At 47.8% G+C, this 461,373-nt stretch carries 426 protein-coding genes, 2 tRNA genes, 1 other RNA gene and 1 riboswitch (2 of these 430 cut by a window edge); of the genes, 170 read left to right on the top strand and 259 right to left on the bottom strand.

Features of this window, described 5'->3' with window-relative positions; all coding sequences use genetic code 11:
- On the top strand, positions 1 to 5,840 hold the 3' portion of the coding sequence (locus ABV409_RS11185; RefSeq protein ID WP_353877676.1) for a T9SS type B sorting domain-containing protein. Its footprint begins 2,479 nt before the window's first position; the window shows 5,840 of its 8,319 coding nt (coding positions 2,480-8,319); its start codon lies off the left edge, out of view; it ends in the stop codon at positions 5,838 to 5,840.
- A 174-nt stretch (positions 5,841 to 6,014) separates the two neighbouring features.
- A complete protein-coding gene (locus ABV409_RS11180) occupies positions 6,015 to 6,314 on the top strand; it encodes a hypothetical protein (protein ID WP_353877675.1) in 300 nt (99 codons plus the stop codon).
- Between the two features lie 62 nt (positions 6,315 to 6,376).
- On the opposite strand, the gene ABV409_RS11175 is transcribed toward ABV409_RS11180, so the two are convergent.
- Both ABV409_RS11175 and ABV409_RS11170 read right to left on the bottom strand, forming a co-directional pair.
- Entirely contained in the window at positions 6,377 to 7,060 is a 684-nt protein-coding gene (locus ABV409_RS11175; RefSeq protein WP_353877674.1) for a HupE/UreJ family protein, read from the bottom strand.
- A gap of 10 nt (positions 7,061 to 7,070) precedes the next feature.
- Positions 7,071 to 8,072 (bottom strand): DUF4198 domain-containing protein, encoded by a 1,002-nt coding sequence (locus ABV409_RS11170; protein ID WP_353877673.1) that lies wholly within the window; start codon positions 8,070 to 8,072, stop codon positions 7,071 to 7,073.
- 183 nt (positions 8,073 to 8,255) lie between these two features.
- Between ABV409_RS11170 and ABV409_RS11165 the strand changes: the two genes are divergently transcribed.
- A tRNA-Pro gene (locus tag ABV409_RS11165) sits at positions 8,256 to 8,329 on the top strand.
- Positions 8,330 to 9,288: 959 nt separating this feature from the next.
- Positions 9,289 to 9,648 carry a helix-turn-helix domain-containing protein gene (locus tag ABV409_RS11160; protein WP_353877672.1) on the top strand — a complete coding sequence of 120 codons (360 nt, stop codon included), beginning with the start codon at positions 9,289 to 9,291 and terminating at the stop codon, positions 9,646 to 9,648.
- A gap of 66 nt (positions 9,649 to 9,714) precedes the next feature.
- Here ABV409_RS11160 and ABV409_RS11155 read toward each other — a convergent pair whose 3' ends face one another.
- Complete coding sequence (locus ABV409_RS11155) at positions 9,715 to 9,843, bottom strand: hypothetical protein (RefSeq protein WP_353877671.1); 129 nt, start codon at positions 9,841 to 9,843, stop codon at positions 9,715 to 9,717.
- Between the two features lie 30 nt (positions 9,844 to 9,873).
- Here ABV409_RS11155 and ABV409_RS11150 point away from each other — a divergent pair, with 30 nt between their 5' ends.
- From ABV409_RS11150 to ABV409_RS11140, 3 genes are all read left to right on the top strand, one after another.
- Positions 9,874 to 10,527, top strand: coding sequence for a CPBP family intramembrane glutamic endopeptidase (locus ABV409_RS11150; RefSeq protein WP_353877670.1), 654 nt, complete (start codon positions 9,874 to 9,876; stop codon positions 10,525 to 10,527).
- Between the two features lie 54 nt (positions 10,528 to 10,581).
- Complete coding sequence (locus ABV409_RS11145) at positions 10,582 to 11,124, top strand: GNAT family N-acetyltransferase (protein ID WP_353877669.1); 543 nt, start codon at positions 10,582 to 10,584, stop codon at positions 11,122 to 11,124.
- A gap of 186 nt (positions 11,125 to 11,310) precedes the next feature.
- Positions 11,311 to 12,774 carry a serine hydrolase domain-containing protein gene (locus ABV409_RS11140; protein ID WP_353877668.1) on the top strand — a complete coding sequence of 488 codons (1,464 nt, stop codon included), beginning with the start codon at positions 11,311 to 11,313 and terminating at the stop codon, positions 12,772 to 12,774.
- A gap of 223 nt (positions 12,775 to 12,997) precedes the next feature.
- Here ABV409_RS11140 and ABV409_RS11135 read toward each other — a convergent pair whose 3' ends face one another.
- On the bottom strand, positions 12,998 to 14,080 hold the full coding sequence (locus tag ABV409_RS11135; protein ID WP_353877667.1) for an Ig-like domain-containing domain: 1,083 nt from the start codon (positions 14,078 to 14,080) through the stop codon (positions 12,998 to 13,000).
- 165 nt (positions 14,081 to 14,245) lie between these two features.
- The gene (locus ABV409_RS11130) at positions 14,246 to 15,478 is read right to left on the bottom strand and encodes a hypothetical protein (RefSeq protein ID WP_353877666.1); all 1,233 of its coding nucleotides are present in this window, start codon (positions 15,476 to 15,478) and stop codon (positions 14,246 to 14,248) included.
- Between the two features lie 102 nt (positions 15,479 to 15,580).
- On the opposite strand from ABV409_RS11130, the gene ABV409_RS11125 reads away from it, so the two are divergent.
- Positions 15,581 to 15,961, top strand: a complete 381-nt coding sequence (locus tag ABV409_RS11125) for a winged helix-turn-helix transcriptional regulator (RefSeq protein WP_353877665.1) — start codon at positions 15,581 to 15,583, stop codon at positions 15,959 to 15,961.
- A gap of 181 nt (positions 15,962 to 16,142) precedes the next feature.
- On the opposite strand, the gene ABV409_RS11120 is transcribed toward ABV409_RS11125, so the two are convergent.
- The 17 genes from ABV409_RS11120 to ABV409_RS11040 all read right to left on the bottom strand — a co-directional run bounded on the left by ABV409_RS11120 (position 16,143) and on the right by ABV409_RS11040 (position 29,452).
- Positions 16,143 to 17,279, bottom strand: coding sequence for a hypothetical protein (locus ABV409_RS11120; protein ID WP_353877664.1), 1,137 nt, complete (start codon positions 17,277 to 17,279; stop codon positions 16,143 to 16,145).
- A gap of 199 nt (positions 17,280 to 17,478) precedes the next feature.
- Positions 17,479 to 18,030 carry a hypothetical protein gene (locus ABV409_RS11115; protein ID WP_353877663.1) on the bottom strand — a complete coding sequence of 184 codons (552 nt, stop codon included), beginning with the start codon at positions 18,028 to 18,030 and terminating at the stop codon, positions 17,479 to 17,481.
- Between the two features lie 147 nt (positions 18,031 to 18,177).
- Positions 18,178 to 18,711 carry a hypothetical protein gene (locus ABV409_RS11110; protein ID WP_353877662.1) on the bottom strand — a complete coding sequence of 178 codons (534 nt, stop codon included), beginning with the start codon at positions 18,709 to 18,711 and terminating at the stop codon, positions 18,178 to 18,180.
- A gap of 141 nt (positions 18,712 to 18,852) precedes the next feature.
- On the bottom strand, positions 18,853 to 19,368 hold the full coding sequence (locus ABV409_RS11105) for a YxeA family protein (RefSeq protein ID WP_353877661.1): 516 nt from the start codon (positions 19,366 to 19,368) through the stop codon (positions 18,853 to 18,855).
- Positions 19,369 to 19,525: 157 nt separating this feature from the next.
- Positions 19,526 to 20,002: a hypothetical protein gene (locus ABV409_RS11100; RefSeq protein WP_353877660.1), complete on the bottom strand. Its 477-nt coding sequence runs from the start codon at positions 20,000 to 20,002 to the stop codon at positions 19,526 to 19,528.
- 79 nt (positions 20,003 to 20,081) lie between these two features.
- On the bottom strand, positions 20,082 to 20,957 hold the full coding sequence (locus ABV409_RS11095; protein ID WP_353877659.1) for an RNA polymerase sigma factor: 876 nt from the start codon (positions 20,955 to 20,957) through the stop codon (positions 20,082 to 20,084).
- Between the two features lie 208 nt (positions 20,958 to 21,165).
- The gene (locus ABV409_RS11090; RefSeq protein WP_353877658.1) at positions 21,166 to 21,681 is read right to left on the bottom strand and encodes a hypothetical protein; all 516 of its coding nucleotides are present in this window, start codon (positions 21,679 to 21,681) and stop codon (positions 21,166 to 21,168) included.
- 158 nt (positions 21,682 to 21,839) lie between these two features.
- Positions 21,840 to 22,304 carry a DUF1877 family protein gene (locus tag ABV409_RS11085; RefSeq protein WP_353877657.1) on the bottom strand — a complete coding sequence of 155 codons (465 nt, stop codon included), beginning with the start codon at positions 22,302 to 22,304 and terminating at the stop codon, positions 21,840 to 21,842.
- Between the two features lie 173 nt (positions 22,305 to 22,477).
- The gene (locus ABV409_RS11080; RefSeq protein ID WP_353877656.1) at positions 22,478 to 22,831 is read right to left on the bottom strand and encodes a hypothetical protein; all 354 of its coding nucleotides are present in this window, start codon (positions 22,829 to 22,831) and stop codon (positions 22,478 to 22,480) included.
- Positions 22,832 to 22,979: 148 nt separating this feature from the next.
- Entirely contained in the window at positions 22,980 to 23,540 is a 561-nt protein-coding gene (locus ABV409_RS11075; protein ID WP_353877655.1) for a hypothetical protein, read from the bottom strand.
- A 231-nt stretch (positions 23,541 to 23,771) separates the two neighbouring features.
- Positions 23,772 to 24,149 carry a hypothetical protein gene (locus ABV409_RS11070; RefSeq protein WP_353877654.1) on the bottom strand — a complete coding sequence of 126 codons (378 nt, stop codon included), beginning with the start codon at positions 24,147 to 24,149 and terminating at the stop codon, positions 23,772 to 23,774.
- A 68-nt stretch (positions 24,150 to 24,217) separates the two neighbouring features.
- Positions 24,218 to 24,946, bottom strand: coding sequence for a DUF6090 family protein (locus ABV409_RS11065; protein WP_353877653.1), 729 nt, complete (start codon positions 24,944 to 24,946; stop codon positions 24,218 to 24,220).
- A gap of 156 nt (positions 24,947 to 25,102) precedes the next feature.
- The gene (locus ABV409_RS11060; RefSeq protein WP_353877652.1) at positions 25,103 to 25,717 is read right to left on the bottom strand and encodes a hypothetical protein; all 615 of its coding nucleotides are present in this window, start codon (positions 25,715 to 25,717) and stop codon (positions 25,103 to 25,105) included.
- 125 nt (positions 25,718 to 25,842) lie between these two features.
- Positions 25,843 to 26,460 carry a DUF998 domain-containing protein gene (locus tag ABV409_RS11055; protein WP_353877651.1) on the bottom strand — a complete coding sequence of 206 codons (618 nt, stop codon included), beginning with the start codon at positions 26,458 to 26,460 and terminating at the stop codon, positions 25,843 to 25,845.
- 62 nt (positions 26,461 to 26,522) lie between these two features.
- Positions 26,523 to 27,098, bottom strand: a complete 576-nt coding sequence (locus ABV409_RS11050) for a Crp/Fnr family transcriptional regulator (RefSeq protein ID WP_353877650.1) — start codon at positions 27,096 to 27,098, stop codon at positions 26,523 to 26,525.
- A 124-nt stretch (positions 27,099 to 27,222) separates the two neighbouring features.
- Positions 27,223 to 28,866: an amidohydrolase gene (locus ABV409_RS11045; RefSeq protein ID WP_353877649.1), complete on the bottom strand. Its 1,644-nt coding sequence runs from the start codon at positions 28,864 to 28,866 to the stop codon at positions 27,223 to 27,225.
- A gap of 199 nt (positions 28,867 to 29,065) precedes the next feature.
- Entirely contained in the window at positions 29,066 to 29,452 is a 387-nt protein-coding gene (locus ABV409_RS11040) for a Fur family transcriptional regulator (protein ID WP_353877648.1), read from the bottom strand.
- 81 nt (positions 29,453 to 29,533) lie between these two features.
- Between ABV409_RS11040 and ABV409_RS11035 the strand changes: the two genes are divergently transcribed.
- Together ABV409_RS11035 and mog are read left to right on the top strand one after the other, a co-directional pair.
- Complete coding sequence (locus ABV409_RS11035) at positions 29,534 to 29,956, top strand: MerC domain-containing protein (protein ID WP_353877647.1); 423 nt, start codon at positions 29,534 to 29,536, stop codon at positions 29,954 to 29,956.
- 112 nt (positions 29,957 to 30,068) lie between these two features.
- A complete protein-coding gene (gene mog, locus ABV409_RS11030; protein WP_353877646.1) occupies positions 30,069 to 30,602 on the top strand; it encodes a molybdopterin adenylyltransferase in 534 nt (177 codons plus the stop codon).
- 16 nt (positions 30,603 to 30,618) lie between these two features.
- Here mog and ABV409_RS11025 read toward each other — a convergent pair whose 3' ends face one another.
- Complete coding sequence (locus ABV409_RS11025; RefSeq protein WP_353877645.1) at positions 30,619 to 31,164, bottom strand: RNA polymerase sigma factor; 546 nt, start codon at positions 31,162 to 31,164, stop codon at positions 30,619 to 30,621.
- A gap of 64 nt (positions 31,165 to 31,228) precedes the next feature.
- Here ABV409_RS11025 and ABV409_RS11020 point away from each other — a divergent pair, with 64 nt between their 5' ends.
- The 4 genes from ABV409_RS11020 to ABV409_RS11005 all read left to right on the top strand — a co-directional run bounded on the left by ABV409_RS11020 (position 31,229) and on the right by ABV409_RS11005 (position 41,012).
- Entirely contained in the window at positions 31,229 to 32,413 is a 1,185-nt protein-coding gene (locus ABV409_RS11020) for a FecR family protein (RefSeq protein ID WP_353877644.1), read from the top strand.
- 146 nt (positions 32,414 to 32,559) lie between these two features.
- A complete protein-coding gene (locus ABV409_RS11015; protein ID WP_353877643.1) occupies positions 32,560 to 35,739 on the top strand; it encodes a TonB-dependent receptor domain-containing protein in 3,180 nt (1,059 codons plus the stop codon).
- 296 nt (positions 35,740 to 36,035) lie between these two features.
- Entirely contained in the window at positions 36,036 to 38,750 is a 2,715-nt protein-coding gene (locus tag ABV409_RS11010; RefSeq protein ID WP_353877642.1) for a G8 domain-containing protein, read from the top strand.
- Positions 38,751 to 38,759: 9 nt separating this feature from the next.
- On the top strand, positions 38,760 to 41,012 hold the full coding sequence (locus ABV409_RS11005) for a G8 domain-containing protein (RefSeq protein ID WP_353877641.1): 2,253 nt from the start codon (positions 38,760 to 38,762) through the stop codon (positions 41,010 to 41,012).
- 52 nt (positions 41,013 to 41,064) lie between these two features.
- Here the strand turns inward: ABV409_RS11005 and ABV409_RS11000 are convergent, their stop codons facing one another.
- Genes ABV409_RS11000 through ABV409_RS10990 form a run of 3 tightly spaced genes read right to left on the bottom strand, consistent with a single transcriptional unit; the run spans position 41,065 to position 54,828 of the window.
- Positions 41,065 to 43,002: an OmpA family protein gene (locus ABV409_RS11000; RefSeq protein WP_353877640.1), complete on the bottom strand. Its 1,938-nt coding sequence runs from the start codon at positions 43,000 to 43,002 to the stop codon at positions 41,065 to 41,067.
- A gap of 11 nt (positions 43,003 to 43,013) precedes the next feature.
- Entirely contained in the window at positions 43,014 to 43,949 is a 936-nt protein-coding gene (locus ABV409_RS10995) for a PorP/SprF family type IX secretion system membrane protein (RefSeq protein ID WP_353877639.1), read from the bottom strand.
- Between the two features lie 16 nt (positions 43,950 to 43,965).
- Entirely contained in the window at positions 43,966 to 54,828 is a 10,863-nt protein-coding gene (locus ABV409_RS10990; RefSeq protein WP_353877638.1) for a PKD domain-containing protein, read from the bottom strand.
- 339 nt (positions 54,829 to 55,167) lie between these two features.
- On the opposite strand from ABV409_RS10990, the gene trxB reads away from it, so the two are divergent.
- Positions 55,168 to 56,136: a thioredoxin-disulfide reductase gene (trxB, locus tag ABV409_RS10985; protein ID WP_353877637.1), complete on the top strand. Its 969-nt coding sequence runs from the start codon at positions 55,168 to 55,170 to the stop codon at positions 56,134 to 56,136.
- Positions 56,137 to 56,217: 81 nt separating this feature from the next.
- Here trxB and ABV409_RS10980 read toward each other — a convergent pair whose 3' ends face one another.
- The 6 genes from ABV409_RS10980 to ABV409_RS10955 all read right to left on the bottom strand — a co-directional run bounded on the left by ABV409_RS10980 (position 56,218) and on the right by ABV409_RS10955 (position 60,933).
- Positions 56,218 to 56,667, bottom strand: a complete 450-nt coding sequence (locus ABV409_RS10980; protein ID WP_353877636.1) for a hypothetical protein — start codon at positions 56,665 to 56,667, stop codon at positions 56,218 to 56,220.
- Positions 56,668 to 56,877: 210 nt separating this feature from the next.
- Entirely contained in the window at positions 56,878 to 57,600 is a 723-nt protein-coding gene (locus ABV409_RS10975; RefSeq protein WP_353877635.1) for a head GIN domain-containing protein, read from the bottom strand.
- Between the two features lie 96 nt (positions 57,601 to 57,696).
- A complete protein-coding gene (locus tag ABV409_RS10970) occupies positions 57,697 to 59,430 on the bottom strand; it encodes a PspC domain-containing protein (RefSeq protein ID WP_353877634.1) in 1,734 nt (577 codons plus the stop codon).
- Positions 59,431 to 59,437: 7 nt separating this feature from the next.
- Complete coding sequence (locus ABV409_RS10965; protein WP_353877633.1) at positions 59,438 to 59,767, bottom strand: PadR family transcriptional regulator; 330 nt, start codon at positions 59,765 to 59,767, stop codon at positions 59,438 to 59,440.
- A 177-nt stretch (positions 59,768 to 59,944) separates the two neighbouring features.
- Positions 59,945 to 60,451, bottom strand: coding sequence for a nuclear transport factor 2 family protein (locus tag ABV409_RS10960; protein ID WP_353877632.1), 507 nt, complete (start codon positions 60,449 to 60,451; stop codon positions 59,945 to 59,947).
- A complete protein-coding gene (locus ABV409_RS10955) occupies positions 60,451 to 60,933 on the bottom strand; it encodes a DUF4870 domain-containing protein (protein ID WP_353877631.1) in 483 nt (160 codons plus the stop codon). The genes ABV409_RS10960 and ABV409_RS10955 overlap by 1 nt, the downstream gene beginning before the upstream one ends.
- Before the next feature lie 170 nt (positions 60,934 to 61,103).
- Between ABV409_RS10955 and ABV409_RS10950 the strand changes: the two genes are divergently transcribed.
- The 6 genes from ABV409_RS10950 (at position 61,104) to ABV409_RS10925 (ending at position 64,723) form a co-directional block, all read left to right on the top strand.
- Entirely contained in the window at positions 61,104 to 61,559 is a 456-nt protein-coding gene (locus tag ABV409_RS10950; RefSeq protein ID WP_353877630.1) for a DUF4442 domain-containing protein, read from the top strand.
- Between the two features lie 60 nt (positions 61,560 to 61,619).
- Positions 61,620 to 62,417 carry a TIGR00266 family protein gene (locus ABV409_RS10945; RefSeq protein WP_353877629.1) on the top strand — a complete coding sequence of 266 codons (798 nt, stop codon included), beginning with the start codon at positions 61,620 to 61,622 and terminating at the stop codon, positions 62,415 to 62,417.
- 63 nt (positions 62,418 to 62,480) lie between these two features.
- A complete protein-coding gene (locus ABV409_RS10940) occupies positions 62,481 to 63,134 on the top strand; it encodes a DUF2461 domain-containing protein (protein WP_353877628.1) in 654 nt (217 codons plus the stop codon).
- An 11-nt stretch (positions 63,135 to 63,145) separates the two neighbouring features.
- Positions 63,146 to 63,718 (top strand): Crp/Fnr family transcriptional regulator, encoded by a 573-nt coding sequence (locus ABV409_RS10935; protein ID WP_353877627.1) that lies wholly within the window; start codon positions 63,146 to 63,148, stop codon positions 63,716 to 63,718.
- Between the two features lie 65 nt (positions 63,719 to 63,783).
- On the top strand, positions 63,784 to 64,143 hold the full coding sequence (locus ABV409_RS10930; protein ID WP_353877626.1) for a DUF4406 domain-containing protein: 360 nt from the start codon (positions 63,784 to 63,786) through the stop codon (positions 64,141 to 64,143).
- A complete protein-coding gene (locus ABV409_RS10925; protein WP_353877625.1) occupies positions 64,136 to 64,723 on the top strand; it encodes an NUDIX domain-containing protein in 588 nt (195 codons plus the stop codon). Before ABV409_RS10930 ends, ABV409_RS10925 begins: the two co-directional genes overlap by 8 nt.
- On the opposite strand, the gene ABV409_RS10920 is transcribed toward ABV409_RS10925, so the two are convergent.
- Positions 64,717 to 65,958: a D-alanyl-D-alanine carboxypeptidase/D-alanyl-D-alanine-endopeptidase gene (locus ABV409_RS10920; protein WP_353877624.1), complete on the bottom strand. Its 1,242-nt coding sequence runs from the start codon at positions 65,956 to 65,958 to the stop codon at positions 64,717 to 64,719. The two genes, ABV409_RS10925 and ABV409_RS10920, sit on opposite strands and share 7 nt — an antisense overlap.
- Before the next feature lie 168 nt (positions 65,959 to 66,126).
- Between ABV409_RS10920 and ABV409_RS10915 the strand changes: the two genes are divergently transcribed.
- Positions 66,127 to 66,330, top strand: coding sequence for a hypothetical protein (locus ABV409_RS10915; RefSeq protein ID WP_353877623.1), 204 nt, complete (start codon positions 66,127 to 66,129; stop codon positions 66,328 to 66,330).
- 21 nt (positions 66,331 to 66,351) lie between these two features.
- Here the strand turns inward: ABV409_RS10915 and ABV409_RS10910 are convergent, their stop codons facing one another.
- The 3 genes from ABV409_RS10910 to ABV409_RS10900 form a co-directional block, all read right to left on the bottom strand.
- Positions 66,352 to 67,293 carry a LysR substrate-binding domain-containing protein gene (locus ABV409_RS10910; RefSeq protein ID WP_353877622.1) on the bottom strand — a complete coding sequence of 314 codons (942 nt, stop codon included), beginning with the start codon at positions 67,291 to 67,293 and terminating at the stop codon, positions 66,352 to 66,354.
- 128 nt (positions 67,294 to 67,421) lie between these two features.
- Complete coding sequence (locus ABV409_RS10905; RefSeq protein ID WP_353877621.1) at positions 67,422 to 67,835, bottom strand: DUF2141 domain-containing protein; 414 nt, start codon at positions 67,833 to 67,835, stop codon at positions 67,422 to 67,424.
- 122 nt (positions 67,836 to 67,957) lie between these two features.
- A complete protein-coding gene (locus tag ABV409_RS10900) occupies positions 67,958 to 68,338 on the bottom strand; it encodes a hypothetical protein (RefSeq protein ID WP_353877620.1) in 381 nt (126 codons plus the stop codon).
- 247 nt (positions 68,339 to 68,585) lie between these two features.
- On the opposite strand from ABV409_RS10900, the gene ABV409_RS10895 reads away from it, so the two are divergent.
- Positions 68,586 to 70,295, top strand: coding sequence for a PorP/SprF family type IX secretion system membrane protein (locus ABV409_RS10895; protein WP_353877619.1), 1,710 nt, complete (start codon positions 68,586 to 68,588; stop codon positions 70,293 to 70,295).
- A gap of 12 nt (positions 70,296 to 70,307) precedes the next feature.
- Here the strand turns inward: ABV409_RS10895 and ABV409_RS10890 are convergent, their stop codons facing one another.
- The 7 genes from ABV409_RS10890 to ABV409_RS10860 all read right to left on the bottom strand — a co-directional run bounded on the left by ABV409_RS10890 (position 70,308) and on the right by ABV409_RS10860 (position 76,639).
- Entirely contained in the window at positions 70,308 to 70,913 is a 606-nt protein-coding gene (locus ABV409_RS10890) for an FMN-binding negative transcriptional regulator (RefSeq protein ID WP_353877618.1), read from the bottom strand.
- A complete protein-coding gene (locus tag ABV409_RS10885) occupies positions 70,913 to 71,611 on the bottom strand; it encodes a DUF6090 family protein (RefSeq protein WP_353877617.1) in 699 nt (232 codons plus the stop codon). The genes ABV409_RS10890 and ABV409_RS10885 overlap by 1 nt, the downstream gene beginning before the upstream one ends.
- 3 nt (positions 71,612 to 71,614) lie before the next feature.
- On the bottom strand, positions 71,615 to 72,343 hold the full coding sequence (locus tag ABV409_RS10880) for a DUF6090 family protein (protein WP_353877616.1): 729 nt from the start codon (positions 72,341 to 72,343) through the stop codon (positions 71,615 to 71,617).
- Positions 72,344 to 72,524: 181 nt separating this feature from the next.
- A complete protein-coding gene (locus ABV409_RS10875) occupies positions 72,525 to 73,904 on the bottom strand; it encodes a glycoside hydrolase family 113 (protein ID WP_353877615.1) in 1,380 nt (459 codons plus the stop codon).
- Positions 73,905 to 73,938: 34 nt separating this feature from the next.
- Positions 73,939 to 74,130 carry a hypothetical protein gene (locus ABV409_RS10870; RefSeq protein ID WP_353877614.1) on the bottom strand — a complete coding sequence of 64 codons (192 nt, stop codon included), beginning with the start codon at positions 74,128 to 74,130 and terminating at the stop codon, positions 73,939 to 73,941.
- A gap of 41 nt (positions 74,131 to 74,171) precedes the next feature.
- Positions 74,172 to 75,254, bottom strand: a complete 1,083-nt coding sequence (locus ABV409_RS10865) for an aromatic ring-hydroxylating oxygenase subunit alpha (protein ID WP_353877613.1) — start codon at positions 75,252 to 75,254, stop codon at positions 74,172 to 74,174.
- The gene (locus ABV409_RS10860) at positions 75,251 to 76,639 is read right to left on the bottom strand and encodes an APC family permease (RefSeq protein WP_353877612.1); all 1,389 of its coding nucleotides are present in this window, start codon (positions 76,637 to 76,639) and stop codon (positions 75,251 to 75,253) included. The genes ABV409_RS10865 and ABV409_RS10860 overlap by 4 nt, the downstream gene beginning before the upstream one ends.
- 178 nt (positions 76,640 to 76,817) lie before the next feature.
- On the opposite strand from ABV409_RS10860, the gene ABV409_RS10855 reads away from it, so the two are divergent.
- The 3 genes from ABV409_RS10855 (at position 76,818) to ABV409_RS10845 (ending at position 81,035) form a co-directional block, all read left to right on the top strand.
- Positions 76,818 to 78,980 (top strand): TonB-dependent receptor, encoded by a 2,163-nt coding sequence (locus ABV409_RS10855; protein WP_353877611.1) that lies wholly within the window; start codon positions 76,818 to 76,820, stop codon positions 78,978 to 78,980.
- A gap of 99 nt (positions 78,981 to 79,079) precedes the next feature.
- A complete protein-coding gene (locus tag ABV409_RS10850; RefSeq protein ID WP_353877610.1) occupies positions 79,080 to 79,709 on the top strand; it encodes a tetratricopeptide repeat protein in 630 nt (209 codons plus the stop codon).
- Positions 79,710 to 79,712: 3 nt separating this feature from the next.
- Positions 79,713 to 81,035: a 2TM domain-containing protein gene (locus ABV409_RS10845; protein ID WP_353877609.1), complete on the top strand. Its 1,323-nt coding sequence runs from the start codon at positions 79,713 to 79,715 to the stop codon at positions 81,033 to 81,035.
- A 15-nt stretch (positions 81,036 to 81,050) separates the two neighbouring features.
- Here the strand turns inward: ABV409_RS10845 and ABV409_RS10840 are convergent, their stop codons facing one another.
- Positions 81,051 to 81,566 carry a hypothetical protein gene (locus tag ABV409_RS10840; protein WP_353877608.1) on the bottom strand — a complete coding sequence of 172 codons (516 nt, stop codon included), beginning with the start codon at positions 81,564 to 81,566 and terminating at the stop codon, positions 81,051 to 81,053.
- 166 nt (positions 81,567 to 81,732) lie between these two features.
- Between ABV409_RS10840 and ABV409_RS10835 the strand changes: the two genes are divergently transcribed.
- From ABV409_RS10835 to ABV409_RS10805, 7 genes are read left to right on the top strand one after another with little or no spacing between them, the layout of a single operon-like run.
- Positions 81,733 to 82,011 carry a 2TM domain-containing protein gene (locus tag ABV409_RS10835; RefSeq protein WP_353877607.1) on the top strand — a complete coding sequence of 93 codons (279 nt, stop codon included), beginning with the start codon at positions 81,733 to 81,735 and terminating at the stop codon, positions 82,009 to 82,011.
- A gap of 22 nt (positions 82,012 to 82,033) precedes the next feature.
- Entirely contained in the window at positions 82,034 to 82,330 is a 297-nt protein-coding gene (locus ABV409_RS10830; protein WP_353877606.1) for a 2TM domain-containing protein, read from the top strand.
- A gap of 26 nt (positions 82,331 to 82,356) precedes the next feature.
- The gene (locus ABV409_RS10825) at positions 82,357 to 82,659 is read left to right on the top strand and encodes a 2TM domain-containing protein (protein WP_353877605.1); all 303 of its coding nucleotides are present in this window, start codon (positions 82,357 to 82,359) and stop codon (positions 82,657 to 82,659) included.
- A gap of 2 nt (positions 82,660 to 82,661) precedes the next feature.
- On the top strand, positions 82,662 to 82,967 hold the full coding sequence (locus ABV409_RS10820) for a 2TM domain-containing protein (RefSeq protein WP_353877604.1): 306 nt from the start codon (positions 82,662 to 82,664) through the stop codon (positions 82,965 to 82,967).
- A gap of 2 nt (positions 82,968 to 82,969) precedes the next feature.
- A complete protein-coding gene (locus tag ABV409_RS10815) occupies positions 82,970 to 83,305 on the top strand; it encodes a 2TM domain-containing protein (RefSeq protein ID WP_353877603.1) in 336 nt (111 codons plus the stop codon).
- On the top strand, positions 83,302 to 83,661 hold the full coding sequence (locus tag ABV409_RS10810) for a 2TM domain-containing protein (protein ID WP_353877602.1): 360 nt from the start codon (positions 83,302 to 83,304) through the stop codon (positions 83,659 to 83,661). Before ABV409_RS10815 ends, ABV409_RS10810 begins: the two co-directional genes overlap by 4 nt.
- 21 nt (positions 83,662 to 83,682) lie before the next feature.
- Complete coding sequence (locus ABV409_RS10805) at positions 83,683 to 84,438, top strand: LytR/AlgR family response regulator transcription factor (RefSeq protein WP_353877601.1); 756 nt, start codon at positions 83,683 to 83,685, stop codon at positions 84,436 to 84,438.
- 80 nt (positions 84,439 to 84,518) lie between these two features.
- Here the strand turns inward: ABV409_RS10805 and ABV409_RS10800 are convergent, their stop codons facing one another.
- Positions 84,519 to 85,709, bottom strand: coding sequence for an LETM1-related biofilm-associated protein (locus tag ABV409_RS10800; protein ID WP_353877600.1), 1,191 nt, complete (start codon positions 85,707 to 85,709; stop codon positions 84,519 to 84,521).
- A 164-nt stretch (positions 85,710 to 85,873) separates the two neighbouring features.
- Here ABV409_RS10800 and ABV409_RS10795 point away from each other — a divergent pair, with 164 nt between their 5' ends.
- The 3 genes from ABV409_RS10795 to ABV409_RS10785 are packed head-to-tail and all read left to right on the top strand — an operon-like array spanning position 85,874 to position 88,617.
- A complete protein-coding gene (locus tag ABV409_RS10795; protein WP_353877599.1) occupies positions 85,874 to 86,557 on the top strand; it encodes a DUF4331 family protein in 684 nt (227 codons plus the stop codon).
- Between the two features lie 45 nt (positions 86,558 to 86,602).
- Positions 86,603 to 87,286: a DUF4331 family protein gene (locus ABV409_RS10790; RefSeq protein ID WP_353877598.1), complete on the top strand. Its 684-nt coding sequence runs from the start codon at positions 86,603 to 86,605 to the stop codon at positions 87,284 to 87,286.
- Between the two features lie 56 nt (positions 87,287 to 87,342).
- Complete coding sequence (locus ABV409_RS10785; RefSeq protein WP_353877597.1) at positions 87,343 to 88,617, top strand: tetratricopeptide repeat protein; 1,275 nt, start codon at positions 87,343 to 87,345, stop codon at positions 88,615 to 88,617.
- A gap of 76 nt (positions 88,618 to 88,693) precedes the next feature.
- Here ABV409_RS10785 and ABV409_RS10780 read toward each other — a convergent pair whose 3' ends face one another.
- Positions 88,694 to 89,482, bottom strand: coding sequence for a DUF547 domain-containing protein (locus ABV409_RS10780; RefSeq protein WP_353877596.1), 789 nt, complete (start codon positions 89,480 to 89,482; stop codon positions 88,694 to 88,696).
- A gap of 130 nt (positions 89,483 to 89,612) precedes the next feature.
- Between ABV409_RS10780 and ABV409_RS10775 the strand changes: the two genes are divergently transcribed.
- A complete protein-coding gene (locus ABV409_RS10775) occupies positions 89,613 to 90,341 on the top strand; it encodes a glycosyltransferase (protein WP_353877595.1) in 729 nt (242 codons plus the stop codon).
- On the opposite strand, the gene ABV409_RS10770 is transcribed toward ABV409_RS10775, so the two are convergent.
- The 6 genes from ABV409_RS10770 to ABV409_RS10745 form a co-directional block, all read right to left on the bottom strand.
- Positions 90,305 to 90,892 (bottom strand): cysteine hydrolase family protein, encoded by a 588-nt coding sequence (locus ABV409_RS10770; RefSeq protein WP_353877594.1) that lies wholly within the window; start codon positions 90,890 to 90,892, stop codon positions 90,305 to 90,307. The two genes, ABV409_RS10775 and ABV409_RS10770, sit on opposite strands and share 37 nt — an antisense overlap.
- Before the next feature lie 42 nt (positions 90,893 to 90,934).
- A complete protein-coding gene (locus ABV409_RS10765; protein ID WP_353877593.1) occupies positions 90,935 to 91,723 on the bottom strand; it encodes an anti-sigma factor in 789 nt (262 codons plus the stop codon).
- Between the two features lies 1 nt (position 91,724).
- Entirely contained in the window at positions 91,725 to 92,255 is a 531-nt protein-coding gene (locus tag ABV409_RS10760) for an RNA polymerase sigma factor (RefSeq protein WP_353877592.1), read from the bottom strand.
- Positions 92,256 to 92,343: 88 nt separating this feature from the next.
- Positions 92,344 to 93,057, bottom strand: coding sequence for a pirin family protein (locus ABV409_RS10755; protein WP_353877591.1), 714 nt, complete (start codon positions 93,055 to 93,057; stop codon positions 92,344 to 92,346).
- A gap of 71 nt (positions 93,058 to 93,128) precedes the next feature.
- Positions 93,129 to 94,010: an AraC family transcriptional regulator gene (locus ABV409_RS10750; protein WP_353877590.1), complete on the bottom strand. Its 882-nt coding sequence runs from the start codon at positions 94,008 to 94,010 to the stop codon at positions 93,129 to 93,131.
- A 3-nt stretch (positions 94,011 to 94,013) separates the two neighbouring features.
- Positions 94,014 to 94,706, bottom strand: a complete 693-nt coding sequence (locus tag ABV409_RS10745; protein WP_353877589.1) for an arylesterase — start codon at positions 94,704 to 94,706, stop codon at positions 94,014 to 94,016.
- A 69-nt stretch (positions 94,707 to 94,775) separates the two neighbouring features.
- On the opposite strand from ABV409_RS10745, the gene ABV409_RS10740 reads away from it, so the two are divergent.
- Together ABV409_RS10740 and ABV409_RS10735 are read left to right on the top strand one after the other, a co-directional pair.
- Positions 94,776 to 95,462 carry an ABC transporter ATP-binding protein gene (locus tag ABV409_RS10740; RefSeq protein ID WP_353877588.1) on the top strand — a complete coding sequence of 229 codons (687 nt, stop codon included), beginning with the start codon at positions 94,776 to 94,778 and terminating at the stop codon, positions 95,460 to 95,462.
- Between the two features lie 30 nt (positions 95,463 to 95,492).
- A complete protein-coding gene (locus ABV409_RS10735; protein ID WP_353877587.1) occupies positions 95,493 to 98,012 on the top strand; it encodes an ABC transporter permease in 2,520 nt (839 codons plus the stop codon).
- Positions 98,013 to 98,069: 57 nt separating this feature from the next.
- On the opposite strand, the gene ABV409_RS10730 is transcribed toward ABV409_RS10735, so the two are convergent.
- A complete protein-coding gene (locus tag ABV409_RS10730; protein WP_353877586.1) occupies positions 98,070 to 98,879 on the bottom strand; it encodes a hypothetical protein in 810 nt (269 codons plus the stop codon).
- Positions 98,880 to 98,934: 55 nt separating this feature from the next.
- On the bottom strand, positions 98,935 to 99,423 hold the full coding sequence (locus tag ABV409_RS10725) for a YdeI/OmpD-associated family protein (RefSeq protein ID WP_353877585.1): 489 nt from the start codon (positions 99,421 to 99,423) through the stop codon (positions 98,935 to 98,937).
- Between the two features lie 178 nt (positions 99,424 to 99,601).
- On the opposite strand from ABV409_RS10725, the gene ABV409_RS10720 reads away from it, so the two are divergent.
- Positions 99,602 to 99,811, top strand: coding sequence for a hypothetical protein (locus ABV409_RS10720; protein ID WP_353877584.1), 210 nt, complete (start codon positions 99,602 to 99,604; stop codon positions 99,809 to 99,811).
- Positions 99,812 to 99,814: 3 nt separating this feature from the next.
- Here ABV409_RS10720 and ABV409_RS10715 read toward each other — a convergent pair whose 3' ends face one another.
- From ABV409_RS10715 to ABV409_RS10705, 3 genes are all read right to left on the bottom strand, one after another.
- Entirely contained in the window at positions 99,815 to 101,035 is a 1,221-nt protein-coding gene (locus ABV409_RS10715; protein ID WP_353877583.1) for a bifunctional alpha/beta hydrolase/OsmC family protein, read from the bottom strand.
- Between the two features lie 65 nt (positions 101,036 to 101,100).
- Positions 101,101 to 101,811 (bottom strand): DUF2490 domain-containing protein, encoded by a 711-nt coding sequence (locus tag ABV409_RS10710; RefSeq protein WP_353877582.1) that lies wholly within the window; start codon positions 101,809 to 101,811, stop codon positions 101,101 to 101,103.
- A complete protein-coding gene (locus ABV409_RS10705) occupies positions 101,811 to 105,026 on the bottom strand; it encodes a WD40/YVTN/BNR-like repeat-containing protein (RefSeq protein ID WP_353877581.1) in 3,216 nt (1,071 codons plus the stop codon). The genes ABV409_RS10710 and ABV409_RS10705 overlap by 1 nt, the downstream gene beginning before the upstream one ends.
- Positions 105,027 to 105,154: 128 nt before the next feature.
- Here ABV409_RS10705 and ABV409_RS10700 point away from each other — a divergent pair, with 128 nt between their 5' ends.
- On the top strand, positions 105,155 to 105,622 hold the full coding sequence (locus ABV409_RS10700; RefSeq protein ID WP_353877580.1) for a GNAT family N-acetyltransferase: 468 nt from the start codon (positions 105,155 to 105,157) through the stop codon (positions 105,620 to 105,622).
- A 74-nt stretch (positions 105,623 to 105,696) separates the two neighbouring features.
- A complete protein-coding gene (locus tag ABV409_RS10695; protein WP_353877579.1) occupies positions 105,697 to 106,224 on the top strand; it encodes a hypothetical protein in 528 nt (175 codons plus the stop codon).
- Between the two features lie 10 nt (positions 106,225 to 106,234).
- On the opposite strand, the gene ABV409_RS10690 is transcribed toward ABV409_RS10695, so the two are convergent.
- The gene (locus ABV409_RS10690; protein WP_353877578.1) at positions 106,235 to 107,500 is read right to left on the bottom strand and encodes a hypothetical protein; all 1,266 of its coding nucleotides are present in this window, start codon (positions 107,498 to 107,500) and stop codon (positions 106,235 to 106,237) included.
- A gap of 94 nt (positions 107,501 to 107,594) precedes the next feature.
- Between ABV409_RS10690 and ABV409_RS10685 the strand changes: the two genes are divergently transcribed.
- Positions 107,595 to 108,854: an MFS transporter gene (locus ABV409_RS10685; RefSeq protein WP_353877577.1), complete on the top strand. Its 1,260-nt coding sequence runs from the start codon at positions 107,595 to 107,597 to the stop codon at positions 108,852 to 108,854.
- Positions 108,855 to 108,948: 94 nt separating this feature from the next.
- Complete coding sequence (locus ABV409_RS10680) at positions 108,949 to 112,182, top strand: S41 family peptidase (RefSeq protein ID WP_353877576.1); 3,234 nt, start codon at positions 108,949 to 108,951, stop codon at positions 112,180 to 112,182.
- Positions 112,183 to 112,240: 58 nt separating this feature from the next.
- Here ABV409_RS10680 and ABV409_RS10675 read toward each other — a convergent pair whose 3' ends face one another.
- The 3 genes from ABV409_RS10675 to ABV409_RS10665 all read right to left on the bottom strand — a co-directional run bounded on the left by ABV409_RS10675 (position 112,241) and on the right by ABV409_RS10665 (position 113,940).
- Positions 112,241 to 112,618 carry a hypothetical protein gene (locus tag ABV409_RS10675; protein ID WP_353877575.1) on the bottom strand — a complete coding sequence of 126 codons (378 nt, stop codon included), beginning with the start codon at positions 112,616 to 112,618 and terminating at the stop codon, positions 112,241 to 112,243.
- Positions 112,619 to 112,679: 61 nt separating this feature from the next.
- Entirely contained in the window at positions 112,680 to 113,354 is a 675-nt protein-coding gene (locus tag ABV409_RS10670) for a helix-turn-helix transcriptional regulator (RefSeq protein WP_353877574.1), read from the bottom strand.
- A gap of 10 nt (positions 113,355 to 113,364) precedes the next feature.
- Positions 113,365 to 113,940 carry a YdeI/OmpD-associated family protein gene (locus tag ABV409_RS10665; RefSeq protein ID WP_353877573.1) on the bottom strand — a complete coding sequence of 192 codons (576 nt, stop codon included), beginning with the start codon at positions 113,938 to 113,940 and terminating at the stop codon, positions 113,365 to 113,367.
- A gap of 82 nt (positions 113,941 to 114,022) precedes the next feature.
- Between ABV409_RS10665 and ABV409_RS10660 the strand changes: the two genes are divergently transcribed.
- A complete protein-coding gene (locus ABV409_RS10660; RefSeq protein ID WP_353877572.1) occupies positions 114,023 to 117,427 on the top strand; it encodes a ThuA domain-containing protein in 3,405 nt (1,134 codons plus the stop codon).
- A gap of 19 nt (positions 117,428 to 117,446) precedes the next feature.
- Here the strand turns inward: ABV409_RS10660 and ABV409_RS10655 are convergent, their stop codons facing one another.
- From ABV409_RS10655 to ABV409_RS10630, 6 genes are read right to left on the bottom strand one after another with little or no spacing between them, the layout of a single operon-like run.
- Complete coding sequence (locus ABV409_RS10655; protein ID WP_353877571.1) at positions 117,447 to 117,971, bottom strand: GNAT family N-acetyltransferase; 525 nt, start codon at positions 117,969 to 117,971, stop codon at positions 117,447 to 117,449.
- A gap of 5 nt (positions 117,972 to 117,976) precedes the next feature.
- A complete protein-coding gene (locus tag ABV409_RS10650) occupies positions 117,977 to 119,608 on the bottom strand; it encodes a M1 family metallopeptidase (protein WP_353877570.1) in 1,632 nt (543 codons plus the stop codon).
- Positions 119,609 to 119,619: 11 nt separating this feature from the next.
- The gene (locus ABV409_RS10645; RefSeq protein ID WP_425590007.1) at positions 119,620 to 120,939 is read right to left on the bottom strand and encodes a M28 family peptidase; all 1,320 of its coding nucleotides are present in this window, start codon (positions 120,937 to 120,939) and stop codon (positions 119,620 to 119,622) included.
- 14 nt (positions 120,940 to 120,953) lie between these two features.
- Positions 120,954 to 121,574 carry a TMEM175 family protein gene (locus ABV409_RS10640; protein ID WP_353877568.1) on the bottom strand — a complete coding sequence of 207 codons (621 nt, stop codon included), beginning with the start codon at positions 121,572 to 121,574 and terminating at the stop codon, positions 120,954 to 120,956.
- 10 nt (positions 121,575 to 121,584) lie between these two features.
- The gene (locus tag ABV409_RS10635) at positions 121,585 to 122,769 is read right to left on the bottom strand and encodes a nuclear transport factor 2 family protein (protein ID WP_353877567.1); all 1,185 of its coding nucleotides are present in this window, start codon (positions 122,767 to 122,769) and stop codon (positions 121,585 to 121,587) included.
- Positions 122,766 to 124,976 (bottom strand): bifunctional alpha,alpha-trehalose-phosphate synthase (UDP-forming)/trehalose-phosphatase, encoded by a 2,211-nt coding sequence (locus ABV409_RS10630; RefSeq protein WP_353877566.1) that lies wholly within the window; start codon positions 124,974 to 124,976, stop codon positions 122,766 to 122,768. Before ABV409_RS10630 ends, ABV409_RS10635 begins: the two co-directional genes overlap by 4 nt.
- A 99-nt stretch (positions 124,977 to 125,075) precedes the next feature.
- Here ABV409_RS10630 and ABV409_RS10625 point away from each other — a divergent pair, with 99 nt between their 5' ends.
- Positions 125,076 to 126,875: a glycoside hydrolase family 15 protein gene (locus ABV409_RS10625; RefSeq protein WP_353877565.1), complete on the top strand. Its 1,800-nt coding sequence runs from the start codon at positions 125,076 to 125,078 to the stop codon at positions 126,873 to 126,875.
- Here the strand turns inward: ABV409_RS10625 and ABV409_RS10620 are convergent.
- The 20 genes from ABV409_RS10620 to ABV409_RS10525 form a co-directional block, all read right to left on the bottom strand.
- On the bottom strand, positions 126,868 to 128,313 hold the full coding sequence (locus tag ABV409_RS10620) for a pyridoxal phosphate-dependent decarboxylase family protein (RefSeq protein ID WP_353877564.1): 1,446 nt from the start codon (positions 128,311 to 128,313) through the stop codon (positions 126,868 to 126,870). The two genes, ABV409_RS10625 and ABV409_RS10620, sit on opposite strands and share 8 nt — an antisense overlap.
- Positions 128,314 to 128,412: 99 nt before the next feature.
- Positions 128,413 to 130,224: an acyl-CoA dehydrogenase FadE gene (locus ABV409_RS10615; protein ID WP_353877563.1), complete on the bottom strand. Its 1,812-nt coding sequence runs from the start codon at positions 130,222 to 130,224 to the stop codon at positions 128,413 to 128,415.
- 20 nt (positions 130,225 to 130,244) lie between these two features.
- Positions 130,245 to 131,435 carry an acetyl-CoA C-acyltransferase gene (locus ABV409_RS10610; protein ID WP_353877562.1) on the bottom strand — a complete coding sequence of 397 codons (1,191 nt, stop codon included), beginning with the start codon at positions 131,433 to 131,435 and terminating at the stop codon, positions 130,245 to 130,247.
- Positions 131,436 to 131,439: 4 nt separating this feature from the next.
- Positions 131,440 to 133,845, bottom strand: coding sequence for a 3-hydroxyacyl-CoA dehydrogenase/enoyl-CoA hydratase family protein (locus ABV409_RS10605; RefSeq protein ID WP_353877561.1), 2,406 nt, complete (start codon positions 133,843 to 133,845; stop codon positions 131,440 to 131,442).
- 19 nt (positions 133,846 to 133,864) lie between these two features.
- Positions 133,865 to 134,311 (bottom strand): MarR family winged helix-turn-helix transcriptional regulator, encoded by a 447-nt coding sequence (locus ABV409_RS10600; RefSeq protein WP_353877560.1) that lies wholly within the window; start codon positions 134,309 to 134,311, stop codon positions 133,865 to 133,867.
- 97 nt (positions 134,312 to 134,408) lie between these two features.
- Entirely contained in the window at positions 134,409 to 134,657 is a 249-nt protein-coding gene (locus tag ABV409_RS10595) for a hypothetical protein (protein ID WP_353877559.1), read from the bottom strand.
- A gap of 12 nt (positions 134,658 to 134,669) precedes the next feature.
- Positions 134,670 to 136,439: an AMP-dependent synthetase/ligase gene (locus tag ABV409_RS10590; protein ID WP_353877558.1), complete on the bottom strand. Its 1,770-nt coding sequence runs from the start codon at positions 136,437 to 136,439 to the stop codon at positions 134,670 to 134,672.
- Positions 136,440 to 136,637: 198 nt separating this feature from the next.
- Positions 136,638 to 137,120 (bottom strand): GNAT family N-acetyltransferase, encoded by a 483-nt coding sequence (locus ABV409_RS10585; RefSeq protein WP_353877557.1) that lies wholly within the window; start codon positions 137,118 to 137,120, stop codon positions 136,638 to 136,640.
- A complete protein-coding gene (gene purL, locus ABV409_RS10580) occupies positions 137,120 to 140,788 on the bottom strand; it encodes a phosphoribosylformylglycinamidine synthase (RefSeq protein WP_353877556.1) in 3,669 nt (1,222 codons plus the stop codon). Before purL ends, ABV409_RS10585 begins: the two co-directional genes overlap by 1 nt.
- Before the next feature lie 101 nt (positions 140,789 to 140,889).
- A complete protein-coding gene (locus ABV409_RS10575) occupies positions 140,890 to 143,091 on the bottom strand; it encodes a carbohydrate binding family 9 domain-containing protein (RefSeq protein ID WP_353877555.1) in 2,202 nt (733 codons plus the stop codon).
- Positions 143,092 to 143,187: 96 nt separating this feature from the next.
- Complete coding sequence (locus ABV409_RS10570) at positions 143,188 to 144,837, bottom strand: SulP family inorganic anion transporter (protein ID WP_353877554.1); 1,650 nt, start codon at positions 144,835 to 144,837, stop codon at positions 143,188 to 143,190.
- Between the two features lie 117 nt (positions 144,838 to 144,954).
- Entirely contained in the window at positions 144,955 to 145,716 is a 762-nt protein-coding gene (locus tag ABV409_RS10565) for an SDR family NAD(P)-dependent oxidoreductase (RefSeq protein ID WP_353877553.1), read from the bottom strand.
- 82 nt (positions 145,717 to 145,798) lie between these two features.
- Positions 145,799 to 146,707 (bottom strand): helix-turn-helix domain-containing protein, encoded by a 909-nt coding sequence (locus ABV409_RS10560; RefSeq protein WP_353877552.1) that lies wholly within the window; start codon positions 146,705 to 146,707, stop codon positions 145,799 to 145,801.
- Between the two features lie 26 nt (positions 146,708 to 146,733).
- On the bottom strand, positions 146,734 to 147,948 hold the full coding sequence (locus ABV409_RS10555; protein WP_353877551.1) for an RsmB/NOP family class I SAM-dependent RNA methyltransferase: 1,215 nt from the start codon (positions 147,946 to 147,948) through the stop codon (positions 146,734 to 146,736).
- Between the two features lie 98 nt (positions 147,949 to 148,046).
- Positions 148,047 to 148,397: a DUF6515 family protein gene (locus ABV409_RS10550; protein WP_353877550.1), complete on the bottom strand. Its 351-nt coding sequence runs from the start codon at positions 148,395 to 148,397 to the stop codon at positions 148,047 to 148,049.
- Between the two features lie 114 nt (positions 148,398 to 148,511).
- Positions 148,512 to 148,934 (bottom strand): hypothetical protein, encoded by a 423-nt coding sequence (locus ABV409_RS10545; protein ID WP_353877549.1) that lies wholly within the window; start codon positions 148,932 to 148,934, stop codon positions 148,512 to 148,514.
- 10 nt (positions 148,935 to 148,944) lie between these two features.
- Positions 148,945 to 149,472 carry a hypothetical protein gene (locus ABV409_RS10540; protein ID WP_353877548.1) on the bottom strand — a complete coding sequence of 176 codons (528 nt, stop codon included), beginning with the start codon at positions 149,470 to 149,472 and terminating at the stop codon, positions 148,945 to 148,947.
- Between the two features lie 37 nt (positions 149,473 to 149,509).
- On the bottom strand, positions 149,510 to 150,052 hold the full coding sequence (locus tag ABV409_RS10535) for an RNA polymerase sigma factor (protein WP_353877547.1): 543 nt from the start codon (positions 150,050 to 150,052) through the stop codon (positions 149,510 to 149,512).
- An 85-nt stretch (positions 150,053 to 150,137) separates the two neighbouring features.
- Complete coding sequence (locus ABV409_RS10530) at positions 150,138 to 151,967, bottom strand: ABC transporter ATP-binding protein (RefSeq protein ID WP_353877546.1); 1,830 nt, start codon at positions 151,965 to 151,967, stop codon at positions 150,138 to 150,140.
- Positions 151,968 to 151,970: 3 nt separating this feature from the next.
- Positions 151,971 to 153,677 (bottom strand): phospho-sugar mutase, encoded by a 1,707-nt coding sequence (locus ABV409_RS10525; RefSeq protein ID WP_353878168.1) that lies wholly within the window; start codon positions 153,675 to 153,677, stop codon positions 151,971 to 151,973.
- 126 nt (positions 153,678 to 153,803) lie between these two features.
- Here ABV409_RS10525 and ABV409_RS10520 point away from each other — a divergent pair, with 126 nt between their 5' ends.
- A complete protein-coding gene (locus ABV409_RS10520) occupies positions 153,804 to 156,473 on the top strand; it encodes a T9SS type B sorting domain-containing protein (RefSeq protein WP_353877545.1) in 2,670 nt (889 codons plus the stop codon).
- Here the strand turns inward: ABV409_RS10520 and ABV409_RS10515 are convergent.
- Together ABV409_RS10515 and ABV409_RS10510 are read right to left on the bottom strand one after the other, a co-directional pair.
- Positions 156,470 to 157,417 carry a glycosyltransferase family 2 protein gene (locus tag ABV409_RS10515; protein ID WP_353877544.1) on the bottom strand — a complete coding sequence of 316 codons (948 nt, stop codon included), beginning with the start codon at positions 157,415 to 157,417 and terminating at the stop codon, positions 156,470 to 156,472. The two genes, ABV409_RS10520 and ABV409_RS10515, sit on opposite strands and share 4 nt — an antisense overlap.
- A gap of 42 nt (positions 157,418 to 157,459) precedes the next feature.
- Positions 157,460 to 157,987: a DUF4199 domain-containing protein gene (locus ABV409_RS10510; protein ID WP_353877543.1), complete on the bottom strand. Its 528-nt coding sequence runs from the start codon at positions 157,985 to 157,987 to the stop codon at positions 157,460 to 157,462.
- A gap of 163 nt (positions 157,988 to 158,150) precedes the next feature.
- Here ABV409_RS10510 and ABV409_RS10505 point away from each other — a divergent pair, with 163 nt between their 5' ends.
- The 3 genes from ABV409_RS10505 to mtaB all read left to right on the top strand — a co-directional run bounded on the left by ABV409_RS10505 (position 158,151) and on the right by mtaB (position 161,074).
- Positions 158,151 to 158,420, top strand: a complete 270-nt coding sequence (locus ABV409_RS10505; protein WP_353877542.1) for a type B 50S ribosomal protein L31 — start codon at positions 158,151 to 158,153, stop codon at positions 158,418 to 158,420.
- Positions 158,421 to 158,500: 80 nt separating this feature from the next.
- Positions 158,501 to 159,676, top strand: coding sequence for a GlmU family protein (locus ABV409_RS10500; RefSeq protein WP_353877541.1), 1,176 nt, complete (start codon positions 158,501 to 158,503; stop codon positions 159,674 to 159,676).
- A 69-nt stretch (positions 159,677 to 159,745) separates the two neighbouring features.
- Entirely contained in the window at positions 159,746 to 161,074 is a 1,329-nt protein-coding gene (gene mtaB / locus ABV409_RS10495) for a tRNA (N(6)-L-threonylcarbamoyladenosine(37)-C(2))-methylthiotransferase MtaB (protein WP_353878167.1), read from the top strand.
- A 27-nt stretch (positions 161,075 to 161,101) separates the two neighbouring features.
- Here mtaB and ABV409_RS10490 read toward each other — a convergent pair whose 3' ends face one another.
- On the bottom strand, positions 161,102 to 161,395 hold the full coding sequence (locus ABV409_RS10490) for a GNAT family N-acetyltransferase (protein WP_353877540.1): 294 nt from the start codon (positions 161,393 to 161,395) through the stop codon (positions 161,102 to 161,104).
- 173 nt (positions 161,396 to 161,568) lie between these two features.
- On the opposite strand from ABV409_RS10490, the gene ABV409_RS10485 reads away from it, so the two are divergent.
- Both ABV409_RS10485 and ABV409_RS10480 read left to right on the top strand, forming a co-directional pair.
- Positions 161,569 to 162,246 (top strand): alpha/beta hydrolase, encoded by a 678-nt coding sequence (locus ABV409_RS10485; protein WP_353877539.1) that lies wholly within the window; start codon positions 161,569 to 161,571, stop codon positions 162,244 to 162,246.
- Between the two features lie 31 nt (positions 162,247 to 162,277).
- The gene (locus ABV409_RS10480; protein ID WP_353877538.1) at positions 162,278 to 163,228 is read left to right on the top strand and encodes a lytic transglycosylase domain-containing protein; all 951 of its coding nucleotides are present in this window, start codon (positions 162,278 to 162,280) and stop codon (positions 163,226 to 163,228) included.
- Positions 163,229 to 163,231: 3 nt separating this feature from the next.
- Here the strand turns inward: ABV409_RS10480 and ABV409_RS10475 are convergent, their stop codons facing one another.
- Positions 163,232 to 163,747, bottom strand: a complete 516-nt coding sequence (locus ABV409_RS10475; RefSeq protein WP_353877537.1) for a DUF2892 domain-containing protein — start codon at positions 163,745 to 163,747, stop codon at positions 163,232 to 163,234.
- Entirely contained in the window at positions 163,748 to 164,638 is an 891-nt protein-coding gene (locus ABV409_RS10470; protein ID WP_353877536.1) for a DUF6263 family protein, read from the bottom strand.
- A gap of 137 nt (positions 164,639 to 164,775) precedes the next feature.
- On the opposite strand from ABV409_RS10470, the gene rpmH reads away from it, so the two are divergent.
- Entirely contained in the window at positions 164,776 to 164,934 is a 159-nt protein-coding gene (gene rpmH / locus ABV409_RS10465; protein ID WP_084598129.1) for a 50S ribosomal protein L34, read from the top strand.
- Between the two features lie 102 nt (positions 164,935 to 165,036).
- Complete coding sequence (gene carB / locus ABV409_RS10460; RefSeq protein WP_353877535.1) at positions 165,037 to 167,889, top strand: carbamoyl-phosphate synthase large subunit; 2,853 nt, start codon at positions 165,037 to 165,039, stop codon at positions 167,887 to 167,889.
- A 9-nt stretch (positions 167,890 to 167,898) separates the two neighbouring features.
- On the opposite strand, the gene ABV409_RS10455 is transcribed toward carB, so the two are convergent.
- Both ABV409_RS10455 and gndA read right to left on the bottom strand, forming a co-directional pair.
- Positions 167,899 to 168,534: an acyloxyacyl hydrolase gene (locus tag ABV409_RS10455; RefSeq protein ID WP_353877534.1), complete on the bottom strand. Its 636-nt coding sequence runs from the start codon at positions 168,532 to 168,534 to the stop codon at positions 167,899 to 167,901.
- 77 nt (positions 168,535 to 168,611) lie between these two features.
- Positions 168,612 to 170,024 carry an NADP-dependent phosphogluconate dehydrogenase gene (gene gndA, locus ABV409_RS10450; protein WP_353877533.1) on the bottom strand — a complete coding sequence of 471 codons (1,413 nt, stop codon included), beginning with the start codon at positions 170,022 to 170,024 and terminating at the stop codon, positions 168,612 to 168,614.
- Positions 170,025 to 170,141: 117 nt separating this feature from the next.
- On the opposite strand from gndA, the gene zwf reads away from it, so the two are divergent.
- Positions 170,142 to 171,674, top strand: a complete 1,533-nt coding sequence (zwf, locus tag ABV409_RS10445; RefSeq protein ID WP_353877532.1) for a glucose-6-phosphate dehydrogenase — start codon at positions 170,142 to 170,144, stop codon at positions 171,672 to 171,674.
- 36 nt (positions 171,675 to 171,710) lie between these two features.
- The gene (pgl, locus tag ABV409_RS10440) at positions 171,711 to 172,421 is read left to right on the top strand and encodes a 6-phosphogluconolactonase (RefSeq protein WP_353877531.1); all 711 of its coding nucleotides are present in this window, start codon (positions 171,711 to 171,713) and stop codon (positions 172,419 to 172,421) included.
- Here the strand turns inward: pgl and ABV409_RS10435 are convergent.
- Together ABV409_RS10435 and ABV409_RS10430 are read right to left on the bottom strand one after the other, a co-directional pair.
- Positions 172,418 to 172,864 (bottom strand): hypothetical protein, encoded by a 447-nt coding sequence (locus ABV409_RS10435; protein ID WP_353877530.1) that lies wholly within the window; start codon positions 172,862 to 172,864, stop codon positions 172,418 to 172,420. The two genes, pgl and ABV409_RS10435, sit on opposite strands and share 4 nt — an antisense overlap.
- Complete coding sequence (locus ABV409_RS10430; protein WP_353877529.1) at positions 172,854 to 173,468, bottom strand: hypothetical protein; 615 nt, start codon at positions 173,466 to 173,468, stop codon at positions 172,854 to 172,856. Before ABV409_RS10430 ends, ABV409_RS10435 begins: the two co-directional genes overlap by 11 nt.
- A 168-nt stretch (positions 173,469 to 173,636) precedes the next feature.
- On the opposite strand from ABV409_RS10430, the gene ABV409_RS10425 reads away from it, so the two are divergent.
- On the top strand, positions 173,637 to 173,972 hold the full coding sequence (locus tag ABV409_RS10425; RefSeq protein ID WP_353877528.1) for a winged helix-turn-helix transcriptional regulator: 336 nt from the start codon (positions 173,637 to 173,639) through the stop codon (positions 173,970 to 173,972).
- On the opposite strand, the gene ABV409_RS10420 is transcribed toward ABV409_RS10425, so the two are convergent.
- From ABV409_RS10420 to ABV409_RS10400, 5 genes are all read right to left on the bottom strand, one after another.
- Positions 173,969 to 174,514, bottom strand: a complete 546-nt coding sequence (locus tag ABV409_RS10420) for an acyl-CoA thioesterase (RefSeq protein WP_353877527.1) — start codon at positions 174,512 to 174,514, stop codon at positions 173,969 to 173,971. The genes ABV409_RS10425 and ABV409_RS10420 overlap by 4 nt on opposite strands.
- A 3-nt stretch (positions 174,515 to 174,517) precedes the next feature.
- On the bottom strand, positions 174,518 to 175,861 hold the full coding sequence (locus ABV409_RS10415; RefSeq protein ID WP_353877526.1) for a DNA recombination protein RmuC: 1,344 nt from the start codon (positions 175,859 to 175,861) through the stop codon (positions 174,518 to 174,520).
- A gap of 63 nt (positions 175,862 to 175,924) precedes the next feature.
- Complete coding sequence (locus ABV409_RS10410; RefSeq protein WP_353878166.1) at positions 175,925 to 176,698, bottom strand: ABC transporter ATP-binding protein; 774 nt, start codon at positions 176,696 to 176,698, stop codon at positions 175,925 to 175,927.
- Positions 176,699 to 176,700: 2 nt separating this feature from the next.
- Positions 176,701 to 177,699 (bottom strand): FecCD family ABC transporter permease, encoded by a 999-nt coding sequence (locus ABV409_RS10405; protein WP_353877525.1) that lies wholly within the window; start codon positions 177,697 to 177,699, stop codon positions 176,701 to 176,703.
- Between the two features lie 32 nt (positions 177,700 to 177,731).
- A complete protein-coding gene (locus tag ABV409_RS10400; protein ID WP_353877524.1) occupies positions 177,732 to 178,889 on the bottom strand; it encodes an ABC transporter substrate-binding protein in 1,158 nt (385 codons plus the stop codon).
- Positions 178,890 to 178,939: 50 nt separating this feature from the next.
- Positions 178,940 to 179,153, top strand: a riboswitch (cobalamin riboswitch).
- Positions 179,154 to 179,217: 64 nt separating this feature from the next.
- Between ABV409_RS10400 and ABV409_RS10395 the strand changes: the two genes are divergently transcribed.
- Positions 179,218 to 181,083, top strand: a complete 1,866-nt coding sequence (locus ABV409_RS10395; protein WP_353877523.1) for a TonB-dependent receptor plug domain-containing protein — start codon at positions 179,218 to 179,220, stop codon at positions 181,081 to 181,083.
- Between the two features lie 29 nt (positions 181,084 to 181,112).
- Here ABV409_RS10395 and ABV409_RS10390 read toward each other — a convergent pair whose 3' ends face one another.
- Complete coding sequence (locus tag ABV409_RS10390) at positions 181,113 to 182,564, bottom strand: S41 family peptidase (protein WP_353877522.1); 1,452 nt, start codon at positions 182,562 to 182,564, stop codon at positions 181,113 to 181,115.
- 195 nt (positions 182,565 to 182,759) lie between these two features.
- Here ABV409_RS10390 and ABV409_RS10385 point away from each other — a divergent pair, with 195 nt between their 5' ends.
- From ABV409_RS10385 to ABV409_RS10360, 6 genes are all read left to right on the top strand, one after another.
- Complete coding sequence (locus ABV409_RS10385) at positions 182,760 to 183,269, top strand: RNA polymerase sigma factor (protein WP_353877521.1); 510 nt, start codon at positions 182,760 to 182,762, stop codon at positions 183,267 to 183,269.
- Positions 183,256 to 183,747, top strand: coding sequence for a hypothetical protein (locus ABV409_RS10380; RefSeq protein ID WP_353877520.1), 492 nt, complete (start codon positions 183,256 to 183,258; stop codon positions 183,745 to 183,747). The genes ABV409_RS10385 and ABV409_RS10380 overlap by 14 nt, the downstream gene beginning before the upstream one ends.
- Positions 183,748 to 183,764: 17 nt before the next feature.
- The gene (locus ABV409_RS10375) at positions 183,765 to 184,304 is read left to right on the top strand and encodes a DUF4252 domain-containing protein (protein WP_353877519.1); all 540 of its coding nucleotides are present in this window, start codon (positions 183,765 to 183,767) and stop codon (positions 184,302 to 184,304) included.
- Between the two features lie 85 nt (positions 184,305 to 184,389).
- Positions 184,390 to 184,935, top strand: a complete 546-nt coding sequence (locus tag ABV409_RS10370; protein ID WP_353877518.1) for a DUF4252 domain-containing protein — start codon at positions 184,390 to 184,392, stop codon at positions 184,933 to 184,935.
- 74 nt (positions 184,936 to 185,009) lie between these two features.
- On the top strand, positions 185,010 to 185,549 hold the full coding sequence (locus ABV409_RS10365) for a DUF4252 domain-containing protein (RefSeq protein ID WP_353877517.1): 540 nt from the start codon (positions 185,010 to 185,012) through the stop codon (positions 185,547 to 185,549).
- Positions 185,550 to 185,691: 142 nt separating this feature from the next.
- Positions 185,692 to 186,507 carry a mechanosensitive ion channel family protein gene (locus tag ABV409_RS10360; RefSeq protein ID WP_353877516.1) on the top strand — a complete coding sequence of 272 codons (816 nt, stop codon included), beginning with the start codon at positions 185,692 to 185,694 and terminating at the stop codon, positions 186,505 to 186,507.
- 20 nt (positions 186,508 to 186,527) lie between these two features.
- On the opposite strand, the gene purB is transcribed toward ABV409_RS10360, so the two are convergent.
- Both purB and ABV409_RS10350 read right to left on the bottom strand, forming a co-directional pair.
- Positions 186,528 to 187,871: an adenylosuccinate lyase gene (gene purB / locus ABV409_RS10355; protein WP_353877515.1), complete on the bottom strand. Its 1,344-nt coding sequence runs from the start codon at positions 187,869 to 187,871 to the stop codon at positions 186,528 to 186,530.
- A 45-nt stretch (positions 187,872 to 187,916) separates the two neighbouring features.
- Positions 187,917 to 188,489, bottom strand: a complete 573-nt coding sequence (locus ABV409_RS10350; protein WP_353877514.1) for an adenylosuccinate lyase — start codon at positions 188,487 to 188,489, stop codon at positions 187,917 to 187,919.
- Between the two features lie 34 nt (positions 188,490 to 188,523).
- Between ABV409_RS10350 and ABV409_RS10345 the strand changes: the two genes are divergently transcribed.
- Complete coding sequence (locus ABV409_RS10345) at positions 188,524 to 188,991, top strand: heme-binding domain-containing protein (RefSeq protein ID WP_353877513.1); 468 nt, start codon at positions 188,524 to 188,526, stop codon at positions 188,989 to 188,991.
- On the opposite strand, the gene ABV409_RS10340 is transcribed toward ABV409_RS10345, so the two are convergent.
- Positions 188,963 to 189,661, bottom strand: a complete 699-nt coding sequence (locus tag ABV409_RS10340; RefSeq protein ID WP_353877512.1) for an SIR2 family NAD-dependent protein deacylase — start codon at positions 189,659 to 189,661, stop codon at positions 188,963 to 188,965. The two genes, ABV409_RS10345 and ABV409_RS10340, sit on opposite strands and share 29 nt — an antisense overlap.
- 43 nt (positions 189,662 to 189,704) lie before the next feature.
- On the opposite strand from ABV409_RS10340, the gene ABV409_RS10335 reads away from it, so the two are divergent.
- From ABV409_RS10335 to ABV409_RS10325, 3 genes are read left to right on the top strand one after another with little or no spacing between them, the layout of a single operon-like run.
- Positions 189,705 to 190,358, top strand: coding sequence for a TrmH family RNA methyltransferase (locus ABV409_RS10335; RefSeq protein WP_353877511.1), 654 nt, complete (start codon positions 189,705 to 189,707; stop codon positions 190,356 to 190,358).
- Between the two features lie 42 nt (positions 190,359 to 190,400).
- The gene (locus ABV409_RS10330) at positions 190,401 to 190,928 is read left to right on the top strand and encodes an SRPBCC family protein (protein ID WP_353877510.1); all 528 of its coding nucleotides are present in this window, start codon (positions 190,401 to 190,403) and stop codon (positions 190,926 to 190,928) included.
- 13 nt (positions 190,929 to 190,941) lie between these two features.
- On the top strand, positions 190,942 to 191,322 hold the full coding sequence (locus tag ABV409_RS10325; RefSeq protein WP_353877509.1) for a VOC family protein: 381 nt from the start codon (positions 190,942 to 190,944) through the stop codon (positions 191,320 to 191,322).
- Between the two features lie 4 nt (positions 191,323 to 191,326).
- Here the strand turns inward: ABV409_RS10325 and ABV409_RS10320 are convergent, their stop codons facing one another.
- The 4 genes from ABV409_RS10320 to ABV409_RS10305 form a co-directional block, all read right to left on the bottom strand.
- Positions 191,327 to 193,012, bottom strand: a complete 1,686-nt coding sequence (locus ABV409_RS10320; RefSeq protein ID WP_353877508.1) for an alpha-amylase family glycosyl hydrolase — start codon at positions 193,010 to 193,012, stop codon at positions 191,327 to 191,329.
- Positions 193,013 to 193,088: 76 nt separating this feature from the next.
- Positions 193,089 to 193,859: a carboxypeptidase-like regulatory domain-containing protein gene (locus ABV409_RS10315; protein ID WP_353877507.1), complete on the bottom strand. Its 771-nt coding sequence runs from the start codon at positions 193,857 to 193,859 to the stop codon at positions 193,089 to 193,091.
- A gap of 73 nt (positions 193,860 to 193,932) precedes the next feature.
- Positions 193,933 to 195,675, bottom strand: a complete 1,743-nt coding sequence (locus tag ABV409_RS10310; protein WP_353877506.1) for a DEAD/DEAH box helicase — start codon at positions 195,673 to 195,675, stop codon at positions 193,933 to 193,935.
- Positions 195,676 to 195,823: 148 nt separating this feature from the next.
- Positions 195,824 to 196,411, bottom strand: coding sequence for a non-canonical purine NTP diphosphatase (locus ABV409_RS10305; RefSeq protein WP_353877505.1), 588 nt, complete (start codon positions 196,409 to 196,411; stop codon positions 195,824 to 195,826).
- Positions 196,412 to 196,455: 44 nt separating this feature from the next.
- Between ABV409_RS10305 and ABV409_RS10300 the strand changes: the two genes are divergently transcribed.
- The 3 genes from ABV409_RS10300 (at position 196,456) to ABV409_RS10290 (ending at position 199,997) form a co-directional block, all read left to right on the top strand.
- A complete protein-coding gene (locus ABV409_RS10300; RefSeq protein WP_353877504.1) occupies positions 196,456 to 196,908 on the top strand; it encodes a methyltransferase family protein in 453 nt (150 codons plus the stop codon).
- Positions 196,909 to 197,053: 145 nt separating this feature from the next.
- Positions 197,054 to 198,946, top strand: coding sequence for a phosphoglycerate dehydrogenase (gene serA / locus ABV409_RS10295; RefSeq protein WP_353877503.1), 1,893 nt, complete (start codon positions 197,054 to 197,056; stop codon positions 198,944 to 198,946).
- Between the two features lie 118 nt (positions 198,947 to 199,064).
- Positions 199,065 to 199,997 carry a type IV pili methyl-accepting chemotaxis transducer N-terminal domain-containing protein gene (locus ABV409_RS10290; RefSeq protein ID WP_353877502.1) on the top strand — a complete coding sequence of 311 codons (933 nt, stop codon included), beginning with the start codon at positions 199,065 to 199,067 and terminating at the stop codon, positions 199,995 to 199,997.
- On the opposite strand, the gene rlmH is transcribed toward ABV409_RS10290, so the two are convergent.
- Positions 199,960 to 200,433 (bottom strand): 23S rRNA (pseudouridine(1915)-N(3))-methyltransferase RlmH, encoded by a 474-nt coding sequence (gene rlmH / locus ABV409_RS10285; RefSeq protein ID WP_353877501.1) that lies wholly within the window; start codon positions 200,431 to 200,433, stop codon positions 199,960 to 199,962. The genes ABV409_RS10290 and rlmH overlap by 38 nt on opposite strands.
- Positions 200,434 to 200,517: 84 nt before the next feature.
- Between rlmH and nadC the strand changes: the two genes are divergently transcribed.
- Genes nadC through priA form a run of 4 tightly spaced genes read left to right on the top strand, consistent with a single transcriptional unit; the run spans position 200,518 to position 205,248 of the window.
- Complete coding sequence (nadC, locus tag ABV409_RS10280) at positions 200,518 to 201,375, top strand: carboxylating nicotinate-nucleotide diphosphorylase (protein ID WP_353877500.1); 858 nt, start codon at positions 200,518 to 200,520, stop codon at positions 201,373 to 201,375.
- Positions 201,376 to 202,362, top strand: coding sequence for a YihY/virulence factor BrkB family protein (locus tag ABV409_RS10275; protein ID WP_353877499.1), 987 nt, complete (start codon positions 201,376 to 201,378; stop codon positions 202,360 to 202,362).
- Positions 202,349 to 202,786 (top strand): DUF2147 domain-containing protein, encoded by a 438-nt coding sequence (locus ABV409_RS10270; protein ID WP_353877498.1) that lies wholly within the window; start codon positions 202,349 to 202,351, stop codon positions 202,784 to 202,786. Before ABV409_RS10275 ends, ABV409_RS10270 begins: the two co-directional genes overlap by 14 nt.
- Before the next feature lie 5 nt (positions 202,787 to 202,791).
- Positions 202,792 to 205,248, top strand: coding sequence for a replication restart helicase PriA (priA, locus tag ABV409_RS10265; RefSeq protein WP_353877497.1), 2,457 nt, complete (start codon positions 202,792 to 202,794; stop codon positions 205,246 to 205,248).
- Here priA and ABV409_RS10260 read toward each other — a convergent pair whose 3' ends face one another.
- Complete coding sequence (locus tag ABV409_RS10260) at positions 205,249 to 205,941, bottom strand: LytR/AlgR family response regulator transcription factor (protein ID WP_353877496.1); 693 nt, start codon at positions 205,939 to 205,941, stop codon at positions 205,249 to 205,251.
- Positions 205,942 to 206,177: 236 nt separating this feature from the next.
- Between ABV409_RS10260 and rpsF the strand changes: the two genes are divergently transcribed.
- From rpsF to hisS, 6 genes are all read left to right on the top strand, one after another.
- Positions 206,178 to 206,516, top strand: coding sequence for a 30S ribosomal protein S6 (gene rpsF / locus ABV409_RS10255; RefSeq protein WP_353878165.1), 339 nt, complete (start codon positions 206,178 to 206,180; stop codon positions 206,514 to 206,516).
- A 3-nt stretch (positions 206,517 to 206,519) separates the two neighbouring features.
- Positions 206,520 to 206,816, top strand: a complete 297-nt coding sequence (rpsR, locus tag ABV409_RS10250; RefSeq protein ID WP_353877495.1) for a 30S ribosomal protein S18 — start codon at positions 206,520 to 206,522, stop codon at positions 206,814 to 206,816.
- 13 nt (positions 206,817 to 206,829) lie between these two features.
- Positions 206,830 to 207,282: a 50S ribosomal protein L9 gene (gene rplI, locus ABV409_RS10245; protein ID WP_353877494.1), complete on the top strand. Its 453-nt coding sequence runs from the start codon at positions 206,830 to 206,832 to the stop codon at positions 207,280 to 207,282.
- 101 nt (positions 207,283 to 207,383) lie between these two features.
- On the top strand, positions 207,384 to 210,593 hold the full coding sequence (locus tag ABV409_RS10240) for a TonB-dependent receptor (protein WP_353877493.1): 3,210 nt from the start codon (positions 207,384 to 207,386) through the stop codon (positions 210,591 to 210,593).
- Between the two features lie 56 nt (positions 210,594 to 210,649).
- Positions 210,650 to 211,123, top strand: coding sequence for a DUF6495 family protein (locus ABV409_RS10235; RefSeq protein WP_353877492.1), 474 nt, complete (start codon positions 210,650 to 210,652; stop codon positions 211,121 to 211,123).
- A gap of 73 nt (positions 211,124 to 211,196) precedes the next feature.
- On the top strand, positions 211,197 to 212,576 hold the full coding sequence (gene hisS / locus ABV409_RS10230) for a histidine--tRNA ligase (protein WP_353877491.1): 1,380 nt from the start codon (positions 211,197 to 211,199) through the stop codon (positions 212,574 to 212,576).
- On the opposite strand, the gene ABV409_RS10225 is transcribed toward hisS, so the two are convergent.
- Positions 212,562 to 213,110, bottom strand: a complete 549-nt coding sequence (locus ABV409_RS10225; RefSeq protein ID WP_353877490.1) for an NUDIX hydrolase — start codon at positions 213,108 to 213,110, stop codon at positions 212,562 to 212,564. The genes hisS and ABV409_RS10225 overlap by 15 nt on opposite strands.
- An 11-nt stretch (positions 213,111 to 213,121) precedes the next feature.
- Entirely contained in the window at positions 213,122 to 214,210 is a 1,089-nt protein-coding gene (locus ABV409_RS10220) for a M42 family metallopeptidase (protein WP_353877489.1), read from the bottom strand.
- Between the two features lie 102 nt (positions 214,211 to 214,312).
- Here ABV409_RS10220 and ABV409_RS10215 point away from each other — a divergent pair, with 102 nt between their 5' ends.
- Positions 214,313 to 214,990 (top strand): DUF4294 domain-containing protein, encoded by a 678-nt coding sequence (locus tag ABV409_RS10215; RefSeq protein WP_353877488.1) that lies wholly within the window; start codon positions 214,313 to 214,315, stop codon positions 214,988 to 214,990.
- Here ABV409_RS10215 and ABV409_RS10210 read toward each other — a convergent pair whose 3' ends face one another.
- Positions 214,991 to 215,227 (bottom strand): DUF6095 family protein, encoded by a 237-nt coding sequence (locus ABV409_RS10210; RefSeq protein WP_353877487.1) that lies wholly within the window; start codon positions 215,225 to 215,227, stop codon positions 214,991 to 214,993. It abuts the gene before it with no gap.
- 122 nt (positions 215,228 to 215,349) lie between these two features.
- Between ABV409_RS10210 and ABV409_RS10205 the strand changes: the two genes are divergently transcribed.
- From ABV409_RS10205 to ABV409_RS10190, 4 genes are read left to right on the top strand one after another with little or no spacing between them, the layout of a single operon-like run.
- On the top strand, positions 215,350 to 216,954 hold the full coding sequence (locus tag ABV409_RS10205) for a sodium:solute symporter family protein (RefSeq protein ID WP_353877486.1): 1,605 nt from the start codon (positions 215,350 to 215,352) through the stop codon (positions 216,952 to 216,954).
- A 9-nt stretch (positions 216,955 to 216,963) separates the two neighbouring features.
- Positions 216,964 to 218,613, top strand: a complete 1,650-nt coding sequence (locus ABV409_RS10200; protein ID WP_353877485.1) for a sugar phosphorylase — start codon at positions 216,964 to 216,966, stop codon at positions 218,611 to 218,613.
- Entirely contained in the window at positions 218,592 to 219,737 is a 1,146-nt protein-coding gene (locus tag ABV409_RS10195) for a glycerate kinase (protein ID WP_353877484.1), read from the top strand. The genes ABV409_RS10200 and ABV409_RS10195 overlap by 22 nt, the downstream gene beginning before the upstream one ends.
- Entirely contained in the window at positions 219,728 to 221,050 is a 1,323-nt protein-coding gene (locus tag ABV409_RS10190) for a GntP family permease (RefSeq protein ID WP_353877483.1), read from the top strand. Before ABV409_RS10195 ends, ABV409_RS10190 begins: the two co-directional genes overlap by 10 nt.
- Here ABV409_RS10190 and ABV409_RS10185 read toward each other — a convergent pair whose 3' ends face one another.
- From ABV409_RS10185 to ABV409_RS10135, 11 genes are all read right to left on the bottom strand, one after another.
- The gene (locus ABV409_RS10185) at positions 221,051 to 221,890 is read right to left on the bottom strand and encodes a DUF4249 family protein (RefSeq protein WP_353877482.1); all 840 of its coding nucleotides are present in this window, start codon (positions 221,888 to 221,890) and stop codon (positions 221,051 to 221,053) included.
- Positions 221,891 to 221,893: 3 nt separating this feature from the next.
- Positions 221,894 to 222,757 carry a DUF4249 family protein gene (locus ABV409_RS10180; protein ID WP_353877481.1) on the bottom strand — a complete coding sequence of 288 codons (864 nt, stop codon included), beginning with the start codon at positions 222,755 to 222,757 and terminating at the stop codon, positions 221,894 to 221,896.
- A gap of 2 nt (positions 222,758 to 222,759) precedes the next feature.
- Entirely contained in the window at positions 222,760 to 225,159 is a 2,400-nt protein-coding gene (locus ABV409_RS10175; RefSeq protein ID WP_353877480.1) for a TonB-dependent receptor, read from the bottom strand.
- 141 nt (positions 225,160 to 225,300) lie between these two features.
- On the bottom strand, positions 225,301 to 227,520 hold the full coding sequence (locus ABV409_RS10170) for an NADP-dependent isocitrate dehydrogenase (protein ID WP_353877479.1): 2,220 nt from the start codon (positions 227,518 to 227,520) through the stop codon (positions 225,301 to 225,303).
- A 39-nt stretch (positions 227,521 to 227,559) separates the two neighbouring features.
- Entirely contained in the window at positions 227,560 to 227,715 is a 156-nt protein-coding gene (locus ABV409_RS10165; RefSeq protein WP_353877478.1) for a hypothetical protein, read from the bottom strand.
- A 420-nt stretch (positions 227,716 to 228,135) separates the two neighbouring features.
- The gene (gene rplS, locus ABV409_RS10160) at positions 228,136 to 228,486 is read right to left on the bottom strand and encodes a 50S ribosomal protein L19 (RefSeq protein ID WP_353877477.1); all 351 of its coding nucleotides are present in this window, start codon (positions 228,484 to 228,486) and stop codon (positions 228,136 to 228,138) included.
- Between the two features lie 109 nt (positions 228,487 to 228,595).
- Positions 228,596 to 229,291 carry a tRNA (guanosine(37)-N1)-methyltransferase TrmD gene (gene trmD / locus ABV409_RS10155; protein WP_353877476.1) on the bottom strand — a complete coding sequence of 232 codons (696 nt, stop codon included), beginning with the start codon at positions 229,289 to 229,291 and terminating at the stop codon, positions 228,596 to 228,598.
- A 34-nt stretch (positions 229,292 to 229,325) separates the two neighbouring features.
- Positions 229,326 to 229,781, bottom strand: a complete 456-nt coding sequence (locus ABV409_RS10150) for a GNAT family N-acetyltransferase (RefSeq protein ID WP_353877475.1) — start codon at positions 229,779 to 229,781, stop codon at positions 229,326 to 229,328.
- Between the two features lie 4 nt (positions 229,782 to 229,785).
- A complete protein-coding gene (locus ABV409_RS10145; protein WP_353877474.1) occupies positions 229,786 to 230,391 on the bottom strand; it encodes a tRNA (guanine-N1)-methyltransferase in 606 nt (201 codons plus the stop codon).
- 85 nt (positions 230,392 to 230,476) lie between these two features.
- The gene (locus ABV409_RS10140) at positions 230,477 to 231,925 is read right to left on the bottom strand and encodes a glyceraldehyde-3-phosphate dehydrogenase (RefSeq protein ID WP_353877473.1); all 1,449 of its coding nucleotides are present in this window, start codon (positions 231,923 to 231,925) and stop codon (positions 230,477 to 230,479) included.
- Between the two features lie 117 nt (positions 231,926 to 232,042).
- The gene (locus tag ABV409_RS10135; RefSeq protein ID WP_353877472.1) at positions 232,043 to 233,440 is read right to left on the bottom strand and encodes a S1C family serine protease; all 1,398 of its coding nucleotides are present in this window, start codon (positions 233,438 to 233,440) and stop codon (positions 232,043 to 232,045) included.
- A gap of 122 nt (positions 233,441 to 233,562) precedes the next feature.
- Here ABV409_RS10135 and dapF point away from each other — a divergent pair, with 122 nt between their 5' ends.
- From dapF to ABV409_RS10115, 4 genes are all read left to right on the top strand, one after another.
- Positions 233,563 to 234,357 carry a diaminopimelate epimerase gene (gene dapF, locus ABV409_RS10130; protein ID WP_353877471.1) on the top strand — a complete coding sequence of 265 codons (795 nt, stop codon included), beginning with the start codon at positions 233,563 to 233,565 and terminating at the stop codon, positions 234,355 to 234,357.
- Positions 234,345 to 234,872, top strand: a complete 528-nt coding sequence (locus ABV409_RS10125) for a GNAT family N-acetyltransferase (RefSeq protein ID WP_353877470.1) — start codon at positions 234,345 to 234,347, stop codon at positions 234,870 to 234,872. Before dapF ends, ABV409_RS10125 begins: the two co-directional genes overlap by 13 nt.
- Entirely contained in the window at positions 234,869 to 235,912 is a 1,044-nt protein-coding gene (gene mltG / locus ABV409_RS10120; protein WP_353877469.1) for an endolytic transglycosylase MltG, read from the top strand. The genes ABV409_RS10125 and mltG overlap by 4 nt, the downstream gene beginning before the upstream one ends.
- A gap of 156 nt (positions 235,913 to 236,068) precedes the next feature.
- Positions 236,069 to 236,710 carry a hypothetical protein gene (locus ABV409_RS10115; RefSeq protein WP_353877468.1) on the top strand — a complete coding sequence of 214 codons (642 nt, stop codon included), beginning with the start codon at positions 236,069 to 236,071 and terminating at the stop codon, positions 236,708 to 236,710.
- Between the two features lie 20 nt (positions 236,711 to 236,730).
- Here the strand turns inward: ABV409_RS10115 and ABV409_RS10110 are convergent, their stop codons facing one another.
- The 3 genes from ABV409_RS10110 to dnaA are packed head-to-tail and all read right to left on the bottom strand — an operon-like array spanning position 236,731 to position 239,344.
- Positions 236,731 to 237,456: an SAM-dependent methyltransferase gene (locus tag ABV409_RS10110; protein ID WP_353877467.1), complete on the bottom strand. Its 726-nt coding sequence runs from the start codon at positions 237,454 to 237,456 to the stop codon at positions 236,731 to 236,733.
- Positions 237,457 to 237,460: 4 nt separating this feature from the next.
- Positions 237,461 to 237,907 (bottom strand): low molecular weight protein-tyrosine-phosphatase, encoded by a 447-nt coding sequence (locus tag ABV409_RS10105; RefSeq protein WP_353877466.1) that lies wholly within the window; start codon positions 237,905 to 237,907, stop codon positions 237,461 to 237,463.
- Positions 237,908 to 237,919: 12 nt separating this feature from the next.
- Positions 237,920 to 239,344 carry a chromosomal replication initiator protein DnaA gene (gene dnaA, locus ABV409_RS10100; RefSeq protein ID WP_353877465.1) on the bottom strand — a complete coding sequence of 475 codons (1,425 nt, stop codon included), beginning with the start codon at positions 239,342 to 239,344 and terminating at the stop codon, positions 237,920 to 237,922.
- 208 nt (positions 239,345 to 239,552) lie between these two features.
- Here dnaA and ABV409_RS10095 point away from each other — a divergent pair, with 208 nt between their 5' ends.
- Positions 239,553 to 239,945, top strand: a complete 393-nt coding sequence (locus tag ABV409_RS10095) for an acyl-CoA thioesterase (protein WP_353877464.1) — start codon at positions 239,553 to 239,555, stop codon at positions 239,943 to 239,945.
- Between the two features lie 2 nt (positions 239,946 to 239,947).
- Here the strand turns inward: ABV409_RS10095 and ABV409_RS10090 are convergent, their stop codons facing one another.
- The 4 genes from ABV409_RS10090 to ribD are packed head-to-tail and all read right to left on the bottom strand — an operon-like array spanning position 239,948 to position 243,059.
- Entirely contained in the window at positions 239,948 to 240,547 is a 600-nt protein-coding gene (locus tag ABV409_RS10090) for an IMPACT family protein (RefSeq protein WP_425590002.1), read from the bottom strand.
- 5 nt (positions 240,548 to 240,552) lie between these two features.
- Positions 240,553 to 241,416, bottom strand: coding sequence for an EamA family transporter (locus tag ABV409_RS10085; protein WP_353877462.1), 864 nt, complete (start codon positions 241,414 to 241,416; stop codon positions 240,553 to 240,555).
- Positions 241,409 to 242,017: an HAD-IA family hydrolase gene (locus tag ABV409_RS10080; protein WP_353877461.1), complete on the bottom strand. Its 609-nt coding sequence runs from the start codon at positions 242,015 to 242,017 to the stop codon at positions 241,409 to 241,411. Before ABV409_RS10080 ends, ABV409_RS10085 begins: the two co-directional genes overlap by 8 nt.
- The gene (gene ribD / locus ABV409_RS10075; protein WP_353877460.1) at positions 241,995 to 243,059 is read right to left on the bottom strand and encodes a bifunctional diaminohydroxyphosphoribosylaminopyrimidine deaminase/5-amino-6-(5-phosphoribosylamino)uracil reductase RibD; all 1,065 of its coding nucleotides are present in this window, start codon (positions 243,057 to 243,059) and stop codon (positions 241,995 to 241,997) included. Before ribD ends, ABV409_RS10080 begins: the two co-directional genes overlap by 23 nt.
- A gap of 37 nt (positions 243,060 to 243,096) precedes the next feature.
- Between ribD and ABV409_RS10070 the strand changes: the two genes are divergently transcribed.
- Genes ABV409_RS10070 through ligA form a run of 4 tightly spaced genes read left to right on the top strand, consistent with a single transcriptional unit; the run spans position 243,097 to position 247,012 of the window.
- Positions 243,097 to 243,573, top strand: coding sequence for a GNAT family N-acetyltransferase (locus ABV409_RS10070; protein WP_353877459.1), 477 nt, complete (start codon positions 243,097 to 243,099; stop codon positions 243,571 to 243,573).
- Positions 243,573 to 244,436, top strand: coding sequence for a peptide chain release factor N(5)-glutamine methyltransferase (prmC, locus tag ABV409_RS10065; protein WP_353877458.1), 864 nt, complete (start codon positions 243,573 to 243,575; stop codon positions 244,434 to 244,436). Before ABV409_RS10070 ends, prmC begins: the two co-directional genes overlap by 1 nt.
- A gap of 3 nt (positions 244,437 to 244,439) precedes the next feature.
- Positions 244,440 to 245,021: an LOG family protein gene (locus ABV409_RS10060; protein ID WP_353877457.1), complete on the top strand. Its 582-nt coding sequence runs from the start codon at positions 244,440 to 244,442 to the stop codon at positions 245,019 to 245,021.
- Positions 245,018 to 247,012: an NAD-dependent DNA ligase LigA gene (ligA, locus tag ABV409_RS10055; protein WP_353877456.1), complete on the top strand. Its 1,995-nt coding sequence runs from the start codon at positions 245,018 to 245,020 to the stop codon at positions 247,010 to 247,012. The genes ABV409_RS10060 and ligA overlap by 4 nt, the downstream gene beginning before the upstream one ends.
- Here the strand turns inward: ligA and ABV409_RS10050 are convergent.
- Together ABV409_RS10050 and ABV409_RS10045 are read right to left on the bottom strand one after the other, a co-directional pair.
- Positions 246,978 to 248,027 (bottom strand): DUF3089 domain-containing protein, encoded by a 1,050-nt coding sequence (locus ABV409_RS10050; RefSeq protein ID WP_353877455.1) that lies wholly within the window; start codon positions 248,025 to 248,027, stop codon positions 246,978 to 246,980. The genes ligA and ABV409_RS10050 overlap by 35 nt on opposite strands.
- Before the next feature lie 36 nt (positions 248,028 to 248,063).
- A complete protein-coding gene (locus tag ABV409_RS10045) occupies positions 248,064 to 248,570 on the bottom strand; it encodes a DUF2306 domain-containing protein (protein ID WP_353877454.1) in 507 nt (168 codons plus the stop codon).
- A 147-nt stretch (positions 248,571 to 248,717) separates the two neighbouring features.
- On the opposite strand from ABV409_RS10045, the gene ABV409_RS10040 reads away from it, so the two are divergent.
- Positions 248,718 to 248,978: a hypothetical protein gene (locus ABV409_RS10040; RefSeq protein ID WP_353877453.1), complete on the top strand. Its 261-nt coding sequence runs from the start codon at positions 248,718 to 248,720 to the stop codon at positions 248,976 to 248,978.
- 40 nt (positions 248,979 to 249,018) lie between these two features.
- Here ABV409_RS10040 and ABV409_RS10035 read toward each other — a convergent pair whose 3' ends face one another.
- On the bottom strand, positions 249,019 to 249,933 hold the full coding sequence (locus ABV409_RS10035; protein ID WP_353877452.1) for a bifunctional metallophosphatase/5'-nucleotidase: 915 nt from the start codon (positions 249,931 to 249,933) through the stop codon (positions 249,019 to 249,021).
- Between the two features lies 1 nt (position 249,934).
- The gene (locus tag ABV409_RS10030) at positions 249,935 to 250,642 is read right to left on the bottom strand and encodes a 5'-nucleotidase C-terminal domain-containing protein (RefSeq protein WP_353877451.1); all 708 of its coding nucleotides are present in this window, start codon (positions 250,640 to 250,642) and stop codon (positions 249,935 to 249,937) included.
- A gap of 126 nt (positions 250,643 to 250,768) precedes the next feature.
- Between ABV409_RS10030 and ABV409_RS10025 the strand changes: the two genes are divergently transcribed.
- The 13 genes from ABV409_RS10025 (at position 250,769) to ABV409_RS09965 (ending at position 263,124) form a co-directional block, all read left to right on the top strand.
- A complete protein-coding gene (locus ABV409_RS10025) occupies positions 250,769 to 251,302 on the top strand; it encodes a DUF6913 domain-containing protein (protein WP_353877450.1) in 534 nt (177 codons plus the stop codon).
- Complete coding sequence (gene dapA, locus ABV409_RS10020; protein WP_353877449.1) at positions 251,299 to 252,198, top strand: 4-hydroxy-tetrahydrodipicolinate synthase; 900 nt, start codon at positions 251,299 to 251,301, stop codon at positions 252,196 to 252,198. Before ABV409_RS10025 ends, dapA begins: the two co-directional genes overlap by 4 nt.
- Before the next feature lie 102 nt (positions 252,199 to 252,300).
- The gene (locus ABV409_RS10015) at positions 252,301 to 253,134 is read left to right on the top strand and encodes an outer membrane protein assembly factor BamD (RefSeq protein ID WP_425590001.1); all 834 of its coding nucleotides are present in this window, start codon (positions 252,301 to 252,303) and stop codon (positions 253,132 to 253,134) included.
- Between the two features lie 14 nt (positions 253,135 to 253,148).
- Positions 253,149 to 253,475 (top strand): DNA-directed RNA polymerase subunit omega, encoded by a 327-nt coding sequence (locus ABV409_RS10010; RefSeq protein WP_353877447.1) that lies wholly within the window; start codon positions 253,149 to 253,151, stop codon positions 253,473 to 253,475.
- Complete coding sequence (gene coaBC / locus ABV409_RS10005) at positions 253,476 to 254,684, top strand: bifunctional phosphopantothenoylcysteine decarboxylase/phosphopantothenate--cysteine ligase CoaBC (protein WP_353877446.1); 1,209 nt, start codon at positions 253,476 to 253,478, stop codon at positions 254,682 to 254,684.
- Positions 254,677 to 255,567, top strand: coding sequence for a type IX secretion system protein PorD (gene porD / locus ABV409_RS10000; RefSeq protein ID WP_353877445.1), 891 nt, complete (start codon positions 254,677 to 254,679; stop codon positions 255,565 to 255,567). Before coaBC ends, porD begins: the two co-directional genes overlap by 8 nt.
- A gap of 46 nt (positions 255,568 to 255,613) precedes the next feature.
- The gene (gene recN, locus ABV409_RS09995) at positions 255,614 to 257,266 is read left to right on the top strand and encodes a DNA repair protein RecN (protein ID WP_353877444.1); all 1,653 of its coding nucleotides are present in this window, start codon (positions 255,614 to 255,616) and stop codon (positions 257,264 to 257,266) included.
- A gap of 51 nt (positions 257,267 to 257,317) precedes the next feature.
- Positions 257,318 to 258,130: an enoyl-ACP reductase FabI gene (locus tag ABV409_RS09990; RefSeq protein WP_353877443.1), complete on the top strand. Its 813-nt coding sequence runs from the start codon at positions 257,318 to 257,320 to the stop codon at positions 258,128 to 258,130.
- Positions 258,131 to 258,186: 56 nt separating this feature from the next.
- The gene (locus ABV409_RS09985) at positions 258,187 to 259,203 is read left to right on the top strand and encodes a glycosyltransferase family 2 protein (RefSeq protein ID WP_353877442.1); all 1,017 of its coding nucleotides are present in this window, start codon (positions 258,187 to 258,189) and stop codon (positions 259,201 to 259,203) included.
- Entirely contained in the window at positions 259,200 to 260,156 is a 957-nt protein-coding gene (locus tag ABV409_RS09980) for a CdaR family protein (protein ID WP_353877441.1), read from the top strand. Before ABV409_RS09985 ends, ABV409_RS09980 begins: the two co-directional genes overlap by 4 nt.
- Positions 260,153 to 260,743, top strand: a complete 591-nt coding sequence (gene coaE / locus ABV409_RS09975) for a dephospho-CoA kinase (RefSeq protein WP_353877440.1) — start codon at positions 260,153 to 260,155, stop codon at positions 260,741 to 260,743. Before ABV409_RS09980 ends, coaE begins: the two co-directional genes overlap by 4 nt.
- Before the next feature lie 72 nt (positions 260,744 to 260,815).
- The gene (locus ABV409_RS09970; RefSeq protein WP_353877439.1) at positions 260,816 to 262,396 is read left to right on the top strand and encodes a sensor histidine kinase; all 1,581 of its coding nucleotides are present in this window, start codon (positions 260,816 to 260,818) and stop codon (positions 262,394 to 262,396) included.
- Between the two features lie 5 nt (positions 262,397 to 262,401).
- The gene (locus ABV409_RS09965) at positions 262,402 to 263,124 is read left to right on the top strand and encodes a response regulator transcription factor (RefSeq protein ID WP_353877438.1); all 723 of its coding nucleotides are present in this window, start codon (positions 262,402 to 262,404) and stop codon (positions 263,122 to 263,124) included.
- A gap of 53 nt (positions 263,125 to 263,177) precedes the next feature.
- On the opposite strand, the gene ABV409_RS09960 is transcribed toward ABV409_RS09965, so the two are convergent.
- From ABV409_RS09960 to ABV409_RS09920, 9 genes are all read right to left on the bottom strand, one after another.
- A complete protein-coding gene (locus ABV409_RS09960; RefSeq protein ID WP_353877437.1) occupies positions 263,178 to 264,509 on the bottom strand; it encodes a GntP family permease in 1,332 nt (443 codons plus the stop codon).
- A gap of 92 nt (positions 264,510 to 264,601) precedes the next feature.
- The gene (locus tag ABV409_RS09955) at positions 264,602 to 266,650 is read right to left on the bottom strand and encodes a M13 family metallopeptidase (protein WP_353877436.1); all 2,049 of its coding nucleotides are present in this window, start codon (positions 266,648 to 266,650) and stop codon (positions 264,602 to 264,604) included.
- A 120-nt stretch (positions 266,651 to 266,770) separates the two neighbouring features.
- Positions 266,771 to 268,162 (bottom strand): tRNA (adenosine(37)-N6)-dimethylallyltransferase MiaA, encoded by a 1,392-nt coding sequence (gene miaA, locus ABV409_RS09950; RefSeq protein WP_353877435.1) that lies wholly within the window; start codon positions 268,160 to 268,162, stop codon positions 266,771 to 266,773.
- Positions 268,159 to 269,007 (bottom strand): ion transporter, encoded by an 849-nt coding sequence (locus ABV409_RS09945; RefSeq protein WP_353877434.1) that lies wholly within the window; start codon positions 269,005 to 269,007, stop codon positions 268,159 to 268,161. Before ABV409_RS09945 ends, miaA begins: the two co-directional genes overlap by 4 nt.
- A gap of 1 nt (position 269,008) precedes the next feature.
- On the bottom strand, positions 269,009 to 270,298 hold the full coding sequence (locus ABV409_RS09940; protein ID WP_353877433.1) for an exonuclease domain-containing protein: 1,290 nt from the start codon (positions 270,296 to 270,298) through the stop codon (positions 269,009 to 269,011).
- 9 nt (positions 270,299 to 270,307) lie between these two features.
- Entirely contained in the window at positions 270,308 to 270,976 is a 669-nt protein-coding gene (locus ABV409_RS09935) for a YggS family pyridoxal phosphate-dependent enzyme (RefSeq protein WP_353877432.1), read from the bottom strand.
- Positions 270,977 to 270,995: 19 nt separating this feature from the next.
- Positions 270,996 to 272,231, bottom strand: coding sequence for a DUF1015 domain-containing protein (locus tag ABV409_RS09930; RefSeq protein WP_353877431.1), 1,236 nt, complete (start codon positions 272,229 to 272,231; stop codon positions 270,996 to 270,998).
- A gap of 1 nt (position 272,232) precedes the next feature.
- Positions 272,233 to 273,120, bottom strand: a complete 888-nt coding sequence (locus tag ABV409_RS09925; protein WP_353877430.1) for a 3-hydroxyacyl-CoA dehydrogenase family protein — start codon at positions 273,118 to 273,120, stop codon at positions 272,233 to 272,235.
- 2 nt (positions 273,121 to 273,122) lie between these two features.
- A complete protein-coding gene (locus ABV409_RS09920; RefSeq protein ID WP_353877429.1) occupies positions 273,123 to 274,088 on the bottom strand; it encodes a Gfo/Idh/MocA family protein in 966 nt (321 codons plus the stop codon).
- Between the two features lie 99 nt (positions 274,089 to 274,187).
- Here ABV409_RS09920 and ABV409_RS09915 point away from each other — a divergent pair, with 99 nt between their 5' ends.
- The gene (locus ABV409_RS09915) at positions 274,188 to 274,829 is read left to right on the top strand and encodes a protein-L-isoaspartate(D-aspartate) O-methyltransferase (RefSeq protein ID WP_353877428.1); all 642 of its coding nucleotides are present in this window, start codon (positions 274,188 to 274,190) and stop codon (positions 274,827 to 274,829) included.
- Here the strand turns inward: ABV409_RS09915 and smpB are convergent, their stop codons facing one another.
- Entirely contained in the window at positions 274,830 to 275,291 is a 462-nt protein-coding gene (gene smpB / locus ABV409_RS09910; RefSeq protein WP_353877427.1) for an SsrA-binding protein SmpB, read from the bottom strand. It abuts the gene before it with no gap.
- A gap of 71 nt (positions 275,292 to 275,362) precedes the next feature.
- Here smpB and ABV409_RS09905 point away from each other — a divergent pair, with 71 nt between their 5' ends.
- Positions 275,363 to 276,115, top strand: a complete 753-nt coding sequence (locus ABV409_RS09905) for a DUF6503 family protein (RefSeq protein ID WP_353877426.1) — start codon at positions 275,363 to 275,365, stop codon at positions 276,113 to 276,115.
- On the opposite strand, the gene ABV409_RS09900 is transcribed toward ABV409_RS09905, so the two are convergent.
- Complete coding sequence (locus ABV409_RS09900; RefSeq protein WP_353877425.1) at positions 276,112 to 276,624, bottom strand: SixA phosphatase family protein; 513 nt, start codon at positions 276,622 to 276,624, stop codon at positions 276,112 to 276,114. The genes ABV409_RS09905 and ABV409_RS09900 overlap by 4 nt on opposite strands.
- An 88-nt stretch (positions 276,625 to 276,712) precedes the next feature.
- Between ABV409_RS09900 and ABV409_RS09895 the strand changes: the two genes are divergently transcribed.
- Entirely contained in the window at positions 276,713 to 278,134 is a 1,422-nt protein-coding gene (locus tag ABV409_RS09895) for a PorP/SprF family type IX secretion system membrane protein (RefSeq protein WP_353877424.1), read from the top strand.
- Positions 278,135 to 278,136: 2 nt separating this feature from the next.
- Here the strand turns inward: ABV409_RS09895 and ABV409_RS09890 are convergent, their stop codons facing one another.
- Positions 278,137 to 278,733: a TetR/AcrR family transcriptional regulator gene (locus ABV409_RS09890; protein ID WP_353877423.1), complete on the bottom strand. Its 597-nt coding sequence runs from the start codon at positions 278,731 to 278,733 to the stop codon at positions 278,137 to 278,139.
- Positions 278,734 to 278,818: 85 nt separating this feature from the next.
- Complete coding sequence (gene clpB / locus ABV409_RS09885) at positions 278,819 to 281,404, bottom strand: ATP-dependent chaperone ClpB (RefSeq protein WP_353877422.1); 2,586 nt, start codon at positions 281,402 to 281,404, stop codon at positions 278,819 to 278,821.
- Between the two features lie 144 nt (positions 281,405 to 281,548).
- On the opposite strand from clpB, the gene ytxJ reads away from it, so the two are divergent.
- On the top strand, positions 281,549 to 281,941 hold the full coding sequence (ytxJ, locus tag ABV409_RS09880; protein ID WP_353877421.1) for a bacillithiol system redox-active protein YtxJ: 393 nt from the start codon (positions 281,549 to 281,551) through the stop codon (positions 281,939 to 281,941).
- 34 nt (positions 281,942 to 281,975) lie between these two features.
- Here ytxJ and ABV409_RS09875 read toward each other — a convergent pair whose 3' ends face one another.
- Positions 281,976 to 283,160 carry a hypothetical protein gene (locus tag ABV409_RS09875; protein WP_353877420.1) on the bottom strand — a complete coding sequence of 395 codons (1,185 nt, stop codon included), beginning with the start codon at positions 283,158 to 283,160 and terminating at the stop codon, positions 281,976 to 281,978.
- A 236-nt stretch (positions 283,161 to 283,396) separates the two neighbouring features.
- On the opposite strand from ABV409_RS09875, the gene glyA reads away from it, so the two are divergent.
- Positions 283,397 to 284,692, top strand: coding sequence for a serine hydroxymethyltransferase (gene glyA / locus ABV409_RS09870; RefSeq protein WP_353877419.1), 1,296 nt, complete (start codon positions 283,397 to 283,399; stop codon positions 284,690 to 284,692).
- Here glyA and ABV409_RS09865 read toward each other — a convergent pair.
- From ABV409_RS09865 to ABV409_RS09830, 8 genes are all read right to left on the bottom strand, one after another.
- Entirely contained in the window at positions 284,686 to 285,348 is a 663-nt protein-coding gene (locus ABV409_RS09865; protein ID WP_353877418.1) for a hypothetical protein, read from the bottom strand. The two genes, glyA and ABV409_RS09865, sit on opposite strands and share 7 nt — an antisense overlap.
- A gap of 184 nt (positions 285,349 to 285,532) precedes the next feature.
- Complete coding sequence (locus tag ABV409_RS09860; RefSeq protein ID WP_353877417.1) at positions 285,533 to 286,201, bottom strand: response regulator; 669 nt, start codon at positions 286,199 to 286,201, stop codon at positions 285,533 to 285,535.
- A gap of 11 nt (positions 286,202 to 286,212) precedes the next feature.
- Positions 286,213 to 287,328 carry a sensor histidine kinase gene (locus ABV409_RS09855; RefSeq protein WP_353877416.1) on the bottom strand — a complete coding sequence of 372 codons (1,116 nt, stop codon included), beginning with the start codon at positions 287,326 to 287,328 and terminating at the stop codon, positions 286,213 to 286,215.
- Between the two features lie 1,079 nt (positions 287,329 to 288,407).
- Positions 288,408 to 288,551, bottom strand: coding sequence for a hypothetical protein (locus ABV409_RS09850; RefSeq protein ID WP_353877415.1), 144 nt, complete (start codon positions 288,549 to 288,551; stop codon positions 288,408 to 288,410).
- Positions 288,552 to 288,693: 142 nt separating this feature from the next.
- Positions 288,694 to 289,425: a LytR/AlgR family response regulator transcription factor gene (locus tag ABV409_RS09845; RefSeq protein WP_353877414.1), complete on the bottom strand. Its 732-nt coding sequence runs from the start codon at positions 289,423 to 289,425 to the stop codon at positions 288,694 to 288,696.
- Between the two features lie 128 nt (positions 289,426 to 289,553).
- Positions 289,554 to 291,068 (bottom strand): choice-of-anchor Q domain-containing protein, encoded by a 1,515-nt coding sequence (locus ABV409_RS09840; RefSeq protein WP_353877413.1) that lies wholly within the window; start codon positions 291,066 to 291,068, stop codon positions 289,554 to 289,556.
- A 38-nt stretch (positions 291,069 to 291,106) separates the two neighbouring features.
- Entirely contained in the window at positions 291,107 to 291,502 is a 396-nt protein-coding gene (locus ABV409_RS09835; RefSeq protein ID WP_353877412.1) for an acyl-CoA thioesterase, read from the bottom strand.
- A complete protein-coding gene (locus ABV409_RS09830) occupies positions 291,502 to 292,548 on the bottom strand; it encodes a glutaminyl-peptide cyclotransferase (RefSeq protein ID WP_353877411.1) in 1,047 nt (348 codons plus the stop codon). The genes ABV409_RS09835 and ABV409_RS09830 overlap by 1 nt, the downstream gene beginning before the upstream one ends.
- Before the next feature lie 88 nt (positions 292,549 to 292,636).
- Between ABV409_RS09830 and ffs the strand changes: the two genes are divergently transcribed.
- The 3 genes from ffs to fsa all read left to right on the top strand — a co-directional run bounded on the left by ffs (position 292,637) and on the right by fsa (position 294,296).
- An RNA gene (gene ffs, locus ABV409_RS09825) (signal recognition particle sRNA small type) lies at positions 292,637 to 292,735 on the top strand.
- A gap of 64 nt (positions 292,736 to 292,799) precedes the next feature.
- The gene (locus ABV409_RS09820; protein WP_353877410.1) at positions 292,800 to 293,606 is read left to right on the top strand and encodes an SDR family oxidoreductase; all 807 of its coding nucleotides are present in this window, start codon (positions 292,800 to 292,802) and stop codon (positions 293,604 to 293,606) included.
- 33 nt (positions 293,607 to 293,639) lie between these two features.
- Positions 293,640 to 294,296: a fructose-6-phosphate aldolase gene (fsa, locus tag ABV409_RS09815; RefSeq protein WP_353877409.1), complete on the top strand. Its 657-nt coding sequence runs from the start codon at positions 293,640 to 293,642 to the stop codon at positions 294,294 to 294,296.
- A 65-nt stretch (positions 294,297 to 294,361) separates the two neighbouring features.
- Here fsa and ABV409_RS09810 read toward each other — a convergent pair whose 3' ends face one another.
- Complete coding sequence (locus ABV409_RS09810; RefSeq protein ID WP_353877408.1) at positions 294,362 to 295,777, bottom strand: TlpA family protein disulfide reductase; 1,416 nt, start codon at positions 295,775 to 295,777, stop codon at positions 294,362 to 294,364.
- 162 nt (positions 295,778 to 295,939) lie between these two features.
- On the opposite strand from ABV409_RS09810, the gene ABV409_RS09805 reads away from it, so the two are divergent.
- The gene (locus tag ABV409_RS09805; RefSeq protein ID WP_353877407.1) at positions 295,940 to 297,568 is read left to right on the top strand and encodes an ABC-F family ATP-binding cassette domain-containing protein; all 1,629 of its coding nucleotides are present in this window, start codon (positions 295,940 to 295,942) and stop codon (positions 297,566 to 297,568) included.
- On the opposite strand, the gene ABV409_RS09800 is transcribed toward ABV409_RS09805, so the two are convergent.
- A complete protein-coding gene (locus ABV409_RS09800; protein WP_353877406.1) occupies positions 297,569 to 298,285 on the bottom strand; it encodes a hypothetical protein in 717 nt (238 codons plus the stop codon).
- A gap of 228 nt (positions 298,286 to 298,513) precedes the next feature.
- Between ABV409_RS09800 and ABV409_RS09795 the strand changes: the two genes are divergently transcribed.
- Positions 298,514 to 299,083: a fasciclin domain-containing protein gene (locus tag ABV409_RS09795; RefSeq protein ID WP_353877405.1), complete on the top strand. Its 570-nt coding sequence runs from the start codon at positions 298,514 to 298,516 to the stop codon at positions 299,081 to 299,083.
- Between the two features lie 20 nt (positions 299,084 to 299,103).
- On the opposite strand, the gene pheT is transcribed toward ABV409_RS09795, so the two are convergent.
- Complete coding sequence (gene pheT / locus ABV409_RS09790; protein ID WP_353877404.1) at positions 299,104 to 301,512, bottom strand: phenylalanine--tRNA ligase subunit beta; 2,409 nt, start codon at positions 301,510 to 301,512, stop codon at positions 299,104 to 299,106.
- Positions 301,513 to 301,642: 130 nt separating this feature from the next.
- Between pheT and ABV409_RS09785 the strand changes: the two genes are divergently transcribed.
- Entirely contained in the window at positions 301,643 to 302,866 is a 1,224-nt protein-coding gene (locus ABV409_RS09785; protein WP_353877403.1) for a peroxiredoxin family protein, read from the top strand.
- On the opposite strand, the gene leuB is transcribed toward ABV409_RS09785, so the two are convergent.
- From leuB to ABV409_RS09765, 4 genes are read right to left on the bottom strand one after another with little or no spacing between them, the layout of a single operon-like run.
- The gene (gene leuB, locus ABV409_RS09780; RefSeq protein WP_353877402.1) at positions 302,867 to 303,985 is read right to left on the bottom strand and encodes a 3-isopropylmalate dehydrogenase; all 1,119 of its coding nucleotides are present in this window, start codon (positions 303,983 to 303,985) and stop codon (positions 302,867 to 302,869) included.
- 7 nt (positions 303,986 to 303,992) lie between these two features.
- Positions 303,993 to 304,580, bottom strand: coding sequence for a 3-isopropylmalate dehydratase small subunit (gene leuD, locus ABV409_RS09775; protein WP_353877401.1), 588 nt, complete (start codon positions 304,578 to 304,580; stop codon positions 303,993 to 303,995).
- The gene (gene leuC, locus ABV409_RS09770) at positions 304,580 to 305,965 is read right to left on the bottom strand and encodes a 3-isopropylmalate dehydratase large subunit (protein WP_353877400.1); all 1,386 of its coding nucleotides are present in this window, start codon (positions 305,963 to 305,965) and stop codon (positions 304,580 to 304,582) included. Before leuC ends, leuD begins: the two co-directional genes overlap by 1 nt.
- Positions 305,965 to 307,137 carry a 2-isopropylmalate synthase gene (locus tag ABV409_RS09765; RefSeq protein WP_353877399.1) on the bottom strand — a complete coding sequence of 391 codons (1,173 nt, stop codon included), beginning with the start codon at positions 307,135 to 307,137 and terminating at the stop codon, positions 305,965 to 305,967. The genes leuC and ABV409_RS09765 overlap by 1 nt, the downstream gene beginning before the upstream one ends.
- A gap of 146 nt (positions 307,138 to 307,283) precedes the next feature.
- Here ABV409_RS09765 and ABV409_RS09760 point away from each other — a divergent pair, with 146 nt between their 5' ends.
- Both ABV409_RS09760 and ABV409_RS09755 read left to right on the top strand, forming a co-directional pair.
- Positions 307,284 to 308,828, top strand: coding sequence for a hypothetical protein (locus ABV409_RS09760; RefSeq protein ID WP_353877398.1), 1,545 nt, complete (start codon positions 307,284 to 307,286; stop codon positions 308,826 to 308,828).
- 6 nt (positions 308,829 to 308,834) lie between these two features.
- Positions 308,835 to 309,695 (top strand): DMT family transporter, encoded by an 861-nt coding sequence (locus tag ABV409_RS09755; protein ID WP_353877397.1) that lies wholly within the window; start codon positions 308,835 to 308,837, stop codon positions 309,693 to 309,695.
- 30 nt (positions 309,696 to 309,725) lie between these two features.
- On the opposite strand, the gene ABV409_RS09750 is transcribed toward ABV409_RS09755, so the two are convergent.
- Genes ABV409_RS09750 through panB form a run of 3 tightly spaced genes read right to left on the bottom strand, consistent with a single transcriptional unit; the run spans position 309,726 to position 311,764 of the window.
- Positions 309,726 to 310,427 (bottom strand): RluA family pseudouridine synthase, encoded by a 702-nt coding sequence (locus ABV409_RS09750; protein ID WP_353877396.1) that lies wholly within the window; start codon positions 310,425 to 310,427, stop codon positions 309,726 to 309,728.
- A gap of 4 nt (positions 310,428 to 310,431) precedes the next feature.
- Complete coding sequence (gene lspA, locus ABV409_RS09745) at positions 310,432 to 310,935, bottom strand: signal peptidase II (RefSeq protein WP_353877395.1); 504 nt, start codon at positions 310,933 to 310,935, stop codon at positions 310,432 to 310,434.
- A 10-nt stretch (positions 310,936 to 310,945) separates the two neighbouring features.
- Positions 310,946 to 311,764: a 3-methyl-2-oxobutanoate hydroxymethyltransferase gene (gene panB / locus ABV409_RS09740; protein WP_353877394.1), complete on the bottom strand. Its 819-nt coding sequence runs from the start codon at positions 311,762 to 311,764 to the stop codon at positions 310,946 to 310,948.
- 69 nt (positions 311,765 to 311,833) lie between these two features.
- Here panB and ABV409_RS09735 point away from each other — a divergent pair, with 69 nt between their 5' ends.
- Positions 311,834 to 312,298, top strand: a complete 465-nt coding sequence (locus ABV409_RS09735) for a nuclear transport factor 2 family protein (RefSeq protein ID WP_353877393.1) — start codon at positions 311,834 to 311,836, stop codon at positions 312,296 to 312,298.
- Positions 312,299 to 312,329: 31 nt separating this feature from the next.
- Here ABV409_RS09735 and ABV409_RS09730 read toward each other — a convergent pair whose 3' ends face one another.
- From ABV409_RS09730 to ABV409_RS09705, 6 genes are all read right to left on the bottom strand, one after another.
- Positions 312,330 to 312,875 (bottom strand): GNAT family N-acetyltransferase, encoded by a 546-nt coding sequence (locus tag ABV409_RS09730; RefSeq protein WP_353877392.1) that lies wholly within the window; start codon positions 312,873 to 312,875, stop codon positions 312,330 to 312,332.
- Positions 312,876 to 312,908: 33 nt separating this feature from the next.
- Complete coding sequence (locus ABV409_RS09725; protein ID WP_353877391.1) at positions 312,909 to 313,463, bottom strand: hypothetical protein; 555 nt, start codon at positions 313,461 to 313,463, stop codon at positions 312,909 to 312,911.
- 62 nt (positions 313,464 to 313,525) lie between these two features.
- Entirely contained in the window at positions 313,526 to 313,903 is a 378-nt protein-coding gene (locus ABV409_RS09720) for a hypothetical protein (protein ID WP_353877390.1), read from the bottom strand.
- A 95-nt stretch (positions 313,904 to 313,998) separates the two neighbouring features.
- Positions 313,999 to 314,625, bottom strand: a complete 627-nt coding sequence (locus tag ABV409_RS09715; protein WP_353877389.1) for a hypothetical protein — start codon at positions 314,623 to 314,625, stop codon at positions 313,999 to 314,001.
- On the bottom strand, positions 314,622 to 315,092 hold the full coding sequence (locus tag ABV409_RS09710; RefSeq protein ID WP_353877388.1) for a hypothetical protein: 471 nt from the start codon (positions 315,090 to 315,092) through the stop codon (positions 314,622 to 314,624). The genes ABV409_RS09715 and ABV409_RS09710 overlap by 4 nt, the downstream gene beginning before the upstream one ends.
- A gap of 54 nt (positions 315,093 to 315,146) precedes the next feature.
- Complete coding sequence (locus ABV409_RS09705) at positions 315,147 to 316,571, bottom strand: L-serine ammonia-lyase (RefSeq protein ID WP_353877387.1); 1,425 nt, start codon at positions 316,569 to 316,571, stop codon at positions 315,147 to 315,149.
- Between the two features lie 171 nt (positions 316,572 to 316,742).
- Here ABV409_RS09705 and dnaK point away from each other — a divergent pair, with 171 nt between their 5' ends.
- Positions 316,743 to 318,659 (top strand): molecular chaperone DnaK, encoded by a 1,917-nt coding sequence (gene dnaK, locus ABV409_RS09700; protein ID WP_353877386.1) that lies wholly within the window; start codon positions 316,743 to 316,745, stop codon positions 318,657 to 318,659.
- Positions 318,660 to 318,746: 87 nt separating this feature from the next.
- On the top strand, positions 318,747 to 319,985 hold the full coding sequence (locus ABV409_RS09695; RefSeq protein ID WP_353877385.1) for a cation:proton antiporter: 1,239 nt from the start codon (positions 318,747 to 318,749) through the stop codon (positions 319,983 to 319,985).
- Positions 319,986 to 319,990: 5 nt separating this feature from the next.
- On the opposite strand, the gene ABV409_RS09690 is transcribed toward ABV409_RS09695, so the two are convergent.
- Positions 319,991 to 320,635 carry a response regulator gene (locus ABV409_RS09690; RefSeq protein WP_353877384.1) on the bottom strand — a complete coding sequence of 215 codons (645 nt, stop codon included), beginning with the start codon at positions 320,633 to 320,635 and terminating at the stop codon, positions 319,991 to 319,993.
- Between the two features lie 575 nt (positions 320,636 to 321,210).
- Positions 321,211 to 322,362 (bottom strand): TolB-like translocation protein, encoded by a 1,152-nt coding sequence (locus tag ABV409_RS09685; protein ID WP_353877383.1) that lies wholly within the window; start codon positions 322,360 to 322,362, stop codon positions 321,211 to 321,213.
- 239 nt (positions 322,363 to 322,601) lie between these two features.
- Here ABV409_RS09685 and ABV409_RS09680 point away from each other — a divergent pair, with 239 nt between their 5' ends.
- On the top strand, positions 322,602 to 323,585 hold the full coding sequence (locus ABV409_RS09680; RefSeq protein ID WP_353877382.1) for a carbohydrate kinase family protein: 984 nt from the start codon (positions 322,602 to 322,604) through the stop codon (positions 323,583 to 323,585).
- 192 nt (positions 323,586 to 323,777) lie between these two features.
- On the opposite strand, the gene ABV409_RS09675 is transcribed toward ABV409_RS09680, so the two are convergent.
- The 38 genes from ABV409_RS09675 to ABV409_RS09490 all read right to left on the bottom strand — a co-directional run bounded on the left by ABV409_RS09675 (position 323,778) and on the right by ABV409_RS09490 (position 354,460).
- Positions 323,778 to 325,499, bottom strand: a complete 1,722-nt coding sequence (locus ABV409_RS09675; protein ID WP_353877381.1) for a serine hydrolase domain-containing protein — start codon at positions 325,497 to 325,499, stop codon at positions 323,778 to 323,780.
- Positions 325,500 to 325,556: 57 nt separating this feature from the next.
- Positions 325,557 to 326,375, bottom strand: coding sequence for a helix-turn-helix transcriptional regulator (locus ABV409_RS09670; protein WP_353877380.1), 819 nt, complete (start codon positions 326,373 to 326,375; stop codon positions 325,557 to 325,559).
- A 121-nt stretch (positions 326,376 to 326,496) separates the two neighbouring features.
- Positions 326,497 to 327,567, bottom strand: coding sequence for an adenylate/guanylate cyclase domain-containing protein (locus ABV409_RS09665; protein ID WP_353878164.1), 1,071 nt, complete (start codon positions 327,565 to 327,567; stop codon positions 326,497 to 326,499).
- 65 nt (positions 327,568 to 327,632) lie between these two features.
- A complete protein-coding gene (locus ABV409_RS09660) occupies positions 327,633 to 328,106 on the bottom strand; it encodes a hypothetical protein (protein WP_353877379.1) in 474 nt (157 codons plus the stop codon).
- A gap of 74 nt (positions 328,107 to 328,180) precedes the next feature.
- Complete coding sequence (locus ABV409_RS09655) at positions 328,181 to 330,325, bottom strand: TonB-dependent receptor (protein WP_353877378.1); 2,145 nt, start codon at positions 330,323 to 330,325, stop codon at positions 328,181 to 328,183.
- A gap of 5 nt (positions 330,326 to 330,330) precedes the next feature.
- Complete coding sequence (locus ABV409_RS09650) at positions 330,331 to 331,116, bottom strand: tetratricopeptide repeat protein (protein WP_353877377.1); 786 nt, start codon at positions 331,114 to 331,116, stop codon at positions 330,331 to 330,333.
- Positions 331,117 to 331,161: 45 nt separating this feature from the next.
- Positions 331,162 to 331,455, bottom strand: a complete 294-nt coding sequence (locus ABV409_RS09645) for a winged helix-turn-helix domain-containing protein (protein WP_353877376.1) — start codon at positions 331,453 to 331,455, stop codon at positions 331,162 to 331,164.
- An 8-nt stretch (positions 331,456 to 331,463) separates the two neighbouring features.
- Positions 331,464 to 332,069: a hypothetical protein gene (locus tag ABV409_RS09640; RefSeq protein WP_353877375.1), complete on the bottom strand. Its 606-nt coding sequence runs from the start codon at positions 332,067 to 332,069 to the stop codon at positions 331,464 to 331,466.
- A gap of 188 nt (positions 332,070 to 332,257) precedes the next feature.
- Positions 332,258 to 332,842, bottom strand: coding sequence for a nuclear transport factor 2 family protein (locus ABV409_RS09635; RefSeq protein ID WP_353877374.1), 585 nt, complete (start codon positions 332,840 to 332,842; stop codon positions 332,258 to 332,260).
- A gap of 278 nt (positions 332,843 to 333,120) precedes the next feature.
- On the bottom strand, positions 333,121 to 333,489 hold the full coding sequence (locus tag ABV409_RS09630; RefSeq protein WP_353877373.1) for a DUF4174 domain-containing protein: 369 nt from the start codon (positions 333,487 to 333,489) through the stop codon (positions 333,121 to 333,123).
- Positions 333,490 to 333,592: 103 nt separating this feature from the next.
- Positions 333,593 to 334,435, bottom strand: a complete 843-nt coding sequence (locus ABV409_RS09625; RefSeq protein WP_353877372.1) for a nuclear transport factor 2 family protein — start codon at positions 334,433 to 334,435, stop codon at positions 333,593 to 333,595.
- A 193-nt stretch (positions 334,436 to 334,628) separates the two neighbouring features.
- Positions 334,629 to 336,044 (bottom strand): serine hydrolase domain-containing protein, encoded by a 1,416-nt coding sequence (locus ABV409_RS09620; protein ID WP_353877371.1) that lies wholly within the window; start codon positions 336,042 to 336,044, stop codon positions 334,629 to 334,631.
- 171 nt (positions 336,045 to 336,215) lie between these two features.
- On the bottom strand, positions 336,216 to 336,743 hold the full coding sequence (locus ABV409_RS09615) for a DinB family protein (protein ID WP_353877370.1): 528 nt from the start codon (positions 336,741 to 336,743) through the stop codon (positions 336,216 to 336,218).
- Positions 336,744 to 336,765: 22 nt separating this feature from the next.
- Positions 336,766 to 337,581 carry a DUF6090 family protein gene (locus ABV409_RS09610; protein WP_353877369.1) on the bottom strand — a complete coding sequence of 272 codons (816 nt, stop codon included), beginning with the start codon at positions 337,579 to 337,581 and terminating at the stop codon, positions 336,766 to 336,768.
- A gap of 33 nt (positions 337,582 to 337,614) precedes the next feature.
- Positions 337,615 to 337,803 carry a hypothetical protein gene (locus tag ABV409_RS09605; RefSeq protein ID WP_353877368.1) on the bottom strand — a complete coding sequence of 63 codons (189 nt, stop codon included), beginning with the start codon at positions 337,801 to 337,803 and terminating at the stop codon, positions 337,615 to 337,617.
- 88 nt (positions 337,804 to 337,891) lie between these two features.
- Positions 337,892 to 338,422 (bottom strand): GNAT family N-acetyltransferase, encoded by a 531-nt coding sequence (locus ABV409_RS09600; RefSeq protein ID WP_353878163.1) that lies wholly within the window; start codon positions 338,420 to 338,422, stop codon positions 337,892 to 337,894.
- A gap of 54 nt (positions 338,423 to 338,476) precedes the next feature.
- Positions 338,477 to 339,220: an SDR family oxidoreductase gene (locus ABV409_RS09595; RefSeq protein ID WP_353877367.1), complete on the bottom strand. Its 744-nt coding sequence runs from the start codon at positions 339,218 to 339,220 to the stop codon at positions 338,477 to 338,479.
- A 46-nt stretch (positions 339,221 to 339,266) separates the two neighbouring features.
- Positions 339,267 to 339,704 carry a DUF1801 domain-containing protein gene (locus ABV409_RS09590; protein ID WP_353877366.1) on the bottom strand — a complete coding sequence of 146 codons (438 nt, stop codon included), beginning with the start codon at positions 339,702 to 339,704 and terminating at the stop codon, positions 339,267 to 339,269.
- Between the two features lie 150 nt (positions 339,705 to 339,854).
- Complete coding sequence (locus tag ABV409_RS09585) at positions 339,855 to 340,817, bottom strand: acyl-CoA thioester hydrolase/BAAT C-terminal domain-containing protein (protein WP_353877365.1); 963 nt, start codon at positions 340,815 to 340,817, stop codon at positions 339,855 to 339,857.
- A 132-nt stretch (positions 340,818 to 340,949) separates the two neighbouring features.
- Positions 340,950 to 341,801 (bottom strand): alpha/beta hydrolase family protein, encoded by an 852-nt coding sequence (locus ABV409_RS09580; RefSeq protein WP_353877364.1) that lies wholly within the window; start codon positions 341,799 to 341,801, stop codon positions 340,950 to 340,952.
- A 13-nt stretch (positions 341,802 to 341,814) separates the two neighbouring features.
- Entirely contained in the window at positions 341,815 to 343,482 is a 1,668-nt protein-coding gene (locus ABV409_RS09575) for a serine hydrolase domain-containing protein (protein WP_353877363.1), read from the bottom strand.
- Between the two features lie 26 nt (positions 343,483 to 343,508).
- On the bottom strand, positions 343,509 to 343,961 hold the full coding sequence (locus tag ABV409_RS09570; protein ID WP_353877362.1) for a hypothetical protein: 453 nt from the start codon (positions 343,959 to 343,961) through the stop codon (positions 343,509 to 343,511).
- A 50-nt stretch (positions 343,962 to 344,011) separates the two neighbouring features.
- On the bottom strand, positions 344,012 to 344,668 hold the full coding sequence (locus tag ABV409_RS09565) for a tetratricopeptide repeat protein (RefSeq protein ID WP_353877361.1): 657 nt from the start codon (positions 344,666 to 344,668) through the stop codon (positions 344,012 to 344,014).
- A gap of 68 nt (positions 344,669 to 344,736) precedes the next feature.
- Positions 344,737 to 345,024, bottom strand: coding sequence for a YciI family protein (locus ABV409_RS09560; RefSeq protein WP_353877360.1), 288 nt, complete (start codon positions 345,022 to 345,024; stop codon positions 344,737 to 344,739).
- A gap of 8 nt (positions 345,025 to 345,032) precedes the next feature.
- On the bottom strand, positions 345,033 to 345,368 hold the full coding sequence (locus ABV409_RS09555; protein ID WP_353877359.1) for a TfoX/Sxy family protein: 336 nt from the start codon (positions 345,366 to 345,368) through the stop codon (positions 345,033 to 345,035).
- On the bottom strand, positions 345,368 to 345,742 hold the full coding sequence (locus ABV409_RS09550; RefSeq protein ID WP_353877358.1) for a VOC family protein: 375 nt from the start codon (positions 345,740 to 345,742) through the stop codon (positions 345,368 to 345,370). The genes ABV409_RS09555 and ABV409_RS09550 overlap by 1 nt, the downstream gene beginning before the upstream one ends.
- 80 nt (positions 345,743 to 345,822) lie before the next feature.
- On the bottom strand, positions 345,823 to 347,079 hold the full coding sequence (locus ABV409_RS09545) for a serine hydrolase domain-containing protein (protein WP_353877357.1): 1,257 nt from the start codon (positions 347,077 to 347,079) through the stop codon (positions 345,823 to 345,825).
- 17 nt (positions 347,080 to 347,096) lie between these two features.
- Entirely contained in the window at positions 347,097 to 347,744 is a 648-nt protein-coding gene (locus ABV409_RS09540) for a GntR family transcriptional regulator (RefSeq protein WP_353877356.1), read from the bottom strand.
- Between the two features lie 88 nt (positions 347,745 to 347,832).
- Positions 347,833 to 348,318, bottom strand: coding sequence for a GNAT family N-acetyltransferase (locus ABV409_RS09535; protein WP_353877355.1), 486 nt, complete (start codon positions 348,316 to 348,318; stop codon positions 347,833 to 347,835).
- A 66-nt stretch (positions 348,319 to 348,384) separates the two neighbouring features.
- Positions 348,385 to 348,858 carry a VOC family protein gene (locus ABV409_RS09530; protein ID WP_353877354.1) on the bottom strand — a complete coding sequence of 158 codons (474 nt, stop codon included), beginning with the start codon at positions 348,856 to 348,858 and terminating at the stop codon, positions 348,385 to 348,387.
- A 47-nt stretch (positions 348,859 to 348,905) separates the two neighbouring features.
- Complete coding sequence (locus ABV409_RS09525; RefSeq protein WP_353877353.1) at positions 348,906 to 349,916, bottom strand: polysaccharide deacetylase family protein; 1,011 nt, start codon at positions 349,914 to 349,916, stop codon at positions 348,906 to 348,908.
- A 34-nt stretch (positions 349,917 to 349,950) separates the two neighbouring features.
- Positions 349,951 to 351,003: an alpha/beta hydrolase gene (locus ABV409_RS09520; RefSeq protein ID WP_353877352.1), complete on the bottom strand. Its 1,053-nt coding sequence runs from the start codon at positions 351,001 to 351,003 to the stop codon at positions 349,951 to 349,953.
- Positions 351,004 to 351,069: 66 nt separating this feature from the next.
- On the bottom strand, positions 351,070 to 351,441 hold the full coding sequence (locus tag ABV409_RS09515) for a DUF1428 domain-containing protein (protein WP_353877351.1): 372 nt from the start codon (positions 351,439 to 351,441) through the stop codon (positions 351,070 to 351,072).
- A gap of 58 nt (positions 351,442 to 351,499) precedes the next feature.
- Positions 351,500 to 351,865, bottom strand: a complete 366-nt coding sequence (locus tag ABV409_RS09510; RefSeq protein WP_353877350.1) for a hypothetical protein — start codon at positions 351,863 to 351,865, stop codon at positions 351,500 to 351,502.
- 9 nt (positions 351,866 to 351,874) lie between these two features.
- On the bottom strand, positions 351,875 to 352,702 hold the full coding sequence (locus tag ABV409_RS09505; protein ID WP_353877349.1) for a sulfurtransferase: 828 nt from the start codon (positions 352,700 to 352,702) through the stop codon (positions 351,875 to 351,877).
- Between the two features lie 10 nt (positions 352,703 to 352,712).
- Complete coding sequence (locus tag ABV409_RS09500; RefSeq protein ID WP_353877348.1) at positions 352,713 to 353,621, bottom strand: alpha/beta fold hydrolase; 909 nt, start codon at positions 353,619 to 353,621, stop codon at positions 352,713 to 352,715.
- A gap of 106 nt (positions 353,622 to 353,727) precedes the next feature.
- The gene (locus ABV409_RS09495) at positions 353,728 to 353,901 is read right to left on the bottom strand and encodes a hypothetical protein (protein WP_353877347.1); all 174 of its coding nucleotides are present in this window, start codon (positions 353,899 to 353,901) and stop codon (positions 353,728 to 353,730) included.
- 474 nt (positions 353,902 to 354,375) lie between these two features.
- Positions 354,376 to 354,460 (bottom strand) — tRNA-Ser (locus tag ABV409_RS09490).
- A gap of 101 nt (positions 354,461 to 354,561) precedes the next feature.
- Between ABV409_RS09490 and ABV409_RS09485 the strand changes: the two genes are divergently transcribed.
- Together ABV409_RS09485 and ABV409_RS09480 are read left to right on the top strand one after the other, a co-directional pair.
- Positions 354,562 to 355,317 (top strand): sulfite exporter TauE/SafE family protein, encoded by a 756-nt coding sequence (locus tag ABV409_RS09485; protein WP_353877346.1) that lies wholly within the window; start codon positions 354,562 to 354,564, stop codon positions 355,315 to 355,317.
- A 9-nt stretch (positions 355,318 to 355,326) separates the two neighbouring features.
- Positions 355,327 to 356,526, top strand: a complete 1,200-nt coding sequence (locus tag ABV409_RS09480) for a DegT/DnrJ/EryC1/StrS family aminotransferase (RefSeq protein WP_353877345.1) — start codon at positions 355,327 to 355,329, stop codon at positions 356,524 to 356,526.
- On the opposite strand, the gene ribB is transcribed toward ABV409_RS09480, so the two are convergent.
- The 8 genes from ribB to ABV409_RS09440 all read right to left on the bottom strand — a co-directional run bounded on the left by ribB (position 356,516) and on the right by ABV409_RS09440 (position 365,948).
- The gene (ribB, locus tag ABV409_RS09475; protein WP_353877344.1) at positions 356,516 to 357,631 is read right to left on the bottom strand and encodes a 3,4-dihydroxy-2-butanone-4-phosphate synthase; all 1,116 of its coding nucleotides are present in this window, start codon (positions 357,629 to 357,631) and stop codon (positions 356,516 to 356,518) included. The genes ABV409_RS09480 and ribB overlap by 11 nt on opposite strands.
- A gap of 8 nt (positions 357,632 to 357,639) precedes the next feature.
- Positions 357,640 to 359,136 carry an LptF/LptG family permease gene (locus tag ABV409_RS09470; RefSeq protein WP_353878162.1) on the bottom strand — a complete coding sequence of 499 codons (1,497 nt, stop codon included), beginning with the start codon at positions 359,134 to 359,136 and terminating at the stop codon, positions 357,640 to 357,642.
- Between the two features lie 13 nt (positions 359,137 to 359,149).
- Positions 359,150 to 359,794 (bottom strand): outer membrane lipoprotein periplasmic chaperone LolA1, encoded by a 645-nt coding sequence (gene lolA1 / locus ABV409_RS09465; RefSeq protein ID WP_353877343.1) that lies wholly within the window; start codon positions 359,792 to 359,794, stop codon positions 359,150 to 359,152.
- Between the two features lie 31 nt (positions 359,795 to 359,825).
- Positions 359,826 to 362,186 (bottom strand): DNA translocase FtsK, encoded by a 2,361-nt coding sequence (locus ABV409_RS09460; protein ID WP_353877342.1) that lies wholly within the window; start codon positions 362,184 to 362,186, stop codon positions 359,826 to 359,828.
- 49 nt (positions 362,187 to 362,235) lie between these two features.
- Positions 362,236 to 362,610, bottom strand: a complete 375-nt coding sequence (locus ABV409_RS09455) for a diacylglycerol kinase family protein (protein ID WP_353877341.1) — start codon at positions 362,608 to 362,610, stop codon at positions 362,236 to 362,238.
- Positions 362,603 to 363,109 carry a thiol peroxidase gene (tpx, locus tag ABV409_RS09450; RefSeq protein WP_353877340.1) on the bottom strand — a complete coding sequence of 169 codons (507 nt, stop codon included), beginning with the start codon at positions 363,107 to 363,109 and terminating at the stop codon, positions 362,603 to 362,605. The genes ABV409_RS09455 and tpx overlap by 8 nt, the downstream gene beginning before the upstream one ends.
- Positions 363,110 to 363,171: 62 nt before the next feature.
- Complete coding sequence (nhaC, locus tag ABV409_RS09445) at positions 363,172 to 364,665, bottom strand: Na+/H+ antiporter NhaC (protein WP_353877339.1); 1,494 nt, start codon at positions 364,663 to 364,665, stop codon at positions 363,172 to 363,174.
- Between the two features lie 62 nt (positions 364,666 to 364,727).
- Positions 364,728 to 365,948: an aminotransferase class I/II-fold pyridoxal phosphate-dependent enzyme gene (locus ABV409_RS09440; protein WP_353877338.1), complete on the bottom strand. Its 1,221-nt coding sequence runs from the start codon at positions 365,946 to 365,948 to the stop codon at positions 364,728 to 364,730.
- A gap of 155 nt (positions 365,949 to 366,103) precedes the next feature.
- On the opposite strand from ABV409_RS09440, the gene ABV409_RS09435 reads away from it, so the two are divergent.
- The 4 genes from ABV409_RS09435 to ABV409_RS09420 all read left to right on the top strand — a co-directional run bounded on the left by ABV409_RS09435 (position 366,104) and on the right by ABV409_RS09420 (position 368,912).
- Complete coding sequence (locus tag ABV409_RS09435) at positions 366,104 to 366,568, top strand: Lrp/AsnC family transcriptional regulator (RefSeq protein ID WP_353877337.1); 465 nt, start codon at positions 366,104 to 366,106, stop codon at positions 366,566 to 366,568.
- 77 nt (positions 366,569 to 366,645) lie between these two features.
- On the top strand, positions 366,646 to 367,035 hold the full coding sequence (locus ABV409_RS09430) for a hypothetical protein (RefSeq protein ID WP_353877336.1): 390 nt from the start codon (positions 366,646 to 366,648) through the stop codon (positions 367,033 to 367,035).
- Positions 367,036 to 367,116: 81 nt separating this feature from the next.
- On the top strand, positions 367,117 to 368,523 hold the full coding sequence (lpdA, locus tag ABV409_RS09425) for a dihydrolipoyl dehydrogenase (RefSeq protein ID WP_353877335.1): 1,407 nt from the start codon (positions 367,117 to 367,119) through the stop codon (positions 368,521 to 368,523).
- Between the two features lie 62 nt (positions 368,524 to 368,585).
- A complete protein-coding gene (locus tag ABV409_RS09420; protein ID WP_353877334.1) occupies positions 368,586 to 368,912 on the top strand; it encodes a YegP family protein in 327 nt (108 codons plus the stop codon).
- A gap of 68 nt (positions 368,913 to 368,980) precedes the next feature.
- Here the strand turns inward: ABV409_RS09420 and ABV409_RS09415 are convergent, their stop codons facing one another.
- Both ABV409_RS09415 and ABV409_RS09410 read right to left on the bottom strand, forming a co-directional pair.
- Positions 368,981 to 370,366 (bottom strand): DUF3179 domain-containing (seleno)protein, encoded by a 1,386-nt coding sequence (locus ABV409_RS09415; protein WP_353877333.1) that lies wholly within the window; start codon positions 370,364 to 370,366, stop codon positions 368,981 to 368,983.
- Positions 370,367 to 370,631: 265 nt separating this feature from the next.
- Positions 370,632 to 371,813, bottom strand: coding sequence for an acyltransferase family protein (locus ABV409_RS09410; RefSeq protein WP_353877332.1), 1,182 nt, complete (start codon positions 371,811 to 371,813; stop codon positions 370,632 to 370,634).
- A gap of 130 nt (positions 371,814 to 371,943) precedes the next feature.
- Between ABV409_RS09410 and ABV409_RS09405 the strand changes: the two genes are divergently transcribed.
- The 11 genes from ABV409_RS09405 (at position 371,944) to ABV409_RS09355 (ending at position 389,739) form a co-directional block, all read left to right on the top strand.
- On the top strand, positions 371,944 to 372,477 hold the full coding sequence (locus ABV409_RS09405) for an NADPH-dependent FMN reductase (RefSeq protein WP_353877331.1): 534 nt from the start codon (positions 371,944 to 371,946) through the stop codon (positions 372,475 to 372,477).
- A gap of 10 nt (positions 372,478 to 372,487) precedes the next feature.
- Positions 372,488 to 373,795 (top strand): anthranilate synthase component I family protein, encoded by a 1,308-nt coding sequence (locus ABV409_RS09400; RefSeq protein WP_353877330.1) that lies wholly within the window; start codon positions 372,488 to 372,490, stop codon positions 373,793 to 373,795.
- A gap of 9 nt (positions 373,796 to 373,804) precedes the next feature.
- On the top strand, positions 373,805 to 375,112 hold the full coding sequence (gene tilS / locus ABV409_RS09395) for a tRNA lysidine(34) synthetase TilS (RefSeq protein WP_353877329.1): 1,308 nt from the start codon (positions 373,805 to 373,807) through the stop codon (positions 375,110 to 375,112).
- Positions 375,109 to 377,091 (top strand): protein-disulfide reductase DsbD family protein, encoded by a 1,983-nt coding sequence (locus tag ABV409_RS09390; RefSeq protein ID WP_353877328.1) that lies wholly within the window; start codon positions 375,109 to 375,111, stop codon positions 377,089 to 377,091. The genes tilS and ABV409_RS09390 overlap by 4 nt, the downstream gene beginning before the upstream one ends.
- Before the next feature lie 71 nt (positions 377,092 to 377,162).
- Positions 377,163 to 379,559 carry a penicillin acylase family protein gene (locus ABV409_RS09385; RefSeq protein WP_353877327.1) on the top strand — a complete coding sequence of 799 codons (2,397 nt, stop codon included), beginning with the start codon at positions 377,163 to 377,165 and terminating at the stop codon, positions 379,557 to 379,559.
- Between the two features lie 112 nt (positions 379,560 to 379,671).
- The gene (locus ABV409_RS09380) at positions 379,672 to 382,476 is read left to right on the top strand and encodes a TonB-dependent receptor (protein WP_353877326.1); all 2,805 of its coding nucleotides are present in this window, start codon (positions 379,672 to 379,674) and stop codon (positions 382,474 to 382,476) included.
- 10 nt (positions 382,477 to 382,486) lie between these two features.
- Positions 382,487 to 383,785 (top strand): DUF4249 domain-containing protein, encoded by a 1,299-nt coding sequence (locus ABV409_RS09375; RefSeq protein WP_353877325.1) that lies wholly within the window; start codon positions 382,487 to 382,489, stop codon positions 383,783 to 383,785.
- Positions 383,786 to 383,808: 23 nt separating this feature from the next.
- Positions 383,809 to 385,086, top strand: coding sequence for a DUF4249 domain-containing protein (locus ABV409_RS09370; RefSeq protein ID WP_353877324.1), 1,278 nt, complete (start codon positions 383,809 to 383,811; stop codon positions 385,084 to 385,086).
- 38 nt (positions 385,087 to 385,124) lie between these two features.
- On the top strand, positions 385,125 to 386,411 hold the full coding sequence (locus tag ABV409_RS09365; protein ID WP_353877323.1) for a DUF4249 domain-containing protein: 1,287 nt from the start codon (positions 385,125 to 385,127) through the stop codon (positions 386,409 to 386,411).
- Between the two features lie 10 nt (positions 386,412 to 386,421).
- On the top strand, positions 386,422 to 388,167 hold the full coding sequence (locus ABV409_RS09360; protein WP_353877322.1) for a hypothetical protein: 1,746 nt from the start codon (positions 386,422 to 386,424) through the stop codon (positions 388,165 to 388,167).
- Positions 388,168 to 388,203: 36 nt separating this feature from the next.
- The gene (locus ABV409_RS09355; protein WP_353877321.1) at positions 388,204 to 389,739 is read left to right on the top strand and encodes a YifB family Mg chelatase-like AAA ATPase; all 1,536 of its coding nucleotides are present in this window, start codon (positions 388,204 to 388,206) and stop codon (positions 389,737 to 389,739) included.
- 36 nt (positions 389,740 to 389,775) lie between these two features.
- On the opposite strand, the gene ABV409_RS09350 is transcribed toward ABV409_RS09355, so the two are convergent.
- The gene (locus tag ABV409_RS09350; RefSeq protein ID WP_353877320.1) at positions 389,776 to 391,947 is read right to left on the bottom strand and encodes a tetratricopeptide repeat protein; all 2,172 of its coding nucleotides are present in this window, start codon (positions 391,945 to 391,947) and stop codon (positions 389,776 to 389,778) included.
- A 63-nt stretch (positions 391,948 to 392,010) separates the two neighbouring features.
- Entirely contained in the window at positions 392,011 to 392,454 is a 444-nt protein-coding gene (locus ABV409_RS09345) for a hypothetical protein (protein WP_353877319.1), read from the bottom strand.
- Between the two features lie 175 nt (positions 392,455 to 392,629).
- Here ABV409_RS09345 and ABV409_RS09340 point away from each other — a divergent pair, with 175 nt between their 5' ends.
- Genes ABV409_RS09340 through ABV409_RS09325 form a run of 4 tightly spaced genes read left to right on the top strand, consistent with a single transcriptional unit; the run spans position 392,630 to position 396,129 of the window.
- Positions 392,630 to 393,823 carry an Nramp family divalent metal transporter gene (locus ABV409_RS09340; RefSeq protein WP_353877318.1) on the top strand — a complete coding sequence of 398 codons (1,194 nt, stop codon included), beginning with the start codon at positions 392,630 to 392,632 and terminating at the stop codon, positions 393,821 to 393,823.
- A gap of 5 nt (positions 393,824 to 393,828) precedes the next feature.
- The gene (gene pxpA / locus ABV409_RS09335) at positions 393,829 to 394,569 is read left to right on the top strand and encodes a 5-oxoprolinase subunit PxpA (protein ID WP_353877317.1); all 741 of its coding nucleotides are present in this window, start codon (positions 393,829 to 393,831) and stop codon (positions 394,567 to 394,569) included.
- Complete coding sequence (gene pxpB / locus ABV409_RS09330) at positions 394,566 to 395,297, top strand: 5-oxoprolinase subunit PxpB (RefSeq protein WP_353877316.1); 732 nt, start codon at positions 394,566 to 394,568, stop codon at positions 395,295 to 395,297. The genes pxpA and pxpB overlap by 4 nt, the downstream gene beginning before the upstream one ends.
- A complete protein-coding gene (locus ABV409_RS09325; RefSeq protein ID WP_353877315.1) occupies positions 395,290 to 396,129 on the top strand; it encodes a 5-oxoprolinase subunit C family protein in 840 nt (279 codons plus the stop codon). Before pxpB ends, ABV409_RS09325 begins: the two co-directional genes overlap by 8 nt.
- On the opposite strand, the gene ABV409_RS09320 is transcribed toward ABV409_RS09325, so the two are convergent.
- Positions 396,126 to 396,851 (bottom strand): nitroreductase family protein, encoded by a 726-nt coding sequence (locus ABV409_RS09320; protein ID WP_353877314.1) that lies wholly within the window; start codon positions 396,849 to 396,851, stop codon positions 396,126 to 396,128. The two genes, ABV409_RS09325 and ABV409_RS09320, sit on opposite strands and share 4 nt — an antisense overlap.
- Positions 396,852 to 397,217: 366 nt before the next feature.
- On the opposite strand from ABV409_RS09320, the gene ilvD reads away from it, so the two are divergent.
- From ilvD to ABV409_RS09280, 8 genes are all read left to right on the top strand, one after another.
- Positions 397,218 to 398,894 (top strand): dihydroxy-acid dehydratase, encoded by a 1,677-nt coding sequence (gene ilvD, locus ABV409_RS09315; protein WP_353877313.1) that lies wholly within the window; start codon positions 397,218 to 397,220, stop codon positions 398,892 to 398,894.
- Positions 398,895 to 398,948: 54 nt separating this feature from the next.
- Positions 398,949 to 400,682, top strand: coding sequence for a biosynthetic-type acetolactate synthase large subunit (gene ilvB / locus ABV409_RS09310; protein ID WP_353877312.1), 1,734 nt, complete (start codon positions 398,949 to 398,951; stop codon positions 400,680 to 400,682).
- A 6-nt stretch (positions 400,683 to 400,688) separates the two neighbouring features.
- Positions 400,689 to 401,267, top strand: coding sequence for an O-methyltransferase (locus ABV409_RS09305; protein ID WP_353877311.1), 579 nt, complete (start codon positions 400,689 to 400,691; stop codon positions 401,265 to 401,267).
- A gap of 4 nt (positions 401,268 to 401,271) precedes the next feature.
- A complete protein-coding gene (gene ilvN / locus ABV409_RS09300; protein ID WP_353877310.1) occupies positions 401,272 to 401,802 on the top strand; it encodes an acetolactate synthase small subunit in 531 nt (176 codons plus the stop codon).
- A gap of 20 nt (positions 401,803 to 401,822) precedes the next feature.
- Entirely contained in the window at positions 401,823 to 403,298 is a 1,476-nt protein-coding gene (gene ilvC, locus ABV409_RS09295; RefSeq protein ID WP_353877309.1) for a ketol-acid reductoisomerase, read from the top strand.
- A gap of 17 nt (positions 403,299 to 403,315) precedes the next feature.
- Complete coding sequence (gene ilvA / locus ABV409_RS09290) at positions 403,316 to 404,581, top strand: threonine ammonia-lyase IlvA (protein ID WP_353878161.1); 1,266 nt, start codon at positions 403,316 to 403,318, stop codon at positions 404,579 to 404,581.
- Between the two features lie 35 nt (positions 404,582 to 404,616).
- Positions 404,617 to 406,212 (top strand): NADP-dependent glyceraldehyde-3-phosphate dehydrogenase, encoded by a 1,596-nt coding sequence (locus tag ABV409_RS09285; protein ID WP_353877308.1) that lies wholly within the window; start codon positions 404,617 to 404,619, stop codon positions 406,210 to 406,212.
- 140 nt (positions 406,213 to 406,352) lie between these two features.
- The gene (locus tag ABV409_RS09280; protein ID WP_353877307.1) at positions 406,353 to 407,462 is read left to right on the top strand and encodes a DUF2911 domain-containing protein; all 1,110 of its coding nucleotides are present in this window, start codon (positions 406,353 to 406,355) and stop codon (positions 407,460 to 407,462) included.
- 51 nt (positions 407,463 to 407,513) lie between these two features.
- Here the strand turns inward: ABV409_RS09280 and recG are convergent, their stop codons facing one another.
- Positions 407,514 to 409,619: an ATP-dependent DNA helicase RecG gene (recG, locus tag ABV409_RS09275; RefSeq protein WP_353877306.1), complete on the bottom strand. Its 2,106-nt coding sequence runs from the start codon at positions 409,617 to 409,619 to the stop codon at positions 407,514 to 407,516.
- Between the two features lie 148 nt (positions 409,620 to 409,767).
- On the opposite strand from recG, the gene ABV409_RS09270 reads away from it, so the two are divergent.
- Complete coding sequence (locus ABV409_RS09270) at positions 409,768 to 411,750, top strand: M1 family metallopeptidase (protein WP_353877305.1); 1,983 nt, start codon at positions 409,768 to 409,770, stop codon at positions 411,748 to 411,750.
- Positions 411,747 to 412,661 carry a patatin-like phospholipase family protein gene (locus tag ABV409_RS09265; RefSeq protein WP_353877304.1) on the top strand — a complete coding sequence of 305 codons (915 nt, stop codon included), beginning with the start codon at positions 411,747 to 411,749 and terminating at the stop codon, positions 412,659 to 412,661. The genes ABV409_RS09270 and ABV409_RS09265 overlap by 4 nt, the downstream gene beginning before the upstream one ends.
- Positions 412,662 to 412,681: 20 nt before the next feature.
- On the opposite strand, the gene ABV409_RS09260 is transcribed toward ABV409_RS09265, so the two are convergent.
- The 5 genes from ABV409_RS09260 to ABV409_RS09240 are packed head-to-tail and all read right to left on the bottom strand — an operon-like array spanning position 412,682 to position 417,434.
- Positions 412,682 to 413,200, bottom strand: a complete 519-nt coding sequence (locus ABV409_RS09260) for a DUF7935 family protein (RefSeq protein ID WP_353877303.1) — start codon at positions 413,198 to 413,200, stop codon at positions 412,682 to 412,684.
- A 57-nt stretch (positions 413,201 to 413,257) separates the two neighbouring features.
- Positions 413,258 to 414,031: a hypothetical protein gene (locus tag ABV409_RS09255; protein ID WP_353877302.1), complete on the bottom strand. Its 774-nt coding sequence runs from the start codon at positions 414,029 to 414,031 to the stop codon at positions 413,258 to 413,260.
- Positions 414,028 to 415,593, bottom strand: coding sequence for an FMN-binding glutamate synthase family protein (locus ABV409_RS09250; RefSeq protein ID WP_353877301.1), 1,566 nt, complete (start codon positions 415,591 to 415,593; stop codon positions 414,028 to 414,030). The genes ABV409_RS09255 and ABV409_RS09250 overlap by 4 nt, the downstream gene beginning before the upstream one ends.
- Positions 415,594 to 415,609: 16 nt before the next feature.
- Positions 415,610 to 416,890 carry an amidohydrolase gene (locus tag ABV409_RS09245; RefSeq protein WP_353877300.1) on the bottom strand — a complete coding sequence of 427 codons (1,281 nt, stop codon included), beginning with the start codon at positions 416,888 to 416,890 and terminating at the stop codon, positions 415,610 to 415,612.
- A 10-nt stretch (positions 416,891 to 416,900) separates the two neighbouring features.
- Positions 416,901 to 417,434, bottom strand: a complete 534-nt coding sequence (locus ABV409_RS09240) for a DsrE family protein (RefSeq protein WP_353877299.1) — start codon at positions 417,432 to 417,434, stop codon at positions 416,901 to 416,903.
- A gap of 117 nt (positions 417,435 to 417,551) precedes the next feature.
- Here ABV409_RS09240 and ABV409_RS09235 point away from each other — a divergent pair, with 117 nt between their 5' ends.
- Positions 417,552 to 419,879 (top strand): ATP-dependent helicase, encoded by a 2,328-nt coding sequence (locus ABV409_RS09235; RefSeq protein WP_353877298.1) that lies wholly within the window; start codon positions 417,552 to 417,554, stop codon positions 419,877 to 419,879.
- Here the strand turns inward: ABV409_RS09235 and ABV409_RS09230 are convergent.
- Complete coding sequence (locus ABV409_RS09230) at positions 419,876 to 421,711, bottom strand: sensor histidine kinase (protein ID WP_353877297.1); 1,836 nt, start codon at positions 421,709 to 421,711, stop codon at positions 419,876 to 419,878. The genes ABV409_RS09235 and ABV409_RS09230 overlap by 4 nt on opposite strands.
- Before the next feature lie 80 nt (positions 421,712 to 421,791).
- Here ABV409_RS09230 and ABV409_RS09225 point away from each other — a divergent pair, with 80 nt between their 5' ends.
- Positions 421,792 to 422,415 carry an L-threonylcarbamoyladenylate synthase gene (locus ABV409_RS09225; protein ID WP_353877296.1) on the top strand — a complete coding sequence of 208 codons (624 nt, stop codon included), beginning with the start codon at positions 421,792 to 421,794 and terminating at the stop codon, positions 422,413 to 422,415.
- A 54-nt stretch (positions 422,416 to 422,469) separates the two neighbouring features.
- Here the strand turns inward: ABV409_RS09225 and ABV409_RS09220 are convergent, their stop codons facing one another.
- The 3 genes from ABV409_RS09220 to ABV409_RS09210 form a co-directional block, all read right to left on the bottom strand.
- Complete coding sequence (locus tag ABV409_RS09220; RefSeq protein WP_353877295.1) at positions 422,470 to 423,342, bottom strand: OmpA/MotB family protein; 873 nt, start codon at positions 423,340 to 423,342, stop codon at positions 422,470 to 422,472.
- Between the two features lie 75 nt (positions 423,343 to 423,417).
- Positions 423,418 to 424,419, bottom strand: a complete 1,002-nt coding sequence (locus tag ABV409_RS09215; RefSeq protein ID WP_353877294.1) for a glycosyltransferase family 2 protein — start codon at positions 424,417 to 424,419, stop codon at positions 423,418 to 423,420.
- 12 nt (positions 424,420 to 424,431) lie between these two features.
- Positions 424,432 to 424,878 (bottom strand): type I restriction enzyme HsdR N-terminal domain-containing protein, encoded by a 447-nt coding sequence (locus tag ABV409_RS09210; protein ID WP_353877293.1) that lies wholly within the window; start codon positions 424,876 to 424,878, stop codon positions 424,432 to 424,434.
- Positions 424,879 to 424,904: 26 nt separating this feature from the next.
- Between ABV409_RS09210 and holA the strand changes: the two genes are divergently transcribed.
- Positions 424,905 to 425,906, top strand: coding sequence for a DNA polymerase III subunit delta (gene holA / locus ABV409_RS09205; RefSeq protein ID WP_353877292.1), 1,002 nt, complete (start codon positions 424,905 to 424,907; stop codon positions 425,904 to 425,906).
- 6 nt (positions 425,907 to 425,912) lie between these two features.
- On the opposite strand, the gene ABV409_RS09200 is transcribed toward holA, so the two are convergent.
- The 5 genes from ABV409_RS09200 to ABV409_RS09180 form a co-directional block, all read right to left on the bottom strand.
- A complete protein-coding gene (locus ABV409_RS09200; RefSeq protein WP_353877291.1) occupies positions 425,913 to 426,290 on the bottom strand; it encodes a DoxX family protein in 378 nt (125 codons plus the stop codon).
- A 152-nt stretch (positions 426,291 to 426,442) separates the two neighbouring features.
- Positions 426,443 to 427,324 carry a GIN domain-containing protein gene (locus tag ABV409_RS09195; RefSeq protein WP_353877290.1) on the bottom strand — a complete coding sequence of 294 codons (882 nt, stop codon included), beginning with the start codon at positions 427,322 to 427,324 and terminating at the stop codon, positions 426,443 to 426,445.
- Between the two features lie 8 nt (positions 427,325 to 427,332).
- The gene (locus tag ABV409_RS09190; protein WP_353877289.1) at positions 427,333 to 427,728 is read right to left on the bottom strand and encodes a hypothetical protein; all 396 of its coding nucleotides are present in this window, start codon (positions 427,726 to 427,728) and stop codon (positions 427,333 to 427,335) included.
- 3 nt (positions 427,729 to 427,731) lie between these two features.
- Positions 427,732 to 428,223, bottom strand: a complete 492-nt coding sequence (locus ABV409_RS09185; protein WP_353877288.1) for a DoxX family protein — start codon at positions 428,221 to 428,223, stop codon at positions 427,732 to 427,734.
- Positions 428,224 to 428,345: 122 nt separating this feature from the next.
- Complete coding sequence (locus tag ABV409_RS09180; protein ID WP_353877287.1) at positions 428,346 to 429,524, bottom strand: helix-turn-helix domain-containing protein; 1,179 nt, start codon at positions 429,522 to 429,524, stop codon at positions 428,346 to 428,348.
- 123 nt (positions 429,525 to 429,647) lie between these two features.
- Between ABV409_RS09180 and ABV409_RS09175 the strand changes: the two genes are divergently transcribed.
- The gene (locus tag ABV409_RS09175; protein WP_353877286.1) at positions 429,648 to 432,425 is read left to right on the top strand and encodes a M16 family metallopeptidase; all 2,778 of its coding nucleotides are present in this window, start codon (positions 429,648 to 429,650) and stop codon (positions 432,423 to 432,425) included.
- Between the two features lie 41 nt (positions 432,426 to 432,466).
- Here ABV409_RS09175 and ABV409_RS09170 read toward each other — a convergent pair whose 3' ends face one another.
- From ABV409_RS09170 to uvrA, 4 genes are all read right to left on the bottom strand, one after another.
- Positions 432,467 to 434,881, bottom strand: a complete 2,415-nt coding sequence (locus ABV409_RS09170; protein ID WP_353877285.1) for an alpha-ketoacid dehydrogenase subunit alpha/beta — start codon at positions 434,879 to 434,881, stop codon at positions 432,467 to 432,469.
- Between the two features lie 158 nt (positions 434,882 to 435,039).
- The gene (locus ABV409_RS09165; RefSeq protein WP_353877284.1) at positions 435,040 to 437,877 is read right to left on the bottom strand and encodes a gluzincin family metallopeptidase; all 2,838 of its coding nucleotides are present in this window, start codon (positions 437,875 to 437,877) and stop codon (positions 435,040 to 435,042) included.
- Between the two features lie 30 nt (positions 437,878 to 437,907).
- Positions 437,908 to 438,594 (bottom strand): LOG family protein, encoded by a 687-nt coding sequence (locus ABV409_RS09160; RefSeq protein WP_353877283.1) that lies wholly within the window; start codon positions 438,592 to 438,594, stop codon positions 437,908 to 437,910.
- Between the two features lie 10 nt (positions 438,595 to 438,604).
- A complete protein-coding gene (uvrA, locus tag ABV409_RS09155; protein WP_353877282.1) occupies positions 438,605 to 441,466 on the bottom strand; it encodes an excinuclease ABC subunit UvrA in 2,862 nt (953 codons plus the stop codon).
- Positions 441,467 to 441,573: 107 nt separating this feature from the next.
- Between uvrA and ABV409_RS09150 the strand changes: the two genes are divergently transcribed.
- Genes ABV409_RS09150 through ABV409_RS09140 form a run of 3 tightly spaced genes read left to right on the top strand, consistent with a single transcriptional unit; the run spans position 441,574 to position 443,745 of the window.
- Positions 441,574 to 442,473 (top strand): nucleoside hydrolase, encoded by a 900-nt coding sequence (locus ABV409_RS09150; protein ID WP_353877281.1) that lies wholly within the window; start codon positions 441,574 to 441,576, stop codon positions 442,471 to 442,473.
- Between the two features lie 29 nt (positions 442,474 to 442,502).
- Positions 442,503 to 443,027, top strand: a complete 525-nt coding sequence (locus ABV409_RS09145) for a DUF8685 domain-containing protein (protein WP_353877280.1) — start codon at positions 442,503 to 442,505, stop codon at positions 443,025 to 443,027.
- 19 nt (positions 443,028 to 443,046) lie between these two features.
- Positions 443,047 to 443,745, top strand: coding sequence for a class I SAM-dependent methyltransferase (locus ABV409_RS09140; RefSeq protein WP_353877279.1), 699 nt, complete (start codon positions 443,047 to 443,049; stop codon positions 443,743 to 443,745).
- On the opposite strand, the gene ABV409_RS09135 is transcribed toward ABV409_RS09140, so the two are convergent.
- The 3 genes from ABV409_RS09135 to ABV409_RS09125 are packed head-to-tail and all read right to left on the bottom strand — an operon-like array spanning position 443,742 to position 445,958.
- Complete coding sequence (locus ABV409_RS09135) at positions 443,742 to 444,521, bottom strand: TIGR03915 family putative DNA repair protein (RefSeq protein WP_353877278.1); 780 nt, start codon at positions 444,519 to 444,521, stop codon at positions 443,742 to 443,744. The two genes, ABV409_RS09140 and ABV409_RS09135, sit on opposite strands and share 4 nt — an antisense overlap.
- A 4-nt stretch (positions 444,522 to 444,525) precedes the next feature.
- On the bottom strand, positions 444,526 to 444,687 hold the full coding sequence (locus tag ABV409_RS09130) for a hypothetical protein (protein ID WP_353877277.1): 162 nt from the start codon (positions 444,685 to 444,687) through the stop codon (positions 444,526 to 444,528).
- Positions 444,688 to 444,698: 11 nt separating this feature from the next.
- Positions 444,699 to 445,958: a putative DNA modification/repair radical SAM protein gene (locus ABV409_RS09125; RefSeq protein WP_353877276.1), complete on the bottom strand. Its 1,260-nt coding sequence runs from the start codon at positions 445,956 to 445,958 to the stop codon at positions 444,699 to 444,701.
- Between the two features lie 98 nt (positions 445,959 to 446,056).
- Between ABV409_RS09125 and ABV409_RS09120 the strand changes: the two genes are divergently transcribed.
- Together ABV409_RS09120 and ABV409_RS09115 are read left to right on the top strand one after the other, a co-directional pair.
- The gene (locus tag ABV409_RS09120) at positions 446,057 to 446,818 is read left to right on the top strand and encodes an XRE family transcriptional regulator (RefSeq protein WP_353877275.1); all 762 of its coding nucleotides are present in this window, start codon (positions 446,057 to 446,059) and stop codon (positions 446,816 to 446,818) included.
- 43 nt (positions 446,819 to 446,861) lie between these two features.
- Complete coding sequence (locus ABV409_RS09115) at positions 446,862 to 447,932, top strand: transporter substrate-binding domain-containing protein (RefSeq protein WP_353877274.1); 1,071 nt, start codon at positions 446,862 to 446,864, stop codon at positions 447,930 to 447,932.
- Here ABV409_RS09115 and ABV409_RS09110 read toward each other — a convergent pair.
- The 6 genes from ABV409_RS09110 to ABV409_RS09085 are packed head-to-tail and all read right to left on the bottom strand — an operon-like array spanning position 447,929 to position 454,525.
- Positions 447,929 to 449,479, bottom strand: coding sequence for an SLC5 family protein (locus ABV409_RS09110; RefSeq protein WP_353877273.1), 1,551 nt, complete (start codon positions 449,477 to 449,479; stop codon positions 447,929 to 447,931). The two genes, ABV409_RS09115 and ABV409_RS09110, sit on opposite strands and share 4 nt — an antisense overlap.
- 2 nt (positions 449,480 to 449,481) lie before the next feature.
- Positions 449,482 to 450,639: an LLM class flavin-dependent oxidoreductase gene (locus ABV409_RS09105; RefSeq protein WP_353877272.1), complete on the bottom strand. Its 1,158-nt coding sequence runs from the start codon at positions 450,637 to 450,639 to the stop codon at positions 449,482 to 449,484.
- Positions 450,632 to 451,336 (bottom strand): hypothetical protein, encoded by a 705-nt coding sequence (locus tag ABV409_RS09100; RefSeq protein ID WP_353877271.1) that lies wholly within the window; start codon positions 451,334 to 451,336, stop codon positions 450,632 to 450,634. The genes ABV409_RS09105 and ABV409_RS09100 overlap by 8 nt, the downstream gene beginning before the upstream one ends.
- Entirely contained in the window at positions 451,333 to 452,250 is a 918-nt protein-coding gene (locus ABV409_RS09095) for an ATP-grasp domain-containing protein (RefSeq protein ID WP_353877270.1), read from the bottom strand. Before ABV409_RS09095 ends, ABV409_RS09100 begins: the two co-directional genes overlap by 4 nt.
- An 11-nt stretch (positions 452,251 to 452,261) precedes the next feature.
- Positions 452,262 to 453,944: a gamma-glutamyltransferase gene (gene ggt, locus ABV409_RS09090; protein WP_353877269.1), complete on the bottom strand. Its 1,683-nt coding sequence runs from the start codon at positions 453,942 to 453,944 to the stop codon at positions 452,262 to 452,264.
- Positions 453,932 to 454,525: an acyl carrier protein phosphodiesterase gene (locus ABV409_RS09085; RefSeq protein ID WP_353877268.1), complete on the bottom strand. Its 594-nt coding sequence runs from the start codon at positions 454,523 to 454,525 to the stop codon at positions 453,932 to 453,934. The genes ggt and ABV409_RS09085 overlap by 13 nt, the downstream gene beginning before the upstream one ends.
- Positions 454,526 to 454,596: 71 nt before the next feature.
- On the opposite strand from ABV409_RS09085, the gene glmM reads away from it, so the two are divergent.
- Positions 454,597 to 455,985, top strand: a complete 1,389-nt coding sequence (glmM, locus tag ABV409_RS09080) for a phosphoglucosamine mutase (protein WP_353877267.1) — start codon at positions 454,597 to 454,599, stop codon at positions 455,983 to 455,985.
- Here glmM and ABV409_RS09075 read toward each other — a convergent pair.
- The gene (locus ABV409_RS09075; RefSeq protein WP_353877266.1) at positions 455,982 to 456,515 is read right to left on the bottom strand and encodes a Cif family virulence factor; all 534 of its coding nucleotides are present in this window, start codon (positions 456,513 to 456,515) and stop codon (positions 455,982 to 455,984) included. The two genes, glmM and ABV409_RS09075, sit on opposite strands and share 4 nt — an antisense overlap.
- A gap of 245 nt (positions 456,516 to 456,760) precedes the next feature.
- Here ABV409_RS09075 and ABV409_RS09070 point away from each other — a divergent pair, with 245 nt between their 5' ends.
- A complete protein-coding gene (locus ABV409_RS09070) occupies positions 456,761 to 458,566 on the top strand; it encodes a sensor histidine kinase (RefSeq protein WP_353877265.1) in 1,806 nt (601 codons plus the stop codon).
- Positions 458,567 to 458,568: 2 nt separating this feature from the next.
- A complete protein-coding gene (locus ABV409_RS09065; RefSeq protein ID WP_353877264.1) occupies positions 458,569 to 458,979 on the top strand; it encodes a response regulator in 411 nt (136 codons plus the stop codon).
- A gap of 10 nt (positions 458,980 to 458,989) precedes the next feature.
- Here the strand turns inward: ABV409_RS09065 and ABV409_RS09060 are convergent, their stop codons facing one another.
- The 3 genes from ABV409_RS09060 to ABV409_RS09050 are packed head-to-tail and all read right to left on the bottom strand — an operon-like array spanning position 458,990 to position 461,265.
- Positions 458,990 to 459,529 (bottom strand): hypothetical protein, encoded by a 540-nt coding sequence (locus ABV409_RS09060; RefSeq protein WP_353877263.1) that lies wholly within the window; start codon positions 459,527 to 459,529, stop codon positions 458,990 to 458,992.
- Positions 459,501 to 460,358 (bottom strand): alpha/beta fold hydrolase, encoded by an 858-nt coding sequence (locus ABV409_RS09055; RefSeq protein ID WP_353877262.1) that lies wholly within the window; start codon positions 460,356 to 460,358, stop codon positions 459,501 to 459,503. The genes ABV409_RS09060 and ABV409_RS09055 overlap by 29 nt, the downstream gene beginning before the upstream one ends.
- A 10-nt stretch (positions 460,359 to 460,368) precedes the next feature.
- A complete protein-coding gene (locus ABV409_RS09050) occupies positions 460,369 to 461,265 on the bottom strand; it encodes a lysophospholipid acyltransferase family protein (RefSeq protein WP_353877261.1) in 897 nt (298 codons plus the stop codon).
- Positions 461,266 to 461,319: 54 nt separating this feature from the next.
- Here ABV409_RS09050 and ABV409_RS09045 point away from each other — a divergent pair, with 54 nt between their 5' ends.
- Positions 461,320 to 461,373: the beginning of a rhomboid family intramembrane serine protease gene (locus ABV409_RS09045; RefSeq protein ID WP_353877260.1), read on the top strand. Its footprint extends 600 nt past the window's final position; the window shows 54 of its 654 coding nt (coding positions 1-54); it begins with the start codon at positions 461,320 to 461,322; its stop codon lies off the right edge, out of view.

Here is a 461,373-nt window from a genome sequence, read left to right as displayed (position 1 = left end):
GATGTACGGTCACCGATACCTTCAGCCTTAGTGCTTTGAGCACACCGGTTTTGACTGTGGACAATGCGGCGTCGGACTTCTGTTATGATGCTTTCGACGCTGCTTCCCTAGTCGTAAATGCTACCTCCGGGTCGGCCCCATACGAATACCGTATCAATGGTGGCCCACTCGGTGCTAGCAATAGTTTTACCGGTCTTACTCCCGGCACCTATACGATCGAAGTGGTCGATGCCAACGATTGTCGTGATACCGTCACGGCGACCATCGCGCCCCAGATCATCGCCAATGCAAGCATCATCAGGGAACTGGAATGTTCCGGTCCTGATGGGGAAATCCAGGTCAATATTTCGAACGGGTATCCTGCAGGAAGCAGTTATGTCGATTACGACGTCTACATTAATGGAACTTTGACTACGAGCAACGCACCGATCACCGGAAACAGTTTCGTCTTCTTCGTGCCCAATGACGGATCCATTACCGCTGATACGACTTATCGTTTTGTGGTGCGTGATTCGCAAGGCTGTGAGAACACCTCGAACGACGTGACCATTACCCCCCAAGAAACCATTGCCGGTACCGCCGTTGCCACCGACACCCAGTGTGGGGATTTGAATAGCGGTATCGTTGAATTGATCCCGGATACGACCCAAGGGGTGCCTCCTTACCAGTTCAGTAATGATGGTGGTGCGACCTTTGGCAATCAAAATGTATTTGCCGGTTATGCCCCAGGTACCTATTCGAACTTTTTCATTCGGGATAGCCGTGGCTGTATCAGTAGCCCGATTTCGGCTACCATTTTGACCAGCGATCCGCTGGATACGGATGTTACGGCCAATCCTGCTACCTGTTCGGCCCCGCCACAGACTTTGGGTTCGATTACCGCGGATATCTTGAACGGAACGGCCCCGTTCGACTATGAGGTTTACGATCTTTCAGGAACCTTGGTCGCCTCTTCTTTGGGTACGGCAAGTACATCTGAGAATTTCGCTGGTTTGGCGGAGGGAAGCTATACCGTGGTCACCCGTGACGCCTCTGGCTGTGAAGACCGTGATGTGGCCGTTATCGAACAAAACCAATTGGACCTGATTCCATTGGATGCCCCTCCTGCGAATTGTTCCGATCCCTTTATTTCGTATCGGGTACAAGCAGTTGGCGGAACGGCTCCATACGAATTCCGATTGGTCGGTGACCCTACCTTTGTTTTGGCCAATGTCAATGGTATCGATATTCACGACTTTTCAGCTGTGGTCACTTTCGGGGTGACCTACTTCGTTGAGGTTCGTGACGCGCTGGGTTGTATCTATATCGAACAGATTGATCCGATTACCCCACCGAGCCCGATCGATGTAACCGCAACTTCCACCTTCGCTTCCTGTGATATTGCAGGCACAGGTGAGATCAACTACCAAGTGACCGGTATTGCCCCGAGTCCGGCCGATATCACGATCACCTTGGAGAATACCGATACCGGCGCAACGGTTTCGGGACCGACTTCCTTGACCAATGAACCGATCCCATACAACGGAACCTTCACCAATTTGCCGCCGGCGAACTACCAGATCATCGTAACCGATGACAATACCGGCTGTAGTGCCAGCGAATTGGTGTTGATCACCCAAGATATTCCGGGCATTGCGATCGATGCCAATATTGCGGCTACCTGTAATTCGAATGCCTTGATTACCGTTCGTGGATTTGGAGGTACCGCACCCTACAGTTTTGCCTATGTCCCTACCGGGGATCCCGCACCGACGACCTTTGCTGCGGATACGAGTTTTGAGATTGCCGGTCCGTACCCCACGACCTATGACTTCTATATCGAAGATGCCAGTGGATGTACCAATATGGTCACCGCAACGGTAACCGAAAGCGCCGGGGTGCCTAGCCCGACGATCGACGTGATCAATCAGTGTACCGCGACCAGTGGTTATCAAATCAATGTGACCGCTCCCTTGACCAGTGGTCCGGCACCCGAAACCACCTTCCAATATGACATCGGAAGCGGTTTCCAAGACAGTCCGAATTTCGTAGTGCCGAATCCGGGAAGTTACTTGATCACCATTCGCGATGGCAATGGTTGTACCGCTACCATCACTGCCGAGGTCTTTGACTTTTTCTCGATTACCGCTGATGCCACTTCCGTACCGACCTGTAATGCGGGCGACGGAGTGATCACGGTAAACACGACCGGAGGTAGTGGTAATTTCGAGTTCCAATTGCGCGACGCAGGTACCTTGTTGCCTATCGGTGCGCCCCAAAGCTCCAACGTATTCAATAGCATCCCTCCAGGGGATTATGACATCTTGGTGACCGACTTGAGTTCGAACACCATTCCACTCTGTTCCGACAATGCCATCGTCAATGTATCGACGGTCGATACCCCGGTCATCGTGGCCACACCAAGTACCTCGATTACTTGTAACGGCGCCAATGACGGCAGCATCTCGGTAGACCTGCAACCCGGAACGGATACCGATACCCCATTGAGTTATATCCTTTACGATGGGGCTACCACGACCATCGTGGCCGGACCACAAGGGTCTTCCGTTTTTGATAATCTGGGTCAAGGAACCTATCAAGTGGAAGTCGTTTCGAACCGTGGTTGTTCGGATCGCTCGACCGATATCGTGATTTCGGAACCTACCGCACTACAGCTGAACACCGCCAATACCGAGTTTTCTTGTAACCCGGCGAGCAACCAATTCAGTACGGCCACCATTACCGCTTTCGTGGATGATAATGGGGATGGATCCGGAACCGCAACGGGAACCGGACCCTACACCTACAGCATGAACGACGGTACGCCGGCCTTCGATGGAACCAACTTCCAAACCAGTAATGTTTTCGAGATCATCGATAATGGTACCAACCAATCGATTTTGATCACCGTCAGGGACCAAAACGGATGTGAAGCCTACAGTACAGTGAATATCAACGCCCCGACCGATCTGACCTTCAGTTATGCGGTCAATCCGATCAACTGTGATGCTACGGGGGTAGGGGTCAGCCCGGGTTCGATCGATATCATCATCGATCAAGGCCCTGGAAATTATGAAGTCGAGATCTTGCCTTTGGGCTCGGAGCCTGCCCAAAATTCAGGAGGGACCGATACGGTGACCTGGGATATCGCGGTTCCAGGGGATTATATTTTCGCGGTTACCGATCTAGGAAGTGGGGGATGTACCTACCTGACCGCTGTAGTGAACATGCCCGAGTACAATACCATAGAGGCCGTAATTGCCGAGGTCCGTCCGGTAACCTGTTTCAATGGGATGGACGGCGAGATCAGCCTTGCGATCAACAACTACAGTGGCATGTACCAATATGAGGTGTTCTCGCGAGACAATGCCGGAGTGGAAACCTCGACCGGGGTGACCGGAAGTTTTGATACCAACGCACCGATCAATTCCCCTGAGATCATCACGGGCTTGCCGGCAGGCAACCTGGTCGTACACGTCGAGGCCCTTGACGCCCCATTTTGTGATGTGGTCAGTAATGTGACTACGGTACGATCGCCCGATAGGGCCCTGACCGTTGCTTTGCTGCAAACCGCCGATGTGACCTGTAATGTACCCGGACTTGGGGAGATTACGGCGACCGGTGATGGGGGCTGGGGTACTTTCGAATACCAATTGATCGATATCGATGGGGTGACCGTCTTGACCGATTTCCCGAATACCGACCCTATATTTTCAGGCTTATCGACCGGCACCTATACGGTCAACGTCAGGGATGCCAACGGTTGTGTCGCCACCAATACCTTGAACTTGGCACTGCCGACCCCGATTACGGCCGACATCCAAGTCATCAACCCATTGCAGTGTAACAACGATAACAACGGGGCCATAGAAGCTTTCAACATTGTTGGGGGACAAGGAGTGGGCAACTACCTATTCCAATTGAACCGCTTGTCGGATGGTACCGATAGTGGGTTACAAACCACCCCCCAATTCCAGAACTTGGCCGCGGGTGATTATACGATCACCGTTTTCGACGGATGGAACTGTAGCTTTACCACGGTTCCGATAACCGTTCAAGACCCTGAAATCGTAATCGCCGAGTTGGTGGAATTACAGCCCCCGGGTTGTGGGGACTTGGGTCGCATGTTGCTCACGGTGACCAACCCTGAACTAGGGGTAAGCTATTTCTATCGCCGTTCGGGTACCGCGGATCCCTTCGTGCCTTTTAGTACGACCGATCCGTTGGCTACCTCCGTAGAGATTGCCGAAGACATCACCCTCGACCCCGGACCGTTCCAATACGATGTACAGAATTCCAACGGATGCCCCTTTGAGCGTTCGAACCAAATCTCTTTGGATCCTGCCGCGCCACTAGTGATCAATCTGGATTTGGCCAATGCGATCATCAATTGTGCCGATGAACCAACGGGTATCATCCGTTCGGAAGCCTTTGGGGGTATTGGCAACTACAGCTATGCCCTATTGAGTTCGGATACCCCTCCGAACCCGACTCCGGCGAATACCGTCCGTGATTTCCAAGATTCCGGGATTTTCAGGAACCTTGACGCCGGTACCTATTATGTGTTTGCAAGAAGTGGCGGGTGTGAGACCATTTCCCCACCTATTGTGATCGAGCCGAAGCCGCCATTGGTCTTGGATTATTTTGAAGTTCAGGATGCCACCTGTTTCGGCGCTGCCGATGGTCGCATCATCTTGGAAGCCAGTGGGGGAACCGGAGTGATCCGTTATTCTATCTCAGATACTTTGAGTGAGTTCTTTGAAGGCGACGATCCTAGCAATCCGAATAGGAAGACTTTTGATGACCTGGCACCGCGACAATACGATATCATCATCCAAGATGAACTCGGGTGTACGATCACACAGACTGTGGTGATCGACCAACCTATGGAACTGGTTGCGGGTATTGCCGATGCCACCCCGGAAACCTGTTTGGGAGATGGTGATGGTACGGTGACCCTCCAGGTTATGGGAGGAACGGCACCCTACTACACCAGTGTCAATTCTGCCGAAGATGCTGATTTCGTGCAAAACGATGCCTTGTTCTTTGATAACCTATTGGGTGGGGAGACTTATGTGATTTTCGTTCGCGATGCCGCAGGCTGTGAAACCAATGTGGTCGTTGAGGTCGGAATCGGGATCGATTTGATGGCCGAACCCGTAGTCACTTATGGCTGTGATGGCATTTTCCCGAACAGTACGACGACCATCGAGATCACCCAGACCAACCTGATCCCGGAACTGCTGTTCTCTTTGGATGTCGATGATATTACCATGGCCAACGATACCCGGGTATTCGGCGATTTGGCACCAGGTCCGCATATCGTGTATGTATACCACCAAAATGGATGTATCACCATGGCCGAGTTTGAGATTGACGCCTATGAACCCCTGGTATTAGAGGCCGAAAAAACCGGCCCTAATGAAATCACCGCCATCGCTACCGGAGGTTTCGGTGGCTATGAATACTTCTTTCAAGGGGAGTCGTTCGGCGATGTGAACATTTTTAATATCAATTTCGATTCGACCATTGAGATCATGGTTCGCGACCAAAACGGTTGTGTGGCCAATCTGGTCATGCCGTTCAACTTTGAAGGGATGCCCGAGTTCCCCGACTTCTTTACTCCCGACGGGGATAATCTGAACGATCTTTGGTTTCCGGAGAACAGCGAATTCTTCCCCAACATCGAAGTCAAGATCTATGACCGTTACGGTCGGGTAGTGGCCATTTTGGACGAAGTCAAGGGCTGGGACGGAACCTACGAAGGACAACCGCTACCGACTGGGGACTATTGGTACGTGGTCAACGCCAATGATCAAGAGCAGCAACAGTTCGTAGGTCACTTTACCTTGTACCGTTAATACCGTTTTAAGTTGGTACATGGCGTGAGCTTACACCTTTTAAATCTAGAATTAAACCATTCAACATAAAAAAATGACGGTTCATTGGCGCAACTGAACATGGCATGCTTTTATTGGTTTATTTTGTTATGCAAGCGCTTCGGCGCTTCCATCCTTTATACCTTAATACCTTAGATGAACAAAAAGACCCCACCTCACATTCCTTCTTTTTTGTTTGATGCCGAATCGGCGCTTGATGAAACCTCCTTATTGAAGTTAAGTTTGATACTCAGCGGACTTTCGTCGGAAAACAAACCGTACAAAATCGATTACACGACCTTATTGATGAGCTACGGTGCATGGAAGGGCCAGAACTTAGATGAATTCTGCCACGAGCAGACCATCAGTTATTTTATGTTCAATCCGTCGAATGATTCAGCGGAAGCCCGAGAAGCGCTGTTTCACGAAATCCATGAATTCCTATCCGGGAAATAAGGCGGTGCCCAATTTCCGAACCAAACGAATTCCATAGTATGTACCCTAAGATGGGGTAGGAATCAATGCGCACCATGGGCATACTGCCAGATCTGATAGGCCGTTAAGGCGACCCCGGCGATGACCAAGTAGAGGTTGACTGCTTTGTAAAAAGCTTCATAACTATCTCGTTTCCGCCATTGTTGGATGAAGAAAATAACCGGTATCAGTACCGCGACCTGCCCGAGTTCGACACCTAGGTTAAAACTTAAGATACGGCCTAGAAAATCGGCTTCCCCGATATCGAAGGATTGCAGTCGTGTCGATAGGCCCATCCCATGGATCAGTCCAAAAAGGAACACCATGAGAAGAAGGTTCGGTGAATCGACACCGAAGCATTTTTTGAACCCCCCTAGATTCTCAAAACCCTTATACAACACACTCAGCCCGATGACCGCGTCGACGAGATGTTCATTGACTTGGATCCCCAAATAGGTCGCCCCGGTCAAGGTGATGCTGTGCCCAATGGTGAACACCGTGATGAACTTGACGATGTCTTTGAAGCCCGAGAGGTAGAAGATGACCCCGACCAAGAACAGCAGGTGGTCGTAGCCGGTGACCATATGTTTGGCCCCGACCCATAGATAGGCCCAAAGGCCCCCATCCAACAAGGTCTGGCGGTCGGCCCCGCTTACATCATGGGCCAACAGCCCTAAAGGCAGTAGCAACAACAACAGGGTGGGTAGGTTCCGGTTGATTTTGAACATGGGTTTCGGCTTATTTCTTCTTACGGTTGAACCCAACAAAGAATAGGATGATCAGCATGACACTGCCGATCCAATACCAATACGAGGCCAAGCCCTCTTCATGGTGGTGGTGGGTCTCGGTGTCATGTTCATGGGCATGACCTTCGCCCACGGCAAAAGTCAAGGTCGCCCAATTCGATTCATGGGTAAGTCCCGCTTCTTCAACGGTCACCAAATGGATGGTGCGCAAGTACCATACCCCGCCCGCATCGATGTCTAGCTCAACCTGCCCATTATCGTCAGTACGAAGTTGTCGAACCCCCTCGTGTGAATGACCATGATCCGTGTTTTCATTATGGGAATGGGTCGTGCCATCGTCATGGGTATGCTGGCCGTTATGGGTATGTCCGTGGGTCGGTTGATGGCCCACATACACCAGTTGATCGGCCAGGGGCTGGCCCTCCAACAACAAGGTCACCTTTAGGGAATGGCCCGGATGCAGGTCATACGGGTTGCCTTGCGGGACGAACTCGATGGGATATCCGAGTACGGTCTTCCAATCGTCAGACAATTGGTCGCCGACTTGGAATAGCGTTTTGACGTGTTTGGAATACCGCTCTATGGCATCTTGGTCCAGCGTATTGTTGTTTTTGCGTTGCTCGAGCATGTCGATGATCCCATCGTGTTCGAGATACCCGTTGAAATCGGGGGCCGCCAATTCGATCAATCGGGGTTTGGTCGACACCCCGGCCACCCAGGTTCCTGCATCGCCCGTGGTGAAACGTAAAAAGGTAGTGCTGTCTTTTTCGAACCATTGGGCGCTGTCAACCGCGATGCGTTGGCCGTTACCGACCAGACTCATATCGATCATACGATCGCGATCGATGACGTTCTCACTCTTTTCAAAAGTGCCGTTGAACAATTGCACCTCGGCTTGGGCCTGGGGTTGCAAGAAGAAGCCTTCCAGTTTTAAAAACATGTCGTGGCTGCAAAACAGCATGATGATCAATAGGGCAGGGAGGAGTCGTTTCATGAAAATCGGTTGGGTTGACAAAAAGTTCGCTCGGCAACGAAAGTAGCGAATCGAGGGGTTCTCGGCAATCATCTTAACAGGATGTTAGCGCTTTGAAGGGGCATTCGAGGGAAAGGGGAAATATGTCGGAATTCCTATGATCGAATTTGATAACAATTACTATTTTTGCAGTCGCGAATTGCGCGGGATGTGGCGCAGTCTGGTAGCGTACGCGCATGGGGTGCGCGTGGTCGCTGGTTCGAATCCAGTCATCCCGACAGGCTAAAGCGATAAAGACTTCCTTAGAACGATACCGTTTTTGGAGGTCTTTTTTTCTTCATAATGGCTTTAGATATGCTATAAAACGGATGGTAATTGCATGATGGATGAAGCGAACCGCAAAGTTCATTGAAAGGGTGGTTTTTGAATACGTCAATTTTTTTAACTTCAACCAATGGGTACGGAAGTCCATTTCTTTCTTGTCGCGGGAATTGTCATTAACTCAATTCTTCTTTTTCAATTAATAAAAAAAGATCGGTCATCGAATCACAACCGAGTCTTGATCTGTATCTTTTTTCTGATCTTCTTTTTGATTCTCAATACCTATGCGACCCTTAATGGATTAACAACGATAGCTTTACTGACTTTCGTTTTTCAGGATGGCATAGAGTGGTTCATTGGTCCTCTGATCCTGCTTTATATCCGGTATGTTTTTGTCAGTAAGGAAGGTTTGCATAGCAACTTTACCATCCATTTCATCATTCCGGTTGTATACCTCCTTCTTGTTTCTTTGCCTATACTTCTTCATGCAATAGATGACTCCGTATTCATTCGATATGTGGCATTTTTACAAGATTCGTTAGCGTTGCAATTGTTGGTGGCACAATTGTATTTGATGGCTTATTTGGCCTATTCATTTTATCTGTTTCGTAACTATCGAACTATTTATAAGTCAAATTTCTCGACGTTCGATCAACAGGACTTTTTGTGGATTCGAAATTTGATTTTAGGGATTTTCGCTACCAGCCTTATCTACTTCTGCACCATGATCATTGAGTTGATCTTTGATTTTGAACTCAATTATTACAGTTACATTTTTAGTTTGTTACTCGTGACACTTTTGCTCACTTATCTAGGGTATTACGGGTTTAATCAATCGAAAATCTTCATTGAGGATGACCAATTGGACATAGGGCCGACCAAGGGAAACGTTAAAAAACCGTACCAAAGGTCTAGATTGACATCAAATGAAATTGAAGGGCTAAAAGAACGGCTTTATGCTATTTTCAAGAATGACAAGCCCTATTTGGATGAGCAGCTGACCTTGAAAAAGACCGCTGATTTATTGCAGACTTCAGATAAGAAACTCTCTGAATTGCTGAATAACAATCTTGAGACCAACTTTTACGACTTTATCAACACCTATAGGGTGAATGAGGTCAAAGAACGCTTGCATTCAAAAGACGCTTTACGGTACACCTTGATCGCGATTGCCTATGATTGTGGGTTTACCTCAAAAACCAGTTTTTACCGGGCTTTTAAAAAATCTACAGGGTACTCCCCTTCGACATATCGCAAAAAACTAAGCGGTAATTAGTTCCTTTGGATACTATGTACCCTTTCAGTATGGGAATTCCGGTTCTTTTGTGGGGAAATGGAATTTCTATTCGCGATGCGCAAACACCTGAATCAACTTCTTGTTTTCCTGGTCATCCTGATCGGTCTCGTCCTCATAAGGGAATACTTCGTCAATTTCCTTTTGGAGCGGACTATTGATGATTATAATGTACATCTGTTATTAGGGTTTGGAATCAATCTGATAATGATTGTCGTTTCCTGCTATTTCATAAAGGCCAACGGACTTCTTGGCTTGGCAGGACTGACCCAAGACCCCATGACTAAAAAAGGAGTCCTGCTGTTTCCGCTCCTTTATCTCGTCTTATTGAATGCCTTGTTTATGGATGACCTCTATGAAAAGGTGCAATGGAGCAATATGGCGATCCTTCTTTTGTATTGCCTTTCGGTCGGTATTTCTGAAGAATTGGGTTTTAGGGGGGTAGTTCAATCCATGTTGATAAAGACGTCATCCGGAACCAAGAAGGGCGTTGTCGTTTCCGTAGTGATCTCCTCGATCCTTTTTGGCTTGATCCATTTGATCAGGTTCGATAAAGGGATCTACGGTGAAATTTCCCAGGTGTTTTTTGCCGGTTTTATCGGAATGCTTTTCGGCCTGGTGCTACTCCTTACCAAGAGGATATACCCCTTGATCATTATCCACACGCTCATAGACTTTGCAGCCAAATTAGATAAGGCGGGAATTCCGATCCAAAAAAAGATCAGTGATCCCACCTCATTGGAAAATAGCATCTTAACCGTTCTCCTCGTCCTGCCCTGCTTGATCTATTCTTTATTTCTGATTAAAAGAAACAGGCTGGATATCCAATCTGAGCATGTAGATCGAACCACTACCAGTTAGAACAGTAGCGGATTACACTAGTTTAAAAAGCGAACCTATCAAAAACGGATTTTCATGACACTTGAATCAAAACGATTGAAATTAGAAGAAGTTTCATGGGCAGACGTAACGGAAATCCATCTCTTGCATTCTTTCGATGCGGTAGCCGAATACAATACCCTTCCGATTCCAAAAAGCATTGAAGAAACGAAAGGAGCGATTAAGCACTTGGTTGAAGCGAAGGTGACCAAACCAAGAAAGTTCTATTTGTGGAAAATCGTCCTAAAGAGTACCGGTGCCTTTGTGGGTATTGCGGGAATGACCCTGTCCCTTGATCAATTTTCGATCGGTGAAATCTATTATAAGCTGATGCCTTCTTTTTGGGGAAAAGGGTTTGCCACTGAAGTATCAAAGCGCTTGATAAAATCCGGTTTCGAAGACTTCAAGCTTCATAGGATCGAAGCCGGGGTTGACACTGAAAATATAGCTTCCATCCGGGTTCTCGAAAAATCCGGAATGACAAGGGAAGGAAGACGGAGAAAAATACTCCCCATTCGGGGGAAATGGAGGGATAACTTTCATTATGCGATTCTGGAAGATGATCCCCCAATACGCTAGTTGCCCTTGCCCATGTATTGGATCGTCCGATTTTCCAAAATGAAGAATAGTCCATACCTCATACGAATCATGTATTAAACCTCAATCCAGTTCCATATATCCAGATCGGTATGTTGTGGTTCCACCATCCAATCTGCAACAAGCGATTTTTTTAATAGTCCTCTTGTAAACTAAAAGCAACAAAAAATGAAACAACTAAAACGATTATCGATCCTTATCCTTCTAGCCAACAGCTTTTTGTGTGTATTCAATGCGAATCAACTCCATGCCCAGGAATTGAAGCAGGAAATTGATTTTTACCTCAAAAAAACCATCGCACATCATCAAATCCCTGGTTTGGCCCTGGCGGTTGTTCAAGATGATGGGATCCTTTTTGAAGCCTACTATGGCAAGGCGTCGTTGGAAGAAAACGTTCCTGTTGATAAAAACACCTTATTCCGGATTTTCTCTGCTACGAAACTGATCACTACGACAGGGGTCTTTCAGTTGATCGAAAACGGAGCATTACGATTGGATGATACCTTGGCCACTTACCTCGATGATTTGCCCGAAGCTTGGCAGAAAATCAAAATTAAGAACCTGTTGAGCCATTCATCAGGGCTTCCGGATATCCTCAAATATGAAAGCACTTTATCGGATGAAGACCTGATGGCGAAATTATTCGATGATAACATGGAGTTCGAGACCGGATATCAGTTTCGCTATAACCAAACCAACTATTGGTTACTTGCCCAGATCATTGAAAAAATAACAGGTGCTACATTTGAGGGGTTTATCCTCAAAAATCAATTTGCAGGTGGTAATGAAGGGGTGCTGTTTTCTTCCAATTCACAAGAGGTATTGCCAAATCGTGCGACGCGATATTTTTACGAGGGTAAAAGCAAAGGGTTTGTCAAGGCGACCGATAACAACGGTGCTAGAGGGCATTCGGGCAATGGGTTGAACCTTACCCTTGATGAATTTATCAAATGGGACGGGAAGCTGAAAAAAACGCTTCTTTTGGATGAGCAAACCAAATCCAAAATGTGGTCCCCTTTTGAATACACGAACGATTTTAAGTATCAAAAAGAAGATTTTTTGCACGGTTGGGGGAGTTATCCGATCAATGCCCAAAAGTCATTTGGTTTTTCAGGGGGAAACCTGGCTGCGTATCGATTCTTCCCTGAAAGCAATACCTCGATCATACTTTTATCGAACGGGTACGTGACTCCAGCCTATGATATTATCGTGAATGATATTGCCAGGCTAACACTGCCGAAATTACGGGCCCAGGGCGCAACATTGGAGTATAATGTGTTGGGCCTGATTGAAAAAGAAGAGTTCGATGAGGCCTTACAGACGTTCAAGAAACTCAAAAGGGAAAACCCGAAGTTTCGATTTGAAAATTTAAAATGGAATATCAACGCAATCGGAAATTCCTTTGTCTGGAACGATGACTTCGAAAAAGCCATGAAAATATTCGAGTTGAATGCAGCAGCCAATCCGGACTGGTGGGTGGCCTTTGCCGCATTGGGAGAAGTATACGAAGCCCGAAAAGATTCACTGAATGCCATCAAATGCTATAAAAAGGCGATCACATTCAATGAGAAAAATGAAGGATACTATAATGAAGAATTGACCAATCTAATTCGTGGGTTACAAACTAAGTAGTTCGAGATCTTTTGGCGTGAAGAGTAGCGTAGCATATCAATCCAGGTGGGTCAAGTCATCTCATCTGTGTATGATTTCGGTCAAGCCCCGTAATCCATGCACATTATACGGCTGAAAATCAGACCGAGAAAGCGATGGTAGGGGTAAAATCCAAAAAAAACACCATCCAAATGATGACTGCCAGAAGCATCAAGGACATCCGATAAAGATGCGTGCGTGGTATTTAATGTTCCAAACCCAATTGGAATTCGATGGTTTGATGCGTTGGGGAATCGCTCCCTCTCTCCCTTTTGATCTGATCAAGGGGGTTTTGCAGGTTATTGCCAGCCACATCTTCAAGGCGGCTATCCACGATGATCCGATACGATCCTTGCTGCCACTCTTCTGATGGAACAAATTGAATCCGGTGTTCTAGCCCATGGACTTCCCATTGGCCGGCGATGGATTTCTTGACCTCCCCTTCAATTGTGATCATGGATTGCAATAGGGCATGATCCATGGCTCTGTCGAATATGATGGTCAAGGGTTCGAGACTTCTGACTTTTGGCCGATGTATTTGCCAGTTCCTAAGGTCGATAGCAGTTCGATTTGCAACACCGACCAAGAATTCTTTTGTGGTCTTTTTTGACAACGTTGCTCCAAAAACATTTTGCCATGCTTCAGATACCGTCAAGTAAAACCGATCGCCTTCAAGCAAGGCAGGGCCTAGCTGCATATGGGTTGAGACCCCTCTTTTTATCCTTCCCGGATCGAAAAGGAGGGTAAGCCTTTTTCCATCAGGGCTCCATAGTTCTTGTTTGAATTCCATAAAGGAGTTCGGAACACTAGTTCCGGCGGCATCGGAAAGCGTGATGTAATCCATAGCCATTCCCTTTTTCATCGGTGTATTGAAATGGATGTAAAATCGAAGCAGGTTCTCAGGAAGCACATTGCCGGAAGGATAAATGCCCAAGACCTTTACTTCATGGGATGGCTGTTGCCCTTCGAAGAAAAACGATCGATACGAATGGCCGATTTCAGTGTCGAACTGTTTAAACCGCACCACATAGGCCAACCCTCTTTCGAAGGGGAAAAATGGGGTAAAGACCAAATAATCGCCCTCAACGGTATGTCTTCCTTGCACCGGGATCGCACCATATTTTTCGTTCTCATCCGACACAAAAACCGCTAGGTGATTATAGCTGGGTTTTTCCGTACCGGTATTTACGAAAGCGGAAATATCCAATTGAACCGTTCCATGGATGTCATCTGGAACCAACAGCGTTGGTTCGGATTGCGAATAGGCTTCCGTTTGGGAAACTATCATGGAAAAGAGTATTAGGAAAAAGTACACCCTCATATACGCGATTTTATGACTTGCATGATCGGAGAATCGGACGAACTGGTAGAAGCCCATGTTCGGCGTTGAATAACACACAGCCTTGGTATATGCGCTATGATCGGCCCTACCAGTCATCCGTCAGGATCGTTGTTAGTTTCCTTTTTCCATAGCTGACCAGTAGCTTGGAAAATCAAACTCCGCAGCTTCGATATTGTGCATTTTATAGGGAAGCATGGTCGAAACGGTTTCCAAATCCAAACTACCGGTAGGGGCATCCCTGTTTAAGGATACGAATTGTTCTTCATTCAAAACATCAATTTGAAGGGAAGCACCCATGAACATCACCCCTTCTCCTACGGGACCGTAAGGAAGAATAGGGCCCAAATCCAATTTGAATCCCCTTTCAAAGTCTTTATCGGTGACCACCTTGGCATTGTTCAAACCTTTCAGTGGAATAACTTGGGGCGTTCTTCCGCTATTGGTCACGAATAACATTTCTTGTCCCATCAGATTGAAAGCAACCATATCAAGTGGTTGTCCGTTGCCCATATCACCAAGTGTTCTGGCTTTGACCTTTGCTCCGTCTTTTAACTCAGACAATGGAATCAACACCAGTGGACTACAGGTGTAAGCGGCAATGATTTGATCTACACCATCAATGGTTTTGATTTGCATCGCACGAATAGGGGCACGGCTTTCATATTGATCATGTGCAATGTGGTACATTTCAATATTGCTGATACTTTCCTTTCCGGTAAACGGATAGGGCATTCTTCGCAATACCGAACTGAATTCCTCATTGCTTACGCCGGCTACGAATAGTTCTCCCTTATGATATTCCATGTCCATTATGGAAAACATGCGCTGTGGGCGTTTGGCCTTGGCAATGTCTTTGATTGAAGGAGGAGCCGTCATGATGCCCCTGGCTTTGAATTGCTTGCCGATTTCCGGTATTTTGTCCAAGGGTTGGGTAGTGATTTTTACGCTAGCTAGGTCTATGATTTTCAGCTCCTTTTCCCCATTTATTTTGATCAGGGCAGGGAGCGCTTCCAATCCATGTCCTCTAGTCACGGAGAGATAAACTTCCCCACTCTTTGGGTGTACCGCCAAATCATTAATTTGGATGTTACCAAGAGCAGTGCCTAAAGCTGCAGCTACTCGAGCATCAACGTGGGATACATTGATTTCAAATCCTTCTTTTTTTCGACTTTCTGCACTTAAATCAATGGCATGGATCGCTCCTTCAAGATTGTCTCCTGCAAACAATATACCTGCATCACTAAATTCCAATGTTCCTAGCGATTTAACCGATTGTTGGGCATTCACCGTGAAAACAGCAAAACTTAAAATGATCGTTGATATGAATTTTTCCAATTTTTTCATGTTTCTGAAATTTAGGGTAGTACGTATTTAAATTATTTTATCGCCAAATTATTCAATAGTTTAGCACCTAACAAAAAGTTAGGTACATACAAATTAGTTCGTATGAGAAAAAGGAACTCCGTTAATTTTGAAAATCGGAAAATATTGGAGCAATGTGGCTTGACCTATGCGATGACTTTATTGGAGGGGAGATGGAAGCTGAATATACTTTGGGCGATTCATAACGGATACAATCGCTATGGCAAAATGAAACAAAAAATTCAGGTCATTTCTGAGAAAATGCTCACGCAACGATTAAAGGAATTGGTTGATGCGGGGATCATTACAAGAAATGATTTAGGTACCGTCCCCCCGCATGTCGAATATGACTTGTCTGAGAAAGGAAAAGAACTGATCACCATATTGGAATTGATGAGGGATTGGGGCAATAGCGTGAGGGAAAGTGCTACAAGCCCATTTGCCGAACAGAACGATCTCGCATAAACGGCATTTTCAATACCTAAAACCATTGTTCATGGCAAGGAGGTCGGGGGTAGTGCAAAGCTTAGTAGAAAACACCGCCAATAATCGGGTTTGCTTTTTTCGGATAGCATTTTAATCCTTGTTGCCAACTGGTTTCTCCCCGCTTTTAATAATCCTCCTGCCTAAGCAGCTTAACTTCGTTTCAGTTTTTGCCATCGGTATTGGCTGCTGAAGGAATCGGCCCGTGTAGGCGATATACATCGATTTCGGGGGTGTTGGGGTCGATTTCAGATACCCAACCATGTGTCGCACTCGATAGACTGATCCTGCCCGGCACATGGAGTTGTTCAAGAACGGACCAAGTCGCTCCATTGTCGGTGGAGTAGTACAATTTGTTGGAGGTTGTGGCGGTATCTGAATAAGAAGAACATAAAAATCCTCCCGGCGTGATCGGGATGCTGTTGAGGTCGAAAATCTTATCGGCAAGTCCTTGGGGGCTGAGTTTCGACCAGCTTTTGCCTCCATCCGAAGTGACGATCATATTTTTTGAGAAGTAATCCCCGCGATCGTGATAGCGGGCGATGCCGTGTAGCGGATCCGAGAAGCTTACTTCAAAGATCATGTCCCGATCCGTTAGTGGGGTACTGTAGGCCGTCCAGGTGGTGCCCCGATCGGTGGATTTGAGTATGCGGCCCATGGTGCCCACCCAAATGGTATCTTCAATGGCATAATAACTATCATCGCTCTCGATTTCCCAAGTGGATTGCAATTCAGGTAAATTCGATGCAGGAAGTCTTTTCCAATCCTTGCCCGCATTATACGTCTTGAATACTTGAAAATAACCGTCGGCATTGGAGGCGAAAACGATGCCCTCTTGATGGTTGAAAAAATGGATCTGGCCCCCATAGCCATCGGAGAAGGGTACCTCTTGTACCGTCCAATGGGCGCCTCCGTCGAAGGTGGCGTAGATCTTGGGTTTCCAAGCATCCGGCTTATAAAAATCCATACGGTCCACGGTGCTGATCCATGCACTGTCTTTACTCACTGCCGTAAGGCAGGAGACGTAAAAGGTGTCGGGTGTATCTGCGGGTAACACCTCATTTTTCCAGCTGATGCCCCCATCGTTCGTATGGGTGATGACATTGGGGGTATGTTCTTTGACCATCGCCCTGGTGTTGGAGGCACTGGCCCAAACGGTATGCTGATCCACGGCGACCATATGGAACGGAGAGGTGCTTCCGGTACCTTCAAGACCGGTATGTTGTGGGGTGACTTGCTGGGCATATACCAAATGGGATAGCGTAATCGTAAAAAGTGTAATGAGCTTATTGGGTTTCATCGTATCAATGGATTTAATAGCGATACAAACCTAGCTCGTGTTTGATGCAATCCATGGTTTTTCGAGCCCCGTCACGTCCAGAAAAAAGAATCTGGACGAGATTATGGGTAGTGAGGTTTTTTGAAAAACAAGTTGATAACGGGAAAGATGGAAAAATGGCTAAGTGGTAGCTATGGGTTGTGGCCATTGTTGTACCACGTTATTTCTTATTTATATATACGTCCTCAATTTCGTCTAAAAGGTAAAGCTTGCTTAATTCAATATTTATTTTGTTAAAGTCCCTTTCGAAGAATTGGGCAATAAGCTTTTTTGGGATTTCCTCATTTTGGGATTCGGTCAAGTATATTTTGACTTTTCGAGATGGTTCTTTCAAATTGTTGGTTTCTGAATGAGTCCCTAGCCCAATTATAAATTGAAATAACATAGGATTATGGTTGTCAGGTGCAACACTAATTGATAAATATTTTGAATCAATTTTGCTTAGAACTTCGATATCTGGCATATTGTAAGTTCCAGACCTGAATTCCTTTGAATAGTCCGTTTTCCAATTCACATTTTCAAAATCCGATACGTGTTTCACGTATGAAGTTTTTCCTAATATTTGGTACAAATCGGTTTCCAAGTCAGTTGTGTGAATTCTTGACACGAACTCATTTTTTACGTCTAGTCTGTTGGAATTTTCGGTTTTCTTTTGTTTGCATGAGAGGTTTAAAAACAAAAGGATCAATGTCCAGAATAAGTGTTTTTTCATAATGTAATATAACTGTTTAGTGTATGGTCTAGTTGCGGAAAACGTCCAACAGACTTTTACTTCGTATCCCTTATTTTGCGAATCAAGCTGGGGTTCCTTTTGGGATTTCCAATAGCAATGAGCGATACACAACGTAGCCAGTATTTTTTAATAAACAACGATTGTTTCGTGTTGTGATTTGCACCAATCCACTACTTTTCCAGTCTTGTTAATTTCCAAATGATAAATAATGACAAGTCGGTCATAAGACTCAGAAACATTTACAAAAAACCTGTTTGGTTCTTTTTTTGATGCCAAGGGATAGCTCATAAATAACTTTGGGTAACTGCCTCGACCATTCCTCCGTATTTTAAATTGTTTTTTGTCCAGCTGGCTAAAGTCCAGTTCAAATTTTCCAGAGTCGATATTGTCCTGTTCGTATGTTGTTTTGTCAACTTCGATTGTTTGATTTTCAAATATTGGTTTTTCGAAGCATTTTCCGTTCGGAATGTAAGTCCCACCTTTTTGAAAATCAGAGTAAAATCGATAAACACTTATTCTCTTTTTTACTGGATGATTCTTGAGAATCTCCTGTCCGTAAAAGTCAAACGCTATTTGCTCAAAAAATGGCAATTCGGTTTGAGCAAGTCCGAATATGGTGCCCAAAATCCAAACAACTAGTATTAGAATTCCTTTTTTCAAGAATTACCGCTAACGGTCTCGGTTTTACCTACCTTTTGGAAAGGTGGATTCATGACCAAGGCCAGTTTTTTAGTTCCTTGAAGTTAGGGAAAAATGATCAAGCGATAGGCATGGGGTATACGCCTTGTTATGCTCTGAAATTTATGTTCTAAAAGGAATCCTTAATTCCTCTGCCCTGAACCTTGAATTCGATTCCATTCGTTTTAGAAATTCCACGAATCCAGTGGAGTGTTGTAAAACAACTATTTTTCCAACCTTGGCGTACAGCTTCAAATACCCTGATGTTGCATTGAATTTAATGTTTTCAATAGCGGTCCATTTTATAGTTCGTTTTTTCCCTATCCAGTTCGTTACAATTATTCTTTTGTCATCAAAGACTACTGAATATTTATAGTACCCTATCAAAATAGCAACTCCCAAACCGAAGAATATGGATATGGCAATCGGGGCCATTACCGCTATTTCCTTATTCCAATGAATGATTGCAGCATTCATTAGAAATGAACCTGTAAAGCAGCAAACGATCCCAACCCATTTATAACTTCGATTGAGTTTAAGCGCGAACTGGCCGTGCACATTTTTAGGGATCCTTTTTCCAGATTGGAAATCAGCATAAAACAGCAGTAAAGCTGTTAGTATCGGTAAAATCATTCCCATTTTGGTCAGTTGGTTTTAGGGGGCGAAACGGTCTCGGCCCTACCTGCCTACAGGTGCTATTCGTGGTCAGCGCCGGAGGTATTTTTAGTTGATTGAAGTTAGGGAAAAATGGCTAAGTGATGGGCATGGGGCATCGTTTTGTTGGTCTCTGTTTTCACTAATTTTCTGAAGGCAGTCTATACTCCATGGATTTTTGGAAACCTTGAATAACGAATACCGAAGCTATTACTGCCAGAACGATCCTAACCCAATGAAGTACGATCCACAGTTCCAATCTGCCGGCCGCTTCAGATACACTATAACTCCCATCGATGAAGGCCAAGTTCGTGGGAAGATGGTAGACGGAAGTAATCAAAATTGATAGTAAGGTGGCGTATAGCGCCATTCGCCATCTTTTATTCGCTTCCCTATGTTCTTTGTTCAAAGAAATGGAAGCAACAATCCCTATAAGTCCTGGTAATAGGGTTACTACTACGGTTGGTAGCAAAAGGAGAAAGGTTGCCTCAAAACGCTGCATAAAAACCATGGGATCCTGTCTTTGCCAGGCAATGGCGTACGTCAAACCAATGTTAATGATGTTGCCTAAATAGGCTATTGTTCCAATAACCGCGATAATGCCCACTGTTCTTTTCATAATTAAAGTTTTTACCATTGAAGATGTTGTTTTGAGTGTTAGACCATCTTTTTTTCAATGTGTAAAAACTTTAAGGGAATCAGTTGAGGTTTAACCGATTTTTCCAATCAGCATCTTCAAGCAACTGGGTCAAGAAGTTCTTTTTCGCAAAATTGGTTTTGAAGCTATGATCAAGGTGCAATTCGAGATACTTTAATTCGGAATCGTCGGAAAGGTAGTTTGCGTCTTCTTCCAGTTCGTTTCGAAAAGTGGAGAACTCTTTGCGATTTTGAAGGAGGTTTTTGGAGTCTATGATGCCTCCTTCAATGGAAACGGTAACTTTTTTGTGACATCGACAAGGATTCGTTTTATCAATTAGGCCACATTTGCTTTGCATGAAATTGATCAAGTCCCTTCTTGCTTTACTCAATTTCATTCTAAAATTGGCCTTGCTCATTTCCATGATTTCCGAACCGATCGTATGGTTGGCCCTAAACATTTCGCCAATGATGTAGATCATGCGTTGTTCCTTGGTTAAGCAAAGCAGCATCCCTGAAAGGCATGTCAGGCGTATTTCTTTTGTTTCATCCGATTTATCCAGTTTTTCTTCCTCTGTTAGTTCAATATCAGGAATCGAATCCAATGCGGCACCCAATTCCTTAAAATTCGAAGCAAATTTCCTAGCTGAATTTTTTTGATCGTTGAGAAAATGATTTCGGACAATACGGTAGGCCCAAGTACGAAATGAACTCTGAAAATTGAATTTCCCCAAGTTCGAGATCATTTTTATCAATGCTTCTTGCGATAGATCCGCTGCATTTGTGGGGTCTCCGACCATTTTCCAAGCGATGTTGTACACAAAGGGTTGATGCCGCTCTATAAGTTCATTTAATGCACTCTTTTCTCCATCCAAAGTTCTTTTGATAAGTTTTTTGTCAATAGCATCGTTATGGTCTTTGGAGTTCAACGGATTCATTTTGAGATACATTTATCAGTTAGACAACTGCTGTAAAGAAGTGTAAATACTTTGATGGTTTGCGACAATTTCAACTAAAAAATTCGGCCCTGTCTGCCGGAAGGTATCACTCCGTGGCCAAGTCTAATCGTATTTTACTTCATTGAAGTTAGGGAAAAAAGGCCAAGTGATGGTCAGGGATTAAAGCCATTGTTTGGCGGGTCGTTTTTTATTCATCAAGATATGATGTCAATGGTCTCAAATATTTAGTAAATCCAAGCCCTTTTATGTATTCGTTAATTTCCGTTCGTGTTTTTTTGCTAAATCCTTTAGCAGGATAAGAGAAGTCATCGGAAATCTTTATCATTTTCAATTCAGTCGCTGGAATTTTTTCAGATGCGATTAGGTAATTACAATCCAAACAGACATTAATAGTGCCGACTACTTTTTCATTTAAATAATAAATAACAGCAAAATGAGGGTCAAAACAAGACATTGTTGTGTTTCCATACGCTTTTTCAGACGTCAAAATTATTTCCAACTGTTTAGTCTGCTTTTCAGTAAGATTTAGTGTTTTATCTATTTTATCATTCTCTTCAGCAAGACATCTTTCAATTAACAAGCCTCCTTCTCCCTGAAACTCATAAGCAACAACCTTGTCATACTTCAACGTTTCAAATGGATTTGATTGTCCAATAGTCAAAACAGGAATTAAAAATATAAGAAAGCTGATTGCTTTTTTCATTCGGTTTAAATAATCGCCAACGTTCTCGACCCTGCCTTCCGGCAAGCAGGTATGATTCGTGGCCAAGGCCAGACCTTTTTAGTTGATTGAAGTTAGGAAAAAATGGCTAAGTGATGGGCATGGGTTATAGCCATTGTTGTACGCAGGATTTTGTTCATTCAAATATAGTTTATCGCAATTCCGCTATTCAATTCCGATGCTTTTTTGAATCCAGATTTGAATAATTTCAGATGCCAATTATTAATGTAGTCCCAATGGACCTCATATTTGGCTTGGTAAACGTGATGCTCTATTAGCTTTTCTTGGTTATAAACATTTTTCAAATCTTCAATTCCAATTAATTCCAATTCATTGTTCATCCGTTTAACGTCGTCAGATTTTATAAATCGCTCATTTAATTTCGCTAATATCTTATTCGACGAGTTATCACATTGCTGAATCAAAAACCGTGCAATACCCCAACCCTTGTCCATAGAAAATACAGTATCGTTTTGCTTGTGATATTCTGAATCAACCCAAGCAAATTTTTCATCAAGATATTCTTCCGCATCGTCAATTTTGAGTTTTTGTATTTCTTCAATTTCAAAGTCAGGTAATCTGTATAATTCGCAAATAATTCCCAATTCAGTTAACTTTAGATTAGTAGCTCAAATTGTGCCCAACGACCTCGGCCCTGCCTTCCGGCAAGCAGGTATGCCCCTGTGGCCAGCGCCAGACAGTTTTTAATACATTCAAGTTAGGAAAAAATGGCCAAGCGTTAGCTATGGGCTATAGCCACTGTTGTGGTGTCGTTCTTTTATTTAAGTCCGTTCAAAATTTGATTCACACGTGCATTGCTTATTCCAATTTTTTTCAACTCTAAACAGAAATTTTTAAGTCTTTTGTCAAATTCGTTTTGCAAATTATCATCTCCACAGTATAATTCCCAAAGCGCTCCGGCTCCACCAAACAATTCATTTGTCAGTATACTTTTTTTAAAAGATTTCGAGTCCTTTTTCATTGCTGAAGCGAGCACATTATTCAATTCGTGAGAGCCAATATTTGTTCCGATTTTACTCAGTATATTTTTTAAATCCACTACGCTCTCCGAAAGAGATTCAATGTTTTCATCTGAAAAATCAAGGTTCTTATGTTTCTTAAATATGCTCATCTTAAATGCACCCAACGTTCTCGGCCCTGCCTGCGGGCAGACAAGTATGATTCGTGTCCAAGGCCAGTCGCTTTATAGTTGATTGAAATTAGGGAAAAAAGGCCAAGTGATGGGCATGGGTTATAGCCATTGTTAGCAAACGTTTTTATTATTTTCGTTCGGTTTGTCTTTTTTTTCGTTTTTCTTTTCTTGCTTTTTTTCTTTCTCTTCTCTCAATTTCCTTTTCAGTCAATCGGACAAAAAGTGGTTTGTAACTCTTGTGTTTCTCGCTATTTAACCAATCAACATATCTTTTTTGAAAATTATGAATGCCATCAGTTTTTATAGCCCATAAATAGTACTCAATCAAATTTGGATTGTCCTCGCAAAAGCTTAAAAGACAGTTTTGGACATCTGTTAATTTTGCATAAGGCATAAATTCAATTTGGTCGGCCAGAATTATAGCAACTTCTCCCTTGGCTAAGTATCTTTCTTGACACTCAGATTTTACTTTGGTTTGGGTCGAATCGGTAAAAAATCCAGCTATTATCTGAAGAGCGTTTTTTCCAAAAGCAATAATCTTTCTCGCGGGTTCAGTTTTGGTAATTTCTTTTGAATTTTTCGTTTCCGCAATCCTCGATAGCAATGAATCAATTTCGGATTCTGTTTGCGCTGGACATAGGTTGTAACAAAGTAGAATTGTTAAAAATATCAACCCACCACTTTTCATACAATTTGGTTTTTTTAAATCTACTCCATGTAAAAGTCTTAATAAATAGGGAATGAGTGAATTGGCTTTTTCAATTAGTCAGCCACAACCTTAATGTTTGCCAACGACCTCGGCCCTGATTGCCGTCAGGTATCACTCCTTGGCCAAGTCCAATCGTATTTTACTTCATTGAAGTTAGGGAAAAAAGGCCATAGGTTAGGTATGGGTTATAGTCATGTTCAGCTGCAGTTTTTAGTCGGGCTTTTCGTATTGCATAATGGAGGATATTCGAGAAGGCATTTTTTTTGGGGTTGCTAATTCAATTTCTCCAAACTGGGTAAGCAACGGCTTGTCAAAATCAACAAAATGCAGAAAAAAAGTCATTCGTGTAAAGTCCGATTCGTTATTGGGGGAGTTTATCCAATCTCCTGTAATTTCCGTTCCGTGCTCATTTAGATAGCTTTCATCCCATGGAGATTGCCAACTCATTTTGTCAACTCCATCTTGCGCTTGAGTGAATTCCCCAACATCGATATTCTTGTGATTTGTTTTTATTCCCAACTCAATCAGATGCACGTCTTTTTGTCCAGCAACGCTATATACTCCGATTAAATCAATTTTGTTTGTCATATTAATTGTAAGCAGCGCTCTCAGGCAACCATCAATTTTAATTGCCGGTATACATCGTTGTGCATTCGTTATTTTTTTTCAAATTTTTGTAGCTCTTTATCAACTTCATTAAGTAGATTCTTACCCATATTCTTAAATGTTCTAACTTTTTCCGTTGTCTCAAAATTGTTTTGCCTAAATGAAATTAATTCATTGAGAACCCATTCATTCAATTCCGGGTTAGGATATTTTGTAAAGGCAACTTTAACTCCGTATTCAGAATTGGCTAAATAATTTTCATAAGCAACCTGAAATTCATTTAGAAATACGTTTTCAATATCTTTTATACTACTTTGCACCTTGAATTGCTCGTACTCATAGTAATTCGCAATTTGTGTTCTCAATTCAGGGTTGGATATTGGAAGCCCTCTTGATTTCGATACTTCATAGGCCGTTCTTATAGGAAAGTACCTCTCAAATGTAAACAACTGCCCCAAATCGTAGGAAAAAGAGTCTTTGCTGACCTCTTCTGATTTCAAGTAGTTTCGCATGCTTTTAATAGACTTCTGGGTCTTTTGTCTCTGGGTTAGGATTTCTTGGATTTGGACTTCGTCGGCTGACAAATTATTTCTTATTTCCGTTAGGATGTAATGTTCGTATTTGCGTTCCTTTTTTGTTTCATTCCAATTGTTTATTCCCAACGCTATTAGTATCCCAATAACTACGAGTATTATTTCCCCAATAGCATACTTCAAATACTTTCCAGTTTTACCTTCTGTGAGCAGGCGTTGTCTTATTTGTCTAAAGAATTTAATCATGGGTTAGCGGTTGGTCATAATGAAGCACAACGGTCTCGGCCCTGTCTACCGGCAGGTAGGATTCGTGACTAAGACCAGTCCTTTTTTAGTTCTTTGAAGTTAGGAAAAAATGGACTAGAGTAAGGCATGGCATATAGCCATAGTTAGCTGTAGTTATTATCTCAAATTTTTATACTTAATAACGAAAGCCAAAAATCCAGCAATTATCAATGCAAATCCCATAATTAAATCTCCCGGTCCTTGCTCTTTAAGAATTACATGTTTTGAATTCAGATATTCTTTCTTAGCGTCGTGTATTGAAATTGCAAGTACCCTCTCATTTGAAGAATTTAGCAGGTCCTTTTGGTCTTTTATTATTTTAACTGATAATTCAGGAGTAAAAGTCGCATTAGTCTTGAATCCACTTTTATCAAAAAAGGTCAAGTGATTAGCACTGATCTGGAATTCATTTGAATAGTTTTCTAATCGGAAAACATATCTTCTCCCATTTTTTTTCCATCCTGTATTCTCCTTAAATGAATAGCTTTCTAATTTTCCAGAAACATCCATTAAGTCCTCATAACCTCTTAATTTCGGTTTGTTGATATGTATGTAAAAAAACAATAGAGCTAAAATCAGGCAGAAAATTGCTCCAAAATACTTATTGAAAAGATTTAAAATTGCACTTATTCTCAATTCAGGGTAAGTTTTAGAATTACTGCTGACGGCCCCGCCCTGCCTACCAGCAGGCAGGTGTGGTTCGTGGCCAAGTCCAATCATTCTATAGTTCATTGAAGTTAGGGAAAAATGGCTAAGTGATGGACGTTGGGTACTGCCATTTTTATAGCCGGTTGTTTTATTCCACCTTGGTTCTTGTTTTTCATTTTGGACTTTACCTTTTCATCTATTCATATAATTCAATCCCCATCATTTTTGAGCAGCGGGCTGTGATATAATCTATAAGCGGTGTATAGCATCCATAAAAAGTAAAAAGCAAAAACAATTCGCTGCCCAACGGCGGGAAAGTCTCGAAATACAAAGGGCCAACTTCCAAAAATAATGCTGAGCCAAGTGATAGTCAATGTCGGCCTTACCGCATTTTTCCAATACGGGCTTTTTTTCATTGGCGTGGGAAATGTAAATGCCCCCATCAAGAAGAAAAGATAACTCCCAAAGCTACCGATGGTATGTAACAACATGGTCGTTGCCTGTTTTTCTTCAAAATCGCCAGGAAATAGCCCGGATAGGACCATGAAAATCCCGCTTAAAAAAATGCCCAATCCAGGTAATTTACTCGAGTTTTCCGTTTTTATGTCGTTGTGTAACCCAATAGAAAAAATAGCGATCAAGACACCGGTAAGAATGTATCCGACCCCGTTCCAAATCCATTTGTTCGGTGCATCCACCGAACCGAGTTCACTGACCGCTTTGGTCAAAAAGTCGTATTCAGGTCTTTGGCCGGCCATGATAAAATAGGTCCCCCAGAAGAGTACCGGGGCAAGAAACCCGAGTATCGCATATGTTTTCTTGGTCATCATAACAAGCTTAGTGCGAGCACTAAATTAGTTGGGATAGGGATCGGCCAATTTGATCTAAATCAAAAAACGTCTTTTTGGGCGCGGACCCTACTTAAGGTTTCTTGGGTCATGCCCAAATGGGAAGCCAACATACCCAGTGGCACACGGGACAATTTGTTTTTTGAGGTGTTCCGGAAAAATTGATACCGCTCTTTTGCGGAATGGAACTGAAGTGATATGATCCGTTCGGATTGTTCGACAAAATAATTGGAAATCAGGATTCTCCCAAAGCGTTCCATTTCCGGAAAATCCTGAAAGCATTTTTCGAGGTCTTTTATCCCTATACCGATCAATTCCGATGTTTCCAAAGTTTCGATATAGCAGTTGTCGGGCACGTTTTTCATAAAACTGTAAATGGAAGTGATCCATTCGTTTTCGGCAGCGAAGTTGTCCGTGATTTCCTTTTCGCCCTTTCTGTAAAAGATGCGTAACAGTCCAGACGCTATGAAATAGGTGTTTTCACAAACCCTTTTAGGTCGATGCAGAAATTTTCCTTTTTCAATGGTTTTTGGTATTGAAATTTCTTTCAACCGCGTTTGTAATGCATCTGAAACAGGAATGAATTTTTCGATATGTCGAATTAGAGGTGCTGACATGGGTTGGCATTACAATGAAGCGCAACAGACTCGGCTTTGCCTGCCTGTTACCAGAAAGTTGCGGCCAAGCGTTAGCCTTGGGTTATAGCCCTTGTTGTCGGTAGTTTTCTTTCTTACAATCATCTTAATTTGAAGCATACACAATCTTACCATTAACGACTGATAAAACAGAGTGAAGATTTTTAATTTCCTCATTTGGTATAGTCATATAATCTTTGTTAAGTACAATAAAATCAGCTCTTTTACCTGTCTCTAGACTTCCTAAATCTTTTTCTCTAAACAACAAGTAAGCATTGGTTGCTGTGTGCGCCCTCAAAGCATCTTCTCTTGATATTAATTGAGTCATGTATTTATTGCCCGCAATATTTCGACCGCTGATAACCCAATCAATTGTATGAAAAGGATTTGGACTGGCGACTGTGGTACCATCAGACCCTAATCCCCAAATACCTCCCATTTCATTAATTTTTTTGATTGGTGGTGATTTAGCTCCGCTTTCATATCTTCTTTTTGACATAAGTCGACTTGAACTATGTACAGCAAATACCATGTTTAAATTAATTGCCCTCTGGATAGATTCCTCAGACATACCATTAGTATGGGCAATTGTAAATCGCAAATCTTTCATTTTAGGATAGGATTCCGCTACTTTTTCCAGATTGTCAAGCATGGTTTTAACTTTTTCTTCTTGCAAAGAATGTTCATGGATTTGCCAATCATTTTTTATAGCAGTAGTGACTATATTTCTAAAATGCTCTTGGTCTTCATCTGTAACTTTAAATGGATGAGCTCTCATAGGTCGGTATACTGTTTCGCCATAACCAAACTGAGCATTTTGTAAATCCTTGAAATTTGGGCGGTTGTTTTGTAACTCGTTTATTATTTCTTCCGCAGAACCACTTGCACTATTTTGTTCATTTAGGGAATAAAAGAAACGAATTTTCAAAGCATCATTTGCTGCAAAACGCTTTATAGATTCATAAAATGAAAGATTGACGGTATTGCCTCCAACATCATAAACCGTAGTAAGACCCATTCTCAATAAACTATCCATTGCAATGGTCAAACTCTCATCCCAAACCTTAATAGATGGTTCTGGAATTGCGTTGGATAATATTTTCATGGCTTGTGTTCTTCCTAATATCATTCCGTTATTCTTTTTAAGATTTTCGAGATGTTTAGGTTTTTTGTTATTTAGCAGTCCTGCTGCTTTTAAGGCAGCAGTATTTACAAAAGCTCTGCTATATCCTTCTTGAATGAAAAGAGGTTGATTAGGTAGAATGGAATCTAATTCATTAATGGTGAAAAGAGTAGAATTATCTTTGAATTGGTCAAAAATAAAGCCCCCCATCACAATTACCCATTCATCTTTAGGTAATTTTTCAGCACGATTTTTCACCATTTCAAGCGCCTCTTTTCGTGAAGTTATATTATCCCATCGAACCATTCTATACCAATGTTTCGCAGCACGCACAAAATGCATATGATTATCTATTAAACCTGGTATTACTGTTTGACCTTTTAAATCAGTTACTTCAGTTGAAGAACTTGTAAGTGAAAGCATTTCTTTAGTTGTCCCAGTACCAACTATACAACTATCTTTTATTGCTATAGCTTCAACTATTGTGAAATCTTTATCAACCGTCAATATTTTGCCATTTATCAGAATCCAATCAACAGAGTTTTGATTCTCTTCACATGAAAATAGCCCAGATGCTAATAGGAATAAAATAAAAATATACCTGTAATTAAATCGATTGATATTCATTTGTATGTTTTGTGTTAATTGGTAGTCTTTAATTCTTGCGAACGTTTTGGATTCCTCTAATTACCGACAATAATCGTATATGATCATCGATCATATCTCCATGCCATACCTAAGATAACAGATATTAATATCTTCCTATATAACCTCAAAAAAAGAAAGGACTTCCCTACGGCTCCATTCCTTTGGAGGTCTAATGCGTTCAAGCCGAACAATCCGGACATTTGCCGACCAAAAGCAAGGATACCGAATCGATTTGATGGGCACTCACCTTGGGGATGGCGATATCGATGGGCAAGCATTCGGTCTTTCCACAATCGCGGCATTGAAAGTGGGGGTGGGCCTCCAAAGAAGTGCGTGCTTCAGAGCTGGTCGTGGTGTTTACGGCATACCATGAAATTCCGTCACGCCCGGTAAAGGAATGCAAGACCCCTTCGCCTTCCAAACGTTCAAGGATGCGATACACGGTCGACTTGTTCATATCGTCTTGAAAGCGTTCGACCAATTCCAAAGTCGATAAGGCCCCGTCTTTGTTTTCAAAAGCCTCCAAAAGCGCCTTGACGGATTTCGTCTTTCTGATCACTGCCATGCTGTAAATTTATCGCAACTATGTCGCAAGAGCAAATTCTTTCCTATTTTTGCAACTGAGTCGCATTAAAAAAGTAACCCTATGATGTCGCAAACAGGTCGAACGGAAAAACTACGGTATGCCGATTGGTTCGGAGCCGCTGCCAGTGGACTTTGTGCCGTGCATTGTGCCGTGACCCCCTTGTTCTTCGCCGCAAGACCGGTTCTGGAGTCAACCGTGGACTTCCACCATCACGGTTCCGGCTTTTGGTCACTATTGGATTATGTGTTTTTGGCCCTTAGCCTGATCGCGGTCTGGTACTCCGCACGACATACCACCCATAAGGGCGTACGAAGACTACTATGGGGTGCTTGGGTACTCTTTGCGGTCGGATTGTTGTCGGAGGTGTTCCATTTTCACCATGGCATTTGGTTGATGTACCTAGGCTCGTTAAGCTTGGTCATCACCCACCTGTACAATCATCGCTATTGCAAGCCTGCATCCCAAACCAAAGCCAATTTGTAACGGGACAACACCTAAACGAGTGAATGCGACCATTGCGTCATGCAAAATCCTACTGTTTTTTTAGGAATAGCGAGAATAATCGTAGTCTTGTCCAAATTAAAGTCACCAACACGTGGAAAAAGCAAGAATAGGGATCATCAACGTATCGGATCGCGCCAGTCGGGGGGAGTATGAAGACCTGCCGGGGAAAGAGGTAAAACGCTTGTTGGCTCTTTGGTTGACCAGCGCTTGGGAGGCCGTTTATGCGGTCATTCCCGATGAGCAAGATCAGTTGGAAGCGGCCATGATCGATATGGCCGATACCCAGGGTTGTGCCTTGGTGGTGACTACCGGAGGGACCGGTCCGGCCCTGCGCGATGTCACCCCTGAAGCCACCATGGCGGTCTGCACCAAACTATTGCCCGGTTTTGGGGAACAGATGCGTCAAGTGAGCTTGCAATACGTGCCCACAGCCATACTGTCACGCCAAACGGCGGGCATTCGTGGCAATACCTTGATCGTAAACCTGCCGGGGAAACCCAAGGCCATACAAGAATGCCTTGAAGCTGTTTTTCCGGCCATCCCCTATGCGATCGACTTGATCGATGGCCCTTATCTCGAAACCGACGTGGAACAGATGAAGGTGTTTCGACCCAAAGGATCTTGATAGACGTGGTCGCGGTTTAAAGGAGCATCATCGATGCATTTTCCCGAATGATCCGCAATGCCCGTGACATTTGACTCTCCACTGTTTTTACCGAAAGACCCAAGTCCTTGGCGATTTCTTTGTATTTGCGCTTTTCCAGTTTGTTCGAGATAAAGATCTCACGGCACTTGGGCGGGAGCTTTTCCAAAAGCTCGTCTAGTTTTTTAAGGTTGCCTTCATACACATCCTCTTCGATGCGGACTTCAAAATAACTTTCATAAATCGCCGCCCATTCAATACGGTCCAGTAGATCGGGTTTTCTTTTCATGCTGCGGACATGATTCAAGAATTGATTGTGGCACATCGAGAACAAATACGACTTCAAGTTGGTCTTCACCTTGATCTTATGCCTGTTTTCAAAAAACTTGATCATGACCTCCTGTACCAGTTCTTTGGCCAAACCGCGGTTTCCCGAAAGTTTGAAGATGTAATTGCACAACCAATCGTAGTATTCATCGAACAAGAAGCGATAGGCCTGTTTGTGGCCTAACTTTAAATTCCGTATCAATTGTGCTTCGGTCATGGTGGTATGAATGTCTAAAAATAAAAATTCAATTTAAATAGGGGTTTTTTATTTAGTTGGTGTCATGAAGGTAGAAATCATGATGAAAATGCAAGAATTAGCTGTTTTAACAGAGAAATATATAAATCAGACCCTGACCAAAAGCGAACGGGATCGCTTGAAAAAAATGGTGCTGAAGAACAAAAAGAACTTTGGCTATTTCAAGCAACAATTGGCTGCCAAATCGCAACATCAGCTATATCACGACTTCGATGTCGCTTCGGCTTTTGAAGCCTTCGAACCCTTGCTAAGCGATACCGTTCCTTCAAAACAGCTGCCTTTAAAAAGTTGGATGCCCTATGCCGCCGCCCTAATCGGGGTACTGCTTGCCGTTGCGGTGGTATTTCGCAACGGGAATCCAATGAAGGCGAACTCCCTTGCCGAAACCGACCAAATTCAAACCCAGGATGAAGAAAACGTCGTCTTGACCCTTGCCGATGGTACGGAAAAGATACTCGGCACGGCAACCCAGGACGTTGCTGGGAATCGTGGAGGGAAGCCTCAAACCGAAGGGAATGACGAACTGGATTATTCCGCGGGTGGCGCAGCTTTTGATCGCGGGTACCACAAGCTCTATATCCCCAACGGGCAGCAATTTCATGTCACCCTTTCAGACGGCACCAAAGTTTGGTTGAACTCGGGCTCTACCTTGACCTTTCCGCCGAGGTTCGAAACCAGTGCCGAAAATCGCATTGTGTATTTGGAGGGAGAAGCGTATTTCGACGTGGCCGAAGACAAGGATTTTCCATTTATCGTAACGATCAACGATTTGAACGTCAAAGTTTTGGGTACTGAATTCAATGTGTCGGCCTATGGGCAGCAGGCTGCCGTGGCCACGACCTTGGTCGAGGGATCCGTACGGCTATACGACGGCAATTCCGCAACGAACAGCATCCAACTTCAACCGAACCAGCAGGGTACCTTCGATAAATACGATAAAACCTTGAGAACACAAGAGGTTGATGTGCAGCTGTTTACCGCATGGATGGAAAACAGGGTCGTTTTCAATGATATGCCGCTGTCCCAAATCCTTCAGATTTTGGAGCGTACGTACAATGTGGATATCGTAAACGAAAATACGACAATCGGCGAAGAAAAATTTACGGGTGAGTTCGACGTAGAAGACATCCAAACCATATTTAAGGCATTATCTACCTCCATAAATTTTGACTATGAACTAGAACCGCATCGCATCACGATAAAAAAATAAGGGAAATGCGGCAACATTTCCCTTGGCATTAGTCGTGTCAGACTTGTAGAATCCAATATTAACTAACATCTAAACTTATGAAAAATGTTACAGATTATGCCACAATCACGGCAAATCGCTTATTTGAAAAGACCAACCGGATTTTGATGAGACTCCTTGTACTCAGTATTGTTTTAAGTCTCGGGTTTGCAACGGCAAATCCCGGTATGGCGCAAAAGAAGCTGACCTTCAGTTATGAAGCGACCAGCCTCTCGCAAATCGTCGACCTGCTAAAAAAGGAAACGGGATATAAATTCCTGTATCGGAGCACCGAAGTCGATTTAAGTCAGAAAACGACCATTTCGGTCCAGAACCAATCCCTGGGCAGCGTTTTGGATTTGTTGTTCTTACCCAAGGGTATCGATTATGAGATCGTCGAACGACAGATCGTTTTGACCAAACTAAAAGCGCAAGAAGCGAGCCTAAAGGAGACCCAATCAAGGGAAGTCAAGGGTACCATCAAGGATAATGAGGGCAACCCCTTACCCGGGGCGAACATTTTGGTCAAGGGGACCACCATTGGTACCCAAACCGATTTCGATGGAAATTTTCGCCTTGAGGTCCCTACGGGAAGCGATACCTTGGTCATCTCCTATATCGGATTTGAAACGGTGGAAGTCGATGTCAGCAATACCAGCGAGATCGATCTAAGCTTGACCATTGCTGCCGCCCAACTGAGTGACGTCGTACTCGTCGGTTCGCGTAACCCGAACCGTACGGCGACGGAAACGAGCGTTCCGGTCGATGTTATCGATGTACAAGCCATAGCGTCGCAAGGACCCCAGGTCTCGGTCAGCCAAATCCTGAATTATGTCGCGCCCTCCTTCACTTCACAATCTCAGACTGTATCGGATGGTACGGATCATATCGACCCGGCATCCCTTCGCGGTTTGGGCCCGGATCAGGTATTGGTATTGATCAATGGAAAACGGCGACACACCACCGCTTTGATCAATGTGAACGGTACCGTCGGAGCAGGGAGTGTAGGTACGGACATGAATGCCATTCCTGCCGCGGCCATTCAGCGAATCGAGGTCTTACGTGACGGAGCGGCCGCACAATATGGGTCAGACGCCATTGCCGGGGTCATCAATATCGTTTTGAAAAAGAATACGGGTTCGCTTAACCTTATGGTCACCACTGGGGCCAATTTCAGCAGCAACAGCAATCAATTCGAAGGAGGAAGCGATGGTGAGAAATTCCAAGTAGACGCCAATTACGGCTTGGGCATCGGTGATGGGGGCTATATCAATTTCACCGGGTCCTTGTCTACACGTGAACCGGCCTTACGTAACCGGGATTACCAAGGGGATATTTTTCGGGGTTTTCACGGTGCCGAACGGGTGTTTGCCGCTGGTGGTGGTGACGTGGCCGCTATGACCTTACAAGACTATGCCAATGCTGCCCAAGGTATCGGATACCTAGATCAATCGATCAAGGATCAGATCTCGGGACTCGACTTGAATACGGATGCCGGGGTCACTAGCTTAAGGGAGCTGCTTGATTTCGATGCGGATGAGGATGAACTGTCGGCCCGTGGTTTGACCCGGGAAGATTTCAGGTTCAGGGTAGGTACTTCGAGATTGCGTGAAGGAAAGTTCTTTGCCAATATGAGCATTCCCTTATCGGAACAAACGGAATTCTACGGTTTCGGTGGGGTCAGCTACCGCCAAGGTTTGGCTTCCGGCTTCTACAGAAGGCCGGCCCAAGGAGATGGTAGGGCCAATACCCCGGCCTTTCCGAATGGATTTCTACCCGATATCGGAACCGATATCCTCGACCGCTCGTTCGCATTGGGAATCCGGGGCGAAGTCGAAGGTTGGAACGTGGATTTCTCAAATACGTTTGGCCGCAATTCCTTTTTTATTACCGTGAGCAATTCGAGTAACGGAACGCTTGGTGTCGCGACCCCAAGGGTTTTCGATGCAGGTGGGTTGAGCTTTACACAGAACACCACGAATCTGGATGTCAACCGCTACTACGATGCTATTTTCGAAGGCTTGAATGTCGCATTTGGGGCCGAATACAAGGTGGAGCGATTTCAAATTTTTTCAGGGGAAGAGAATTCATACACCAGCTTTGATGTGAACGGAAACCCGGTCAATAGTGTGACCCCTGATGAACTACTGGTCAGGAATAATTTCACTGGAACTCCTTTGGGGGGTGGTGCCCAAGTCTTTCGAGGGTACGATCCAAACAACGAAACCGATAATTTCCGGAACAATATTTCACTGTATGCGGACTTTGAGGCCGACTTTACCGAAAACTGGTTGGTGAGCTTGGCAGGGCGCTATGAGAACTACTCTGATTTTGGAAGCACGTTTAATTACAAGTTGGCGACCCGATTGGAGTTGAGCGATAATGTTGCCTTGAGGGCAGCGAGCAGTTCCGGGTTTAGGGCGCCATCGTTGCACCAGCAGTTTTTTAGCCGTACCAGTACCGTTTTCGTAGACAATGTCCCTTTCGAACAAGGTACCTTTACCAATGATAGTCGTGCGGCGGCATTGATCGGTATCGATAAGTTAAGGGAAGAAACGTCGAACAGTTTCAGTGCCGGGCTTACCGCCAAATTCGGCAATTTCAGCCTGACCCTCGATGGGTATTTGATCAACATCGACGATCGTATCGTCTATAGCGGAAGTTTTGGAAATGGTGGCGATCCCGAGTTGACACGTATTTTCGATGCGGCAGGGGCGACCAGTGCCCGATTCTTCGTAAATGCCATCGATACCAAATCGCAAGGGCTTGACATCGTGGTTTCCCATAAGGCCAATATCGGCAAGGCGCTATTGAAGAACGATTTCGCGGCCAATTTCAACAAAACGGAAGTGGAGGATATTTTCGTTCCGGAACTTATTGCCAATGCAGGGTTAAGCGGTTCGTTTTTCGACGGGCAAGAAGAGGCGTTCTTGACGCTGGCCCAACCAAGGACCAAATTGAACCTGACCAATTTGTTGACCTTGGGGTCGTGGGATTTTTTACTGCGTAACGTGTACTTCGGGGAAGTGACCGATCCTGATGATTTTAATGGGGATGCCCGTGTTGACGGGACTACGGTTAGTGAGGACGCCATTTATGGCGGGAAGCTGATTACGGATCTCACCATCACAAAACGCTTTTCGGATAATTTAGGGATTACCGTGGGGGCGAATAACCTTTTTGATATCTATCCTGATGAAAACAGGGAAGGAGGAACGGCCGGTGATCAGTTCGTTTACTCTAGAAGAACTTCGCAATTCGGGTATACCGGGCGTTACCTTTTCGCCAGGTTGAACCTGAACTTATAATACAGTTTTGTTAATTTGAGTTAGATCAAGTGTTTTATTGAAAGCCCTGCATATGGTATGCAGGGCTTTTCGGTTTAAGAAGGCTAGGGTACAGCACGTGGTTTTCCTTGTAGGCCAAGGATTGGAGCCAAAACCTCCATTTTTAAAATGTTGAAAAACAAAGTGTTATAATTTTTCTTTTCGTTTTCGTGCAGTTCATCGAATAAATGGTAGGGTTCATCGATTGTCGGTTGTTATACAAGAGGAAGATTGGCCTTGTTGCGTCAAGCCGACCTTCCCCCCCAAAACACTAAACCATGAACAAAAATGCTACCCCACCTTTTTTGCGCATCCTGCTATGCCTATTCCTAATGCCTATCGGCATAATCGCCCAATCGAACTGGTCAAACCCCGATTCCTGGCCCTCTGGCCAAGTACCCCGACAAAATGAATCTGTAGTTATTCCAGAAGGGCAAACCATCTTACTGGATATGGACACGCCCAGTTTGGGGAGTCTTGAGATTCATGGTGAGTTACGATTCGTCGACCGCGATGTTCGATTGACCGCCCGGTGGATCATGGTCCACGGCTTGCTTCAAATCGGAACGGCGGAAACCCCATTCCAAAACCGGGCGACCATCACCTTGACGGGACCCGAAGAAGACATCAACACCATGGGAGGCCGTTTTCTGATCGCCATGCACGGTGGCCAACTGGAATTTCACGGAGCCAGTGCCCAAAAGTTGAGTTGGGCGCAGCTTTCGAAAAGCACCGCTGCTGGGGATACCCAATTGGAACTGGATCAAGTACCCATTGGATGGACTGCGGGTGACAAAATCGCCATCGCCCCAAGTGGGTACGACGCTTTCGAAACCGAAGAGCGCACCATTAGCCGGGTCGAAGGACGTACGGTTACGATCACCCCTGCCTTGCAATTCGCACATTTCGGGGAATTGCAGGAGTACGAAGGGAAAATCTTGGACGAACGCGCCGAAGTTGGCTTGTTGAACCGCAATATTAAAATTCAGGGGGCTTCCGACGCTTTCGAAAAGAACTATGGCGGCCATATAATGATCATGCATTCGGCAGGTCCGGTACATGTAGAAGGCGTTGAATTTACTGCCATGGGGCAGCCCGGGTTGGAAGCGCGTTACAATTTCCACTGGCATTTGGCAGGGGAAAGGGAAGGGGATTATTTACGGAATTCCAGTGTCCATCACAGCCTACAACGTGCCGTTGTGGTACACCAGACCGATTTCGTATTGATCGAAAACGTCGTGGCCTATAACATTCGTAACCATGCGTTTATACCGGCCGAAGATGGCAATGAAGTTGACAACACCTTTAAGAACAACCTCGCCCTGTTGATCCAAAACCCCGAAAAAGGCTTTTTCGCCTTCCCGAAAGATGACGGAAAGACCAGTACCCAGGGTGAACAACGCTCGTCGGGTTTCTGGATGCGGAACCCACATAACAACATCATCGGCAACCATGTGGGCGGTGTGGAACGGGGCAATGGTTTTTTTATCGATACCCGAGGGCGATCTCGCGATTTTAAGGATTTCGACCTGCTACCCAGGGATGTGGTATTCGATGGAAACGTAGCCCACTCGTGTGCGGTTCCGGGCAATCTTGGCAACGAAGGGGTTTCTAATGTGGCCATGTACGGAAAAGTAGGTTTCGGCCACGGCATATTTATGAATACCTTTCAAAATGGGGAGTTGATGTGGACGTTGAACAACTACACCGGGTATAAGAATATGATGAGTGGGGTTTGGACCGAAATTACCAATGTCACACTCGACAATTTTATCCTGGCCGACAATTCCATCGGACTGCTTTCTTCCGAGTCGCATGTATCGAACACTTTGGTCATCGGCAAGACCCGGAATACCATCGGAGGGCCCAATCGCAACCTGCGCCATGGCGATCGGCGTGCCGGGTATTACACCATTGCACAAGGGGGAAGCAAAGAACCGAAATTGAGCAATGTCACCTTTATCGACATCAATAAGGATATCGAACCTGATAAAGTAGCCGCGGCCGTGATCGGCAACGGCGGCCATAAGGAGGCCAATTTTTTCCGTGAAATCAAGATTGTAGGTGACACCCAACCCATTTGGATGTCGACTCGGGGCAACAAGGGAAGGAACGAGAACTCCTCCATGCTTTTGGATGAAGACGGTAGCCTTTCTGGCTATGACCGTCCGGTATTGATCGCGCATCCGTATTCCGCTTTGAAAAAAGACGCCATTGCCTACCATAAAGAATGGCAGGCGTACATTCTAGAAGCCGAAGGGGCCCTGCAATTGCGGATCGGGAATATCGGGTTCGACCTCCCACAAGAGGTTTCCTTGATCCGGGATTTCGATCAATTGCGGATTCCGAAAATGCAGTTTTCCAAACAGCGCTACTTCAATTTCTTTGGATCGCAGCGGTATACCGTTCGCGGGCAGTGGGAGATGGAAGATAAGGGCAATAGCATGCAATTGCGAAGTGTATTGGGTAAGGAAGGGGAGTGGAGCATCTTCAAGTTCCCGATGCCCTATACGGAAACCCAGGTATTGGATCGGAATGAACAACCGATTACGGCACTGCAGCATCTCGCTGAACTGGATGGACAAGAGGCTAATGCCTATTACTTCAACCCCGATGAAGGAGCCATCTATTTGAAAATGGTTACGGGTTCGGATGGATTGGCCAAGGTAACGATCATTCCCCAAGGCCGTAACACAGGAACCAATTTCGGCCTCGAAGTGGGTAGTGAGGCCCAATTCTTCAACGACGTAAAGGTGTATCCCAACCCTTTGGATGACAATTCCAAATTGGAGTATACCTTGTTGCAGACCGAGACCCTATCGATCGATCTGTACGATGTGTTGGGAAGGAATATCGGAAACCTCTATTCGGGCAAACAAGATTCCGGTCCGCATAGCATACCGCTAGACAACCTAAGACTGGGTTCAGGGGTCTATGTGCTGGGCATCCGCGTTGGGGACGCCTCGGTTTCGAGAAAAGTCATCAAACCATAAACCATGCGTATGGGGATCAACCTACCGAATGGCCGGTATGCCGCATTGCTCTTATGTTGTGCGCTTCTTTTGCCCATGTTTCAGCTTGCGGCTCAGGCTCAAAAAACGATGCTCATTGATAAGGGTGAGGTCTTGGTATGGCAAGACAGCCTTCTTGAGGTCGAACACTTGATCATCAAGGGCGTGTTCCAATTCGACGATACGCAGCACACCGAACTCCGATTCAGAAAGTTGACCATTGATGGGGGGAGCTTGATCGCCGGCAGGGAACAGCACCCACTAAAACACGAGCTGGCTTTCGTTTTTATGGGGGAACAGGGGCGCCTAGAGGTCATCAATAATGGCAGTTTGGAATTGTTCGGTAGCGTATCACCACATGCGGAACAGCAGCTAAGCTTTTCCGTTGGTTCAGGGGCGTCGGGCCATATTGCCATTGAGAAAGCCGGTCATATCCATTTGGGCGGTGTGGCTTTTTCCGGTTTGGGAACTTCAGAAGCGTATGCGCTGACCTTTGGGGATGTGATCAATCCGAATTCGTTTCTCCAAGGCTGTTATTTTGAACACTCCAAAAATGGCGACTTGAAGTTGTTTGGCGGAAACCTATCCGTGCGAAGAAATCAATTTGCATCGACCCAGGGCCCTTCCATATGGAGCCATGGGGCCCCTAAGGCCATTCCCGTATTTGAAGAAAACCTGATACACAACAGCAGCGGGCCCGATTCATATGCGGTAGTATTACAAGACCATCCGCAATGGTTCAGCTCGAACCGCATCGTGGTCGAAAACCAAACGCATGGGGTTAAGATGTATGCGGGTAGATCACCCCTTGAGCATGGGGTCGCCTGCTCCAATTGGAGGTTTGCAAATAATGAGATTCGAAATGGATCCAAAGGCGAACAAAGTGGGAACGTCGGGTTGACCATCACCGACCTCCCTTGCCAAGGCATTTTTCGCAGCTCGGGCAACCAGATCGATAATTTTGGTATTGGAGCCGTCTTCTTAAGTGCTTCGATCCTTGCCGAGGATTATAGGTTCACCGACAATCGAATCGGATGTATTCCCGGTGCGTCCTATCTGAACCAAAGTGCGTTCCATTGGTCCAAAACGCGACCCAATGCTGCGACCAAAGCCCTTTGGGTCACCGATAGTCTTGGGGTACCCGCACCGAAGCTAACAAAAATCCAAATCCACAACTATGGGGTCGGGGTACAGTTTGAAGGCAAGATATCGGAACGGAACTATGTGGAGCAATTGCAGTTCCATAACACCCGACCCCTGGTGATTACCAACATGAATGCGGGTTCGTTGATCCACGATCGTGACGGTTCCTTTCTTGACGGAACGGTCATCCCCAAAACCAAGCACGAAGGGCACTACACAATGCCCGCAGCGCACCATCATCATGGCCATGCTAAACGCAAGGGGAGAGAAGGCTATCTCTGGTATCCTGTGGGTTCTTTTTATGAAAACGAACAGAGCCGGCAAGTGGAAGCCGTGAGCGGGATACTCCTAAGTCCTGAAAGAACGTTGGGCACCCTGACCATAGCCACGGGTTTGGGTTTGACCGATCCCGTACACGAGCATCCAGGGCGGTTCGAATCGGTAACGATGACCAATACCTTAGGGGCTTCGATGTCCTTTCAAGGCAGGGCGAACCGCTACCAACTCGAACTTTTGGGAGAAACCGATTATGGATTGACCTTTGGCACCGAAGTACCTGGTTTTTATGATTACGGCTTTGAATGGGAAGCACCGACCGGGCAAAGCATTTATCTCAAGTTGCCATATCCGCATCCCGACCCTGTGGCGATGCGATCATTCGGAAACGCCATCGCGGCGGTCGATGGTCGACAAGCCCTGAAAGAAAGTACGGAGTCCAGCTTTTATTGGGATAAAAAGAACAAAATGGTGCACCTTAAAATGGTCGCCCAAGACCATTTCGAGGAAATGGTGATCTATTCGAATCGGGTACGGACCGAAATTGATATAGAGGGCCAAAAAGTACCCCTGACCATTGCGATGGATCCAACGGGTGAACAGTTGATTTTTGAATTCCGTTCTCCCAAGGAAGGTAGTTTTTCGAAGCTTGAAGTATTGGACTATTACGGGAATGTGGTCGAACGCCCTTTTCAAGGGATCATGCGGCAAAAATCACAACAAGTGGCCATTGATATAGCCGATTACGATTTCGAATCCAGTGTGTATCGTTTTGCCTTGACGGTAGACGGTCAGGTGCATCGCGGACCCTTGTATCCGTATTGAAATTCAAAAGTGGATTTGTCCGCACCCTCCTTGATGCTGTTCGTTCAAAACGCTACTCCATGGAAACGATGATAAATTCGGACCTGCGGTTGCGATCGTGTTGTTCGTTCGTACACCGAATGCCATTGCGACATTCATTGAGAAGCTGTTGTTCCCCATATCCTATGGCACTTTCAATGCGCTGGGCTTCGATACCTTGCGATATGATGTAATCCCCCGTCGATTTTGCCCGTCGGTCAGAGAGCTTTTCATTGTAGCGATCGCTCCCCCTCGAATCGGTATGCGATTCGATCTTGATGACCATTTTCGGATATTCTTTCATCACTTCAACGATCTTGTTCAATTCCTGTGCTGCATCAGCCCTGATTTCAGCCTTGTTCAAATCAAAGTAGATGTTGTCGATCTTGATTTTCAACACCCCATTTTCTTTTACGATCAATTCATTGAGCGCTTTGGTCATGATCAACGGCACTTGGTTGATTTCATCCGTTTCCGAACCGGTCTCGAATGTTTTGGAAATGGATTCATATCCGGTTTTTGAAACTTCGATGCGATACCTTGATCCGCAGTCTAAGGGTAGTCCGATTTCAAAGGCGCCGTAGGCATTGGAAGTGGTAGTGGCTAAAACGGTTCCTTCCATGGAAACCAATTGGACCGTTGCATCGGTAATCGCTTGGTCATTCGCCTTCCGCCTGATCGAACCGACCACTGATTGCTGGCATTCACGGGCGATGCGTTCAAAGGAATAGATATCGTCATCCCCCGCACCACCTAGCCGGTTGGAGGAGAAGTACCCACGTTGTGTCGCTTCGTTTACGATATACCCGAAATCATCACGGGCACTGTTCAAAACAGGACCAAGATTTTCCGGGTTTCCGAAAGAAGCATTGACGGTACTTTCGAAGATGTCCAAACCGCCAAGGCCTAGATGGCCATCGCTGGCGAAATACAGCGTACTTTCCGTGAGGTATGGGAACATCTCACGCCCCCCTGTGTTGATATTCGGACCCAAGTTCACCGGTTCCGAATAGGAACCGTCGCTTCGAAGGGTCACATAGTAGATATCGGTCTGCCCAGCGCCCCCGGGCATATCGGATACGAAATACAGCCGGTTTCCGTCAGGGGATAACGCTGGCTGCCCCACGGAATATGCAGTATCGTTGAAAGGGAGTTCCTCGGGTTCGGTCCAGATCCCTCCCTTTAATTCCGATCGATAAAGTTTGAGATGGTTGGTCCCTTCGTCGTCGCGTCCAAGTTGGGCATCCGAATAATTATTACGGGTGAGGTACATGACGGTGCCTTCGCTATTGAATGCGACGGCGGCTTCATGGTATTTGGTGCGTACTTCATTTCCGAAAGCCCGAGTGATCGCCAAATCACTACCTAGACCAAGCGTATCGGCTTCGTACAAGTTGAGATACGGTTGCTTGTTCCATTCGTATACCCGACTGTGCAAGTTCATGGAGTCCCTGCTCGATGCGAATACGATTTTATCTTGAAAGAACATCGGTCCGAAATCGGCAAAAATGGAATTGATGCTTAACGAAGTGACCACAAATTGTGGAGCTTGTTGTAAGAGGGCGTCCATGGCGGCATCGTTGTCGGCGAAATGGGAAACATCCAGGGTCGAAACCCCATCCCTATCCTTATGGATTTTCATCAAGGCTTTCGCCAATTCATAGTTTTGGATGCCTTGTAGGGCGTGGATGTATTTGAAGAGGTATGGCATGGAAAGTGATCGCTCGTATTTGGCGTACAATTGTCCGTACCAATTGACGGCTTGCCGCATATCCCCATTGTAAAAGTGTAAATCACCTAAACGTTCGAGGGTATGCTGTGAGTCATCGCCTTTTCGGTAAAGACGTTCATACGATTTTACAGCATCGACATAATGGTAATCCCGATATTTCTTTTCCGCATTGGCATTGTTTTGGGCATTTCCGATTTGGAATGCAAAAAGAAAGGCGATAAGGTAACTTGGAATTCTCATAGGAATTGATCTTAATAGAATCGTGGTGATTTCAAACGTTTGTCTTGGGTCTTCATTTCGAACCTTAAAAACACTTCATGGGTGCCATTGTTGAAGTTCCTTAGGTCGGTCGTGGTTCGATCATAGGCATATCCGACTTGAAGTGCCGGACTTAGCTGAACACCCAATAGTCCTGAAAAGGCATCGTCCCAGCGGTAGGCGATCCCTGCGGTAACGGTTTCCCGGATCAGAAAATTCGCCGATAGATCGGCGATTACGGGTGCACCGGGCACCCACTTGACGAAAAAGGCCGGTTTGAATTTCATGTCAGGGGTCATATCCATTACGGTACCCCCGATCAAAAAGTAGTGCAGGCGTTCCGTGGCCACTTCCTGGGTTTCCCCATCATAATGGTCTTCCGAAAAGAAGTTCGGGATGGCGAATCCCAAATACCCTTTTTCCGCATGATAATAAAGCCCGGCACCTATGGTAGGGAAAAACCGGTTTTCGATATTGTTCTGGAATGAGATATCCGGATTCTGTATCCTTCCTTCCGAAAAGTCCACATTGAAAATGCGTCCGCCGGCTTTCAGACCGAAGGAAAGCCGCTGTTGTCGCCTACCCACGGTAATGCTGTACGACAAATTCCCATCCAAAAATAGTTCGTTCGAAGGGCCGAGTTCATCATAGGTCGCCACGACACCCAAGCCCACGCGTTCACCGAGCGGTCCGTCTATGGCCAAAACTTGTGAGGTCGGTGCCCCATTGATGCCCACCCATTGGGAGCGGTGCATGGCCAAGATCGATAGGTGGCCTCTTGAGCCCGCGTACCCCGGATTTACGGTCAAGGTATTGTACATATACTGGGTAAACTGTGGATCTTGCTGCGATTGCATTCGCACTGAAACCAGCACAAGCATCACAAACAGTCCTTTTTTAAATTCGATAGGTAGCGAAAAACGCTTCATAATTGCCATTTTCAAATTATCTATTGATGTATAACCAATCCGTCATCGGTTGGGATCCGTCACCCAGGTCGAGGATGTAATAGTAGGTGCCGACGGGTAAAAATTCTTCCTTGGAGATTACCGCGCGTCCATTCGAGCGCCCGTCGAATTCATTGTTGTATCCATTGGCTTCAAAAACAAGATTGCCCCAGCGGTTATATATTTTCAAGGTATTGTTGGGGTATCTCGATATGCAATCGATGACAAAGGTTTCGTTGACCCCGTCACCATTGGGTGAGAACTCATTGTAAAATACCAGACAGGAGGGTTCGATACCGACCGAGGCTTCGTCGTTGGCATTATCGGTGTCGAATTGATCCACAAAGACCAATCGAGCGGTGTTGGTGTAATCTTCAATATCCAAAACGGACACCGAAACGACCAAGTCCACCGTTTGCCCACTTTCAAGATTCGGGATGTCCCAAAACCCTTCGACCGGGTCATAGGTGCCTACACTTGCAGTTGCGGTAATCAGGCGATAGCCTGGTGGGAGTATTTCAGTGATGCCGATGTTGGTGGCGGCACCAGGCCCGTTGTTGGTCGCTGAAATCGTAAAGTTGATTTCATCACCGATATTCGGGCGGGCATTGTCAACCGTCTTGGTCAAGCCAATATCCACAGCCTGTGGTTCGACGGCGACCTCGGCCTCATCATCATCGGCCAGACCATCGGCATAATCGTCCACATCAAAACCATCACCCACTTGACTATCGGGATCTGCTTGATCACTCGCGCTGATGTATGCCCGGTTGAGGTATTCGTCAGCTGCGCCGGTCGGTGCATTCACTTGGGCTAAAATGATGAGGGTTTCCGTCGTTCCGTTGGGGATGACCCCATTGGTGTTCCATACGCCCGTTAGTTCATCATACGTACCTGCCGTTGCCGTGTGTGCTTGATAGGTATAGCCTGATGGAAGTTCTTCGGTAACGATTACCCCAGTGGCATTGCTGTCACCATTATTGGTGAGGTTGATCGTAAACTCAACGATATCGCCGACATTAGGCCGGTCATCATCCACTAGTTTCGTCAAGGAAAGATCGGCCAGGCCGGTCGGTACCGGATTGACCGTGTCTTGATCATCTTCCGAGTTCAAGTTATTGTCGGGCGAAGAATCAGGATCAAAAGTATCAAGGGCGATCAGTTCGGCAGTGTTCGAATAGTCGCCGTTTGACAATACCATCGCCCTTATTTCAAGCGTTTCGGTCGTTCCATTGACCAAGGTGGAGATATCCCAAGATCCAATGATGGCATCGTAGGTGCCCAAAGAAGTCGTTGCCGACACCAATTCATAACCGCTTGCTAGGATATCTTCGATCACTAGCCCTGTGGCATCACTGGGGCCGTCATTGGTCACACTGATGGTAAAGGTGATTTCGGTTCCTACCGAGGGCGCCAGGTTATCGGCCGTTTTTACCACTGAGATATCGGTAATCACCCTAGGCAGGGTAAGTTGTTCGTCTTGATCATCTTCGCTAGGATCGTCGTTCGCGGCCATGGAGTCCGGATCATCTTCATTGACGGCAATCACCGCTGCTTGGTTCAAATAGGAACCACTGGTATTGATGCCCACGGTGATGTTCAATTCGATTTCGGAATCCGCGGCAAGGGAGGCCACATTCCACAATCCAGTAGCCGGGTCATAGCTTCCGCCACCGTCGTCCGAGATATAGGCATATCCGGATGGAAGCAGATCTTCAACCAGGATGCCGGTAGCTTCACTCGGGCCCGCATTCTGAAGTTCTAAGGTGAATACAATGGTATCCGAAACATCCGGAAACTCATCGTTCACCGATTTGTTCAACGAAAGGTCGGCGAGCGGAACGGGTACGGTAGCCACTTCGTCATAATCATCTTCGGTCGTTACACCGTTATTAGGGCTCGCATCGGCATCCATAGTGTCGGAGGCGACGATTTCAGCGGAGTTCACGTAATCGCCGGATGGATTTACGATAGCCTGGATCTTCAAGGTTTCGGTAGTGCCCACCGCTAGGGTTCCATTTAAACGCCACAGGCCACTATTACTGTCGTAGTTCCCTGCTGTCGCGGTATTGGAAACATAGGTATACCCTGACGGTAAGAAGTCGCTCACCTCGATACCTGAAGCGGTACTGGGACCATCGTTGGTCAATTCAATGGTAAATTCCACCGTTTCCCCAACGAAGGGCGTACTCCGGTCTACGGTTTTCGTCAAGGCCACATCGGCGATTAAGTTCGGAATGGGATCTATGGTTTGTTGATCATCTTCCGTATCATCATTATTGGCCGGTACGGAGTCGATATCGTCCTCATTTAGGTCGGTCAATTCGGCGGTATTGGTATAGCTACCCTCTGGAAGCACCACCGCTTCAATGGTCAAGGTCTCGGTACTGCCGTTCGGAAGGTTGCCTACGGTCCAAGATCCGTTCAAGGCTTCGTAGGTGCCGGTCGAGGCATTGGCCGAATCGAAGGCATAGCCTGAAGCCAATAAATCGGTCACGACTACGGCTGTGGCATCACTTGGCCCGTCGTTGGTCACTGTAATGGTAAAGGTTATGGTACTGCCTACATCCGGACTATTGGTGTCGGCGACCTTGGTTACGGAAAGGTCTACCAATGCCCGTGGGGTCAGGGTTACGGCGTCTTGGTCATCTTCCGCAAGCACATCGTTATTCGGACTTGAATCGACATCCAGTTGGTCATGGGCGGTTATTTCGGCCACATTGGTATAGTTGCCCGAAGTATTCACGTTGGCCGTAATCTGAATTTCCGAAAACGAACCACTGGTCAAATTACCGATATTCCAAATCCCGGTATTGTCATCATAGGTGCCAGCCCCGGTATCGGATACGAAATCAAGGCCAGAGGGCAGTACATCGGTCACTTGGGCCCCGCTCGCATCATTCGGGCCAAGATTCGCAACCCGTAGCGTGAAGATCACATTTTCCGTGACATCCGGGCTTTCGGTACTCGCTGTTTTTGTCAATTCAAGATCGATCACCTCGATCGGGGTGACGACCACTTCATCCTGATCGTCTTCGGCCAATACATCGTTATTGGGGGTCGAATCACTGTCGAAGATACTGGCAGCGGTGATTTCGGCCCCATTGGTGTATGAACCCGTGGCATTGACCAAAACATCGATGACCAAGGTTTGACTGCCTCCAGCTGATACATCGCCTACCTGCCATAGGCCGGTATTCTCATTGTAAATGCCCGAAGTCGCGCTGTATAAGACGAAGTCATACCCATTGGGTAAAAGATCGACAACGGTCACCCCTTGGGCCGTGGTGCCCCCACGATTGAATACCGTGATTTCGAAACTGATTTCGGTTCCTACCAAGGGTGTGGTGTCTCCATCCACAACGGTTTTGGTCAGTTCCAAATCACTGATATTGGGCTGCACTTGCAAACGGGTCTCATCGTCATCGTCACCGTTTCCGTCGCCATCTTCGTCAACACGATCGTCGGTATCTGGATCACTGTCCGGGTCGAATTGATCACTGGCTGTAATAGCTGCGGTGTTCACATACTCGTCTATGGCAGCTGTCGGACTGTTGATCACCGCTTCATAGGTTACCGAAAGCGTTCCGCCATTGGCGAGGACACTAAGCCCAGACCAGCGCGCGAGCGTAGTACTGACTTGGGTTCCCCCATCATTGACCGCGGTCAAGGTGAATCCTGATCCTAGGGTGTCTTCAATGGCTACCCCTGTAGCCACATTCGGCCCTTGATTGGTTATCGTTAGGGTAAATACCACGGTATCGCCTACATCAGGCGTGGTGTCGTTTGCTGTTTTTACGATGCTTAGATCGGCCTGTTGCGGTGTAATGGCAATAGCGGCTTCATCGTCTTCGCTTTGATCGCCGTCATCGTTATTCGGATTGCTGTCCGCATCGTATTGATCAGCGGCGGTAATTTGTGCTTGGTGCGTATATTCTTGGCCAGACCCTGTTGGGGCCAGAACCTCGGCGTCAAAAGTCAAAACAAGGGTGCCGCTCCCTACCGGTACGGATAGGCCGGTCCAAGAAACCGCGCCTCCGCCAAATGAACCCCCGTTGTCAATCGAGGTGATGTTGCCGAATCCTGCAGGGATAAGGTCTTGAATGGCGACATTCGTTGCCGTAACATCCCCCAGGTTGTCAATGGTAATGGTAAAGGTGACGGTATCACCAACGTTGGGTTCCGAATCGCTGATCGCGATATCGAGTTCCAAATCGATTTGTTGGGGGGTGAGCAGGTAGAAATCCTCATCGTCCTCACTTTGGTCGCCATCGTCATTGAAAGGGTCACTATCGGGATCGGTTTGATCACTGGCCGCAATTTCAGCAATGTTGAGGTATTCGTCAGGAATGCCCAGTGGCGCGTTGACCGACACTTCGTAAGTTACTGTCGTACTGCCTACGGGCAAGGATGCGATTTCCCAACTCAAAAAGGTGTTGGCGATCGCAGTGCCGCCATTGTTTATCGACACCAAGGTCAATCCTGCCGGAATTTCGTCTTCCACGCGTACGTTGGTCGCCGTATCGGGCCCTGAATTGGTGACCGTCAGCTCAAAGGTTACGGTATCACCAATGTTCGGGCTGCCACTTGAAGCCGCTGATATATCTTTGGTCAGACTCAGGTCGGAAGCTTGCAATGCAAAAGAGGCATTGTCTTCATCGTCCTCACTTTGGTCCCCATCGTCATTGTTTGGGGTGCTGTCGGTATCCGGGAGATCGGAGCCCGTTATCTGCCCCGTAGTGGTAAAATCCCCACTTTCCTGAACGGTTACTTGATACTCCAAATCGAGCGTACTGCCGTTGGCGATGACCAAATCGGACCATCGGATCGAACCGTCCCCTGGATTGTAAACGCCCCCATTACTTATGGAACCGGTAACAATGGTCAGTCCTGAGGGTACGATGACCGTTACGGCAACACCGCTCGCATTTCCGTTTTCTATGGCGTCATTGTTGAACACCGAAACCGTGTACGTTAGCGTATCGCCGCTGTTACCGCTGGTAGCCGAAGCTGAAAGGTCCAATTCCAAGTCGATTTGTTCCAAGCTAACTTGAGCCGAGTCCTCGTCATCCTCGCTTTGATCGCCATCATCGTTACCGGGGTCACTATCGGGATCGATTTGATCACTTGCCGTGACTTGAGCGGTGTTGCGATATTCATTGGGTGTACCCGATGGGGCATTGACGGTTGCCGTAAAACTAACGGAGGTCGTACTTCCGTTGGTCACCGTTACCCCTGACCAGTTGATGGCGTTGCCCGACTGGATCCCACCGTTGTTTATGGTATTGATCGTGTATCCTTGGGGAACCATGTCTTGCAAGCTTACCCCCGTGGCATCATCGGTACCTGAATTGGTGAGTGCTAAGGTAAAAGTTACCGTGTCCCCAATATTAGCCGTAGATGGACTAACCGATTTATCCAAACTTAAATCGGCGGTTTGCAGGCTAAAGGATACGCTATCTTCGTCATCTTCACTTTGATCTCCATCATCATTGTTCGGGCTACTATCCGTATCGGTGAGGTCCGAGGCCGTTATTTGTCCGATGGTCGTATAACTTCCCGTTCCTAGGACGGTGACTTGATAATCAAGGTCCAAGGTGTCCCCATTGGCTATACTGAGTCCGTTCCAACTGATGGTGCCATCCCCAGGATTGTAGACGCCTCCATTGGAAATACTTCCTGTGACGATTTCAAATCCTGATGGCAATTCGATGACGACGGCCACTCCTGAGGCATCGCCATTTTCAGTGGCATCGTTGTTGGTAACCGAGACGGTGTAGTCCACTAAGGCTCCCACGGTTCCGGATGGACTTGAATTGGTAATGGATAGTTCCAAATCCAGGGTTTCCAACTGCACTAAAACACCATCTTCGTCGTCTTCGTTTTGATCACCATCATCATTGGCCGGTTCACTGTCTGGGTCGAATTGATCACTCGCCGTGATTTCAGCCGAATTGAAATAGGCATTGGGATTGGACGTCGGAGCGTTCACGGTAGCTTCAAAACTGACGGAAGTAGAACCGCCATCGGCCACGGAAAGCCCTGTCCAATTGATAGTGTTCCCGGATTGGACCCCACCGTTGTTGATGGTTCCTACGGTAAATCCTTCAGGAACATTGTCTGCAAGGGCGACCCCAGTGGCGGAAGTGTTTCCTGAGTTGCTGACTTCCAGCGTAAATACCACGGTTTGGCCTACACTTGCGATGCTCGGTACCACCGTTTTATCAAGACTGAGGTCGGCGCTTAAAACCGTCACCTCCGCAGTGTCTTGATCGTCTTCACCAATAAGGTCGTTGTTCGGGGTCGAATCGATATCAAAAGTGTCGTTGGCGATGATCTCTGCCGAATTTTCGTAACTGCCCGAGGCATTGACGGTGGCATCGAAACTCAAGGCTATCGATGCGCCATTGGTAATGCTTAGTCCGCTCCAAGTCAACGAAAGGTCGCCCAAGTTGTAGGTTCCCCCATTGCTGACGGTACCAGGTACCAAGCTGAAGCCGTTCGGGATGATGTCTTTGACGCTTACCCCCGTGGCATCGGAAGCCGTTGAGGTATCGTCGTTAAATACCGTTATGGTGAATGTTACCGTATCGCCTACATTGGCCGAGCTTGGTGAAACGGATTTCGTGAGTTCAAGGTCAACACCAAGGAAAGTAATTTCGACGGTATCCGAACTGTTGGCGCACAAGGGTCCGTTAGACACTGTCCATTGGAACTCGTAAGTCCCGTCAACGGCACCAAGTACCTCGGTATTGGGGTCGGTTGGATCAACGAAAGTCACTGCCGTAGGACCCGAAACAAAACTCCATTCCCCTGTTCCAATAGTCGGGGTATCGGCAGCTAAGAATACGGGGTCGAACCGATCTAGGGTTTGATCGACACCTGCATTCGCCATGCTGGGTTCGGCATAATTCACGATTTCCATGGTATCCGCTAGCGTACAGCCCCCATTGACGACCGTCCAGGTGAATTCGTAAGTTCCTGATTCCAGGTCTTGAATGGAGGAAAGGGGATCATTCGGGGCATCGATGGTCGCAGGACTGCCAGGATCGGTAACCCCCGGACCGGCCGTTTGGGTCCAAGTTCCCGTTCCGCTAACGAGCGAAACCGCTGCCATGGTCGTATTCGTGGCATTGCAAAATTCCTGATCGGCACCGGCATCGGCGTCTGATGGCGCAATGTCGGTAAAGGTAATATTGACGGTATCCGATGTTGGGGCACAACTTGATGGAGCGGTAAATGTAGTTCCGTTCACGACGGTCCAAGTCAATTCATAGGTGCCCAAGGTCGTAATATTCGATAGGGTAGTGGTCGGGGAGTTCGGACTATCGATAACCGCCGCGCCGCCCGAAGGGTCAATGCTGAACGTCCAGGTACCGATACCCACGGAGGGAACGGCCGCATTCAATTGGGCATCCAACTGACAGGCATTGCTTTGATCGGTTCCTGCATCCGCAACTGAAGGAGCTTCGAATAGTTCGATTCGGACCACATCGGAGGTGGTAGCGCAGTTGCCTGCTTCAAAATTCCATTCCAAGATGTATACCCCGGGGACAGATAAGCCTGAAAGGGTTGAATTCGGATCGTTCGGGCTATCGATGACCGCTACACTTCCGCTAGGCTGTTCCGAAAAGCGCCATTCGGCTGTGGTGACGTCAACCGGAGCGGAATTTCCGGCCAGGCTGGTTTGATTCGGAATCGCCAAGTCATCGATACACAGGATCTGATCGGGTCCGGCATCCGGATCGATCGATGGGGCGGCACTTGACACCACGGTCACTTGGTCGGTGGTACTTGGGCAACTTCCCCCATAGTCGGTTTCAAACTGGAACACATAGGTGTTACCAGGTGTTATCGTTACCTCCGCCACATTGCTGTTCGCGGGGTTCTGGCTGATCGACGCATTCGGCCCCGTCGTGCTTATTTGGGTCCACGTACCGGTTGATCCGAATGTAGCCTCCAATAAAAAACTGTTGACTTCGCAGAGGTTCAGGTCATCGCCCGCATCGGCGGGTACGAAAACATCGATATTCAAATCGGCGAAGGTAGTGGGGCAATTGGGGTCACCGATAATGGTCCACCGAAAGGTATAAGAACCTGCAACAAGGTCCGTGACGGTAGAATTCGGGTCATTGACGTCGGTTATGGTCGGGGTGTTGGGAGCTCCTGAAAGCAGGCTCCAAAACCCGTTTTCGATGTTCGGATCGAAAGCGTTACCCGAGAGAACGGCATTCGTGGCATTACAGATCGTTTGATCTGGACCCACACTAGCGGTGGTGGGCGGAATCCCTACCGAAAGGGTGATTTGATCACTATCCGTGGAGCAACTGCCGCTGTCGACAGTCCACTCGAACACATACTGCCCTGAAAAGGCAAACGTAAATTGTGCCGTTGGGCTATTCACATCATCAATGACGACCCCTCCAGGACCGGATGATTGGGTCCAAAGACCCGAACCCGTCGAACTGGTCGCGGCCATGGTGAAGGTGTCGGAACAAGCGGCCTGGTCAGGTCCGGCATCGGCGGATGCCGGTACGCCAACGGTCAATTCCACAGTATCAAAAGTCGATTGGCAACCCGCTTTGGAAATGGTCCAAGTCAAGACATAGCTCTGTTCAATGGAGATGGTGGCATCGGTATCGAATTGTGTGGCATCCGTAAAGGATATTCCAGTGTTTGGGCTAGCCGTCCAAAGTCCGGTTTCGCCGGATTGGGGTGCGTTTCCATCCAAAGTGACCAAGGTCGTCCCGGTGGTCAGACACTGATCCATTCCGGCATTGGCCAAGGTTGGACCAGGAGTATTGTTCGTGGTGATGGTCATGGTATCGCTACCGGGAGCGGGGCAGGTATTGTCATTGGGGTTTTCAATGGTCCAACGCAGCACATAGGTCTCGTTGGGGTCGTCTAAACCGGAAACCAGGCTATTCGGATCATTGGGGTCCGAGAAAGTGATCGAAGCCCCTAGGGGTGCGGTTTCTACCGTCCATGTCCCGACTAGGTTGTTGGGAGGAACATCACCGGCCAAGGGTACTGGAGCCCCAAAACAGACCAGGGGTTGGTCGGGTCCGGCATCCACTACGATCGGGGCATCGGAAGAAACTTCTACCGTGACCGTTGCCTCTGCAGAAGGGGCGCATACGTTTCCTCCCGAAATGGCATATTGGAATTGATATAATCCGGGAACCAATCCCGTGATATTCGTGGTTCTTTCATAGGGGTCGACTATGGTCGCTGCATTCGGACCACTAAGCTGTGACCAAAGGGAAGCCCCGACGGCAACCACGTTTCCGGTCAGTGAAGTGCTGGTTACATTGCACGAAAGCACCTGGCCGGTTCCTGCATTCGCTGAGGTTGGAGTGAGGGCTATGGTGACATTGATGGCATCCGTTCCTACCTCGCAACCGGTTTGGACGGATCCCCCGACGGCCCTCCGTAGCAAAACGGTATAGGTGCCTTCGACGTCAAAATCAATGGTCAAGGGTGTTCCTCCGGTATTTTGATAGGTATTCGGGTCGATCAATGCCGATCCGGAAGGGCCACTGACAATAGCGAACGTATTGGTACCGTTGCCTGTGGTCGTGAACGGGATGTCGACTTCCGTCTGGCCACAGGCCGCGAAAATGTCGCTGCCTCCGTTCGCCACGATGGTAATGGGGTCGGTAGAATAGCGTATGGTCACGTCTTCACTATCGGTACAAAGTGTGGTGCTGTTGGTGATGGTATATCTAAAAACATAGGTATTCGGTGAACTAAGACCGCTTACTTGGGTCGTACTGTTGGTATCGTTCAAAATCGTGGCAGCCGGGCCTGAAATTTGGGTCCATTCGACCGTTTCGCCTGAGAACTGTGGTTGTGAACCGATGAGGGTCGCTGTAGTTATGGAAGGGTCACAGAATCGGATGCTGGTATCTTCGACCGATGCGGTCGAAATGTCCTGGGTCGCTTCCGCAACGGTGATCGTAACCGTGTCTTGGCCGGAAGCGCAGGGCCCCTGAACCGTCCAACGAAACACATAGGTGCCTTCGATCAGGTTCGAAACGTTCGATTGATTATTATCGCTGTCTGCGATGATCGGGGTATTCGGGCCGCTGACAAAAGACCAGGTACCCACTTGACCGTTAATGTTGTTGCCTGCAAAACTTCCATTCAAATTGGTTGATTGGAACACGGTATAGCAATTGTCGAGGTTTTGATCGGCCCCTGCATCGACTGGTAGTTGTCCTCCAAAATTGGTCACCGTAATCGTATCTGACGATTCACAATTTTGTCCAGGAGCATAATCGGGTCCGGAAATCGTCCAACGCAAGGTCGTTACCCCTGCACTACCTGCACTTAGGGTGATGGCGGAGGTCGGTGAACTCGGTGTGGTGATAGTAACCCCGGCGGTATTACCCCCATCGACTACCCATTGCCCGCTTTCACCTGGGTTGGCGGGCGCATTGGCATTCAGGTTCAAGCTGCCCGAACTATCGGGGCATGAACTGATATCTTGACCAGCATCAGCGATGGTAATGGGTGCGACCGTAATGTTGACGTCTTGAAATTGTGTACTTCCATCCGTACATTGTGCGGATAGACGGAAGGTGTATACGTTTCCTCCGATGATACCATTGATCTGTGTGTTCAAATCATTCGGGTCTACGATACTGGCTGAAGGGCCGGCAATCTGCGCCCATGTCGGACCACTTTGAACGAGACCGGTGGCCGAACCGGATAGATTGAATGAACTTACGTTTTGACAAATGGTCTCATCGACCCCGGCATTGACCGTACAGTTTTGCGCATGTACGTTTTCCAAAACGGCCAGACTACAAAGTAGTGCCAAAAAAAGGAGTCGGGGAGCTTGTTGTAAAGAATACATTGAATAGTGTTTAGATTACATCTATTGTAGGAATATTCAAACATATTCTAATAATGCAGCATGGGGAACTTTATGTTGTCATTCGTCGATTAGCTGTTGTAAACAAGGGTTTTATCGATAAAATGCAGCGTGTATTTTCGTAAAAATGAACCAAAGTCACCGCTACTGCACCAGTGGCTTTGAAGGCTTTTTTTGTGTAGTAAATAGGGAAAACCACCCACTCATTTCCCGAGGGGGACAAGGCAAATTATTTGTTCATAACTCCTGATAAAACGCCACTGTAAGTTTTTGGTCAAAACACCTACTTTTGTAGTACGTAATCTTAGAGGAGGATAACCTATGTCTGAACAAATAGAACGCATCAAAACATTGATCATCGGGTCTGGACCAGCCGGGTATACGGCAGCGATATATGCCGCTAGGGCCGATTTGAAACCCGTTATGTATACTGGAATGGAGCCCGGAGGCCAGTTGACCACGACCACGGAGGTCGACAACTTTCCGGGATACCCCGAAGGGATCGATGGCCCGACCATGATGGTCCAATTACAGCAGCAGGCCGAGCGCTTCGGAACCGAGGTCCGCATCGGCATGGTCACTTCAGTCGCTTTCAGTGAGCAAGATGGGGGCATCCATAAGGTTACCGTTGATGATAGTACCCAGATCGAGGCGGAGTCGGTCATTATTTCGACCGGGGCTTCAGCACGTTATTTGGGCCTGCCCAGTGAGCAACGCTTGCGTGGTGGGGGTGTTTCGGCATGTGCCGTTTGTGATGGCTTTTTCTATAAGGGCCAAGAAGTCGCGATCGTCGGTGGTGGGGATACCGCTGCTGAGGAAGCCTCCTATTTGGCCAACATCTGTAAGAAAGTGACCATGTTGGTCCGAAAAGACCATATGCGCGCCTCCAAAGCGATGCAACACCGCGTAAATAGTTTGGAGAACATCGATGTCCGATACAATACCGAAGTGGATGAGGTCTTGGGGGAACAGGTGGTCGAAGGACTGCGTATGGTCAACAACGCCACCGGTGAAAAAGAGGACATCGCCATCACCGGATTGTTCATTGCCATCGGACATACCCCGAATACGGAGATTTTCAAAGGGCAATTGGATATGGACGATACCGGCTATATCATTACGCAAGGAAAGTCGACCAAAACGAATAAGCCCGGGGTATTTGCCAGTGGTGACGTTCAGGATAAGGAATACCGCCAAGCCGTTACGGCAGCAGGAACCGGCTGTATGGCCGCATTGGATGCCGAACGCTATTTGGCCAGTGTCGAGACCCAAGAAGCCGTCGGGGCATAAAGAAAACCAACCATTTTGTTGTTAGAATAGCAAACGCTGCCCTAGGGCAGCGTTTTTTCATTTTCGTTTTCCTTTACGGAATCAATCGATCCTTTTGTAGTTTTCAGAAAAGGTGCGGTTGCCGTCCTCGTCGAAATTGATCTGACTGTAGTTGTCATCGTGAAGATCCAACTCGAAGGTGAACACCCGCATGGTATCCAAGGCTTTCATCATTTGGGCATCACCATATTCTATGGTTTCTACCAATTGGTCTCCGGTGATCTTGTACGAACCATAGCCAAAGCGGCCATTGGGTTCGTCGGGCACATAGCGTGACCACATGATCTTGCCGTTATAGTACATTTTGACTTGACGATAGCCTTCATCCTTGGGTACCGTATCCGATACCTCAACGCCATCATCATAATTATAGAAGCCTACAAGCTCCCAAGTGCCTTCAATGGAATGAAGGGCTTCGGGTTCACTTGGTGTAAAATCGGTCGCTGCGACCAATAACAACATCAAAAGAACCAATCCGAATAATTTTTTCATGGCCAAGTGTATTTTTAGTGAGGAATTGTTTCCCTAAAAAGATACGACTTTTTTTGTCGAATATTCAATGATAATGCCAAATAATTGCGCATCTATCAGTCATATTTCCGATGAATTGCAAAATCTGAAACTGCCCACAAAAAAATCCTTGAACGGCATTCAAGGATTTTCAAAGGTCAGGTTGTTGGTCGTTGTATGTAACGGTATCGATCAGTATTTGTGTACACTGCCCGACACGGACTTTTTCTTTTGGACACTCGCTTCGCCGGTATAGGAGATATCCGCGCCACTGCTGGCATCTGCTACCAAGGATTCGGAGACATTGACCGAAATGTCGGCACCGCTACTTGCATCGGCATTGCAGCGTTTGGCTACCAGGTTCCTTGCCCTGATATCCGATCCGCTGCTGGCATCGGCATAGAGCAGGTCGGTTTTACCGCTTACCTTGATATCGGCCCCACTACTGGTCTGGGCGATCACCTCATTAGCGACCACTTCGGCCTGTAGATCGGAACCACTACTGGCTTCCAACTCCAATTTGTCGGCCTCGATCACGTTCTGGGCGATCAAGTCGGCCCCACTAGAAGTCTCCAAGGAGGTTACTTCAGGCAAGGAGACATATACTTTTTTGGTCGCCCTTCCGATGTTCTCAATGGCGTGGATTTTCAATCGGCCATCGCGAATGTCGGTACCGATCAAGTCGATGATGTTCTCGTCGGCCTCGACCAAAATCTTGAATTCATCATCTTGGATGACGAATACATCCAAGCCTTCCGAGGCGTAAATGGCGGTGAAATCGCCACTGATTTCACGGGTTTCCTCCACGATTTGTCCGTTGCCCCTTTTTCCGTTTCCGAAATTCACGTCAAAGGCACATGAGGAGGTAAAGAGTGCCAATAACAAGGCGATTGCTATTCGAGCCAGTGTTGTCATGATGTTGTTTTTAATGATTGATTAAAATTCGTGTTTTGTGTGTTGTTTGTCTACTAAAGGTTTCCCAATTGTCGAAAACGCCGACCGAACCGTAATTCAGTCGTTTTCCTCGGCTTTGATCTCGACGCCTTCGTCGTCGATCTTTACCTTCAAGGATTCGTCGCCGTCTTGTAGGTTGATGTCCACGCCGTCCCCATCAATGATGATGCTGGAGTCTTCCCCATCGGAAGGCCAGTCATCGTCGAGATCGGATGGGCAGTTCTGGCATTTTAGCTCGCCGTCACTGCCCATGATCCATAGGTAATCAACTATACTATTGCGGTAAAAGTCCTTATCGTTTCGCGTACTGCGTCCCATATGGCCTTTGACATTGTCGTCAAAGCGGAGTGCGGTACCTTCAGGGATGTAGACCGTGTTCCGGATTTCTTGATCCCGCACCTTGTTTTCAGGGTCGGTGGTCAAGTATTCGTCGAACACGATTTCGCTACCTCCGAAGGTGTAGCCGTAATCGATTTTGGAAGAGCGTTCGCGGGCTTCCTCGAACGAACTGCCATCGGCATCCTTCCTGATTTTCAAATGGACCAGGCTATCGTTCGATTTTTTGATATCGACCCTGACGTCTTCCGAATACAATAAGGCGTTTCCGGCGTCATCATAGACCATCTCCAGGTTTTCGAATACGAAACGGTTGTCATAATCTATCGACTCCGTGCTGCGCATGCTGATGCTCAAGGTGTCGGTCGGGTTGTCCATGACGAATTCCTCGTTGACCGTCGTCGTACCGGTATAGGCACGCGAGGCGGCTTGTTTGACCCCAAGGGCGATCAAGACCCCCATCGATAGCAACCAAAGACCCAGCAGGGAGAATTTGGCGATATTGCCGATCGACTTCAAATTGGTCACCAAGATCTTCAACCCTAAATAGAGCACGAAGAAGAACGGAATGCCCACGGCCAAGAAACACAACAGGCTGACGACCCAAACGGGCGCCCCTGTGGTATTGATGATCTCATAGAAATCAACTCCGGGAAAATGCACCACATCGATAACGCCGACCGTGAATAGGCCTACGAAAAGACCGATCAAGGAGGCCGCGCCGATAATGATCAACAAGATACCGATGAACTTGCCAAAGATCTTGAACAAGAACACGATGATATCCCCAATGGTGTCGAAAAAGGTCTTGGAGCTGCTTTTTACCTTATTTCCGACTTTTTCGTAATCAACGTTCTTTACTTTTTCGGCAACATCATCAAACCCCTCTTTAACCTTGCGTTCTATATTGCTGATGTTGACGGGCTCTCCCCGCATATTCAATTTTTGGGAGGTGGTGGTCGCTTCAGGTACCAAAATCCATAGAAGGATGTAGGCGATGAGTCCGAAACCGGTGAATACGGCCAACACGATGAAGATCAATCGGATCCAAAGGGCATCGATACCCACATAGTGCTCAAGTCCTGAACAGACCCCGCCGATGTATTTTTGATCGATATCGCGATAGAGTTTTTTAACCCTTGAAGCCGTTGTTCCGCTTTTGGCCCGAGGCTCGTCTTCGAAGATGTCCTCATCGACCATATAGTCTTCGGGTTGCCCCATGATATTGATGACGGCATCGACTTCTTTTTGGGTGATGACCTGACGGTCGTGTTCCATTTTTTCATGGAAGAGTTCCGCGATACGTGACTCGATATCGGCGATGATCTCATCGCTGCCCGATGTTCCTGCGAAGGAACGTTTGATCGACTCCAGGTATCGCCTAAGTTTGTTATACGCTTCTTCGTCGATATGGAAGAAGGTATTGGCGAGATTTATATTGACTGTTTTGTTCATGTTCTACTTATTTTGCGTTGGTTACCAAATTGACTGCATTTCTTAATTCATCCCAGGTGCCGTTCAATTCCTTTAAGAACAACTGGCCTGTTTCAGTAAGTGCGTAATACTTGCGGGGCGGCCCTGAAGTGGACTCCTCCCAGCGATAATTGAGCAACCCTGCGTTTTTAAGCCGGGTAAGCAGTGGGTAGATCGTACCCTCCACCACGAGCATCTTTGCGTCTTTCAAGGCTCCTAGAATTTCGGATGCATATTTGTCCTTGTCCCTAAGGATGGAAAGTATGCAATATTCCAGAACCCCTTTGCGCATTTGTGCTTTTGTGTTTTCTATGTTCATAACTTCATGGTTCTAATGTTGCGCCGATCGGTGTCGACGGCATGTTACTGTTCGTTTTCACAAAACCCGAGGGCTTCTTTCGGTTTCCGTGCCGTCCCGCTTTGATGAGAAGCGGGCACGGAACCTTTTTGGTTGATTGATTGATGCGTTTTTCGTTTTTTGATCGATGAATAAACCCTATGGTTGTAAATGATGGTCATAACTGAGCTCGCGACGTACTTTCCATCGTCCGTCTTGACGTACCCACACATGGGTGAACTTCGCTATATCCCCTCTTTGGTATTCGTTGTTTTGGTTCAAGAACTCAAAACGGTGTACCCCGTGTTGTATCGCGGCATACAATTCCCCGTTTTTGTACAAGGGGTACACCTCCAAACTGTCCTCGATTAAAATGCGTTTTGCCGGTTGCGGACTGTCAGCCGTGCGCTGGGCACAGCCTTCGGCGATCCGTGAAACGAAGGCTTCCTTGCCTTCGGTCAAACCCCCTTTATCGTGATAAAACTCAAAATCGTCGGTGAATATCCCATTCAATACGGGAATCCCACAGGTATTGAAGGCCGCATTGAATAGCAAGCTGTCCTGTTCCTTCAACGTTTGATAGAGGGCATCGGTCTTCGGCAGTTGCCCCATGGCCAAGGTCGAAGTGAATAGCGCGATGACGATAGTTAGGTATCCGTTTTTCATTATTTGATGAATTTAATGGTGAACGGATAGGCAAAGGTTTGCCCTTCATTGGTGCGGATGGTCGCCAGAATGGTGTACACCACATTGATGACCATCAAACCCGCCTGCAACAAGCCTGCGATACCGGCAGGCCAAAAGAACCGGCCGAATCGGAAATCATCACTGCTGATGTGGATGTTCAGGTTGTTGAAATCACTCAAACGGTGGAATCCGAAGAAGTCGCCGTCGAAAAGATCCGGCAAGAACCCGATAAAGAACGGTACACTGATCAGCCCGACAATGATCGAATACAGCAACATGCTGATTTGAAAATTCAAGGCCTGCTTGCCATTGTAGTCGACGAATTGATGTTCTTTCTTGTTGGCCGTCCATAGGATCAAGGGGAAAATGAAATTCCCGAACGGTACAAAGTACTTCGAAAAGGTCGACGCATGGATGATGGCCGATAGATTGCGTTCGTGTTTGCTTAAGGTTGTTGCCATTTTTTGATTGATGATTTTGGTGTTTGATAATAGTTTACCTATTAGCTTACGATGCAAATATATATCCAAAAGATGGTACTATGCAAAACAAAGTACTATAAATTAACATTTATTTAACAATTGTAAGCCGATTTTTATTGCCTATTTTTAGGGGCGATAAATACAATGAAATGGCTACAAGCACCAGTAAATTCAACACTTTCACTTTTTTTAAATTGCCTTCGGCCTGGTGGTGCGGGGTACGACTACGTTATTTGGATGATAAAAAGGCGGTCACCACCGTCACCCATCGTTGGGCCAACCAAAATCCGTTCAAAAGTATGTTCTGGGCGGTACAGGGTATGGCTGCCGAGCTTTCTACCGGCGCGATGGTCATCGATCAAATCCGCGAAAGTGGCCGCAAGATTTCCATGCTGGTGCAGAACAACAATGCGAATTTTTCAAAGAAGGCCACTGGCAAGATCACTTTTACCTGTGAGGATGGCCATCTGATCGCCGACGCCATCAAAGCCACCATCGCGACCGGAGAGGGGCAGAAGTTTTGGATGAAGGCCGTAGGGGTCAACCAAGATGGGGTCGTGGTCTCTACCTTTAATTTCGAGTGGACGGTCCGGTTGAAAGCCTAAGGGTGTAACAAAATTCGGGTTTCGGGCACCAATCAATGGAATCAATAAAAAACGACATACATGAACGCACACGAAATTGACTATGAAATTTATGGGGAAGAAATGCAATACGTCGAGATCGAACTCGACCCCCAAGAAGCCGTAGTTGCCGAGGCCGGCAGCTTTATGATGATGGATACCGATATCAAGATGGATACCATCTTCGGTGACGGTTCCAATCAAGATTCCGGCGTACTGGGCAAATTGTTCTCGGCCGGTAAGCGGCTGTTGACCGGTGAGAGTCTCTTTATGACCGCTTTTTTGAACGTGGGCCAGGGCAAGAAACAAGTGAGCTTCGCTTCGCCCTATCCAGGGAAGATCGTACCCATCGATCTTTCTGAACAAGGCGGGAAATTCATTTGCCAAAAAGACGCCTTTCTATGTGCCGCCAAAGGGGTATCCGTAGGCATCGAATTCTCGAAACGTTTGGGGCGCGGCCTGTTCGGTGGTGAAGGTTTTATCATGCAGAAACTCGAGGGAGACGGCATGGCCTTTGTACACGCTGGAGGTACCATGGCCAAGAAAACCTTGGCCCCTGGTGAAGTGCTCAAGGTCGATACAGGCTGTATCGTAGGTTTCTCACAGGAAGTGGACTATAATATCGAATTCGTAGGCGGCATCAAGAACACCGTCTTCGGGGGTGAAGGCTTGTTCTTTGCGACCTTACGCGGGCCGGGTACCGTCTACGTCCAATCGCTGCCCTTCAGCAGGTTGGCAGGCCGGGTCTTGGCCGCCATTCCCAGAGGGGGTAAAGACAAGGGGGAAGGCAGTCTTTTGGGAGGCCTAGGCGATATCGTCATGGGCGACAATGGATTTTAATCAGTCCCTTTAATTGGAAGACAATGGATTCCCGCCATGGCGGGAATTTTTTTATCATTGCGTATGGATTTTCAAGAGCTGTTCCGATTTCTAGAGGCCCTGCAAAAGAACAACCACAAGGCGTGGATGGACGACAACCGTGCGTGGTATCAAGGCATCCGGCGTGATTTTGTCACTTGGTTGGACATGCTGGATCTTCGTATGGCCGAGCGAGATCCCGACTATTACAGCACGCCGGGTAAAAAAGGCATCAACCGGATCAACAACAACCTGATGTTCCATCCGAACAAACCCGTATACAAGGATCACTTCGGGGCAGGGCTGGACAAGGCCCCGCGAAGTGCCGATTTTTACATTGAGATCGGCCTGAAACACTGCATGTTGGCCGGTGGTTTTTGGCGTCCTGACCCAAAGACCCTTCGAAACATCCGTGATGGCATCGATTATAATGGTGAGGTGTTGCAAGACATCCTTTCCAAACCCCCTTTTCGGAAGACCTTTGGTGAGCTGTATGAGGATGAACGCTTACGGAAGGCTCCAAAAGGGTTTGCCAATGACCATCCGCATGTGGAATTGCTCAAGAACAAAACCTTCGCCGTGGTGTATGAATTCGATCGGGAAACGGTCTTAAGACCCGGCTTTCCCGATTTGATCGAAAAGGTATATTTCGAAATGCTGCCCTTTCGCAGGTATCTCAATGAAGCGGCAATGGTCTGATCACCGACGGTATGGAGCTAGGAAAATCGCTTTGCAAGAATATCGAACGCTTTGTCGCTCTTGATGCAGATGAGAAAAAAGCGGTGCTCCAAGTTTTTCGAAACGAACGTTACCCTAAAAAAACGACCCTCTTACAACAAGGTGCCGGTTGTCGTGACTTTTATTATGTGGAAACAGGGAGCTTGCGCGGATACCACTGCGATGCAAGGGGAAAGGAATCGACCGTAATGTTCGCCATTAGCGATTGGTGGATTACCGATATGGGTGCCTTTACCGAGGGCACACCCGCCCTGATGACGTTGGAGACCCTCGAACCGGCCTCCGTCTGGATGGTAGGGCGCTCTGAGCTCGAAGACTTAATGAAGGAGCATCCCAAATTAGAGCGCTATTTCAGGATGCTGTATCAACGGGCCTACATTCGGGAGCAACTGCGCGTCTTGGATGTCATTTCCTTAACGGTGGAAGAGCGCTATAGTCGTTTTGTTGCCAAATACCCTGACATTTCGAAAAAGGTGACCCAACGCCAAATCGCCTCCTATCTGGGGGTCACCCCTGAGTTTTTGAGCAGCGTGAAGAAAAAATAAAGGGCTTAAGGTATCTTAAGTGTTTTCAAGCCTCCTTTTCGTTTCTTTGAAGAAACAATGCACCCATGTTGATCCTCATTGCCGGACCCTATCGCAGCGGCACCCAAAACGACCCCGAACGCATCCAAAGGAATATGGATAATCTGGAAGCCATGGCCCTTCCGATCTATCGAAAAGGACACATACCGATGATCGGGGAGTGGGTGGCCAACCCCTTGATCAAGCTCGCGGGTTCACAAGCCATAGGCGATGCGATCTTTACCGAAATGCAATACCCGGTCGCCCATCGACTCTTGGCGAAATGCGATGCCATATTACGGATTCCGGGGGCTTCGAACGGAGCCGATCAAGATGTGGCCCTAGGTAAAAAACTGGGTTTGAAGATTTATTTCGACCTTTCGGAAATTCCAGAAGCCCATGGGTAAAGTCAGAAACATTAAAAAGGAACTGCTCTCCGATAATTGGTATTCCTTGACCAAGGTCTCCTTCGAATACCAACGGGCCGACGGTGAATGGGAACCCCAAGAGCGGGAAGCCTATGACCGTGGGAACGGAGCCGCTATTTTGCTGTACAACGAGCGAAAACGTACCGTGGTATTGACCCGGCAATTCCGAATGCCCACCTATTTAAATGGCAATACGGATGGGATGATGATCGAAGTCTGCGCCGGAATTTTGGAAAAAGGGGATGCCGAAGCCACCATAAAAATGGAGGTAGAGGAAGAAACCGGTTTCCGGATTACGCAGGTGCGCAAAGTCTTTGAATCGTATATGTCTCCCGGTTCGGTGACCGAGGTCCTCCATTTTTTCATTGCCCCGTATGAAGATGGCATGAAGGTGAGTGAGGGCGGCGGAGTGGCTGCCGAGACCGAAAACATCGAAGTATTGGAGCTTCCCATGACCGAGGCACTCGCAATGATGGTATCCGGTGAAATCAAAGACGCCAAGACCATCATGTTATTGCAATGGGCCCAATTGCATCTAGAAGCCTTTAAAGCTCAATAACTTTGGTGTAACAGCCGCAGGCAGCGGTACATCCTCTCACGGATGGACGCTGTCGGATCGAGATAATGGTTGTTCATAAAACTGAAGAGCAGCACCTTCCCTGATTTCGTTTTGATATAGCCGCTTAGATTGTAGTTGTTGCCTACATAGCCCGATTTGGCCCAGATGAAGTCGTCTTGATCGGTTTTGGATTTTGTTCCGTCTTGGTCCCAAGCGGGCATCAAAGTCAAGACACGTCGTCTGTCGAATTCAATCCACAGTTTTTCCAAGACCTGTACCATGGAGGTCGGGGTGAAGAGGTTGTAGCGAGAAAGTCCCGAACCGTCGACCCATCGCGGTTTATGCTTCAAATCGCTGAGGGGTCCATTGAGCATATGGGTGCGAAGTCTGGTAAAATCCAGGGTATCGCCCAATTGCGATGAGGTGGTCAAGGCCAATTGCTCGGCCAGAAAGTTATCGCTCTTTAAAAGCATGTGGTGTACCACCGAATCGGTCGGGTTGCCCCACAGCGTATCTAAAGGTGAAGAAGGTGGAATGTCGTTAGTTACCACCGGAACCGACACCTTTTCCTGCAACAGTTTTAGGGTCAATTCCGCACTGGTCATAAAGGGGATGCGTAAGGTATCGCGCAATTCAGGGGACACCAAGAAACGGTTATGGCGTCTTGCCCTTCGAAATTTCGAAGTTCCTCTGGCAACAAGAGGTCTAAAATAATCCGGTACTATGGTCAACGGCTCCGTTGGGCGGATTTCAACCGTGTTTCCATATAAAGGAAGTGGACCGACTTCCGGCGAAAAATAGGCATCGTAGTCTTCCCAAGCCCATCCGGGCATAAAAGGATTCCCCTTGTAGTTTTCAAGGTACACTTGGACCGTATCAGCAGATTGCAAAAGGGCGATCACGCCCTTGGTTTCGAATTCAGGATGGAACAGGGTGGGATCACCCGTGCCCATGATCTGAAGCACTCCCCCCGAGTTGTGATACCGCAAGGCAGGTAGCCGTTCGGGCAATAAATGCAAAGCGGTATACAAGGTAAAAATCTTGACATTGCTGGCCGGCGTAAAGTAGCGATGGTGGTCTTTCGCGAAAAGGGTGTCCTTGGTTTCCGGGTCATACACCAGGATACCCATAAAATGAGTGGCGTCTTTGGGTTGGCCCAACTCCTTTTGGAAGGATTTGGCAGTCTTACCGATTCTTGTCGACCCACAACTGCCCAACAATCCCGCTACTAGCAAACCTATAAGAATTCTTAATCTAACTATTTGAAAAACAGTGATTTGGTATTTTGTTTGTGTGGATTTTAACAAGATATTATTCAAATTTTAACTCGAAATAACAGTCAAGATAGCGCATTTATAAGTAAATTAGTACACAACCGTTTAACCTAATTCAATATCATTTTTATGGCTAGAGCTATGTTGGAGTACACCAAAACGGTCTTGCAAAAAGTCAGTTTTGATGCCAAATTGTTCACCAAAGAACTCAAAAAAGCAGTTTCTCGATTACTGCCCAATGAAATCGAAGAGCTTAAGATCTGGTTGCGGCAATTCGTTGTCGATAAACCCGAATTACATCAAAGTTTACTGTATTTAAGAGTAAAAGCATAACCTCAGCCACCTTCGGGTGGCTTAATTTTTTCCTAGAGGGCTGATGATCTCGACATCTTGGAAGGCGATCGCCCCACGAACGATGCCCGAAATAACTTCTTTCAGGGCCTCGGTAATTTGGATTTTCAATTCGCTTTTGTGATAGATCAGACTGATTTCCCTTGCAGGTGGGGGTTTTTTAAAGTGCCTGAGGTTCTTCCGTTTCGCTTCATCAAGATCCATGGTGTTCAAATAGGGCAGCAGCGTCATGCCCATGCCCTCATTCGAGAGATTGACCAAGGTTTCGAAACTGCCACTTTCTATTTGGAACTGCTCCCCCGACAAGTTTTTCGGTGACTTACACAAATTCACCACCCCATCACGAAAACAGTGCCCGTCTTGTAAGAGCAGGATATCGGTGATATCGAGATCAGAAGTGGTGATTTCTTGTTGGGCGGCCAAGCGATGGCCGTTGGGTACATAGCCTACAAAGGGTTCGTAATACAGTGGTCGTTCTTTGATAAATTCCACTTCGAGCGGGGTGGCGGCAATGGCCGCATCGAGATGCCCGTCGTTCAGGTTTTGGATCAAGGTATTCGTGGCTTGTTCTTTGATGATCAAATTCACTTTCGGGAACTTCTTCACGAAAGTGGGTAAGAACATGGGCAATAAGGTCGGCATAATGGTCGGGATGATGCCCAGGGTGAAGTCCCCTCCGATAAACCCCTTATCTTGATCCACGATATCTTTGATACGTTCGGCCTCTGCCACGATATTTTTGGCTTGGGCCACGATTTTTCGGCCTACTTCAGTAATCGAAATCGGTTTTTTGCTGCGGTCGAATATGAGCACATCGAGTTCGTCTTCCAACTTCTGCACCTGCATGCTTAAGGTAGGTTGGGTCACGAAGCTCTTTTCGGCGGCCAAGGTGAAATTTTGGTACTCGGCTACGGCCAGTACGTATTGCAATTGTGTTATTGTCATTCCGGATTAATCTACCGGAAAAGTACAAAAACAATCAACAAAAGCTATTAAAATTAGCTAAACTTATTGAAAACCTCTATTAAAAAAGCCCCTCTTCTAGAGGGGCTTGGTTCGTTTTGGAGTCGGTCTCAGAATCGGATCGAGAAACTCACGTCTTCATTGCCGACTACGAATTTGGCAGCCTCGAAATTCGGTGGTCCCATACTCATATCGTTTCCGCTCATTCCGTAACTCTCTTTGGGCATTCCCCCTGAATCGAAATCCATGCGGTTGTTCTCGTTGGCATCGTGAAGGGCGATAATGGCGTAGGTGCCAGGGGCTACGTTTTCAAAGGTAAAGGCTACTTTACCGTCGACGATCTTGCTTTCGAGGTTCATGATTCCGGGTCCTTTCATAAAGGTATCGGTGGTGTGTAGGGCGATCACCACCTTACCCTGATCGTTAACGACGTTATCGATCGTCACTTCGATGTTTTGGCCCTCTTGGGCGATAGCCGTTAAAGATAAGGTCAGCATCGCGATAAGCATTGTCAGTGTTTTCATGTTTTTTGATTTAAAGTTGAACATGCCCCAAAGATGGAACCCTTGGTGAAGAACTTCAATAGAATTCTTCCCAACTGTTAAAAACAGTGGCCGATCTGTAACATGGGGCGCTATTTTGCAGATTAAGGGGTGGGAAGCTTGCTTTCCCGTTTGTTGACGATCTCGACTACCCAGTAGATCAATTGCCCGATACCGTTGACAAATACGAACAATAAGATCCAAACCAATAAGAGGTTGTTTTCTTTCAAATTCGGATTTTGAACGGCATGAACGATATAGAACACCAAACTGCCAAAGCTGATCAGCACGGCCAAAAAGACCATGAGAAGGAAGAAACCCAGGCTTCCGAAAAATTCAGAAGGAGGCAAACCTTCCCTGGTTTCCAATTCAGGTAAGCTGCTGAACAAGGTAAACAGGAATACGAAATAGCCTATAAAGAAGAGGACTAGCATCAAGATCGGGGCCAGGGCAAAGAACGCCTGCCAGAATTTATTGTGAAGCATGGTCATGTTGTTTTCTTAAAGCTACGAATTCAAGGGTAACCTCGTGACTTTAGGGGGTCGTTTACCGAAAATCAGGGGTCAACGATGCATTTCGTCGAAAAAAACTAGCAGTTCATCCCAATTCTTCGTAAAATTATAATCCAAATCTGAATCTCCATATTGACCTACAGGCCTAATTTCGAGTCTAACTCCTTGAATTTAGTGTCGCAATCCGAGTTTCTTTTTGGACTAACTCAAATCTTGTGCTATGAACGTCAGATCCCCCAAATTCAGCGGCGGCACCTTTACTTCCATCATCTTCATAGGTGCCCTATTGGCCAGTTCACAACCGGCGGTTTCGCAAGAAGCTCCTGCAGTGGCCGTTTACGAGGTCCCATTTCAAAATTTATTGAAATTCAATCGGTTTTTGATCAATCCTACTTTTTCACAGGTACGGGAAGACAAAAGCTATATCAATTTCTTTCACCGCAACCAATCGGCCGTTTTCAACGATAATGCGCACAATTACTTTTTGAGCTATAGCAATCGGTTGAACGAGCGAACAGGATTCGGTATCAGCGCGTATAGCCAACAGCAAGGGGTGATCTCGAACCTTGGGTTTATGGCGAACTATGCGTATGGCGTTCGATTAGGAAGCAAGAGTGACCTGAGTTTCGGGTTCAATCTTCCGTATTATATGAGTCGATTCGACCAGAGTAGGGCGGTGATTACCGAAGAAGATCCTTTTTTGAACGAATTGACCCAAAGTTCGATATTAAGTTTTCAACCCGGGTTGAACCTTTCGGTCGGTAAATTCGATTTTGGGGTCTTCGCCCAGAATTTGGTCGATTACAACTTTGAGACCGGCAAATCGATCACTGCTTTGGAAGACAAGATTTTTTCAGGGCATGTGCAATTCGTGCACGAGTTCAAGAAGGGTAGGGGAATCTTCGAAGATGGTCGCCTGATGCCATTGGCCCGCGCTCGTATCGAAGGTACCCAAAAACCCGTTTTCGGAGGTGGACTGATCATGGACCTTCCCAAATTGGGATGGATCCAAGGCGGCTACGATGAATTCTACGGGGCATCCGCCGGTACCGGCTTCAATTTGAACCAAAACCTTTCCTTGGGCTATAATTTCGAAAAAGCACTCAATAACGAATTGAATAATCTTGGGGTGACCCATGAGGTTTCCATCGCGTATTCCTTCACCCCACGTTTGACCCGCAATGTGATGAAAGATCCCGATCAACCCTTGCATGTGGTCGAAAATACCAACACACCGCCAGAGAAGAAGGTCGGTAAAGGACGCATGGCCGCTATGGAACAGCAGATCGATGCGTTGATCGAACTGCAAAAGGAGAATTATGCGGTCATCAATGAATTGATCTTCAAAGTGGATTCACTGGAACAACACCAAGAGCGCGATTTGGAAAGACGCTTCGAAAGCGTGGTCCGGGTAGTGCGTCGTGAAAACCAGATGAAAGATCCGATCAATATCAAGGTTTCAAAGACCCTGTTGGCCGAAAACGACAGCGAAAAACAACAAAAAACAACGGATAAGGACGAACGTTTCGATGCTAAGGCGTTGAACAACAGTCTCGGGATCGCTTCCAACACGAAAAAACCCAAGAAAGGCATCTTCGTTGGAGGGGCTTCTACGATCATCAAAAAGAAAATTACGCTTGTCGGTATCGAAAAAGGGCACTATTTGATTGCCAATGTTTTCCAGAATGAGGCTTACCTAAAACGATTTCTGGGCAAATTGGAAGAAATGGGGCTGAAAGGGGGCTATTTCAAGAACCCAGAAAACGGTTTGAATTATGTGTATCTCGCCAAATATGAAGATAGCGTCGAGGCCGAGTTGGCCTATCATGACCAAATGGGAGGTACCTATAAAGAGGATATGTGGGTGATGCACGTGAACAACCCACACTATACCAAAATGGCCGAAACCCAATTTGAGGATAACGATTGATTGTGTCTCTCCTTACTCTTTGGAGATGATCTTAGAGATGGCCCTTGCCCCAGGGTCATCTCTTTTTTTTAGTTCGCTGACGATGGCAGCGTGATCTTCGGGCCGGGTCTGCGATAGCTTGTAAGCCGCCTTGATTTCCGAAATACGTATTTCAAAACCCACGACCCCTTTGACTTGCCTTAAGGTTTTTGGTGAGAGTTCCCTTAATTGGATGGGCTTATCCATATCCTTTTCGTAGCGGGAGACCAATCGTTCCAAAGCGCGCATGGTGTCGGATTCGTCCAAAATCTTGATGGTACCATAGACGTGCACGGCGATGTAGTCCCAAGTGGGTACCTCTTCCTCTTGGTACCAAGAAGAAGAAACATAGGTGTGTGGCCCATTAAAGATGCACAAGACCTCACTTTGGTCTTGAAACGCCTTCCATTGCGGGTTGGCTTTGGCGATATGTCCAGTTAAAACCTCTTGTCCCTCTTGGTTCCGTTCCAGTTCCAACGGAATGTGGGTGGCCCATGGTCGGCCGTCGTATTGGTTGATCAAAATGCCAAAAGCGTTGTCTTTGATAAAGGCCTTGACTTCGGCGGTATTTTCGTTTTTATAATGGTGGGGAATGTACATTATTCTAGGGTCAAGCTAATCAGTGAATCAATTCGTTTTTGTTGGTCGTAGGTGTTTTCGAAACTGGTAAAAACCGATTCTTCAAGAGACTCCAGAAGGACGATGTTGTTCCGGAATTCAAGGCTTTGCAGTTTTTCAAAAGTCTGGATTTCGAGCGAATACAAATCGACATCCGATGACAAATATTGGTAAAAGCGGTCCAACTTAAACTCCAAAACCCGATTACAGACGTCTTGCAATGCTTGTTGGTAGGAATTCAAAACGACCAATTCGGTCACCAAACTGCTATTGTCATTCAAATTGGAGGTCAAATACTTGTTGAGATTTTCATTGGCTGGGGTATACAGCGAGGTACGAAGTGTTGCTTCCAAATAGCCCCGCAATTTCGCTTCTTGGAGTTCCAAGTTCCCTTTTTTTAAAAAACGATGAAAATCGAACAGCATGACATCGAGGGTATCGCGATAGGCGACATCATCTTCGAGATCGGCCATGTTCAAACGGTTCTCATCCTGTAATTGCCGGAGCAACGTCGTGTTCGTTCGACGCATTTTTTCAGATTCGCTCCAATTGTTGATATATAGGGCGATTAAAATACCCAATACCACCAGAAGCAACTCACCAACAGCGTAAAGGAGGTATTTCCCAAGAGCGTCGTCTTGGGCCATTCGTTTACTGATTTTTCGTAGGAATCCGATCATGGGTCAAGGTGTTTCGACCAATCGTTCTTGGATCATTCGTAAGAGTTCCTTGGCGTTCAATTGATAGGATTTGATGGTATTCAGGTGGTTGTCAATCGCTAGGATCTTATGGGCCGCCACTCGGGTCTTGTAATCCTTACTCGTCGTGAAATAAGCCACCATATCTTCGGTCAATCGACCCTGCGACCAATCGACGAACCAACTGCGTTCCCTAAAACTTTCCAAATTCTTGAAAACGTCTTCCTTGACGAATTCGTTGCTCGTGCGGAGCACATCGGCGTAGGAGGTATAGAATTGGGCGATCTCGGTAACCAACGTATCTTTTTTTACCACCGATGCCGACTTGAATTCCTTCAAGAGTTCAAAACCTTTTTGTTGGATCGTAAAGGGTTGGTATGCGGCAACAAGACTACGGGTCAAAGGGTATTCGGCCATATTGTCGGCATTGATTTCCCCATCGATGATCTTTTGGCTGTTCTCTTGACTGATTTTATAGAAGGCGATGATCTGACCGGCAACCAAGGTATCCCGTTCAAGATCGAGCTTAACGTCTTGTAAAATGTTATCGAGTTCGCGGCTCCGCTTTCTTTTTTCATTCCAGTTGTTGACCTGTAGCGCCAGTAAGATCCCGATCATGACCAGGGCGATTTCACCCAAGGCATAAATCAGATAGGTCGAGAACCCATTACCACGAATCGATGAACGGCGTATTTTTTTGAATATGTTGGTCATGTCTTGGTTTTTTGGTCGGTGTGGACAAGGCCATAGCCCTAAATTACGGTTTCTTGTCGGTTTTGCCGCTTAGGGTCACCTTGCTGGGTCATCATCTTTCCTGTTTTTCATCTTCCGATACTTGAAAAAGAGCCGTGCCCCGAGTCGGGCAAAGAGAATGATAGCGATTAAGGTGACGATGTCAACGGGGTCCATGATCGGTTGTTCTTTGTGGGCCGGCGAACCACTTGGTCATGGTGTTTTCGGCTGGTTTGAAGCGGGGTGAGAAGTCAAGGTTTTTCTTCGCATCCAAGGCGGTACTTCGATTGTCCCATTGCCAAATGTACAGGCCGGCGAACCATGGCCGGTGCCAGACTTCTTCGAATATGGCTTCGTAGGCCAGCTGTTGGGTCCGATCCGATTTCTTTTTGGTGAGGATACTTAAAAACGACCCCCACTCCCAAGGACGTATCGTGGCAGAGGCCTCGCTTTTGTATCCTACTTCAGTAAAAAGGATGGGTTTTTGAAATGTTGCATACAGGGTTTCCATGGCTTCGATATGACGTTGCCATCCTTTTTTGATCGTTGCCAGATCTGGGTTTTTTTCTTTGGTCAACGGAAAATACGCTTGGATCCCGATATAGTCCAACTCCTTCCAAAAATCAATATGCTCGTATTCGTCGTGCCAGTTGGCGGCATAGGTCAATTTACCAGAGTAGATCTCCCGGATTTCGGCGATGAGTTTTTGCCAGGCTTCCGGTTGCTTTTTGATGGAGGTTTTCAGTTCGGTTCCCACGCACAAGAGTTCGGTACCGGTCATTTCGGCCATATTGGCGTAACGCAACATATATTCGCGGTATGAGGCGAACCAGGCATCCCAGTGGCTCCCGTTACCCGGATTTAGACCGGAACGCCATCCACTGCCCGTCCACAGGTGGGGTTTGAGATGCACATGGAATCCGGAGGCATGCAATTGGTCTATGGTCCGGATAAAGAGCGAATCGCGTCGGGTCCATTCTTCGGATTCCGGAAGTTCAATGCTTTTGGTGGCTTGATCTTTTTGATAAATGAAAGGGATGACCGCAATCCATTCGACATGGTCTTTTCGTAACATCCGAATGCCTTGGTCCGTATGATCCCGACCCCAGCCGAATACGCTCATGCCCCGCTGAAGACTATCGACCGCATAATGATCGGTAACCTTGCCCGAATTGTTTTCTATGCTAGCGTCCCATTCGAATTCGAATCGTTCATGGGCATTGTTGTAGACCACAAGCCGATACAGCACCATGGCCAACGCGACCGGCAATGCGAGCCGCAGTGCCAGCCTTTTGAACAACGTCCTTCTCCCTTTTTTGCGGTATACCCTTATGAAATAGCGAACGATCAAGAAACCCAGGTACAGCAGGATGAATACGAAATGCAACCCGATCTGAAAATCTCCTTGTTCGATCAGTTCCAAAAACAAGGACCACGCCCTGCTGATCGAACGCCCATTTGCCAAGGCGACGATCAGTACAAAGCAAAGTGCGAAAACCCAGGCTCCCAGATAGACCAAGACCAGATTTCGCAGTTCCCTCAATGTTTTCTTCGCAAGCAAGTAGTATCGTTAAAGATCAACCGGTAATGCCATCGCCATCGATATCTTGGCCGAGGTGTTTTTCAAGGGCTTCCAAGGTTTTGCGCAAGAGCGCGTTGGTGCGATCGAGTTCAGCTTCCAATTCGGCAACCCGTTCTTCGATGGTATTGGTTTGCCGTTGCTGATTTTCTAGTTGGTTCTGTTGTAACAAATCCCAAAATATACCCATGTTCCGGTGTTTTTCTAAAGATAACGATTGTGGGGCAATCGCTATCCTAAAAAACGGGCCAAAAGGGAATGGAAGTGGTGGACCCCCTGTTCACGGGTGGGGGAAAACCGCCCGGCTTGATAATATTTCGATTTGAGACCGCGGTGCACGCCTTCGACCACGAATTCGTCTTCGCGTTCCACCTTGTCCAATAAGGCGCCGGCACCACTATGCAATTTCCGTTCATCGTAGAGGTAGGTCAGAAAAGAGACCCGGGTCTTTTCCCCGTCAATAGGTTTGACGATATTGATGGAAAGTCCCCACGGATAGAAGTTGAACATCATGTTCGGAAACACCCAAAAATAGTAGGCCCCTATCGATTTGCCATAATCCGGATGGCCTTCAGGGAGTGCAAAGGTTTCTTCACCGCTTTGGGCATACCCTACTTGCAGGTTCATATGCCCATGGATTTCGGTGCTATAGGACCCATAGTCCAACACCTCGTTCAAATCGCTGTGTACAAAAGGAATATGGAACCCTTCCAAATAGTTGTCACAATACAGGGCCCAATGGCAGTTGACCAAATAATCCTTGCTGAGGTCTTTCCGAAAACGGAACTCCGATAAGGGCAGAAAACCGATCCGTTCGTTCATTCGGTCGATGACCGCTTTCAAATCGAAACCGGGTTCAAGCCCGACAAATAGGAACGGATCCCAATGTTGGACGGGGAAGGAGGGAAGTGCGTCACAAGGTCGGGGGAAATCGAGGGCGTCTTCGAACTCGGGCATGGAAACAAAACTTCCATCCGTGGCAAACCGGCGACCATGGTACATGCATCGCAGTTGCTTTTGCACCCCGCTTTGTAAAACCACCAAGTTACCCCGGTGGGTACAGACATTGCTCAAACAACGAATGTCATCGGCTGCGTCACGTAGCAGTACCATAGGCTCTTCCAAGTAATTGTCGAGCAGATGGAATGGATGCATGCTATGGGTCAGGGGAAGGAGGTCGCGGTCGCCAACCCATTGCCAACTTTTGCGAAAGACTTTTTCCTTGAGCAATTCGAAAACCTCAGGGTCACTATAAAAAGAGGCGGGTAGGGTGGTGGCCTTACGAATATCCGGATCAATTGAAAATCGGCTCATCGGTACTTGTTTTTAAAGGTATAGAGAGCGAAACCCAGGCCGATCAGAACGAGGGTAACGCTTGTGATTTTTATATAGAACCCCAATTTGTCGCCGACGACATTCGAAGGCATAACCGCCAAAACCAGGCTCAACAAGATAACCGAAAGGGCGCTGAAAGCGAAAAACCAGGGCAGCATTTTCCGCTTGTTGAAAAGCGGTAGCCCACTGCGACCTCCGGTGTTGCGGTAATTGTGCCAGAAAAAGGCGGCGAACATATAAAGGAACGGAATGAAATAGAGGAGCACCGACATGTCGTATAAGAGGGAATAGGCTTCTTGGATCTTGGTGCCTGAAACGGCAATGACCAATAAAACGGAAACCAAGGCACCCTGTACCCAAAGCGCCACATAGGGCGTGCCGTATTTCGGATGTACTTTCCCCAAAACAGGGGGCAAATAACTATCGATACCAATCGCGAAAGGAAGACGTGCATTGCCGTTCATCCATGCCGCGAACAACCCAAGGGTTCCAAAGGCCACCAAAAGTGCCCCTAAAGGCCCCAAAAAAGGCCAATCGAGGGTTTCGGTCAGCACGAAGAAGTTTTGGGCGATACCATCGATAATGCCCACTTCCCCTTCTGGGATGGCGATCAATAAGGAAAAGGTGCCGATAAGGTACAAGACCAGTACAGCAACGGCCGATAACAACACCGCCTTCGGTAATTTGGTTTCGGGGTCTTTGATTTCACTGCCCATCATGGACGACAGTTCCAATCCGCCCAATGAAAAGGTAATGGCGGCAAAAAAAGGAAGCACGCCAAAATCACCGAAATCAGGGACGAAACTGTTTAAGGAAGGGTCTTGCGTACTACCATTCTTGATGAATTGGAAGAGCGAGGCGACCGCAAGGAGCAGAAAGAGCAACCAAATGGAAATCGCCCCAATGTTCTGTATCCATTTGCCAAAGCGGAGTCCCCGTATATTAAGCCCCACCGTTACCCATAGCAACGCCAATGAAAAGAGGCTGGTGAACCAAAAATCATCTTTTAAATACAGCCATTCTTCACCGAATACATACAAGGTCGATAAGGAAATGGTGAATAAGACGGTCGGAAACCAAACCAGTGCACTGACCCAATAGCACCAAGCGGCCAAAAAACCATGCCATTCACCAAAGGCGGTCTTGACCCAAAGATAGAATCCTCCAACGCCCTTGACGCGCGCACTGAGGTCGATGACCATAAACCCGCTCGGAATCAAGAAAAAAACCGCTGCTAACACCCATAGTCCTAAGCTTGACCATCCGAATTGGGCCGCTTGGGTCAAGGAAGAAAGCCCAATGATGGTGGCGATGTTCAATAAAACAAGGTCGCGGAGACCGAGTACTTTTTTCAGTTGGGCCATAAATCGATGCTGGCAAACCGTTCGCTTTCGGTTTGCGTTTCCCCTTAAATATAACGGAATAATCGAAATACCGGCGGTTCGACAACTCATCCCACAAAAGCAACAGTTCGGTAGTTCTTATTCGAATAAACGCCCCAGTCGGTGCAGTTTTGAACTCACAATCAGTAATCGAACAGTCATGAAAAACAACCTAACACTTTTTATTTTCCTTATCGGGACCCTGGTGTTCCACGCCCAGACCACGGTCAGTGGCACGGTGACCGACAAGGCCGGAAACTTCATCACCGGTGCCAATGTCTATTTGGAAGGCACCTACGACGGGGCATCGACCACCGAAACCGGGGCTTTTACTTTTGAAACCACGGAAACCGGAACCCAGACATTGGTCATTTCAGCCTTGGCTTACGAGACCCATTATGAGATCGGTGAGGTAGGCTATTTGAATGGGCTTACCATCATTCTGGTCGAAGCGATCAACCAATTGAACGGGGTGACCCTTTCGGCGGGTACTTTTGAAGCGGGCGACAATTCCAAAGTCTCCGTGCTGAAACCTTTGGATATCGTCACCACCGCTGGGGCCGCTGGCGATTTCGTGGGGGCGTTGCAGACCTTGCCGGGTACCACAACGGTCAATGAAGACGGTCGCCTATTCGTTCGAGGCGGGGCCGCCGGCGAGACCCAGGTATTCATCGATGGCATGCGGGTGTTCCAACCCTTTAATGCCACGGCCAACAACATCCCGACCAGGGGGCGTTTCTCCCCATTTTTGTTCAAGGGCATCACCTTCAGTACCGGGGGATATTCGGCCGAGTACGGCCAAGCCCTATCGAGTGTGCTCTTGCTGAACACCACCGATGTACCCGACCAGGAAAAAACCGATTTCTCAATGATGACCGTCGGGGGTGGTGTCGGCCATACCGAAATCTGGGGCGACCAATCGCTAAGTTTGAATACCCAATACATCAATTTGGCCCCCTATGAGGCTTTGATCCCTTCGAACCAAGGCATGCGATGGAACAGTCCTTACGAGTCGGTTTCGGGTGAGGCCGTCTTTCGTAGCAAGGGCGAACGCAGCATGTTCAAACTGTATACCGGATTCAACCATGCCGACTTCGACATTTCGCAAGAAGATATCAACTTTGATGACTTCGTCCGCTTCCGGTTGAAGAACAACAACCTGTATTTTAACTCCACCTACAAGTACTTTTTGGAAAACGATTGGACGGTAACCGCGGGGGCGAGCATCTCATGGGATACCAATGACATCGGTCTGATGGAGAACGCCATCGATGTCAAGGAAACGGCGTCGCATTCAAAGGTCAAGGTCAAAAAGGGCTTCAACAGCCGTTTCAACCTCTTCTTCGGAGCCGAATTCTTTAACATCGATTACGAGGAGACCTTCGAAACCCCTGAGGGGCAAGTGTTTCCTAGCGATTACAATGATCAATTGGTGGCCGGGTTTGTTGAAGGCGATGTTTTCTTTAGCACGAAGTTCGCGATGAAGCTCGGACTTAGGGCCGAACAGAGCAGCTTATTGGACGACTTTCTGGTGTCGCCTCGGGTATCCTTGGCTTATCAAAGTGGTGAAAAAGGACAGTTTTCCTTGGCCTATGGTGATTTCTATCAAAACCCCTTGAGCAACGTACTGCGCTATGACCAAACCTTGGGCCCCGAGAAAACCAGTCATTATATCTTTAACTATCAGTTCTTGGACAACGGCAAGACCTTTAGGGCCGAAGCCTATTATAAAGACTATGACGACCTGATCAAATACGATACGGAATTGCCCCTTTTCGGCTCGGAATTCTCGAATTTGGGCGGCGGATACGCCACCGGATTGGATTTGTTCTGGAGGGATAACAAGTCGATTTCCAATCTCGATTATTGGTTGTCCTATAGCTATTTGGATACCGAACGTGATTTCCAAAACTTCGAAGAGCGGGCCACCCCCAATTTTGCGGCTACCCACAGCCTTTCGATTGTGACCAAATACTGGGTCAATAGCATGCGTTCGCAGGTGGGCCTTACCTACAATTACGGTTCAGGGCGGCCTTATAACAATCCGAATACGGCCGAGTTCATGGCCGAAAAGACCCGCTCGTTCAATAACCTCAGTTTCAATTGGGCGTATTTGATCGATCAACAGAAAATCCTGTACTTCTCGGTCAACAACGTGTTGGGCTTCAATAACATCAATAATTACCAATACACGAATGCCCCCGACGCCAATGGCTTTTTCGATCGGCAAGCCTTACGCCCGGCGGCCGATAGCTTTTTCTTCGTCGGTTTCTTTTGGACGATAAGCGATGATAACAAAAGCAACCAGCTCGATAATCTCTAAACCGACGATTCATCCGCTTGATCTGACAGTTGGGTCGATCGGAATTCGAATTGGCGCGATAACAACGGAATTTTAAACCATAAATAAAAACGAACAGTCATGAAAACAAAAATCCTATCCCTAACCACCGCGCTATTGACCACGGTCTTTGCCTTGGCGCAAGACCAATACACCAAAGGCATGACCAAGGCCCTCGAACTCTGGCAAGCCGGCAAGACCGTTGAAGCATCGAACTTGTTCGAGCGGATCGCCATGGCCGAAGATGACAACTGGATCCCCTATTACTATGTGGCCCAAGTCAATACGGTTGCCGCTTTTGGTGAAAAAGACGAAACGGTCTTAAAACAGCAATTGGAACGCGCCAAGGAATTCGTCGATATCGCTAAACGCATCTCCCCGAACAACCCGGAACTCTTGGTGCAGGAGGCCATGATCAACACCGCTTGGATGGCCTATGACGGCGCCACCTACGGACCGACGCTTTCGGGTAAGAACATCCAATTGTACAACCAAGCCTTTCAATTGGCGCCACAAAACCCCCGGGTGGTCTATTCGAAGGCCAGTTGGGATATGGGTACGGCCCGTTATTTCGGAAAGGATACCGCCCCGTATTGTAAGGACATTGAAAGGGCTTTGGAACTATTCGCTACCTTTGATAACGAGACACCCTTTTATCCGAGCTGGGGGGCCGATCAGGCCCAACAGGAATTGGAACGGTGTAAATCTTAATCCATGGGGAATTTCATCAAGGTACTCAAGGTATCGCTTTTGATCACCATATTCGTCTCCATCCTCAGTATTTTCATATACGGGGATGGTGACTATTCCTTGGAAGCCATTACCCGCAACGTGGTCATAGCATTCATTTTTTCCTTTGGACTGACCGCAGTGAACTCCTATTACTACGATGGGATCAACATTCGGTATTCTTGGGAAAAGACCCCAACGAAAAGACTCTGGATCGGGGCCATAGGATCATTCGTGCTTACCTTGATCACCTTTGCCGTCCTTCGCTTCGCGATAACGTTTTACTACACGGGTAATTCGATTTCCGAATTCTTGGCCAACGAAACCTCCGATGCCTATGTCATCGCCTTGGTCATTACCTTGATTTCCTCCTTGTTCATTCATGCCTTCTATTTTTACCGGGCTTTGCAAAAAAAGGAGGTCAAGCAACAAAAAATCATTGCTAGAACGGCTTCTGCCAGTTTCGATGCCCTTAAGAACCAATTGGACCCCCACTTCCTGTTCAATAGCCTCAATGTCTTGACCAGTTTGATCGATGAGGATCCCCATCAGGCCCAAAAGTTTACGACTTCCCTCTCGAAAGTATATCGGTACGTTTTGGAGCAAAAGAACAAAGACCTGGTCACTGTTGATGAGGAGCTTGATTTCGCGCGCACCTATGTGCGCTTGCTCAAAATGCGTTTTGAAGACAGCATCGTTTTTGAAATACCCGATAAGGCCAGTCATCCTGATTTGAAGATCGTACCCCTTTCGTTGCAATTGTTGTTGGAGAACGCGGTCAAACACAATGTGGTCACCGCTTCACGGCCCTTGCATATCAAGGTGTTCGAAGATGCCGGTATGTTGACGGTCAACAACAACCTCCAGGAAAAGGAAGTGGTCAAAAAAAGCAGCGGGGTCGGGTTGCAGAATATCAAGCAACGCTATTCGATATTGACAGACCGGGCCATGCAGATCGTAAAGACCAATTCGGACTTCAGTGTGCATTTACCCATGCTCTCCCAACAGATTACCGTGGTAGAGACCCAAGAGACCCATATCGAAGAGAAGCGCTATCTCAAGGCGAAAGAACGGGTCGAACAGATCAAAGGTTTTTACGGTAATCTGATTTCCTATTGTTTGGTCATCCCCTTTCTGTGGTGGCTCAATTTTCGCACGACGGATTTCCTTTGGGCCATATTTCCAACAGGTGGCTGGGGCATCGGCCTCTTCTTCCATGGTATGGAAGCTTTTGGATTCAATCCGATATTGGGACGTAACTGGGAGGATCGAAAGATCAGGGAACTAATGGAGAAGGATGACTTTTGACCCATCCGGAACCCTTTAGTGCGCTAGCTTCCGAGCCAACCATTTGGTGTTGAACACGACCAAGGTACCGAACAGGAGCCCCAATCCCGAACGCATCCACCATCCCCAATCCACATATTGCTCGAGTACCACGGCGGCCGCTTGATCCAGACCATTTCCCGATACCTCGGCCTTAAAGGCCAAATAGCAGAAATTCACAAAAGGGGCGATATTATCGGCGATAAGCAATAATCCCACCACGAACAATCCGAATCGAAATAGGGTTTCCGCATCCAAACCGGCCATGTCCACTGATTTGGAGTCGAATCCTCTATCGAGACGCAACCATCGGATCAGCTTGTCGGTTTTGAACAATAGGAGGAATGAGAGCGCCATCCAAAGCAGGAAGTAGATCAAAAAGAACGCCAAACCAAGGGCATCAAAACCCCAATTCACGGTCATCTGTGGGAGTAGGAAATGCGAAACCACTTCGATGAGACTGTACAGTCCGAGTGATTTTATGAGGAGTCGGAACAGGTCGGTAACGGTCATGGGCAGCGGATTTTGAAGGTTCGACAACTAAGGATCGGAATTAAAAATACGTGAAATCCACAATCCATACCCCAAAACCTACAATTCGGTCACTCCCTTTTTAAAAAGCGCCCCTTTGGACGGATATTCGTACTGTACTTTAAAACAAACGATAAAACAAGATATTATGGAAACCACACAAGACTACAGATACCAAAAAGCAAAAGAGAAAGTCGAAGCGATCAAAGGCTTCTACGGAAACTTGACGGCTTACGCCATCGTGATCCCACTATTGGCCTTATTGAACTACTACACCACCAGTTTCCCATGGGTGATCTTTCCGGCCATAGGGTGGGGAATAGGGGTCATCGCCCACGGATTCGGCGCCTTCGGTTACATGCCCTTCTTAGGAAAGGACTGGGAAGAGCGCAAGATCAAAGAGTATATGGAGAGTGATACTTTTTAATAACTTTATAAACAAGACCATCATGGACTATACCAATACACCCAACGAAGAAACCAAATATTTAAGGGCCCGTGACCGGGTTAGCGAACTCAAGGACTTTTATGGTCGCTGCTTTCGAGGCCTCGTCGCCATAATCATCGTTGCCGCCATCAACTACTACTTGAACGAATGGTACCATCCGTGGTTCTTATGGGTGGTCTTCGGGGTAGGCTTGAGCCTGGTACTCAAAGCGTTCAGGATCTTTGGTATGAACGGGATTATGGGCCGTGATTGGGAAGAGCGCAAAATCAAACAATATATGGAAGAGGATCGGTACTGATCCCTGACCTTTAAAAAACGAACAGCATGGATACCAAAAACAGGGAAACCAAATACATTAGGGCCAAAGAACGGGTGGCCGAACTTAAAAAGTTCTACAGCAACCTTACGGCCTATATAGTGGTCATCAGCGGGTTGGCCATCTTGAATTACTATGTCGATGGATGGCGCTATATGTGGTTTCTTTGGGCCGCGTTCGGATGGGGCATCGGAATCCTATTCCATGCCATCGGAACCTTTAACCTCAATCCGTTCTTCGGCCGCGATTGGGAAGAACGCAAGATCAAACAATACATGGACGAGGATAACAATCCTACAAAATGGAAATAATCATGAAAGAAATGAATGAGGAAAAAATGAAACGCGCCAAGAAGCGCGTTGATGAGATCAAAGGCTTTTACATACACGCCAGTATCTATACGGCCATCAATATCTTCCTGTTGATCAATATCTTTTTGAATACGGAACGCTTTTGGCAATGGGGCCATTTCATCACCCCGTTTTTCTGGGGAATCGGCCTCTTTTTCCATGCTTCCAAAGTCTTTGGGTTCAATCTGCTGTTCTCAAAGAACTGGGAAGAACGACAGATCCAAAAATACATTGATAAAGACCGGGAAGATGCCGGTAAATACCTGTAATCATGACACGAAGTATCGAAGAACGAAGGGCACTCGCCAAAAAGAAAGTCGAAGAATACAAGGGCTTTTTCAGGCACCTCAAGATTTTTTTGATCGTTAATGGGATCTTGTTCGTCATGCGTAAAGGTTGGCTGTTGCCACTGATGCCCGAATGGTTCCCGGAAGAAGCCTATTATTTCGCGTGGGTCGATCTCAACATCATCATTTGGGGAGCGATATTAGCGGTGCACGCATTGATCCTGTATCGTCATAAATTCACCTTCTTAAGAAAGTGGGAAGAACGCCAAATCCAAAAGTATTTGGACGAAGAACAAGAAGAAACCAAAAAATACAAATGACCATGGACCAAAACAATATCAATGAATTTAGACGTCAGCGGGCCGAAGAACGGGTCAAATCGATCAAGGGGTTCTATCAACACCTCACCGCCTATATCATCGTAAACACGGTATTACTGATTTTTTCGGGTCAGTTCAGGTTCATCTTGATCAGTGAGGAATTGTTGGGCAATCAAGAATTTATGGATTGGATCAATTGGAATGTTTGGGGTACCCCCATTGTTTGGGGGATCTTTTTGCTGATCCATGGTGTTTCGGTCTTTGCCAAAAGCCCTTTCAAAAAATGGGAAGAACGCCAAATCCGTAAGATCATTCGTGAAGAAAGCGCTGAGATCGATAAATTTGAACGCAAATAAGCAATTTAACCTAGGGCATATATGAACGTAATCATCATTGAAGACGAAAAACCGGCCGCAAGACGCCTCAATCGATTGTTGGCCGATTTGGATGTGGTCGTCTCGACCATGTTGCATTCGGTCGAAGAGGCGATTGATTGGTTTCAAAACAACGAACATCCTGATTTGATATTTTTGGACATCCAACTTTCAGACGGATTGTCGTTCGAGATTTTTGAAGTCGTCCATGTGAAAAGCGCGATCATCTTCACTACTGCTTATGACGAATATGCCCTCCAGGCCTTCAAGCTGAATAGTATCGATTATCTTCTCAAGCCCATTGACGATGAAGAGCTCGAAAAGGCGGTGGGTCAGTACCGTGAAATCAAGCCTGAACGGGAGAAGATATCCGTCGATTTCGAAGACATCAAAAAGCTCTTGGTGAACCCGGTCGAACGCGAATACAAAAAACGGTTCACCGCAAGGGTAGGGCAGCACCTTAAGATCATCAATGCCGATGAAGTCGAATGTTTTTATAGTGAAAACAAAGGGACCTATGCAGCGACCGTCGATGGCAGAAACTACCTGTTGGATACCACCCTCGAAAACCTGGAAGGGGAACTCGCACCAAAAAAATTCTTTCGGGTCAGCCGTAAGTTCTACGTGAATATCAACCACATCAAAGACATCATTTCATATACCAATTCACGACTTCAAATTAAAATGAGTACCTTTAAGGAGGCTGAGATCATCGTCAGTAGGGAACGGGTGAAAGACTTCAAGCTTTGGTTAGAGTAAATTAACTTAAATATCTGGAAAAGAGAATTTAAAAATACAATATAGATTTTTCTTATAGTAGCTTTTCCAGCGAATTCGACCTAATTTTTCGTAATTCTATTGTCATCAAAAGCCGAAGGGAGCAGTTTCGGTATCAGTTTGATGAAAATAGGTAAGAGCACTGCACCACCGGGTAAGATAAAGATTGCCAAAGAGGGAATGGTCTTGAAGATATCGAGCAGTTGCTGTTGAATTTTTTTCCGCTCTTCAGGGGTCAGGTCTTTGGTGGCTGATTTCGCTAAGAGCTGCATCAATTCTTTACTTTCCGATAGTTCCTTTTTAAGTCGTTTGCTATTTCGCAGAATTAATTTACTGACATTTTTGGTCATGCCATCATAGTATTTGGCCGCCAAATTGGTGTCTTTTAGATAAGGGATTTTATCAAAGTTCTTTTCAAAAAAACCGGTTACGTTTTCAAGTGCTTTTTGAACTTCATATTCGCTTTTCCCCAGGTCTTTTCCTATGCCGAAAATAAACTCTGATTCGGTATAATCCAGGGAGCCGTCTTCCCAAACCGTCAAGCAGGCCATGTCGAGCAGATAGTCTTTTTCACAGGAACTGAAGCTCCGTTTCAGAAGGTCAAGATAAGAACCGTCGAACTGTGTGTTTTTAAGATCTACATAGGTCAAAGAGGAGGCAAGAAGTTGGATCAGTTTGTCGTCGTTCTTATGTTGATCTTTCGAATTCAGTGCTTGATAGGCAATATTGATGGTGACGTATTCAAGCAATTGCGCATGGGGTATCAGGTCCGTATTTCCTTTTAGATAATACTGAAAGATCAAAATATCGACATATAGCAAGGAATTGGTCAAACTGTTGCCGATGACCTTATTGAAGGCATTGCCGTTAAGGTAAATCCGTGAATCCAACAGCTTTTCCAATTGGGCTTCGGTTTTTTTACCGCTTAAGATCTTGCTGAGAAAGGAAATGTTGCCGACTTCCAGTGCTTGGTAATAATTGAAAACGGTTTCCACGAAATCGGTGAATCCCGTTTTACCGGTTTCGAAACCATAAGAAAAATAAAGGGCCGTCAGTAGGTTGATTTTCGCAATTTCATCTTCGGTCAGTTCGTGTTCAAGTGCTATGAATCCTGGAGAGAAAAGATGGATGCCATAGATGAACCCAAAATCCAGAAGGTCTTGGTATAAGGCCGGAAAGGCTTCATACGGAGCGGCATGTTCTTCCAACAAATACCCGAATTTATTGATCCATCCAGAAGCTGAGGGGTTCATTGTGATTGGGATTAGGTATCAAAGAAAAACAATTAATCTGATTTATTGGGTCAGTTGCCAGGCAGGCAGCACGGCATTTTTCAATTTTTTAACACCGAAATGCAAACCCTTGTCCAAATGTGCCGTAGGTAGGATAGATACAAATAACAATTAACAAATGAACAATGAGAAAAGTTAACAGCTTACCTAAGATTTTGGGCCTTGCGACCTTGATCATGCTGGCTTTGATTGCCGCTGATCATATCGACGCCCCGGCTAGTATGGGCACCACCGCCGATATTGCCGATTACTTTGCCTTTGAACCCACTGAGGGTTCTTCTAACACGGCCTTTGTGGTCGACTTACAATCGGACGTCTTACCCGACTTGGCGTATGGTTCGTTCGATGAAGACGTTTTAACGGAAATCAACATCGATCTTGATGGCGATTTGATCGAAGACCTGGTCATCCAAGCTATTCCGAGGGATGGGCGCATGTATTTCTTTGGCCCCATTGCCCCCGATAACACCGGTTTGAGCAGTACGGTCGCCATTGGGGCCCCTCTGGGTGATGTGGCTATATCAGCCAACGAAGCCGTCGTCGCCACCACTGCTGAAGGCGTTTCCCTGTTCGCTGGCCCGCGTGCAGACCCCTTTTATTTCGATTTCTTCCGATTCAACGAAGTGTTGGCCCCGAGTATGGCCGACAATTCAGGGTTCAACAACCCGGGTGAAGATACCTTTGACGGGGCGAATACCCTGACCATTGCGGTGGAGCTGCCGAATTCGCTTTTAGGAAGCCCTACGGCAACCAATGTGTTGGGTGTACCGGTGTATAAGACATGGGTCACCACCAATAGAAGACAATAACAAACGATTAAACTCCTAGAAATGACAACGAAAAAAATATTTGGAATGGCCTTAATAGCCCTCATCACCTTTGGTATGGGAGCTTGTTCGAATGATGACGACATCACACAAGATGATACGGTCATGATGGATGATGATATGATGCCGGTAAGCCCTGATTTTTCAGGAACCTATACGCAGGTCGATTTTATGGGAAGGCCTGGGATCAATACCGTCTTAAGTGCCGATGGTCCAATTAAGGATATGCATAACCAGGCCATTCCTTCTGAAATGGGGCCGATGTTCCAACCTGGTTTCGAAGCGCGATTGGAGGCCCTACACGATGCTTACGCCATTGCGTTGGGCTTGCCCGCCGATGCGGTCGATTACCAACCCAACATTTTGGGTGATATCCTGAACGGTCCGGCGAATGATGGTTTTACCGATAACCCGGTCACCGCGGCAGTGTTGACGACTGTTTTGGCCACCGATGTCCTCGAGGTGGCCCCTGATGCCCCGACCACCTATTTCAATCCTGGTATGGGCGCGCCGAACTATGAAGGGGGGATCGGTTTGACCGGAAGGACCCCTTCGGACGATGTCATCGACATTTCATTGATATTACTATTCGGAGGGGGCGATGGTGCCCGTTTCAATGGAGAAGGAGGTCTCCCCTTATTGGTCACGGATGGGGTCGGATTGACTTCCGATCTAATCGATGGATTTCCCTATCTCGGATCTCCTGAATAATGAATGTTAACTGTTTTCGGGAGGGGTATACCCCCTCCTTTCCAATACATGAATCAATGAGAATGAAAGCAATCATCCTATGTGGTTTGGCCATCGTACTGGTGGCCTGTAACCAAGCACCGACCTTTACGACACAGGTCGCTGACTATGAAGGGTATTTACAACCGAAATCAGCTACTCAGCCTTCCCCCTATTACGAACTTTGGAATTCCAAGATCAAACCGGATAGCCTGCAGGCATTGGCGTTGGGCAATGTCGCCGGAAGCTATACTGGAAGGTTCGCTGCGAAAGGGGATATCGCAGACTTAAAGAAGGCCGAATCCGCGCTGACCAAAAGTCTGGAGGTAACCCATATGAACAAAGCGGCTTACGCTAGGGCACTTTCGCGTAATTATATTTCACAGCATCGCTTTAAAGAAGCCCTAGCCTTGGCGGAGAAGGCAGCTACTTGGGGAGGGGGTAAAACCGAAACCCAGGCGTTGCTTTTCGATGTACACATGGAATTGGGCCAGTATGCCGAAGCACAAGCGTTTTTGGATAGCATCGACAACCCCTCCAATTTCGGCTACTTGATCCGGGCGGCGAAATGGAACGATCACAAGGGCGATCTGGCTACGACGATACAATTCATGGAAAAAGCCATGGCCATTGCCGATCGGTCGAAGAACCGAAGCCTTCGTTTGTGGTCATACACCAACATCGCCGATTATTACGGTCATGATGGGCGCATAGAAGCCTCTTACCGCCATTATCTTAAGGCTTTGGAATTGGACCCTCATAATGCATATGCCTTGAAAGGGCTGGCCTGGATCGTTTTCTCGCATGACAAGAATGCCAAAGAAGCGCTTCGAATCCTAGACGCGGTCACCCAAACCAATGCGTCTCCGGATTACGGGCTTCTAAAAGCGGACATCCTTGAGGTATTGGGGGATACCAAGGCCGTTGCGTTGCGAAATCGATTTTTAACCGTAGTCCAAAACGAGGCTTATGGGGTCATGTACCATGGGCCACAAATCGACCTTTTGTTGGATGCCGGTGAATTGAATGCGGCCCTTACCATGGCCTTACAAGAAGTTGAGGCCAGGGCAACGCCGGAAACTTTTGTACTATTGGCCAAAACTTACCTGGAATTGGGCTACAAGGCAAAAGCCTTGAAAATCATTCAAACGGAAGTCGAGGGCAAGACGTTCGAGCCTGTTGCCATGCTCACCATGGCTAGGGTGTATAAAGAGAACGGGGGATTTGACAGGGTCAAGGCCTTGAAGCAAGAACTTTTAGGGGCACTTTACGAGTTGGGGCCGGCAGCTGCCGAAACCATCTATGCGCTTTAAGATAGATCGCAGTGCCTCGTGTTGTTTGATTGTTTGGATAACGTTCCGGTTGCGTGCTGCCCGGAACGTTATTTTTTTAGAGGTCGATGAAGTTGTCCAGATCCAACGTCCAATCGTAATTTTTAAAGGCGATATCGATTCCTTTGGTAGTCGGTATGAGATCGAAGGATTCCAAGATTTTTTTTGTACCTCCTTTTCCACCAAAATCACCACGGAACCAACTGAACAGCGCGGTTACCTTCACTTCTTTGGTGCTGTTGTCATAATCGGTGGTGGCCTTCAAATAGCGTTCGGAACCCTGTTGCAATTGCCTATCGATTTCAGACGGGGTGTAGATTGCTACCGGAGGACAATCTTTGGCGCCACAGTTCAAGGCGAAATGAATGCGATAGTCCCTTTTGTCGACCCGTAGCTTGCGTTCGAATTTTCCCGGTAGCCATTTGCGTACATAGCCCAGCCCAAGGCTCCATTGTGATTTGCGCAGGATGCCGTGTTCCAAGATCTCGAACGACACTTGTTCACCCGCGATGGTCAGTTGGGGGGTCGAGAAAAAACTCCTTCGATCTTGGTACAATTCAGGATTTTCTTTTAAAACGGCCAAGATATATGCATTGTAGACATTGATCCAGAACGCATAGCGTTGGGCATCGGTTTGCAAAACGGCATCCAATTCATCTAAGGTGGTTTGGGCCAGTTGTTGTTGGATGTCTTGGGTAGTTTCACCTGCCTTGATCCGCTCCAGGAAACGTTCTGAAAGGGTATTGAAATCGGTCACCGGGGAAGGCGATTTGTCCAGTGGGGCCTCTTTGACTTTACAACAGCTCAATAAGAGCACCGCCAAAACGGCAAAAACATGTATTTTCATCACGATTGTTTTAAGTTTCAAGAGTACCTACGGATTTTTTTTCAGGAGGTTTGGTCGTGATTCGCAAGATCACCTTTCATAACAAGAAACGAACCTGTGCTGAATTTATGCGTATGTAAAACAAAAAGCCATGTTGGTCAGCGTCATCGTTCCCGCCCATAACGAAGGTGAAAACCTCAACCGCCTACTCCCTAGGTTACGGCAATTGGGAGCGGGTTTCGATTATGAGGTCATCGTCAGTATCGGGGTTTCGACCGATGTCGCCAATCCACCACCCACCTGTGATAAGGTGGTATGGGTAACGGATCGGCGAAAAGGAAGGGCTTGCCAAATGAACCTGGCCGCCCATAGGGCAAAGGGTTCCGTCTTGGTATTTCTGCATGCGGATGTGTGGCCCCCGTCCGGTTTTTTTGAAGATCTTCAACACACTGTGACCCAAGGGTATGATGCCGGGTTCTTTTCGTATCGATTCGATAAATCGACACGGCTTTTAAACATAAACGCCTCGTTCACCAAATCGGATGGTTTCTTTACCGGTGGGGGCGATCAATGCTTGTTCATCACCGCTTCGGCCTTTCGCTCGCTTAATGGCTTTGACGAGAACTTTGTCATCATGGAAGATTTCGAATTCTTCAAAAGGATGAAAAAGCGGGGCTTACGCTATACCATTGTCGATAATGCCCTTACGGTATCCGCAAGGAAGTATGAAAAGAACAGCTACTTGCGCATCAATGCGACCAACCTGATTTTAGTGGTCTTATTTAAATTGGGTTGTCGGCCGGCCCGCTTGAAGCGGATACACGATACCTTGCTTGATGTGGATTATTCCGAAACGGCATCGGCAAGCAACAACAGCTGATCTGTGGTGACGACCGTTGCGAATTCGTTATGTAGGCTGGCCAATGCGGTCTGATGTACGGTTTCGGCATCGTATGACACCCCCAAATGGTTCTTACGATCGAAAGTGGCCGTCGCGTCGGCGACCAAAAGCACCTCAAAACCAAGATTGGCCCCCATTCGCACTGAAGTGGATATACAATGGTTGGTGGTCAGCCCGACAATGACCAACTGATGTTGCCCTGCTGCCCGTAAACGGGCTTCCAAATCGGTTCCGATAAAGGCGCTGTTCACATTTTTGTCGATAACGGGTTCATTCGCTAGTGGGGCGACCTCGGCTTTAATGGCATGCCCTGGATTACTCGGGTGCAAGGGCGAATCCAAGTGGGTCGAACTGTGTTTCACATGAATGATGGGCCAAGATTTTTTCCGCCAAAAGCCCAAAAGATGCGCGGCCTTTGGCTCAGCATCCAAATTGTTCCGATTTCCCCCATAATAGGCCCAATCATCGAGCCCTTTTTGGATATCGATCAGTAGTAAAACCGTGTTGGAAGTAAGTGTCGTAGCTGTCATGTCAGCGAAGTCGTTACAAATTGGTCAAAGTGCCGTTCGTTTTCAAGGTTGTACTTGTCCGAGGGTATACAATTGCGTCAAGGTTGGTACCGCGCTTCCACCTTCGGGTTCCAAGGTGATGCCAAATGCTTCCGAAGCATTGGGATTCGGCAACTCGAACAAGCGTTCCCCATTGCTGTCAAAATCTTCCAAAAGGCCGATACTCGTTGGCGTTAGGGGGTTCAAAGTCAACGACCAGACTTGGTAGGTGTATCCCGTAGGAGGTTCGGGCAAGCCGTTGGCATCCACCAATAATTTTTCTGATTTCGCATTCCAATAGACCTTTGAGTACGCCTCGGGTGCAACGGTCTGACCTCCCATCGCGATGACGGTAACGTCTTGATCACGCAGCTTTGCCAAAAAGGCCTCGGTATCGGTGATTTGGCTTTTCGCATCCAATAGCTCCTGGCGCAACTGCTCGATTTCGATGCCGGAACTTTCCAATTCTGAACTTAAGGTGTTGTTTTGATCATACAGCCATGCCATGCCTATCGCAAATACAACGGCAGCCGCCCAGCCGATATAATTCCTCCACAGTGGTAGGGTTTTAAGGGTCTTGGTCGGCTCGGGTCGGTCCAATTGATCGACTACTTGCTCAAAACCCTTGTCGCTTGTACTTGGTGCTGCTGCTGCCGACAGTGCGACCATGGCTTTTTCAATTGCTTCGATTTCTTCTTGGATGGCAGGATATTCCTTGGCGAGCTGGGCAACTTCCAAGTTTTCTTGGGCACTCAAGGTCCCGGAGACGTAAAGCTCCAAGATTCCGGATTGTATGTAGGCTTGAACATCCATGTTATCGGTCCCTATTTTTACGGATTTGCGAAATACACGCACGCAAGCGTGTTTTTATCGTTCCGACCGGGATATCGTATTCCGCTGCAGCTTCTTTCTGGGTGTACCCCCTGAAGAACAACAGATCGATGAGGTCGACGCATTTCTGCTTGAGTCCGGCCATAAGTTGTTTGATCTGACCGGGATCTTTCAATTGATCATCGGCATCGGCTCCCGTAACGATATCTACGAAGGAATGTATCGGGAGGTTCTTTTTTGCATCGCGATGGGCCTTTGATCGGATTTCGTCTATGGCGGTGTTTCGAGCGATATTCAAAAGCCAGGTAAAAAAACGCCCCTTCGAGGCATCATAGCTACTGGCATTGTTCCACGCTTTCACAAAGACATCCTGACAAAGTTCTTGTGCGCGTTCACGGTCTTTGAGCATCGTATGGATGACACCGTGGATACTTTCGGAATATTGGCCGTACAACAGCTCAAAGGCCTTGATATCGCCCTTCTTGAATCGTTGCACCAATGTTTCCGAATCCATACCCAAAAATAGGAAAAAGGGCGCTTTCACACCCTTTTCACCACCCGCATTCTTTTACGAAGCGACCAAGCCCTATTCATAATTAGGCCTACAAGTGCATAGGGACCTCCATAAGCAAGATCCGACTGTTCGGACTGCTGGTCAAGTGTAGGGTTTCCGTATCCCATATACCCATGCCATCCCGTTTTTCAATGGTTTTCCCATTGATTTCGAATTGGCCCTCCAGTACGAAGGCGTATACCCCATTGCCCTGTTTTTTCAGGGCGTATTCGACTTGGGTGCGTTCTTGAAAATCGCCCATGTGGAACCAAGCATCTTGATGGATCCAGACCCCTGCATCCCCTTCGTTCGGCGAAAGCACTTGATAGAGTTCATTTTGTTTCGATAGGGCGCTCAACGATTGTTGGTCGTATCGCGGTGTCACGTTCTTCGTTTTCGGAAAGATCCAAATCTGAAGGAATTTGACCGTGCTATCGGCGTTCTTGTTGTACTCGCTATGGAAAATGCCGGTACCGGCGCTCATGGCCTGGATGTGCCCTTCTTTGATGACCTCGGTATTGCCCATGCTGTCTTTGTGCTCCAAATCACCTTCCAGTGGAATCGAAATGATTTCCATATTGTCGTGGGGATGGGTGCCAAATCCCTGACCACCCGCAACGGTATCATCGTTGAGTACACGTAACACCCCGAAATTCATGCGTTTCGGATTGTGGTATCCGGCAAAACTGAAACTGTGCTTTGATTGCAACCAACCATGATCGGCATGGCCCCTGCTAGCTGCTGTATGGATGACGTTTTTCATGATATTGGATTTTTATACCACAAAGTTCAGGCATTGTCCCTTGTCTGGGAATATGAAAATCAGGGGGGTCCTTATGAATTTCCGTTCCTGAAGCTGCTTTTGAAGTGTGATGGGGCTGTTCCGGTGCATTTTTTGAAGAATGCGCTGAAGTTGGCCGGTTCGTTGAAACCCAGGGCATAGCCGATTTCTTTTAAGCTTTGATCGGTATGGAACAACCTTCGTTTGGCCTCCACGATAATTCGACTTTGAATATGCGATTTCGCGGTTTTTCCGGTCAAGGTCTTCACCACTTTGTTCAAGTGGTCAGCGGTGACGTGTAAAGCCTCCGCATAGGTCGAGGTAGCATGCCACTTCGTATGTTTTTGATTGACCAATTCCTTGAAATCGAGTAGCAGGGTCTGCCCGTTTTCCTGAAGCTGGGATGGCATAGGGGGTACGCTACATAAGGAGCGGCAATGGATGAGAAATAGTTTTAATAAAGCACCAAGTGCATCCAGTTTCCATGGTGATTCCGTTTGGTGCCATTGTTGCATGTTCTCGGCCAGACCGAGCAAATGATCCAAATCATCCGCTAATAGGGGTAGGGGAGGTGAATCACCGAATTCGCGGAATAGGTTGAGTTCCTCGATAAATTGTTTTGAAATGGCATTCCGTACCAAAAAATCTTCAGAGAAAACGATGGAGTACCCTTTTGAAGCCTGTTCTTCGATTACCTGATGTACTTGACCAGGACCGATGAAATAAATGTTGTTGCCTTGTAGGGGGTGGCTGCTGAAATCGATAAGGTGGGTACCCCTTGCTTCCTTGACCAAAAGCAGGGTGAAGAAATCATGCCGGTGTGGGTCGTCGGTCTTGCCGTTTCGCTTTTCATAAATCGATGCCATACTCGAAATCCCAAAAAAGGCCCCTTTGTTATGGCGATCGACTTGATGATAGGTTTTGACCCCGTCCATGGGTTACCGGGTCAAATTGGGTTGCAAGACCTTCCAAACCGTTTCTTTGACGATTTGATGTCCTTCCGGTGTTGGATGGATACCATCTTGCAAATTCAATTCGGGAATGCCCGCCACCCCATCCAACAAAAATGGGATCAAATCGATTTGGTTTCCTTCCGCCAACTCCGGAAACAGTTTGCGGAACTCCCCGGTATATTCCGGTCCCATATTCGGGGGGATCTGCATTCCCGCCAGTATGATCTTGGTTTCGGGGTTCTTGGTACGCACCAAATCGATCATGGCTTGTAGATTGCTTTTGGTTTCGGTGAGTGGAATTCCACGAAGGCCGTCATTGGCCCCCAATTCAAGGACAAAGATGTCGACTTTTTGGTTCAAAACCCAGTTCAGGCGATTCAGTCCGCCCGAAGTGGTTTCCCCACTCAATCCCGAATTCAAAACGGTGTAACCGAGTCTTAGCGAATCTATCCTGTTTTGTATCAAAGCAGGAAAAGCCTCTTCCAATTCAATGCCATAGCCGGCCGTGAGACTGTCTCCGAAAAAAAGGATGACCTTATCCCCGTTTTGCTCGGGTTCGACCGCAACTTCGGCATGGGTTTCCGGGGTTTCGGACACATTTTCCTTTTTACCGGGATTCCCGCAAGCGGAAAGGAACAGAAGGATGAAAAAATAACGAAACTTTAAGAGGTCACGCATGGGCTTAGGCTAAGAAATTCGAAATCATTTGCCTATTTTTCCAGCTTTCGAATTTAGGAACAACAGACTATGTCAAAGATATTAAATGTCAGCCATCTTGGAAAGACCTACACCAGTGGGTCACGGCGCTTGACCGTGCTCGATGACGTTTCTTTCACCATTTCGGCCGGGGAGACTTTTTCGATCGTAGGCCCTTCAGGAAGTGGGAAGACCACCCTATTGGGTCTGTGTGCCGGTTTGGATCGTGCCGATAGTGGTACGGTCGAATTGTGCGGTGTCGATTTGGCTTCATTGAATGAAGATGGCCGGGCGATTCTACGCAACCAGCATGTCGGCTTTATTTTTCAAAATTTTCAATTGCTGCCGACCTTAACGGCTCTTGAAAACGTTTCAGTGCCTTTGGAATTGCAAGGGAAGGCCGATCCAGCCAAAACCGCAAGGGAATTATTGGGTAAGGTGGGCCTTGGTGACCGTATGCAACATTACCCTTCACAATTGTCGGGGGGTGAGCAACAACGAGTGGCATTGGCACGGGCATTTTCAAACCGCCCATCGATTCTTTTTGCCGATGAACCTACCGGTAATTTAGACGAGGAAACCGGCGAGAAAGTGGTTCAGTTGCTGTTTGATTTGAATCAGGAAGCCGGCACCACTTTGGTCATCGTGACCCATGACCTTGAATTGGCCAGTAAGACACAACGCATCTTGCGACTCAAAGGTGGTCGTGTGCTGACCCCGGAAGCGATAACTCGATAATACCCCATGGAACCTATGCAAAAAGCCGGTATGAAATGGCTGTTTCAAATGGCGTGGCGTGACGGTAGGGCAAGCCTCAAGCGGTTGCTGCTGTTCATGGCATCGATCATTCTAGGGATTGCCGCCGTGGTCAGTATCCAATCCTTTAGCACCAATCTTAAAGAAAATATCGCCTTACAGTCGAAAGCCTTGATGGGGGCCGATTATCTGATCGATAGTAATCAGCCACCCAACGAAAAAGTATTGGCCATCATCGACTCCTTAGGTGGGGCCGATGCCAAGGCAGTTGGTTTTCCTTCGATGGGACTCTTCCCCAAGACCGGGGATGCCCGATTGATCGGGGTCAAAGGTATCGAAGGGGGCTTTCCATTTTATGGCGAATTGGAGACGGAACCCAAAACCGCCGCTGAAGTATATCAACAAGAAGGCGGGGCCTTGGTCGATGCCACGTTGATGTTGCAATTCGAGGTAACACTAGGCGATTCGATCAAAATCGGAAACAAGATGTTCCCCATTGTGGGTAAATTGCTATCGGCACCGGATACCGGAGGTGTCGGCGCTTCGATCGCCCCACCGGTGTTCATACCTTATGCTTCCGTTGCGGCTACTGGATTGATCCAAACCGGAAGTCGGGTGGGCTATGATTTTTACTTCGTTGCCGAACCCGGGCAAGACCTGGAAGAACTGGATGCCGTTGTCGATCCCCTGCTCGATGTGGAAAATGCCGACCTCGACACGCATTTATCGACCGGTCAGCGTCTCGGTAGAAGCTATGATAATTTCGGGAAATTCCTCAACCTGGTCGCGTTTATCGCATTGTTGCTGGGATGTGTGGGTATTGCCAGTTCGGTTCATATCTATATCCGTGAGAAACTTCGTTCGGTGGCCGTTTTGAAGTGTATTGGTGCCACCCGCCGTCAAACCTTTTTGATCTATCTGATCCAAATTGCAGGAATGGGACTGATCGGCGGCGTATTAGGGGTTTTGGCGGGATTGCTATTACAGCAGTCCTTTCCATATTTGTTGCAGAACTTTTTGCCCTTTGAAGTCGTCATTACGTTGGCTCCGAACGCCATTCTGATCGGTTTGGTCTTGGGAATCGTCATGTCAATTCTTTTCGCCTTGACCCCACTTTTGGGTACCTGGTATGTTTCACCCTTACAGGTATTACGTCTCGACGAGGGGCGCATGGTCAAGTCACGCAAGGCCAGGATCTTGGTATTTTTAGGTATTGTCGCTTTTGTGTTCGCGTTTTCGTATTGGTTGTTGGGCAACGCCCGAAATGCCTTCTTTTTCGTACTGGCCATTTTAGTGGTCTTTGCGATTTTAGGAGCTATGGCCATAGGGTTCATGCGAATGGTAAAACGTTTTTTTCCGTCTTCATGGGGATTCACCGCCCGGCAGAGTCTATTGAATCTATTTCGACCCAACAATCAGACCACCGTCCTTATTTTAGCTATCGGGGTCGGGGCCTTCCTCATCAGTACGCTGTATTTTACCCGTGATGTGTTGCTGGCCAGAACTTCCTTGGGCAGTACCGATGATGCCCCGAATTTGGTATTGATGGATGTGCAGACCGAAGAACGGGAAGCCGCGGCCGCTAGTATCAGTGATGCAGGCTTGCCCGTACTAAGCAACATCCCGATCGTAACCATGCGGATGCAACAAATCAAAGACCGGCCTGTTCGGGAGTTGATTTTGGACAGTACCGCCACAGTGAACAACTGGATCTTACATCACGAATTCCGTGTTACCTATCGCGACTCCATGGTGGTTTCGGAAACGACCTTGGAAGGCAATTGGCCCGAAAAAAGCAAGGTAGGGGCACCGATTCCTATCTCTTTGGCCGATAATGTGGCCAGGGATGCCGAGGTCGGCCTCGGCGATCGTATAATTTTCAATGTGCAGGGGGTATTGATGGAAACGGTGGTGGCCCATATTAGATCAGTGGACTGGGCCAGGATGCAGATCAATTTTTCGATCGTATTCCCCAAAGACATCTTGGAAGACGCCCCACAATTCCATGTGTTGACGACCAAGGTCGATGACGTTGCAAGTTCGGCCCGATTACAGCGGAATTTGGTGCGTCGGTTTCCTACGGTTTCCATTATCGATTTGCGTCAGGTATTGACCGTTATCGAAGACATTCTCAATAAAATTGCCTGGGTCATCAATTTCATGGCCTTTTTCAGTATCCTCACCGGTATCATCGTACTGATAGGATCGGTGCGCAATAGCAAATACCAACGGATCAAAGAAAGCGTGTTGCTACGAACCCTAGGGGCGAAATCAAAGCAGATTTTGCGCATTACCGCTTTGGAATACCTCTACCTCGGCTTTTTGGGTGCGGGTATCGGCATCACCTTATCACTCTTAGGGAGTTTCTTGTTGGCCCGATTCGTTTTTGAAAGTGAGTTCGTACCGTCGTGGATTCCCTTTGGGGTGGTGCTACCGGGCATCATGATCATGGTTTTGGGCATTGGGTTGCTGAATAGCGGGACGGTCCTTCGAAGTACGCCCTTGGAGGTTCTCCGCAAGGAAGCACAATAAAAAAAGCCACCCGTAGGGTGGCTTTTCACTATATGTTCAATCTAAGATCGTGCCTAACTATTCCGTTAAGGTTACCGCGCGTTCCACCTGGTTAAAAGGACCTGGAATCAGGTTCCCATCCCCATCGATCAATTCGAGTTTAACCGTCACTTCGCCCTTTGGCAAGCCATTGATGACATGGGGTGCCCATTCAGCGATGATGAATTCCTCTCCATTGATGGTCGCCCGTACCTTGTTGCCGTTTTCGGACAAGGTGGTGTTCAGCACGAAAAAGTCCAATAACAAATTCTCGGTATCTTTTCCAGCATACGTACCTTTTGGCCGGCTGTAAATCAGGGTAGGCGCTTCCATATCCAATCCAATGGAATCTTGGGCATTCGCCCCGACTTCGAGTTTCGTAACGACCACCGAATTGTCGTTCTTGACCGATTCGTGGTAAGACCGACTCAAAAACGCCACCAAATGGTGTACCCCATCGGGCACTTCTTTGGTAAAAGACGCTTCGTAATGGGCCGAATACGGTTGGTTGTTCAAAATAAAGTGGATGTGTTGTCCTTTACCCGAATTGGCAAGGTCGCTTGCGTTTGGGCTATCGGTCTGTGCACCTAACTCATAATTGGTGACCGAAAAATCGAAGTTGACTTCGCCTCCACTGGGTAGGGCCGCATCGGCCGGGGCGTTCAACACTAAGGCCGCATCGGCATAGGCCGGTGAGTTCGCTAACTTTGATAAGGTCAGGCCTGTCGCAGCCTCCGTTTCCGGGGTCGCTGCTTCCGCATTTTTCGCATCACTTTCCTTGGTGCCCATTTTACAGGCGCCAAAAAGAAGTACCGACAATCCCAAGACCAAGGTCGTGTATTTTTTCATCGTAAGGGTTTAAAGGTTTGCACCTAAGGTACAGCTTTCTTAGGGCGTTGGCAAGCTAGAGCGGACGCAATAGCTCTTTGTTGTCACGTAGCCCACGTTTTAGGTTTTCGCAAAGGAGCAAGGTCTTATCGATCCGTTTTTGTGAGGCTTTGAATTTCGCGATCATGTAGATAATGCCCCGTTTTTTGCCCGGGGTGAAACCCTCGAAAATTCGATGTGCTTCGGGATCGCCGAAAAGGACCGCTTCGAATTCTTCAGGCAGTTCGACCCCATATTTTGAGGTGTCTTCAAAGAACTGCATTTGAAAGTAGTCGTTCGGAAAGATGCCCAGCTTTTTTTGGTTGTTTTTACTGAACATGATGGAATAGGTACCGTTCTTCCACCGGTTCAAGGCGGCATGGATCCGCAGGCTACGTTCTCCATATCGTGCCTCGACCAATACCCGTTTCATCCCTTTTTCATAAAAGGGGCGGGCAATAGCTTCCGGAATGGCAAGGCTATGCGTTCCGCTGACAACGACTTCAAAAACAGGACTTTGTTCCATAAAAGGTTCTTTTCGTTTCAAGGGTATTTAAGGAAAAGAACATCCGTATCCTACCCCATGAATTGAATAAATCATCGATAAAGTGTAAAAAATCATCGATGAAATACTAAAAATAAGGTTTTTCCGTTTAAAGTTACGAAATGGCATATTCCCCCAATTGCCAGAAAAAGGACCATCAATGACGTTGCACCATCCGGCAAAATATATCGATTTCATTGCATACTGCAACAAAAGGAAATCGTTCAGTAAGGCATACACCGACGCCAAACGCCGCTTGTTCGAAGGGGAATTGCATGTGGAAGATTACTTCAGCCAGCTGCGAAAGATCCAACAAGCCGCCATCGAATTGGAACTCCAATATTTCGATATCCTCCACATGAGGTATTAAGCTTTAGGGCAACAATTCGGTTAAGACCTGTGTTTCACTATGCAGTGTTTTGTGTACCGGACATTTGTCAGCGATTTCGACCAGTCTTTTCCGTTGTTTTTCATCCAGTTCCCCAACCAATCTCAATTCCCTGTGAAAGGTGTCGATTTTGGCGTTGTTATTTTCACAATCCTCGCAATCTTGGGCATGGGTCTTGCTATAGGACGTATGTACTTCGGCCCGTTCTAACGGCCATCCTTTGCGCTTGGCATATAGCTGCAGGGTCATGACCGTACAGGCCGATAGACCGGCAGAGACCAACTCATAGGGTGATGGCCCAAAATCATTGCCACCGAAACTCAGGGGTTCGTCGGCCAATTGGTAATGGTTACCGACCTTCATTTGGGTAGTGAACCCATCTTCTGAAGCTAGGGAAGCGACCACTTGGTGATTCGATTTTAATTTTTCATCGACCTTACCATCGACCTTCAAATAACGTTTGGCCCATCCGGAAATCACTTCGCCTACATAAAGTGAATCCGCTTTGTTGAACAAGAGGTGATCGGCGCCGTCGAGCGAGACAAAGCTCTTTGGGTGATGGGCGGCCACATAGATCGCTTCGGCATTCGCAATACCTACGGTATCATCTTGGGGTGAGTGGAGGATCAACAGGGGTTTGCGGAGTTTTTTGACCGTTTCCGGAAGGGAATTGGCCTCCAAATCATCGAGAAACTGTTTTTTGATGGTGAAATCACGTCCACTCAGGTTCACAACGGCCTGTCCCGTCGTCTTGATTTCCTCGATACCGCTTCGCAACAACTGTTTTACATGCACCGGATTCGACGGTGCCCCAATCGTCGCAACTGCCTTGACGGCATCGATCTGCCCGGCCGCGAAAAGTACGGCCGCCCCACCTAAGGAGTGCCCGATCAGCAAGCTAGGGGCTTGGTAGTTCGTTTCTAAATAGGCCGCGGCCGCTACCAGGTCCTCGACGTTGCCGGAGAAATTCGTGTCGGCAAAATCGCCTTCACTTTCCCCCAAACCGGTAAAATCGAAACGCAGTACCCCAAATCCATTGGCTGTCAGTGATTTGCTGATGTTGCGAACCGCAGAAAGGTTCTTGGTACAGGTAAAGCAATGGGCGAATAAGGCAAAATTATGGGGATGTCGGTCAACGGGAAGTTCCAGTCGTCCGACCAACTTTTGGCCTTGGCGGTTTTCAAATTCAATCTTTGTCGTGTTCATCGGTCTTGTGGTTTAGGGCCAACGAGCACGAGCAAAGTCGAATACAAACGGCTTTTCGCGCTTCCTTACTTCCCTTTTTTAAAGATACCCCTTAAGTCGGGATTGTAAAAGAAACCTATCTGCCAACGGTCAAAAACGGCATTGACGAACTGGTTGCGCAAATAGCCTAGTTGTACACTGCTGTTCGAGGTGATATGTGCCCCGACAGCTCCATACAGCCGGTTCTGACCGAAGAGCTCATCTTGAAGATTGATGAATAGTTCATCGTAAAAGTTCAAGAAAAAGGTGTTCGTCAACGGAACGGTCATTTGAATGCGATACCGCGCCCGATGTTCGGTTCGCGATAGGTCTTCTTGGGGGTCACTGGTGATATCGGTCGCATTGATGAAACGCTGTTCGAGCCGGTAACGGTGTTCGAAAAGCAACTCCCATACCTTATTCTTCAATATGAACTGTTCAAAAATCCGATGTTCAACGGAATTGGCCGCGCTCGGACTTTCCAAAAAAGTGCCGTCGGTCTCAATGTACCCGTATCCAAAAGTGGCAATGGCATTGGGGTCGATATGGTAGTTCAACCCGGTGCGTAGCAACAATTGGTTGAAATTATCACTGGTTTCATAGTACCGGAACTGGGCTTCCGTATGCACACTGAACCGCTCCGAAACACGATTCGTTCCAAAGTACATATACCAAATGCCCATATCATCTTCACCGGGCTGTTGGGCGGTAAGGCCGATAGATAGGAGCGCAATGCCCCAAATAAGCAGTCTTTTCATTAATCGAGGCTAAAAGTTTCGGTTTCCTTGAACGGGGATAGGTCTAAGGCTTCGATCGAAGCGCGATACGGTTTCCATTTCGTGTCGAAGAATCCATTGGTCTTTTCCAAAGCGGCACGAAGTTCCGCTTCTGCGAAACCGAGCATACGCCTTTCGGTGGCCGTAACCCCTTGTTTTCGGGTCGCGATATAGAAATTCGCCGTATTCAAGCGTTGCATGACCGTTACTTCAGGATTACGGGTGATGCCCTGTCGTTTGTCTTCCTTTCCGATATAAAGGGCCACCACCGAGTCGATGGCCTTGGTGATTTCTTTGGATGCTTTGATTTCGGCTTCGAATTTGTCTTTGTCCAATGCCTTTAATTCCTTGGCCATTTTATTGGCGAGGTCTTTACTTTGTACCAGCTGCTTCACCGCTTCGGCCGCGGTTTGGATATGCCCTTCCACTTCCTTCCGCAAGGTGTACACTTCGTTGATGCCAGAAATCGAGGGATTCAATCGAGGATCGGTTTTTACCGTAACCTGCGTAGAATCACTGGTATCACCGAACGAGACCTTAACCGTGTAAGTACCGGGTTTCACGGTAACCCCACCGCGTTCCGAGGTACTTTTCCTAATTTTTCTTGCCGGCCGGTCCGGTCCTTTTTCGTTCAAGCCCCAATACAAGCGATGGAAACCTTTCTTCTCTGGGGTTTTGATTTTTAGGGTACGGATCAAACGGCTGCCCTCAAAAATATCGAACTGAAGGGAATCTTTCTTTTGCACCCCCGTCAAGGTTTTCTTGTCTTTCGTATCAGCTTTGCTTTCTTCCGATTTCTTTTTGGGTTTTTTGGCGAGGTCTTTTTTGCCCGCCTTCAGGTAATAGGTGATCATGGCCCCGCGCTTCCGGTTTTCGCCATTATAGAGGGCATCACCACCGAAACGGCTACCTGATCCTTGCTGGTATGCCGCCAAATAAGCGTCCGGACTATCGAACAAGGCCACATCCTTACCTAAAGCGCCCATATTGGAAGCCAGCTCGCGTAACGGTCGGATGTCATCCAACACCCAGGCGGCCCTTCCGAAGGTACCGATGACCAAATCGTGTTCACGAGGGTGGATGACCAAATCTTTGGTCGACACCGTCGGAAACCCTTCGGTCCATTTCTGCCAAGTGTCACCCGCATTGAACGATAGGTATAGGCCGTCATCCGTACCTAGGAATACCAAATTCGGGTTTTCGGGATCTTCGATGATGGAGAGGGCGTAGCTTTGTACATCATTCTCGTCAACGATGCGTTTCCAAGTCCTGCCATAGTCGGTGGTACGATAGGCGTAGGGCGTATAGTTGAAGCGCCTGTAATCGTTGGCGATCAATAAGGCTTCGCCCTTATTTTTTTGGGAAGCCTTGATTTGGGGGATCCAACTTCCTTTAGGCAAGCCTTTGATGTTGGCGGTCACCTCAGTCCAGCTGCTGCCGCCATTTTGTGTGATATGGACGCGACCATCATCGGTTCCGATCCACAACATATCCTTTTCTACCGGCGAGGGTTCGATGACCAAAATGGTACAATGGTTTTCAGCGCCGGTGGCATCCATGGTCAAGCCCCCGCTCTCACTTTGTTTTTGCTTTTCGGGATCATTGGTGGTCATATCCGGAGAAATGACGGTCCAGGTTTGCCCTTTGTTGGTCGATTTGTGCACGAACTGGCTTCCGAAATAGACCGTAGCGTTATCAAAAGGGTCTTGGCCAATGGCCGCGTTCCAATTGAAACGGAGCTGGGTATCGGCGTCCGGAGGGGTTGGACGTACCGTATAGTTGTTCCCGGTTTTCCAATCATACCGACTGACGAATCCTTGCTGGCTCATCGAATACCCAAAACGGGAATCATCGACATCGGGGATGACATCGAATCCATCCCCAAATGAAATTTCTTGCCAATAACTATTGCGGATGCCCTGTGCGCGCCACACATAGGCAGGGCCTCGCCAGGATCCATTGTCTTGCATACCCCCATATACATTGTAGGGGTATTCATTGTCGGTATTGATATGGTAGAATTGGGCGATCGGCAGGTTTCCGATAAAGCGCCACGTTTTCCCGCCATCTTTGGTGATGTTCATTCCCCCATCATTGCCATCGATCATGAACTGACCGTTTTCAGGATGGATCCACCAGGCATGGTGGTCCGGATGTACCCCATTGCTGACCCCATAGGCCGGCATCAATTGGGTAAAGTTCTTGCCGCCATCTTCTGATACGTTGACATACGTAAAGATGGAAAAGATGCGGTTCTCGTTTTCGGGATCCACATAGATTTCGGAGTAGTAGAACGGGCGGTTGCCAATATCGTTCTTATCATTCACTTTCTTCCATTTGAACCCTCCATCGGTCGATTTGTACAAGGCGTTCTTTTTGGCCTCCACCAAGGCGTATACCACGTTGGGCTTGTTTCGGGCAATGGCGATTCCGATCCGTCCCAGATCCCCTTTGGGGAAACCGTCTTCCTCGGAGACTTGCTTCCAATTCGCTCCACCGTCATGGGTCATATAAAGCCCACTGCCCTTGCCGCCTGATTTAAAGAACCAGGGGTCCCTTTTGTGTTCCCAAAGGGCAACCAGTAATTTGTTCGGGTTCTCGGGGTCCATAACCATATCGGCTACCCCGGTTTTGTTATTGATAAAAAGGATCTTGTTCCAGGTTTTTCCGCCATCGGTGGTCTTGAATACCCCGCGTTCCGGATGTTCGCCCCAAGGGGATCCAATCGCTCCGACATAGACGGTGTTCGGATCGGTGGGGTCTATGATGATGCGGTGGATGTGTCGCGTTTTTTCCAAGCCCATGGCGGTCCAGTTTTTTCCGCCATCCAAAGATTTGTACACCCCATACCCGCCGTTCAGGCTGTTTCTAGGGTTGCCTTCCCCGGTACCGACCCAAAGTACGGACGGATTCGATTGCTGGATGGCCAAAGCACCAATGGAAGCGGTGACCTCCTTATCGAATATCGGTTCCCATTTGATGCCTCCTGAAGTTGATTTCCACAGGCCTCCCGATGCCGTTCCGACGTACATGACATCAGGATTTGACAATTGCACGTCGATCGCGGTGACCCGGCCACTCATTCCGGCCGGACCGATGTTTCTCGGTTTCATATCGCCGACGAGGTCCATGCTGAATTCTTGGGCGATAACTAGGGGTGATGCCAAGAGCATCAAAAGGAAAATTGCGTTTTTCATTTTAGGCAGTTAATTAGTCGGCTAAAGATAAAGAATCGCCCGATGGGTTTTCTTAAAGTGGTGTTAAGGAAGGATATTCACGCCCCCTGCGAAAACTAACGTACCTTCGCGGAAAACAAACAGGCACCATGGATAAGGGATCATTGAAAACCACACTTCGGGAAGCGACCAAAAACGACTTGGCCGCTTGTATGATCGTTCGCGGAAAGACGCGAGACAATGCCATTTCCGTTGCCTATTTGAACTCCATTGGGGTAACAGAGGAAAGTTGGGCCGCTATGATGGATTCAGGCCAGATCTTTGGTTCGGTAGTTACCCATGACCATGCCGTTGTGGGGTTTTGCTATGCGGATGTCACCACTCGCGAAATTTTGGTTTTGGCCGTCTTGGCCGATTACGACGGCCAACGCATCGGTAAGGCGCTATTGCAAGAGGTCAGTACACGACTTTTCGACTTGGGTCCTAAGCCGATTTGGTTGGCCACCGCGGCTGAACCCATATTTAGGGCGTATGGGTTTTACCGGCATCTCGGTTGGCGACCTACCGGGCAGTTCGATGCCAACGGGGATGAGATTCTGGAGTTTCGAAAAGCTTAGGTCGCGGGTTGATGTAACAAATCGGAGCAACCCAAGACCAATGCACAAAACGAACAACCAAAGTCATCAATCAAATGAAACTTACTTTAGAACGCCGTATCGCGATTACGGCGACCGTTGCCGTGTTGGTCTGGGGTCATGTCCTTTGGGACCATCTACACGAGGGAATCCCGACACACTATTTGTTCCACGATAAGGACATGCCCGGCATCCCGAATTGGATCGGGGCCATTTGCTTACCTTTTTTTACCTGGTTTTTGCTTTTTCGAATCAAATTCAGGGTCAACCGCAGCAAATCGCGAGATACCCTATCCTTGGTGTTCAAACGTTTTGCCTTAGCAGCTATGGTAGCCATTGCTATCGCCATCTGTTTTATGAATGGCATCGAAATCCCCATGGCCGTTTTATTGGGCATTTTAGGCCTCGGCCTTTTCTTTCCGCTGTATTACTCCGAATTCCTGCTGGGGTGGGTCTTGGGATCCGCACTCACCTTCGGGGCGGTCATACCCATGGGGTTTGGAAGTATCTTCGCCCTGGTTTGCTGGTTGCTGTTCCAATTGGGGCGATTGGTTGTGAAATTGATCGGTCGCAAACGCCCCTGAAAATGGCCCCTTACCTATTGTAAGGCCTTTCGTTGATCCAATGGAAGCCCCGGTTCACCAATAAAAAGTCTTCCCGGGTCCTTTTTTCGGCGGTAATGGACAAGGTATCTTGCTTATGGAAACCTGAAAAATGGAAAATGGAATCGTTTTGGGTATAGGTAAAGGTATACACATCGGTCGAATCCCTGAAATTCTTGAATTCAAGTTGCTTTTTCAGCGTATCGATTTCCGCTCGAAAACCGATACGACGCATGTTGTTACGATGCATTTGTACCGAACCGGGAAACTCGAAGGTGATGTAGCGCCAACCGATGGTGTCGGTATGGGTGGCGGGTATCGTATCTTTATTGATCACAAATCGTGAAACCTCATATAACCCATGCATCGGGAGGGTTTCACTGGAACCACGCTGCGCTGCACGCTCCATTTTCTTGTAGGTAATATGTGCTTGAAGGATCACGATACTGAACAAAAGGAACCCGCGTATCACCAAGCGCCACTCGCGTGCTTTTCCTGAAGTGAAAAACTTGGGAAAGGTCTGTGGCGGGGTTTCCTTATTTTGGATAAGCATGCGGTACAACCGCCCGAAATCCGGTTTGGCGATGAGGATCGCGAAAATCAACAATTGAGTCGAAAATAATTTTACTGGAACATCATAGAAAAAATTCAAAGCCACCACATTCACCAAGACCGGAATCAAGATCAGAGCGCCTACCAGCTTGGTTTTCCGATGGAACAGCAAAAGGCCGCCGATCGTTTCCATAAGACCGGAGAAAAACGTGTAACCCTGAGAGGCTCCCATAAAGGTCCATAGGATCCCCATGGGACTTGAATCGCCATAGGGTTGTAAAAGGCGAAAGAAGTAAGGCTCTGAAAATTGCCTTGGCGGAAATATCTTCGCCAGCCCATAACTCAGCATCATCGCGCCCAAGAAATACCTCAATATGACTTCGAAGATGTAATTGAATTGATCGTATTCTTTGGACTTCTTTTCCAAAAACGACCAAATGGCGGTTCCGATCAAGGCCATGATCACGAAGAACAAAAGCAAGACGTAGTCGTAGGTGGTATCGCCACTTCCCAAGGAGAATTCCGTGATATCCTTTTCTAGATGGAGGATGTGTTTGCCGAACCATGGAATCACTTTATGCAATACCGCATCGACCTGGTCTTGTGGCCAAGAGAAATAATACGATAGGTTTAGGGGAAACGGAAAAATGAGCAGACAGCTCAAAATAAAGGTAAATCGAAAAAGGACTTTGTTGTGGATGATCATGGTTTACCGTTTTAAAGGATTGGTTTCGAATACGAATCAAAGGGCCAAATATAGTAGTTTGTGATAGCAAACTTTCTTGTTACCTTTCGGACATATGCAGCAAAGGGCACCGTGGTACTATTTATTGCTCCTGATTTTAGCGGGGGAAGCGGTATTTATCTTGCCATTCGTACTGCCTAGGATTTTCAGACCGACCGTATTGGACGTTTTTGAATTGAACAATGTCGATTTTGGACTTTGTTTTTCGGTCTATGGTCTAGTGGCTTTGCCTGCCTATCTTTTCGGCGGCCCTTTGGCCGACAAATACCCTCCGAGAAAACTGATGGCGATCGCGCTCTGGATGACGGCATTAGGAGGCTTGGTCTTCGTGGAGTACCCTAGTTTGTCCACACTTCAAATGCTCTATGGCTATTGGGGGTTTACCACCATCTTTCTTTTCTGGGCGCCCATGATCAAGGCGACCCGGGTTTGGGGTGGAAATGCGTCGCAGGGCAAGGCGTTCGGACTGTTGGATGGAGGTCGCGGCTTAACCGGCGCCCTGTTCGGGCTGCTGGGAGTGATCATTTTTTCGGCCTTCCTATGGGAACCTGCTGAAATCGCCAGTCTTGAAGATCGGAAACAGGCGTTCACCTTCGTGTTGTATACCGCCTCGTTTTTGGTGTTCGTCATCGGCATTTTGGTGTGGTTCTTTATGAAATCGGGAGTCGACGAAAGGCGTATCCAATTGGAACGCATTTCGCCGGAACAAATCAAGGAAGTCCTGAAATTACCAGCGGTTTGGTTGTTGATGGTCATCATTTTATGTGCGTATGTGGGGTATAAGATTACCGATATCATCTCGCAATATGGCGAAGAGGTTATGTTGTACAATCAGGTGGACTCAGCTCAGGTCGGTACGTTTTTGCAGTTTTTACGTCCAGCGACAGGTATTTTGTTGGGATTGATCGCCGATCGCTTCAGAATCACCAAATTGTTGCTTTGGAGCTTCGTCATCACCTTGGTGGGAGGGGTGCTCTATGCCTCTGGGGTCATCGCCCCCGATACGACCGTATTGTTCTTTATTTCGGTATTCATCATCGGAGTTGGGGTATACGCAAGCCGGGCCCTTTATTTCGCGGTGATGCAAGAAGGCCGTATTCCCCTCGTGTTGACCGGTACCGCGGTCGGTTTGATTTCGTTGATCGGGTATACCCCCGATATTTTCGCCGGCCCAGCCTATGGGTATTTCCTCGATGCCTATCCGAAACAGGAAATCGGTTTTCAATACGTCTTTTTAATGCTTGCTTGTTTTTCCCTGATCGGGTTGATCGCGACCTATTTTTATCTTCGGATGCATCGTAGTTCCGATGCCTGAAACTGGGTGAAAACCCTATCTAAATTATGGTTAAATCGCATGCGCAACTTTGGCTATTTTGTTATCTTCCGCGTCGAAATCAACCAAAAAACATATGAAGACCATCTACAGCTTATTGATCGCATCGATCGCTACTTTGACCATGAATGCCCAAGTAAAACCCGGTTGGGCACGATACCCAGCCATTTCACCCGATGGCCAATCCTTGGTGTTCACCTACAAAGGGGATATCTATCGTGTGGCTTCGAGTGGCGGGGAGGCCAAACAGTTGACGTTTCATGCCGCACACGATTATAAGGCGGTTTGGAGTAAAGATGGAAAACACATTGCCTTTGCCTCGGATCGTTATGGCAATTTCGATATCTATAGGATGGATGCCATGGGTGGCCCGGCGACCCGTTTGACCTACCATAGCAATGATGAAGTACCCTATACGTTCAGTGCCGATGATACCCAGGTGCTTTTTGGGGCAGTCCGCCAAGATCTCGCTGAACATCGACAATACCCTACCGCCGCCCAACCTGAACTCTACAGTGTTCCGGTCAAAGGGGGGAGGGTCGACTTAGTATTGACGGTACCCGCCCAGGACGTGCAGTTGAGTGCGGATGGAAAGCTGATGGCGTATCATGATAAGAAGGGGTATGAAGATGAGTTCCGCAAACACCACGTATCGGCCATTACCCGGGATGTTTGGACCTATGATGTTGAAACAGGCACGCATCGCATGATCACGCGATTTGCCGGAGAAGACCGTAATCCCGTCTTTGGGCAAGGTGACATGATGTATTTTCTCAGTGAGCGCAGTGGCACCTTCAACGTGCACCGCCTCGACTTGACGGCCCCGACCAATGCGACCCAATTGACGAGCTTCGATACACACCCGGTTCGATTTTTGAGCTATGGTAGCGGAACCATGGCCTTCAGCTATGATGGCGAGCTATATACACTTGAAGATGGTGCCGAACCGGTAAAAGTCCCGATAACCCTTCGTACACAAACCGCAGTTAATCCCGATCAATACGTATCGATCCGAAATGGGATCCGCGAAATGGACGTGTCACCCAACGGTAAGGAAATCGCCTTTATCGCCCGTGGTGAGGTTTTCGTTACCTCGGTTGATGGTGAATTGACCAAACGCATTACCAACACCCCTGAACAAGAGCGCTTCGTTAAGTTTTCATCCGATGGTAAATTCATCGCCTATGCTTCTGAACGCGACGGCAAATGGTCGATTTTCAAGGCCGAAAAGACCCGAAAGGAAGAGCCCTACTTCTTCGCTTCGACCCTGATCCGGGAAACGCCCTTATTGACTTCTGAGGGAGACAACTACCTGCCTGAATTTTCACCTGACGGAAAATCGATGGCCTATATCGAAAACCGCCGCACCCTAAAGGTCATGGATCTGACCACCAAAGAAGCGATTACCTTATTGACTCCTGAAGAATTGTTCCACATGTCCGATGGTGACAAATATTTCAAATGGAGCCCCGATAGCAAGTGGTTGCTGGTCAGCTGGGGGGTATCGTTGAACAATGGGGAGATCTTATTGCTTTCGGCCGATGGCAAACAACGTATGAATTTGACCGAAAGTGGCTATTACGACTATTTGCCAAAATGGGTCAACGGGGGCGAACAGATGATTTGGTTCGCCAACCGCGACGGTCTAAAAAGCTATGCGACCAGTGGCCGCACCCAATCGGATGTATATAGCATGTTCTTTACCAAAGATGGATGGGACAAATATCAACTGACCAAGGATGAATACGATCTGCAAAAATTGATCGAAGAAAATAAAAAGGAGGATGACAAAACCGCTGAAAACAAAAAGAAAGGAAAGAAGGCGGATGACAAAAAAGAGGCGCCAAAGACCAAACCGTTGAAGATCGATTGGGAAGATCTCAAAAGTAGAAAAGCACGTTTTACGATCCATTCATCGCGATTGGGCGACGCAGTGCTTTCGAAGGATGGTGAAAAACTGTATTATTTGGCCCGTTTTGAAAAGAACATGAACCTTTGGGAAACGGAACTCCGGACCAAGAAAACACAAATGCTGATTTCGCTTGGTTCCCAATTCGGGCGTCTCCAATGGGACAAAGACCAAGAGAACTTGTATTTATTGAGCAATGGGCGTATTTCAAAAGTCAATCTATCCGGCAAATCGACCAAACCCATCAAGTTGAAATCCGAACTTGCACTCGATACCGATGCGGAACGAAAGCACATGTTCGACCACATTTGGTTGCGTACCAATGCGATTTTCTACCATTCCGACTTCCATGGACAAGATTGGGATCTCTTGCGTTCCGAATATGAAAAATACCTTCCGCATTTGGGCAATAGTTATGAATTCGCCGAAATGGTGTCCGAATTGTTGGGCGAACTGAACGTTTCGCATGCCGGCGGCCGTTTCAACGACAACATTACCAACGGCGATGCGACCGCCTCGCTTGGGATATTTATGGACTATGCCCATCAAGGCAACGGCATCAAGATCGCCGAGGTCATCAAAGGCGGACCACTCGATAAGGCGGCACTCGATGTCAAGGCCGGGGCGATTATCGAAAAGATCGATGGCGAAACCATTACGCCCGATCGCGACGTAGCCAGCTTTTTGAACCGCAAAACAGGCAATTTCACTTTACTCGAAATCCGTGACCCCAACGCGAATACGGTGCGGCAGCTTACCGTGAAACCCATCTCGTTGCGTGATGAAGGGCGGTTGCTTTACAAACGATGGGTCAAGAAGAACGAAAGGGAAGTCTTGGAAAAAAGTGGGGGCACCCTTGGGTATGTCCATATACCGGGGATGAGCGACGGACCCTATCGCGATATTTACGAACGCATGCTCGGAAAATTCTTCGATAAGAAAGCCGTAATCGTAGATACCCGCTTCAACGGCGGCGGTGACCTCGTGGCCGATTTGGCCATGTTCTTCACCGGTGAACCCTTTATTTCATACGAAACCGAGGCCCGTAAGGTAGGCGGGGAGCCGACTTCACGTTGGACCAAACCCACCTTGGCCATTTTCAATGAATCGATGTACAGCGACGGGCATTGTTTTGCCAGTGGCTATACGGATCTTAAAATTGGGAAAACCGTTGGGATGCCGGTTCCGGGTACCTGTAGTTTCGCTGGCTGGGAACGTTTGCCCAATGGCGGTGTCTGGGGTGTGGTTCCGGTCAGTGCCAAGAACAAGGCAGGTGAGTGGATGGAAAACAACCAGACCGAACCGATGATCAAGGTCAAGAACATGCCCGGCATTATTGACCAAGGACGCGACGAACAACTGGAACGCTCTATCGAGGAGCTGTTGAAGGACGTGAACTAGTCACCGGTCTTGTCCAAACAATCAGATCCTCGAATGTACTCAACTTTGTAAGGACCGGTCATTCTTGTATCGCGAAAACCTCGAAGTGTTTCATGGAAATGCTTTTCGGGTCGATCAAGGAAAAGTGCTGCATGACTTCGGGCATGTGTTGTACTTTTTCGGCAGCTTCGAGGGCCTTGGCTTTTGATTCCCAATAGACAACGTCCAAGAATTCACCAGCTTCGTTCATGGAAGTCGTTCGTGAGAGAAACCCATCGAATTCCTTTACAATGGCATTGGTGGCTTGCATCGCTTTTTGCAAAGAATCGTTGCTGACCCCTTGATTCGGTCTGAAAACGACCATTTCTACACAGTTCATAGTGCGCATAGGTTCTTGTTTTTGGGCGGTGGCTGCTAGACTATACAGTGCCATCATCCCGGTTACTATTCGTTTCATTGTCTTGTTTTCAACAAAGATCAAGAGGCAGGGTGACAACCCTATGTCGCGCTAATCGTGTTTATCGGTATTTTTTGAAATAATGGTCTAGGGTGAACTGGTTGGGGGGGAAGGATTCGGAAAGGAAATCCAATTTTGCGATGCGATCCAATCGAAATTCACGTTGGTCGTTCCGCAATTGACAAAAGGCCACCATGATCCAATGGTCTTGGGTGAAATATAAGGCTAGCGGATTTACGGTGCGTTCCGTTTCCGAACCGTTGGAAGCCTTGTACCGGATGCGTATCGATCGGAACTCAATGATGCAGCGCTGGATATCGATTAGGGAATCACTGCTTTTTGGCGTTGGCGATAGGCTAGGGGCGATTCGGTCATGAAGTTCGAACACCGTCCGCTTTTCAGTAGTGCGCATTACGGCGGTCACCTTTTCAACCACCTTATTGAAATACCCGACCAAAGAAGCATCCTTATTTTGCCCGACCAAGGCACGCGCCGTTACGATTGCTTGTGATTCTTCAGTTGTGAAATGAACGGGGGGCAACTGATAACCCTCCATGAGGAAATACGCCTCGCCTGGTTCATAGCCGATGGGTACGCCGGTCTCTTCCAAGGCTTTGATATCGCGATAAATGGTGCGAACGCTGACGTCGAACGTAGCGCTGAGGTCTTTGGCCTTGACGCTTTTGGTGGATTGGAATTTGATCAATATCGCGGTCAATCGGTGTAAGCGTTTCATAGGAAGTCGATTAGCGGGTGGTTCTTGATTTGATGTTGGCTGCGCAAAGGGCGATGATTTCTTCGATGCGTTTTTTACGGGTCTCTGGGCGTTTGGCTTGATGCAGCCAATACAGGTAGCTCTTTCGATACCCTGGGGCAAACATCTGAAAGTTCGCAAAGGCTTTCGGGTGGGTATCGAATGCTTGCTGTAGTTCGTCAGGTATCAGTCCGTTCTCGACATCATCAAGATCCGACCAGGAGCCATTTTCCTTGGCAACAGCGATTGAATGGTAGCCACTTTTATGGATAAGTCCTTCTTTTTCTAGTTCGATAAGATGGGTCTTGTTGACTTTGCTCCAAACACTTTTAGGTTTTCGACGACAGAAATACTGCCGCCGCTTACCGTTGCCCAAACTTTTTACCGTACTGTCGATCCACCCATAACATAGCGCTACCCGTACCGCTTCTTCCCATCGCATACTGGGTTGGGCATGGTCGATTTTGTAAAAAATCAGGTAAATTCCTTCTGACCGGTCATGGTTGTCGTGCAGCCATTTCCGCCATTGGGTGTCATTTTCGAAATAATGTTCTTCCAGTTGTGACATTAACGTTTTTTGATCGGGGGAGAAGTACCCCTATCCCCCAAATATTGACTACTTTAGTTCACCACCTAACAAATGTATGAATATGAAAAGAGTTCTTTCCCTTGCGGCCGTATGCCTCGTGCTGGCCGTTTGTTTGACAAGTTGTGACAAGAAAAGATCGGGGCCTCCCAAGGTTTTGGTGTTTTCAAAGACCATGGGGTTCGAACATGCCTCGATTCCTGACGGGATCCGGGCCATACAAAAGTTGGGCGATGAAAATGGTTTTGAGGTCGATACCACCACCAATGCGGCCAAATTCACTGATGAGGAACTCCAAAAGTACTCCACCGTAATATTTTTGAGTACCACGGGCAACGTGTTGGATCATTATCAAGAAGCAGCTTTCGAACGCTATATACAGGCCGGTGGCGGTTACGTAGGCGTTCATGCCGCAACGGATACCGAGTACGACTGGGGTTGGTACGGCAAGTTGGCCGGCGCTTTTTTCCTGAGCCATCCAGCAGGTACCCCTAAAGCCGACTTTATCATCAAGACGAAGGCTTTTATGGCCACGCAATTCTTCAAGGATTCGGTTTGGACCCGAACTGATGAACTATACAACTTCAAGAAGTTGAATCCTGACGTCAACGTCTTGATCACTGTTGACGAATCGACCTATGAAGGCGGTGAAAACGGCGATTTCCATCCGATGAGCTGGTATCATGAATTCGATGGGGGGCGCGCGTTTTACACAGCGGCCGGCCATACCTCCGAAAGCTTTGAAGAGCCTTTGTTTCTACAGCACTTGCTAGGTGGCATAACCTATGCCATTGGTGAAAACCTCGAATTGGACTACGCGAAGGCGACCACCCAGATCCCGCCCGATACGGATCGTTTTAGCAAGAAAACCTTGGTGGTCGGCGAGTTTTTCGAACCTACCGAAATGGCCGTTTTACCGAATAATGACGTATTGATCGCCCAGCGACGAGGTGAGATCATGCACTATTCCGCTGAAGAAGGAACCTTAAACCAAGTTGCCTTTTTGGATGTATATCACAAAACACTGGAGACCCCGGGAGTCAACGCGGAAGAAGGTTTGATGGGCCTTCAAAAAGACCCTGATTTTAAGAACAACCACTGGGTTTACACTTATTATGCTCCTAGCGGAGATCAATGGGTGAATCGCCTGTCCCGGTTTAAATTTGAATCTGGAAACTTTGATTTGGAAAGTGAACAAGTTATTCTCGAGGTTGAAAGCCAACGGGAGATTTGCTGCCATACCGGTGGGTCGATCACTTTCGGCCCGGGAGGGTTGTTGTATTTGTCGACCGGCGATAATTCGACCCCATTCGATGAACCGGGTGCTGCTTATGTGAACAACGGTTACGCCCCATTGAACGATTTGCCGGGCAAGGAACAATACGATGCCCGACGTTCTTCGGGTAACACCAATGACCTGCGGGGTAAAATCCTTAGGATCAAAGTGAATGAAGATGGTAGTTACAGCATTCCGGAAGGCAACCTCTTTCCGGAAGGCACGGAAAGGACCAGGCCTGAAATCTACACCATGGGCCACCGTAACCCTTATCGCATCTCGGTCGACCCTAAGAACGGCTACCTGTATTGGGGTGATGTCGGTCCAGACGCCCGTCAAGACGATTATGCAGCCCGCGGTCCAAGGGGGTATGACGAAATGGGACTGGCACGTGAGGCCGGAAACTATGGCTGGCCTTTGTTCATAGCCGATAACAAACCCTATGTCGATTACGATTATGCTACCGGTGAAAGTGGGGCCGCATTCGATCCCGAACACCCTATAAACGACTCTCAAAACAATACGGGCCTTCGCGAATTACCCCCAGCACAGCCAGCGTATATTTTTTATCCCTATGCCGATACCCCAGACTTTCCGCAGGTAGGTACCGGCGGGCGAAATGCGATGGCCGGACCGGTGTATTATGCCGACCTATATCCTGGCAACGAAAACCTTCCTGACTATTATAACGGAAAAGCCATTATTTACGAATGGATGCGTGGGTGGATGATGGCCGTCAATCTTTTTGCGGATGGAAGCTTTAACAAAATGGAACCCTTCGCGACCGAAATCGAGGTCAATAGCTTGATCGACATGGAATTGGGTGATGATGGGCGTATTTATCTATTGGAATACGGTAGTGGATGGTTTACCAAAAACGACAATTCCGCCTTGAGTTTTATTGAATACAATGGCGGCAATCGTGCGCCGTTGATCGATGAATTGACCGTAGATCGAACCTCTGGGAGCTTGCCATTGACCATCACGGCCAGCGCTAAGGCACATGATCGCGAAAAGGATGCGATCGTTTATCAATGGGATTTCGGAAATGGCGAAACCCTAGAGACGGAAGAGGGTATGATCAACCATACTTTCGAAGAAGCGGGAGAGTATACGGTTACGCTAACTGCCAAAGACGCCCTTGGGGAAACCTCTACTAGCAAGACGCTCTCCGTCACGGCAGGAAATTCAAGGCCTGAGGTTACCATAGATTTGAAAGGGGGCAATTCGTCCTTTTTCATTGCAGGTGTTCCTGTCGCCTACGAAGTCACGGTTACCGACCCTGACGCTGGGGAGATCGACCCCAAGAACATCTTCGTTTCGGTCGATTACCGTCAGGGTATGGATCAGGTGAACCAATCACTTGGACATCAACAGGTTTCAGCTGCCGTAATGGGTAAGGCTTTGACCCAATCGATGGATTGTAAAACCTGTCATAAGGAAAAAGAGGCTTCGATCGGACCGAATTATCTGGAAATCGCGGAACGCTACAAAGATGAAGACAATGCTTTGGGATATTTGATGACCAAAATCGTCGAAGGAGGCGGTGGCGCCTGGGGTGAAGTGGTCATGCCAGCGCATCCGAACATCACCGCTGAAGAATCGAACCAAATCGCTTTATACATCCAATCTTTGGTCGCTGACGCGAGCCAAGAACCCTCATTACCCGCAAAAGGGACCATTGTACCCAGTCCTTCAGGAAACGCCAATGTCATGGTTTTGACGGCCAGTTATACCGATGAAGGAAACGGCATCGGCAAACCTTTGACCGGTATCCGTTCGGCGGCATTACAGAGCAGTACGGTTACTTTTGCCGGAGAACTGGCATCAGAAGGTTTTACCCAAGTGAAATTCGGAGGTATGGATTTGTTGGTGGTTCCGGATGATAGCGGATGGTTCGCCATGAACGGAATCGACTTGACCGGGGTCAGTGCCGTGAATTTAACGGTTGGATGGCAAGCGCCACCAACTTCGAAGTTGACCTTTGAACTACGGAACGGTGCTGCCGATGGCCCGTTGTTGGGCAAAGGGAGCATGCCGAAGCCCGTTGAAGGGCAACCGGCCGGGTTACTAAGTATGGTGTTGAATGAAAAGGTCAACGAGGTGTTGGATCTCTACTTCGTTTACGTTCCGGAAACGGACGAGGAACGCGGTCCGGCCCCTGTGGCGTTGATCAATGCCAGTTTCAATTAACTAATGAGCCTACGAAGGGCTATTTACGTATCGCAAAAGTGAGTCCGTCTTCCTTTTCGGTATGTAAGTGGCCCAAGGGGCCTGTTTTATCGATCAATTCACCACCCAACTTGCCTACGGCTTTTTGAGATCGTAGGTTGTATTTGTTTACGTTGAAGAGCACGACATCAAAATACTGATGCGCATGTTCGATCATCAAGCCTTTGAAGGAACGGTTATAAGTTCCCCCCCAAAAGGCCTTTGATAAAAAGGTCCATCCGATTTCAATGGCCTTACTTTCAGCATTGGCGATTCGAAAGCGGGAGCTTCCGATAATCCGTCCCGATTTTTTATCGATGATGGCAAAAGCCCCTTTTGAAGCCATCGCTCCATCGAAGAAGGTTTTGAACACGGACTTTTCCCAGCGATCGGGATTCTGGTGTTGCTCCCAGATTTCCGGATCTGAGGCCGCTTGGTATACGGCATCGAAATCACCCACTTCGAGGGGTCTTATCAATACGAGGTCATTTTCCAAAGTGGGCTGTAGGTAGTTTTCTTCGTTCAAGAGGCTTAACGTTTGGTAGCGTTGATATAAAAGTTCCGATCGACCTCGAATTCAGCGTTACGTCCGACGGCTTCAGGATGGGATGTCCAATCGGCCTTTGGAAAAACCCATTGTTCCTTTCCACCGATCTTCACCTTGACGGGCATATCGAAATCTTTGACGATGTTCTGGTAGCGGTATTCCAGCGCTTTTCCGTCTTGACGGTATTCCAATACCGGTACCATGGCGGTTCGGAGGTATTGGTTGAAAAAAGCCGAAAGATCTTTCCCGGTCATCGTAGACAGGTATTGCTCGATTTGTTGGGTAGTGACCGTTTGATGGTAAAAGGTTTTGTTCAGACCACGCAAGATGCTCCGCCATTGTTCATCATCCTCGATCAATTGACGCAAGGTATGCAACACATTGGCCCCTTTGTAATACATATCCCCAGAACCCCTTTTGTTCAGGTTATACCGTCCGATAATAGGCTTGTCGTTCATAATGCGCTTGCGGGTACCGATCACATAATCGGCCGATGCCTCGGAACCATAATGGTAATCGAGAAAAAGGTTTTCCGAATAGGCGGTGAAACTTTCATGGATCCACATATCGGCAATGTCTTTGTAGGTGATGCTATTGGCAAACCACTCATGACCGGCCTCGTGAATGATGATGAAATCGAATTTCAGGCCCCAGCCCGAATCTGAAAGATCGATACCCCGATACCCGTTCTGATAGCCATTTCCATAGGTGACCGAACTTTGGTGCTCCATGCCTAAATAGGGTACTTCGACCAGCTTGAAACCGTCTTCATAAAATGGATAAGGTCCGAACCAATGCTCGAAAGCTTCCATCATGGGTTTGGTCTGTTTGAACTGTTCCTTTGCTTTTTCGAGGTTGTCGCGAAGTACGAAGTAATCGAAGTCGAGTTCCCCGTTTTCTCCTTGGTAGGTTTCACTGAAATGGGCATAGTCACCGATATTGATGTTTACACCGTAGTTGTTGATCGGATTGCGTACGAACCAATGGGTGGTCTTTGTGTCCCCGTTTTCTTCGATTCCCTCCAGACGTCCATTTGAAATGTTCATGAGGTCTTTTGGAAAAGTCACGCTGATCCGCATGCTATCCACTTCGTCGTACATGTGGTCTTTATTGGGCCACCAGATACTGGCCCCAAGTCCCTGACAAGAAGTGGCCACGAAGTGTTTGCCATTTGCATCTTTTTTCCATGATAATCCGCCATCCCAAGGCGCCCTAACGGCTTCTTTAGGGTATCCGGAATAATAGACATCCAATTCATGAAATGATCCCACCGCTTGATTGTCGTTCACTAAGACGAAATAGGCGTTTTCCCCTTCTTTCTTATACGAAAGTTCTTTTCCGTCTTGAACGATCTTTTCGATTTTCAAGGGGGGTTGTAAATCGATTTGTAACACTTCATTGGCGTGAAGCACTTTATATCGGATCGTGTTCTTGCCTTTGATGAATTTCTCATCGGGCCGCACCTCGATATCCAAATGGTAGTAGTTCAGATCCCACCAAGAACGCTCTGGTGTGATGCTACCACGTAAAAATTCATCTTTGGTGTAGCTCAGGTCTTCCTGAGCCATGGTCTGCAGGGTATAAAACCCTATGAGCAACAGACAAAGTTTTTTCATGTATTCCATATTTATCGAAACACGGCATTTGGAAAAACCACCGGACTTTCATGTCCGTTTTCCGCAACAGCGGCAACCCCAAAAAAGAAATTGTCGATGACGATACCGGTTAGAGTTTTTTGTAGAACGTTTCCTACATACATATAATTGTCCCAAGTGGGTGAAGTTGTTTCCCTCCAATAGATCTTATACCCGATCGCGCCTTTGACGGCACTCCATTTTAGCTTTGCCGAAGGTTCGACGACCCCCCCGATTTCAACGGTTTCAGGAGCTGGAGGTGCCCAGGCCAAAGCCGCAAGGGTAATGGCATTGACCGCAGTTAATTTTTTGGTGTATTCGAAATCCACATGTTCGAGCACATCGCCATAAGCGATACCATCCTCTACACGGATGTCTTGATGTTGCTGGGTGTAGTTTTCATGGGATTCCATAATCCGAATACCTGCATAGCCTTCATCATTGAACGGGCGATGGTGGCCTCCACGGCCAAAGCGATCCAAACGGTACACCATCATCGGATTCATTTCGGGCATATAGGTCTTAGTGGTCTTATGGACATATCGTGCCAATTGCCGTGAAATACCATCAACTTCTCCCCCATAAAACCGTCTAGCCCTCCGTTGTCTTTCGGTTTCGTTCGGGGGCACTGGTTCGGAAAAAATCCTGAAATCGCGATTGCTGATCACCCCATCGACCCCTTTGATGTTTCCGATCATATCGTTGTTGATTACTCCGACGATTTCCCAATTGTTTTTCTTGGCATAAGCGGCAAGCCCTTTACCTCCAAAAAGCCCTTGTTCTTCCCCTGAAAGCCCTACATAGATGATACTGCTCTCAAAGCGGTATTTAGTAAGTACCCTAGCCGCTTCCAATGCACCGGCCATGCCCGTGGCATTGTCATTGGCCCCTGGTGCGTCAGAGGTGAAATCGTTGGGGTCACTCACCCTTGAATCGATATCACCACTCATGATGATATAGCGGTTTGGGAACTTAGTACCACGTTGGATGGCCACCACATTGACCACCCAAACATCATCAACGATGCGTTGGTTCGCTCCTTTCTCCACCAGGTCTTTTTGATAAAAGACCTCCAAACAGTCATTACAGGCTGCCGATATCGTTTCAAATTCCGATTTGATCCATCGTCTGGCCGCTCCGATGCCGCGCGTATCAGAGATGGTATCACTTAAGGTGTGTCGGGTGCCAAAGTTCGCCAAGGTCGTGATATCGGCCTGCAGCCGCTCGGCCGAAACGGCATTGATGATATCATACAGGCGGGGATCGCTCTGGCCATTTATTGAATGGGCCAGCAAGAACCCTAAAGAGAGCATCCAGAATTTTGTTTTCATGATAAACGATTTTTTTCAAATTGCACTCCGTGCACATAACATAAAGGTCCAAGTAGGGCATAGATCAAACCGGGTAGGGCGAATAGCAACCCGATTTTGAATTTTGCCAAAAGGATCGATAATAAGGAAACGAAAACATAAATACCAAAATGGCGGGCATAGAACAACAGCTGAATGGCGTTTTCAATGGATTTCGTCTTTTTGTAAGCCCTGAGGTACATCAAGGAAAAGCATAGGAATATCAAGAAAAAACCAAGACTGTAGAGCTGGAATAGTGATGAAAATTCCTCAACGTTCAATCCGTTGCCACTGGCCCAGGTATCGATCAACGATTTCAAAGGGAAGATGTAGTATAACACCACGAACAGCAAAATCGAATTCAGGGCGATGATCCAATTGTCCATATGTTTGGTCCGTCTGAAAAAATTGTAGTGCACCGACCACAAGCTGACCAATACGAAAAAGCTGACCCCGAAACTCAAGAATACCCGCCAATCGACCTTCAAGATCGAACCGCTGTCGGTATCGCCTACCGAAACCACCAGTAAGGTGGCAGCGAAAGCGAAAACAGCATCACTGAAGGCTTCGATACGGCTGATGTTATGTGGGAATTTCACAAAAGGGAAATTATCTTAAAAATGTGACTTTGGCAATTTTACCGTTTTCCACTTCATAAATGGCCACGGCCGAAAAGTTTTGGCCGTTGATGGTCAAGAATTCCTCATCGATGACCTTGTTACCTATCACGATCCTGTTCTTGATCTCACAATGCAGGTCGGGCGTCGATTCAAAGAAACCTTGGTATTGTTTCCTCATGGCGTCCAATCCTTGTGCCGTCTGTTCACCGGGGAAATTAAACAAGGTAATCGAATCGGCATAGGTCGCCAAAAAGGCATCGATATCGCGATTGTTGTAGGCGTCTAGCTGTTTTTGGACAATGGCTTCGGGGGAAGTGGAGGAAACCAAGACCAATTTTCGACCGTCGGGACTAAATACCAAACGGGTGATTCCACCCAAATCGGCATCGTTGAAGGTATGAAAGGGTTCCCAATCTGCTCCTTTGCTAGGGTCCAATTTCAGCAAGATGTTCTTATAGGCGATTACGATAAAGCCCGAAGGATGCCATGCATAATCCTGCACCTCCCGAATCGGAATGACCAATGGACCTGTTGCTTTGGAATTGGGGTCGAACGTCAATATATCATTATTTCCGTTATTGGATTTGACATACGAGACCATACCTTTTCCGGGCACACGGCCAAGCCCTCTACCGACCTTGGTTTCAATGGTGTCTGAGACTTCCTTTTTTAAATCGTTCAGTACTAAGTCCATCCTATTATCCACCAAAACCGTGGTGACGAGCGTATTGGGGTCGTACCAATAATGATAACCGACCTTGGCGTCTTTTAGAATGCTTTTGTCGGTCCCTTTTTTGATGTTGTAGCGATACAGACGCTGTAATCCGGTGGTGTCAAGTCGAATGGCGGAAATCGCATTACTTTCTGGAATTCGGGTAGGGGAGTATTCGCTGCCTTGCGGGGTGTCGGTCAACCAGGTCGTTGTTCCTGAATCCATAGCATAAGACCGAATATCCGTTTGACCGTTCCTTGTCGAGGAAAACAAGATCGTATTGGCATCGAAAAACGAGGGCTGGTTGTCATAGCCCTCATTTTGGGAAATGTTCGTCTTTCCGGAAATGGAAATACTATCGCCAGCAAGGGTGAAGTCGAAAAGATAAATTTCGGTATCGCTCTGGCCAAAGGCCAAAGTTGACATCAAAACGCATAAAATAAGGTTGGTAGATCGTCTCATAATCCCATTAATTCAGTTAAAAACAGCCGCACTTTCTTGGTGCCTTCCACATGGTACTTGGCTTGGGTCTTTTTAAGGCCCACTTTGATGGTCACCGCACTTTCAGGCAAGTCTTGGAACATGAATTCGTCGGTCCAATCGTCACCGATGGCCATGATGAAATCATAGTTGCTTTCCGCAAGCATGCGAACCGAAGCGCGGCCTTTGTTCACGTTACTACTTTTGACTTCAATGACCTTATTGCCGTTCAAGACACTGATATCGTCATTACCGATAAGTCCGGTCAAAACGGTATTGAGTTCCGTTGCCCGCTTCTCCCCAAAATCGGGATCGGTGTTGCGGTAATGCCACGCTAAGGAGTAGTTCTTTTTCTCGATAAAGGAACCCGGCGTCCGATCCACGAAGGATTCCAAAACCGGCTGTACCTTGTCGATCCAATCGTCTTTGACCTGTTCGAGTAGTTTGAAGGACGCTCCGCCTTGCGAAATCCACACCCCATGCTCGACGATCATGTTATACTTCCTATCGATGAACCATTTGGTAAAGGTCTCCTTATCGCGGCCACTGATCAAAAAGAGGGTGGTGTTCGGCTGTTGGTGCAACCGATCTAAAATGTCATATAACTCGGCATCGGGTACGGCTTTTTGGGGATCCTTATGGAATCCGGTCAGGGTGCCGTCGTAATCCAAGAAGAGAATGCGGTTGCCCGCTTGGCGGTACTCCTTTGTGATGGATTCCACCAAATCCTTGTTCAGCTTGCGGGAGACATAGGTTTCCAAATTGGCTTTTTGATGGTCCAAGACACTCATAAATTCTTTGGCCCACACCTCGACATTATAGCGTTGTAAGCGATTCTGCAAAAACATGTTTCGAGCCATTTGTTCTTTCAAAGGCATGGTGATCGCCTGTTTCAAGGTGTCTGCCTGTTGTTCGAAATTGTTCGGATTGATCAGCAGCGCTTCGTTCATTTCATAGGCGGATCCAGCCATTTCACTGAGGATCAAAACCCCCGATTTATCGGTGCGGGTCGCTACATATTCCTTCGCGACGAGATTCATGCCATCGCGTAACGGAGTCAACCAGGCAATATCGCTCGACGTATAAAGATCGATGAGGTTTTCGAAAGGGAGCGAACGATAGAAGTACCAGATGGGCGTCCAGTTCACCGTTGAAAGTTCCCCATTGATACGACCGACCAACTCATCGATTTCACGTTTCAAGACCTGGTATTGCGGGACATTGGATCTCGATGGTACGGCCAAAATGATCAAGCGGACCTTTTCTTTATACTCCGGGTATTTGTTCAAAAAGTATTCGAAGGCGTTGATGCGCTGGGCAATCCCTTTACTGTAATCGAGGCGGTCGATGGATAGGATCAACTTCCCATCGGGGACGGACTCTTTATGGGCGTCCAACTTTTTTTGCAAATCGGATCGTTCAGAAGCTGCGTTTTCATGATGGACCTTAGCGGCCGCACTGAATTTATCGTAGTCGATGCCCATGGGAAACGAATCGACCTTGATGACCCGATTTTCCAGAAAGATATCGTTAAAACTTACTTCCAAGCCCAATAAACGGCGAACGGAACTTAAAAAATGCCTTTCGTAATCATAGGTATGGAAACCGATGAGATCAGAACCCAACAAACCTTCCAAGATTTCTTCACGCCAGGGTAGGGTCCTAAAAATCTCATAAGAGGGGAAGGGGATGTGCAGGAAAAAGCCGATGGTAGCATTGGGTCGTTGCGCCTTCACCATTTGGGGTACCAGCATCAATTGGTAATCGTGCACCCATATGGTATCGTTTTCACCCGATTGCTCCAAAATGGCATCGGCGAACTTTTGGTTTACCGCTTTGTAACTGTTCCAGAAATCCAATTCGAATTCGGAGTATTCCAAAAAATAATGGAACAAAGGCCAGATGGTCCTGTTGCTGAAACCGAAGTAAAACCCATCGACATCCCTTTTGGTCAGATTGACCTTGGCACAGCCGTGCTTTTTCAAGGCCTTGTCGATCTCTGGTGCCAAAGGGGCCGGAATATCCTCATCGGTCAGTCCAGACCAGCCGATCCACAAACTTTCACCTCCGCTGTGCACCGATTTCATTCCCGTGGCCAAACCGCCGACGCTGGGTATGGCCGAAAGACCGCCATCACTTATTTGCAGTTGGACTGGCAGCCTATTGGAAATAATTATAGTTTTACTCATCTAAGATATTTTATCGCAAAAATGTAATAAAAAAGGGGTTTTTCGGTTTTATAAGAAAGAAAAAACCTACAATACACAGTCGAAACATAGTTACGTTGCATGGATAACCTAAATTACGGAATAATCGGTAACTGCCGAAGTGCCGCTTTGATTTCCGATACCGGATCGCTGGATTGGTGCTGTTTACCGCAGTTCGATTCCTCTTCGATTTTCGCCAAACTTCTCGATGAGAAGAAGGGGGGCAGTTTTGAGATCTTGACCCGATACAATTACGAAATCACCCAGAAGTACTTTCGCAATACCGCCATTTTGATCACACGGTATTCGGATGGGGAGAATACTTTTGAAGTACACGATTTTATGCCGCGCTACCATAAGTTGAGCGGCAAATACAATGCGCCACCCGAGGTCGTTCGATACATCAAACACATTTCGGGTGCACCGAAGTTCAGCGTGCTTTATGACCCCAAATTGGTGTATGCCCAGGGCGAGACCACGAATTACGTCAAGACGAATTTTATCGTTAGCCTGACCAGTAAACGAAAGTTCGATACACTCTTCCTTTACACGTCTTTCGATAAGGAAACGGTGGTCAATGGCGGTGAGATCACCCTAAAAGAAGACGGTTTTTTCTCGATTTGTTATAACGAAAAGATCTTTAAACCGACTACCGAAAAGGTTTCATTGGAGTTGGAACGTACCAAGATCTATTGGTTGGATTGGGTGGATCGCACCCCTTCCTATAAGAAATTCAACGACCAGATCATGCGCAGCGCGTTAACATTAAAGATGTTGACCTATGATAAGACCGGGGCCGTACTGGCCGCTGCCACCACCTCTTTGCCTGAAACCATAGGAGAGGTCCGGAATTGGGATTACCGCTTTTGTTGGATACGGGATGCCTCGATGGTCATCAAAGTGGTCTCGGAATTGGGCCATAAAAACTCCGCCAAGCGCTACTTGCAGTTTATTATCGATTTGATGCCCGACAAGGACGAAAAACTCCAGATCATGTACGGGATCAACAAGGAGAAAAGACTGACCGAGAATACCCTCGAACATCTTGATGGGTATAAGGGATCCAAGCCGGTACGTACCGGAAATGCCGCTTATAAGCAAAAACAGAACGATATCTATGGTATTTTGATGGACGTCATTTACGAGCAGTTGATGAAGTTCAGCAACGATATTGAAAACGGTGAGGAACTTTGGAGCATTACCAAAGGAATCGTTTGGATCGTCAATAAGCACTGGAAGGAACCCGATAAGGGTATCTGGGAGTTTCGTGGCGAAGACCGTCATTTCACCTTTTCGAAGGTACTCTGTTGGGTGGCTTTGGATCGTGCCATCAAGGTCGCACGCATATTCGGAAAACACGGGAAGATCAAGAAATGGCAACCCATCGAAGAAGAAATTCGGGCCGATATTTACGAAAATGCATGGAACGATGACGTTCAGGCCTTTGTACAATCCTACGGATCCTACCATCTGGATGCCTCCGTTTTATTGATGGAGTCGTACGGGTTCATCGATGCCAAAGACCCGAAGTTCGTCAGTACCGTGAAGGCCATCGAACGTGATTTGAGCAATGACGGACTATTGTACCGCTATAAAAACGAAGATGATTTCGGCTTGCCCTCTTCTTCGTTCACCATTTGTACGTTCTGGTTCATCAATGCCTTGTTCAAAATCGGGGAGGAAGAAAAAGCACTTGCCCATTTCGAACAGTTGTTGGGATATAGCAATCACTTGGGCTTGTTCAGTGAGGACATCGATTTCAAAACGAAACGCTTGCTCGGGAATTTCCCACAAGCATATTCCCATTTGGCATTGATCGAGTGTGCGATCAACTTTTCACGCAAGCACAGCGAGGAGAAAATTTTGGAATCGATCAGTTAACGAGCCCGACTGCAAGCTTTTGGGCCTTGCTTTCAAGCTCTTGTAGCAATGCACGCAAGTGTTCCATCGTGGTGAACGGATTCATCAACGATATCCGTAAATAAAGAATGCCACGTAGCTTGGTCTGTACCAAGTAAAACCGGCCTTCTTCCAAGAGAATTTGTCTGATTTCAGCATTGATACCGTCCAATTCCGATTGGTTTAAGTCACGATGTGTCCACCTGAAGCAAACAATGTTCGATTGCGGTGGTGTGGCGATTTCAAAACCAGGATGATTCTTCAGTTCCGTGGCAAAGGCTTTTCCTAAATCGAATTGGCGGGTAACAAAACTGTCAAAGACGGCTTCACCATACACCTTCAAAAGAAGGTACCAATGGAGGCTCATCATCGTCTTGGTACATTCGAAGGTCTTTTTTCCGCTATTGAACCACTGTTCTTCAAGCGAATCATCCAATAGGTAATCCGCGGTTTGGCTGAAGGTGTGTTGTGCGTCCCTTTTGTTTTTGAACAGCAATGCCGTGGTGATTGTTGGCAATAACAACATTTTGTGGCCATCAATGACGACCGAATCGGCCTTTTCGATGCCGGAGACCAATGGGGCGTATTTTTTTGAATAGATAGCGGCCCCACCATGGGCCCCGTCGACATGGAACCAAAGGTTGTGTGTTTTAGCGAATTCCGCTATGGCTTCAAGATCATCATAAGCTCCGGTAGCCGTTGAAGGGGCAGATCCAACAATGGCGAATATCTCGATACCCTTTGCGGTCGCTTCCTGAAAGTAAGTCTCCAGGGTAGCCACGTCCATCGAGTGGTCTTTTTTACCGGGAATCTTGATGATCCCTTGCTCCCCTAATCCCATAATTTTGGCAGCACGGTCGATACAGTAATGGGCCTCCTCGCAAACCATAATACCCAAAGCACCCTGATGCCCCTGATTCCAGACATCACCACTCGCTTTGGCCCTCCGTGCCGAGAGCATGGCCGTCAGATTGGCCAAAGTACCTCCCGAGGTAAGAAACCCACCGGAGTCTTCAGAATACCCGATACGCGCGCAAATGCTATCAATGACCACACGTTCAATGGCCGATGGGGCCATACCCATTTCATATACGGCCATTCCATTGTTCAACAACCCACTGACCATACTGGTCAAAGCAGTAAGTGGTGCAGTGGCCGCCACTTGATGCCCGACATAGCGTGGATGATGGGTGTGGATGGTTCGGGCCAGGATTTCATCTAAAAAGTCATTGGAATCCCCCTCTTTCAAAAAGGATTGCCAAAACTCCAGTTCCTTTTCGGGCGTATTCCAGGCAATAACCCTTTCGGTATGCCCTTTGGTAGTCCTTTCAAGATGGGCCGTCAAGACTTCGATAAAACGTTTTCCATGGGCCTCAAAGGCTTGTGGGTCATACAGCTGGTCAAGCAATTCTTGGTTCATGCCATAAAGGTAAACCCAACGGTCATGCTGGCAAAATGCACATAAAAAAAACCGCCCGATAAGGGCGGTTCTCAAATTAGCTTGGTGAAGCTATTTGAATTAGTCGAAGGTATACCCATTATCAGCAGCCACCTTATCGGCTATTGCCGTACGTAAAGCCACTACATTGGGTTGGTTCGTATATTTCGTAAAGCGCTTCAAGCCCATCAACATCATGCGTTGTTCGTCTCCGTCAGCGAAAGAAACGATGGCTTCCTTCCCTTTTTGGACTACAATGTCAACGGCGCGATAGAGGTACAGGCGTGACATGGCTATTTGGGTCGCTTGAGCTTCCTCACCATATCGTTTGGCGTTTTTCTCGGTTCGGAGAATAGCCGACTCGGCCAAGTAAACTTGGATCAAGATATCAGAGGCCGCCATTAAAAGTTGTTGGTGCTTCTCCAATTCGGTTCCGTACTTTTGCACCGCACTTCCGGCAACCATCAAAAATACTTTTTTCAGTCTTGCGACCAAGTCTTTCTCTTCGGCGAAAAGTTCTGAAAAGTCAGGAGTGTCAAAAGATGGAATTCCCATCAGCTCTTCGCCGACTGCCGTGGCAGGTCCCAAAAGATCGACATGGCCTTTCATGGCTTTTTTCACCAACATGCCCACAGCGAGCATGCGGTTGATTTCGTTGGTGCCTTCATAGATGCGGGATATCCGCGCATCCCTCCAGGCCGACTCCATCGGGGTATCAGCACTGAATCCCATGCCCCCAAAAATCTGTATGCCCTCATCGGTAGTGTCCTGAACGTGTTCGGAAACCGCCACTTTCAATATGGAGCATTCGATGGCATATTCCTCGACACCTTTGAGTTCGGCTTCTTGATGGGTGTTTCCATTCGCTTCGCGGATGGCGATGCGGTCTTCGATATTCTTGGCGGCACGATAACAGGCTGCCTCATCAACGTAGGCATTGGTCGCCATGTCGGCGATCTTGGCCTTGATGGCCCCGAAATTCATGATCGGCGTCTTGAATTGTATGCGTTCGTTGGCGTAATTCACCGCTTCGTTGATCACACGGCGTTGTGCCTCCAAACAGGCGGCTGCCAATTTGATTCGACCGACGTTCAAGGCGTTCATGGCGATTTTGAATCCATTGCCACGCTCCGACAACATATTTTCAACCGGAACAACGGTCTCGTTGAAGAACACTTGGCGTGTCGACGAGGAATGGATACCCAATTTCTTCTCTTCGTCGCCTAGGGTGATGCCATTGCTTGGGTCGTTCTCGACGATAAACCCGGTAATGTTCTTGTCGTCTTCGATGCGTGCGAAAACAATGAAGAGACTGCAGAAGCCCGCGTTCGAAATCCACATTTTCTGCCCGGTGATCTTGTACGATTTGCCGTCTTCGGAAAGCACCGCCTTGGTCTTACCGGAGTTGGCGTCCGATCCGGCTCCGGGCTCGGTTAGGCAATAAGCCCCGAACCATTCACCAGAGGCCAATTTGGGCACATACTTTTGTTTCTGCTCTTCGGTTCCGTATAGGGTAATGGGCATGGTACCGATACCGGTATGTGCCCCGAAAGCCGTACTGAATGAACCGGTCGCACCTGAGATGTAATCACAGACCAACATGGTCGAAACAAAGCCCATTCCCATTCCGCCATAGGCTTCTGGGACCGCTATGCTCAACAAGCCCAACTCACCGGCTTCACGCATGGCTTCTTCGGTATAGGCGTAATCTTTCTTCTCAAACTTCTCCCAATGCGCCCAAAGTTTTCGATCGACGAATTCCTTGGTGCTTTCCCGCATCATTTGCTGTTCTTCGGTCAGGTCTTCTAGGGTGAAAACATCCTCACATTGCGTTTCTTTGACCAGAAACTGGCCTCCGCGAAGGATTTCCTTTTCCATTGTTTCAGTACTCATAGCTTATCTTATTCTATTAATCAATTCAAAAATTCAAATATTCCAGCGGCACCCTGTCCGGTACCTACACACATGGTCACCATGCCGTGTTTGCCCTGCATGTTCCTTTTTCGCATCTCGTCGAAGAGTTGTACCGAAAGTTTGGCCCCGGTACAGCCGAGGGGGTGTCCAAGGGCAATGGCACCACCATTGACGTTGATGATGTCAGGATTCAATCCCAATTCACGGATTACCGCCAAGGATTGGGAGGCGAAGGCTTCGTTCAACTCGATCAATTCGATATCGTTCTGTGAAAGTCCCGCCTGCTTCAAAGCTTTCGGTACGGCTGCCACCGGGCCGATACCCATAATTCGGGGTGGAACCCCGGCAGCGGCGTAATTGACCAAACGGGCAACGGGTTCAAGATTCAATTCCTTGACCATTTCTTCACTCATGACCATAACGAAAGCGGCACCATCGCTGGTCTGTGAAGAGTTTCCTGCCGTTACGCTTCCGTTGGCGGCAAATACCGGCCGCAACTTCGCGAGTGCTTCTTTAGAAGTACCTCGTCGCGGACCTTCATCTTTGGTTACGGTGAACTTTTTGGATGCTCGCTTACCGTTTCCGTCGACATAGGTCTGTTCGACCTCTATCGGTACGATTTGATCTTGAAAACGATCTTCATCAAGTGCTTTCAAGGCTTTCATATGCGAATGGTAGGCGAATTCGTCTTGGTCTTCGCGCGAAACTTTGTATTCCTGGGCGACCGCTTCGGCCGTATTTCCCATTCCCCAATAGTAATCTTCGTGTCCGGAATGGACTAAATCGTAGTTCAATTCGGTCTTGAATCCCGTCATGGGTACGGAGCTCATACTTTCAACTCCCCCGGCGATAATACAATCGGCCATTCCGGCCTGTATTTTAGCGGAAGCGATTCCGATGGTTTCCAATCCTGAAGAACAGAATCGGTTAACGGTTACACCGGGTACGTCGACGATGTCCAATCCCATCAAGGAAATCAATCGGGCCATGTTCAAGCCTTGCGAGCCTTCGGGCATGGCATTACCGACGATAACATCATCAATCCTGGTTTTATCGAATTCAGGCAATTGCCCGACCAAATGTTCGATGGTCTCCGCTGCCAATTCATCGGCCCTTTTGAATCGAAACCCTCCTTTTTTGGATTTGCCGACCGCGGTGCGGTATCCTTTGACTATATATGCTGTTTTCATGTTTTTAGTTTCTAAGGGGTTTTCCTGTTTTCAACATATGCTGTATGCGTTCAAGGGTCTTTCTTTCGGTACAAAGGGAAAGGAAGGCTTCACGTTCGATATCCAGAAGGTATTGCTCCGAAACCATCGTGGGTTCCGAAAGGTCACCTCCTGCCATGACGTAGGCCAACTTGTTCGCAATTTTCTTATCGTGTTCACTGATGTAACGGCTGGCTTCCATGGCATCGGTACCGACCAAGAACATACCCAACGCCTGTTTTCCCAATACCTTGACGTCTTTGCGACTTGGCGGTTTGGTGTAGCCAGCTTCGGCCATTAGTTTCGCGTGGGCCTTGGCCGTAGCGATCTGGCGGTCTTTGTTGACCACGACCACATCCTTACCCTTTTGTAAGATGCCCAAATCGAAGGCCTCATAGGCCGATGTGGATACTTTGGCCATTCCGATCGTCAAAAAGTATTCTTGTAGGATGTTCAATTCGACGTCCCCTTTACGGAACGAGTCTGAGGCCCGCATGGCGAATTCCTTGGATCCACCACCACCCGGGATAACCCCGACACCGAACTCGACAAGCCCGATATAGGTCTCTGCCGCTGCAACGACCTTATCGGCATGCAATGACAGTTCGCAACCCCCGCCCAAACACATGCCATGGGGGGCAGAAATGGTCGGAATCGACGAATACCGCATGCGCATCATCGTATCTTGAAACATCTTGATGGCCATGTTCAGTTCGTCGTATTCTTGTTCGACGGCCATCATGAATATCATGCCGATATTGGCACCCACTGAAAAGTTGGCGGCCTGATTTCCGACGACCAAGCCTTGGAAGTCTTTCTCCGCAAGGTCAATGGCCTTATTCAAACCGGCTAAAACATCACCGCCAATGGTGTTCATTTTGGACTGGAACTCACAGTTTAGGATGCCATCTCCCAAATCTTCGATGACAACACCTGAATTTTTGAAGACCTCATTACTCTTACGGATATTGTCAAGAATGATAAACGCGTCTTGTCCAGGTACTTTCACCATTGCTTTTTTCGGAATATCGTAATAGTGGGTGGCCCCATCCTTTACCGAATAAAAGGAGCTGATACCGGCCGCTTGCATTTCAGTGACCCAAGCCGCTGGCTCCTGTCCTTCGGCTTTGATGAACTCCAATCCTTTATCGAGCCCTACGGCGTCCCAAATCTGGAAAGGGCCGTGTTCCCAGCCGAAACCGGCCTTCATGGCGTCATCGATTTTATAGAGTTCGTCGGTAATTTCAGGAATGCGATGTGATACGTAAGCGAACAATTGCCCGAAGCTTTTTCTATAGAATTCCCCGGCCTTGTCTTTTCCGCCACATAAGACTGCAAAGCGATCGACCACTTTGTCAATGGTCTTTGTTAGTTCCAAAGTCGCGAATTTCGCCGATTTCTTGGAGCGGTACTCCATACTGTCGAGGTCCAGGGTAAGGATCTCACTCTTTCCGGCATCGTTCTTTACTTTTTTGTAAAAACCTTGTCCCGACTTACTACCCAACCATTTATTGGCCATGAGGGTGTCGATGAAATCGGGAAGTTTGAACAGGCCATGTCTTTCGTCATCGGGGCAGTTTTCATAGAGCCCGTTGGCGACATGCACCAAGGTGTCGAGACCGACGACATCGACGGTACGGAAGGTGGCTGATTTAGGTCTTCCGATAACGGGACCGGTTAGTTTGTCGACTTCTTCAACGGTCATTCCAAGGTCTTTCACCGCATGAAAGAGACTCATGATGCTGAAAATACCGATCCTGTTCCCGATAAAAGCCGGCGTGTCTTTGGCCACCACCGAAGTCTTTCCCAAAAACTGTTCACCATAACCGTTCAAGAAATCAAGGACCTCGGTATCGGTCTTCGGACCTGGGATGATTTCAAAGAGCTTGAGGTATCTGGCAGGATTGAAGAAGTGGGTTCCGCAAAAATGTTTTTGGAAATCCTCACTTCTTCCCTCACTCATGAAATGTATCGGGATGCCCGAGGTATTCGAAGTAATCAAGGTGCCAGGTTTCCGGTGCTTTTCGATGTTTTCGAACACTTGTTTTTTGATGTCGAGCCGTTCAACAACGACTTCGATGATCCAATCGACATCTTTGATCTTGGCGATATCGTCTTCCAAGTTCCCCGTGCTGATGCGATTGGCGAATTTTTGATGATAGATGGGGGAGGGTTTGCCCTTAAGGGCGGCTTTAAGTGAATCGTTGACTATCCGGTTGCGGACGGCCTTGTCCTCAAGGGTGAGTCCTTTGGCCTTTTCGGCATCGCTCAGTTCCCTGGGTACGATATCCAAAAGCAAAACTTCGACCCCGATATTCGCGAAGTGACAGGCAATGCCACTTCCCATTATTCCGGAACCGATTACCGCAACATTATTGATGTGCCTTTTCATGTAACTTATGATGGATTAATTAGTTCGTTGATTTGATATAGATTTCCTTGTCGGCGATCAATTTGTTGATCGCCTCCATGGTTTTGTAGAAGCCTTTCAATTCGTTTTCACCGACCGTTCCTTGAACGACATCATTGAACCGCATGACCACTTCTTTCGAGTCTTTGCGCTTCTCGATACCTAGAGCGGTCAAATGGATCAAGACCCCGCGACCGTCTTTGGGGTTGGGCCTGCGTTCGATGTATCCCTTTTCTTCAATACTTTTCAAAATGCGGGAAAGGCTGGTGGCCTCCATGCCCATTCTAGGGCCAAGGGCGGTACTCGGTGTCCCTTTTTTGGCGTCGATGCTCAACAACGTAAAGCCAATGGCCATGGTCAGCCCATAGTTCTTCGCTTCTTCGTTGTACATTTTTGTGACCGCTTGCCAAGTTGCACGGAGTGCCCAGTCGATTGTGACTTCTTTCATTTGGGAAATTTCGATTCCAAATATACTAAAATTTATTATGCATGCATAATAAATATTTAAGCGATCACTATTCGGCTGTGACGTTTAAATCGAAAATTCAGGATGGGTTTTGCCCTCTTTTTTTGAGTTCACTCCCGACACTGGAAGCGAAAAGGGCCGGAAATATGGAAAGTGGTCCGAACACCGTAGGAACCAAGAACAAAATTGAGGAATTACCGCCATCGCTACTTTCCATGATACCGTAAACCAGCATCACGACCGTAAACAGCAAGGCTACGATACTCAGACCGAGTAAGATCTTTTGCGCCTTCTTCAATTGTTCGGTGGTGTATTTTTCGTAAGCCATGGCAATCAGGGATCAATACCCGTAGATGTCATTGTAAAGCTTCAGGTATTTCTCCTTGACGATTTTCCGACGCAATTTCATGGTCGGGGTCAGATGGCCGTCATCGACACTCCATACGTCTGGAGTCAAACGGAATTGCTTCACTTTTTCCCATTTGGCGAAATCCTCATTGGCCAGGTCGACTTCTTCTTGGAGTCGGGCCAAGACCTTGTCGTTGACGATAATATCCGATTTTTGACTGATGGTGATATCGTTGCTTTCGGCCCAACTAAAGAGCATGTCGAAATTCGGTTGTATCAAGGCTGCCGGCATCTTTTCACCTTCTCCGACGACCATGATCTGTTCGATGAAGACCGATTCTTTAAAACGGTTTTCCAACAGTTGCGGCGCTACGTACTTTCCGCCCGAGGTTTTGAACATTTCTTTTTTGCGATCGGTGATCCTCAGAAAGCCATCGCTATCGATTTCCCCGATATCCCCAGTGTGGAAGTAGCCATCTTTAAGCACTTCCGCGGTCTTTTCGGGGTCTTTGTAATAGCCTTGCATGACATTAGGGCCTTTGCAAAGGATCTCGCCATCCTCGGCGATCTTGACTTCTACGCCTTTGATGATGCGTCCGACCGCTCCGATTTTCCATCCGCCACCTTCTTCTTGATTGACTGAGATGACCGGAGAGGTTTCCGTGAGGCCATAGCCTTCCATAACGGGCATTCCGGCAGCACCGAAGACACGTCCTAAACGTTGTTGTAGGGCCGCACTACCCGAAACCATGGTCTCGAGATTACCGCCAAGGCCTTCTTGCCATTTACTAAAGATCAGCTTACGGGCCAAGCCCAACTTGGTTTCATACCACCAACCGTTTTGCCCATAAGGTTCGAATTTCAACCCTAGGTTGACGGCCCAGAAGAAGAGTTTCTTTTTGAGACCGGTCAGGGCAGTCCCCTTGGCGATGATCGAATCGTATACTTTTTCCAAAAGTCGCGGCACCACCGTCATAACGTTCGGTTTGATTTCCTTGACGTTATCACTGATCTTGTCAAGGCCTTCGGCGAAGTAGACCTCGATGCCACAATATTGATAGAGGTAGAGGATCATCCGCTCGAAGATGTGACAGATCGGTAAAAAGCTCAAAGCGACGCCCCCGGCCTTAAAAGGCACCCGTTCTTTACTCGATATGACGTTCGAGACGATGTTGTTGTGGGAGAGCATGACCCCTTTGGGGCGACCCGTGGTGCCCGAGGTGTAGATCAAGGTGGCGAGATCTTCCGGTTTGACGGCAGCCTTCCTTTTTTCAACTTCATCCTGATTCGAAGTGTCGGCGCCTTGTTCCAAGACTTGGGTCCAATGATCGCAATTGTCCAACTGGTCAAAAGAGAACACCGCTTTTAATTTTTTCAACTTTCCACTAATGGCCAACACTTTGTTCAATACATCTTGGCATGAAACAAAGCAATAAACGGCTTCCGAGTGGTTCAGTACGTATTCGTAGTCTTCTTCGGAGATGGTGGGATAAATGGGTACGTTTTGTGCTCCGGTCTGAAGGATACCGATATCCATGATATTCCATTCCGTGCGGTTGGTCATAGAGATGACCGCGATCTTGTCATTGGCATTTACGCCCATTCGAAGCAACCCTCGGCTAATGGCATTGGCCTTGTCGATATACTCTTGGGTAGACGTCGACACCCATTTACCGGAGTATTTGGTAACCAAGGCATTATCAAGGGGGTTGTTCGCTAATTGGTGGTATGGAAAATCAAAAAGTCTAGTTACTGTAGCCATAGTAAGTTTCTCTAAAGAAATTGCAAAATAGGGAAAGGAAGGCGGATTTTAAAATGGATATGGCAATTGGGTCTCCTAAAAATTGTAAAAATGCCAGTTTCAGGCGTCTTGGTATGGAACGCTGATACAGGATGTTTCAAGCACCTGGGAAGGCTGCAAAAAGCACCATTCGCTTTGGCCAAACCGATTCCATATCCTTTAGGAAAGATTGAGTTTCATTCCTTCATGGGAGGCTCTAAATCCGAGTTGCTCATAAAACTTCAAGGCTTCGGGCCGCTTTTTGTCGGTGGTCAGTTGCAGCAGATGGGCCCCACGTTCCTTTGCTCGTTCAATGGCCCAGGTGAAAAACCGATGGCCAAGGCCCAACCCGCGGAATTCGGAATGGATGCGCACCTGTTCGATTTGTGCCCTAATGCCACCTTGATAGGTCAAGTAAGGCAAAAAGGAGAGTTGCAAGGTACCGACAACGGTATGTCCATCTTCGACCATAACCATCAATTCATGATTGGGGTCGGTATCGATTTCGGCAAAGGCATCATAGTAGGGTTGGGGTAGGGGGAGGCGGTATTGCTCCCGTTCACGACCCAAGACATCATCGGCCAATAGCGCCACGATACGGGGTACCTCATCGATGGTTGCCGGTCGGATGGTAAAATTTTCGGAGGTGTCCTTTTTCGCCATTAGCCTGCATTCCTTTCGATCCAATTGCGTGCATTCACGAAGGCTTGGATCCACGGAGAGATCACATCATCCCTGTCCTTTGGGTAGTGGGCCCAGTTCCATGGGAAGATGGAGCGTTCGATATGCGGCATGGTCACCAAATGCCTACCGCTCTTGTCACAGAGCATGGCCACGTTATAATCACTCCCATTCGGATTGGACGGATAGGCCTCATAGCCATATTTGGCCACGATACCGTATTCATCTTCTTTCATCGGCAACACGAACTTGCCCTCGCCATGACTGATCCATACACCAAGGGTCGTTCCTTCAAGGTTGCCCAGCATTACCGAATCGTTCTTTTGCACTTCGACCGAGGTAAAGTTGCTTTCGTGTTTGGCGGAATCGTTGTACGTCATTTTTCCGTGCTTGTCACCATGCTCCGGATTGATCAAATCCAATTCCATGAACAACTGGCATCCATTGCAGATTCCGACCGATAGGGTGTCCTTTCGGGCGAAGAAATCGTCAATGGCTTTTTTGGCCTTGTCGTTGTATTTGATGGCCCCGGCCCAACCTTTGGCCGAACCCAATACATCGGAATTCGAGAAACCGCCGACAGCGCCCAAAAATTGGATTTCTTTAAGGTCTTCCCGCCCGGTGATCAAATCGGTCATGTGAACGTCTTTCACATCGAAACCGGCCAGGAACATGGCATGCGCCATTTCCCGTTCGGAGTTGCTTCCTTTTTCACGCAAGATGGCCGCTTTGGGTCGCTCTTTTTTAGGGATTTTAGGAAGGCTATCCAGTGCCAATCGTTTCGGGAAGCGATACGTCAACGCTTGTTCTTTGTAATTCGAGAACCGTTCCTTGGCCAACCCTTTCGCGGTCTGTTGGTCGTCTAACAAATAGGACGTTTTAAACCAGGTATCACGAAGCGACGGGATGTTCAATCCCATTTCCACGCCATGGTTTTTGATGGTCATTTCGGAACCGTTTCTCGGATCGCCGATTTTGATGATGTCCAAACCTTGCGAACGCAAACGTTCTTCGACCCAACCATCACCTTGGAAGACGATGCCGATGTTTTCAGCGAATAATACCTTCATACTATCGGGTTCACCAATCGGGGTAAGATCGATGGAGGCACCGATGCCATTATCGGCAAAACAGAGTTCCAAAAGGGTCGTGATCAATCCGCCAGAGCCCACGTCGTGACCTGAATGGATATTCCCGGCTTTGATTTCTTGTTGTATGATGTTGAAGGCCTTTTTGAAATAGGCCGCGTCGCCGATAGAAGGTGCGGTACTGCCCACTGCGTTCAACACCTGGTAAAAACTCGACCCTCCTAATTCATGGGCTTCTCGGCTTAAGTTGAGGTAGTAGATATACCCCCCGTCTTTTTGCAATACCGGTTCGACCACTTTCGTCAAATCCGAACAGTGCCCGGCCGCCGAAATGATCACCGTACCCGGGGCGATGACCTCTTGGTCGGGATATTTCTGTTTCATACTGAGCGAATCTTTCCCGGTTGGGATGTTGATACCCAGTTCAATAGCGAATTCGGAACAGGCCTGCACCGCTTCATACAGCCGCGCATCCTCACCTGGATTTTTGCAGGGCCACATCCAATTGGCCGATAGCGAAACCGATTTCAATCCTTCTTCCAAGGGGGCCCAAATGATGTTGGTCAAGGCTTCGGCGATGCTGTTTCGACTTCCTGCGCTTGGGTCGATAAGCCCAGAGACCGGCGAATGGCCAATACTGGTTGCCAGTCCTTCCTTGCCTTTGAAATCAAGGGCCATCACGCCACAGTTGTTCAACGGAAGTTGCAAGGGGCCTGCGCACTGTTGTTTGGCTACGCGACCTCCGACACAGCGATCAACTTTGTTGGTCAGCCAGTCTTTGCAAGCAACGGCTTCCAATTGCAACAGCTGTTCCAAGTAGTCGTGGAAATGGGCCAACTCATAGGGGGCATCCTGGAAGGTCGTGTTCGACTTCCGATCTTCCATGATCGTTTTGGGAGAGCTTCCGAACATATCGTCCATACCAAGATCCATCGGCGTATCCCCTTTAGAACTGCTGCTGAAGGTAAAGCGGTGGTCTCCTGTCACTTCGCCGACAGTGAACATGGGAGAACGCTCCCTAGCGGCGATACGTTCCAATTGCGCCATATCGTTTTCGGCAATGACCAAGCCCATACGTTCTTGGCTCTCGTTTCCGATGATTTCTTTGGCTGAAAGGGTAGGGTCACCCACGGGGAGCTTGTCCAAATCGATTTTACCCCCGGTTTCCTCGACCAATTCCGATAGGCAATTCAAATGCCCGCCGGCACCATGATCGTGAATGGAAACAATGGGGTTCATATCGGCTTCGACCAAGCCGCGAATGGCATTAGCCGCTCGTTTCTGCATTTCCGGATTGCTGCGTTGCACGGCATTCAATTCAATCGCAGACTCAAATTCACCGGTGTCCGCACTCGAAACGGCCGCACCGCCCATTCCGATGCGGTAATTGTCACCACCAAGGATAACCACCTTGTTCCCGGTCTTCGGACTGTTCTTCAATGCCTGTTCGGTTTTGGCGTACCCGATACCACCGGCCATCATGATCACTTTGTCGAAACCTAGGCGGGCAGCCTCTTCGCGATGTTCAAAGGTCAATACGGAACCGGTGATCAAAGGTTGCCCGAACTTATTTCCGAAATCGGATGCTCCATTACTCGCTTTGATCAAGATATCCAACGGGGTCTGATAGAGCCACTTCCGGGCTTCAAAGGTTTTTTCCCAGGGCCGGGTATCCTCCAAACGCGAATAGGAGGTCATATATACGGCAGTACCGGCCAATGGCAGACTACCTTGCCCTCCGGCCAGGCGATCCCGAATCTCACCACCCGATCCGGTAGCCGCTCCATTGAAGGGTTCGACAGTTGTCGGAAAGTTGTGGGTTTCCGCTTTTAACGACAACACCGAATCAAAGGGGCGTTCTTCGTAAAAATCAGGAATATCGGCTCGTTTCGGGGCAAATTGGACCACCTTGGGTCCCTTGATAAAGGCTACGTTGTCCTTGTAAGCCGAAACGATACCGTTCGGATGCGCTTCCGAGGTTTTTTTGATCATTTTGAACAAAGAACCCGGCATTTCCTTTCCGTCGATGACAAAGGTGCCGTTAAAGATCTTATGACGGCAGTGCTCTGAGTTGACCTGGCTGAATCCGAATACTTCGGAATCGGTCAATTTTCGTCCCAAACGTTCGGATAGCTGATCCAGGTAATCCACCTCTTCCGCACTAAGGGCCAACCCTTCTTGCTGGTTGTAAGCGGCGATATCATCAATATCCAAAATCGGTTCGGGTTCGATATCGATCGTAAAAATAGTTTGGTCCAACCCGGGGTATTTTTGGAACAACATCGGGTCGAATTGGGTGGTGTCCCGATCGACAGCGGTAAAGGATTCGATGCGTTCGATACCAACAATACCCATGTTCTGGGTGATTTCGGTGGCGTTGGTGCTCCATGGGGTTACCATGGTAGCCCTCGGACCAACAAAAAAGGCGTCAAGGGACGCCGATTCAATTTTATCTTGGTTGCCGAACAACCAGCTCAGTTTTTGTTGGTCTTCACTACTTAGGGGTTGCGAAGTCTGCAATGCGAAAACCTTTGCCGAGGGGTCTCCGAAAAAGTGGATCATTGTGCTGATTTTGGAAAGTGCAAATTTAGCAAAAAGCAAGGAAAAAAGCCGATATGGAAAGCGGAGTTGTTAACGGTCGTTGTTGAAAGAATCCGGTGATGTTACAGTCTGAAATTGTACCGGATTTTCAAAAGGACCTGACGGTTTTGGAGTTCCCAAGGTTGACTCATCCCGTTGAAGGTATTGTTATTGAAAACTAGGAATACATCCCCCAATGGGGAGAAAATCCAATGGATACGTGCGTTCAAGCCGAGTATCCGGCTATCCGTATCATATTGGAGGTAGCTGTTCAACTGCAAATTGGAATTGACATTGAAGCGCACCCTTAGTCCGGCAAGCGTCTGGTTGAAGTCCCCGAACGGGAGCCGGGCGCGATTGTGCAAACCATTGAACTCGAAGGCCAACAAGGCACTCGGATTCCAGTTCAAGCTCAATTCGAATTCATCGAGTGTACCTTCATAAAAGCTGCCGAACCACCAGGTCGCCTGCCCACTCAATCGTCGTTTTCGAGCGAATTCGGCTTCTAAGCGATACCGCATGAAGTTGTATTCACCCACCGGAATGGTAACCCCATCTGAAATCTCGAAAGGCTCGAGGATATTCTCACCGACCGGCCGTATGTTGGCCTCGATGCGATCCCCGCTCTCCAGACGCCAATTGATGGGTGCGGTGAAGACGCTGTACGATTGCCAAGGTCCTGCAATGGTATTGACGTAGGTCACGAAAAACTGGTGGAACATTTGGCGCAACCATGGCGCCTTGGGTCGCGGGGCGAACACCCCACCAAAACGATAAAAATTGACCCCACGGCGTGGCACGAAGCCCAAAGAAGGGTCGAAATCCTCCCCGATCCGGGCGTAGGTAATGGCGGCATCCCAGCGGTCATTGGGGTAATCGATCTTAAACCCGACCGCGGAGCGATCTCCAGATAGGTCGGCCCGATCCGTAAACAAGGCCCAACCCCCGACCAAAAAGTTCTTATCCCCATTAAAACGGGTGGTTTGGAAGGTGAAGTCCGTTCCGGTCATCCAACTTCCGTCACGGCCCAATGGATCGCCGGATGAAGCGATGAGACCCACCGAACTTTCCTTCAGTACATTTCGTCGCACCCGTACCACTCCCATATTGGTGGCGTCGAAACCGGTATCCCCCAAATCGAAATCGTTGGTGCGTATGCCCAAAGCCCCGAAAGCGGTCTTGCCGATACGACCGTTCAATTTGGTACCCGCGACCACGGGTATCTGTACATTATCACGAAGGCCGATACGTCGGCTGAAAAAAGGAAGTACGGTACTTCGACCGGTACCGAAACCAAACTCGAAAATATCGGAACCTTCGAGAAAAAACGTCCGTTTTTCAGGAAAGAACAAGGGAAAACGCGTGAGGTTGGTCTGTCGGGTATCGACTTCGGTCTCTCCAAAGTCGGTATTTACGGTAAAGGTGGCCAAGACGTTGGGGCCGATGCGTTGGTTGGCATCAAGGCTCACGTCCGGGTCGAGCACCATGGCACCGTTCGCACCGGTTTGATTGGCATTCGCGATCAATGACGGACGAATATTGGTGCCTACCCCATAGTTGAATTTGGGTAAACCGGTCAGCAGTCCGGCGCGACTGGTTTGGGCGATCCATTGGTCGCGTTTCACATTGGCCCAACGAATGGTTTCCAGGTTTCTTTGGATCCGTCGCTCTACATTGAACCCCCAAGTTGACAATCCTTTTTTAAATGCGATACTTTGGATGGGAATCACGATTTCGGCGGTCCAGCCAGTTTCGGTAATCTGGGTTTTTGCATCCCATACGGCGTCCCAATCGTCATTTTCATCTTCCCCACGATCCGAGACCAAGGCGTCATATCGGGCAGCCAAGGGGTTGACAGCGAAAATATAACCCGATTGACCGTCGAGAAAGGGGTCGATAACGATTTTTACATGGTCTTCCTCCGAAATATCGGCATCCCTAAGTTTTGAAAAACGAATGATCCCATTGGGGTCCGAGTCATCGCATCGGACCCCGATAACGACATTTCGGGCATTCGCGATGACCTGTATTCGGGTCGGTTGCGATGGTGTCCCCCCTTCAACGGGAACGGTTGTTTTCAAATCGGTCAAAACCGGGGCCAAAGACCAGGCTTCCTCGTTTAAGGCGCCATCGAAATCCAAGGTGCCTTGTAAACTTGCGGAAGCGAATGAGGGGCGCTCCTGGTCTTGTGCCAGTATTGATGGTGCGTAAAAAAAGCAAAGCACAAGGGCAACGCGCAAAAAGTGCATGAAGGAGTTGGCGATGAATGCTGTTTTGGTCTGCAATGGTGGATTGGCTTATCCCAAAAATACGCAATATCGACCGATGGCTTTGCTTGTCCACATTGACCGAATCCCTAAGGTCAATCCCTGAGGGGGCGATCAATCCAATTTGCTCCGCAAATAGGTAAAGGCTTCATCGACCGTATCGAAAATATCTTCATGGGGAATGAGGTCATCGATCAAATCAATCGCCTGTAGCTGGTCACGGGGCTGTTCTTTCAATCCGGTGACGATGACTTCAATATCCTGGGCTCGAAGATCGAACACCGCTTCTTCAAGTGCATAAAGACCCGATTGATCGATGTAGGGAACACGGTCCATTCGAATGATCAAGGCTTTGATGTCGTTCTGTAGGCTTTTGATCTCGTCTTTGAAATGGGAGGTAAAACCAAAAAAGAACGGACCATATAAGTGCTTGATGATCACCTTGTCTTTGTATTTCTCATAAAACTCCAGTTCGTCTTGCCAGGGTTTCGACCCATCGAAATCCGCTACCGGCCCAACGTCAAGCCCGTTTTTGGCCAAGTCACTTGATTGTTTCATAAACAGCAATGAGGCAAGGGCCACCCCGATCCCGACGGCATTGATCAAGCTCCCGAAGGTCGTGATCAATAAAACGATGATCAAAACGATGGCATCGGCCCGTGGTACGACCTTCAAGTGTTTCAATCCTTTGAAATCAATGATTTTAAAGCCGATCGGTATCAGCAGTCCGGCCAAAACGGATAATGGAATATGCGCGGCCAATTTTCCAAGGCCTAATAATACGGTCAGCAAGAAGAGTCCATGCATGGCGCCTGACAAACGGGTCCTGCCCCCTGCATTGATATTGACAACGGTACCTTTGGTGGCACCGGCCCCCGGAATTCCCCCGATGACCGCGGCCAACATGTTTCCGATTCCTTGACCGATCAATTCCCGGTTACTATTGTGCTTTGTTTTGGTCATGTTATCGGCGATGACCGAAGTCAATAACGAATCGATACTTCCTAAAACGGCAAGAACGATGGCATATTCAATGATCAATCCATAAGCACTGGAATCAATGGGCCAAAACGTTCCGATCTGCAAGGAGGGAAGGCCTGCGGGAATTTCGCCGATGACCGGCACATCCAATTTCATGAAATACGCCACCAATGAAGCGACCACCAAGGCCACCAACGGGCTGGGTACCGCTTTGGTGATTTTAGGGAAAACATAATATACGATGATGGTCAATACCCCCAGTCCCAAAGCATACCAATTCCCATCGGTGAACATCAAGCCGATGTCCTTCAACACGGCTACGGTCGACTTCGGCGACGAAAGCCCGACCAAGGGAAAAAGTTGTAAGATGATAATGATGAGTCCGACCCCGCTCATAAAGCCTGAAACCACGGGGTAGGGAAAATATTTTACATATCCGGCGATATTCAACAACCCGAATACCACTTGAAACAAACCCCCCAACAAGAAAGTGACCAAAATAATCCCCATGGCGTTGTCCAGTCCGCTATTCATTTGAATCGCAGCGGCCACCAAGGCGGCCGAGACCACGGTCATCGGTCCGGTAGGTCCACTAGCCTGGGTCTGGGTACCTCCGAAGAGGGCGGCGAAAATACCGACGGCGATGGCCCCATAGAGCCCTGCTGCCGCTCCCATTCCGGATTGAACCCCGAACGCCAAGGCAAGGGGTAAGGCGACGATTCCGGCAACCAACCCGCCGGTCAGGTCCCCTTTGAGGTTTTTAAGGTCATAGATGTTCTTCATGTTGAAGTGGGCTAAATGTTCGTTGCTAAAAATACGACAGGCAAGACATAAAATAAAGGAAGTACCCCAACATTACGACAATTCAAAAAAAAAAGCCCCGATTCGGGGCTTTGCTTATCATACGAACATGCCGCCCGATGCTTCGATGCGCTGACCGTTGACCCAAGCGGCATCATCGGTACATAAAAAAGCCACAATCGCGCCGATGTCGGTAGCTTCGCCAACCCGCCCCAGCGCGGTCAATGAGGCGATCATATCAACGACCTGCGGGGTTTCTTGGAACCGCTCTTTGTTGAAATCGGTATTGATGGCCCCAGGTGCAACGGTATTGGCTTTGATACGCCGATCTCCCAACTCTTTAGCCAGGTACCGGGTATATACCTCGATGGCCCCTTTCATGGCCGCATAGGCTGAATACCCCGGGAATGAGAATCGCGCCAGCCCGCTGGAAATGTTGACAATACCCCCTCCATCGTTCATATGTGGGAGTAGGGATTGGGTCAAGAAATAGACCCCTTTGAAATGGACGTTTATCAAGTCGTCGAAAGCTGCTTCGGTGGTGTCTTGCACCGAACCGTGGTAGCCAAAACCCGCATTGTTGATCAAGTAGTCGAACTTCGGTAGGTCGAAGGTTTCGCCTAAGGTATGTCGCAGGCGTTCACTGAATTGACTGAACGATTTCACATCCCTGGCATCCAGTGGAAGTGCGATTGCAGATCCGCCCAAAGCTGAAATTTCGGCAACCGTAGCGTCGGCCGCGCTTTTATTCGACTGATAGGTAAGTACGACACCCAGTCCTTTTTGTGCCAAATTTAGGGCCATGTCTTTTCCGAGGCCCCGACTACCTCCGGTAACCAATGCTATTTTTTTCGTTTCCATACTGTTTTGATTTTTGTTTCCACAAAGATCGAATCGCGTACGGGCTTTTCAGTTGTACGCAACAAGCGATGACTTGCAAAAATCAAACAATAGGACTATTCCTGAATTTTGTAGGTGAGGAACGGGTATGTTTTTTAAAGAAGTTCGAAAAATGGGCGGTCTCTTCAAACCCTAGCGAATATGCGATTTCCGAAATATCCCAATTCGTATGACGGATCAAGATTTTGGCCTCTTGGACCACCCGTTCGGCGATTTGGGTCGAAGTGCTTTTCTGATTGGTCTCTTTGAGCGCCCGATTCAAATGGTTCACATGTACGCTGAGTTGGGTGGCAAAATCAGAGGGAGACCGAAGTCGCATGCGTTGCAGCGGGCTTTCGATGGGAAACTGGCGCTCGAGCAATTCCATAAACAATCCGGAAATACGTTCGGAAGCATTCGAATGGGTAGGGAGGGTGTTTTCAGCGGGCTGCATTTTCAAACCGATGTGGATCAGTTCATGGGCCAGGTTGCGCAGCAAATCGTACTTGTACGGATAATCCGAGCCGATTTCGGTGAACATACGTTCGTATAAGGGCACTACTGTGGCCATTTGCGCATCGGATAGCGGAAATACCGGGTTGCCGTTGGGTTGGAATATGGGATATTCCAAGAGGTTGCCGTATTGATGGAAGAAGGATTCCGTAAAGACACAGAAGTAGCCGGTCAACTGATCATCAATGCGTTCCCAATTATACGGGATCTGGGGATTTGAAAAAACCAGCACCTGCCGATCGACAGTGACCGTCTTATCGGCATAGTGTACCTTGCTTTTGCCCTTGACCAGACTGATTTTGAAATAATCCCTACGATTGAAGGGCATGGGTTTCGGTTTCTTGCAAGCGAACTCGTCCAATTTGAAAACGTTGAAGTGGCCGATGCCGGTTCGTACACTTTCAGGAACGTAGTGTAGCGACGACTCGTAAAATTCTTCAATGGACACCCTCTTTTGCATAGGGTAAAGTTACATAAATCAAATAACTATGACTTTCGTTGCAGTAAGGCCATATAAAAGCCATCGTAGCCTGAAGTGGAAGCGAAAACCTTTTGGTCGTGTGTAAAAACGAAGTCTTTGCCCGATTCGGAGGCCAAGAATCGTTCGATCTGCATATCGTTTTCCTCGGGTAGGATGGAACAGGTCGCATAGACCATCTTACCTCCGGGTTTGACCATTTTCGAATAGTCTTGCAGGATTTGTTGCTGCACCCCCTTGATACGCTCCAGGAATTCGGGCTGTAATTTCCACTTGCTATCCGGATTCCTTCGAATGACCCCAAGACCCGAACAAGGGGCGTCCAAGAGCAAACGATCGGCTTTACCATGCAGCTTTTTGATTACTTTGGAGTTGGCGATCAAGCGGGTCTCCATATTATGTACCCCGTTGCGACGGGCCCTAACCTTCATTTTTTTGAGCTTGCTCTCATAAATATCCATGGCGATGAGCTGCCCTTTGTTTTCCATCAAAGCGGCCAGGTGCAAGGTTTTTCCGCCAGCGCCCGCACAGGCATCCACGACCCGTTGACCCGGTTTTACGTCCAAATAGGCAGCGACAAGTTGCGAAGAGGCGTCTTGCACTTCGAACCAGCCTTCTTTGAAGGCCTGGGTAGGAAAAACGTTTTTGCGCTGCACCAGTTTAAGGGCATCTGGATGCGTTGCCAAGGCTTCCGTGGCGATTTCTTCCTGTTCCAAAGCCTGCTGCAAGCGTTTTCGATCTGTTTTTAGGGTGTTCGTCCGCAGAATGACCTCGGCCTGTCGGTTCAGGGCTTTGCTTTCTTCGGTCCAAAGCGTTTCGCCCAGGGCTTCGACGGCACGATCATCGATCCAATCGGGATAGGACTCCCGTATTTTCCTGATTTTCGATAGGGCGTCGAACTTGCCTTTGATCCTGCGTTCAGGGGTATTTTCGAATTGCTTCCAATCAGGAATGCCGATACCCTTCAAAACGGCCCAAACGGCGAACAGCCGAAAGAGGTCCGGTCGTGAATAAGGGGTGTTGACTTCGGCGATTTCACTGTAGAGCCGTTTCCATCGGATGATGTCATAGGTGGTTTCGGCGATAAAACCCCGATCACGGGCGCCCCAGCGTTTATCGTATTTCAATACTTTTTCAATGACCTTGTCGGCATATTCATTCTCATTGCAGATCAGGTGCAGGGCATCGATAACGGCGAATACCAAATTTCGGTGTAGGCGCATAAGGTGATAAATGCGCAAAGATAGAACTTCATGATGCAAATAAAAAAGGACGCTTACGGGCGTCCTTTTTTGGAATAACAACTATCAATCAACCAAATCTAAACAGTGACGACCACATAGTGCCGTCCGGATCTTTTATACCAGATCCCTTTGTATTTATACAACTTTCTTCCGTTGACGACAACGACTTTGTTTCCTCGAGGTAAGGTTCTTAGCTTGACTCCTACAGGAGCGGCACAAACAACGTACTTTTTGCCCCGTGCCTTGTACCAGATGCCATCGGCTACGTAGAAGTTGGTTTTTTTATGGACAACGACACGTGGTTTTTTAATGGTCGTAACTACCGTGCCGTGTTTCGGATATACCCGAACAACGGTTCGTTGTGCGGTCGAGGTCAACATTCCACCCATAAGGGTCATAGTCAAAAGGATAAGTTTCAAATTTTTCATTGCATTCGTTTTATTGGGTTTCTGATAGTAAGACCATGGTTTTCGATAAGGGTTTAAACAAAAAAGAAGCCATTGGGCTTCTTTTTGGTGTTGTTTATCGATTTTGGATCGTATTTACTGACCGGCACGACGTTTACGGAATTGCTGTAAAAGCCGTTTTTTGAAATCTTCCTCCGATTTGATCAGTAAGATGATTTTCTTGGGTGAAATGACGCCATCCAAATTCGCAACGAAGCGCTGTTGGGCCTCTTGTTTCTCTTTCATCAATTGCATGTATTTCGCCAGCATTTTGGAGGCTTCCCCATCCGACATATCCATCAAACTGGCCATACGCCCGGCCAGTTCCTGTTTTTCACGAACCCGTAGGGCTTCAACGGTCTTTTCATGTTCGTTGTATATGGGCCAGAATGCCTGGGCCTCTTCAGAAGTCAAGGCCAAACGTTCTGTCAAAAAGGCGATTTTCAACGAACGGATGCGTTCTTGCCCTGGCCGCTGCTGCGCCATGGTGGCTATGGAAAATAGCACCAGGGATAGCATGGATACCATTTTAATCATAGTCGATTTCATCATAGTCTAGGTTTAAGTCTTCATAATCATCGATATGTTCATCGAGGTATTCGATAATGGTCGCATCTTCTAGTGGGACATCGGTCATCGTTTGGAGCTGCTCCGTGTCGATATCGATCAGTTCGGCCAATTCATAGGAACTTAAATCGATGCTGTTCGAATCGAAATAGGCATCCAACTCGGTATGGGCCAAATCTTCGAAGGTCACGTCAGATCCCGTGTTGGTCCTTAGGGAAAATACCAAGATGAAAATGGCCGCGATCGAGGCCGCGACAACCCATAGGTTTCGGTTGGGATGCAATCGTACCACTTTCGGCTCTTGCTTGCCCACGGTTTCCTTTACCTTAGGGAGCACCGTTTCGAAATACCCTTCCGGCACCCCGAAGCCATCATTCTTCGGAATGATACTCGGTGTATCTTCCTCCTCCAACCGCGCCTGTAAACGGGCATTGAAGCTTTCGAAATAACCTTCAGGTGCTTTGAATGATTTATCGTGGTTCTTTTTCATTTCAATACTTAGACCGCCATCGGGCGATAAGGTTTAATTATTCTTCCCTAAGATACGATTCAATTTTTTTCACGGCCAAATGGTACGAAGCTTTCAAACCGCCGACCGAAGTCTGCAAGACTTCAGAGATTTCGTCGTATTTCATTTCTTGAAAGTACTTCATATTGAATACCAATTTCTGTTTTTCAGGTAATGTGGCCAAGGCCTTTTGAAGCTTCAGTTGGATTTCCTCGCCTTCAAAGTATACATCGGCCTCTAGGTTGGCTACGAGCTGTTCTTGTAACTCCGATTTACCGACGCCCATCTTCCGGCTTTTCTGTTTCAGGAAAGTCAGGGCCTCATTGGTCGCTATCCGGTACATCCAAGAATATAGTTTGCTGTCGCCCTTGAAACCCTCGATATTGCGAAATACCTTGATAAAGGTGTTTTGGAGCACATCATCGGCATCGTCATGATCAAGGACGATCCTTCGAATATGCCAATACAGCCTTTCTTTGTAGGTGTTGACGAGCGTTTCGAAGGCTTTCGCCTGGGTCGCTTTGTCTTTCAACGCTTGTACCAAGGTTTCTTCAGTACCCAAAAGTAGTGTTTTGCTATTCTGACTAAAGTAACGCGAAAAGGTTTAATTTGTTGGCCGCTGACCGGGTATTGTTTCCGACCAGTGTTTAGGCAAGGGTCTGTAATTCCACCAATTTTTTATAGCCTTTTTTCGACTGCATCAATTCTTGATGGGTGCCTTCTTCCACGATTTTCCCTTTTTGCAACACCACGATCTTATCGGCATTTTGAATGGTCGACAGGCGATGGGCGATCACGATCGAGGTACGGTTGGCCATCATTTTCTCCAAGGCTTCCTGCACCAACTGTTCGCTTTCGGTATCCAAGGCCGAGGTGGCTTCATCCAGGATCATGATGGGAGGGTTCTTCAGCACCGCCCTGGCGATGGAAAGCCGTTGTTTTTGACCACCGCTCAATTTGTTGCCCCCATCACCGATATTGGTATCGTAGCCGTCAGCTAACTCGGTGATAAAGGTATGGGCATTTGCGATTTTGGCCGCTTCGATGAGTTCGGCTTCGGTCGCCCCTGGTTTGGCCAACAGCAAGTTGTTTTTCACCGTATCGTTGAAAAGGATCGAATCTTGTGTGACCAAGCCCATTAAGGAACGAAGGCCTTCTTTTGAAAGCTGGGTGATGTTGGTTCCGTCTATGGTGATTTCCCCTTCGTTTACATCGTAAAAACGGGTGACGAGATTCGCCACCGTACTCTTTCCGCTACCGGATTGGCCGACCAAGGCTACGGTCTGCCCTTTTTTAACAGTGAGGTTGAAATCTCGAAGTACGTATTCCTCCCCATATTTGAAGGAGACGTTTTTCAACTCCAAGGCTTCAGCCAGGGTATCGACCCGTTTCGGATGCTCAGGTTCGACAAGCGGGTTGACCGTTTCAAGGAGCTCAAAAACCCTTTCTGAGGAGGCATTTCCTTTTTTGATATTGTAATTGACCGTAGTGATCGATTTCACCGGGTTGATGATCGTATAGAACAGGCCGATATACCCCATGAATTCTTGTGGGGTCAAAGTGCTTTCATTGCCCAACACCAAACTGCCCCCATACCACAATACCGTAATGACGACGGTGACCCCTAAAAATTCACTGAACGGGGAAGCCAGACCTTTGCGCTGTAAGACGGAGGTCATGATTTTTTTGAACTTCGAGGTCGATCCCGTAAACCGTTCAGCGAACCGCCCTTCGGCATTGAAGCCCTTGATGATCTTTAAGGAACCCAAGGTCTCTTCGAGAAAGGAAAGGAAAATACCGGTCTCTTTCTGCGCCTCCAACGACTGTGCTTTCAACCGTTTGCCCACCGCTGAAATCAAAAATCCCGCGATGGGTAAAAAGATGAAAACGAAGAGGGTCAGCTGGGCGCTGATGGCCAACATCGAAATCAGAACGATGATGATGGTAATGGGTTCGCGGGCCAGGGCCTCAAGCGAATTGATGATCGAATTCTCGATTTCCTTCACATCAGAAGTCATCCGCGCTAACAGATCCCCTTTGCGAGCCTCGGTAAAATATCCTATCGATAAACCTAAGGTCTTATGGTATAAGCTGTCTTGGATGTCCTTCACCATACCCGTTCGCAGAAACGCCAAAACGTACATGGCCGCATAGCGGAACAGGTTTTTGAAAAAGAAGATGAAGATACTCGCGATACAGATAAAGACCAGGGCGGCCATGGGGCCTTCATCGCTGACTTTCTCGGTAAGAAAGAAATTCAAAGAGCCCTCAAGATACCCCTTGAGGTTGCCCATACCCTGATATACCGGTTTTTCCAATACCTGCTCTTGGGTCCCGAACAAAATGCCCAAAGTGGGTATGAAAATGATGATCGATAATACATTGAAAATCGAATACAGGATGTTGAAAAAGATATTTAAAAAAGCGTACGACCGATACGGTTTTGCAAACCGCAGGATCTTTTTGAAATAATTCATTCGCTATAAATTCAGTTCAGCGAGGATACCTTCCAATTTAGTATCCAACTGCGAATTTACGGATTTAAAATCCGAAGGGTCGTCCAATCGGGTGTTCGTACTGATGTAAAATTTCACTTTGGGTTCGGTACCGCTCGGCCTTGCCGCTATTCGCGTACCATCTTCGGTTTCGTAGATGAGCACATTCGACTTCGGTAAATCGATCGCCCGTTCTTCGCCGCTCTGCACGTTGGTCGCAATAGAGGTGTTGTAGTCTTCGATCCAAACTACCTTCGAGCCTTGTACCGAAGCAACGGGGTTCTCCTTGAAATCCTTCAACATTTGTTTGATTTCCTCGGCACCGCTGATACCCTTTTTCGTCAAGGAGATCAGTTTTTCCTTATAAAAACCGAACTGCACGTAGCAATCGATCAGGTCTTGATAAAAGGAGCTGCCGTTGGCTTTTGCCTGGGCAGCGATCTCACAGGCCAAGAGGGTAGAGGTGACCGCATCTTTATCGCGAACGAAATCACCGACCATATATCCGAAACTTTCTTCACCGCCCCCGATAAAATGGGAATCCGGAAAATCCTTGATCATTTTTCCGATCCATTTGAAGCCGGTCAAGGCGGTTTTGAATTCGACACCATAGGCTTTGGCCATCCGTTCCATCATGGGAGTCGAGACAATGGTGGTGGCTATGAATTCGTTGCCTTTGAACCCTTGTTCCTTGTAGCGGTCCATTAAGAATTTGGTCATCAAGACCATGGTTTGGTTTCCATTGAGCAATTCCAATTTCCCGTCCAAGTTTCGAACGGCAATGCCCAAACGATCACTATCGGGATCGGTTCCGACGACCATGTCGGCGCCGATTTCCTCCGCTTTTTCGAGGGCCATTGCAAGTGCTTCAGGTTCTTCGGGGTTCGGCGATTTTACCGTCGGAAAACTACCGTCAGGTGTTGCCTGCTCCTCAATGACCGTAACGTTTTGATAGCCTGCCCTTCGTAGCACTTCCGGGATGGCCGTTATCGAAGTTCCATGGATGGAAGTGAATACGATACTGAAATCATCTTTGCCCGCTGCATCGAAGTTCCCCGACTTTACCGAAGCTTCGAAAAAGGCCTCGTCCACTTCGGTGTCGATTGCCTCGATCAATTCCGGTCGGGCTTCAAAATTAATATCCCCGAAATCCAAGGCATTGATCTTGGCAATGATCTCCCCGTCCTGGGGCGGAACGATTTGCCCCCCATCGGTCCAATACACTTTGTATCCGTTGTATTCTGGCGGATTGTGTGATGCCGTCAATACGATACCCGCATGACAATTCAGATGGCGCACGGCAAACGATAGTTCGGGTGTGGTCCGCAGTGCGGAGAACCGATACACGTGGATGCCATTGGCCGATAGTACTTCGGCGACCACTTGTGACAAGGTATCGCTATTGTGTCTGCAATCATAGGCAATGACCACTTTCAAGGATTCATTGGGGTAGGTTTCCTTGAGATAATTGCTCAGTCCTTGGGTGCTTTTGCCCAAGGTGTACTTGTTGATCCGATTGGTGCCGACGCCCATGACGCCACGCATCCCACCGGTTCCGAATTCGAGGTCTTTGTAAAAACGTTCTTTCAATTCTTCGGGCTCACTTTCCAACAAAGTGCGCACTTCTTCTTGTGTTGCGGTGTCAAAGACTTCGGTAAGCCACGATTTGGCGTTTTCGGTAATGGAATCCATAGAGGTTGTTAATTGCATGCTGCTGAGACAAAATTACATCAGTTTCTTCTTACAATAATCGAAAATGGATAGAATATATTGCTTCAACCCGGTTTTTCTTAAACTATCGGTAAAATTGGGTTTTGAATGAAAAAAATATTATGTTACAGCGCTATGGGAAAAAGAATCCTCACCGTTTTGCTTCTTTTTGCGACCGGCCTGTACGGGCAAAGGGAAGCCTCGAATTGGTATTTCGGGAAAAACGCGGGATTGGACTTCAATTCCGGGGCACCGGTTCCCCTGCTTGATGGCCAGATCAATACCGTTGAAGGTTGCGAGTCGTTTTCCGATGCCAATGGCAACCTGCTCTTTTATACCGAAGGGAAGACCGTATGGAACAAGAACCATCAAGTCATGCCCAATGGTACCGGGTTAAGGGGTAGCTTTTCGACCTCCCAATCCGCTTTGGTGGTGCCGAATCCGGTCGATAAGAACATCTATTACATTTTCACTCCTGATGACGCCTTGGCACAACAACTCAGCGGATCTTCGAACGGTTTTAACTATTCGGTAGTCGATATGGGCCGGAATTCGGGCCTTGGTGATGTTACTACCAAGAACGTCGAACTCTTGCCGCAATGTTCCGAAAAGGTTTCGGCCGTTCGCAATGCGGCCGGTGACTTTTATTGGGTAGTGACCCATTTCACCAATCGATTTTACGCCTATCGGGTCGACGAAAATGGAGTCGACACTACACCGGTGGTTTCCCAGGTCGGTCCTTGGATCGAAGATTTTGAGAATATCAGGGGTTCGTTGAAACTTTCACCTGATGGCACCAAGTTGGCCATTACCCATACCATTGTTGAGCCGGAATTCGAAGCGGGTTTTTATCTTTTTGATTTCGATGTAGACACTGGACTGGTCAGCAATCCGGTTAATGTTAGTGATACACGGCTGTATTATGGTGTGGAGTTTTCATCGAATTCGACCAAGCTATATGCCAGTGGCCTTCGTCTCGAACAAAGGGGTGATACCTTGGCTTTGGGCGGATTGCAAATTACCCAATACGATTTACAGGCCCCGAACCTGACGGCTAGTGAATATTTGGTACACGACTTTGGATCGCCTTTACGCACCTTTGTAGCAGGGGCCTTGCAGATAGGTATCGATAAGAAAATCTATCATGCGATACCGAACGAGCGATTGTCGGTGATACGGACACCCAACCTTGACGGCTTGGATTCCGACTTCAGACCCTATGGCGTAAATTTGGGTGATCGGGCCGCAACCTATGGCCTTCCGCCATTCGTACAATCGTTTTTCGAGACCATCGTTACCATCGAAAACTTTTGCGAAGGGGACAAGACCACCTTTACCACGGAATCCACCGGAAATATCGTTGCCATTCAGTGGGATTTTGGTGATCCCGCTTCCGGAACCGCGAATTTTTCGACCGAACTCAATCCTACCCATATCTATTCGACCAATGGTACGTTTACGGTCACGATTGATGTGGAATACGCGAATGGCTCGTCAAGACAGTTTTTGGAATTCGTCGAAATTGCCGAAACGCCCAACGTCAACAGTCAGGTCGAACTCGTACAATGTGATGTCGATGGGGTGAACGATGGCATCACCACCTTCAATCTAAGACAGGCGATTCCGTTATTCAACAATGGGAATGAAGATATCACCGGTTTGTTCTTTTTGGAAGAAGCCGATGCGATCGCCAATCAAAACGTACTGGACCCCATTGGCTTTGTGAATACGGTTCCCGGCCAAACGATATATGCCAGGGCCTTTGAGAATTCGGAATGCTTTAGCATCGTTGAAATCCAATTGACGGCCGAGCCCATGACCGACTTGGGGGAATACGACACCTTGTTTATTTGTGAGGGAAGGGTAGCGGTTATCGCGACCATCGTGAATATCACGGAAGTCCACGAACAATTGACCGCTGATTTCTCGGCCTACGACTCGTTGCAGATTTTTTTACGTAGGGACGAGGCGGTACTGGAACAGAACCCTATGCCCTTGGAAGAGCATACTTTCGGGCCTTTGGATGCCCTTGAGGTGTATTTCAGGGTAGAGGATAACGACGCCTGTGCGTTTATAGGTAAAGTGAAGCTCAACGTGTCGCAACCTCCCGAATTCGAACCCTTGGTTCAAGTAAGTCTTTGTCGTGGAAGGGCCGAATTGACCGCCCTTGAGGGTTTTGATAGCTATCTATGGCCTGATGGCAGTCAAGCTGCCTCTTATTTGGCCACGCAAACCGGGACGGTGGATGTCGTTTTTTCGAATGGTCCTTGTATGTACACCCAGTCCTTTGAGGTGCTCGAAGAGCCTGAAATCGTACTTGACGAAGTCATCGTGAATGACTTTCAACGGAACATTTCGCTTGAAGTACTGGCCGATAGTGCCTCTGCACTCGATAGCTTGCGATTTTCATTGGATGGGGGCGGCAACTACCAAGATTCCAATATCTTCAGAGGGGTATTCCCCGGACTTTACAGATTGACCATTGACAACGGATGTTCCGTATTGGAACAGGAAGTGCTGGTCGGTGGTACCCCCGCTTTTTTCACTCCCAATAATGACGGCTTTAATGATAGCTGGACGATGATGAACCAGGAGTTTTTCCCCGATTATACCATTTCGATATTTGATCGTTATGGCAAGTTACTGCGTAGTTTCGGTGAAGGCCAAAGTTGGGACGGTACCTTCAACAACCGATTGATGCCCGCTGATGACTATTGGTATCACCTTACCCTGGCCGATGGCCGCACCATAAAGGGCTATTTTGCCTTGAAACGTTAAACGTTCAGTGTTTCGCTTACCGAATAGCCTTCGACATTCTTTTTGGCCCTGATGATGATTTCACCCAAAAAGCCCGCTAGAAAGAGCTGGGTACCTAAAACCATACAGACCAAAGCGATATAGAATTGTGGGCGATCGGTGATCAACCGTCCGGTGGGGTCCAAAAAAAGCTTATCGATTCCCAGATATACCGAAAAAGCGAAGCCGATAAAGAAAACGAAGACCCCCCAAGCCCCGAAGAGGTGCATGGGGCGTTTTCCGAATTTGGAAACGAACCAAATGGTCAAAAGATCTAGAAAGCCGTTGATGAAGCGTTCGGCCCCGAATTTGGTTTCACCGTATTTACGGGCTTGGTGTTTGACTACTTTTTCACCTATGGTCGAAAAGCCGGCGCTTTTGGCCAAAACCGGGATATAGCGGTGCATTTCACCCGAAACCTCGATATTCTTGATGACCTCTTTTCGAAAAGCCTTTAAACCACAATTGAAGTCATGTAGCGCGACCCCGGAGGTTTTCCGTGCGGCCCAATTGAAAAGTTTGGAAGGAAGGTTTTTGGCGAAAAAAGAATCGAACCGTTTTTTCTTCCATCCCGAGACCAAGTCGAAACCTTGCTCTGTGATGAGATGGTACAATTCGGGGATTTCATCAGGATTGTCTTGCAAATCGGCATCCATGGTGATCACGACATCACCTTGTGCCTCACGAAAACCCGCATGTAAAGCCTGTGACTTCCCGAAGTTTTTCGGAAACCTGATTCCTTTGACTTCCCGATGTTCGGCACCCAATTGTTCGATAACCTGCCAAGAACCATCGGTACTGCCATCATCGATGAAGATGACCTCATATAAAAAACGATTGGACCGCATAACCGCAGCGATCCAATCGTGTAGTTCATGAAGTGATTCTTTTTCGTTGAGTAAGGGAATTACAATAGATAACTGCATGTGCCTATTCGCGAAGTTCCCTCAAAAGTACCACTTTTTGGTTTAGTAGGTCGGCTGTGCTTTCTTTAAGATAAGGCCACCGATCAATGAGAAAATGGCACCGAAAAAAATACTGGCCAAGGCACCGAAAGCGATCATCATGCCCGGACCTGAGAATTTCTTCATCATTTCCGTAGCGTTGTCGACCTGTTCTTGCGTCATGTTCGGGTTTTGAGCGATCATCTCGGCCTTTCTGATTTCCATCATATTGTCCATGAACTCAGGTTCGATGACATTGATGAAGATCATTTGGTAGATGATACCGATAACAAAGCCCACCAAGGCGATACCGAGGCCCACTTTCATGGCTTGGCCCAAGGTCAAATACCCGGCATTGGCTTTTCTGAACTGTGCGATACCGAAAATGATGATACCCGCCATAATGACCAGGTTGATCGCGTTGATTTCCCAGCCTTGCTCATAATGCATATCGGCAGAATACAGCATAAAGCCGAAAACAATACCGACAAGACCCAATAGGGCCCCATAATTCAATGAAAACTTTCCAGTTTTCGGAGGAGTTCCTTCCATTGTATTAAAATTTAAGTTGATTACCATTGGTTAGTGCGGAATCCCACACTTTTGTTACAACTAAATGTACAATTATTTCTTTTTTAATATTTTGGGGTTGGCATTGTTCAAAAAATAACTAAATTTGCAGCTCGAAAATTCCTAGAATTAAGAAGATACAGCGATGAAAACAGGTTTACACCCAGAAAACTATAGATTGGTTGCTTTCAAAGACATGTCGAACGACGACGTGTTCATCACCAAGTCAACTGCAGAATCAAAAGAAACGATTACGGTTGAAGGCGTAGAATACCCTTTGATCAAGTTGGAAATTTCGAGAACATCACACCCATATTATACCGGGAAGACGAAATTGGTCGATACGGCCGGTCGAATCGACAAGTTCAAGAACAAGTACAAGAAATTCAGCAAAGAGGAAAAGAAAGCCGAATAAGCACCTTTTCTTAAAATATACCGACAACGCCTTCGTTTTTAATGAAGGCGTTTTTATTTTTAGACCATATGGCTACGCATATGAACTACATTCTCTCCGATGGCACCTCAAGGGAAGCTTTATTTCCATTGACGTTTACGCGACCGGTAGCTGAACTTCGGGTAGGGATCTTGACCTTACGTGAAAAATGGGAGAAGCTATTGGGAGCCCCATGCAGCGTGCTGACCGAAGCCTATCTTGCAGAGAAGTTCCCGCTTACCACCACAGCTCGCAACGTGGTGATCAGCGCGGATTACCTGCCTACCGAAACCTTGCTCGAATTGGTGGGTCAATTGCAACTGGGTGAAGCCATTATCGCCAATGGGGAGGTCGTTGCCTATGCTACGGAAGACGCGACGGCCGACTTCAGTCTATCGTCCTATCGTTCGATCAGTTATGATGCCGGTGAAGCGACCATCAAACATACCTGGGATATTTTCTCAAAAAATGCCGATGCCTTAAAGGCGGATTTCGCGCTTTTGACCAAAGGGCGACGTTCGCAACCTTTATCATCGACCAATACCGTGATCAATCCGGATGCGGTGTTCTTGGAAGCGGGTGCGAAAGTCGAATGTTCCATTTTAAATGCGACCAACGGACCCATTTATATCGGCGCTGGAGCCGAAGTTATGGAGGGATGTATCATCAGGGGTGGACTCGCCCTTGGCGAAGGGGCCATTTTAAAGATGGGGGCCAAGATTTATGGTGCCTGTACCTTCGGGCCGTATTGCAAGGTCGGTGGTGAGGTCAATAATTCAGTGCTATTCGCCTATTCCAATAAAGGGCATGATGGCTTTTTAGGGAATTCCGTACTAGGGGAATGGTGCAATCTCGGTGCCGATACCAATACTTCCAACCTCAAGAACAATTATGCCGAAGTCAGGCTGTGGGACTACCAAAAGGAAGGGTTTGCCAAGACCGGACTTCAATTTTGCGGGCTCATCATGGGGGATCACAGTAAATGTGGCATCAATGTAATGTTCAATACCGGAACGGTGGTCGGCGTCAGTGCCAATATCTTCGGATCCGGTTTTCCGCGAAACTTCGTTCCGAGTTACAGTTGGGGAAGTGCTTCCGGTTTTACGACCTACCTGACCAAAAAAGCTTTTGAGACCGCTAAGGCCATGATGGGGCGTCGGGATGTTGATTTCGACGATACCGAAGCTCGGATATTGGAAACCGTCTATAGCATGACCCAAAAATGGCGTCGCAATTAAGGGGCTATCCCTTTTAGAACCAACAGCTTAAATTTGATATCTTTGCAGGCCTGAATGGGAGGTAGACCGATGAACAAGAAAGTCGCATTTTATACGTTGGGCTGTAAGCTCAACTTTTCAGAAACTTCAACGATAGCTAGAGACTTCGAGGCACGGCAATTCGACCGTGTCGACTTCGAAGAGGTAGCCGATATCTATGTCATCAATACCTGTTCGGTGACCGAGAACGCGGATAAGCGTTTTAAAACCGTTGTTCGGCAGGCCCTTAAAAAAAACCCAGAGGCCTTTGTCGCCGCTGTGGGTTGTTATGCCCAATTGAAGCCTGAAGCCTTGGCCGCGGTCGATGGGGTCGACCTGGTCCTTGGTGCGACGGAGAAATTCAAGATTACCGATTACATCAACGACCTGTCGAAGAATGATTTCGGCCAAGTACACTCCTGTGAAATCGAAGAGGCTGATTTCTATGTGGGCAGCTATGCCATTGGTGATCGAACCCGAGCCTTTTTAAAGGTGCAAGACGGCTGCGATTACAAATGTACCTATTGCACCATTCCTCTGGCCAGGGGTATTTCACGGAGCGATTCCTTGTCGAATGTATTGACCAACGCTGCTGAAATCGCCGCCAAGGGGATCAAGGAAATCGTGTTGACCGGAGTCAATATCGGGGACTATGGCAAAGGTGAATTCGGAAACAAGAAGCATGAACATACCTTTTTCGATTTGGTAACCGCCTTAGATACCGTTCAGGGCATACACCGCTTACGGATTTCATCCATCGAACCGAACCTGTTGAAAAACCAAACCATCGATTTCGTAGCCCAAAGCGAATCCTTCGTTCCGCATTTCCATATTCCGTTACAAAGTGGCAGTGATGCCATTTTGAAGAAAATGAGACGCCGCTATCTTACGCAGCTCTATGTCGATCGGGTCGAAAGGATCAAAAAGGTCATGCCCCACGCCTGTATCGGGGTCGATGTGATCGTTGGGTTCCCAGGGGAGACCGATGCACACTTCATGGAAACCTATCATTTCTTGAACGAATTGGATATCTCTTACTTGCACGTGTTCACTTATTCCGAACGCGACAATACCTTGGCCGCCGATATGGAAGGCGCGGTTCCTAAGCAAATCAGGCACAAACGGAGCAAGATGTTGCGCGGCCTTTCGGTAAAAAAACGACGTGCGTTCTATGAAAGTCAATTGGGTTCAAAACGATCCGTACTCTTCGAAGGGGAGAACAAATCGGGGTACATTCATGGGTTTACCGAAAACTACGTGAAGGTCAAGGCCCCTTGGGACCCGGCCTTAGTGAATACCCTGCATGAAGTGGAATTGAAGGAAATCGATGCTGACGGACTGGTGCGGTTCGCCTTTACGGAAGAAAATATCTTGGTATAAAAAAACCCCCTTGCGGAGGTTTTATCGTTAGATGCGGATGCCTACGGGCAGCATCTCTTTGTATTGTCTGTTTTTTCTCAAAAAGCCCGCGATATGTGGACTTGTAGGAACGACCCTTAAATTCTGTTCTTGGATCTGGTGCAACACCCCTTTGATGAAGTCTTCTTTAAAGCCTTCTTGGGAAATTTCTTCGGGAATGACCAGTTTGGTCAAAAATACCTTTCGCTCTTGGGATGAATACTCGATCTTGGCAAGATGTCCATCGACTTTGGTTTCGAATTGGCGCAAGAAACTATTGTCCTTAATTTCCATTTCAGTCATATAGTTTAGTTAATATTGAGACTAGACAAAAAGATTACGAAGTCAAGACCCGTAATCCGCTAGTAGTTAATCCCCTAAAATCCGTGTGCAAAAAATGTAGGATGTGATGCAAACGGAAGGCAAAATTAGTTAAAAAATCCCTAATTTCCTAGGGAAATCGACCATATACACTAATGTCCGACAGGAAGACCGTTATATACCTCATGCCCGGAATGGCCGCCAATCCATCCATATTCGATGGCTTGAAATTGCCCGAAGATCGGTTCGAACTGATCCGTTTGCAATGGTTTGTTCCCGACCCCGGAATGTCGTTGGCGCAGTATGCGCAAAAAATGGCAACACATATCAAACACCGCAAACCGATTCTCCTTGGGGTCTCTTTCGGGGGGATGTTGGTGCAGGAAATGGCCAAACATATGGCCGTAGAGCGCATCATCGCCGTTTCTTGTGTGAAGCGTACTTCCGAACTGCCGAAACGTATGCTTTTCGCGAAGTACACCAAAGTCCATAAACTTTTGCCCACCGGGCTGGTAAACAACGTGGAGCTTTTGGCCAAATACGCTTTTGGTGAGACCGTGACCAAACGCTTGGCCCTGTATGAACAATACCTCTCGGTACGTGACCGTCGCTACATCGACTGGGCCATCGATCAGATCGTGAATTGGAAGCAAGATGATCCGCCCATAAACCTGGTGCACATCCATGGAGATAAGGATGCGGTGTTTCCCATAGTAAACATCAAGGATTGCATATCCGTTAAGAACGGCACCCATACGATGATCATCCATAGGGCTCGTTGGTTCAATGAGCACTTGCCGGCGATTATTTTGGAAGGAGCTCACGGGAAGTAGTATCTTGCAAAGGAATTAAGGAATCAATACTATGAAGTACCTCAAGAACGTATTGGCCACCATCGGCTTTTTGTTTGTCATCGCCACCTTCGTTTATGCCATACAAGCCTCTGGTGATGCTCAGCCCGACGATGCCATTGAAAATAAGGAAGACGATAAAAGTGTATCGGAAGCATACCGGATCAGTGCCATTGCCATACCTGAGGACTTGAATTTCGCCGGAGAACCGGTTCCCGTAGACGACCCTGAAATCATGGAACGGGTCGATCGTGAATTCTTGGTGAACACCTATTGGCAATCGAACGCGCTTTTATTGATGAAGCGCGCCAATAAGTACTTCCCGATCATTGAGCCGATTTTGGCCAAAAACGGAATCCCAGACGATTTTAAGTACTTGGCCGTTGCCGAAAGTGGTTTGATAGACGTGCCATCACCCGCCGGGGCATCCGGACTATGGCATTTTATGAAGGGTACGGGCCGAGAATACGGTTTGGAAGTGAATGCCAATGTCGATGAACGGTATCACGTTCGCAAGTCGACTCAAGCAGCTTGTGAGTACCTAAAAAAATGGAAGGGTAAATTCAAAAGCTGGACGCTGACCGCCGCTGCGTACAATGCGGGGCCTGCCGGCATCCAGAAGTACATGCGCATCCAAAAGGTCGACGATTACTACGATTTGCTTTTAGGGCAAGAGACCGGCCGCTATGTGTTCCGGATCCTAGCGATTAAGGAGATTCTTTCCCATCCCGAAAATTATGGCTTTGAACTCGATGAGGCCGACCTGTACGAAATGGTACCCACCTTTACGGTCGAAGTCGATACGGTTGTCAACAGCTGGGCTGACTTTGCCGGTCTTTATGAGATCAATTACAAAATATTGAAAAGACATAATCCTTGGCTGCGTGAACCGCATTTGAACAATGCCTCGCGCAAAAAGTACGTCATCGAAATCCCGAACAAAGGGTATTACAAGGTCGATTAAGGCCTAGATGCGCTTCATTTGCTGTTGCATCATCTTGATTTGTTCAGTCAGCATGTTGTTCTTATCCAATTTCTTGGCTTCGTTCAAAAGCGTGGTCGCCTCGCGCTTGCGTCGTTTTTGCATGGCGATACCGGCAAGGCTCAATTTGGCCATGGCCACGTCATAATCCATGTTCAACCCTAATTTTAGGGCCTTTTTGAAGTACTTTTCAGCCTGTGTCAGGTTCTTTTGGGAATAAATGATGCCGTGCAGGTAGTTGTAATAGCCTTGTTGTTTGGTGATCAGGGCCGCTTCGGGGTTCTTGATTTTCGACAGCCATTTTTGGGTGCCTTCCATGTCCTGCTTCCGCATGCGCAAGAAAGCCAATAAGATGATCTCGTTCCTGAAGTACAGGAAAATGAAGATCCCTGAAAGAAGGATTAGGAAAATACCGTTGCCGATGTATCCTTCGATGAATTGATATACTGCGTAAGCGATGATCAGACCCGCTAAGATCAGTTTGAAGTTTTTATTGAACATTTATTCCGTGATTAATTCGTAAGTGATTGTTTGGTTTAGGGTGGTCGGAATCTCGACACTGCCCAATTGATTCATAACAGAGGTTCCGGAGAATTCCCCTTTGACCATCATTTTAGTCATGAAACCGTTTGATGCCTTAGCTTGGATCATGGTTTCCAAATTGCCGTCAAGCGTCAGTGATAAGCTATCGTCTTGGTTTTGCATTGTCGCCTTGGCCGTACCCGAGATAGCGGTAGTCCCATTAGCGACTTGCTCTAACGTCCATTCATTCTCGGCATCTATTTTCCCTTCATAACGGGTTTGCCAGGTTTCCCCGATGGCAACCGCCTTTGGTGGGTGGAAGAAGGTCATTTGTTCAAAACTCTGGGCAAGCCCCGACCCAAACTCCTTTTCCAATGATTTTCGCATCATGGCCATGGTGAACTCATCGGTAATATTGGCCGCGGCGATCATTTTGGTAATCAGTCCATCACTGCCCGAAGTTTCCAATATCGCCCCTTGACGATCCATCTTTAAGATAAGTTCATGGCCGATCAAGGCATTGAATATGGTCGACATGATATCGCCTTCGATTTTCTCACTGGCCCGAACGTTCAAGACCTCACCCTGCATACTCGAAGTCGATTTAATCGCAAAATCATCGAAGGTCATCACGATCGTGTGTACCCCATCTTCTACCGCCTGTACCTTAAAGGTGAAACGCCCTTCAAGGTCGTTGTTCAAAACATGGCTGCTGCCTTCAAGGGTCTGCGTCATTTCTTGTGCGGCCCACTGGGTGATCTTGAACTCGTCACCGACTTGCAACCGATATCCCATACTGTGCTGTGCCGTTAGGGTGCCCAACCCGAATAGGGTGAGTAAAACGAACAGACGGATGGAGTGAAATGACATCAGGTGGGTTTATGATTTCCGCAACAAAACTAATACAAACTTTTTTTAGAAAGCATTTGTCAAACTTAATAGTCTTCGTATATTTGCGCCCAGAATTTCAAAAGGCCTGAGGGCTTTTACCCTATAAATCCTTCAAAATGAAAAGAACATATCAGCCGTCGAAGCGGAAGAGAAGAAACAAACACGGTTTTAGAGAACGTATGGCTACAGCCAACGGAAGAAAGGTTCTTGCCAGAAGAAGGGCAAAAGGAAGAAAGAAACTTTCTGTTTCATCAGAACCAAGACACAAAAAATAATGAGTGTCAATAACTTTTAATTTAAAGGTGCTAGTTTTTAAGATTAGCACCTTTTTTTTGACCTATTTTTAGCGATTGAATACAAAGTAACACGATTAGAAAATGCCCAAAAGAGACGATCTCAAATCGATTTTGATTATTGGTTCAGGCCCCATCATCATTGGTCAGGCCTGCGAGTTTGATTATTCTGGATCCCAAGCCCTGCGTTCCCTTAGGGAAGACGGTATCGAGACCATCTTGATCAATAGCAATCCGGCAACGATCATGACCGATCCTTCCATGGCCGACCATGTGTATCTCAAACCCCTGAACACCAAATCGATCATTGATATCTTGAAGGAGCATCCGCAAATCGATGCGGTCTTACCGACCATGGGAGGGCAAACGGCCTTGAACCTTTGTATCGAAGCGGATGAAAAAGGTATTTGGGAAGATTTCAACGTAGAGATCATCGGGGTCGATATCGACGCCATCAATATTACCGAAGACCGCGAAAAGTTCCGCGAGTTGATGTTGAAGATCGGCATTGGGATGCCGCCACAAGCTGCTGCAACTTCTTTTTTGAAAGGAAAGGAAATCGCCCAGGAGTTCGGTTTTCCCTTAGTGATCCGGGCCTCGTTTACCCTCGGGGGAGCTGGGGCTTCCATTGTCTACGAACCTGAAAAATTCGACGACCAATTGAGCCATGCCCTTGAAGTCTCGCCCATACACGAGGTGATGATCGACAAGGCCTTGATGGGATGGAAAGAATACGAATTGGAGCTTTTGCGCGACAAGAACGACAATGTGGTCATCATCTGTACCATTGAGAATATGGACCCCATGGGCATCCATACCGGTGATTCAATCACCGTAGCCCCTGCCATGACACTTTCTGACCGCACCTTCCAAAGGATGCGTGATATGGCGATCCATATGATGCGTAGTATCGGTGATTTTGCGGGTGGATGTAACGTGCAGTTCGCAGTGAGTCCTGATGAAAAAGAAGACATCATCGCGATTGAGATCAATCCGCGGGTATCACGTTCTTCGGCCTTGGCCTCCAAGGCAACCGGATATCCGATTGCCAAAGTAGCCGCGAAATTGGCCATTGGCTATACCTTGGATGAACTACAAAACCAAATCACCCAGTCGACCTCGGCCCTTTTCGAGCCCACGATCGACTATGTGATCGTGAAGATCCCAAGATGGAATTTCGATAAATTCGAAGGTTCGGATCGCACCTTGGGTCTACAGATGAAGGCCGTAGGGGAGGTGATGGGTATCGGGCGTTCGTTCCAAGAGGCCTTACATAAGGCCACACAATCCTTAGAGATAAAGCGAAACGGTCTTGGAGCCGACGGAAAAGGCTATACCGATTACGAGACCATCATCCAAAAGTTGACGGTACCGAGCTGGGATCGAGTCTTTGTCATCTATGACGCCATTCAATTGGGTATTCCGCTCAAACGGATCTACGAGATCACCAAGATCGATATGTGGTTCTTGAAACAATACGAAGAACTGCACCATCTCGAACTTGAGATCGCCAAATACACGGTAGAGAGCCTTCCTAAGGCCTTGTTATTGGAAGCCAAGCAAAAAGGGTTTGCCGACCGCCAGATTGCCCATATGCTCGATTGCTATGAAAGTGAGGTGCATAAGAAACGTATGGAAATGAACATCAATCGGGTGTACAAACTGGTCGATACCTGTGCTGCTGAATTCGAGGCCATTACCCCCTATTATTATTCAACCTTCGAAGAAGAAATCGAAACCGCCGATGGCAAACGCTATGTGGCCAACGATAGTGCGGTTACCGATAAAAAGAAAATCGTGGTCTTGGGATCTGGGCCGAACCGGATCGGTCAAGGGATCGAATTCGATTACTGCTGTGTTCACGGGGTGCTCGCCGCCGCCGAATGCGGGTACGAGACCATCATGATCAACTGCAACCCAGAGACCGTATCGACTGACTTCGATACCGCTGATAAACTGTATTTCGAACCGGTGTTCTGGGAACATATCTACGACATTATCCTGCATGAGAAGCCCGAGGGCGTCATCGTGCAATTGGGTGGCCAAACGGCTTTGAAGTTGGCCGAGAAATTGGATCGCTACGGGATCAACATCATCGGAACCAGCTTTAAATCCTTGGATTTGGCCGAAGATCGCGGTAGTTTCTCCACCTTATTGAAAGACAATAACATCCCATACCCCCGATTCGGTACTGCTGAAAGTGCCGATGAAGCATTGGACCTTGCCGATGAGCTCGGTTTCCCATTGTTGGTCAGACCATCCTACGTTTTGGGTGGACAGGGAATGAAAATCGTAATCAACAAAGAAGATCTAGAGGCCCATGTGGTCGACCTGCTTCGGAAAATACCGAACAACAAACTGTTATTGGACCACTATCTCGATGGGGCCATCGAGGCCGAGGCCGATGCCATTTGCGATGGCGAAGACATCTATATCATCGGGATCATGGAGCATATCGAACCTTGCGGTATCCACTCCGGCGATTCGAACGCCACCTTGCCCGCCTTTAATTTGGGGGAGTTCGTCTTGCAACAGATCAAAGACCATACGAAGAAGATCGCACTGGCGTTGAACACCGTCGGTTTGATCAACATCCAATTCGCGGTCAAAGACGATACCGTATACATTATTGAGGCCAACCCACGTGCTTCACGAACGGTGCCGTTTATCGCCAAAGCCTATGGGGAGCCTTATGTGAATTATGCGACCAAGGTGATGTTGGGTGAGAAAAAGATCAAGGACTTTACGTTCAAGCCCGAATTGGAGGGCTATGCCATCAAGCAGCCGGTCTTCTCCTTCAACAAGTTCCCGAACGTCAATAAGAACCTTGGGCCTGAAATGAAGAGTACCGGAGAGAGCATCCTCTTTATCGATAGTTTAAAAGACGATGACTTCTACAACCTTTACTCAAGGCGCAAGATGTATTTGAGTAAGTAATCCGAAGGGCTAAAAAGCAAGCGAGAACCCGGTTTCCAGACCAATACTGTTATGCCCGTTGTTCGGAAAGTACAATTGGGCGTTCGAACAGTGCCGTATCGCCAAGCGTAGGTCTACGGCAATACCCTCGCCTTGCCAAAGGATACCCAAACCAAGAATATCGGAAAAGGCCAATCCTTTTCGAAGCCGTTCGGTATGTTCGGTGCCGAACATGGGCCCGACGCTTCCCAAAAGGTAGGGGTGCAGCTGCCCGATTTTCATGAACTGCCATCGCAACCCGATGTTGAGCGCATATTCCAAAAAACGTTTGTTTGCCGTATAGGCCGCCCGTTGATCAAGAAAGTCGGGTCCACGGTTGGGCTGTATGAAAAAAGGATTCAGTAAACGATGTTCCGACCAATACAGACTGGGTTCGACCAGGATCGCCAACAATTGTGCCTTTCGTTGGTAAATCGTTTTTTCAAGTTGCACTTTGACGAAGCGGTTTTCGTATTGGTAATCCGGATTGTCAAAAGGCGAGTACCCCTGTGAGGCGGCGCCGATATTCACACCGATACGATGGTCTCGGGTCGTTGACTCGCCATGTTGCCCTACGACCGAAAAGGTCAAGGTGCATAGCCATATGGAAATCCAACAATTGCGCATGAACAACGAATTGATGGTCAGTGTGTCGTAAAACTAAGGAATTCAGGCTTTACTGCGACGATCGATACAAGGAGGTGCTATCCCTTTTGCCACTCCGTATGGAAAATACCATCGCGATCGACACGCTCATAGGTATGCGAACCGAAGTAATCACGTTGCCCTTGGATCAGGTTCAAAGGCAGTCGCTCCGAGGTGTAGGCATCGAAATACGTCAACGCATTCGACAGCCCGGGCAAGGGGATGCCATTGGTGGCCCCATAGGCGACCAATTCACGGGTAGCATCCACGGTGCCTTGCACCTTCGTAACGAACGATGGAGAAAGTAAAAGGTTGGGTAATTTCGGGTCTTCACGGAAGGCTTCCGTAATATCGGCCAATAGTGCGGCACGAATGATGCAACCGGCCCGCCAGATCTTGGCGATTTCACCCAAATCCAGCTCATAGCCATATTCCTTACTAGCATCCGAAAGTTGGTGCATGCCTTGGGCATACGCCATGATGAAGGCGAAATACAAGGCGTTTTCCGCCTTTTGGACCAAGGTATCCTTGACCACGCTTTCTGGATCGGGGCGATCGTAGAGTGCGTCCGCTTTGATCCGTTCTTCCTTGAGGGCCGAGATTTCGCGCATGCTGACCGCAATATCGATGGTGGGTACGGGTATCCCTAGATCCATCGCATTCTGCGAGGTCCATTTACCAGTCCCTTTTTGTTTTGCCTTATCGAGGATCATATCGACCAAGCTCGCATCGGTCAAGGCGTCTTTTTGGGCGAATATAGCGGCGGTGATCTCGACTAAAAACGATTGCAACCGGCCTTGGTTCCATGTGGTATAGGTTTGGTGGAGCTCACTATTGCTGAGTCCCCCAGCTTTTTTGAGTAGGTCATAAATTTCGGAAGTGAGCTGCATTAGCCCGTATTCAATGCCATTGTGTACCATTTTCACGTAATTTCCGGCCGATTTAGGGCCCAAATAGGTGACACAGGGCTCGTCTTGGTATTTGGCCGCTACCGCTTCGAAAATCGGTTTCACATATTGGTACGCATCGCGGGATCCACCGGGCATGATGCTGGGTCCCAAACGCGCCCCTTTGGCACCACCGGAAACCCCGGCCCCGAAAAAGTTAATGCCCTTTTCTTTCAGATAGGCCTCACGGCGATCGGTATCGGTGAAAAAGGAGTTGCCCCCATCGATGATGATATCACCGGCATCAAGCAGCGGCAATAGACTTTCGATAACGGCATCGACGATCTTGCCGGCCGGCACGAGCAGCATGATTCTCCGTGGACTGCTCAAGGCGTTGACAAAGGTGGCCGCATCGGTACTGGCGTTGACCTTATCGGGGTTTCCACCCTCTTCGATCAAGGCCGCGACCTTTTCCGCATCCAGATCATTGCCAAATGCCGAAAAGCCATTATCGGCGACATTCAAAATAAAATTCCGACCCATTACGCCAAGGCCGACCAATCCAAAGTCATAGGTGTTTGCCATTCTTTTGTTTTTAGAGCACTGTTAAGACATCGCTAAGGGTGTGCGGCATCCTAAACCAAACCTAAAATAAACGTTATATTCGTTACACTCAAATAAACTGCATTCCAAATTTTTTAAATGAAGAAGACCGAGAATCAAATGTTGGTCATTTTCGGGGCCTCAGGGGATCTGACCGCTCGAAAATTGGTGCCGGCCCTTTTCAACCTGTATGTGGCACGACAGTTGCCCGAAAACTTCGTGGTCTTGGGCGCAAGTCGTAGCGACCTCACCGATAAGGCCTTTAGAAACAAGGTAGTGTTGGAAAGCCCGTACCTAAAGACCCGCTTGGAAGATCTGAAGGAGAACTACATCAAAGGCTTTTCGGATAAATTCTTTTATGAAGATCTCGGTGGCGACTACGATACCCACTATGGCCGTTTGCGCAAGCGCATCGAAGACCTTAATTCGAAATATGGTACGGCCGGCAATATCATCTATTACTTGTCGACGCCGCCCACCTTATACGAGACCATTGCCAAGAACCTGGCCGAAGTGGCCTTGAACACCCAAAACAATGGTTGGAAACGCTTGATCGTTGAAAAACCGTTTGGGTACAGCCTCGAAACGGCCAAGAACTTAAATCAAGGGCTACAGCAATATTTTACCGAACCACAGATTTATCGCATTGATCATTACCTGGGCAAGGAAACGGTTCAAAACCTCCTGGTGACCCGCTTTGCGAATAGCATTTTCGAGCCGCTTTGGAACCGCAATTACATCCACCATGTCGAAATCACCAATGCCGAAAGCGTCGGGGTCGAAAAACGTGGAGGCTATTATGACAAATCAGGGGCCTTGCGCGATATGTTCCAAAACCACCTTTTGCAGATTGTCAGTCTGATCGTGATGGAACCCCCGATCAGCAATCAACCCGAGGAAATCCGGAACGAAAAGGTCAAGGCCTTGAAATCATTGCGTATCATGAGTGATGATCAGACCATATACGACCATACCATAAGGGCACAATACGTCGCCTCTGAAATCAATGGTGAAAAGGTGAAGGGGTATCGTGAAGAAGATGGGGTCGATCCCAATTCGACCACCGAAACCTATGCCGCCCTGAAGTTCTTTGTCGACAACTGGCGTTGGAAAGACGTGCCGTTTTACGTGCGCACCGCCAAGCGGATGCCGACCAAGGTCACGGAAGTAGTCATCCATTTCAAAACGCCCCACCATCAGATCTTCCAGGATTCGGGTATGGATAGCAAAGACAACAAATTGGTCATCCGGATCCAACCGAACGAAGGGGTATTGATCAAATTCGGGGTCAAAGTACCCGGCCAAGGCTTCAAGGTCGAGCGGGCGAACCTCGATTTCTACTATTCGAGTTTGGCCGAGACCCATGTCATGGAAGCCTATGAGCGTCTATTGCTCGATGCCATGCAAGGCGATGCCACCCTGTATGCCCGTGCCGATGAGGTCGAGGCCGCTTGGGAATTCGTCGATCCGATTTTGGAATATTGGGCGAGCGGAAAGGACATTCGTATGTACGGCTATGCGGCGGGGGTCTGGGGCCCAGAGAATGCAGATGAGTTGATCGACGGGATCGGATATTGGCGTAATCCGGGTGAGAACCTGACTGATGATCCCGGTTATTGCGTGATCTGCTAGCAAACGTTTCATAATCCAATCAAAAAACAGTTGCACATGGAATTAAAGATCCAAAAAGATAAAACAGCGGTAGCTGAAGCGTTTTCCGCCTATTTCGCTGAATTCGTCAAAGGAAAGGAAAGCGTACATATCGCCCTATCGGGCGGGAGCACCCCGAAATTGATTTTCGATATCTTGGCCGATACCTTCGGGGAAACCATCGATTGGTCGACCCTTCATTTTTATTGGGGGGATGAGCGATGCGTACCGCCGACCGACACAGAGAGCAATTACAAGATGACGGTCGATCACCTTTTTTCAAAGATCGATGTTCCAAAGGAAAACATCCATCGCGTATTGGGGGAAAACGACCCCAAGGGTGAAGCCATGCGTTATGCCAATTTGTTGGAAATCAACTTAGACCGGGTCAAGGGTGTACCACAGTTCGACCTGGTGCTCTTGGGCATGGGCGACGATGGGCATACCGCCTCCATCTTCCCGCATGAGATCGATTTGTGGCATGCCGAAGATCACTGCGTGGTGGCTACCCATCCTGAATCCGGACAACAACGGGTATCGATCAATGGCAAGGTCATCAATACCGCAAAAACGGTGGTCTTTTTGGTCACCGGGGAGGCAAAGACCGAAAAGTTCCGTTGCATCAAAGACCGCCAAGAAGGCTATGAAGCCCTCCCGGCGAGTTTGGTGGCCCCTGACTCCGGCGAGCTGATCTGGTTTTTAGACAAGGCTGCAGCAGGCGGGGCTTAAGCGGTAGTAACCCGCATTCTTTTTCGATAATAATACCAGAGGAAATAGAGCGATACCAGGTTGGGTAGCAGAAACAGTGCCATGGATTGTACCACGCCCGACACATCGCTGAGCACGCCACTCTGATAGCCTGCCCATACATCCATCAAATCCATGGCGAAACGGGCGAGCAAGGCGGTCAACGTACTGTGATAGGTACGAAAGACCCATACCCCCAAGACCAAAGCAACGGCAAGGGCGATATAGCGCCCAGCTGAGTTCAACAAGATAAAATCGCTGGCACCACCGGTATCGATGCCGAAAACTTCCATCATCCCATTTCCATCCACATAGCCATAGACGCTGAAGACGACCGTCCAGAGGGTCAGATAAGCCGGTAGCAGATACCACCATCGGGGCAAAACCAACTTTTTATCGACCACCGATTGCGATTTAGTAGACACGTTCCAACGGAATTTGAAGTTGATGGGGTCTGTTTTCTACCTTGTCAAAGGGGGTGCCATCGACATGCTTGGCCCCCATAAAGAGCAGGCCGTTTTTGAAGTAGATGAGGTCATAATCGGAAACGATCTGGCCCTCGACGATATGGAACATCGGGAAGGCCTTGCCCAGAATATCCTTCTTTTCATGGGCGATGAAGGGCGTCATGCCTTCGGGCAAACCGCTGTTCAAAAGGGCGGCGGACTGTTCGCTCAAAGGGGTGACCGCAAAACCGCCGTTCAGCACATAATCGATTTTATAGGCCCCCTCGGCAATTGGATGGGCTGCTCCCCAGACCAGATCCCCTTTGAATTCGAATTCCATCAAGGGCAAGCTACCGTAGTTGTCGGCGAAGAGGGTGATGGTGCCCGTAAAGCGATCGTCGGAATGGTAGGTAAAATGCCGTTTCAAAAAAGTGGGTTGTACGACGCCGCTGCCGCTGCGGTCCTCGGTAGGTCGCAGTTCTACGGACAGGCTTTGCCATTCCCCTAGGGCATAGGCTTTTACTTCCTTCAGACTCTTGGGGGTTTCGACCATTCGTTTTGCTTTTGCTCTTGTGTTTTCCATGTGCTGAGATTTTACCGGAACCGCCAACAGACCGAGAATGATCAGAAGGGAGGCCGGAATTGATTTTTTCATGAGATATGATTTAAAGCCCAAAAAAACGTATCATTGTCTAAATAAGAATACAAGTCTTGTTTTTTGTATATAGTATAAAAAAATAGACCATTGAGTATGGTAAGAAAAACGAAAGATTTCAACCCGAATGGCTGTCCGGTGACCCATTGCTTGAACAAGATCGGCGGCAAGTGGAAGCCGGTCATCTTGTTTTTGATCCGAAAAGACTGCAACCGTTTTTCGATGCTACGTCGGGCCATCCCCGATATCAGCAAACAGATGTTGGTGAACCAGTTGCGTGAGCTTGAGGCCGATGGCATTGTGGATCGTACGGTCTTCGCCGAGGTACCGCCTCGGGTCGAATACGCTATTTCAAAGTATGGCAAGGGGTTGCTGCCTATCATTGACAGTATGCAGGACTGGGGCCTGGCCGATATGGGGAAAAGCTGCTAGTCGAGATCCAGTTTGACGTTTTCATCGTCTAGAAGGTCGAGGTATTCCTTGATCTTTACTTTTTCATTGTGGTATTTCGAATCGCGTTGGTAAACGGTTTTCTTGCGCTCTACGCTGCGAGCGAACCGACGCAGCCCTTCCTTATCGGTGAGCAGCAGACCTGGTACCTTGACGTTTTTCCCCTCTTTATTTTTGGCGACCATGGTGAAGTAGGACGAATTGCAATGTTTGGTCTTTCCGCTACGAACGTGCTCCGATTCTACGCGTACCCCGACCACCATAGAGGTTTTGCCGGTATAGTTGATACTCGCTTTGAGGGTGACCAACTCACCCACCTCGATCGGGTTCAGGAAATCGACCCGGTTCACCGAAGCGGTGACACAGTATTGTTGTGAATGTTTGCTAGCGCAGGCAAATGCGATTTGGTCCATTAAATTCAAGATGTAGCCCCCATGCACCTTGCCCCCGAAATTGGAGTGGGCAGGAAGCATCAGCTCCGTAATGGATACCCGTGATTCATCGACCGATTTAAACTTCTTCATGGCTTATAGTTCCAAGGTCGATTGTTGGAGGTCGTCTTCCTCGGCCCGTTTTAAAATGGGTTCCGGGATCGATTTCTTGGCTTTGGCCCCCATTTTCTTGAGCCTTTCGATACTGGTCACGATATTGCCCCGTCCTTCGACCAGCTTGTTCATGGCCCCGCGGTATTCGTTCTTGGCCTCGTCCATCTTTTTGCCCACTTTGGTGAGGTCGGTCACGAAACCTTCGAATTTATCATAAAGGGCACCCGCTTGCCGGGCGATCTCGATAGCATTGCGTTGTTGTTTCTCGTTGCTCCACATGGTATCGATCGTGCGGAGGGTCGCCAATAGGGTGGCCGGGGTCACGATGACGATGTTTTGTTCAAAGGCCTTGTTGTACAAGGAATTGTCTTCATTGATGGCAATGGCAAAGGCCGGTTCTATCGGTACGAAGAGCAAGACGAAATCCGGGCTCTCCATTTCATAGAGGTCTTCGTATTTCTTGGCCGAAAGCTGTTCGACATGCCGTCTCAAGGAGTTGATGTGCTCTTTTAAATATTTGGGTCGCTCTTCTTCGTCGGCATTGGTGTAGCGTTCGTAATCGGTCAGCGAGACTTTGGAGTCGACTACCATTTTCTTCCCGTTGGGAAGGTGGATGATCACATCGGGCATGACCCGTGAACCGTCTTCGCGGGTAAAACTTTGCTGTACGCTATATTCGCGATCTTTTTCCAAACCGGATTTTTCCAACACCCGTTCCAAGACCAATTCCCCCCAATTTCCCTGCATTTTGCTATCCCCTTTAAGGGCCTTAGTCAGATTCTCGGCCTCCTGGGTGATCTTAAGGTTTTGGTTTTGCAAATGCAGCAACTGTTCTTTTAGGGCGGAGTGGATACTGATATTCTCCTTTTGTGACTCCTCTACCTTCTTTTCGAAACGCTGGATTTTTTCCTGAAGCGGATTCAGGATGAGCTTGATGTTCTTTTGGTTCTGCTCCGTGAATTTATTGCTCTTCTCGTCCAAGATCTTGTTCGCCAGGTTTTCGAATTCCTTGGTGAATTTTTGTTGCAGTTTTTCGACTTCCTCGCGCTGTTCGGTATTGATGCGCTGCAGGTTTTCCATGCCAGCTTGGCGTTTGACCAGCTCAAGGCCCTGCTGTTCTTTTTCGAACTGCAGTTGCCGATTGGTCTCATGGGCGGCCTCCAACTTGCCTTTCAGATCCGACGCGGTCTGTTTCCATTGTTGCTCCCGCTCGTCCCAAATAGCGTCTTTCGAACCGCTCTTCAAACGTTGCAGGTACATACCGGCCACGATGCCGATGGCGATGGCCACCAAGGCCACTAGTAAGATGATCAAACTTTCACTCATGGGTTCCCTTCTAAAGCTAAAGATACTGCTTTTCACTTTCAGAAAAGCAAGTAGCCAAGCCGTCTATCGGTTCAAAATAAACCGTTTTGTTTTTGGGTCGAATCGGAGGCTATCATCTGGGAAAAGGGTGGCCAAACTTTCACTCGCCAAAAGCTCCGGCACGGCACCGAACGGATTGCCATTTCCATCCAAGATCAGGAGTTTGTCGCAAAGTTCCAGGGCCAAGTTGACCTCATGACTCGTAAATAGTATGGTTTTACGGTGTACATGGGCCAGCTCTCGCAATCGTTTTAAAATGGAGACCTTGTGATAGAGATCCAAATGACTGGTGGGTTCATCCAACAAGATCAAGGGCGTGTCTTGGGCCATGGCCCGTGCGATAAGCACCCGCTGTAACTGCCCATCGCTGAGCTCGGCACATCGGCGATCTTGCAAGGCTTGCAGGTCTAAGAGGGCCATGCAGTCTTGGGCGATTTCGCGATCTTTTTCCGTCAACCTTCCGAGCCAATCGGAATAGGGCTGTCGCCCCAAGGCCACAAGATCTTGCACCCGAAGGTTTTTAGAGGCCAAAGGGTCGGTCAAGACCACTGCAAGACGTTGGGCCAATTGGTGCAGCGAATACGTTTCAAGAGCCTTACCTTGCAATGAGATGCTACCCCAACATTTGGGTTGTAAGCCGGCGAGGGTACGCAATAGCGTCGATTTTCCGATGCCATTGCCACCAATGATGCCACAGAGTTCCCCTTGATCCAAAGAAAGGGATATCGGTTCGATCAGGGGGTTGCCCCCGTAGCCGATACCCAATTGGGAAACTGTGATGATATTGGCTATTTCCATACTCAAAACAAAAACCGTCTTTTTTTGACCAACAACCAGATGACCACCGGCGCACCGACAATCGAGGTGATCGCATTGATGGGCAATACCGCCGCCGAATTCGGCCATTGCGCGATGCTATCGCAGACCAAGAGCAGTAGGGCCCCATATAGAAATACCGCTGGTAACAAGACCTGGTGCCGGGTGGTATCGAACAACTGTCGCGCCAAATGGGGTACGGCGAGGCCGACAAAAGCGATCGGTCCGGCAAATGCGGTGATGCTTCCGGCCAATATGCCGGTCGCTGCGATGATGGTGTATTTCGAACGTTTCAAGGCGACCCCCAGACTTTGCGCATAACGTTCGCCCAAGAGTAGGGCATTCAAGGTCTTGGTCGACACCAAGGTCAGCAGCAAGCCTATAAGCACCAAAGCTGCCAGCAAGCCGATTTGCGACCAACTCAGGTCGCCCACACTACCGAAGGACCAAAAGACGTAGCGTTGTAGGGCCTCGGCACTCGAAAAATAGGCCAAAACACTGACCACGGCCGAAGTGATGCTGCCGAACATCAGCCCGATGATCAACAAGGCCATGGTATCACGAACGCGGTTCGCGACCACCAATACGACGAAAAGCACCAAGACACTGCCCATACTGGCCGCCAATACCAAGGGTACGTCACCGACCCAACCCACGGTCGAGGCACCAAAGAGGGCACCTGCACCCAAAATCAAGATCGCGGCCCCCAGACTGGCCCCAGAACTGATGCCTAGCACGAAAGGTCCGGCCAAGGGGTTTCGAAAAAAGGTTTGCATCAGCAAGCCGCTGACGGCCAAGCCGCCCCCTACCAAAATCGAGGCCAAGGCTTTGGGCAGACGGTATTCCCAAATGATGAGTTCCCAAGACGGGTTGCTGACCGGTCGCCCGATCAAGGCCTTTAGCGTTTCTGTAAAGGGGATGGTGACGGATCCCAAGCTGATGTTCACCAAAACCATCACCAGCAAGGCGACCGATAGGGCCATAAAGGAAAGGCGATATGACGGACGAAAGGCCATTATTCCAAAGGGGTGAAAAAATAGGGTTGATGGTCGGGCAACAGCTCGGGGTGAAATATCTTGACCAGATCACGAAGTACGAGATCCGGGCGTTGCGGGGCCAATTCGTAATACAGCATGCCCCCGGTGTCCCCCTTGGTATTGGCAAAGGTATGTACCTGCCGGTTTTTGAAGGCTTCAAAATTGGCATACAGCGTATTATCCGCTTCCATATCGGCATAGCGGGTGAACTGTGAGGGAGCAATCCAGAAATCGGCATCACGCCCACGTTCAAACACCTTTTCGAGACTGAGCGAGAGGCTGCCACTGCCTTTGGTCTCCTTCCAGAGGTATTCGGCATGGGCATCGGCCACAAAGCGGGCACCCCAGCTCTCACCGGCGGGTAGGTACCACACATCCTTGAATAGGGCACCGCTCAATACGGTTGGCCGTTCGGTGGCGGTCGCCGCCAGTTCACGCACCTTTTGGTAATCGGCAACGATCTGTTCGAACAGCGCGTTGGCTTCGGTCTGTTTTTCGGCAAGCACCCCGAAGAATTTGATCCATTCGGCCCGGCCCAAGGGGGTCATTTCCATCCAATCGCCGTTGAAGACCACCGGAATACCGGCGGCTTGCAGGGTTTGGTACTGTTTGTTTTGATTGTCAATTCCGAAACCGATGATCAAATCGGGGGTGTTGTTCAACACTAATTCGGTATTCAGCTGGCCGTTCATGCCCACTTCGGTGATGTTGCCGTTTTCGACCCGTTGGCGTGCCGCTTTGGAGGAAATGTAACGGGTATCGGGAAAACCGATCAGATTCGGTAAGAGCCCAAGGGCCTCCAAGGCCGGTATGTGGGTCGAGCTGGTAGCGATCAAGCGGTCGACCGGCGTGCCGATGATGGCATCGTAGTGATCGGCGGCAAAGGTCATGGTCGCTAGCTTCGTTTTGGGTACGAAGGCATAGGTGTAAGTCTTATCACTGTTGGGCCAAGGGGTCGAAACGCGTACTTCGGTAAACCCCTCACGCTCGATAAGTCGCAACCCTGTGGCATGTTGTAGTGTTTGGTCGGTCGATGCTGTGACCGGCGGTTCCGGTTTGTTTTTGGGCTTGCATTGCAAGCCCAGTACCGCCATAAGGGCGAGTAAGAAGAGGCGTAGGTGGGGTCGTCGCATCATGACCTCAAAAGTAAGCTTATTTTCCAACCGAAAATAAAATTGGAATTGCTTACATTCGTCGCGAATTTGGTTCGGGTCGCTTGTTGCGATCCGATTAAAAGGGAATTCGGTGCAAGACCGAAGCTGTTCCCGCAACTGTAAACCCTGCCGCTGACGCGGCACCCAGTTTGGGGCGTCTGTTTCCGCAATGCCACTGTTTCGTTGAAATGGGAAGGCCAATAGACGTTGGTAAGCCAGGAGACCTGCCTTATTCGAACTGAATGTGAAACTTTCGGGATAGAAGTTTGCATATGGCACACATATGGCTTTTCCGAGCAAACAAAAACAAATGAAGAACAACCTTTGGGGGTTATGTACCCTAGCGCTATTCAGCGCAACCGTAACGGCACAACAAGACAGCGTGGCCGTGAATCAATTGGACGAAGTGGTGGTCACCGACAGCCGCTTTGCCATAAAACGTGAGAATTCAGGAAGGACGGTCATCAAGATCGACAGCCTTGAGATCCAACGCAACCAGGGCAAGACCCTGGCCGAACTCTTGAACACCCAGGCTGGGTTCGAACTCTCCGGAAGCCGCAGCAATGCCGGCCAGGATATTAATTTGTTCAGTAGGGGAGGAAATAATCGACAAGTACTGATGCTGATCGATGGTATTCAGGTGTTGGACCCCTCAAGCCTCACAGCCAATTTCGATTTACGCCTTTTAAACCTGTCGCAAATCCAGTCAATCGAGATCATCAAGGGGGCAGCGTCTACCTTGTACGGAAATGCCGCGGCCACCGCGGTAATCAACATCACGACCAAAAAAGCTTCGGAACCGGGGTGGTCGGTGAACCTGACGTCGAGTGCGGGAACCAACCAATCGGCCGATGACCAGAATTTCGAGATCAACGATTTTTCGAATGCGGTCAATCTCGGGTATCGTGAAGGTAAATTTCGAGTAGACGGTTCCTTCAGCAACCAGAACACCAATGGCCTTTCGGCAGCGGTGGGTACCGAATCGGACCCTTTTAATCGAAACAACGCCAGTCTGGGCTTGGGCTATGCATTCAGTTCGGCCTTTTCGGCCTCGTTGAAGTTTTACTATGATGAAATGAACTTCGCCTTTGACAACGGATTCCCCGTAGAAGATGCCGATAATCGCTCCAAAAGTGAACAGTTACGCTATCAATTGGGTTCGGTTTACGATTACGGCAGTGGGAGCCTGCATTTCAATGCGGCCTTTAACAAGATCGATCGGCAATTCATTTCGGCCTTTCCATCCCAATTCGATTCGGAATCCTTCACCTTCGATCTGTTCCACAAATACATCATTGCTTCAAAATGGCATACCATTGTGGGGTTGAACCTGATCGACCAGCAAACCGAATTCGAAAACGAGGAAGCGACCACAACGGTAGATCCTTATGCCAATGTGGTCTATGTATCCGATTTCGGTTTGAACCTGAATGTGGGGGCGCGATTGAATAACCACAGCGAATACGGCAGCAATCTCGTCTATAACTTCAACCCTTCGTATCGCTTCAAGGTACAAGAGGGCTATTTGAAGTTCTTTGGCTCGTATGCCACCTCCTTTATAGCCCCCAACCTGTCTCAATTGTTCGGGGCTTTTGGACCCAATCCTGATTTGGACCCCGAAGAGAATGCCACCTTTGAAATCGGTTTCGAATATCGGCCGAGTACTAAATTGCGATTATCGGCCTTGTATTTTGATCGTAAGGAAGAAAATTTCATCGCATTCGAAGTCGTCGATCCAGACACCTTTGAATTTCAATATCGAAATGTTGAGAATGTCATTAATGTCAATGGATTCGAGGTCGAGTTAGCCGCACAACTCGCACCTGAACTTCAATGGGTGGCGAATTACACTTTTACCGAATCGAGTGACCTGGAGTTGCTTCGAGTCCCAAAAAACAAGGTCAATAGTAGATTGGATTTCACGCTAAGCAAGAAGTGGATGGCTTCTTTGAACTTCCAACATAATGCTGGTCGACAAGATATCGATTTCGGAATTAGCGAAAACGTCAATTTCGACGCCTTCAATCTGTTCGGGCTCTACACTTCCTATCAATTCAATGCGCAGGTCCGCGCTTTTTTGAACGTGGAGAACCTGTTCAATGAAGAATATTTTGAAATCGCTGGTTTCACCACCCGGGGCCGCAACCTACGGCTTGGGGTGCAGATCAACCTATAAAGAAAAGAGCGGCCTCGGCCGCTCTTTTTTTATTCGAATCGAATGTCTTTGTCCAACAGCATCAAATCCCTACCCGGGGTGACCAATTGGGGTCCTGCCGATAAGCGGGGTATCTCTCGTTGTTGCCCAATCTTGGACGAAACGCCGGTGATTTCTTCAATGGCCCGTGCCAACAAAGGTTCGTTTACATCACCCAACACACCGAGGTTTCCGAAATCCTCTTCCAAGTTAATGTCAGGTGCCAGCCCATCGGTATAATCAAAAAAACCGTTGGCGTTCTCGTTACGACCGACCAAAGGCTGCAAGGCCCAGCTGTTGGTCGGGTTGATCTCATTTTCACGCGATTGGCTGTATACGTAATTGTTGGCCGCGTCATCGACCAAGGTAATCGAGAATTCATTCTTACCCCGGGTAGTTTCGCCGATTTGGATGATCTGCACATAAGGATCCAAACCGTTCATGACCAACTCACTGGCCGAGGCCGTACGACCACTGGTCAATACGTACACCCGGTTCAAGTTCAAGGTGTTCAAGGTCGACCCGTTCACCGAACTGGCGAAATAATCTTCCAATTGGTTATCGCTTAGTTGGGCCTGTATCTTGGCATTCCAGCGTTGTCTGATGTAGAGGTCGTTGGTATTGGCCCCATAGATCATACTGGCCAACAATCGCGAAGAATTCACCGACCCGCCTGGGTTGTAGCGCACGTCCAATATCAAATCCGTCGCCCCATCGGCCACGAATTGCCCAAAGGCGTTGTTGAGTTCGTCATCGAAATCGCGGGTAAACCCGTTGTACATCAAATAGGCGATTTTTTGCCCGTTGACATCCAAGGTTTGGGCCACGAAGACCGGGTTTTCGACCAAACCTTCCAATTTGGTCAGGCTCACTTCTTCGGCCGTATCGGTAATGGTACCGTTGTCGATGGTTGCAAGCCCCAAGGTATAAGTGTCGTTATCTCCGAACAACAATGAAATGTAATTGTCGGCATTCAACTGCTGCCCATCGACCCGGGTGAAGATGTCACCCCGTTCTATGTCTTTGGTAGCGGCATCGGATCCGGGCACGATATAGCGCACATAACCGAAGATGTCGACATTGTTGTCAAAGAATACCAGGCCGAACTCCAGGCCGTTGCTTTTAGAAACCCCGTTCAAATTGTTGACCAGGGTAGTATAATCCTGGTTCGAAAAGCTGAACCGATCCTCGTTGAATTGGATGTTGTCGTAAAAGGTTTGCGGATCTGGAGTGGCCGCCAAGAAATCGGTGTATTCTTGATCCGAGCCAAAACGATCATCGGCGAGGTCGGGAACTTCGGCTTGCCAGAAATACCAAAAGTTCATGGCTTGCCACATAAAATTCTGTACCGTGACTTGATTATTGGTCGGGTCAGGGGTATCGCCGTTGGTCAAATCATCATCATTGTTGCAAGCCGAGAAGATCAAAGCCAAGGCCGCGAGGAGGGAAAAGTACTTTTTCATAGCGTGTTTTTAGTCGTTGCTGCAATTAGCGTTCCAAAACGGGAAAGGGTTTTCTATTCCTATAACAATTTGCACAACGAAAACCCTAAAATAGCGACATCTGAAAAGAATCCATAATTTTTGTAACAAATTTAAATCAGTGTCGTCATCATGTTGTAGGTCGCAAATTCGAACTACAAATAACAATACCAACCCATGCAACAAAGCGAGTTTTTAAAAGTTGTAATGCCTTTTAAGGATAAGTTGTACCGATTGGCCAAAAGGTTGCTCGTCTCGCGTGAAGAAGCCGAAGACGCTACACAGGAGATCCTGATGAAGCTGTGGTCGAAGAACGAATCGATCGAGCAGTATAAAAGTGTCGAAGCCTTTGCCATGACGATGACCAAGAACTTTTGTCTGGATCGATTGAAGTCGAAACAGGCCGGTAATCTAAAATTGGTACACAGCAACTATCGTGACGAAAACACCTCCTTGCAAAAACAACTGGAGGCTGAAGATAGTGTGGACTGGGTAGCGCGGATTATGGATGAACTGCCCGAACAACAAAAAATGGTACTGCAATTGCGCGATATCGAAGATTATGATTTTGAGGAGATATCGGAAATGTTGGGTATGAAGCCCACTGCGGTGCGGGTTACCTTGTCAAGGGCCCGAAAGGCGGTACGTGAAAAATTAATGGAAAAACACAGCTATGGAATCGGTTAAAAACATAGAAAAATTATTGGAAAAATATTTTGAGGCCACGACGAGCGTTGCTGAAGAAACTACCCTAAGGGCCTATTTCGAGGGCGAGGAGGTAGCACCACAGTTCGAGCAATACCGTCCGATGTTCAATTATTTTTCCAATGCCAAAGAGGAACGCTACACCAAGCTACCAACCCTAACGGAGCCTGTAAAACCCAGAAAAAAGTTCAGCTATAGATGGGCTTCCGTAGCAGCCGCTGTCGTGTTGTCCTTTGGCGTCTATTTCGGTAACGAATACCGAATCAAGCAGGTCGAAAGGGAAAAAGCGAGAATCGCTTACCAAGAGACCAAAAAGGCTTTGAACCTCCTTGCCGAAAATTTCGGAAAAGGCACTCAAAGTATCGCCTATCTGCAAGAATACGAAGCCACTAAAACCAAGATGGCCGGGTATCTGCAAGAGTTCGAAGCCGCGAAATCCAAAATTTATAACGAAAATTAAAATTAAAACGTAAAGAGATGAGAAAGAATATCTTAATTCTATTGGTTGCTTTAGTACCACTATTCGGCTTTTCACAGTCGTTGTTCGACAAATACGAAGAACTTGACGATGTGACCTCCGTAGTGGTCAACCAAAGCATGTTCAACCTGTTGGCCAAAATCGATGTGGAGGTCGATGATCCCGAAGCACAAGATTTTATGGACATCGCCAAAAGCGTCAAGAGCTTGAAGGTGTTTACCACCGACAACGCCAGTATCGGTGCCGACATGAAGTCTTCGGTGAACAAATACCTCAAGGCTTCTTCCTTGACCGAATTGATGCGGGTAAAAGACAAAGATGCCAATGTCAAGTTCTACATCAAAGAAGGAAAAGACAGCGATCACGTCAGCGAGCTGTTGATGTTCGTCACCGGTTTGAAAGAAGTCGAAGCCGATGGTCGAAAGTTCGAGACGGTCTTGCTATCCTTGACGGGCAACATCGATTTGAACAAAATCAACTCATTGACCAAGAAAATGAACCTGCCCGAAGAGTTGAACAAGGCAGGAAAACAAGAGTAGTTTAAGTTGATACCTAACAGTGTGCGGCCGGTAGGGGCCGCCACTGTTTTTCAAAACACCAAAATCACATCAATCACAACGAACAATGCGACATTATACCATCAAATCACTTATTGCAGTCTTGATCCTGCTCCCATCCATGCTCATGGCCCAATCGGTTTTCGATCGTTTCGAAAACGCGGATAACATCGGTTCGGTAACCGTAAACAAAGGAATGTTGGGCATCGTTGCCAGCATGTCTGCCGATGATGCGGACCAAGACACCCGCGATTTCATCGATTTGGCCAAAAGCATCGATAATATCAAAGTCTTCGTTTCGGAAGACAAAAAAGCATCGGCCGATATGGCCGCTGCCATGAAGAAATACGTCAAATCTTCGACTTTAGAAGAGTTGATGAAGGTCAGGGACGGCGATACCAACGTGCGTTTCTACGTCAAGACCGGAAAGGATGCCGATCATGTCTCTGAACTCTTGATGTTCGTCACCGGGGTCGATGGCAAAAAAGACAGGCCCCATTTCGAAACCGTCTTGATGACCATGACAGGCGATATTGACCTAAACAAGGTCGGGGCTTTGGTCAATAAGATGAACATGCCCAAACAATTGAAAAAAGTGGAAAAAAAGCGGTAAAATCCACCCTAAGAAACGTAACAAAACCCAGGTAATCACTACAAATCAATTAGAAATCAATCAATAACGCAGCAATGAAATATTTAGTAAAAAGCCTTTTAGTGATCGTAGCCATGGCCTTGGGGTCTTGTGCCTCCCAACAGAGTCTACAGGAATATTACGTCGATAACCAAGAGAATCCGAATTTCATCTCCTTGGACATTCCGGCAAGCATCTTGAAAATGGATGAGGTCGACCTGACCGATACCCAAAAAGAAGCGGTCGAATCGCTCCGTAAATTCAATTTGTTGGCCTTTCGAAAGACCGAGACCAATGAAGCGGATTACAAGATGGAGAAATCGAAGATCAAGGAAATCTTGAAGAACGAGGACTTCGTTGAACTGATGAAGATCAATTCACAGTACGGCAAAGGGGTCATCAAGTATCTTGGTGATGAGAACGCCATCGATGAGGTCATCATCTATGGGGATAGTAAAGAACAAGGATTCGCCGTGGTGCGGGTCTTGGGGAAGGATATGAACCCAGCCCACATCGTGCAATTGATGCAGGCTATTCAAAAGTCGGATTATGATGGGGCGGATTTGGGTGAAATCGGAAAGTTCTTAAAAGGATAACCAAAACCAACTGACCCAAAGATCCCGATCGGTTTTTCCGATCGGGATTTTTTTGTTTTAACCATTTGCTAAACCGAAAATGTGACCTTCTTAGTACCTTAGTGTCTACCTAAAGGAAACACTAACTTCTAAACCACATTTTATGGAAAACGCAGAACTATGGATCAACAAAGGGATTGACTTCATTTCAGAATACGGACTCAAGGTCGTTGGGGCCATTGTCATCTTTATCATCGGATCGTGGATCATTAAAAGGATCGTCGGTACCGCGCGTAAGGTGATGTCGAAGAGCAACTACGACGAATCGTTGCAAAAATTCTTGTTGAACTTGGCTTCTTGGGCACTGAAAGTGCTTTTGATCATTATCGTTATTTCGACTTTAGGAGTCGACGTGACCACCTTCGCAGCCGTTCTTGCCGCTGCTGGCCTTGCCGTTGGTATGGCCCTTCAAGGTTCGCTATCGAATTTCGCGGGCGGGGTGTTGCTGATGATCTTCAAACCGTATAAGATCGGTGACCTGATCGAGGCCCAGGGCGAACTGGGCGTGGTGAAGGAAATTGAGATCTTTACCACCAAATTGACCACTCCTGAAAACAAATTGGCCATCATTCCGAATGGGGCCATGGCCAACGGAAATATCATCAATTATACCGCCGAAGGAAAGATCCGTGTCGACACCGTCATCGGGGTCGGTTATGGGGAGGATATCAAAAAGACGAAAGCGGTACTGCTCGAAGTGTTGACCTCCAACGAATTGGTCTTGAAAGATCCGGCACCCTCGGTAAACGTTTTGGAATTGGCTGACAGTTCCGTGAATTTTGCGGTACGTCCTTTCTGTAAACCGGAACATTATTGGGATGTATACTTTGCTACTTATGAAGGTGCCAAATTGGCGCTTGACAAAGCGGGTATCGAAATTCCATACCCACACCAAGTCGAAATCCACAAAGAAGGCTAAGCCTCTGTGTTTGTTTTGTTCTAGACCCCGGTATACGTTGCCGGGGTTATTTGTTTCAGTTCGGCTTTGATGGTTTCGGAGACATCAAGACCGTCGATGAATTCAGCAATGGTCGCTTGGGTGATCTTGGTGTTCTTTCGGGTCAGTCCTTTTAGGGCTTCATACGGATTCGGATAGCCTTCGCGTCGCAAGATGGTCTGAATGGCTTCTGCGACTACGGCCCAATTCGCTTCGAGATCGGCTTCGAATTTGGCGGCGTTCAAGACCAACTTGCCCAATCCTTTCAAACTCGCCTGAAAAGCGACCATCGTATGGGCGAACGGTACGCCTACATTACGCAAAACGGTGCTGTCGGTCAAATCGCGTTGCAGCCGTGAAATCGGAAGCTTGGCCGAAAGATGTTCGAAAAGGGCATTGGCAATACCCAGGTTGCCTTCCGAATTTTCAAAATCGATCGGGTTCACTTTATGGGGCATGGCCGAAGAGCCGACTTCCCCTTTTTTGATCTTTTGTTTGAAATAATCCATCGAAATATAGGTCCAGATATCCCGGTCCAAATCGATGATGATCGTATTGATCCTTTTCAGACAGTCGAACAAGGCCGCCATATGGTCGTAGTGTTCGATCTGTGTGGTCGGAAACGAATGGTGCAACCCCAACTTTTCTTGTACGAAGGTTTTTCCGAAGACCTTCCAATCCACATCGGGGTAGGCCACCTTGTGGGCGTTGTAATTTCCCGTGGCGCCACCGAATTTCGCAGCACTAGGTATATCGTTCAACAAATCGAATTGCTGCTTCAACCGTTCAACATAGACTTCGATTTCCTTGCCCAGTCGGGTGGGAGAGGCCGGTTGACCATGGGTTCGCGCCAACATCGGAATATCGGCCCATTCGGTAGCCAAGGCCTGCAATTGTTCGAACAATTCGAAATATAGGGGTACATAACAATCGTTCATGGCCGCTTTGATCGAAAGCGGGATGGCCGTATTGTTGATATCTTGCGAAGTCAAGCCGAAGTGGATGAATTCCTTGTATTCTTCCAAACCAAGGGCGTCAAACGCATTTTTGATGAAGTATTCGACCGCTTTTACATCGTGGTTGGTCGTTCGCTCGATGGTCTTGATGGCTTCAGCATCCGAAGCATCGAAGTCCTGGTAAATCGTCCTCAAGGCTTCGAACTTGGTGGAATCAAAACCCTGCAATTGCGGTAAAGGCAGTTCACAAAGGGCGATGAAGTATTCGATCTCGACCAGTACACGGTATTTGATCAGCGCCTCTTCTGAAAAATAGGCACCCAGTTTTTCGGTTTTATTGCGGTATCGCCCGTCAATGGGAGAGATGGCATTCAGTTGGTTCAACGACATATCGCGGGTGTTGGAAAGCTGCAAAGATACTCAAACCACGCAAGTTTAACGCCCCCAGGCATGCAGTTGGTCCAATGTTTTTTTGGCCCGATGCCTGTACCCCGCGGTACCTTGGGCAATGGTCGCTTCCAGAACCGGGCGAAGTTCTGCATGGATCCAATCGAAGGCTTGACCCAAATACAACAAGCTCGTCATGGCAAACACCTTGGCGGCGACCTTATGTGTGCCGATCAACCAATCGAAACACGTAGCCGCAATGACCTCAAGATGGGTCTCGTTCATGTATTTTCGAACGCTGTCATCCTTCTTTTTAAAATAGGCCAAGACCAAGAGTTCACAGCAATGGGCCATTGGGCGTATGCAGGATTCGGAAACCAGTGAAGGGACGATCTCGGTAAAGCGATCCAGGTGCGGTAATAGCGGATGCAGCCCTTTGCGAACCGCATTATCGAACACCCAGCTGGCGTTGAAGGTGCCTTCTTGGTCTTCTTGGGCGATGAACTCCAACAATGGGCCGATGAGCTCAGGATGCGCCAAAACCACCTTGACCAAACGATCGCGACGCTCCATGGTCAGGCGGCCTGAATTTAATTCCCGTTGTAAAGTGGCTTTGGTCATAAATGCCGTATTTTAGACGAAACGATCCGCATCAATGAAAATAGCAAAAAAAATAGGCCTGGCCCTTTTAGTGGTCTTGGTCATCTTACAATTCTTCAAACCTGAAAAAAACCAGACCGAAGCCACCGACTACGTTGCTGCCTTCGAGACCGATACCCAACCGAATGCCGAAGTAAAGCAATTGTTGAAAACCGCTTGTTACGATTGCCATAGTGCCCATACGGAGTATCCTTGGTACAACCAATTCGCCCCCGTGGCCTTTTGGCTCGACCACCATGTTGAGGAAGGTAAAGAGCATTTGGACTTTTCATCTTGGGCCAGCTATTCGATCAAGAAGAAAGATCATAAGCTGGATGAGCTTATCGAAGAAGTCGAAGAAGGGGAAATGCCCTTGGACGAATATACCTGGACGCATGCTGATGCCCGTCTGAGCGAAGCACAGATCCAAAGCCTGATCGCTTGGGCAAAGCAAGCTAGGGCGCGCTATGACATAGCTGAGTAACCAGTTCCGGTACCCCTTTGGTCGCCGGTTCGGCGATGACGCGCAACTGGTCGAAAGCATGGGCGTCAACACTCGGTTTAGGATCGATAAAGTACATTGGGATTCCGGCAGGGGCATAGTTTGCCAAACTGGCGGCAGGGTAAACCTGCATCGAGGTACCGATAATGATCAAGATGTCGGCCGTTTGGGTAATGGCAATGGCGCGTTCCAATAAAGGCACCATTTCACCGAACCAAACAATATGTGGCCGTAACTGATGCCCGTTGGGGTCAACATCGCCTAAATGAAGGTCCTTTTCCCAATCAAGAACATAGGATTCATCGGCAGTACTCCGCACTTTCAATAATTCCCCATGGAGATGGAGCACGTTGCTGCTTCCGGCCTGCTCGTGTAGATTATCGACATTCTGGGTGATGATCTCAACCTCGAAATGGGTTTCCAGATCCTTTAAGGCCAGATGACCGGCATTCGGGGCGACTTGCAGCAATTGCCGACGCCTTTGGTTGTAGAACTCCAATACCAGTTCGGGGTCGTTCGCGAAACCTTGGGGTGATGCGACCTCCATGACGTCATGCCCTTCCCAAAGCCCGTTGGCATCCCTAAAGGTCTTGAGCCCGCTTTCAGCGCTCATGCCGGCCCCGGTCAATACGACGATGCGTTGTTTTGCCATAGTTCCAAAAATAAGCTTTTCGATTTTTGTTATCTTGTTTTTTATGGACACCGATCTTTTGGCGTATTTGGAGGCTGATTTTCTCACCGAAGCGCGCCGGCAGCGCTTTATCGAGGTGCTGTCGCGACGCACGAAGCTTTTGACCGTGGCCATTGAGGATGTCTTTCAATTGCACAACACCAGTGCGATCATCCGGAGCTGTGACGCCTTTGGTATCCAAGAAGTACATGTAGTCGAGGATCGTTTCGAAGATCGCTTGGACAAGAACATTGCGATGGGGTCTGAGCAATGGGTCGATGTGACCCGATATGCCGATGCCGTCAGCTGTTTGGATGCCTTGAAACGGAAAGGGTATCGCATAGTGGCCACCGTACCCTACAATGGTTCGGTCTCCTTGGATTCCTTTCAGATCGATGCCCCGACCGCCTTGTTCTTCGGAACGGAAAAGGAAGGCCTGAGCGCGGCTGTTTTAGAAAGGGCCGATGCGTTTTTGACCATACCTATGGTGGGTTTTCCCGAAAGCCTGAACGTTTCCGTTTCAGCAGCGATCCTCATTCAGAGGCTCAGCGCCCAACTGCGTGACTCCAACCTGCCCTGGCAGCTGCATCCCGAAGAAATCCTCGAAAAACGACTGGAATGGACTAAAAAGTCGATCAAGAATGTGGAAGGGATTATCGAACGTTACCATTCAAAATAGGCTTTTTTGTACATTTAAGGGGAACCACTAAATCAAACGAACATGATTACCGCACTCTATATTGTCGGCGCGATCGTACTTTTGGTCCTTTTTTTGGCCCTGATCGCCCCCAAGACCTATGATGTTTCACGATCCATCACCATCAATCGACCCAAACAACAGGTTTTTGATGTTTTGAAATCCTTAAAGCGACAAGATGAGTGGTCGCCTTGGGCCAAAAAAGACCCCAACATGCATAAAGAATTTCGGGGAACCGATGGGGAAGTGGGTTCGGTCAGCTATTGGAACGGAAACAAGGAAGTTGGCGAAGGGGAACAAGAAATCACCAAGATCATCGATGGGGAACGGATCGAAGGGGAGCTCCGTTTCTTGAAACCCTGGAAATCGGAATCGGACTGCTACTTCATAACCGAAGCCCTTGAAGAGGGACAGACCAAGGTGACTTGGGGTTTTTCGGGTAAGAACAAGTTTCCGTTTAGTATCATGATGCTTTTTATGAGTATGGATAAGATGGTGGGAAAGGACTTTGAAGAGGGATTGGATTCCTTGAAGGCCCTAATGGAGAACTAAACCAAGTTGAGATATGGAAATGAATAGCGTAAGCTGGTTTGAAATTCCGGTAACGGACATGCAACGGGCCAAAAAGTTCTATGAAACGGTTTTGGATATTGAGATTGCAGTGCACGATTTCAACGGTACCCTGATGGGATGGTTTCCGTTTGCCCAAGGCAAACCAGGAGCTTCAGGATCTTTGATCCAACATCCTGAATGGTATAAACCCAGCAGTTCAGAGGGCGTGTTGATTTACCTTTCGAGTTCGGATGTACAGCAAGAATTGAGTCGTGTCGAAGCGGCCGGCGGCCAAGTACTCAAACCCAAGACCATGATCAGTGAATCGGTCGGTTATATGGGGGTTTTCTTGGATTCCGAAGGCAATCGAATGGCTTTACATTCGCATCAATGAACTACTACTCCAAAAGCTCCAAAAGGGCAATATCGTAATCGTTCTCTAGGGCCACTTTTCCGTTTTTGACCACCACTTGGGTATCCGAATAGGTATCGTACAGGGTCGTGCCGTCACCGAAGAAGCCTTTGACCCAAAGGGATTTTTTACCTTTTGGTAGGTCGAGTCCCACAACGACTTTGTCTTTGTAATCGCCGTTGACATACGTGCGTGAAAACACATAGGGCTTGCTGGCCAGGCGTTTGTGTTTGCCCGCACCCACCGCAGGGTGGTTGGCCCTGAAACGGCCCAGTTTCTGCCAGTGCGCGTGAATGTCCTGCACGGCGGGCACCGAGTCAAGGTCTTCCCAATTCATAAACGAACGGAGTGTGGCATCACCTTCGGTACCCCCGATGATTAAGGGTCTTGAGGTTTCATCGCCATAGTATACCTGCGAGGCCCCAGGAGTCAGCAACAACACGTTCGCGGCTCGATAGGGTTTGGCGCGTTCCTTGTCATACGGGCTCCCATCATCATGTGAAGTGAGGTAGTTCAAGACACTTTTACCTTTCAGTTTGGTGTTCAGCAACCCGTTGTATTTTTTGAAAATCTCCTCATAGGGTTTGTCCCCATCGGTCTTCAATTCGAAATTGATCAAGCTGGTGAAGCCGTTATCGTAATAGTCGACCTCTTTGTCACCGAAATCATAAAGACGACCGGTCGAGATCCCGTAATTGTATACCTCGCCCACCATGTAGAAGGGCAGCTCGTCCAACACCCGATCCGGATTCTTTTTCTTCCAGGTTTGAAAGGCGTATTCGGCTTCTTTCTGCAATTCGCCCCAGGCATTTTCATTGACGTGTTTCACAGTATCGACCCGAAAGCCGTCAACCCCGAAATCGTTGATGTAGTCGGTCAACCATTTGATGATATAAAAACGGGGCGCCCTAGGGTAACCAGTGCGCTCGAAAAACAATTGCAGTTCGTCAAGTTCTTGGCTCAATCGGCCTTCGTCTTTCCATTTGGCCAAAAGGGCATCAGGCAATTCGACAGGCTCATCCGATTCGGTCAGGATATCGGGAAGGTTTTTCACCAAAGTACATGCCGTGGTGTTCTCATAAGTCGTAAACTCACAGGCCGGTTCCGTACGCACCCAATCGGAAGGCCAGACCGGATCCATATCGGTAACAGGTCCTGTGTGGTTGAGCACCACATCAAGTAAGACCCGAATCCCTTTGGCGTGGGCGGCTTTGACCAGGTTTTCCAATTCCTTTTTAGTGCCGAAGTTCGGATCGATGGCTGTCCAATCCTTGGCCCAATACCCATGGTAGCCATACGTATTGCCCGTACCTTCATTGGTGGCACCGTGGATCTGTTCCACAATAGGGGTAAACCAAATGGCATTGATCCCCAGGTTGGTAAAGTAATCTTCCTCAATTTTTTTGGTGATACCCAAGATGTCGCCGCCTTCGAATCCGCGTAAGACCGCGGTCGAGTCGGTGCGTCCGAAATTGACGTCGTTTTCCGTTTTTCCGTTATTGAACCTATCGGTCAATAAAAAGTACACGTTGGCACCTTCCCAAACGAAAGGTGCTGTGGGTATGGGCGATACGTCTTCTTGTACTACGGTTTCTTTGGGGGTTTCCTTCTTGACTTTGTTACATCCGAACAGGAATGACACTATCGACATAGCGATAAGTAGTTTTTTCATTATTGAGGAATTTGCCTAAAACTATAAAATGCTGCCCGAAATCTAAAATTTATTTGGACCGGAAGAAGGTAAAAGACTAGCCTCGGTTCAAGACCTTGTACTCCTCGTAGCAGCTGCTAATGGCATCAAGGATCTGCAGGTCGTTGGCATTTTGGATGAAGGACTTGGAATAGCTGCAGTTGTTCAGGATATCCTCGATATCGACTTTCTCGATCTGAAGCAATTGGGTTAGGGTTTCGCGATCGAACTTGGAAGCCAACAGGTTGCGGATTTCATCATCCTCCTTCATTTGACGGAGCTTGCGCATTTGCTTGGGTTTTTTACCGAACAGATTGCGCAACAAATCGGCCGGATTAAGGATCGCCCCGAGCACTTTGGTTACGGCACTTGGATTTTTGTTTCCTGCTTCATAACTTTTGTTCAGACCAGAGATGCTGTATTGATAGGCGTTATTGACCGGAAGGTTCTTGACATCGATTTCAAGATAGCCCGTCAGTTGATAGGGGCGAACGATAACCTCTTCCAAGGCATAGGCCAATTCGGTCATGGCGATTTTAGTATCCTCGAATTTGAACATGTCGTTCGTCACCCGTACTTTTTGTGATTTAAAACCTAAAAAAGTCAGGTACAAGGTGTCATTGACCGAAGCGTTGATGGTGAACTTACCATTGGGATTGGTAATTGCACCGATGACCTTGTTCAAGTTGATGATGTGTACGCTTTCCAACGGAAATTCGGTCTGCGCGTTTACCACGGTCGCCGTAAGTTCTTGTGAAGGTAGTTCGGCCTCTTGCGCTTTGGCAAGAACGAAAACCAAGAAAAAGGCAAGGGGTAAAAGTTTCTTCATGCAGCAATTTGAACACTAAGGTACAAAACAAACAAAATCTGCCGGTTTGCGCAGCTTTTTAAGACGCAATTAACTAAACGAAGCCTTTGTTGCGCTTGCCACGATGCCCTCCACCGCCTTTTTTAGGTCCGCCGAAAGATCCTTTTGGTTTACGGCCTCCACGAAAACGGTCGCGTTTCCGTTTTCCGCCACTGCGTCCCGGATTTTTCGATACTTCGACATTGATGAACCGACCGTCGACTTTGAAATCCGTAAAGGTTTCCATGACCAGTGGGGTCAGTTTCCCATCCGTATTGAAAAAGGAGAACGAGTCTTTGGTGTCTACTTTGTAGATATCGTCTTTGTCCAAACCAAGGGCATCCCTTAAAAAGTCTTTCAACGACATCCAATCAAAACCATCGCGTTCGCCGACATTGATGAAATACCGGACCGATCCGTCACTGGCTTCATGAGAACCGCTGTCACCCTTTTCACGCCTTTCTTTGCGCTCTTCGTTTTGGTTGAGGTCGCGGGTCTTGCTGTAGTAAGAGAAAAAGCGGGTAAATTCGACCGAGACGATTTTCTTAATAAGCTCTTCGCGATCCACGCCGTTCAATACATCGTGAATGGCCGGTAGATACCCTTCAATCTCGTCGTTGACTTCGGTGTCTTTGATTTTATTGGCCAAATGGTACAGCTGTATTTCACAGATTTCGATGCCGGTGGGGATTTTCTTTTCGATAAACGACTGCTTGATGATCTTTTCGACGGCTTTGATCTTACGCAATTCACTACGCGTAACGATGACCATCGAAATCCCCGATTTTCCTGCACGGCCGGTTCGTCCGCTTCGGTGGGTATAGGTTTCGATCTCATCGGGCAACTGGTAGTTGATTACGTGGGTGATATCGTCGACATCGATACCCCGGGCCGCCACATCGGTGGCAACCAACATCTGCACTTGTTTTTTTCGGAAGGCGTTCATCACTAAATCACGCTGGTTCTGGCTTAAATCGCCATGCAATGCCCCGGCGTTGTACCCGTCTTCGATGAGTTTTTCAGCGACACGTTGCGTATCCCGTTTGGTACGGCAGAACACCACGGAGAAAATTCCCGGATTGGCATCGGCCAATCGCTTCAAGGCGGCATACCGATCCCGGCCTCCGACCAAATAATATTCATGCTGCACGGTTGTCGCCCCCGCATTTTTCGCACCGACTGTAATTTCTTGGGGTTGGTGCATGAATTTCTTGGCGATGGTGGCTACTTCCTTCGGCATGGTGGCCGAGAACAACCAGGTTGATTTCTCTTCAGGGGTATTCGAAAGAATATCCTTGATGTCTTCATAGAAGCCCATGTTAAGCATCTCATCCGCCTCGTCGAGAATGCAGTAGTCGATTTTCGAGATATCGACGATACCCCGTTTGATCATGTCTTTCATACGGCCTGGGGTGGCCACGACGATCTGCGCCCCTTTCTTGATCTGTTTCGCCTGTTCGGTAATGCTTGCCCCACCATAAATGGCCACGACATTCAGTCCTTTCTCGTATTTCGAATACGATTGTAACTCATTAGTGATCTGCAAACAAAGTTCGCGGGTAGGGGAAAGGATCAACCCTTGTGTGGTACGGCTTTCGACCTGTATTTTTTGGATCAACGGAAAGCCGAAGGCGGCTGTTTTTCCCGTTCCGGTCTGTGCCAAGGCGACCAAATCAGTTTCACTTTCCAAAAGAATGGGAATGGCTTTTTCCTGTACTTCGGAAGGGGTTTCAAAACCCATATCGGCAATAGCCGACAAAAGGGACTCTTGGAGCCCTAATTTTTCAAATGCTGTCATTACGGTTGTTTTTTCGCAAATAGGTGTGTTACATAGTGCGAGGATTTCAACCTAACGACTGCACAGCGCAACACCTGCCATACCGGCGGCTTAATTCGGCGGCAAAGGTACTGCTATTTTACTGACTGGCACAGTTTTGCCCGATAATTCATTGGCCTAGGTCCAATTCGCTTAAAAATGCGATCAGTTTCCCAATGGCTTTTCCGCGGTGGCTGATGCGGTTCTTTTCATCCATACTGAGTTCGGCGAAAGTGCGGTCGAACCCGTCGGGCATGAATATGGGGTCGTATCCAAAACCCTGGTCTCCGTGTTTGTCTATGGTGATTCGGCCCTGTACCTGTCCGACGAACAAATACGACCTGTTGTGGATATTCAAAGCAATGGCCGTTTCGAAGCGGGCACTCCGATCAGCTTTACCTTCTAGTTCATCAAGTAATTTGGCCATGTTCGCCCCAGCGTCTTTTTCCTGTCCTGCATATCGGGCCGAGTACACCCCGGGTGCCCCATCGAGGGTGTCGACCAATAAACCGGTGTCATCTGAAAAGCAGGCCATACCGTAATGTTGGGTGACATGATCGGCCTTGATTCGGGCGTTTTCGGCCAGGGTGCTCCCGGTTTCGGCGATTTCTTCGTGACAACCGATGTGGTCGAGCGATTGCAGTTCGATGCCCGGCGGGAGTAACCGCTTGACTTCTTCGAATTTGTTCTGGTTGTGCGTGGCGAAAACCAATTTCATGGAACACGGATTTTGTTGATCGCTAAAGTAGTATTTTAGCACTGATGAAATTGCGTATTATCCCTCCTTTGGTCATGGTGTTGTTCGGGCTGTTGATGTACCTCTTAGACCGGGTATTGCCTGTGGGGGAATTCGATTTCTTCGGTCGGCGCCCCTTGACCCTCTTCTTGATGGGGGTGGCGCTATTGATCATGGCTTCGGCTTTGTTCCAGTTTTCGCGGCACAAGACCACCACGGATCCCTTAGACCCCGAAAAAGCCAGTACCTTGGTGACCACCGGTATTTATCGCTTTACGCGTAACCCCATGTATTTGGCAATGTTGGTGCTGTTGATCGTTTGGGGACTGCGATTGGGCAATGCCTTTAACACCTTGATAGCGGCAGGTTTTGTATACTACATGAACCATTTTCAGATCAAGAAGGAAGAGGAAGTTCTATTGCGACTTTTCGGTAAACCCTATCGCACCTATTGCAAGGCCGTTCGGCGTTGGTTCTAAAATTATCGGATTCTTAATTTTCACTAGGATGTTCCGTTGATTTTTCAACGAATATGCCCAACTACTACATGCAAGTTCTTTTTTTCAAACATCTAGTGCGCTAGTAGGATAAATTTTTACTTTTATGGCTTAAATTTTTTGAGCAATGGTAGCAACTACCCGCAAATACGTTTTCGATTTTGACAGCACCTTGACCCGTGTCGAGGCTTTGGACGTATTGGCCGAAATGACCCTGCAAGACAATCCTAAAAAAAAGGAGGTGCTCGACGAAATCCAAAGGATCACCAATTTAGGTATCGATGGTGATATTTCGTTTACCGAATCGTTGGAACGTCGGATCCGTTTGCTCAAAGCACACAAAGACCACCTACAACCCCTTGTGGAGGAACTGCGGCAGAAAATTTCAAAGTCGATCGAAGAGAACAAGGAGTTTTTCGGAAAATACGGGGAGGATATCTACGTCATCTCTTGTGGTTTCAAAGAATTCATCGACCCCATTGTGGCTGACTACAACATACCGGCCGATCGGGTTTATGCCAATACCTTCACTTTTGATGGCGACGGGAATATCGTCGGTTTTGATGAAGACAATGTCTTATCTTCCCACAACGGGAAAATCGAATGCCTGAAGAACCTGAATTTGGAAGGTGAAGTCCAGGTCATCGGCGACGGCTATAGTGATTATGTCATGCGCGAAGCCGGTATTGCCGATAAGTTCTTCGCCTACACCGAGAACGTACACCGTGAAAAAGCCACGAACAATGCAGATCACGTGGCACCTAACCTGAATGAATTTTTATTCGTGAACGATTTACCAAGAAAAATATCCTATCCCAAGAACCGGATCAAGATCCTATTGCTCGAGAACGTACATGTAAACGCTTTTGAGAACCTTTCGGCCGATGGATTTTCGGTCGAACTGATCAAGCATAGCCTGCCCGAAGAGGAACTGATCGAACGCATCAAAGGGGTGCATGTGTTGGGCATCCGCTCGAAAACCCAAGTGACCCAAAAGGTGTTGGAGGCTGCTGACAGGTTATTGGTCGTCGGTGCGTTTTGTATCGGAACCACCCAAATTAATTTGGAAGCCGCTAAAAAGAAAGGGGTCGTCGTCTTCAATGCGCCTTATAGCAATACCCGTTCAGTGGTCGAATTGGCCATTGGGCAAATCATCATGTTGATGCGTAACGTGGTCACTCGCAGCGCTGAGATGCATGCCGGAAAATGGTTCAAAACCGCGTTGAATTCCAATGAAGTCAGAGGAAAGAATTTGGGCATCGTCGGCTATGGCAATATCGGTAAGCAACTTTCGGTTTTGGCCGAAGCGATCGGAATGCGGGTGTATTATTATGACGTTGCCGATCAATTGGCCTTGGGAAATGCCATCAAATGCAATACGCTCGAAGACCTGCTATCGGTCAGTGATGTGGTAACCCTGCATATCGATGACAATAAGGCCAATCAAAACTTTATGGGCGAGCGCGAGTTGGCCCAGATGCGCGATGGGGCCATGTTGATCAACCTTTCGCGGGGGTTCGTTGTCGATATCGAAGCCTTGGTTGCAGCCTTGAAAAGCAAGAAATTAGGGGGCGCTGCCATTGACGTTTATCCGACGGAGCCCAGAAGTAATGGAGACTTCGTGACCGAACTACAAGGGCTCGAAAACGTCATCCTGACCCCGCACGTCGGGGGCAGCACCCAAGAGGCCCAACAAGATATCGCTGATTTCGTACCCAATAAGATCATGGATTACATCAATTCGGGCAATACCGTCGACGCGGTGAACTTTCCGAATATCCGCCTACCGAAACAAAACAATGCCCACCGCTTTTTACATATCCATAAAAACGTACCAGGGGTTATGGCGAAGATCAATGAAGTGCTGGCCAAGTACGAGATGAACATCACGGGTCAATACCTTTCGACTGATCCAGAGGTAGGATATGTGATATCCGATTTGGATAAGGAGTATAATAAAGAAGTGGTCAAAGCCTTGAGAGAGGTAGAACATACCATTAAGTTCAGGGTACTTTATTAGCGTTCTTTTCGCAGCAATCCGGCTTTCACCCGCATATTGCGGCCGTTCACAACATTTTTGGTTTTTTAAGGCATTTTCAATTTAAATTGTGCGTAAATTCTTATAAAAAACGCAACCATTGAAAATTGGAAAATTCGAAATCGGTAGGAAGGGGTTCCGGGCATATTATCTTTTGGTCGTTTCGATCATCGTCTTGACCATTGCCATCCAATCGATTATACAATACTCGCTGAGCAAACAGCGGGCGACGGCCATGGTAGTCAACTTGGCGGGGCGGCAACGCATGCTCAGCCAACGTTTGTTGAACGAGGTGTATTCATGTCGCTATCACAATTGTGACTTCGCGGAGTTGAAACTTAGTTTGAACAAACTGTACCAAATGAACGGCATACTGCAAAATGGGAGTGAATCCTTGGGGATTCCCGCATTGGCGAATGAAGAAATCATGACCAATTTCCGACGGTTGCAGCCCCATGTCGATTGGTTCAATTCAAACTTGGGCGATGTGCAGCAGATCGACGGTATTTCGTTCAACGATATCCGCTATCGGGCGGATCGGTTCTTGGCCATCATGGACACGATCGTTTTGCAGTTCCAGAAGAAATCGGAAGAGGACATCAAGGCGATGCGCATCATCGAAATGGAATTGGCGATATTCTCGGTATTGATCGTACTATTTGAAATCTTCTTCATCGTCAACCCGATCATCAGCCGTATCATGAACCAAAAAAAGAAACTTGCCGAAATCGCCTGGCACCAATCCCATGTCTTTGGTTCGCACATGAAGAACATCCGTGACTTGCAGTATGTGCTCAAAGCAGAGAAAAAACCAGAGCGTCAAGCGGAAATCTATAAATTCATTGCAGAAGAACTGGATCAGCTCGGCGAGGTTTCGGATAAGATGGTCAAGGCCATCAAGAACAACGATCAAAACGTTGCCATGGCCCATCACATGGTCATCAAAAAAGTGGAAGACTTCTTAGAGAAGTACCAATTGATGCCCTCTGAGGAAATTACCGATGATGATAGGGTTCGTTCTTTAGGATCGTAAAAGCCCGATACAGCTGTTCAACGAAGAACAGCCGCACCATTTGATGCGAGAAGGTCATGGCCGAAAGGCTCAGTTTCTGCTGTGCACGGGTTACGATCTGCTCAGAAAACCCGTAGGGACCCCCGATGATGAATACCAGACGTTTTTTGCCACTGTTCATATGTTTTTGCAAAAAGGTCGAGAAACCGACTGAACTATGTGAAGTGCCGTGTTCATCCAACAACACAATGTGGTCGGTCGGATCGATGGCCTTAAGGAGCAATTCGGCTTCTTTCTCTTTTTGTTGGTTTTCACTCAGGTTTTTGGTGTTTTTGATATCGGGCAGCTCCATGAGGTCGTATTTGACGTAATGCCCCAATCGTTTTCCATAAAAAGCGATGAGGGATTTCAATTCGGCCTTGTCCGTAGCCCCGATGCACAAAAGGGTAATTCGCATAATCGTTAGAAAGGACCAAATTTAACGAATCGCCGGTAGCGCTAACCCACGATTTCTTAATTTAGCCCAAACTGCGATGGGTTTATGATAAGCGAACAGCAATTCCAGCATGAAATCGAATTGATCATTGCCAATGCCATTCGGGAAGATGTAGGCGATGGAGATCATAGTTCTTTGGCCTGTATTCCTTCAACGGCAAAAGGAAAGGCCAAGCTTCTGGTAAAAGACAGCGGTATACTAGCAGGAGTGGGTTTCGCCGAAAAGGTATTCGCCTATGTAGATCCCGGGCTTGAGATCGAGGTGTTGCTGGAAGATGGTGCACGCGTCGACCATGGCGATATTGCCTTTTACGTTAGTGGCAGTTCTCAAAGTATCCTAAAAGCCGAACGTTTGGTGTTGAATGCCATGCAGCGTATGAGCGCGATCGCCACCAAAGCCCGATACTACGCCGACTTGCTTGAAGGTACGAACACCAAGATTTTAGATACCCGAAAGACAACCCCTGGTATCAGGGCGTTGGAAAAATGGGCCGTTCGGATCGGAGGTGGTGAAAACCATCGATTCGCGCTTTATGACATGATCATGCTCAAAGACAACCATATCGATTTCGCTGGGGGTATCGCCAAGGCGATCGAGAAGACCAAGCACTACCTCCAAAGCAACGGCCGTGATCTTAAGATCATCGTCGAGGCGCGCGATTTGGATGAAGTGGCCGAAATCTTGAATTCAGGCGGGGTATACCGCATCCTTTTGGATAATTTCAATTATGAGGATACGCGAAAGGCAGTGGCTTTGATCGGTGATCAATGCCTGACCGAATCTTCCGGGGGTATCAACGAACAGACCTTACGGGCGTATGCCGAATGTGGGGTCGATTACATCTCATCAGGTGCTTTGACCCATTCGGTGCATAACCTGGATCTAAGTCTAAAAGCCGTCTGAATGTCAAAAGAGATTGAAGAGCGGTTGGAGCGGATTCCATTGGTTCGATGGGTAGTCGGGCTGTTGAAAAAATTGAAATTACCGGGTTTTGAAGGCCTATCCGTTTACGATCTCATTGAAATCTATGTAGTTGGGATCGTTCAGGGGGCCTTGTCAAGTAGGGCAGGGGCCATTGCCTTTAGTCTCTTTATGGCCTTGTTTCCGCTACTCATCTTTTTGGTGACCCTGATCCCGTTCCTTATTCCCTATGTGCGGGTGGGTAATGAAGATTTCGATATCCAGTTTCTGCTGTTCCTCGAATCGTTTTTGCCTTCGGCCACTGGGGATTATTTCGGTGACATCTACCAACAGATCAAAGATCAAAAGCGGGGCGGCCTGTTATCATCCGCATTTTTGATCTCTATTTTCTTGGTCGCCAATGGGGTGAATGCCATTTTCAGTGCCTTTGAGAATTCGTACCATATCGAGCTTACGCGAAATTTCTTTCGACAGTATGCCTATGCGCTGATGGTAGGTCTGATTTTGTCGATTTTGTTGATCGTCGGTGCCGTGCTGTTCGTTTATTTTGAATTTTATATTGTCGAATATACCAGTGAATATTTGGGCAAGACGCTGGGCTATAGCATTGAACGTGGAGATACCATCGGGTATCAACTGACCAAGGTGTTGTTCTTCATGTTACTTTCTTATTTGACTACCGCCATATTGTATTATTTTGGAACGGTGGAAGGGCGCAAAGTCCGGTTTTTTTCCGTTGGGGCCTTGATGACCACCCTTTTGTTCGTGGTGACCTCCTATCTGTTCGGGATTTATGTGGAAAAATTCGCCCGATACAACGAATTGTATGGGGCCTTGGGGGGCTTGTTGATATTAATGGTTTTCATTTGGCTGAATTCGAACATCCTATTGTTGGGTTTTGAATTGAACGCCACCTTGAATTCCTTGAAAAAAAGTGTATTGAGAAATAAGAACAATGAAGAAAAGTAGTTTCGCACTCTTGCTACTGTGTTTCCTTCCCCTCTGTTGCTTCGCGCAATCGATAGAAGGCATGTGGCGCACCATAGACGATCGGAATGGGAAACCCAAGGCCGAAGTCCAATTGTATATGGAAAATGGCCTCCTCTTTGCCAAGATCATCAAAATCTTGGAGAAAGGGAAGGAAGATGCCCGTTGCATCAAATGCAAGGGCGACCTCAAAGACAAACCGGTTTTGGGCATGAAGATCATCGACGGCTTTAAGGGCGATGGCAAAGGGGTCTTTAAAGGCAAACGCTTGTTCGACCCCGAACAAGGCATGACCTTTCGTGGTAAGGTCTGGTTGGATCCCGACGATTCCGATAAATTGAAGGTCAGGGGCTATTTGGCCTTCTTGTATCGCACCCAAACGTGGTTGCGGGTCGAAGAACAGTAAAGCGGATGCAGTTTTTTTTGGATGTGGTCTTACCGATTCCTTTAGAGCGGCTGTTTACATACAAGCTCTCTGAAGAACAGGCGGCGCAATTGCGTCCTGGCATGCGCGTGGCCGTACCCTTCGGAAAAAGAAAGCTCTATACGGCACTAGCACTTAACATCCATCAAAACGCCCCATCGGCCTATGAGGCCAAAGAAATCGATCAAATTTTAGATACCGACCCCTTGGTCCACCAAGTTCAATTCGAGCATTGGCAATGGATGGCGCAATACTACATGTGTACCTTGGGCGAGGTGCTGCGAACAGCCCTTCCCGGTTCGTTGCTATTGGAAAGTTCCACAACGATATTAGCTGGGGAATGGGACGGGATTGACGAAACCGTATTAAGTGATGAGGAGTTTTTGATCTTGGAGGCTTTGCGGCATCAAAAAACCCTTAGTGTCGACGATGCCATGGCCATTACCGGAAGAAAGCGGGTATTGCCCCTTCTCAATGGTTTGGTCGCACAAGGTGCGGTTGTGTTGCGCGAGTCGGTGCAACACCAATACAAACCGAAACTAGTGAAATTCGTGAGTTTGGCCGATACCTATGTTGAGGAGGCCCGGCTCGAAGCATTACTCGAAGCCCTTCGCCGGGCACCCAAGCAGATTGAAGCCCTACTGCAACTTTTTCAATTGAAGGCAGGCCAGGCCAAACCCATCAAGCTTCTCGATTTTGAAAAAAGACCAGGTATTTCGAAAAGTGCCGTCAAGGCCCTGATCGATAAGGAAATCTTGCAGGTCGAGGTGCGCCAGATCGATCGCATTGCATTTGGAAACAACTCTAGGAAACCGGAAGATATCGTACTCAATTCGGATCAAGAAGCAGCTTACGCTGCTATTACCAGTAGTTTTGCTGCAGGCAAAGTATGTTTATTGCATGGGGTGACCGCATCGGGAAAGACCGAAATCTATATCAAAAAAATCGCGGAAACCTTGGCCAAAGGACAACAAGCCTTGTATTTGTTGCCCGAGATCGCCCTGACCGCCCAGTTGATCCATCGTTTGCAATCCTATTTTGGCAACCAAGTGGCGGTCTACCATTCGAAATACAGTCTTAACGAACGGGTCGAGGTCTGGAACAATGTGTTGGCCCAGACCGATAAGGCCCAAATCGTTTTGGGGGCCCGATCTGCCCTTTTTCTTCCATTTGCCAATTTGGGTCTGGTCATTGTCGATGAGGAACACGAAAGCTCCTTCAAGCAATTCGATCCAGCGCCGCGCTACCACGGTAGGGATGCGGCCATTGTTTTGGCTACCATGCACAAGGCCGATTGCTTGTTGGGTTCGGCTACCCCTAGCATCGAGACCTATAAAAATGCCCTCAGTGGAAAATACGGTTTAGCAACTATTGATAAGCGCTATGGAGCGGTGCTGTTGCCCGATATCCAATTAGTCGATATCAAAGAAGCCAGTCGCAAAAAACGAATGAAAGGGCACTTTTCGGATACCTTGTTCGAAGCCATACAAGATAGTTTGGAAGATGGTGAACAGATCATCCTGTTTCAAAACCGTAGGGGATTTTCACCCGTAATCGAGTGCACCACCTGTGGCCATGTTGCCCAATGTCCGAATTGTGATGTCAGTTTGACCTATCACAAATACCGCAACCAATTGCGCTGCCATTACTGTGGCTATCACATGGCCGTGCAACAGAGCTGTCAAGCATGCGGCAACAGTACCTTAGATCAAAAAGGCTTCGGCACCGAACAGGTGGAGGAGGAGTTGCGACAATTGTTGCCCGATCATACCGTGGCACGAATGGATCTGGATACCACACGGGGTAAATATGCTTATGAACGGATCATTGAGCGTTTCGAGCAGCATGAGATCGATATTTTGGTGGGTACCCAAATGATAACCAAGGGACTTGATTTCCGGAATGTCGGTTTGGTCGGGATCATGAACGCCGACACCTTGTTGAATTTCCCTGACTATAGGGCCCACGAACGAAGTTTTCAATTGCTGACCCAAGTAGCCGGCCGCGCCGGTAGGACCAAGAAACGGGGAAAGGTCCTCATCCAGACCTACAATCCGTTTCACCAGATATTACAACAGGTGACGACCAATTCGTATGCGAAAATGTATGCAGAGCAAGTATATGAACGGGAACAGTATCGGTATCCACCGAATTGTAAGATCATCAAGATAACGTTGAAGTCAAGGGACTTCAACGGTTTGAATGAGGCTTCCGATTGGTTTTCCGCTTCCTTGTGCAATATCAGGGGCATTACGGTTTTGGGACCGGAGCAGCCGGTCATTGGAAAGATCCGAAACGAGTACTTGAAAAACATCCTGATCAAGTTCGATCAGCGGTTGTCACAGAAACAACTAAAAAATGGCATCAAAAGAATTCAAGCTTCTTTTCATGCCATTTCGAAATATCGGAGTATCAAGTTGGTCTACAACGTAGACCATATCTGATCAGACGTTGGCCAATGCTTCGGCCAGTTCCGTCTTCTTGTTTCTACTTAAAGGAATTTGTCTACCGGCCACTTCAACGTTTTTACTGTTGAACTTTTCAATCTTCTCGAGATTCACGATGTAGGATTTGTGGATTCGCAAGAACTTTTCGGCAGGCAATTGTTTTTCGAATGATTTCATGGTTGATAAGATGACGATGTTGGCTTCGTCGGTCACCAATTTGATGTAGTCACCCAAGGCTTCTACCCATTTGATATCATTAAGGATAACCTTACGTTTTTTAAGGTTACTCTTCACAAAGATGTGCTCTTCATCCTCATCGACACGATGCATTTGCTCGTATTTGGCGACCGCCCTTTTGACCGATGCCTCGAAACGGGCCAAGGTAATCGGTTTGTGAAGGTAATCGGTAACATCGTAATCGAAGGCCTTTAGGGCATAATCAGGTTTCCCGGTAATCAAGATGACCTGTGGTGGGTTTTCAAGCGCCTCCAAAAGGTCAAAGCCGCTAATAATAGGCATTTCAACGTCAAGGAAGATCAAATCGACTTCGTGGTTCTTCAAGCCGTTCTTCGCTTCAATCGCGTTGCTGTACTCAGCGACCAGGGCAAGATGTGGGTGATTGTTGACCAACTTGGCCACCGCCATTCGCTGCATGGACGAGTCGTCAACAATTATACTTTTAAGTTTCATAGATAGGGGTGATTTGTGGGGTTAAATCATCGGCAAATTACATAAAATACTCGGTAAAGCGCAACAAAAGATGTAAACATGGCCTATTGTGTTGTGTATTCGGTAATATGTACGATGTAGCGTTTGTTTTGGTTTTTCTTGTTAATAACTTATTAAAGGAATAACGAACATTTCACAAAATTCTTGTGGGTGGTCTGTTTATTGTTTACTTTTGCGCTCCTTTAAAAATTAGTTATATGAACCATTACGAAACTGTTTTCATTTTGAATCCCGTTCTATCTGATACCCAGATAGAGGAAACAGTTAAGAAATTTGAAAATTTCTTAATTAAGAATGGTGCCAAAATGGTATCCAAAGAAGATTGGGGGCTTAAAAAATTGGCCTACCCGATCCAAAACAAGAAAAGTGGCTTTTACCACTTGTTCGAATTCACCGCTCCAGGAGAGGCTATCGGCCCTTACGAGCTTGAATTCAGAAGAGATGAACGCATTATGCGGTTTTTGACCGTAAAGCTTGACAAGCATGCCATTGCTTGGGCGGAGAAGAGGAGAACCAAACTAAAAACAAAAGCGTAAGACATGTCATCTATAGAACAACAGGCGAAAGCTAAGAAAGATGGGGAAATCAGGTACTTGACCCCCTTGAACATCGAAACCAATAAGCAAAAGAAATATTGCAGGTTCAAGAAATCAGGTATCAAGTATATCGATTATAAGGATCCAGACTTTTTGATGAAGTTGGTCAACGAGCAAGGCAAGTTGTTGCCACGTCGATTGACGGGTACTTCATTAAAGTATCAAAGAAAAGTGGCCCAAGCCGTAAAGCGGGCACGTCATTTGGCTTTGATGCCATACGTTGGTGATATGTTGAAATAAAAAAAGAAGGAGCATGGAACTTATATTAAAATCAGACGTACAGGATTTAGGCTTCAAAGACGATATCGTTACCGTTAAGAACGGTTACGGAAGAAACTACCTTATTCCACAAGGGTTGGCCGCGTTGGCTACCCCAGCTGCGAAAAAGGTCTTGGCCGAGAATTTGAGACAACGCGCCCACAAAGAGAAGCAGATCATCGAGGATGCCCAAAAGGTAGCCGAGAGCTTGAAGGAGATGCAGATCAAGATCGCCGCTAAGGCCGGTGTAGGAGATAAATTGTTCGGTTCGGTATCGAACATCGATTTGGCCGAAGCTATTGCCAAAGCCGGTCAGGATATCGATCGAAAATTCATCAACATCCAAGGGGGAACCGTCAAAAGGGTCGGTCCTTACAATGCGAAAGTGCGATTGCACCGCGAGGTGATCGTCGATCTTCCATTTGAAGTGATCGCCGAAGCGAAATAAATACTACCTTTTCGTTAATAACTTATAAAGAGCTATGCGTGCATAGCTCTTTTTTTGTGCTACTTTAGTTCGTACTTCAAACGAACTTAATTGAACACAACATGATCAAAAAATTACTCTTTTCGGTAATCGGACTATTGGTGGTTTCTACCACGGCAATGGCCCAGGTTACCACATCGAACATCAAGGGCTCGGTCGTTGATGATCAAGGGGCGCCCTTGTTCGGTGCCAATATAGTCGCCGTGCATACCCCGACGGGGACACGTTTCGGCGCCATCACGAACGAAACAGGGCGATTCAACCTGTTGAACCTTAGGGTCGGTGGCCCTTACGAGGTAACCATTTCTTACGTAGGTTTCAAAAGCGATGTTCGAAACGACATCTTCCTATCCTTGGGTAAGACCTTTACCTATTCCGTCAGCATGGTACCCGACAGCCAGCAATTGGATGAAGTGGTGCTCGTATCGGACCAGTCCGGTACTTTCGGTAGCGACCGTACGGGAGCCGAGACCAGTGTGAGCCGTCGTGATTTGCAGCGTTTGCCGACGATTTCAAGATCAGCCAGTGATTTTATCCGATTGGAGCCTGCCGCTTCTTCAGGGGCATCGGGACTTTCCTTCGGTGGTCGAAACGATCAATACAACAACTTTTCTTTGGACGGCGCCATTTTCAACAACCCTTTTGGATTGGATGCGGCTACCCCCGGTGGCCAGGCCAACGCCCAGCCGATTTCCTTGGATGCCATCGATCAGATCGCGGTGACCACGGCACCCTATGACGTTACCCAATCCGGTTTTACCGGGGCCTCGGTCAATGCGGTCACTAAAAGTGGTACCAATGATTTCTATGCCACCGTGTATGGGTTCTTTAGAAACGATGACCTGACCGGAGGAAAGATCAACGGTGATGACGTCATCAAGACCGGATTGGAGCAAACCCAATACGGTGTGAGTGTGGGCGGACCTATCGTCAAAAACAAACTTTTCTTCTTCGCCAATTTCGAGCGCGATGAGTTGACCTCTTTGGGTACCGATGGTTTCGTTCCAGGGGGAACCGGTTCCAACGGGATCAGTACCTCAAGGGTCACCCAATCCGACATGTTGTTGGTCGACAATATCCTGCGTCAGGTGGTGATCGGTCAAGATGGCCAAGGGAACGATATTTTCTATGATCCCGGGGCGATTACCGGCTTCAATTTCGATCAAGAATCGACCAAGGGGATTTTGAAATTGGATTGGAATATCAATGAGAACAACCGTTTGGCGGTCATTTACAATTTCTTGAACGCGTCACGCGGTTTGCCTGCCAACAGAAATGCCATCACCTTTAGGGGGCCGAGTACACAGACCCTGCAATTCGAGAATGCCGGATACGAAATCAACAACAACATCCAATCGGTACAACTCGAATTGAACAGTACCTTGGGTAATGATGCAACCAACAAACTGCAAGTCGGATACACCCATTTTGACGATTTTAGGAATCCGTTTTCCACGCCGGCTCCGAGTATCACCCTGTTGGATGATACCGGAAGCTCGAATTATATCATCGCGGGCCACGAACCATTTTCGATAAACAACCGCTTGGACCAAAAAGTCTTTCAAGTGACCGATAACCTGAATTTCTTTGTTGGGGATCATACGGTAACCGTGGGCTTCTCCTATGAGAAGTTTGAATTCGACAATTCGTTCAACCTTGGATTTTACGGAGCTAGAGGGGTCTTCTTCCCAACGGGATCCATTGCTGATTTTAGGAACCTCGATGCTGCGGGTGAAGCTGCCTTGGTGGCCGATTATCAAGCCCAATTCGATGCCGCTATCGCTACGGCCAACAACAACAACCAATTTCCTGATGGTACGCCGGGTGGATGGTCTTTGGCTGAAACCAACGTAGGGCAGCTTTCGTTTTATTTGCAGGATCAGTGGGATGCGACCGACAATTTCAAATTGACCTATGGGGTCCGATTCGATCGTCCGTTGTATTTCAATACGGCTGATTTGGTCGGTGAGAACATCGATAGAAAAGGAGGTACTTTGGCAGAAGGGGGGACCTATGCCCCCGACATCGCCTATTTCGATCCGGACACCAACGAACAGATCACCATCGATTCGGAGCAGCTACCCACCAACGATTGGTTGATTTCACCGAGGGTAGGTTTCAACTGGGATGTGAAAGGCGATCAAACCTTGCAGATCCGCGGGGGATCCGGGGTATTCACCGGAAGGTTCCCGTTCGTTTGGTTGGGTAACCAGGTACAAGGCACCGACTTCTTCTTCTATCAAGTCGTCGATCCCGATTTCCAATGGCCGCAGGTATGGCGAACCAATGTGGGACTTGATAAGCGTTTTGATAACGGGATCATCCTAACCGCTGATTTGGCCTATACCAAAGACATCAATGCCGCCCACGTACAGAACTGGGGCTTGGGTGCACCATCGTTGACCTTGAACGGACCGGATAACCGGGCCATCTATGCTAATGAAGACAAATCACAGTTGTTCGGAGGGCCGACCAACGCCTACGTGTTTACGAATTCCGATCAAGGCCGAATTTGGAACGCCACCTTGAAGTTGCAAAAGACGTTCGAAGATGGCCTGTATACCCAGTTGGCCTATAACTATCTCGATGCCCGTGAGGTGAACTCCATCGACGCGGAGATTACAGGTGATGCCTTTGCCGGCAATGCCATTGTAGGCAATGCGAATACCGATGTTTTGGCCTTTTCGCGATACGGTGACAAACACAGGATCATCGGTATCGTGTCCAAAGCGTTTAAGACCGGAACGACGGTTTCAACCTTTTTCGAATATGCGCAAAGCGGTCGTTTCAATTACATCTATGGTGGCGACATCAACAATGATGGTTCTGCCATCAACGATTTGATCTACATTCCGACCTCAAGCGAGCTTCAACAAATGAATTTCAGCGGTACCGGACAAGCCGAAGCTTTTGAAGCCTTCATCCAGCAAGACGACTACTTGAGTGGTCGTAGAGGCCAGTATGCGGAGCGCTATGGTGCCTTGGCGCCTTGGCGTGGTCGTTGGGACATTAAGGTCTTGCAAGACATTAAGATCAATGAGGGCAACCGTTTTCAGTTGAGCTTGGATATCTTGAACTTCGGCAATTTGATCAACTCCAATTGGGGGGTCGTCGAACAGCAAGATTTCGATCAACTGCTCGGGGTAACGGTCGATGATACGAATACACCGACCTTTACCTTCAATCCTGATCGAACCAACACCTTCTCTGCCGATACGCGATTGCGTTCGAGATGGCAAGCGCAGGTAGGGGTGCGTTACATTTTTGATTAAAAGAACCTGAACCAAATTCCAAACCCTGGCCTTTGGCCGGGGTTTTCTATTATCCTATGAAGTACACACGACTGAGCAAAGAACAGCTTGAGGAGCTACACCAAGAGTTCATCAACTTTTTGGCGACCCAATCCATTACGGCCGAAGAATGGCAGAAAATCAAGTCGGATACCCCCGAAGTGGCCGAACAAGAGTTGGATGTATTCAGCGATTTGATCTGGGAAGGAGTGCTTTCGAAGGTCAAATACCTTGAAAACGTTTCCGAACGGCACATGCATCTCTTCGAGCTGAACGAAAAGGAAATGAAACTGATTTCGGTAAAGGTGCTCAATCCGCATATCGATTTGCGCACCACTGAAGGATTTGGGTGGTTCAAACGCAATTTCCAATCCGAATTTGTCGAATACCTGACTGCTGCCAAAAGTTACAGTGCGGATAAGAACAAAGACAAGTTCGATCTGATCCAACAGGGTGGTGTGATTACCAAAGGTGAATTGTACCAATGGTTTGACCAGATCATTGAAAACTGAGGTGAAAGTGTGATATTTGTGCAAATTCCAGGGTAAGGGGCTACCGAGGCCTGCCTACCCTAAATACGATTCCATGCCGCAAAAACCAAGCATACCCAAAGGGACCAGGGATTTTGACCCTGCTACCGTTGCCAAACGCAACCACATCATCAACACCATAAAAAGACAGTTCGAATTGTTCGGGTTTCAGCCGATTGAAACCCCGAGTTTCGAAAATTCAGAGACTTTATTGGGCAAGTATGGGGAGGAAGGGGATCGATTGATTTTCAAGATCTTGAATTCAGGGGATTTCATTTCGAAAGTAGACGACATTACCTACAGCTCAAAAAACTCGGCTTCTTTGGCGCCCAAGATTTCTGAAAAAGCGCTTCGATACGATTTGACCGTTCCTTTTGCACGCTATGTGGTCATGCACCAGAATGAAATTGATTTTCCGTTCAAACGCTATCAAATACAACCGGTTTGGCGGGCCGACCGACCCCAAAAAGGCCGTTTCCGTGAATTTTACCAATGCGATGCCGACGTGGTCGGGGCGAATTCCATTTTGCAAGAGGTAGAGTTCATACAACTATACGATGCGGTGTTTGGCCAATTGGGCCTGCAAGGGGTGACCATCAAGTTGAACAATAGGAAGATCCTTTCGGGTATTGCCGAAGTGATCGGCGCCAAGCATCTGTTGGTCGATTTCACCGTAGCCCTTGATAAGCTTGACAAGATCGGTGAAGAAAAAGTCAAGGCCGAAATGCGTGCCAAGGGCCTTAGCGACCATGCGATCGCAAAGGCGGAGCCCTTATTTTCGATGACGGGCAGTTCTACCGAGCAACTGCAACGCCTCAAGACCCTTTTGGCCGATTCGGACATCGGAATGCAAGGGGTTGGCGAATTGGAGGAAATCGTGGATTTCATAGGGCACACGGAGCTGTTGGCGAGTCGGCTGCAGATCGATGTTACCCTTGCGCGTGGGTTGAATTATTACACCGGTGCTATCGTTGAGGTCGCGGCCCCCGAGTCTGTGGCCATCGGATCGATCGGTGGGGGAGGTCGTTACGATGACCTGACCGGAATTTTTGGTTTAAAGGATGTCAGTGGGGTCGGCATTTCTTTTGGATTGGACCGTATTTATATGGTCTTGGAAGAATTAAAGTTGTTTCCGGAATCCTTAGCGCAACAAGTCGATGTGTTGATCTTGAATTTTGGTGGTGAAGAGGGTAAAGAAGCCTTTAAACTACTCGGCAGGATCAGAAAGGAAGGTATCCTTCGGGCCGATATGTATCCAACTGCCACCAAGATGCAAAAGCAATTGAAGTATGCCCATAAAAGAGGGATTCCGGCGGTAGTGTTCTTAGGAAAAGAAGAATTGGCCAAGGGCGAGTTCATTGTGAAGAATATGGCCGACGGGCAACAAGTGACCCATCCAATAACTATGGAACGCTTCGGGTCATGGGAGTTCTAAGCGCCTTTTAATGGCCCTGAGGATCATTTGATAACGGCCTTCCGAATCCGGTACCAGGTCAAGGCTGTTGTTTTTGATATGCGATTCGAACGCAGGAATAGCCATCCATTGCAATGCTTCCACTTCGGTCTGCTGTGGGATGAGTTCCACCTGGGTATCGATTTCACACAAGAACATATGGTTGAATTCCCGATCAATGAAATCGGCGGCGTGACGGTGTTCCGTTTTTAGGGTTTCCAGAGGGATCAACTGCGGGCTTTCGATCCGAATCCCGATTTCTTCGGCAACTTCACGAAGGGCGGCTTTTTCGATCGATTCCCCAGCCGAGACATGACCGGCAACCGATACATCCCATAATAGGGGGAAGGTCTTTTTGTCCTTTCCGCGTTGTTGTAAAAGAATCTTTCCAGACTTGGAATAACACCAAACATGTACCGTGGCGTGGAAAAATCCCAAGCGATGGGCTTCCGTTTTCAGTAAGGTCGTATGGGTTGGTCGACCGTTTTCATCCAAGATATCAACGTATTCTTCCATACGTCGTCCGGTCAATCAAAATAGCTGAAGGTCTCTCCGGCCTTAATGGTCAACAAGGTCTCATAGATCAAACGGATTACGTTCTCAACATCCTCTCGGTGTACGGTCTCGACCGTGGTGTGCATATACCGCAATGGCAAAGAGATCAAAGCGGATGCCACCCCGCCATTACTATAGGCAAAGGCGTCGGTATCAGTGCCTGTAAATCGGGATGAGGCCGCTCTTTGAAAAGGTATCTTTTTGGCTTCGGCGGTTTCGATGATCCGTTCGCGCAGTTTTTGCTGAACGGCAGGCGCATAGGAAATTACCGGACCTTTACCGATGGCCGCTTCCCCTTGCACTTTTTTGTCGATCATCGGGGTCGTGGTATCGTGGGTCACATCGGTCACGATAGCGACGTTGGGTTTGATGGTCTGGGTGATCATTTCGGCACCACGTAGACCGATTTCCTCTTGTACCGAATTGGTGATGTACAGTCCGAATGGGAGTGTTTTGCCGTTTTCATGTAGCAGTCGCGCTACTTCGGCAATCATAAAACCACCCGCCCGATTGTCAAGCGCCCTGCATACGAATTTATCCTTGTTCAAGACTTGGAACTCGTCCGGATAGGTAATCACACATCCTACATGAACACCCATTTTTTCGACTTCCTCTTTGTCTTTGGCACCGATATCGATAAAGATATTGTCGAGCTTCGGAGGTTCTTCTTTTCCGGATTTACGGGTATGGATCGCAGGCCATCCGAAAACGCCCTTCACGATGCCCTTTTTGGTATGGATGTTCACCCATTTCGACGGGGCGATCTGATGGTCGCTACCCCCGTTCCGGATGACGTAGAGCAGTCCGTTGTCGGTGATGTAGTTGACATACCAAGAGATTTCATCGGAATGCCCTTCGATGACCACACGGTATTCCGCTTCCGGATTGATTACTGCTACGGCGGTACCGTAGGTGTCGGTGATAAAGTCATCAACATAGGGCTTGAGATAGTCCATCCAAATTTTTTGCCCTTCCCATTCATACCCCGTGGGGGAGGCATTGTTCAAATATTTTTCAAAAAATTCCAGTGATTTTTCGTTGATGATGGCCATAGACGTCATTAAGTGTTTTATAAATCAAACTTAGTAATATTCACGTTTATTTAATAATATGCGCGAGGCAATATCGTTACTTTTGGTGTGATTCTTGGTCGTATGTCCACTATGGGGAAGTATCTTTTTTTCATTCCGTTCTTTTTCGTTTGCTCGCTGTTCGCCCAAACCAAGGAAATCCCGATCGATACCTCGGCCTATTTGGTTCGGATGGAAGGGGATTCCTCTTGGATCAAAGCCATTGCCTTGGAAGACGTCTACATCTTCGGCAAACTGGAATTCGACGACCGAAAGGAGAAACTCCGTTATTATATTCTGCGCCGAAAGACCCTTAAGGTTTACCCTTATGCCAAGCTGGCCGCCGAACGGCTGGTCGAATTGAACGACAGCTTGCAGCACATCACCAAAAAACGCCACAAGAAACGCTACACCAAGAAAGTACAGAAATATATCGAGGGTGAATTCGCCGAAGAACTGAAAAAACTCACGCGCACCGAAGGGCAGATCTTGGTAAAACTCATCCACCGACAGACTGGGTCGACAGCTTTCGATTTGGTAAAAAACTTACGTAGCGGTTGGCGCGCCTTCTGGTATCAGACTACGGCCAAAGCGTTCAAGATCAATTTGAAACGCGAGTTCATCCCAACCGAGGTGCATGAAGACTACCTCATGGAAGATATTTTACAACGGGCCTTCGCCTCAGGGCGTTTGGCGCGACAACGATCTGTTTTGGATTACGATTATGCTTCACTGAGTAACAAATGGAAGAAGCCCCCTAATCCCAAATGATCAGCGTTTTTCCTTCTTTCCGAACACGGCTTCCATAACAATACGAAGCGATCGAAACCCCAAATAAATGGCCAGACCGGCCAATAGCAAACCGACGATCAATACGGGCCAGAACAAGAGGTTCTCTTGATTTTTGAAGGCTTGATAGATCAAAATCGGTGCGAGGAACATCGTTAGGGCCGTCATCATGAAGGAGCGGATGCCCTTGACCAATAAATCCTTGTCGGTTCTGCGCATGCTGCAAGTTTGTTCAAAAGTACACAATACGGTAGATTGCTGTGGTATCCCCATTTGAAATTGCGCCATTCGAGAATTATCCCTAATTTTCTTCTTCACTGCAACCAACTGAACCGCTCTCCATGAATTGGCTTGATTATACCATTATCGTCGTTTACTTATTGGGATTTCTCGGACTGGGTTATCTCTTCAAAGAAAACAAGAATTCAGGCGATTATTTCTTGGGTGGACGAAGCATGGGATGGATTCCGCTCAGCCTTTCGACCATGGCGACCCAGTTGTCGGCCATCAGCTTTATTTCGGCCCCGGCCTTCGTCGGTATCAAAGAAGGAGGTGGTCTGCAATGGCTGACCTACGAGTTCGGGGTACCATTGGCCATGGCATTTTTATTGATCGCCCTGATTCCGTCCCTGTACAAAGCGGGCATCGTCAGTGTTTATGAATACCTCGAACGGCGATTCGATGCTTCTTCGCGGCTGTTGATCAGTTTTGTTTTTCAGATCAGCCGTTCCGTGGCGACCGGGGTCATGGTCTATACCATGGCGTTGATCTTGCAAGCCACCACGGGTATCGAATTTTGGGTATCGGTCTTGCTCATCGGGGCCATTACCCTGGTCTATTCCTTTCAAGGGGGAATGAAAGCCGTGATTTGGGGTGATGTGATCCAAATGTTGATTTTGTTTTTGGGGATTGTCATTTGTTTGGCATTTGGCATTAGCGAATTGGGTGGATTCGATAATTTTCTGACCCAGGTCGATACGGATCGTTTGACAGCCGTCGATTTCTCGAAATGGGGCTTCGACAATGCCGATAAGAACGATGAATTCGGATTTTGGCCCATGGTCATCGGTGGTTTTTTCCTCTATGCGTCGTACTACGGCACGGATCAGACCCAAACCCAACGGATGCTTTCGGCCAAAGGGCTGCCCACCATCAAAAACTTGCTCTTGGCAAACGGCTTGTTCCGGTTTCCGGTCACCTTGACCTATTGTATCATGGGCTTGGTGTTGGGGACTTTGTTGATGACGGATCTCGGTTTCCAAGACCAAATCGCAGAAGTGTATGCAGCCAATATCGATAGTTTGGAAGGAAAAAAAGCCGACCTGATGGTGCCGGTCTTTATCATAAAATATTTACCCAACGGGGTCATCGGGATTCTTTTGGTCGCTATCATGTCAGCGGCCATGTCCTCTTTGAGCTCAACGGTAAACTCCTTGTCAGCGGTTACCATTGAAGATTTCGTGAAGCGGTTCAAAGGGGATCTTTCAGACGATCAATATGTTAGGTATTCGCGTTTGCTCTCGGTATTCTGGGGCTTGGTTTGCCTGTTTTTCGCCTTTTTCGCCGGTAACATTGAAGGTACCGTCATCGAGGTGATCAATAAGGTGAGTTCCATTTTTTACGGTCCGATATTAGCCGCCTTTATTTTAGCCTTGTTGACCAAACGCACCCATGCCCTGGGCGCCAACATCGGAATCGTGGTCGGCGTACTCCTAAACATGTACCTATGGTTATATGTGCCCGAGGTATTCTGGTTCTGGTGGAATGCTATCGGTTGCGTGGTCACTATGCTCGTGGCGTATTCGATAAGCCGTCTGATTCCTAGAACGGCCAAAAAGGGAATTGTCGTCGAGTACTATGTGGCGAAAAAAGAATTGATCCTTCTCTTGGCCTATTTCGCGATCATCGTGTTGATCGCATTATCCTTAAAAAACATTTTAGCATAAGTACAGTACATGCGGCATTTAATTGAACGACTTTATCCCGATGCGGCCGATGAAGTGATGGCCGGAATTTCGGCCTTGAAGAATAGCTATGATGGCCATCAAAACGAACGGCCCTTAGATCATACCGATAGCATCCTGATTACCTATGGTGATAGTTTCATTCGCGCAGGTCAAGCGCCTTTGGTCACCTTGAAGGAAGTAGCTGACACTTATTTGGAACCTTTAAGTGCCATCCATCTACTGCCATGTTTTCCGTACTCATCGGATGATGGTTTCAGTGTCATCGATTATTACCAGATCAACCCGGAATTGGGTGATTGGGGTCATATCGAAGACTTGGCGAAAGACCGTGACCTCATGTTCGATGCGGTCGTGAACCATATGTCTAAAGAATCAAAGTGGTTTCAAGGTTTTTTAAATGGGGATCCGCGTTTCAGTGACTATTTTATCGAAGCCGACCCTAGTTTGGATTATTCGGCCGTGGTCCGGCCACGTGCCTTACCGCTCTTGCATGTTTTCGAAAAAGAAGGCAACCCTGTTTCGGTTTGGACCACATTCAGCGAAGATCAAGTCGACTTGAACTACCGCAGTCCGAAAGTGTTTCTGCAGGTACTCGATATTCTCTTGTATTACGCCAGCAAGGGCGCGCGATACGTACGATTGGATGCGATTGCCTTTCTTTGGAAGGAATTGGGGACCTCTTGTATCCATCTCGACCAGACCCATGAAGTGATCCAAGTGTATCGAAAGGTCATCGAGGATATGGGCAAGCAAATCGTATTGATCACCGAGACCAATGTACCCCATGAGGAAAACATCAGCTATTTCGGAAATGGAACGAACGAGGCCCATATGGTCTACAATTTCACCTTACCTCCCTTGTTGGCCCATTCGCTTCGCACCCAAGATGTTACCGAATTGACCGATTGGGCCGGAACCCTGGAACTTCAAGGGGGGACTTGTTTTTTCAATTTTACCGCAAGCCATGATGGGGTAGGGGTCAGGCCCTTACAGGGTATCATTGCCACGGATCAAATCGAGGCCCTGGCCGATACCGCTATTGCCCATGGTGGATTCGTTTCATACAAAGACAATGGCGACGGTACCAAATCGCCTTACGAGTTGAATTGCAATTATATGGATTTGCTTACCCCTCCCGACCGACCGGATGCGGAACGGATCGACCGCTTTTTACTGACCCAATCGGTATTGTTAAGCATGCCGGGGGTCCCTGGAATTTATTTCCACTCCATATTCGGCTCGCAAAATGATCGTGAGGCGGCGCTCTCTTCCGGAATCAATCGAAGGATCAACCGTTCCAAGTTGGATGCCGGGGAACTTAGTGCGGTACTATCGAATCCGGATTCGTTCCGGGCCAAGGTGTATCGGGCCTATATGGCCTTGCTCGAAGTACGTACCACCGAACCCGTGTTCAATCCTTATGGTCAGGCAGGCTATGAGCGCATTGGGTCGGTGTTCGTCATCACCCGAAAACAGCATAGCGAATCCTTTTTCGGCCTGCACAATTTTTCGGATGCTGCAGTGGATATCAAGACCTTCGCGCCTGACGCGGTCGACCTATTGACCGGAAAAAAAATGAATGAAGCTACATGGCAATTGCCGCCATTCGGATTTTTATGGATAAAAACCAAAGGATGAATATCGTTGTCGTACCGGATAAGTTCAAGGGGTCCTTGACGGCCGAACAGCTAATCGGGATCTGTTCGGAGACCTTACGGGAGTTGTTCCCTGGGGTAGGCATCAAGTCTGCCCTCCTTTCTGATGGTGGCGATGGCTTTTTATCCTCTGTCGCACAGTATTCGAAGACGGAAGAAGTGATGGTCGATACCGTTGATGGCTTGATGCGACCGATCCATGCTCCTTTCCTATATGATTCGGCACAACGGACCGCCTATGTTGAATTGGCCACGACAGCCGGTTTGGTGCTATTGGATCCCAGCGAGCGAAACCCGATGCATACGTCGACCTACGGTGTGGGCCTTCAAATACGGCATGCGATGGCTATGGGTGCCAAATCCATTTATTTGGGAATTGGAGGCAGTGCGACCAACGATGGGGCAATCGGGATCGCCCAAGCGCTTGGCTATCGATTTATGGATGAATCCGGTGAAACTTTAGCACCGACCGGAGCGAATTTGGAGGCCATTGCTACGATTGCAGGGCAACCGGATTTGGATGGGGTTTCCTTTTTTGCCATTAACGATGTCAATAATCCGTTATATGGTCCTGATGGTGCCGCTTTTGTCTACGCCCCACAAAAAGGAGCGGATTCGGAACAGGTCAAACTTCTTGATCAAGGTTTGCGGCATTTAGCGAAAACCGTAAAAGGGGACTTACAGCGCGATGAAGCGCAAACACCGGGTTCGGGTTCGGCCGGAGGAACGGGCTATGGCCTGAAGGTATTTTGCGGGGCGACCTATGTCAGCGGCATCGACTTTCTTTTACAGCTATCAGGAATCGCGTCCTATTTGGAATCCCATCCTGTGGATTTGATCTTGACCGGGGAAGGGAAAATCGATGGCCAGACCTTACATGGAAAGTTGATCAGCGGCGTCATAGGATTGGCCAAAAAACATGGGATACCGACCTTGGGAATTTGCGGCATGTCCGATTTGACCGAGGCCGAGCGACAAAACTTAGGGCTGGATGAAGTCGTGGTCATCGCCGACCCCAATGAATCCGTAGCCTATAATATGGAACGGGCCGAACCCCTATTGCGAACCGCTTTGAAAACCCATTTTAAATCGAAAACATGGAATTGATCGTTTTGTTCGGGGCCATCGCCTTTATCATTTTCACCACCATACGGTTCAAGATGCATCCCGTTTTTTCATTGACCCTGACGGCCTTATTGACCGGCTTTTTTTTGGGAATGTCGCCCGAGGCCATCATCAAGGCCATGACCGAAGGTTTTGGAAAAACCTTATCCGGAATCGGATTGGTCATCGCCTTTGGAACGGTAATCGGCACCTATCTTGAAAAAAGTGGGGCGACCACGGTATTGGCCAATGTTTTTCTAAAGGCTATCGGTCTCAAACGCTCCCCATTGGCTTTGAATTTAGCTGGGTATGTGATATCGATACCGGTCTTCTGTGATTCAGGATTCATTATACTGTCTTCGTTGAACAAAGCCCTCAGCAAGAAAACCGGATTACCCATGCTGGTTTTTGCGGTTTCTTTGGCGACGGGTCTCTATGCCGCCCATGTGTTCGTTCCGCCCACACCGGGTCCCTTGGCCGCTGCCGCCATGCTCGATGCCGATTTGGGGACGGTCTTGCTCTTGGGTTTGGCCGTTTCCTTACCTGTTTCATTGACGGGTTATATTTGGGCACGACTTATTGGGAAATCACTGAAATCCGACTCTGAAGTCCCAGAACAGGATGTTCTTGAACAGCCCCAAAGCCCAAAACCAAGTGCTTTTCAAGCTTTTTTACCGCTATTAAGCCCTGTGGTGTTGATTGCCTTGAAGTCCATCGCGAACTACCCGACCCATCCCTTCGGACAAGAAGCTTTTTTTAAGGCGATCGACTTTCTCGGCAACCCGATCATTGCCTTGTTGGTTGGGGTGTTATTTGCTTTTCTTTTGGGCAGGAAAATAGTCGATGATTCCAAAAAAACATGGGTTCCCTTAGCTTTGAAGCAAGCCGGATTGATCATTTTAATAACCGGGGCTGGTGGGGCTTTCGGAGCCATCTTGCGAACGATCGATTTGGCTGGATTGTTAGCGTTGGAATCGGGCACCGGGTTCAGCGGACTCTTGATTGCCTTTGCGATCGCCGCCTTATTGAAAACGGCACAGGGGTCGTCAACGGTCGCCATAATTACCACAGCTGCGATTTTCGCACCCTTGTTGACCGCCTTCTCGTTGACGGATACCGTTGAGGTTGCCCTGACCGTTTTGGCCATAGGAGCAGGGGCGATGACCGTATCACATATCAATGATAGCTACTTTTGGGTCGTTTCACAGTTTTCAGGAATGGACGTGAAAACCGCCCTGAAAGGGCATAGTTTGGCAACTTTATTTCAAGGATTGGTCGGCATTGGCATGATCTTGTTCCTTTACCTGCTGTTGTGATCATTCAACCGTGATGGTTTGGGTGTATTCTTGCACCACGGCAAAATACCCAAGGGCGAATTCATCAGGGATCAATACATTGTCGAAAAAGTCGATATTATCCAATTCGGTGACATCAAAGATGTTGCCCCGAACAGTGCTGGCAGGCGTTTCGAACACCCCAAAAGTGTCTTCCGATTGTTCGATCAGCTGGTTCATGTAGTTGTAAAAGTTCAAGTCGGCCCCTAAAATGCTGACCGTCAATTCTTGCCCTGGTTCGAATTGTTGGTCATAGAAATACGAAAATGAAAATTGTTGCCCCTGAATGAATTGATCTTCAACGGTGGTGAAATTACCGAACCCCAGATCAAAGACATAAAAGTCGTTACGATTTCCGGGATCGGTGAAGGTGATGATGATTTCAGTGTCGTCTTCGTCGAACAAGGTTTCGGTGCCCAATTCGATACGGTCCAAAGGTACGGTCTCGACATAGGGGGTTCGGGCGAAATACAAGCGATCTTCCCAATCGATCTGCAAAATCATCTCTTGGCCCGGCTCCAAACTCGATAATGTTCCGCGTTGTCGGTACACCCCAGATCCAGGGTCATCGTAATCTACCAAAATCAATCCTCCAATTGCGATTTGCTGCAAATTGGTCACTGGGAGCTCACCGAAGAACGAATCGGTCAAACTGACTTTGACCTCGTAATCGACGATTTGCGAATCAGGGTCGATCCGAATCAAGGCATTGACGATCAGACGGGGTTCTTCGTCGGGTACGTTGACCTCGATAACATCTTCGCAGCCAAACAATAGTATGAGTATGCTACTATACAGCCCGAAGATGCGCAGACGTACCATGGCTTATTGAATCGTAATGGTACGCTTGTATTCTTGAACGACGGCGAAATAACCCAAAGGAAAGACATCCGGTTGACCGACATTGTCGAACAAATCGATGTTATCAAGATCGGTGACATCGAAAATGTTGCCCCTGACAGTCGCAACGGGGGTTTGGAAAACCCCGGCATCGTCCTCGGTCTGTTCGATCAACAGGTCGATATAGTTGAAGAAGGTCTCATCGGCCCCCATCAAGGTAACCGTGAGTTCGTCACCAGGCTGCAAATCGCGCTCTACGAAATACGAGAATTCGAACTCCTCCCCATCGAAGAATTGATCTTCCAAAGCGAAAAACTCCCCATCCCCGAAATCAAGGATGTAAAAATCATTGGTGCCCGGGTTATCGGTGATGGTCAACTTGATCTCGGTATCATCATCATCGAACAAGGTTTCATCGCCCTGTTCCAAATTGTCGATAGGAACGCTACGCTGGTAGAAGGTGCGGGCGAAATACAACCGCCCTTCGTGGGTGAGTTGCAATAAAAGTTCGCCATCTTCAAAAAAACGAAGTCCGATCGGGTCGTCATCTTGGTACATGCCCGAACCTGGTGCGGTTTCCAACAAGGTGACTGCATTGCCTCCGCCATCGGTGGGCAGGCTTAAATTCGTAATGGTGATATCACGCAATCCCGTAAGGGGGATCGTTCCGAAAAACGAACTGGTCAGCGATACTTTGATGATGGGTCTGAAGAATTCCTCGCTTTCGTCAATGCGGATCAAGGCCTCGACGATCAAACGGGGATCTTCGGAAGGGACATCCACTTCAATGACATCCTCACACGAGAACAACAATAGGATTCCTGAAAGTGCGATAAAGAACTTTTTCATAGCTAAAACTTGAAGTTGTAGGTGACTGCTGGGACAATACCGAAGATCGAAGTTCGGATGGCCTCGTTTCTTCCGGTGTCTTGGTTCTGTCTGAAATTTATCGAAGCCGCGTTCATGCGGTTGTACAGGTTATAAACACTAAAGACCCATTCAGACTGTAGTTTTCTTGTTTTGTTTTTCCTTGATTTCAAGGTCGCCGAGATATCCAAACGATGGTAATCGGGCAAGCGCTCCTGGTTTCGCAAACCGAAATACGGTACGACCAAGCCCTCGAATTCGAACTGGCCGATCGGATAGTTCGTTGGTTGACCGGTTTGGTAAATGAAATTGGCGTTGATACTCCATTTGTCATTCAGCTCATAATTCCCATATAGGGCGATATCATGGGTTTTATCGAACGGGGTATTATACCATTCACCGAAATTGATCCCGGTTTCCATATTCGAGCGCCCGTTGTCAAAGGCCGGTTCACGGCCTGGGGTGCGTTGTTCCGATTTGGAAAGCGTATACGCCAACCACCCTTGCAATCTCCCGGTATTCTTTCGCAATAAGAACTCCAGTCCGTAAGCGCGGGCCTCCCCATTTAGGATTACTTGCTCGATTGCATTGTTGGCGATCAAGTCGGCCCCATCGATATAATCGATCCGGTTTTCAATATCCTTGTAAAACGCCTCCGTTTCAAGCGAATAGGCGCCGTTGTCAATATCCTTGAAAAAACCGATCGCGTATTGGTCCAGCAATTGGGGTTCGACAAACGGACCACTTGGAGTCCAAACATCCAAAGGGGTAGGGGAACTGGTATTCGACAAGAGGTGCAGGTACTGGGCCAGGCGGGTGTAGCTTACTTTAATCGAACTGTTGTTCGAAAAACTGTAGGCCAAGGAAGCACGGGGTTCGAAATTGAAGAATTTCTTCAAGGTACCGCTACGCCCGGGATTGATCGTATCGATCGGTTCGGCCTCTTGATAGACCAAGGTGAACGGATCGAAAATCACGGGACTGTCGTTTTCGTACACGAAAAACTCATCTTGACCGAAGCGGTTGAATTGGCTTACCCGCAAGCCATAGCCGACACTGAGCCGATCGGAAATCTCATGCTCCACATCAACATAGAGTGCATTTTCGTTGGCGTATTTTTTGGTCAGTTGTTCTTCAACGATTCCCGAATCCTCACTGTTGGGGCGGATTTTCCCGGGGTTGAAGACATAATAGGTGTTGTTTAAGCCGTAATTGATCTGCAGTTTATCGCTAACGTAATGCTTCAAATCATACTTGACATTGAAGTTTTGAATGCCCGAATCCCATTCAAACCCCACGAAATCAAGTTCCAACCCATAGAAATAGTCGGAGTAGATCAGGGAGAGGTTCGAAAACAACTTATCTGAAAAAAGATGGTTCCACCTAAAATTTCCGACGGCGTTGCCATAGGTATTTACAAAACTATCATTGATACTGAACAGGTCACGCCCAAAATAACCCGAGAGGTAGATGCTGTTCCGCTCGTTGATCTTATGGCTGATCTTGGCGTTGACATCATAAAAATAGGCGCGGTTATCGACATCGAACAAGGGTAAAAACAAGTGCGCATAGGAGGCCCTGCCACCGGCCAAGAACGCCGTGCGGTCTTTGGTGATAGGCCCTTCGATCAATAGCCTGCTTGCCACGGCACCGATACCGCCATTGACCTTGGTTTCCTTACTATTTCCTTCACGCTGGAAAATTTCAAGGACCGAGGATACCCGTCCTCCATAGCGGGCAGGGATTCCCCCTTTATATAACTTGATATCCTTGATCGCATCGGGATTGAATACGGAAAAGAACCCGAAAAGGTGGGAGGAATTGAAAATGGTGGCCTCATCCAACAAGATTAGGTTTTGATCAGCGGCGCCCCCACGCACGTTGAAGCCCGAAGAGGCTTCACCCGCATTGGTTACCCCAGGAAGTAGTAATAGTGATTTGATGACATCGGCCTCACCCAAGACCACGGGTATTTTCTTAATGGTCTGTACTGCCAAGGTGTTCACACTCATTTGCGGTGCCCTAATGTTCAACTGTTCCGCTTTTTCCGTTACGACGACCTCATCCAATTGTTCGGCTTCGGCCTCCATACGGAAGTTGATTTTGGTGTCACCGTTCAAGTCGATGTTCCGAACGATATCCTGAAATCCCAAATAACTGATAATGAGGCTGTACTCGCCTTCGGGTAAGGTAATCGAATAAAATCCGTATTCATTGGTGGTGGTGCCCGTTCGTAGTTCGGTTATCCCGATGGTCACCCCGATCATGGTCTCGTTGCTAGCGGCTTCTGAAATCGTGCCGCTAATGGTATATCGTTGTTGGGAAAAGCTCAGTTGGGATAAAAACAAGAGTGCCGGTAAAAGCACTTTGAATTTGTTCAGCATTTTTTTTTGGTTTCCTTAAATATAGGGGCCGTGCCGATTTTTTTAAAAAACTTTAACGTTCTCTTGGCGAAATTTTAGAGGTATAACGATGTAGTTCCCGTTAGGGGAAGAAAACACGCCATCTACGTAAAGGGAATTGAATTACGAAATACCGTCCAAAATGCGATTGAAGCTCGCACTAGGGCGCATGGCCTTGCTGGCCATTGCCGGGTCCGGTAGATAATACCCTCCGATATCGATCGTATGCCCCTGCGCATCCAACAGTTCTTTCAAAATGGTGGGCGTTTCGGCATCCAGTTGTTTGGCCACTTCGCCGAAAACAGCCTTCAAGGCCGGATTCGCCTGTTGTTCAGCCAATTCTTGTGCCCAATACATGGCGAGGTAAAAGTGGCTGCCGCGGGTATCCAATTCGTTGACCTTTCGTGATGGTGAACGGTCATTGTCCAAGAAGCGTTCGGTGGCCTTGTCCAGGGCCTCACCCAATACCTTGGCTTTGTCATTGGCATTGGTTTCCCCGAAATGCTCCAAAGAAACGCCCAGCGCCAAGAATTCCCCCAGGGAATCCCAACGCAAATGGCCTTCTTCCAAAAACTGCTCGACGTGTTTTGGTGCGGATCCACCGGCACCGGTTTCGAAAAGACCACCTCCGTTCATCAAGGGAACGATAGACAACATTTTCGCACTGGTTCCAACTTCCAAAATAGGGAAGAGGTCGGTCAAGTAATCGCGAAGGACGTTGCCTGAAACCGAAATGGTGTCTTGCCCACCCTTCATTCTTTCTAAGGTGAAGGCCGTGGCCTCCATTGGGGATAGGATACGGATATCGAGCCCTGTGGTGTCATGCTCGGGAAGGTAAGCCGTCACTTTTTCGATAAGTTCCGCATCGTGGGCACGGGCCTTATCCAACCAAAAGACAGCTGGGGTCTGTGTCGCCCTAGCACGTGATACGGCCAATTTGACCCAATCGCGGATCGGGGCATCCTTGACCTGGCACATGCGCCAAATATCCCCTGTAGCAACAGGGTGTTGCAATAAGACATCACCCGTCTTGGCATCTACAACCTCGACGGTTCCGCTTTCGGCGATTTCAAAGGTTTTATCGTGTGAGCCGTATTCTTCCGCTTTTTGGGCCATTAAGCCAATATTGGGAACGGTCCCCATTGTCGTTGGGTCAAAAGCCCCATGTGTTTTACAAAAGTCGATTGTGGCTTGATAGATTCCGGCATAGCTGCTATCCGGAATCAAGGCTTTGGTGTCGCGTTGCTTGCCTTGGGCATCCCACATTTTCCCTGAATTCCGGATCATGGCGGGCATGGAGGCATCGATGATCACATCACTGGGTACATGAAGGTTGGTAATGCCTTTGTCCGAATTCACCATGGCCAAGTCGGGTCCATCGGCGATAGCCTGATGTATCGCCGAACGGATCTCTTGCGCTTCCGCATCATCGGTTTCTGCTAAGGTGTCTAGAAGGCTCTCCAATCCGTTGTTCGGACTGATACCCAATTTGGCGAAAGTCGCCGCATATTGCTCGAAAACCGCTTCGAAATACACGGTCATTACGTGTCCGAAAATGATGGGGTCCGATACCTTCATCATAGTGGCCTTCAAATGCAATGATAGCAACAAGCCTTCGGATTTCGCAGCCGCGATTTCCTTTTTCAAAAATGCGATCAGGGCGTTTTTGTCCATCACCGTGGCATCGATGATTTCCTGATCTTGCAAAACCACTTTGTCCTTTAGCGTCGTCTGACCTGAATCGGTATTCAAGACGATCTTTACTTCCCTGGCCCCCTGAACCGTGGTCGATTTCTCATTGGAACGGAAATCACCCGATCCCATGGTAGCCACATGGGTTTTGGAATCGGAATGCCAAGCGCCCATGCTATGTGGGTTCTTTTTGGCATAGTTTTTTACTGCTTTTGGGGCCCTACGATCGGAATTACCCTCTCTTAGAACGGGATTAACCGCACTTCCTTTGATTTTGTCATAGCGCGATTTGATATTGCGCTCTTCGTCGTTTTGTGGGGATGCCGGGTAGTCGGGTAGGGCGTATCCCTTCTGTTGCAATTCCTCGATGGCCTCGGTCAACTGTGGAATGGAGGCACTGATATTCGGCAATTTGATGATGTTGGCTTCTGGGGTTTTCGCTAGGGCCCCCAATTCGGCCAAATCGTCGCTGATGCGTTGTCCTTCTTCGAGGTAATCGGGAAAAGCCGCAATGATCCTGCCTGCGAGCGAAATATCTTTTGTGGTAATGGTGATGTCGGCGGTCTTCGTAAACGCTTGGACTATCGGAAGGAATGATTGTGTGGCCAATGCTGGGGCTTCATCGGTTTTGGTATACAGGATCTTTGCCATTGAAAATGGGATTGTTTTTTGCCGTGCAAATATAATACATTACAATGGGGAAGTCTCTCTGGGAGCTTGCTTTTTGGAAAGAATCAAAAAGATAAAAGCCATATCATCGTACGAGTACAGTGATATGGCTTTTGAGAAACCTTGCATGGACTTCAAATGGGTGTTGCCACTCATCTCGGCCGAAACCTTATCCATCGCAGGTTACAACGTTTGGGATTCTGTTCCTTTTTAATTTTTCAACTAAACAATTCGCAGGCCCTATTTGTCGTTCTTTCGTTTCGTCAGAATCGAAAATCGCTCTTCGATCCGCACACGAAGCGGTTATGGTCCCTTCGGATTACCGAGGTATTCCTCCGTTCCCATTTTTTATTTTTGATTAGTAGTGTTACCAACTAAAAATAAGTGAACTACATTTTAAAGAACGTCAACTTTAAAAGAACGCTGATTCCGTTTGCACTTCCTCATTTGTTCTTTGATAAAAGTAGCATAATTTGCTTACGAACGGCAATTTCTAACCCTTTTAAAATCAACAACTTATAAACTGGGGTTATTAACAATTGTTGATAACGAAAAAAGCCTGCACAAGGCAGGCTTTTCATTGGTATGTGTTCCGGCTTAGGAGCGTACCTCTTTGATACGAGCTTTCTTACCGGTCAATTTTCTAAAGTAGAAGATACGGGCCCTGCGGACCTTTCCTTTCTTATTGACCTCGATTTTCTGCAAGGCCGGCATGTTGATCGGGAAAATACGCTCAACGCCTACGGTACCCGACATTTTCCTGATGGTAAAGGTTTCGGTGGCTCCGCTTCCCCTACGTTGGATCACAACGCCTTTAAAGAACTGGGTACGGGTTTTTTCACCTTCCTTGATTTCGTAATACACCGTCACGGTGTCACCGGAAGAAAAATCCGGAAATTCTTTTTTTGGTACAAATTCGTTTTCTACAAAACTGATCAACGATTCCATGGTCTCATTTTATGGATGATGTCGGAACAAACATTCGTGACCATCACCAGAGGTTTATCCTAACGGATTGCAAAATTAGTGCTTATTTTCGGATGCGCAACAGTGTAGCTCATTTTTTTGGTGGATTCGGGCCATCCAAAAGATCAGGTCGGCGTTCCTCAGTGCGTTTCAGGGCCTGTTCTTCGCGCCAAGCTTCGATCTTGGCGAAATTTCCACTGGTCAACACCTCGGGTACCGACATGCCTTTGTATTCCGCTGGCCGTGTATAGACCGGTGGGGCCAATAAGCCGTCTTGGAAGGTGTCGGTCAGCGCCGAGGTTTCATCGTTCAGCACTCCCGGAAGCAAACGGATTAAGGCATCCGAAACCACAGCCGCGGCTAGTTCGCCGCCTGATAATACGTAATCGCCGATAGAAAGCTCCCGAGTCACCCAACGGTCCCTAACGCGTTGGTCGACCCCTTTGTAATGTCCGCAGAGCACGATCAGGTTTTCCTTTAACGACAAGGCATTCGCGATCCCTTGGTCGAAGCGCTCCCCATCGGGGGTCATGTAAATGATTTCATCATAATCACGCGCGTCTTGCAGTTGGGTGATGCACCTATCGATGGGTTCGGCCATGAGCACCATACCCGCACCCCCGCCGAATTGGTAATCGTCGACCTGTTTGTAGTTGCCGATCCCAAAGGTTCTGAGGTCGTGTAAGTGCACCGAGACCAACCCCTTGTCGATGGCCCGTTTTAAAATGGACGCTTCAAACGGACTTCGTAACAATTCGGGCAAGACGGTGATGATGTCAATGCGCATACGCTCTCAATTTGAGGCCAAAAGTACGGGTTTCTCAGGTTTTGGTCGCGGTCCAGAAGTAGTGAAGGAATTCGGTATCCTTTTTCCACCCCAACCGTTCGTACAATTTTTGGGCGGGATTGTCATTCGCGGTTTCCAAGGCCAATCCTTTCATGCCGTTTTGGGAGGTGAAAGCCTGTGCCGCTTCCAACAAGAGGGCACCGATTCCTTTTTTTCGATGGTCAGGATGCACGAAAAGATCGTTCAAGATGTAAAAGGCTTGCATCGAAACCGAAGAAAAAGTGGGGTACAATTGGGTAAATCCCACCGCCGTTTTGCCTGACCATGCCATGAAGATGACCGCGTCTTCTTTTGACAATCGGTCGTTTATGAAGGCCTTGGCCGCGACGAAGTCTTTGGGTTGCCCATAGAATACCCGGTAGGCATCGAAAAGGGTCGCCAATGCATCCAAATCGGAAAGGCCGGCCCGGGCGACACGGATCGAAGCCATGGGGTCAAGCGCCTTTTTTGTTCTTGTTCAATTCGTCTTGCAACTGTCGGCTGACTTTTTGCTCGCGCTCCAAAGCCCTTCTTCGATGTTGTTCGAATTCCTCCTCCAGATCATTCAAGGCCAACTTGGCTTGTTTGGTCAGGTAATTGCTGTTCCTGAATTTGTAAATGAACAACACCAACGAAATCAGAAGTGCGAAGATGATGCCCCATACGATGAGTTTATAGGTCCCTTTCGACACCATGGCCCCGAAAAAAGACATGCTGTCCTTTTCTTGGGTCAACTGATTGAGATTCGTGGTCGTTTCACTGAGTTTGGCGTTCAACGAACTTAGGGCGGTCTCATTTTCGGCAATGGTGGCTTTCAGTTCACCAATGGTTTTATTGGCCGTGCCCACCGAATCCGAAATACTTTGTTGCAGGGCGTTCAATTCTATCAAACGAACGACTTCATAGCGTCGTCCGTCTTGCCGGTAATTGCCCGATTTTCGGATCAGTTCCTCAAACTGGCCTTTAATGGTGGTGTCTTTCTGATCGGTGGTGTTCTCTTGTGCGTTGGTCGATACCAAAACACCAAGACAAACTGTAAAAAACAGCAGTGCTTTCTTCATAGGTATAATTCTTAACTACTTGACTTAGGGTAGGACGAAATTAAACCAATATTGGAAACCACCAAAGTCAATACCGAAATTCGGTCTAATAGTAAGTGAATCGTCTGACTTTGGCGATATACTTGGCCAAACGGATTACTTGGTGTGAATATCCATATTCGTTGTCGTACCATACATAAAGTACGATGTTTTTGCCATCAGCGGATACAATGGTGGCCTTACTATCGTAAATAGAGGGTGCCGAAGCCCCTACGATATCCGAAGAAACCAGTTCGTTACTCAAGGAATACTTGATCTGTTCGACCAAATCGCCCTCTAAGGCATACTTTTTCAAAATGGTATTCACCGCTTCGATCGAGGTTTTGTTCTCGACTTCCAAGTTCAAGATCGCCAAGGAGCCGTTGGGCACGGGCACTCGAATGGCGTTCGAGGTCAACTTTCCGTCTAAGGCCGGAAGGGCCTTTGCAACGGCTTTGCCCGCACCGGTTTCAGTGATGACCATGTTCAAACCGGCCGCTCGGCCACGGCGGTATTTCTTATGCATGTTATCGACCAAATTCTGATCGTTGGTGTAGGCATGGATGGTCTCCAAATGGCCTTTGTTGATGCCCAACGAATCGTCGATAACCTTCAATACCGGAGTTATGGCATTGGTCGTGCAGGAAGCGGCCGAAAATATTTTCGTTTTATCCGGATTGTATTCCGAGTGGTTGACCCCATGTACGATATTCGGTACTTCCTTACCCGGTGCGGTCAATAATACCCGGCTTGCCCCTTTGGCCACCAAGTGGCGTGATAAGGCGTTCTTATCACGAAATGCCCCGGTATTATCGATGATCAAGGCGTTCAAGATGCCATATTGGGTATAATCGATGTCTTCAGGTTGATCGGCACTGATGAAATAAACCGTGGTCCCGTTGATCTGCAAGGCATTGTTCGCGGTATCGATTTCGACCGTTCCGCTGAATTGCCCATGAACGGAATCGGTGCGCAACAAGGCGGCCCTTTTTTCAAGGATTTCAGCGGTTATCGCCCCACGGGTAACGACCGCTCGCAGTCGCAACTGGTTGCCCTTTCCGGTTTTGGCCATGAGTTCACGGGCCAGGAGGCGACCGATACGACCGAAGCCATAGAGTACTACGTCCTTGGGTTTGATCGATTTGGTGGTCTGGGCGTCTTTCAGCTTGTCTAGAACGAAGGCCTTGACATTCAGATGACCACTATCCTGCGAATGGTATTCGTAGGTCAGTTTTCCGATATCAAGTTTCGCGGGGGGCAGGTTGATATCGTTCACCGCCCTTAGGATTTCAACGGAATCGAAAATGGAAATCGGTTTTTGGACGAACTCGCCGGCGTATTCGTGCAAATTGATGATGTCACTGACGTTGCGGTCGATGACTTGGTTTTTGAACAAGACCACTTCGATGGCTTTGTCGTACCACAAGTCGCTGATGATCTTGATGAATTCGGTCGTGGCTTTTCTTCGGTCAGCTTGAAAAGCAAGTTCTTTTTCGTAGGCGTTGGTATCGCTCATAACTGGGTTGCAGGTTGTTTAAAATTTTGCGCAAAATTAGATATTTCAAACGTTTTCGTAAAAGGTTTGCTATAAAAAAACGCCCCGTTGTGGGGCGTTGTTTCCTTTTGGTATTCCTTACTGGAAAATGAGGCGTTCCTTCTCGCCGTTTTTGTCGATCGTTGTAATACTGGTCGTGTCGTATCTCGAAATTTTCGAAAACACCTCATTGGCATCGTCGATGTTCTCGATTTCCTTTCCGTCAACGGCAACGATGACCTTACCGACCATCCCATAAGAACGGTAAATCTCCGGTACCGCTATGATCTTGACCCCTTCATCGATCCCAAAATCCTTTTGATCTTCTTTGGTCAGGTTCTTGACCCAAAGGTTCATGTTCGGGACTTCCAAACTTTGTGTCTTTCTCAACACGACTGGAAAAACAAGGCGTTTCCCATCTCTTTCTACACTTACGTCCACTTGGTTGCCGGGTCGTTTCGAAGAGAGGTAACCGGTCAGTTCCGAGAATTTCCTGACACTGATATTATCGATCTGTTTGATGATATCCCCTTCCAATAATCCGGCGTCATCGGCACCTGAGCCCTCTTCAACGGCAGCCACATAGACCCCTTCGATTTCATCAAGGCCCAATTCTTTGGCTTCCCGAGAGCTGGTATTGGCCGCTGAGATACCCAAAATCCCTTTTTGAACGTTCCCGAATTCAAGCAGGTCATCGACTACTTTCTTGGCAATATTACTTGGTACCGCGAAGGAGTATCCGACATAGGAGCCGGTCTGTGAGGTGATGGCCGTATTGATTCCGATCAGATCCCCATTGGTATTGACCAAGGCACCGCCACTGTTTCCAGGATTGACAGCTGCATCGGTCTGGATGAACGATTGGTTGCGACCCGGAGATATCGAACGCGCCTTGGCACTGACGATTCCGGCGGTCACCGTTGAGGTGAGATTGAACGGGTTGCCGACGGCCAAGACCCATTCCCCGATGCGGGCATTGTCCGAATCCCCAAAGGCCAAATAGGGGAGGGCGCCGTCCACATCGATTTTCAATAGGGCGATGTCGGAGGTCGGATCGGCCCCGACCACTTCGGCGTCATAACTCTTATTGTTGTTCAAGGTCACTTCAAGACTGTTCGCCTTGGCAATGACGTGGTTGTTGGTCACGATGAAGCCATCAGGGGAAATGATTACCCCAGACCCCGTTCCGATTTGGGGCCGCTGACTACCTTCGGATCCATAGAAAAATTCGGCGATACTATTTCTGCTGCGACTGTTGGTCACATTTTTCACGTGTACCACGGCGTTGACGGTCTTTTCCGCTGCCAAGGTAAAATCGATCTCATTGATTCCCGCTCCTGCGGCCGAGGCACTACGATTGCTGGCGGTTAGGAAAGGGGTTTGGTCTTGCTGGGGAACATAGGTGATGTTCTCTTTCTCGAAGAAGATCTTATAAGCACCGAGGGTGAATGCACCCGCTAAAAGTGCTACGGCGAATACGCCTGCTGTTCGTTTCATATTCAGTTCAATTATATTATCATTCAGCTACCTAAAAGTAGTCTTAAAAAAATTCTGATTTTAACAGTTTAACGCGTTTTTAACTGCAAAAGAATCCTTAAAGAATATGCTATCTTTGACGGATGTCAAGGCCGCAAAACTTCCAATTTTACAAATACCAAGGTACGGGGAACGATTTTATATTGATCGATAACCGGGATGGGCGCTTTCCCCATGACGACACCGCAACGGTCAAGGCCTTATGCGATCGTCGCTTTGGAATCGGTGCTGATGGGTTGATCCTTTTGGAATCGGATGAAGAGGCCGATTTCCATATGGTGTATTTCAATTCCGACGGCCATCAGAGTACGATGTGTGGTAATGGCGGGCGCTGTATCGTGGCCTTCGCGAACGACCTTGGGGTCATTTCCGGTGAAACCCGATTCAGGGCCATTGATGGCATGCATCACGCTTCGATTTCAGACCGGACCGTCACCCTGCAGATGATCGACGTTCCTGAAGTCAAGCAAAAGGGGAAATGCTTCTTTTTGGATACCGGTTCACCGCATCATGTGCAGTTCGTCAAGGACCTCGAAACCATGGATGTGAAAAAAGAGGGAGCCCGATTGCGGTACGGCATGTACGGAAAGGCAGGCAGTAATATCAATTTCGTCAAAAGCCGATCGGACGATGCGTTCGCCATGCGTACCTATGAACGGGGTGTCGAAGACGAGACCTTGTCTTGCGGAACGGGGGTAACCGCAGTAGCTTTGGCAATGCACCACGCCAACCATACCGATGCGAATCGGGTGGCGATTGCGACCCAGGGCGGGGATTTGGAAGTTACTTTTCTCAAAAAGAACGGGGTCTACACCGACGTGCATTTGATCGGAAAAGCGGAATTCGTATTTAAAGGAGAGGTCACATGCCCTTGTTGAACGGAACATATTGCTTTCTTCGCGCTTTGGAACCCGCTGACCTCGATTTCCTGTACCAACTGGAAAACGATACCGCGATTTGGGAATTGAGCGGTACCGTGACCCCATATTCCAAAGGGGTGCTGCGAGAGTATCTAAAGCATGCCCATCGTGACATCTATGAAGTCAAACAATTGCGTTTGGGTATTTGTACCAAAGAAAGCGGACTTATCGGATTGATCGACCTCTTTGATTTCGACCCGAGAAACAAACGCGTCGGCTTGGGAATTGTCGTTTTGGAAGAAGCCCAACGGAACCAGGGAGTCGGAGGTGAAGCCATCGGTTTGGTAACGGACTATGCCTTTGCAGTTCTCGATATGAACCAGGTCTATGCGAATATCTTGGAAGACAATCAGCGCAGCTTGCATCTCTTCGCAAAAATGGGTTTTACCCATGGTGGAACCAAGAAAGAATGGGTCCGGTCCGGTTCCGGTTTCAAGGATGAATTATTGTATCAAAAATTTCGAAACGGATGAATTTAAAACGCGTGGTTTGGGCGACGGCCCTATTGGGTTTGCTGGTATGTGCTTTTATCGCCTTTAAGATCTATTCGGCCATTTTTACGCCGAATACCTCGTTTTCAAATGAGGAAGCCTTCTTGTTTATTCCTTCGGATGCCGATTTCAATGAAGTCAAATCACAATTGGAGCCACTGATTACCGATTGGGATACCTTCGAAGCGGTTGCCCAGCGTAAAGGATATATCGATAATATCAAAGGAGGGAGATTCCGTATCACGAAGGATATGAACAACAACGAACTGGTGAACGCACTTCGAAGCGGCAACGTACCGGTAAAGGTTTCGTTCAACAATCAAACCAATATCTATGATCTTGCCGGTCGTATTGCCTCTCAAATCGAGGCGGACAGCTCTAGCTTGGTCAGTGCCTTTTCCGATGAAGGATTTCTCGAAGCGAACGGATTTAATACCGATTCGCAACTGGCCATGTACCTTCCGAACACCTATGAGCTTTTCTGGAATACCGATGCCGATGGTTTTCGCGATAGAATGCTCAAAGAGTACCAACGGTATTGGAACCCTGAAAGGAAGGAAAAAGCCGAAAGCGCTGGACTTTCACCGGTTGAAGTATCGGCACTGGCGGCCATCGTACAAAAAGAAACGGCCAAAGTGGATGAGCGCCCACGGGTAGCGGGCGTCTATTTGAACCGCATCCGAAAAGGGATGTTGTTGCAAGCAGACCCTACCGTCATCTTTGCGATCAAAAGGGAAACGGGTAATTATGATACCATTATCAAAAGGGTATTGTACCGGGATTTGGAAATCGATTCCCCTTTCAATACCTATAAGTATAAAGGCGTTCCCCCTGGGCCGATTACTATGCCGGATATTTCTTCATTGAATGCGGTACTCAATGCGGAAAAACACGATTATTTGTACTTCGTTGTGGATGTAACCAACTTTGGTTACCACAAGTTCGCGGCCACCAATGAGCAGCACAACCGAAATAAAGTACCATACATCCGATGGCTTAATCAGCAGAAAATCAAGCGATAAGGTGCATTCATCCTCTTTTTCACCCCGTTTGACGTATTTTTACATACAATTATGAAAATCTTAGGATTTTTATAGTCACCAATAACAAATCCCCCACTATATTTGCGCGCTGAAATTTGGGTCGGCCTTAAAACCGGTCCCTAAAATTTTCAACTTATGAAAAGGTGGATTAGTTTTTTAAGTCATCTGGTCATATTAACCGTTTTGACAAGTTTTAGTACGGTGGGATTCCGCTCTAAGCCGATTCCCGTTCCAGAAGGATTCAAGGTAGACTATACCGTTGGTGCCATTACCACGGTTCCTGAACAGCGGAACGACGCCCGTACGGATTTCCATTCGATTTTTCTAACCAACGATTATATTGGATTCAAAGAGGCCTTGGCCTTTAAGGAGTCCCAGGGACGTTATCAGGTCGTCAATACGTTGGGCTACTTGGGCAAATATCAATTTGGAGCGGGTACGCTGCGATTGATGGGTGTTCGTGATACGGACCATTTTTTAGCTGATGCTCAGTTACAAGAGCGCGTCTTTGAACTGAACGTTTCACGAAACAAGTGGATTTTGCGTCGCGATATCAAACGATTCGTAGGTAAGAAGATCAACGGCGTGAAGGTTTCCGAAGCGGGCATCGTAGCGGCCGCGCATTTGGCCGGCGCTGGTAACGTGAAAAAATACCTGCGTTCTTATGGCAAGACCAATGTGGCCGATGCTTATGGTAGTACGATCCAGTATTACATGAAAAAATTCTCCAATTACGATATTTCGACGATCGAAGCGATCCACAATCCTAAGGTCTAAGCTTTTCTTGGGTCAGCGTGTTAGGCTTGGATGATGAACACCGTTGGTCGCTTATGTAGTTCCAATTCGATCTGCTTCCATTCGGCAATGGGTTTACTGGCAATGGTTTCGCTCACTTGGGTGATATCGGTCGCTACACAAAGGCGGGTATAGGGTTGCAGACTACTTTTCAGTTCATTGAACAATTTGTCGTTGCGATACGGGGTTTCCATAAAAATCTGGGATTGCCCTGTTTCTTTCGAAAGTTTTTCCAAGCGCTTGATGGCTTTTTTACGATCGACCGTATCAATGGGCAAATACCCATTAAAAGCAAAATTTTGACCGTTCATGCCGCTGGCCATCATAGCCATTAGGATGGAAGAAGGCCCGACCAAGGGTACTACCTGTATCCTTTTTTCGTGGGCAATACGGATGACATCGGCCCCTGGATCGGCAATTCCCGGGCAACCCGCCTCCGACATGAGTCCAATAGGATGGCCATGGATGCATGGATCGAGATAGGAAGGAAGCTCGGCCGGATCGGTGAATTTGTTCAATAACTTGATATCCAGCTCGGGTTGGGGTTTCGAGGCGCTGACTTTCTTGATGAACCTGCGGGCCGTTTTCTCGTTTTCGACAATATAGTGGTCGATGCCTTCAATGGCACGTTTGATGGATATGGGAAGGACTTCCAAAGGGGCGTTGTCCCCAAGTGCGGTTGGGATGAGGTAGAGTTTGCCGACGACTAATCCTGGTTTTTCTTCCATGGGTTCAAATTTTACGGGCAATCGATTCACAGGCCTCGTCGATCATGTGGTACACCTTTTCAAAACCCGATACCCCACCGTAATAGGGGTCGGGTACTTCCTTGCTTCCATTTTGGTTGGAATTAAGGAGTAAGCTGATCTTGTTCCGCTGTTCACTGGTATGGGCTAAGGCTTGGGTATCGGCCAGATTGCTTCGATCCATGACGAAGATATGATCGAATTCCTCTAAATCCTTTGCGAGTAGCTTGCGACTGCGCTGGGCCGAAATGTCGATTCCGTGCTGCAGCGCCGTGGCGATCGACCGGGGGTCGGGCGGGTTTCCGGCATGGTAACCGGCGGTGCCCGCTGAATCGACCTGTACCTTCGTGGTATCGACTTTCGATTTCAAAATACCCTCCGCCAATGGGGACCTACATATGTTTCCGAGGCACACCATTAAAACTTTGGTCATAAATCCGGGTGATTAGGTGAACTTTTTGTTGAGGTCCTCAATGTATTTTCGGAACTGCTTATCGGTTTCCGCTAAATTATCGACCGTCTTGCAAGCATGGAGTACCGTGGCGTGATCGCGCTTTCCGATTTGGGAGCCGATGCTGGCCAAAGAGGCTTTCGTGAATTTTTTGGCGAAGAACATGGCCAATTGCCGGGCTTGTACGATATGACGCTTCCGTGTTTTCGATTGTAAGGTGGCCACATCCATTTCAAAGTAATCGGAAACCACTTTTTGGATGTAGTCGATCGATACTTCGCGTTTGGTGTTCTTGACGAATTTTTCAACGACTTGCTGCGCCAGTTCCAAAGTAACCTCACGTTTATTGAAAGACGATTGGGCGATCAAGGAGATAATGGCCCCTTCCAATTCACGGATGTTGGTCTTGATATGTTTGGCGACATGATCTACGATCTCATCGGGCATTTCAACCCCATCGCGATAAAGTTTGTTCTTTAATATGGAGACCCGGGTCTCGTAATCAGGACTTTGCAATTCTGCCGAAAGGCCCCACTTGAATCGTGAAAGCAAACGCTGCTCGATATCCTGCATGTCGACTGGTGCTTTATCGGAAGTCAAAATGACCTGTTTGCCGTTTTGGTGCAAATGGTTGAAAATGTGGAAGAACACATCCTGGGTTCCCGATTTTCCGGATAGGAACTGGACATCATCGATGATGAGTACGTCGATCAGTTGATAGAAATGGATGAAGTCGTTTCGGGTATTCTTTTTTACCGATTCGATATACTGCTGGGTAAACTTCTCCGCTGAGATATACAAAACGGTGCGTTCTGGGTATTTATCCTTGATTTCAACACCGATGGCATGGGCCAAATGCGTTTTTCCCAAACCGACGCCCCCAAAGATCAATAAGGGGTTGAAAGAGGTACCTCCGGGTTTATTCGCGACCGCCATACCTGCCGATCGTGCGAGCCGGTTGGAATCCCCTTCCAGGAAATTCTCGAAATTGTAATTCGGATTGAGTTGCGACTCGATTTTGATGTTCCGGATGCCGGGAATCACGAACGGATTCTTGAGCTCCGGATTCTTGGAGGTGACAGGCACGTCCAATTCTTGCGGGGCCATGGCCGAACGGTTCGAACTCGGTATTTTCTCAGTGTACGGTTCGCTGTTCCCGTACTTGTTCTCCATTTTGATGATATAGACCAATTTGGCATTGTTTCCCAATTCCTTCCGCAAGGCGACCTTGAGCAATTTTACATAATGCTCTTCCAACCATTCGTAGAAAAATTTACTAGGGACTTCGATGCTCAATGCATTGTCTGCCAATCTGATAGGCTTAATAGGGACAAACCAAGTCTTGAATGCTTGCGGCTGGATGTTGTCTTCTATGAAAGACAAACAGTTGTTCCAAACGGATGCAGCAGTAACACTCATAAGAAGGTAATCTCGTTTTGTTGGTTAGTTTGAATTAAGCGTTCTCGGTTATCTTTATAAGGGGAAATCCCTATGCTCTGGATGCGACAAATATGTGAACAAAAAACCTAAAAAAAAAATCATTTAGCCGTTGAAATTTTACTTTTTTTTTCGCATGTTTTGCTCCGAAAAACCAAGCCTATAAATATATACTTTTTCATGAAATTATATGAATTTTAACAAATTTTCTTTCCGGGTCAGATATGGCGAAACAGACCAGATGGGCGTAGTGTATCACGGCAATTATGCGCAGTATTTGGAACTGGGTAGGGTCGAGTGGTTAAGGGAGATGGGAATCACCTATAGGAGCATGGAAGAAAATGGAATAATGCTACCAGTAATTTCCTTACAAATTGAATACAAAAAATCTGCATTGTACGATGACTTGATTACGGTCGAGACCCGCTTGGTGAAAAAACCCATGGTGAAGATCGCTTTTGAGTATCGATTGACTAATGAAAAAAACGAAGTACTGGCCACCGCCCATACCGTTTTGGCTTTTATGGACAAACGAACGGGCAAACCGGTCCAATGTCCACAATACATATTGGATAAACTATAAGCTTACTCCAAACGGAGCCATTCCAATTCCCGGATCTGCGCGAAAGCCTCCTCGACCCTTTCGATTTTGGATTGTGGGCAACCTACGATCAGGGTACAGTCAAGTGCGAGGTCCTGTTCTTGGATTTCAAGGTTTTGTTGCTTGATTACCCGCATGATCCGATCCATAAACACATAGGTGAATTTCAAACGGAACCGATATGAGGGATCGACGATTACCAGTTCGCAGGATGCCAGTGCCATTTGGGCCGCAGCCTTGTAGGCTTGGATGAGTCCTCCAACACCCAATTTGACCCCACCGAAAATCCGCACAACGGCCACCAGAACATTGGTCACCTCGAAAGCTTGTATTTGTCCATAAATGGGTTTTCCTGCAGAGTTATTGGGTTCACCATCGTCACTTGCGCGATACATCGGTTGGGTCAGGCCGATTTTCCAAGCATGACAGACATGATTGGCCAAAGGATGTTCTTTACGCAATTGGGCCACCAGATGTTTGGCGTCTTCTTCATTTTGAATTGGGAAGGCATACCCATAGAACTTGCTTTTGCGCTCTTTGAGCAAAACGGGTTCACAAGCTTCCGTAAGGGTCTTCAATTTCAATTCCATTAGAATAGGGCCACCAAGATGATACTGATTACGGCCAACACGATCCCGATCCAATTGCTTTTGATCATACGTTCTTTGAACAGTACGATACCCAACAAGGTGGAACACATGACAATGGCCACATTGTTCAAAGTGAAAATCGCTGCACTGGGCCAGCGGTCGTTTTGCAGTGCCCGCAACAAGAAGAATATGGAAAAGTAATTCGGCACCCCCAATGCGATACCACCCAAGATGTTTTTACCATTGAACTTGAGCGGTTGTCGAACTGCCCTAAACATAATGAACACCAACCCAGTGCAAGCAGCGGCAGCGAAAACCGTGGCTGAAAACAAAGGAAACTCCGCTTCCGATAAATGCCCTTGCTGAAAATACTTGATGGCCGTATCGATCGCCCCAGATCCCAAAAAGACCAAAACGGGCAAGACGAGGGTCGCTTTTGAAAAGGTGGGACTACCTTCTTTTACCGAAGCGAAATAGACGGCTGCCAACGCCATAAGAATACCGAAGACCTTAAAGAACGATAGCTGTTCGCCATAAATGAAAACCCCGAACAGAACCGGGAGCACCAGCGACATTTTGGTGGCAACGGAGGCAACGGAAACACCCGCTTGTTGTGACGTTTTCGCCATGATATTGAATACCAAGATGAACAATACCCCAAGCCCCAAAGTGCCTAGAAACCATGACGAATCCGTGATGCCATCGAAGGGGATGGGTGCTGCATAGAACAAGACTCCCGTCAAACAGGCCACCAAATAATTGACGATTATGGCATATAGGGTTTGGATGCGATATACCTCGAACAATTTAAAAATGACGAAGATCAGGCTGGAACAAAGGACGCTGAGCGCTAAATCAAACATCGAATCGCCCTTTAAGTTCGGTGACCTCTTCCTGTCCTACTTGAAGGTTCCACACTTGCAGTCCCAATTGCGAAGCCGTGTCCGTATTGTCTTTAGAATCATCGATGAACAGGGTTTCCCGTACCTCGAGCTGTTGCTCTTGCACAACGAATTCGAATATCTCGGCGTCGGGTTTGCGCATGCCCATTTCATAGGAGAGGTAGAAAAATTCGAAACAATTCTTAAAGCGCTCGAATTTCGCCCTACCCATCCGTTCCTTGACGCATTCGATATGGATGTCATTGGTATTGCTCAACAAAAACAGCCGATGTTGCCCGGTTTTGGCCAAGTCCACTATAAAATCGAGGCGATGATCTGGAAAGTCCTTTAAAATGGAGTTCCAGCCCGTAATCAGTTCCTCTTTGGTGGCAGTAGGGAAAAATCCATGCATACGCTCTAAGAACACCGATGTTGACACCAAGCCTTTTTCATAGGTATTGAACAAGTCCTGTTGGGCTGACGTTGGGCTATCGTACCCAAAATGCTTTAGCATGCGCAATGTTGCCGGTTTGTCTAAATCGATGAATATATCACCGAAATCAAAGATGATGTTCCTGATCATTGGTCAATACGGTTAGTCGGTCTTGTTTTAAATCCGTTTCTGAATGTACGGATCCTTTTATTTTTGGGGAAGGTTTCCCGGAGTGGAAAAGCACCGACCCCCTGAAAATCCGTGCTTCATCCCATAAACCAAGCGCTAGGAAACTTTGAAGCGTACTTGCCCCGCCTTCTACGATGAGGCTATGCAGTTGTAGTTTCCAAAGTTCGGTACAAAGGTTGGGTATGAATTCCGAATCGAAAGCCATTTTTTTGAATTGGGTACGGTCGGTCGAACGATCGGTTTGTTTTTCGGTGAAGATCAAGGTGTGTACTGAATCATCGAAAATATGCGATGCCATCGGGACCCGTAACTGGCGGTCCAATCCGATTCGTACGGGTGGTTGCCCCGCTACATGACGTACATCCAGCTTTGGGTCGTCATCGATTAAGGTCTGGGTACCCACTAAGATGGCTTGTTCTTCATGCCGCCATTGGTGCACCCATTGTCGAGACAAACTGTTGGTGATCCAAATCGGGCGACGTTCCGCGTCCTTAAGCTTGCGATCGGGTACCAGAAAACCATCTTGGCTTTCGGCCCATTTTAGGATGATATAAGGACGTCTTTTTTCAAAAGCCGTTAGAAACCTCCTGTGGTGCCAGCGGCATGCGTTCTCCATTACCCCGACGATGACCTCGACGCCGGCTTTCCGGAGTTTTTCGATACCGCGCCCCGCGACCTTTGGGTTGGGGTCTTGTAACCCGATGACCACTTTACGGATCCCTTTATCGATGATCATATCGCTACATGGCGGGGTTTTTCCGAAATGGGAACAGGGTTCCAAGGTGACATATAAGGTGGCTTCCTCCAAAATCGAAGTATCGGTCACACTGCGAATAGCATTGACTTCGGCGTGCGGCCCACCATGGGCACTGGTATAGCCTTCCCCGATGATACGATCTCGGTGAACGATACAGCAGCCGACCATCGGATTCGGTGCTGCCGAACCTAGGGCATTTTTACCCAATTCGATGGCCCGGAGCATGTATTTATCGCGTATCTTCACTCTGTAAAAGTAGCACTTAAAAACCCAATACGACAAGGTGGAGATCCGAACCATACAACCCGCCGACAATGAACAAGTTGCCACCTTGATCCGCTCCATTTTGGAAACCATGGGGGTGCCCAAGATCGGTACGGCTTATGCCGATGCCGCTTTGGATGATATGGCATTGACTTATTCGGTACCCAGTAGCATTTTCTATGTCGTTGAAGATCAAGAAGAGATCGTTGCTTGCGCCGGAATCGCTCCGTTGGCGGGTCATGACGGTTCGCTTTGTGAATTACAGAAAATGTATGTTGCCCCGAAAGCCCGCAGACAAGGTTTGGCTTCAGCACTATTAAGGAAGTGCATGAAGCAGGCCGTGGTTTTGGGTTTTAAGGGGTGTTATCTAGAGACCCTTCCCGATATGGAACCAGCGCAAAGGATGTATCGAAAGATGGGGTTCACTTACCTCGATACCCCTTTGGGAAAAACAGGGCACGACGCTTGTTCGGTGCGTATGCTCAAAACCTTTTGATGATGTTGTTGCGCGAGGTCAAGACCGTTTTCCTTTCCGAGTTACAAGCGATACTTCCAGAAGAAGAAATCCAATCCTGCTTCCATTTGTCGGTAGAACACCTGTTCGGCTATGCACGTTTTATTTTGGTACTTCGCCCTGATTTGGCCGTTACCGATGCCGAACTCCGACAACTTTTTGGGATTTTGGATCGACTGAAACGTAACGAACCCATACAATATATTTTAGGAGTCACCGAATTTATGGGGTACGACATCAAGGTCGATGCCCGTGTCCTTATTCCACGACCTGAAACCGAAGAATTGGTGCATTGGATCCTTGAAACCTGCGCAGAACGAAAAGCCGAGCCCTTACGCATCTTGGATATCGGAACAGGCAGTGGTTGTATCGCGATTGCCTTGGCCCATGCGTTGCCCAGTGCCAGGGTGTTCGCCCTGGATCGTTCCGAAGATGCTTTGGAAGTCGCGCGTGCCAACGCCAAGAGCCACCAGCTTGATATCACCTTCCTATCCCAAGATATCCTAGCCCCATTCGAAAGTCCCGAGGCCTTTGATCTTATCGTTTCAAACCCACCGTATGTTCGGGAGTCCGAAAAAAAGGAAATGGCCGACAATGTGTTGGAATTCGAGCCGAAACAGGCTTTGTACGTCCCGGATGCCGAACCGTTGTTGTTCTATGACGCCATCACCCGATTCGCAAAGCAACAACTGGCCCCTGAGGGTCATTTGTTTTTCGAGATCAATCAATATCTCGGGCAAGAAACCGAATCGATATTGTTGGAAAACGGCTTCGAAAACGTGGTATTGAAAACCGATATTTTTGGTAATTTTCGCATGTTGAAAGGGAGTATGACCAAATCGTAATCGATGCAGCACCTCGTGGTATTTTGTGGAAGCAATCCGGGCAATGATCCAGAATATGGAGCACAGGCTTTTGCCCTGGGTAAACAACTCGCCTTGACCGGTATCGGTTTGGTGTATGGCGGAGGCAAGGTCGGTCTCATGGGCAAGGTGGCCGAAGGAAGCCTGCAACATAGAGGAAAGGTGTTGGGGATCATCCCCGACTTTCTAAAACGGAAAGAAGTCCACCATGAAGGATTACAAGAATTGATCGTGGTCAAATCGATGCACGAGCGCAAATTATTGATGCACGAAAGATCGGACGGCATCGTGATGTTGCCTGGGGGATTCGGGACTTTTGAGGAGTTTTTCGAAATGTTGACCTGGGCCCAATTGGGATTGCACCAAAAGCCCATCGGAATTTTGAATACCTCTGGTTTTTTCAATGAACTGTTGGTTTTGTTTGATCAGATGGTTGCTAAGGGATTCGTAAAAAAGGTTCATAAAAACATGATCATCGTATCTGATGAACCAGAAGAGCTTTTAGCCAAAATGCAAGACTACCGCCCACGACACACCGATAAATGGATGAATAAAACACAACTATGACCACCGAATCCAAAATAAAGGCATTACGCGACGAACTGCGGGAACACAACCATCGTTATTATGTATTGGACGAGCCCTCTATTTCCGATTTCGAGTTCGATTCCAAGCTCAAAGCCCTGCAAGAGCTTGAACATGCCCATCCGGAATTTTTCGACCCGAATTCGCCTACCCAGCGGGTCGGGGGTGCCGTAACCAAAAACTTCGAGACCGTGGCCCATGGGCAACGCATGTATTCCTTGGACAATTCGTACAACAAGGAGGACCTACAGGATTGGGAAAAGCGTATCCAGCGTATTTTAGGGGATGTGCCCGTAGAATATACCTGTGAATTAAAGTATGATGGCGCCTCGATCAGTTTGAGCTACGAAAACGGGACATTGGTCAGGGCGGTTACCCGGGGCGATGGTTTCCAAGGAGATGACGTCACTGCGAATATCAAGACGATCAAGTCAGTACCCTTGCAATTGCAAGGGGATTATCCGGACGCATTCGACATCCGCGGTGAGATCATTTTGACCCTTGAAGGCTTCGCGAAAATGAACGAGGCCCGTGTGGCCAATGGGGAAGAACCTTACATGAACCCCCGAAATACCGCTTCGGGCAGTTTGAAACTGCAAGACAGTCAATTGGTCGCGCAACGTCCGCTCGAATGTTTGTTGTACAGTATCGTGGGCCGTGACCTGCCTATGGAATCACAGTTTGAGATGCTTGAAAAGGCCCGATCATGGGGGTTTAAGGTGCCGACTGTGGCGAAACATTGCCGGTCTATCGACGAGGTTTTGGAATTCGTCAACCATTGGGATGTCAAACGGCATGACCTCCCTTATGAAACCGATGGGGTCGTGATCAAAGTGAATCGGTTGCGGTATCAAGACGAACTCGGTCATACCGCCAAGGCCCCTCGATGGGCAATGGCCTATAAATTCAAGGCAGAGCAAGCTACCACCCGATTGAACGAGATCAGCTATCAGGTCGGTCGTACCGGGGCCATTACACCCGTAGCAAACCTCGAACCGGTCTTGTTGGCAGGTACTACGGTCAAGCGCGCCTCTTTACATAATGCGGATCAGATCGCGAAATTGGATATTCGCAAAGGGGATATCGTCTATGTGGAAAAAGGCGGTGAGATCATTCCAAAAATTACCGCGGTGGATCTTTCCAAACGACCCGAAACTTCCGAGCCAACGGTGTACATTACCCATTGTCCGGAGTGTGGTACCGAATTGATACGAAAGGAAGGGGAGGCCCAACATTTTTGCCCCAATGATACCGGGTGTCCGCCACAGATTACAGGTAGGATCCAACATTTCATTTCGCGAAAGGCCATGGATATCGAAGGCTTGGGCAGTGAGACGGTCGAGTTATTGTTCAATGAAGGCTTGATCCGGAACTATGCCGACCTCTATGAGTTGACGAAGGAATCCGTTATGCCTTTGGAACGTATGGCTGAAAAATCAGCCGAGAATTTGGTGCAAGGGGTCGCCGCCTCGAAAGCCATTCCTTTTGAACGGGTATTGTTCGCCTTGGGGATCCGCTACGTCGGGGAAACCGTTGCCAAAAAATTGGCACGGGCCTACAAAGGCATCGATGCCTTACGTAATGCAGACGTCGAAGCCCTTGTCGCCGTTGATGAAATCGGGGAGCGCATTGCTGAAAGTGTGGTGCAGTTCTTTTCGGATGACGCGAACAACGTTTTGGTCGATCGATTGAAAGGGTACGGACTACAGTTCGAATTATCACAAGAGGCCACTGCCGGCCAAACGGAATTGTTGAAAGGAAAGACCTTCGTGGTTTCAGGGGTTTTCGAAACCTTGGATCGCAATGCCCTTAAAAAGCGTATCGAAGATAATGGCGGTAAGGTCGGTTCTTCGATTTCTTCCAAAACATCCTATTTGGTAGCAGGTGACAAAATGGGGCCTAGTAAACGTGCCAAAGCCGAAAACCTTGGGGTGCCGATTATTTCTGAGCAGGATTTTCTCGCGATGCTTTGACTTCACGCTCCAAGTAGCGCATTACACGAAATGCCGCATTCTCTTTGATGTTCTGGTAATAGAAATTGATGTCGGCGATGTGGTAATTTTTTCGGGTCAATAAAAAACTCCACGGAAACCGGGGCTTATTCGCCCAAAGGATGCCTTGATGGGCCTGGGCGTCTACCCGCTGTTCCAACACCTGGTCGAAATTTCGGAGCACTGCCCCCGTATTGGCGGATTTGGGCACGTACTCCGAGTCGATTTTCCAGCTTAGCGGATTGGTCACCAAAATGCTATCTCCCAACGCCCGGTCTTTGGGCAGGTAACCCCTTTTGAACGTGCGCCATGAAATCGAACAACCAAGGTCGTCTTTGTCAGAACACGGCTTGATGTGTTCAAAATAAGTTTTCGGAAGGGGTAGGCCGATGAGATAAGCGGCGACCAATTGACCTTGTAAAGGGGTGCCGTCGAAAAACTCCTTGACCAACGGTGCGCCATGAGTGGTTCCTTGACTGTGGCCGGCAATGATGATCGGCCGCCCTTCGTTATAGTGCTTTAAGTAGTATTCGAAAGCCTGTTTCACATCCGAATAGGCCAGGGCGAAAGCTTTCTTGGCCGATGCGGTATCCGCAGTACGATAACTGACCAAATGGGCTTGACGGTATCTGGGGGCGAAAACCCTTCCGCTACGATTGAAGGCCGTCGCTTGGAATTTGATGGTCGAATTGTCGATCCGTTCGTTCAATTCGATGTTATCCAATCGCGGGTTCCATGGCAGGTCTTTGCCCCGATCGTTATATATGGTCGGATGGATAAAGAATACGTCGGCTTCTAAAACTCCGGAAGATGTCCCGTCCTTACCAGGAACGAGGTCCGCATTGTCCGATGTTTCGGGATGGGCGGCCCAATTTGACAAATTTGAGTAATCAACAGTGGTCGGTTCGGGTTGCGTGAAACCGGAAACGGGACCATAAGTGCCACAGCTACCCATGAAAAGGACCACAAAGCCCAGCACGGAAAAGGTTTTGTTCATATGGCCTAATTTAGAAAATCTTGCGATGTTCTCGGCTTAGTGCTCGAATTTTGACCAATCCGATCGCTTACGTTTCATAAGATATACCCCGAAACCCATCATGATGAAAATCGACACCCCGACCAAACCAAAGAAAATTGGCAAAATCGTTCGGTCTTTGATGACAAGGGGAGGGATTCGGGTCAGGATCTCGGCAAGGAAGGCCCCGTAAAGCCCCACGACCGACCAATACATAAAGTTATAGTGCAAGGCGATATACCCTTTAGGCCGTTTTCGTAGCACGGGCACCATGCCAGCCAATAGCGTCACCGAGCTTAGTATGGAAAAGGCATGGAAGATCCCAAAGCCACCGAACAGGTTGTACATGAAGAAAGAAGTGGCCAACATAACGACCATGGAGAAACTGTAGGCATAGCCAAGTTGTTTATGTCGCCTATCACCTTTTCGGGTAGCGAGTACCCAAGTGCCGAGCACCAAGGCCAAACTAGCAGCGATGGTATGTACCAAACCGGTGGTATCACTGATCAAATGTTCAAAAGCCATAAGTTGCGGTTTTGTTGGGATGAAAGTAGCGGACTTCAAGGTCCGACACCAAAAACAAAGACCGACTTGTTGGAATCAATGACTGAATCGTAATTTTGGCATATGGATATTCCACGCAGTTTTTCCGCTTTTGAAACGAGTTTAAGTATGGAACGACCACCCCATGATTGGCCTTTGGAACTAAAGTCGCTTTGGTTTGATGCCAAAGCGGATTGGCCAAGCGCCCATCGTTTGGTCGATCAAGAGGTCGGCCCAATGGCGATGGCCATCCATGCCTACTTGCACCGCAAGGAAGGGGATGCCATGAACGCTGCTTACTGGTATCGACGGGCAGGGCGATCGACGCCGAAACTTTCTTTAGCTGAAGAACACCGATTATTGGTCCATGAAATGATCGCACTTCAATAAAGACAATACGGTGCCCGGAGCGCTACAATGTATTGGATGGTCAAACCGTGATCTTCACCGCATCCGTACCGGTTTTGGCGCCATTTTCAAAGAAGAAATCGATGCGGCCCAGATTGATTCCATAACAACCAACTTGATTGACCAGCACCGAATCGCCATTACGGTTGCTATGAACCGACGGGCGCTCTAAAAAGGTATGGGTATGGCCACCGATAATCACATCGGTATGTGCGGTTTTGGTGGCCAAGGTGACGTCATCCGGTTTATTGGGGTTCCCTCGGTAATCATAACCTAAATGGGAAAGACAAATGACCAGATCACATGATTCGGATTCTTTCAAATGCTTTTCGGTATCGATAGCGATTTCATAAGGGTCCAAATAGCGGGTTTCTTTGCTCAATCGTTGTGGGACGAGCCCTGAAAGTTGAATGCCCAGACCATAGACCCCGATCTTGATGCCCTGGCGCATGAAGATCTTATAGGGGTGTACGATACCGTCCAAGACCGTGTTTGAAAAATCGTAATTCGCCGAGAGCAAATCGAAGGTCGCATGGGGTACTTGGGCCAACAGGCCGTCGATCCCATTGTCGAAATCGTGGTTTCCGATGGTGGCCGCATCGTACTTTAATTTACTCATCAACTTGAATTCCAATTCACCCCCGTAGAAATTGAAATAAGGGGTTCCTTGAAAGATGTCGCCGGCATCGAGCAATAAGGTGTTCGGATTTTCTTGTCGGATCTTGGCGACCAATGTGGCCCTTCTTGCCAAACCGCCCAAATTCGCAAACCTTGAATGGTCGCTCGGAAAAGGATCGATATGGCTGTGCACATCATTGGTGTGCAAAATGGTTATCCGTTGCTGCGAAGGTCCGGCACACGCTTGCATGGCAACACCGTTGACCCCTAAAAATGCGGTTCCGGCCGCGGCCTTCTTTAAAAAATGTCTTCGTTCCATATTAACGCAGTTGGATGAACCGATCATCAACTTCGGCGATGAGGGTGTCCACTTTCTTGAAATAGTCGATCATGGCATTGCGCAACAGATAATCCGTAGCATGCACGGAATCCTTTTGTTTGAAAAAACCGATGCGTTCGCCACCTTGAATGAGATAATCCGTACTGGCCACGTAATAGGTGCGATTGGGATCCAAGGGCTCCCCTTTGATCTTTAGGGATCCCACCGTGCCATCTGCTTGGAGTTGCAATTGCATACCGGAAATAGGGTGCGCCCGTTTTGAACGGGATAAAAATCCTACCAATTCCAATACGGCGTCCCCAGACATTTCCGCCACCTCAATGAAATTTTCAAAGGGCATCAATTGATAGGCGGTACGCGCATTCACTTTACCTTTCGAAACAATGGACCGAATGCCACCGTGGTTCAAGACCACAAAATCGATGGCATGACCCGTTCTAGCTTCAAATATCGGACTTGCCTGGATGTCTACGATATCCGCCATGAGGTTTCCGATACTGCTGTTCAAATCCCCATCATCTTTGGTCAAGGGTTTTGGGGCATAGGCCAACGTACTGTCGAGAATGGTATTGATGCGGTTTCGAAACGGAGCGACCATGGCATCAATACTTTCCGTTGCCGAAATGGTGGAATCAATGCTGATTTGGTTACCCGTAACCTCGGACAACTGTTTTTTATCGGCACCCACACAGGAGGATAAAACGAGTATTGTTATAAATAAAACAATTTGTTTGTTTTTTAAAAAGACCATGACGCCTAACTTCGTATTCGAATGGAGTGATATTAATTACATTTGTAAAAATGCACAATTAATATGGTATTCAAAGCCATTCAGGATAAATTTAAAGTAAAATCGGGTCTTAAGTTTTTAGAGGACGAACTCGCGAAGCCGAGAGACACCAGAACCGGAAAAAAAGGAATCCATTCCTTGGGCTGTATCGTCGATTTGGATCAGTTCGAGACGCCGGATGCCTTTTATGAATTGCGTCAAGAGCTATCGCTACGGCCCAATGCCATCCAATTGATCGGTTATCACAAGAACCACGACAAGAATTCCCCATTTGCCGTGCAATTTTATACCGATCGTGACTTGGGTTGGAACGGGTCGATAGAGAATGGCTATGTCGCTGAATTCACCGGCCGTGAATATGACGTATTGATCAGTTACTACGCCCAAGATCGATTGCTGTTGCATTTGTTGACAGCCAAGACCAAAGCGAGGATCAAGGTCGGTTTCGGTGCCGTTGACGCCAAGTTCAACGATTTGATCATGAACATGCCGATCAGTGATTTTACTTCGTTTAAACAAGAATTGAAAAAGTATTTAAAAATTTTGAACGAGATATGAGTACGACCCAGAAGTTAGTAGGAACAGGAGTGGCCTTGGTCACCCCATTCGATGCAAATGGCGCGATCGATGTGTCGGCACTTCAGGCCTTGGTCGAACATGTGCTGGATGGTGGCGTTGATTATTTGGTAGCCTTGGGAACAACGGCCGAATCCGTAACCCTGACCGCAGAAGAGAAACGCTTGGTCATGCAGACGATTTCACTGGTCAACGCCGGGCGATTGCCCTTGGTCGTAGGGGTAGGGGGTAACAATACCCACGCTGTGGTCAAAGAACTGCAATCCATGGATATCATGGATTACGAGTTCATTTTATCGGTATCCCCATGCTATAACAAACCGACACAGGAGGGGATTTACCGTCATTTCCGGGAATTGTCGTTGCATTCACCTTTACCGATCATTCTTTATAACGTTCCTTCGCGCACTGGTAGCAACATGCTACCCGAAACGACATTAAGGTTGGCCCGCGATTTCGAAAATATCGTTGCTATCAAGGAAGCCTGCGCCGATTCGCTACAGATCGATGGGATATTACAACATAAGCCCGATGGGTTCTTGGTGATTTCAGGAGATGATTTCACAGCCTTACCCACTGTTTTGGCAGGTGGTTCAGGGGTCATCTCGGTTTTGGGCCAGGCGTTGCCCGATGCCTTTTCGAACATGATCGATCTCGCCTTGCGGGGTGAATCCGAACCGGCCTATGCCATCCATCAATCACTATTGAACGGAATGCACTTGGCTTTTGAAGAGGGCAACCCTGCCGGGGTGAAGGCTTTTTTGGCACAGCTCGGTATAGGCGGTCTTCAAGTGCGCTTGCCCTTGGTTGCGGCCAGTAAGGAACTGACCCAACGGATCGGCAGTTTTCTTGGCACCTTACAGCAAGTTGGGGCGTAGACGTTAAAACTTAGCTAAAACTCGCTGCAAGCCCTAGATTGGGGCGGTTTTATCATTTAATTTACATTTTTAAAATCCGGTGATAATCACTAATTTTGCAAAATGTTTTTGAAAATGAGGTCGTTCGGCGCAATTGTTTTTTCCCTGCTCTTTTTAGTTTCTTGTAACGAGTACCAAAAGGTCCTCAAAAACGAGGATGTGAAGGCGAAATACGATTTGGCCGAGAAATACTACAACGAGGGCGATTACAAACGAGCTAAACGCCTGTTCGAACAAATCGCACCACGTTACGTGGGCAAGCCCCAAGGAGAACGGGTGATGTTCTTCTTTGCCGATTCGTATTTCAAATCGGGGGACTACTACTTGTCAGGATACCAATTCGAACGTTTTATCAAGTCTTACCCCAAGAGCGACAAATTGCAAGACGCCCTTTTCTTAGAGGCCAAAAGCTACTACCTGCTCTCACCGAGGTACTCCCTTGATCAGACCGACACCAATAAAGCTTTGGGTAAACTACAGAATTTCATCAATACCTATCCGGAGTCCGAATTGTTTGCCGAAGCCAATGACATGGCGCAGGAGTTGACCACGAAGAAGCAAAAGAAGGAGATAGAGATTGCCAAGCAATTCGATAAGATCGGGGAATTCAACTTTCCGATTTTGGTTTCGGCCATTGCCGCATTGAATAATTTCATTGCCGACAATCCGGGTTCGAGTTTTCGCGAAGATGCTTTTTACTACCGTGCTAAGGCCGCCGCTAGCTTGGCCCAAAACAGTACGGAACAACGAAAAAAGGAACGCTACGAAGAAGCCAACGAATATTACCAAGCCTTGATGAAGTCGTATCCAGAGACCAAGTTTTCAAGACAAGCCGCGAACCTGTACAAACGCATTAAACGCGAATTGGACATCAAGGAAGAAGAAGTTTCAAAATAATAACACCTGTTTTTATGAATGATCTAAAAAACACCAACGCTCCGGTATCGACCGTGACCCACAACCGCAACGAGTTCGATAGCAAGACCGACAACATTTACGAAGCGATTTCCATTGCTTCCAAAAGGGCGATCCAAATCAATTCCGAAATCAAAAAGGAGTTGTTGGAGAAACTGGAGGAATTCGCCACCTACAGTGACAGCCTTGAGGAGGTTTTCGAGAACAAAGAACAGATTGAAGTTTCCAAGTTCTACGAAAAGCTTCCGAAGCCTCATGCTTTGGCCGTTCAAGAATGGCTTGAGGACAAAATCTACCATAGAAATACCGAGAAAGACGCCTAGATGCTTAGCGGAAAAAATATCCTTTTGGGTGTCACCGGGGGGATTGCCGCTTACAAGACGAGCTTTCTTGTCAGGTTATTGATCAAAGCCGGTGCCAACGTCAAGGTCATCATGACGCAAAGTGCCGGCTCTTTCGTTTCCCCACTCACCCTTTCGACACTTTCCAAACAGCCTGTTTTGATGGATTTCATCAATCAGGAAGATGGAAGCCTATCCTGGAACAACCATGTGGAACTCGGACTTTGGGCCGACCTGTTCTTAGTCGCGCCGGCTACGGCGAACACCTTGTCGAAAATGGCGAATGGGACCTGTGACAACCTTTTGATGGCCACCTATCTTTCGGCAAAATGCCCGGTGTATTTCGCTCCGGCCATGGATCTGGACATGTACAAGCATCCATCGACCCGGACCAGTATGCAAACTTTGGAGTCGTTCGGCAATGTGATGATACCGGCAGAATCAGGGGAGTTGGCCAGCGGACTCTCAGGGGAGGGGCGAATGGCCGAACCTGAGAATATCATGGCCTTTTTGAACGACCATTTGGCTACGGGCCTACCCTTGTCGAACAAGCAGGTTTTGATAACCGCGGGCCCCACCTATGAGGCCTTGGACCCCGTGAGGTTTTTGGGCAATCGTTCTTCAGGAACCATGGGTTTTGAATTGGCCAAGCGTGCCGCCGAAATAGGAGCGCGTGTGCACTTGGTGTCAGGCCCGACGGCGCTATCGGTACATCATCCGAACATCGAATTGACCCGTGTTGAATCAGCTGCTGAAATGTACGAAGCCGTACACGCGGTCTATACAGAGATGGACATCGTCATCAGTGCGGCTGCCGTAGCCGATTACCGACCCAAGACCGTTGCCAAGGAAAAAATCAAAAAGAAACCCGACGGTGCCATGCAAATCGAAATGGAGCGCACCCAAGATATCTTAAAGTCGCTGGGCGAATTGAAAAAGGACCAATTTTTGGTCGGCTTCGCGCTCGAGACCGAAAACGAACTCGAAAATGCCAAAGGCAAGCTCACACGAAAGAACCTTGATGCCATCGTGTTGAACTCATTACGTGATGCAGGGGCCGGCTTCGGTGGGTCGACCAATAAAATCACCTTTATAGACAAGAAATCGACCGAGAAAACGTTTGAACTAAAAACCAAAGCTGAGGTTGCGGCCGATATTTGGGAAGAAATCATACAACGTTTGGATGCTTAAGGTACGTTTCGCCATATTGGCCCTATTGATCGCTTCGTTTTCACGGGCCCAGGAATTGAATAGCGAGGTAACTGTCAATTCCGATCAAATCGGGCAGACCAACCAGCAAATTTTCCAGACCCTCGAACGATCGCTCAACGATTTCATCAACAAGAACAAATGGACCAATCGGGTATTTGCCGAAAACGAACGGATCAACGCCCGTTTTTTCATTACGGTGACCAGCTATGAATCGGACCGTTTTGAGGCCACCCTCCAAGTGCAGTCTTCACGCCCCGTATTCAATACGAGTTATGAGTCACCGGTGTTCAATTACAAAGACAACGCATTTAATTTCCAATATCAAGAATTCGAACCTTTGGTCTACAATCCGAATTCCTTCGATTCGAACCTGGTCGCGGTCATTTCGTACTACGTGTATATCCTTATCGGGCTTGATGCCGATACCTTTTCGCTTCAAGGAGGTGACGAGTATTTCAGATTGGCGCAAAATATCGTAACCCAAGCCCAAGGAAGCAATTTCGGGGGATGGGCCCAGGAGACTGGCGAACGCACCCGTTTCGAACTCGTCGACAACTTATTATCGAATACCTTTCGCGAATACCGATTGGCCATGTACAATTACCATAGAAAAGGATTGGATATCCTCGGTGATAACAATAGTACGGGCAAACAGGTGATCGCCGGCAGCTTGCGACTTTTTGAAACCTTGATCAAACGCAGGCCGAATGCCTTTTTGATCCAGACGTTTTTTGATGCCAAATCGGAAGAAATCCAGAACATCTTTTCAGACGGTCCCAAGATCGATATCGTAAAGCTGAAAGAAAGCCTGAACAAAGTGGCACCTTTCTATTCGAGTACTTGGAATGCGATTACCTATTGAATGTTTTGAATATCGTATATCTTTGGGCTTCTAATAAGAAGTCACTTTGCTTACCCAACTTGTTATAAAGAATTACGCCCTGATTGATGACATCGATGTCAGCTTCGATTCAGGTTTTACGACCATTACCGGTGAAACTGGAGCGGGAAAGTCGATTTTATTAGGGGCCTTGTCCTTGGTTTTGGGCAAACGCGCCGATCTTTCAGCCTTGAAGGACAACACCAATAAATGTGTGGTCGAAGCTAGTTTTTCAATCGACGATTATGGCATCACTTCATTTTTTGAAGACTACGACCTCGACTTCGAATCATTGACCTTGCTGCGGCGCGAGATCCTTCCTTCCGGTAAATCAAGGGCATTTATCAATGACACTCCGGTAACCCTTGATGTGCTTTCGCGTTTGGGCGGATTTTTGGTCGATGTACATTCCCAACACCAAACCTTGCAGCTCACTGAAAATGACTTCCAGTTTAAGGTGATCGATGCCATGGCCGGCAATACCGATTCCCTAGAAGCATATGCCAAGGTCAGAACGGCTTACGAGACTGCCCGCAAGGAGTTGGAACGCTTGGTGTCGCAACAAGCCGAGGCCACCAAAGAACACGACTATAATAGCTTTTTGTTGAATGAATTGACCAATACCCAATTGGCAATCGGGATGCAGGAGACTTTAGAAGAAGAATACGAACGGTTGAACAATGTGGGTAACCTTCAGGAACAACATGCCCAAGCCGATCAATTGCTGAACGATGGGCAAATCGGGATTTTAAACCTATTGGGTGCTTTGCAACAACTTTCAAGACGTTTGGCGAATTTCGGCAAACGGTATCAAGAACTTGATGAACGCATGCAATCGGTTGTCATCGAGTTCGGTGATTGGGCGAACGAGCTGCAGCAATTGGAAGATGGTATTGAGGCGAATCCCCAACGTTTGGAGGAGGTTAACGGCAAATTGCAGCTGCTCCACGATTTGATGAAAAAACATCAAGTAGCCACTGTCGAAGAACTCATGGCCATTGAGAACCAGTTGGCTGAAAAAGTTGATCTTAGCGAGAACATCGAAGCGAAGATCCAAGCCCAGCATCAAGAAGTCGAACGTTTGGAAGGCCAATTGGATTCAGCCGCTACGGGCCTGCATAAAGCGCGGAAAAAGGTACTACCTTCCTTAATGGGGTATCTTGGTGGACAACTCGGGCAGTTGGGCATGCCATCGGCGAGTTTCCAGATCGAATTGTATCCTTCGCAAACGTTCAAGTCCAATGGAAAGGATGAACTTTCATTTTTGTTCTCGGCCAATAAAGGCATGCCGTTCGGACCACTTCGAAAAGTAGCTTCGGGAGGCGAACTATCGCGGATCATGTTGGCCATCAAGGCTTTGTTGGCCAAGCATGAACAGCTACCTACCTTGATGTTCGATGAAATCGATACCGGGGTTTCCGGAGAAATATCGAACCGTATGGGTGAGATCATGCGTGACATGGGGGATCAGATGCAGGTCTTTTCCATTACCCACTTACCCCAAGTGGCTTCAAAGGGCAAACAACAATTCAAGGTGTACAAGATCGAGTCTGGCGATACCACGACCACCCATATGAAAAAATTGGACGGCGAGGCCCGGGTTGAGGAGTTGGCCGAGATGTTGGGAGGCAAGAATCTATCCGGTTCGGCCTTGGCCCATGCGAAGCAACTTTTGCAATGAGCACATGTCAAAATTGAATATCTTTGCCACTTAATCCAACTAAGAAGTACTATGGGCAGTAATCTGTTGAAAGGGAAAAGAGGAATAATATTCGGCGCTTTGGATGAAAATTCGATCGCCTGGAAAACCGCTGAACGGGTCCATGAAGAGGGTGGGTCCTTTGTTTTGACCAATGCTCCGATCGCCATGCGTATGGGCCAGATCAAGAACTTGGCCGAGAAAACAGGTTCCGAGATCATTCCGGCCGACGCCACTAACGAAGAGGATTTGGCCAATTTGGTTTCCAGATCCGTTGAGATCTTGGGCGGAAAGCTCGATTTTGTGTTGCACTCGATCGGCATGTCCGTCAATGTGCGTAAAGGAAGGGCCTATACCGATGAGAAGTACGACTTTACCACCAAGGGTTGGGACGTTTCGGCCCTCTCTTTCCATAAGGTCATGCAATCGCTGTACAAAGCCGATGCCATGAACGAATGGGGAAGTATCGTTGCCCTCACCTATATGGCGGCACAGCGGACCTTTCCGGATTATAATGACATGGCCGACAACAAGGCGTATTTGGAATCCGTAGCCCGTAGTTTCGGGTATTTCTTCGGAAAAGAGAAGAACGTAAGGGTCAATACGATTTCCCAATCACCAACCCCTACAACGGCAGGGCAAGGGGTGAAAGGATTCGACGGGTTCATCGCCTATGCCGAGAAGATGTCCCCACTGGGCAATGCAACGGCCGATGACTGTGCGAACTATACCGTGGCTATGTTCTCAGACCTCACCAAAAAGGTGACGATGCAAAACTTGTTTCACGATGGCGGATTCTCCAACACCGGGGTCAGTCAAGAAGTCATTGACGAGTTCAGCAACTAATGATAACCCGATAACAGCATAAGCCATCCAAACTTTGGGTGGCTTTTTCATTCCTAATGGCAACGGTCCAATTTTCCATAATCGTACCCGTTTACAATCGACCCAAAGAGGTCGCCGAATTGTTTGAAAGCCTAAGCCAACAGTCGTACAAGCAGTCCTTCGAGGTCGTCCTGATCGAAGACGGATCGAACCAAACTTCGGATCACATTGTCGAACAATATGCCGAACGTCTCGATATCACCTACCTTCGGAAACCCAATACAGGTCCAGGCGATTCCAGAAATTACGGTATGGAACGCGCCAAAGGAAACTATTTTATCATATTCGATTCCGATTGTATCATCCCATCGCAATACCTGGAGACTGTTGATCGGGCGTTGTCCGATAGGTTCGTTGCTTGTTTCGGTGGTCCGGATCGTGCCCACCCCTCCTTTAGTACGCTTCAAAAAGCGATCGATTACAGCATGACCTCTTGGTTGACTACAGGGGGTATCCGCGGAGGCAAAAAAGCAGTGGACCGATTTCAACCCCGTAGTTTCAATATGGGTTTGTCAAAAGAGGCTTTTGAAGCGACCGGAGGGTTTGGTAATATCCATCCCGGCGAAGATCCCGATCTGGTTTTTCGCCTTTGGCAAAAAGGATTTCAGACAAGCTTGGTGCCGGAGGCCTACGTGTATCACAAACGGCGCATTGATTTTCGTCGTTTTTACCGGCAAGTATATCGTTTCGGGTCGGTACGTCCGATCTTGAACCAATGGCATCCACATACAGCCAAACCGACTTATTGGTTTCCTACTGTTTTCGTTTTCGGTCTCGCCTTGGCGTTGGTTCTCGGGTGGTTCGGTTTCTGGTGGCTTTGTTGGGGCTATGCCCTGTATGGGCTGCTGCTTCTCATAGACGCCTTACTACGGACCCAAAGCCTATTGACGGCCGGTCTGGTCTTGCTTGCGGTACCCATTCAATTCTTCGGATACGGCCTGGGCTTTCTAAAGTCGACGATCTTGGTTAATTTTAGCAAAAGGCCCGCAGAGGAGTTGTTGCCCCATCTGTTCTTTAAAAAACGGAAATCGTGATTCGGAAGTTATTGATCGGACTGAACAAGCGCAAGGTGAAAGTGTTTTCATTGTTCTTGTTGTGTTCCTTTTTCGCCTGGACGATCAGTAAACTGTCGGAGACCTATGAGTCGCGCGCCACTTTTCGGATCGATTACACGAATTATCCGGATACCTTACTGTTGAAATCGAATGCCGACCTCTACCTCACCGCGAAAGTGCGCACCAGTGGCTTCCGGTTTTTGGCGCTCGGTTTGAATCAAAAGACGATTGCCCTGGAAGTTGATGGGGTGGCTTTGGATGGGGGGCGTTATTTTTTAGGAGCCGAAGAGGTCAAAGCGCAATTGGATCAACAGCTGGCCAACACCATCACCCTTTTAGAGCTCGATCGACAGCGATTGTACGTGGATCTTTACCAGGTCATCAGTGAACAGATCGAAATCGAGCCGCAATTGACCTTGAATCTCGCACCCAACCATATTTTGGAAGGGTCTCTGCGTTTGACTCCTGAAACGGTAACGGTCAAAGGACCCGCTTCGGAAGTACGGATGATTAAAAAGTTGAAAACCGAGACCTTCGTTTTCGAGGAACTCACCGAGGGTTTTTCGAAGACGTTGTCCGTATTGCGACCCGATTCCTTGGCCAATACCATCATCCAACCCAAGTTCGTCAAGGTTTCCGGAACCGTAGTGCGTTTTTCAGAACGTGAATTCGAAATTTCGATTACGCCCAAACACCTTCCAGAGGGCTACCAAATGCGGACTTTCCCCAAAAAGGTGCGATTGGTCTGTAAGGCTGCTTTGGATGACCTAAAGACTTTGCAGGCCGCTGATTTTACAGTTTTCGCCGATTATGCGGTGGTCAAGGATACCGATTCGGAAACCATTGATCTGGAACTCGGCGCCTTTCCTGATGGCGTGTATACGGTACGGTTGTTGGAAGATGAGGTTGAATTCGTGCTTGAAAAATTATGATCGTCGGACTTACAGGAGGAATAGGAAGTGGTAAAAGTACCGTGGCCCGCATGTTCGAGGCCCATGGGGTGCCCGTGTATTATTCCGATAAGGAGGGAAAGCGCTTGATGGTGGAATCGGAGTCGCTCCGCCAGGCCATCATCGGTCTGTTCGGGGATAAGGCGTATGATACGGATGGATTGAACACGCGGTTTATCGCGAATTTGGTATTCAACGACACCTCACTTTTGCAGCAATTAAATGGTTTGGTACATCCGGCGGTTCGCGAGGACTTTAAGAAATGGACAGACCGACAGCAAGCCCCGTACGTGATCCAAGAATCGGCTTTGATCTTTGAACACGATATGCAAGAAGCGTACGATCATGTCATCGTAGTGCATGCCCCATCCGAAGAAAGGATCAATAGGGTGGTGGCCCGTGATGGGGTCGATGCACAAGGGGTCAAAGATCGTATGGCCCATCAAATTGATGTGGATGCAGCCCTAAAGGAAGCCCAATCCAGCATCGCAAACATCGACCTTGAAACCACCCGTGAGCGGGTACGTGAAATCCATACCCAATTGCTTGCTAAAGCCCATAAAACCTGAAATTTTAACATTTTTGTTAAGGTTAGGTTAAACGGTCAAGTCCCTGAATGTTAAATTTCTAATTTTACCCAAATGAACAAGAGGCGGTTTGTGCTTTTAGTCATTTTAATGAGTCTCTCGCTTATCGGGATTATTTCGGTCCAGGTCTATTGGATACAGAAATCGGTTGAAGATAAGACAGAGCAATTTTCAAATGCGGTTGAAGACGTTCTTGATAAGGTAGCTGACCGAATTGAAAGTAGGGAGCGAAAAGATTATGCCGATCGATTGGCCGCTTTGGTCGATAGTGTCGGAGCCCCGAAATCAGCACAGCTACGAAACATTTTTGTTGTCGACCGGGATTTGAATTCTGATGAGATTAAGTTTTACCAGCATGGTATCCTTGAAGAGGACTACGGAATTTCATCCATGTTCTTTGACAACCAAAGTGGTGATGACACCACTGCCATAACGAACATCACAAGCAAACGTACCACAACGATCTTCAAAGAAGACTACGGGCTTGACGGTAGAAGGTATGCCCTGACCCCACTGCAAAAAATCGAGAAAATCGGCGGAATGTCACAAGTTGACAAAGCCGTGTACGATGATCTTTTCAGTGAAATGGCCAAGAGCGTACCGATCCATGATCGGGTTTCCAAACAGGAAATCGAACTGCTTTTGGGTCGTGAACTTGAAAACCGTGGTATTGATATCGATTTTGAATACGGGGTCTACAGTCGGGGGTTTCCAACCAAGGTGAAATCGAAGAAATTCAAATTATCGCATGCTACCTTATACGAAACACCCATCTTCAGGGATAGTGAGGGCCGCACCAACTTTTCGTTGTTGTTGTCCTTCCCACAGAAAAAGAAATTCCTGTTGAGCAGCATCATGTCGATGGCGATCCTTTCTTTGCTCTTTACCTTGGTCATCGTCGTAGCCTATTCAAGCGCGATATACCAGTTGATCCAGCAAAAGCAGATCTCAGAGATCAAATCGGATTTCATCAATAACATGACCCATGAGTTCAAGACGCCCATCGCGACCATCAATCTTGCGGTCGAGGCCATCCGAAATCCGAAATCCATTGAAGATAAGGAAAAGGTATTGCGCTATTTAGGGATGATCCGCGACGAGAACAAACGGATGCATGCCCAGGTCGAGAATGTACTGCGCATTTCCAAATTGGAGAAGAACCAGTTGGATATCAGTAAAGATCGGGTCGATGCCCACGATATCATCACGGATGCGATCACCCATATTGAATTGATCGTACAGGATCGCGGAGGGTATGTCAAATCACATCTCGATGCGGAACGATCTGAGGTTTTGGCGAACGACATGCATTTCACCAATGTCATAGTCAATGTGCTCGACAATGCGGTCAAGTACTCGCCCGAATCGCCTAAAATCGATGTTTTTACGGAGGTTGCCAAGAATTATATTATTATAAAAATACAAGACCAAGGGGCCGGAATGAGCAAGGCGGTACTGAAAAAGGTCTTTGAAAAGTTCTACCGGGAGCATACCGGAAACATACACAATGTGAAAGGCCATGGATTGGGATTGGCCTATGTGAAAAAAATTATAGATGATCATCAAGGCGAGGTTTATGCAGAAAGTGAAAAAGGGAAAGGAAGTACTTTCTACATCAAACTGCCTTTAATATAAAAGATATGGAAACAGAGAACAAGAAAATATTGTTGGTGGAAGATGATCCCAATTTCGGGATCGTGCTGAAGGATTATTTGCAGATGAATGACTTTGACGTGGTTCTCGCAAAGAATGGGATGGAAGGTTTCGAAAAGTTCAAAAAGGACAACTATGACGTATGCATCCTAGATGTCATGATGCCGTACAAGGATGGATTCACTTTAGCCAAGGAAATCAGGGAAAAGAACGAAAACGTACCGATCATTTTCCTAACGGCCAAAACCATGAAGGAAGATGTGTTGAAAGGCTATAAGGCCGGTGCCGATGACTATCTGAACAAACCCTTCGATTCTGAGGTGCTGCTGATGAAATTAAAGGCCATCTTGCAGCGTAAAGCATCGAATACCTTGGCCGATAGCAAGCAATTCGAATTCGTGATCGGAAATTTCCATTTGAATTCCAAACTGCGATTTCTGAAGTACAAAGAAGAAGAGCCCACCAAGCTCTCACCAAAAGAGAACGAATTGTTGCGACTTTTGGCCCTTCACGAAAACGATTTGATGCCGAGGGAATTGGCTTTGACTAAAATCTGGAGGGACGATAATTACTTTACTTCAAGGAGTATGGACGTTTACATCGCCAAGTTGCGTAAATACCTCAAACGCGATGATGTAGTCGAAATATTGAATATCCATGGCGAGGGGTTCCGATTGGTTGTCAAGACCGAAGGGGAAACTTCAGCCTAAGCACAATACACGTATAACATTATGAAAGACCGCTTCGATTCGAAGCGGTTTTTTTATACCAATATGAAAATGATCGAAACGCTGATGATACCCGTCAGCGCCAAAAGGGTGGTCATGACGGTCCACGATTTGAACGTTTGTTTCTCCGTAATGCCCAAATATTGGCTGACCAGCCAAAATCCGCTATCGTTGACGTGTGAAAAAATACTGGCTCCCGACGCGATGGCGATGACCAAACAGGCCAGCTCGACAGCACTCCATTCAGCGGCAACGAGTAAGGGCGAGACCAAGCCTGCGGCGGTAATCATGGCCACGGTCGACGAACCTTGAACGATTCGCACGATGGCTGCGCTGATAAAGGCGAAGGCCAGAATAGGGAAGCCGACCTCGCTGAGCGAGGTGGCCAGTAAGGCTCCGGCTCCTGTATCGGTCAACATCTGTTTGAATACACCACCGGCACCTGTCAACAAAATGATGGTACCGGCCGGTGCCAAGCTCTTACCGGTGATTTGGAACAACTGTTCTTTGCTGAATCCGCGGCGGAGTCCGAAGAAATACCAAGCCAGCATATTGGCAATGATGAGGGCCGAAAATGGATGGCCGACCAAGGCAATGGCATTGAGTAAGCCTTTTCCGACTTCGAATGCCCCACTTGACAATACCGTATTCAATAAGATCAACAAAATGGGCACGGCAATGATGGTAAGGGTCGGACCTATGGGCGGAATGCTTCCTTCCCGTTCTTCTTCCAACAATTCAGGGGCCGAAACTTGGATTTTATTGGCAATGAATTTTCCGAAAAACAGTCCACTTACCAAAGCTGTCGGAATGCCCACTAAGAAACCGACCAAAATCACCCAACCCAGTTCCGCACCGATGATGTCGGCAACGGCTATAGGTCCGGGTGTTGGGGGTATAAAGGCATGGGTGATCGCCAGACCCGCCAATAAAGGGATCGCATAGAGTAGTAAGGATTTCTTGGTCTTACGCTGCAAGGCGTAGACCATGGGCACCAGAATGATAAAGGCTACATCGAAAAAAACCGGTATTGCGATCAAGAAACCCGAAATGACCATTGCGGTCGGGGCCTTTTTCAGTCCGAATTTACCGATCATAAAGTTGGCGATGGTCTTCGCGCCTCCTGAGGCTTCCAGAATAGCGCCGAACATGGCCCCAAGACCCACTACGGTCGCAACGAAACCAAGGGTACTTGCCATACCCTGCTGCATCGTAGTGATGATCGTCTTCGCATCGAGACCGGCAATCAAGCCCACGGTGATGCTGCCCAACAACAAGGCGATGAAGGCATGTACTTTGAGTCGAAGGATGAGGAACAGTAGTACGGCGATTCCGGCTAAAACGGCCAAGAGTAGGGTAGAGGTCATCGGTTGGATTGCTTGTTATCTTTCAAATATAACTGGAATTTGCATAAAAAAAGGCCGGTAAAACCGGCCTTGTAAATTATTATGATTCGCGCTTACCAAATGTATACCCGTTCTTCAGGTGGCAAATACATGGCATCACCTTCTTGAATGTCAAAGGCATCATAAAACGCCTGAACATTCAATAAAGGTTGGATCGCCCGGATTTCGCCAGGTGAGTGTGGATCGGTCTTCACTTGCGTACGTAAGGCTTCGTCACGGATTTTCGTACGCCATACGGTGGCCCAAGACATGAAGAAACGTTGTTCAGGGGTGAATCCGTCGATGTTCTCCGGTCTTCCGTTTTCAGCAAAGTGTTTTTGCAAACCGTCAAAGGCCCCCAAAACGCCACCAAGATCACCAATGTTTTCGCCAAGGGTGAATTTTCCGTTCACGAACACTTCGGGCAGCACTTCCAGCTTGTCGTACTGCGCTGCCAGGGCATTGCCCCTTTCGGTGAAGGCTTCCAGATCTTCGGCCGTCCACCAATTGTTCACGTTACCATCGGAGTCGAATCGGGCCCCGCTATCATCAAAGGCATGCGAGATCTCATGCCCGATTACCGCCCCGATGCCACCATAATTCACGGCATCGTCCGCCGTGTAATTGTAGAACGGAGGTTGAAGAATGGCAGCCGGGAAAACGATTTCATTGTTCAACGGGTTGAAATAGGCGTTAACGGTCTGTGGAGACATGCCCCATTCCGACTTATCGACCGGTTCACCGATTTGGGATAGATTATCATCTTGAAGCCATTTGTCAACGGCGGCCATATTATCAAAATAGGATTTATCCGCGGCAACGGCCATGGCTGAATAGTCTTCCCACTCGTCAGGATAGGCGATCTTTACAGTGAACTTGTCCAATTTCTCTATAGCCTTTAATTTGGTGGTATCACCCATCCAATCCAGGCTGCGGATACGGTCTTTAAAGGCATCGATGACATTGGCGATCATTTTTTCGGCCTTGGCTTTCGCTTCCGGCGGAAACTTTGCGTCGACATACAATTGACCCAAAGCTTCACCAACGGTGTTGTTGACGGTCGATAGGGCACGTTCATCGGCGGGTCGCTGCTTTTCGGCACCACGGAGGTACTTGCTATAAAATTCCCAATTCGCGGTCTCGATATCCGTACTCAATCGGCCTGCCGCACTGTTGAAGGTATCCCAACGTACCAAGGTCTTAAGGTCTTGGATCGGGGTGGTCTTTAAAAAGTCGTCCAAAGCCTTGGTATATGCGATTTGGGTAACCAAGATCGTATCGAAGGCTTTGGTAGCCCCGATATCCTTCAACATTTTTCGAAGATCCACGCTGCTAAGCATCGCATCGGCTTCATCGATGCTCATGGGATTGTTCAGGTTTCTGACATCCCTTCGTTGGACTTTGTCCAAACGGGGTGCTGCCAATTGGGTTTCCATAGCTAGGATTTTTTCCGCCGCTGCAGTCGCATCGGCTTCGGCATCCCCTAAAAAGGCCAGCATCCGAACGATGTGTTTTTTGTATTCTTCCCTGATTTCCACGGATTTCTCGTCTTCATCCAAGTAATAGTCACGGTCTGGAAGACCCAGTCCATTCGCACCAAGATAAACGGCGTTCATGGCACTGTTGTTCAAATCCCCAAATACCGATACCCCGATGAAAGGGGAGGATACGGAAGGATTCGTGGCCAATACGGTTTGGAGGTCGTTCAGGTTTTCGATACCGGCAATGGCTTCCATAGCGGGTTGGATCGGTGCCATACCGATTTCGTTTCGCGAGGTGGTGTCCATTTTGGTGTCGAAGATGGCCAAAGCTTTGGCTTGATCGGTCTCAGCGGTATAGGCGCTGTTGTCCTTTGCATCCGCGATGATCTGCAATACGTCGGCATCCGTCGATTTGCGCAATACCGAAAATCCGCCCCATCGCGTTCGATCCTCTGGGATTTCGGTGGTTTTCATCCAATTACCGTTCACGTAATTGTAAAAGTCGTCTTTCGGACTTACGGTGGTATCCATGTTTTGAAGCACGATACCAGGAATTTTCTCTACTTCGGCGGTTTCCTTGGATTCCTGTTTGCATGCAGCAACAGCAATCAAGGCAACTACCAAATAATAGCCTTTTCTCATTTCTAGGTAGAATTTTAATTAGTACAAAGGTTAGACCCCTAACCTTGGAAATTGTTACAATTTCATCCGACAAGATACAGGATAAGAGTCGTATCGACCGTTAATAGCTGTTAAAATAGGTTAAGAATCCCCCTTCAAAATCGCATTGACGATTTGGTTCGGACTATCCAAAATAGCCACTTCAATGGCATTTTCAGGGGGTTCAAGAGTGTCGAATTGGGATTGTAACAAAGAAGCCGGCATAAAATGACCTAGTCGGGCAGCCATCCGCTTTCGTATGGTTTCAAAAGACCCGGTTAAATGGATAAAGCATGATTTTGGTAATCCTTCAGTTAAGATATCGCGGTACTTTTGCTTCAAGGCCGAACATGCGATGATCGCCCCACGGCCATGATGTTCGAGGGCAAGGGCGTTCAAACGTTCCAACCAACCTTGCCTATCGGCGTCTTCAAGCGCTATCCCCGACGCCATTTTATCGATGTTCGCTTGGGGGTGGTAATCATCACCATCGAAATAAGGCAGGTCCAGTACTTGTCCAAGCAGTTTTCCAATAGTCGATTTACCGGTTCCGGAAACCCCCATAACGTAAAAAATACCTTTGTCGGTCGCCATGGCCTTGTCGATCATCCGGATAACGGGTTCTTGGACCTGGTCATGATCGATCCAAAGGACCTGCTGGTTTTTACGGTTCCATGTCAGCTGCCTTTTGGCATAGCGGCGGCTGTTTTTTTGGATTTCGGCCACTGCGGTGTCGCGATCGACCTCACCTTCGAAATGACGGAAAAGTTCTTTGTATCCGACTGTTTGAAGGGCGTTCTTTTCTTTGTATTGATGCAGGCCACGGGCCTCTTCCAATAGCCCATCACCCACCATGTGCAGCACGCGCTGGTCGATGCGTTCGTAAAGCAATGGTCTCGGGGCGTCGATGCCGACAAACAGCGTGCGGAACGATCGTTGTGGCTTATCATCGGTCAAAAAGGAGGAGTAGGGCCTGCCCGATGCCATGCAGACTTCAAGTGCCCGGATCAAACGATGGGGGTTGTTCATATCGACCGTTTCGGCATATTGTGGGTCAAGGGCTTTCAATTGTTGTTGTAGATAGGCCAGCCCTTTGGTTTCATAATCAAGGTTCAAAGCTTGCCGAAGGTGTTCAGGTACTTCAGGAAATCGGTCCAATCCTTTGGTCACGGCATCGATATACAGTCCACTACCACCTACCAGAATGACCACATCCCGTTGTATGAAGAGTTTTTCGAGAAGCTGAAGTGCATCCGATTCGAAATCCCCCACCGAATACCTGTCGAAAATGCTTTTGTGTTGGATGAAATGATGTGGTGCTGCCTGTAGTTCCTCAGCTTTTGGTACCGCCGTCCCAATGGTCATTTCCTTGTAAAACTGTCTGGAATCGGCCGACAGGATGTCGGTCTTGAAATGTCGTGCCAAGGCGATCGCCCATTTGGTTTTTCCGATGGCCGTGGGCCCAATGACCGCGATCAAGGTTTTTCGGTTCATAAGAGTGCGCCGCAGTTATAGCAGTTTTTGGCATCGTCACGATGGCCTTCGGCCGAACAGCTCGGACAGGCTTGGGTGTTGGTATGTACCAAATTGGTCACTTTTTTACCCTTCTTGCCACGCCCGTGTTTTGAAAACTCAACGGTAACAATACCCGTCGGTACGGCGATAATCCCATAACCGAGCACCATGATGATGGTTGCCAAAAACTGCCCCAGATTGGTCTGCGGGGCGATATCACCATAGCCCACCGTGGTCAAGGTGACGATGGTCCAATAGATACTACGGGGTATGCTAGTGAACCCGGCCGTATCATCCTCGATCAGGTACATCAAAGTCCCCATTATTACCGATAAGATCATGACGACATAGATGAAAACCGCGATTTTGGCCCGACTGGCCTTGAGCGCCTCTTTCAGTTGGGAGGCTTCCCCGATGAATTTCACCAATTTCAAAATCCTAAATATCCGAAGTAAACGAAGGGCCCTTACGGCCAAAAGGACTTGCGAACCAGCTACCAAATAGGAGATATATAAAGGAACGGTCGAAATGAAATCGATTATGCCATAAAAACTGAAAATGTATTTAAAGGGTTTTTTGACACTGATGATCCTTCCGATATACTCCAAGGTGAAAAACACGGTGACGATCCATTCTAGGGTAAGTAAGGTGCTGTGGTAGTTTTGGTCGATGGTCTTTACGCTCTCGAGCATGACCAAGATCACACTGATGATGATCAAAACGAACAATGCGATATCAAAATACTTGCCGGCGGGGGTGTCAGCCTCATAAATGATTTCATGGAGCCGGTGTCTCCAACCCGAGTGCACTTCCTTTCTTTTCACCTTACGGATTTAATTCAACGATCCGAATCCCTGTTTCATTTCTTAGGTAGGCTTCGATGATCGGATTGGCATCGAAACTGCCATCGAACAAGGTAATTCGTTTTTTCAATATAGGGATATTATTCATTTGGTGGTTCAATTCAGTGTATCCCCAACCGCTCAAACGACCGTTTTCGACCAAGAAAACACTTTGTTCCCCGACATCACGGCCTTTGTCTAAAAGCAAGATATTGCGGTCGGTCAAACTAAATTGTGCGAAGGCTTTTTCTATTTTAAGATTGTGCTCCTTGACCGCTTCAGAGGGGTCGATGTCCAAATTTTCGGTCAGCCGTTCCAAGAATTTTTTTGATTGGGCCAGATCTTCAAAACTTCCCAGACGACCGTTTGTACCGTTGAGTTTGTCCACGGAAAGATAAAATCTCCCCTGATCATCCGTTCTTTTGTAGATGGCATGATGTTTCTGTCGGTGGTGGTGGTTCCCATTGTATTGCGGGCTGTTCTTTTCGATCTCAAGGGCTTCTTTGATCAAGGCCACCAATTCGCTACCCGTTTTCTCGAAACTTACCTTCTTGGTCTCCTTTTGAAGGTTACGGGCCAATTTACCGACATTGGTGAAGTGTTGATTGACCCTCTTTTTGATGTTCTTGGTCTTACCGATGAAAATGACCTCCCCGTCTTTGTTATGCATGTAATACACGCCTGTTTCGGTAGGAAGACTTGAGACGATGTCAAGTTGGCGCTGTGATAGTTCACCTAGGGTCTCATCGCGCACTACGGTAGCGATGATCGCTTTATCGGTGTCTTTGGCCAATAAAAGGCGGAAAAGCTCAAGTGTGGCGATCGCATCCCCATTGGCGCGATGTCGGTCACTGACCGGTATGCCTAAAGAACGTACCAGTTTCCCCAGGCTGTGCGATTCGGCATCGGGAATCATTTTTTTCGATAGATCGACCGTACACAGTGTCTTTCGTTGAAAGTCATACCCCAATCTTCGGAATTCGGTGCGTAGGATGCGGTAATCGAATTGGGCGTTATGGGCTACTAGAACCGCGTTTTCGGTAATTTCGATGATCCGTTTGGCTACTTCATGGAATTTGGGAGCCGTACGAAGCATCGCATTGTTGATGCCGGTCAACTTTACGACAAAGGGTTGGATTTCCCGTTCCGGGTTGACCAAGCTACTGAACACATCCGTTACCTCGTGCCCATCAAAACGATGGATGGCGATTTCGGTTATGCCTTCTTCATTGTATTTGCCACCAGTGCTTTCAATGTCTAGTATCGCGTACATTGCTCTATTTTAATCGGGCTGAGGGTACTGTCTTGCGCCAAAGATACTACTTCCGATGCGTACCATATTGCTTCCTTCGGCAATGGCCAGAGTGTAATCACCACTCATACCCATGGAAAGGATACCGATCCCGGGAAGTTTCGTTTTCAAATTGTCGAAAACCTGTTTGAGGTGTCGGAATTCCCTTCTGACCTGCTCTTGGTCGTCGGTAAAGGTCGCCATACCCATAACCCCTTTGATGCTTACGTGATCCAGGGTCTTAAAGGTATCGGATGCGATCATTTCAGAAAGTTCCGCTTCATTGAAACCGAACTTCGAGCTTTCTTCGGCAATATGCAATTGCAGCAGGCAATCGATGGTACGATCGTGCTTTTTGGCTTGTTTATCAATCTCTTGCAAGAGTCTAAGGCTGTCCACACCATGGATCAGGGCAACGAATGGGGCCATGTATTTGACCTTGTTGCGTTGCACATGACCGATCATATGCCAAACGATATCCTTGGGCATTTGCTCCCATTTTGCGGTCATTTCCTGGATTTTGTTCTCCCCGAAAATGCGCTGTCCTGCCTCATAGGCTTCCATGATGTCGGCTACCGGTTTGGTCTTGGAGACCGCGACCAGGGTGACCCCTTGCCCAAGTTCGGAATTCAGTCGTTCTATTGCGGATGCGATATCCATACGTCTCTTTTTGTTTGGCTTACAATTCGTAGATGGTGAGTCCACTACGCAGTTTGGGTTCGATAAAAGTGCTTTTGGGCGGCATCACCAAACCGGCATCGGCAATGGCTTTGATCTCATCTATGGTGATCGGAACCAAACTGAACCCAACGGCAAAATGACCCTTGTCTATGGTGTCTTTCATGTGCATGACGTTGTATTTGCCATACCCATACGAAATGCGTTTGTCATTGCGCAGGTTTTTGATACCTAAAATCGGCCCCAAGATCGTTTCGTAGAGGATATGGGTGTCCAATTTGCTCAGGGCATCGGTAAATCGATAGACTTTTTTTCGCAAGTACAGCGAATAGAATTCCCCATCGAGATACATGCTGAAATGATGTTTTTTTGAGGGTTTGTATATGCCATCACTTTTTTTCTCGATACGGAAGTACTCATCGAGTTGGATCAGGAATTCTTCCTTGTCCAAGCCGTTGAGGTCTTTGACCATTCTGTTGAATTCGTAGATTTTTATCTCGGATTCCGGGATGAGGTACCCCATAAAGTAATGGTGCTTTTGGGTCCCGTCAATGGCTTGACCTGGTGGGTCAAGCGCCTCCGCAAGGCGATTTGATGAAGCACTACGGTGGTGGCCGTCGGCGATATATAGGCTGTCAATGGTCGAAAAGGCCTGCTGTAGTCGATTGATGGTATCCGGCTCCGAAATCCGCCACATGCGATGGCGTACCTTATCCAAAGTAGTGAAGTCATAGCATGCCGGTTTTTGGGCTTCTTGCTTAATAATGGTGGCAATGGTGTCATTATCAGGATAGGTCATCAAAACAGGCTCCGCATTGAATCCGACGACGTTCAGATATTCCGCGAACAGGCGTTCGCGTTTCAGCAACGTACTTTCGTGCTTCTTGATGGTGTCATCGCGGTAATCAGCGATACTGGCCGCAGCGAAGATCCCCTGACTGCGAAGGCTTCCCTTTTCAATGTCATAGAGATAGAAGCACGGACTGTCATCTTGAATAAGCACCCCTTCTTCCAAAAACTCCAAATAGCGGTTTTTGACCAATTTAAATCGATCCTTTCCCGAAATCGTTTTGTGGAATTTGAAACCGGGATTGATGATGTGCAAAAAGGAGAATGGATTGTATTTCAAAATAGCCTTCAACTCTTCTTTGGCATATTCTTCATACGACCTCGAAGCTACGAAAGCAACCTTGTCGGCTGCCGGTCGAATCGCCTTATAGGGTTTGATGACCGCCATCTCAAACGAATTGCGAAGCTACTTTTTCAGCTTTACGACTTTCGCTGTAGTCGTAGAATCCTTCTCCTGATTTGACCCCGAGTTTTCCGGCCATGACCATATTGACCAAAAGCGGGCATGGGGCATATTTCGGATTTTTGAAACCGTCATACATGACGTTCAAGATCGAAAGACAAACATCCAAACCGATGAAATCGGCTAATTGCAAAGGCCCCATTGGGTGCGCCATCCCCAACTTCATCACCGTGTCGATTTCGGCGACCCCTGCCACGCCGTTGTACAAGGTTTCAATAGCTTCGTTGATCATGGGCATCAAGATGCGATTGGCAACGAAACCTGGGTAGTCGTTGACTTCGGTCGGGGTTTTTCCCAATTGCTTTGAAAGTTCCATGATGGTTTCGGTAGTGGCATCGGAGGTAGAGTATCCCCTGATGATCTCGACCAACTTCATAATGGGAACCGGATTCATAAAGTGCATTCCGATTACCTTTTCGGGGCGTGATGTAGCTGCGGCGATTTGGGTAATCGAAATCGAGGAAGTATTGGTGGCCAAAATGGTGCCTTCATCGCAAAGCGCATCCAATTCCTTGAATATCGAAAGTTTAAGATCGATGTTTTCAGTGGCGGCCTCGACCACGAGATCAACGGTTTTGGCACCTTCCGAAATCGCGGTGAAGGTTTTGATATTCGCTAGGGTATCCGCCTTCTTTTCAGCATCGATATGGCCCTTTGCGACCATGCGATCCAAGTTTTTACCAATGGTGGCGACCCCTCGATCCAGCGAGCTGGAAGAGACGTCGATAAGATTGACTTGAAATCCATTTTGGGCAAAGACATGGGCGATACCGTTACCCATGGTCCCCGCACCGATTACGGCAATGTGCTGCATAGTTAATTTTTAAATGATTCAATGACCTGTAAGGCCACGCGTAATGCCTGTGTTCCGTGTTCAAGCGTTACTACCGGCGCTGTATCGTTAGTGATGGCTTGGGCGAAGGTTTCCAATTCATCAAGGATCGCGTTGTTTTGGTGCACTTTAGGGTTTTCGAAATAAATCTGTTTTTTGATCCCTTCGGCGTTCTGCAATACCATATCGAAATCACCCTGTTGGTCGGGGGCATCTTTCATTTTGACCACTTCGACGTTCTTCTCCAGAAAATCAACTGCGATATACGCGTCCTTTTGAAAGAACCTTGATTTGCGCATATTCTTCAAGGAAATCCTACTTGCGGTGAGATTGGCCACACATCCATTTTCGAATTCGATCCTGGCGTTGGCGATATCGGGTGACTGGCTGATGACCGATACCCCACTGGCATTGATATGCGCGACCTTTGATGGAACCACACTCAAAATGGCATCGATGTCATGGATCATCAAATCCAAGACCACTGGCACATCCGTTCCTCGGGGGTTGAATTCCGCCAATCTGTGGGTCTCGATGAACATGGGGTTGGCGATCGCATCCTTCACGGCCAGAAAAGCCGGATTGAACCGTTCGACATGACCGACCTGTCCTTTGACACCGAATTCTTCCTGCATTGCCAATAAGGTCTCGGCCTCTTGCAGGGTATTGGTGATCGGTTTTTCGATAAAGACGTGCTTTCCGGATTGCATCGCTTTTTTGGCACAATCGAAATGGGAAAGGGTAGGGGTGACGATGTCAACGACGTCTACGGCATCGATCAACTCATTGATGTTTTGAAAATTGCGATAGCCGAATTCCTCGCTCACGTTCTTGGCGTGGATTTCATCGGGATCATGGAAACCGACCAGCTCGTAGTGTTCGGATTGCTGCAGAAGACGAAGGTGGATTTTACCTAAATGTCCGGCTCCAAGGACACCTGCTTTTAACATAAAAAGGATTTTTTCCAAAAATACGGATATAGCCAGAATTTGCCCCAAATAGTTGTCAAAGTTCAGATTTAACTTTTTAATTTCGCTACGCAAACGACTATGCGGGATACACTGAAACATCAGGGGATGCGGAACAAGCTGGCGGCGACCATCGCGGCCAAAGGAATCACGGACCCCAAGGTTTTGGATGCCATCCGGGAGATACCACGACATCTGTTCTTGGATAGTGGTTTCGAGGCCCATGCCTATCAAGACAAGGCTTTTCCCATCGGTGCCGACCAGACGATCTCGCAACCGTATACCGTAGCCTTCCAAACCCAGCTGCTCCAATTAGGCCCCCAAAGCAAAGTACTCGAAATCGGTACAGGAAGTGGCTATCAGACCGCTGTACTTTTGCGAATGGGTGCCAAGGTATACACCATTGAACGCCAGCAAGAATTGTTCAAAAAGGCACGGCACTTTTTTAAGAAAATGAACTACAGACCGAAACAATTGGTGTTTGGGGATGGGTATCGCGGACTGCCGGAACATGCCCCCTTCGATGGGATCATCGTAACAGCGGGAGCTCCCGAAACCCCCAAGGCCTTGCTGTCGCAATTGAAAGTAGGTGGGCGTTTGGTCATTCCGGTCGGGATCGAAGAACAAGTGATGACCTGCTATGTACGCAAATCGGACAAAGCCTTCGAAAAACAGGAATTAGGCAGTTTTAAATTCGTTCCGTTGTTGGAAAACAAGAATTGATCAGCGATTGAATTCTTTTTTGATCCGTGACAAGTCCCTTTTATTGTCGCGGTCTTTTATCGTCTCCCTTTTATCGTATTGTTTTTTACCCCGAGCAAGGGCAATGTTCATTTTGGCCAAGCCTTTGGCGTTGATGAATACGTTCAAGGGCACGATGGTAAGGCCACTCGTGGTCACTTCTTTTTGCAGTTTTTTCAATTCCCGCTTGTTGAGTAGCAATTTCCGTATGGCCTTGGGTTTGTGGTTGTAGTGCCCACCGTGGCTGTATTCATCGATCTGCATATTGACCACGAACAACTCCCCGGCATCATTGAATTCGCAAAAACTTTGTGAAATCGACGCCTTACCCAAACGTAAAGACTTAATTTCGGTGCCGCCAAGTACGATACCGGCCATAAATTTGTCCAAGAGCTCGTAATCGAACCTGGCCCGTTTGTTTTTTATGTTGATTTCCTTTTGCATCGGGTGCAAAAATAGGATTTAAAGTAGAATTTTTAGTCCGCACTATGGTTGCGGAAGCCAAAACAGATACTATGAAGAAAAACATGCTATTGCCATTGCTAACCTTGTTGATGGTCTCTTGCGTCGAAAAGGCCCAGACCAAAGGCATGGATGCCCAGCAAATCGTTGACGAGGCCATTACGGTTAGTGGGGGAGAACGGTATCGAGATCACAATACTACCTTTTATTTCCGCAATCGCGAATACCGTTCGATGAATAAGAATGGCAAGAAGGTTTTGCAACGGATCACCTTTACCGACAGCATGAATATCAAAGACGTCAGGACCCACCAAGGGTTGAAGCGCTATTTCAACGACAGTTTGATCAGCTTGGCCGATTCAGTGGCCGAACGCTATGCCAATTCGGTCAACTCGGTGCATTATTTTGCCCGTTTGCCGTTTGGGTTGAACGACCCTGCCGTTAAAAAAGAACGAATGGCCGATGTGTTGGTCAAGGGAAAGTCCTATTATAAAATCAAAGTGACCTTCGCACAGGAAGATGGGGGCAAAGACTTTGACGACACCTACATTTATTGGTTTGATCAAGAGACGTTCAAGCCTGACTATCTTGCTTACGAGTTCCACGTCGATGGCGGGGGCATCCGTTTTCGAGAGGCGTTCAACGAGCGTTATTTCGAAGGGATCCGTTTCGTGGATTACAACAACCTAAAACCGAAAACCAAGGGTATTGTGTTGGACTCCATCGACCGACTTTTTGAGACCGGTCAACTGGAACTGCTATCCAAAATCGAGCTGGATTCCATACAGGTCGACCGCAGTAATTAGTGTACGTTGATCCGCATGGCGGTCGCCTTACCATCGATGACGCGAACGATGAACAGACTGCTGTTGTCACTGTCGTCCATATCGGTGTATTCTTGGGTGCCCAGTAACCTATTGGTCATTTCAGGCGTGGTATTGCTATGACCGACGATCAACACGTTCTTTCCGGCATTGGTTTGGAGAAATTCTTCGATATTCAGCGTATTCGGGTCGTAGAATTTCACATCAATATCTTTTTTGACCGAAACCGGGGCGGCGGTCATTGTCGTGCGTTCATAGTTGGTCGAATAAATGGCGTCAAGCGCGACCGGTTCGAAAACCTCGCCCCATTTCAACGCACGGCCCAAGCCTTCCTGGTTCAGTTCAGGATCCCTGTTCTCAGGATTCGAACGGTCCTTTTCCGCATGGCGTATCAAATAAAAAGTCGATACTACCGGGTCTTTGGGTTCAACCACCTCATCTTGGCATGACCCTATATTGAACAGGATGACGAGCCACAGTCCTATCGGCAAAAAATAACCATTCCTTTTTTTTGAAAGCCCCATAATAATATCTACATTGAGTTAGGTTAAAATTAGTATTAAAAATTGAAACGACCGGATGCAACGGATTTATGCCACCGTATTGCTGTTCATAGGACTGCTGCCGATCTGCGCACAGGATGCAGCTTTGCCCAATGACATTAGACAGCATAATCTGACGCAATTCAATTCAAGTCTCTTCAACCCTTCTTTTTCCTTGGATCGCAACATGCCACGTTCACTTTCTTTATGGTCACGTTGGCAATGGCAGACCATCGATACGGACCCAACCAGCATCTTTTTGAATTATTCGCAAATGTTCACCGCCGAATCCTCAGGGGGTCTTGGCTTTTATCAGAACAATACCGGGGTCTTCTTGAATACCGGAGCGGTTTTGAACTATGCCCACAGGATACCTTTGGGTGAAAACGCTGGGCTCATCTTTGGGGCCAATGTTTTTGTTTTCCAGCAAGAGTTGGCCGATGACCGCTTTACACCAGATGATCAGATCGACTTGATCGAGCTGTCTGATGAGAACAGCTTTATCGCCCAGTTCGCTCCTGGCTTACGGATCAATGTGAACGATTTCAATATGGCCATGACCATAGAAAATGCATTGGATTATAACTTCACCGATAATGAGCGGGAAGCTGTAGAACGGATATTCTCCGCTTCCATCAGCAATGCCTTTCCGGTGTTTTTGTTGGATGAGGTAAGTTATGTAAGGCCTATGGCCTATGTCAGGGCCATTCCGAATTCCGATACCCAATATGGCTTGACCGCCCTATTCACCAACCCTAAATTCTGGGTGCAAGGCGGCTATAACAGCTTTTATGGCGTATCAGGAGGGGCAGGGGTGACCTTGAAAGGGAAATTCTCCTTGGGAGCGTTGGTGGAATTCGGAATCGACGATATGGTGGCCGATGAAGATCCTACCTTCGAAGTGGTGGCCTCTTACTTTTTTGGGAAGCAAAACTTCGAACCCAAAGAGAAGAAAGAGAAAAAAACAGCGGAAGAGCGCATGGAGGAGATCGCCGAACGTCGAAGGTTGGCCGAAGAGGAACGGGAGCGCTTGCGTTTGGAAGAAGCCGCCCGACTGGCCCAGGCAAGAAAGGATTCCATCGAACAGGCCAGGGCACTGCAATTGCAGGCTGAACGGGAACAAGCACGCCTTGATAGCATCGCCAGGGTCGAGCGCGAACGTGAAGTGGAGGTTTTACCCAACGAGCGATATGAAGAGGTGGTAACCGCCGATGGCGTGGCACCCGGTTTTTATCTGATCGCCAATGTCTTTGGCACCAAACGGTATTTTGAAAACTTTATGGAGACCTTGAGGAAACAAGGCCTGGAACCCAAATCGTTTTACCGAAGCGTCAACAAATACAATTATGTTTATCTAGAACGCTATGATTCCATTGATGCGGCGCGTCAGGCCCGTGATAGTGGGTTCAATGGCAGTTATGACGGTAGTATGTGGATATTCAGGGTGAGGGGTCAGTAAGTTCAATGCCCGATTTCCTGACTGACCAAATGCTCCAGGTAGGTAATCGTATTCATCAGGTATTTGCGGTCTCGCGTCATGGTGCCCATAGCAACGGCCCCTTGTAAAATAGTATAGAGTTGTTTGGCAAATTGGAGTGGGGGTACCGGTATTTTCATTTCACCATTATTGACCCCATTCTCCAGCACCAAAGCGATTTTGCCTTCAATTTCCTTAACGGTTTCCTTAACGGCAGCCGCCAAGAGCGGATTGTTGTTCTGGGCATCGACACCGATATTCAAAATCGGACAGCCCCCCATGGGCATGGTGTATACATCGTATTGCCGGTAAAAGTGGATGAGCGAGCGTAACTTGGTCATGGCATCGCCATCGACCCCGAGCAGGTCGTCGATTTTGGCCAATAATTGGTTGCGATTGTATTCAAAGGCCGAAAGGGCCAATGCTTCCTTGTTTTCGAAATTGCCATAAATCGCCCCCTTGGTCAGCCCGGTGGCTTCGGTCAAATGGCTCATGCTGGTTCCTACGTAGCCGTATTTGTTGAAAATCGGGGCAACGGTCTCGATGATGTACTTGGTCGTTCGTTCGGCTTTTGAGGACATTGGGCGGAATGATTTCCGCTAAGATAGAAAAATATATACTGGCTGGTATATAAAAGCCCTCGCTATGGAGGGCTTTGATCCATTCTTATGCCAATTCGTGCTGGTTTCGAAACACCAGTTCGTCGTCGAATGAGTCCAGCAAGATGATGCTTTCGGTTTTGATGTCCCCTTTGAGCAAGGCCTTCGATAGTTGATTCAACACTTCTTTTTGCAACAGTCGTTTTATCGGACGCGCACCGTATTGGGGGTCGTACCCTTTGTGCGCGAGATATGCGATGGCTTCTTGCGTGGCATCGAGGGTTATCTGCTGTTTGATCAAGATTTTCTTCAAATGATCCAGTTGCAGCGACACGATTTCTTTGATATGCTCCCTACCCAAGGGGGTGAACATGGTGATATCGTCAATGCGGTTCAGGAATTCGGGTCGGATTGTTTTTCGAAGCAATCCGAGTACTTCGATTTTGGCCGCTTCGACCGAATCACCCGATTCGAATTTTTCTTGGATCAACGAACTCCCCAAATTACTGGTCATGATGATGATCGCATTCTTGAAATCGGCCACCCGACCTTTGTTGTCGGTCAATCGCCCTTCGTCCAGAACCTGCAATAGTACATTGAAGGTGTCAGGATGCGCCTTCTCGATCTCATCCAACAAGACCACGGAATAGGGGCGACGTCGTACCGCTTCGGTCAATTGTCCGCCTTCATCGTATCCGACATAACCAGGAGGTGCTCCGACCAATCTGCTTACCGCATGTCGTTCTTGATATTCACTCATGTCGATACGGGTCATGGCTTGTTCGTCATCGAATAGGTAAGCGGCCAAGGCCTTGGCCAATTCGGTTTTTCCGACACCGGTCGTTCCGAGAAACAGGAAGGAACCGATGGGTCGATTCGCATCTTGCAGACCGGTTCGGCTTCGGCGTATCGCATCTGAAACCGCTTCTATGGCCTCGTCTTGCCCGACCACCCGTCGATGTAACTCGGCTTCAAGCTGCAACAGCTTAACCCGTTCGCTTTGCAACATTTTCGTCACTGGGATCCCGGTCCATTTAGCGACCACCTCGGCGATGTCCTCATTGGTCACTTCTTCCTTGATCAAGGTTTCCTCGGTTTGTTGGTGCTGCAATTCGATGTTCATTTTATCGAGTTGCTCCTGGGCTTCTTTGATCTTACCATAACGCAGTTCGGCTACTTTTCCGTAATCGCCATTGCGTTCGGCACGTTCGGCCTCGATCTTGAAGTTCTCGATGTCCTGTTTCGTTTTCTGAATCGTGTCGACCACTGCCTTTTCTTGCTCCCATTTGGCGAACAGTTCGTTTCGCTCCTCTTTGATATTGGCCAATTCCAGATTCAAGACCTTGAGCTTTTCGCTATCGTTTTCACGCTTGATCGCTTCGATTTCGATCTCGAGTTGCATGATCCTGCGATCCAATACGTCAAGTTCTTCCGGTTTTGAATTGATTTCCATGCGCAACTTCGAAGCGGCCTCGTCGATCAGGTCAATGGCCTTGTCCGGTAAAAAGCGATCGGTGATATAGCGTTGTGATAGCTCAACGGCCGCGATCACCGCCTCATCTTTGATGCGTACCTTGTGATGGGCTTCATATTTGTCTTTGATGCCACGTAAGATGGAGACGGCACTTTCCGTATCGGGTTCATTGACCACTACTTTTTGGAAACGACGCTCCAAGGCCTTGTCCTTTTCGAAGTATTTCTGGTACTCATCCAAGGTAGTGGCACCAATGGCACGGAGTTCACCACGGGCCAAGGCGGGTTTGAGGATGTTCGCCGCATCCATGGCACCTTGCCCACCTCCGGCACCGACCAAGGTATGGATCTCATCAATGAACAATACGATATCACCGTCAGAACCGGTGACTTCCTTGATAACCGATTTTAGGCGTTCTTCGAATTCGCCCTTGTACTTCGCTCCGGCGATAAGGGCACCCATGTCGAGGGAGAATATGGTTTTCTCCTTTAAGTTTTCAGGCACGTCGCCTTGAACGATACGATGGGCCAAGCCTTCGGCAATGGCCGTTTTACCCACGCCGGGTTCCCCAACCAACATAGGGTTGTTCTTGGTGCGCCGTGAAAGGATTTGCAAAATGCGTCGGATCTCCTCATCCCTACCTATGACCGGGTCCAATCTGCCCGAATCAGCGAGGTTATTGAGGTTCTTCGCGTACTTTTCGAGCGAATTGTAGGTGTCTTCGGCAGTCTGCGAGGTTACTTGCCCCCCTTTGCGCAGTTCCTTGATGGCAGCCAACAACGATTTTTCAGTGACGCCATGGTCTTTTAAAAAACGTGCGATGGGGTTTTTGGATTTAAAAACGGCCAATATCAGGTGTTCGATCGAAACGTATTCGTCTTGCATCTTTTTAGCCTGTAACATGGCCTCATTCAGGGTTTTGGCCCCTTCTTGTGATAATAGGATGTCAGCCCCGCTCACCTTCGGTTTGCGTTGCAGTTCGGCATCGACCACTTGCAAGAGCAATTCGGTTTGAACCCCGAGCTTCTTTAGAAGAAAGGGCAAAACGCTTTCATCGACCTGTGAGATACCCTTGACCACATGTTCGATTTCGACCTGTTGGTGACCAAGGCCCATAGCGATCTGCTGGGCTTGTTGAAGGGCTTCCTGTGATTTTATAGTGAGATTGTTCGTGTTCATTTTCAGTCTTTTCCATTCATCCGTCAACAACCTTACCAATCACCACCTGCTGTCAAAATGTCTCTAAGTTGCTGAAAATTAAGGACATTTCGGCAGTCCTGTAAGGCTTTGGAATTAAAGCGACAGAACCCTTAAATTTGTGATATGGGTTTATTTGGAAGTTTGTTCGGTGGGGGTAACGAAAGCGAAAAGACGAAAAGCGCACTCCCTTGGGTGCCTTTGGATCATATAGATCAGCTGGCGAATATCATTACAAAATCGCATGGACTTCCGCAAGTGATTTTCAAACACTCGACCACTTGTGGCATCAGTAGAATGGTATTGAATATGTTCAGGGATACTTATGGCCTCGAGGCTTCCGATGCCGATTTATATTACCTTGACCTTCATGCCCATCGCGATGTTTCCAATGAAGTAGCCGCAACCTTCCAGGTCATGCACCAATCCCCGCAATTGTTGGTGATCAAGAATGGTGTGGTCACTTTCCATACCTCACATGGGGCGATTACCGAGGTGGATCTTAAAAGCTTGGTATAAAAAAAACCCTGCATTGCTGCAGGGTCATTTCCACTTAATTGAAGTTGTATTTCCTAACGATTCGTTTGAGCCGTGCTTTCAAGTCTTCACCCGCATCGTAAACCATCTGTTCGTTCGACGGAAAATCGACCGCCGCCAGATCCAAAAGGGCGACCAAGTCATTGTCCAAGGCCCTGCGATCCCCATCGTAATTCGCATAAATGTGTTCGAATATGAACTCACTCGATAGGGGGTAGGAGTTGATCTCCTGGTTGCTTCGCAAATCGGTAAACCGGACGTTGGCCCCGATCTGGGCTGTTTTCAATTGGGTGAATTGATAGAAATTACAAGTCACCGTTTTGAATTTATCGACCTTGATGTCGTTGCCAAGGCTGTCTTTCGCGACGTTACCGTTTTTATCGAGCACATATTCAAAACCGTCTTGGATCACTTTCTCCTTGATGACCTGGGTCTCGTTTACCCGTTCAGGCGATATATTGATTTCCCTGAAATCGACCGACATGGCATAATCGTATTTCAAATCCTTGATCGGATTGGCATGGTATTGCGTCCAAAGGTTGTCAAGGCCATAGGTGTTGAAATCCAACAACTCCTCTTCCAAACGCTGTGGAATGATCTGCTGGGTCTCGTTCACTACCTCCACCTTGACGTAATCCAATCCCTTAGCATAAGCCTCTTCCATTTTCTGGGCGGTATCGGCGTACCCTGGGTTGATTTCACTCAAGTATTGTAATTCCTCATAGGCCCTTCTGTAATCGAATTTGTTGCGGGCGTTCTTGATCAAGTCGGTCGCATTGTCGTACAAATAGGTCGACAGCTTGTCTTGGGTGTTCAAGATCACCGCATCATAGTTATTGAATGCGAAGGAAGCATCCCGATTTTCATCGTAGATCGGCAATGGAAGCAAAGGACGGATCTGGTCTTGCATGCTGCGAAGACCCAGATAGCTCTTGTAAATCTGTTCCAGCTTCGCCGGATTCCCATCATTCTCCATGAAATCGATACGTTCCAGTTCACGGGCTTGGTGCTTGGCATAGGCCTCTTCCAAAAGCAACACATACGATTGGTTCCTTTTCTTCGTCTTGTTCTCACGAAGGTTCTTCAAGGCTTTGTTGATCGCCGTGGTATAATTACCACTGTTGACCGCTTCTTGCGTTTTTTTGACCCCTCCACAGGCAGCCAATAGTCCAATTGCGATAATGAGTACTGTTTTCTTCATGGCTTTTCGATTTATGGTTTAATGGTTGATTTTCAATTGCCGTGCCAAAAGTTTCTGAATATGTAACGAAAACGGATGAACGGTATTGTAAATTCGATGAAATACCACATTTTTAAGGATTTTCGAGTGCTGCCCCATTGTTAATTCCTATTTGATAAATTCTTTCGCTTGCCTGATCCAGAGCGTCGGATTAACGGTTTTCTCTTTGTATTTTTACGTTTTAATCGTAACGGAATATGGAAAGGGATACCACGGTTTTCGATTTGATCGAAAGCGAAAGAAAACGCCAAACCAGAGGCATCGAATTGATCGCCTCTGAAAATTTTACGAGTCCGCAGGTCATGGAGGCCGCTGGTTCCGTATTGACCAACAAATATGCCGAGGGCTACCCAGGGAAGCGTTATTATGGCGGATGTGAGATCGTCGATCAGGTCGAACAGCTGGCCATCGATCGCGCAAAATCCCTTTTTGGTGCCGTTTACGCCAACGTACAGCCGCATTCAGGTTCTCAAGCGAACGCCTCGGTCTACCACGCCTGTTTGCAACCGGGCGATACCATTTTAGGCTTTGATCTTGCCCATGGCGGGCATTTGACCCACGGTTCGCCGGTCAATTTCTCCGGGCGTTTGTACAAACCCGTGTTCTATGGGGTCGAGCGTGAAACCGGGATGTTGGATTATGACAACATCCAGGCCATAGCCGAAAAGGAACGTCCTAAAATGATCATTGCTGGGGCCTCTGCCTACTCCAGGGATATGGATTTCAAACGCTTTCGCGAAATCGCCGATAGTGTCGATGCCTTGTTGCTGGCCGATATCTCGCATCCGGCCGGTCTAATCGCCAAAGGCATTTTGAACGATCCCATACCCCATTGCCATATCGTGACCACGACCACCCATAAAACCCTAAGGGGGCCTAGGGGCGGACTGATCCTTATGGGCGAAAACTTCGAGAACCCCTTCGGTATCCGATTGAAGAACGGGAATTTGCGGAAAATGTCGGGACTTTTGGATCTTGCGGTCTTTCCGGGCAACCAAGGAGGACCTTTAGAGCACATCATCGCGGCCAAGGCCGTTGCCTTTGGGGAAGCTTTGACCGATGAGTTCCTGCACTATATGATCCAAGTCAAGAAGAATGCCGCGGCCATGGCCAAAGCTTTTATGGACAAAGATTATCAAGTGATCTCAGGAGGCACCGACAACCACATGATGTTGATCGATTTGCGCAACAAGAACATTACCGGGAAGTTGGCGGAAAACGTCTTGGAAAAGGCCGATATTACGGCCAACAAGAATATGGTGCCTTTCGACGATCAATCACCTTTTATCACCTCAGGCGTACGATTCGGTACTCCGGCGATTACGACCAGGGGATTGAAGGAAGCGGATATGGAGACCATTGTCGGCTACATCGATGAGATCATTACGAATCCGGAAGATGAGCAGGTCATCGCAGGGGTTCGGACCAAGGTCAACGCCCTAATGGACGGCAAACCGCTTTTCGCCCAAGAAGGGATGGCGGCCTCTTATTGATTGAGGAGGAAGAAATCGGTCTCGTCGACCATATTCTTGCTTTTCAAATCGTAGATGACCGATTCATCGCTCGATTCGAAATACAAGCCCCAATATTCATAATAATTCGATTTTGATTTCTGGGCATGGAAGTCGGCCATGGTGAAATCACCTTGGGTCTCTTCGAATACCGGGACGAAAATCTCATAGGGCATCTCGTGCAATCCTTTGGTGAAATGAACGAAATTACCACCTACCTCGGCCAGTATTGCGCACAGCTGGTCGGCGACGCTCTGCTGATAGATCTTGGTGATGATGATCGAAGTATCGCGTAAGTGGATCGATAGCTCTTCGATATCGACCTGTATATTGTTCTCCTGTTGCAGGTAGTATAAACTGTCTTGTAAAGGTGAAGCGCCCCTTGATTTGGAACTATCGGCATCGATGCTGCCCCAGTTTCCATTATTAAGGTAAAAGAGACTTTCGGTCAAACCGAAATTGCATTTCAGTTCGATAACCAAATCCAATTGACCTTCGGACACCACATGGTGTTTGATGGTCGCTTCTGCAAAAAAGTCACGTTCAAGATGCTTGCGAAAGGTGTCGAGACCGACGATTTCCTTAACTACGTTTTTTTCGTTTTTGGGGCGGTCTTGGGCATTGTTTCGGTATGGCATTGATGGTTTTTTGATGATTGCTACTCCGAAATTAGAATGAATTTTTGGGAAATATTGTGGAAAAACCACAAAATTTTTAGGGTTTGTGCGGTTTTTGACCCAAAAAGTGTTAAAATTTTGTTAAGAAAGTTAAAATGTAATTTTTATGAGGTGAATTGTATAAAAATTACATTGGAGTGCATAGTTATATGAACCCCCTATTTTTCGCTTCCAAAATCAAGGCCAAATCGTTCTCCTTTTCGGTGCCGAAAAGGGTCTTCAAATGCCGCTTTCTATTCTCTATCGAGGAGGACGATAATTCGATGTGTTGTTCGAGGTCTTTCGTTCGGGTTCCAATCGATAAATGATACAGGATTTTCTTGTCGTTGTCGTCAAGCATGATGTCGTTCGACATTTTTTTCCGGATCGCGGCCAACGCTTTCGATGAATAGTAAGGAGGTTGGTGTACGACGGTCTTGACCGCCTGCTCCAGAGATTTGGGATCGATATCGGTCTTGACCATATACCCATCGGGGTCAACCGACTTTAAAATACTATTAATGCGGTAGTTGTCGCTGAACGATGACATGAAGATGATCTTGGTCTCCGGAACCAAGCGTCGGGCCAATATGCCCAGGTCTTCCCCATTGTTGGGTTGTTCTTCGTTCGGCGGAAAGAGTTGTACGTCCAAAAAGATGATATCGTATTTAAAGGAGGTAGCCGACTCTTCGATTTTCTGTTTGCCCGCTTCGAAGGTGGTGGCGGTATCGACGATGATGTTGTGGTCGTCGAATACGATGCGTTCCAAGATGAACTTATAGCCCAACATGGTCATTTCATGGTCATCGATGGCCAAAATGCGCAATGTTTTCATACGGAGGTTTTTTATGCTTCTACCACGGAAGTACGTACAGTATCGGATTTCGGATTGCCGGGTAAGACGAAATCGGTCGGCAGTTGGATGGTCATGATCGTGCCTTTTCCGAGTTCACTGTTAATATCGAGGGTACCTTTCATTTTTTTAACACGTGAAATGATATTCTTCAAACCGATACCCTTTTTCCCCTTATTTATGTCAAATCCGTCACCATCGTCCTCAATGGTTAGTTGAATCTGTTTGGCGTCTCCCTCGAATTTAACAAAAATATGATTACCATTGGCATGCTTCACGCAATTTTGCAGGCACTCCTGCACCACGCGATAGCTGTTGATTTTCAAATCGCCGGTCAGGGCGTCCCAATGAAAGGATTGGTCGTGCTCGAAGGAGGTCTTGATTTTTGCCGAAGCACCGGCGGTCTGTACCAACTCTTTGATGGCGATGATGAAGTTGTCGAGCTTCTCATAAGCCGAGGCGTTGAGTTCGTGTGAAATGGTGCGTACCTCTTCTTCGACCTCCTGCAGTTTCTTGATCAAATCGGCCCGTTGGTTGACTGCCTCATCGTCGTGGCGATCGTTCAAACCGCTCATAATCAACCGTATGCCCAGCATTTGCCCCAAGATGCCATCATGCAGTTCTTCAGACACCCGCTTCTGTTCGGCCTTTTTACCCTCTTCGAGCTTGCCTTGCTGGGCCAGCATCAGGTTGTAGATCTCTTCGTTGGCCTCTTGTTGTTTTTGTTTGAATTTCAGGCGTTGGTTCTTGATGCGTAACATGATGATACTGAATATGGCGAGCCCCAAGACCAAGATACCGATGGCCACACTGAGATACAGCTGCCGTTCTTTGGCCAGTACTTGGTTTTCTTCAATGATCTCGTCGGTTTCCAATTGGATCCGGGCGAATTTATCTTGGATGTTGCGTTCTTCAAGTTGTAGTTGAGCGTTTAAATTTATGTACTCCGAAGCATGTACCGTACTGTTTTCAGCATCTATTTCGATCAGCAGTTCTAAAATCTGTAAGAGCCGATCATTATTTAAAGTAGCCTGTGCTAGGGCTTTACCTTCATTCGCAAAAACTACGGCATTTATCGAATCACCATCTTGGGCATAAATCTCAGCCAAGAACTGTTTGTTCCTGGCTTTGTGGTATCGATTTCCTAAACTATCAAGAATTTTGTTGGATTCTGTTAAGAGATTTACTTGTGAATTCTTATCAAGATTATTGATTTTAAATCCGGAATAAGCTGTGCTCGCTAATGCGATGGCGTACAAGTCTGGCCTAACTTTTTTAAATGCTTTGTCATTTTGTAGAGCTTCGAAATGCTCGAATGCTTTTTGATAATCTTTTTTCCTTAGATATGTTCCTGCAACACTATTGGCGTTCTGTATTCGATAATAATCTTTAAATCTTTCGGGTACTTCCGGGATATATGTTTTCGCCTTAGCCCTATATTCAAGAGCCTTGTCAAATTTCATCAATCCCGATTGTATTTCTCCTAATTGACTGTAGGCGAGATATTTCATTCTCGGGTCATTATGCTCGCTAAAATATTTTAAGGCTTGGATGTTGACAGACTCTGCGCCAACATAGTCCTTATGATCTTCTCTTAAGCCTGCAATTGCAATTAAAATTTGGCCTGGATATTTTATATTGGATGAATCCAACTCAGCATCAATGAATAAATTATAGGCCTCATTGAAATGATAAAAAGAACTATCAGGCTTTTGACGTTTTAAGTGAAACGCTAAATCCCAATGTGCTTCGCCATGCGCTACCTTGTTACCGATACTGCTTGATAAAAATATTAACTCTTTATTGGTTCTTCGAAAATTCAGGGTATCGTTCAGTTCCAAGTAAGCTAAGGAAATACGGGATAAGTTTTTTGCTCGTTGCAAGTTCAAGGGTAGCGATTCATTTTGTTGTGCGGCTTTTTCTATAAGCATTCGCCTCCTATCAAGTGCAAGTTCTGGTTGGTTTTTGGCTTGATTGGCCCAGATGGCAATGCTGTCCTTAGGGGTGTTACTTGGATTAGAAGAAGAGTTCGTTTTGGAACAGGAAGCCAAAAGTAGAAAAGACAAAATAAGTGAGGGCCCCCATTTCATAGCTGTAGTATAAGTCGCTAAGCCAGCGCTTTACCTCCTTACAAGATACAAAAAAACCCCAAACGAATCCGTTTGGGGCTTGATGAGTTTGTCAAGGTTTAATCCCTTTTATCATCGGGGCCGTTAGTATTATCAGGTGAGTCAATGAACAGCTCCTCTTGGCTGGCCGTACTTTCGGCCTCACAGGCCACCATACCGAATGCAAATACCATTACCGCTATAATTCCGAATACTCTTTTCATCGTTGTCATTTTTTGTGTTAGAAGATTTTGTTGAATTTCAAGTCCAAATTAGACCGATGCATGAAGTGTGGGACGTAATTCAAAAAGTACTAGTGAACTACGCCCATTACAGGGTAAATCGCCCGATTTTGTGAGAATTAGATTATTTGGGCGCCCAAATGCTATTTTTGGAGAGGGAGAACTTCAATTGGTCGACCCGGTCCCGGTAATTCTTCGAAAAGGGAAGATGGGTCTCTTGGTACTTCAAGGTGCAGGTCGACTTGCCGTAATTGATACGGGAAACATGGTCAGTGTTCAGTATATAGCTCTGGTGGATGCGGATAAAATTTTTGGGTAATACGGACTCAAACGATTTCAGCGTCTTAAAAGCGCTGATCGTGTCGCCATGACGCATGACGAAATCGGTCGCATTATTATCGGCCTTCAGATACAGGATATCACGGGTATCGATGTAATGGAAATCGCGATAGGTTTTCAAACACAAGGTCGTAGGGGCCATCTGGGCCCCGCTCTGTTTGCGCAGTTTGAGTACGGTCTTGCGGATGTCGAATTCATTGGAAGGCAACAACCAATAATCATAAAACCCATGCTTGATTGCCTCATAGGCATAGTTTTTGGTGCGCGATACCGCGATCAACAACGGAATTTTTTGAAGGTACTGGTGCAGCTCGACGACCATGCGAAGGTAGTTGCCGGCCTGTTCCCCTAGATTGACGATGACAAGATCCGGAAGCGCCTTTAAAATAAAGTTGAGCCCCTCATCGGGCGATCCCACGATACCGGCGCAGGAGAACTCACCAAATTCTTGCAACTGCACTTGGAAGTGCAGGCCGTTGGCAGCGTTCTCATCGATAATGGCGTATGTATAGTCCATGGCCAATCCGTTGAAAGCAAGGTACTAAGGCTCTCTAAATTGCGGCTGTATTTTTTCCATAAAAAAACTGGGGTTTTCCTACAAAAAATACGCTTTTTTAATGAATTTGGAGGATCGGTGGCGGACAGTCAGTTTCCGTTTTGCCGTTCGAGGGCCCCGATATCGGGTGCCGAGGTACGGTCGATGCCCAAAAGGTCGGTCGGTACTTCAAGGGCCGTCGCGGGATCTCCTTGATCGATGGCTTCCGAATTCGCACCTAGTGCAAATACGTTATTGTTAGGCAAGGTAAAATCCAATTCCGGGTTGAGTAGCGGATTGATGAAACGATTTAGATCCGTGAAGTCATATAAGGGATCTTCCGTAAAACTGCCGTTGGTGTCGTTGAAGCGAAAGCTGCAGTTCAAAAAGGTGTATTCGAACAAGTTGGTCGTATTGTTGAGCAAACCCAGTTCCACATTGCGGTTGCCTGCAATGATGCAATTCGAAAAGTCGGCGGCGAACAAGTCTTCTTGAAAAGTCGGGCCACCGGGCAGGCTTACGGTATTGTCGATGGCCAGGGCCGGAGCGTTTCGAAAACCACTGGTCCAATAATTGGCGATGGTGCAATGTTTGAACCCATAGCGCCCCCCAAGGTTGCAATAGAGTGAAATATCCCCCGAACTACCGAAGATCGAATTCGTGCTTTCCACATGGGCGGTTCGCCCCCAAAGATTGGTCGTGGCACTGTTGAGGATTTGGCTGTTGTCTAGTTGCAATACCTGATCCGATTGGGTGGGATCGCCATCCACCAAAAGTCCGATAGTCGCATTTTTAATGGTCAGGTGATTGATGGTATTGCCCACGCTGCCCGGTGTGATCCATACCGTACCCCATTGTCCGGCAACGTTCTCCAACACGGTCTCCAAACGGTCGCCTTCGAAGATCACCTCGTTTTCAAGCGCTACGCTATCGGTACTGAGCATGCCATTGATCTGCAGTGAAGCACCCGCTTCGACCAAAATACCGGAGGCGTTGTGGAAATGGACCCGGGTACCAGGCGCCATACGGAGCGTTCGCCCCTCCGGAACGCCGGCATAGCCATAGATTACATAGGGCTTCTCGGCGGTAAACTCCAATTCATCATCGGTCAATAAAAATCCTTCAAGCCTGATTTCGTCCCCGTTTTCATCCAAACCCAGTAATAGCGATTCGGTGCTGCCATCACTAAAGACTTGGGGGTATAGGAAATGGGCATCCTTGACCAAGGTGACCAAGGGTACTTCCTGTGTTTGCTCGGATCCTTCAAAAACGATGGCATCGGTATAGAGGAATTCGGAACCTCCGACCTGGGTGATATCGATGGTGGTTTCTACAAAGATGAAAAGGCTGTCACGCGCTAAGAGGGGGACCTCATCGAAGGTTTTACCCGGTACCCCATCGACGTTCAACCGATAGCGACTGTCAGTGCCGTTAGCCAATCGGATCGACGGAATGAACACGTCCTCATTCTGTAGGTTGTACACCTTTAACGTATAGGTGCTGCTTCCAATGTTGGTGAAAACGGTATCTAAGAATACGGTGTCTTTCGAAAAGCGCAGCTGCCCGCTCGCTGTAGCGAAATCAAAATCCTTGCGGCAGGCCCAACTGAGTACAAGTAGTAGCATGCACAACAGTGGGATGGGCAATAAGCGTAGAAATTTGATCACCGTGTTTCGAATAATTGACTGATGGCATCGGGCATTTTGACCGGCTTCATCGTTGTGGGACTCAGTAAACACCAATCCGTTTCTGATGAAACCAAAAGACGGCCGGTTTTATTGTCTTCCATGACCACTTTTCGTGTTGAAATAGGCCCTTTGGAACCGATGATATGGGTGGTGATTCGAATGGTATCCCCTTCGATGGCGGCACCGTGATAGGTAATGCGATGTTCGCGTACCACCCAAATATACTCTTGGAGCATTTTTGGGGTGGCCCTGGCCATCCAATGCTCCTTAGAAACATCCTGTACCCAGGCCAAGTACTGCACATTATTGACATGGTTCAATTCGTCGAGATGGTCTGGCCCGACCTGTTGTAGCTTTTGGTAGGTAGCCATCAACGTTCGCTGATCTTAACCTCGAACATCTTGTCCCAGTTCTTTCCGGTGACGAAAAAGCTTTGGCGACTTTTGTGATAGGCCACCCCGTTGAGTACGGAGTTGGCTTCGTCCCAATCGGCTACTTTTTTATCGACCAGTTTTTTCAATCCCCCGAAATTCACCACCCCTTCGATCGCACCGGATTTGGCATTGATGATCATCATACTTTCTTTGCCGTACACATTGGCGTAGATTTTGCCGTCGACATATTCCAGCTCATTGGCTTTGTTGAATACCGATTTGTTGGTCACGGTTTCGATATAGCCGGTTTCGGCGAGGTTCTCGGGATCTAGAAACCAGATTTTCTCCGTACCGTCACTCTTGAAGATCTTGGTGCCGTCATTGCAAAGGCCCCATCCTTCGCGACTCTGGCCGTAACTGAAATTTTCGATTTTCTTGAGGCCATCCAGTTCGTAGACATAACCGAACCCACTTTGCCAAGTCAGTTGATAGAGGCGATCGCCCAGAATGGTAATACCCTCTCCAAAGACCTTGGGGTCTAGCGGGATGCTCTGTAAGACCGTGCCGCTTTCAAAATCGATTTTGCGCAAGGTCGACTTTTCTAGTTTACCCGTGCTTTCATAGAGGGTGTCCCCAATAAACTCCAAGCCTTGGGTATAGGCTTTGGGATCGTGCGGATAGGTATTCAGGATTTCGTAGGTAAAGATCTTGGGAGGCGTTTTGGCAAGGATACGGATATTCTTTTCGACCGTAGTGGTCTTGCCATCGTATTCGAAACGGGCCACCAACTTCCGGTTGCCCAGATGATCACCGTCGAAGTGTATTTTGCCACCTTCAACCGAAAGGGCTTCTCCTTGGATCATATAGGTGATCGTGCCGATCTGTTTCCCTTCCTTATTCGAAAGGGCGATGCCACTGAGGTCCCCTTGTTTGAATTCCTTTTTGTTGCCTTCCAGTTGTATGGCGAACAATTTCGAGGCATCCGTTTCCCCTTCACATGACGCGGCAAGGGTAATCAACATGCCGACCAAAAATAGCTTCATGACCTTCATTTCAACATTTCGCTTTCGAACTACCAAATTAAGCATGTCATGGGATTGTGACAAATTTAAAAGGTCGTATATTTGCCCTTGGCAAGTCCTACACGACCAGCTCCTGCAAAATCCCCCAGGGCGGGAACGCAGCAAGGGTATGTGGTTGTAGCGGTGCGATGTAGGTAGCTTGCCATTTTTTGTACCCGAAACCCAACGAGTTCCGAATAGGGTTTTCCCCCATTTATGTGTTTATTTGTGCTATGGAGAAAAAGGTCGTTCTTATCACGGGCGGGTCGTCCGGTATTGGCAAATCCATTGGGTTGTTCTTGAAAAGTAAGGGGTATACCGTATATGGTTCAACGCGCAATGCTTCAAAGTATCCCGATTTCATGGATTTCGAATTACTCGAACTCGAAGTTCGTGATGCGGCGTCTATCGCTGCGGCAGTGAAACGGCTTATCGACAAAGAAGGACGGATCGACCTTTTGATCAATAATGCCGGGGTGGGTATCACGGGTGCAATCGAGGAGACACCGATCAAAGAGATCGATAATGCGTTCGATGTCAATTTTAACGGCCCCGTTCGCATGATGCAGGCCGTATTGCCCCAAATGCGTGAACAAGGATCGGGCTTGATCATCAACATCACTTCGATTGCCGGGTATATGGGCTTGCCGTTTCGCGGTATTTATTCGGCGAGCAAGGGCGCCCTTGAGATCATGACCGAAGCCTTGCGAATGGAAGTTAGGGCCTTTGGGGTCGAAGTGGTCAATTTGGCCCCAGGTGATTTCGCCACCAATATTGCCGCTGGCCGCTATCACGTGCCGGTCAAGGAGGATCCCATCTATCCGAAATACGCCGAAAGCCTCGATTTGATCAACGCCCATGTCAGTTCGGCAGGTGATCCCGAACAAGTCGCCCGTAAAGTGTTTTCCATCCTAAGTGAGCGACGTCCGAAAGTACATTATACCGTGGGTACCTTCACGCAAAGGTTTTCGATTATTTTAAAGAAAATTTTACCGGACAAATGGTACGAAAGCTTACTTTTGAAACATTATAAACTGTAATTCAGCAGTTTCAAATCATTTAACACATACGACATGAAGTTTTTTATCGATACGGCCAATTTGGATCAAATCGCGGAGGCCCAACAGTTGGGTGTTCTCGATGGGGTCACAACGAATCCTTCCTTAATGGCCAAAGAAGGTATTACAGGGCAGGAGAACATCTTGAAACACTACGTTGATATCTGTGATATCGTAACCGGTGATGTCTCTGCGGAAGTGGTATCCACTGATTTTGAAGGTATGGTCAAAGAAGGGGAAGCCCTAGCGGCCTTGCACGAACAAATCGTCGTGAAGGTACCGATGATCAAAGAAGGGGTAAAAGCCCTTAAATATTTTTCGGACAAAGGCATCAAGACCAATTGTACCTTGGTTTTCTCTCCAGGGCAAGCCCTTTTAGCGGCCAAGGCCGGTGCGACCTATGTGTCACCTTTCTTAGGGCGATTGGATGATATTTCGACCGACGGATTGAATTTGATTTCCGAGATCCGGTTGATTTATGACAATTACGGATTCGACACCCAGATTTTGGCTGCTTCGATCCGACATACCATGCATGTAATCGATTGCGCAAAGATCGGTGCTGATGTCATGACCGGTCCGTTGTCCTCAATTACCGGTTTGTTGAAGCATCCATTGACCGATATCGGATTGGAAAAGTTCTTGGCCGATTACCGAAAAGGTAACGCCTGATTTTGAACGTATACTAAAAAGGGTAGGGGTATCCTATCTAAATGGAAAACAATAAGCTCTGGAGGTTATTTTACCGCTGGGGCTTTTTTATTGGGATCGAAAGAGGCGTATAAATTGGCAAAGGCATCGACAATCAAAGTGTCTTCGGTAATTACGCATTTATTGAGTCCATCGATGATCAAGGCATTTTGTACTTGTTCAAAATCCTTCCCCCAATATTGGTTTAGGGTGTCGACCTTGTTCTCGGCCATCATGTGCATCCATTGGTCACGGGTGGTCCTAAGATTGATACCGACGAATTTATGGTCAGGATGCAACTTTTCGAGCTTCTTGACATGTTTGGTGACATTTTTGAAATGCCTGCGCTGTGTACCCGTCCAAAAGTAAAACACCACATTGTTGTTTTTCGAAATCTCTTTTAACGAACTGGTATTCCCTGCGATATCCTGTACCGGGATATCCGGTATCTCATTTTTCGGCTGCAGGCTTTTGATACCTTCATACAAGTGCTTGATCTCGGTTACATGGGCATCATTCGAGCAGAGCTTTTCGAATTTCGAAATGAACTTATCACAGTCCGAATTCGATTCATGTACCTTTAGTAGGTAGTCCATGGCTACGTTTCGAAACAGGTTGTCGCGCAACTCGGTCTCGGTGACCAAGCTATCGATCAAGACCAATTTATGCCCATTGAAATGCAAATGCGTGTTTTTCATTGCATGTGCGTCCATACCGCAGTCTTTCATACAGGCCATGTACGATAAGTTGCCGAAATGGTACTTCATGTAGTCGTAGTAGGGCCTGAAATAGGTGAGGTCCTTTTCATTCAAGCTTAACGTCTTCCGGTAATCATAGAAAGAGGAATCCAAGACATGTATCGTTTCTTCACCGGTCTTTTTCTTGTGATAGAAGGGATACTTCTCTTTGTAAAGGAAACTGTTGTAATCTACCGAAGCCTTAGCCATCGCAAAAGCCTCTTCGGAAAGCGTCTCCCCGATGACCAAATTATCGAGCTCTTCCAATTTCTGGTCGCGAAGGGAATCGATCTTTTGGCTAAATTCCTCCGGATGTAGTTTGTAATAGGAATAGACCAAACGTTCCTCGTCTTCGTAGTTGAGGTACATTTCGATCAAGAAATTGTTCACCTCCTCATTTGAACCTGAAAATACCAAAGACTCATCAAAGGCCATGGTATTCAAACGAACCAGCATGCTATCCCCTTTTTCAAGGTAGACGTATTGCAATTCCGGACTGTGGTCGAAATGGTGCAAGCCTTCATCAATGTCGGCGATGGAAAAGGCAAAACGATTGTTGTCGTCAAGTTTGGCCGAATCGACCACGACATCGTTCTTAAAGAGGACCACATACTCGCTGGTCGGATTCACGATTTCACCTGCGAAATAGACGGTATCTTGATTCGTATTTTTCTCACCACACGATATTAAGGAACAAGCTGTGAGGAAGAGTAAAAATCTTTTCATAAACGCAATTGGACGAACAAATCTAAGGAACCCCGGAAAAGCCTCTTGTTAATGGCAGGTTAAATGTTGTTAAACCGCAACTTTCAAGGGTCTAAATACCTTTTCCAGAGGTTGCCCAGGGCGACAAAATAGCTATTTTTGCAAAAATTTTAAAACACAGTAATGCTTTCTGTATCCAATTTATCGGTCCAGTTCGGAAAAAGGGTTTTGTTCGATGAGGTCAATGTGACCTTTACCCAAGGCAACTGCTATGGCATCATCGGGGCCAATGGCGCGGGGAAGTCCACCTTTTTGAAGATGCTCTCCAAAAAACAGGACCCCACTTCAGGACAGGTTCATCTCGAACCGGGCAAACGGATGTCGATCCTAGAGCAGAACCATAACGCCTACGATGGCTACCCGGTATTGGAGTCGGTGGTGATGGGAAACCAGCCCTTGTTCACCATCAAGAAGGAAATCGATGCCTTGTATGCTGACTATACTGATGCCAACGCCGAAAAAATCGGGGAATTGCAGGTGCAATTCGAGGAGATGAACGGTTGGAACGCGGAGAGCGACGCGGCGGCCCTTTTGTCTAACCTCGGTATTTCGGAAGCCTTGCACTACACGACTATGGCCGATCTTGATTCGAAATTGAAAGTACGTGTGCTTTTGGCGCAGGCCTTGTTCGGTAATCCGGATGTGCTTATCATGGATGAGCCCACCAACGACTTGGATTACGATACCATCAACTGGTTGGAACACTTTTTGGCGAACTATGACAATACCGTCATTGTCGTATCGCATGACCGACACTTTTTGGATGCCGTCTGTACCCATATCGCCGATATTGACTTCGGTAAGATCAATCTGTATTCAGGCAACTATACGTTTTGGTACGAAAGCAGCCAATTGGCCGCACGACAACGCGCCCAACAAAACAAGAAAGCCGAAGAGAAGGCGAAGGAACTACAAGAGTTCATCCAGCGATTCAGCGCCAACGTGGCCAAGAGCAAACAGGCGACTTCCAGAAAGAAAATGTTGGACAAGCTCAAAGTCGACGACATCCGCCCTTCGAGCAGAAGGTACCCGGCCATTATTTTCGATCGGGAGCGGGAAGCCGGAGATCAGATCCTCAACATCGATAAATTGTCCGCTCGTTCGGATGACGGCGATTTGCTTTTCGAAAACGTGGATATCAATTTGGCCAAAGGGGATAAAGTAGCCATTATTTCTAAGGACTCAAGAGCGACCACCGCCTTTTACGAAATTGTCAACGGCGTTAAAAAAGCGCAAAGTGGAACCTACCAATGGGGGGTAACGACCACCCAATCGTACCTGCCTGTTGATAATGAAAACTACTTCGACGAGAACATGAACTTGGTCGATTGGCTGCGTCAGTGGACGAAGACCGAAGAAGAGCGTGAAGAAGTGTACGTCAGGGGATTTTTGGGCAAGATGTTGTTCAGTGGTGAAGAAGCCCTCAAAAAATCGACCGTTTTGTCAGGAGGTGAAAAGGTACGTTGCATGCTAAGTCGAATGATGTTGTTGCGTGCCAACGTACTGTTGTTGGATGAACCGACCAATCACCTGGATCTCGAAAGTATTACGGCCTTCAACAATTCACTCAAGAATTTCAAGGGAACGGTATTGTTGACCACCCACGACCATGAGTTCGTACAGACTGTTGCAAATCGTATCATCGAAATTACCCCTAAAGGAGCAATCGATCGCTATTTGACCTTCGACGAGTATATGTCGGATACCAACATCAAGGCGCAACGCGAAAAGATGTACGCGGTCACTGCTTGATCAGACGTTGAAATATTTACTGTTCCAAATCGCGGGATTGAAGTTTTTACCGAGGGAAAATCCAAAGAAAATAACGACGGCGGCGATGCTCTTGAACATGAAAAAGAAAATGATCCAGAACTCCGTCGACCCTCCAGCCTTGGTAAACAGGCCGTTGGGCACCAATAGGGTCGCCAGATAGCTGATCAACACCGTAGTGAGCATCAAGTTCACGATATTCTTGAAGGGCCAAACCAACAGTTTGCGCAATGGATGTAAATCGTTACCCCATTTATGGATGAGGTAATAATACCCGTTGCCGATCGGGGCGAATAACAAAGGATCGTCCTTATCTTCCAGTTTAAAGAGTTTCGAGGGGGCCATGATCTTGAATCCTTGCAGGGTCAATTCGTGTTCCCGTTCCAGATGTTTGATTTTGGAAATGGCCGTGGCCGGTATCTCCCCTTTAAAATATTTGACGTTCAAAAAGCGTAGGCGGTAATCGATACAGATGTCACGGATGGCATCGATGTGGTAGATGCGGTCCGATTCCAACAAGTCGACATTGAAAGCATTCCCGGATGCATTCGATGGTCGGGTCAAGCGTTCGGCAATGGCCGATTCAAGGGCCGTATCGGCGGCTAAAATCCGTCGCACTTCCTCAAGAACGTTGCGTTCGGTTTGCTGGTCGTTCCGTTGCCTGGCCAGCTTCTCTTCGATGTTGGTTTTTTTCAGCATTTTCTTTTCTTGTTATAGCAATTCCTTCAAAGTTAAGGAATCGGTTCTTTTTCATCGAAACCTGCCCCCGAAGATGAACTGTTAATATTTTGTTAAATTGGATGAGATGCATTCCGCCACATTTTCTTTTCTGCTCCAAAAAGTTATCTTAACGGACTTTTTGGTCGTTCATCGATGTTTTTCGAAGATTTTGAGCCAAAAGGAACCAACGAGACTAACGAAACACTTATGAATGTCCCCCGATCTTTGGCCTACCTTGCCCTATTTTTGGCTTGTTGTGGCACGGCTACCGCACAACAGAATTCGATCAGTACCTTACCTTCTACACTATATCTCCAGAATGGCATGGACCCATCCTTGGAAGCGGTCAAAACGGAGAATCTTAGTTGGTTGACGAATGCCCTTAAGGCCGTCGAATTGGAAGCCGTTCTAAATGAGAGTGGTCCCTTTACTTTATTCGCCCCTTCAGATTCCGCATTTTCGCAATTGAGTGAAGCGGCCTTAAACGATTTGTTGCATGAAGACAACAGGGCCAAATTGAAACGGTTGTTGACCTACCATATGGTCGCGGGTGAACTGACCGCTTCGAAGATATTGTTGGCCATGTGTCGAGGTGAGGGCAAGGCTTCCTTCACTACGGTACAAGGAAAAAAGATTATCGCTACCATGCAAGGAACCGACATTATCTTAACCGATAGTCTAGGTAATTCGGCCCGGATAACGGCAGCCGATGGATCAAACTTCGGTAATGGAGTGGTGCATGAAATCGATAGTGTGATCATGCCCACCCGTATTTAATCGCGCTGTTTCCTTTCTTATTATCGTAGTTCCGCCCCTAAACGCTGTTGATACGCCTGTTGTAGTTTTGACATGATCTTGTCGATTTGCTTATCGACCAAGGTTTTGTTCGGATCTTGAAGTGTGAAACTGACTGCGTAGGACTTTTTGCCAGCCGGTAGTTTATCACCGAGATAGACATCGAACAAGTTGACTTGTTTCAACAATTTTCGTTCGGTTTGCCATGCGGTATCATGTACTTCCTTAAACGTCACGGCTTCATCCAACAATAGGGCAAGGTCACGTTTCACTTCAGGGAATTTTGGTATTTCCGTAAAACCGATATTTTTTCGTGAAATCGCCTTGAGGATGGCATCCCAATCAATGTCGGCGTACAATACCTCCGATTTTAGACCCGCTTTTTGGGCCAGTTTTTGCGTTACCACCCCGAATACGGCCAAAGCCCGCTTGTTGTAAGAAAGGGTGAGGCCTTCCGTAAATAGCGCACCTTCATAGGGTGACTCCTTCAGGTTTTGGAGTCCAAGTCGTTCAAACAAGGTTCCCAAAACCCCCTTTAGATAAAAGAAGTCGGATGGTCTGGCTGAATTTACCCAATGGTCATCGGATCGATTTCCAGTTACATATAAGGCCAAATGGGTGCGTTCTTGATGTCCTTCGTCCAGTTTGGTATAGGTCTTCCCGAACTCGAAGAATCTCAAGTTGTGTTGTTTGCGGTTTTGGTTGTACCGTAGTGCTTCCAATCCCGTTTCGAGCATACCTGTTCGAAGTACTGATAAATCGGCACTCAACGGGTTCAACATGGAGACGGCATCTTGATCGGATCCGTCTTTCGCTCCCACCAGACTATTGGTCAGGATTTCATAGAACCCTTGGTTCGCCAATACGTTGCCGATCAGGTCTTGTACCCTGTGGTTTTCATAGGGGGTGGTCGGCGCGACTGAAGCCGTGATCTTTTCCTTGAAATCAATGTTGTTATATCCGTAAACCCTTAAGATTTCCTCGATGACATCCACTTCGCGCTGTACATCGGTACGGTAGGAGGGTATGGTCAGTCCCAAACCGGATTCCGTCACGTTGTTGACTTTAATCTCAAGGGCCGTCAAAATGGATTTGATGGTGTCACGTGGAATCTCCTGTCCGATCAAGCGGTTGATCTTATCAAAGGTGAGGAATACTTGAAAGTCTTCTTTTTTATTCGGATAGAGATCGACGATATCGGAGCTGATCTCTCCCCCTGCGATTTCTTTGATCAGCAAGGCGCCGCGTCGTAAGGCGTACTCCGTCATATTGATATCGATGCCGCGTTCGAAGCGGAAGGAGGCATCGGTATTCAAGCCATGTCGTTTGGCCGTCTTTCTTATCGAAATAGGGTCGAAATAGGCACTCTCAAGGAAAATCGAGGTCGTATCTTCGGTCACACCCGAATGGATGCCCCCGAAAACCCCGCCGATACACATCGGTTTTTCGCTGTCGCAAATCATGAGATCATCTTCATGCAACGTCCGTTCCACCCCATCAAGGGTGACGAAGGTACTGCCCTTGGGTAAGGTTCGCACCACTACTTTGTTTCCCTTGATCTTGTTGGCGTCGAAAGCATGTAAGGGCTGCCCCAATTCATGGAGTACATAATTCGTAATATCGACCACGTTGTTGATCGGTGAAAGGCCAATGGAACGCAAGCGGTTTTTCAGCCAAGTAGGTGATTCCTGCACGAGAACATTGCTGATGGTCACGCCACAATAGCGCGGCGCCAATTTGTTGTCAGCAACTTCAACATCGATTTTTAAAGAGCGGTTGTCGATCAAGAAATTGGATGTTGACGGGGTCAACAACTTTAAGGACACTTCTTTTTGTTCCAAACCGGCACGAAGGTCGCGTGCGACCCCGAAATGGCTCATTGCATCGGAACGGTTGGGTGTCAATCCGATTTCGAACACCTCATCATGTTCGACTTCAAATAGGGTATGGACCGGCGTACCTGGCTTTAGCGCCGCATCCAAGACCATAATGCCGTCATGATCATCTCCCAATCCGAGTTCGTCTTCGGCGCAGATCATACCGTGACTCTCTTCGCCCCGAATCTTTCCTTTTTTGATTTGCCAGGCTTCCCCTTCCTTCGTGTACAAGGTCGTACCTATGGTCGCCACGGGTACTTTTTGCCCGGCCGCGACGTTAGGGGCCCCACAAACGATCTGTACCGGGGCATCGGCACCGATATCGACTGAAGTCAGTTTCAAGCGATCGGCATTCGGATGTTGCCCACAGCTCAATACATGGCCGACCACAACTCCTTTTAACCCTCCCTGAATCGATTCGAATGCTTCGATACCTTCGATCTCCAAACCAAGATCGGTGAGTAACTCGCCCGTTTTGCGCGCGTCCCAATCGATATCCAAAAATTGCTTCAACCAGTTGTACGAAATCTTCATCGCCTGAAATTAAGTCAGCAAAGATATAACAATGATCCTTTGGATTCAATCCGCTTTGCAGCAAAGAAATTGATCCAGAACGTAAGGCAATCCCTATTTTTGCGATAAACTTGACAAAATTTTCAGTTCCATGAAGCGACTACTGTTCCTTGTTCTTGGTGTTGGGTTGTTTTTTTCATGCCAAGAAGAGCGCCCCGCCCAACTAAAAACAGGTGATTGGTGGGCCACAATGGCCGTGACCGACTCCATTGATTTACCATTTAATTTCACCTTGGCCCGAGATGAAGCGGGTTCGCTGACCATGGTCATCCAAAATGCCGATGAGCGGGTCGTGGTCGATGAATTCGAGATGCAAGGAGACTCGATCCGCATCCAAATGCCGGTATTCGAGGGCTACATCGCAGGCACCTTTACCCCAGAGCACATTACGGGAAGTTTCATCAAGGAAAGTTTGGATCGTATCGTGCCGTTCAATGCTTCGTTCGGTACGCGCGAACGCTTCGCGAATACGGCACCTGCCGCAGTGAATGTCTCTGGGATTTGGGAAACCCAATTCGATTTCGATACGGATGACCCGTATTCGGCCAAGGGCATTTTCTATCAAACCGGTAACAAGGTCACCGGCACGTTTCGAACGACCACTGGTGATTACCGTTATCTGGAAGGGGTCGTGGATGGTGACGAGTTACAACTCTCCACTTTCGATGGGGCCCATGTCTTTTTATTCACGGCTGCCGTTTCGGATAGTACATTGCAAGGAACGTTTTATTCCGGAAACCATTCGGTCGAGCATTTCAAGGCCAAACGGAATGACGGTTTCGAATTGCCCGATGCCAGTTCATTGACCTTTATCAAAGAAGGGTATGACGGTTTCGATTTCGAATTCCCCAATGCCGAGGGTGAAATGGTCAGTATGGACCATCCTGATTTCAAGGATAAGGTGGTTTTGGTACAGATCATGGGAACCTGGTGCCCCAATTGTTTGGATGAGACCCGGTTCTATGTCGATTATGCGGAGCAACACCCGAGTGAAGACCTAGAATTCGTCGCCTTGGCCTTTGAATACGCCAAAACGGAAGCAAAAGCCTGGAAAGGCATAGAGCGCCTGAAAGAACGTATCGGAGTCGAGTATCCGGTGTTATTGGCCCAGGTCGGTACTTCGAACAAAACCAAAGCGAATGAAAAGCTGCCGATGTTGAACCATGTACTATCGTATCCTACCACCATCTATATCGACAAAAGCGGTGCGGTGCGTAAAATACATACAGGCTTCAACGGTCCGGCTACCGGGGCCAAACACGAAGCGTTTAAAAAGGAATTTGCAGAAACCGTAACTGGGTTACTTGCCGAATGATCAGATAATCGTCGATTTGCCCAAACCGATGTTTTCGTCGTTCATGTTGAGATCATCGTCATTGTCAACGATGTTGTTCGCAATGAAATCGCCGACATGGTCGGTACCGTATTTGCTATCGCTATCCAAATCGGGGGTAACGATACCTTTCTTCAACGCTTTATCAACCGCCTCACGCACGGCCATGGCCTCATCGAAGAGTTGAAAATGCTCCAACAGCATGGCTGCCGATAGGATGGAGGCCACGGGGTTCGCAATGTCTTTTCCTTTGGCCTGGGGATACGAACCGTGTATCGGTTCAAACAGGGCATTTTCGTCACCAACGGATGCGGATGCCAGTAAGCCGATCGATCCCCCGATGACACTGCCTTCATCTGAGATAATGTCTCCGAACATGTTCTCGGTCAATATGACATCGAATTGGCTTGGGTTCAAAATGATCTGCATCGCCGCATTATCGACAAAAAGGAAGTCAAGCTGGACCTCCGGATAGCTTTCACCGATTTTCGTCACTACCCTTCGCCACAAGCGCGAAGATTCAAGCACATTGGCTTTGTCGACCAAGGTCAATTTGTTGCGTCTGTTCTTTGCGGCCTTAAAGGCCATGTGGGCAATCCGGCTTATTTCGGCTTCGGAGTATTCACAGAGATCCGAGGCAACGGTGCCGGCTTCATTCAATTCTTTTTTACCGAAATAGATGCCCCCGGTCAATTCACGGTAAATGGTGAAATCGGTTCCGGAGATGATATGTTCTTTGAGCGGTGATTTTTCGATCAGTGTCGGGAACACTTTGACCGGTCGGATGTTGGTATACAATCCGAGTGCTTTTCGAAGTTTCAACAAACCCTGCTCGGGGCGCACTTTGGCCTTAGGGTCGTTGTCGTATTTGGGATCGCCAATGGCACCGAAAAGTACGGCATCGGCATCTAGGCATAGTTGTAAAGTCTTTTCGGGTAGGGGCTCACCGGTCTTATCGATGGCTATGGCACCGACCGCCGCTTCTTTGTAGACGAACGTATGGTTGAAGGTTTCTTCAACGGCTTGTAAACATTTTACGGCTTGATCCAATACTTCTGGGCCAATACCGTCTCCGGGTAACAAAGCGATGTTCAAATTCATGGGGTACTTACTGGTTTTGCGCTTCGAAAGCGGCAATGGTTTCTTTTTTGCTGATCAAAAAGTCAATATCGTCATACCCATTGATCAGGCACATTTTCTTGTAGGCGTCGATGTCGAACGAGGCGCTCAGGCCTATGGCATCGACTGATAGTTGTTGTGCTTCCAAATCGACCTTTACTTCCGTATCGGGGTCCTGTTCCAACTGGGTCAATAGGGCTGATAGTTCACTGTCTTCCAATTTAATGGGCAAGAGTCCGTTATTCAAGGCGTTGCCCCTAAAGATATCAGCGAAATAGCTTGAAACGATGACTTTGAATCCGTAATCGGCCAAAGCCCAAGCTGCATGCTCGCGGCTCGAACCGCATCCGAAGTTCTCACCCGCGACCAAGATGCTTCCGCTGTAGGTGCCGTCGTTCAAGACGAAATCGGTATTGACGCTTCCATCTTTGTGGTACCTCCAATCCCGGAATAGGTTTTCCCCGAATCCGATTTTATTGGTGGCCTTTAAAAAGCGGGCCGGTATGATTTGATCGGTATCCACGTTTTCAATGGGTAGGGGTACGGCCTTTGAGACCAAGGTGTCGAATTTCTCCATTAGGCGGGTTGCATTTCGGTAACATCAACTATTTTTCCTTCCACGGCGGTCATCGCCGCGACAAGGGGGCTTGCCAAAAAGGTCCTGGCTCCTGGTCCTTGTCTGCCTTCAAAATTGCGGTTCGAGGTTGAAACACAATACTCTCCGGCCGGAATTTTGTCTTCATTCATTCCTAGGCAAGCGGAGCATCCTGATTGTCGAATTTCGAAGCCTGCCGCTTCGAATACGTCTTGAAGCCCTTCCTCCTTGATTTGTTTCGCCACTTGTTGTGACCCGGGTACGATTAGGGCCGTTACGTTGTCGGCCTTTCGCTTTCCGTTGATATGGGAGGCTGCCATTCTAAAGTCTTCGATACGGGAGTTGGTACAACTACCGATAAAGACCCAATTAATGGGTTTGTCGATTAAGGATTCCCCTTTTTCCAAGCCCATGTAGTGCAAGGCTTTTTCAAAAGAAGCGTCATCGAACGACGGAATGTTTTCGTTGATTCGGATACCCATACCCGGATTCGTACCGTAGGTAATCATCGGGCCGATATCCGCTGCATCGAAATCATATTCGGTATCAAAATCGGCCCCCTCATCGGTGGGCAGCGTTTTCCAATAGGCCAATTGATTTTCCCATGCTTGACCTTCAGGTGCGAATTGCTTTCCTTTGACATAGGCATAGGTGGTTTCATCGGGTGCGATCATGCCTCCACGTGCCCCCATTTCAATGCTCATATTGCAGACGGTCATCCGGCCTTCCATACTCATATTTTCAAAAACCTCCCCGGCATACTCTACGAAATGTCCCGTTCCTGAATTCGTTCCAAGCTGGGCGATGATATAGAGGATCACGTCTTTGGGCAGCACGTTTTTCGCTAAGGTGCCGTTGACGGTAACCCGCATTTTCTTGGGTTTGTTCAACAGCAGGCACTGGCTGGCAAAAACCTGGGCGACCTGACTGGTACCGATTCCGAACGCGATGGTACCGAAAGCACCATGGGTCGATGTATGGCTATCGCCACAAACCATCGTCATACCTGGCTGGGTGATGCCCAATTCAGGGGCCATGACGTGCACGATGCCCTGGTATTCATGCCCGAGACCGTAGAGGGTAACCCCGTGATTCTCGCAATTTTGGGTCAACATTTCGACCTGTTTTCGCGAAAGGGCGTCTTTGATGGTCAAGTGCTGGTCTTTCGTGGGTACGTTGTGATCCGCAGTGGCAACGGTCTTATCGGGCCGCGCCAAGGGTATACCACGTTGTTCCAATTCGGCAAACGCCTGCGGACTGGTGACCTCATGGATCAAATGCTTATCAATATATAGGATTTGTGGTCCGTTCGGTACGGTGTCGACCACGTGGGCATCCCAGACCTTATCGAATAAGGTTTTTTTCATTAGGCTAAGCTTTCACGATTAATGTTACTGGACTCAACGATTTGATGGATGTCATCATCCATGATCTCTTTTTTACGGTCTGCGAACTTCAAGAAATTTTCATACACCGTATCCAATTGGACCTTGGTCAACTCATAGCCCACGTTCTTGGCACGATAGGCCAAGGCGGCCCTACCGCTTCTAGCCGTAAGTACGATGGAGGATTCACTGACCCCGACATCGGCCGGATCGATAATTTCATAGGTTTCCCGGTTTTTGATGACCCCATCTTGGTGGATTCCGGAACTGTGTGCAAACGCGTTCGTACCGACAATGGCCTTGTTCGGCTGTACGGGCATGCCCATTTTTTGCGATACCATTTGACTGGTATCGAACAACAATTTGCTGTTGATGTTGGTGTCCAAGTTCAAATCAGGGTGCTGGCGCATGATCATGACCACTTCTTCGAGGGAGGTGTTGCCCGCCCGTTCACCGATTCCGTTGATCGTACATTCGATCTGTCGGGCCCCATGGATCACCCCGGAAATCGAATTGGCGGTGGCCAATCCGAGATCGTTGTGGCAATGGCAAGAAAGGATCGCCTTGTCAATACCCGCGACGTTCTCTTTCAAATATTTCATTTTGGCCCCATATTCTTCCGGCAGGCAATATCCGGTGGTGTCGGGGATATTCAAGACGGTAGCCCCAGCCTTGATCACCGCTTCGCAGACTTGTGCCAAATAGGCGTTGTCGGTTCGTCCGGCATCTTCCGCATAGAATTCAACATCCTCAACGAAGGTCTTCGCATAACGTACCGCGGCGACGGCCCGTTCGAGGATATCGTCACGATTGGATTTGAATTTATGCAGGATGTGCGAATCGGATGTGCCGATCCCCGTATGGATCCGGGGTCGCTTGGCGAATTTTATGGCTTCGGCGGCCACTTCGATATCTTTTTTGACCGAACGGGTCAACCCACAGACGGTCGCATTGCGGACCAACTTGGCGATTTCACTAACCGATTGGAAGTCACCTGGACTCGAGATCGGGAAACCGGCTTCGATGATATCGACCCCTAATTGGTCAAGCCGTTCGGCGATGACCAGTTTTTGTTCGGTATCCAATTTACAACCCGGAACTTGTTCGCCATCCCTTAGGGTGGTGTCAAAAATATGTACCTTATCTTTACTCATCTTTGGAGGATAGTTTAGCTAAACCTTACGAAGATAAACCAAGGAGTTCCACAATACGGAAACGGGTGAATTCCATTACAACGTTAAATTGTTTTTAGCTGCTATCAAATAGCTGAAAAACAGTTGTTTAAATTGATTTTTTTACGATGACGAATACCCATAGGGATGCCTTGTTTGTTCTGGTGAAATCGCTTTCGAAATCTGAGAAGCGACAATTCAAGCTGTATGTGGGTCGATTGGGGGTCAATACCGACGCCAAGTTTTTGGCGCTTTTCAACCTGCTCGACAAAATGAAAAGGTACAGCGAACAGCAGGTTTTGGACAGCGGAATCGTCAAAAAGGCCCAACTCTCGAACCTCAAGGCCCACTTGTACAAACAGATTCTGGTCAGCTTGAGATTGAACCCTGTAAACCAAAACATCAGGGTACAGATTCGGGAACAACTCGATTTCGCCACGATCCTATATCAAAAAGGGCTCTACAAGCAGGCCTTGAAGATTTTGGACAAAGCCAAGAATACCGCTATTGAGAACGAAGAAAAGAACGTAGCCTACGAAATCGTCGAACTCGAAAAGATCATTGAGACCCAATACATTACCCGCAGTATTCCGGACCGTGCCGATGAATTGAGCGTACAGGCAAAACGGCTTTCGGCCCAAAACGTGATGACCAGCAAGTTATCGAACCTTTCGTTGCAGCTGTACGGCATGATGTTGAAAGTGGGCTATGTCAGAAATGACGAGGATTTGAAATCGGTCACCGATTATTTTGAAGCACATTTACCCGCCTATGATATCGAACAACTTGGGTTTCGCGAAAAGCTGTGGCTTTACAAGGCGTACCTTTGGTATAGTTTTTTGACCCAAGATTTTTTGTCGTCGTATAAGTATGCCAGCAAATGGGTCGATCTCTTTTACGAGCAAGAAGACATGATCCGGTTGAACCCGGTCTTTTTCCTTAAGGGCAACCACTATCTATTGGAATCGCAGTTCTTCGTCAAATATGCCTCCCAGTTCAAATCGACCTTGATGCGTTTGGAGGAAATGGTGAACAGTCCGCGCTTTCCTGAAAATGATAATCTCAGCTCTTTGGCCTTTTTATATTTGAATTCGAATAAGTTGAACCTTCATTTCTTGGAAGGGACCTTCGATAAAGGCCTGTACTTGGTCAATATCATCGAATACGGCATCAAGAAACACAGTGGTCGAATCGACGAGCACCACATCATGCTGTTGTACTATAAGATCGCCTGTCTTTATTTTGGGAACGGCGACCATAAGAACTGCATCCAATACCTCAAAAAGATCATCTCGAACCGCAATTTGAAAATGCGTGAGGATCTAATGTGTTTCGCCCGGGTCTTAAGCTTGGTCGCGCATTATGAAGCGGGAATGGACTATCATCTGGAAGTCCAATTGAAAAGCACCTACAAATTCCTATTGAAAATGAACGACCTACAGGCCGTGCAAAAAGAGATGATCAAGTTCTTGCGGAATTTGGGCGACATCTATCCCAGCGAGCTGCGCAATGAGTTCCAAAAACTATATAACGAACTCAAGAAATACGAAGATCATCCTTACGAGAAAAGGGCATTCCTTTATTTGGATATCCTCTCATGGCTCGAAAGCCATCTTCAGAACCGACCGGTATCCGAAGTTATTCGTGAAAAGGCCTTGACCTTAATTCGGTAATCGGTTTTGGAAGCAAAAAGGATCAGGGCCGCGAACTTTATCGAGATCAATCTGGCGATGCTCTTTGTCAGTACCTCGGGGGCCTTGGGTCGCTATATTGAGCTGTCGGTACCCTTGACCATTGCGGTACGCTGTATCTTGGCAGCACTTATTTTGGGGCTGTATTGTAAATTCAAAGGCATTTCGCTTCGATTGCGACCGCAGCACCGATGGGCGGTGGTATTCAGTGGGCTTTTACTGGGCGGACATTGGGTCACTTATTTTTACGCCCTGCAACTATCAAGTGTGGCCATCGGTATGCTGTCACTGTTTACCTATCCTGTAATCACCTCTTTTCTTGAACCGATCGTGTTGAAGACCAAATTCCAGAAGGCCCATATCGGATTGGGGATTTTGGTGTTGGCAGGAATTTATTTTTTGAACGGGGAAGTCCGATTGGGAAGCCAGACTTCCTTGGCCATCGGCATCGGCATTTTTTCAGCCCTGCTGTATTCGCTGCGCAACCTCTTGATGAAACAGCGGGTCGATCAATACCACGGTTCGAGTTTGATGTGGTATCAATTGGTGGTCATCGCCTTCGCACTGGCTCCGGCTTTTATGTCTGAAGACTTGTACCGATTGCCTTCACAATTGCCTTGGATCGCGGTGTTGGCGCTATTGACTACCGCAATCGGGCACACGATGTTCTTGGGATGTTTCCGGTATTTCTCGGTGACTACCATCAGTATCTTGAGCAGTATCCAACCGATTTACGGCATTTTGATTGGGATGCTTTTTTTAAAAGAGATTCCCGATACCATGACCATACTAGGTGGTTTGCTCATTCTTAGTGCGGTAGTCATCGAAAGTTTGCGAACGAGGTCTTGAGTCGCAAGACCTAGCCCACAGCCCAGACCATTACAAAGCATTTTTATCCTCACAGTGTTTCCACAATGGATCTTTGGGCAGGGGTGCGGTAAAGGCCACGGGTTCTTTTTTTACAGGATGTTCAAAAGATAAATACCGGGCATGTAAATGGATGCCCCCATCAAGATTGCTTCGCGGGGCACCGTATTTAAGATCCCCTTTGATAAAGTTCCCGGTTGCGGCCAGTTGGGCACGGATTTGGTGGTGCCTTCCGGTTTTCAAATTGATTTCCAACAGATGGTAGGCATCCAAACTGTGGACAAGCCGATAGTCCAATTCGGCCCGTTTGGCATTGGGCACCGCCTTCGGATGGGCGTATGATTTGTTTTGTTTGGGGTTACGAACCAACCAATGAACGAGGGTTTCCGAAGGGGGGTCGGGGCGTTTTTTGACCAAGCACCAATAGGTCTTTTTGGTGTGCCCTTCAGCGAACAGTTTGTTCATGCGGCTAAGGGCCTTTGAAGTTTTCGCGAATACCACGATACCGCTGGTCGGTCGGTCAAGACGGTGTACCACACCGAGGTACACATTACCGGGTTTGCTGTAGGTGATCTTGAGGTATTCCTTGACCAGTTCCGAAAGGGGGCGGTCTCCGGTCTTATCACCCTGAATGATATCGCCTGACTTTTTATTGATGACGATGAGGTGGTTGTCTTCATACAATACCTCGAGGTTTTTTAAGGTAGAGGCCATGGGTTTAAGGACGTTTTTCAGCTTGAAGGTCGGCCCGGTTTCTTCCGAAGAATACCAAATACAAGAGCAATAGGGCCCCGATGGAGACGGAGACATCGGCCATATTGAAAATCCCGGTTTTCAAAAACCCCGATTTCAGATAAAAAAAATCGGTCACCCTTCCAAAACGGAACCGGTCGATCAGGTTACCGATTCCTCCCCCGATGATAAAGGCGAAGGAAATGCCCATCCAGACTTCGATTTGTTGTTTAACGAAAAGGCGGTAGCATAGGAATAATAAGACCAGCAAAGGAAGTATGTTCAACAACAAAACCTTTGCTAAAGGGGGGAGATGCTGGCCCAAGCCCATCGCGGCCCCGGTGTTTTCAACATTGGTCAGTATGAAAGTGTCTTCGATCAGCTGCACATACGCACCTGGTTCCACCTTGGCACGTACCATGTTTTTCGAAATTTGATCGCAACCGATATTGACGAGGATCAGTAGAAAGATGAGCGCCTTTTTGATCATCCGAACAAGATCAATAGCTTTCTTCCTCGTTCGGAAAATCACTTTGTTTCACATCGTTGACATATTGTGAGATGGCGCCCCCCATTTCGTCGTAGAGGTTCATGTAGCGGCGCAAGAACCTCGGATTGAATTCGTGGGTCATTCCCAAAAGATCGTGAACGACCAATACCTGGCCGTCAACACCGCCTCCGGCACCGATACCGATGACCGGTATGGTGAGTTTTTGCGCGACTTTTTCGGCCAACTTCGCGGGTATTTTTTCCAATACCAAGCCGAAACAGCCCAATGATTCCAGTAGTTGGGCATCTTCAATGAGTTTTTCGGCCTCGGCCTCCTCTTTGGCGCGCACGGTGTAGGTGCCGAATTTATAGATGGATTGCGGGGTCAGGCCCAAGTGACCCATGACCGGGATCCCGGCTTGGATGATCCTTTTTACCGAATCCTTGATTTCGATCCCACCTTCGACTTTGACCGCATGGCCACCGCTCTCCTTCATAATTCGTATGGCGGATCGCAACGCCTCTTTGCTATCGCTTTGGTAACTCCCGAAAGGGATATCCACCACGACCAAGGCACGACTGGCGGCCCGTACGACCGAACTGGCGTGGTAGATCATTTGATCTAAGGTAATCGGTAAGGTGGTTTCATGACCGGCCATGACGTTGCTGGCCGAATCACCGACCAAGATCACATCGACATTGGCCGAATCGACGATTTTGGCCATGGAGTAATCGTATGCCGTCAACATGGAAATTTTTTCGCCATGCTGTTTCATTTCGACCAAGGATTTGACCGTGACCCGCTTGTATTGTTTTTTTGCCGTTGACATTCCCTTTTGGTTTGGAGGTTAAATGTAAGCCAATTTGTTTAAATTGTAGTCCATCAAAAAACCACAAGAATGAAACCGTTGCTACCCTTTGTGCTTTGTTTATGTTCCATTTTCGTACTCAGCGCCCAAGAAGATGAATCCGACCGGGTTCGGCAAACGGTCGAAGGTTTTTTCGAAGCCTTTCACGCCCAAGATTCAATGGCGATGAAAACCTATATGGCCGAAGGGGTGGTATTGCAGACCACAGGGCGTAACAAAGAGGGCAAGACCCTTTTTCGTACCACACCGATCGAACGTCTTTATGCATCGATCGTCGGAATCCCTGATAGCATCTCCTTTGAGGAAAAATTGACCTCTTGGTCGATCCAAGTAGACCGCACCATGGCCAACGCTTGGGTTGGGTATGAATTTTGGTTGAACGGCAACTTCAGTCATTGTGGTATCAATTCCTTCCAACTGGTGGATTTCGATGGCGAATGGAAAATCATTTACTTGATCGATACCCGTGGTAAGGCGGGATGCCTTGAAGAATAGATCACTACCTGAAATGCGAAGTAAATCCTATTTAGGGCCTCGGATCGCTATCCAAAATAGCAAAGCTGAAATTGTCTGCCCAACCGGTTTTTAAGGGAAGGATTTGACGACACCGACCTTCGCGGGTCATCCCCACTTTTTCCAAGACTTTGATGGAACCGATGTTTTCGACCGCACAACCAGCTTCGATGCGATGCAGATCAAGGGTGTCGAAACCATATGCGATCATGCTGCGCAAGGCTTCGGTCGCATAGCCTTTGCCCCAGAATTCAGGAAGTAATTTGTACCAGACCTCTGCGCGGCCAAACTTTCGACTGCCCAACTTCATGCCAAAGAGACCGATGAAGGTATCCGTTCCGTTTAAGGTTATGGCCAACGTATGGTTTTGGATCGGTGCGACCTCTAAGTCTTGCAACCAAGATTCCACAATCCGTTTGGTGGCTTCCAAATCTTCCGGAATACCCAAGGTATTGTAGGCATCGACTTCAGGGATCGAATGCAGGCGATGGACATTTTCCAAATCGTTTTTATGAAGCGCTGTTAAGCGCAATCGTTCACTGTGTAGCGTTAGCGGCATGTCTAAAAATACTTAAATAAAGTGGACGACCGTTCAGGCCGTTAAATACCCTTTGGCCTTGGTCAAACTATCCAAGAAATCATGTGAGGTGTCGAAATACGCAATATGGTGTGCCAAACAACCGGCTTTGATCATGGCGCTATGGGTAATCATGTTTTTCACATGATCCAAAATGTAGGCATCCTCCTTTTCGGTCAACCAATCCCCTTGGGTAGGGCTGTGGGTCTTGATTTCGAACACTTTTTGTTTAGGGTCAATGGGGATAAATCCCAAGAAACATGCACGTACTGCATCGGTCCGTTCTTTCAGGAAAGGAGCCAAAAGCTCGGGCAGCAAGGCTTCGCCCTCGATGATGGCATCGGTTTGTGCCTCCATCATGCTTTGCATCATCGCTTTTAAAAACGGCCAGAGTTTTTTGGCGATTTCATCAGGAAACATCAGGTGGTTGACCCCAAATTCAGGGATACCGTCATTGAACCCCATCATAATCCAATCCGTCGACAGATAGGGAAGGCCCAGGTCGCTGGCCAGCATTTTGGCAAGCTTCGTTTTTCCGGCCCTAGAGGCTCCGCTGATGATGTAAAGCATGGAACGACCATTTACAGTTTGATTAAGGAAGATACTATTTCCATCGGTATCCCTTGATGTTTCTATTCCGGAATTGCACCCCTTTGGGATGCCAACAGAAATAACAAGGAAACGATTAGAAGTATGACACCAGGTATCCAAGCACTGAGATACGCCGCCAAGACAACGTCAACGAGCACCATGGCCCCGATAAAACGTCGAACGATTGGGAAATCGTTCTTCATCCGTAAACTAAGAAGGCCTAAAGCCGCCAGGCCAAGCAGTTGGAGCGATGGATGGGCAAACAGCACCGGAAAAATCGACTTGACGAAGTCGGTTAAGTCTGAAGTGTCAACCAGGCCTTTGACATAGCCCAATCCGCTGCCATGTAAACCGGCGATGGCGATGAGCAATACACAGCCAAGAATGGTGTACGTGCGATGGAGGTTACGGTTAGGCATATCAACGGCTTTGTTAGAAAGACGTCTTCACACCGCGGTTTGGTTGCCTGGTCTTGAATCAAGGGAATTTCGTAACCTGAATTTAAAACAGGACTTTAACTGCTTTTGAAGAAGGGTTTTATGGCCAACCGATTGGCCTTTGGTTGGATGATCCAAATCCCGATGGCACAAAACCACAAGAGCAAGAATTCCCCAATACGTTCTTGAAAGGAAGCCCTCCTTTGCAATTCAGCTGATTTAAGGGTTTTGGCGGCGAAGAACAGGCAGTAGCACAAACAGGCCATGACCAAGACATTCAAAGGAATGAATACGGTCCAAAAAGGGCCGATCAAGGAAAAACTGGAATTGCCACTGGCCGTTCCAAAGGCAACTACCAAATACCCCATAAGGCCAAGAATAAACAGTAAGGGTACTATAATGGCCAAACGAAATCGAAACAGATCCCGGCGTTCGGTAGATGGGATGTAAGGACGCAAGCCGGAACCCAAGGCCCATAACCATCCGAAATACACCAATGTCACGTAAGCCATGACGTATGGAAACAGGCCAAAGGTCAAAAAAGGTTCGTTCAAGACCGTTGTGAAACCAGTGTCACCCGGTGCGGGCTGCGGACCAAAAAGAGCGACCATCATCTGTACAAAGTACAGCATAGGGATGCCCAAAAGCAAAAGGAACACTTGCCAATGTTTCGCCCGTAAAAAGAGGGAAGTCAGCACCTTCATTCCAAAATAGGAATGATTTCAAAGGACCAATCGCCCGCTGTTTTATAATTTTTCAGAAAGTTGGGTGATTTGATCCCGGTGTAGATCATGGCACTTCCTGGAATCGCCAAAAGCCAGGCGCTGGAGTCACTCAAAGCAGCGATAATAGCTCCAATACCAATAGTTATAGCACCCGCATAAACGAAGAAACTGCTGGTAAAGATGTTGAGCAATAACGGGTTGCGTTTGATACTGATGATTTCCGAAAGCGGTATGTTTTGCCCTTTGATCGAAATCGTCTTTGCATCGACAACCGTAAAACGTCCGGTTATTTTTTCACGGTCTTGGGTGCGGACCCTGATGCGCTTGTTTTCTTTGATAATGATCTCTTTGGCTACACTTTCATTAGTGATCTTGATGCCCTGTTCTTGCGCAAAGCTTAATGAAGCCACCAAAAGGCAGCCTAGGAAAAGGAGGGATTTTTGCATGGTCGTGTTTGCTTTATGATGCAACATAAGCAAAATGGTTGTCTTTTCAAGACATCAACAGTCGCTTAAGAAGACGCCAACGGCCAAGCCACCTTCAGAGGTTTCCTTGTATTTGCTGTTCATGTCCTTAGCGGTCTCCCACATGGTATTTACCACTTTGTCCAAAGGCACCTTTGCAGCCTCCGGGTCGGTATCCAATGCCAATTCGGAGGCATTGATCGCTTTGATCGCCCCCATGCTATTGCGTTCGATACAAGGCACCTGAACCAACCCCCCGATGGGATCACAAGTAAGCCCCAAGTGATGTTCCATTGCGATTTCGGCCGCCATCAAGACTTGTTCGGGCGTACCGCCCATAAGTTCGGTCAGTGCACCGGCCGCCATGGCAGACGACACCCCGATTTCGGCTTGACAACCACCCATGGCCGCCGATATGGTAGCCCCCTTTTTGAAAATACTTCCGATTTCACCGGCTACCAACAAAAAGCGTCTGATATCGTCAAAATCACCATCGTGGTTTTCGATGACCAGGTAATACATCAAAACTGCCGGAATGACCCCTGCGCTGCCATTGGTCGGTGCGGTGACCACGCGACCCAAAGCCGCATTGACCTCATTGACCGACAAAGCGAAACAGCTTACCCATTTTAATATTTGACGGAACTTGACTTCGGTTTCACGGATGCTTTCGATCCATTCGGTATGCGTAGTATAGGGATGTGCACCAATGAGTTTTCGATGCATGTCGAATGCCCTCCGTTTTACACGCAATCCACCGGGCAGTTCGCCTTCGGTATGACATCCTAGGTACATGCACTCGAGCATGGTGTCCCAAATGCCCTTTAGCCCGGCATCGATCTCTGCTGCGCTGCGCAAGGAAAGCTCGTTGCGGAAGACCAATTCCGAGATGGCCACTTGTTCCTGTGCACAATGTTTTAGCAGTTCTTCCCCTGTGGTAACAGGATGTGGGAAACCATTGAAAACCACCGCTTTTTCTTTGGCTTTTTCAAGCGCTTCTTTGACGACGAACCCACCTCCGATCGAGTAATAGGTCTCGGTCACCGTTTCGCCGGAATCCAATTCGGCCGCAAAGCGCAGGCCATTGGCATGGAAGGGGAGGAAGGTTTTTAAGAAACGGATGTTGTTGCCGAAATCAAAGGCGATTTGGCGTGTTCCTCCAAACCGAAGTTTTTTTGAGGCCTTGACATCGGCCATAATGGTTTCGATGGAATCCACTGGGATCGTTTCCGGATTCTCACCTGCCAGTCCCAAGACCACAGCGATATCCGTGGCATGCCCTTTTCCGGTCAATGAAAGGCTTCCATATAAGGACACATCGATTGAAACGACCTGCCCGAACCGCCCTTGTTGGTGCAACTCACCGATCCAACGTTCGGCGGCCCGCCACGGCCCCAAGGTATGTGAGCTTGAAGGACCCACCCCGATTTTGAGCATGTCGAAGACACTAATACATTCCATCCAAATAAATTTCGTTCCAAAGATATGGTCTTGCCGGATGTAATACAGGCTTTCTTTTTGAATTTTCAGTGCCAAGGTGACTGTCAGCTTGTCATATTTTAGGGCGTGGCATGATCATTGACTTAAGGAGGATGTAGCAAAAAGAAATTACAACAACTTTAAATAGAAAACATGAGCAAGATTATTGGAATTGATTTGGGTACGACCAACTCCTGCGTTTCCGTTATGGAAGGGAACGAGCCGGTGGTCATTCCCAATGCGGAGGGCAAACGCACCACGCCTTCGGTAATCGCTTTTGTCGAAGGAGGTGAGATCAAAGTAGGTGATCCTGCCAAGCGACAAGCGGTCACCAATCCGCATAAAACCATTTACTCCATCAAGCGGTTTATGGGGAATAAATACAGCGAATCGAGCAAAGAAGCAGATCGCGTGCCTTACCAGGTCGTCAAAGGGGACAATGATACCCCACGTGTCGATATCGACGGAAGGTTGTATACCCCGCAAGAGCTGTCTGCCATGATCCTTCAGAAAATGAAAAAGACCGCTGAGGATTATTTGGGACAAGATGTCAGCCGTGCCGTCATTACGGTTCCGGCCTACTTCAATGATTCACAACGACAAGCCACCAAAGAAGCCGGAGAAATCGCTGGCTTGACCGTTGAGCGGATCATTAACGAGCCTACCGCGGCTTCATTGGCCTATGGATTGGACAAGAAGGATGCCGATCAAAAAATTGTCGTTTTCGATTTCGGAGGGGGTACCCATGATGTTTCCATTTTGGAATTGGGAGATGGGGTCTTCGAAGTATTGGCCACTGATGGCGATACCCACTTAGGGGGTGACGATGTCGATCAAAAGATCATTGATTGGTTGGCCGAAGAATTCAAAAGTGACGAAGGGTTGGATCTCCGTGACGATGCCATGGCATTGCAACGCTTGCGCGAGGCTGCTGAAAAAGCGAAAATCGAGTTGTCATCATCGGCGCAGACCGAAATCAACTTGCCCTATGTCACTGCTACCGCTTCAGGGCCCAAGCACTTGGTGCGTACCTTGTCACGTGCGAAATTCGAGCAGTTGATCGACGATTTGGTCAAGCGTACCATCGAACCTTGTCAGACCGCATTGAAATCGGCAGGGCTTTCGAAAAGCGATATCGATGAAATCATCTTGGTCGGTGGGTCTACCCGTATTCCTGCGGTTCAAGAAGCCGTTGAACAATTCTTCGGTAAGAAACCCTCGAAAGGGGTGAATCCCGATGAGGTCGTTGCCGTTGGTGCCGCGATCCAAGGTGGGGTATTGACCGGTGATGTGAAAGACGTCTTGCTTCTCGATGTGACCCCGTTATCATTGGGTATCGAAACTATGGGAAGTGTCAACACCAAGTTGATCGAGGCGAATACGACCATCCCGACGAAAAAATCACAAGTATTCTCTACGGCGGCCGATAACCAGCCTTCCGTTGAGATCCATGTCTTGCAAGGCGAACGTCCGATGGCCGCTGATAACAAAACGATCGGTAGGTTCCATTTGGATGGCATTCCGCCAGCACCGAGGGGCACTCCTCAAATCGAGGTTACCTTCGATATCGATGCGAATGGAATCATCAAGGTTTCGGCTACCGATAAGGCGACCGGGAAGTCCCAGGATATCCGGATCGAAGCATCTTCGGGCTTGACCGATGAGGAAATCCAGAAAATGAAAGCGGAAGCCGAAGCAAATGCCGAGGCCGATAAAGCTGCCAAGGAAAAAGCTGATAAGTTGAACGAGGCCGACGCCATGATCTTCCAAACGGAGAAGCAGTTGAAGGAGTTCGGTGACAAACTTTCCGATGACAAGAAGAAGCCTATCGAAGAAGCCCTTGAAGGATTGAAAAAGGCCTATGAAACCAAAGACGTGGTCGTCATAGAACCTGCTTTGGAAAAAATCAACGAAGCCTGGAAAGTCGCTTCCGAAGAAATGTACAAAGCACAGGCGGAAGCCCAGGCCAACGGTGGTGACCCCACAGCTGGCGCAGCAGGTGCCGACGCCGGAGGTGTGGCCAACGAAGGCGACAACGTTGAGGATGTCGACTTCGAAGAAGTGAAATAAACAGCGTTGTAACGCGAATCAAAAAAAGCCCCGATGTTTTATCGGGGCTTTTCTTTTTGTGCCTTTCTTTTGAATATCTTCGCTACTATGGACTATTTCGTTATTGCAACCATCCTCATTCTGATATCGGCATTTTTCGGCTACCTGAACGTACGCTTGTTCAAACTACCCAATACCATAGGTTTAACCCTGATCACCATCGTGTTCACCATGGGTACTTTTGCGTTAAGTGCTTATGACGACACCTTGCTGAATGCGGAGCGCTACATCATTTCGCAAATCGATTTCAAAACGATACTCCTCGATATCATGTTGAGTTTCCTCCTGTTTGCCGGGGCACTGCATACCGATTTAGACAAATTGAAAGAACAACGCTGGCCGGTATTGGCCTTTGCGACCTTAGGCACCCTGGTATCGACCTTTCTGGTCGGTGCGGCCACCTTTATGGTCTTGCCCTTATTGGGTATCGAAGTGCCTTTTATTTACTGCTTGTTATTCGGTGCCTTGATCTCACCTACCGATCCCATCGCTGTTTTGGGTATCTTGAAAAAAGCCGGGGCACCTAAAAAATTGGAAATAAAGATCGTAGGCGAATCTTTGTTCAATGATGGGGTAGGGGTCGTCGTATTCCTAACGATTTTCGGTCTGGCCACGAACCCGGCCGAAGGATTCTCTTTTCTAGCCATTCTCGAGCTTTTCGTTCATGAGGTTCTGGGTGGGGTGTTGTTGGGCCTGTTCTTGGGATGGGTTACCTATCGCATGATGAAATCGATCGACGACTATGCCATCGAGGTCATCATTACCTTGGCTACCGTCATGGCAGGAACCGTCATCGCCCAATACCTGCATGTATCGGCACCCTTGGCCATGGTCGTCGCCGGATTGTTCGTCGGGGGCACCAAATTCAGGGCCGAGGCCATGTCTGAGTTGACCGAAAGCTATGTCGATAAGTTTTGGGAATTGATCGACATTTTATTGAATACCATTCTCTTCGTTTTGATCGGAATGGAATTGCTCGTACTCGAATTGCACACTGGTTTCGTCATTGCTGGATTGCTGTTGATCCCGATTACCTTATTGTGCCGCTATTTGTCTTTGATCGTACCGGTGAATTTTTTCAAACGTCGTTTGGAATTCGTCCCCAATACCAATCTGATCATGACTTGGGGTGGGTTACGGGGTGCCATATCCATTGCTTTGGCCCTCGGACTTTCGGATGGAATGCACCGTGATCTGTTCTTGGTCATGACCTATGTGGTGGTCATCTTTTCCATACTGGTGCAGGGCCTAACGGTTGGGCCGTTCGTCAAAAAACTGCAGCATTAGGGTATTCAATCGAATTCCACTTCCTTCATTTCGAGTAAGCGCAGTTTGTCAAGTGCTTCCGATTTTGAATTCACGTTCAGCTTCAAGTAGATGTTCTGTATGTGGAAGTTGACCGTGCTTGTGGTCACGAACAGCTTTTTCGCGATGACCTTATAGGTACTCCCTTGTTTTAAGAACTCGATGATCTGGTTCTCCCGTTTGGAGAACTGGGCATAGGTTTTACGTTGGAACGAACTGATGATCTGTCGGGCCACGTCGTGTTCGATGATCGTGCCGTGTTGTGCGATCGACTCCAGCGCATTGAAGAATCGATGTGCGCTTATGGGTTTGGTAAGGTAACCGTCAGCCCCTTTGCGAAAGGCCTTTCTAATGACCTCGAAATGGCTTTGATGGCTCATGATGAGGATCTTGACGTGTTCCTGCCTCTTTTTGATCAATTCGATACCGTCTAATCCTGAAATGCCTTTAAAATAGGCTTCGGAGACGATGATCTCGGGCATCAGCCTGGGGAGGTTCAATAAGGTTTCATGTACGTTTTTGAAAATGCCGCACAATTCGTAGGCGTCGGTATTGGCGAAATAATCGCGGTAGATTTTCTGTTGTTCGGGATCACTTTCAATGATCAGTACTTTTATGATAGTAGGTTTCATCTTCTTCGGGTTTTGGGTTACGGAATGGGGGAACCGTTCGACCTTGGCCTATCACAATACAGGGTCATGACCATGATGGATCGGCGTACGACGGAGTCACCTTTAAAAAAAGGCCGAACGAAATTGCATGGAAGCAAAAGGCAAAGGGCAGGGCCGCTATGCTATCGATCGCTTACGAAAGAAGATGGAACTTGTATCGAAAAAGATTGGGGTCAGTACTCGGAATCTGGGTGTAGCATACTGTTTTCATAGGTCAATAATTTGGGATTTTTTGAGTTTGGGTTGCATTATATCATTCTCAAGATAGATTTTTTAGAATGAGAATTCCAAATTTATGTAGTCATTTTCGTTCAAATGCATACTGCGATTTGCTGCCCTTTACCCCTACAGACGAAAAAAAGGATGCCGTAACGACATCCTTCTTTTTATGAAAATCGGCCAGATTGATATAATACAACCCGTATTCTCGATAGTCTTGCCAATAAATTAGAATTGACCTTTTGATATTGATTTTTGGCAATCGAATACACCAGATTTAATCCCCTGCACCTGACCGATTTTCTGAGTCAGCATTGTTATGGGTTATCGTCTTCGTAGACGGTGTTCGAGTAATTGGTGCTGGTCGGATTGTTCAGAATGTTGGCCAGTTTTTCTTCGCGTTCCTCAGCAAGTTTTCGCTTACCACCGAATTGTACCGCAAATTGGTCGACAATACGGTCGGTACCCCGGTTCGAGACCACATAACCCCGTCCTTGTTGGGTGTCGAGCTGAATGGCATAGTCGTCTTTCGCACTATTGATGTGGTCACCCAAGTTGACGGCAAGGGTCAAGCTTTCCTGTTGTACCTGGGTGGCGTAAAGGTCCAGTCCGCCATATCCTTTTCGTCCTTCTGAAGCAAAGAACAACAGGGTATGGTTGTGAAGGCTAGGGTAGAGCTCGTCTTTTTTCGTATTCACTTTCGACCCTAGGTTTTTGGCCAATCCGAACGTTCCTTTGGCATCGAGGTCGGCAACGTAGATGTCGAACTTCCCGTAGCTTCCCGGCATGTTCGAAGCAAAGAACAGACGCTTACCATCACCGGATATCGTAGGATGTTTGGCAGAAAAGTGCTCCGGGCAAACAATGACTTTTTGAATGTTCTTCCAACGCCCTTCCACTTTTTCGGCACGGTAGATTTCGTGTACCAATTCCCGTTTTGAGAATATCCCAGTGGTCGGTTTTTTATAGACCGCTTTACTGAAATAAGCGACCTTACCATCTTCGGTCAACGACATGGACGGAATGTACCCCGGTAAGCCGGCATTGGATCCCAATTGTTCGTTGTTCCCTTGATCGGGACGCTGTGCCACCGAATTGGAATTCTTGGCCACGTACTCATTGGTAATCGTGCTTTTCCAATCTTTGGTCGGGATCGCCTTGTTTTGTGATTTTGCCAATGAATAGCGGTAGCGTTCTTCATAAAGGGCGGTGAGTTGATCATCTCCTAGGCCGATCAACTTTTCATACCAAAAGGAGGCTGCCTCGAATTTGTCGGATAGGAGACTCGCATTGCCCAGGTCTTGAAAGATTTCAGCATCGGAATAACCCAATTTCAATAGTTCGAGATAGTCATCGATACGTTCCGCTCCTATTTTTTTGGGATCCATTTGGTCTTGCGCCATGGCTCCGATAAAAGTCAGCATTAGTACCTGAAATAGCATTTTTTTGAAGTTAGTTGTCCGTTTCATAGCATTGGATTTGGGGGATTACTACCATACAAATATCCGCAACTTAGCTACAGACCATCCTATGAATAATTCACAGGTTTTTCATTTTAATCGATATTTTTTACACTTTATCGATGATTTTGAGGTGATTAGGGCAAAAACCGAGGATGGGGCCTGGCCCTGAAGTACAAAACTTCGGTTGGGGATACCATAACGCGCAAAGTTTTTTTGTATTTTTTCATGACCTAACATTTTTTCATATGCCACATTATCATGTCGCTGTACTCGGACCGATTCCAAGAGACCATATCACCACCCATCATGGCGAAGTGATCGAGAAATATGGCTGTGCCACGCATACCGCGATCGGCTTGTCTAAATTGTTGGGTGATTCGGGCACGGTGCATTTGGTTTCGCATACGCGGAAAAAAGATGAACAAGCCATTAAGGAACTTTTGGCCGAGTATCCCAATTTGAACACCGACCATATCACTTCCGATGCGGACCAAGGTGACGTGATCAGTCTTAAATTCGTGGACCAGAACAACCGCTTGGAGAAACAAACGGGCTTTATGAACCCCATCGTTCCTGAAGACCTTACCGAACTTTTACACTGTGACGTCTTTGTCTGTGTGCCTATTACCGACTATGAAGTGCCACTCGAAACCTTGAAATACATCAAGGGCAACAGTAAGGGTACCGTCATCTTCGACGCTCATGGGCCCACCAACACCATTACCATATCGGGGGATCGTAAGATCCGGTATTGGATCGATCGCGATCAGTGGTTGCCCTATATCGATGTGCTTAAAATGAACTTGGAAGAATCGAAATGTTCGTGGTTCGAGAAAGAATACCGAGTCGAAGACTTGGGCCATTTCGATGAATCGGACACTTCCCATTTAACCCCATTCGGCACCCATTGTGTCAACAAAGGGGTGAAGTCGTTGATCGTTACCCTAGATGCCAATGGTGGGGCGGTGTTCTATAAAAAGGACGGGGCCGTTCAGCAAGAGATGGTCAAATCGGTCAAAGTCGACCACGTTATCGACACGACGGGTTGTGGTGATTCGTTCGCGGGTGGACTCGGCTTCGGGCTTTTAGGTAACGAAAACAATTACATCAGGGCAGCCAAGTATGCCAATGCCTTAGGAGCCTTGCGTACCCAGGGCAGGACGTTCGACGTCTTCAAGTCGAAAGCCGAAACCGATGAAATTATCCTTAAGAATTACGGGAGTATCTGAAGTTGAAAAGACGCCTGCCAACATTAACTAACAACCAACCAAACCATATGAACTTAACACAGCAACTTCTAAGAGGTCGGCAGGCATCTTATACTAACCAACATCTATTGGATGTGTTTTTTCATAAAAGGCTGCTTACGCCGACCCATTTTGTGAAAACTTTATGAGCCTTTGATCCAAAGGGGGCATTCTTTAATGGGCAAGCATGGCCGGAAGGATGTATTCTTTCAAAATCGTTCGGGGTTGATTGCCTTTTCGATTCCTGAAATTACCGGAGGTGATTACGACCACGCTCTCCAATTCCGGAATTATGAAGATGAATTGTCCACCGGCGCCTCGGGCTTCCACCGTTTTGATTTCGCGATTACCAACGGTATATCGATCGTGCCACCAAAGGTAGCCGTATTCGTTTTTGTCTCTAGTATCCTGCAAGCGACCATAAATCGAAAAGGATTCCGCGACCCAGGCTTCTGAAAGGACCTGTTGGTCATTCCATCTTCCCTTGTTGAGGAACAACTGTCCGAATTTCAATAGATCACGAGAGGTCAAAAGCATGCCACCGCCGAAGTAGGGATCTTGGTAGGTATCATCGGTTTGGTTAATGTAATTGACAATCCCCAAGGGGGCGAACAGTTTTTCATGCATATAGTCCTGAAGGGGCAGGTCCAATTGTTCGGCCAGGGCAACACCTAATAAAAACGGGTTGGCCGAACCGTAATCAAGGTAGTCGCCAGGCTCCTGTACCATGGGGGCTTCGAGTACCGTTTGCAGCCAACCGTTTGGCGTTCTGGGATCTTGATAGCGGTCTTCATTGGCTTCGCCGTTAACCTCGAGCCCTGAACTCATGGTCAATAGGTGCTGTAGGGTAATCCGGGCTTTTCGACCCGCTTTGGTATATTGATAACTTTGGGGCAAAAGATCATATACCGGAGTTTCGACACTGGGTAAAATGCCTTCTTCCAAGGCAATGCCGATGACGGCCGATGAAATGCTTTTGGAGGCCGAACGCAGGTCGTGGGGAATGTGGCCGTTCCAGCCCCCATAGTAGTTCTCAAAGACCAGGGTGTTCTTTTTAGAGATCAGCACGCTATGGGTGTTCACCAAGGCCCCTTCTGAAATGCTGTCGATCATTCGATTCAAGGGTATCGGGTCAACCCCAAAATCAACACAGTGACCTGTGGCCCAGCCATCTTCCAAGGCCTTCGGGGTACGGGTATCTTGTGGGATTGGATCGGCATCCGACCGATATTCCCAACCATCATTCGTATGGGTAAGGTCAACCTCGGTCAGTAAGCGATCCGTAAGGTAAATACCCAGTTTGATTTGGTCGCCTTGAAGATCGGCCACGAAATTCAATCCACCGTTCCCATCCGTGAACCGAAGCAGGTTACCGTCCCTTTCAAAGTCCCATGTCCACATTCCGCGAAAACGTTGGTCACCAAAAAAGGGAAAAGCCACCAGTCCGAAATCGTCCATGAGCTCGACATAGAGCATGATATCGTCCGACTGTAAGCCGTCGTCGACCATAAAGGCGTTCCACTTCCCCGAATAGGAATGCTCGTTATTTTTGGGGAAATGGACCCGGTATAGAAATTTCCCGGATTGGATAAACCCGCCCAACGCATTTTTGTCAGGGGTGTAGTCGAGCTTGAAAAAGAGCTGCTCGTCAATGTCGAAATGGAGTTGCCCCGGTTTTGTCGAGCGAACTACCGTATCGATAAGATCGGTATCGTTCTTAATGCGCAATCGGTACCGATCACCTTCCGCTTGGGTCAAGCTCACATGGAAATTGAAGCTTTGTCGGTTCGACAGATGACCGACCCATTCGCCATTGTAATTTTCTTCGGCTTGTTGGGCACATGCGCTCATTAGGGCCAACAGCCCAAGTAGGAAGATTAAATTTGTTCGTTTCATGATGGATTGAATTTATGGCAAAGGTATTCGGCATGGTCTGGCCAAACTTGTATGAAATTAACATTGAGGCCCGATTCCGATACGCTGGCGATATTGCCTTGGGGTTACTTTGAAATAGGCTTTAAAGACCCGGTTGAAATGACTTTGGTCGGAAAATCCGGCGATATAGGCGATTTCGGTCAAACGGAGTTTTGGATCGAAGAGTAGGGGAAGGCTTTTTCTCAATTTTTGTTCCCTGATATACCGGCCGAGACCCATGGTTAGGTATTTTGGAGCGGCCCGCGACAGGTGCACCGGATGGATGTCAAGGGCGTGTGAGAGTTGTTTCAAATCTAAGGCATCTTGTTCAAAGTGGAGCAGTTCCCTAAGGTTGGCCACCCATTGGGGGTCAATCCGTCGTTCGGCTTGTTTGACCTGGCTCAAGGCGTCGCAGACCTGGACCAATAGCAATTCAACGGCGACCGGACTGAAATCATCGGAAAGAAGGAACTCCTGGTATATTTGGCCGAATAGCAAATGCAATTGCGGATTATCGATACGTTGACTTCCTTCCCAGAGTTGCAAGGAAATCCCATTCTCGGCCAACCAAGACTTTTCAAACTCGAGGTGAAAACCCCCTCCTAGATCGGTGTGTTTCGAACCGTAGTGCGGTTCCTGCCAATTATTGAACATCAAGCTGCCTGCCGGACATAGGGTCTCGACCCTTTTGTTGCAATCTTTCATATTGCCCTGCAACACGTACATGAAATACGGATTTTCATGGTAGTGCCAGTCGGTACGTTCGGTCGAATAGCCGTATTGCGATAGGTGTACCCCGCGAAAGGCCCGTTCCGCGTTTTGGTCACCGTAATATTGTCCTTTGGTTAGAATCTTCATGGCAGAACATCAAATAGGAATCTAAACGATTCCATAGACTTGTTTTATTTCCAACTTAAAGATAGTGCTTTCAATAGCGTTTAGTTGCATCGTTTTTAGCTCGTTCAAACCTTGCTTCCCTTTACCCATTGGAATTATGATTCTTTTTAGCGATAACATCAAAGATCTTGATTTTGTCCTCCTTACCACGCAAGCTCGCCGTACCCAAGTCGATTACTTCAAACGATTTTCGCAGCTCCAACTGGGTAACGGCTTCTTCAGAACAAAGCAATCGCGCATTGTGTTCGTTGCACAAACCCTGGATTCGGGCCGTTGTATTCAACACGTCCCCGCTAAAGACAAAATCTTTTTTGATTTTTCCAATTTCACCTGTGGTGACCTTACCCAAATGGATCGCCGCTTTGAATGAAGGGACGAGGCCATAGCGTTTCAAAAAGCTTGTTGATTTTTCAGCAAGGGTTTCCTGCATGGAGAAGAAACAGTAGACAACGGATGCTTTGTCCATCTTGGTGTTCAATCTCCAAGTCAAGACGATTTCATCGCCCACATACTGATAAATCTCACCTCCAAAATCCATAATGGGGTTTGATAGATAGCGGTAATAATCATTCAAGAGGTCAAAATATTTTTCATGACCTAATCGTTCTGCGATAGTCGTCGAAGATTTCATGTCGAGGAACATGAAGATTCGATATTCTTCAATAGGTCTATGGTATTTTCCAGTAAAAAAATTGGCAATCGCATATTGCCCTAGATTGTCGCTTATTTCAGCATAGAAGAGGCAAATAACTAGGCCAAGGGTGAAATAGACGACGACACTCCAAAAAGCAAAACTCCTAAAAAAAGTCTCGACACTTTCTAAAACCTCAGATGAGAAAGGAGGCAAACGGTATTCATGGGCCGTACTCAATAAGGAAATCAAAACAATCGATACCACGATGATCAAGAAATAGATCATCGTCTTCAGGATCAATTTTTTCAGGAAGCTGGACTTTACGAAAAGTCGGCTAATGACAAAGACTTCCAAAAGGCCGATCAAGAAGCCTAAGAATAAAGAAATCAAGGCAGGTACGATCAAAATGAACTGATAGGGGTTGCCCGTGGAAGGGTAGGTGGGATGGGTGCCCAGAATCCCCTTTTCCAAAAGGGAATACACCAAACTGAATACCATGGGTACAAGGCCGAACGGCACGATTTTCAATATGTAGCGTTTTGTCCTCGGTGATAGTATTGACATCCTATTACATACTGACGGATTCATAGATGTCGCATAGGGCCGTCTTGATCGATATAATAGACCTCGACCAAGACCCATTTTTTGTTCTTAAAGCGGTAATGGTATTCATAATCCGCTTCGCGAAAGGGGTTTTGTTCGTCGAAGTATTTGGTGACGATTACCGTGATGTCCTCATCGAACCGGAGGTTCACCACTTTTTCATAGCGGGCGTCATGGTTCGAAATCGTTCCCCAGGTGACCCCTTGATAATCGTTTTTCGCCCCGCAATACTTGCGTATCAATTTGCGGTACCGTTTTTCGATCAGGTGGTCTTTCTTGCCCTGGTGTTTCGCATCACTTGCTAGGGCGAACTCATTATACGCTTTGTAATCGGCAATGAACTCCATGGTGATATCGGCCGGCGTGCGGTCGATAAAGTCCTGCCCATTGATTTCTTGGGCTTGGAACAAACCGAATAACAGGACGGAATAAAGGAGCAGAAGGGGTCGACACATAACGGATTCGATTTAGTCCAACTAAAGATAGTGAAACTGAACGTCTAGTGCCTGTAGGGCTATTGACGTAATTCTCAGTGATTCAGTGTAAGGACCAATCCGAAATACAACAACCGCAACTGATAGGGATTGAACGTTCTTTCGGTATAATCCACATTATACTGATCAACCCGCTGGTTGGCCCTGTTAAAGATGTTGTTGATCGAGGCGAATAGCACCCACTCCAATTTTTCCGTATTGATGTATTTGCTGACACCCAAATCTACCCTTGAGTACGGGTTGTATCGCTCATTCAGAAATTCGGCAGCGAAATTGGGTTCATAAAAACCGGTCGGCACATCGAAGGAACCGCCGGTAATCGGAGTATAGCGCCGGCCCGGTCTGGCCAACCAGTTCAGTGAGAAAGTTGCCCATTTCGGGGGGGTGAACTGTATGGATGATTTGATGAAATACCCATAATCACGTAGACCAGGAAAGGAAGTTTCACCAATATTCGAGTTTTGATCCAATAGGGTATAGGCCATCGATACATCGAGCCAGTTATTGATCCGTTTTTGGGCCGATAGCTCAAAGCCGAAGGTACTTAAGTTGTCTGAAAATAGAAATTGGTTGACCGTTTGAAGTCCTTTTTCACTTTTGAAAAATAAGGCTGCCGTGATATTCATCCCCTTTGTTGAAAGGGAATAGTCAAGGGCCAATTGTTCACTGGTCAACAAATTGAATTGCGGAACGAAAAAGGATGGGGTAGTATAACTATGGTATTTACCCCCACTAAGAAGCAAATCGCTATCGGCATTCAATTTATAGCGTAGCCCCATTTGATAGCTCAGGTAGCTGGATTGATCCGCCATAGGAAGGTTGGCCCTCAAACCAGCTGAGACCAACAACCGGTCAGAAGCGGTCCAACTGGTAAACGAGCTAAGTTCCAAAAGCTGATTGGAACCATCGAAACTTGTATCGAATGTGGGGGAATCGGGGGCATTCGCATAAAAGAACTCGGGAACCTGATCATCGAAGCTGCTTGAGAACGTATCCCATGAAATGGTGGCTTGGTGTACCACGTTACTTCCGATCTTGGTTTTGTGGTTCAACGATAGGAAGCGCTGGTCGGTTTCTTGTTGGGATATGGTATTGCCGAAGAAGAATTCTTGGGATTCGGTGTTTATCCCAAAATTCAAATTAAAATAACCCGAGGCAGTAGCATAATTCAGGTTGTTGATCGTGAAGACCCTGGTCTTTGCCGATTCAAATTCCCCTTGATAAGTGAACTGGGTGCGATTGCCCGAAAAATCCTCATCAATGCCATAGCTAAAACTATTGAATGACCATTGCTTGTTGATTTGGAACCGTGCGTTGACGCCCAGATCCAGGGTCTGGAAATCGTTGAGGTCCGGGAGTTTTCCTTCCTGGATTCCCAAAAAAGCCCCACTGAATTGATAATTGCCATAAACCTGGACGAACGTCTTGTTCTCTTTGAGACGCTGCGCGATAAAAAAACCCGTACTGGCCAAAGAGGCCGATAATTTGACCTGATCTTGGCCGAGTTCCCTGACGGTCTGGATTTCGACCAGGCCTGCGCTCGTATTGCCAAAGGTCAAAGGCGGATTACTGGCATATACGTATTGTTTATCGATCAACTCCGTGTTGAAAAGACTGAAAAACCCTTGGTTGTTCAACTGGCTCGCCCGCACTGGATTGTATACCGGCACATTATTGAAAACCACCCGTGAACGATCTGGATCACTACCCCTAAGGGAAGGATTTACGGTTTCATCATCGATGGTCGAAGCGGGTAAAATCGTAATTGCCTTTAGCGGGTCACCTTGGGCTACCGGATTGAGATAGATGTCTAATTTTTCCAGTTTTTTCACCGAGAATTTATCGGAAATGGGGTCCGGTCCATATAAAACCACTTCATCAAGGGACTGCGAACTGGGTTTCAGCGTAATCACATTGGTGCGATCAAGGGACAGTGCTTCGACAGGGATTGTTTTGGTGCGGAATCCCAAATAAGAGATGACCAAGGTGTCTGTGTTCTTGGCTAGGTTTAAGACAAAGAAGCCTTCGAAATCAGTGACCGTGCCTTGTTCGGGAGTCGATTTAACGTAGACATTCGCTGCAAAAATTGGCAGTTTGCCATCGGTTACTTGCCCAGACACCTTGACTTGTGCGTTGAGCAGACCGTGAACGAGACATAAGGAAAGAAGCAGCCTGCGCATGGATCTCAATCCAACAGTTTAATGGCCAATTTGCCCAATCCATAGTTGTCAGGGTATAATGCGATCCCTTCCTTACAGTATGTACGGGCCCTATCACGCTGGTCTGTTTTCATATAGTGCTTGACCAACAGTTCATAGGCTTCTTGTTTCCCCCAAGAGGGCGTGTAAGGGTTTTTGTTCAACTGATCAGGTAGCGAAATGGCTTTCAACAAGTAGCCTTCGGCCTGTTCACCGCCACCATATTTTTCGGGAGTGTAAAAGTCATTACTTGCCAAGACGAAATATGCCCTGATGTTTTTAGGTTCCAACGAAAGGGATCGCTTGCCGTTTTTTTTGATGGCACTTGAGATGAACATGGCCCGAAACCCTTTGAACTGAATACTGAAACTCTGGGTTAGCGCTAAAAGGGCGTAGTCTTCGGTATTTTTGTTTTTGATTCCGTCCATAAGGTCAACGGCTTCATCGATTTCCTTTTCGGCTGTTTCCTCTTGGTTTTGGGTCATGTGAAAAATGGAAAGGTAATAGCGCAAATAGGACTGCCAATAGGTGATCAACTGGTTGGGGGTGCGCGAAGCCATGTCATCCAACTCTTTTTTAAGCTCCTGAAGGGCAGTTGGCTTTTTATTGATGTTCGCTTGTACAAAGGCTTCGAAAATTTTTGTTTCGATGCCGTCGAGAAGCACGTTGCCTTGTATTTCCTCTAGTTGGATCGCGGTTTCTTTGACCGTGCTGTTCGCACAATTCAAAGATAGTATGGATACACAGGTACAAAGTAAAAACGCCTTTTTCATGATGATATAAATTAGTTTATATTATAAACAAGATGGATAAAAAATTTATTCGATATAGCCTTTCAAGATTTTAACATAGGCCTCAAAAGCCTTAAGTCCAATCGAAGTGATGGTTACCTTGGTATGTTGGTAATTGTTCAAAAACCCCTTTTCGATTTTGACGTAACCGCTTGCTTCCAATTTTTTCAGTTGCACACTGATATTGCCACTGGTCGCTTTGGTCATGTCCTTGATTTCATTAAAGCTGGCACTGCTGTTGCCGACCAAATAGGAGATGATGGCAAGACGCAGTGGAGCGTGAAGGATCGGGTTGAGCAATTTGAACTTATTGTGATTCATACTGTTTGTTAGGCGCTTCCTAACGGACTTTTCATACGTTCGCGATGTTTGGCTTTATTATACATAAACAGTCCTGGCACCATCACCGCCAACAAAGAGGCGCCAGACATCACCAAGGGCTGGTAGAGCCAAGATACTTGAAAACAACACAACGCCGCTATATTGATGAGGATGCTTGAGATAATGAGTACGGTAGTTTTCAGTGCAATACCGGAAATTAAAATACCCGTCGCCAACAAAATCAATATGATGGGACTGAGATTTTCGCCCAATACTGGAGCAAAAAAGAAACCCAAAACCATTTTGTTGATTGCCAGAAAGAGCCAAGTCTTTGAGATGATCGAACTGATCTGGTTGCGGTTTCGGTACCTGTTTTTATTCCAATAATAGCCGAAAGTAAACAACAGGCCCAACGGTATGGCCAAGTAAGGATACCAGCTTATGGCGTACTCTTCCCAATAGAGTAAAAGGAATTGGGTAAAGGCGATCAAGGAGACGAACAATCCCCAAAACATATAAATAACCCCGTTCTCCTCAAACCGTGTTTTCGCTTCTTCAATGACCGCGCCGATCAATTGGATACTTTGTTCCGGACTCATTTTAAGGTCGCTCATGCGTTCCTGTTTTGTGCTAAAGATAAACTAGTTTAAATTATAAACCAAATTAAATTCGAAATACACCTGATGATTCGATCTCCGGTTATGGAGTAGGGTAGTAGCTTAACAGCCTTACGTACATTATAGGTTGGATGATTCCCTCAAAGGCACAAAACTCCATCATTCAACACGCTCTGATGCCCATTTTATGACCGCATTGCTTTTAACTTACGCTTTAATCGGAAGGCGATAAGTGTCGGAATCAAAGCGATCAATAAGCCGATCAACAAGCCTTGTATGGTGAATCGTAACGTCTGGTTGGTATCGATGTCGTGTCTATGGTTCCAGATTTCGACGATCTTTCCTTCTTCGTTGAATCGAAATACATTGATGATCGGTACCGTACCCCCTCCAAACACCAATTTGCCAAAAAGGGTGGATGGGATATAGGTAGCCTCCCATCGGGTCGCCACCAGATCCCCTTCCGCGATTTGATAGTTGATTTTTGAATCCCAAGTGCCGTTCTCCCAAAAACGATCGGCAACAATTTTTTGTTCGATGGCAGGTTCGGTCATGTTTTTACGATCCCCGATATCGTGCACCACATAGCTTTCGGCCACATAATCGGCATAGGCTTCGGTATTGTTGGTGAACCAAAGGTCTTGGTAAAACTTACGGGCGATTTCCTTATTGGTTTCGGTCTTGTCGACGGGCGCAATGCTGTCTTGTTGTGCTTGGGCCTCAATGGTGCACAGTACGGCAGCGATTGGCAATAGGATGGTGTTTTTCATCATTTAGGTTTTAGGTTGTCGTTTTGGTTTCAACTTTTGGAGGCAGGTACACGCAAGTCATGAACTTGTCGTTCGTGTTCCATGGTACCTCCATTCTGTTTTCGATTTGCATGATGCCGGGGGCATCCGGGGGAAGGCAATAGGTCCGCTCCCAATGAGAGCGGCGGTCAGCTAAAGATACGCGATTTTCGAAGGAAATGGGTTTCTTCCAGTATTAGGTATCCACCATCGGAGTACCACCTTGGATTTCGGTGGCCCCTATAATTACTAGTTTCCAATCAGTGCTTAAGCTCATATCGTCGCATGGGCATGGCATCGATTTTTCCAAAGAGCGCTTCTCGGGTCAACATTTCCGTTGTTCGCATTTTGATTTGGCCGTCCAATCCGATAAGTAGCACTTCGAAAGGGTTCTTTTCATCAAAAAAGGCGCTTACTTTTTTGGAGACGGAACCACCATAAGATGTTTTGGATTTACCGTTGCCTTTGACAGTAAATCGATCCCCCACGATTTGGTAGACCACCAATTTCCGTTCTTCAAAACCGGATTGGTCATTTTGGAATACCTCCAGCTGTTTTTGGAAGGTAGTCGATTCGATATGGGTTGTTTTGATCAAAAGGATCCGGTCGTTCCAACGATGGGAAGCCAAGTCTTGGGCATTTGCGGCTATTGTGCATAATCCAATATAAAAAAGCATTATACAGCGAAACCGTATCTTTGGTTGGGCACTCCTCTTGGTCGATATCACTGTATCATTGTTTTCGTTGGGCCGCTTCAATCAATCCGCCATTCTCATAGATGTTCAAGGTCTCCACCCTTCCATCCGTTCCAACGAATTCGTAGACCACGTTCTCATAGTTGAAATAGAAGCGGTTTTCCGATTCAGGGAACAAGAGGGTATTCCAACCAGGTTCCCCGTCGTGCACATCGGTCGCCCGAAGGAACTTGGCTTCTTTTTCGATGGTCACCAGGCGGTCTGGTAGTTCGTAAGTACCTACATAGCGGTCTAAGGTAGCATCGGGCAATTCGATTTCGGCCAAATGTTGGTGGTCGTAGCTGACGACCCTGGCAAGTTTCCAAGCGCCTTCCACCTCCTTCCAAATAGCGGTCATACGACCCGAACCTACCACTTTCTCCGTACCATCATTGATTTGCAAGTAGAAAATATGGTCACAGAATTCCAACGCCCCGTAATTGTCCATAGGAAAAACACGCAGGGTTCCAGGGGTCAGTTCACGTCGCAAAGGCTGTCGTGAACGCTGTTCTTCCCCACAAAAGATGGCCATATCCTTCATTTCAGCTTCTTTCGACGGGGTAAACCCCGCTTTATCATGAAAGAATTCGAAGTCCTCATCCAAAAAGTCGGCGTAGGCTTCCAAATCGCAGTCTTTTTGGGCTGTGGAGAACATCAGACTGTCTACTTTAGCAATGGCCATGAACAAAGGATCGTCAGGTGCTACTCCGAGTTGGGTTGTCCCGCCTTTTGGAGGCGTCTCAAAAAAAGTTTCGTTTTCTTTGGATCGGTGTTCGCAGGAAATCCCGAACAAAAGGATGGAGCTTAGGAATAGGAATCGGTTTTTCATGATGTATTTCATGGATCGCGTCTGTTTTTATTCGTCGGAGGGCTGCTTTTTGCAATAAGGTTTTGTCACTTTCCATTTCAATGTAATCATTTTTTAGCGAGCGTTGTTTAGGGTATCCGTATGGGCTTACCGGAACCTATGCTGATTTTCCCATGCCTGGATTCCTTTTACGATCGTGATATCAGGCCTTCATATGCCCTAAAGGTCATCCTTGTTTTTCGAACCAGACGTTCCGGGCGCGACCATTCGAAATACGAAGTCCTGAAATCGATCCTTCGGAATCGCGTATTACTTTCATGGTCATGTAGGAGAGCATTTCAAGCACGTCTTCATCGATCAAAAAGACCGGAAAATCACCATGACGTGCATGATGACATAGCAATTTACCATCCTGGAATAGGATGTCAAAGGTGCTTTCCAATTCCGGACTATGGAAACGGCCCGCAAATTGCTTTAAATCGACTCCGGATAAATCGACGGATACCTCTGGTTCCTCATAAATCCTTGATGAGGCAGGGGTTTGGGGCGAGCTGGTTTCAGCGCCGGGATTTGGATCTAAAAGTAGCTGGGCGATGTCACGGCTTAGCTTACCACTCCCTGAAGAAGAAAAATTGGTGAGGATCACGATACTGAGTGCGGCATCCGGAAAGGTGACCGCCATAGCACGGAACCCGCCTATCGAACCGCCATGTCGGATTCGAGGATGCCCCAAATAGTCATCAACGAAAATCCCAAAGGCATAAGTGTTGTTACTTCCATCATTCAAAGGATCGACGGTTTTCAAGCGTTCAAAGGCCGATTCCCATCCTGCTTTGGGGGCACTGAAGTTCCGCATCCATTTCAACAAATCGGCTGTTGTCGAATGCATATTGCCCGAACCCACATAACCCCAATATTCGACGGCCCTGAAAAAACCATCACGGGTATCGTAATAGGAGGTGGCATTGTTCGGCACAACCCGATCATAGCGATCTTCGACATAGCTATGGTCCATCCCCAAGGGTGCGAAAATTTCGTTTGCCATCCATTCCGGGAATTTCTTTTTGGTAATCCGTTCGACGATCTCGGCCATCAGCATATACCCGGTATTGCAATAGAGGTATTCATCACCCGGTACGAAATTCAATTCTCGTTGTCGGAGCATAAAGCGATATAAATCGGCATTGGTCCGTGAGTCATCGTCACGCCAACCGGCCAAACTGAGTAGGGCATGTAAACTACGTAAGCCGCTGGTATGGTGAAGCATCTGTCGGATGGTGATAGGGTAACCGAAATCGGGGAGATCGGTAAGGTAGGTCCGGATGTCTTCATCGATGGATAAAAGCCCACGTTCTTCAAGGACCACCATAGCCATGGCCGTAAACTGTTTGGAGACCGAGGCGATATTGAATTGGGTCTCCGGGTGATTGGGTACTTGGTATTCCAAACTGGCCAATCCAAAGGCTTTGGAATAGGTCGTTTCATCACCTTGCATAATTGCAATGGATCCACCTGGATGGTCGGCTACGGTCCAATCCACAAAAAGGCTGTCGATTTTCTGCGTTAGTGATGCTTCGAGCTGCCCCCAGGCGACTACGGTTCCGAAAAAAAGGCCTATGAAAAGCGGTGTGGTATATCTCATGATGCTATGTTGTGACTGATCTTAAAGGTAGCCAACTTTCAATAACCTCGGATGAGGTCTGAGGTTTCTTAATTGGACATACTTCATGAAAGGGTTGAATGTCAAGACTTAATTCCCCAAGGAATCCAAGACCGTATTTCCTTTCTTGTTAGAACATTTAGACCATTCGACTCATTCTGGTTTTGCAACCCCGAAATCATGAGATCGATGTACCATTCGTTTCCATGTGGCGATCTGCCCGCAATGCCAAAGCGTGTGTTTGACGTTCCAATCGATGGCCTCGAACTTCGTTTTGGCCACAGGATGTGGCACTTTGGTGGGCCGTACAGCTTCCCACAGCGTTGCATCGGAAAGGGATTGGATGAGTTCCAATGATTTGCCCTGCATCAACTCCAGATCGGCCGTAAGTGCTTTGGGGTCGGTTTTTCCGACCATGGCCTTGGGCGATGTGCCATACCCGGTCAAGCTGGTGTACCATTTCAAGTCCATTGTCTCCAGCAATTCCGGAACATGCCCGACGGTAGTCATCATGGTGTGGTAGTAGATACTGATAACCTGGTGCCCAACTTGCCAACTTAAATTGGAAGCGATACCATCAGCAAGGATATCCCACTTTTCGTAAGGAACGTTTTCCATTAATCGATTGGTCCAAATAAAAGCATCCTTGGTTTGCTTACTCAAGATTTCAATAGCGGTCATAGGGTCTGGTTTTAAAGCCCGTTCATTCCGGGGTATCGTAATACGATTGTATGGCGTCAAGAAGTTGTTTGGTCTGGGTCTTGAATTCCAACAAGAAAAAGACATGGGCCATGGCATAAGACTTGCGGGCATTCAAATGGTTGACAAGAACGAGTTCCTGAACGTCATCGTTCAATATCTTTTCACTGGTCGCTAGTAATTTGGCGCGATTGGCATCGGTCATAACGAAATTGGGTTTGTATTGACGTTCATAAGTTTTGAACATCATTTCCCAGCTGCCCCGCTGGTCGTGCAGGGCGGTTTCCAATACCTTTTTGGTATAGATCTGATCGGTATACAACATGTTGTTGTTGCCGATGATGCGCTCGATACGTTCCAGTTCGAGGTAATAATTGATCAGTTGATCTTTGAAATCCTCGTTTTTCAAAAGCGCGATATTGCCTGTTGATACCAGTTCCTTATAGGCTGGATTCGGATTCAAGAAAGTTCTGCGGCTGGTGGTGTTGCCCAAGGCCTTGGCCAAGGTCGAATCCGCTTTCAATCGATTGCCCGAGACGAAGGAAGCCAAGGCAAGATTACAGTTTTTGACCACCTCCGATTCGAAATCCATCTGTACGGTAATGGCGTTGAGTTGGCGGGTCAGGTCACGTTCGATATTGCGTAAATACTGGGCTTCCCGATTGGCGTCTATGCGCTGGTTGTTCCAAGTATTGATCTGCAGTGCGACGAGGATTCCGATGACGACAAGAACGATTTCACCAATGGCATACAGCAAATATTTATGGAGTTGATTCCCGGAAACTAAGCTGGCGCGGATTTTTCGAAAGAATGCGATCATCTTCGGCGTTTGGGTTCGTCCCTTGCTGGGAATTTATTTTGGGGAGCTGGGTTTGAAATAGCCATAAATCAATACAAAAGCCAAAAGGCCCCAAATCGCCCTAACGACCCAGATATTGAGTTCAAAGAATAAAATGCGATCGGTTGGGGAGTCGTCGGTGAAGAGGCTCCAAACCACTTGTATGGCAAAAAACACCCCCAAACCTAAATTGAATTTTCTCATCGTTCTTGGTTATAGGGATTAAAATAAGGGTTTAGTCCTAATCCATCAACTTTTTCAACCTCAAAGCTTTGAAAACACCCGGGCCCAACTATCCTTCGAACTCCTTCGGATATACCACCCTTCCTTGAACCAAGGCTAACCCCTGGTCGACCAATTCGATCGCCATACAGTTTTCCTTGGGTACTTCAAAAGGCAATTCGATCCCGAATTCGTGGGCGGGTCGGTAACCGAATTTTGGATAATAGGCGGCATGCCCCAAAAGCACAACAGACCGATGCCCCATGGCCTTGGCCCGTTGGTGGGCTTCCATAATCAAGCACCCTCCGATACCTTGCCCTTGATATCGGGGCAATACCGAGACCGGAGCCAACGCCAAAGAGTCGAAGCGTTGGTGGTTATGCTCAATGTGTATCCGGGTCAATAGAATATGCCCCACCAGGGCATCATCCTTTTCGGCCACAAGTGACAATTCGGGAATAAATGCTTGGGAATTCCGCAAACGCTCGACCAGGAACTGTTCGCGATGATCACTGAATTCCGCTTCGGCAAAAGCCGTCTGGATCAGTTTGAATACGGTTTCATGATCATTTTGGTGTTCTTGTCGAATGATGATTTTCATCATGGTTTTATCGGATTACACCTTGAAAGTACTCATATCGCAGATGAAATTGAATCAATTGTTCTTCAAAATCGAATCGGCCAATCGGGGTGAAATCCTGCCGATCAATCGGAGCAATTTGGTTTTCCCGATATTAATTTCATAATGGTCTTTACGGAAAGCCCTGATAAACTCCTCAACAAGTTGAGCAGGGGTCAATTTTCCCTTGCCACGCCCTTTGGTCATGTCGGTATCCACCAATGGGGGAATGATTTCGAAAACCTTTAAATCCGTATCCTCGAATTGATATCTTAGGGATTTTGAGAAAATATGGATACCCGCTTTGGTTCCACAATAAACAGGAGCCGATTTTTTGGGTGAAAACGCCAGGCCTGAACTTACATTGACCACAGCTGGGTTCTTATGTTGCAATAAAAGCGGAATCAATTTGAACACCAACTCGATGGGTGCGGTGAAATTGACTTGTATTTCATTTTTGATACCGGTGATCACTTCAGGCTTTTCGCCGAATTTGGAACCATAGAAATTCACCTGGATGCCCGCGTTATTGATGAGTATGTTCGTTTCGGCATGTTGTTCGGTTATGGTGTTGACCAAGGCATCGACCGAACCTGGGTCACTTAAATCACAGGCGATCGTAGCAATTCCCTCATATTTTGCAGCAAGTGTATCCAAAGCCGACCGGTTTCGGGCTACGGCAATGATTTTGTTATCCAATTGATGGAACCGTTCTAGAAGGCTAAGTCCTATACCCCGGGTTGCCCCAGTGATTACTATGGTATTGCCTTTAACATTCATGTGGTAACGTTTTTGAAATCTTCATTGATAAAATGTGCCGATACCCTTAGGATTTACAGGCAGCGCATTCATGATGTTCATTAAGATAGGCGATCGATTCCTCGCAGAGTTTCTTTAGAACCGGTATCGAAATATCGTCTAACTTTTTGATGTAGATACAGGCCTTTCCCATTTTGAACTTGCCCAACTCCTTTAGTAAGGCATCACTTTTATCTGTCTTTGAATAGACGTACAGGGAAAACTGGGCTTTTCTCGGTGAAAACCCCAACAGCGGTGCATCGCCCTCATGGCCACTGGCATAGCGGTAGTGGTAACTGCCAAAGCCGATGATGGTCGGTCCCCACATTTTGGGTTCGAAACCCGACCATTCGCTGATCAAATCGATCAATCGGTGGGCATCTTTCTTTTTTTGTTCTTGATCGACGAAGCCGTCAATAAAGGCGTAGACGTCTGCTTCGGTCTCGGTGGTCTTGTTTTTGGCCATGGGTGTTGTATTTAAAGGCGATCACTGTGAAAATGCATGGGGTCGGTGCGGTCAAACTTCCCAAATCCATTGGATACCATTTATGTTATCCAAATCCAGTGCCATCTAAAAGTACAAAAATAGGGGTAAAGGTCCGGTAGCAGGGTGGTCCTACAATTGCTTTAAAAACAACATCAGCTTTTCACGGGCCTGCTGTTTGGCCTTGAAATCCCCTTCCGCGGTACCTCCGACTTTATAGGAAAAGGTTTCCCCCTCAAGTTCCATGCTGCGATCGGCAAAATGGGAGGGGTCGTCCGGATTTCCGGATATCATATGGCCAGCATTCCCATATTGATGGTTTTGAAAGTCATGGGCAAAACCTTGGGTCTCTAATCGTTGCCCAATCATGTTGGCCATTTTGGTCGATGGCCATACCTGGTCGTCCTTTCCTGAGAAAAGTAAAATAGGGCCTTGAATGCGTTCCACCGGAATTGCGGCTTGTGCTACGGCCGCTGAATCCGCAAGTCCCTTGTTCCAATAGGCCAACAAATCGATATTCGAAGTAGCGTTTCCTATCGGTTTGTCCATTGCGATAAAGGGGATGGCCTTGCCTTGATACGTCCAACTGGCTTTGATCTCGTCTGAATTGTAAGGAAGTACCGTATTCGACCAAGAAACCGCACTGGGGGCGTAGCCGACTACCCCATGGATTTGGCCAGGAAAAGTTGCGCCTAAAACCAAGGCCAATTCGGCATTCCTTGAGGCACCCATGACAACGATTTTATCTGGATCCACTTCAGGTCTGGCAGAAAGCCAACGTAGTGCTTCTTCAAAATACTCCAATTCGATTTCTTCAGGTAATCGGGGTAGCTTTCCTCCACCGGCATACGGAAGCGAAAGGGCGGCCATATCGTTTTTAGCAAAATAATGGGACCAATAATCGCCCCATTGTCCGCCGCCGATCAGTATCACGGCGGTATTGTGGGTACTGTTCTTTTTGACGAAAAACTGGGCTTGTAGGCCCTTTTCGTCGACTGAAATCGGTTTGATACCGTCGAATAACAGGGCATCGGCGATGACGTATGCGACGACCAAAACCGCAAGTATGGCGATGGTAAGCCCAAATTTTTTCATATGGGTAGTGGATTTGGTTCAAAAGCCTGGCACACTTTATGGATCACCCGGGCATTCCTATTTTAAAGATACGTGAAGTTAAGGCACAACCTATGTTTTCAGTTGGGTTTCATCCTAAAACGTTCGAATTGGTCAATTCAAGTCCGTAACCAACTTGTTCCAGAGACTGGCTTTGAACTTTCTCGAAAAGTAACCGGTATGCCCGATCTTATCGACCCCCAAGGTCTCGGGCCGCACTTCTTGCACCTCGATTTCCGCTTTGGTATAATAGCCCAACAATTTGTTACTCGTTACCGTATTGGCCAAGGGGTCGTCTTCTACTTGAATGGCGGTGATCGGGGTATCGATTTCATCAAAGTACAAGGGGTGAAGTTCTTTTCCGAAATCCACTTCGAAATAATTCGGGTCCGTGCACCATTTACGCCATTGCAGGGCTACATTTTTCGGCAAGTTTTCGCCCTGCCTGATCTTCATGGCGTTGACATAGCCGAATACCCGGGTGTGCAAGGGTATCAAGAAATACCAAAAAAAGGCGGGCAACCATTTGTAGGGGCTGCTCATATCCTTCCAATAGCCCGTAGAGGAAGCGATCAACACCAGTTGGTCGATGTCGCGGTGGTTGTCCATCAAGCCGATCATTTGACCGCCCATACTATGGGCGATGATGATCTTTTTCTGTTCAGGATACCGGGCTTTGGCCCAATCCAACACCCCGGCCATATCGAGTTTGCCCCAATCGCTGATCTTGGCCTGAAACCCCTTGAGGTTTTTCGGCCCCGATGCTGCAATGCCCCGGTAATCGAAGGTCAATGCGGTATATCCTTGTTCGGCCAGATGCTGGGCGAAATTCCCGTAGAGTTTTTGCGGAATGCCCGTACCGGAATGGATCTGTACGAAGCCCCGGCTTTTTTTGTCAGGTGTGAACAACCGCCCCGAAAGCGCATAGCCATCGCGGGCGGGAATCGTTACGTCTTGGATCTTCATGGCAACGAACGGTTTATGATCCTTGTTTGTTGAATTTCAGATTCTTGACACGGCCTGAATCGAGTTCGAATCCGCTGATCTGCCCATCCTTTCGCTGAAACCGCAACAAGCCATAGCGAAAGGTGTATTGGTCGATTGCATTGGGGGTGCATTCCGAAGGGGTACCCATGCCCCCAATGCGGGCCTGTAACAACCCATTCTCAAGGGTAAAGGAATAGGTGGCATCGAGTTCCGGACTGTAATAGCTCCCCACAAAGTCATTGACATCTACACCGGAGAGATCCAAAGCCGCTTTTCTGTTGGCCATGGTCTGCCGTCCTTCTTGATCGACCGTCAAGGTTTGGGTCTGCCCATCTTCGAGTGCACTAAAAGTGAACGACATCGTGTCCCGCCCTGGAATTTGAAACGAATTGCCTTGGGTTCGGAGCAGGGGGTAGGTGGCTTTGTTCCAATTTTGTATGACCTGGAGGGTGTCGTTGGCCACGCTGAGGTCAACCGTTACGCCGACTTCGATTTCATAGGTACCGATGATTTGTTCCAAATCGAAGATCACTTCGGGTAGGGGCAGGGTTTGCGGTGCGAGGGACACTTCCTGGGTATCATCGAGCTGCAATTGATCCTTTAAGAGGATATCGGCCACCAATTCGGCTTTTCGGCTTGGGTTGGCATCGGCCCGATTGGCGAATAGGGCGATGGTCAGCCGTTCTTCAGGAAACCGCATGAGCTCAGCCCGAAACCCGACAAAGGCCCCCCCATGGTTGATGGTTTTCAATCCTTTGTAGGTTTCAACGAACAGCCCGGAAGCATAGTCGATGGTCTCGCCATCATTCAATACCCCCTGCTGGGTCATCTCGGCCCAAAAGGCATCGCTGAGTACCTTGCGATCGTAATAGGCGTCATCCCATTTTTTGATATCGGCAATAGAGGTAAAGATGCCCCCATCACCGATCATGTCCAAGGTAGTTCGACTGATTTCATAACCGCCATCTTCCGTTGGCGTATAGCCGGTAGCCCGGTTCCTCACGATGCGATTGTGATCGTTGTGAAAATGGGTATGGTCCATGTCTAGGGGGGCGAACAACTTCTCTTGGGCATAGTCGGCCATGTTCATGCCCGATTTGATGTTGACGATCTGCCCGAGCAACCAATACCCCGAATTGCTGTACAGAAATTCATCACCGGGATTGAAATTCAGGTCGGTCTGGCGCACCAACCAAGCCATGATATCGGAATCGGTATAAAAATCATCCCCAGATAGGCCCTTTAAATAGGCTACACTGAGGTAATCACGGATGCCGCTGGTATGGTTCAACAAATGCCGCACGGTGATTTGTTCGGCATAGGCCGGAAAATCGGGAAAAATGCTTCTCAAACTATCGTCTAGTGATAGTTTTCCTTCCTCGGCCAAAAGCACGATGCACGCGGCCGTGAATTGTTTCGATGTCGAAGCGATTCGGAACACCGATTGGGCGGTGTTGGGGATGTCGTATTCCATGTTGGCCATTCCATAGCCTTTCGCATAAAGGGTTTCGCCATCTTTGAAGATGCCTAGGGCGGCCCCTGGGGTATCCGTGTTGTCCCATTCCATAAAGAGGCTGTCAATGGCTTCTTTTTGGTTGAATTGGGCTTGTGCCGCAAGCGCAAACAAACAGCAAAGGAATAGGTAGCGGTAGTGTTTCATGAAAATAGCCTTGTTTTTGAACGTATTTACTTCTTTAGTTGAAGATAAAGCATTATGCCCACCCCGGCAATTAGGGCGAGCGTTATCCAGTTGCCGCGAACCCAACCGATTTTTCCATAGATAACTTTTCCATCCATCTTGATTTCCATCGGGTTTTGCCGAGATCCCTTTAGATTTAGCTTAAGGTTCAGAAAGCTGCCAATGGCCTCGGGATTTTGAAATTCCTTCCAATACTGTTTAAAATCCCCCGTCAACGTATACTTCCTCTTAGACTGCCCTGAGGTCACCAACACCAAACGTTGCTTGTTGACCTTCCTGCCATATTTTACTCGTATTTGATAGGTTTCCGTGTAGACTTCACGAAGCGTTCCGGTTTCATAACGATGCCGGTTGTCATCAGACAGTACATTGGGGAGGAAATAAAAAAACAAAAAACCGACCCCAGCTAAGGCAAGGATGATGAGTCTGAAATTCTTCATGTAGTGGCTTTATTTTATGGTTCGCGCTTTCGTAAGTGACCCCAAGTTCATTATTCTTGCCCTTCGATATTTTCGATTTTTAGCTGCAAGGTTTTGATCAGCGAATTCGAAGGGTTGTCGTTCAACCCCTGCTCCTTGAAGAGGCGGATGCTCTCTTTGTAATCGCTGACCGCTTTTTCGTCTTGGCCGATATAGTCCAACAACAAGCCACGTTGTGCAAAGCCCATGGCGTATCGAGGCACTCGGATCACCAAGGTGTCCAATACCTGCAATGCTTTCTTGAATTCTTTTTGCTGTTGAAAAATAACGGCTTTGGTCAAATAAGGTTCTGGTATGCTATCATTGAGTGCAAGGGCTTTATCCGCATAGGCCAAACCCTTATCGTAAGCCCCAAGGCGGGTATGCACATAAGCCAATTCGCTGTGGGCCATGCCGTTTCGGCCCGTACCGCAGTTACCGGTGGAGTCGATTTTGATGGCGGTCATGAAGGGACTTATGGCCGCTTGGTACTTGTTTTGGTTCACATAGGCATAGCCCGAACGGTAAGCCGCCTGGGCTTTTTGCTGTTGAGGGGTGACCAACACCTTGGTCTTCGACCCTTTGAGGTAATTGTATTCGATTTTAGTGACTTTGGAAGAGTCTATGGCTTGGGCCTGCATCCCTAAGGGAAGTAAAAACATAGCTATGGCCCAGTGTAGGGTACGCATGGAATGGAGTGCTTAGGTGTTGTTTTAAAGGTAGCCAATTCCCCGTCAAACCCGATATGAAAACAGGCTTATTCTTTTAAAAAGGCCAAGGTATCGCTGGTTTTGCTGGGTATGAATTCCGTAATTCCATATTCGGCCAGACCTTCTTTATGGAACGGGTCTTCAGCAAGGATTCCTTCCAGCACTTCCCGCGAAGCGGCTAGGGCCAGGATGATCCCACCGGTTCTGGGGACTTTACGCCCGGAAGCCAAAAAATGCCCCTGTTCATACTGCTTGTCCAGAAAAGCGATATGCGCTTCCAGCAGGCGGTCGACTTGTTCTAGGGGTGCTGTATACGTAAGGTCGATGATGTACATAGGTAAAATCAATTGGATTTTTTCTTTTTCTTTTTGGGTTTGGGGTCCGGCAGTTCTTGGACCGAAATCCGAACCAATTCGCTTAACCAATCGCCATCCTCGATTTGGTCTTCGATCAAGAAACTGGGTTTGGCACCCGGATAGGCCGGTGCTTCGACCACCTTTCCGATGAATTTGCGACCGGATGCCGTCGGTTTAAAGAACAACTTATTATCGCAGATCAAGGCGAAGAGTTTGCCATCGGCATAGAGGCCGTATTCCCCGAACATCTTTTTTGCAATTATAAGACCGGCGTTTTGGATCTGATCCACCACGAAATCCACAAAACCTTGATCCGAACCCATTACTTCCCTGTTAGCTTGAAGTAGGGGTTATAGATCAAGCCGATCAAATTGCCATAAGGGTCTTTGACCGAAGCGGTCATCAGTTCGCCGCCTACGTTGGTCGGTTTTTCAAAGGCCGTTGCCCCATGGGCGATTAGGCGGTCGTAACTCTGGTGGATGTCTTCCACACCCCAATAGGCGATCACACTTTCGACTTTCGCTGTGGTCGGTTCGGCTTCGGGCATCAGCCCCAATTCGTAGCCCCCGATATTGAAGCCTACATAATAGGGTTCCTTGAAATAGGGGTCGGTATCAAAGGCTTGGGCGTACCAGGCGGTCGCTGCTTCGATATCGCCGACCTTGTAAATCGCAGTTCGTAATCCGAGGTGGTCCATTGGGTTTGCAATTGGGCGTTGTTATGGCCATGAAGGTACGGAATTGCCCTTGGAATGTTAACCAAACGGACATCCGATTTTCATTGGGTCGTCTCCAGTTCGAAACCGTCTTTATGGTCCAGAACCGCCTTCCAAATCGACTTGATCACGGGTACGACCGTATCGTCTTTATAATCGATATCGGTGTTTGCCATGACGATCGTTCCGATCTGCGATTCCGGATTGAAATACAGCAAGGCGAAGGAGCCGAAATCGGAGCCGTTATGCCCGATAAGCAATTCGGTAGATCCAATGAAATCGGTATTGTATTCATTGAAGATGCCGACATTCACGCGGCCTGATTCGTTCAAGGGGCGAGCGTACTGTTTCTTATAGAATTCGGCGTAGCTTGACTTGGAGAGCAACTGCCCTCCTTGACTATATCCTTTCATCAATTCCGCTAAAAATTTACCCAAGTCGCTGCTGCTGGTGAAAAGGCCGCCGTTAGGATAGGTAATCGCGGTATAATCGGCGATTTTCTGTCCTTTGAACAAATAAAAACTCGATCGTTTTGAAGGGTCAAGGTCCGCGATGGCCCAACCGGAATCATGCATGCCCAATGGCGCGAAGATGTGGCTCACGGTGAATTCGTTATACGGTATGCCCGTTGCCTGTTCGATGATCAAGGCGCAAAGATCGGCCCCGAAATTCGAATATTCGAAGGTGCTGCCCGGGGCTTGTTCTGAAAACATTTCGGGGGCGTACCATGCACCTTCTTTGGACAAACAAGCTTCCAAAAAATCGAATAAGGAAATGCGTTGATCCGGTTTTTGGAAATGACTGAAGGCCACTTCTTCTTTTTTATTGATGCTATCCTGTTCCAGGATAAAGGCTTTCAAGTAATTTTCAGTGTAATCGACGATCGAAGAGGAGTGGGTCGCCAGATGGCGAATGGTAATGGGTTGGTCGGGATGGTGGGGATTGATGACGTCGAAAGGCAAATAGTCGGCAATGGGGTCATCCAATTGGAGTTTGCCCATTTCTTGGGCTTTCAGCAAGGCGATGCCCAAAACGGTTTTGGCTACCGAACCGATATTTTGGACGGTGTTGGCTTGATAGGCACTGCTGTCTTTGGCATTGCGGAAACCGAACCCTTTTTGATAAAGTACTTCGTCTGGATTTATGATGGCCACGGAAAAGCCGACCACCTCGCCCTCGGCATTCGCTTCTTGAAGTTTTTGGGTCAGCGAATCGCTTTGTTGGTTGCGATGTTGTTCTTGTTGTTCGGAATGCCCGGAACGGGTTTGGCAAGCGGTAAAGGCACAGGCCACGACTAGGGCCATAATGGATCTGTTCATAGGTATTGGTGTAAAGGTTATGCGTATTGGTGTGTTGTTTGAAGCCACGAAATCAAAGATTCGATACCGACCCTGTTGTTTTCGGCAAAAGTGCGGCAGGCGTCTGCCAATCGATCGGTTTTCAGATAATGGATGATCTCTTTGTGTTGGGCGATGGATTTTGCAGCGGTGTTCTCAAGGTCCATATAGGCGTATTCATAGCGCTGCGACTGCCGGTGCAAGACCTTGACCATGGCCAGCAATTTGTCATTGTTGCAATTGACGATCAAAAGCTTATGCCATTGCTCGTCCAACGCAACCAGTTTTCGAGCGGAACGACATTGTTCCATTTTGGTGTTGATCGCTTCCAGTTGGGCAATGGTTTTATCGGAAGGGATGCCGGACAATTCCAGGCCGAAGGATTCCAATTGTGCTCGTAGCGGATAGATCTCCCGCACCTCCTTTACGGTAAGGGGGGCGAGTCGAAAACCTTTTCCGGGATCGGATACCACGATGCCTTCCCATTCCAATTTTTGAAGGGCCGCACGTAATGGCGTTCGGCTTACTTGCAAGTGTTCGGCCAAATTGATCTCACGCAAGGGGGCGTTGGGTTCGATTTTGGCATCGATGATCATTTGCCATAGGGCGTCGATGATTTGGCTCCGAAGGGACTTCCGTTCGATCATGATTGATTGTATAATGTATATTGTATACAATTATAGGAAAATATTCGGAATCCACAAAAAATTAAAGCGTAGGGTGGCGTGGTAGCCGTTATTGCCCTGCTTCTGTTTGTAATGCAATTTCAAAAAACCGTGCTGTCGGAAAAGGATTGTATCGATAGGCCTCGATCTCGTAGAAACCGGCATGGGTATATAGCCCGATAGCCGCTTTCATGCTTGATAGCGTGTCCAAGCGCATATGGGTATAACCCAATTCAAGGGCAGTCGACAAGGCTTTTTGTAGCATCATCCGGCCTGCACCGCTACCCCGAAGTCCGGGGCGCAGGTACATGCGTTTCAATTCACATACACTTCCTTCCAATGGGCGAATGGCCACACAACCGGAAGCCCCGGCTTTTGACCGTCGCACTAAAAACAATGCGCCCCGCGGACGTTGGTAATGTTGTCTGATTTCGGCTACCTCTTTACTGAAGTCCTGGAATTCCAAATCGATACCGATGGCTGTCGCGTATTCTTGAAACAGCCCGGCCGCTTCTTGGTATTCGGTGTCGGTAGTGGCTTCGTAAACGGTCACCATTGGGTCTACAGGGATTTTGAACGTCGAAATTTAAGAAAACTGCGGGAGGGTCAACATGGAGAGGCTTTAAAAGGAAAGATCCGATTCCGGTTTCGTCCAGCTTTGCAATTCGATCAGGTTGCCTTCCGGGTCCCTGGCATAGATAAAACGGATGGTTCCAACGCCCGCAACCTCCTTTTCGGTGATCTGTCCGTTGGCGGCCCCACCTTCTTCCAATAGCAGCTTCAAAATGCCGTCGAGATCGTCAACCTCAAAAGCGATGTGTCCGAATCCACGTGAATTGGGTGCCGCTAGGGCCCTAGGGTCGATTTCGGCATATTGGTAAATCTCCAATGTAGGTCCTTCGGTACCGTATCCCGGCAGCGCCAAATGGGCCCCTTCGAGGGCGGCCCTGCCCAAACCGGTCCCTTTTTCCAACCATTCCCCCGATTGTTTTCGAATCGGCGGTACCACATGGCAATTGAAAACCTTAGTATAAAAGGCCACCAGGCGTTTCCAGTCGGTACTTACAATATTGGTATGGGCGTAACGTATGGTCATAAAATGAAGGTAGTCAAAATACGATGAAGTGCTGCATTAAAAAGGGGTCAAAGGCCCCATTCGTCCATAGTTTCCTTCTCATAGCGGCTGTCTTCGGCAGGGTAGCGCAACTGCCCCTCATAGCGGCCCGAGGCTTTCGCCTGGGAATAGATCAAACTTTCCCCCGCAAAGGGGGCATCCGGAAACTGTTCGTAAATCGGGTCTTCAAAGGCGGTGTCAGCATTCATGACCTCCCAACCTTGGTTTTCAAAGGCCGTGATCAGGTCGCCTAGAAATAGGGCCGATGTGAGGTTGTGGTGCAACAGCAGTGTATGCGATACGGTTCGCCTGTGCAGCGCTTGTGATAATTGTTCGTAATAGGTGGCCCGGTCCAAAAGGTGTTGTACATAGTAGTCCCGATAGCGGGCTACTTCGGTATGGGCAAGACCTTTAGCGGTGATGGCCTTGACAAGCCGTTGGTTGATATACCAGTCAGAGGCGTCAACCGTCACATAACCGTTGCGGTAACCGTGTTTCGTTAGCAGCCGGCGGATGCTATCGACCTTGGCCGCTTCGCCCCCTTCTTTGAGATAAGGAAAACGGAACAAGCGGGTGTAGTGCGAATATCCTGAAATGATGGCATCCGTTTTCAGGAGCTCGTCCTCGAAAAGGGCGGCGGTATGTCGGGTGGCATTGAAATTCGGATGGGAAAAGGTATGGTTTGCAATACGATGGCCTTCGTCGTTCCAGCGCTGTAGCAAAAACCGGCCTTTGGCAGTGGTTTTGTTCTTTCCGGTCACGAAGAAAACGGCCTTTAGATCTGCTGCTTCGAGATGGTCTAAAAGCATCCCGTCCCATTCCTCATAGGGGATGCCCGCGATTGCCGTGGTAACGCCATCGTCAAAGGTGAAACTGATCCGGGGTTTGGCGGTGGCGGATTGCTCGGCCACCATACCGGGTTCGGATGGGGGTTGCGCCTTGGGTTGTTTGCATCCCATACCTAAGGCTAGGCTAACGATCAATACCCCATAGTTCATGAGGTGGGCCGAAGCCACTTTGATACCATGTCCATATCCCATCCTGAAGTTTTTGGTTTCCCCTCCAAGGTAGGGGCTATTCCTGGGATTTCCGAATTAAAAAAGACACATAATCTTCGTTTCCATCGCTGTACAGAATCGGGTTGCCGTAAGTGGTCACATTGGGGACCCCCACTGCATCGGCGAATTCTTTGATTTCCCTGGCGTGGAAAGGGTGGTGGTTAAAGCTGTTTTGTGTCAGGGGTTCGTTGTTGTGTCCGCCGGTATTAGTCACCCAGATTTCCGGATCATCGGATGACAGCTGGGCCAGCATATCGATGCTAGCACGATAGGCTTCGATTTCAGGGGTATCGTAAGCTTCAGGGCCATCGACCCCATAAAATTCGTAAAAGGTGTCAGCCCCGAATTCATCGATCAAAGTGTCCAAAGACGATCCGAATTCGCCAAAGACATCACCCATCCATCGGGTCTCGATATCCAGACTCGATTGGGTGGCGTTCAAGGCAACGCCCTTGACCCGAGTGCTCTCTCGAAGGACCGGATCGCTACTGTTGGGAGCACTTAGGTCATCATTGGTGGCCAGCCAAAGTGCCGTAGCCGCCCCGGCCGAGGTGCCGAAAAGGAGGATGTTCTCTTTGTCGATATGCAATTCATTATGGATGTAGCGCAGGTATTGCAATCCCCGTCGGGAATCGTTCAGGCTTTTCAAAACCCCATCTTGGTCGCCAGCTACGATCAGTCGGTAATTGATCGTGGCTACGGCGATGCCCTGGTTCAACAGGGTGATGATAGCATCGTCGTATTCGCCATTGTAGAGAAACGTCTTGTCGCTATTGGTAAATCCGCCACCATGGATAAAGACCACCAAGGGGGTCGGGGCAGGGGCAGGGGGCAAAAAGATATCGAATTTGGTCAGGTCGTGTATGTCATAGGAAACGTCGGCTGCAAATTGGACCTCTGTGCCTTGTAGGTCGATGGGTGGATCGGAGAACTGCAGTTCGACTAAAGGGTCATCCACTTCGGGGGGGAAGGTTTCTTCTTGATCTTCGGAAAATACTTCTACCTCTTCTGTGCTGCAGGAGGTCGCTAGGGTGAGGATCAGGAGACTGATCCAAATCGTATTACGCATCGTTTGGGGTTTTTCGTTTTGGACTACACGAAACGCAATTGGTTTAATCAAAAGCTACCTAGGCTGCTATTCGCCCAACTTACGAAACCCGCCATAGACCATTTGGGCCGGGTCGAAAATCGGGGCGTCGGACTGTAGCAAAGGGGCGATCAGTCCTGCCATGCGAGGATCTTGGGGCACAGCCCGATTGGCGGCATCACGGATTTCCTTGGAAGGGAAAACGACCCAGCCGAAGACGACCGATTCATCGTCGTTCACCTTGAGGGTTTCAGGAAATGACCGAGTGCCTTCCAAATAGAGGTCGTCATCTACGAATTCATGATAGGCCAAGGCGCCATGGGCCTTCCAGATTTCGGCAACCTGTGTGGCGATGTCGCGATAGGTCTCCAGGTGCTTTCGCGCCAAGGGAAAAATGAATCCGTCGATATATTCTGCCATTGTACTAAGAATCAACGCTTTTCAAGATACGGATTTTAGAATCGTGCTATTTTACCCACTATTTCGAATCCAAGATTTCGCGCATCTTGTTTTTATCCGATGGGGTCCAAATCTCGGTTTTGGTAAAAAGACTCGAATCCTTCCAAATAATACTGGATCGTACCGCCTCCGCTTTTAGGGCTTCCAGATCTTCGACCCTTGCATAGGCCCAGACTTTCCATTTAGGCACTTGGATCGCCCAGACCAACCAGCCCAAAAGCATTCCCATAAACAGTGCAGGAACCATTAAACCTTTCGGGATAAGCCCACGCGTACCCAGAAGGTAACTGGCCACCATGGTACCCAACATCAAGCTCATGGTTGGGAAGGTGATCCGACGTTGGGCGTTCTTTATTGCGGTTTCAATGCTTATGCGTTCTTTCATACTGATGGTTTAATCCCGAGTATATAATTGCTTCCTTTCGGCCCACTCCGACCATGAGCCATCGAATACTTTAAGGCTGCTGCCGTCGGCCACGGTATTCGCCAAGGCCAAGATGCAGGCGGTCATGCCCGAACCACAACTGAATACCACTTCTTTTCCTTCTGCTCGGGAAGGGGCGAACAAGGCGAGCAATTCGGCTTTGGTTTTGAACCGCCCATCCTGCAAGACCTCTTTAAAAGGAAGGTTGATGGAATGGGGAATGTGCCCACTTTGCAAGCTTTTTCGCGGCTCCGCTTCGGTACCCGAAAATCGGCCTTTCGAACGGGCATCGACGATAAGGAATTTTTGTGAGTTGGTATTCGTATCCACTTGTTTAAAGGAGACGACCTGGTCGGCTTGGAAACGTGCCTTAAAGTCTCCCATGGCAAAATCGGTCATCGGTGTTTTTTCGGTAGGTCGGTCTTGGGCGATCCATTGGGGCAGCCCACCATCAAGGACGGCGATATTCGCATGACCCATGATTTGGAACAACCACCATACCCGTGCACTGGTGTAAATGCCATTGTGGTCGAAAACGACGATTTCCGAATTTTGGCCGATACCCAGTTTGCGGCATTCCCGTTCGAAATCCTCCGGTCGGGGAACCGTATTGGGGTAGGGGGCTTCCAAATCACGGAATACTCCTTTCAAATCGAACTTGCGCGCTTTGGGAATGGTTCGATCAAAGGTCTCGAAAGCTTGGCCATGGGCATTGGTGGCCACACTGGCATCCAAGATAATCAAATTGGGGTCGTGTAGCCGTTGTTGCAACCAATCAGCGGTAACAAGGGTCTTCATGGGTAATGGATCAAGGTTGGTTCTTTAAAAATTCGAGCAAAATGGTGGTGAAGGCATCGGGTTGGTCGAGCATCATCCAATGTCCGGCCCCTTCGAGGCGTTTGTAGGTGAAATCGGCGGCATGTTCCGATGATCGTTGCATCTGTGATTCGGTGAGAAACAAATCCCCATCGCTCCAAACCCCCATTACGGGGAGTTCCAATTCAGTAATGGCGGGAGGTGTTGGATTGTTCTCGGGACTGTAATCGACATCGGGTCGTGCAATCAGGTCCTGCATATTGGCGCGGTACCAATTCAGACCGGTCGTCAAGCGCCCTTCTTTTTGAAAACCTTCGATCAACGTTTCCGCCATGGGATGGCTCGCCATAAATTCCCTGGCGAATTGCCAATCGTTATCGGCCAGGGTTTTTTCGGCCAAGCCTTCTTGCAGGAAGAGGTAGAAATACCATGATTTTTGCCGTTGTTCGAGCGAATCCCAACCGGAATTTCCAAGGGAACCTACCGATAGGGCGGTTAGTGATAAAAAGCGGTGTCCGAAATACCGGGCCAAGGTCCACGACAGCGCGGCACCCCAGTCGTGACCGACCAGGTGTACCTGTTCCAGTTCCAAGGCATCGAGGACGCCGATCACATCCCCCATCAATAGCGGCATGGCGTACTGTTCTTTTTCCTTTGGTCTTGGCGAATCGCCATACCCACGTAAATCGGGGGCAATGACCCGATAGCCCGCCTCGACAAGAGCGGGAATCTGGTGCTGCCACAAGCGCTTTGAATCAGGAAAACCGTGCAACAACAACACCGGTGTGCCCCTGCCTTCATCGATGAGGGCGAATTCTCCATTTGGGGTGCTAACCGATTTGCTGGTTTGGGCCATTAGAAAACTACTCGTAAAAAACAGGGTAACAAAGAGGCGCTTCATGGGTGCGGGTGGTTTAGGTGGAAATGGCCCTTGGTTAGCGAGCCACTGTCTGCCTTAAAACTACGACAAGCCCAGGCCAATTGCAAGCGCATCGTCCCCACTTCGTCTATTCGTCAGCATGGTGTTGCAGGTAGAAACAAAGCAACATTAAGGTCAGGGTGGTTCCGAAAACGACCCCTAAGGTTTCCAAGGAGAGCGCCCGATGGTAAAACAAAATACTCGCACAGAGCATGATCGTGAACAAAACGAGGTAGATGATGTTCGCAAGATTCCGGTTCATTGGCGAATACGTTGGATTGACCCCCTGCGCTTTCGCTTTGTTCAAGTCCGCTTTTGGATGGCTGCATGGACATGCTAAAGGAGGCAGTTATGTCAAAGTAACACACCGCTTCTCTCATTTTTTGGGAGTTGTTTTTCATGTGCTCGGAAAACATAAAACCCACCACAAGCTGCGCTTGTTCGGTTTTGTATGAGCAAATGGTGATTGAAGGGGATTCACTTCGTGCATCCCAAGTAGGGAATCCTGGGCAAGCATAAAACCCACCACAAGCTGCGCTTGTTCGGTTTTGTATGAGCAAATGGTGATTGAAGGGGATTCACTTCGTGCATCCCAAATGGGTAATCCTGGGCAAGCATAAAACCCACCACAAGCTGCGCTTGTTCGGTTTTGTATTTTCCTTCAGTGTCCACAACCTGCGGTTGGCCCACTTCCTGAAAACACAAAACCCGCAACTTTCGTTGCGGGTTTCTTTTGCGGAGGAAGAGGGATTCGAACCCCCGGAGGTGTGACCCTCAACAGTTTTCAAGACTGCCGCATTCGACCACTCTGCCATTCCTCCTTTTGCGGCTGCAAATATAACAAGCTTTTTTCAATTGCCTGCGGCTTTGTCCTTAAATTTTATGGTTAGGCAAATGCGAATAAGGTGGTACTTTTGCCCCCATGGAAGAATGGTACCACTATCCGCTTTTAGTCGTCGTCGGTTTTGTCGTCGGTTTCATCAATACCCTGGCCGGTGGTGCGTCCTTATTGTCCTTGCCTACCCTCATATTTTTGGGCCTGCCCCCGGCCGTGGCCAATGGTACGAACCGCGTGGCAATTGTTGTTCAGACCGCCATGGGCGTGGCCGGTTTTAAAAGCAAGGGAGTGTCTACCTTTCCGTTCAACCTTTACCTCGGTATTTCTGCCCTCATGGGTGCTATCATCGGCGCCCAATTGGCCGTCGATATCAAAGGGGAGACCTTTAACCGCATCTTGGCCTGTATCATGATCGCCGTGGTGCTCTTGATCGTTTTCAAGCCCAAGATCAATGTGGCCGAATTGCAAGAGCGCCTTACGGGCAAATACCTCTGGTTGGGCATCGTCGCGTTCTTTTTTATCGGTATCTACGGGGGCTTTATCAACGCCGGTATTGGTTTTGTCATCATCTTGTTCCTGCATTTCGTAAATCGAATGGACTTGGTACGGGTCAATGCCACCAAAGTGGCCGTGGTCTTTATTTATACCCTCGCCGCCCTTTTGGTCTTTATCCTGAACGATAAGGTGAATTGGCAGGTGGGCTTGGTGCTTGCCCTCGGCAATGGCACCGGTGCCTGGGTCTCAAGTCGGGTTTCGGTCAACAAAGGCGACGGGTTCATCAAAATATTTTTAATCGTAATGGTCATCGCCATGGCCATCAAACTTTGGTTTTTTACCTAAAGCAAGCGTATGCCTGGATTTGAATTTTTCGGAGAATTGGAACGTAAACAAGTACACGATGTGTTGGACAATGGCGTGCTCATGCGCTACGGTTTCGATGGCATGAGAAAAGGCCATTGGAAGGCAAAGGCCCTTGAAATGGCTTTGGCCGAACGTATGCAGACAGCACACGCCCATGCGGTGAGCAGCGGTACGGCCGCCCTTACCGTGGCCCTGGCCAGTGCTGGGATCGGGGCGGGCGATGAGGTCATTATGCCCACCTTTACCTTCGTGGCCAGTTTTGAATCGATACTGGCACTCGGGGCGGTACCGGTCTTGGTCGATGTCGATGACACCCTGACCTTGGCACCAGACGCGGTCAAAAAAGCGATCACACCAAAGACCAAGGTGGTCATGCCCGTACATATGTGCGGTTCTATGGCCGATTTGGGTGCCTTGCAGGAGCTTTGTAAGGCACACGGATTGTTGTTGTTGGAAGATGCGTGTCAAGCAATAGGCGGGTCGTATCAGGGCAAACCCTTGGGGTCAATCGGTGATTTGGGATGTTTTTCTTTCGACTATGTAAAGACCATCACCTGTGGGGAAGGCGGGGCCGTTATCACCAACAACGGTACCTACTACGAAAATGCCCATAAATACTCCGATCACGGCCATGACCATGTCGGAAACGACCGTGGTGCCGAAAGCCACCCGTTCTTAGGATACAACTACCGCATTTCCGAATTGAATGCGGCCGTCGGTTGTGCCCAAATCCAGCGCTTGGATGGGTTCGTGGCCCTGCAGAAAAAACACTACACCATCCTTCGCCGGGCATTGGAAAAAGTAGCAGGGGTCAGCTTTCGAAGGGTGCCTGAAGGTGGGGAAGAAAACTATTCGTTTTTGAACTTCTTCTTACCGACCGAAGCAGAGGCACGCGAAGCCCAAAAGGCCTTGTCCGCTGCAGGGGTCGATGCCTGTTTCTATTGGTATGATAACAACTGGCATTACTATCGCAAATGGGAACACCTCATGGATCCCAAATCTTTGGGGAGCCTGCCTGAGGTGACTTTGGCCGGCATGCAACGCAATGTAGGCAATAGTTTTGCGGCGTCCGATCAATGGATCGGCCGAACCTTGTCGTGTCTGATCAAATTGGGATGGACTGAAACGGAAGTCCAAAATCGGGCAGAGACTATGGCCGATACCCTACGTCAAGTACTTAGTAAGTAACGTAGTCGACGATTTCCAAGCCATAACCCACAATACCGACCCGTTTCGCTTGTTCCGAATTCGTCAACAAGCGGATTTTTGAAATATTGAGGTCGTGTAGAATCTGGGCTCCAATCCCGAAATCCTTGCTGTCCATTTCGATCTTCGGCGCACGGGTCACCCCTTCGGCTTGAAGTTTTTTGAACTCGGCCAAACGGCCCAAAAGATTCAACGAACGGGAATCTTGGTTGATGAAAATGAACGCTCCTTGCCCTTCCTTGTTCAAGGCCTCGAACATTTGGCGCAAGGCCTGGTCGGGGTTGTTGGTCAAGGTTCCCAAGATATCGTTGTTGACCAAGGTCGAATTGATCCGCGTCAAAATGGGGGTGCCTTTTTTCCAGCTTCCCTTGGTCAGGGCGATATGGACCTGATCATTGGTCGTCTGTACGTAAGCACGTAGTCGGAATTCCCCGAAACGGGTTTGGATGTCGAAATCCTCCTTTTTCTCGATCAAGCTATCGTGCTCCATGCGATAGGCCACGAGGTCTTCGATCGATACGATCTTCAAATCGAATTTTTTCGCGACTTCAAGCAGCTGGGGCAACCGGGCCATGCTGCCGTCTTCGTTTAAGATCTCGACCAAGAGTCCCGCAGGTTTCAGTCCGGCCAGTCGGGCGAAATCGATCGCGGCTTCGGTATGGCCGGTACGGCGAAGCACCCCACCTTCTTTGGCCTTTAGAGGGAATATATGTCCGGGTCGCCCCAATTCATGGGCTTTGGTCTGCGCATTGGCCAGGGCCTGAACGGTTTTAGATCGATCATGGGCCGAAATACCCGTGGTGCATCCGTATCCGATCAAATCGACGGAAACCGTGAATTGGGTATGGTGTAATACGGTATTGTTCTCGACCATCATGTTCAGATCGAGTTCGCGACAGCGCTCTTCGGTCAAAGGGGCACAGATCAGTCCGCGGCCATGGGTGGCCATGAAATTGATCATATCCGGGGTGACCATTTCGGCGGCTGCGATAAAATCCCCTTCGTTCTCACGGTTTTCATCGTCGACCACGATGATCACTTTTCCTTGTCGGATATCGGCAATAGCCTCTTCAATGGAATTCAGCATTGGAAGGTTTAATTTTCGGTTGTTGCTGTTTCTTTTTTCTTTTTCTTGAACAGGGATCCCACACGATCGAAGAAATTCCCCAAACTCATCAGTCCCCGGTCGGCAGTAGCCCTTTTGGTCAGAAAGATACCCATCGGTAGGGTGACCATGGTCGGTAGCCAAGCACCCAAAATAGGATTCCATGCCCCTTTTTTGGCATAATTATCCGCAAAGACCCCCAAAAAGTGATAGGTCAAGAACAAAAGTATCGCGATGACCATCGGGAGACCGAGTCCGCCCTTTCTAATGATCGCGCCCAATGGCGCCCCAACGAAAAAGAGGATGATACACGAGAGGGCAAAGGCGAACTTCTTGTGCATCGAAAGGATGTGTCGGTAATAGATCTCATACCGGCGGTTCAACTCAATCTTGCGGCTTCGAACCGTGTTGAGAATATTGGTGATGTTGTTTCGCGCATTGATGAGCAACTGTCCTTTTTGCCATTCCGGGACCAGGGAAGCGATGTCTTGTTCGAAGAGGGCCTCGTCTATGGGCGCGGCCTCATCCGGGATTTCGGTAATGCCAGTAGGGGTAATGGTCTTCGTCTTGCCCGAGTCTACCACCTTTAGCGGAAACGCGCCAACACGTATGCTGATGCTGTTCGAAAATGCCCTGACCCTCACGAGGTTGTTCTCTTTCAAAGAATCGATGTCTTTGTATAAGCGCCCGACGTTTTTCATTTTATCGGTCACGATGTCCGACTCCTTTTCAATGTCTTGATTGTTCAAGGCCGAGATGTCTATATTCTTGATGTAGGTCTCGAATTCAGCCCGGGTAAAGGGTTGCTTCTTTTGGTCTTTGCTTGATTTCGATTGGACTTCTTCGTAATAGTGCCCGTCGTTCAAGACCAATTGGATAATATCGGAATCCTCGCTACTGATCAATTCACCCGTTTTGGCTTTGATCACGGTCGTATTCAACTTGGTCTGCGATTTTTGGTGGATGATGACATCCTCTAAAAAACGGTCGTTCTCCCCACTTTTCTTGGCGACCTTCATATTCATCTCCGTGCCTTCGATATCACTGAACACCCCTTCGACGATGACCGCTGCGGGTTTGACCTTGGCGATGTTCTTGCGGAGGTTGAAGATTTTCTGTTCGGCGATGGGAATGACATTATTGGCCAGAAAAAAAGTACCTATCCCTAAAAGCAGTACGAAAACGATGATGCTGCGCATGGCGCGTTGCAATGAAATGCCCGAAGCCTTCATGGCCGCGAACTCGTAATTCTCGGCAAAATTCCCGAAGGTGAGTATGGAAGACAGCAAGACCGTTAAGGGCAACACCTTATCGATTAAGGTCGGCATGTAGTAATAGAGGAATTTGCCGATAATGGCCAAATCAAGGTCCTTGCCTGCAAGATCATCAATGAACAACCAGACCGTCTGGAAGATAAAGATGACCATCAAGATGGCAAAGGAGCTTAAAAAATTATAAAGAAAACGCGATAAAATATATCGGTCCAGTAATTTCAAAACACTAATTTCTTATGATGTAATACCCCTCATCGGTGTATTTGGCCTCGTCAAAAGTAAATAAGCTTTTTGACAAAGGCTGATCGGTTTTGAAAGAATTAACGGTAATCGTGGTTTTGGTGCCGTTTTTACCCGTTTCGATCAGTTTGTAAATGTGCTTGGTGTTGGCATCGATACCCAATAATATCGTCTTGATCTCGGAGTTCGAATCAATGGGCGTCAATTTGACGAATTGGATGCTGCGTCCCTGTATGTTTTGAAGGATGTCCCACTGGTAGGTATGGCCTTCGCGGTAGAAGGTCAACATCTTCGAAGGGGTCACCGTATCTTCATCATCACCCCGATCTTCGATGGTCACTTCCTCATTGTCGGGCACGATGGTGTATACTTTTTTACCGTCGAACAGCTGTTGGGAACCAAAGAGATCGACCAGGTATTTATCGCCTTGTAAGGTGGCGTTCCCTTGGGTTTCACTTTTGGTATTCGCCTCGGTATTCTCCAAGGCATATTTGAAGTCGACCTGGATGTTGTCGTAGGAGGTGACCTTTTGATAGACCTCGTCCAATAAGGCTTTGGCCTTAGGGGAATTTTGGGCATTGACCATACCGGTCAAAGCGAGGAACAAAGCGGGGATAAGTGTTTTTTTCATGCTGTTTTGCTAAGAACCACCCGGGTTCATGTTATTCATTTTGTAGGAGCTGATCCAAGCTGTGCATATCGGGGACCAATACTTGGCGGGCTTTACTGCCTTCGAAGGGACCTACGATCCCCGCGGCTTCCAATTGGTCGATGATACGCCCTGCCCGGTTGTACCCTAATTTCAGTTTACGTTGGATCAACGATGCCGAACCCTGTTGCGCGATCACGATCACTTCGGCCGCCTGTCGGAACATGGCATCACGATCCGAGATGTCATAATCAATTGCCGTGCCAGAATCCTCACCGACATATTCTGGCAGTAAATGGGCGTCAGGGTAGGCGCGCTGCGATCCGATATATTCGGTAATCTTTTCGACTTCCGGGGTGTCGACGAAGGCACATTGCAATCGGGTCACATCATTGCCTTGGGTAAAGAGCATATCGCCCCGCCCGATAAGCTGGTCGGCCCCTTGGGCATCCAAAATGGTTCGGGAGTCGATTTTAGAAGTCACGCGGAAGGCGATCCGTGCCGGGAAATTCGCTTTGATGATCCCGGTAATGACATTTACCGATGGCCGTTGGGTCGCAATGATCAAATGGATACCGATGGCACGCGCCAATTGGGCCAGACGGGCGATCGGGGCTTCGACCTCCTTGCCGGCCGTCATGATAAGGTCGGCGAACTCGTCAATGACCAATACGATATAGGGCAAGAACTGATGCCCGTCGTTCGGATTGAGTTTGCGGGCCTTGAATTTGGCATTGTATTCTTTGATGTTCCGTACCATGGCCATTTTCAATAGCTCATAACGGTTGTCCATCTCGATACAAAGCGAGTTCAAGGTATGGATGACCTTGGTGTTGTCGGTAATGATCGCTTCTTCCGAATCGGGCAACTTGGCCAAAAAATGCCGCTCGATTTTATTGTAAAGGGTCAGCTCTACCTTTTTGGGATCGACCAAGACGAATTTGATCTCGGCTGGATGCTTTTTATAGAGCAAGGAGGTGATCACGGCGTTGAGCCCGACTGATTTCCCTTGTCCGGTAGCACCGGCCATCAGCATATGGGGCATTTTCGCCAGGTCGACCACGAAGGTCTCATTACTGATCGTCTTTCCGAAGGCGATGGGCAACTGCATTTCGGCCTTCTGGAACTTAGTTGAGGCGATGACCGATCGCATCGAAACCACCGAAGCGTTCTTATTGGGCACTTCGATACCGATGGTGCCCTTTCCGGGAATCGGGGCGATGATCCGGATGCCCAATGCAGCTAAGGATAGCGCAATATCGTCTTCCAGGTTTTTGATCTTTGAAATCCGGATGCCTGCTTCAGGAACGATTTCATACAAGGTGACCGTCGGACCGATGGTCGCTTTGATCTGGGCGATGCCGATCTTATAGTTCTTCAGCGTACTGACGATCTTGTTCTTGTTCTCTTCGAGTTCTTCCTGATTGATGGTGATCCCGCCAGAAGCGCCGTGGGGATCAAGCAGGTTCAACGGTGGGAACTTGTAATTGCCCAATTCCAATTTTGGATCGAACTCCCCGTAATCCTTGACCAATTGTTCGGCCTTGTTGTTTTTTTCCTCTTTCTCATCGGCCACTTTGGCCACCTCCAAATCGATTTTCGGTTCTTCCACTTCAGGTTCGGGCAAGTTAACGTCCAACCCGGTCTCAGGTCGCAAGGGCGGAATGTCCTCTTTATGGGTGTAGGTGTCGAGAGGCTCGTCAGAAGGATTGTCTACCGAGAGGTCGATAGTCGCTTCAGCCGCTACAACTTCCGGATCGGGCGTGCTCCCAACTTTGGGTTTGGAAGGCCGTAAGCCCCGTAAATAGGCACCGATGGCCTCGGGTGAAAAATTGAACAGCCGCACCATGATGACGATTAGGGTGAAAATCAAGAGCAGGAACACCCCGATCTTACCCGTATAATCTTGCAAAAAGTCGTTCATTTCGTAACCGATCAATCCACCCAAAAGGGGTTGTTCAAAGGCGAAGAACCCAAGGGCGATGGAAAGCCAGATGATCCCGATCAGACCCCAAATCCATTTGCTCCACAAACGTTTACCATCCAATCCCAAAAACAGATACAGTCCCGTAATCGCCAAGAGTATCGGAAAGGTGAAGGAAGCCAGGCCGAATCCTCTGTACATAAAGAAATGGCTGACTCCCGCTCCGAATTTGTTCAAAAGGTTTTCTGCCGCGGTATCGCGTTGGGCGAATTGGGAGAGGGTACTTTGGTCTTCCTGCCAGGTGAAATAAAAGGACAAAAACGAAAAGAAGAGCGCGATCGATAATACGATGAGCAAACTGCCCAAAATGACCTTGTTCTGTTTTGACAAGCCCGTTTTGGTCTTCGTTTTACGAGGGGTCGCTTTTGATTTTCTCCGTTTTTTGGCCATGTAGGTTCGAAAGGTGACTAAGTTACAAATTTACGTTGCGAAAGTGTGTTTAGGATGTTCCTATCAATTTCGGGAGGTAGATGATGAGACCGATCACCCCGGCGATCAACGACACGGCCATCACGGCCCCTGCGGCGATATCTTTGATAAAGCCTATTTTTTTATGGTATTCGGGGTGCACGAAATCCGAGATCTTCTCGACGGCGGTATTCAAACCTTCAATGCCCATCACCAGGCCAATGGCCAACAATTGTACCATCCACTCTTCACGCGAGATTTCGAAATAAAAGCCGGCGGCAGTGGCCAAAAGGGCAATGAAAAATTGGATTTTGATGCTCGCTTCCGTGCGTAGCAACAAGAACAGCCCCTTGAACGCGAATCCCACACTCCGGATCCGGTTCTTGAGAAACGATTCCTTAGGCATCCATCAAGGCTTCAAGGGCCGCTTTGTAGTTCGGTTCATCGGCTGTTTCAGCGACTTGCTCCGTATAGACGACTTCACCGGCCGTATTCAAAACGACCACGCATCGCGAACTCAATCCTTTCAAGGCCCCATCGGCGAAGGTCAATCCGTATGCATCGCTGAAACCCCCATCGCGGAAATCGGAAAGCATGTGCACGTTTTCGATGCCTTCGGCCCCACAAAAGCGTTTCTGGGCGAAAGGGAGGTCGCGTGAAATGCAGAGGACTTGGGTATTTTCCAATTCGGCGGCTTCTTGGTTGAATTGGCGCACTGACTGGGCACAGGTACCGGTATCAACGCTAGGAAAGATATTCATCACCACTTTAGATCCCGAGTAATCAGCCAATGAAGCTTCTGAAAGATCTTCTTTGACCAAGGTGAAATCGGGTGCTTTTGTATTCGCTGCGGGTAGCACACCAACGGTTTGGACCGGGTTGCCACCTAGGGTTATTGTTGCCATGTTTGAAATTTTAGGTGAAGGTACTAAACCAAGACACTAAAATCAATCAAATGGGAATTTCTTTATGCGGTTTCGGCAGGAGTGACCAATTGCTTGATCTTGATCTGCAAGGCGGCGAAGGTCAACGTCATAAACGGACTCAGCCAATTGAAGATGGCATAGAGGAAATAATCGCCAACGGCAACCCCCAAAACGCCACTATGGTAGGCCCCGCAGGTGTTCCACGGCACCAATACCGAGGTCACCGTTCCGGAATCCTCGAGGGTCCGACTCAAATTTTCAGGCGCCAGTCCGCGCTCCTTATACGCTTTCGAGAACATCTTGCCGGGTACGACCAAGGCAAGGTACTGGTCGGAGGCCGTAACGTTCAGTGCCAAACAACTACCCACCGTACTGGCGAAGAGGCCAAAGGTCGTTTTGGCGAGATTGAGTAAGGATTTGGTGATGCGTTCAAGGGCGCCGATACCGTCCATAACCCCACCGAACACCATGGCGCAGACGATGAGCCAAATGGTGCCCAACATGCCGGCCATCCCACCCGATGAAAACAGGTCGTTCAAAGCCGGGTCTGGGGTCTCAATGGCCGTGTCGACCGTGATCGCATTCAAAATGCCTTTATAGGCCGAGGTGAAATCCAGTGAGCTGCTTCCTGCAATACGTGCCACGATGTCGGGTTGGAAGATCAAGGCGAACACGCCACCCAAAAGGGTGCCGATCAGCAACGCCAATAATGGCGGAGCCTTCTTTACGATCATGAAGATCACTGCAAGGGGAACCAAGAACAACCACCCATTGATCGAAAAGGTCGATCCAATAGTGGTCAATATGGCATCGGTGTCGGCCACACCCGAAGTGTCAATGGTAAATCCTAAAATAATGAATACCAACAAGGTGACCGAAATCGTCGGTATGGTAGTCCAGGCCATATAACGGATATGGGCAAACAACTCACCTCCGGCCATGGCAGGGGCCAAATTGGTCGTATCGCTCAACGGTGACATCTTATCGCCAAAATAGGCGCCTGACAAGACCGCACCTGCCGTCATACCCAATGAAATACCCAAGGCTTCACCGATACCGATCAAGGCGATACCTACCGTGGCCGCCGTCGTCCAACTGCTTCCCGTGGCGATGCTTATGATGGCACAGATGATAACGCAGGCGGCCAAAAAGATGGTCGGGTTCAAAATCTGAAGCCCGTAATAGATCATAGCGGGAATGATACCCGAAACCAGCCAAGTGCCCGATAAGGCACCGACCATTAACAGTATCAACAGGGCGCCGGTGGTCGACCGTACGTTCTCGGCCACTTCGGCCAACATCTGTTTGTAGGATACTTTATTGAAAAATCCGATGATGGCGGCTACCGCTCCCCCTAAAAGCAGGATAAACTGGTTGGAGCCGCTCAGGGCGTCGTCGCCGAAGACATAGACGTTATAGGCCAACATGGCTACAAGGGCGAATACGGGGATCAGGGCTTCCCAAATATTCAGCTCCTTGTTTTCTACTACATTTTCGTCTTCGCGGTATTTCGGTTTTTTCTGGCTCGTTGGCATAAGGTATCAGTTAGTCACATCGTAATATTACGACTTTGACCTTGCTTACGCAAAAAGCGGACTTATACCAAGGTGGTTTCCGCATCCAAAATACCCAAGCGAACCATACAGTCTTTCATGGCCCTGTAGCTGCGGTGGATGTCATCGTCAAGGCCGATGGAAAAGCGGATCAACCCATCACCCAATCCCATGGCTTGTTGTTCTTCGATCGGAATTTCGGAAGAGGTGGAGGTGCCCGGGGCGCTGAACAAAGTCTTGTAGAAACCAAGGCTGACTGCCAGATATCCCAAATTCTCCGCTTGCATTAATTCCATGAGGGCATTCGCCCGATCCAAAGTACCGACATCCAAGGTCAATAGGCCACCGAAACCATAATCGCTGTTCATTTGTTTGGCCATGGACGCATGTCCCGGATGGCTTTTCAATCCAGGATATACGACCCGTAACCCATCATTTTCGAATTGTTGCGCCAAGTAGAGGGCGTTTTCACTATGTTTTTTGATGCGGATGTGCAGGGTACGGATGTTTTTTAGGATGGATGCCGCCCGTAAGCTATCCAATGTGCTGCCGAACAACATGCCCGCTCCGTCGTTCACATCTTTGAGTTGCAAGCAGAAGGCACTGGAGGCACATACCGCCCCGGCCACACAATCACTGCTGCCGTTGATGAACTTGGTCAAACTGTGCACCACGATATCGGCGCCCAAGCGGGCCGCACTGATCGACAAAGGTGAAAACGTATTGTCGACGACAAGGGGTATCCCGTATTTTTTGGCCAATGCTGAAAGTGCTTTGATGTCGGCAACCTCCAACAGCGGATTGCTGACCGCTTCGCAATAGATCATTTTGGTATTCGGACCGATTTCTCCTTCCACGGCCCCTAAATCGGTAATGTCGACGAAAGAGGTGCCGATTTCGAACTTTTTCAAGAAATTCTTCATCAGGGCATAGGTGCCTCCATATATGGTGCGGCTGCTTACAATGTGGTCCTTGGCGTTGCACAACTGGAAGATCACCGCACTGATCGCACCCATACCGCTGCCGTAGACATTGGCGGCCTCGGTGCCTTCCAATTGGGCCATTGCTTCCCCTAAATACAAGTTTGACGGGGAGGAGTGTCGGCTATAGAGGTAGCAGCCCTCCGTGTTGCCCTCGAAAGTGTCGAACATGGTCTTTGCCGAAAGGAAGGTATACGTCGATGCATCGGAAATGGAAGGGTTGACCCCCCCGAATTCCCCAAAGTATTGCAAGTCTTGAATGTGATCAGCGGGTTGATAGCTCATGATGTTGATTTTAATACAAAATTCGAAGAAGCAAGAATTAAAATCAATTATAAACTATAATTTTAGAATAAAAAACATAAATTATTGACTAATTTAGAAAATATATCTAATTTTATTGGATAAATTGAAGTTTCTTAGAATATACATCGTTTCCTATGGATGCCCTTGACCGACAATTGCTACATGAACTCCAATCCGATTGTAAACGGACCACCAAAGCTTATGCGGCGCGGTTGGGACTTTCGACTACGGCGGTCTACGAACGCATTCGGCGTTTGGAGCGCGAAGGGACGATCCGGGCTTATGTGGCCTTGGTCGATAAAAAGAAGGTCGAGCGCGATTTTACGGTTTTATGCCACATTCGACTGGTGCAACATACCAAAGACAACGTATTGCGTTTTGAGCGGCAAGTACAGCAATTGCACGAGGTCAGTAGTTGTTTGCATGTTAGCGGGGACTATGACTACATCCTGACCATCCATGTAAAGGATATGGAAGCCTATCGCGAGTTTATGATCCACAAACTCACAGCCATCGATCAAATCGGAAGCACACAGAGTTCTTTTGCCATCAACGAGGTGAAACACAGTACGGCCGTTTTTATGGAAACTTTAACCTAAGAGGGTGTTAAAGGGTTTCCGGGTGCTGCATATCGGTCGTACATTGGGAGTACCATCAAAAAACGAACCTTACCGATATGTCTTCCAAAACCCGAACGCTCTTGGCGTTCATGGCCACTGTAGTTGGCGGATTCTCATTTATTCTATTCACCACCATTACCCGTGATATCCTATTCGACGGCCTTAATTTTTGTTCGGCTTCCACGATGAAATTAATGCTCGGGGGGACCACCATGTTCACTGCTGCGGTCACTGCAGGGTTCATGACGTCCTTGATCGTCGTGCGCCAAAATTACCTTCCCCATATGGTGATATCGGCCTATGTCTTGCTCAATATTTCCTATGTGGCGAGCTGTGGGGCGTGGAACTTGCCCATGGCCTTTGAAATCGCTTTGAACCTCATGCTGATCCTCGGTATCTGGTTCGGGGATTATATCGCCAAGAAGTTTCCTTTGGCCCCGGTCTAAGACCGAAGCATTATCCTAAAAACATTCGTATTTTTGAGCTCGATTTTTATTGGGATACCATAATTTTTCTAAACTAAAGATATGAGTCAATACGATGTGGTCGTCATAGGATCCGGACCTGGAGGATACGTTGCGGCGATACGCTGTGCGCAATTGGGAATGAAAACCGCGATCATTGAAAAATACACTACCCTTGGGGGTACCTGCCTGAATGTAGGCTGTATACCCTCTAAGGCCCTTTTGGATTCGTCGCACCACTACGAAGACGCTGTCAAGCATTTCAAGGACCATGGTATCGACATTCCCGGGGAAGTGAAAGTCAATTTGGAACAAATGATCGCCCGTAAGCAAGGGGTGGTCGATCAGACCACGAAAGGGGTGCAGTTTTTGATGGACAAGAACAAAATCGATGTTTTCGAAGGCGTTGGGAGTTTTGTCGACAAAAACACCATCAAGGTCACCAAGTCCGATGGAAGCGAAGAAACCCTCAATGCCAAAAATACGATCATTGCCACAGGTTCGAAACCATCGACCCTGCCGTTCATCACTTTAGACAAAGAACGCGTCATCACTTCGACCGAAGCCTTAAAGCTCAAAGAGGTGCCAAAACACATGATTATCATTGGAGGAGGGGTCATCGGCCTTGAACTGGGGCAGGTCTACAAGCGCTTGGGCGCTGATGTGAGCGTGATCGAATTCATGGATCGGATCATACCTGGAATGGATGCGGCCCTATCCAAAGAGCTGACCAAAGTGCTCAAGAAACAGAAGGTGAAGTTTTACCTTTCGCATAAGGTGAAATCGGTTGAACGCAAGGGTGATGAAGTCATCGTTAAAGCCGACGATAAAAAAGGGGCGGAAGTCAGTTTTACCGGTGATTATTGCCTGGTATCAGTGGGCAGACGCCCGTATACCGACGGCCTCAATGCCGAGGCGGCAGGCGTACAACTCGATGAGCGCGGCCGAATTTCAGTGAACGACCATTTGCAGACCGCGACTCCGAATATCTATGCTATCGGCGACGTGGTGCGCGGGGCCATGTTGGCCCATAAGGCCGAAGAGGAAGGAACCCTGGTCGCTGAGTATCTCGCAGGACAAAAACCCCATATCGATTACAACCTGATTCCAGGCGTGGTCTATACCTGGCCAGAAGTCGCTGCCGTGGGTAAGACCGAAGAAGAATTGAAGGAAGCCGGAGTGGCCTATAAGGTCGGACAGTTTCCGATGCGCGCCCTAGGCCGTGCCCGTGCGAGTATGGATATCGACGGCTTCGTCAAGATTTTGGCCGATGCCAAGACCGATGAGGTGTTGGGGGTGCATATGATCGGGGCACGTTGCGCCGATTTGATTACCGAAGCGGTAACCGCTATGGAATTTAGGGCTTCTGCAGAAGATATGGCCCGAATGAGCCATGCGCATCCGACCTATGCCGAAGCGGTGAAAGAAGCGGCATTGGCCGCTACCGATGATCGGGCGCTACACGTTTAAGCCCGGTAAAGCCGCGATTTCCCATTTTTTTAAATAACTTTAGGCATCATAAAATTTAAACAATGGGAAAATTTGAAGTAAAAACCGATAACGCCGGTGAGTACAGGTTCAACTTGAAAGCTGGAAACGGACAAGTGATTTTGAGCAGCGAAGGGTATACCACCAAATCCGCTTGCGAAAATGGAATCGAGTCCGTTAGAAAAAATTCACAAGACGACAATCGTTTCGAGCGTAAAACGGCCAAAAACGGAAAAGTCTATTTCAACTTGAAAGCGGCCAACGGCCAAGTCATCGGTGCCAGTCAAATGTACGCTGACAATTCAGGTATGGAAAACGGCATTGATTCCGTCCGAAAGAACGCCCCGGACGCAAGCGTTGAAGAAGTTTAAAACCATTGTTGCCAACCAAAATTGAAAAAGCGGCCTCGGCCGCTTTTTTTATGTCCAGTTCGAATCGATCAACGCACCAAGCGAACCTCAGGAAAGGCGGCCTTATATCCGAACCAAAAAGCATTGAAGGTATGGATACGTTCTAGTATCTCGCCCGATTCGTTCCGCATTCCGTTTTCCTCGAGGGTCCACCAAAATCCATCTAGATCCTTAACCTTTTCGCCCCCGTCATATGTATCAAATTCCGTAGCATCGGTACGATACACCCGGTGCGCCCCCGTACTATCGGTGAAGATGGTAAAAACACCCATTTCAAGACGGTCGCGATGGATGGGGTTTTGACGCAGGAAACGGTTTGAAAACACCAATTGATCGCTCAGGTCATCGGGGTTGCGAACCACCAACACCTCATCTTTGTTGTTCAACCGGGAATCGATTTCAGGTACGGTGAACATCAGGTCGTCATCGGCAAAATAATCCTTGTAGGCAACGCCTTCCCGATAATCCCGCTGGTGTCCGGTGCGTAACGAAAGGACCGTGGTGTTCGGATGCCGCTTTTTCCATTCTCCCCAAGTCGTCGTCACCACACTCCGGAATTCCAATTCGATCCCCGTTCCGGTTAACGGCCCGATAACCGGTTTCCCTTCTAAGGTGCTCCAAAGCGATTGGGTCGCTTGATCGTACATGAGCTTATTGGAACGGTACAGAAATCCACTGGTTCCCAGTTCATGTTCGATTCCGTCATGTTCGGTTTCATAGAGGATTACGGTGCCACAGAGCGTGCAGTAGACACCGGCGACTTTGATCCCGCCTACGGTATCGGTAAAGAGCTCGTGCCAAGCCAAGATCTGTTTGGGATAGGCCCTCGCTTCACCGTTGATCTCAATACCGAAGACCAAGGCCCCATCACGAAGATAGGTAGCCTCATCAGGTCTGATCATGGTCGGATTGCGGAGTGGCGGGATGCCATCTTGCAATACCCCACCCCAGCGTACCTCATCGAGTCGTATTGAACTTTGTGCCGATCGTTTTGAAAAATACCTTTGGAAACGCGGGTCGATGCGGCGATGCAGTTCCGCTTTAAACTCGAAATAGGAGGGGTCGTAATTCGAAGGCTTGTTCCATAACCACTGCCACCATTTGTCGAAATCGAAACCAAATCGCTGGCCGGTATGTTTTTCCAAAAGGGCCAGTAAGGGTCTTCCGCGGCGATGGGTCTGCATGTAGTATAAGGTCTCGATGGCCATGATCTCGAAAGCGGGCTGCCAATCCTCATCGATAGCTTTGAGGTGCTTTCGAAATACGGAAGGTTCATAATCACTTAGGATTCCCAAAAAGTAGTGGTGTGCCTCAGGGGCAGTGTTCGGGGTGTCTTGGTGAACCGGTTCGGATGCTAGTCCCTTCCAACCAAGAACCATTAAAAACAAGAACAAGACCAAAGGTTTCGATGCCATAGCTTTTTTCGTCTTGGTCGTCGGAATTAGGCGGGAGTCGCAAGTTTAACAGGACTTTGGGAACAAAAAAAAAGACAATGGTGGTAGGAACATTGTCTTTTTATAACACATCAAAAAATCAAAACCTCAGCTACATTCAGTCAAGTGATTCGGGGGAATCATGCTGCTAATTTAAGCCGGTTTGCTTCAGGAATACCCTCGTATTCCGCGATAGGGAGCTTATGGATGCCGGGTAACCGAAAAGTGTCGATGAACGGAATCGGTACTATTTAGCTAGCCCGAAAAGTCGTGTCAAAGCAGCTTTTCCTTTTACCCAAACCCGCTTCAATTGCGGAGCGGCATGCTGTAGAAAAAAGCCGCGAATCGTCACTGTCACCCAGTGCAGCCGTTCCTTGACCCATACTTCGTGACGGTCGTAGACCAGTGCAAGTACCGTACACGCGACCATAAAGGCAATGGCGCCTCCTATGGCCCAATCGGGGGAAAGGGAATATTTAAAGAATCGGTACAAACCTATTCCGGTAAAACTACCATAGAGGATGATGAAATGGATGACGTATATCGACAGGGTGTTCTGCCCGATTTTGATGATCCAAGGAGCGGTCAAGATACTCCGTACGATCATGAAGACAGCGAAAACAACGAGTACATTCCCTAAACGGATGTACAGATAGTTGTTCATTTGGATCATTTCGAACAGCTGGATGCCGGTAGCCCGATAACTATCCATAAAAAAACCGGAGGAACCGTAGATAAGGGCAGCCCCTATCGCCAAACTTGCGAATATCGAAATGGGGTATAGCCATTTCGCATTGTGGTACCGATGGAAATAAACCGAGAGGAACCCACCAATGGTCGAGTAGCCCAACCAGGGAATGATGGTAAAGACCGAGCCGTTCGCTTTGGTCACGTAGTTGGCCAATGCTTCGGGTAGATAGGGGAACGCCCATTGTTTGTAAAGCGGTTCAAACGTGAACAGCACTAAGGTCGTTGCTAGTAGGAGTAGGGGAAAAAGCAGCTTATGACGATGTACACTAAGCAAATAGAGTCCGATAATCGCCAATAAGGCCAGCCCGATACAGTGTAAGACGTCAACGAGATAGAAGCCGCCATAGATGCGACCTTGGAAAAGTCCGAAAACATTCAACCGCAACAGATAGCCAATGAGTACGAGTTGTAACCCGCGACGAACGCCTTTCTTTATTCGAGGATTAGACAAACCGGTCTGTTTAGATCGAATCAGCAAATACGTGAAAATGAACCCGGAAACCGTAAAGAAGACCGGAGCGGTAATACCCCTAAAATACAACCAGGTCTTATAGATCGGATTGGCAGCATCCCGAAAGCCGGGATCCAATAAGCCATCAATGAAATGGCCCTGCAGCATCATCAAGATGGCCCAGGCGCGCATGGCATCGATAAAGAACAACCGGCTCGATTTGGTCATGGCTACGAGGTTTTCCCCTATATACTTGTGAAACAATCCGTTCGGATGTCCAACCTTGCAAAATTAGCCAAAATTCAGCCGGTGAGCCGATTTTGGGCTATTTTCGCAGAAACATCGATCATTTTTCGCTATGGCTAAGATTTTAGCATTCGCAGGAAGCAATTCTTCCACTTCCATCAACTATCGCTTGGTCAAACATACCTTGACTAAAATCGAAGGGCATGAGACCCGATTGCTTAATATGGTTAATTATCCGTTTCCGATGTACAGTGAGGATGAAGAACGCCAGAAAGGGTTTTCCAACTCCCTGATCGAATTCAAAGACGATATCCAAAAAGTGGATGGATTGATCATTTCGGTTAGCGAGCATAACAGCAATCCATCGGCCTATTTCAAGAACGTACTGGACTGGCTTTCTCGATTGGAGCGGAATTTCCTTGAAGACAAGCACGTACTATTGATGGCGACCTCACCCGGTAAAAGGGGAGGGGTCGGTGCCTTGGACGTCGTTGCCCAGTTATTGCCCCGATTTGGAGCCACACTTGCAGCTACCTTTACATTGCCCTCTTTTTCACAGCATTTCGACGACTCGGAAGGAATCGTCGATGCCGAATTGAACGCGGCCCATCAAGAGGCCCTGGATGCTTTTTTAAAAGCGCTTTAATTTTTACGAGTTGCGCGTAACGCAAAGCATCCCCATTACAGATCCCCAGGCTTTCAAGGCAAAGCTCCGTGAATGGGCCAATCGTTCCGAAACAGCGGTTTTTTTGGATTCCAATGGGCGTCAGGATGCCTATTCCTCAGCTTCCGTCATATTCGCGGAAGGCGTCGTCGATGCTATCGGTTGGGACCCGCAAGATGGTTTTGAGGCCTTGCAACGGTTCAAAAATGAGAAAAAGGATTGGTTGTTCGGCTATTTGGGTTACGACCTGAAAAACGAGCTTGAGGACTTGGAATCCTTGGGTCAGGATGGTTTGGGCTTTCCGGAATTGTACTTTTTCCAACCCCAAAAAATTGTTCGACTCCTCGGCGAAACCGCCGAGTTCCACTATAGGACCGAAGTCCACGGATCCCTTGCCCAAGATATTCGCGACCTTTTGCAGTCAAGGACTCGAATGCTACCTAAGGTGGCGACTTCCCCCATAAAGATCAAACTCCGCATCAAAAAAGAAGCCTATCATCAAAAGGTGGAAGCCCTACAAGAACATATCCACAGGGGCGATATTTATGAAGCCAATTTTTGCCAGGAATTCTATGCTGAAAATGTCAAAATTGACCCCATGGCAGCTTATGAGAACTTGAACACCTTATCCGAAGCGCCTTTTTCGGCCTTTGCAAAATTCAAATCGCGCTTCCTGCTCTCGGCGTCCCCCGAACGATACCTGAAACGTACGGGCAAGCGGCTGATTACCCAACCTATAAAGGGTACCGCGGCACGATCGGAGGACCCTTCGACCGATCGAAAGATCGGTCTTCACTTGGAGCAAGACCCAAAAGAACGTGCCGAAAACATCATGATTACCGACTTGGTACGGAACGACCTGTCAAAACACGCCCTAAAAGGGAGTGTAACCGTTGAAGAGTTGTGCAAAGTATACAGCTTCAAACAAGTACATCAATTGATTTCGACCATAAGTTGTTCCGTTGTTACTGAAATCGATAGTGTACAACTGATTAAATCGAGTTTTCCGATGGGAAGCATGACCGGCGCCCCCAAGCTTTCAGCCATGCGTTTGATCGAAAAATACGAACGTACCAAAAGAGGGGTGTACAGTGGGGCATTAGGGTATTTCACCCCCGAAGATGACTTTGATTTCAGTGTGGTCATCCGAAGCATCCTCTACGATGCCGAATCGGGTTTCCTTTCTTTCTCGGTGGGTAGTGCGATCACCGCCAAATCCAAGGCCGCTAACGAATACGAAGAATGTCTTTTGAAGGCGAAGGCCATGCGCAAGGTTCTCGAAGGTGATGGATATCCGTAACTTTGTATGGTGCTCGATCAATTTGCAGGACATATCGATTCCGAATTCCCCGAACTCCGGACACAAGCTTTACTTATCGCTTGTAGCGGTGGGTTGGATAGCGTGGTGTTAGCGCGCTTGTGCTCAGCGCTCGGCCTGCGCTTTGCTTTAGCCCATTGTAATTTTCAATTGAGAGGGTCTGAAAGTGATGGGGATGCCCGCTTTGTAGCTGAATTGGCGGCAAAGCTTGATGTTCCTTACTTTACGAAAGTCTTCGATCTAAAGGGGCAATTGTCGTCAAGCGAAGCGTCCCCCCAATTACGTGCTCGGGAGTTGCGGTATGCCTGGTTCAACGACTTGGTCGAGGAAACGGCCTTTGATTTGGTTTTGACCGCCCATCATGCCGATGATCGTTTGGAAACTTTTTTGATCAACCTGTCACGAGGAACGGGCATTGAGGGCTTATCGGGAATCCCGGCCTCCAATGGCACGATCAAACGGCCCTTATTGCCTTTTTCCCGTAAAGAACTTCTTGAATTTGCCCTTGCTCAAGGATACATATGGCGAGAAGACCGAAGTAACCAAGATACCAAGTACCTTAGAAATCAGGTACGGCATGAGGTGGTGCCTGCATTAAAAGGATTGCATTCCGAATTTCTAGCACATTTCTTGAAAAGCCTTCACTTTCTTGAAGCTACCGAAAAACTCGTCAAAATGCATATCGATGGGGTGCGCGATCGCCTTTTCCAGAATCGAGGTGATGGGAGTTACCAGATCGATCTGGCATCGGTCATGGCCCTTGACCCCTTACCAACCCATTTGTTTTGGCTGTTCAAAGATTTTGGGTTCACTGCGCCGGAAGAGGTCGCGAAATTATTTAAGGCCGACAGTGGTAAGGAAATCCGCTCGAAAACCCACCGTTTGCTTAAGGACCGCGGAAGGCTATTGCTCAAACCAGCGAATGCAACCCAGGACGCCGAATTTTGGATTTCCGAGACCCAAGGGTATATCGACCACCCCTTGGCCATGGATATCACTATGGTGAAGACCGTGTCCGACCCAGCTGCCAATGTGGCTTTTATTGACAAGGAAAAGTTAAACTATCCGTTATTGTTAAGGAAATGGCAAAAAGGCGACTATTTTTATCCCTTAGGGATGAGGGGGCGTAAAAAGCTCTCGAAATTCTTTAAAGACGAAAAATACGATGGGTTCGCCAAGGAAGCACAATGGTTGCTGTGCTCCGGTGATGCGATCGTCTGGGTAATCGGAAAGCGACTCGACGAACGGTTCAAAGTGGGCCCCTCGACCGACAACATACTCAAATTCACCGTACAGTGATTCGAAACATACTATTGATCGCACTCTGTTTTCTGCCAGGGTGGCTATTGCAAGCGCAAACGGAAGATGAACCCGCGGTTTGGACCCATGAAGTGGAGCAAATCAACGCCTTGGAGTACGAATTACGATTCAAGGGAAAAATCCTCGAAGACTGGTTCGTGTATTCGCTGTATACGGCTGAAGGCGGGTCCATGCCCAGCGAATTCGAATTCGATAGGGCAGGGATCGACTACGAATTGGTGGGGAAGACCGAAGAAGGCAAGACCTACACCAAGTACACGGAGGTCTTCGATGTTGACGAAACCTTTTTCAAAGAAACGGCCTTGTTTACGCAACGTATCAAACTGCTTCAGCCCGATACACGGCAATTGAAAGTGGTGCTGTATTACCAGATTTGTAAGGAAGTCTGCATCCTTAAAGAAGAAGTGTTCGAAATCGCGTTGGACGGCGGTTCCGTTACCCCATTGGCGGCAACGGCTGTTGATGCCAATAGTGTTGCCAAGTCGGCGAAATTGGAGGTAGAATTGAAAGCAAAAGACCGGCTTGTGGCAGAAGGGGCGGCCGACCCCAATGACGGTTCGGCGGTTTGGATGATTTTTGGCCTGGGATTTTTGGGTGGTTTGATCGCATTACTGACACCCTGCGTATTCCCGCTCATCCCGTTGACCGTCTCCTTTTTTACCAAACAATCGACGAATAGGGCGAAAGGGATCACCAATGCGGCTTTGTATGGATTCTTCATCGTATTGATTTACTTTTTATTGAGCCTGCCCTTTCATCTGTTCGATTCGGTCGATTCGCAAATCTTGAATACCATCGCTACGAATATCTGGTTGAACCTCTTCTTCTTTGCCATTTTCGTCTTTTTCGCTTTTTCGTTTTTCGGATATTATGAGTTGACCTTACCAAGTTCATGGGCCAATAAGATGGATGCGGCTTCGGCTAAAATAGGCGGAGCCATTGGGATCTTTTTTATGGCTTTGACCTTGGCAATCGTTTCCTTCTCCTGTACCGGACCGATATTAGGAGGATTGTTGGGAAGCACGGCTTTGGCTGAAGGTAGCGTGGCTACCAACCTGTCCTTCGGTATGACGGGTTTTGGATTGGCCCTGGCCCTTCCGTTCACCCTGTTCGCCCTATTTCCGGCCTGGTTGAACTCCCTACCGAAGTCCGGCGGGTGGATGACAACGGTCAAGGTGGTCTTAGGCTTCCTTGAATTGGGCTTGGCATTCAAGTTCTTGTCCAATGCCGATTTGGTCGCTAATTGGGGCTTGCTTAAGCGAGAGCTCTTTTTGGGAATTTGGATCCTGTTGTTCGTTTTGCTGGCATTGTATTTATTTGGACTATTCCGATTTCCGCATGATGGCCCGAAACAGAAACCGTCTGCTCTTAGAAAGATCGTGGGCTTGCTCAGTATTGCTTCGGCGGTCTATTTGGTACTCGGTTTGATGAACCTGACCAGTCTGAAAGTCTTGAGTGGTTTTCCGCCACCTGATTTTTACACCATACAGGCTTCGGAAAGTGATTGTCCTTTAGGCTTGGAGTGCTACAAGGATTTCGATGAAGGCTTGGCCGTGGCCAAAACGAAACGCAAACCCATTTTGCTCGATTTTACGGGCTGGGCTTGCGTGAACTGTCGAAAAATGGAAGAAAACGTATGGAGCGACCAACAGGTCTACTCCATGTTGCGTGACGACTATGTTATCATTTCGTTATATGTTGATGATCGAAAGGCACTTCCCATCGATGAGCAATTCGACTTTCAATTTGACAACGGGCGCATTAAAAAAATCAAGACCGTCGGCCAGAAATGGGGTACCTTTCAAACCCTGAATTTCAGTGCCGCTTCACAACCTTATTATGTCTTGTTATCCCCCGAACTTGAAGTGCTGAACCATGCCGTGCAGTATGTCGATGTACCGACTTACAAAGCTTGGCTGCAGTCTGGGTTGGAACGTTACCAGCTCTCCATGAATTGATCTGATTTGGATTTGGACGGATAGAATTGTTCCAAATAAGCTACCTTTAAGCAAAACTAACTTTGCTTACTATGAAGCGGCTTAAAAAAATCCTGCTCGCGCTGCTGGGCCTTTTTGCAATTCTTGCCCTTTTCATTTTCATCTTTTTGAATAGCCTGACCCCTACCTATGAGGGGAAACAGGAATTGAAAGGCCTCGACCAAGGGGTCGAAGTATACTTCGATGCCTATGGGGTACCCCATATTTATGCCGATAATGAAACCGATGCCATACGCACTTTGGGCTATGTGCATGCCCAAGATCGATTATGGCAAATGGAACTGCTCCGTAGAGCCGGGTCGGGAGGATTATCCGAGATATTCGGGGATTTGACCTTGGAAACCGATAAGTTCTTTTTGTCTTTAGGAATTGACGACTATAACCAAAAAGCCCTGGCGAAACTTGATCGATCGGCAGCTTCGGTACAATTGGCAGAAGCCTATCTCGACGGCATCAACCAATTCATTGATAACGGGCCGACCCCGGTGGAATTTTATTTGACCGGGCTCGAAAAACAAAAATTCGATCTTAAGGATGTGTACAACGCGGTGTCCTATATGGGCTTTACCTTCAACAAGGGCGCACGCGATATTGTCAATACCAATTTGTTACACCGGCTTGATTCCGTGTACACCCACCCATTGTTTCAAAGCGAAGTGCCCGGTTCACTTAAGATCCCAGTGTATCCCGATAGTACGGCGAACGGTTTGATGGCCTTGCATGAACAGATGGACAATGCCCTGTCAAGACTTCCGATTCCTGAGATCTACGGAAGCAACAGTTGGGTACTGGCCCCTGAAAAGACCGCAACGGGCAAGGTGTTGTTCGAAAACGACCCCCATATTGCCCAAGCCCAACCATCGGTATGGTATGAAGCGCATTTGGTGACGCCTGATTATGAAAAATACGGCTATTACTTGGCCGGGGTTCCTTTTCCTTTGCTCTCACATGATCGTTTTATGGCCCATGGGTTCACCATGTTAGCTAATGATGATACCAATTTTTACTATGAGGAAGCCCATCCTGAAGATTCGACGCGTTACCGCTTTAAAGGTGAATGGCGCAACTTCGATTTCGTAACAAAGACCATCAAGGTGAAAGACGCCCCTGATGTGGAATTCGTATATCGCAAGACCCATAGAGGGCCGATCGTCAATGACAATTTCGCCAACCGAACCCGGGTCGAAGGGGATCGCTTGGTAAGTATGCATTGGTTGTTTACCCAGTTTGAGAACCGACTCGTTGAAGGTTTGTATGGTATCAATCATGCCGAGTCCATCGAAGAATTCGCAACGGCCTTGCCGAACATCCATGCTCCCGGGCTCAATGTCATGTATGGTGATGCCGATGGTAATATCGCATGGTGGGGAACTGCCAAGCTATATCGCATGCCCGACAGCACCAGTACGAAGTTCATTTTGGACGGAACGACCGGAGACGATGACCCAACCGCATACCTTGGTTTCGAACACAACCCCCATGCCATCAATCCGCCATGGCACTATGTATATTCGGCGAACAACCAACCTGACTCCATATCCGGGATGTACGTGCCGGGTTATTTCGCCAATTCGGTATTTCGGGCCGGACGCATCATTGATCGGATGGAAGAAAAACCCACCGGATGGACCAAGAACGACATGATGGACATGGCCAATGATATTACCCTTAGAACGGGCGCCGAATTTTTAAAGCGTAGTTTTTCGCAGCTGGATGTAAGCGGATTGAGCGACAGACAAGTTGGATTTTTGGACTTGGCCGATAAATGGGACGGTCGCTTTGACGGCAAAAGCGTACCCGCCGTGTTTTACGAAAAATTCAGACAAAACTTGCATCGCGATATTTTCGCCGATGAGTTCGATTCGATTGCCGAATACGCCTCCTATGGGGTGCAGTTAAAGATGCGTATGATCTTTGATGACGAGGCATCGAAATGGTGGGACGATCTAGCGACCGACGACATTGTCGAAACCAAAGCGATGATCATCACCAAGGCCTTTCACGATGCCTGGGCACAGTTGACCGATGAATTAGGGACGGACTATACGACCTGGACATGGGATCGGGTACACTTTTTGGAACACGACCATCCTATCGGACGCGTGGCCTCGCTACGTAAATATTTCAATGTAGGACCAATGCCAACATCGGGTACGGGTGGAACACTGAATAACCAAGGCTTTAGAAGACAAGCTGACGGTACGTTCAAAGTGACGAGTATTCCCTCCACGCGGAGGATCATCGATTTTTCGGATATCGAAGGAAGCATGAGCATCTTACCTACGGGGCAATCAGGGAATCCGTTGAGTCGCCATTATCGGGATCAGGCTGAAATGTATGCAAATGGGGAATACCGTGGCATGCTGATGAACGAAGAAGAAATCAAGGCGAGAGCGATCGGCCAGTTGGACTTTGAACCAACGAATTGATACTATTTTGTTGATTTCAATCATTTTAAGGTATAAATGTACCCGATTGCACACGCAACCCTTTAAAGGATTGAAATCTTTTTATAACTTACAACTAGCTAATTCAGGTGCTATGCAAGAAGAAAAGGTCCGACGGATGCCGTCGTTGTCATCCTATGTCCTATTAATCCCATTCTTTTTATTCGTTATTGCTTTGAATGGGCAAGAAAAAACGGTTACCGCATCCTTCTCCGAAACCAATCTGGAAGAGGCGGTAAAAGCGGTACAACAACAGACCGGACTCCAGTTCTTCTTTGTTTCTGAATGGCTCACCGACAAAACGATTTCTGCAACATTTGAGGCTGCGGGACTTTCCGAGGTCTTAGAGACGCTTTTGGCCGACACCGAATTGAACTATTACGTTTTAGAGGCCGAAAACAGGGTCATCTTATTACAGAATACCATCATTTACGACGCCTTACCGCGTGATTTTTTCGGTAAGAAAGCCGATTCAACGAATGCCACGGTCACTGGGGTCAGTAGTGCCTTGCCCCCTCCGGTCTTTTATAATGACGGGGTGCGGAAGCGCAAGACCCGCTACCCGGTGGTTCGTATCGGAAAAGCTTTGGAAGGGCGTTTGAAATCGACCTACGTTTTGACCGGAAGGGCCATTAACCAACGTACGGGCGAGGCCATACCCGATCTGGCCATTCGTATCAAAGGAAGCAACGAAATTGCCGTGACCGATGCGAACGGGGGCTATTCCATCGAGTTGCCTTCGGGCTATAACGTCATCGCAACCAGCGCTATGGGAATCGCTGATTCGGAACGCGAAGTGGTCATGTACAATGACGGTCAATTGGATTTGGTTTTGGAAGAAGGACTGGAACAATTGGATGAAGTCATCTTGGAGGCCGACGCCATCAGTAATGTCGAGGATGCCGAAACCGGCACCGAACAGATCGACCTCGAAGAATCAAAGAACATCCCCTTGGTTTTGGGCGAACGTGATATTTTGCAGATTGCCAAAAACCTCCCGGGTATTTCTTCAGCCGGTGAAGGGGCAACAGGTTTGAATGTCAGGGGAGGCAAAACCGACCAGAACCTCGTATTGCTTGACGATGCGGTCATCTACAATCCGACACATTTCTTCGGCATTTTCCAGGCACTGAATCCCTTTACGACCAAAGGGGTCGATATCTATAAGGGCAGCGTGCCCGTTGAATTCGGCGGGCGCCTATCGTCCGTTTTCGATATCCGCACTAAAAACGGAAATGTAGAAAAGTTCTCGGGTGAAGGTTCCATTGGCCCGGTGACGGGGAACTTGGCTTTGGAGATCCCGGTCAAAAAAGACACCTCTTCGGTAATTATCGGTGCTCGTGGCGCCTACGCAGATTGGATTTTGCGTTCGCTCGATGAAGAATCCTTGAACAACAGCGAAGCCTCTTTTTTCGATGGTATTGTCAAGTACCATCATCGTTTGAGCGACAAAAGCGAGATCAAAGGAACAGCTTACATCAGCCGCGATGCCTTCAGCATTACTTCCGATTCGTTATACAATTATTCGAACCGTCTGTTCTCCTTCCGTTGGGACCAACAGTTCAATGAACGCACCAGTGGTGCCCTGACCGTTGCCAATAGCGACTATCGTTTCGGAATTGATTTCGATGGGGAATCGAATACCGATTTCGAATTGGATTACAGCATCAACGAAACGGAATTGAAATACCGTATGAAGACCCTAGTCAATGACAAGCATGCCTTGGATTATGGACTGGCGGCCAAGTTTTATTCGGTCAATCCGGGAAGTATTGAACCTACGGGGAGTGAATCCGATATCACCGATTTTGCCGTCGACCGTGAACGGGCCATTGAAGGGGCTTTGTTCATTGGTGATGAAATCAATATCGGCGAGAAATTCTTGGTGAATATCGGGCTGCGCTATGCCTTTTTCGCGGCTTTGGGCGAAGGCACGCAACGAACCTATGTCGACGGACAACCGCGGAATGAGTCCACGGTGGTGGAGACCATCGAATATGGTAGTGGTGAGGTCATCGAAACCTATGGAGGGCCGGAGGTCAGGTTTTCTGCCCGTTATTTGTTGGCGCCTGATTTTTCGATCAAAGCCAGTTTCAACAATGCCTATCAGTTCATCCATACCTTATCGAACAATACGACGGTATCGCCGATCGATACCTGGAAGTTGTCAGACTTGAACATCGAGCCACAAACGGGCTACCAAGGGGCCTTGGGCCTCTACAAAAACTTTAAGGACAACGAGTTTGAGGTCAGTCTGGAAGGCTACTACAAACGATTGGACAATGTCCTTGATTTCAAAACCGGTGCGGACCTCTTTTTGAACCAAAATGTAGAGACCGAGGTATTGCAAGGTGATGGAAAGGCCTATGGGGTCGAATTCCTCTTAAAGAAAAACCGAGGCGATCTCAACGGCTGGTTAAGTTATACCTATTCGCGTTCGTTTTACCGCTTCGACAGCCCGTTCAGTGAAGAACGCATCAACAATGGGGAATTTTTCCCTTCGAATTTCGACAAGCCCCATGACGTCAGCTTGATCGCGAACTACAAATTCACAAGACGCTACAGCATTTCGGCCAATTTCGTGTATCAGACCGGAAGACCGGTGACCTTCCCGATTGGAACGTTCCGTTTCAACAATGCCGATTTCGTGGCCTTCAGCAACAGAAACGAATTCAGGATCCCTGATTTTTATCGCTTAGACCTGGGGGTCAATATCGAGGGGAATCATAAAAAGAACAAATTGGCCCATAGTTTCTGGACCATATCAGTTTACAACGTGCTGGGTCGCAACAACCCGTATTCGGTGTTTTTCGTGACCGATAATGGAGAGGTGAAGGCATTGCAAAGCTCGATTTTCGCAATCCCGATCCCGTCCATAACCTACAATTTCAAATTCTAATTGCTAAGAAATGAAAAGAGAATTATTACGAAGAAAAATCAAGTGGTTGACCGCACTGGGGGTAGTGGTCTTGATGGGGTGCATCGAGGAGTTCGATGCGGAAATCGTGAATTTTGAAGGCGCATTGGTAGTCGATGCCCGTTTAAACGACCAGGTGGCCCAACAGACCATTTGGCTTTCACGTACCTTCAGTTTCGAAGAGACCGATCCCAGTCCTGTGCGCAATGCCCAGGTAACCGTTTTTGATGATGCAGGGGCCTCCTTTGGTTTTAGTGAAGCCGCACCGGGGCAGTACCGCTCGAACGCCGTGATGCAAATGCTGCCTGATCGCGAATACCGATTGGAAATCGTGACCAGTGAAGGCGCCCGTTTTGAATCGAGATCCGAACGCATGCCGGCACCGGTAACGATCGGCGATATGCACGCTGAGCGCAGAACCAGTGGTACGGGTACTGAAGGGGTTTCCATTTTGTTGGATAACGACTCGAGTTCGGGTACGCCGACATACTTTCGCTATGAATACGATGAAACATTTAAGATCATCGCACCTGATTTCAATCCCTTCGATTGGGATGAAGTCGATTACGACTATTTCTGCGAAGATGATGATGGATGGGAAGCTACCGTCGCCCCGCGTGGCGAGGAGGCAAGGACCTGCTTTGGCAACAACCGTTCCATCGATCTGATCTTGGCTTCTACCGAAGACCTCAGCAGCAATGGCCTGCAAGATTTTGAAGTCCGGTTTTTGGGAAGGGAGAATTATTTCATATCGCATCGCTACAGCATCTTGGTCAAACAATACCACCATTCGGCCGACGCTGCATCGTTTTTCAACACCATGCTGAGCTTTTCGAGTTCAGAAAGCATTTTCAGTAACGTGCAGACCGGTTTATTGGAAGGCAATATTTCAGCCTCGAATTCCGAAGGCTTGGTCATCGGCTATTTCGAATTGAGTGCGTACAGTGAAAAGCGGATGTTCTTCGATTATGAAGACCTCTTTCCTGGAGAACCCTTACCACCATACGCGATCAATTGTGAGTTCATCGGGAAGCCACCTTTATATCCCGAAGGGTTCCATGTTACCGAAATCGATGGCAAATTGGTGATAGACGGTACCTCGAACAGTCCGTTGTTGGATGGGATCATCGCCGGACTTATCGGATTTGTAGGCGTAAATGAGAATTATTTAAACGTTGACGAAGACGGAGAGCTCGATAGGGCACCGTATTTGGTCAAGGCATTGGGATGCGTTGACTGCCGTGAGTTCGGTAGCAATGTGGTCCCTGAATTTTGGATTGAAGAGCCGTGATAAAAAAAGCATTCGTAATTTTTTTGGGCACCATTGCCCTGGCAAGTTGTATCGATGAAGTGGATTTGGATATCGGGATGGGCAACGACCCTTTGGATATCCTGATCGTGGAATCGACCTTGTCCGATGAGGTGAAAAGACATCGGGTCGTGTTGAGCAAGATCGACACCCTGATCGACCTGCAATTGGACTCGGTGTTCAACCCTTTTATTCCGGTGCGTGATATGCAGCGTGATTTTGTGAATTACGAAGAAAATGCGAATGTTTCGGTGACCGATGGCAACGGCAATGTATTCGATTACGTTGAGACCGAACCCGGTATCTATGAATCCAATGTCGCCTATGGTGCTACCATGGGTAATACGTATCAATTGAACGTGGTGCGGAGTAACGGTACCCGCTACGCTTCGGAAGCTATGGCGATAGAGGGTATGGCTTCCTTGGATGACGTTTACGCTGAACGCATGACCAACGATGAGGGTGTAGATGGCATCGGGATATTCATTGACGGCTCCGTTATGGAAGGGGAATCCAATAATTTTCGATATACCTACGATGAGACCTACAAGATCATCGCCCCTGAATGGACCCCTTTTGAGTTTCGATTGACCAATTACGATCCTTGTGCCTTGCCAGAACCTACGTATGACCTCGAAATCGTAGAACGTGAAGAGGAACAGCAGGTCTGCTACCGTACGGATCCCTCGAATACCATCATCCAAACGGAGACGATCACGTCACAGTCAGGGCCTAGAAAGTTCATGGTACGGTTCATCCCCAACGACGATTTTATCATCTCGCACCGCTATAGCATTGAAGTGCAGCAGCGGGTGGCCGGGGTAGCCTCTTACGCCTTTTACGAACAGCTCAATAATTTCAGTCAGACAGGGAGTGTTTTTTCACAAGTCCAACCCGGATTCTTAGAGGGCAACCTATTTGCTGAAAATGGACGGCAAGGGGCCGTTATCGGCTTTTTCGATGTAGTGTCCGTCGCCAAGCGGCGCATGTTTTTCAATTACACCGACTTTTATCCGACGGAGGAAATTCCACCATTTCCGTTCAATTGTGGACTGCACTCCTCGCCGGAATCGCATATTTCTTTTTGTTTTAGCGGTCCTACAGGAGGAAATCCTTGTCCGCAATCCATCATCGAACGGGTCAACCTTGACCTGATCGCCTATGTGGGAGTGAATTCGGATAATATCGGGACCTGCCCAGGGCCGTATACCTATGTGGCAACGGTCTGTGGTGATTGTACCCAATTGGGGAGTAATGTTGTTCCTGAATTTTGGGTCGAATGAAAAAAACGATGCTTCATAGTATTTGCTATTGCTTATGTATGTCGGCCTGTGTTGAGCCGGCGAACTTGAGCTCCGGCGATGAAGTGGGCGATTCGTCCGTTGGGACCTTGGTCGTCGAAGCATCGATTACCGACAATGTCGAGACCCAATGGGTATTCATCAGTAGGATGTTGCAAATTGAAAGTGATAGTACCGTAAACGTTGCTGAAGATGCCTTGTTCAGTGCCAATACCCCTTTTATTGTTGAAAATGGTTTAGGAACCGATGTGGAATCGAATGCCATAGTTGAAATAACGGATGCCACGGGTCGGATGTACCGGTTCCAAGAAGTCGAACCGGGCAGTTACGCCTCTTTACAGCCTTTTGCGGCTTTGGCAGGCAGTTCGTATGAATTGCAGGTGACCACCGATGATGGGGAACGATACAATGCGGCTACCGAAGCCCAGACCCAAACGGCCCGGATCGACCGGGTATATGCCGAAAGGGTGGTCAACGGCAGCGGTCAAGAAGGTATCGGCATCTTTATCGATGCGACCACCGACGCCAACGAGAATACCCAAATCCGATATTCCTACGAGGAAACCTACAAGATCATTGCCCCGAATTGGACGCCCTTGGAGTTCGAGATCATCAGTGAGGGCAATCCGGCGATTGGCATACCCCCAGTGGTGACCACCGTACCGAGGGCACAGGAAGAGCGGGTGTGTTTTCGCACCGATCTGTCGACCACTTTGTTGCTGAACGAGACCGAACTGTTGGAGGGCAATACGATCGAAAGGAACCGCGTGCGGTTTTTGGCGAACGACAATCCCATTATCGCACATCGGTACAGCATTTTGGTGAAGCAGTCGGTCTTGTCGCAAGAAGCCTTTGGCTTTTACGAGCGCTTGGCCAACTTTTCAAGTAGTGAAAGTCTGTTCAGTCAGGTGCAACCCGGAAAAATAGAGGGCAATGTCACCAATACCACCGGTACTGACGATGTCATCGGTCTGTTCGAAGTGGTTTCCGAAAGTTCACAACGTTTGTTTTTCAACTATACCGATTTTTATCCCAACGAACCGTTACCCCCTTTTTTCGATACCGAATTCAATTGCGACCGGCTGTTGAGCCCAGTATTACTCGACCCTGAATTGGACGGTGAAATTCCGCCGAACGGGGGCTGCGCCCAACCGCTGGTCGAACGTATCAAATTGGGGTTGATCGAATATGTCAGCGAAAACGACAATCCGGCCATATGCCAAGGCCCGTATTTCGTTACACCGCGTATTTGCGGGGATTGTACGGTTATAGGAAGTAATGTAGTACCTGATTTTTGGGTGGAATAATTTAAGTCATATGAAGAAAGTACTTTTTGTCGCAATGCTATGTACCCTGTGGGCCCACGCCCAATACACGGTCAAAGATGGAAGCGAATTATTGAACTTGCGCAAGGTCGCCCAAGAAAAGGTATATGTGCATCATTCCGCTCCGGTGATCTTTTCGGGCGAATACCTCTATTACAAAATCTATTGCCAAAACACCCAGACCAATCGTTTGAGCCGCATCAGTTCCATGGCCTATGTCAACTTGATCGATAGCCAAGGGCAAGTGGTGTTCGAGCACAAGATCAAATTGGAAAAGGGGATGGGTACCGGTGATTTTTTCGTGAATACCACAGTGCCTTCCGGTAATTACAAATTAGTGGCCTATACCCAATGGATGAAGAACGGAGGGGTGGATCAGCTGTTCCAAGACGATGTGACCATTATCAATCCATATATGGTCGATCAATCGGCCTTATTGCCCGAACAAGCCGAGGCAGCCAGTCAGGCTGTACCCGCTTTCGAGCCTTCGGGTCAAGACCTCCTTGAGGTACAGTTGGGGCAATCGACGTTGTCGAACCGTACCAAAGCCACCTTGCAATTAAGAAATTACAAAGGCAATCTCGGTCATGGCAATTATTCCATTTTGGTCCGGAAAAAAGATGGATTGGGGGAGCGGCCGAACATGTCGGCGGCTACCTATGCCAACGCCTATCTCAATGCGGATAAAACGATCAAGCAAGGCGTGGGCGATGCGATTTTCTTACCGGAACAACGGGGGGAACTGTTTTTTGGACAATTGACCGATGCAGCCGGTAATGCAGCGGTTGATAAGACCGTAATCGTCTCGATCCCCGGTAAAGAGCATTTGTTGAAAAGTGCGATCACCGACGAGACCGGACATTTTTACACCTATATCCGAAAAGACTATAAAAACCCCAGTAGCATCGTTCAGGTACTCGAAGAGGGGGACTATACGGTCGATCTCAAAAAACAAAAAGGCCTTGATTTTTCCCAACTGGAGTTCGGATCCTTTCTATTGGACGAAAACCAAGGTGACGCCATTCGACAACGCAGCGTGTACAATCAAATCGAAAACGGCTTCTTTAGTGTCAAGCCCGATTCCATCTTGCCCAAAGAAGAGATCGATGTCTTTGACGGCGGTATTCCCGAAGTCTTCGTACTCGATGAGTATACCCGTTTTCCGACCTTGGAAGAAACCTTGATCGAAATCTTGAACACCGTCGGTTATCGCAATGGGGGCAAGGGCAACGACTATATTCGGGTAGCCCAGGAATTCGAAAAATTCAACGAACCCTATAACGATTACCAGGCCATCGTATTGATCGACGGGGTCTTTATCCCGAACCACGAATCGATCAAGGAATTCGATGCCCGCAATATCAAGACCATTAAGGTGTTGCGCGATGAATTGGCCTTAGGTTCGACGCCCTACCAAGGTTTGGTGGCCATCGAGACGTTTGACGGTGATTTTTACGAGACTTATACCAACAAGAACTCCGTTTCGAGCGCATTGGAATTGCCTATGCCGCGCAAGAACTATTTCAGGCAGCAATTCAATACGGTTGACGGTAGCGAATCAAATATACCGGATTACCGCAATGTGTTGCTCTGGGAGCCTTTCGTGAATTTGGATGGCACCGAATTGCAATTCGAGTTCTTCACGTCTGACGTTTCGGGTGAGTTCGAAATCATTTTGGAAGGCTTTACCTCGTATGGCAAGCCGGTGTCGTTGCGCAAAACCATCGCAGTTAATTAGAGTACCCACACCTACATTTGGGCATAAAAAGAAGGTATGCTCACCAAAGTGCATGGCAGCGCTGTTTTCGGCGTGGAGGCCACTACCATTGTGGTTGAGGTCAATGTCGACAAAGGAATCGGCTACCATTTGGTCGGTTTGCCCGATAATGCCATCAAGGAAAGTAACTTCCGCATTGCCGCGGCGCTGGCCAATAACGGATACCGCATTCCCGGCAAGAAAATCACTATCAACATGGCGCCGGCAGACTTGCGCAAGGAAGGTTCTGCCTACGACCTTACTTTGGCTTTGGGAATCTTATCGGCCTCCGAACAAATTCGCGCTCCAGATATCGCCGATTATGTAATCATGGGTGAATTATCCTTAGACGGCACCTTGCAGCCCGTCAAAGGCGCGTTGCCTATTGCTGTCCAAGCCAAATCAGAAGGGTTTAAAGGCTTTATCCTTCCAGCATCCAATGCAAAGGAGGCTGCTGTGGTGCAGGGGTTGAACGTATATGGCGCCGATAACATCGCATCGGTCATTGAATTTTTTGAAAGTGGTCAAGGGTTGCGCCAAGAACAGCCATGGGAAGGGATTCAAACAGGGGGGAGTAACCCGCAAACCGATTTGGATTTCGCAGATGTCAAAGGGCAGGAGGGAATCAAACGTTGTATGGAGATCGCTGCAGCCGGCGGACATAACATACTACTGATCGGACCACCAGGGGCTGGTAAGACCATGTTGGCAAAGCGCATGCCTTCCATCTTACCACCCATGAGCTTGCAAGAAGCTTTGGAAACGACGAAAATCCATAGTGTGGTCGGCAAGGTCAAGAATTCCGGCTTGCTAGGGGAGCGGCCTTTCCGAAATCCCCACCACACCAGTAGTGCGGTCGCCTTGGTAGGAGGGGGTAGTTATCCACAGCCCGGTGAGATTTCCCTGGCCCATAATGGGGTGCTGTTCCTCGATGAGCTTCCGGAATTCGAACGCAAGGTCTTGGAAGTCATGCGACAACCCCTAGAAGATCGGGAAGTTACCATTTCAAGAGCCAAATTCACCGTAACCTACCCCAGTAGTTTTATGTTGGTTGCCAGCATGAACCCGAGTCCCAGTGGGTACTTTCATGAGCCGGATAAGGCCAATGCGGCGTCTTCATTAGCGATGCACCGCTATCTTTCGCGCATTTCGGGTCCGCTGCTTGACAGGATCGATCTGCATATCGAGGTCACCCCTGTGCCTTTTGAAAAGCTGTCCGAATCGCGAAAAGGGGAGACCAGCCATGAAATTCGAAAACGGGTTATGGCAGCACGCAACATACAGCATGATCGGTTCGGATCATTGGAGCATATCCACTACAATGCCCAAATGAACAGCAAACAATTACGGACCTATTGTGGGTTGGAAGCTGCGGGCAAACAACTCCTTAAACAAGCAATGGATCGTCTGGGACTGTCTGCCAGGGCCTATGACCGGATCCTAAAGGTGGCACGCACCATTGCTGATCTGGAGGCCGAGCACCACATAAAAAACCGACATATCGCGGAAGCCATCCAATACCGCAGTCTCGATCGGGAAGGCTGGATGGGGTGATTTCATAAAACCAAACAAAAAACAGGTACTGACCGACTAACGCTCTTTGTAGAGGTAGTTCAATTCGGCCCCATAGTTTTCCCATTCCCCTTTTTCAGGATCGTACACCCACGAAAAACTCGCCACGGCCTCATCCCCTTCAAACTCGAATTCGAAATGCAAACGGTACGATGATAAGGTCAAATACCGATTTTCAGAAATAGGGAAAAGCTGCTTACTGGGAATTCCCGAACGCTTGTACATCAGCTTGCCGTCCTTGACGAAGAGCTTTCGGGTGTTTTCGACCCCTTCTTTCGAATAGGTGCCGACTACCTTGTTGTATTGCTCGATCAGCTGGGTCGAATCCTTGTCCTTTACATATTGGATATGCTGTAGGGCATATTTCAAATAATAGTGGTTCGGGTTTGCGTTAATCGCGGCATCATAGGCAAGCTCGGCTTTTTCATAATCGCCTTGCTGTAACAATTCCTCGGCTTCGATAATGGTGTCGTCTAATTTCCAAATCCAATAGGGAATGGTGGTATTATCGTAGTTCTCGTCGACCTTCGCACAATAAAATTCGCCGGAATCGTCTTTTTTAAAGCTGTAAAAGGCGCTGTATTGGTTGGGTTCCCCAATGACCATTTCGGCATCGCCCGAAGGCATCATGATCCGGATCTTTTGATTCGAATAATAATTCAACAAACGATCATCGTCTACCCAAAGGTCTACGGTGGCCTCACTTTGATGGGAACGGTACACCCCGACAAATGAATTCAAATAATCTTGGTCGACCTTTCCCTTGGCCATAAAATCAATGGCGGGTTCAAACGCTTTGTTGATATTGTCTTGGTTCGGATGCACCAAGCGTACCTTATCGTACGTGTTGCGCGCGGCCTTTTCATCCCCCTTTAAAATCAACGGGGGTAAGGAAAACGGGAAAATGAAATTGTTACCTGGATTCAACTTGATGTACAAATTGACCATCCTGAGGTAATCGTCATAGTCCCCGATGACTAGGGTGGCGTCGGCGATGTTTTCGATATTGTAGAAGCTTTTTGAAGCGCTAAATCGTTTCAGTGCGGTGTCATAAAAACTTTGGGCATCCTTGGTCTCTCCATAAATACCGTAAAGGATGTTGTTCAACGATTGGTTTTGGGGGGAGATTTCCAATTGCATCTCGACCAATTCTTTCGCCTTATCAAATTGATTGTATGCCAAATACTTATTGGCCATGGCTTCCATGCGAAGGTCGTACGGCAGACGCTCGCGGTATTGATAGGCCTTATCGGCCAAGGCCTGCTCATCGATTTTTCCACGACTGTAACGAATGTCCCTCCGTGAATTTTTAAGGTAGGCTAGGGCGAAGGTACTATCTTGGGCAATGGCTTCCTCAAAATTGGAATACACGAAATTTTTGATGGCCGGTAAGGAAGTGCTCACGAATTCTTTGATACTAAGATCCAAGTACTGCATCCGGTCCCCTTCAGGAAGGGCGATCGCCCCCCTGACATAAACGCTGACCTCATCGATCAGATCTAAGAAATCTTCGCCGGTAAAGGTTTGGCTTTCTTTGATATTGCCGTTTTTGCTATTTCTTATTTTGGTTTCAATGGTATAGGTATCCCCGTTTTTTTCATAGGTGCCATCAACATAGATCGAGGCGGCAACACTGGCCTCCAACACCTTATCGGCCGTGCTGCGTGCCCAATTCAAGCTAGGGGTGATGTTCTTGTCTTGTAGTAAATCGTAGTAGAGCAATTCCGAGATGCCTTCGCCCATCCATTTGAGCTCGTCGTTCTCGTTCAGCTGTTGGAAATTGTAGATAGGGACCTCGGTCCTGAACTCTTCTTTGGTAATGGTAGTCTGGTTCATTTCACCTAGGGCATCGACATAGGCGATTTCTTTGGTTGTGGCCCCTAGGTCGGTGGTGCCGAAACCGAAGTATAGGCCGATGAATACCAAAATGACATTGATGGGGAAAATGATTTTCTCCCGCAATTTCAAAATCCGCTGGTTGATCCGATCTTGGTGAAAAAGGTAAATGATCAAGGAAGGGATAATGCCTACGAAGAACCACAAAAAGATATCGACCCAATGGGGTGAGATTTGATAGCGGTTCAAAATCCACTCCAAAAATTGTAAGAAGGTCCACGCGGCGACTAGATACCCAGCCAAGTATTGCGCCACCTTCCACCATTTTTTGGAGAGGGCCTTATTCTTATCCATAGACCAGAGGCATTTTTTGTTCTGGTCGAAAGATACTAATAAATGGAATTCGTGATAAGGATGTTAGATCACTTTTAAGTTGGCTTTAAGGCCTTGAATGATTCCGAGGATGTTTTTTACGGTATCGTTCAGGTAATACTTCACCACGATATGCGGAATTCGGATCGTCGTAAAACCGTTCTTGAATGAATGCATCGCCTCTTCAAGATCAAGGATCGCCTGTTCGTGGGTGATCATTTGGTATTCGGTGTCGATTTCGATGTTCAATTTCACCCTTGATATGGCGATATCGATCGATTTGGTGCCATCCCACCATTCGAGCATGGGGTTGGCCCCGGCTTCTTTGAGGGCGTAGTATAGTTGAATGGTCTCGAGAGAGGTACCGTTCTCCAAAATGACTTTCTTGATGAGTTTGGTGTGCCGTTCACACAACGGAACGCCTAAGGTCGATTTGGAGTGTTCGTTTTCCTCTTTGCCAATATGCTTTTCGCAGTCTTTACACGTCATTAATCAGTTAAGTTTGGTCTATTCTAAGATTTGGGACTATTATAACTGGCGTAAAATTCAAATCGTATGCGCATTCGATGAACGGCACCCCACTTTTAGATGAAATGCACTTTTTTAGACGAAATGCAAATCGCATTGTTGGGAAAGTGTTATTTTTTGTGGTGAAAAAAATAAGATGTTCAAGAAACTAGGACCTGGAATTTTGGTAGCGGCCGCTTTTATCGGCCCAGGAACGGTCACTGCATGTACCTTGGCCGGGGTAGGGTTCGGCTACTCCTTATTATGGGCCATGATCCTATCCATCTTGGCGACCATGGTGCTCCAAGAAATGGCGTCGCGGGTCGGGATCGTGGCGAAGCAGGGCTTGGCCGAGGTGATGCGCGGGCAATTCAATAATAAGGCGGTACGCATGCTCATACTCGCTGTTGTTTTGCTGGCCATAGTAGGTGGCAATATTGCCTATGAAGGCGGCAATATCGGAGGGGGCACGCTGGGTTTACAAGCCCTATTGGGCGAACGACATACCGCGTATTTCCCATGGGTGATCACGGCCATTGCTTTTGCGTTGTTGTTTATAGGTTCCTATAAACTCCTAGAACGGGTTTTCGTTGCTTTGGTAGGCTTGATGAGTTTGGCGTTTCTGATTACCGCGGTCTTAACGGGGCCAGAGCTCATGGCCATGATCGAAGGGATGTTCCTACCGAAGATCACCGATGCCAACCTACTGACCGTAATCGCCCTGGTCGGCACCACGGTAGTACCGTACAACTTGTTTTTACATGCGGCTTTGGTCAATGAAAAATGGGAGAAGACCTCTGATTTGAAATACGCCCTTTGGGACACCTTGATTTCCATCGCTTTGGGGGGCGTGGTTTCCATGGCGATCATCATCGCCGCTGCGGCGATTCCCGCTACCGAAGTGAATTCGGCCCTTGACCTCGCCAAAGCCTTGGAACCCCTTTTCGGAAGTTCTTCAAGGTATTTTATGGGGATTGGACTATTCGCGGCCGGTATCACCTCGGCCATAACGGCACCACTTGCGGCCGCCTATGTGGCCAACAGTTGTTTTGGATGGAAAGCCAGCATCAAGGATTGGCGATTTCGCGCGGTATGGATGCTGGTCTTGTTCGCCGGATTATTTTCGCTATCATTCGATTTCAAACCGATTGAGATCATCAAAATGGCACAAATCGCGAACGGGACCCTCTTGCCGGTCGTAGCCATCTTATTACTCGTTGTGGTGAACAAAGCGGGGGTCATGAAAGGTTATGGAAATACGAAGCTTCAAAACCTGATCGGTGGATTGATTGTACTATTCGTCCTCTTTCTAGGGGCGCGGACCATCATGAAGGTGCTCGGGGCATTCTAATACATATGGAATATATGGATATCAATTGTGATGTAGGGGAAGGTGTCGGCAATGAGGCCGATCTGTTCCCATTGATCAGTTCCTGCAATATCGCTTGTGGCGGGCATGCCGGTGACGAACAGAGCATGCGTGATATTGCCCGCTTGGCAAAAGTACATCAAGTTAAGGTCGGGGCACATCCGGGGTATCCTGATAAGGAAAACTTTGGAAGAAAGCAGATGGAGCTCACCGAAAAGGAGCTGACCGAAAGCCTGCAACAGCAGATGAATTCCTTTACACGAATACTTTCCGAAGAAAACATTCCATTGCACCATATCAAAGCACATGGGGCCTTATACAATACGATGGCCATCGATCGCGAACTATCAGAGATCTATTTACGGGCGCTTCGTCCCTTTTTTAAAAATGGGGTCAAACTTTATGCACCTTATGGTTCGGTGCTAGCTGAAATAGGCGGATCACACGGTGTCACGGTGGCGTATGAGGTGTTTGCCGATCGAAACTATACCGCCCAAGGACAACTGGTTTCGCGCCAAAAAGCCAACGCCTTGATTCAAGATCCAAGAAATGCCTTGGATCATATGGTACGCATGGCTAAAAATGGAAGGGTAATGACCATTGCGGGCACTGAATTGGCAATTCGGGCCGATACCTTTTGTATTCATGGCGATACCCCTACGGCATTGGAAATATTGGTGTATCTTTCGAACACCTTACCCACTCATGGGCTAAGCATCGAAAAGTGAAAAAGTACCCCATTACAATCAAGCCTTTCGGCAACCACACCCTGTTATTGGAATGGCCCAATGAGGTCGATGTCAACATCCTTGATGATATTCTATCCTTCAAGGAAGTGCTGCAAAACACCTATGGCCCACGTTTTGAATACGTGGCCTCGTACAACTCGCTGGCATTGATCGGAAGGAAGGTCGATTTCGATTTCAAACAATGGGAAACCGAATTGTCGGTGATGTACCAAGAAATGGAGCAGGCATTGACGACCTCCCGTAGCCTCTGGAAGCTGCCGGTATGCTATGATTCGGAATTCGGCCTTGATATCGAAGAAGTGGCCAAGCAGTTGCAATGCAGTGTCGGCGAATTGATCGAACGGCATTGCAGTTACGAATACACCGTATTCGGCATCGGATTTTTGCCGGGCTTTATGTATTTGGGTGGTCTGCCGAAATCATTGGAGACCCAACGAAAGCAGACACCACGCTTGCATGTGCCCAAAGGGGCCGTTGGTTTGGCAGGCAAACAAACGGGCATATACCCTCAAGATTCCCCTGGTGGTTGGAACATCATTGGAAGCTGCCCGATTCCGATTTTCAATCAAGAGGCAGAAGATCCCTGTTTCGTCGATGTTGGTGACAAGATAAAATTCGTTGCCATACCACGGGCCGAATACGAATTACACAAAATCGAAGCCGAAGTCGGGGTCTATAAATTCAAAAAAACGGAACTGGATGCTTAAAGTGTTGAAATCTGGTTTTTATACGACCGTTCAAGACGAAGGGCGCTTTGGTCTGCGCGACAAAGGGGTGCCTGTATCGGGCGCCATGGATACCCAGTCGTTGATTAGGGCGAATTCGTTGTTGGAGAATCCGGCAGACGCGGCAGGTCTCGAAATCACCATGACCGGCCCGACCTTGGTTTTTGAAGAACCCACTCATATTTGCCTTGGTGGAGCTGCCTTATCGGCAACCTTGAACAACGAACCTATTGAAAACTATAAAGTATACCGCATTACGGCTGGAGATATCTTGTCTTACGGGAGGTTGGAAAAAGGATTCCGGGGATATTTGGCAGTAAAGGGAGGATTGCTCGGGGAAAAGATATTGGGCAGCCGATCTCAATATGCACCCTTGACCAAATCGAAGTGTATTGCGGATCAGACGGAAATCGATTATGGTCCAAGCACCGATTTTGAACCGAAGATCACGGAGTTGAAAGCCAAATCGAATTTCAGTGCGGACGGACTTCAGGTGCAACCAGGGCCTGAATATGGCTTGTTGGATGCTGCGCAATTGGAGAAGCTTTACAACGATGTCTTTACGATATCGAAAGAGAACAACCGCATGGCCTATCAATTGAATGAAACCATAGGCCCCCATACCATGAGCATGCTGACTTCGGCAACCCTGCCGGGAACGGTACAGCTGACCCCGTCAGGAAAGATCATCATCTTGATGAAAGATGGCCAGACCACCGGGGGTTATCCGCGTATTTTGCAATTGTCGGAGGAGGCTATTTGCCTATTGGCCCAAAAGAAATTCGGCGATGCAATCCGTTTTGTTCACTCTTAGACCGGGTGATAGACCTCTTCGAAGGGTACCCTGAACCGAGGACCGTAAACCCCATTTTCATCACGGACACCACAACCAATAACCATATTGATTTCCGCTCCATGGCCGAGCCCCAAGGCTCGCTTGACCAATAAGGTGTCACTTCCTTCCATCGGACAGGTATCGTAGCCGATGGCGGCCATGCTCACCATGAAATTTTGAGCGGCAAGGCCGGCACTCTTATGGGCGACGATTCGCATGTCCGAATTCCTGACCTGTCGATAGATGGGTTTAAAAAGACCGATGACTTGAAAGACCAAGAACCGGATCCATCCCAAAATCCCTAAAAAATCCGTGTATACCGTAGGGATCAATTTCTCATAATAGGACAAGGCGAACTTTTCGCGTCGGGTATAGGCACTTCGCGGCTTGTCACCTAAATTCGATTTGAAGAAGGAAATATTGGCTTTGGCCCGTTTTCTCCATAGGTCTTTTCGGGCAACGACCACCACCATTTGATTGGCGTATTTCGCGGCATTTTGTCCCAAGCAGGCCTTGGTGAGTTGTTTCAACTTGACAGGATCGGTCACATGATAAAATTCCCAAAGTTGCAAATTGCTGCTGGTCGGTGCCAAGGCAGCGTTTTCTAAACAAGCTTTGACTTTTTGGGTGTCGAGCGCCATGTCTTTGAATATCCGGACCGAACGTCGGTATCGAATGGCTTCGGTAACTGTTTTTTCCATAAGCGCCAAAGATACGCATTGCCCTATTGGCCATTTGGTTTTTCTTTAGTACTATTGTGTATGCGAAACGGCAAACTGATTATCGACGTGGTGATTATTGTTCCCTTCCGGGAATGATACGGACCGTGACGTGAATCGAAAAAGGCCTGTATCATCACTGATACAGGCCTTTTTCTTTGGTTGGATTAAGAATTGAATATGGTAATATTTTTAATTTAAAACCCTGTGAAACAAGGAGTTGCAAACCTAATGTATCAAATGAGCCTAAAGTGCGATTTTATGTTAAAATTCTAAGGTATTGGAAACATATATCTTTGAATGTTAAAGGAATTTCAAGCTTTTTTGGCAATCGGAAAGTGATTTTTAATGGAATTGAACAAATACAGTAAAAATGTTACCCAAGACCCCACCCAGCCCGCTGCGCAGGCCATGTTGCATGCGATCGGTTTAAGTGAGGAGGATTTGAGCAAACCGCTCATCGGTGTCGGGAGTACCGGCTATGAGGGCAACCCATGCAACATGCATTTGAATACCTTGTCGACCCATGTCAAACAGGGGATCCAAGAAACCGATTTGGTGGGATTGATCTTTAATACGATCGGGGTTAGCGACGGAATTTCAATGGGGACTTACGGAATGCGCTATTCGTTGCCTTCCCGTGATATCATTGCCGACTCCATGGAGACGGTCGTTCAGGCGATGAACTATGATGGGTTGATAACCGTGGTAGGCTGTGATAAGAACATGCCAGGGGCTTTGATGGCGATGATCCGATTGAACCGTCCTTCCATTTTGGTCTACGGGGGTACTATCGCTTCCGGTTGCCTTAACGATCGTAAGCTCGATGTCGTTTCTGCCTTTGAAGCCTGGGGAGAGAAAGTGGCGGGTACCATGAATGAAAAGGAATACAAGCAGGTCATCCAGAATGCTTGTCCAGGAGCTGGAGCCTGTGGGGGTATGTATACGGCGAATACCATGGCCTCGGCCATTGAGGCACTCGGTATGGCCATGCCTTACAACTCCTCAAATCCCGCTACAGGAAGTGAAAAGAAAGAAGATTGTATAGCATCAGGGCGTGCGTTAAGACAATTGTTGGAAAAGGACATCAAGCCTTCCGATATCATTACCAAGAAGTCTTTGGAAAACGCAGTGCGCTTGATCACGGTCTTAGGCGGTTCGACCAATGCGGTCTTACATTTTCTGGCCATTGCCAAAGCAGCCGATATCGAATTCGGTTTAGATGATTTTCAACGTATTAGTGATACTACGCCATTTTTGGCCGATTTAAAACCCAGTGGGAAGTTTTTGATGGAGGATGTGCATCGGGTGGGAGGTATTCCCGCGGTGATGAAGTTCATGTTGGAAAAGGGCATGTTGCATGGCGACTGTATGACGGTCACTGGCAAGACGGTGGCGGAAAACCTAGCTGAAGTACCTTCCTTGACCGAAGGACAGGCGGTCGTTCATGATTTGGATGATCCCATCAAAGCGACGGGCCACATTCGGATTCTGTACGGAAACCTTGCGGCAGAAGGAGCCGTAGCCAAGATTACAGGAAAGGAAGGCGTGTATTTTTCAGGTCCTGCAAAGGTGTTCAACGGTGAATTCGAAGCCAATGATGGCATTAAGAACGGGGAAGTCAACAAAGGGGATGTCGTGGTGATACGCTATGAGGGTCCGAAAGGAGGTCCTGGCATGCCTGAAATGTTAAAGCCCACTGCAGCGATTATGGGAGCAGGACTCGGCAAAGAAGTCGCATTGATCACCGATGGTCGCTTTTCCGGTGGGACGCATGGATTCGTGGTGGGGCATATCGCGCCCGAGGCCCAAGATGGTGGTGCCATTGCATTGCTGCAAGACGGGGACCTGGTAACCATCGATGCCGAAAAAAACACCATATCCGTTGCCCTTTCGGATGCGGAATTGGAAGAACGAAAAAAGAACTGGACCGCCCCAGCATTGAAAGTGAAACGGGGAAGCCTGTATAAATATGCCAAAATGGTTTCGTCTGCATCAAAGGGATGTGTGACCGATGAACTGTAAAGACCGTTTGGTAAGCCAAAAAATAGAAGTGCGATTGGTTAAAAATTGAAACCTATGGAAACGCTAAAAGCAGCGAAGAAAACGCAAGAATCCGTAAAGAGCATTCGCATAAGCGGTGCGGAGGCCATCATCCATTGCTTATTGGAAGAAGGGGTCGACCTGATTTACGGGTACCCCGGTGGAGCGATCATGCCGGTCTATGACGAACTTTATAAATTCCAAGACAAACTGACCCATATCCTGACAAGGCACGAGCAGGGGGCGACCCATGCCGCTCAGGGCTATGCCCGTGTAAGCGGGAAGGTCGGAGTGGCCATGGCGACCTCAGGGCCCGGGGCAACGAATTTGGTCACCGGCCTGGCCGATGCACAAATCGATTCGACACCCATGGTCTGTATCACCGGTCAGGTGCCGAGACACCTGTTGGGCTCCGATGCGTTTCAAGAAACCGATATTGTCGGAATATCGACACCGGTTACGAAATGGAATTACCAAATCACCAAAGCCTCCGAAATACCTGAGATCATGGCGAAGGCCTTTTACATCGCCAAATCGGGTAGGCCGGGTCCCGTACTGATCGACATCACCAAAAATGCCCAGTTCGATGAGTTGGATTTTTCATATGAAAAATGTGTCGGGGTGCGCAGTTATCAAGCGGTACCAGCACCGGATACCGATGCCATCGCAGCTGCGGCCGAGTTGATCAACAAGGCAAAGAAACCGTATATCGTTTTCGGGCAAGGTGTCATTTTGGGCGAGGCCGAAGCGGAATTGAAAGCCTTGGTCGAAAAGACCGGCATACCCGCAGCCTGGACGATCCTCGGACTTTCAGCCATGGATACGGACCACCCATTGAATGTGGGCATGGTCGGCATGCATGGTAACTACGGCCCGAATGTACTGACCAACGAATGTGATTTGTTACTTGCCATCGGCATGCGTTTCGATGACCGGGTCACCGGAAGCTTGGACACCTATGCGAAACAAGCCAAAATCGTGCATTTTGAAATCGATCCTGCGGAAATCAATAAGAACGTCACAGTCGATGTCGCGGTTCTTGGGGATGCAAAGAAAACCCTCGGACTTTTGTTGCCCATGGTCAATGAGAATTCCCATGAGGCATGGCGGGCCGAATTCGATAAGAAATATGAAGAAGAGTTCGATACTGTGATCAAAAACGACCTGCACCCGACAAAACCCGGGTTAACTATGGGTGAAGTGGTTGAGGAGATCAACAAGGCTTCGGCCCATAAAGCGGTGATCGTTACCGATGTCGGTCAACATCAAATGATCGCCTGCCGATATGCGAAATTCAAACAAAGTAAAAGCAATATCACTTCAGGAGGACTGGGTACTATGGGCTTCGCCCTTCCAGCCGCCATTGGTGCCAAGATGGGTGCCCCGGAACGGGAGGTCGTCGCCATCATCGGTGATGGGGGCTATCAAATGACCATTCAAGAACTAGGGGTGATTTTCCAACATAATGTAGCGGTCAAAATCGTGGTCCTTAACAACGACCACCTAGGAATGGTGCGTCAATGGCAAGAATTGTTCTTCGAAAGTCGCTACGCCTCAACGGTCATGACGAATCCTGATTTCGTAAAAATCGCCGAAGGCTATCATATCGAGGCCAAACGGGTTTCGGAGCGTGGGGATCTTGAAGCAGCGGTCAAGGAAATGATGGCCTCTCCGAATCCGTACTTTTTGGAAGTCAAATGTGAGAAGGAAGATAACGTGTTCCCGATGATCCCTTCAGGGGCTTCGGTTTCCGAAATCCGGTTAAAATAAATGGCCATGCAAGTTTCCCAACTTTCGAACATGCCTGAAATGTATCCCCAATTGGTCGTTAAGTCGAATGAAATCGGCTTTGACATGCCTTCTGATATTGGGGTGGGCAGATTGCTTCGGACTTTGGTCCGGTCGAAGCCCAACGGACGGTTTTTGGAGCTTGGCACGGGTATGGGATTGTCGCTTTCATGGATGGTGGCCGGTATGGGAACGTCTGGCACCATGGTTTCCATCGATAATGATCCGGAGCTTATCGAAATCGTCAAAGCATATTTCGAAGCTTACACGAACGTGCAATGTATCTGTGAAGATGGTGCTGCTTGGATCGAAAGGTATCAAGGACCGGCTTTTGATTTGGTTTTCGCCGATGCCTGGCCAGGCAAGTACAGTCATTTAGACCAGACCTTGGCCCTTATCAAGCAAGGCGGGTATTACGTTATCGATGATATGCTTGAACAGCCGAACTGGCCTTTAGGGCATGACAAAAAGGCGGCGGCCCTATTACAACATCTAAATCAACGCGAAGACATTGACTTGGCCGAAATGAATTGGTCGACCGGGGTGGTCATCGCCGTAAAAAAATAAGGTAATGGAAAAACAATGGTTTACCATTTCAGTGTACTCTGAAAACAATGTCGGGCTTCTCAACCGCATATCGGGAATCTTTTTGAAGCGCCATATCAATATCGAGAGTCTCAACGTATCGAAATCTGAAATCGAAAACGTTTCAAAATTCACCATCGTGGTCAACACTACGGAGGATTGGACGCGTAAAATCGTCAACCAGATAGAAAAACAGATAGAAGTGATCAAGGCCTTTTACCACAAGGACGAGGAAACCATTTATCAGGAATCGGCCTTGTTCAAGATCGCTTCGAACCTGCTTTTTGATGAGCGGCAGATCCAAAATATCATTAAGGAAAGCAATGCGCAGATCGTTACGGTATCGAGGGACTTCTTTGTTTTGGCGAAAACAGGGAGGCGCTTTGAAATCGATGAGATGCACGATGCATTGGAGCCTTTTGGGATCATGCAATTCGTACGTTCAGGACGGATTGCGGTCACCAAAGCTAAAATGCCCATTACGGAACTTTTGGAAGAATTTCAACTAAACGGATAATAGCGAAATACGAACAGAAAATGACAAACTACTTTAACACACTATCATTACGAGATCGATTGACCCAGCTGGGAAAATGTAGGTTCATGCAAGCCGAGGAGTTTGCTGATGGTGTTTCTGCATTGAAAGGAAAGAAAATCGTAATCGTCGGCTGTGGCGCCCAAGGATTGAACCAAGGGTTGAACATGCGTGATTCAGGACTTGACATCTCCTACACACTGCGAAAAGCCGCCATTGAGGAAAAGCGACAATCCTATAAAAACGCGACGGAGAATAATTTCACAGTGGGTACCTATGAAGAACTCGTACCCCATGCCGATTTGGTGATCAACCTCACTCCAGACAAGCAACACACCAATGTCGTAGGTGCGGTAATGCCTTTGATGAAGCAAGGAGCGACCTTATCCTATTCACACGGTTTCAATATCGTTGAAGAAGGGATGGAGGTTCGAAAAGACCTAACGGTAATCATGGTGGCCCCAAAAAGCCCGGGTTCCGAAGTTCGCGAAGAATACAAAAGGGGGTTTGGGGTCCCGACCTTGATCGCCGTTCACCCTGAAAATGACCCTGAAGGCAAAGGATTGGCCCAAGCCAAGGCCTATGCAGCTGCAACCGGTGGACACAAAGCCGGGGTATTGGAATCTTCCTTCGTCGCTGAAGTGAAGTCCGATTTAATGGGTGAGCAAACGATTTTATGTGGCTTGCTACAGACCGGATCGATTTTGAGTTTTAACAAAATGGTCGAGAAAGGGATCGATGCAGGCTATGCCTCCAAACTGATCCAATACGGTTGGGAAACCATTACCGAGGGATTGAAACATGGCGGAATCACCAACATGATGGATCGGCTATCGAACCCTGCCAAGATCAAGGCCTTTGATTTGGCCGAGGAGATGAAAGTCATTATGCGTCCCTTGTTCCAAAAACATATGGACGATATCATGAGCGGTCGTTTTTCAAAGACGATGATGGAAGATTGGGCGAACGACGATAAGAACTTGTTGGATTGGCGTGCTGCCACCGGAGAGACCGCTTTTGAAAAAACACCGGCCGGTGCTGATGAAATTTCGGAACAGGCGTATTACGATAATGGGGTTTTGATGGTCGCTTTTGTGAAAGCCGGGGTCGAATTGGCCTATGAGACCATGACCGAATCCGGAATTATCGGCGAGTCGGCCTATTATGAATCGCTTCATGAAACACCGTTGATCGCCAATACCATCGCGAGAAAGAAATTGTTCGAAATGAATCGGGTGATTTCCGATACGGCGGAATATGGATGCTACCTTTTCGATCATGCCTGCAAACCCTTATTGGAGGCCTTTATGAAAGACATCGACACCGATGTGATCGGAACCGCGTTTGCAAGTTCGGACGGAAATGGTGTTGACAATGTAAAATTGATTGCCGTCAACAAGGCGATCCGCGAACATGATGTCGAGATCGTCGGAGCGCGTCTTCGTGAGGCTATGACGGCAATGAAACCCATCGTGTAACCTATGGGATTTAGATGATGCGGCAAACTACGACCACATATTTTCCACAAATCGAGGCGATTCGAGATGCCGCCCAGACCATAGGGCAGGTCGCGAAAGAAACCCCGCTGACTGAAAGTATTCGGTATTCAAAGCGGTATGGGGCCAATGTCTTGTTGAAAAGGGAAGATTTGCATCGTGTTCGTAGTTATAAGATAAGAGGGGCCTACAACAAGATCAGTTCTTTGTCGAAAGCGCAACTCGAAAAAGGCATCGTTTGTGCCAGTGCCGGAAACCACGCCCAAGGGGTAGCATTCGCATGTAATCATCTTGGAGTGCACGGAACGGTGTACATGCCGGTGGTTACCCCCAAGCAGAAAGTTGACCAGACCAAGATGTTCGGCGGCCAATGGGTCGAAGTGGTTTTGGCAGGAGATACCTTCGATGCCAGTTATACAGCCGCAAAAAGAGCCTGTGATGATGAAGGAAAGACCTTTGTGCATCCCTTCGACGACCCCAAAACCATTGAAGGACAGGGTACCGTAGGATTGGAGCTGTTGGAACAAACCGAAAAGCCGATCGATTATGTTTTCGTCGCCGTGGGTGGCGGCGGATTGGCATCCGGTCTTTGCGCGGCCTTCCATCATCTATCACCCCATACCAAAATCGTAGGGGTCGAACCTGCCGGTGCGCCTTCGATGAAGTCCGCAATGGAAAAAGGTGCCTTGGTCGAACTCCCTGAAATCGACAAATTCATTGATGGGGCAGCGGTCCAAAAAGTGGGTGCTTATACCTTCCCGATCTGTAATGCCCATTTACACCAAATGGTCACGGTCGAAGAAGGTAAGGTCTGTCAAACGATTTTGGATCTTTACAATCGTGATGCCATTGTAGTCGAACCAGCCGGAGCGCTGACGATCAGCGCATTGGATGCGTTTAGTGAAGAAATCAAAGGCAAGAACGTGGTGTGCATTGTGAGCGGAAGCAACAACGACATCACCCGTACCGCCGAAATCAAGGAGCGGGCATTGCTCTATGGAAAATTAAAACACTATTTCATCATCAGATTTCCGCAACGTCCAGGGGCTTTGAAGGAGTTCGTGGCCGAAATATTGGGTCCTGATGATGACATTACCCATTTTGAATACTCAAAAAAATCAAGTCGGGAGAATGCCCCGGCCGTCGTTGGGATCGAATTGAAATCCCCAACCGACCTCGAACCTTTGATACAAAGGATGAAAGCCAGGCACTTTTACGGCGATTACTTGAATGATAAACCCGATTTGTTCCAATACCTGATTTAAAGGAGTAGCAGCGAAACGGTGCTTAGGAGCGAACCATGAAAAAGAACACCATGAAAACCATTCCACAAGAATTCGCGATAACCGAACCTTACCATCAAAAAAGTTATTTGATCGACGGGGAGCTCCTCCAATGGGACGGCCCGACCTCTGAGGTGATTTCGACCATTTCCTCGACCGAAGATTACCAACAAACCGTATTGGGCAGCATCCCTACCATGGGAGAGAAAGAAGCCCTGTTGGCCCTTGATGCCGCTTGTGGCGCCTTTGATAAAGGACAAGGTACCTGGCCGACCATGAAGGTCAAGGATCGTATCGAGTGTATGGAGGCCTTCGTTGGTAAAATGAAGACCAAGCGCGATGAAGTGGTCAAATTGTTGATGTGGGAAATCGGAAAATCCTTACCCGACTCACGCAAAGAATTCGATCGTACCGTCGATTATATCAACGATACCATTGAAGAGTATAAGAAATTGGATCGTGATTCGGCCAAATTCCATAAACATGATGGGGTGTATGCCCACATCCGAAGGGGACCTTTAGGGGTTGTGCTTTGTCTGGGCCCTTACAATTATCCCTTGAACGAAACGTTCACGCTCCTGATCCCGGCCTTGATTATGGGCAATACTGCTATTTTCAAGCCTGCCAAACATGGGGTGTTGTTGATCGCCCCGCTATTGGAAGCGTTCCAAAGCAGCTTTCCCAAAGGCGTGGTCAATATTTTATTCGGTAGGGGAAGGGCCATTGCGGGACCTATTATGAAAACCGGGAAAATCGATGTGTTGGCCTTGATCGGCCACAGTTCGTCGGCCAATGCCTTAGTTGAGCAACACCCTAAGAGCAACCGATTGCGCCAGGTTTTGGGCTTGGAAGCTAAAAACCCGGCCATCATCCTGCCCGATGCCGATTTGGATCTGACCGTAAAGGAATGTATTTCAGGGACCCTGTCGTATGATGGTCAACGATGTACCGCATTAAAGATCCTCTATGTGCATGAAGCGATAAAAGACGAGTTCCTGTCTCGTTTTTCTAAGGCGGTCGATGCGATGAAATTCGGGAATCCTTGGGACGAAGGCGTGCAATTGACACCGCTGCCCGAACCCGGTAAACCTGCATATATCCAAGGGTTGATCGATGATGCCCTGGCCAAAGGAGGTGTTATCCAAAACGAAAAAGGAGGGGAGCATTCGGATAACTTTATTTGGCCTGCCGTGATCTATCCGGTTTCCAAAGACATGGATGTTTATGAAGAGGAACAGTTCGGACCGGTCATCCCGGTGGTTTCCTTCTCTGACATATCAAGCCCTCTGGATGATATGGCCGAAAGCAATTATGGTCAGCAGGTGAGTCTTTTCGGAAAGGATGTCTACACTTTGTCGCCGTTGATCGATACCTTGGCCAATCTGGTCTGTAGGGTGAATTTGAACAGCAGCTGTCAACGTGGACCGGATGTCTATCCGTTTACCGGACGTAAAGATTCGGCCCAATCGACCCTTAGTGTCCATGACGCATTGCGCTCCTTTAGTATTCGGACTTTCGTCGCGTTCAAAGACAACGATTTGAACAATGAAACGGTCGAACAGTTGCTGGATGCCAAGGTGAGCAATTTCCTGAGTACGGATTATATTTTGTAAGCGGGATAAGCCGCCGAGCGAAGCGCACTATCTTTAACATATCATAATCTACTTTAACAGTACGCTAACTTCATGTGTAATAAGTTGTTAATACTTTGGTTCGACAACCAGTTTATTCATTAACAATAAAAAACGAACTCATGAAAAAAAGCTACTTGAGCGTAGTGCTTTGTGCACTATGCCTATCCGTGCTGGGTACTAGTTCCGCATTCGGACAACTCGATTTACCCAGAGGGAGCCAGATGGCCAAAGTTTCACAACGCATCGGGATCACCGACCTGACCATAGTCTATTCCAGACCTAGTGTCAACGGCCGTGAAATATGGGGTGCCTTGGTACCTTACGGGATGAACAATTTTGGATTCGGCACCGCTGAACTTTCCCCATGGCGCGCAGGGGCCAATGAAAACACCATTTTCAAGACCACCCATGATGTCATGGTAGAAGGCAAAAAACTGCCTGCGGGCAAATACGGGCTGCATATGATCATTAATGAGGACGGTAGTGCCAAAGTGATTTTTTCAAAGAACTACGGGGCTTGGGGCAGTTATTTTTACGAGCCTTCGGAAGATGTCATCCAAGTGGATGTCACTACGACCGAAACCCCCCATGTCGAACAACTACGCTATGAATTCAATGCCATTGATGCCACTTCAGGGGTCGCTTCCTTAAAATGGGAGAAGAAGGAGATCCCGTTTAAGATAGAAGTGCCGGTCAGTGAAATCGTTTTGGCCGATATCCGTTCCAAAATGCAAAACCAACCCGGGTTCAATCGACAAACCTGGGAGCAAGCCGCGAACTTTGCCTTGAACAACGGCGGCGATCTTGATGAAGCCTTGGGGTGGATCAATGCGGCCATTGAAGGTCAATTTTTTAGTGAGAAGAATTTCAACAATATGGCCATCAAGGCCCAGATTTTGGCCAAACAAGGAAAAGGGGGCGATGCCGAACAAGTCATGGAAGAGGCCATGCCGCTCGGAACGGTCTTTCAAGTGCATGGCTATGGCAGGCAGCTTATCGCGCAAGGTCAAACTGATAAGGCTTTGGAGGTTTTTGAATGGAACGCCAAAAAGAACAAAGGACAATGGCCGGTACATTATGGGCTGGCACGGGCGTATTCAGCAAAAGGAGATCACAAATCGACCGTAAAACACTTAAAATTGGCGCTGAAGAACGCACCGGCCCAAGCCAATAGGGATCGGGTTCAAGCGAATCTCGATAAGGCCGAAAAAGGGGAAGCGATCAATTGATCCATCCTGCCTGTGGATTGAAAACGCCTGGCACGTAGTCGGGCGTTTTTTTTAACTGATATATCCCCATAGCATGTTGTCTTTGGTCAATAGGGCATAGGTTTGTCGGATGGTTTGGTTTGATGCCTTTTCGAGCTTTGGATCTTCTCTTAATAGGGCTATGGCATGGTGTCGGGCGGTTTTCAGGATTTGATTGTCCTTAACGATATCAGCGATACGTAAATTCAAAAGACCACTTTGTTGGGTTCCCATCAAATCTCCCGGACCGCGTAATTTCAGATCGACCTCGGCAATTTCGAACCCATCGTTCGTACGACACATGGTTTCCAAACGGGTTTTGGCATCCTCCGATAATTTGTGTCCGGTCATCAAGACGCAAAAACTCTGTTCCGCACCACGACCCACACGGCCACGAAGTTGGTGCAATTGCGAAAGTCCGAAGCGTTCGGCACTTTCGATGATCATCACCGAGGCATTAGGAATGTTCACCCCCACCTCGATGACCGTTGTTGCGACCATGATTTGCGTATCGCCGTTCACAAAGCGCTCCATCTCATAGTCTTTGTCTTGGGGCTTCATTTGCCCATGAACAATGGAAATCTGGAATTCGGGCATCGGGAATTCGCGCGCGATGCTTTCGTATCCGTCCATCAAATCCTTATAATCCAAGGCCTCGCTTTCCTTGATCAAGGGGTAGACGACATAGACTTGCCGGCCTTTTTTGATTTCGTCCTTGATAAATCGAAATACCTTCAATCGGTTGTTGTCAAAACGATGCACCGTTTTGACCGGCTTACGCCCGGGAGGCAGCTCGTCAATGACCGAAACGTCAAGATCGCCATAGAGGCTCATCGCTAGCGTCCTTGGGATCGGCGTGGCGGTCATCACGAGGATATGGGGCGGAATCCGGTTCTTCTTCCAAAGTTTCGACCGTTGTGCCACCCCGAAACGATGTTGCTCATCGATGATGGCCAGGCCTAAGTTCTTGAATTGCACCTTTTCTTCGAGAACGGCGTGGGTGGCTACCAAGATATCCAGGTTGCCGTTTTCCAATTGGTTGTGTAGAAACGTCCGTTCCGATTTCTTGGTCGAGCCCGTCAACAGGGCCATTTTCAGGTTCATGTCGATCAAAAGTTCCTTGAGGCCATGGTAATGCTGTTGGGCCAGAATTTCCGTCGGGGCCATGATACAGGCTTGAAATCCGTTATCGATGGCCAGAAGCATGCACATGAGGGCGACGATGGTCTTGCCCGAGCCAACATCACCCTGTAGCAAACGGTTCATTTGTGCGGCACTGCCTAAATCACCCCGTATTTCTTTGATGACCCTTTTCTGGGCCTGCGTCAACGAAAAAGGAAGGTGGTCTTTGAAGAATCCGTTGAAATGTTCACCCACGATTTGAAAGGGCAAACCTTTGATTTTTTGCTTACGGGCCGCTTTTTTCGATAGGAGCTGCAATTGTACGAAAAACAACTCCTCGAATTTGAGACGGAATTTCGCTTTGGCCAGTAATTCTTGGTTTTTTGGGAAATGGATGTTCAACAAGGCGTCGGCACGGTGCATCAATTTCAGGTCGTCCTGCAACTGGGTATTGAGGGTCTCCGGAAAGTCGGCCTTGGTCTCCAAGAACAACTGTTGGATCATTTTACTGAATACTTTGTTGGTGATGCCCGAGTTGCCCAATTTTTCCGTGGAAGGATAGATCGGTTGCATGGCGATTTTTAGCCCGGCTTGGTGCTGTTTTAACAACTCCATATCGGGATGCGGCATCGAAAACGACTTTCCATATCGGTTAATGCGGCCGAAAACCACATAGGGCTCGTTGATCTTTAGGTTTTCACGGATCCATTTTTGCCCTCGAAACCAAACCAGTTCCATTTCCCCCGTTTCATCGGCAAAGGTAGCGACCAAGCGTGATCCCCTTTTCTGCTCGACGGTTTTTAGATGGATGATCTTCCCTAAGATCTGTACTTCGGCACCACTGTTTTGTAAGCTGTTGATCTTGTAGTACTGGGTCTTGTCCAAATAACGGTTCGGGTAGCACTGTAACAAATCCCCAAAAGTTTGGAGTCCCAGTTCTGATTGGAGGAGGGCGGCCCTATTGGGCCCCACACCTTTCAGATAGACTAAGGGAGTTTGGAGAATTCCAGCTTGCATCTAACGAAAATAGCTAAATTGGTGTGACTTTTGTTGTGGTATGACTATGAGGCGAGTGCTTCCCTTTTTTATTTTTTGCTTCCAGTGGGTTTTTCCGCAATTCCAGAATTCCGTCGATGCGACGAGGTTGCATGCCCAAATACGGGTCTTGGGCGCTCAGAAAACCATTCAAGGCCAGGTTACTTATGATTTTGACGTTACTGCGCCGGTAGATTCCATTGTATTCGATGCGATAGCTATGGATATCGAAGGGGTCAGCAATGGAACCCAACCCTTGGAATTCAAGAACACGGGCAAGCAGTTGATCCTTGCCAACCCGTTCGCAAGCGGCGGGTACTCGATAACCATTTCGTACCGGGCCGTTCCAAAAAAAACGGTCTATTTCATCGGTTTTGACGATGCTATCGAAGGAAACGAGCAAATATGGACCCAAGGCCAAGGAAAATATACCAGCAATTGGCTGCCCTCCTTCGATAATATGAACGAGAAGGTCGAACACGATTTGACCATTATCACAGCATCGAACAACACCGTAGTGGCCAATGGAAAATTGGTGGAGACCCAACGACTGGGGGATTCTGGGGAAGTATCTTGGAAGTTTGATATGAAGGCCCCGATGAGCAACTATTTGGCAGCCTTCGTTATTGGTGGGTTAAGCAAGAAAACAGTGCATTCGGCTTCAGGCATCCCGATTGAGCTGTACTACCATCCGGATGACAGTGCGAAATTCGAGCCTACCTACCGGTATACCCAACGCATTTTCGATTTTCTCGAAGCGGAAATCGGAGTAGCCTACCCTTGGCAGAATTACAAACAGGTGCCCGTTAGGGATTTTCTTTATGCGGGCATGGAAAATACGGGATGTACCATTTTTTCGAACCAATACGTAATCGATAGCACGGCCTTTGTCGATAAGAACTATGTCAATGTGAACGCCCATGAACTGGCCCATCAATGGTTCGGTAATTTGGTCACCGAGCAAAGCGGGAAACACCATTGGCTGCATGAAGGGTTCGCCACCTATTACGCTTATCTCGCAGAGCGCATGCTTTTCGGGGATGATCATTTCTATTGGCGTCTGTACGAAACCGCCAATACCCTCCACAATGTTTCTGAAAATGGGGGAGGGGAAGCCCTGACCGACCCCAATGCCAATAGCTTGACGTTTTATGAGAAGGGTGCCTGGGCCTTGGTCATGTTGCGGGACCGTCTGGGGGATGCCGATTTTAAAAAGGGAATTCGAAGGTTCTTGACCTCAAAAGCCTATGGCAATGCGACCATCGCTGATTTTTTGGAGGTCATGGAGTCGGTTTCGGGTAGTTCGTTGCAGTCGTTCGAAGGGCAATGGTTGCGCGACGATACGTTTCCTTGGCAGCCGGTCAAGGAATTGTTGATACGGAATAGCCCATCCCTAGCGGTGTACCTTAAGAATAAAGGGCAAGAGACCGATAAAAAAGATGCCACCCAAATGGGGCTGGATGCCTACTTCTTCGAGGAAAGTACGCCTGATCCCTATCGAAAACAAGTGGTTTTGGACCATGTAGATCGTTTCGATGAAGCGACGTTGAAACGGGTATTGTTGGAAAGCTCGCTCATCGTGAGACAGGCTGTGGTCATGGGTACACTGAAGCGATTGTCCCAAGGGCCCCAAAAGCTGTACGAGGGGCTTTTGGACGATGCCAGTTACCTCACTCAAGAAACCGCTTTGTACAAGCTTTGGGAGGCCTATCCTGATAGGCGCACGATCTATTTGGATCGTCTTGATAAGGTCAATGGGCTTCCGAACAACAATGTTCGCTTGTTGTGGTTGACCTTGGCTTTGGTCACACCCGACTACCGTCCTGAAAGCAAATCCCGATTTTATAAAGAGTTGAACGGCTATACCGCCGAACAATACAATTTTGAAACCCGGTTGACGGCTTTTAAATACTTATATCAATTGCAAGCAATAGATGACGGTTCTTTGGTCAATCTGGTCAAGGCCAGCGGCCACCATGTTTGGCAATTCAAAAAAATGGCCCGTATGCTATTAAGGGAATTCCGGGATTCCGACCAAGGAAGGGAACGCTTAGGGAATTTGGTAATGGATCCGCCCGAAGCGAAACTATTGCAACAAATATTGGACAAATGAAAGCATTGGTCATTTCAGGCGGTGGTAGTAAAGGCGCTTTTGCCGGCGGGGTCGCCCAGTACCTCATCGAAGGTTTGGGGCGCGACTACGACATCTTTGTCGGAACATCGACCGGAAGCCTGCTGATATCCCATTTGGCCTTAGGGAAGTTGGACAAGATCAAAAAGATCTATTCTTCGGTCAACCAAGAGAGTATCTTCAACAATTGCCCGTTTACGATAAAAAAGAAACACGGTTCCGATATTATCGGGATGAACCATTGGAACATTTTCAAAAACCTGATCAAAGGCAAAAAGACTTTCGGGGAAAGTGAAAACCTCCGCGATCTGATACGCCGCAGCATTACCGAAGCGGAATTCGAGCAATTGAAAAACAGCGCCAAAGATATCGTGGTGACCGTTTCCAACCTATCGTTGAACCAAGTCGAGTATAAATCGATCAACGAATGTAGCTATGCCGAATTCTGTGATTGGATTTGGATATCCTCGAATTACACCCCATTTATGAGCCTTGTGCGAAAGAACGGTTGCGAATATGCCGATGGTGGGTTGGGGAGTCTAGTGCCTATCGAAGAAGCCATACAACGGGGAGCGACCGAAGTCGATGTGGTAGTCTTGCATACCGAAGTGAGCTATTACAACCGCATGCCCTCTCGAAACCCGTTCGAATTGATCACGACTATGATCGGGTTCATCCTTGATCGGATCGAACATCAGAACATCAGGGTCGGTAAGTTGGTGGCCAACCAAAAGGACGCCATCATCAACCTGTACTATACCCCGACCATCTTGACCACGAACTCCTTGATATTCGATAAGGAAAAAATGACCCGCTGGTGGAAACGGGGCTATCTGTATGCCAAGAACAAAAATGCGGAAAGCATGCCGATACAGCCCGAAATACAAGAATAGGGGACGCTACCGGTAGCGGATTACCACAGTTCGGATATCTCTTTTTTGACAAAGGCCAAAGCCGTTGCCGATGGCGATTGTTTTTCCATCGTTTCGTTGAGGATATCTTCCCGTAATTTATCGGCGGAATCGGATTCGCTCATCCCAGCCGAACGAATTAGCTGTATGGTCGCACTTTTGGCGGCCTTGATGATATTCCAACACTCATCACTCATATAGATTTGTTGTGATAGGTTGTGTTCGAATTCGGTTTCGATCTGCTTGATCAACAGGTTTTCGTAATCGTTCTTGTTTTTTGATTTGGGCGCAACGCGAACCACGAGACTCGCTACGGAAATACGCTCCAAGAACAAGGCCATTCGTTCATAGGCCTGAAGGCGGATGGGTAAGGTTTCCTTTTGGGAATCTTTGTGCAGTAAGAACCTGCGTCTCCCTTCTTCGTTTCGGGTATGTAATCTGAAAAAATAAAATGCCACTGCCCCCGTGACGACCGCGGGCAATAAAAAGGCGAATAGTTGAAGGATGTCATCTCCGCTCATGCTGGGTCAGTTTGTTTTTGATGAAACTACAACGGAAGATTTCACCAAAAAGTATGGTCATTGACTCTTAAGGGTCTTTTTCGCCTCGCTGTAGAAGGCTTTGTAGTCCGGACCAAGACGAATGGCGATGCCTTCTTTGAAATTCCCATCCTTCGCGACCAGTTTCAAACGGGCCACCGGTACGGCATGGTTTTTCCAAAGCGCGTTGCCGATCGCTTGCGCCTGATTGAACGAAACTTCGAACTCTCCGGTGATGTTCAACCCTTCAATGGTGACACTGCGGTCGGGATTCATCAAAATGATCTGCGCAACGTTCGCCAACCAGTCGTTGGCGCTTTCCATAACCACCGTTCCCGTATCTGAACCAAAGAGAAAATCCAGTTTCTGGGTGATGACGATGGCGCCTCCGGCAATGGCTACCTGGGTGTCGGCCCCCAGTGTCTGTTTGGTCTGACCGACCAAAACCACGGCCAAAGAGTCATTTTTTGTAAAGCTATCGGTAAACTGACGCAGTTGTCGCTCTTTGGCATTCAAGCTTTCGAGGGCTTTGTTGACCGTTTCATTGTTTTGTTTCGAAATCTTCGAAAAACTGGTCAGGTTTTGCAGCAAGGTGGCATTTGCGTCACGGAGTTCCGTATTTTCCTTTTCGAACAGTTCCGCTTTTGATTCACTGGCATTGATTTGGCGGTTGGCTTTTGAAATGGAATCGTTCAAACTACCAATGGTCGCTTCGAGGGCATCGATCTTGGCGAAGAGTTCACTTTTCTTTTGTGCCTTTGCCACAGTCAATCCAGCCAATAGCACCAATACCACTAGAGTAATTTTTTTCATACGCTTTGCTCTTTGTTTCCCAAATACATACAATCGGCGATGGCCTTCATCCCTTCAAAAGGTACCCGACTTTTTTCATAACCATAGACCGCCTTGAGATCACTGCTCAAATAATCGTCGTCCACATTCACTTGAACGTCGTTCATGGTAAATTGGCAAGGATGTTCATATCCCGCGGCATGGGTCAATTCAACGAATTCCTTTCGAAAGGTCTTGAAATATTGTGCCAATCGTTCTGATTTCAAAGGTACGTCGATTCCTGCTTGTAACCACTTGCTTTGGGTCGCAATTCCGGCCGGGCATCGATTGGTATGGCATATTTGTGCTTGGATACAGCCGATTCCCATCATGGCCTCCCTTGCCACATTGATGCAATCGACCCCCATGGCAAAAGCCATGGCCGCTTTGGCCGGAAACCCCAGCTTTCCACTGCCTACGAAAACGATACGTTCGGTCAACCCGCGGTCTTGGAATATTTTGTACAGACTGCTAAAAGCATAGACCCACGGCAGCGAAACGTGATCGGCGAAGCTGGGAGGTGCGGCACCTGTACCGCCCTCACCGCCGTCAACGGTAATAAAGTCCGGGCCTTTGCCCGATTCCTTCATTTGATCGGCCAAGGATTCCCATTGATCCAGTTTTCCGATAGCCGCTTTGATACCCACGGGCAGCCCCGTGATCTCAGCGATGTCCTCAATAAACGCCAACAAGCCGGCAACATTTGAAAAGGCTGAATGTGTCGCTGGTGACAAGACGTCCTTACCTATTTCAACACCGCGGATCTGGGCGATTTCCTTGGTGATTTTGGCCCCGGGCAGCACACCTCCCTTGCCGGGTTTGGCCCCTTGTGACAATTTGATTTCAATAGCTTTGATACAGGGATTTGCCTCGACCAAGGCTTTCATTTTTTCCATGGAGAACCCACCTTCTTCCGACCGAACCCCAAAATAGCCGGTTCCGAAATGAAAGATGACATCACCGCCTTGTTTATGATAGGGGGAGAGTCCCCCTTCACCGGTATTGTGATAGGCATTTGATTTTTTGACACCAAGATTCAACGCTTCGACGGCATTGGCCGACAATGACCCAAAGCTCATGGCCGAGACATTGATGACCGAAGCGGGTCGGTAGGGCTTTCTTCGTTTGTTATGCCCACCCATGACCTTTGCACAGGGTAAAAAATAGGGGTCCTGACGATTCGGATGTCCTTCCGGGGTTTGAAAGGCCATCATGGCATTTTTCACGAAGATATGTTGATGCGCATAAATGTCACGATCTGTGCCGAAACCCTCATAATTGTTTTCCCTTTTGGCCGAGGCGTAGATCCAACTGCGTTCAATACGGTTGAACGGAAGCTCTTCACGGTTGTTGGCCACGAAATATTGCCGCATCTCGGGGCCGATGCTTTCCAATAAGTAACGCAGGTGCCCGATGATCGGAAAATTGTGGGTAATCGTATGGGCCCGTTGTAAAAAAATGTCGCGAATGGCGATGACGGCCAATCCCGAAATGACCCAAAGCCACCAAGGCAGGTTAGCCAGCGTTGCTATTAGTGTTTCCAAATTGTGAGCGATTTCGTTATTGTCCCATATTCAAATAGTCCAACGTCAAACCTGTCATGGCCTTGACCCCTAAGATCATTCCAGCATCATCGATTAGAAAATCCGGGGTATGATGTGGGAATGATTCGGTGTTGCCAGGGGTCATCCCTCCTAAAAAGAAGAAAAACCCAGGGACTTCACGCTGGAAATACGAGAAATCCTCAGCACCCGTTATGGCTTTTTGGGCGACGACATTCGGGGCACCCGCCACCCGTTTCAGGGTTGGCAACATTTGGGTGACCAATTCAGGGTCATTGTACGTAATATCGGTGGCGTCGATAATCTCGCAAGTCGCCTCACCACCATAGGCTTTCGCAATGGTCGCGACCATTTCCTTCATTCGTTTGTTGATATGATCTTTCATGCCGTAATCCAAGGTTCGGATGGTGCCGATCATTTCAGCACTTTCAGGAATGATATTGAACCGCACCCCGCTGGTGATCTTGCCCACGGTGATGACCGCTGCTTCATTGGTAAGGTTGGCTTCCCGACTGATGATGGTCTGCAGGCCATCGATGATCTTGGCACTGATCAAAATGGGATCGACCCCAGACCAAGGTTGGGATCCATGGCTTTGTTTGCCTTTGACTTTGATGGTAAAGCTCTGGGCGGCCGCCATGGTTCCCCCCATTTTGAAACGGATCATCCCTACTGGGGTCTGGGAGTTGATATGCAATCCGAAAATCGCATCGACATCGGGATTTTTCAATACGCCTTCCTTGACCATGAGTAGTGCCCCGCCTTCTTCACCAGGTGGAGGACCTTCCTCTGCCGGTTGGAAGATGAACTTGACCGTACCCTTGATGTGCGCTTTGTTCTTTGAAAGGACTTCGGCGACTCCCATCAGTATGGCCGTATGTGTATCATGGCCGCAGGCATGCATGACACCGACTTTTTGCCCTAAAAACTCAGAGGTCACGGTTGACTTGAAGGGCAGGTCGTTTCGTTCGGTGACCGGTAGGGCGTCGATATCGGCCCGTAAGGCCACGACTTTTCCGGGAAGGTCCCCTTTCAATACCCCGACGACCCCGGTATGGGCCACCCCGGTCTGCACTTCGATACCCAACGAACGCAAATGGTTCGCGATTTTTTCAGCGGTCTTGAATTCCCGATTGCTCAATTCGGGATGTTGGTGGATGTCGTGGCGCCATTCGATTACTTTGGGTTCGATGGCGTTGAAATCCGACTCCAGATTTACGGTTTGGCCGACTGCGCTGATCGCGATTAGGCCAAGAAGTAAGCTGTAACTGTTTTTCATGGGTCCTATTTTAAAATTTTATGAATCGATATCCTTCGTTTTGTAGGCTGATCAAAGCAGTCATTGCGGAAAGGGCCAATTGTACCCCCGGGATCAATTCGTCTTTCGGGTACCCTCGAGATAAAGAGGATTGCCCACAGAAAATGATATCCACATCGGCGGCCAACAATTGAGCGACCATTTCAGCATTCGGATTGCCGTGACCGAAACGCTTTTCGTAGGCCGCATCGGTAATGATATCCTTTGAGGCTTTGTTATGGACCACCAGGGCCACTTTCAATTGGGATTTCGGGATGCCGCTTTGTACATGCATGTTCAAAAAACGTGCGGCAGTCTCGATACTGCTGTTACGCACATTCGTGTTTTCAGGACTGGCCATGATATCAAAAACCACACGCAGCTCCGTGTCGGGAGCTATTCGGTAATCGATATCCTTCACCTCCCAAACCTTGCCATAATCGGCAATGACCGGACCGGAGCGTTTGGTTTGCCCTTGCAGGACAAGGGTTAAAAGAAGAAAGACAAGGGGTATATGATTTTTCATATGTCCTAAGGTATTTAAAATGGGGCAGATGACAAGATGCTGTTCAAAAGTATTGGTCAATGCATTTCAACAAGCCAGTAAGTTTAGCTAATTTCAACCCTTGTTTCCAATACACTTATGTCATACCTCGAAGAACTGAACGATGCCCAACGCCAACCGGTCTTGCACAAAGACGGCCCCTTAATGGTCATCGCCGGTGCCGGTTCCGGAAAAACAAGGGTGTTGACCTATCGCATTGCCCATTTAATGGATCAGGGTGTCGATTCGTTCAACATCTTGGCGTTGACCTTTACGAATAAGGCGGCACGGGAAATGAAGAAGCGTATCGCCACAATTGTGGGGAATTCCGAAGCGAAAAACCTTTGGATGGGGACCTTTCATTCGGTTTTTGCCAAACTGCTGCGTTACGATGGGGATAAATTGGGTTTTCCGAGCAATTTCACCATTTACGACACCCAGGATTCACAACGACTTATCGCTTCGATCATCAAGGAAATGGGGCTTGATAAGGATATTTATAAGTACAAACAGATCCAAAACCGCATATCCTCCTATAAAAACAGTTTGATCACGGTCAAGGCTTATTTTCAAAATCCTGAACTGGTCGAGGCCGATGCCATGGCCAAAAGACCGCGAATGGGAGAAATTTACCAGAATTATGTCGACCGATGTTTCAAGGCGGGGGCCATGGATTTTGACGATTTGCTGTTGCGTACCAATGAATTACTGAACCGTTTTCCTGATGTTCTTATGAAATACCAAGAGCGGTTCAAGTACATTTTGGTCGATGAGTACCAAGATACCAACCACTCGCAATACCTTATCGTAAGGGCCCTGGCAGATCGATATCAGAACATTTGTGTGGTCGGTGATGATGCGCAAAGTATCTATTCGTTTCGCGGTGCCAATATCAGCAACATCTTGAATTTCCAACGTGATTATGACGATGTGGCGGTCTATCGACTGGAACAAAACTACCGCTCGACCAAAAATATCGTCAATGCTGCCAATTCGATCATTGCCAAGAACAAGAACCAATTGGAAAAAGTGGTCTGGACTTCGAATGACGACGGCAACAAAATTAAAATACACCGAAGTCCGACCGATGCGGAAGAAGGGCGATATGTGGCCGGTTCGATCTTCGAGTTGAAGATGAACCAGCAGCTCCCGAACGGGGAATTCGCTGTCTTATACCGTACCAATTCGCAATCAAGGGCCATTGAAGACGCTTTGCGGAAACGAGACATCCCATATCGCATTTATGGGGGTCTTTCATTTTATCAGCGCAAGGAAATCAAGGATGTCTTGGCGTACCTACGTCTGACGATCAATACCAAGGATGAGGAGGCCCTGAAACGGATCATCAATTTCCCGGCACGGGGTATCGGCCAGACGACGGTCGATAAATTGCTTGTGGCCGCGAACCACTACGGTCGTTCCATCTTTGAGGTCATTGAACATTTGGACAAACTGGATCTGAAGATCAATTCGGGAACCAAATCGAAGTTGCACAATTTCGCGACCATGATCAAAAGCTTCCAGATTATGGAGCAAAGTGCCGATGCCTTTGCTTTGGCAGAGCACGTTGCCAAGAAGACCGGTCTGTTGTTGGAGTTCAAAAAGGACGGTACGCCTGAAGGTGTTGCGCGTATGGAAAATATCGAAGAACTATTGAACGGGATCAAAGACTTCGTCGAAGGGCAAAAAGAAGTGGCGGATGCTACTGGTAGCCTGACCGAGTTTTTGGAGGATGTGGCCCTTGCGACGGACATGGACAAAGAAGTGGGGGACGATGACCGCGTCGCCCTGATGACCATCCATTTGGCCAAGGGACTGGAATTTCCCTTCGTGTTCATTGTCGGGATGGAAGAAGATCTTTTTCCTTCGGCTATGAGTATGAATACCCGAAGTGAGTTGGAAGAAGAGCGACGTTTGTTCTATGTGGCCTTGACAAGGGCCGAAAAACAAGCGTACCTCACCTATACCCAAAACCGTTATCGTTGGGGCAAGCTTATCGATGCCGAACCGAGCCGGTTCTTAGAGGAAATCGATGAGGCTTTTGTAGAGAACCTAACCCCGGTCAATGATGGATATCGTTACAAATCGATGATCAATGATGCCATTTGGGGAGAGGTAGATAAGAGCAAACTGCGACAGGTAAAACCGCGTAGCGGAACACCGCCGGCTACGAACCGCCCCTCCGAAAACCAGTTGCGAAAACTACGGAAACTCAAACCCGAATTGGCGAACCCGTCTAGTACGAATACGGCAGTGGATGCGGGCCTGGTCGAAGGGAGCCTCGTTAACCACTCGCGTTTCGGTCGGGGCAAAGTATTGAAGATTGAGGGTAGGGGCCAAGACAAAAAAGCTGAAATCCAATTCGATTCAGGAGCCGTCAAAAAACTATTGTTACGATTTGCCAAACTTGAGGTGGTCGACTCCTAAGAAGCGAAAATCGCTTCTTTAGTCAGACTGGTTGGAACGGTAAAACTAAAATTACTGCCTTGTCCCTTAACCGACCTCACTTGGATCGCGCCCCCGTTCTTCGCGATGAAATCTTTACAGATGGAAAACCCGAGACCGGTTCCCTTTTCATTGTCCGTGCCCGTGGTCGTAAATCCTTCCCCTTTCGAAGCCAATAAACGTTTGATTTGATCCTTGGTCATGCCCACTCCTGTATCGCGAACGTTGATTTCCAGAAATTCCTGCTTTTCAAAGACGTCTACGCGGATCATATCACCGCTGGCCGTAAACTTCAAGGCATTCGAGAGTAAATTCCGGATAACGAAATCGATCATGTCCTTATCGGCATAGGCCCGGTGAACCGAGTTGTAGTTGAAAACCAATTCGATACCCTTCTTGGCAGCGTTTTCATTGAAAAGCTCGAAGTTCGCTTGGATCAGCTTGTTGATATCGAAGGCTTTTTTGACGATTTCTTGGTTCTTCATTTGTGATTTGGCCCAATTCAGAAGATTGTCCAAAAGCAATTCGAGGTTTTTTGAAGCGTCCGATAGGTACTTGATAAAGGTTTCCTTTTGGGCTTCGGGCAAATCTGCTTTTTTATTGCCTAAAACCTGGGCCAAAGAAACGATATTGGCGGTATGCCCACGCAGGTCATGCGAAATGATGGAAAAGAACTTGTCTTTCATGACCGATGCCTCTTTGATCTCGTCTTCCGATTCCTTAAGCTTGAGGTTCAAGGTGTTGAGTTCCCCGTTCTTCTTGTTCAAACTTTCGATTTGGGAACGGATTTTTTGGACCAGGCTGTTGTAGGTTTTGGTCAGTTGCTGCAGTTCACGAATTTGCAAAGGTGACTTCAGGCCGAAATCCCCACTGAAATCCTTTTCCGAAATAAAAGCCATATCATCGATCAACCGTTGGATGGGTTTAGCGATATGACCGGAAAAAACAAAGGCGAAAATCACGGCAAAAGCCGTCGTGATCATAAAGAATAAGATGAGGTACGATTTGACGCTTTCGGTCAACAAACGCAGGTCGCTATCAACGATTTCAAATAATTTTGATATCTCATTATCAATCTGACCGTTAATCAGATAGATGTCATTGATCAACCCAAAACTTTTATTCCCTAGCTCGTTTTCCAGAACCACGATACGATCGAAATTCCGTCGGTATGCGGTGAGGATGGCTATGGATGCCTCATTGGTTTCACGATCCAGGGCCATACGGTCCAAAATGCTATCGCATAACTGAACGACCTCTTGGGCATAGTCCATATCATCGCGAAGGAAAAAGTCTTTTTCACTTCGTCGGATGGAAAGGTTTTCTGCTAATGAAATGCCTTGGGCTTCAAATTCCAAACGTTGGATGTTATCACGCATCGCCCCTTCGACACCGAAATCTCGAAAACCCCGTTCACGACGGATGCCTAAAGCCCGAACGATGGCCGAATCCAATTGGTGGATGTGACCCTGCATATCCGACAAGCGCCTGGCCAATACCGCCTCCGACTCATGGTCGGTCGGATCGATCCTTGAGACGTTTGCCGCCGCCTTGGCAATGAACTCATGGTATTTTTTAATATTTTGTGTGGTACCAAACTGGTAAAAAGAGTCTATTTTGGTATCATTATCGAGAACCAGTGAAAAGGTGATGATCGAATTCAGTCGATTGGTGTTGAATTCAGCGAGCTGTTCCTTCAAGGTTTTGACCGAGTTGATTTTTCGTAACGAACGATACGAAAACAACAAAAGTGGGGTAATAAGCAAGCATAATGCTAAAAAGGCAAGTAAAATTCGACCTTTAATGCTTTTCATGGATAGAGTTTGGGCACAACAAGAACGATAGAAGAAAGATTTAATTGTAAAAAATGTAATAAAATTCTTATACATTTTTCATGGCACGATTGATCAAGATTTATGAAGAAAACCCGGACCCGAAGCGGATCATGGAGTGTGTAAACGTACTGCGTTCCGGGGGTTTGGTGATCTATCCTACCGATACGGTTTATGGTTTGGGCTGCGATATCACAAAATCGAGGGCGTTGGAGGCTATTGCGCGCATCAAGGGCATCAAGCTTGCCAAGGCCAATTGGTCGTTTATCTGTGCGGATCTCAGTAACCTATCCGACTATGTGCGACAGATCGATTCGACGACCTTCAAGGTATTGAAGAGGGCCTTACCCGGGCCATATACTTTTATCCTGCCCGGAAACTCGAAGCTTCCGAAGGACTTCAAAAAGAAAAAAACCGTAGGAATACGGGTACCCGACAATAGCATTGCGCAGGAATTGGTCTCCGCCCTGGGAAATCCGATCGTTTCGACCTCGATCCATGACGAGGATGATATCATCGAATACACTACGGATCCTGAATTGATACTCGAAAAGTGGGATCATTTGGTCGATGTAGTCATCGATGGTGGATATGGTGGTAATGTAGCCTCGACCGTAATCGACTTGTCCGGCGATAGCCCCACGGTCATTCGTGAAGGTAAGGGAGACCCCGATGTCATCTATTAAAAAAAGCGGCCCCTTTGGGAGACCGCTTTCCTTTGTATTCGTCTACGTTATTTTTTAATTTCCCGTACCGCCGATAGCTGGATCTTTCATCCCTTCTTCGATCATGTTGTAGAATTGATCGATTTTCGGTAGCACCACGATGCGTGTTCTTCTGTTCTTGGCGCGTTCTGAAGCCGTATCATTACTGGCCAATGGCACATAGAAGCTCCTTCCGGCGGCGGTCATACGCTTGGGATCCACCCCAAAATCGGACTGAAGGATCCTCACGATGGATGTGGCACGCTTGGCACTGAGGTCCCAGTTATCCAAAAGGACACCACTTGCGTAAGGGACGTTGTCAGTATGACCTTCGACCATGAAATCGAAGTCCGGTTTGTTGTTCACTACTTTGGCAACCTTGCCCAAGACTTCCTTGGCAGCCGAAGTAACGTTATAGCTACCACTTCGGAACAATAGTTTATCGGAAATAGAAACGAAGACCACACCTTTTTCTACACTGACTTCGATATCCTCATCATCCAAGTTGCCCAATACCCCTTTCAAACTTTGTACTAGGGCAAGGTTGACGGAATCACGTCTGGTAACGGCATCTTGAAGCCTGCGGATGGTCAGGTCTTTTTCTCGTAAGCTTTCCAATGATTTTTCAAGGTTTTCAGCACCTTTTGCGGTCAAGGTGGTCAAGTCACCCATGTTGTTGATCAACTCTTGGTTGTTCGCCTTCAAGAAGGCGTTCTGTTCTTCCAACGCGGTCATTTTGGAAGTAGCGGTCGCTTTTTCTTCCAGACAGGTGTTCAATTTCACCGTGGCCGAGTTCAACAAATCTTGGGTTTCTTGCTGCTTTGCTTCCAATTCGGCATACTTCTTCTGAGAGACGCATGAAGTAAGCAAAACTGCCATTCCGAGGGTTCCGAGTATAACTTTTTTCATAATGGTTTATTTAGATTATCTGCCGTTGCGAGTTCAAAATTATCGAAATTGCTAGGGATCGGCACTATGCCGCAGTTAATCTTTTACTAAATTGTTAAAATTCTTCACTTGATGTACGAAATGAGACCACACAATGGATTTCGTTCGGTAATATTTTAATAGAAAATTAGCTTTTTCCCTGCTTTTGTATAGCTTTCTAAAGTTAATGTAAAAAACCAAATGCGCCCGTAGAATGGCCAAACTGTGCATGGGTTTAAGTTGGAAAAGGAACCAAACGGCCGCGACCCCATCCAAGATCAATCGGTAAAAAATCAATTTGAAGGCGCTTCTTCTTGGCAGGTTTTTGGTAATCGAGTACAGCGAATTGCGAAAATTAAGATAGGTCTTATTCGGGTTTGAATTGCTTAAGGTAGATCCCCCCAAATGGTATACTTTGCTAAACCCGTTGTAAAAGACACTATACCCCTTGTTCTGGGCCCGCCAGCACAAATCGATTTCTTCTTGATGCGCAAAATACCGGGTGTCGAATCCACCCAAGTCCCAAAAGACCTTTGTTCTAATGAACATACAAGCGCCGGTCGCCCAAAAGACTTCAGTGATATCGTCATACTGCCCGAGGTCTTCTTCAAGGACCTGAAAGATCCTACCCCTGCAAAACGGATAGCCCAATTTATCGAGAAAACCACCTCCGGCCCCGGCATACTCAAAGTGACCGGTTTTCTTTAAATCCAGGATTTTGGGTTGGACAATGGCCGTTTTCGAATCCGTTTCGAACTGCGATACGATCGGTGTCAACCACCCTTCACTCACTTTTACATCCGAATTCAGCAGACAGAACACATCGGCTTTTATCTTTCGGAGCCCGGCATTATAACCGCCGGCGAACCCAAGATTGCCGGTATTCTCGATACAGCTTACCTGTGGAAAACGGGTGCGTACCAGTTCAACCGAGCCGTCGGTCGAGGCATTATCAATGACATAGAGGGATGCGTTGGGGCTGTGGGCGATGACCTCAGGAAGATAGGCCTTCAACAGCTCGACACCGTTCCAATTCAATATGACGATCGCAACTTCCAAAACGGGAGCAAATTAACGGCTAAATTCAGGAACTTCCTCTAGAAAATCATATTTTTCCCGAACCCGGTCCATTTTGCACTGCACGTGTTGCAGGCCATTGGTAACCATCAAGAGTTCGGCTTCCAGTTCCAGGTTGTAGATGGCGATTTGATCGAAAACCTCTTGGGTAATGCTGACCTTTGGCGCTTTGCATTCCACCAATAAGAAAATAGTGCCATCAGAACGGTAGACGATGATGTCATACCGCTTTCGGAGCCCATTGACCAACAATTGTTTTTCGACATTGATCAAGCTTAATGGGTACCCTTTGGTTTCGGAAAGGTAACGCACCGCATGCTGCCGCACCCATTCTTCGGGTTGCAGTGCCACGAACTTTTTCCGGATCACATCGAAAATCAAGGGACCTTTTTCGGTATTTTTGATCCGAAACCGATACGAAGGAAAATTCAAGGGTCGCATACGCAAAAATGCGTATTCTTTTTGAAATGGATCAACTCAAGAAAATAACCGATGATATTCGAAACAAGGCATTCGCCCCAGTCTATTTCCTTATGGGGGACGAGCCTTATTTTATCGATAAGATCACCGATTTCATCGCCGCCCATGTCCTGACCGAAGCCGAACGGGGGTTCAATCAACTAACCCTTTATGGGAAGGATACCAGTATCGATGAGATCGTTTCGAATGCCAAACGATATCCGATGATGGCAGCACATCAAGTGGTCATCGTCAAGGAAGCGCAACACCTGTCGAGGACCATCGAGCAACTGACCGCCTATTGCGAACAACCCCAACCGACTACCTTGCTGGTCGTCTGCTACAAATACAAGAAACTCGATAAACGTAAAAAGCTATACAAAGCGGTTTCAAAAAACGGGCTGTTGTTCGAGAGCAAAAAATTGTACGAGAACCAGGTTGCCGATTGGATTCGCAGGAACCTGTCAGGTAAAGGCTATGGTTTGGAACCCAAGGCCGGGATGCTGCTGGTCGAGTTTTTGGGCACGGATCTCGGCAGGATCAATAACGAACTTGAAAAGTTGTTTTTGATCATTGACAAAGGGGCCACCATAACGGCCGACTTGATCGAAAAGCATATCGGATTCAGTAAGGACTTCAACAATTTTGAACTGAAGAAGGCCATTGGTGAGCGCGATATGACCAAGGCGTCACGCATCATTGATTACTTCGCCCAAAACCCCAAAGACAACCCCTTCGTGGTCACCGTAAGTACCTTGAACAATTTTTTCATCCAACTCTTGCAGTATCACGGTCTAAACGATAAATCATCCAAAACGGTGGCCAAAACGCTGGGTGTGAACCCGTTCTTTGTGAAGGAATACCAAGTGGCATCCCAAAATTACCCGATGAAGCGGGTCAGTGGCATAATCCACGCCCTCCGGGTCTTGGATTTAAAAGGGAAGGGGGTCGGCGCACAAAATATGTCACAAGCCGACCTGCTTAAAGAACTCCTCGTAGCCGTTTCTTAAGGAAAACTACTTTTTATCCAGACTGTATTTGCCCGGACCCAATAAGAAAATACAAAGGAAGAAAGCGGCGTACAACAAGGCTTTTTCGCGAACGCCGAAAGGATCGGCAGCATGAACGATAAAAGCCGCACCCAACATGGTCACTAAGGCCAGAAGGGAAGCGATCCTGGTCTTATACCCGATGATCAATAGGATAGGGGCGATGAATTCGCCGACTACCGCTAAAAACAGGGTAGGGGCCGCTCCGATACCGAAGGGGTTGGGAAACTCGAAATCACCGGCAATCAGTTTTTGGAATTTCGGGACTCCATGGGCCAACATCATGGCCGCAGGAGCAATTCTAAGAAGGGCAAGACCAATACTTGCCATGGAACCGTTTTTCATTCTAGGGGGATTTAGTCTGCGCAAAAATATAATTTTTCAACTTTAGTCATTGAAATTTTCTTAGAAAATCCCTCGTTTTAGTGCGAATTTCATTAAAAAAGCCTTGATTTATCCGACAAATCAAGGCTTTTTTTAAAGGTTTTACAAGAAGTTCAAAAGAGCTTTACCACAGTATCCTCATCCTGTATTTCAATTTTACGGATCAGTTTTTTGATACCAAGAGCACTGATTTTATACACCTTTGTACCGGTGGTCCAATGTTCTTTTCTGATACTCCCGGGCATCATCGGGAACCCATAGCTGAATTTTCCACCTTCCGGTTTTGGACCGACGACATAAAATTGGTGGCGGTTGGCCGAATTGTTCTTGATCTTGAACCGGATATATTGCACGGCACCTTGATCTTTGACCGCATTGCGATCGATCGCCTTGGCTATGGCCGCATCTATGGATGTAGGATTGGATCGCAATTCGATTTCGGCCTCCTGGGCCATACGGCCACCGATGGAGCGACTAGGAGCTACAATGGCTTTGCCCCATCCCCAGATATTCAATTCGACTTGATCTACGGTAAGTTCCGCAGCATCTACGGTTCCGTTTTCGTTACTGATATTCAAAGTGCCTACACGTCCTGATAGTTCCAGCTTTCCGTTCAAAGCCGAAGCAGTGAAGAACTCCCTGTTCAAATTGATGATTTTGGCGTTATCATTGGTGCCTTGTTCTACCCGCTTTAGATTAGGCGCTCCGATGGTGATTTGGATTCGTTTGGTGGGTTGGATCCATTTCAATTGATCGAGTTGGAGTTTTCCGTCCACCACCTCGGTATCGATCAAGGGGAGCAAGTTCGATTCGCCGGTTAGAGTGATACCTGCTTTGCGGTCAGCGTCTATAGTGATATCGGCATAGATCGAAATCGTGATGTCGGTAAGGTTTTCATACGCTATGGTCTTACTAATGATATTCCCGTTCCCTTTTACTTGGCCCTGCATGACCATTGCAAAGGTCAAAGCTATGATGTAAAGTGCTTTTTTCATGATGGTTATTAATTATGGGTTTGTATTCCGGATTCGGCACTATCAAAGACCGCACTATATTCGATGGTTTCAGGGCGATAATCGAAGGTGATTCGGCGGTTTTCTTGACAAGCCAGTTCGACTTGATCCGATTGGTTGACGAATTTGAAGGATACGCTGTTTTGTGCTGTCTTTTCCTCGAGCGTTACCTCATAAATACCATCCCCGTCCGTATCGGTCATCGGAATGGTCACCTGCCAAGAGGGCGAAGTGAATTGACCGCGGAGCCCCACATTCGCGACATTCGTAATGCCGTTCATATCAACTTTGAAGGTTACGGTTTTTGCATGCTCTTGTTGCACACAGGCTTGTAGGAAGGTTAGGAGCATCAACCCAAGGAATATTTGTTGCAAATGATTTTTCATGTGTTAGGATTTTAATAGTTTTTTGGAAATAAGATAATCGATGCCGAAGCGGCCCGAACCTAAATAGAGGTGGTAGAGCGCGACCCAGAGAAAGCCCATGGCCGGCAACATGCCCCAGACACCTTGTCCCCATTTTTGCAGAAAAATGGCCACCAACATCGTACAGGCAATCAAGAACGAGGCAATACGGGTTTTGAACCCGAAAGCAAGGAACAGACCACCTACGGCTTCACTGAAAGCGCCCATCCATGCGAAAAACACCGGCATGGCCGCGAAGATGCCCCCATATTCGGCCACATCCTGTGGAAACCAAGCCGACACTTCGAAGAGATTGAGGTTTTGGCCTTCCGGGGTCCATGGCATCCCGAATTTATCGGCGCCGAAACTAAGGGCCAATAACATCCCACAGACAAAACGCATGATGAAGAAGGTAAAATCGGCGATCCAATGTTTCTGTAGAATGGGATCGATTACTACGTGCAAGACTTTTTTCATGATGTCGGGTATTGTGATTGAACACTCCAAAAGTGAAAAAAGCGTTTGGGTACCGCGCCCCAAATCTTATCGAAGCGGCTCAAATACGATTTGAGACGTCTCAAAAAAACGTAAATATTTTATTATGAGGTTTTTAAATATTCCGACGGCGAAGTGTTGGTCAACTTTTTAAAGACACGGTTGAAGGTCGCTTTGCTATTGAATCCGCATTCATAAGCCATTCCCAAAAGCGAAAGTCGATCTTGCTGGTCTTCCGAAAGCATTTTTTTGAAGGCATCGACCCGATGCATGTTGATGAAATCGTTGAAGTTTTTACCGAAACCGATATTGATCGTCTCTGAAAGTTGTGCCCGTGTCATATTCGCCATAGCGGCCAAGTCGGCAAGGTTGAGCTCGGGGTCTAAATAAGGGCGTTGGTTTTCCATTACATCCTGCAAACGGTCTTTCGCTTCCTGGGGAATCGATTTTGGGTTTACCGTTGAAGGCTCAGGAATACTATCGCGGTTTGGGGCGAAACTGAAATCCAATTTTTTGAGTTTCGTGGTATCGGTAAAATACCCTTTGATGCCCACGTAAATTATGACCAAGCCGGCGAATAGGGTCATCCACCATTGTTGCACATAACTGAGTTCGACCACGAATTCATTGATGATGGTCTGTACCAAATCGTAAAGGTAAAGGGCCGAATACAGCGAAAGAAAGGTCAAGATCCAATTCAGTTCCAGTTTGTAGGTATTCGAAAAATACTGCTTGATCTTTTTGCGATAGAAATAGAACAATTGAAAGGTAAACGCTAGGTACAGCAAGTTTTGAAAGAAACCGAAAGCGGCGTAAATGGGTAAAACGAAGGCTTCGTCAAGGTGGATTTTCAAATAGCCGTTCTGGGTATCGTCAAAACCAGGTTGCGATGCGTCGTAAACGTAGATGACAATGCGATAGGTGATGATCAAAAAAGCGGGGAGGAAATGCCACCAATCCATTCTTCTAAACCTGAACGACGACATGGTGATCGACTTCACATATAAGTAAATCAAGGGCACGACGGCGACCGATAGTCCGATAAGGGCATAATTGATCTTGGTGTTTCGAAAGGTGTCGTACCAGCCCATAAACCCAACGGTATAGCACGTCTGGCTGTAGCAGGTAATCAACAGAATGAAAAATAGGAACAAATCGGCACTATTGCCTTTTTTCAAGTACCGCTGCAGAAGCAACAAGGCGAATAGCAATCCTTGTATGGTAAGAAGTAGCAAGGGCGTACTCCAAATATTAAAATCCGGAAAGGCTAAAAAATAGTTCATACGACTAGTTTAAAGGTAAGCAATCGTTGAAAATAATCGGTGTTTCTTTGCGGCTATCGCCAACTAGGGTTATCTTGTAACACTACAATGAATCAATCAAAAAGTAACCTTAAATCAAATTCGATGAAAAAACTGATGATTATGTGCCTGTCACTGATGACAGGAACCCTATTGTGGGCGCAGGACTTTTCGTTCAAAGCCGACGATATTAACATTGCCTACAAGAAATACACCTTGAAAAACGGCCTGACCCTCTTGGTCCATGAAGACCACAAGGCACCCATAGCCGCAGTCAACGTATGGTATCACGTAGGCTCGAAAAACGAAAAACCCGGAAAAAGCGGTTTTGCGCATTTATTCGAACACCTCATGTTCAATGGTAGCGAAAATTACAACACGGATTATTTTCAAGCTTTGGAGAGCATTGGAGGGACCGATTTGAACGGAACGACCAACAATGACCGAACGAATTACTTCCAAAATGTTCCACTGTCGGCATTGGATCAGGTGCTCTTTTTGGAATCCGACCGTATGGGCCACCTATTGGGTGCTATCGACCAAGCGAAATTAGACGAGCAACGCGGGGTGGTGCAGAACGAAAAGCGCCAGGGTGAAAACCAGCCCTATGGGATGCAATGGGATTACCTAACCAAAGCGATGTACCCGAAAGGGCATCCGTATTCTTGGACGGTCATCGGTGAAATGGCAGACCTCAATGCGGCTTCGTTGGAAGATGTACAAGAGTGGTTCAAGGCTTATTATGGGGCGGCTAATGCCGTATTGGCCGTTGCCGGTGACGTGAATCCCGATGAAGTCTATCAGAAAGTGGTCAAGTATTTCGGCGATATCCCATCAGGACCCACTATCGAGCGTCAAGAAGTGAATATTCCCGAAAAGAATTTCGACTCCTATCAAGTCTATCAAGATCGAGTTCCGGAAACTCGGGTGCTTTTCGCTTGGAATTCGCCGGAGTTCGGAGCCCGCGAGGATTTGCATTTCGATTTGATCTCGTCCATCCTCACCAGCGGGAAAAATTCGCGGTTGTACAAAAAGTTCATCTATGAAGACCAATCGGCCAGTGCCGCGGTCTCCTTTCAAGCATCTAGCGAAATCGCAAGTAACTTCATTACGTGGCTGAACGTCAAACCGGGCCAAGATGCCAAAAAATTAGAGCAGGAGTTGTGGGCCGAAATCCAGAAGTTCATGAACGAAGGGCCGACCGATGAGGAATTAAAACGCGTCAAGGCCTCTTATTTCTCCGGTTTCATCAAGGGGCTGGAGCGCATCGGTGGCTTTGGTGGGGTATCCGATATCTTGGCATCGAACGAGACCTATCATGGCGATGCTTCTTACTACAAGACCCAATTGAAATTCGTAGAAGAGGCAACTGCCGAAGACCTTAAGAAAACGGCCCAAAAATGGCTTTCGCGAGGCAAGCATATTTTGGTATGTCACCCTTTTCCTGAATATGGTATCGATGAATCGACGGTTGATCGTAGCGAGCTTCCTGCCTTAGGGGCCCAAAAAAGCTCCCAGTTCCCTGACCTACAGCGAACTGAATTAAAGAATGGATTGAAGGTGGTTTTGGCTCGTAGGACAGGGGTTCCAACCATGGTGGTCAACCTAGTACTCGATGCCGGATACAAGACCGACTACCTGTCAAGCGCCGGTACCGCTGAATTGTCAATGAACCTCATGGACGAGGGAACCAAGGATATGAGTTCGTTGCAAATCAATGAACAGTTACAACTATTGGGTGCTAGTTTGAGTACGTTTTCGAACCAAGACCTTTCGAATGTCTATATGAGTACCCTAAAACCGAGTTTGGGGGCCAGTTTGGATCTTTTTGCCAATGTAGTATTGAATCCGGTTTTTCCGCAAGCCGAATTCGACCGTTTAAAGGACCAACAGTTGAACGATATCCGTCAAGAAAAAACCCAACCGTTTTCGATGGCGCTACGGGTCATGAACAAATACATGTATGGGGATGACCATCCTTACAGCAGCCCTTACACGGGTACCGGATACGAAGAAACCGTTTCCAAATTGACGCGTGACGATGTTGTGGCCTTTTACGATACTTGGATGAAACCGAACAACGCCACCCTTATCGTAACCGGTGATATCGAAATGGATGAATTGAAAGGGATGCTTGAAAAACGATTCTCGAAGTGGAAGAAAGGCAATGTGCCCACGGTAACCTTCAAGGCACCCCAAACCAATACCAAGAATACGCTGTATTTGATGAACCGCCCAGAATCGCAACAGTCGGTCATCATTGCGGGTCACTTGACGGAAAAGTACGGTGATTTGTCAGAAGTTGCCCTAGAGCAAATGGTCAACATCTTGGGAGGTGATTTCACTTCAAGGATCAATATGAACCTACGTGAAGATAAGCATTGGTCTTACGGGGCCGGGGGCTTGGTCTTGGGGTCGAAAGAAGATCGCCCGTTCATTGTGTATTCTTCGGTACAGACCGATAAGACCGCTGAATCCGTTACGGAGTTCAAAAAGGAAATCACTGATTTCGTCACTACGCGCTTGGCAACCCAAGAAGAGCTTGATAAAGTCAAGACGAACCAAGTCTTGAAGCTGCCAGGCCAGTGGGAAACCAATGGTTCGGTAAACGGTAGTATCCGGAATTTGGTGCGGTATGGACTAGCCGATGACTACTACCAGAAGTACGATCAAAATGTTAGGAACCTATCTTTGGCTGACCTGCACAAGGTGAGCAAAGAGGTCGTCAAACCGGAAGCCGTAAACTGGTTTATGGTCGGTGACCGTGCGAAGATCATTGACAAATTAGATCAACTCGGTTTCGATAACATCATTGAAATCGATGCCGATGGTAACCCATTGGTACCGGCCATGCAAAATCCGGACACCGAAATCAAAAATTAATATGGAAATAAAAAGCCTCCCATTCGGGAGGCTTTTTTTTATTATCGCAATTTGGGATAGGCTTCGGGATCAGCTTCATGCATGATTCCATAAACCTTCTCAAAAATATCTTCTTCATTGGGTTTCGAAAAGTAATCCCCATCAGTGGCGTAGGCTGGGCGATGCGCCTTGGCGGTCAAAGTCTGAGGAGCACTGTCTAGGTAGGCATACCCTCCTTGTTTCTCGAGGATCTCTTGCATTAAATAGGCGGAGCAGCCCCCCGGTACATCCTCGTCGATGATCAACAAGCGATTCGTTTTTTGGATGCTTTTCAACACATCGTGTGCGGTATCGAAAGGGAGTAAAGATCGTGCATCGATCACTTCGGCATCAATGCCGACCTCCTGCAATTCCTGGGCTACTTTTGCTACGATCCGAAGGGTCGATCCATAAGAGAGCAAGGTGATGTCGGTACCTTCCCTTAAGGTTTCCACAACGCCGATCGGCGTACAAAAATCGCCTAAGTTTGCAGGTTTTAATTCTTTTAGGCGGTAGCCGTTCAAACTTTCGATGACCAGGGCGGGCTCATTGCCCTTCATTAAGGTATTGTAGAAGCCTGCCGCTTGGGTCATATTCCTCGGCGTTAGGATGTAGATACCGCGCAACAAATGGATGAGGCCTCCCATTTGGGAACCCGAATGCCATATCCCTTCAAGGCGATGTCCACGGGTCCTAATGATGAGTGGTGCGATTTGTTTTCCGACCGTACGGTAACGCAGGGTAGCCAAATCATCACTCAATGTTTGTAGGGCGTATAAGATATAGTCAAGGTATTGGATTTCGGCAATAGGTCGCAACCCCCGCATAGCCAATCCGATTCCTTGCCCGATGATCGTGGTTTCCCGTATCCCCGTATCGGCGATCCGAGTGGCCCCATACTTTTTTTGCAGTCCTTCAAGGCCTTGGTTCACATCACCGATGTTCCCGGTATCCTCACCAAAGATCATCGCCTCAGGATATTTGTTGAATAAGGCGTCGAAGTTGTCCCGCAAAATCACCCGTCCATCCACTTCTTCAGGGGCATCAGGATACATCGGGGCAATCGCTTCCACCGATGCCGTATCGAAGGGTTGCTCATGGAACAGTTCCGAACTGTATTTGGGTTGGGTGATCGCCATGAACCGATCGATCCATTCTTGAAGACGTTGCTTGGCTTCCGAAGATTCGCCGATCAAGTACCGAAGTGCTTTTCTGGCGTGTGACGCAATATCTTTCTTTATCGGTTCGTCAATGGCAATGAAATCATTCATCACCTTGGTGATGAACGTCCTATTCGCACTACCTTCGGCAGCTTGGGCCAATAAATCGACCAATTCTTTCTTTTGGGCGAGGTGCGGAGCCAAAAACTCCGACCAGGCTTCCTTCTTCGCGTTGCGGACTTGTTGCTTGATTCGCTTTTCAATCGCTTTCAGCGCTTCTTCAGTGGCGATATTGTTATCAATGATCCACTCGCGAAACCGCTTGTTGCAATCATTTTCGCGCTCCCATTCCAAACGTTCCGGTGATTTGTAGCGTTCGTGGGATCCCGAGGTGGAATGTCCTTGGGGTTGGGTCAGCTCCGTAACATGGATCAACACGGGCACGTGTTCGTCACGCGCGATATCCGACGCATTTTCATAGGCGTGGATCAAGGCGGTATAGTCCCACCCGGCGACTTTGAAGATTTCATAGCCTTTATTTTCGGTATCCCGTTGCAATCCTTTAAGGATTTCGGAGATATCGCCTTTTGTGGTATGGAATTCGGCCGGAACGGAAATGCCATACGCATCGTCCCAAATGCTCATGACCATCGGCACTTGCATCACTCCCGCGGCATTGATGGTCTCAAAGAAATGCCCTTCACTCGTACTTGCGTTGCCGATGGTACCCCAGGCGACTTCGTTACCATTGTTCGAAAACTTGGTTTGATCGATGTCCTTCACCTTGCGGTAGACCTGCGATGCTTGGGCCAATCCTAATAATCTTGGCATTTGACCAGCGGTACAAGAGATATCGGCACTACTGTTTTTTTGCTTGGTCAAGTCGACCCATTGCCCATCTTGGGTCATGCTATGGGTTACGAAATGCCCACCCATTTGGCGGCCGGCACTCATAGGTTCCTTTTCTATATCGGTCGTCGCATACAAACCATGGAAGAACGATTTGGGATCCAAATGTCCCAGCGCCATCATAAAGGTCTGATCGCGATAATACCCGCTTCTGAAATCCCCATCTTGAAAGGAACGGGCCATGGCCAATTGCGGCAGTTCTTTTCCATCACCGAAGATGCCGAATTTGGCTTTTCCGGTCAATACCTCACGCCTCCCTAAAAGGCTGCACTCACGACTGGTAACGGCGATTTCAAAGTCCCGAAGGATTTGTTCTTGAAAATCGTCGTACGAAATCGAGTTGTTTGCAGTAGCGTCGTCTGTCTTCATTAAGGGTGATGGATTTTTTGCAAAAGTAGTAAAAACCAAGCGTTTTTTACGCACCTGGGTTTTGAAAATCATTTATGAATTCACAATTTTTTGTTACAAAAATCACGAATACAAAAATGAAACGTTTAAAAAAGCCGAATATTTTACGAATACCTCAATTAAAACCACCTTCGGGTGAACAGACCGATAAGTGTTCTCGGGCTTACTGTGACTACAAAACGTATCGTCTCACTGTAATTCGGTTGGGCGATTTCCCAACCGTTATTCGAATAGATCGGAAAGTACAGCTCAAAGTAATCCGTAACCAGGTTCAATCGGATGCCCGAATCATAAACAAAGCGGGCGGATTCTCCCTTGTCACCAATAAACCCGACATCGCCATAGAGCTCGATCCAACGCCAAACGTTGAAACTCGCATTGGTAGTCGCGATCCAATCGCTTCCGAATTGATCATCGAATTGTGATTTGAACCCTCCTTCGGCAATGATGATCTGTTGGCTGGTCAAGCCCGAGTCTTCAGAGCGCCCGAGGTAATTCAAATCAAAAAGGTAGTCGGTGGGTCGATCGAGCGCAAAGCTGAAAAAATCGGAGGTGCTCTTGTTTCGCAGGAACTTACCCGCAAAGAAGCGCAGGTTCAATTGCCTGTTGCTTTCGAACAATCTCCGATACTCCAGTTCTAAGGACAGTTTCGTGAATTCACTCGAATGTTGGAAGTCCAACGAAGAGGACTTGAAATTGATGATGTCATTATGCACCTTGTCATACCGCACATTGAACACACTGTAATCGGGGTTGTTTTCCAGATCAAGATCAATGCTGTTGTCATTCAAAACCGTCTCATCGATATTTCGGAAAACATTTCGATGCCGGATCAATAACGATTGCCTTTTGTTCGAACGTAGGTCCTTGGGCCGCCAGCCGAAACTTATAGCCGGGGTAATCGTCGTGAAGCGCGAATTGGTCTGGAAATGTGAGGTACTGCCCCCTATGAAATAGTTCGAAACGAACAACTTGCCCTTATCGTGGTACTTGCGATATCGAAAACTAGCACGCCCGACGACCGTCTTTTCCAAGAAGGAATAGGCCGGTGAAAAGTCGTAATTGAAATTTCGTTCCAAAAAGGTCTTGTTGTAAATACGCAAGCCCGGTGTCACCCCGTCGTAAATATTGAAGTTCGCGATCGGCACATAAAAAACTTGGTTGTAATACGGGTCTTCGGTATCCTTGAAAAACCGGAATTGCAACTTCTTATTGCTGGAGAAAAATCCGTTCAAAGTCTTCCAATTATCACGCTGATTGAATTCAGGTATTTTTTGATCGTAGTTCAAGACCAATCGGTCTTCCCCTTGACGCGGAATCGTAAAGGTGGCCGATGAATCGATATCGGCATACCAGTATTTCGAAATGACCGAATCCTTGCGCAATCCGAACAAGGAAATGGGTACGTTGGTACCTCTTTTGTTCTTTAAGGTGAAGGTTATGGAGTCTTCTGATTTTTCGACGTTCTTGATCTTGAAATCGATTTTTTTGTTGGTTGCCACATATTCGTCGAAAAACCAATCGACCTGATCATCGGCACACTGTTCCAAAATGGTGCGAAAATCCTTGACCTTGGTCCTAGCATTCAGTCGGTGTACATCATAAAAATCAATGATCGTACTGTCGATGCGTTCGACACCTACATAATCGGCCAGATAGGATAGTCCCAATCCCGCTTTATATCGGTTGGCGATCCGTTCATTGAAAAGTACCAAAGAATCGGTTGGGGTGGTCAAGGCCTGATCGATGTTCTTTCGGGCCGAAAGCATTTGCAGTAAATTGTATTGTTCATTAAAGGCCATTTTGGCCAAATGAGACCGCCGTATTCCCCAGAGTCCCGCAAGCTTCCCGATCAGCTTTTGGTTCGGATAGTTGATCTCCACATACTTGATCATCAAATAATTGGCGATCGCGTCGTTCACCCAGCGTTCCTTACGAGGGTCGAAGAACAAGGTTTCCTTGAGCACGCTGTTCAAGGTGGTTTTTAAAAACATCATCTCGAACTGGAACTGTTCGCGATAGGGCCTAATGAAGGAGGGGAGTTGGTTGAGGCCGTACAAAGGGTTTTTGTTGTATTCCAAGGTGCTGACCAACACATTGTCATGGGGGTAACTCCCCAAGTTGTTGTGGATAAAACGAGCTACTTTATTAATGGAAATCCCTTGTGATATCTCATCATACCTGGAGTTCACAAGATCGCTACTGACCGTCATAAAAGGGGTCACATGTCGTGTGAACTGTTTTTCAGGAGTCAATATGATTTGGCAGTTCTTTCGATCGGACCCTCTGAGTTGAACTTGTTGACCACCCGGAAAATCCGACACGTTCGATTCAAGGAAATTGGAAGCCAAAAAAAGATCTTGGGGAAAAATGAAGTTGATATCGGTCGTTGTGACATCCGTATATAAGTCATCAAATCCCTTGTTGGAATACACATGCCATTCCCCATCGAAAACCGCAGGGCTGAGATACCAATCCTTTAGGTTGATGGTGCCGTCGGAGTTGTATCCGTATTTGGTGAACTTACCATCGGGGAGTTGAAGGGTGTAGGTGAAAAACAAACTGACTTCTTGGCCAGGTTGCAGCGGGCTATCCAAACCGACCCTGATGATATCGGCGGCCGGTTCCCGTTCCCACTGCAAGCCGGCATATCCTTTGTCGACCACGCTCGTCAGTATGGTAAATCCACGTTCCCGGTTTTTGGCCAAGTGTAGGCTGCGATTGAAGTCTTCACCAAAATGTCTCGCCAAGGGGGTGGTATTGCTCGAATAGGCGTTGTTCCAATCATTGAAATATAAATGGGAAAGTGCGATATCGCTCGCATTGTGGTAGGTGAACGATTGGGTGACCCGCACTTGGTTGTTCTGGGCATCGAGGGTAGCCGTAATGGTATTTTTATGTTGCCCCCATAGCATACAAGTGCAGCATACCAAGAGCGGCATTATGATTTTCTTCAAAAAAGAAAGCTTTACCAAATCGTTCAGCGCTTAAAAGTTAGGGCTCAATTCGCGACCTTTATAGAACGCATCGATAATCGAGACCACTTCTTCTTCCGTATCGACCAATTGGATCAAATCAAGGTCTTTCGGACTGATGTTTCCAGCTTCGAGCATGGTATTCTTGATCCAATCGATCAACCCGCCCCAAAATTCAGATCCAACCAAGATGATGGGGAAGGTGTGGATTTTATTCGTTTGGATAAGGGTCATCGCTTCAAAGAGCTCATCAAGTGTGCCAAATCCTCCTGGCATGACCACAAATCCTTGTGAATATTTGACGAACATCACTTTGCGAACGAAAAAGTAGTCGAAATCCAAACTTTTATCCGGGTCGATGAACGGATTGTCATGCTGCTCGAAGGGGAGGTCGATATTCAGCCCCACCGAAGTACCTCCGGCAAGATTGGCCCCTTTGTTTCCGGCCTCCATGATTCCTGGTCCGCCACCCGTTATGACCCCATAACCGGCGTTGGCGATGCTTTTGGCAACGTTTACGGCAAGGTCATAGTATTTTTCACCAGGTTGGGTTCGGGCCGAGCCGAAAACAGAGACGCAAGGGCCGATGGCACTCATTTTTTCAAATCCATTGACGAATTCTCCCATGATCTTGAATATGGCCCAAGAATCGTTGGTCTTGATCTCGTTCCAGCCCTTGTGGTGTTGTTCTTTCCTCATAATTCCTGTATTAAACCGCTTTGGCTATAGTGGTGTTGGTTTGATCCAACTCCTTTTTTAAAAACTTGGCGGTGTGGCTTTTATTGTCTTTGGCAACCTGTTCAGGGGTTCCTTTGGCGACCACCATGCCTCCGCCGCGCCCCCCTTCATAGCCGATATCGATGATGTGGTCCATCATTTTGATCACGTCCATATTGTGTTCGATCACCAAAACCGTATTTCCTTTGTCTACCAATTGTTCCAAAACCAACATCAGCACGCGAATATCTTCAAAATGAAGGCCGGTCGTAGGCTCGTCCAAGATGTAAAAGGTATTGCCGGTATCGCGTTTGGAAAGTTCTGTGGCCAGCTTTACCCGCTGGGCTTCGCCTCCTGAAAGGGTTGTCGATTGTTGGCCAAGACTAATGTATCCCAATCCCACATCTTGGATGGTTTTCAATTTGCGGTAGATTTTCGGAATATGCTCGAAAAAAGCGACGGCATCGTTGATGGTCATTTCGAGGACGTCGGCGATCGACTTGCCTTTATATCGGATTTCTAGCGTTTCACGATTGAAGCGTTTGCCATTGCAGGTCTCGCATTCCACATGCACATCGGGTAAAAAGTTCATTTCGATGACCCTGAGTCCACCTCCCATACAGGTTTCGCAGCGACCTCCTTGCACATTAAAGCTAAAACGTCCGGGTTTATAGCCGCGGATCGTCGCTTCGGTGGTCTTGGCGAATAAAGAACGAATCTCACTGAACACCCCGGTATAGGTTGCCGGGTTCGAACGTGGGGTGCGGCCTATGGGCGATTGGTTGATATCGATGACTTTGTCGATATGTTGCAAACCGGTAATTTTCTTATAGGGCATGGGTTTGCGCACGCCATTAAAATAATGGGCGTTCATGATCGGATACAAGGTCTCGTTGATCAAGGTGGATTTTCCGCTTCCAGACACCCCGGTTACCCCGATCAACTTCCCCAAGGGAAATTCAACGGTGATGTCCTTAAGGTTGTTGCCGGTGCATCCGGACAAGACGATTTTCTTGCCATTGCCCTTCCTTCGTTTTTCAGGAACCGGTATGGTTTTGCTCCCGGTGATGTATGCCGCTGTAAGGGTTTGCTGTTCCTGGAGTTCGGAGGGTGGTCCTTCCGAAATGATCTCTCCACCATGTTTTCCGGCCTTTGGACCAATGTCGATGACGTGATCGGCATGTTCGATCATATCGCGATCGTGTTCTACCACGATCACCGAATTTCCAATGTCTCGTAACGACACCAAAGACTGTATGAGTCGTTCGTTATCCCTTTGGTGTAAGCCGATACTGGGTTCGTCCAAGATGTAGAGCACACCGACCAATTGGGAGCCGATCTGGGTGGCCAAACGAATGCGCTGGGCCTCTCCACCCGAAAGGGATTTCGAGCTTCGGTTCAATGAAAGGTAATCGAGTCCGACATCAAGGAGAAAACGGATCCGCGTACGGATTTCCTTTACGATTTCCTCCGCGATCTTCTTTTGGTCACCTTGCATTTCCGCTTGGAAGGACTCAAAGAACCGTGCGAGTTCCATAATATCAAGACCGGCCAGTTCAGCGATATTGCGACCGCCCACCTTGAAGTAAAGTGATTCTTTTCGCAACCTCGCCCCATGGCAGCTCGGGCAGTCCATTTTATCCATGTAATCCTTTGCCCATCGCTTGATGGACGCGGAATTCGATTCTTCGAATTGGTTCTTGATGAAGTTGCAGATCCCCTCATAATCGATCGCATAGTTTCTTTTGACCCCTAGGGTTTTTGAATCGACCGAAAAGCGTTCTTTTCCACCATGCATGATGATTTGCATGGCTTCTTCCGGAATCTTCTCCAATGGGGTCTCCAAATCGAAACCGTAACGTTGCCCTATGGTTTCGAGTTGCTTGAAGGCCCAAGACTTTTTGTATTCCCCTAATGGGGCAATACCACCGGCTTTGATACTTAGCTTGCGGTTGGGGAATATCTTCTTTTCGTTTACCTCGTAAACGTGACCCAATCCACTACAGCTGGGGCACATCCCTTTTGGTGAATTGAAGGAAAAAGTGTTCGGTTCGGGAGTAGGATAGGAGATGCCCGAACTGGGGCACATGAGATCCCGGCTGAAGTAACGGGGATCGGATGCATCGGCCTCCAAGACCATCAATACATTGTTGCCACTATACATGGCCGTGTTGATCGTTTCGCCCAGTCTTTTGTCAAGCTCATCGGAAGGATTGACTTGTAACCGATCGATTACGATTTCGATATCATGGGTCTTATAGCGATCGACCTTCATCCCTTTGACGATATCGACGATTTCACCATCGACCCTGACCTTTACGAAACCTTGTTTCGCGATTTGTTCGAAAAGCTCGCGGTAATGCCCTTTTCTTGATTTGATTACCGGCGCCAGTATGTTGATCCGTTTGCCTTCATAGGCCTCTATGATCAATTGTTTGATCTGTTCATCACTATAACTGACCATCTTTTCGCCGGTCTCATAGCTATAGGCATCGGCGGCCCTGGCATAAAGCAATCGAAGGAAATCGTACACCTCGGTAATCGTGCCTACCGTAGAGCGGGGCGATCTGGAAGTGGTTTTCTGTTCTATCGCGATTACAGGTGAAAGCCCGTCGATCTTATCGACGTCAGGACGTTCGAGCCCACCGAGGAATTGCCGGGCATAAGCTGAAAACGTTTCGATGTAACGGCGCTGGCCTTCGGCGTAAATAGTGTCAAAAGCCAGTGATGATTTTCCACTACCCGATAGTCCGGTAATGACCACCAGCTTTTCACGCGGTATGGTGACATCAATGTTTTTGAGGTTGTGGACCCTTGCTCCACGGACTTCGATATTTTCTTCGAAATTGATCATAGCACAAGCTGCTAAAATAATCAATTGGGGTGTAAAACGGAAGCCGGTCAAAGCTTACATTTTGTAAATCATCAACCAAAGCGTACCTTAAGAAAAAATAGGCCATCATGCGTTCATTACCGCTCGTTTCCCTTTGTTTCCTGTTCATGGTTTTAAGTGCCCCCCTCAGTCTGACCGGCCAAGAAATCCGGAGCGTCATTGTCGATGCCGACACCGGCAATGAGGTCGATGACCCCTATGCCTTGACCCGAATTTTGCTGGAACCATCGGTAAAGGTCACCGCTTTGAACGCAGCCCATTGGCAAACCAGTCATTGGTCGATCGACAAAAGCATGGAGAACAGCCATCGGTTGAACCAACAGCTGCTAGGTGAATTGGGCCTAGAGGTAAAAACCTTGCGTGGTGGTGCTGCCAGGACCTATGACTGGGGTGATCGGGCCCAACATTCCGCAGCGGCATATGAGATCATACGCCAGGCGCAGCATTCCGATTCGGTGACGATCCTTGTTCTTGGGGCTTTGACCAATGTGGCTTCCGCGATGCTGATAGCACCTGAAATCGCTTCCAAACTGACGATTTTTTGGTTGGGAACCACCCTTGATTTCGAAACGCAGGTATTGAAGCGCAATGATTTCAACCCACTGATGGATCCTTTTGCCTTGGATCTTGTGCTCGATTCGGAAGCTGATTTGCATATCATGCCAATCAACGTGGCGGTTGAAATGGAAATCGCATACCTTGATTTGGAACGGTCCATAGGACAACACAAAATCGGCAAGTATCTATTGAAGCGTTGGGACGATCATATCGACGGGTCGCGACAACGCAGGATCCTGTGGGATTTGGGATTGGTGGCCGCATTTATCCATCCGGAGTTCGCTACCAGCCAGACGATTACAACTTCACGCGACAGCGGCAACCGCCCGGTGACCTTTTATGATTCTATTGATGTCCAAGCGATTTATCGTGATTTTTACAATACCCTTTTGGCTTTTGAACCGGAGTAGGGTATTTTTAAGGTTCTAAAATCGCAAGTATGAAGTTATTGGGTATTGGATCCCGAATCGACCATCCGGAATATGGAAAAGGGGTGGTCACCAATGTCTCTTCACAACATTATTGGGTCACATTCATTGCAAACGGGCTGGAAACCATTGGTTTGGATTCGGAGTTTGAAGTCATTGAACGTGCAGATGATGATGTAGACACCGTCAGTCTTTTTGATGTGGAAAGCAGTTTGGTCTCTATTTTGAAAAAATGGGGTGATACCCACGAAAGGGTGGCCTTGGCCGATAAGTGGAAAGGGGGGAAGTTGATTTTGGAACCTGGGGAGGACCTCGCTGCCAAAGAAATGCCAATTGCCACTTTTTTCCACAAAATCGTCATGGTTCGCGATCGTCTGCGGGTGATGGAGCAAAAGATCAACAGCAGCAAGACCCTTGATGATCAAGACAAGGTCGAATTGCAACAGTACATCACTAGGATTTATGGGTCTTTGACCAGTTTCAATGTGTTGTTCAAAAACGATAGCGATCGCTTTGTGGGGGAAAAAAGCAAATAAAAAGCCGTTACAAGATGCAGTGCGGGCGGCTTATGAGGTTTTAGCGGAACGTTATGACGCTAAAATCGACACCAAGCCACACAACGCCCTGTATGATCGTCCGAATACCTTGGGCCTAATTGGAGAGGTGGCAGGCAAGCATGTGCTTGATGCGGCATGTGGTCCAGGAAAATATGCTGAAATCCTTTTGGGGCAAGGCGCGAAAGTCACCGGTTTCGACTTCAGCCCGAAAATGGTCGAGCTGGCGAAAAAAAGGAATCCGAATGCCGGGGAGTTCTTTGTACACGATTTGTCTACGCCCTTAGATCGCTTTGATGACGGCAGTTTCGATACCGTGCTCTGTGCGTTGGCTATGCATTATATCGAAGATTGGGATAGGGTCTTCAAGGAGTTCAATCGGGTCTTGCGCCCGGATGGCCAAGTCGTCCTGTCCATTGAACATCCTTTTTTTTGCTACGGGTATTTTAAATCCACTAACTATTTTGAAATCGAGGCCGTGAAAGCGACTTGGTCCGGTTTCGGAAAGAAAGTCATAGTCGATAGTTATCGTCGATCCCTCCATGATTGTATGCAGCCTATATTGGAAAACGGTTTCGTCATCGACGCTTTCATAGAACCCAAACCGCTTCCGGAATTCAAGGAATCGGACCCCAAACACTACAAGGAACTCATGGCGTTTCCGGCTTTTTTATGTCTAAGGGCCAGAAAATCAGTCTAAACGGCTTCTTTTTTCTCACTTAAATATTTCCAGTAACGCTTGGGAACATGTTGGGTGTGGAGCTTGCGATTGATCCTTGATTGGATGTTGGTGCTTTTGAAATAGTTATTCCACAACGATTGGTATTCGTATTCTTCCGTTTCAAAGGCCTTGTTATGGGCGATTCGGTTATAATGGACTTCATTGAGATCCAAGGAAACGATCTCGACCCCTTCCATATCATAGAATATCCCATAGCGCCGTTTCACGTCATAAATCAACCACTTCTGGTCTGCATAGCGGTTTCTAAAATGTTTTGATATCAAAGGCAAGACATCGAAATCAGGCGCGATATTCGCAAAGTAGATGTTGTCTTTGGTCAATTGAAATCGGACAAAGGCTTCCATGCGATGTTTTTCGCGTCCAACTTTTTTGGCTTGCGCATTGACATAAAGAATCACATCATCACTGAAATCGGTATGTTTCCCCTGTTGTTCCATCACTTTGCGGATGTAATGATAACAGTGCATCTCGATGCCGGTGGCCTCACTCAAAAAGGCGAAGTAAATGTTGGATATGGCGTTGTAGTTCTTTTTTCGAACCCCGTTCCAAACCCGCTTGGCCTTTTCGACATGGGTAAAGATGGTTTCGTTGTCTGAAAACAAACCGCTTTGGTCCCTGCCGTTCTTTTGGATGTCGGCCAATTGTAATTTTTGTTCAAAAGCGATATACACCGCGGTTAAGAAGCCGTTGAAACTTCCGTCGTAGATCAAGGTTTTCATTTCGTTCATCATCATAGTATTAAGAGGTTAAGTACCCAATCTGTTTTTTCAAGGTCTTCAAGGATTTTTTAGTGCGGCTACGAAAGGCGATAAAGCCGTAGCCCATATCCAAAATGACCCTTCTTTTCCGTTCCAAATAAGTGGTCTTCGTTGTGGTTGTGTGTATGATATTCGTTTTCATCGGCTCATAATTTAGGCGAACAGGGTCAATTGTTGTTGTTGGTGGCTATTGAATTTGCTCGTGGATCGCTGTAAGATCCGACCTTTGATGGTGTCGGCATCGAGGTCCTTACGTTGCCAATCCCGACTATCGCAAACTAGAAAATAGTGCGCCCGGTTCAGGCTAACCCCGATTTTTTTAAGATGCTCCCAATTCAACTTTCTGAATCGGCGTGCTTTGATGATCTTTCCGACGGATCGCATCCCGAGTCCGGGTACCCGGGCCAAAAGCGACTTATCGGCGCGATTGACGTCAACCGGAAAATGATGTAGGTTGCGTAAGGCCCAAGAAAGTTTGGGGTCGATTTCCATATCAAGATCGGGATATTGATCATTCAAAAGTTCGTTGACCTGAAACCCGTAAAAACGTAACAGCCAATCGGTTTGGTACAATCGGTTTTCACGTAGTACGGGCACTTGCGTCCCTAAAGCTGGCAATCGGCTATCGTTTAACACCGGGACATAGCCTGAATAATACACCCGCTTCATTTGGTATTTCCGGTAGTAGTAGGTGGCCGAATACATGATGTCTTTATCCGATTCCCCGGTCGCACCCACGATCATCTGGGTGCTTTGGCCGGCAGGGGCGTATTTTGGGGTGCTTTTGATCAGCTTGCGCTCATTGCGGTAACGGACGATTTCATCCGTAACCTTTCGCATGGGGCGAATGAAGTCTTCATGCTTTTTATCCGGAGCCAGCTTTTTCAGACCAGAAATGGTAGGCACCTCGATATTGACCGATAAACGGTCGGCAAAAAGGCCGGCCTCGTACATGAGTTCATCACTGCAACCGGGAATGGATTTCAAGTGGATGTACCCATTGAAGTTTTGCTCGCGCAACCTACGGGCAACCGCGACAAGCCGTTCCATGGTATGATCGGGACTCTTGAAAATACCCGAACTCAGAAAGAGGCCCTCGATATAGTTCCTGCGGTAGAAATTGATGGTCAAGTCGACCACTTCCTGGATCTTGAAGGCAGCGCGTTTGACGTCATTGCTCTTGCGCGTTACACAATAGGCACAGTCGAATATACAGTGGTTGGTCAGTAGGATCTTTAATAGGGACACACAGCGCCCATCTTCGGTATAACTATGACAAATGCCCATTTTCGAAGCATTGCCCAGCCCCTTTTTGGTATTGGTGCGATTGCTGCCACTACTGGCGCAAGACACGTCGTATTTCGCGGCATCCGCGAGGATATTCAATTTTTCTGTGATACGATCAAAACCCATAGTTGGAAATATTCCAATCAAAAATATGGAAATAATCCAATAATTGGAAATAATCCAAAAAATATTTTGGAAATAATCCGAATTGGCTATATTTGAGTATGGAAAACGAATTGACCCTCAAACGATTTATCGAAGTACGACGTGAATTGGGGTATACCCAAGCGGAGTTTGCCAAGTTATTGGGGATCTCGAATACCACGGCCGATATCGAACGCGGCCGTACGAAGTTGTCGGGCAAGGTGGTGATGGAGTTGTTACGTCAGTTCAAGATCAATCCGTTGTGGCTGTTCAGTGAAAACGAATCCAAACACTTAGAACCTTCACACACCCATGTAATCCCTAAAGTCGTTACCGTTGACCGCTCCGACAAAGACAATATGGTCTTGGTCAATGCCAAGGCCGCTGCGGGTTACCCCCAGAACATCCAAGACACCAGTTGGTACCAGCAACTCCCTGCCTTTGACCTGCCGATACCCGAATTTCGAAATGCGACCTATCGCGGCTTTCAAGTAGAGGGCGATAGCATGTTGCCGAACCTGAGACCGGGGGAGTGGGTGCTGGCCCGGGCCATCGAGCATGTCGACCATGTCAGTCCCAACAAGATGTACGTTGTGGTCTTACAAGATTCGGTGATGGTCAAGAAAATCGAAAAGCGACCCAACTCCAACAACATCACTTTGATTTCCTTGAACGAAACCTACCCTCCGTATGATATCAAACCCTTCCAGATCCAAGAGATTTGGGAAGTCAGCAGCAAATTGACCTTTCATGTCGATGCGACTACCGATCATGGTTTGTTGAAACAGCTGCAAGCCTCTATGGAAGAATTGAAACGACAGGTAGGGCAGTCGAATAATTAAGAACTTTCCCCTATATTTAAATGGTAAACCAACCCATTTTACCATGAGAAAAGGATGTGCCTTGCTTCTTGGCTTGCTTTTCACCCAATTGTTTTTTGCCCAATCACTTGCCGATACCCTTCGGGTAGGATTCACTCCGGCCGCACCCTTTATCATCAATGAAGACGGTTTGTTGGAAGGAATCAATGTGTGGCTTTGGCAACAAGTGGCCGAAGACCTCGAAATCGAATACGAGTTGGTCGAAATGAACTTTGCCGACATGCTCGATTCGCTGCGAAACGGCTCGATTGATGTCAGCATCAACCCCTTGACGATTACCGGAAACCGTAGCAAGCAAATGGAGTTCACCCATTCCTTCTTCGCTTCCCATTCGAGCATTGCCGTGACCAAGCAGTCCTCCATTCAAAAGATCCGCCAGTTTTTCGAAGCGTTTTTGCACATGAACTTCTTACGCGGATTTTTGCTTTTGTTCATCCTTCTCCTGTTCTTCGGCTTGCTCGCCTGGCTGAGTGAACGACATTATAATGAGGATTTCAGGAAAGATCATAAGGGAATTTGGGATGGACTCTGGTGGTCGGTCGTTACCTTGACTACGGTCGGATACGGCGATAAGGCCCCGAAAACGCGCTTTGGAAAGATCGCCGCATTGGGACTCATGTTCAGCGGATTGATCTTTGTCTCCGGTCTCACCGCAAGTATCGCTTCGAGCTTAACGGTCAACCAATTGGCCAATAGCAATGAAAGTTTCAATGCCTTCAAGGATCGGAAGGTCGGCACGGTCAACGGATCCGAAGCCAACGATTTTTTAAAAGCCCATTTCTTTAAGGACATCCAAACCTATTCCGGTGTTCGCCCTGGATTGATGGAGTTGAAAGCGGAAAACATCGAGGCGTTTATTTACGACGAACCCATTTTGCAATACCGCATCAAAAAAGACTCCAGCCTTAACAAATTGGAAGTGCTGCCGCTTAAATTCGATGTGCAATTTTATGCCTTTGGTATCAAAAAAGACGCTATCGAACTCGAACAAGCCATCTCACAACGTATTTTGGAGATCACCGAGACCCAAGAATGGGAAATCGTTTTGGCCGAATTCGGCCTATCGGAAATTTAATGCCAGACCACATGGCATAACACCAAGGAAAGCAACAATCCGAACCCGAACCACTTCACTTTTCGGTCACCGAAAACGACGTATTCATGTACGGGCTTCAAGCCATACCTCCATAGGTTGGGTAGGGCTACCAAGGCAAAAGCCAACACGATAATGATCAAGGCACGTACCAAATAGTTCATATCCGGATACAACCAGCGTGTCACCAAATTGATGGGTAAGGTGGCCAAGAACCCCAAAAGGGCCCATTTTTTTCGTGGAAGGATCAAAAAGGCGGCAATACAGATGATGACCACGAAGCCAGTGTTGAAAATGTAACGAAGATCATTCAACGCATGGGTGAAAGCCGATTCGGAATTCGAAATTTTGTAGGATATCAAGAAAATCGCGGTTGCGATACCGGTAAAAAGCCCCGTCAAGATGGTCTTTCGACCTACGGCGACTACTTCTTGATCCGTGGCGGTTTTGTTCAGGATGCCTTTATAGATGTCAATGGAGTAGAGGGTCGCCAGTGAATTGAAAACGGAGTCAATGGTACTCATCAATGAAGCGAAAATGGCACATAGCATGATTCCCCTTAATCCGGTAGGGAGGAAGTTATTGACGATATAGGAAAAGGCACGATCAGGTTCTTCGGCCAAGGCTTCCGGGCCCAAAATTCCAGCCAAAGCGATACCGGGAATGATAACGATCAAGGCCATGAGGTACTTCATGATGCCGCCTACCATGAGGCCCGACTGGGCATGCTTGAGACTTTTGGCTGCCAAACTCCGTTGCACCACCACTTGATTGGCACACCAATAATTGATATTCAAAAAGAAAAGCCCTAGCATACCGATCCAAGGCAATTGGGGGTGATCGGCGGGCAAATGCAAATGCATCAATTCAGGGGTCTTTTCGTAGAGCTGGTCGAAACCCCCTAGCTTTTTGATGGAGACCCAAAGCATCATGATACCCCCCAAGGTCAAGATCCCAAATTGAAGGATATCGGTCTTCACCACTGCTGCTAGACCTCCGAAATACGTATAAATCGCTGAAAATACCCCTAAGAAAACGATTAGGACCACCAAACGGGTCAATCGGTCTTCACTAATGAACAACAATTGGTCTTGAAAAACAAGATCGGCAACGTAGGCCCCCCACATCAAAGCGATACCGATTCCTAAAAAGGCGAACATGATGATATTGGCAATGGAATACACCCGGGATACGGTTTCACCCAATCGGTTTTTGATGAATTGCGAGATCGTCACCACTCTATCCTTCAGGTACAAGGGCACGAAAATAAAGGCGGCCATCCAAAGGCCTTGGATCGCATTGATTTCGAAATTCGCCTGGGCAAGACCAAACAGATAGGCAGAACCCATCATGCCCAAGAATTGATACCCATGCACGTTGGTGGCAATGGTCGAAAAGGCAATGGAATACCATTTAAGATTCCGCGAACCTAAAAAGTAATCATCGATTGTGGCATTCTTATCCTGTTTGCCCCGAAGTGCGATGACCATAACGGCTACGAAATACATCCCGACGATCGCGATATCCATGGTTATTGGCGTTTTGCGGCCCCTAGCGGGGTCATGGGTTCGTTCTTAGGTCGCCTGCCATAGACTTCAGGCAGCGACACGGTTTTCAGTTTCGGAAGTACGAGTTCCGCGAAAAGCCTGCATTCTTCCAAATGCGGGTATCCCGAAAAAATAAAACTTCGGATACCCAGGTCCATATACCGTTGGATCTTGGCTACGATTTGATCTGGGTTGCCAACCAATGCGGCACCGCAGCCCGATCGCGCCCTTCCGATCCCTGTCCATAAATGATCTTCGACGAAGCCGTCCAAATCGGCATTGTCGCGAAGGGCCGTTTGACGGGCAACCCCTAGTGATTTGGCATCCAGGGCCCTTTCCCTGATCTCGGAACCCTGTTCGGCATCGATTTTCGACATGATTTTCTTGGCATGCGCCCGGGCCTCTTGCTCGGTTTCCCTGACGATCATGTGTATCCGCAGGCCGAAATCGACCGTGCGTCCATGTTCGGCTGCCTTATCGGCCATGGTTTGCATCAGTTCGGATAAGCGCTTTTCGGTTTCGGGCCACATGAGGTATACATCACAGTACTCGGCACAGAGGGCCACTCCGGGTGGGGAATATCCCCCAAAATAGAGTAGGGGTCCCCCGTTTTGCTGATAGGGTTTGACCGGATCGGTTTTAAGACCTTCGATCTGGTAAAATTCCCCTTGAAAACTAATCTCATCTTGGGTCCAAGCTTGTTTTAGGATTTGGATGACCTCTCGAGAGCGTTGATACCGTTTTTCCGAATCAAGGTTTTCACCCGGAAGGTTAGACGAAATGATATTCACCGTCAGGCGCCCTTGGAGCATGTGGTCCATCGTGGCCAAGGCACGGGCCAACATCGGTGGATGCATTTCACCGCAACGAATGGCCGCCAACAGATTGATGTTCCGTGTCAAGGGGGCCATACCCGAAACAAAACTCATGGTGTCTTGACCAACCTGATACGACGAAGGACAAAGTACATTGCGATACCCCAATTCATCGGCAGTTTTGACGATTTCGGAGGTGTTGGCCCAAGAGCTTTTTAAATGGTCATCGAATTGGCCCATGTATTCGAAATCGCCATTACATAAGGGGGCGAACCAAGAAATTTCGGCCCCATCGAGCTGGGGCGAACTGATCGGAATCTTACTCATTATAGCCTTTTACTTGACCCATATCAAGATCTAATGGGCCCAATTCATGGGTTTTGGGTAAAAATGCTCCTGATTCAGTAATCAACCACGAGTCCCAACTCGCTTCGACACCACCGATGGGTATGATCTTGACCCACATTTTATATGCCCTTGGAAAACCGTTGTCGTTCAACAGCCACAGGTAACTGTCGCCAGGGGTAGACCCCCCTGATGTATAAGTGACCAGTAAAGCGTCTTCTCCCGATTCAAGGGTGACCGATTTACGGACGACCCCTGCATCGAATACCTTGTATGGGGCGACCAACCAAAAGGAATCGTTGTTGAAATTTTTCAAGGCCTTTTCGATCAGGTCCTCTTTTGCAGGACCCTCAATAGGTTTCCCGGTTTCTTTTACTGTTGACTTTTCTGGGTTTTTCAGGTTCAAAACCACTTCTTTGTCATCAAACCATACGATGCAACTCCCTGATTTTTTGTCCCATTGGTAATTGTTTGCCCCATTGCGATACGACCATTCCAAGAAACGGGTGTCCGCATAGGCTTTTTGGTTAAGGGCCTGTAACATTTTTTGTGCTAAGGCATCCGCTTGCTGACCGGTCTTTCCTTCGGGCAGGGGTTCGCTAGCTATCCACCCGTATAGCACCAGCCCGAGTATCAGAAGGCCGATTAAGAGTACCGTGCGTTTCAGGAATTTTTTCATGGCAAAAGGCGTTTTTGAAGTTGGCTTGCAAAGGTTTGGGCGGCAGCATGATGATGCCGAAACCAAAGCTCGGGTTCGAAGATTTCCAATTCGGCCAAGGCGATACGGTGTTGGTTGTCTTTGAAGATGTCTACCCGCGCGTACAAGGGTAAATCGGGCGAAGCCATGACCGTGCGCTTGGCGAAAGTAATTTCCGCCTCCGAAGGTTGGTACAATTCGACCGTACCGCCATAATCGTTCTGAACCCGAAAATCACCTGATTTCGCTTTTTTCAATATCGCGTGGGTAAAGGTGTCGCCCATGAACATCAATGAAACTTCGCCTTCACTCACGATGTGGTGCTGGAATTCTTGGAGCATCATCGCTTCTTTGGCGATCAACCGTCTGAAAACGGGATCGTATTCCAACCAATCGGTTTCATTGAATTTATAGGTGTGCCATGCACCACCTGCCACGCAAGGTTTCAACACGAAATCCGTTCCCTCGAAACCAAGGGTTTTTCGCGCTTCTTTGATGGCCTCTTGTAAGTTCAGTGTGCTTCCGGCTTCTATGAACAATGTTCTCGGAATATGGATGTCCCTTTGCTTAAGATCGAGTAGGTAGTGCTTGTCGATATTCCAATCGATCAACGCTTTGGAGTTAATGAATTGGGTAAGTTCGGCAGTCTTTACAAACCAAATTTGAAACTCCGCGTATCGATCAAAATAATCCCAAACCGCACGAAATATAGCGTATCGGGTGGATGACCAATCGAATTGGGGATCATCCCATGATACCCGTGTCACCCTAAAGCCCAGGGTTTCCAATTCCTTTTGAACCAAGGCGTCTTCCAAGATCACCTCGTCGGTATAGCTGTCACCGGGTTGGGCATGTAGAAAACGTGGATCGGTCAGAAGAACAAAATCGTAGTCCAAAATGGTGTCGTTTAATAGCCAACGGCCGTATCATCACCACGTTTATCGGCCCCTCCTTCATATCGGCCATCGGGTAGCACGCGTATGGCGTCTACTTTTCCGATAACCGGTGTACGCCCTTCCAATAATTGGTATCCTTTGCCTTGTAATCCGGATTTTAACTCCGCCGGAAAGCCATCCTCCTCGAACATGATGATATCGGGGAGCCATTGGTGGTGAAAACGTGGGGCGTTGACCGCTTCTTGCATGCTCATGTCAAACTCGTACACGTTCAAAATCGTTTGGGCCACGGCCGTAATGATGGTCGAACCCCCTGGGGTGCCGACTACCATCCACAGCTTGCCATCTTTTTCGACTATGGTCGGGGTCATGCTGCTGAGCATCCGTTTTTCGGGCGCGATGCTGTTCGCTTCGGCACCGATCAGTCCGAACATGTTAGGCACGCCTGGCTTGGCACTGAAATCATCCATTTCGTTGTTGAAGAAAAAGCCCAATTCATCGGAAAACAGTTTGGAACCATAACCACCGTTCAAGGTGGTCGTGGCCGATATGGCATTGCCATTGGCGTCAACGATGGAGTAATGGGTGGTTTCCGTACTTTCAATGATCTCGATCGCGCCGTGGGATACTTCGGAAGACGGCGTCGCTTTTTCCCAGGAGAACCCGGTCATACGTTCTTGTAAATACGAGTCGTCCAACAAGCGAGCGGTCGGAATGTCGACGAAATCAGGATCTCCTAAAAAGAAATTGCGATCGGCATACGCCCTGCGAGCGGCTTCGGTAAACAGCTGGATGGCCTGGATGGAGTTGTGTTCGAATTGCCCGATATCATGGGGTTCCATCATTTTGAACATCTGGTTCATGGTCATTCCGCCACTGCTGGGCGGACTCATGGAAACGACCTTGAGGTCTTTGTATTCGAAGCTAATGGGATCCCGCCACTTCGCTTCATAACGGGCGAGGTCTTCTTTGGTGATGAATCCGCCACTGCGAGTGATGAAAGCGACTAGACTGTCGGCAACCGCACCGGTATAAAAGCCGTCGCGGCCTTGCTCCATGATTCGGGTCATGGTTTTGGCCAAAGCCGGATATTTTATGGTATCCCCTGTTTTGAAAGATTGGGCGAATTTGGTACTGTCTCCGTTCACCGCGACAATGCGTTCGCGAAAGGCGTCGAGTCGTTTGGCCTGTTTTTCAGTAACGACCACCCCTCGGTTCGCCAAGGCGATCACGGGCTCGAAAATCGCTTCCAAAGACAGACTGCCGAACTTGCGGTGAACTTCGATGACCCCGGCCACGGTGCCCGGTACCCCGACCGCGGTGGCGCCTACCGTACTCATGTTCGGAACCACATTGCCCAACGAATCCAGATACATGTCTTTATGGGCTGATAAAGGTGCTTTTTCGCGGTAGTCGATCGCTCCCGTCGAACCATCGGCCATGCGGTAGACCATGAATCCACCACCCCCTAGGTTACCGGCATACGGATAAGCTACCGCCAAGGCCATTTCGGTGGCCACCATGGCGTCAAAGACATTGCCTCCTTTTTTCATGATCTCGACCCCGATTTTCGAGGCTTCTTCCCGGGCCGATACCACCATGGCTTCATCGGCGACTAGCCCCGTGGGTTCGGCATCAGGAGTGGTACAATGGACGAATGCCAGTAAGGGGAGGAGTAAGATCAGTCTTCGCATAGTTCTTTGAATTTATGTTCGGAAAAGGTAATCAATTCTTTAAAAAAGGCGGTGAACTCCCCTTCGAAAGCCTCATAATGGGTTTCAAGGTCAACAATGGCATGGTTCATTTTGGAACGGTTCTGGGTACGACGGTTCATCCCGTTCAACACCCTGGAGATACCATCGAGGTTGGCATAGTTGTACAGCCAGTTATCGGCGACCATATAAGGAAGCATCCGTTGGGTGCCCAAGGGTAGCATGTTGAAGTTCCGTTCCAAGAGGTCGTAAAAGTCATCGACGAAGACCGCCAAGGTCGTTTCGGAATAGGTGGCCCAGTTCTTGGCAAGGAAATGGTCATAAAAAATATCGACGATTACCCGGCTGTAGTGACTGTAGTTTTGGTGCAGGCGTTTGCTGCTCTGTTTCGCTATGGGGTGGGCATCGGTAAAGGTGTCGATTTCGCGGTGCAAGCGGATGCCTTTTTGGATTTTATCAGGGAAGTGGCCGAATTTGTTGCCACGGATGTGGTCAGCGAAAAAGTTGCCCAGGCTGATGTCGTCGTCACCAAAAGAAAGGTAGATATGGGCCAAAAAGTTCACGGTCTGAATTTACGAATTCGAAACAGGAACTCGGTCCGATACCGCTATATTTGCAAAAAATTTTTGAATAGATGACACTGATCAAATCCATTTCCGGAATACGGGGCACCATAGGGGGCGCTACCGATGAGAACTTGACCCCCATCGATGCGGTGAAGTTCGCTGCAGCCTATGGCACCTGGCTCAAAGGATATTCGGGAAAAGAGAGCTTGCGGGTCGTCATCGGCCGTGATGCACGACTTTCCGGCGAAATGATTCAGAGCCTCGTGGTATCGACTTTGGTGGGTCTGGGCATCGATGTGTTGGATTTGGGCCTCTCGACCACGCCTACGGTCGAGATAGCCGTTCCTATGGAAGGGGCCGACGGGGGGATTATCTTAACGGCGAGCCACAACCCTAAACAATGGAACGCCTTGAAACTATTGAATGAGAAAGGGGAATTCATCGATGCCGACCAAGGGGCCGCTTTGTTGCAATTGGCCGAAGACGAAGCTTTTGATTTCGCTGGGGTCGACGATTTGGGTACGGTGACCCAAGACGACTCCTACATCGATAAGCATATCGCCGCGGTTTTGGATTTGCCCTTGGTCGATGCTGAAACCATCAAGGCGGGCGGATTCAAGGTGGTGGTCGATGGCGTTAATTCCTCAGGAGGAATTGCCATTCCGAGCTTATTACATGCCTTGGGGGTCGAAGTGGTCGAATTATATTGTGAACCTACCGGTCATTTTCCACACAATCCAGAACCCTTGAAGGAGCACTTGGGTGCTATTTGTGAACTCGTGGTCGAGCAAAAGGCGGATTTCGGAATCGTGGTCGATCCCGATGTCGATCGCTTGGCCTTTATCAGCGATGATGGGGAGATGTTCGGTGAAGAGTACACCTTGGTGGCCTGTGCTGATTATGTTTTATCGAAAACCAAAGGGAATACCGTCTCCAACCTCTCTTCTTCAAGAGCATTACGCGATATTACTGATAAGCATGGGGGCCAGTATGAGGCCGCTGCGGTCGGCGAGGTCAATGTGGTCCAAAAAATGAAGGCCAATGCCGCCATTATCGGTGGGGAAGGCAATGGGGGCATCATATACCCTGAAAGCCACTATGGTCGCGACGCCTTGGTCGGCACGGCATTGTTCCTGATGTTGATGGCCGAACGTGGAGGTACAGTGGCTGAATTAAGGGCCAGCTACCCCGCTTATTTTATGAGTAAAAAGAAAATCGCCCTAACACCCGAATTGGATGTAGACGCCTTGCTTGAGGCCATGCATTCCCGCTATGCCGATGGGGAAGTCAGCACCATAGATGGGGTGAAGATCGACTTTCCGGAGAATTGGGTCCACTTGCGCAAGTCGAATACAGAACCGATCATCCGTATTTATACCGAAGCCAAAACACAGAAAGCGGCCGATGCCTTGGCCGATCGTTTTATCGGGGAGATCAAAACAGTTGCCGGACTTTAGTTACGCGCCAAACGGTAGACTTGTAATTGGGCCTCAAAGATCTCACGGGTCAAGTCGACCCGTTTGTCAACATCGTGGAAGAGTTTCCAACCCATTTCCGTTTTTCGAATTCCGACGGTAAAAAAACCGTAACCCCTGACGAGTGGTTGGGGCTCCTCCGCATTTTTCGAACTGAATTCGTAATACCCCGTTTGATAGACCAAGTCCTTGGTTTCATTTATGGCTGTAGACACCAAGGCGAAGGCGATGCCCAACCCGCCCTCATTGGCCTTAGTGGACTCTAAAAATCCACCGAATCGCTCGAGGTAGGGGATGCCGGTGCGCACTGTATTATTATCAAGGGTTACCCTGAAAATGTCTTCGGTGTGGATGGATTTCAACTTCGCGGCATCCAAGTCGGCGTAAGCTTCCATAAAGGGAATCCAAACGTCCGATTCGATTTCGGCAAGGAGTGATGGTTCGATTTCCCGTTGCTGGGCCATGCAGAAAGAAAGGGTTAATGAGCTTAGGATAATGGTGAGACGTTTCATAGCATGATATATCAAGGATACATACTTTTTGACTATGGCGTTATAGTGCTAAAATTGGACCAACAGCCACCCTAAAAATACAAAGAAGGAAGCAAGAATCCATACATTTCATTGCTACATAGAGTCAGTTAAACCATCTTTTGTGACAATTCAAGTTCTTCTTTAGCCGTTTAATATAATAATAGGAAAATTCCTACGTTTTCAAATCAAGTGCTAAACCGCCATTTCAACCGAAAATTACGCCAATGGCTACCTTACAGGATATCCCATTGTCTGTCAGACAACTTCCATTCCCAATGTTGGTGCTGGATAAAGATTTGATAATCAAAAACTTTTCCGTGCCGATGCTCGATATGTTGGAAGTTGAAGACAACAGTATTTTACAACAAGCTGCCGAAGACCTTTTAGGGGAATGGCCAACATCTTTTTCTGATTTCAAGGTATCGGAAGGATTCCTGAACCGTTCCAACGATGACTATTTGATGCATGTCACCCGGAAAAGCGAACTGAAATGGTTCAAATTGTCCTTGTATCCTTGTGAAAAGAGCGAATGCTACTTCCTTTATTTCGATGAGGTCACTAAAAACAAAGTGGCGTTGGATATCGCCCAAAAGGCCGAAAAGGTGGCCAAGATCGGAAGTTGGGAAGTCGATTTGATCAATAATAAGTTGTTCTGGTCCGATCAGACCAAAGCGATCCATGAAGTGCCGATGGATTTCGTTCCTGATCTGGAGAAAGGCATCAACTTTTATAAAAAAGGGTTTCATAGGGAGCGTATTACCGAATTGGTTTCCCATGCAATTGAGACCGGTGATGCCTGGGATGAGGAATTGATAATCGTCACCGCGAATGGCAATGAGAAATGGGTTCGGGCCATCGGTCATGGCGAATTCGTCAATGGGAAGTGCTCGCGCCTTTTCGGGGTGTTCCAAGACATTCACCATTCCAAACTCGAAATGGAGCGCTACGATGCCTTGAACGATCGAATGCGCATCGCCGTAGAAAGTGCCAATATCGGGATCTGGGATTTCAACATTACGGAAAACACCCTGATTTGGGATGAAAACATGTACAAGCTCTATGGGGTGGAGAAAAGTAAATTCAGTGGCGACTACGATGCCTGGGAAAGCACCGTGCATCCCGAGGATCGTGAGCGCTGTGAAGAAGAAGTGCGTTTGGCCATTATAGGCGAGCGCGATTTCAATACCGAATTCCGCATCATCCAATCCGATGGGGCGGTCAAGCACATTACCGGCATGGCCAAGGTGTTCCGCGATGAAAAAGGGAATGCCACGCGAATGGTGGGGGCCAATACCGATATTACCCGTCTTAAAAATTCGCAGCAACGACTGCACAAGCTGCTTGAAATCACGGAAAAACAGAACAAAAGCCTATTGAATTTCGCACACATCGTATCACACAATCTGCGATCGAATTCGAGCAACCTCCTCATGCTATCCGGAATGTTGTTGGATGGTGTTGATGCACAAAAGGAGCGGAAATTCACCGAAATGATCAAAGTGGCGGCCGAACGCTTGAACGAAACGGTCATGCAGCTCAACGAGGTAATCAGCATCCGCAACAATAAGGAACGCGAATTTGAAGATATCAAAGTGCATCGAGAACTTGAAAAAGTGGTGCAAAGTGTGAATGCCTTGGTGGAAAATGCCAAGGCGGAAATCGAGGTCGCCGTTCCGAAAACCGTTCAGATCCATGGCATCCGCCCGTATTTCAACAGCATCATCTTGAATCTCTTGACCAACAGCATCAAGTACCGCCAGCCCAGTAGGCCGTTGCGAATTAAAATCGGTATCAAAGAGAACAAACACCAAGTCGCCGTGCTTTTCGAAGACAATGGCAAGGGCATCGATCTCAAACGGTTCGGCCATAAACTCTTTGGGATGTACAAAACCTTTCACGGAAATTCGGATGCCACCGGCTTTGGGCTATTCATAGTAAAAAATCAGATGGAGGCGATGGACGGGACCATCGATGTAACCAGTCAGGTAGATCAAGGGACCACCTTTAAATTAATTTTCAACAAGAACTAAACATGGGGTCAGAAGGGGCTATTTCTTTATATATCATAGACGATGATTTCATTTTCAGAACCGCTGCGGCCGTCTTCGTCGAGCAAGAGGGATTTTCAAACTCTGTCGAAGAATTCGAGAACGGTTTGGAAGGTTTCGAGCGATTGCATGCCTTATGTGAAGCGGGGGAACAACTCCCTGACGCGATCTTTTTGGATATCAATATGCCTGTCATGAACGGCTGGGAATTCCTGGAAGAATTAAAGACCATCGATCCTAGGGTCAGGGCGGAATGTGCCATATTCATCTTGACCTCTTCGATCGACCATGGTGATTATATGCTTTCTACTGAATATGACTTTATCAATGGGTACATTACCAAACCCTTGACTAAGGAGGACTTGAACAAAATTAAGTCCGAATTGAACTCCTAAGTCCAGGTTGTTATTCAGGAAAATGGAGCTCCAGTGTAGCTCCCGGCTGCAGGGCGACCCATTGACCCCATAACACGCTAAACTCCCTTTGGATTTCAGAACATTGCCTGTGGTCCAAGCCTGTGGGCAGTTCCAAAGCATTGGAATCTAAAATGGGTACTAGCGTGGCCAACAAATCGAAGTCCCCTTGGGTGTCTAAGGAGGAAATGGTCAAAAGGTTGACCAGATGTTCGGTCACCAGGGCTTCTTGGGATAGGTTCTTGGGCCAAAGTGCCTTCGGTCGCTTTTCTTTGGGCAATTCAAAGTCTTGGATCTCAAACCCCTCCGATAACAGGCCATAGAACGCCTTTTGAAAACCCATTACCTTCTCTACGGCGAAATGCGCCAGATCGTGACCCTCGGTACCGGGGTGAAGGGGCGTCCAAGTCATACTGCCATCAACCCTGATGCAGCTTAGGGTACTCGGTTTGGCTGTAAATTTTCTGAATAGGATGCGCATGGCAACGTAAAAGTATCCCAAACTATTCAGTCGTCCAATCCCGGATAGCATCTTTGATCAAGGGTTCACGGTCCCACACAATGAAGTGCCGCTCGTTCTCCAGGGTAATGGTCTTCAATTCGGCCACGTTGGTAAATGCAGCTTCCATAAAGGCCACATTGCGATACGGTACCAGTTTGTCGTTGGTTCCATGGATGATCAACACCCGTTGCCGCAACCCTCCTAAAAGTGGTTTCATCGTTTTCAAATCCTCTTTCAACATCCAAAGCTCATCGTTGGAGGGTTTGAGGGATCCGGGTACCAAATACTTTAAGGGTACCCAGGTCAACGGTTTGCGCCATTTTTCGGGTTTCTCCGCATCGGGATCAAGAGCACCGGCCAAGATGACCAGGTTTTGGATCAATTCCGGGGCCTCTAGGGCCATTTTCACGACCAAAGGGCCACCATACGAATGCCCGATCAGGGTGTAGGGCTGGCCGTTGTCCAATTGTTTCAATAAGGTATTCAAAAGTTCGGCCTGTGGGCCCAAGGCCACGCTGGAACGAAAATCGCTGTATCCGAATCCCGGTCGGTCCGGAGCGATGATCCGGTACGAACGCATCAGGGTAGTGTCACTTAAATAGGCCTTGTACGCATCCCAGCTGCCGGGTGATCCGTGTACGAAGACCAGGGTAGGGGCATTGGGGTTGCCGGTTTGGATATAATGGATGTCCCTATCGTTTATGGTTTCGGTGCGGTCCACATACCCAAGGTTTTTACTATCGAAATAGGCTTTGGTTTTCTTTTTGGAGGTGCGCATGGTCATACAAGAGTTGACAAAAAGCAGGTACCCTAGGAGTAAGAACCCAATGAGATACCGTTTTTTAAGGAATCGTTTCAAGGCTGTCGGATTAAGGATTTAAGTGCTTGGTCGGAACTTTATCGCGATGCTTCCATCGTTTATGGGTCCAAAAATAATATTCAGGGGCTTCACGGATCGAATGTTCGACTTCCCGTAAAAATGCTTCCGTAATTCCAAAATTCGGGATATCCTTTGGGGAGTCGGCCAACACTTTGAAGGTACCTTCGTAATAGCCCCGTTTCAGCTTGGTGACCTTTAAGTAAACGGCCGGAAGGTCCAAGGTCTTGCAAAGGCCTTCCGCTCCAGTGTGTACCGGAACGGTAATCCCCATAAAGTCGCACCAGTGCACCGCTTTTTTTAACATAGGCGATTGATCGCTCAAGATGCCGTACATGCTTAATTGCCCATCCTGTCGGTTTTTCTTGACGGTATCTTTGGTGACTTTCGTGGTAATCAGGGTCGTACCGAATTTGCTTCGGATATCGCGGATCAGTTGATCGAAATACTTGTTTTTAATGGGTTGATAGATACCGTACCCTTTGGAAGCGATATGGGCGTCAAGCGATATGGCCCATTCCCAACTGGCGTAATGCGGAAACATCAGCATGATGCTCTTTCCTTGCGCTTCAAGTTGATGCAAGACTTCCACGTTTTCGAAAACAAAGCGTTTATGTAACGCGGCATTGGAAAGTCCCATGGTTTTGATCATTTCCATGAACATATCGATCATATGGGCATAGAAGCGCTTTTGTATGCGATCGATCTCTGTTTTGGGTTTGTCAGGGAACACCAATTCCAGATTCGAACGCACCACTTTTTTGCGGTAACCAAAGCAGTAATAGACCAAGAGGTACATACCGTCCGATAATCCATAAAGTAGTCTGAAAGGTAGCCTTGAAATGAGCCACAATAGCGGATAGGCCACAAGAAATACAAGCAATTGCATCCGAAAAAACGTATGGACAAATATAGCTATATTTGATGCCAAACCCCCTTGGTTATGTACAATATGCATGCGGTTACGATTGCGATCATGGCGGCCAATGTTTTGGTT

Source organism: Flagellimonas algarum, from assembly GCF_040513375.1.
GTDB classification, from domain to species: Bacteria; Bacteroidota; Bacteroidia; order Flavobacteriales; family Flavobacteriaceae; genus Flagellimonas_B; species Flagellimonas_B algarum.
This window is presented reverse-complemented; position numbering and strand designations above follow the sequence as displayed.

Excerpts from the sequence above, each read along its gene's own strand:
- ABV409_RS11180 (WP_353877675.1), top strand. The coding sequence starts at position 6,015 with ATGAACAAAAAGACCCCACCTCACATTCCTTCTTTTTTGTTTGATGCC.
- ABV409_RS11175 (WP_353877674.1), bottom strand. The coding sequence starts at position 7,060 with ATGTTCAAAATCAACCGGAACCTACCCACCCTGTTGTTGTTGCTACTG.
- ABV409_RS11170 (WP_353877673.1), bottom strand. The coding sequence starts at position 8,072 with ATGAAACGACTCCTCCCTGCCCTATTGATCATCATGCTGTTTTGCAGC.
- ABV409_RS11155 (WP_353877671.1), bottom strand. The coding sequence starts at position 9,843 with ATGTACATTATAATCATCAATAGTCCGCTCCAAAAGGAAATTGACGAA.
- ABV409_RS11150 (WP_353877670.1), top strand. The coding sequence starts at position 9,874 with ATGATTGTCGTTTCCTGCTATTTCATAAAGGCCAACGGACTTCTTGGC.
- ABV409_RS11145 (WP_353877669.1), top strand. The coding sequence starts at position 10,582 with ATGACACTTGAATCAAAACGATTGAAATTAGAAGAAGTTTCATGGGCA.
- ABV409_RS11140 (WP_353877668.1), top strand. The coding sequence starts at position 11,311 with ATGAAACAACTAAAACGATTATCGATCCTTATCCTTCTAGCCAACAGC.
- ABV409_RS11135 (WP_353877667.1), bottom strand. The coding sequence starts at position 14,080 with ATGATAGTTTCCCAAACGGAAGCCTATTCGCAATCCGAACCAACGCTG.
- ABV409_RS11130 (WP_353877666.1), bottom strand. The coding sequence starts at position 15,478 with ATGAAAAAATTGGAAAAATTCATATCAACGATCATTTTAAGTTTTGCT.
- ABV409_RS11125 (WP_353877665.1), top strand. The coding sequence starts at position 15,581 with ATGAGAAAAAGGAACTCCGTTAATTTTGAAAATCGGAAAATATTGGAG.
- ABV409_RS11120 (WP_353877664.1), bottom strand. The coding sequence starts at position 17,279 with ATGAAACCCAATAAGCTCATTACACTTTTTACGATTACGCTATCCCAT.
- ABV409_RS11115 (WP_353877663.1), bottom strand. The coding sequence starts at position 18,030 with ATGAAAAAACACTTATTCTGGACATTGATCCTTTTGTTTTTAAACCTC.
- ABV409_RS11105 (WP_353877661.1), bottom strand. The coding sequence starts at position 19,368 with ATGGGAATGATTTTACCGATACTAACAGCTTTACTGCTGTTTTATGCT.
- ABV409_RS11100 (WP_353877660.1), bottom strand. The coding sequence starts at position 20,002 with ATGAAAAGAACAGTGGGCATTATCGCGGTTATTGGAACAATAGCCTAT.
- ABV409_RS11095 (WP_353877659.1), bottom strand. The coding sequence starts at position 20,957 with ATGAATCCGTTGAACTCCAAAGACCATAACGATGCTATTGACAAAAAA.
- ABV409_RS11090 (WP_353877658.1), bottom strand. The coding sequence starts at position 21,681 with ATGAAAAAAGCAATCAGCTTTCTTATATTTTTAATTCCTGTTTTGACT.
- ABV409_RS11080 (WP_353877656.1), bottom strand. The coding sequence starts at position 22,831 with ATGAGCATATTTAAGAAACATAAGAACCTTGATTTTTCAGATGAAAAC.
- ABV409_RS11075 (WP_353877655.1), bottom strand. The coding sequence starts at position 23,540 with ATGAAAAGTGGTGGGTTGATATTTTTAACAATTCTACTTTGTTACAAC.
- ABV409_RS11070 (WP_353877654.1), bottom strand. The coding sequence starts at position 24,149 with ATGACAAACAAAATTGATTTAATCGGAGTATATAGCGTTGCTGGACAA.
- ABV409_RS11065 (WP_353877653.1), bottom strand. The coding sequence starts at position 24,946 with ATGATTAAATTCTTTAGACAAATAAGACAACGCCTGCTCACAGAAGGT.
- ABV409_RS11060 (WP_353877652.1), bottom strand. The coding sequence starts at position 25,717 with ATGAACTATAGAATGATTGGACTTGGCCACGAACCACACCTGCCTGCT.
- ABV409_RS11055 (WP_353877651.1), bottom strand. The coding sequence starts at position 26,460 with ATGACCAAGAAAACATATGCGATACTCGGGTTTCTTGCCCCGGTACTC.
- ABV409_RS11050 (WP_353877650.1), bottom strand. The coding sequence starts at position 27,098 with ATGTCAGCACCTCTAATTCGACATATCGAAAAATTCATTCCTGTTTCA.
- ABV409_RS11045 (WP_353877649.1), bottom strand. The coding sequence starts at position 28,866 with ATGAATATCAATCGATTTAATTACAGGTATATTTTTATTTTATTCCTA.
- ABV409_RS11040 (WP_353877648.1), bottom strand. The coding sequence starts at position 29,452 with ATGGCAGTGATCAGAAAGACGAAATCCGTCAAGGCGCTTTTGGAGGCT.
- ABV409_RS11035 (WP_353877647.1), top strand. The coding sequence starts at position 29,534 with ATGATGTCGCAAACAGGTCGAACGGAAAAACTACGGTATGCCGATTGG.
- ABV409_RS11025 (WP_353877645.1), bottom strand. The coding sequence starts at position 31,164 with ATGACCGAAGCACAATTGATACGGAATTTAAAGTTAGGCCACAAACAG.
- ABV409_RS11020 (WP_353877644.1), top strand. The coding sequence starts at position 31,229 with ATGAAGGTAGAAATCATGATGAAAATGCAAGAATTAGCTGTTTTAACA.
- ABV409_RS11015 (WP_353877643.1), top strand. The coding sequence starts at position 32,560 with ATGAGACTCCTTGTACTCAGTATTGTTTTAAGTCTCGGGTTTGCAACG.
- ABV409_RS11010 (WP_353877642.1), top strand. The coding sequence starts at position 36,036 with ATGAACAAAAATGCTACCCCACCTTTTTTGCGCATCCTGCTATGCCTA.
- ABV409_RS11005 (WP_353877641.1), top strand. The coding sequence starts at position 38,760 with ATGGGGATCAACCTACCGAATGGCCGGTATGCCGCATTGCTCTTATGT.
- ABV409_RS11000 (WP_353877640.1), bottom strand. The coding sequence starts at position 43,002 with ATGAGAATTCCAAGTTACCTTATCGCCTTTCTTTTTGCATTCCAAATC.
- ABV409_RS10995 (WP_353877639.1), bottom strand. The coding sequence starts at position 43,949 with ATGAAGCGTTTTTCGCTACCTATCGAATTTAAAAAAGGACTGTTTGTG.
- ABV409_RS10990 (WP_353877638.1), bottom strand. The coding sequence starts at position 54,828 with ATGTATTCTTTACAACAAGCTCCCCGACTCCTTTTTTTGGCACTACTT.
- trxB (WP_353877637.1), top strand. The coding sequence starts at position 55,168 with ATGTCTGAACAAATAGAACGCATCAAAACATTGATCATCGGGTCTGGA.
- ABV409_RS10980 (WP_353877636.1), bottom strand. The coding sequence starts at position 56,667 with ATGAAAAAATTATTCGGATTGGTTCTTTTGATGTTGTTATTGGTCGCA.
- ABV409_RS10975 (WP_353877635.1), bottom strand. The coding sequence starts at position 57,600 with ATGACAACACTGGCTCGAATAGCAATCGCCTTGTTATTGGCACTCTTT.
- ABV409_RS10970 (WP_353877634.1), bottom strand. The coding sequence starts at position 59,430 with ATGAACAAAACAGTCAATATAAATCTCGCCAATACCTTCTTCCATATC.
- ABV409_RS10965 (WP_353877633.1), bottom strand. The coding sequence starts at position 59,767 with ATGAACATAGAAAACACAAAAGCACAAATGCGCAAAGGGGTTCTGGAA.
- ABV409_RS10960 (WP_353877632.1), bottom strand. The coding sequence starts at position 60,451 with ATGAAAAACGGATACCTAACTATCGTCATCGCGCTATTCACTTCGACC.
- ABV409_RS10955 (WP_353877631.1), bottom strand. The coding sequence starts at position 60,933 with ATGGCAACAACCTTAAGCAAACACGAACGCAATCTATCGGCCATCATC.
- ABV409_RS10950 (WP_353877630.1), top strand. The coding sequence starts at position 61,104 with ATGGCTACAAGCACCAGTAAATTCAACACTTTCACTTTTTTTAAATTG.
- ABV409_RS10945 (WP_353877629.1), top strand. The coding sequence starts at position 61,620 with ATGAACGCACACGAAATTGACTATGAAATTTATGGGGAAGAAATGCAA.
- ABV409_RS10940 (WP_353877628.1), top strand. The coding sequence starts at position 62,481 with ATGGATTTTCAAGAGCTGTTCCGATTTCTAGAGGCCCTGCAAAAGAAC.
- ABV409_RS10935 (WP_353877627.1), top strand. The coding sequence starts at position 63,146 with ATGGAGCTAGGAAAATCGCTTTGCAAGAATATCGAACGCTTTGTCGCT.
- ABV409_RS10930 (WP_353877626.1), top strand. The coding sequence starts at position 63,784 with ATGTTGATCCTCATTGCCGGACCCTATCGCAGCGGCACCCAAAACGAC.
- ABV409_RS10925 (WP_353877625.1), top strand. The coding sequence starts at position 64,136 with ATGGGTAAAGTCAGAAACATTAAAAAGGAACTGCTCTCCGATAATTGG.
- ABV409_RS10915 (WP_353877623.1), top strand. The coding sequence starts at position 66,127 with ATGGCTAGAGCTATGTTGGAGTACACCAAAACGGTCTTGCAAAAAGTC.
- ABV409_RS10910 (WP_353877622.1), bottom strand. The coding sequence starts at position 67,293 with ATGACAATAACACAATTGCAATACGTACTGGCCGTAGCCGAGTACCAA.
- ABV409_RS10905 (WP_353877621.1), bottom strand. The coding sequence starts at position 67,835 with ATGAAAACACTGACAATGCTTATCGCGATGCTGACCTTATCTTTAACG.
- ABV409_RS10900 (WP_353877620.1), bottom strand. The coding sequence starts at position 68,338 with ATGCTTCACAATAAATTCTGGCAGGCGTTCTTTGCCCTGGCCCCGATC.
- ABV409_RS10895 (WP_353877619.1), top strand. The coding sequence starts at position 68,586 with ATGAACGTCAGATCCCCCAAATTCAGCGGCGGCACCTTTACTTCCATC.
- ABV409_RS10890 (WP_353877618.1), bottom strand. The coding sequence starts at position 70,913 with ATGTACATTCCCCACCATTATAAAAACGAAAATACCGCCGAAGTCAAG.
- ABV409_RS10885 (WP_353877617.1), bottom strand. The coding sequence starts at position 71,611 with ATGATCGGATTCCTACGAAAAATCAGTAAACGAATGGCCCAAGACGAC.
- ABV409_RS10880 (WP_353877616.1), bottom strand. The coding sequence starts at position 72,343 with ATGACCAACATATTCAAAAAAATACGCCGTTCATCGATTCGTGGTAAT.
- ABV409_RS10870 (WP_353877614.1), bottom strand. The coding sequence starts at position 74,130 with ATGGGTATATTTTGGGATTTGTTACAACAGAACCAACTAGAAAATCAG.
- ABV409_RS10865 (WP_353877613.1), bottom strand. The coding sequence starts at position 75,254 with ATGAGCCGATTTTCAATTGATCCGGATATTCGTAAGGCCACCACCCTA.
- ABV409_RS10860 (WP_353877612.1), bottom strand. The coding sequence starts at position 76,639 with ATGGCCCAACTGAAAAAAGTACTCGGTCTCCGCGACCTTGTTTTATTG.
- ABV409_RS10855 (WP_353877611.1), top strand. The coding sequence starts at position 76,818 with ATGAAAAACAACCTAACACTTTTTATTTTCCTTATCGGGACCCTGGTG.
- ABV409_RS10850 (WP_353877610.1), top strand. The coding sequence starts at position 79,080 with ATGAAAACAAAAATCCTATCCCTAACCACCGCGCTATTGACCACGGTC.
- ABV409_RS10845 (WP_353877609.1), top strand. The coding sequence starts at position 79,713 with ATGGGGAATTTCATCAAGGTACTCAAGGTATCGCTTTTGATCACCATA.
- ABV409_RS10840 (WP_353877608.1), bottom strand. The coding sequence starts at position 81,566 with ATGACCGTTACCGACCTGTTCCGACTCCTCATAAAATCACTCGGACTG.
- ABV409_RS10835 (WP_353877607.1), top strand. The coding sequence starts at position 81,733 with ATGGAAACCACACAAGACTACAGATACCAAAAAGCAAAAGAGAAAGTC.
- ABV409_RS10830 (WP_353877606.1), top strand. The coding sequence starts at position 82,034 with ATGGACTATACCAATACACCCAACGAAGAAACCAAATATTTAAGGGCC.
- ABV409_RS10825 (WP_353877605.1), top strand. The coding sequence starts at position 82,357 with ATGGATACCAAAAACAGGGAAACCAAATACATTAGGGCCAAAGAACGG.
- ABV409_RS10820 (WP_353877604.1), top strand. The coding sequence starts at position 82,662 with ATGAAAGAAATGAATGAGGAAAAAATGAAACGCGCCAAGAAGCGCGTT.
- ABV409_RS10815 (WP_353877603.1), top strand. The coding sequence starts at position 82,970 with ATGACACGAAGTATCGAAGAACGAAGGGCACTCGCCAAAAAGAAAGTC.
- ABV409_RS10810 (WP_353877602.1), top strand. The coding sequence starts at position 83,302 with ATGACCATGGACCAAAACAATATCAATGAATTTAGACGTCAGCGGGCC.
- ABV409_RS10805 (WP_353877601.1), top strand. The coding sequence starts at position 83,683 with ATGAACGTAATCATCATTGAAGACGAAAAACCGGCCGCAAGACGCCTC.
- ABV409_RS10800 (WP_353877600.1), bottom strand. The coding sequence starts at position 85,709 with ATGAACCCCTCAGCTTCTGGATGGATCAATAAATTCGGGTATTTGTTG.
- ABV409_RS10795 (WP_353877599.1), top strand. The coding sequence starts at position 85,874 with ATGAGAAAAGTTAACAGCTTACCTAAGATTTTGGGCCTTGCGACCTTG.
- ABV409_RS10790 (WP_353877598.1), top strand. The coding sequence starts at position 86,603 with ATGGCCTTAATAGCCCTCATCACCTTTGGTATGGGAGCTTGTTCGAAT.
- ABV409_RS10785 (WP_353877597.1), top strand. The coding sequence starts at position 87,343 with ATGAGAATGAAAGCAATCATCCTATGTGGTTTGGCCATCGTACTGGTG.
- ABV409_RS10780 (WP_353877596.1), bottom strand. The coding sequence starts at position 89,482 with ATGAAAATACATGTTTTTGCCGTTTTGGCGGTGCTCTTATTGAGCTGT.
- ABV409_RS10775 (WP_353877595.1), top strand. The coding sequence starts at position 89,613 with ATGTTGGTCAGCGTCATCGTTCCCGCCCATAACGAAGGTGAAAACCTC.
- ABV409_RS10770 (WP_353877594.1), bottom strand. The coding sequence starts at position 90,892 with ATGACAGCTACGACACTTACTTCCAACACGGTTTTACTACTGATCGAT.
- ABV409_RS10765 (WP_353877593.1), bottom strand. The coding sequence starts at position 91,723 with ATGGATGTTCAAGCCTACATACAATCCGGAATCTTGGAGCTTTACGTC.
- ABV409_RS10760 (WP_353877592.1), bottom strand. The coding sequence starts at position 92,255 with ATGGATTCGGAAACATTGGTGCAACGATTCAAGAAGGGCGATATCAAG.
- ABV409_RS10755 (WP_353877591.1), bottom strand. The coding sequence starts at position 93,057 with ATGAAAAACGTCATCCATACAGCAGCTAGCAGGGGCCATGCCGATCAT.
- ABV409_RS10750 (WP_353877590.1), bottom strand. The coding sequence starts at position 94,010 with ATGGACGGGGTCAAAACCTATCATCAAGTCGATCGCCATAACAAAGGG.
- ABV409_RS10745 (WP_353877589.1), bottom strand. The coding sequence starts at position 94,706 with ATGCGTGACCTCTTAAAGTTTCGTTATTTTTTCATCCTTCTGTTCCTT.
- ABV409_RS10740 (WP_353877588.1), top strand. The coding sequence starts at position 94,776 with ATGTCAAAGATATTAAATGTCAGCCATCTTGGAAAGACCTACACCAGT.
- ABV409_RS10735 (WP_353877587.1), top strand. The coding sequence starts at position 95,493 with ATGAAATGGCTGTTTCAAATGGCGTGGCGTGACGGTAGGGCAAGCCTC.
- ABV409_RS10730 (WP_353877586.1), bottom strand. The coding sequence starts at position 98,879 with ATGAAAAAATACACGACCTTGGTCTTGGGATTGTCGGTACTTCTTTTT.
- ABV409_RS10725 (WP_353877585.1), bottom strand. The coding sequence starts at position 99,423 with ATGGAACAAAGTCCTGTTTTTGAAGTCGTTGTCAGCGGAACGCATAGC.
- ABV409_RS10720 (WP_353877584.1), top strand. The coding sequence starts at position 99,602 with ATGACGTTGCACCATCCGGCAAAATATATCGATTTCATTGCATACTGC.
- ABV409_RS10715 (WP_353877583.1), bottom strand. The coding sequence starts at position 101,035 with ATGAACACGACAAAGATTGAATTTGAAAACCGCCAAGGCCAAAAGTTG.
- ABV409_RS10710 (WP_353877582.1), bottom strand. The coding sequence starts at position 101,811 with ATGAAAAGACTGCTTATTTGGGGCATTGCGCTCCTATCTATCGGCCTT.
- ABV409_RS10705 (WP_353877581.1), bottom strand. The coding sequence starts at position 105,026 with ATGAAAAACGCAATTTTCCTTTTGATGCTCTTGGCATCACCCCTAGTT.
- ABV409_RS10700 (WP_353877580.1), top strand. The coding sequence starts at position 105,155 with ATGGATAAGGGATCATTGAAAACCACACTTCGGGAAGCGACCAAAAAC.
- ABV409_RS10695 (WP_353877579.1), top strand. The coding sequence starts at position 105,697 with ATGAAACTTACTTTAGAACGCCGTATCGCGATTACGGCGACCGTTGCC.
- ABV409_RS10690 (WP_353877578.1), bottom strand. The coding sequence starts at position 107,500 with ATGATCATCCACAACAAAGTCCTTTTTCGATTTACCTTTATTTTGAGC.
- ABV409_RS10685 (WP_353877577.1), top strand. The coding sequence starts at position 107,595 with ATGCAGCAAAGGGCACCGTGGTACTATTTATTGCTCCTGATTTTAGCG.
- ABV409_RS10680 (WP_353877576.1), top strand. The coding sequence starts at position 108,949 with ATGAAGACCATCTACAGCTTATTGATCGCATCGATCGCTACTTTGACC.
- ABV409_RS10675 (WP_353877575.1), bottom strand. The coding sequence starts at position 112,618 with ATGAAACGAATAGTAACCGGGATGATGGCACTGTATAGTCTAGCAGCC.
- ABV409_RS10670 (WP_353877574.1), bottom strand. The coding sequence starts at position 113,354 with ATGAAACGCTTACACCGATTGACCGCGATATTGATCAAATTCCAATCC.
- ABV409_RS10665 (WP_353877573.1), bottom strand. The coding sequence starts at position 113,940 with ATGTCACAACTGGAAGAACATTATTTCGAAAATGACACCCAATGGCGG.
- ABV409_RS10660 (WP_353877572.1), top strand. The coding sequence starts at position 114,023 with ATGAAAAGAGTTCTTTCCCTTGCGGCCGTATGCCTCGTGCTGGCCGTT.
- ABV409_RS10650 (WP_353877570.1), bottom strand. The coding sequence starts at position 119,608 with ATGAAAAAACTTTGTCTGTTGCTCATAGGGTTTTATACCCTGCAGACC.
- ABV409_RS10645 (WP_425590007.1), bottom strand. The coding sequence starts at position 120,939 with ATGCTCTCTTTAGGGTTCTTGCTGGCCCATTCAATAAATGGCCAGAGC.
- ABV409_RS10635 (WP_353877567.1), bottom strand. The coding sequence starts at position 122,769 with ATGAGACGATCTACCAACCTTATTTTATGCGTTTTGATGTCAACTTTG.
- ABV409_RS10630 (WP_353877566.1), bottom strand. The coding sequence starts at position 124,976 with ATGAGTAAAACTATAATTATTTCCAATAGGCTGCCAGTCCAACTGCAA.
- ABV409_RS10625 (WP_353877565.1), top strand. The coding sequence starts at position 125,076 with ATGGATAACCTAAATTACGGAATAATCGGTAACTGCCGAAGTGCCGCT.
- ABV409_RS10620 (WP_353877564.1), bottom strand. The coding sequence starts at position 128,313 with ATGAACCAAGAATTGCTTGACCAGCTGTATGACCCACAAGCCTTTGAG.
- ABV409_RS10615 (WP_353877563.1), bottom strand. The coding sequence starts at position 130,224 with ATGAGTACTGAAACAATGGAAAAGGAAATCCTTCGCGGAGGCCAGTTT.
- ABV409_RS10610 (WP_353877562.1), bottom strand. The coding sequence starts at position 131,435 with ATGAAAACAGCATATATAGTCAAAGGATACCGCACCGCGGTCGGCAAA.
- ABV409_RS10605 (WP_353877561.1), bottom strand. The coding sequence starts at position 133,845 with ATGAAAAGGCACATCAATAATGTTGCGGTAATCGGTTCCGGAATAATG.
- ABV409_RS10600 (WP_353877560.1), bottom strand. The coding sequence starts at position 134,311 with ATGAAAGAAGTCACAATCGACTGGGCACTCCGTGCAACTTGGCAAGCG.
- ABV409_RS10595 (WP_353877559.1), bottom strand. The coding sequence starts at position 134,657 with ATGGCTTACGAAAAATACACCACCGAACAATTGAAGAAGGCGCAAAAG.
- ABV409_RS10590 (WP_353877558.1), bottom strand. The coding sequence starts at position 136,439 with ATGGCTACAGTAACTAGACTTTTTGATTTTCCATACCACCAATTAGCG.
- ABV409_RS10585 (WP_353877557.1), bottom strand. The coding sequence starts at position 137,120 with ATGGCGAAAAAGGACACCTCCGAAAATTTTACCATCCGACCGGCAACC.
- purL (WP_353877556.1), bottom strand. The coding sequence starts at position 140,788 with ATGATCCACTTTTTCGGAGACCCCTCGGCAAAGGTTTTCGCATTGCAG.
- ABV409_RS10570 (WP_353877554.1), bottom strand. The coding sequence starts at position 144,837 with ATGAAGAACATCTATGACCTTAAAAACCTCAAAGGGGACCTGACCGGC.
- ABV409_RS10565 (WP_353877553.1), bottom strand. The coding sequence starts at position 145,716 with ATGGAAACGAAAAAAATAGCATTGGTTACCGGAGGTAGTCGGGGCCTC.
- ABV409_RS10560 (WP_353877552.1), bottom strand. The coding sequence starts at position 146,707 with ATGCAAAAGAGGGTGTCCATTGAAGAATTTTACGAGTCGTCGCTACAC.
- ABV409_RS10555 (WP_353877551.1), bottom strand. The coding sequence starts at position 147,948 with ATGCGCCTACACCGAAATTTGGTATTCGCCGTTATCGATGCCCTGCAC.
- ABV409_RS10550 (WP_353877550.1), bottom strand. The coding sequence starts at position 148,397 with ATGAAAAATTTGAAACTTATCCTTTTGACTATGACCCTTATGGGTGGA.
- ABV409_RS10545 (WP_353877549.1), bottom strand. The coding sequence starts at position 148,934 with ATGCTATCCCTGGTGCTATTTTCCATAGCCACCATGGCGCAGCAGCGG.
- ABV409_RS10540 (WP_353877548.1), bottom strand. The coding sequence starts at position 149,472 with ATGAAAAAGAACCACGATAAATCATTCAAAGCACCTGAAGGTTATTTC.
- ABV409_RS10530 (WP_353877546.1), bottom strand. The coding sequence starts at position 151,967 with ATGAATTATTTCAAAAAGATCCTGCGGTTTGCAAAACCGTATCGGTCG.
- ABV409_RS10525 (WP_353878168.1), bottom strand. The coding sequence starts at position 153,677 with ATGGATTCCATTACCGAAAACGCCAAATCGTGGCTTACCGAAGTCTTT.
- ABV409_RS10520 (WP_353877545.1), top strand. The coding sequence starts at position 153,804 with ATGAAAAAAATATTATGTTACAGCGCTATGGGAAAAAGAATCCTCACC.
- ABV409_RS10515 (WP_353877544.1), bottom strand. The coding sequence starts at position 157,417 with ATGCAGTTATCTATTGTAATTCCCTTACTCAACGAAAAAGAATCACTT.
- ABV409_RS10510 (WP_353877543.1), bottom strand. The coding sequence starts at position 157,987 with ATGGAAGGAACTCCTCCGAAAACTGGAAAGTTTTCATTGAATTATGGG.
- ABV409_RS10505 (WP_353877542.1), top strand. The coding sequence starts at position 158,151 with ATGAAAACAGGTTTACACCCAGAAAACTATAGATTGGTTGCTTTCAAA.
- ABV409_RS10500 (WP_353877541.1), top strand. The coding sequence starts at position 158,501 with ATGAACTACATTCTCTCCGATGGCACCTCAAGGGAAGCTTTATTTCCA.
- mtaB (WP_353878167.1), top strand. The coding sequence starts at position 159,746 with ATGAACAAGAAAGTCGCATTTTATACGTTGGGCTGTAAGCTCAACTTT.
- ABV409_RS10490 (WP_353877540.1), bottom strand. The coding sequence starts at position 161,395 with ATGACTGAAATGGAAATTAAGGACAATAGTTTCTTGCGCCAATTCGAA.
- ABV409_RS10485 (WP_353877539.1), top strand. The coding sequence starts at position 161,569 with ATGTCCGACAGGAAGACCGTTATATACCTCATGCCCGGAATGGCCGCC.
- ABV409_RS10480 (WP_353877538.1), top strand. The coding sequence starts at position 162,278 with ATGAAGTACCTCAAGAACGTATTGGCCACCATCGGCTTTTTGTTTGTC.
- ABV409_RS10475 (WP_353877537.1), bottom strand. The coding sequence starts at position 163,747 with ATGTTCAATAAAAACTTCAAACTGATCTTAGCGGGTCTGATCATCGCT.
- ABV409_RS10470 (WP_353877536.1), bottom strand. The coding sequence starts at position 164,638 with ATGTCATTTCACTCCATCCGTCTGTTCGTTTTACTCACCCTATTCGGG.
- rpmH (WP_084598129.1), top strand. The coding sequence starts at position 164,776 with ATGAAAAGAACATATCAGCCGTCGAAGCGGAAGAGAAGAAACAAACAC.
- carB (WP_353877535.1), top strand. The coding sequence starts at position 165,037 with ATGCCCAAAAGAGACGATCTCAAATCGATTTTGATTATTGGTTCAGGC.
- ABV409_RS10455 (WP_353877534.1), bottom strand. The coding sequence starts at position 168,534 with ATGCGCAATTGTTGGATTTCCATATGGCTATGCACCTTGACCTTTTCG.
- gndA (WP_353877533.1), bottom strand. The coding sequence starts at position 170,024 with ATGGCAAACACCTATGACTTTGGATTGGTCGGCCTTGGCGTAATGGGT.
- zwf (WP_353877532.1), top strand. The coding sequence starts at position 170,142 with ATGAAGAAGACCGAGAATCAAATGTTGGTCATTTTCGGGGCCTCAGGG.
- pgl (WP_353877531.1), top strand. The coding sequence starts at position 171,711 with ATGGAATTAAAGATCCAAAAAGATAAAACAGCGGTAGCTGAAGCGTTT.
- ABV409_RS10430 (WP_353877529.1), bottom strand. The coding sequence starts at position 173,468 with ATGGAAAACACAAGAGCAAAAGCAAAACGAATGGTCGAAACCCCCAAG.
- ABV409_RS10425 (WP_353877528.1), top strand. The coding sequence starts at position 173,637 with ATGGTAAGAAAAACGAAAGATTTCAACCCGAATGGCTGTCCGGTGACC.
- ABV409_RS10420 (WP_353877527.1), bottom strand. The coding sequence starts at position 174,514 with ATGAAGAAGTTTAAATCGGTCGATGAATCACGGGTATCCATTACGGAG.
- ABV409_RS10415 (WP_353877526.1), bottom strand. The coding sequence starts at position 175,861 with ATGAGTGAAAGTTTGATCATCTTACTAGTGGCCTTGGTGGCCATCGCC.
- ABV409_RS10410 (WP_353878166.1), bottom strand. The coding sequence starts at position 176,698 with ATGGAAATAGCCAATATCATCACAGTTTCCCAATTGGGTATCGGCTAC.
- ABV409_RS10405 (WP_353877525.1), bottom strand. The coding sequence starts at position 177,699 with ATGGCCCTATCGGTCGCCTTGCTGGTGATGGTTTTGGTGAACATCAGC.
- ABV409_RS10400 (WP_353877524.1), bottom strand. The coding sequence starts at position 178,889 with ATGATGCGACGACCCCACCTACGCCTCTTCTTACTCGCCCTTATGGCG.
- ABV409_RS10395 (WP_353877523.1), top strand. The coding sequence starts at position 179,218 with ATGAAGAACAACCTTTGGGGGTTATGTACCCTAGCGCTATTCAGCGCA.
- ABV409_RS10390 (WP_353877522.1), bottom strand. The coding sequence starts at position 182,564 with ATGAAAAAGTACTTTTCCCTCCTCGCGGCCTTGGCTTTGATCTTCTCG.
- ABV409_RS10385 (WP_353877521.1), top strand. The coding sequence starts at position 182,760 with ATGCAACAAAGCGAGTTTTTAAAAGTTGTAATGCCTTTTAAGGATAAG.
- ABV409_RS10380 (WP_353877520.1), top strand. The coding sequence starts at position 183,256 with ATGGAATCGGTTAAAAACATAGAAAAATTATTGGAAAAATATTTTGAG.
- ABV409_RS10375 (WP_353877519.1), top strand. The coding sequence starts at position 183,765 with ATGAGAAAGAATATCTTAATTCTATTGGTTGCTTTAGTACCACTATTC.
- ABV409_RS10370 (WP_353877518.1), top strand. The coding sequence starts at position 184,390 with ATGCGACATTATACCATCAAATCACTTATTGCAGTCTTGATCCTGCTC.
- ABV409_RS10365 (WP_353877517.1), top strand. The coding sequence starts at position 185,010 with ATGAAATATTTAGTAAAAAGCCTTTTAGTGATCGTAGCCATGGCCTTG.
- ABV409_RS10360 (WP_353877516.1), top strand. The coding sequence starts at position 185,692 with ATGGAAAACGCAGAACTATGGATCAACAAAGGGATTGACTTCATTTCA.
- purB (WP_353877515.1), bottom strand. The coding sequence starts at position 187,871 with ATGTCGTTGAACCAACTGAATGCCATCTCTCCCATTGACGGGCGATAC.
- ABV409_RS10350 (WP_353877514.1), bottom strand. The coding sequence starts at position 188,489 with ATGACCAAAGCCACTTTACAACGGGAATTAAATTCAGGCCGCCTGACC.
- ABV409_RS10345 (WP_353877513.1), top strand. The coding sequence starts at position 188,524 with ATGAAAATAGCAAAAAAAATAGGCCTGGCCCTTTTAGTGGTCTTGGTC.
- ABV409_RS10340 (WP_353877512.1), bottom strand. The coding sequence starts at position 189,661 with ATGGCAAAACAACGCATCGTCGTATTGACCGGGGCCGGCATGAGCGCT.
- ABV409_RS10335 (WP_353877511.1), top strand. The coding sequence starts at position 189,705 with ATGGACACCGATCTTTTGGCGTATTTGGAGGCTGATTTTCTCACCGAA.
- ABV409_RS10330 (WP_353877510.1), top strand. The coding sequence starts at position 190,401 with ATGATTACCGCACTCTATATTGTCGGCGCGATCGTACTTTTGGTCCTT.
- ABV409_RS10325 (WP_353877509.1), top strand. The coding sequence starts at position 190,942 with ATGGAAATGAATAGCGTAAGCTGGTTTGAAATTCCGGTAACGGACATG.
- ABV409_RS10320 (WP_353877508.1), bottom strand. The coding sequence starts at position 193,012 with ATGAAAAAACTACTTATCGCTATGTCGATAGTGTCATTCCTGTTCGGA.
- ABV409_RS10315 (WP_353877507.1), bottom strand. The coding sequence starts at position 193,859 with ATGAAGAAACTTTTACCCCTTGCCTTTTTCTTGGTTTTCGTTCTTGCC.
- ABV409_RS10310 (WP_353877506.1), bottom strand. The coding sequence starts at position 195,675 with ATGACAGCATTTGAAAAATTAGGGCTCCAAGAGTCCCTTTTGTCGGCT.
- ABV409_RS10305 (WP_353877505.1), bottom strand. The coding sequence starts at position 196,411 with ATGAAATTGGTTTTCGCCACGCACAACCAGAACAAATTCGAAGAAGTC.
- ABV409_RS10300 (WP_353877504.1), top strand. The coding sequence starts at position 196,456 with ATGAAATTGCGTATTATCCCTCCTTTGGTCATGGTGTTGTTCGGGCTG.
- serA (WP_353877503.1), top strand. The coding sequence starts at position 197,054 with ATGGTAGCAACTACCCGCAAATACGTTTTCGATTTTGACAGCACCTTG.
- rlmH (WP_353877501.1), bottom strand. The coding sequence starts at position 200,433 with ATGCGAATTACCCTTTTGTGCATCGGGGCTACGGACAAGGCCGAATTG.
- nadC (WP_353877500.1), top strand. The coding sequence starts at position 200,518 with ATGATAAGCGAACAGCAATTCCAGCATGAAATCGAATTGATCATTGCC.
- ABV409_RS10275 (WP_353877499.1), top strand. The coding sequence starts at position 201,376 with ATGTCAAAAGAGATTGAAGAGCGGTTGGAGCGGATTCCATTGGTTCGA.
- ABV409_RS10270 (WP_353877498.1), top strand. The coding sequence starts at position 202,349 with ATGAAGAAAAGTAGTTTCGCACTCTTGCTACTGTGTTTCCTTCCCCTC.
- priA (WP_353877497.1), top strand. The coding sequence starts at position 202,792 with ATGCAGTTTTTTTTGGATGTGGTCTTACCGATTCCTTTAGAGCGGCTG.
- ABV409_RS10260 (WP_353877496.1), bottom strand. The coding sequence starts at position 205,941 with ATGAAACTTAAAAGTATAATTGTTGACGACTCGTCCATGCAGCGAATG.
- rpsF (WP_353878165.1), top strand. The coding sequence starts at position 206,178 with ATGAACCATTACGAAACTGTTTTCATTTTGAATCCCGTTCTATCTGAT.
- rpsR (WP_353877495.1), top strand. The coding sequence starts at position 206,520 with ATGTCATCTATAGAACAACAGGCGAAAGCTAAGAAAGATGGGGAAATC.
- rplI (WP_353877494.1), top strand. The coding sequence starts at position 206,830 with ATGGAACTTATATTAAAATCAGACGTACAGGATTTAGGCTTCAAAGAC.
- ABV409_RS10240 (WP_353877493.1), top strand. The coding sequence starts at position 207,384 with ATGATCAAAAAATTACTCTTTTCGGTAATCGGACTATTGGTGGTTTCT.
- ABV409_RS10235 (WP_353877492.1), top strand. The coding sequence starts at position 210,650 with ATGAAGTACACACGACTGAGCAAAGAACAGCTTGAGGAGCTACACCAA.
- hisS (WP_353877491.1), top strand. The coding sequence starts at position 211,197 with ATGCCGCAAAAACCAAGCATACCCAAAGGGACCAGGGATTTTGACCCT.
- ABV409_RS10225 (WP_353877490.1), bottom strand. The coding sequence starts at position 213,110 with ATGGAAGAATACGTTGATATCTTGGATGAAAACGGTCGACCAACCCAT.
- ABV409_RS10220 (WP_353877489.1), bottom strand. The coding sequence starts at position 214,210 with ATGACGTCTATGGCCATCATCAACGAAAAATCACTGGAATTTTTTGAA.
- ABV409_RS10215 (WP_353877488.1), top strand. The coding sequence starts at position 214,313 with ATGGGGAAGTATCTTTTTTTCATTCCGTTCTTTTTCGTTTGCTCGCTG.
- ABV409_RS10210 (WP_353877487.1), bottom strand. The coding sequence starts at position 215,227 with ATGCGCAGAACCGACAAGGATTTATTGGTCAAGGGCATCCGCTCCTTC.
- ABV409_RS10205 (WP_353877486.1), top strand. The coding sequence starts at position 215,350 with ATGAATTGGCTTGATTATACCATTATCGTCGTTTACTTATTGGGATTT.
- ABV409_RS10200 (WP_353877485.1), top strand. The coding sequence starts at position 216,964 with ATGCGGCATTTAATTGAACGACTTTATCCCGATGCGGCCGATGAAGTG.
- ABV409_RS10195 (WP_353877484.1), top strand. The coding sequence starts at position 218,592 with ATGGATAAAAACCAAAGGATGAATATCGTTGTCGTACCGGATAAGTTC.
- ABV409_RS10190 (WP_353877483.1), top strand. The coding sequence starts at position 219,728 with ATGGAATTGATCGTTTTGTTCGGGGCCATCGCCTTTATCATTTTCACC.
- ABV409_RS10185 (WP_353877482.1), bottom strand. The coding sequence starts at position 221,890 with ATGGTACGTCTGCGCATCTTCGGGCTGTATAGTAGCATACTCATACTA.
- ABV409_RS10180 (WP_353877481.1), bottom strand. The coding sequence starts at position 222,757 with ATGAAAAAGTTCTTTATCGCACTTTCAGGAATCCTATTGTTGTTCTCG.
- ABV409_RS10175 (WP_353877480.1), bottom strand. The coding sequence starts at position 225,159 with ATGCTGAACAAATTCAAAGTGCTTTTACCGGCACTCTTGTTTTTATCC.
- ABV409_RS10170 (WP_353877479.1), bottom strand. The coding sequence starts at position 227,520 with ATGGCAAAGATCCTGTATACCAAAACCGATGAAGCCCCAGCATTGGCC.
- ABV409_RS10165 (WP_353877478.1), bottom strand. The coding sequence starts at position 227,715 with ATGGATAAGGTTTCGGCCGAGATGAGTGGCAACACCCATTTGAAGTCC.
- rplS (WP_353877477.1), bottom strand. The coding sequence starts at position 228,486 with ATGGAATCGTTGATCAGTTTTGTAGAAAACGAATTTGTACCAAAAAAA.
- trmD (WP_353877476.1), bottom strand. The coding sequence starts at position 229,291 with ATGCGCATTGACATCATCACCGTCTTGCCCGAATTGTTACGAAGTCCG.
- ABV409_RS10150 (WP_353877475.1), bottom strand. The coding sequence starts at position 229,781 with ATGGCTTCGATCCGTGTCGCCCGGGCCGGCCTTTCCGATTTGGATGCA.
- ABV409_RS10145 (WP_353877474.1), bottom strand. The coding sequence starts at position 230,391 with ATGAAGAAAGCACTGCTGTTTTTTACAGTTTGTCTTGGTGTTTTGGTA.
- ABV409_RS10140 (WP_353877473.1), bottom strand. The coding sequence starts at position 231,925 with ATGAGCGATACCAACGCCTACGAAAAAGAACTTGCTTTTCAAGCTGAC.
- ABV409_RS10135 (WP_353877472.1), bottom strand. The coding sequence starts at position 233,440 with ATGAAACGAACAGCAGGCGTATTCGCCGTAGCACTTTTAGCGGGTGCA.
- dapF (WP_353877471.1), top strand. The coding sequence starts at position 233,563 with ATGTCAAGGCCGCAAAACTTCCAATTTTACAAATACCAAGGTACGGGG.
- ABV409_RS10125 (WP_353877470.1), top strand. The coding sequence starts at position 234,345 with ATGCCCTTGTTGAACGGAACATATTGCTTTCTTCGCGCTTTGGAACCC.
- mltG (WP_353877469.1), top strand. The coding sequence starts at position 234,869 with ATGAATTTAAAACGCGTGGTTTGGGCGACGGCCCTATTGGGTTTGCTG.
- ABV409_RS10115 (WP_353877468.1), top strand. The coding sequence starts at position 236,069 with ATGAAAAGGTGGATTAGTTTTTTAAGTCATCTGGTCATATTAACCGTT.
- ABV409_RS10110 (WP_353877467.1), bottom strand. The coding sequence starts at position 237,456 with ATGGAAGAAAAACCAGGATTAGTCGTCGGCAAACTCTACCTCATCCCA.
- ABV409_RS10105 (WP_353877466.1), bottom strand. The coding sequence starts at position 237,907 with ATGACCAAAGTTTTAATGGTGTGCCTCGGAAACATATGTAGGTCCCCA.
- dnaA (WP_353877465.1), bottom strand. The coding sequence starts at position 239,344 with ATGAGTGTTACTGCTGCATCCGTTTGGAACAACTGTTTGTCTTTCATA.
- ABV409_RS10095 (WP_353877464.1), top strand. The coding sequence starts at position 239,553 with ATGAATTTTAACAAATTTTCTTTCCGGGTCAGATATGGCGAAACAGAC.
- ABV409_RS10085 (WP_353877462.1), bottom strand. The coding sequence starts at position 241,416 with ATGTTTGATTTAGCGCTCAGCGTCCTTTGTTCCAGCCTGATCTTCGTC.
- ABV409_RS10080 (WP_353877461.1), bottom strand. The coding sequence starts at position 242,017 with ATGATCAGGAACATCATCTTTGATTTCGGTGATATATTCATCGATTTA.
- prmC (WP_353877458.1), top strand. The coding sequence starts at position 243,573 with ATGATGTTGTTGCGCGAGGTCAAGACCGTTTTCCTTTCCGAGTTACAA.
- ABV409_RS10060 (WP_353877457.1), top strand. The coding sequence starts at position 244,440 with ATGCAGCACCTCGTGGTATTTTGTGGAAGCAATCCGGGCAATGATCCA.
- ligA (WP_353877456.1), top strand. The coding sequence starts at position 245,018 with ATGACCACCGAATCCAAAATAAAGGCATTACGCGACGAACTGCGGGAA.
- ABV409_RS10050 (WP_353877455.1), bottom strand. The coding sequence starts at position 248,027 with ATGAACAAAACCTTTTCCGTGCTGGGCTTTGTGGTCCTTTTCATGGGT.
- ABV409_RS10045 (WP_353877454.1), bottom strand. The coding sequence starts at position 248,570 with ATGGCTTTTGAACATTTGATCAGTGATACCACCGGTTTGGTACATACC.
- ABV409_RS10040 (WP_353877453.1), top strand. The coding sequence starts at position 248,718 with ATGGAACGACCACCCCATGATTGGCCTTTGGAACTAAAGTCGCTTTGG.
- ABV409_RS10035 (WP_353877452.1), bottom strand. The coding sequence starts at position 249,933 with ATGGAACGAAGACATTTTTTAAAGAAGGCCGCGGCCGGAACCGCATTT.
- ABV409_RS10025 (WP_353877450.1), top strand. The coding sequence starts at position 250,769 with ATGGTATTCAAAGCCATTCAGGATAAATTTAAAGTAAAATCGGGTCTT.
- dapA (WP_353877449.1), top strand. The coding sequence starts at position 251,299 with ATGAGTACGACCCAGAAGTTAGTAGGAACAGGAGTGGCCTTGGTCACC.
- ABV409_RS10015 (WP_425590001.1), top strand. The coding sequence starts at position 252,301 with ATGTTTTTGAAAATGAGGTCGTTCGGCGCAATTGTTTTTTCCCTGCTC.
- ABV409_RS10010 (WP_353877447.1), top strand. The coding sequence starts at position 253,149 with ATGAATGATCTAAAAAACACCAACGCTCCGGTATCGACCGTGACCCAC.
- coaBC (WP_353877446.1), top strand. The coding sequence starts at position 253,476 with ATGCTTAGCGGAAAAAATATCCTTTTGGGTGTCACCGGGGGGATTGCC.
- porD (WP_353877445.1), top strand. The coding sequence starts at position 254,677 with ATGCTTAAGGTACGTTTCGCCATATTGGCCCTATTGATCGCTTCGTTT.
- ABV409_RS09990 (WP_353877443.1), top strand. The coding sequence starts at position 257,318 with ATGGGCAGTAATCTGTTGAAAGGGAAAAGAGGAATAATATTCGGCGCT.
- ABV409_RS09985 (WP_353877442.1), top strand. The coding sequence starts at position 258,187 with ATGGCAACGGTCCAATTTTCCATAATCGTACCCGTTTACAATCGACCC.
- coaE (WP_353877440.1), top strand. The coding sequence starts at position 260,153 with ATGATCGTCGGACTTACAGGAGGAATAGGAAGTGGTAAAAGTACCGTG.
- ABV409_RS09970 (WP_353877439.1), top strand. The coding sequence starts at position 260,816 with ATGAACAAGAGGCGGTTTGTGCTTTTAGTCATTTTAATGAGTCTCTCG.
- ABV409_RS09965 (WP_353877438.1), top strand. The coding sequence starts at position 262,402 with ATGGAAACAGAGAACAAGAAAATATTGTTGGTGGAAGATGATCCCAAT.
- ABV409_RS09960 (WP_353877437.1), bottom strand. The coding sequence starts at position 264,509 with ATGACCTCTACCCTACTCTTGGCCGTTTTAGCCGGAATCGCCGTACTA.
- ABV409_RS09955 (WP_353877436.1), bottom strand. The coding sequence starts at position 266,650 with ATGAGAAAAGGCTATTATTTGGTAGTTGCCTTGATTGCTGTTGCTGCA.
- miaA (WP_353877435.1), bottom strand. The coding sequence starts at position 268,162 with ATGAACCGAAAAACCTTGATCGCGGTCATTGGGCCCACGGCCATCGGA.
- ABV409_RS09940 (WP_353877433.1), bottom strand. The coding sequence starts at position 270,298 with ATGTACGCGATACTAGACATTGAAAGCACTGGTGGCAAATACAATGAA.
- ABV409_RS09935 (WP_353877432.1), bottom strand. The coding sequence starts at position 270,976 with ATGGATATCGCATCCGCAATAGAACGACTGAATTCCGAACTTGGGCAA.
- ABV409_RS09930 (WP_353877431.1), bottom strand. The coding sequence starts at position 272,231 with ATGGCGGTCATCAAACCCTATAAGGCGATTCGACCGGCAGCCGACAAG.
- ABV409_RS09925 (WP_353877430.1), bottom strand. The coding sequence starts at position 273,120 with ATGCAGCACATTGCCGTAATCGGTGCGGGGACCATGGGTAACGGTATC.
- ABV409_RS09920 (WP_353877429.1), bottom strand. The coding sequence starts at position 274,088 with ATGTTAAAAGCAGGTGTCCTTGGAGCCGGACATTTAGGTAAAATCCAC.
- ABV409_RS09915 (WP_353877428.1), top strand. The coding sequence starts at position 274,188 with ATGCGGGATACACTGAAACATCAGGGGATGCGGAACAAGCTGGCGGCG.
- smpB (WP_353877427.1), bottom strand. The coding sequence starts at position 275,291 with ATGCAAAAGGAAATCAACATAAAAAACAAACGGGCCAGGTTCGATTAC.
- ABV409_RS09905 (WP_353877426.1), top strand. The coding sequence starts at position 275,363 with ATGAAGAAAAACATGCTATTGCCATTGCTAACCTTGTTGATGGTCTCT.
- ABV409_RS09895 (WP_353877424.1), top strand. The coding sequence starts at position 276,713 with ATGCAACGGATTTATGCCACCGTATTGCTGTTCATAGGACTGCTGCCG.
- ABV409_RS09890 (WP_353877423.1), bottom strand. The coding sequence starts at position 278,733 with ATGTCCTCAAAAGCCGAACGAACGACCAAGTACATCATCGAGACCGTT.
- clpB (WP_353877422.1), bottom strand. The coding sequence starts at position 281,404 with ATGAACACGAACAATCTCACTATAAAATCACAGGAAGCCCTTCAACAA.
- ytxJ (WP_353877421.1), top strand. The coding sequence starts at position 281,549 with ATGGGTTTATTTGGAAGTTTGTTCGGTGGGGGTAACGAAAGCGAAAAG.
- ABV409_RS09875 (WP_353877420.1), bottom strand. The coding sequence starts at position 283,160 with ATGAAGAAAACAGTACTCATTATCGCAATTGGACTATTGGCTGCCTGT.
- glyA (WP_353877419.1), top strand. The coding sequence starts at position 283,397 with ATGGAAAGGGATACCACGGTTTTCGATTTGATCGAAAGCGAAAGAAAA.
- ABV409_RS09865 (WP_353877418.1), bottom strand. The coding sequence starts at position 285,348 with ATGCCATACCGAAACAATGCCCAAGACCGCCCCAAAAACGAAAAAAAC.
- ABV409_RS09860 (WP_353877417.1), bottom strand. The coding sequence starts at position 286,201 with ATGAAAACATTGCGCATTTTGGCCATCGATGACCATGAAATGACCATG.
- ABV409_RS09850 (WP_353877415.1), bottom strand. The coding sequence starts at position 288,551 with ATGAAAAGAGTATTCGGAATTATAGCGGTAATGGTATTTGCATTCGGT.
- ABV409_RS09845 (WP_353877414.1), bottom strand. The coding sequence starts at position 289,425 with ATGGACTATACATACGCCATTATCGATGAGAACGCTGCCAACGGCCTG.
- ABV409_RS09840 (WP_353877413.1), bottom strand. The coding sequence starts at position 291,068 with ATGCTACTACTTGTACTCAGTTGGGCCTGCCGCAAGGATTTTGATTTC.
- ABV409_RS09835 (WP_353877412.1), bottom strand. The coding sequence starts at position 291,502 with ATGGCTACCTACCAAAAGCTACAACAGGTCGGGCCAGACCATCTCGAC.
- ABV409_RS09830 (WP_353877411.1), bottom strand. The coding sequence starts at position 292,548 with ATGAAGCTATTTTTGGTCGGCATGTTGATTACCCTTGCCGCGTCATGT.
- ABV409_RS09820 (WP_353877410.1), top strand. The coding sequence starts at position 292,800 with ATGGAGAAAAAGGTCGTTCTTATCACGGGCGGGTCGTCCGGTATTGGC.
- fsa (WP_353877409.1), top strand. The coding sequence starts at position 293,640 with ATGAAGTTTTTTATCGATACGGCCAATTTGGATCAAATCGCGGAGGCC.
- ABV409_RS09810 (WP_353877408.1), bottom strand. The coding sequence starts at position 295,777 with ATGAAAAGATTTTTACTCTTCCTCACAGCTTGTTCCTTAATATCGTGT.
- ABV409_RS09805 (WP_353877407.1), top strand. The coding sequence starts at position 295,940 with ATGCTTTCTGTATCCAATTTATCGGTCCAGTTCGGAAAAAGGGTTTTG.
- ABV409_RS09800 (WP_353877406.1), bottom strand. The coding sequence starts at position 298,285 with ATGCTGAAAAAAACCAACATCGAAGAGAAGCTGGCCAGGCAACGGAAC.
- ABV409_RS09795 (WP_353877405.1), top strand. The coding sequence starts at position 298,514 with ATGAATGTCCCCCGATCTTTGGCCTACCTTGCCCTATTTTTGGCTTGT.
- pheT (WP_353877404.1), bottom strand. The coding sequence starts at position 301,512 with ATGAAGATTTCGTACAACTGGTTGAAGCAATTTTTGGATATCGATTGG.
- ABV409_RS09785 (WP_353877403.1), top strand. The coding sequence starts at position 301,643 with ATGAAGCGACTACTGTTCCTTGTTCTTGGTGTTGGGTTGTTTTTTTCA.
- leuB (WP_353877402.1), bottom strand. The coding sequence starts at position 303,985 with ATGAATTTGAACATCGCTTTGTTACCCGGAGACGGTATTGGCCCAGAA.
- leuD (WP_353877401.1), bottom strand. The coding sequence starts at position 304,580 with ATGGAGAAATTCGACACCTTGGTCTCAAAGGCCGTACCCCTACCCATT.
- leuC (WP_353877400.1), bottom strand. The coding sequence starts at position 305,965 with ATGAAAAAAACCTTATTCGATAAGGTCTGGGATGCCCACGTGGTCGAC.
- ABV409_RS09765 (WP_353877399.1), bottom strand. The coding sequence starts at position 307,137 with ATGAGTAAAGATAAGGTACATATTTTTGACACCACCCTAAGGGATGGC.
- ABV409_RS09760 (WP_353877398.1), top strand. The coding sequence starts at position 307,284 with ATGACGAATACCCATAGGGATGCCTTGTTTGTTCTGGTGAAATCGCTT.
- ABV409_RS09750 (WP_353877396.1), bottom strand. The coding sequence starts at position 310,427 with ATGGCCTCTACCTTAAAAAACCTCGAGGTATTGTATGAAGACAACCAC.
- lspA (WP_353877395.1), bottom strand. The coding sequence starts at position 310,935 with ATGATCAAAAAGGCGCTCATCTTTCTACTGATCCTCGTCAATATCGGT.
- panB (WP_353877394.1), bottom strand. The coding sequence starts at position 311,764 with ATGTCAACGGCAAAAAAACAATACAAGCGGGTCACGGTCAAATCCTTG.
- ABV409_RS09735 (WP_353877393.1), top strand. The coding sequence starts at position 311,834 with ATGAAACCGTTGCTACCCTTTGTGCTTTGTTTATGTTCCATTTTCGTA.
- ABV409_RS09730 (WP_353877392.1), bottom strand. The coding sequence starts at position 312,875 with ATGCCGCTAACGCTACACAGTGAACGATTGCGCTTAACAGCGCTTCAT.
- ABV409_RS09725 (WP_353877391.1), bottom strand. The coding sequence starts at position 313,463 with ATGCTTTACATCATCAGCGGAGCCTCTAGGGCCGGAAAAACGAAGCTT.
- ABV409_RS09720 (WP_353877390.1), bottom strand. The coding sequence starts at position 313,903 with ATGCCTAACCGTAACCTCCATCGCACGTACACCATTCTTGGCTGTGTA.
- ABV409_RS09715 (WP_353877389.1), bottom strand. The coding sequence starts at position 314,625 with ATGAAGGTGCTGACTTCCCTCTTTTTACGGGCGAAACATTGGCAAGTG.
- ABV409_RS09710 (WP_353877388.1), bottom strand. The coding sequence starts at position 315,092 with ATGCAAAAATCCCTCCTTTTCCTAGGCTGCCTTTTGGTGGCTTCATTA.
- ABV409_RS09705 (WP_353877387.1), bottom strand. The coding sequence starts at position 316,571 with ATGGAATGTATTAGTGTCTTCGACATGCTCAAAATCGGGGTGGGTCCT.
- dnaK (WP_353877386.1), top strand. The coding sequence starts at position 316,743 with ATGAGCAAGATTATTGGAATTGATTTGGGTACGACCAACTCCTGCGTT.
- ABV409_RS09695 (WP_353877385.1), top strand. The coding sequence starts at position 318,747 with ATGGACTATTTCGTTATTGCAACCATCCTCATTCTGATATCGGCATTT.
- ABV409_RS09690 (WP_353877384.1), bottom strand. The coding sequence starts at position 320,635 with ATGAAACCTACTATCATAAAAGTACTGATCATTGAAAGTGATCCCGAA.
- ABV409_RS09685 (WP_353877383.1), bottom strand. The coding sequence starts at position 322,362 with ATGAAACGGACAACTAACTTCAAAAAAATGCTATTTCAGGTACTAATG.
- ABV409_RS09680 (WP_353877382.1), top strand. The coding sequence starts at position 322,602 with ATGCCACATTATCATGTCGCTGTACTCGGACCGATTCCAAGAGACCAT.
- ABV409_RS09675 (WP_353877381.1), bottom strand. The coding sequence starts at position 325,499 with ATGAAACGAACAAATTTAATCTTCCTACTTGGGCTGTTGGCCCTAATG.
- ABV409_RS09670 (WP_353877380.1), bottom strand. The coding sequence starts at position 326,375 with ATGAAGATTCTAACCAAAGGACAATATTACGGTGACCAAAACGCGGAA.
- ABV409_RS09660 (WP_353877379.1), bottom strand. The coding sequence starts at position 328,106 with ATGTGTCGACCCCTTCTGCTCCTTTATTCCGTCCTGTTATTCGGTTTG.
- ABV409_RS09655 (WP_353877378.1), bottom strand. The coding sequence starts at position 330,325 with ATGCGCAGGCTGCTTCTTTCCTTATGTCTCGTTCACGGTCTGCTCAAC.
- ABV409_RS09650 (WP_353877377.1), bottom strand. The coding sequence starts at position 331,116 with ATGAAAAAGGCGTTTTTACTTTGTACCTGTGTATCCATACTATCTTTG.
- ABV409_RS09645 (WP_353877376.1), bottom strand. The coding sequence starts at position 331,455 with ATGAATCACAATAAGTTCAAATTGCTCAACCCGATCCTTCACGCTCCA.
- ABV409_RS09640 (WP_353877375.1), bottom strand. The coding sequence starts at position 332,069 with ATGAGCGACCTTAAAATGAGTCCGGAACAAAGTATCCAATTGATCGGC.
- ABV409_RS09635 (WP_353877374.1), bottom strand. The coding sequence starts at position 332,842 with ATGAAAAACACCATCCTATTGCCAATCGCTGCCGTACTGTGCACCATT.
- ABV409_RS09625 (WP_353877372.1), bottom strand. The coding sequence starts at position 334,435 with ATGAAATACATCATGAAAAACCGATTCCTATTCCTAAGCTCCATCCTT.
- ABV409_RS09620 (WP_353877371.1), bottom strand. The coding sequence starts at position 336,044 with ATGAGATATACCACACCGCTTTTCATAGGCCTTTTTTTCGGAACCGTA.
- ABV409_RS09615 (WP_353877370.1), bottom strand. The coding sequence starts at position 336,743 with ATGACCGCTATTGAAATCTTGAGTAAGCAAACCAAGGATGCTTTTATT.
- ABV409_RS09610 (WP_353877369.1), bottom strand. The coding sequence starts at position 337,581 with ATGATCGCATTCTTTCGAAAAATCCGCGCCAGCTTAGTTTCCGGGAAT.
- ABV409_RS09605 (WP_353877368.1), bottom strand. The coding sequence starts at position 337,803 with ATGAGAAAATTCAATTTAGGTTTGGGGGTGTTTTTTGCCATACAAGTG.
- ABV409_RS09600 (WP_353878163.1), bottom strand. The coding sequence starts at position 338,422 with ATGAAAATCATCATTCGACAAGAACACCAAAATGATCATGAAACCGTA.
- ABV409_RS09595 (WP_353877367.1), bottom strand. The coding sequence starts at position 339,220 with ATGAATGTTAAAGGCAATACCATAGTAATCACTGGGGCAACCCGGGGT.
- ABV409_RS09590 (WP_353877366.1), bottom strand. The coding sequence starts at position 339,704 with ATGGCCAAAAACAAGACCACCGAGACCGAAGCAGACGTCTACGCCTTT.
- ABV409_RS09585 (WP_353877365.1), bottom strand. The coding sequence starts at position 340,817 with ATGAAAAAATTTGGGCTTACCATCGCCATACTTGCGGTTTTGGTCGTC.
- ABV409_RS09580 (WP_353877364.1), bottom strand. The coding sequence starts at position 341,801 with ATGAAGATCCAAGACGTAACGATTCCCGCCCGCGATGGCTATGCGCTT.
- ABV409_RS09575 (WP_353877363.1), bottom strand. The coding sequence starts at position 343,482 with ATGAAACACTACCGCTACCTATTCCTTTGCTGTTTGTTTGCGCTTGCG.
- ABV409_RS09570 (WP_353877362.1), bottom strand. The coding sequence starts at position 343,961 with ATGAAGAATTTCAGACTCATCATCCTTGCCTTAGCTGGGGTCGGTTTT.
- ABV409_RS09565 (WP_353877361.1), bottom strand. The coding sequence starts at position 344,668 with ATGCGTACCCTACACTGGGCCATAGCTATGTTTTTACTTCCCTTAGGG.
- ABV409_RS09560 (WP_353877360.1), bottom strand. The coding sequence starts at position 345,024 with ATGTACATCATCGACCTTACGTATACAGCACCCCTAGAACAAGTCGAC.
- ABV409_RS09555 (WP_353877359.1), bottom strand. The coding sequence starts at position 345,368 with ATGGGTTCGGATCAAGGTTTTGTGGATTTCGTGGTGGATCAGATCCAA.
- ABV409_RS09550 (WP_353877358.1), bottom strand. The coding sequence starts at position 345,742 with ATGGACCACCTCGGATTACGAACTGCGATTTACAAGGTCGGCGATATC.
- ABV409_RS09545 (WP_353877357.1), bottom strand. The coding sequence starts at position 347,079 with ATGAACAGATCCATTATGGCCCTAGTCGTGGCCTGTGCCTTTACCGCT.
- ABV409_RS09540 (WP_353877356.1), bottom strand. The coding sequence starts at position 347,744 with ATGATCGAACGGAAGTCCCTTCGGAGCCAAATCATCGACGCCCTATGG.
- ABV409_RS09535 (WP_353877355.1), bottom strand. The coding sequence starts at position 348,318 with ATGGTGACCGTTTACGAAGCCACTACCGACACCGAATACCAAGAAGCG.
- ABV409_RS09530 (WP_353877354.1), bottom strand. The coding sequence starts at position 348,858 with ATGACCATACGTTACGCCCATACCAATATTGTAAGTACCGACTGGAAA.
- ABV409_RS09525 (WP_353877353.1), bottom strand. The coding sequence starts at position 349,916 with ATGGGATATGGACATGGTATCAAAGTGGCTTCGGCCCACCTCATGAAC.
- ABV409_RS09520 (WP_353877352.1), bottom strand. The coding sequence starts at position 351,003 with ATGCGTAATACGATTTGGATCAGTCTCCTGATCCTCACCCTAGCGACC.
- ABV409_RS09515 (WP_353877351.1), bottom strand. The coding sequence starts at position 351,441 with ATGGCAGAATATATCGACGGATTCATTTTTCCCTTGGCGCGAAAGCAC.
- ABV409_RS09510 (WP_353877350.1), bottom strand. The coding sequence starts at position 351,865 with ATGAAAGAACGCATAAGCATTGAAACCGCAATAAAGAACGCCCAACGT.
- ABV409_RS09505 (WP_353877349.1), bottom strand. The coding sequence starts at position 352,702 with ATGAAGACCCTTGTTACCGCTGATTGGTTGCAACAACGGCTACACGAC.
- ABV409_RS09500 (WP_353877348.1), bottom strand. The coding sequence starts at position 353,621 with ATGAAGCGCCTCTTTGTTACCCTGTTTTTTACGAGTAGTTTTCTAATG.
- ABV409_RS09495 (WP_353877347.1), bottom strand. The coding sequence starts at position 353,901 with ATGAACCGGAATCTTGCGAACATCATCTACCTCGTTTTGTTCACGATC.
- ABV409_RS09485 (WP_353877346.1), top strand. The coding sequence starts at position 354,562 with ATGGAAGAATGGTACCACTATCCGCTTTTAGTCGTCGTCGGTTTTGTC.
- ABV409_RS09480 (WP_353877345.1), top strand. The coding sequence starts at position 355,327 with ATGCCTGGATTTGAATTTTTCGGAGAATTGGAACGTAAACAAGTACAC.
- ribB (WP_353877344.1), bottom strand. The coding sequence starts at position 357,631 with ATGCTGAATTCCATTGAAGAGGCTATTGCCGATATCCGACAAGGAAAA.
- lolA1 (WP_353877343.1), bottom strand. The coding sequence starts at position 359,794 with ATGAAAAAAACACTTATCCCCGCTTTGTTCCTCGCTTTGACCGGTATG.
- ABV409_RS09460 (WP_353877342.1), bottom strand. The coding sequence starts at position 362,186 with ATGGCCAAAAAACGGAGAAAATCAAAAGCGACCCCTCGTAAAACGAAG.
- ABV409_RS09455 (WP_353877341.1), bottom strand. The coding sequence starts at position 362,610 with ATGCCTAAGGAATCGTTTCTCAAGAACCGGATCCGGAGTGTGGGATTC.
- tpx (WP_353877340.1), bottom strand. The coding sequence starts at position 363,109 with ATGGCAACAATAACCCTAGGTGGCAACCCGGTCCAAACCGTTGGTGTG.
- nhaC (WP_353877339.1), bottom strand. The coding sequence starts at position 364,665 with ATGCCAACGAGCCAGAAAAAACCGAAATACCGCGAAGACGAAAATGTA.
- ABV409_RS09440 (WP_353877338.1), bottom strand. The coding sequence starts at position 365,948 with ATGAGCTATCAACCCGCTGATCACATTCAAGACTTGCAATACTTTGGG.
- ABV409_RS09435 (WP_353877337.1), top strand. The coding sequence starts at position 366,104 with ATGGATGCCCTTGACCGACAATTGCTACATGAACTCCAATCCGATTGT.
- ABV409_RS09430 (WP_353877336.1), top strand. The coding sequence starts at position 366,646 with ATGTCTTCCAAAACCCGAACGCTCTTGGCGTTCATGGCCACTGTAGTT.
- lpdA (WP_353877335.1), top strand. The coding sequence starts at position 367,117 with ATGAGTCAATACGATGTGGTCGTCATAGGATCCGGACCTGGAGGATAC.
- ABV409_RS09420 (WP_353877334.1), top strand. The coding sequence starts at position 368,586 with ATGGGAAAATTTGAAGTAAAAACCGATAACGCCGGTGAGTACAGGTTC.
- ABV409_RS09415 (WP_353877333.1), bottom strand. The coding sequence starts at position 370,366 with ATGGCATCGAAACCTTTGGTCTTGTTCTTGTTTTTAATGGTTCTTGGT.
- ABV409_RS09410 (WP_353877332.1), bottom strand. The coding sequence starts at position 371,813 with ATGACCAAATCGAGCCGGTTGTTCTTTATCGATGCCATGCGCGCCTGG.
- ABV409_RS09405 (WP_353877331.1), top strand. The coding sequence starts at position 371,944 with ATGGCTAAGATTTTAGCATTCGCAGGAAGCAATTCTTCCACTTCCATC.
- ABV409_RS09385 (WP_353877327.1), top strand. The coding sequence starts at position 377,163 with ATGAAGCGGCTTAAAAAAATCCTGCTCGCGCTGCTGGGCCTTTTTGCA.
- ABV409_RS09380 (WP_353877326.1), top strand. The coding sequence starts at position 379,672 with ATGCAAGAAGAAAAGGTCCGACGGATGCCGTCGTTGTCATCCTATGTC.
- ABV409_RS09375 (WP_353877325.1), top strand. The coding sequence starts at position 382,487 with ATGAAAAGAGAATTATTACGAAGAAAAATCAAGTGGTTGACCGCACTG.
- ABV409_RS09365 (WP_353877323.1), top strand. The coding sequence starts at position 385,125 with ATGTCGGCCTGTGTTGAGCCGGCGAACTTGAGCTCCGGCGATGAAGTG.
- ABV409_RS09360 (WP_353877322.1), top strand. The coding sequence starts at position 386,422 with ATGAAGAAAGTACTTTTTGTCGCAATGCTATGTACCCTGTGGGCCCAC.
- ABV409_RS09355 (WP_353877321.1), top strand. The coding sequence starts at position 388,204 with ATGCTCACCAAAGTGCATGGCAGCGCTGTTTTCGGCGTGGAGGCCACT.
- ABV409_RS09350 (WP_353877320.1), bottom strand. The coding sequence starts at position 391,947 with ATGGATAAGAATAAGGCCCTCTCCAAAAAATGGTGGAAGGTGGCGCAA.
- ABV409_RS09345 (WP_353877319.1), bottom strand. The coding sequence starts at position 392,454 with ATGACGTGTAAAGACTGCGAAAAGCATATTGGCAAAGAGGAAAACGAA.
- ABV409_RS09340 (WP_353877318.1), top strand. The coding sequence starts at position 392,630 with ATGTTCAAGAAACTAGGACCTGGAATTTTGGTAGCGGCCGCTTTTATC.
- pxpA (WP_353877317.1), top strand. The coding sequence starts at position 393,829 with ATGGAATATATGGATATCAATTGTGATGTAGGGGAAGGTGTCGGCAAT.
- ABV409_RS09325 (WP_353877315.1), top strand. The coding sequence starts at position 395,290 with ATGCTTAAAGTGTTGAAATCTGGTTTTTATACGACCGTTCAAGACGAA.
- ABV409_RS09320 (WP_353877314.1), bottom strand. The coding sequence starts at position 396,851 with ATGGAAAAAACAGTTACCGAAGCCATTCGATACCGACGTTCGGTCCGG.
- ilvD (WP_353877313.1), top strand. The coding sequence starts at position 397,218 with ATGGAATTGAACAAATACAGTAAAAATGTTACCCAAGACCCCACCCAG.
- ilvB (WP_353877312.1), top strand. The coding sequence starts at position 398,949 with ATGGAAACGCTAAAAGCAGCGAAGAAAACGCAAGAATCCGTAAAGAGC.
- ABV409_RS09305 (WP_353877311.1), top strand. The coding sequence starts at position 400,689 with ATGCAAGTTTCCCAACTTTCGAACATGCCTGAAATGTATCCCCAATTG.
- ilvN (WP_353877310.1), top strand. The coding sequence starts at position 401,272 with ATGGAAAAACAATGGTTTACCATTTCAGTGTACTCTGAAAACAATGTC.
- ilvC (WP_353877309.1), top strand. The coding sequence starts at position 401,823 with ATGACAAACTACTTTAACACACTATCATTACGAGATCGATTGACCCAG.
- ilvA (WP_353878161.1), top strand. The coding sequence starts at position 403,316 with ATGCGGCAAACTACGACCACATATTTTCCACAAATCGAGGCGATTCGA.
- ABV409_RS09285 (WP_353877308.1), top strand. The coding sequence starts at position 404,617 with ATGAAAAAGAACACCATGAAAACCATTCCACAAGAATTCGCGATAACC.
- ABV409_RS09280 (WP_353877307.1), top strand. The coding sequence starts at position 406,353 with ATGAAAAAAAGCTACTTGAGCGTAGTGCTTTGTGCACTATGCCTATCC.
- recG (WP_353877306.1), bottom strand. The coding sequence starts at position 409,619 with ATGCAAGCTGGAATTCTCCAAACTCCCTTAGTCTATCTGAAAGGTGTG.
- ABV409_RS09265 (WP_353877304.1), top strand. The coding sequence starts at position 411,747 with ATGAAAGCATTGGTCATTTCAGGCGGTGGTAGTAAAGGCGCTTTTGCC.
- ABV409_RS09260 (WP_353877303.1), bottom strand. The coding sequence starts at position 413,200 with ATGAGCGGAGATGACATCCTTCAACTATTCGCCTTTTTATTGCCCGCG.
- ABV409_RS09255 (WP_353877302.1), bottom strand. The coding sequence starts at position 414,031 with ATGAAAAAAATTACTCTAGTGGTATTGGTGCTATTGGCTGGATTGACT.
- ABV409_RS09245 (WP_353877300.1), bottom strand. The coding sequence starts at position 416,890 with ATGAAAAACAGTTACAGCTTACTTCTTGGCCTAATCGCGATCAGCGCA.
- ABV409_RS09240 (WP_353877299.1), bottom strand. The coding sequence starts at position 417,434 with ATGAAAAATCATATACCCCTTGTCTTTCTTCTTTTAACCCTTGTCCTG.
- ABV409_RS09235 (WP_353877298.1), top strand. The coding sequence starts at position 417,552 with ATGTCATACCTCGAAGAACTGAACGATGCCCAACGCCAACCGGTCTTG.
- ABV409_RS09230 (WP_353877297.1), bottom strand. The coding sequence starts at position 421,711 with ATGAAAAGCATTAAAGGTCGAATTTTACTTGCCTTTTTAGCATTATGC.
- ABV409_RS09225 (WP_353877296.1), top strand. The coding sequence starts at position 421,792 with ATGGCACGATTGATCAAGATTTATGAAGAAAACCCGGACCCGAAGCGG.
- ABV409_RS09220 (WP_353877295.1), bottom strand. The coding sequence starts at position 423,342 with ATGAAAAAAGTTATACTCGGAACCCTCGGAATGGCAGTTTTGCTTACT.
- ABV409_RS09210 (WP_353877293.1), bottom strand. The coding sequence starts at position 424,878 with ATGCGACCCTTGAATTTTCCTTCGTATCGGTTTCGGATCAAAAATACC.
- holA (WP_353877292.1), top strand. The coding sequence starts at position 424,905 with ATGGATCAACTCAAGAAAATAACCGATGATATTCGAAACAAGGCATTC.
- ABV409_RS09200 (WP_353877291.1), bottom strand. The coding sequence starts at position 426,290 with ATGAAAAACGGTTCCATGGCAAGTATTGGTCTTGCCCTTCTTAGAATT.
- ABV409_RS09195 (WP_353877290.1), bottom strand. The coding sequence starts at position 427,324 with ATGAAAAAAGCACTTTACATCATAGCTTTGACCTTTGCAATGGTCATG.
- ABV409_RS09190 (WP_353877289.1), bottom strand. The coding sequence starts at position 427,728 with ATGAAAAATCATTTGCAACAAATATTCCTTGGGTTGATGCTCCTAACC.
- ABV409_RS09185 (WP_353877288.1), bottom strand. The coding sequence starts at position 428,223 with ATGAAAAAAGTCTTGCACGTAGTAATCGATCCCATTCTACAGAAACAT.
- ABV409_RS09180 (WP_353877287.1), bottom strand. The coding sequence starts at position 429,524 with ATGAACTATTTTTTAGCCTTTCCGGATTTTAATATTTGGAGTACGCCC.
- ABV409_RS09175 (WP_353877286.1), top strand. The coding sequence starts at position 429,648 with ATGAAAAAACTGATGATTATGTGCCTGTCACTGATGACAGGAACCCTA.
- ABV409_RS09170 (WP_353877285.1), bottom strand. The coding sequence starts at position 434,881 with ATGAAGACAGACGACGCTACTGCAAACAACTCGATTTCGTACGACGAT.
- ABV409_RS09160 (WP_353877283.1), bottom strand. The coding sequence starts at position 438,594 with ATGAGGAAAGAACAACACCACAAGGGCTGGAACGAGATCAAGACCAAC.
- uvrA (WP_353877282.1), bottom strand. The coding sequence starts at position 441,466 with ATGATCAATTTCGAAGAAAATATCGAAGTCCGTGGAGCAAGGGTCCAC.
- ABV409_RS09150 (WP_353877281.1), top strand. The coding sequence starts at position 441,574 with ATGCGTTCATTACCGCTCGTTTCCCTTTGTTTCCTGTTCATGGTTTTA.
- ABV409_RS09145 (WP_353877280.1), top strand. The coding sequence starts at position 442,503 with ATGAAGTTATTGGGTATTGGATCCCGAATCGACCATCCGGAATATGGA.
- ABV409_RS09135 (WP_353877278.1), bottom strand. The coding sequence starts at position 444,521 with ATGATGATGAACGAAATGAAAACCTTGATCTACGACGGAAGTTTCAAC.
- ABV409_RS09130 (WP_353877277.1), bottom strand. The coding sequence starts at position 444,687 with ATGAAAACGAATATCATACACACAACCACAACGAAGACCACTTATTTG.
- ABV409_RS09125 (WP_353877276.1), bottom strand. The coding sequence starts at position 445,958 with ATGGGTTTTGATCGTATCACAGAAAAATTGAATATCCTCGCGGATGCC.
- ABV409_RS09120 (WP_353877275.1), top strand. The coding sequence starts at position 446,057 with ATGGAAAACGAATTGACCCTCAAACGATTTATCGAAGTACGACGTGAA.
- ABV409_RS09115 (WP_353877274.1), top strand. The coding sequence starts at position 446,862 with ATGAGAAAAGGATGTGCCTTGCTTCTTGGCTTGCTTTTCACCCAATTG.
- ABV409_RS09110 (WP_353877273.1), bottom strand. The coding sequence starts at position 449,479 with ATGGATATCGCGATCGTCGGGATGTATTTCGTAGCCGTTATGGTCATC.
- ABV409_RS09105 (WP_353877272.1), bottom strand. The coding sequence starts at position 450,639 with ATGAGTAAGATTCCGATCAGTTCGCCCCAGCTCGATGGGGCCGAAATT.
- ABV409_RS09100 (WP_353877271.1), bottom strand. The coding sequence starts at position 451,336 with ATGAAAAAATTCCTGAAACGCACGGTACTCTTAATCGGCCTTCTGATA.
- ggt (WP_353877269.1), bottom strand. The coding sequence starts at position 453,944 with ATGCGAAGACTGATCTTACTCCTCCCCTTACTGGCATTCGTCCATTGT.
- glmM (WP_353877267.1), top strand. The coding sequence starts at position 454,597 with ATGACACTGATCAAATCCATTTCCGGAATACGGGGCACCATAGGGGGC.
- ABV409_RS09075 (WP_353877266.1), bottom strand. The coding sequence starts at position 456,515 with ATGAAACGTCTCACCATTATCCTAAGCTCATTAACCCTTTCTTTCTGC.
- ABV409_RS09070 (WP_353877265.1), top strand. The coding sequence starts at position 456,761 with ATGGCTACCTTACAGGATATCCCATTGTCTGTCAGACAACTTCCATTC.
- ABV409_RS09065 (WP_353877264.1), top strand. The coding sequence starts at position 458,569 with ATGGGGTCAGAAGGGGCTATTTCTTTATATATCATAGACGATGATTTC.
- ABV409_RS09060 (WP_353877263.1), bottom strand. The coding sequence starts at position 459,529 with ATGCTATCCGGGATTGGACGACTGAATAGTTTGGGATACTTTTACGTT.
- ABV409_RS09050 (WP_353877261.1), bottom strand. The coding sequence starts at position 461,265 with ATGCAATTGCTTGTATTTCTTGTGGCCTATCCGCTATTGTGGCTCATT.